This is a genomic window from Erythrobacter insulae (assembly GCF_007004095.1).
GTDB classification, from domain to species: domain Bacteria; phylum Pseudomonadota; class Alphaproteobacteria; order Sphingomonadales; family Sphingomonadaceae; genus Erythrobacter; species Erythrobacter insulae.
Genome location: NZ_VHJK01000001.1, coordinates 847329 through 1306660, shown reverse-complemented (window position 1 = coordinate 1306660; position 459332 = coordinate 847329). Strand labels below are relative to the sequence as shown.

443 protein-coding genes, 5 tRNA genes and 2 pseudogenes (2 of these 450 cut by a window edge) are annotated in these 459332 nt (G+C 57.6%); 199 read left to right on the top strand and 251 right to left on the bottom strand.

From position 1 onward, the window contains the following. Positions 1-134, top strand: the end of a protein-coding gene (locus tag FGU71_RS06260) for a GMC family oxidoreductase (RefSeq protein ID WP_142787763.1). Its footprint begins 1450 nt before the window's first position; the window shows 134 of its 1584 coding nt (coding positions 1451-1584); the start codon falls outside the window, past its left edge; the stop codon is at positions 132-134. Positions 135-329: 195 nt separating this feature from the next. Here FGU71_RS06260 and FGU71_RS06255 read toward each other — a convergent pair whose 3' ends face one another. The 13 genes from FGU71_RS06255 to hisN form a co-directional block, all read right to left on the bottom strand. Then, positions 330-1667 (bottom strand): ammonium transporter family protein, encoded by a 1338-nt coding sequence (locus FGU71_RS06255; RefSeq protein WP_142787762.1) that lies wholly within the window; start codon positions 1665-1667, stop codon positions 330-332. Between the two features lie 14 nt (positions 1668-1681). Then, the gene (locus tag FGU71_RS06250; protein ID WP_142787761.1) at positions 1682-2020 is read right to left on the bottom strand and encodes a P-II family nitrogen regulator; all 339 of its coding nucleotides are present in this window, start codon (positions 2018-2020) and stop codon (positions 1682-1684) included. Positions 2021-2238: 218 nt separating this feature from the next. After that, a complete protein-coding gene (locus FGU71_RS06245) occupies positions 2239-2808 on the bottom strand; it encodes a pyridoxamine 5'-phosphate oxidase family protein (protein WP_142787760.1) in 570 nt (189 codons plus the stop codon). After that, positions 2808-3170: a GFA family protein gene (locus FGU71_RS14275; protein WP_142789011.1), complete on the bottom strand. Its 363-nt coding sequence runs from the start codon at positions 3168-3170 to the stop codon at positions 2808-2810. Before FGU71_RS14275 ends, FGU71_RS06245 begins: the two co-directional genes overlap by 1 nt. Further along, entirely contained in the window at positions 3170-4039 is an 870-nt protein-coding gene (locus tag FGU71_RS06235; protein ID WP_142787759.1) for an alpha/beta fold hydrolase, read from the bottom strand. The genes FGU71_RS14275 and FGU71_RS06235 overlap by 1 nt, the downstream gene beginning before the upstream one ends. Positions 4040-4077: 38 nt before the next feature. Then, entirely contained in the window at positions 4078-5610 is a 1533-nt protein-coding gene (locus tag FGU71_RS06230; protein WP_142787758.1) for a peptide chain release factor 3, read from the bottom strand. A gap of 20 nt (positions 5611-5630) precedes the next feature. Continuing rightward, entirely contained in the window at positions 5631-8042 is a 2412-nt protein-coding gene (gene pheT, locus FGU71_RS06225; protein ID WP_142787757.1) for a phenylalanine--tRNA ligase subunit beta, read from the bottom strand. Next, entirely contained in the window at positions 8039-9139 is a 1101-nt protein-coding gene (gene pheS, locus FGU71_RS06220) for a phenylalanine--tRNA ligase subunit alpha (RefSeq protein ID WP_142787756.1), read from the bottom strand. The genes pheT and pheS overlap by 4 nt, the downstream gene beginning before the upstream one ends. 319 nt (positions 9140-9458) lie before the next feature. After that, positions 9459-10361 (bottom strand): helix-turn-helix domain-containing protein, encoded by a 903-nt coding sequence (locus tag FGU71_RS06215; RefSeq protein WP_142787755.1) that lies wholly within the window; start codon positions 10359-10361, stop codon positions 9459-9461. 184 nt (positions 10362-10545) lie between these two features. Next, complete coding sequence (gene rplT / locus FGU71_RS06210; protein WP_142787754.1) at positions 10546-10905, bottom strand: 50S ribosomal protein L20; 360 nt, start codon at positions 10903-10905, stop codon at positions 10546-10548. A gap of 51 nt (positions 10906-10956) precedes the next feature. Continuing rightward, complete coding sequence (rpmI, locus tag FGU71_RS06205) at positions 10957-11160, bottom strand: 50S ribosomal protein L35 (RefSeq protein ID WP_142787753.1); 204 nt, start codon at positions 11158-11160, stop codon at positions 10957-10959. A 152-nt stretch (positions 11161-11312) separates the two neighbouring features. Beyond that, on the bottom strand, positions 11313-12245 hold the full coding sequence (locus tag FGU71_RS06200; protein ID WP_142787752.1) for an oxidoreductase: 933 nt from the start codon (positions 12243-12245) through the stop codon (positions 11313-11315). Positions 12246-12286: 41 nt separating this feature from the next. Next, positions 12287-13054 (bottom strand): histidinol-phosphatase, encoded by a 768-nt coding sequence (hisN, locus tag FGU71_RS06195; RefSeq protein ID WP_142787751.1) that lies wholly within the window; start codon positions 13052-13054, stop codon positions 12287-12289. Positions 13055-13264: 210 nt separating this feature from the next. Between hisN and FGU71_RS06190 the strand changes: the two genes are divergently transcribed. Then, complete coding sequence (locus FGU71_RS06190) at positions 13265-14227, top strand: helix-turn-helix domain-containing protein (RefSeq protein ID WP_142787750.1); 963 nt, start codon at positions 13265-13267, stop codon at positions 14225-14227. 8 nt (positions 14228-14235) lie between these two features. Here the strand turns inward: FGU71_RS06190 and FGU71_RS06185 are convergent, their stop codons facing one another. The 3 genes from FGU71_RS06185 to glpX all read right to left on the bottom strand — a co-directional run bounded on the left by FGU71_RS06185 (position 14236) and on the right by glpX (position 16822). Beyond that, on the bottom strand, positions 14236-15171 hold the full coding sequence (locus FGU71_RS06185) for a ribose-phosphate pyrophosphokinase (protein WP_142787749.1): 936 nt from the start codon (positions 15169-15171) through the stop codon (positions 14236-14238). Positions 15172-15333: 162 nt separating this feature from the next. Next, complete coding sequence (locus FGU71_RS06180; protein WP_142787748.1) at positions 15334-15702, bottom strand: PilZ domain-containing protein; 369 nt, start codon at positions 15700-15702, stop codon at positions 15334-15336. Positions 15703-15784: 82 nt separating this feature from the next. Continuing rightward, positions 15785-16822, bottom strand: coding sequence for a class II fructose-bisphosphatase (gene glpX / locus FGU71_RS06175; RefSeq protein WP_142787747.1), 1038 nt, complete (start codon positions 16820-16822; stop codon positions 15785-15787). 113 nt (positions 16823-16935) lie between these two features. Here glpX and FGU71_RS06170 point away from each other — a divergent pair, with 113 nt between their 5' ends. Beyond that, on the top strand, positions 16936-17520 hold the full coding sequence (locus FGU71_RS06170) for a hypothetical protein (RefSeq protein ID WP_142787746.1): 585 nt from the start codon (positions 16936-16938) through the stop codon (positions 17518-17520). A 1-nt stretch (position 17521) separates the two neighbouring features. On the opposite strand, the gene FGU71_RS06165 is transcribed toward FGU71_RS06170, so the two are convergent. Together FGU71_RS06165 and FGU71_RS06160 are read right to left on the bottom strand one after the other, a co-directional pair. Next, positions 17522-18844, bottom strand: coding sequence for a homoserine dehydrogenase (locus FGU71_RS06165; protein ID WP_407644397.1), 1323 nt, complete (start codon positions 18842-18844; stop codon positions 17522-17524). A 129-nt stretch (positions 18845-18973) separates the two neighbouring features. Further along, positions 18974-19879, bottom strand: coding sequence for a hypothetical protein (locus FGU71_RS06160; protein ID WP_234035667.1), 906 nt, complete (start codon positions 19877-19879; stop codon positions 18974-18976). A 394-nt stretch (positions 19880-20273) separates the two neighbouring features. On the opposite strand from FGU71_RS06160, the gene FGU71_RS06155 reads away from it, so the two are divergent. The 4 genes from FGU71_RS06155 (at position 20274) to FGU71_RS06140 (ending at position 22853) form a co-directional block, all read left to right on the top strand. Beyond that, the gene (locus FGU71_RS06155) at positions 20274-20930 is read left to right on the top strand and encodes an energy transducer TonB (RefSeq protein ID WP_142787745.1); all 657 of its coding nucleotides are present in this window, start codon (positions 20274-20276) and stop codon (positions 20928-20930) included. Positions 20931-21006: 76 nt separating this feature from the next. After that, entirely contained in the window at positions 21007-21765 is a 759-nt protein-coding gene (locus FGU71_RS06150; RefSeq protein ID WP_142787744.1) for a MotA/TolQ/ExbB proton channel family protein, read from the top strand. A gap of 91 nt (positions 21766-21856) precedes the next feature. Continuing rightward, on the top strand, positions 21857-22390 hold the full coding sequence (locus FGU71_RS06145) for an ExbD/TolR family protein (RefSeq protein ID WP_185960212.1): 534 nt from the start codon (positions 21857-21859) through the stop codon (positions 22388-22390). Positions 22391-22421: 31 nt separating this feature from the next. Further along, complete coding sequence (locus FGU71_RS06140; RefSeq protein WP_142787743.1) at positions 22422-22853, top strand: ExbD/TolR family protein; 432 nt, start codon at positions 22422-22424, stop codon at positions 22851-22853. 123 nt (positions 22854-22976) lie between these two features. Here the strand turns inward: FGU71_RS06140 and FGU71_RS06135 are convergent, their stop codons facing one another. The 5 genes from FGU71_RS06135 to FGU71_RS06115 all read right to left on the bottom strand — a co-directional run bounded on the left by FGU71_RS06135 (position 22977) and on the right by FGU71_RS06115 (position 29058). Beyond that, positions 22977-25436 carry a ligase-associated DNA damage response DEXH box helicase gene (locus tag FGU71_RS06135; protein ID WP_142787742.1) on the bottom strand — a complete coding sequence of 820 codons (2460 nt, stop codon included), beginning with the start codon at positions 25434-25436 and terminating at the stop codon, positions 22977-22979. Between the two features lie 43 nt (positions 25437-25479). Next, a complete protein-coding gene (locus tag FGU71_RS06130) occupies positions 25480-26331 on the bottom strand; it encodes a DUF2059 domain-containing protein (protein WP_185960211.1) in 852 nt (283 codons plus the stop codon). Between the two features lie 29 nt (positions 26332-26360). Next, positions 26361-27788, bottom strand: coding sequence for a phosphoglucomutase/phosphomannomutase PgmG (gene pgmG, locus FGU71_RS06125; protein ID WP_142787740.1), 1428 nt, complete (start codon positions 27786-27788; stop codon positions 26361-26363). Between the two features lie 123 nt (positions 27789-27911). Next, a complete protein-coding gene (locus tag FGU71_RS06120; protein ID WP_142787739.1) occupies positions 27912-28244 on the bottom strand; it encodes a J domain-containing protein in 333 nt (110 codons plus the stop codon). A 25-nt stretch (positions 28245-28269) separates the two neighbouring features. Beyond that, the gene (locus FGU71_RS06115) at positions 28270-29058 is read right to left on the bottom strand and encodes a division plane positioning ATPase MipZ (RefSeq protein WP_142787738.1); all 789 of its coding nucleotides are present in this window, start codon (positions 29056-29058) and stop codon (positions 28270-28272) included. A 105-nt stretch (positions 29059-29163) separates the two neighbouring features. Here FGU71_RS06115 and panC point away from each other — a divergent pair, with 105 nt between their 5' ends. The 5 genes from panC to FGU71_RS06090 all read left to right on the top strand — a co-directional run bounded on the left by panC (position 29164) and on the right by FGU71_RS06090 (position 33914). After that, positions 29164-30027 carry a pantoate--beta-alanine ligase gene (panC, locus tag FGU71_RS06110; protein WP_142787737.1) on the top strand — a complete coding sequence of 288 codons (864 nt, stop codon included), beginning with the start codon at positions 29164-29166 and terminating at the stop codon, positions 30025-30027. 72 nt (positions 30028-30099) lie between these two features. After that, positions 30100-30173: transfer RNA gene (locus FGU71_RS06105), tRNA-Gly, on the top strand. Between the two features lie 152 nt (positions 30174-30325). Further along, positions 30326-31228: a sulfate adenylyltransferase subunit CysD gene (gene cysD, locus FGU71_RS06100; protein ID WP_142787736.1), complete on the top strand. Its 903-nt coding sequence runs from the start codon at positions 30326-30328 to the stop codon at positions 31226-31228. After that, on the top strand, positions 31228-33156 hold the full coding sequence (gene cysN / locus FGU71_RS06095; RefSeq protein WP_142787735.1) for a sulfate adenylyltransferase subunit CysN: 1929 nt from the start codon (positions 31228-31230) through the stop codon (positions 33154-33156). Before cysD ends, cysN begins: the two co-directional genes overlap by 1 nt. Before the next feature lie 11 nt (positions 33157-33167). Further along, positions 33168-33914, top strand: coding sequence for a 3'(2'),5'-bisphosphate nucleotidase CysQ (locus tag FGU71_RS06090; protein ID WP_185960210.1), 747 nt, complete (start codon positions 33168-33170; stop codon positions 33912-33914). Here FGU71_RS06090 and FGU71_RS06085 read toward each other — a convergent pair. The 8 genes from FGU71_RS06085 to pepN all read right to left on the bottom strand — a co-directional run bounded on the left by FGU71_RS06085 (position 33911) and on the right by pepN (position 43752). Continuing rightward, the gene (locus FGU71_RS06085; RefSeq protein ID WP_142787733.1) at positions 33911-34522 is read right to left on the bottom strand and encodes an OmpA family protein; all 612 of its coding nucleotides are present in this window, start codon (positions 34520-34522) and stop codon (positions 33911-33913) included. The two genes, FGU71_RS06090 and FGU71_RS06085, sit on opposite strands and share 4 nt — an antisense overlap. Positions 34523-34554: 32 nt before the next feature. Next, positions 34555-36471: a cation:proton antiporter gene (locus tag FGU71_RS06080; protein ID WP_142787732.1), complete on the bottom strand. Its 1917-nt coding sequence runs from the start codon at positions 36469-36471 to the stop codon at positions 34555-34557. 85 nt (positions 36472-36556) lie between these two features. Next, the gene (locus FGU71_RS06075; RefSeq protein WP_142787731.1) at positions 36557-37108 is read right to left on the bottom strand and encodes an adenine phosphoribosyltransferase; all 552 of its coding nucleotides are present in this window, start codon (positions 37106-37108) and stop codon (positions 36557-36559) included. 94 nt (positions 37109-37202) lie between these two features. Further along, positions 37203-38066, bottom strand: a complete 864-nt coding sequence (locus FGU71_RS06070; protein ID WP_142787730.1) for a cytochrome c1 — start codon at positions 38064-38066, stop codon at positions 37203-37205. A 52-nt stretch (positions 38067-38118) separates the two neighbouring features. Next, positions 38119-39462, bottom strand: a complete 1344-nt coding sequence (locus FGU71_RS06065; RefSeq protein ID WP_142787729.1) for a cytochrome b — start codon at positions 39460-39462, stop codon at positions 38119-38121. A 55-nt stretch (positions 39463-39517) separates the two neighbouring features. Further along, positions 39518-40093, bottom strand: coding sequence for a ubiquinol-cytochrome c reductase iron-sulfur subunit (gene petA, locus FGU71_RS06060; RefSeq protein ID WP_142787728.1), 576 nt, complete (start codon positions 40091-40093; stop codon positions 39518-39520). 238 nt (positions 40094-40331) lie between these two features. After that, entirely contained in the window at positions 40332-41093 is a 762-nt protein-coding gene (gene pgeF / locus FGU71_RS06055) for a peptidoglycan editing factor PgeF (RefSeq protein WP_142787727.1), read from the bottom strand. Further along, positions 41086-43752 (bottom strand): aminopeptidase N, encoded by a 2667-nt coding sequence (gene pepN, locus FGU71_RS06050; RefSeq protein ID WP_142787726.1) that lies wholly within the window; start codon positions 43750-43752, stop codon positions 41086-41088. The genes pgeF and pepN overlap by 8 nt, the downstream gene beginning before the upstream one ends. 53 nt (positions 43753-43805) lie before the next feature. Between pepN and FGU71_RS06045 the strand changes: the two genes are divergently transcribed. After that, positions 43806-44588, top strand: coding sequence for a Rossmann-fold NAD(P)-binding domain-containing protein (locus FGU71_RS06045; protein ID WP_142789007.1), 783 nt, complete (start codon positions 43806-43808; stop codon positions 44586-44588). An 82-nt stretch (positions 44589-44670) separates the two neighbouring features. Here the strand turns inward: FGU71_RS06045 and FGU71_RS06040 are convergent, their stop codons facing one another. After that, a complete protein-coding gene (locus FGU71_RS06040) occupies positions 44671-45600 on the bottom strand; it encodes a DMT family transporter (protein WP_142787725.1) in 930 nt (309 codons plus the stop codon). A 10-nt stretch (positions 45601-45610) separates the two neighbouring features. Beyond that, complete coding sequence (locus FGU71_RS06035) at positions 45611-46621, bottom strand: threonine aldolase family protein (RefSeq protein ID WP_142787724.1); 1011 nt, start codon at positions 46619-46621, stop codon at positions 45611-45613. A gap of 52 nt (positions 46622-46673) precedes the next feature. Between FGU71_RS06035 and FGU71_RS06030 the strand changes: the two genes are divergently transcribed. After that, entirely contained in the window at positions 46674-46976 is a 303-nt protein-coding gene (locus tag FGU71_RS06030; RefSeq protein ID WP_234035666.1) for a GNAT family N-acetyltransferase, read from the top strand. On the opposite strand, the gene FGU71_RS06025 is transcribed toward FGU71_RS06030, so the two are convergent. Genes FGU71_RS06025 through FGU71_RS06015 form a run of 3 tightly spaced genes read right to left on the bottom strand, consistent with a single transcriptional unit; the run spans position 46973 to position 50348 of the window. Next, positions 46973-48580 carry a PH domain-containing protein gene (locus tag FGU71_RS06025; RefSeq protein WP_234035665.1) on the bottom strand — a complete coding sequence of 536 codons (1608 nt, stop codon included), beginning with the start codon at positions 48578-48580 and terminating at the stop codon, positions 46973-46975. The two genes, FGU71_RS06030 and FGU71_RS06025, sit on opposite strands and share 4 nt — an antisense overlap. Next, positions 48577-49134, bottom strand: a complete 558-nt coding sequence (locus FGU71_RS06020; RefSeq protein WP_142787722.1) for a PH domain-containing protein — start codon at positions 49132-49134, stop codon at positions 48577-48579. Before FGU71_RS06020 ends, FGU71_RS06025 begins: the two co-directional genes overlap by 4 nt. A 44-nt stretch (positions 49135-49178) precedes the next feature. Further along, on the bottom strand, positions 49179-50348 hold the full coding sequence (locus FGU71_RS06015) for an acyl-CoA dehydrogenase family protein (protein WP_142787721.1): 1170 nt from the start codon (positions 50346-50348) through the stop codon (positions 49179-49181). 114 nt (positions 50349-50462) lie between these two features. On the opposite strand from FGU71_RS06015, the gene FGU71_RS06010 reads away from it, so the two are divergent. Together FGU71_RS06010 and FGU71_RS06005 are read left to right on the top strand one after the other, a co-directional pair. Next, positions 50463-51215 carry an SDR family NAD(P)-dependent oxidoreductase gene (locus tag FGU71_RS06010; protein WP_142787720.1) on the top strand — a complete coding sequence of 251 codons (753 nt, stop codon included), beginning with the start codon at positions 50463-50465 and terminating at the stop codon, positions 51213-51215. Positions 51216-51294: 79 nt separating this feature from the next. Then, on the top strand, positions 51295-52095 hold the full coding sequence (locus tag FGU71_RS06005) for a hypothetical protein (RefSeq protein WP_234035664.1): 801 nt from the start codon (positions 51295-51297) through the stop codon (positions 52093-52095). A 94-nt stretch (positions 52096-52189) separates the two neighbouring features. On the opposite strand, the gene FGU71_RS06000 is transcribed toward FGU71_RS06005, so the two are convergent. After that, a tRNA-Thr gene (locus FGU71_RS06000) sits at positions 52190-52264 on the bottom strand. 90 nt (positions 52265-52354) lie between these two features. On the opposite strand from FGU71_RS06000, the gene FGU71_RS14085 reads away from it, so the two are divergent. From FGU71_RS14085 to FGU71_RS05955, 10 genes are all read left to right on the top strand, one after another. Beyond that, positions 52355-52504 (top strand): hypothetical protein, encoded by a 150-nt coding sequence (locus FGU71_RS14085; protein WP_185960209.1) that lies wholly within the window; start codon positions 52355-52357, stop codon positions 52502-52504. Between the two features lie 43 nt (positions 52505-52547). Further along, on the top strand, positions 52548-53234 hold the full coding sequence (gene gpmA, locus FGU71_RS05995) for a 2,3-diphosphoglycerate-dependent phosphoglycerate mutase (RefSeq protein WP_142787719.1): 687 nt from the start codon (positions 52548-52550) through the stop codon (positions 53232-53234). 10 nt (positions 53235-53244) lie between these two features. After that, the gene (gene purE / locus FGU71_RS05990) at positions 53245-53739 is read left to right on the top strand and encodes a 5-(carboxyamino)imidazole ribonucleotide mutase (protein WP_142787718.1); all 495 of its coding nucleotides are present in this window, start codon (positions 53245-53247) and stop codon (positions 53737-53739) included. After that, complete coding sequence (locus FGU71_RS05985) at positions 53739-54818, top strand: 5-(carboxyamino)imidazole ribonucleotide synthase (protein ID WP_142787717.1); 1080 nt, start codon at positions 53739-53741, stop codon at positions 54816-54818. The genes purE and FGU71_RS05985 overlap by 1 nt, the downstream gene beginning before the upstream one ends. Next, the gene (locus FGU71_RS05980; RefSeq protein ID WP_142787716.1) at positions 54815-55336 is read left to right on the top strand and encodes a dihydrofolate reductase; all 522 of its coding nucleotides are present in this window, start codon (positions 54815-54817) and stop codon (positions 55334-55336) included. Before FGU71_RS05985 ends, FGU71_RS05980 begins: the two co-directional genes overlap by 4 nt. Continuing rightward, complete coding sequence (locus FGU71_RS05975; protein WP_142787715.1) at positions 55336-56262, top strand: bifunctional riboflavin kinase/FAD synthetase; 927 nt, start codon at positions 55336-55338, stop codon at positions 56260-56262. The genes FGU71_RS05980 and FGU71_RS05975 overlap by 1 nt, the downstream gene beginning before the upstream one ends. Continuing rightward, a complete protein-coding gene (locus FGU71_RS05970; RefSeq protein WP_142787714.1) occupies positions 56259-57308 on the top strand; it encodes a glycerophosphodiester phosphodiesterase family protein in 1050 nt (349 codons plus the stop codon). The genes FGU71_RS05975 and FGU71_RS05970 overlap by 4 nt, the downstream gene beginning before the upstream one ends. A gap of 67 nt (positions 57309-57375) precedes the next feature. Beyond that, entirely contained in the window at positions 57376-60198 is a 2823-nt protein-coding gene (gene ileS / locus FGU71_RS05965; protein ID WP_142787713.1) for an isoleucine--tRNA ligase, read from the top strand. Beyond that, positions 60198-60731, top strand: coding sequence for a signal peptidase II (lspA, locus tag FGU71_RS05960; RefSeq protein ID WP_142787712.1), 534 nt, complete (start codon positions 60198-60200; stop codon positions 60729-60731). The genes ileS and lspA overlap by 1 nt, the downstream gene beginning before the upstream one ends. A gap of 1 nt (position 60732) precedes the next feature. Continuing rightward, the gene (locus tag FGU71_RS05955; RefSeq protein ID WP_142787711.1) at positions 60733-61143 is read left to right on the top strand and encodes a DUF3035 domain-containing protein; all 411 of its coding nucleotides are present in this window, start codon (positions 60733-60735) and stop codon (positions 61141-61143) included. Between the two features lie 48 nt (positions 61144-61191). On the opposite strand, the gene FGU71_RS05950 is transcribed toward FGU71_RS05955, so the two are convergent. Next, positions 61192-62505, bottom strand: a complete 1314-nt coding sequence (locus tag FGU71_RS05950) for a hemolysin family protein (protein ID WP_142787710.1) — start codon at positions 62503-62505, stop codon at positions 61192-61194. A 202-nt stretch (positions 62506-62707) separates the two neighbouring features. Here FGU71_RS05950 and FGU71_RS05945 point away from each other — a divergent pair, with 202 nt between their 5' ends. Beyond that, a complete protein-coding gene (locus FGU71_RS05945; protein ID WP_142787709.1) occupies positions 62708-63403 on the top strand; it encodes an OmpA family protein in 696 nt (231 codons plus the stop codon). Between the two features lie 52 nt (positions 63404-63455). Here the strand turns inward: FGU71_RS05945 and FGU71_RS05940 are convergent, their stop codons facing one another. After that, positions 63456-64232, bottom strand: coding sequence for a 3'(2'),5'-bisphosphate nucleotidase CysQ (locus FGU71_RS05940; RefSeq protein ID WP_142787708.1), 777 nt, complete (start codon positions 64230-64232; stop codon positions 63456-63458). A gap of 114 nt (positions 64233-64346) precedes the next feature. On the opposite strand from FGU71_RS05940, the gene sucC reads away from it, so the two are divergent. Beyond that, on the top strand, positions 64347-65561 hold the full coding sequence (gene sucC / locus FGU71_RS05935) for an ADP-forming succinate--CoA ligase subunit beta (RefSeq protein WP_142787707.1): 1215 nt from the start codon (positions 64347-64349) through the stop codon (positions 65559-65561). 97 nt (positions 65562-65658) lie between these two features. Here sucC and FGU71_RS05930 read toward each other — a convergent pair whose 3' ends face one another. Continuing rightward, positions 65659-66207: a DUF6265 family protein gene (locus tag FGU71_RS05930; RefSeq protein WP_142787706.1), complete on the bottom strand. Its 549-nt coding sequence runs from the start codon at positions 66205-66207 to the stop codon at positions 65659-65661. 235 nt (positions 66208-66442) lie between these two features. Between FGU71_RS05930 and FGU71_RS05925 the strand changes: the two genes are divergently transcribed. The 3 genes from FGU71_RS05925 (at position 66443) to FGU71_RS05915 (ending at position 69105) form a co-directional block, all read left to right on the top strand. Next, positions 66443-67189 carry an electron transfer flavoprotein subunit beta/FixA family protein gene (locus FGU71_RS05925; RefSeq protein WP_142787705.1) on the top strand — a complete coding sequence of 249 codons (747 nt, stop codon included), beginning with the start codon at positions 66443-66445 and terminating at the stop codon, positions 67187-67189. Positions 67190-67219: 30 nt separating this feature from the next. Further along, on the top strand, positions 67220-68149 hold the full coding sequence (locus tag FGU71_RS05920) for an electron transfer flavoprotein subunit alpha/FixB family protein (protein WP_142787704.1): 930 nt from the start codon (positions 67220-67222) through the stop codon (positions 68147-68149). A gap of 65 nt (positions 68150-68214) precedes the next feature. Continuing rightward, a complete protein-coding gene (locus tag FGU71_RS05915) occupies positions 68215-69105 on the top strand; it encodes a TonB family protein (protein WP_142787703.1) in 891 nt (296 codons plus the stop codon). Positions 69106-69110: 5 nt separating this feature from the next. On the opposite strand, the gene FGU71_RS05910 is transcribed toward FGU71_RS05915, so the two are convergent. The 6 genes from FGU71_RS05910 to FGU71_RS05885 all read right to left on the bottom strand — a co-directional run bounded on the left by FGU71_RS05910 (position 69111) and on the right by FGU71_RS05885 (position 76697). Further along, positions 69111-70373 (bottom strand): DUF445 domain-containing protein, encoded by a 1263-nt coding sequence (locus FGU71_RS05910; RefSeq protein ID WP_407644408.1) that lies wholly within the window; start codon positions 70371-70373, stop codon positions 69111-69113. 85 nt (positions 70374-70458) lie between these two features. Continuing rightward, positions 70459-73986 carry an efflux RND transporter permease subunit gene (locus FGU71_RS05905; protein WP_142787701.1) on the bottom strand — a complete coding sequence of 1176 codons (3528 nt, stop codon included), beginning with the start codon at positions 73984-73986 and terminating at the stop codon, positions 70459-70461. Positions 73987-74031: 45 nt separating this feature from the next. Next, entirely contained in the window at positions 74032-75288 is a 1257-nt protein-coding gene (locus FGU71_RS05900) for an efflux RND transporter periplasmic adaptor subunit (protein WP_142787700.1), read from the bottom strand. A 287-nt stretch (positions 75289-75575) separates the two neighbouring features. Continuing rightward, entirely contained in the window at positions 75576-75842 is a 267-nt protein-coding gene (locus FGU71_RS05895) for a GlsB/YeaQ/YmgE family stress response membrane protein (protein WP_142787699.1), read from the bottom strand. 170 nt (positions 75843-76012) lie between these two features. Then, positions 76013-76312 carry a CtrA inhibitor SciP gene (gene sciP, locus FGU71_RS05890; RefSeq protein ID WP_142787698.1) on the bottom strand — a complete coding sequence of 100 codons (300 nt, stop codon included), beginning with the start codon at positions 76310-76312 and terminating at the stop codon, positions 76013-76015. Further along, entirely contained in the window at positions 76305-76697 is a 393-nt protein-coding gene (locus tag FGU71_RS05885) for a hypothetical protein (protein ID WP_142787697.1), read from the bottom strand. Before FGU71_RS05885 ends, sciP begins: the two co-directional genes overlap by 8 nt. Before the next feature lie 156 nt (positions 76698-76853). Between FGU71_RS05885 and mnmA the strand changes: the two genes are divergently transcribed. Together mnmA and fcl are read left to right on the top strand one after the other, a co-directional pair. Continuing rightward, complete coding sequence (mnmA, locus tag FGU71_RS05880; RefSeq protein ID WP_142787696.1) at positions 76854-78038, top strand: tRNA 2-thiouridine(34) synthase MnmA; 1185 nt, start codon at positions 76854-76856, stop codon at positions 78036-78038. A gap of 68 nt (positions 78039-78106) precedes the next feature. Beyond that, a complete protein-coding gene (fcl, locus tag FGU71_RS05875; RefSeq protein WP_142787695.1) occupies positions 78107-79039 on the top strand; it encodes a GDP-L-fucose synthase in 933 nt (310 codons plus the stop codon). A 30-nt stretch (positions 79040-79069) separates the two neighbouring features. Here the strand turns inward: fcl and rfbA are convergent, their stop codons facing one another. From rfbA to FGU71_RS05860, 3 genes are all read right to left on the bottom strand, one after another. Then, on the bottom strand, positions 79070-79942 hold the full coding sequence (gene rfbA / locus FGU71_RS05870; RefSeq protein WP_142787694.1) for a glucose-1-phosphate thymidylyltransferase RfbA: 873 nt from the start codon (positions 79940-79942) through the stop codon (positions 79070-79072). A 50-nt stretch (positions 79943-79992) separates the two neighbouring features. Further along, positions 79993-80556, bottom strand: coding sequence for a dTDP-4-dehydrorhamnose 3,5-epimerase (gene rfbC, locus FGU71_RS05865; protein WP_142787693.1), 564 nt, complete (start codon positions 80554-80556; stop codon positions 79993-79995). A gap of 84 nt (positions 80557-80640) precedes the next feature. After that, positions 80641-80988, bottom strand: coding sequence for a hypothetical protein (locus FGU71_RS05860; protein ID WP_185960208.1), 348 nt, complete (start codon positions 80986-80988; stop codon positions 80641-80643). Positions 80989-81023: 35 nt separating this feature from the next. On the opposite strand from FGU71_RS05860, the gene FGU71_RS05855 reads away from it, so the two are divergent. Then, on the top strand, positions 81024-82172 hold the full coding sequence (locus FGU71_RS05855; protein WP_142787692.1) for a serine hydrolase domain-containing protein: 1149 nt from the start codon (positions 81024-81026) through the stop codon (positions 82170-82172). On the opposite strand, the gene FGU71_RS05850 is transcribed toward FGU71_RS05855, so the two are convergent. Then, positions 82157-82972 (bottom strand): PhzF family phenazine biosynthesis protein, encoded by an 816-nt coding sequence (locus tag FGU71_RS05850; RefSeq protein WP_142787691.1) that lies wholly within the window; start codon positions 82970-82972, stop codon positions 82157-82159. The genes FGU71_RS05855 and FGU71_RS05850 overlap by 16 nt on opposite strands. A gap of 12 nt (positions 82973-82984) precedes the next feature. Next, positions 82985-83638, bottom strand: coding sequence for a pyridoxamine 5'-phosphate oxidase (pdxH, locus tag FGU71_RS05845; RefSeq protein WP_142787690.1), 654 nt, complete (start codon positions 83636-83638; stop codon positions 82985-82987). 194 nt (positions 83639-83832) lie between these two features. Here pdxH and FGU71_RS05840 point away from each other — a divergent pair, with 194 nt between their 5' ends. From FGU71_RS05840 to fabI, 3 genes are all read left to right on the top strand, one after another. Further along, complete coding sequence (locus FGU71_RS05840; RefSeq protein WP_142787689.1) at positions 83833-84840, top strand: DnaJ C-terminal domain-containing protein; 1008 nt, start codon at positions 83833-83835, stop codon at positions 84838-84840. A gap of 107 nt (positions 84841-84947) precedes the next feature. Beyond that, on the top strand, positions 84948-85919 hold the full coding sequence (locus tag FGU71_RS05835; RefSeq protein ID WP_142787688.1) for a YihY/virulence factor BrkB family protein: 972 nt from the start codon (positions 84948-84950) through the stop codon (positions 85917-85919). Continuing rightward, positions 85916-86734 carry an enoyl-ACP reductase FabI gene (gene fabI / locus FGU71_RS05830; protein ID WP_142787687.1) on the top strand — a complete coding sequence of 273 codons (819 nt, stop codon included), beginning with the start codon at positions 85916-85918 and terminating at the stop codon, positions 86732-86734. The genes FGU71_RS05835 and fabI overlap by 4 nt, the downstream gene beginning before the upstream one ends. Before the next feature lie 3 nt (positions 86735-86737). On the opposite strand, the gene FGU71_RS05825 is transcribed toward fabI, so the two are convergent. The 7 genes from FGU71_RS05825 to FGU71_RS05795 all read right to left on the bottom strand — a co-directional run bounded on the left by FGU71_RS05825 (position 86738) and on the right by FGU71_RS05795 (position 95702). Beyond that, positions 86738-88048: a UDP-glucose dehydrogenase family protein gene (locus FGU71_RS05825; RefSeq protein ID WP_142787686.1), complete on the bottom strand. Its 1311-nt coding sequence runs from the start codon at positions 88046-88048 to the stop codon at positions 86738-86740. Positions 88049-88266: 218 nt separating this feature from the next. Beyond that, positions 88267-89436 carry a hypothetical protein gene (locus FGU71_RS05820; RefSeq protein WP_142787685.1) on the bottom strand — a complete coding sequence of 390 codons (1170 nt, stop codon included), beginning with the start codon at positions 89434-89436 and terminating at the stop codon, positions 88267-88269. 11 nt (positions 89437-89447) lie between these two features. Further along, positions 89448-91586 (bottom strand): GumC family protein, encoded by a 2139-nt coding sequence (locus FGU71_RS05815; protein WP_185960207.1) that lies wholly within the window; start codon positions 91584-91586, stop codon positions 89448-89450. 30 nt (positions 91587-91616) lie between these two features. Continuing rightward, positions 91617-92324, bottom strand: coding sequence for a polysaccharide biosynthesis/export family protein (locus FGU71_RS05810; protein WP_142787683.1), 708 nt, complete (start codon positions 92322-92324; stop codon positions 91617-91619). Positions 92325-92399: 75 nt separating this feature from the next. Next, on the bottom strand, positions 92400-93806 hold the full coding sequence (locus tag FGU71_RS05805; protein WP_234035760.1) for an O-antigen ligase family protein: 1407 nt from the start codon (positions 93804-93806) through the stop codon (positions 92400-92402). 16 nt (positions 93807-93822) lie between these two features. Continuing rightward, the gene (gmd, locus tag FGU71_RS05800) at positions 93823-94944 is read right to left on the bottom strand and encodes a GDP-mannose 4,6-dehydratase (RefSeq protein WP_142787681.1); all 1122 of its coding nucleotides are present in this window, start codon (positions 94942-94944) and stop codon (positions 93823-93825) included. After that, on the bottom strand, positions 94941-95702 hold the full coding sequence (locus FGU71_RS05795; protein WP_142787680.1) for a glycosyltransferase family 2 protein: 762 nt from the start codon (positions 95700-95702) through the stop codon (positions 94941-94943). Before FGU71_RS05795 ends, gmd begins: the two co-directional genes overlap by 4 nt. Positions 95703-95872: 170 nt before the next feature. Between FGU71_RS05795 and FGU71_RS05790 the strand changes: the two genes are divergently transcribed. Then, positions 95873-96736, top strand: a complete 864-nt coding sequence (locus tag FGU71_RS05790; RefSeq protein WP_142787679.1) for a hypothetical protein — start codon at positions 95873-95875, stop codon at positions 96734-96736. A gap of 40 nt (positions 96737-96776) precedes the next feature. Here FGU71_RS05790 and FGU71_RS05785 read toward each other — a convergent pair whose 3' ends face one another. From FGU71_RS05785 to FGU71_RS05745, 9 genes are all read right to left on the bottom strand, one after another. After that, on the bottom strand, positions 96777-97697 hold the full coding sequence (locus tag FGU71_RS05785) for a glycosyltransferase family protein (RefSeq protein ID WP_142787678.1): 921 nt from the start codon (positions 97695-97697) through the stop codon (positions 96777-96779). Between the two features lie 42 nt (positions 97698-97739). Then, a complete protein-coding gene (locus FGU71_RS05780; protein ID WP_142787677.1) occupies positions 97740-99005 on the bottom strand; it encodes an O-antigen ligase family protein in 1266 nt (421 codons plus the stop codon). Beyond that, positions 99002-100042: a glycosyltransferase family 4 protein gene (locus tag FGU71_RS05775; RefSeq protein ID WP_142787676.1), complete on the bottom strand. Its 1041-nt coding sequence runs from the start codon at positions 100040-100042 to the stop codon at positions 99002-99004. Before FGU71_RS05775 ends, FGU71_RS05780 begins: the two co-directional genes overlap by 4 nt. 22 nt (positions 100043-100064) lie before the next feature. Continuing rightward, positions 100065-101579 carry an oligosaccharide flippase family protein gene (locus tag FGU71_RS05770; protein WP_142787675.1) on the bottom strand — a complete coding sequence of 505 codons (1515 nt, stop codon included), beginning with the start codon at positions 101577-101579 and terminating at the stop codon, positions 100065-100067. A gap of 22 nt (positions 101580-101601) precedes the next feature. Beyond that, entirely contained in the window at positions 101602-102810 is a 1209-nt protein-coding gene (locus FGU71_RS05765; protein ID WP_185960205.1) for a polysaccharide pyruvyl transferase family protein, read from the bottom strand. Between the two features lie 31 nt (positions 102811-102841). Continuing rightward, positions 102842-103576 (bottom strand): nitroreductase family protein, encoded by a 735-nt coding sequence (locus FGU71_RS05760; protein WP_185960204.1) that lies wholly within the window; start codon positions 103574-103576, stop codon positions 102842-102844. A 258-nt stretch (positions 103577-103834) separates the two neighbouring features. Next, complete coding sequence (locus tag FGU71_RS05755) at positions 103835-104980, bottom strand: acyltransferase family protein (protein ID WP_142787672.1); 1146 nt, start codon at positions 104978-104980, stop codon at positions 103835-103837. Beyond that, positions 104967-105359: a MarR family EPS-associated transcriptional regulator gene (locus FGU71_RS05750; protein WP_142787671.1), complete on the bottom strand. Its 393-nt coding sequence runs from the start codon at positions 105357-105359 to the stop codon at positions 104967-104969. Before FGU71_RS05750 ends, FGU71_RS05755 begins: the two co-directional genes overlap by 14 nt. Positions 105360-105818: 459 nt before the next feature. Beyond that, on the bottom strand, positions 105819-106781 hold the full coding sequence (locus FGU71_RS05745) for a glycosyltransferase (protein WP_142787670.1): 963 nt from the start codon (positions 106779-106781) through the stop codon (positions 105819-105821). Positions 106782-107167: 386 nt separating this feature from the next. On the opposite strand from FGU71_RS05745, the gene FGU71_RS05740 reads away from it, so the two are divergent. Together FGU71_RS05740 and FGU71_RS05735 are read left to right on the top strand one after the other, a co-directional pair. Further along, positions 107168-108469: a sugar transferase gene (locus FGU71_RS05740; protein ID WP_142787669.1), complete on the top strand. Its 1302-nt coding sequence runs from the start codon at positions 107168-107170 to the stop codon at positions 108467-108469. A 32-nt stretch (positions 108470-108501) separates the two neighbouring features. Continuing rightward, a complete protein-coding gene (locus FGU71_RS05735; RefSeq protein WP_142787668.1) occupies positions 108502-109515 on the top strand; it encodes a GDP-mannose 4,6-dehydratase in 1014 nt (337 codons plus the stop codon). Positions 109516-109537: 22 nt separating this feature from the next. On the opposite strand, the gene FGU71_RS05730 is transcribed toward FGU71_RS05735, so the two are convergent. After that, positions 109538-110125, bottom strand: coding sequence for a hypothetical protein (locus tag FGU71_RS05730; protein ID WP_142787667.1), 588 nt, complete (start codon positions 110123-110125; stop codon positions 109538-109540). A gap of 228 nt (positions 110126-110353) precedes the next feature. On the opposite strand from FGU71_RS05730, the gene FGU71_RS05725 reads away from it, so the two are divergent. After that, positions 110354-111697: a nucleotide sugar dehydrogenase gene (locus FGU71_RS05725; protein ID WP_142787666.1), complete on the top strand. Its 1344-nt coding sequence runs from the start codon at positions 110354-110356 to the stop codon at positions 111695-111697. Positions 111698-111718: 21 nt separating this feature from the next. Here the strand turns inward: FGU71_RS05725 and FGU71_RS05720 are convergent, their stop codons facing one another. The 9 genes from FGU71_RS05720 to FGU71_RS14080 form a co-directional block, all read right to left on the bottom strand. Beyond that, entirely contained in the window at positions 111719-112240 is a 522-nt protein-coding gene (locus tag FGU71_RS05720) for a demethoxyubiquinone hydroxylase family protein (protein ID WP_142787665.1), read from the bottom strand. Further along, entirely contained in the window at positions 112237-112704 is a 468-nt protein-coding gene (locus FGU71_RS05715) for a disulfide bond formation protein B (protein WP_142787664.1), read from the bottom strand. Before FGU71_RS05715 ends, FGU71_RS05720 begins: the two co-directional genes overlap by 4 nt. 40 nt (positions 112705-112744) lie before the next feature. Then, positions 112745-114082 carry a S41 family peptidase gene (locus FGU71_RS05710; RefSeq protein ID WP_142787663.1) on the bottom strand — a complete coding sequence of 446 codons (1338 nt, stop codon included), beginning with the start codon at positions 114080-114082 and terminating at the stop codon, positions 112745-112747. A gap of 142 nt (positions 114083-114224) precedes the next feature. Beyond that, positions 114225-115493 (bottom strand): murein hydrolase activator EnvC family protein, encoded by a 1269-nt coding sequence (locus tag FGU71_RS05705; protein WP_142787662.1) that lies wholly within the window; start codon positions 115491-115493, stop codon positions 114225-114227. Between the two features lie 4 nt (positions 115494-115497). Next, positions 115498-115920 carry a 23S rRNA (pseudouridine(1915)-N(3))-methyltransferase RlmH gene (locus FGU71_RS05700; RefSeq protein WP_142787661.1) on the bottom strand — a complete coding sequence of 141 codons (423 nt, stop codon included), beginning with the start codon at positions 115918-115920 and terminating at the stop codon, positions 115498-115500. A gap of 185 nt (positions 115921-116105) precedes the next feature. Beyond that, entirely contained in the window at positions 116106-116471 is a 366-nt protein-coding gene (gene rsfS / locus FGU71_RS05695) for a ribosome silencing factor (RefSeq protein ID WP_142789004.1), read from the bottom strand. A 171-nt stretch (positions 116472-116642) separates the two neighbouring features. Continuing rightward, positions 116643-117284, bottom strand: a complete 642-nt coding sequence (locus tag FGU71_RS05690; RefSeq protein ID WP_142787660.1) for a nicotinate-nucleotide adenylyltransferase — start codon at positions 117282-117284, stop codon at positions 116643-116645. Between the two features lie 28 nt (positions 117285-117312). Continuing rightward, positions 117313-118590 (bottom strand): glutamate-5-semialdehyde dehydrogenase, encoded by a 1278-nt coding sequence (locus FGU71_RS05685; protein ID WP_142787659.1) that lies wholly within the window; start codon positions 118588-118590, stop codon positions 117313-117315. A 25-nt stretch (positions 118591-118615) separates the two neighbouring features. Beyond that, the gene (locus FGU71_RS14080) at positions 118616-118789 is read right to left on the bottom strand and encodes a hypothetical protein (RefSeq protein WP_185960203.1); all 174 of its coding nucleotides are present in this window, start codon (positions 118787-118789) and stop codon (positions 118616-118618) included. A gap of 180 nt (positions 118790-118969) precedes the next feature. Between FGU71_RS14080 and FGU71_RS05680 the strand changes: the two genes are divergently transcribed. Both FGU71_RS05680 and FGU71_RS05675 read left to right on the top strand, forming a co-directional pair. Beyond that, the gene (locus FGU71_RS05680; protein ID WP_142787658.1) at positions 118970-120073 is read left to right on the top strand and encodes a M23 family metallopeptidase; all 1104 of its coding nucleotides are present in this window, start codon (positions 118970-118972) and stop codon (positions 120071-120073) included. 4 nt (positions 120074-120077) lie between these two features. Next, the gene (locus tag FGU71_RS05675) at positions 120078-120479 is read left to right on the top strand and encodes a bactofilin family protein (protein ID WP_142787657.1); all 402 of its coding nucleotides are present in this window, start codon (positions 120078-120080) and stop codon (positions 120477-120479) included. Positions 120480-120624: 145 nt separating this feature from the next. Here FGU71_RS05675 and FGU71_RS05670 read toward each other — a convergent pair whose 3' ends face one another. From FGU71_RS05670 to FGU71_RS05660, 3 genes and pseudogenes are all read right to left on the bottom strand, one after another. Continuing rightward, the gene (locus FGU71_RS05670) at positions 120625-122289 is read right to left on the bottom strand and encodes a long-chain-fatty-acid--CoA ligase (protein ID WP_142787656.1); all 1665 of its coding nucleotides are present in this window, start codon (positions 122287-122289) and stop codon (positions 120625-120627) included. 307 nt (positions 122290-122596) lie between these two features. Next, a pseudogene (locus FGU71_RS05665) lies at positions 122597-123316 on the bottom strand (cell cycle transcriptional regulator TrcR); the annotation flags it as partial. A 229-nt stretch (positions 123317-123545) separates the two neighbouring features. Further along, positions 123546-124571: an NAD(P)H-quinone oxidoreductase gene (locus FGU71_RS05660; protein ID WP_234035662.1), complete on the bottom strand. Its 1026-nt coding sequence runs from the start codon at positions 124569-124571 to the stop codon at positions 123546-123548. A gap of 101 nt (positions 124572-124672) precedes the next feature. Here FGU71_RS05660 and FGU71_RS05655 point away from each other — a divergent pair, with 101 nt between their 5' ends. The 3 genes from FGU71_RS05655 to FGU71_RS05645 all read left to right on the top strand — a co-directional run bounded on the left by FGU71_RS05655 (position 124673) and on the right by FGU71_RS05645 (position 128499). Next, complete coding sequence (locus tag FGU71_RS05655; protein WP_142787654.1) at positions 124673-124876, top strand: DUF1192 domain-containing protein; 204 nt, start codon at positions 124673-124675, stop codon at positions 124874-124876. Between the two features lie 127 nt (positions 124877-125003). After that, entirely contained in the window at positions 125004-127400 is a 2397-nt protein-coding gene (gene clpA / locus FGU71_RS05650; RefSeq protein ID WP_142787653.1) for an ATP-dependent Clp protease ATP-binding subunit ClpA, read from the top strand. Positions 127401-127467: 67 nt separating this feature from the next. After that, positions 127468-128499: a ligase-associated DNA damage response exonuclease gene (locus FGU71_RS05645; protein ID WP_142787652.1), complete on the top strand. Its 1032-nt coding sequence runs from the start codon at positions 127468-127470 to the stop codon at positions 128497-128499. A gap of 55 nt (positions 128500-128554) precedes the next feature. On the opposite strand, the gene FGU71_RS05640 is transcribed toward FGU71_RS05645, so the two are convergent. Then, positions 128555-128854: a hypothetical protein gene (locus FGU71_RS05640; RefSeq protein ID WP_142787651.1), complete on the bottom strand. Its 300-nt coding sequence runs from the start codon at positions 128852-128854 to the stop codon at positions 128555-128557. 116 nt (positions 128855-128970) lie between these two features. Here FGU71_RS05640 and FGU71_RS05635 point away from each other — a divergent pair, with 116 nt between their 5' ends. Beyond that, positions 128971-130596 carry a cisplatin damage response ATP-dependent DNA ligase gene (locus tag FGU71_RS05635; RefSeq protein ID WP_142787650.1) on the top strand — a complete coding sequence of 542 codons (1626 nt, stop codon included), beginning with the start codon at positions 128971-128973 and terminating at the stop codon, positions 130594-130596. Positions 130597-130644: 48 nt separating this feature from the next. Continuing rightward, on the top strand, positions 130645-131157 hold the full coding sequence (locus FGU71_RS05630) for a DUF1993 domain-containing protein (protein ID WP_142787649.1): 513 nt from the start codon (positions 130645-130647) through the stop codon (positions 131155-131157). A 181-nt stretch (positions 131158-131338) separates the two neighbouring features. On the opposite strand, the gene FGU71_RS05625 is transcribed toward FGU71_RS05630, so the two are convergent. The 5 genes from FGU71_RS05625 to FGU71_RS05605 all read right to left on the bottom strand — a co-directional run bounded on the left by FGU71_RS05625 (position 131339) and on the right by FGU71_RS05605 (position 135802). Then, complete coding sequence (locus tag FGU71_RS05625) at positions 131339-131923, bottom strand: gamma carbonic anhydrase family protein (protein ID WP_142787648.1); 585 nt, start codon at positions 131921-131923, stop codon at positions 131339-131341. Then, positions 131920-132498 carry a GNAT family N-acetyltransferase gene (locus FGU71_RS05620; protein ID WP_234035661.1) on the bottom strand — a complete coding sequence of 193 codons (579 nt, stop codon included), beginning with the start codon at positions 132496-132498 and terminating at the stop codon, positions 131920-131922. The genes FGU71_RS05625 and FGU71_RS05620 overlap by 4 nt, the downstream gene beginning before the upstream one ends. Further along, the gene (locus FGU71_RS05615; RefSeq protein ID WP_142787646.1) at positions 132485-133042 is read right to left on the bottom strand and encodes a GNAT family N-acetyltransferase; all 558 of its coding nucleotides are present in this window, start codon (positions 133040-133042) and stop codon (positions 132485-132487) included. Before FGU71_RS05615 ends, FGU71_RS05620 begins: the two co-directional genes overlap by 14 nt. Then, positions 133035-134030, bottom strand: a complete 996-nt coding sequence (hemB, locus tag FGU71_RS05610; protein ID WP_142787645.1) for a porphobilinogen synthase — start codon at positions 134028-134030, stop codon at positions 133035-133037. Before hemB ends, FGU71_RS05615 begins: the two co-directional genes overlap by 8 nt. 71 nt (positions 134031-134101) lie before the next feature. Next, a complete protein-coding gene (locus FGU71_RS05605; protein WP_234035660.1) occupies positions 134102-135802 on the bottom strand; it encodes a M23 family metallopeptidase in 1701 nt (566 codons plus the stop codon). Between the two features lie 203 nt (positions 135803-136005). On the opposite strand from FGU71_RS05605, the gene FGU71_RS05600 reads away from it, so the two are divergent. From FGU71_RS05600 to FGU71_RS05575, 6 genes are all read left to right on the top strand, one after another. Next, the gene (locus tag FGU71_RS05600) at positions 136006-138702 is read left to right on the top strand and encodes a helicase-related protein (protein WP_142787644.1); all 2697 of its coding nucleotides are present in this window, start codon (positions 136006-136008) and stop codon (positions 138700-138702) included. Further along, positions 138699-138989, top strand: a complete 291-nt coding sequence (locus FGU71_RS05595) for a S4 domain-containing protein (RefSeq protein WP_142787643.1) — start codon at positions 138699-138701, stop codon at positions 138987-138989. Before FGU71_RS05600 ends, FGU71_RS05595 begins: the two co-directional genes overlap by 4 nt. A gap of 99 nt (positions 138990-139088) precedes the next feature. Continuing rightward, positions 139089-139427 (top strand): ferredoxin FdxA, encoded by a 339-nt coding sequence (gene fdxA / locus FGU71_RS05590; protein WP_142787642.1) that lies wholly within the window; start codon positions 139089-139091, stop codon positions 139425-139427. Between the two features lie 352 nt (positions 139428-139779). Further along, positions 139780-140316: a CarD family transcriptional regulator gene (locus FGU71_RS05585; RefSeq protein ID WP_142787641.1), complete on the top strand. Its 537-nt coding sequence runs from the start codon at positions 139780-139782 to the stop codon at positions 140314-140316. Between the two features lie 134 nt (positions 140317-140450). Next, positions 140451-141224, top strand: a complete 774-nt coding sequence (locus FGU71_RS05580) for a GIN domain-containing protein (RefSeq protein ID WP_142787640.1) — start codon at positions 140451-140453, stop codon at positions 141222-141224. A gap of 77 nt (positions 141225-141301) precedes the next feature. Then, positions 141302-141637, top strand: coding sequence for a hypothetical protein (locus tag FGU71_RS05575; RefSeq protein WP_142787639.1), 336 nt, complete (start codon positions 141302-141304; stop codon positions 141635-141637). On the opposite strand, the gene FGU71_RS05570 is transcribed toward FGU71_RS05575, so the two are convergent. Further along, positions 141634-142584: an L-threonylcarbamoyladenylate synthase gene (locus FGU71_RS05570; RefSeq protein ID WP_142787638.1), complete on the bottom strand. Its 951-nt coding sequence runs from the start codon at positions 142582-142584 to the stop codon at positions 141634-141636. The genes FGU71_RS05575 and FGU71_RS05570 overlap by 4 nt on opposite strands. Before the next feature lie 92 nt (positions 142585-142676). Between FGU71_RS05570 and FGU71_RS05565 the strand changes: the two genes are divergently transcribed. After that, positions 142677-144419 carry an acyl-CoA dehydrogenase gene (locus FGU71_RS05565; RefSeq protein ID WP_142787637.1) on the top strand — a complete coding sequence of 581 codons (1743 nt, stop codon included), beginning with the start codon at positions 142677-142679 and terminating at the stop codon, positions 144417-144419. Positions 144420-144432: 13 nt separating this feature from the next. Beyond that, the gene (locus FGU71_RS05560) at positions 144433-145278 is read left to right on the top strand and encodes a DUF815 domain-containing protein (RefSeq protein ID WP_142787636.1); all 846 of its coding nucleotides are present in this window, start codon (positions 144433-144435) and stop codon (positions 145276-145278) included. 31 nt (positions 145279-145309) lie between these two features. Here the strand turns inward: FGU71_RS05560 and FGU71_RS05555 are convergent, their stop codons facing one another. Further along, positions 145310-146794, bottom strand: coding sequence for a PQQ-dependent sugar dehydrogenase (locus tag FGU71_RS05555; RefSeq protein WP_142787635.1), 1485 nt, complete (start codon positions 146792-146794; stop codon positions 145310-145312). 62 nt (positions 146795-146856) lie between these two features. On the opposite strand from FGU71_RS05555, the gene FGU71_RS05550 reads away from it, so the two are divergent. Together FGU71_RS05550 and FGU71_RS05545 are read left to right on the top strand one after the other, a co-directional pair. Continuing rightward, positions 146857-147354, top strand: a complete 498-nt coding sequence (locus FGU71_RS05550) for a GAF domain-containing protein (RefSeq protein ID WP_142787634.1) — start codon at positions 146857-146859, stop codon at positions 147352-147354. Positions 147355-147504: 150 nt separating this feature from the next. Next, positions 147505-148440 (top strand): hypothetical protein, encoded by a 936-nt coding sequence (locus FGU71_RS05545; RefSeq protein ID WP_142787633.1) that lies wholly within the window; start codon positions 147505-147507, stop codon positions 148438-148440. 109 nt (positions 148441-148549) lie between these two features. On the opposite strand, the gene FGU71_RS05540 is transcribed toward FGU71_RS05545, so the two are convergent. The 6 genes from FGU71_RS05540 to FGU71_RS05515 form a co-directional block, all read right to left on the bottom strand. After that, positions 148550-149530 carry a ParB/RepB/Spo0J family partition protein gene (locus FGU71_RS05540; RefSeq protein WP_142787632.1) on the bottom strand — a complete coding sequence of 327 codons (981 nt, stop codon included), beginning with the start codon at positions 149528-149530 and terminating at the stop codon, positions 148550-148552. Continuing rightward, positions 149527-150303, bottom strand: coding sequence for a ParA family protein (locus tag FGU71_RS05535; RefSeq protein ID WP_142787631.1), 777 nt, complete (start codon positions 150301-150303; stop codon positions 149527-149529). Before FGU71_RS05535 ends, FGU71_RS05540 begins: the two co-directional genes overlap by 4 nt. A 55-nt stretch (positions 150304-150358) precedes the next feature. After that, positions 150359-150991: a 16S rRNA (guanine(527)-N(7))-methyltransferase RsmG gene (gene rsmG, locus FGU71_RS05530; RefSeq protein WP_142787630.1), complete on the bottom strand. Its 633-nt coding sequence runs from the start codon at positions 150989-150991 to the stop codon at positions 150359-150361. Next, entirely contained in the window at positions 150988-152853 is a 1866-nt protein-coding gene (gene mnmG / locus FGU71_RS05525) for a tRNA uridine-5-carboxymethylaminomethyl(34) synthesis enzyme MnmG (protein WP_142787629.1), read from the bottom strand. The genes rsmG and mnmG overlap by 4 nt, the downstream gene beginning before the upstream one ends. A gap of 105 nt (positions 152854-152958) precedes the next feature. Further along, positions 152959-154236: a tRNA uridine-5-carboxymethylaminomethyl(34) synthesis GTPase MnmE gene (gene mnmE, locus FGU71_RS05520; protein WP_142787628.1), complete on the bottom strand. Its 1278-nt coding sequence runs from the start codon at positions 154234-154236 to the stop codon at positions 152959-152961. Between the two features lie 21 nt (positions 154237-154257). Further along, complete coding sequence (locus tag FGU71_RS05515; protein WP_142787627.1) at positions 154258-154521, bottom strand: DUF6489 family protein; 264 nt, start codon at positions 154519-154521, stop codon at positions 154258-154260. Positions 154522-154659: 138 nt separating this feature from the next. Here FGU71_RS05515 and FGU71_RS05510 point away from each other — a divergent pair, with 138 nt between their 5' ends. After that, positions 154660-155058, top strand: a complete 399-nt coding sequence (locus tag FGU71_RS05510) for a nuclear transport factor 2 family protein (RefSeq protein WP_142787626.1) — start codon at positions 154660-154662, stop codon at positions 155056-155058. On the opposite strand, the gene FGU71_RS05505 is transcribed toward FGU71_RS05510, so the two are convergent. From FGU71_RS05505 to hemE, 4 genes are all read right to left on the bottom strand, one after another. Then, positions 155055-155447, bottom strand: coding sequence for a BLUF domain-containing protein (locus FGU71_RS05505; RefSeq protein ID WP_142787625.1), 393 nt, complete (start codon positions 155445-155447; stop codon positions 155055-155057). The genes FGU71_RS05510 and FGU71_RS05505 overlap by 4 nt on opposite strands. Before the next feature lie 128 nt (positions 155448-155575). Next, the gene (gene rho / locus FGU71_RS05500) at positions 155576-156841 is read right to left on the bottom strand and encodes a transcription termination factor Rho (protein WP_142787624.1); all 1266 of its coding nucleotides are present in this window, start codon (positions 156839-156841) and stop codon (positions 155576-155578) included. Positions 156842-157019: 178 nt separating this feature from the next. Next, on the bottom strand, positions 157020-157463 hold the full coding sequence (locus FGU71_RS05495) for a CopD family protein (protein WP_142787623.1): 444 nt from the start codon (positions 157461-157463) through the stop codon (positions 157020-157022). A 9-nt stretch (positions 157464-157472) separates the two neighbouring features. After that, on the bottom strand, positions 157473-158492 hold the full coding sequence (hemE, locus tag FGU71_RS05490; RefSeq protein WP_142787622.1) for a uroporphyrinogen decarboxylase: 1020 nt from the start codon (positions 158490-158492) through the stop codon (positions 157473-157475). Positions 158493-158821: 329 nt separating this feature from the next. Here hemE and FGU71_RS05485 point away from each other — a divergent pair, with 329 nt between their 5' ends. The 10 genes from FGU71_RS05485 to FGU71_RS05440 all read left to right on the top strand — a co-directional run bounded on the left by FGU71_RS05485 (position 158822) and on the right by FGU71_RS05440 (position 165440). Further along, on the top strand, positions 158822-159667 hold the full coding sequence (locus FGU71_RS05485) for a pyruvate, water dikinase regulatory protein (RefSeq protein WP_142787621.1): 846 nt from the start codon (positions 158822-158824) through the stop codon (positions 159665-159667). Beyond that, positions 159664-160275 carry a Maf family protein gene (locus FGU71_RS05480; protein WP_142787620.1) on the top strand — a complete coding sequence of 204 codons (612 nt, stop codon included), beginning with the start codon at positions 159664-159666 and terminating at the stop codon, positions 160273-160275. The genes FGU71_RS05485 and FGU71_RS05480 overlap by 4 nt, the downstream gene beginning before the upstream one ends. Continuing rightward, positions 160272-161129 (top strand): shikimate dehydrogenase, encoded by an 858-nt coding sequence (gene aroE, locus FGU71_RS05475; RefSeq protein WP_142787619.1) that lies wholly within the window; start codon positions 160272-160274, stop codon positions 161127-161129. Before FGU71_RS05480 ends, aroE begins: the two co-directional genes overlap by 4 nt. After that, the gene (coaE, locus tag FGU71_RS05470) at positions 161126-161725 is read left to right on the top strand and encodes a dephospho-CoA kinase (RefSeq protein ID WP_142787618.1); all 600 of its coding nucleotides are present in this window, start codon (positions 161126-161128) and stop codon (positions 161723-161725) included. Before aroE ends, coaE begins: the two co-directional genes overlap by 4 nt. Before the next feature lie 62 nt (positions 161726-161787). Next, a complete protein-coding gene (gene dnaQ, locus FGU71_RS05465) occupies positions 161788-162495 on the top strand; it encodes a DNA polymerase III subunit epsilon (protein WP_142787617.1) in 708 nt (235 codons plus the stop codon). A gap of 73 nt (positions 162496-162568) precedes the next feature. Further along, entirely contained in the window at positions 162569-163132 is a 564-nt protein-coding gene (gene hpf / locus FGU71_RS05460) for a ribosome hibernation-promoting factor, HPF/YfiA family (protein ID WP_142787616.1), read from the top strand. A 158-nt stretch (positions 163133-163290) separates the two neighbouring features. Continuing rightward, the gene (locus FGU71_RS05455; protein ID WP_142789001.1) at positions 163291-163752 is read left to right on the top strand and encodes a PTS sugar transporter subunit IIA; all 462 of its coding nucleotides are present in this window, start codon (positions 163291-163293) and stop codon (positions 163750-163752) included. Between the two features lie 4 nt (positions 163753-163756). Next, the gene (locus FGU71_RS05450) at positions 163757-164230 is read left to right on the top strand and encodes a PaaI family thioesterase (RefSeq protein ID WP_234035658.1); all 474 of its coding nucleotides are present in this window, start codon (positions 163757-163759) and stop codon (positions 164228-164230) included. After that, entirely contained in the window at positions 164227-164568 is a 342-nt protein-coding gene (locus FGU71_RS05445; RefSeq protein WP_142787614.1) for a DUF1491 family protein, read from the top strand. Before FGU71_RS05450 ends, FGU71_RS05445 begins: the two co-directional genes overlap by 4 nt. A gap of 200 nt (positions 164569-164768) precedes the next feature. After that, positions 164769-165440: a cell wall hydrolase gene (locus FGU71_RS05440; protein WP_142787613.1), complete on the top strand. Its 672-nt coding sequence runs from the start codon at positions 164769-164771 to the stop codon at positions 165438-165440. 92 nt (positions 165441-165532) lie between these two features. Here FGU71_RS05440 and xth (FGU71_RS05435) read toward each other — a convergent pair whose 3' ends face one another. Genes xth (FGU71_RS05435) through FGU71_RS05425 form a run of 3 tightly spaced genes read right to left on the bottom strand, consistent with a single transcriptional unit; the run spans position 165533 to position 167194 of the window. Beyond that, complete coding sequence (gene xth, locus FGU71_RS05435; RefSeq protein ID WP_142787612.1) at positions 165533-166345, bottom strand: exodeoxyribonuclease III; 813 nt, start codon at positions 166343-166345, stop codon at positions 165533-165535. Between the two features lie 50 nt (positions 166346-166395). Further along, on the bottom strand, positions 166396-166725 hold the full coding sequence (locus tag FGU71_RS05430; RefSeq protein ID WP_142787611.1) for a HesB/IscA family protein: 330 nt from the start codon (positions 166723-166725) through the stop codon (positions 166396-166398). A gap of 37 nt (positions 166726-166762) precedes the next feature. Beyond that, positions 166763-167194 carry a CBS domain-containing protein gene (locus FGU71_RS05425; protein ID WP_142787610.1) on the bottom strand — a complete coding sequence of 144 codons (432 nt, stop codon included), beginning with the start codon at positions 167192-167194 and terminating at the stop codon, positions 166763-166765. 150 nt (positions 167195-167344) lie between these two features. On the opposite strand from FGU71_RS05425, the gene FGU71_RS05420 reads away from it, so the two are divergent. Further along, positions 167345-167659, top strand: a complete 315-nt coding sequence (locus tag FGU71_RS05420; RefSeq protein WP_142787609.1) for a hypothetical protein — start codon at positions 167345-167347, stop codon at positions 167657-167659. A 50-nt stretch (positions 167660-167709) separates the two neighbouring features. Here the strand turns inward: FGU71_RS05420 and FGU71_RS05415 are convergent, their stop codons facing one another. The 5 genes from FGU71_RS05415 to FGU71_RS05395 form a co-directional block, all read right to left on the bottom strand. Continuing rightward, the gene (locus tag FGU71_RS05415; RefSeq protein WP_142787608.1) at positions 167710-168123 is read right to left on the bottom strand and encodes a (2Fe-2S) ferredoxin domain-containing protein; all 414 of its coding nucleotides are present in this window, start codon (positions 168121-168123) and stop codon (positions 167710-167712) included. Next, positions 168116-170302, bottom strand: coding sequence for a dipeptidyl-peptidase 5 (locus FGU71_RS05410; protein WP_142787607.1), 2187 nt, complete (start codon positions 170300-170302; stop codon positions 168116-168118). Before FGU71_RS05410 ends, FGU71_RS05415 begins: the two co-directional genes overlap by 8 nt. Before the next feature lie 62 nt (positions 170303-170364). After that, entirely contained in the window at positions 170365-170862 is a 498-nt protein-coding gene (locus FGU71_RS05405; protein ID WP_234035657.1) for a DUF2497 domain-containing protein, read from the bottom strand. A gap of 51 nt (positions 170863-170913) precedes the next feature. Continuing rightward, entirely contained in the window at positions 170914-172389 is a 1476-nt protein-coding gene (locus FGU71_RS05400) for a TolC family outer membrane protein (protein WP_142787605.1), read from the bottom strand. Then, on the bottom strand, positions 172389-172991 hold the full coding sequence (locus FGU71_RS05395) for a protein-L-isoaspartate O-methyltransferase family protein (RefSeq protein ID WP_234035656.1): 603 nt from the start codon (positions 172989-172991) through the stop codon (positions 172389-172391). The genes FGU71_RS05400 and FGU71_RS05395 overlap by 1 nt, the downstream gene beginning before the upstream one ends. Before the next feature lie 177 nt (positions 172992-173168). Here FGU71_RS05395 and fumC point away from each other — a divergent pair, with 177 nt between their 5' ends. The 3 genes from fumC to FGU71_RS05380 all read left to right on the top strand — a co-directional run bounded on the left by fumC (position 173169) and on the right by FGU71_RS05380 (position 176728). Beyond that, positions 173169-174602 (top strand): class II fumarate hydratase, encoded by a 1434-nt coding sequence (gene fumC, locus FGU71_RS05390; RefSeq protein ID WP_142787604.1) that lies wholly within the window; start codon positions 173169-173171, stop codon positions 174600-174602. Between the two features lie 112 nt (positions 174603-174714). Then, entirely contained in the window at positions 174715-175980 is a 1266-nt protein-coding gene (locus FGU71_RS05385; protein ID WP_142787603.1) for a sensor histidine kinase, read from the top strand. Beyond that, positions 175973-176728, top strand: coding sequence for a LytR/AlgR family response regulator transcription factor (locus tag FGU71_RS05380; RefSeq protein WP_142787602.1), 756 nt, complete (start codon positions 175973-175975; stop codon positions 176726-176728). The genes FGU71_RS05385 and FGU71_RS05380 overlap by 8 nt, the downstream gene beginning before the upstream one ends. Before the next feature lie 124 nt (positions 176729-176852). Here the strand turns inward: FGU71_RS05380 and FGU71_RS05375 are convergent, their stop codons facing one another. Then, complete coding sequence (locus tag FGU71_RS05375) at positions 176853-177161, bottom strand: UrcA family protein (RefSeq protein ID WP_185960202.1); 309 nt, start codon at positions 177159-177161, stop codon at positions 176853-176855. A 225-nt stretch (positions 177162-177386) separates the two neighbouring features. On the opposite strand from FGU71_RS05375, the gene FGU71_RS05370 reads away from it, so the two are divergent. The 3 genes from FGU71_RS05370 to FGU71_RS05360 all read left to right on the top strand — a co-directional run bounded on the left by FGU71_RS05370 (position 177387) and on the right by FGU71_RS05360 (position 178807). Then, positions 177387-177659, top strand: a complete 273-nt coding sequence (locus tag FGU71_RS05370) for a hypothetical protein (RefSeq protein WP_142787600.1) — start codon at positions 177387-177389, stop codon at positions 177657-177659. Between the two features lie 53 nt (positions 177660-177712). Further along, positions 177713-178462, top strand: a complete 750-nt coding sequence (locus tag FGU71_RS05365) for a metallophosphoesterase family protein (protein WP_142787599.1) — start codon at positions 177713-177715, stop codon at positions 178460-178462. 147 nt (positions 178463-178609) lie between these two features. Further along, the gene (locus tag FGU71_RS05360; RefSeq protein WP_142787598.1) at positions 178610-178807 is read left to right on the top strand and encodes a hypothetical protein; all 198 of its coding nucleotides are present in this window, start codon (positions 178610-178612) and stop codon (positions 178805-178807) included. A gap of 81 nt (positions 178808-178888) precedes the next feature. Here FGU71_RS05360 and rpsI read toward each other — a convergent pair whose 3' ends face one another. From rpsI to FGU71_RS05335, 5 genes are all read right to left on the bottom strand, one after another. Continuing rightward, positions 178889-179407 carry a 30S ribosomal protein S9 gene (rpsI, locus tag FGU71_RS05355; RefSeq protein ID WP_142787597.1) on the bottom strand — a complete coding sequence of 173 codons (519 nt, stop codon included), beginning with the start codon at positions 179405-179407 and terminating at the stop codon, positions 178889-178891. Further along, positions 179407-179886, bottom strand: coding sequence for a 50S ribosomal protein L13 (gene rplM, locus FGU71_RS05350; protein WP_142787596.1), 480 nt, complete (start codon positions 179884-179886; stop codon positions 179407-179409). Before rplM ends, rpsI begins: the two co-directional genes overlap by 1 nt. A 191-nt stretch (positions 179887-180077) precedes the next feature. Continuing rightward, complete coding sequence (locus FGU71_RS05345; RefSeq protein ID WP_142787595.1) at positions 180078-180662, bottom strand: hypothetical protein; 585 nt, start codon at positions 180660-180662, stop codon at positions 180078-180080. Between the two features lie 179 nt (positions 180663-180841). Then, positions 180842-181177 carry a divalent-cation tolerance protein CutA gene (gene cutA / locus FGU71_RS05340; protein WP_142787594.1) on the bottom strand — a complete coding sequence of 112 codons (336 nt, stop codon included), beginning with the start codon at positions 181175-181177 and terminating at the stop codon, positions 180842-180844. Positions 181178-181180: 3 nt separating this feature from the next. Further along, positions 181181-182269, bottom strand: a complete 1089-nt coding sequence (locus FGU71_RS05335) for a COX15/CtaA family protein (RefSeq protein ID WP_142787593.1) — start codon at positions 182267-182269, stop codon at positions 181181-181183. 153 nt (positions 182270-182422) lie between these two features. Between FGU71_RS05335 and FGU71_RS05330 the strand changes: the two genes are divergently transcribed. The 3 genes from FGU71_RS05330 (at position 182423) to FGU71_RS05320 (ending at position 184462) form a co-directional block, all read left to right on the top strand. Next, entirely contained in the window at positions 182423-182803 is a 381-nt protein-coding gene (locus FGU71_RS05330; RefSeq protein WP_142787592.1) for a MerC domain-containing protein, read from the top strand. 60 nt (positions 182804-182863) lie between these two features. After that, positions 182864-183859, top strand: coding sequence for a sulfur carrier protein ThiS (gene thiS, locus FGU71_RS05325; protein WP_142787591.1), 996 nt, complete (start codon positions 182864-182866; stop codon positions 183857-183859). A 72-nt stretch (positions 183860-183931) separates the two neighbouring features. Beyond that, complete coding sequence (locus FGU71_RS05320; protein ID WP_234035655.1) at positions 183932-184462, top strand: hypothetical protein; 531 nt, start codon at positions 183932-183934, stop codon at positions 184460-184462. A 214-nt stretch (positions 184463-184676) separates the two neighbouring features. Here FGU71_RS05320 and FGU71_RS05315 read toward each other — a convergent pair whose 3' ends face one another. The 3 genes from FGU71_RS05315 to FGU71_RS05305 all read right to left on the bottom strand — a co-directional run bounded on the left by FGU71_RS05315 (position 184677) and on the right by FGU71_RS05305 (position 189489). Next, a complete protein-coding gene (locus FGU71_RS05315; protein ID WP_234035758.1) occupies positions 184677-186428 on the bottom strand; it encodes an AMP-dependent synthetase/ligase in 1752 nt (583 codons plus the stop codon). Between the two features lie 249 nt (positions 186429-186677). After that, on the bottom strand, positions 186678-188426 hold the full coding sequence (ggt, locus tag FGU71_RS05310) for a gamma-glutamyltransferase (RefSeq protein ID WP_142787589.1): 1749 nt from the start codon (positions 188424-188426) through the stop codon (positions 186678-186680). A gap of 10 nt (positions 188427-188436) precedes the next feature. Then, positions 188437-189489, bottom strand: a complete 1053-nt coding sequence (locus FGU71_RS05305; RefSeq protein ID WP_142787588.1) for a quinone-dependent dihydroorotate dehydrogenase — start codon at positions 189487-189489, stop codon at positions 188437-188439. A 354-nt stretch (positions 189490-189843) separates the two neighbouring features. On the opposite strand from FGU71_RS05305, the gene FGU71_RS05300 reads away from it, so the two are divergent. The 11 genes from FGU71_RS05300 to FGU71_RS05250 all read left to right on the top strand — a co-directional run bounded on the left by FGU71_RS05300 (position 189844) and on the right by FGU71_RS05250 (position 199855). Continuing rightward, the gene (locus FGU71_RS05300) at positions 189844-191664 is read left to right on the top strand and encodes a DUF885 domain-containing protein (protein ID WP_142787587.1); all 1821 of its coding nucleotides are present in this window, start codon (positions 189844-189846) and stop codon (positions 191662-191664) included. Positions 191665-191670: 6 nt separating this feature from the next. Then, positions 191671-192564, top strand: a complete 894-nt coding sequence (locus tag FGU71_RS05295) for a helix-turn-helix transcriptional regulator (protein WP_142787586.1) — start codon at positions 191671-191673, stop codon at positions 192562-192564. Between the two features lie 196 nt (positions 192565-192760). Next, the gene (locus FGU71_RS05290) at positions 192761-193651 is read left to right on the top strand and encodes an AraC family transcriptional regulator (RefSeq protein ID WP_142787585.1); all 891 of its coding nucleotides are present in this window, start codon (positions 192761-192763) and stop codon (positions 193649-193651) included. A 115-nt stretch (positions 193652-193766) separates the two neighbouring features. After that, on the top strand, positions 193767-194195 hold the full coding sequence (locus tag FGU71_RS05285; protein WP_142787584.1) for an SUF system Fe-S cluster assembly regulator: 429 nt from the start codon (positions 193767-193769) through the stop codon (positions 194193-194195). Further along, on the top strand, positions 194192-195694 hold the full coding sequence (sufB, locus tag FGU71_RS05280) for a Fe-S cluster assembly protein SufB (RefSeq protein ID WP_142787583.1): 1503 nt from the start codon (positions 194192-194194) through the stop codon (positions 195692-195694). Before FGU71_RS05285 ends, sufB begins: the two co-directional genes overlap by 4 nt. Next, positions 195691-196203: a DUF559 domain-containing protein gene (locus tag FGU71_RS05275; protein ID WP_142787582.1), complete on the top strand. Its 513-nt coding sequence runs from the start codon at positions 195691-195693 to the stop codon at positions 196201-196203. The genes sufB and FGU71_RS05275 overlap by 4 nt, the downstream gene beginning before the upstream one ends. Positions 196204-196244: 41 nt before the next feature. Then, complete coding sequence (gene sufC / locus FGU71_RS05270) at positions 196245-197012, top strand: Fe-S cluster assembly ATPase SufC (RefSeq protein ID WP_142787581.1); 768 nt, start codon at positions 196245-196247, stop codon at positions 197010-197012. Beyond that, positions 197012-197770 (top strand): SufD family Fe-S cluster assembly protein, encoded by a 759-nt coding sequence (locus FGU71_RS05265; protein ID WP_142787580.1) that lies wholly within the window; start codon positions 197012-197014, stop codon positions 197768-197770. Before sufC ends, FGU71_RS05265 begins: the two co-directional genes overlap by 1 nt. A 53-nt stretch (positions 197771-197823) precedes the next feature. Next, on the top strand, positions 197824-199008 hold the full coding sequence (locus tag FGU71_RS05260) for an aminotransferase class V-fold PLP-dependent enzyme (protein WP_234035757.1): 1185 nt from the start codon (positions 197824-197826) through the stop codon (positions 199006-199008). Continuing rightward, positions 199005-199499: an SUF system Fe-S cluster assembly protein gene (locus tag FGU71_RS05255; protein ID WP_142787578.1), complete on the top strand. Its 495-nt coding sequence runs from the start codon at positions 199005-199007 to the stop codon at positions 199497-199499. Before FGU71_RS05260 ends, FGU71_RS05255 begins: the two co-directional genes overlap by 4 nt. Further along, positions 199499-199855 carry a HesB/IscA family protein gene (locus tag FGU71_RS05250; RefSeq protein ID WP_142787577.1) on the top strand — a complete coding sequence of 119 codons (357 nt, stop codon included), beginning with the start codon at positions 199499-199501 and terminating at the stop codon, positions 199853-199855. The genes FGU71_RS05255 and FGU71_RS05250 overlap by 1 nt, the downstream gene beginning before the upstream one ends. A 41-nt stretch (positions 199856-199896) precedes the next feature. On the opposite strand, the gene FGU71_RS05245 is transcribed toward FGU71_RS05250, so the two are convergent. The 3 genes from FGU71_RS05245 to FGU71_RS05235 all read right to left on the bottom strand — a co-directional run bounded on the left by FGU71_RS05245 (position 199897) and on the right by FGU71_RS05235 (position 202019). Then, a complete protein-coding gene (locus FGU71_RS05245) occupies positions 199897-200856 on the bottom strand; it encodes a hypothetical protein (protein ID WP_142787576.1) in 960 nt (319 codons plus the stop codon). Positions 200857-200920: 64 nt separating this feature from the next. Further along, complete coding sequence (locus FGU71_RS05240; RefSeq protein WP_142787575.1) at positions 200921-201328, bottom strand: hypothetical protein; 408 nt, start codon at positions 201326-201328, stop codon at positions 200921-200923. Then, positions 201321-202019: an EI24 domain-containing protein gene (locus FGU71_RS05235; RefSeq protein ID WP_142787574.1), complete on the bottom strand. Its 699-nt coding sequence runs from the start codon at positions 202017-202019 to the stop codon at positions 201321-201323. The genes FGU71_RS05240 and FGU71_RS05235 overlap by 8 nt, the downstream gene beginning before the upstream one ends. A gap of 134 nt (positions 202020-202153) precedes the next feature. Between FGU71_RS05235 and FGU71_RS05230 the strand changes: the two genes are divergently transcribed. Then, the gene (locus FGU71_RS05230; RefSeq protein WP_185960201.1) at positions 202154-203149 is read left to right on the top strand and encodes an adenosine kinase; all 996 of its coding nucleotides are present in this window, start codon (positions 202154-202156) and stop codon (positions 203147-203149) included. A gap of 190 nt (positions 203150-203339) precedes the next feature. Here FGU71_RS05230 and FGU71_RS05225 read toward each other — a convergent pair whose 3' ends face one another. Then, complete coding sequence (locus FGU71_RS05225; protein ID WP_142787572.1) at positions 203340-203705, bottom strand: hypothetical protein; 366 nt, start codon at positions 203703-203705, stop codon at positions 203340-203342. Positions 203706-203749: 44 nt separating this feature from the next. Continuing rightward, complete coding sequence (gene purD / locus FGU71_RS05220; RefSeq protein ID WP_142787571.1) at positions 203750-205039, bottom strand: phosphoribosylamine--glycine ligase; 1290 nt, start codon at positions 205037-205039, stop codon at positions 203750-203752. On the opposite strand from purD, the gene xseA reads away from it, so the two are divergent. Genes xseA through FGU71_RS05200 form a run of 4 tightly spaced genes read left to right on the top strand, consistent with a single transcriptional unit; the run spans position 205038 to position 208692 of the window. Further along, complete coding sequence (gene xseA / locus FGU71_RS05215; protein ID WP_142787570.1) at positions 205038-206555, top strand: exodeoxyribonuclease VII large subunit; 1518 nt, start codon at positions 205038-205040, stop codon at positions 206553-206555. The two genes, purD and xseA, sit on opposite strands and share 2 nt — an antisense overlap. A 24-nt stretch (positions 206556-206579) precedes the next feature. Continuing rightward, on the top strand, positions 206580-206783 hold the full coding sequence (locus FGU71_RS05210; protein WP_142787569.1) for a DUF2093 domain-containing protein: 204 nt from the start codon (positions 206580-206582) through the stop codon (positions 206781-206783). 3 nt (positions 206784-206786) lie between these two features. Continuing rightward, positions 206787-207704 carry a M23 family metallopeptidase gene (locus FGU71_RS05205; RefSeq protein WP_142787568.1) on the top strand — a complete coding sequence of 306 codons (918 nt, stop codon included), beginning with the start codon at positions 206787-206789 and terminating at the stop codon, positions 207702-207704. Position 207705: 1 nt separating this feature from the next. Beyond that, the gene (locus FGU71_RS05200) at positions 207706-208692 is read left to right on the top strand and encodes an esterase-like activity of phytase family protein (RefSeq protein ID WP_142787567.1); all 987 of its coding nucleotides are present in this window, start codon (positions 207706-207708) and stop codon (positions 208690-208692) included. Positions 208693-208765: 73 nt separating this feature from the next. On the opposite strand, the gene rpmB is transcribed toward FGU71_RS05200, so the two are convergent. Further along, complete coding sequence (gene rpmB, locus FGU71_RS05195) at positions 208766-209053, bottom strand: 50S ribosomal protein L28 (RefSeq protein WP_142787566.1); 288 nt, start codon at positions 209051-209053, stop codon at positions 208766-208768. Positions 209054-209205: 152 nt separating this feature from the next. Here rpmB and FGU71_RS05190 point away from each other — a divergent pair, with 152 nt between their 5' ends. Then, complete coding sequence (locus FGU71_RS05190; protein ID WP_142787565.1) at positions 209206-209661, top strand: nucleoside deaminase; 456 nt, start codon at positions 209206-209208, stop codon at positions 209659-209661. 9 nt (positions 209662-209670) lie between these two features. Here the strand turns inward: FGU71_RS05190 and FGU71_RS05185 are convergent, their stop codons facing one another. From FGU71_RS05185 to FGU71_RS05115, 15 genes and pseudogenes are all read right to left on the bottom strand, one after another. Then, entirely contained in the window at positions 209671-210420 is a 750-nt protein-coding gene (locus FGU71_RS05185) for a SpoIIAA family protein (protein WP_142787564.1), read from the bottom strand. Between the two features lie 55 nt (positions 210421-210475). Then, positions 210476-211189: a ribonuclease T2 family protein gene (locus FGU71_RS05180; RefSeq protein ID WP_234035654.1), complete on the bottom strand. Its 714-nt coding sequence runs from the start codon at positions 211187-211189 to the stop codon at positions 210476-210478. After that, complete coding sequence (locus FGU71_RS05175; protein WP_142787563.1) at positions 211167-211598, bottom strand: hypothetical protein; 432 nt, start codon at positions 211596-211598, stop codon at positions 211167-211169. The genes FGU71_RS05180 and FGU71_RS05175 overlap by 23 nt, the downstream gene beginning before the upstream one ends. Further along, a complete protein-coding gene (nadC, locus tag FGU71_RS05170) occupies positions 211595-212458 on the bottom strand; it encodes a carboxylating nicotinate-nucleotide diphosphorylase (protein ID WP_142787562.1) in 864 nt (287 codons plus the stop codon). Before nadC ends, FGU71_RS05175 begins: the two co-directional genes overlap by 4 nt. Positions 212459-212631: 173 nt before the next feature. Beyond that, entirely contained in the window at positions 212632-213429 is a 798-nt protein-coding gene (locus FGU71_RS05165; RefSeq protein WP_142787561.1) for a LytR/AlgR family response regulator transcription factor, read from the bottom strand. A 2-nt stretch (positions 213430-213431) separates the two neighbouring features. Next, positions 213432-214649, bottom strand: coding sequence for a sensor histidine kinase (locus FGU71_RS05160; RefSeq protein ID WP_142787560.1), 1218 nt, complete (start codon positions 214647-214649; stop codon positions 213432-213434). Between the two features lie 84 nt (positions 214650-214733). Continuing rightward, a complete protein-coding gene (locus tag FGU71_RS05155) occupies positions 214734-215741 on the bottom strand; it encodes a M48 family metalloprotease (protein ID WP_142787559.1) in 1008 nt (335 codons plus the stop codon). Between the two features lie 11 nt (positions 215742-215752). After that, on the bottom strand, positions 215753-216454 hold the full coding sequence (locus FGU71_RS05150) for a DsbA family protein (RefSeq protein ID WP_142787558.1): 702 nt from the start codon (positions 216452-216454) through the stop codon (positions 215753-215755). An 83-nt stretch (positions 216455-216537) separates the two neighbouring features. Further along, a complete protein-coding gene (locus FGU71_RS05145) occupies positions 216538-217917 on the bottom strand; it encodes a M48 family metalloprotease (protein ID WP_142788997.1) in 1380 nt (459 codons plus the stop codon). Between the two features lie 11 nt (positions 217918-217928). Beyond that, positions 217929-218888 (bottom strand): alpha/beta hydrolase, encoded by a 960-nt coding sequence (locus FGU71_RS05140; RefSeq protein WP_142787557.1) that lies wholly within the window; start codon positions 218886-218888, stop codon positions 217929-217931. Positions 218889-220370: 1482 nt separating this feature from the next. Then, positions 220371-220964: pseudogene (locus FGU71_RS14335) on the bottom strand (PAS domain-containing protein); the annotation flags it as partial. Between the two features lie 232 nt (positions 220965-221196). Continuing rightward, positions 221197-221646, bottom strand: coding sequence for a DUF2141 domain-containing protein (locus FGU71_RS05130; protein ID WP_325053167.1), 450 nt, complete (start codon positions 221644-221646; stop codon positions 221197-221199). Further along, entirely contained in the window at positions 221643-222413 is a 771-nt protein-coding gene (locus tag FGU71_RS05125) for a sterol desaturase family protein (protein WP_142787555.1), read from the bottom strand. The genes FGU71_RS05130 and FGU71_RS05125 overlap by 4 nt, the downstream gene beginning before the upstream one ends. A gap of 39 nt (positions 222414-222452) precedes the next feature. After that, positions 222453-222962, bottom strand: a complete 510-nt coding sequence (locus FGU71_RS05120) for an MmcB family DNA repair protein (RefSeq protein WP_234035652.1) — start codon at positions 222960-222962, stop codon at positions 222453-222455. A 45-nt stretch (positions 222963-223007) separates the two neighbouring features. Further along, complete coding sequence (locus FGU71_RS05115; protein WP_142787553.1) at positions 223008-223376, bottom strand: hypothetical protein; 369 nt, start codon at positions 223374-223376, stop codon at positions 223008-223010. Between the two features lie 187 nt (positions 223377-223563). Between FGU71_RS05115 and FGU71_RS05110 the strand changes: the two genes are divergently transcribed. Next, a tRNA-Arg gene (locus FGU71_RS05110) sits at positions 223564-223640 on the top strand. 126 nt (positions 223641-223766) lie between these two features. On the opposite strand, the gene FGU71_RS05105 is transcribed toward FGU71_RS05110, so the two are convergent. Beyond that, on the bottom strand, positions 223767-224603 hold the full coding sequence (locus tag FGU71_RS05105; RefSeq protein WP_142787552.1) for a Rossmann-fold NAD(P)-binding domain-containing protein: 837 nt from the start codon (positions 224601-224603) through the stop codon (positions 223767-223769). 163 nt (positions 224604-224766) lie between these two features. On the opposite strand from FGU71_RS05105, the gene FGU71_RS05100 reads away from it, so the two are divergent. Then, a complete protein-coding gene (locus FGU71_RS05100) occupies positions 224767-225153 on the top strand; it encodes a hypothetical protein (RefSeq protein WP_142787551.1) in 387 nt (128 codons plus the stop codon). Here FGU71_RS05100 and FGU71_RS05095 read toward each other — a convergent pair whose 3' ends face one another. From FGU71_RS05095 to FGU71_RS05080, 4 genes are all read right to left on the bottom strand, one after another. After that, a complete protein-coding gene (locus FGU71_RS05095) occupies positions 225154-226032 on the bottom strand; it encodes a hypothetical protein (protein WP_142787550.1) in 879 nt (292 codons plus the stop codon). A gap of 9 nt (positions 226033-226041) precedes the next feature. Continuing rightward, positions 226042-228450, bottom strand: coding sequence for a fimbria/pilus outer membrane usher protein (locus FGU71_RS05090; RefSeq protein WP_142787549.1), 2409 nt, complete (start codon positions 228448-228450; stop codon positions 226042-226044). Between the two features lie 210 nt (positions 228451-228660). Next, positions 228661-229395, bottom strand: coding sequence for a fimbria/pilus periplasmic chaperone (locus FGU71_RS05085; protein WP_142787548.1), 735 nt, complete (start codon positions 229393-229395; stop codon positions 228661-228663). 160 nt (positions 229396-229555) lie between these two features. Further along, entirely contained in the window at positions 229556-230101 is a 546-nt protein-coding gene (locus FGU71_RS05080) for a Csu type fimbrial protein (RefSeq protein ID WP_142787547.1), read from the bottom strand. Between the two features lie 552 nt (positions 230102-230653). Here FGU71_RS05080 and FGU71_RS05075 point away from each other — a divergent pair. Next, positions 230654-232858: an ATP-binding protein gene (locus FGU71_RS05075; protein WP_142787546.1), complete on the top strand. Its 2205-nt coding sequence runs from the start codon at positions 230654-230656 to the stop codon at positions 232856-232858. A gap of 387 nt (positions 232859-233245) precedes the next feature. Here the strand turns inward: FGU71_RS05075 and FGU71_RS05070 are convergent, their stop codons facing one another. Beyond that, entirely contained in the window at positions 233246-233890 is a 645-nt protein-coding gene (locus FGU71_RS05070; protein ID WP_142787545.1) for a LuxR C-terminal-related transcriptional regulator, read from the bottom strand. 241 nt (positions 233891-234131) lie between these two features. On the opposite strand from FGU71_RS05070, the gene FGU71_RS14075 reads away from it, so the two are divergent. The 6 genes from FGU71_RS14075 to FGU71_RS05050 all read left to right on the top strand — a co-directional run bounded on the left by FGU71_RS14075 (position 234132) and on the right by FGU71_RS05050 (position 239617). Next, positions 234132-234302, top strand: coding sequence for a hypothetical protein (locus FGU71_RS14075; RefSeq protein WP_185960200.1), 171 nt, complete (start codon positions 234132-234134; stop codon positions 234300-234302). An 83-nt stretch (positions 234303-234385) separates the two neighbouring features. After that, positions 234386-234568 (top strand): hypothetical protein, encoded by a 183-nt coding sequence (locus FGU71_RS05065; protein WP_142787544.1) that lies wholly within the window; start codon positions 234386-234388, stop codon positions 234566-234568. A gap of 325 nt (positions 234569-234893) precedes the next feature. Continuing rightward, positions 234894-235067: a hypothetical protein gene (locus FGU71_RS14070; protein ID WP_185960199.1), complete on the top strand. Its 174-nt coding sequence runs from the start codon at positions 234894-234896 to the stop codon at positions 235065-235067. Positions 235068-235581: 514 nt separating this feature from the next. Next, positions 235582-235851: a hypothetical protein gene (locus tag FGU71_RS05060; protein WP_142787543.1), complete on the top strand. Its 270-nt coding sequence runs from the start codon at positions 235582-235584 to the stop codon at positions 235849-235851. Positions 235852-236239: 388 nt separating this feature from the next. Continuing rightward, on the top strand, positions 236240-237472 hold the full coding sequence (locus tag FGU71_RS05055) for an HlyD family efflux transporter periplasmic adaptor subunit (protein ID WP_234035651.1): 1233 nt from the start codon (positions 236240-236242) through the stop codon (positions 237470-237472). A gap of 6 nt (positions 237473-237478) precedes the next feature. Next, positions 237479-239617 (top strand): peptidase domain-containing ABC transporter, encoded by a 2139-nt coding sequence (locus FGU71_RS05050; RefSeq protein ID WP_234035650.1) that lies wholly within the window; start codon positions 237479-237481, stop codon positions 239615-239617. Between the two features lie 34 nt (positions 239618-239651). On the opposite strand, the gene FGU71_RS05045 is transcribed toward FGU71_RS05050, so the two are convergent. Together FGU71_RS05045 and FGU71_RS05040 are read right to left on the bottom strand one after the other, a co-directional pair. Continuing rightward, complete coding sequence (locus tag FGU71_RS05045; protein ID WP_142787542.1) at positions 239652-240857, bottom strand: M20 metallopeptidase family protein; 1206 nt, start codon at positions 240855-240857, stop codon at positions 239652-239654. A 45-nt stretch (positions 240858-240902) separates the two neighbouring features. Beyond that, on the bottom strand, positions 240903-241427 hold the full coding sequence (locus tag FGU71_RS05040) for a DUF2141 domain-containing protein (protein ID WP_234035649.1): 525 nt from the start codon (positions 241425-241427) through the stop codon (positions 240903-240905). A gap of 213 nt (positions 241428-241640) precedes the next feature. On the opposite strand from FGU71_RS05040, the gene rpe reads away from it, so the two are divergent. The 10 genes from rpe to FGU71_RS04990 all read left to right on the top strand — a co-directional run bounded on the left by rpe (position 241641) and on the right by FGU71_RS04990 (position 251830). Continuing rightward, entirely contained in the window at positions 241641-242303 is a 663-nt protein-coding gene (gene rpe, locus FGU71_RS05035; protein WP_142787541.1) for a ribulose-phosphate 3-epimerase, read from the top strand. Continuing rightward, entirely contained in the window at positions 242303-244207 is a 1905-nt protein-coding gene (locus FGU71_RS05030; protein WP_142787540.1) for a heparinase II/III family protein, read from the top strand. Before rpe ends, FGU71_RS05030 begins: the two co-directional genes overlap by 1 nt. A gap of 20 nt (positions 244208-244227) precedes the next feature. Further along, a complete protein-coding gene (gene purH / locus FGU71_RS05025; RefSeq protein WP_142787539.1) occupies positions 244228-245850 on the top strand; it encodes a bifunctional phosphoribosylaminoimidazolecarboxamide formyltransferase/IMP cyclohydrolase in 1623 nt (540 codons plus the stop codon). Positions 245851-246089: 239 nt separating this feature from the next. Further along, complete coding sequence (locus FGU71_RS05020) at positions 246090-246269, top strand: hypothetical protein (protein WP_142787538.1); 180 nt, start codon at positions 246090-246092, stop codon at positions 246267-246269. After that, positions 246266-246952 carry a peptide-methionine (S)-S-oxide reductase MsrA gene (msrA, locus tag FGU71_RS05015; protein WP_142787537.1) on the top strand — a complete coding sequence of 229 codons (687 nt, stop codon included), beginning with the start codon at positions 246266-246268 and terminating at the stop codon, positions 246950-246952. The genes FGU71_RS05020 and msrA overlap by 4 nt, the downstream gene beginning before the upstream one ends. Before the next feature lie 48 nt (positions 246953-247000). Beyond that, on the top strand, positions 247001-247462 hold the full coding sequence (locus FGU71_RS05010; protein ID WP_142787536.1) for a Fur family transcriptional regulator: 462 nt from the start codon (positions 247001-247003) through the stop codon (positions 247460-247462). 141 nt (positions 247463-247603) lie between these two features. Continuing rightward, a complete protein-coding gene (gene dxs, locus FGU71_RS05005) occupies positions 247604-249529 on the top strand; it encodes a 1-deoxy-D-xylulose-5-phosphate synthase (protein ID WP_142787535.1) in 1926 nt (641 codons plus the stop codon). After that, entirely contained in the window at positions 249530-250162 is a 633-nt protein-coding gene (locus tag FGU71_RS05000) for a hypothetical protein (RefSeq protein ID WP_142787534.1), read from the top strand. A 57-nt stretch (positions 250163-250219) separates the two neighbouring features. Continuing rightward, positions 250220-251017, top strand: a complete 798-nt coding sequence (locus FGU71_RS04995; RefSeq protein ID WP_142787533.1) for a crotonase/enoyl-CoA hydratase family protein — start codon at positions 250220-250222, stop codon at positions 251015-251017. A gap of 12 nt (positions 251018-251029) precedes the next feature. Beyond that, on the top strand, positions 251030-251830 hold the full coding sequence (locus tag FGU71_RS04990; RefSeq protein WP_142787532.1) for an alpha/beta hydrolase: 801 nt from the start codon (positions 251030-251032) through the stop codon (positions 251828-251830). Here the strand turns inward: FGU71_RS04990 and FGU71_RS04985 are convergent. Genes FGU71_RS04985 through FGU71_RS04965 form a run of 5 tightly spaced genes read right to left on the bottom strand, consistent with a single transcriptional unit; the run spans position 251827 to position 257460 of the window. Continuing rightward, complete coding sequence (locus tag FGU71_RS04985) at positions 251827-252498, bottom strand: NnrU family protein (protein ID WP_142787531.1); 672 nt, start codon at positions 252496-252498, stop codon at positions 251827-251829. The genes FGU71_RS04990 and FGU71_RS04985 overlap by 4 nt on opposite strands. Positions 252499-252522: 24 nt before the next feature. Next, the gene (locus FGU71_RS04980; protein WP_234035648.1) at positions 252523-253041 is read right to left on the bottom strand and encodes an FKBP-type peptidyl-prolyl cis-trans isomerase; all 519 of its coding nucleotides are present in this window, start codon (positions 253039-253041) and stop codon (positions 252523-252525) included. Further along, positions 253041-254351, bottom strand: coding sequence for an amidohydrolase family protein (locus FGU71_RS04975; RefSeq protein WP_142787530.1), 1311 nt, complete (start codon positions 254349-254351; stop codon positions 253041-253043). Before FGU71_RS04975 ends, FGU71_RS04980 begins: the two co-directional genes overlap by 1 nt. Further along, complete coding sequence (locus FGU71_RS04970; RefSeq protein WP_234035647.1) at positions 254348-255745, bottom strand: amidohydrolase; 1398 nt, start codon at positions 255743-255745, stop codon at positions 254348-254350. Before FGU71_RS04970 ends, FGU71_RS04975 begins: the two co-directional genes overlap by 4 nt. 41 nt (positions 255746-255786) lie before the next feature. Further along, a complete protein-coding gene (locus tag FGU71_RS04965; RefSeq protein WP_185960198.1) occupies positions 255787-257460 on the bottom strand; it encodes a peptide MFS transporter in 1674 nt (557 codons plus the stop codon). A 204-nt stretch (positions 257461-257664) separates the two neighbouring features. Here FGU71_RS04965 and FGU71_RS04960 point away from each other — a divergent pair, with 204 nt between their 5' ends. Beyond that, positions 257665-258003 (top strand): GntR family transcriptional regulator, encoded by a 339-nt coding sequence (locus FGU71_RS04960; protein WP_142787528.1) that lies wholly within the window; start codon positions 257665-257667, stop codon positions 258001-258003. Positions 258004-258196: 193 nt separating this feature from the next. Next, positions 258197-258478 (top strand): integration host factor subunit beta, encoded by a 282-nt coding sequence (locus FGU71_RS04955; RefSeq protein ID WP_142787527.1) that lies wholly within the window; start codon positions 258197-258199, stop codon positions 258476-258478. Between the two features lie 21 nt (positions 258479-258499). On the opposite strand, the gene FGU71_RS04950 is transcribed toward FGU71_RS04955, so the two are convergent. Then, positions 258500-260182 carry a cation:proton antiporter domain-containing protein gene (locus FGU71_RS04950; protein ID WP_142787526.1) on the bottom strand — a complete coding sequence of 561 codons (1683 nt, stop codon included), beginning with the start codon at positions 260180-260182 and terminating at the stop codon, positions 258500-258502. A 176-nt stretch (positions 260183-260358) separates the two neighbouring features. On the opposite strand from FGU71_RS04950, the gene FGU71_RS04945 reads away from it, so the two are divergent. Then, positions 260359-260443: transfer RNA gene (locus FGU71_RS04945), tRNA-Leu, on the top strand. A gap of 224 nt (positions 260444-260667) precedes the next feature. Continuing rightward, positions 260668-261288 carry a PilZ domain-containing protein gene (locus FGU71_RS04940; protein ID WP_234035646.1) on the top strand — a complete coding sequence of 207 codons (621 nt, stop codon included), beginning with the start codon at positions 260668-260670 and terminating at the stop codon, positions 261286-261288. Between the two features lie 76 nt (positions 261289-261364). Here FGU71_RS04940 and msrB read toward each other — a convergent pair whose 3' ends face one another. From msrB to FGU71_RS04920, 4 genes are all read right to left on the bottom strand, one after another. After that, entirely contained in the window at positions 261365-261865 is a 501-nt protein-coding gene (msrB, locus tag FGU71_RS04935; RefSeq protein WP_142787524.1) for a peptide-methionine (R)-S-oxide reductase MsrB, read from the bottom strand. Positions 261866-261954: 89 nt separating this feature from the next. Continuing rightward, a complete protein-coding gene (locus tag FGU71_RS04930) occupies positions 261955-263292 on the bottom strand; it encodes a cytochrome P450 (protein WP_142787523.1) in 1338 nt (445 codons plus the stop codon). Positions 263293-263387: 95 nt separating this feature from the next. Then, positions 263388-264692, bottom strand: coding sequence for an ABC transporter permease (locus tag FGU71_RS04925; RefSeq protein WP_142787522.1), 1305 nt, complete (start codon positions 264690-264692; stop codon positions 263388-263390). Next, positions 264689-265663 carry an ABC transporter ATP-binding protein gene (locus FGU71_RS04920; protein ID WP_142788990.1) on the bottom strand — a complete coding sequence of 325 codons (975 nt, stop codon included), beginning with the start codon at positions 265661-265663 and terminating at the stop codon, positions 264689-264691. Before FGU71_RS04920 ends, FGU71_RS04925 begins: the two co-directional genes overlap by 4 nt. An 82-nt stretch (positions 265664-265745) precedes the next feature. Here FGU71_RS04920 and queG point away from each other — a divergent pair, with 82 nt between their 5' ends. After that, positions 265746-266798: a tRNA epoxyqueuosine(34) reductase QueG gene (gene queG, locus FGU71_RS04915; protein ID WP_142787521.1), complete on the top strand. Its 1053-nt coding sequence runs from the start codon at positions 265746-265748 to the stop codon at positions 266796-266798. Here the strand turns inward: queG and FGU71_RS04910 are convergent. From FGU71_RS04910 to FGU71_RS04885, 6 genes are all read right to left on the bottom strand, one after another. After that, positions 266795-267955, bottom strand: a complete 1161-nt coding sequence (locus tag FGU71_RS04910; protein WP_142787520.1) for a CaiB/BaiF CoA transferase family protein — start codon at positions 267953-267955, stop codon at positions 266795-266797. The two genes, queG and FGU71_RS04910, sit on opposite strands and share 4 nt — an antisense overlap. 12 nt (positions 267956-267967) lie before the next feature. Further along, a complete protein-coding gene (locus FGU71_RS04905) occupies positions 267968-269218 on the bottom strand; it encodes an NAD(P)/FAD-dependent oxidoreductase (protein WP_142787519.1) in 1251 nt (416 codons plus the stop codon). Positions 269219-269266: 48 nt separating this feature from the next. Then, positions 269267-273976, bottom strand: a complete 4710-nt coding sequence (locus tag FGU71_RS04900) for an NAD-glutamate dehydrogenase domain-containing protein (RefSeq protein ID WP_142787518.1) — start codon at positions 273974-273976, stop codon at positions 269267-269269. 97 nt (positions 273977-274073) lie between these two features. Beyond that, positions 274074-275108 carry an LLM class flavin-dependent oxidoreductase gene (locus FGU71_RS04895; protein WP_142787517.1) on the bottom strand — a complete coding sequence of 345 codons (1035 nt, stop codon included), beginning with the start codon at positions 275106-275108 and terminating at the stop codon, positions 274074-274076. Then, positions 275105-275953, bottom strand: coding sequence for a tetratricopeptide repeat protein (locus FGU71_RS04890; protein ID WP_234035645.1), 849 nt, complete (start codon positions 275951-275953; stop codon positions 275105-275107). Before FGU71_RS04890 ends, FGU71_RS04895 begins: the two co-directional genes overlap by 4 nt. A gap of 20 nt (positions 275954-275973) precedes the next feature. Next, positions 275974-276705: an alpha/beta fold hydrolase gene (locus tag FGU71_RS04885; protein WP_142787516.1), complete on the bottom strand. Its 732-nt coding sequence runs from the start codon at positions 276703-276705 to the stop codon at positions 275974-275976. Between the two features lie 76 nt (positions 276706-276781). Between FGU71_RS04885 and FGU71_RS04880 the strand changes: the two genes are divergently transcribed. Next, the gene (locus tag FGU71_RS04880) at positions 276782-278443 is read left to right on the top strand and encodes an alkaline phosphatase D family protein (protein WP_142787515.1); all 1662 of its coding nucleotides are present in this window, start codon (positions 276782-276784) and stop codon (positions 278441-278443) included. Between the two features lie 283 nt (positions 278444-278726). Beyond that, on the top strand, positions 278727-278918 hold the full coding sequence (locus tag FGU71_RS04875) for a hypothetical protein (protein WP_142787514.1): 192 nt from the start codon (positions 278727-278729) through the stop codon (positions 278916-278918). Between the two features lie 37 nt (positions 278919-278955). Here the strand turns inward: FGU71_RS04875 and FGU71_RS04870 are convergent, their stop codons facing one another. From FGU71_RS04870 to FGU71_RS14060, 5 genes are read right to left on the bottom strand one after another with little or no spacing between them, the layout of a single operon-like run. Then, entirely contained in the window at positions 278956-279147 is a 192-nt protein-coding gene (locus FGU71_RS04870) for a helix-turn-helix transcriptional regulator (protein WP_142787513.1), read from the bottom strand. Continuing rightward, positions 279144-279533 (bottom strand): hypothetical protein, encoded by a 390-nt coding sequence (locus FGU71_RS04865; RefSeq protein ID WP_142787512.1) that lies wholly within the window; start codon positions 279531-279533, stop codon positions 279144-279146. Before FGU71_RS04865 ends, FGU71_RS04870 begins: the two co-directional genes overlap by 4 nt. After that, positions 279530-280129 carry a hypothetical protein gene (locus FGU71_RS04860; RefSeq protein ID WP_142787511.1) on the bottom strand — a complete coding sequence of 200 codons (600 nt, stop codon included), beginning with the start codon at positions 280127-280129 and terminating at the stop codon, positions 279530-279532. The genes FGU71_RS04865 and FGU71_RS04860 overlap by 4 nt, the downstream gene beginning before the upstream one ends. After that, positions 280126-280302, bottom strand: coding sequence for a hypothetical protein (locus FGU71_RS14065; protein WP_185960197.1), 177 nt, complete (start codon positions 280300-280302; stop codon positions 280126-280128). Before FGU71_RS14065 ends, FGU71_RS04860 begins: the two co-directional genes overlap by 4 nt. 53 nt (positions 280303-280355) lie before the next feature. Then, positions 280356-280523, bottom strand: a complete 168-nt coding sequence (locus tag FGU71_RS14060; RefSeq protein ID WP_185960196.1) for a hypothetical protein — start codon at positions 280521-280523, stop codon at positions 280356-280358. 361 nt (positions 280524-280884) lie between these two features. Between FGU71_RS14060 and thrS the strand changes: the two genes are divergently transcribed. Further along, positions 280885-282885 carry a threonine--tRNA ligase gene (gene thrS / locus FGU71_RS04855; RefSeq protein ID WP_142787510.1) on the top strand — a complete coding sequence of 667 codons (2001 nt, stop codon included), beginning with the start codon at positions 280885-280887 and terminating at the stop codon, positions 282883-282885. A gap of 17 nt (positions 282886-282902) precedes the next feature. Beyond that, positions 282903-283649, top strand: coding sequence for a sulfite exporter TauE/SafE family protein (locus tag FGU71_RS04850; protein ID WP_142787509.1), 747 nt, complete (start codon positions 282903-282905; stop codon positions 283647-283649). Positions 283650-283656: 7 nt separating this feature from the next. Here FGU71_RS04850 and FGU71_RS14270 read toward each other — a convergent pair whose 3' ends face one another. Genes FGU71_RS14270 through FGU71_RS04840 form a run of 3 tightly spaced genes read right to left on the bottom strand, consistent with a single transcriptional unit; the run spans position 283657 to position 286582 of the window. Further along, positions 283657-283791, bottom strand: a complete 135-nt coding sequence (locus FGU71_RS14270; RefSeq protein WP_267901806.1) for a hypothetical protein — start codon at positions 283789-283791, stop codon at positions 283657-283659. Positions 283792-283826: 35 nt separating this feature from the next. Continuing rightward, a complete protein-coding gene (locus tag FGU71_RS04845; RefSeq protein ID WP_234035644.1) occupies positions 283827-284819 on the bottom strand; it encodes an agmatine deiminase family protein in 993 nt (330 codons plus the stop codon). Between the two features lie 32 nt (positions 284820-284851). Further along, a complete protein-coding gene (locus tag FGU71_RS04840) occupies positions 284852-286582 on the bottom strand; it encodes a M28 family metallopeptidase (protein ID WP_407644396.1) in 1731 nt (576 codons plus the stop codon). 47 nt (positions 286583-286629) lie between these two features. Between FGU71_RS04840 and glnE the strand changes: the two genes are divergently transcribed. The 8 genes from glnE (at position 286630) to FGU71_RS04800 (ending at position 297232) form a co-directional block, all read left to right on the top strand. Beyond that, positions 286630-289377 carry a bifunctional [glutamate--ammonia ligase]-adenylyl-L-tyrosine phosphorylase/[glutamate--ammonia-ligase] adenylyltransferase gene (gene glnE, locus FGU71_RS04835; RefSeq protein ID WP_142787508.1) on the top strand — a complete coding sequence of 916 codons (2748 nt, stop codon included), beginning with the start codon at positions 286630-286632 and terminating at the stop codon, positions 289375-289377. Positions 289378-289394: 17 nt separating this feature from the next. Continuing rightward, on the top strand, positions 289395-289868 hold the full coding sequence (locus tag FGU71_RS04830; RefSeq protein WP_142787507.1) for a peroxiredoxin: 474 nt from the start codon (positions 289395-289397) through the stop codon (positions 289866-289868). A gap of 10 nt (positions 289869-289878) precedes the next feature. Continuing rightward, positions 289879-290670, top strand: a complete 792-nt coding sequence (locus FGU71_RS04825) for a ferritin-like domain-containing protein (protein ID WP_142787506.1) — start codon at positions 289879-289881, stop codon at positions 290668-290670. 177 nt (positions 290671-290847) lie between these two features. After that, entirely contained in the window at positions 290848-291567 is a 720-nt protein-coding gene (locus FGU71_RS04820) for a M23 family metallopeptidase (RefSeq protein ID WP_142787505.1), read from the top strand. 211 nt (positions 291568-291778) lie between these two features. Then, the gene (locus FGU71_RS04815) at positions 291779-293317 is read left to right on the top strand and encodes an acyl-CoA synthetase (RefSeq protein ID WP_142787504.1); all 1539 of its coding nucleotides are present in this window, start codon (positions 291779-291781) and stop codon (positions 293315-293317) included. Positions 293318-293320: 3 nt separating this feature from the next. Further along, on the top strand, positions 293321-294613 hold the full coding sequence (locus FGU71_RS04810; RefSeq protein ID WP_142787503.1) for a cytochrome P450: 1293 nt from the start codon (positions 293321-293323) through the stop codon (positions 294611-294613). A 195-nt stretch (positions 294614-294808) separates the two neighbouring features. Further along, a complete protein-coding gene (locus FGU71_RS04805; RefSeq protein WP_142787502.1) occupies positions 294809-295450 on the top strand; it encodes an OB-fold-containig protein in 642 nt (213 codons plus the stop codon). A 24-nt stretch (positions 295451-295474) separates the two neighbouring features. Next, a complete protein-coding gene (locus FGU71_RS04800) occupies positions 295475-297232 on the top strand; it encodes a flotillin family protein (protein ID WP_142787501.1) in 1758 nt (585 codons plus the stop codon). A gap of 83 nt (positions 297233-297315) precedes the next feature. On the opposite strand, the gene FGU71_RS04795 is transcribed toward FGU71_RS04800, so the two are convergent. Continuing rightward, on the bottom strand, positions 297316-298197 hold the full coding sequence (locus FGU71_RS04795; RefSeq protein WP_142787500.1) for a UTP--glucose-1-phosphate uridylyltransferase: 882 nt from the start codon (positions 298195-298197) through the stop codon (positions 297316-297318). A 128-nt stretch (positions 298198-298325) separates the two neighbouring features. Here FGU71_RS04795 and murA point away from each other — a divergent pair, with 128 nt between their 5' ends. Beyond that, a complete protein-coding gene (murA, locus tag FGU71_RS04790; RefSeq protein ID WP_142787499.1) occupies positions 298326-299609 on the top strand; it encodes a UDP-N-acetylglucosamine 1-carboxyvinyltransferase in 1284 nt (427 codons plus the stop codon). Here murA and FGU71_RS04785 read toward each other — a convergent pair. From FGU71_RS04785 to FGU71_RS04765, 5 genes are all read right to left on the bottom strand, one after another. Further along, complete coding sequence (locus tag FGU71_RS04785) at positions 299606-299842, bottom strand: ribbon-helix-helix domain-containing protein (protein WP_142787498.1); 237 nt, start codon at positions 299840-299842, stop codon at positions 299606-299608. The genes murA and FGU71_RS04785 overlap by 4 nt on opposite strands. Positions 299843-300079: 237 nt before the next feature. After that, on the bottom strand, positions 300080-300295 hold the full coding sequence (locus FGU71_RS04780) for a TIGR03643 family protein (RefSeq protein ID WP_142787497.1): 216 nt from the start codon (positions 300293-300295) through the stop codon (positions 300080-300082). Positions 300296-300351: 56 nt separating this feature from the next. Beyond that, positions 300352-300681, bottom strand: a complete 330-nt coding sequence (locus FGU71_RS04775) for a RidA family protein (protein ID WP_234035643.1) — start codon at positions 300679-300681, stop codon at positions 300352-300354. Positions 300682-300789: 108 nt separating this feature from the next. Next, positions 300790-301512 (bottom strand): acetoacetyl-CoA reductase, encoded by a 723-nt coding sequence (phbB, locus tag FGU71_RS04770; RefSeq protein WP_142787496.1) that lies wholly within the window; start codon positions 301510-301512, stop codon positions 300790-300792. 114 nt (positions 301513-301626) lie between these two features. Continuing rightward, complete coding sequence (locus FGU71_RS04765; RefSeq protein WP_142787495.1) at positions 301627-302376, bottom strand: hypothetical protein; 750 nt, start codon at positions 302374-302376, stop codon at positions 301627-301629. 410 nt (positions 302377-302786) lie between these two features. Between FGU71_RS04765 and FGU71_RS04760 the strand changes: the two genes are divergently transcribed. The 5 genes from FGU71_RS04760 (at position 302787) to FGU71_RS04740 (ending at position 308839) form a co-directional block, all read left to right on the top strand. Beyond that, positions 302787-303239: a DUF3576 domain-containing protein gene (locus tag FGU71_RS04760; protein ID WP_185960195.1), complete on the top strand. Its 453-nt coding sequence runs from the start codon at positions 302787-302789 to the stop codon at positions 303237-303239. 25 nt (positions 303240-303264) lie between these two features. After that, positions 303265-305775 carry a leucine--tRNA ligase gene (gene leuS, locus FGU71_RS04755; RefSeq protein ID WP_142787494.1) on the top strand — a complete coding sequence of 837 codons (2511 nt, stop codon included), beginning with the start codon at positions 303265-303267 and terminating at the stop codon, positions 305773-305775. Then, positions 305775-306281 (top strand): LPS assembly lipoprotein LptE, encoded by a 507-nt coding sequence (lptE, locus tag FGU71_RS04750; protein ID WP_142788984.1) that lies wholly within the window; start codon positions 305775-305777, stop codon positions 306279-306281. The genes leuS and lptE overlap by 1 nt, the downstream gene beginning before the upstream one ends. A gap of 7 nt (positions 306282-306288) precedes the next feature. Beyond that, a complete protein-coding gene (gene holA, locus FGU71_RS04745; RefSeq protein WP_142787493.1) occupies positions 306289-307329 on the top strand; it encodes a DNA polymerase III subunit delta in 1041 nt (346 codons plus the stop codon). A 106-nt stretch (positions 307330-307435) separates the two neighbouring features. Further along, positions 307436-308839: a sugar transferase gene (locus tag FGU71_RS04740; protein WP_142787492.1), complete on the top strand. Its 1404-nt coding sequence runs from the start codon at positions 307436-307438 to the stop codon at positions 308837-308839. Between the two features lie 35 nt (positions 308840-308874). Here FGU71_RS04740 and FGU71_RS04735 read toward each other — a convergent pair whose 3' ends face one another. From FGU71_RS04735 to FGU71_RS04725, 3 genes are read right to left on the bottom strand one after another with little or no spacing between them, the layout of a single operon-like run. After that, positions 308875-309471, bottom strand: coding sequence for an LptA/OstA family protein (locus FGU71_RS04735; RefSeq protein ID WP_407644395.1), 597 nt, complete (start codon positions 309469-309471; stop codon positions 308875-308877). Continuing rightward, positions 309468-310133, bottom strand: a complete 666-nt coding sequence (gene lptC, locus FGU71_RS04730; protein ID WP_142787491.1) for an LPS export ABC transporter periplasmic protein LptC — start codon at positions 310131-310133, stop codon at positions 309468-309470. Before lptC ends, FGU71_RS04735 begins: the two co-directional genes overlap by 4 nt. Before the next feature lie 24 nt (positions 310134-310157). Further along, on the bottom strand, positions 310158-310778 hold the full coding sequence (locus FGU71_RS04725; protein ID WP_142787490.1) for a ribonuclease D: 621 nt from the start codon (positions 310776-310778) through the stop codon (positions 310158-310160). Positions 310779-310859: 81 nt separating this feature from the next. On the opposite strand from FGU71_RS04725, the gene ung reads away from it, so the two are divergent. Together ung and FGU71_RS04715 are read left to right on the top strand one after the other, a co-directional pair. Beyond that, positions 310860-311549 carry a uracil-DNA glycosylase gene (gene ung, locus FGU71_RS04720; protein ID WP_142787489.1) on the top strand — a complete coding sequence of 230 codons (690 nt, stop codon included), beginning with the start codon at positions 310860-310862 and terminating at the stop codon, positions 311547-311549. Next, positions 311546-311872 carry a TraR/DksA C4-type zinc finger protein gene (locus FGU71_RS04715; protein ID WP_142787488.1) on the top strand — a complete coding sequence of 109 codons (327 nt, stop codon included), beginning with the start codon at positions 311546-311548 and terminating at the stop codon, positions 311870-311872. Before ung ends, FGU71_RS04715 begins: the two co-directional genes overlap by 4 nt. A gap of 12 nt (positions 311873-311884) precedes the next feature. Here FGU71_RS04715 and FGU71_RS04710 read toward each other — a convergent pair whose 3' ends face one another. After that, on the bottom strand, positions 311885-312355 hold the full coding sequence (locus FGU71_RS04710; RefSeq protein WP_142787487.1) for an Lrp/AsnC family transcriptional regulator: 471 nt from the start codon (positions 312353-312355) through the stop codon (positions 311885-311887). A gap of 112 nt (positions 312356-312467) precedes the next feature. On the opposite strand from FGU71_RS04710, the gene FGU71_RS04705 reads away from it, so the two are divergent. Then, a complete protein-coding gene (locus FGU71_RS04705; RefSeq protein ID WP_142787486.1) occupies positions 312468-313481 on the top strand; it encodes a TolB family protein in 1014 nt (337 codons plus the stop codon). On the opposite strand, the gene FGU71_RS04700 is transcribed toward FGU71_RS04705, so the two are convergent. The 5 genes from FGU71_RS04700 to FGU71_RS04680 form a co-directional block, all read right to left on the bottom strand. Continuing rightward, complete coding sequence (locus FGU71_RS04700; RefSeq protein ID WP_142787485.1) at positions 313478-314728, bottom strand: carbohydrate porin; 1251 nt, start codon at positions 314726-314728, stop codon at positions 313478-313480. The genes FGU71_RS04705 and FGU71_RS04700 overlap by 4 nt on opposite strands. Before the next feature lie 242 nt (positions 314729-314970). Further along, positions 314971-316407 carry a glutamate synthase subunit beta gene (locus tag FGU71_RS04695; protein ID WP_142787484.1) on the bottom strand — a complete coding sequence of 479 codons (1437 nt, stop codon included), beginning with the start codon at positions 316405-316407 and terminating at the stop codon, positions 314971-314973. Positions 316408-316418: 11 nt separating this feature from the next. Continuing rightward, entirely contained in the window at positions 316419-321059 is a 4641-nt protein-coding gene (gene gltB, locus FGU71_RS04690; protein WP_142787483.1) for a glutamate synthase large subunit, read from the bottom strand. 275 nt (positions 321060-321334) lie between these two features. Then, the gene (locus FGU71_RS04685; RefSeq protein WP_142787482.1) at positions 321335-322495 is read right to left on the bottom strand and encodes a VIT1/CCC1 transporter family protein; all 1161 of its coding nucleotides are present in this window, start codon (positions 322493-322495) and stop codon (positions 321335-321337) included. Between the two features lie 37 nt (positions 322496-322532). Continuing rightward, positions 322533-323798 carry a TIGR04063 family PEP-CTERM/XrtA system glycosyltransferase gene (locus tag FGU71_RS04680; RefSeq protein WP_142787481.1) on the bottom strand — a complete coding sequence of 422 codons (1266 nt, stop codon included), beginning with the start codon at positions 323796-323798 and terminating at the stop codon, positions 322533-322535. A 115-nt stretch (positions 323799-323913) separates the two neighbouring features. Here FGU71_RS04680 and FGU71_RS04675 point away from each other — a divergent pair, with 115 nt between their 5' ends. The 6 genes from FGU71_RS04675 (at position 323914) to FGU71_RS04650 (ending at position 330123) form a co-directional block, all read left to right on the top strand. Beyond that, the gene (locus FGU71_RS04675; RefSeq protein ID WP_142787480.1) at positions 323914-324129 is read left to right on the top strand and encodes a hypothetical protein; all 216 of its coding nucleotides are present in this window, start codon (positions 323914-323916) and stop codon (positions 324127-324129) included. Beyond that, positions 324129-325547 (top strand): putative O-glycosylation ligase, exosortase A system-associated, encoded by a 1419-nt coding sequence (locus FGU71_RS04670; protein ID WP_142787479.1) that lies wholly within the window; start codon positions 324129-324131, stop codon positions 325545-325547. The genes FGU71_RS04675 and FGU71_RS04670 overlap by 1 nt, the downstream gene beginning before the upstream one ends. 113 nt (positions 325548-325660) lie before the next feature. Further along, entirely contained in the window at positions 325661-326110 is a 450-nt protein-coding gene (locus tag FGU71_RS04665; protein ID WP_142787478.1) for a MaoC family dehydratase, read from the top strand. A 78-nt stretch (positions 326111-326188) separates the two neighbouring features. Then, on the top strand, positions 326189-327370 hold the full coding sequence (locus FGU71_RS04660; RefSeq protein WP_142787477.1) for an acetyl-CoA C-acyltransferase: 1182 nt from the start codon (positions 326189-326191) through the stop codon (positions 327368-327370). A 276-nt stretch (positions 327371-327646) separates the two neighbouring features. After that, the gene (locus FGU71_RS04655; RefSeq protein ID WP_142787476.1) at positions 327647-328246 is read left to right on the top strand and encodes a DUF4126 domain-containing protein; all 600 of its coding nucleotides are present in this window, start codon (positions 327647-327649) and stop codon (positions 328244-328246) included. A gap of 29 nt (positions 328247-328275) precedes the next feature. Beyond that, positions 328276-330123 carry a hypothetical protein gene (locus FGU71_RS04650; protein ID WP_142787475.1) on the top strand — a complete coding sequence of 616 codons (1848 nt, stop codon included), beginning with the start codon at positions 328276-328278 and terminating at the stop codon, positions 330121-330123. Positions 330124-330173: 50 nt separating this feature from the next. Here the strand turns inward: FGU71_RS04650 and FGU71_RS04645 are convergent, their stop codons facing one another. After that, a complete protein-coding gene (locus tag FGU71_RS04645; RefSeq protein WP_142787474.1) occupies positions 330174-331421 on the bottom strand; it encodes a polyhydroxyalkanoate depolymerase in 1248 nt (415 codons plus the stop codon). 190 nt (positions 331422-331611) lie between these two features. Here FGU71_RS04645 and FGU71_RS04640 point away from each other — a divergent pair, with 190 nt between their 5' ends. From FGU71_RS04640 to FGU71_RS04625, 4 genes are all read left to right on the top strand, one after another. Beyond that, positions 331612-333435 carry an ABC transporter transmembrane domain-containing protein gene (locus FGU71_RS04640; RefSeq protein WP_234035642.1) on the top strand — a complete coding sequence of 608 codons (1824 nt, stop codon included), beginning with the start codon at positions 331612-331614 and terminating at the stop codon, positions 333433-333435. Positions 333436-333553: 118 nt separating this feature from the next. Continuing rightward, entirely contained in the window at positions 333554-335728 is a 2175-nt protein-coding gene (locus tag FGU71_RS04635) for a M13 family metallopeptidase (RefSeq protein WP_142787473.1), read from the top strand. Between the two features lie 43 nt (positions 335729-335771). Then, complete coding sequence (locus FGU71_RS04630; protein ID WP_142787472.1) at positions 335772-336629, top strand: undecaprenyl-diphosphate phosphatase; 858 nt, start codon at positions 335772-335774, stop codon at positions 336627-336629. Between the two features lie 89 nt (positions 336630-336718). Then, a complete protein-coding gene (locus tag FGU71_RS04625) occupies positions 336719-336976 on the top strand; it encodes a hypothetical protein (RefSeq protein WP_142787471.1) in 258 nt (85 codons plus the stop codon). A 1-nt stretch (position 336977) separates the two neighbouring features. Here FGU71_RS04625 and phhA read toward each other — a convergent pair whose 3' ends face one another. Further along, positions 336978-337916, bottom strand: a complete 939-nt coding sequence (gene phhA, locus FGU71_RS04620; protein ID WP_142787470.1) for a phenylalanine 4-monooxygenase — start codon at positions 337914-337916, stop codon at positions 336978-336980. A 73-nt stretch (positions 337917-337989) separates the two neighbouring features. Between phhA and ppk2 the strand changes: the two genes are divergently transcribed. From ppk2 to FGU71_RS04605, 3 genes are read left to right on the top strand one after another with little or no spacing between them, the layout of a single operon-like run. Continuing rightward, the gene (gene ppk2 / locus FGU71_RS04615; RefSeq protein WP_142787469.1) at positions 337990-338769 is read left to right on the top strand and encodes a polyphosphate kinase 2; all 780 of its coding nucleotides are present in this window, start codon (positions 337990-337992) and stop codon (positions 338767-338769) included. A gap of 57 nt (positions 338770-338826) precedes the next feature. Continuing rightward, positions 338827-339744 (top strand): SPFH domain-containing protein, encoded by a 918-nt coding sequence (locus FGU71_RS04610; RefSeq protein ID WP_142787468.1) that lies wholly within the window; start codon positions 338827-338829, stop codon positions 339742-339744. Positions 339745-339765: 21 nt separating this feature from the next. Further along, the gene (locus tag FGU71_RS04605; protein WP_142787467.1) at positions 339766-339969 is read left to right on the top strand and encodes a toxin-antitoxin system HicB family antitoxin; all 204 of its coding nucleotides are present in this window, start codon (positions 339766-339768) and stop codon (positions 339967-339969) included. On the opposite strand, the gene FGU71_RS04600 is transcribed toward FGU71_RS04605, so the two are convergent. From FGU71_RS04600 to FGU71_RS04575, 6 genes are read right to left on the bottom strand one after another with little or no spacing between them, the layout of a single operon-like run. Further along, on the bottom strand, positions 339966-340817 hold the full coding sequence (locus FGU71_RS04600; protein WP_142787466.1) for an FAS1-like dehydratase domain-containing protein: 852 nt from the start codon (positions 340815-340817) through the stop codon (positions 339966-339968). The genes FGU71_RS04605 and FGU71_RS04600 overlap by 4 nt on opposite strands. Then, positions 340817-342046, bottom strand: coding sequence for an acetyl-CoA C-acetyltransferase (locus FGU71_RS04595; protein WP_142787465.1), 1230 nt, complete (start codon positions 342044-342046; stop codon positions 340817-340819). Before FGU71_RS04595 ends, FGU71_RS04600 begins: the two co-directional genes overlap by 1 nt. Further along, positions 342043-343284, bottom strand: a complete 1242-nt coding sequence (locus FGU71_RS04590; RefSeq protein ID WP_142787464.1) for a CoA transferase — start codon at positions 343282-343284, stop codon at positions 342043-342045. The genes FGU71_RS04595 and FGU71_RS04590 overlap by 4 nt, the downstream gene beginning before the upstream one ends. A gap of 26 nt (positions 343285-343310) precedes the next feature. Continuing rightward, positions 343311-344513, bottom strand: a complete 1203-nt coding sequence (locus FGU71_RS04585) for an acyl-CoA dehydrogenase family protein (protein WP_234035641.1) — start codon at positions 344511-344513, stop codon at positions 343311-343313. 37 nt (positions 344514-344550) lie between these two features. Beyond that, positions 344551-344814, bottom strand: coding sequence for a hypothetical protein (locus FGU71_RS04580; RefSeq protein WP_142787463.1), 264 nt, complete (start codon positions 344812-344814; stop codon positions 344551-344553). Continuing rightward, a complete protein-coding gene (locus FGU71_RS04575; RefSeq protein ID WP_142787462.1) occupies positions 344814-345149 on the bottom strand; it encodes a hypothetical protein in 336 nt (111 codons plus the stop codon). The genes FGU71_RS04580 and FGU71_RS04575 overlap by 1 nt, the downstream gene beginning before the upstream one ends. A gap of 219 nt (positions 345150-345368) precedes the next feature. Between FGU71_RS04575 and FGU71_RS04570 the strand changes: the two genes are divergently transcribed. Then, positions 345369-346379, top strand: a complete 1011-nt coding sequence (locus tag FGU71_RS04570; protein ID WP_234035640.1) for a right-handed parallel beta-helix repeat-containing protein — start codon at positions 345369-345371, stop codon at positions 346377-346379. Positions 346380-346382: 3 nt separating this feature from the next. Here the strand turns inward: FGU71_RS04570 and FGU71_RS04565 are convergent, their stop codons facing one another. The 3 genes from FGU71_RS04565 to xth (FGU71_RS04555) all read right to left on the bottom strand — a co-directional run bounded on the left by FGU71_RS04565 (position 346383) and on the right by xth (FGU71_RS04555) (position 348747). Continuing rightward, positions 346383-346895: a GNAT family N-acetyltransferase gene (locus FGU71_RS04565; RefSeq protein WP_142787461.1), complete on the bottom strand. Its 513-nt coding sequence runs from the start codon at positions 346893-346895 to the stop codon at positions 346383-346385. Next, positions 346892-347872, bottom strand: a complete 981-nt coding sequence (gene ribA / locus FGU71_RS04560) for a GTP cyclohydrolase II (RefSeq protein WP_234035639.1) — start codon at positions 347870-347872, stop codon at positions 346892-346894. Before ribA ends, FGU71_RS04565 begins: the two co-directional genes overlap by 4 nt. 86 nt (positions 347873-347958) lie before the next feature. Beyond that, the gene (gene xth, locus FGU71_RS04555) at positions 347959-348747 is read right to left on the bottom strand and encodes an exodeoxyribonuclease III (RefSeq protein WP_142787459.1); all 789 of its coding nucleotides are present in this window, start codon (positions 348745-348747) and stop codon (positions 347959-347961) included. Between the two features lie 102 nt (positions 348748-348849). Here xth (FGU71_RS04555) and FGU71_RS04550 point away from each other — a divergent pair, with 102 nt between their 5' ends. Further along, positions 348850-350286: an alkaline phosphatase gene (locus FGU71_RS04550; RefSeq protein WP_142787458.1), complete on the top strand. Its 1437-nt coding sequence runs from the start codon at positions 348850-348852 to the stop codon at positions 350284-350286. A 216-nt stretch (positions 350287-350502) separates the two neighbouring features. Here FGU71_RS04550 and FGU71_RS04545 read toward each other — a convergent pair whose 3' ends face one another. From FGU71_RS04545 to pabB, 5 genes are all read right to left on the bottom strand, one after another. Next, complete coding sequence (locus FGU71_RS04545) at positions 350503-351186, bottom strand: LolA family protein (RefSeq protein ID WP_234035638.1); 684 nt, start codon at positions 351184-351186, stop codon at positions 350503-350505. Positions 351187-351290: 104 nt separating this feature from the next. Further along, positions 351291-351458, bottom strand: a complete 168-nt coding sequence (rpmG, locus tag FGU71_RS04540; protein WP_142787457.1) for a 50S ribosomal protein L33 — start codon at positions 351456-351458, stop codon at positions 351291-351293. A gap of 142 nt (positions 351459-351600) precedes the next feature. Continuing rightward, complete coding sequence (gene arfB / locus FGU71_RS04535; protein ID WP_142787456.1) at positions 351601-352017, bottom strand: alternative ribosome rescue aminoacyl-tRNA hydrolase ArfB; 417 nt, start codon at positions 352015-352017, stop codon at positions 351601-351603. After that, positions 352010-352804, bottom strand: a complete 795-nt coding sequence (locus tag FGU71_RS04530) for an RluA family pseudouridine synthase (protein WP_142787455.1) — start codon at positions 352802-352804, stop codon at positions 352010-352012. The genes arfB and FGU71_RS04530 overlap by 8 nt, the downstream gene beginning before the upstream one ends. Beyond that, positions 352801-354606: an aminodeoxychorismate synthase component I gene (gene pabB, locus FGU71_RS04525; protein ID WP_142787454.1), complete on the bottom strand. Its 1806-nt coding sequence runs from the start codon at positions 354604-354606 to the stop codon at positions 352801-352803. The genes FGU71_RS04530 and pabB overlap by 4 nt, the downstream gene beginning before the upstream one ends. A gap of 108 nt (positions 354607-354714) precedes the next feature. Here pabB and FGU71_RS04520 point away from each other — a divergent pair, with 108 nt between their 5' ends. After that, on the top strand, positions 354715-356289 hold the full coding sequence (locus FGU71_RS04520; RefSeq protein ID WP_142787453.1) for a helicase HerA-like domain-containing protein: 1575 nt from the start codon (positions 354715-354717) through the stop codon (positions 356287-356289). Between the two features lie 42 nt (positions 356290-356331). On the opposite strand, the gene FGU71_RS04515 is transcribed toward FGU71_RS04520, so the two are convergent. The 6 genes from FGU71_RS04515 to FGU71_RS04490 form a co-directional block, all read right to left on the bottom strand. Then, positions 356332-357783: a sensor histidine kinase gene (locus tag FGU71_RS04515; RefSeq protein WP_234035637.1), complete on the bottom strand. Its 1452-nt coding sequence runs from the start codon at positions 357781-357783 to the stop codon at positions 356332-356334. Further along, a complete protein-coding gene (locus tag FGU71_RS04510; RefSeq protein WP_142787452.1) occupies positions 357780-358523 on the bottom strand; it encodes a response regulator in 744 nt (247 codons plus the stop codon). Before FGU71_RS04510 ends, FGU71_RS04515 begins: the two co-directional genes overlap by 4 nt. A gap of 130 nt (positions 358524-358653) precedes the next feature. After that, positions 358654-359367 (bottom strand): EF-hand domain-containing protein, encoded by a 714-nt coding sequence (locus FGU71_RS04505; RefSeq protein WP_142787451.1) that lies wholly within the window; start codon positions 359365-359367, stop codon positions 358654-358656. Positions 359368-359654: 287 nt separating this feature from the next. Beyond that, positions 359655-360050 carry a cupin gene (locus FGU71_RS04500; RefSeq protein ID WP_142787450.1) on the bottom strand — a complete coding sequence of 132 codons (396 nt, stop codon included), beginning with the start codon at positions 360048-360050 and terminating at the stop codon, positions 359655-359657. Then, positions 360047-360430, bottom strand: a complete 384-nt coding sequence (locus FGU71_RS04495; protein WP_142787449.1) for a VOC family protein — start codon at positions 360428-360430, stop codon at positions 360047-360049. The genes FGU71_RS04500 and FGU71_RS04495 overlap by 4 nt, the downstream gene beginning before the upstream one ends. An 85-nt stretch (positions 360431-360515) precedes the next feature. Then, positions 360516-362333 (bottom strand): aminopeptidase P family protein, encoded by a 1818-nt coding sequence (locus FGU71_RS04490; protein WP_142787448.1) that lies wholly within the window; start codon positions 362331-362333, stop codon positions 360516-360518. Positions 362334-362467: 134 nt separating this feature from the next. Here FGU71_RS04490 and FGU71_RS04485 point away from each other — a divergent pair, with 134 nt between their 5' ends. From FGU71_RS04485 to FGU71_RS04470, 4 genes are all read left to right on the top strand, one after another. Beyond that, entirely contained in the window at positions 362468-364645 is a 2178-nt protein-coding gene (locus tag FGU71_RS04485; RefSeq protein WP_142787447.1) for a S9 family peptidase, read from the top strand. Continuing rightward, a complete protein-coding gene (locus tag FGU71_RS04480) occupies positions 364642-365040 on the top strand; it encodes an acyl-CoA thioesterase (protein WP_142787446.1) in 399 nt (132 codons plus the stop codon). The genes FGU71_RS04485 and FGU71_RS04480 overlap by 4 nt, the downstream gene beginning before the upstream one ends. Positions 365041-365164: 124 nt before the next feature. After that, entirely contained in the window at positions 365165-366508 is a 1344-nt protein-coding gene (locus FGU71_RS04475; RefSeq protein WP_234035636.1) for a porin, read from the top strand. Between the two features lie 113 nt (positions 366509-366621). After that, positions 366622-367695 (top strand): substrate-binding domain-containing protein, encoded by a 1074-nt coding sequence (locus FGU71_RS04470; RefSeq protein WP_142787444.1) that lies wholly within the window; start codon positions 366622-366624, stop codon positions 367693-367695. Between the two features lie 8 nt (positions 367696-367703). Here the strand turns inward: FGU71_RS04470 and FGU71_RS04465 are convergent, their stop codons facing one another. From FGU71_RS04465 to FGU71_RS04445, 5 genes are all read right to left on the bottom strand, one after another. Beyond that, positions 367704-368648 carry a sugar-transfer associated ATP-grasp domain-containing protein gene (locus tag FGU71_RS04465; protein ID WP_142787443.1) on the bottom strand — a complete coding sequence of 315 codons (945 nt, stop codon included), beginning with the start codon at positions 368646-368648 and terminating at the stop codon, positions 367704-367706. Continuing rightward, positions 368641-369762 (bottom strand): 7TM domain-containing protein, encoded by a 1122-nt coding sequence (locus tag FGU71_RS04460; protein WP_142787442.1) that lies wholly within the window; start codon positions 369760-369762, stop codon positions 368641-368643. Before FGU71_RS04460 ends, FGU71_RS04465 begins: the two co-directional genes overlap by 8 nt. After that, positions 369752-370699 (bottom strand): hypothetical protein, encoded by a 948-nt coding sequence (locus FGU71_RS04455; RefSeq protein WP_185960194.1) that lies wholly within the window; start codon positions 370697-370699, stop codon positions 369752-369754. The genes FGU71_RS04460 and FGU71_RS04455 overlap by 11 nt, the downstream gene beginning before the upstream one ends. Positions 370700-370958: 259 nt before the next feature. Beyond that, positions 370959-373364: an FtsK/SpoIIIE family DNA translocase gene (locus tag FGU71_RS04450; RefSeq protein ID WP_142787440.1), complete on the bottom strand. Its 2406-nt coding sequence runs from the start codon at positions 373362-373364 to the stop codon at positions 370959-370961. Positions 373365-373425: 61 nt separating this feature from the next. After that, positions 373426-374001, bottom strand: coding sequence for a thiamine phosphate synthase (locus FGU71_RS04445; RefSeq protein ID WP_325053166.1), 576 nt, complete (start codon positions 373999-374001; stop codon positions 373426-373428). On the opposite strand from FGU71_RS04445, the gene FGU71_RS04440 reads away from it, so the two are divergent. Both FGU71_RS04440 and FGU71_RS04435 read left to right on the top strand, forming a co-directional pair. Continuing rightward, positions 373985-374650 (top strand): YggS family pyridoxal phosphate-dependent enzyme, encoded by a 666-nt coding sequence (locus FGU71_RS04440; protein WP_142787439.1) that lies wholly within the window; start codon positions 373985-373987, stop codon positions 374648-374650. The two genes, FGU71_RS04445 and FGU71_RS04440, sit on opposite strands and share 17 nt — an antisense overlap. After that, positions 374643-375098, top strand: a complete 456-nt coding sequence (locus FGU71_RS04435) for a hypothetical protein (protein WP_142787438.1) — start codon at positions 374643-374645, stop codon at positions 375096-375098. Before FGU71_RS04440 ends, FGU71_RS04435 begins: the two co-directional genes overlap by 8 nt. A 56-nt stretch (positions 375099-375154) precedes the next feature. Here the strand turns inward: FGU71_RS04435 and FGU71_RS04430 are convergent, their stop codons facing one another. From FGU71_RS04430 to FGU71_RS04420, 3 genes are all read right to left on the bottom strand, one after another. Beyond that, complete coding sequence (locus FGU71_RS04430) at positions 375155-377494, bottom strand: TonB-dependent receptor (RefSeq protein WP_142787437.1); 2340 nt, start codon at positions 377492-377494, stop codon at positions 375155-375157. A 104-nt stretch (positions 377495-377598) separates the two neighbouring features. Then, entirely contained in the window at positions 377599-380373 is a 2775-nt protein-coding gene (locus FGU71_RS04425) for a [protein-PII] uridylyltransferase (RefSeq protein WP_142787436.1), read from the bottom strand. 61 nt (positions 380374-380434) lie between these two features. Next, on the bottom strand, positions 380435-382153 hold the full coding sequence (locus FGU71_RS04420) for a class I adenylate-forming enzyme family protein (RefSeq protein WP_142787435.1): 1719 nt from the start codon (positions 382151-382153) through the stop codon (positions 380435-380437). A 197-nt stretch (positions 382154-382350) separates the two neighbouring features. Between FGU71_RS04420 and lgt the strand changes: the two genes are divergently transcribed. The 3 genes from lgt to FGU71_RS04400 are packed head-to-tail and all read left to right on the top strand — an operon-like array spanning position 382351 to position 385370. Further along, complete coding sequence (lgt, locus tag FGU71_RS04415) at positions 382351-383226, top strand: prolipoprotein diacylglyceryl transferase (protein ID WP_142787434.1); 876 nt, start codon at positions 382351-382353, stop codon at positions 383224-383226. Then, complete coding sequence (locus tag FGU71_RS14295; RefSeq protein ID WP_325053165.1) at positions 383121-384878, top strand: class I SAM-dependent methyltransferase; 1758 nt, start codon at positions 383121-383123, stop codon at positions 384876-384878. The genes lgt and FGU71_RS14295 overlap by 106 nt, the downstream gene beginning before the upstream one ends. A gap of 60 nt (positions 384879-384938) precedes the next feature. Beyond that, positions 384939-385370, top strand: coding sequence for a DUF2147 domain-containing protein (locus tag FGU71_RS04400; RefSeq protein WP_142787432.1), 432 nt, complete (start codon positions 384939-384941; stop codon positions 385368-385370). Positions 385371-385375: 5 nt separating this feature from the next. Here the strand turns inward: FGU71_RS04400 and FGU71_RS04395 are convergent, their stop codons facing one another. The 3 genes from FGU71_RS04395 to FGU71_RS04385 are packed head-to-tail and all read right to left on the bottom strand — an operon-like array spanning position 385376 to position 389206. Next, positions 385376-386941 (bottom strand): ABC transporter permease/substrate-binding protein, encoded by a 1566-nt coding sequence (locus FGU71_RS04395; protein WP_142787431.1) that lies wholly within the window; start codon positions 386939-386941, stop codon positions 385376-385378. After that, positions 386941-387747, bottom strand: a complete 807-nt coding sequence (locus FGU71_RS04390) for an ATP-binding cassette domain-containing protein (RefSeq protein WP_142787430.1) — start codon at positions 387745-387747, stop codon at positions 386941-386943. Before FGU71_RS04390 ends, FGU71_RS04395 begins: the two co-directional genes overlap by 1 nt. Positions 387748-387775: 28 nt before the next feature. Next, positions 387776-389206: a sensor histidine kinase gene (locus FGU71_RS04385; protein WP_325053186.1), complete on the bottom strand. Its 1431-nt coding sequence runs from the start codon at positions 389204-389206 to the stop codon at positions 387776-387778. Between the two features lie 252 nt (positions 389207-389458). Here FGU71_RS04385 and FGU71_RS04380 point away from each other — a divergent pair, with 252 nt between their 5' ends. The 5 genes from FGU71_RS04380 (at position 389459) to FGU71_RS04360 (ending at position 394141) form a co-directional block, all read left to right on the top strand. After that, positions 389459-390640 carry an acyl-CoA dehydrogenase family protein gene (locus FGU71_RS04380; RefSeq protein WP_142787428.1) on the top strand — a complete coding sequence of 394 codons (1182 nt, stop codon included), beginning with the start codon at positions 389459-389461 and terminating at the stop codon, positions 390638-390640. Then, positions 390640-390939 (top strand): DUF1330 domain-containing protein, encoded by a 300-nt coding sequence (locus FGU71_RS04375; protein ID WP_142787427.1) that lies wholly within the window; start codon positions 390640-390642, stop codon positions 390937-390939. The genes FGU71_RS04380 and FGU71_RS04375 overlap by 1 nt, the downstream gene beginning before the upstream one ends. Continuing rightward, on the top strand, positions 390936-392543 hold the full coding sequence (locus FGU71_RS04370; protein WP_142787426.1) for a carboxyl transferase domain-containing protein: 1608 nt from the start codon (positions 390936-390938) through the stop codon (positions 392541-392543). Before FGU71_RS04375 ends, FGU71_RS04370 begins: the two co-directional genes overlap by 4 nt. A gap of 240 nt (positions 392544-392783) precedes the next feature. After that, positions 392784-393413, top strand: a complete 630-nt coding sequence (locus FGU71_RS04365) for a lysophospholipid acyltransferase family protein (RefSeq protein ID WP_142787425.1) — start codon at positions 392784-392786, stop codon at positions 393411-393413. Between the two features lie 89 nt (positions 393414-393502). Then, the gene (locus tag FGU71_RS04360; RefSeq protein WP_142787424.1) at positions 393503-394141 is read left to right on the top strand and encodes a hypothetical protein; all 639 of its coding nucleotides are present in this window, start codon (positions 393503-393505) and stop codon (positions 394139-394141) included. Here FGU71_RS04360 and FGU71_RS04355 read toward each other — a convergent pair. From FGU71_RS04355 to FGU71_RS04340, 4 genes are all read right to left on the bottom strand, one after another. Next, entirely contained in the window at positions 394138-394911 is a 774-nt protein-coding gene (locus FGU71_RS04355; protein WP_142787423.1) for a M50 family metallopeptidase, read from the bottom strand. The genes FGU71_RS04360 and FGU71_RS04355 overlap by 4 nt on opposite strands. Before the next feature lie 3 nt (positions 394912-394914). After that, the gene (locus tag FGU71_RS04350; RefSeq protein WP_142787422.1) at positions 394915-396069 is read right to left on the bottom strand and encodes an AI-2E family transporter; all 1155 of its coding nucleotides are present in this window, start codon (positions 396067-396069) and stop codon (positions 394915-394917) included. A 69-nt stretch (positions 396070-396138) separates the two neighbouring features. Further along, positions 396139-398682, bottom strand: coding sequence for a DNA topoisomerase (ATP-hydrolyzing) subunit B (gene gyrB, locus FGU71_RS04345; protein WP_142787421.1), 2544 nt, complete (start codon positions 398680-398682; stop codon positions 396139-396141). Between the two features lie 96 nt (positions 398683-398778). Next, positions 398779-399552 carry a PIG-L family deacetylase gene (locus FGU71_RS04340; RefSeq protein WP_142787420.1) on the bottom strand — a complete coding sequence of 258 codons (774 nt, stop codon included), beginning with the start codon at positions 399550-399552 and terminating at the stop codon, positions 398779-398781. Positions 399553-399634: 82 nt separating this feature from the next. Between FGU71_RS04340 and FGU71_RS04335 the strand changes: the two genes are divergently transcribed. The 7 genes from FGU71_RS04335 to FGU71_RS04305 all read left to right on the top strand — a co-directional run bounded on the left by FGU71_RS04335 (position 399635) and on the right by FGU71_RS04305 (position 408032). Continuing rightward, the gene (locus FGU71_RS04335) at positions 399635-401173 is read left to right on the top strand and encodes a class I adenylate-forming enzyme family protein (RefSeq protein WP_142787419.1); all 1539 of its coding nucleotides are present in this window, start codon (positions 399635-399637) and stop codon (positions 401171-401173) included. Between the two features lie 921 nt (positions 401174-402094). Continuing rightward, entirely contained in the window at positions 402095-403669 is a 1575-nt protein-coding gene (gene guaA, locus FGU71_RS04330; protein WP_142787418.1) for a glutamine-hydrolyzing GMP synthase, read from the top strand. Positions 403670-403860: 191 nt separating this feature from the next. Beyond that, positions 403861-404562, top strand: a complete 702-nt coding sequence (locus tag FGU71_RS04325; RefSeq protein ID WP_142787417.1) for an endonuclease III domain-containing protein — start codon at positions 403861-403863, stop codon at positions 404560-404562. A gap of 18 nt (positions 404563-404580) precedes the next feature. Beyond that, positions 404581-405252 carry an endonuclease III domain-containing protein gene (locus FGU71_RS04320; protein ID WP_142787416.1) on the top strand — a complete coding sequence of 224 codons (672 nt, stop codon included), beginning with the start codon at positions 404581-404583 and terminating at the stop codon, positions 405250-405252. 92 nt (positions 405253-405344) lie between these two features. After that, positions 405345-406187 carry a DMT family transporter gene (locus tag FGU71_RS04315; protein ID WP_142787415.1) on the top strand — a complete coding sequence of 281 codons (843 nt, stop codon included), beginning with the start codon at positions 405345-405347 and terminating at the stop codon, positions 406185-406187. A 97-nt stretch (positions 406188-406284) separates the two neighbouring features. Further along, positions 406285-407259 (top strand): NAD(P)H-dependent flavin oxidoreductase, encoded by a 975-nt coding sequence (locus tag FGU71_RS04310; RefSeq protein ID WP_142787414.1) that lies wholly within the window; start codon positions 406285-406287, stop codon positions 407257-407259. Positions 407260-407459: 200 nt separating this feature from the next. Beyond that, positions 407460-408032, top strand: coding sequence for a hypothetical protein (locus FGU71_RS04305; protein ID WP_142787413.1), 573 nt, complete (start codon positions 407460-407462; stop codon positions 408030-408032). A gap of 9 nt (positions 408033-408041) precedes the next feature. Here the strand turns inward: FGU71_RS04305 and FGU71_RS04300 are convergent, their stop codons facing one another. The 3 genes from FGU71_RS04300 to FGU71_RS04290 form a co-directional block, all read right to left on the bottom strand. After that, on the bottom strand, positions 408042-408497 hold the full coding sequence (locus FGU71_RS04300; protein ID WP_142787412.1) for a hypothetical protein: 456 nt from the start codon (positions 408495-408497) through the stop codon (positions 408042-408044). An 87-nt stretch (positions 408498-408584) separates the two neighbouring features. Then, on the bottom strand, positions 408585-409040 hold the full coding sequence (locus tag FGU71_RS04295) for a hypothetical protein (protein ID WP_142787411.1): 456 nt from the start codon (positions 409038-409040) through the stop codon (positions 408585-408587). Positions 409041-409089: 49 nt separating this feature from the next. After that, a complete protein-coding gene (locus FGU71_RS04290; RefSeq protein ID WP_142787410.1) occupies positions 409090-409350 on the bottom strand; it encodes a zinc-finger domain-containing protein in 261 nt (86 codons plus the stop codon). A gap of 128 nt (positions 409351-409478) precedes the next feature. Between FGU71_RS04290 and FGU71_RS04285 the strand changes: the two genes are divergently transcribed. After that, positions 409479-410432: an ABC transporter ATP-binding protein gene (locus FGU71_RS04285; RefSeq protein ID WP_142788976.1), complete on the top strand. Its 954-nt coding sequence runs from the start codon at positions 409479-409481 to the stop codon at positions 410430-410432. Then, positions 410432-411424, top strand: a complete 993-nt coding sequence (locus tag FGU71_RS04280; protein ID WP_142787409.1) for an MBL fold metallo-hydrolase — start codon at positions 410432-410434, stop codon at positions 411422-411424. The genes FGU71_RS04285 and FGU71_RS04280 overlap by 1 nt, the downstream gene beginning before the upstream one ends. Here the strand turns inward: FGU71_RS04280 and FGU71_RS04275 are convergent. Then, a complete protein-coding gene (locus FGU71_RS04275; RefSeq protein ID WP_142787408.1) occupies positions 411387-411941 on the bottom strand; it encodes a hypothetical protein in 555 nt (184 codons plus the stop codon). The genes FGU71_RS04280 and FGU71_RS04275 overlap by 38 nt on opposite strands. A gap of 437 nt (positions 411942-412378) precedes the next feature. On the opposite strand from FGU71_RS04275, the gene nadB reads away from it, so the two are divergent. Next, positions 412379-413971 carry an L-aspartate oxidase gene (gene nadB / locus FGU71_RS04270; RefSeq protein ID WP_142787407.1) on the top strand — a complete coding sequence of 531 codons (1593 nt, stop codon included), beginning with the start codon at positions 412379-412381 and terminating at the stop codon, positions 413969-413971. Between the two features lie 79 nt (positions 413972-414050). Here nadB and FGU71_RS04265 read toward each other — a convergent pair whose 3' ends face one another. Beyond that, positions 414051-414293 carry a hypothetical protein gene (locus FGU71_RS04265; protein WP_142787406.1) on the bottom strand — a complete coding sequence of 81 codons (243 nt, stop codon included), beginning with the start codon at positions 414291-414293 and terminating at the stop codon, positions 414051-414053. Positions 414294-414321: 28 nt separating this feature from the next. Next, positions 414322-414840, bottom strand: coding sequence for a hypothetical protein (locus FGU71_RS04260; protein WP_142787405.1), 519 nt, complete (start codon positions 414838-414840; stop codon positions 414322-414324). Positions 414841-415013: 173 nt separating this feature from the next. Between FGU71_RS04260 and FGU71_RS04255 the strand changes: the two genes are divergently transcribed. The 6 genes from FGU71_RS04255 (at position 415014) to FGU71_RS04230 (ending at position 420604) form a co-directional block, all read left to right on the top strand. Continuing rightward, the gene (locus tag FGU71_RS04255; protein WP_234035634.1) at positions 415014-415973 is read left to right on the top strand and encodes a TraB/GumN family protein; all 960 of its coding nucleotides are present in this window, start codon (positions 415014-415016) and stop codon (positions 415971-415973) included. Positions 415974-416079: 106 nt separating this feature from the next. Further along, positions 416080-416982 (top strand): alpha/beta fold hydrolase, encoded by a 903-nt coding sequence (locus tag FGU71_RS04250; RefSeq protein ID WP_142787404.1) that lies wholly within the window; start codon positions 416080-416082, stop codon positions 416980-416982. A gap of 507 nt (positions 416983-417489) precedes the next feature. After that, positions 417490-419520: a ribonucleoside-diphosphate reductase subunit alpha gene (locus tag FGU71_RS04245; protein WP_142787403.1), complete on the top strand. Its 2031-nt coding sequence runs from the start codon at positions 417490-417492 to the stop codon at positions 419518-419520. Between the two features lie 134 nt (positions 419521-419654). Further along, positions 419655-420014 carry a PilZ domain-containing protein gene (locus FGU71_RS04240; RefSeq protein ID WP_142787402.1) on the top strand — a complete coding sequence of 120 codons (360 nt, stop codon included), beginning with the start codon at positions 419655-419657 and terminating at the stop codon, positions 420012-420014. Between the two features lie 126 nt (positions 420015-420140). Further along, complete coding sequence (locus FGU71_RS04235) at positions 420141-420323, top strand: hypothetical protein (RefSeq protein WP_142787401.1); 183 nt, start codon at positions 420141-420143, stop codon at positions 420321-420323. Beyond that, positions 420293-420604: a hypothetical protein gene (locus tag FGU71_RS04230; RefSeq protein WP_325053164.1), complete on the top strand. Its 312-nt coding sequence runs from the start codon at positions 420293-420295 to the stop codon at positions 420602-420604. Before FGU71_RS04235 ends, FGU71_RS04230 begins: the two co-directional genes overlap by 31 nt. Positions 420605-420659: 55 nt before the next feature. Here FGU71_RS04230 and FGU71_RS04225 read toward each other — a convergent pair whose 3' ends face one another. Further along, on the bottom strand, positions 420660-422036 hold the full coding sequence (locus tag FGU71_RS04225; RefSeq protein ID WP_142787399.1) for a GGDEF domain-containing protein: 1377 nt from the start codon (positions 422034-422036) through the stop codon (positions 420660-420662). A 240-nt stretch (positions 422037-422276) separates the two neighbouring features. Here FGU71_RS04225 and FGU71_RS04220 point away from each other — a divergent pair, with 240 nt between their 5' ends. After that, entirely contained in the window at positions 422277-423326 is a 1050-nt protein-coding gene (locus FGU71_RS04220) for a ribonucleotide-diphosphate reductase subunit beta (protein WP_142787398.1), read from the top strand. A 540-nt stretch (positions 423327-423866) separates the two neighbouring features. On the opposite strand, the gene FGU71_RS04215 is transcribed toward FGU71_RS04220, so the two are convergent. Next, positions 423867-424220, bottom strand: coding sequence for an endonuclease domain-containing protein (locus FGU71_RS04215; RefSeq protein ID WP_142787397.1), 354 nt, complete (start codon positions 424218-424220; stop codon positions 423867-423869). A 138-nt stretch (positions 424221-424358) separates the two neighbouring features. Between FGU71_RS04215 and FGU71_RS04210 the strand changes: the two genes are divergently transcribed. Together FGU71_RS04210 and FGU71_RS04205 are read left to right on the top strand one after the other, a co-directional pair. After that, on the top strand, positions 424359-424613 hold the full coding sequence (locus FGU71_RS04210; RefSeq protein WP_142787396.1) for a YdcH family protein: 255 nt from the start codon (positions 424359-424361) through the stop codon (positions 424611-424613). Positions 424614-425266: 653 nt separating this feature from the next. Continuing rightward, a complete protein-coding gene (locus FGU71_RS04205; RefSeq protein ID WP_142787395.1) occupies positions 425267-425461 on the top strand; it encodes a hypothetical protein in 195 nt (64 codons plus the stop codon). A 10-nt stretch (positions 425462-425471) separates the two neighbouring features. Here the strand turns inward: FGU71_RS04205 and FGU71_RS04200 are convergent, their stop codons facing one another. Next, complete coding sequence (locus tag FGU71_RS04200; RefSeq protein WP_142787394.1) at positions 425472-426128, bottom strand: hypothetical protein; 657 nt, start codon at positions 426126-426128, stop codon at positions 425472-425474. A gap of 87 nt (positions 426129-426215) precedes the next feature. Here FGU71_RS04200 and FGU71_RS04195 point away from each other — a divergent pair, with 87 nt between their 5' ends. Continuing rightward, on the top strand, positions 426216-427133 hold the full coding sequence (locus tag FGU71_RS04195) for a sulfotransferase domain-containing protein (protein ID WP_142787393.1): 918 nt from the start codon (positions 426216-426218) through the stop codon (positions 427131-427133). A gap of 112 nt (positions 427134-427245) precedes the next feature. Here the strand turns inward: FGU71_RS04195 and FGU71_RS04190 are convergent, their stop codons facing one another. The 3 genes from FGU71_RS04190 to FGU71_RS04185 form a co-directional block, all read right to left on the bottom strand. Continuing rightward, a complete protein-coding gene (locus tag FGU71_RS04190) occupies positions 427246-427812 on the bottom strand; it encodes a thermonuclease family protein (RefSeq protein WP_142787392.1) in 567 nt (188 codons plus the stop codon). A 48-nt stretch (positions 427813-427860) separates the two neighbouring features. Continuing rightward, positions 427861-428013: a hypothetical protein gene (locus tag FGU71_RS14055; RefSeq protein WP_185960192.1), complete on the bottom strand. Its 153-nt coding sequence runs from the start codon at positions 428011-428013 to the stop codon at positions 427861-427863. Between the two features lie 208 nt (positions 428014-428221). Continuing rightward, positions 428222-428557, bottom strand: coding sequence for a BufA1 family periplasmic bufferin-type metallophore (locus tag FGU71_RS04185; RefSeq protein ID WP_142787391.1), 336 nt, complete (start codon positions 428555-428557; stop codon positions 428222-428224). Positions 428558-428786: 229 nt separating this feature from the next. On the opposite strand from FGU71_RS04185, the gene argB reads away from it, so the two are divergent. The 6 genes from argB (at position 428787) to FGU71_RS04155 (ending at position 433153) form a co-directional block, all read left to right on the top strand. Further along, positions 428787-429695: an acetylglutamate kinase gene (gene argB / locus FGU71_RS04180; protein ID WP_142787390.1), complete on the top strand. Its 909-nt coding sequence runs from the start codon at positions 428787-428789 to the stop codon at positions 429693-429695. 127 nt (positions 429696-429822) lie between these two features. Next, a complete protein-coding gene (locus FGU71_RS04175; protein ID WP_142788974.1) occupies positions 429823-430095 on the top strand; it encodes a YggT family protein in 273 nt (90 codons plus the stop codon). 30 nt (positions 430096-430125) lie between these two features. Continuing rightward, on the top strand, positions 430126-431019 hold the full coding sequence (gene folD, locus FGU71_RS04170; RefSeq protein WP_142787389.1) for a bifunctional methylenetetrahydrofolate dehydrogenase/methenyltetrahydrofolate cyclohydrolase FolD: 894 nt from the start codon (positions 430126-430128) through the stop codon (positions 431017-431019). Next, a complete protein-coding gene (locus FGU71_RS04165) occupies positions 431016-431666 on the top strand; it encodes a hypothetical protein (RefSeq protein ID WP_142787388.1) in 651 nt (216 codons plus the stop codon). The genes folD and FGU71_RS04165 overlap by 4 nt, the downstream gene beginning before the upstream one ends. Before the next feature lie 45 nt (positions 431667-431711). Beyond that, the gene (locus FGU71_RS04160; protein ID WP_142787387.1) at positions 431712-432476 is read left to right on the top strand and encodes a hypothetical protein; all 765 of its coding nucleotides are present in this window, start codon (positions 431712-431714) and stop codon (positions 432474-432476) included. Between the two features lie 50 nt (positions 432477-432526). Beyond that, entirely contained in the window at positions 432527-433153 is a 627-nt protein-coding gene (locus tag FGU71_RS04155; protein WP_142787386.1) for a MarC family protein, read from the top strand. A 20-nt stretch (positions 433154-433173) separates the two neighbouring features. Here FGU71_RS04155 and FGU71_RS04150 read toward each other — a convergent pair whose 3' ends face one another. Both FGU71_RS04150 and FGU71_RS04145 read right to left on the bottom strand, forming a co-directional pair. After that, positions 433174-433785: an LON peptidase substrate-binding domain-containing protein gene (locus FGU71_RS04150; RefSeq protein WP_142787385.1), complete on the bottom strand. Its 612-nt coding sequence runs from the start codon at positions 433783-433785 to the stop codon at positions 433174-433176. Between the two features lie 5 nt (positions 433786-433790). Further along, positions 433791-434729, bottom strand: a complete 939-nt coding sequence (locus tag FGU71_RS04145; RefSeq protein WP_142788973.1) for a tetratricopeptide repeat protein — start codon at positions 434727-434729, stop codon at positions 433791-433793. A 237-nt stretch (positions 434730-434966) separates the two neighbouring features. Between FGU71_RS04145 and FGU71_RS04140 the strand changes: the two genes are divergently transcribed. After that, positions 434967-435041, top strand: a tRNA-Gly gene (locus FGU71_RS04140). Between the two features lie 94 nt (positions 435042-435135). On the opposite strand, the gene FGU71_RS04135 is transcribed toward FGU71_RS04140, so the two are convergent. The 11 genes from FGU71_RS04135 to FGU71_RS04085 all read right to left on the bottom strand — a co-directional run bounded on the left by FGU71_RS04135 (position 435136) and on the right by FGU71_RS04085 (position 450734). Further along, positions 435136-438270, bottom strand: a complete 3135-nt coding sequence (locus tag FGU71_RS04135) for an HsdR family type I site-specific deoxyribonuclease (RefSeq protein ID WP_142787384.1) — start codon at positions 438268-438270, stop codon at positions 435136-435138. Further along, positions 438263-439459, bottom strand: coding sequence for an ATP-binding protein (locus FGU71_RS04130; protein ID WP_142787383.1), 1197 nt, complete (start codon positions 439457-439459; stop codon positions 438263-438265). The genes FGU71_RS04135 and FGU71_RS04130 overlap by 8 nt, the downstream gene beginning before the upstream one ends. Beyond that, positions 439456-440688: a restriction endonuclease subunit S gene (locus tag FGU71_RS04125; RefSeq protein WP_142787382.1), complete on the bottom strand. Its 1233-nt coding sequence runs from the start codon at positions 440686-440688 to the stop codon at positions 439456-439458. The genes FGU71_RS04130 and FGU71_RS04125 overlap by 4 nt, the downstream gene beginning before the upstream one ends. Then, complete coding sequence (locus tag FGU71_RS04120; RefSeq protein WP_142787381.1) at positions 440685-442229, bottom strand: type I restriction-modification system subunit M; 1545 nt, start codon at positions 442227-442229, stop codon at positions 440685-440687. Before FGU71_RS04120 ends, FGU71_RS04125 begins: the two co-directional genes overlap by 4 nt. A 184-nt stretch (positions 442230-442413) precedes the next feature. Then, positions 442414-445179: a MobF family relaxase gene (gene mobF, locus FGU71_RS04115; protein ID WP_142787380.1), complete on the bottom strand. Its 2766-nt coding sequence runs from the start codon at positions 445177-445179 to the stop codon at positions 442414-442416. Continuing rightward, a complete protein-coding gene (locus FGU71_RS04110) occupies positions 445179-447014 on the bottom strand; it encodes a type IV secretion system DNA-binding domain-containing protein (protein ID WP_142787379.1) in 1836 nt (611 codons plus the stop codon). Before FGU71_RS04110 ends, mobF begins: the two co-directional genes overlap by 1 nt. Continuing rightward, positions 447011-447382 (bottom strand): hypothetical protein, encoded by a 372-nt coding sequence (locus tag FGU71_RS04105; RefSeq protein WP_142787378.1) that lies wholly within the window; start codon positions 447380-447382, stop codon positions 447011-447013. The genes FGU71_RS04110 and FGU71_RS04105 overlap by 4 nt, the downstream gene beginning before the upstream one ends. Before the next feature lie 207 nt (positions 447383-447589). Next, entirely contained in the window at positions 447590-448117 is a 528-nt protein-coding gene (locus FGU71_RS04100; RefSeq protein ID WP_142787377.1) for a hypothetical protein, read from the bottom strand. A gap of 51 nt (positions 448118-448168) precedes the next feature. After that, positions 448169-448342 (bottom strand): helix-turn-helix domain-containing protein, encoded by a 174-nt coding sequence (locus tag FGU71_RS04095; RefSeq protein ID WP_142787376.1) that lies wholly within the window; start codon positions 448340-448342, stop codon positions 448169-448171. Between the two features lie 188 nt (positions 448343-448530). After that, complete coding sequence (locus FGU71_RS04090; protein WP_185960191.1) at positions 448531-449460, bottom strand: hypothetical protein; 930 nt, start codon at positions 449458-449460, stop codon at positions 448531-448533. 80 nt (positions 449461-449540) lie between these two features. Beyond that, positions 449541-450734, bottom strand: coding sequence for a tyrosine-type recombinase/integrase (locus FGU71_RS04085; RefSeq protein WP_185960190.1), 1194 nt, complete (start codon positions 450732-450734; stop codon positions 449541-449543). Between the two features lie 366 nt (positions 450735-451100). On the opposite strand from FGU71_RS04085, the gene FGU71_RS04080 reads away from it, so the two are divergent. After that, positions 451101-453290, top strand: coding sequence for a TonB-dependent receptor (locus tag FGU71_RS04080; protein WP_142787374.1), 2190 nt, complete (start codon positions 451101-451103; stop codon positions 453288-453290). A gap of 78 nt (positions 453291-453368) precedes the next feature. Here FGU71_RS04080 and FGU71_RS04075 read toward each other — a convergent pair whose 3' ends face one another. From FGU71_RS04075 to putA, 6 genes are all read right to left on the bottom strand, one after another. Then, on the bottom strand, positions 453369-454556 hold the full coding sequence (locus tag FGU71_RS04075) for a saccharopine dehydrogenase family protein (protein WP_142787373.1): 1188 nt from the start codon (positions 454554-454556) through the stop codon (positions 453369-453371). Between the two features lie 298 nt (positions 454557-454854). Next, positions 454855-455238, bottom strand: a complete 384-nt coding sequence (locus tag FGU71_RS04070; protein WP_142787372.1) for a hypothetical protein — start codon at positions 455236-455238, stop codon at positions 454855-454857. 160 nt (positions 455239-455398) lie between these two features. Further along, the gene (gene dcd / locus FGU71_RS04065; protein WP_142787371.1) at positions 455399-455953 is read right to left on the bottom strand and encodes a dCTP deaminase; all 555 of its coding nucleotides are present in this window, start codon (positions 455951-455953) and stop codon (positions 455399-455401) included. Between the two features lie 138 nt (positions 455954-456091). Beyond that, the gene (locus tag FGU71_RS04060; RefSeq protein WP_142787370.1) at positions 456092-456295 is read right to left on the bottom strand and encodes a hypothetical protein; all 204 of its coding nucleotides are present in this window, start codon (positions 456293-456295) and stop codon (positions 456092-456094) included. A gap of 130 nt (positions 456296-456425) precedes the next feature. After that, a complete protein-coding gene (locus FGU71_RS04055) occupies positions 456426-456953 on the bottom strand; it encodes a hypothetical protein (protein WP_142787369.1) in 528 nt (175 codons plus the stop codon). 46 nt (positions 456954-456999) lie between these two features. Continuing rightward, positions 457000-459332, bottom strand: the 3' portion of a protein-coding gene (putA, locus tag FGU71_RS04050) for a bifunctional proline dehydrogenase/L-glutamate gamma-semialdehyde dehydrogenase PutA (RefSeq protein ID WP_142787368.1). It continues 844 nt past the right edge of the window; the window shows 2333 of its 3177 coding nt (coding positions 845-3177); its start codon lies off the right edge, out of view; the stop codon is at positions 457000-457002.

Genomic DNA, 459332 nt, shown 5'->3' with positions numbered 1-459332 from the left:
TGAAAGTGCGCGGCCTTGAAGGGCTTTGGATCGCAGACGCGAGTGTAATGCCCAAGATCGTCAGCGGTAACACCAATGCGCCCAGCATCATGATCGGTGAGCGCTGCGCGGACTTTATCAAAGCGGCCGAGTGAAACGATAGCGCGGGCTTGCTGGCCTTTCGGCGTATCTGGAAGGCTACGTTGGGATACTTCCACAGACAAAAAAGGGGCCGAAGCGGTTATGCCGCTTCGGCCCTTATCAGTTTGTTCGTTCGCAGGAGGAACGCTGTGAGGCGGGGGAAGAGGGAGAGGAGAGAGTCTTCCCCCGCCAAACTGTGATGCGAGAGCTTAGGTTCTCGCGAATTCAGGGTAGGCTTCGACGCCGATCTCGGCCTTATCGAGGCCATTGACTTCGTCTTCTTCGCTCGGCCGCACACCGATGGTGTATTTCAGAGCGAGCCAGACGATGGCGGATGCGCCGGAGACCCAGACTGCTGTCAGCAGAACGCCGACCAATTGGCCCGTGAACGTCGCGTCGCCAGTCCAAGCAACGATCAGCGTGCCCCAGATACCTGCGAACAGGTGAACCGGGATGGCGCCAACCACGTCGTCGATCTTGAACTTGTCGAGCAGTGGTACAGTGAAGACCACGATCGCACCGCCAATGCCGCCGATCAGAATTGATTGGCCGACAGATGGAGCGAGTGGTTCCGCTGTGATGGAGACGAGGCCTGCCAGCGCGCCGTTAAGCGCCATGGTGATATCGGCCTTTTTGTAGAGGACCTGGGTCAGGATAATCGCGACCACCACACCGCCAGCAGCGGCCATATTGGTGTTCACAAAGATCTTCGACACGTCCGAAACATCGCCAACAGTACCCATCGCAAGCTGCGATGCGCCGTTAAAGCCGAACCAGCCGAGCCAGAGAATGAACGTACCGAGTGTCGCCAGCGGGATGTTGGTCCCCGGGAACACGTTGACCTTACCATCCGGACCATAACGGCCGACACGCGAACCGATGATGATTGCGCCCATCAAAGCCGCCCAACCACCGGTTGAGTGGACCAGCGTGGAGCCGGCAAAGTCGCTGAACCCATGAACGGTATCAAGGTAGCCACCACCCCATTCCCAGCTGACTACGACGGGATAGATGATGCCGGTAAGGATGGTGACGAAAATGAAGAACGGAACGATCTTCACGCGCTCTGCAACGGTGCCCGACACAATCGAAGCGGTCGTTGCGCAGAATACCATCTGGAAGAACCAGTCGGATGCGACCGAGTAACCCGTTTCGAGATCAGCAGCGCCAACCTCTTGCATTGAGTAAATCCCGGTAAAGCCGCCAATCAGGCCAAGGCTGCCTTCGGCAAAGCCGGGATAGGCGATATTATAGCCGATCACCCAGAACATCAGACCGGCAATCGAATACAGGCCGATATTCTTGAGACACTGGGTTGAAGTGTTTTTCGCGCGGACCAGGCCTGCTTCGAGCATGGCAAAGCCTGCGGCCATCCACATGACGAGGAAACCGCCGATGAGGAACAACAGAGTGTTGAGAATATAAGCGGTGCCGCCACCAACGGCATCTGCCGCAGGGGCTGCTGCTGCCGGTGCAGCGAGCGCGGGTTCGGCAAGAACCACAGCGCCAGCCGAAAGGGCAGCAAGTGTCAGGAAATTACGCTTCACGATGCTTGTCCCCTTTAGAGTGCTGTTTCGCCCGCTTCGCCGGTGCGAATGCGGGTTGCCGATGCAAGATCGAGCATGAAAATCTTGCCGTCACCGATCGCGTCGGTGTTGGCGGTTTGCCGGATCGTTTCGACAACCTGGTCAGCGATATCATCGCTGGCTGCGATTTCGAGCTTCACCTTTGGCAACATGTTGGTGGAATATTCCGCGCCGCGATAAATTTCGGTCTGGCCTTTTTGGCGACCAAAACCCTTGACCTCAGAAACGGTCATCCCGGCGACCCCGATAGAGCCCAGCGCTTCGCGGACTTCATCGAGCTTAAATGGTTTTATGATGGCGATGATGAACTTCATCTGTGCCCCCTTTGGCTCACCGGGCACATCCCGGCGACGAGACACCAGCAAGAGGTGTGCCACTTTCAAAAAAGGCTCTGATCGGGCGAATCTCGCGCATTTGGTCAGCAGTAAGGCACACTCGCTGCCTACTTTTTAATCTTTTGGTCACTTTTTAGGCAAGTTAGCTGCGCATATATGTCGCGGGGCACCTTTGCGATCTTTTGTTTCAATAGAAACTATTCGCCTGCAATATACCTGTCTGTGGCGCGGGTCGGCAGGCCATCGATGCTACGTGTGCGCGACGCACGCTTTGCTTCCCATTTGGCCGGGTCCGATTGGCGATGCGATTTCAGCAAAGTTTCGCGCTCGGCCTCAAGGCTCATGAAGGGCACACCCCAGCCGCAGCTTGTCTGCACACTTTGAACCTCGATATCGAAAATCTGGCGTGTACCCGGCAGCAGCGTGAAATGTCCGGCCAATTCGCTCCACCCGGCATCCTGAGGCAAAACCGGCGTGCCCGTGCCATAAATGCGCAAGATCAAGGCGGGCCGGTCAAAATTGCAGAACATTATCGTAATTCGGCCCTTGTCGGCTTGCTCTGCGACCAGATGGGCATGTGTCTCATTGCCCGAACCTGCAAGATCGAGATACGCAACCCGCTTTGGCGATAACACGCGAAACGCATCATACCCTTTGGGGCTGAGATTGATGCGGCCATCGGCAGCAGCGGTCGCAACAAAGAAAACCGGCTGTTTCTCGATCATCGCCGTGTGCTTTGGATCAAGCGCATCGAAAAACTCAGCCATCAGTCCATACCTTTGCCAACAGTCGCGCGAACAGGAATGCCCGCCGGGTCAAAACCATTCAGACAATACACATTTACACCGACAAAGTCCGGTGTGATGCGTTTACGGTGGAATGGATATATCCCGCAGGTTGAGCAGAAGAAGTGCCGCGCGGTGAATGTGTGGAACTGATATTCACTCAGCGCGGCATCGCCTGAAAGCAATTCAAAGTCGCTTTCGTGCACTTTCACCATGAGCGCATTCTTGCGGCTGCACATTGAACAATCACAAGTCGTCAATTCCGGGAAATCGGTTTGGATTGCGAACTGTACTGCACCGCAATGGCAGCTTCCAGTGACGCGTTCCCTGCCCCTTACCCCCATCACAGGAAGTCTCGTAGCACGCCCATAAATTTGTCAAACTGATCATGGTGGAGCCAGTGGCCTGCCGATTTGAATTCAATCACTTTGGCTGTGTTGAAATGTGCAATCCGGCCGTCCGTCTCAGGGTTGGAGGCCCAGCTGTCGGCACCGTAAAGCAGCAAAGTAGGACACGTAATCGCCCCCCATGTCGCCTCGATGAATTCATCTGCGACATCTTCCACACCCCAAACATTAAGATGCGGATCAAATTTCCAGCTGTAGGTGCCGTCTTCGTTGCGATTGACCCCGTGGATTGTGAGATGGCGCGCCTGATCCTCGGTTAAGTAGGAATTTTCCTCAATCATCCGCGCGAAGGCGGCTTCGATGGTGTCGTATTTGCGCGGCATTCTGCCTGCGGCCTTGCGCTTTTTCTCGATCCATTCGCGCATCCGCTCGGGATATGGTGTCGAGCGCTGCTTCTCTTTCCATTCGGGCGACGGGCCCAGGCCTTCAATAGCAACCAGCTTCGTGACCATTTCCGGGAACATGCCGGCGTATCGCAGCGCGACATTGCCGCCCATCGAGTGCGAGACAATGGTGACCGGACCGCGCCCCAGCTGATGAACCAACTGCGCCAGATCATACACCATGTCATTCGTATGATAATTGCCGTCGGAAACCCAATCGCTGTCGCCGTGCCCGCGGTGATCCATCGCCACGACATGCCAATCCTGGGCAAGCTGCTCCGCCGTCCAATCCCAGCTGCGCGCGTGATCGCGTCCGCCATGAACGAGAACCAGTGGCGGTTTTTCGGAATTCCCCCAGTCAAAATAATTGAGCTTAAGGCGCTGCGATATGAAGGTTTGCGATGTTGGGCCAGATACAGTCATGCATCCGGCTTTGCCGCGAAGCGTGGCTCCTCGCAAGCCTACCGTTCTTTTGTCGCGGAAAATGTCAGGTCAGGGTTTTTCTCGACCTGATAATTCACGTCCCACGGGCTTTTCGCCAGGAACACCAGATCACCATCGCGGTCTCTGGCAAGATTGGGGCGATTGAAACTCTCGAATTCGTCGAGCAATTTGGGATCACCCTTGATCCAGCGCGCGGTGGCGAACGGAGAATCCTCGAGCGCGGCCTCGACTTTATACTCCGCAGACAATCGCGAAATCAGCACTTCAAGCTGCAGCTGCCCGACAACGCCAACGATATGATTGGCACCAAGCTCGGGATAGAACACCTGAATCACGCCTTCTTCCGATAGATCGTCCAGCGCTTTGCGAAGCTGCTTCGTCTTGGTCGGATCTTTGAGCTGAACACGCCGCAGGATCTCGGGCGCGAAATTGGGCAGGCCCGTAAATCGAACTGTGTCTTTTTCAGAAAGCGTATCGCCTACGCGCAACGTGCCGTGATTGGGGATGCCGATGATGTCGCCCGCCTCGGCAGTGTCGGCAATCTCGCGATCCTGCGCAAAGAACAGGATCGGGGAATGGATCGCAATCGGCTTTCCCAGACCGGACGGGGTGAGTTTCATCCCGCGTTTGAACGTCCCGGAAACCTGACGCATAAATGCGATGCGGTCCCGATGGTTCGGGTCCATATTTGCCTGAACCTTAAAGATAAAGCCGGTCACCTCGTCATATTCGGGTGCAATTTCGTCGTCACCGGCGGGCTGGGCGCGCGGTGGCGGGGCATATTTTGCGATCGCATCGATCAGTTCGGTGACGCCGAAATTCTTAAGCGCGGATCCGAAGAAAACCGGCGTCAAATCGCCGCTGCGATAGGCCTCCAGATCAAACTCGGGATAACCCACCTGTGCCAGTTCGGCTTCCTCGGCAAAGTCTTCGGGGATGGCAGGATCGCTGTCCCGTTTGCCCAGAAATTCTTTTGAAGGTCCTTCGGGGCGGCTGACTTCACCTGTGGCAAAATCAAGGATGCCCTCGAATTGCCCGCCCATGCCGATCGGCCACATTTGCGGCGATACATCGAGAGCAAGCATGTCGGCGACTTCATCCAGGGTCTCAAACGGGTCGCGTCCTTCGCGGTCCACCTTGTTCACAAAGGTGATGATCGGGACATTACGAAGCCGGCAAACCTCGAACAATTTGCGGGTCTGAGGCTCGATACCTTTCGCCGCGTCGATCACCATTACCGCGCTGTCTACGGCGGTTAGGGTCCTGTAGGTGTCTTCTGAAAAGTCCTCATGACCCGGCGTATCGAGCAGGTTGAAGGTGATTGTCTCGCCTTCATATTCCTTGTCAAACGTCATGACCGATGACGTGACCGAGATGCCGCGTTGCTGCTCGATCTTCATCCAGTCGGAGCGTGCACGCCGAGCGGCTCCGCGCGCCTTAACCTCACCGGCAAGATGGATCGCGCCGCCTTGCAGCAGCAGTTTTTCCGTCAGTGTGGTCTTACCCGCGTCAGGGTGCGAAATGATCGCAAAGGTACGGCGATTGGACATGGTGATTTCAGCGGCCCGGATTACCCGCGCAGCTCTGCCCCCTGTTTGGTGGCCGAAGCCACAATCGCATCCGAAATCGCTTTGAGATCGGCGTCTTTATAAGACCTGTCCTGCGGCTGAAGTGTTACCTCAAGCGCAACCGATTTCTTCCCTTCGGGCACGCCTTGCCCTGCGAAGACATCGAACACGCGGGCCTCGGTAATATTCGCCTTATCCGCGCCTTTGACCGCGCGCACCAGATCGGCTGCGGCCAGATCGGCTGGAACCAGAAACGCGAAATCGCGCGTCACCGATTGCAACGCAGGCGGGCTAAAGCCTGGCCGCGCAAAGCCGATCGGGCCTTTGCCGCCCTTCTTTTGCGGGATCGCATCAAGGAAAATTTCCACCGCTGCGACCGGGCCATCCATATCAAACGCCTTAAGCGTCGCAGGATGGATCATCCCGAACCGCGCCAGCACTTTCTTGGGGCCGAGACGCAGAGTCGCCGACTGTCCGGGATGGAATTGGGTCCCGTCGCCATCGACCACCGGTTCCATAACCATCAGCTTATCCGCCGGAGCCCCCGCAGCAGCAAGCAAATGCAGCGCTGCCGATTTCGCGTCATAAGCATCAAACGGCACCGCTTTGCCAGTGGCCCAGCCGCGCGGTGTTTTCTCACCAGAGAGCACTACGCCAACCGCCGCGCGTTCATCGCTAAGACCGTCTTTTCCGCGGAAATAGCGCCGCCCGATTTCGAACAAACGGCTGGAGGCGCTGCCGCGCGTTGCCGCGCGCTTTGATGCGGTCAGCAATCCCGGGATAAGCGATGGGCGCATGACCTTCATGTCTTCGCTGATCGGGTTTGCCAATTTCCAAAGGTCATCTGTCGCGGTGAAATGTGCCGCTTCTGCTTCGGGCAGGAACGACCATGTAATCGCCTCGTTCAATCCGCTTGCCGCCGCGGCGCGGCGCAGTTTGCGCTCAAGCATTTGTGCAGGCGTTGCGGTTGGCCGCGCCACACCCTCTGCGCGAGGCAGCGGGACGCTTTCCACTTTATCCAGCCCGTGAATGCGCACGATTTCTTCGACCAGATCGGCTGGCCCTTCGATATCATGCCGGCGCAGCGGGCACCGTACCTGCCAGTCATCACCGACCGTAAAATCGAGCTTTTCCAGGATACCGCGTTGCTCATCATCAGGCACGGTAATCCCGCCCAGCTTGGCGGTAAGTGCCGTGTTGAAAGCGACCACTTTTGCATCGCTTGGCGCGGCCCCGGCGCGGATTATTTCCGTCGCACTGCCGCCTGCCAATTCGACGATCAAACCGGTCAGCAGATCCAGCCCTTCTTCAAGAAATGCCGGATCAACGCCGCGCTCGAACCGGGTGCGCGCATCAGAGGCGAGGCCCAACTTGCGGCCAGTCACACCAATGCGAGGCGGGTCGAAATATGCGATTTCAAGCAACAGATCAGTGGTGCCATCGGACACGCCCGAATTCTCTCCGCCCATAATGCCGGCGATGTCATGGACCTCATGATCATCCGCGATCACCACCATGCTCTCATCGAGAGAATAGGTTTTCTCATTCAGCGCCAGCACGCGCTCGCCCGGCTTTGCGCGCCGCGCGACCACCGCGCCGGATAACTTGGATAGATCATACACGTGGGCGGGCCTGCCAAAAGCAAGCATCAGATAGTTCGTCAGATCGACCAGCAGCGAGATCGGGCGCTGGCCCGCACTTTGGAGACGCTGCTGCAACCAGTCAGGCGAAGGCCCGTTCTTCACGCCTTTGACAACGCGGCCATAAAACGCGGGACAGCCCTCGGGATCGTCCGTGCGAATTTCGACCGGACAATCACCGACAGCGTCGAATTTGGGAAATGCAATCGGCTTTAACGTGCCAAGCCCCGCCGCCGCCAGATCGCGCGCAATTCCATAGACACCCATACAATCTGGCCGGTTGGGCGTGATCGCAACATCGATAATCGGGGAAGACCCGTGATAGTCGGCAAAACTGTGACCAACAGGTGCATCATCAGGCAGCTCGATAATGCCGTCATGATCCTCACCCAGCTCAAGCTCGCGCACCGAACACATCATGCCGTTGGATTCGACCCCGCGAATGGCGCTTTTGCGAAGCTCCATGCCGTTTGACGGAACCACAGCGCCCGGCTGACCAAGAACGCCCATCATTCCCGCACGGGCATTGGGCGCGCCGCATACAACCTGCAACGGATCACCTTCGCCCGTATCGACTGTCAGAACTTGCAGCTTGTCGGCATCAGGGTGCTTTTCGGCTGTCAAAACCTTGGCGACGGTAAAGCCTGCAAGCCGCTCGGCCGGATCTTCGACCCCTTCGACCTCATGCCCGATCGCAGTGAGACAATCCGTAATCTGGGATAAAGTCGCATCCGTTTCGAGATGGTCTTTCAGCCATGTGGTAGAAAACTTCATGATGCCGCTCCTACACCGCCGGAAAGCGTGGGCTGGTCAACTGCCGAAAAGCCATAATGCGAAAGCCAGCGCGGATCGCCATCAAAGAACGCCCGCAGGTCGTTCATACCGTATTTGAGCATGGCGATACGATCGATACCAAGGCCAAAGGCAAATCCTTGAAATTCGTTTGGATCAACACCTGCCATTTCCAGCACGCGGGAATTGACCATGCCGCTGCCGCCCAGCTCCATCCAGTCATGGCCATCGGCATCGCCATGGCCGCCAACAACCCGCCGGTTGCCTTCGTTGGAATAGCCAACATCAACTTCGACACTCGGTTCGGTGAACGGGAAATAGGACGGGCGCAGACGCAGGGTGATGTCTTCACGCTCAAAGAACGCTTTAAAGAATGTTTCCAGCGTCCATTTCAGGTGGCCCAGATGAATATCGCGGTCGACCACGAGCCCTTCGACCTGATGGAACATCGGCGTGTGGGTCGCATCGCTATCGGAACGGTACACGCGGCCCGGCGCGATAATACGAATCGGAGCGCCCTGTTCCTTCATGGACCGGATCTGCACCGGTGAAGTGTGCGTGCGCAGCAACATGCTGGCCCCGTCGGCGGCTTTATCGGGGAAATAGAATGTGTCGTGCATCGCGCGCGCAGGATGGCTTTCATCCATATTGAGGGCGGTGAAATTGTGCCAGTCATCCTCGATTTCCGGACCGGTTGCCACGGCAAAGCCAAGGTCTGCAAAAATCTCGGCAAGCTCGTCCATCACCTGGCTGACCGGGTGCACAGAGCCGCTTGGCGCGAGACGCGCAGGCAAGGTCAGATCAAGCGTTTCGCTGGCAAGCTGCGCTTCGAGTTCTGCAGCCTCCAAAGAGGCCTTTTTGGCTTCGATAGCCTCCGCAATCTCGGCGCGAACTGCCTGAATCGCTGGCGCAGCCGCTTGCCGCTCGTCAGGGCTCATCTGCCCCAGCGTTTTCAAGGCAAGGCTCACCCAGCCTTTTTTACCCAGCGCGGCGACACGCTGTTCATCCAGCGCTTCCAGCGAAGCGGCATCGGCAATAGCAGCAAGAGCCGCGTCTTTTTGTGGTGTTAAATCAGTCATGGTCAGGCCCAAAAGAGTATGCCGGTCCGTTAGCGGTCCTTGGGGCGCGTTGCAAAGTGCGATTGGAGGCGTGACCGGTTTTCAAAGCCCGCTGCTGTTGAAACGCCACTCTCAAGCTCGACAAAAGCCTGGATAGTTCAACCTGATACAGCGATCCGTCCGGGCGCATTAGCTATCGATAGCGGCATATTGCAATTGTCAAAGGCACACCGGCTATTGCGGATTAACGATCTGAAATTCAGCATAAAATCGGCTTTTCCGGGATCGCGGTATTTTCGCGTGCGGATCGTTGAGCGCCCCGTGCCCGCTCGATGGCTTTCTAGCCAGGTGGTTTATCGAGCGCCTGCGCGGCACTGCCCCATACCCTTGCCCGCGCTTCGATGAAGGAGGAGAGGATCGGGTGATCGAGAGCCGCATATTCGCTCGGGTTCATGGTCATGAATTCATGAAATTCGCGCGTAAACTGGGCTTGATCATGATATTCTCCATCCATCGCCTCGGTCCAGCGACTGCCTTGATGAAGCATGTAACTGGCAAGGCTGCGGGTAAAGCGCTGACGCCGCATCAGTTTTTTCGGGGTGAAGCCGAAATAGCGGCGGCATACGCGCTCCAGCGTTCGGATGCTCATGCCGCACGCATCAGCCAGATCGCCCACCGCCAGAAATTCGCCGCTGACAAGTGCATGGTGAACCCGCTGTATCTTTGGTTCATCACGATTGGGGCGCATCATCTGCGTCAAATGATGGGTGATGCTCTCAATCTGCTCTTCACGGGTCGCCAGAGGATCACACAGAACCTTTTCAAGCACTGTAAACTTCGCAAACGCAGGATGCGCGGCGCCATCGCAGACGGTATTTGCCAGCTCATCTGCATCGACTTCGATAAACCGCGCCCACCCCATCGGGAGAAAGCCAATGCCCCACATTTCCGATGTGCCCAGTTCAAATTGCGCCGGTAGAGAGCTGGGTCCGGTCGCGTTGAAACGCGCATTCGAGACCTTTGTCGTGCCCATGTTTGCGCTGGGCCGACCGCCGCAAAAGAAGCGGATATTGGCCCATTCCGGTTGAAGGAAATCGCGCACGGTCCCGCCATTATCCACCTTGAGCGACAGATGGTAAAAGGTCGTGAAACAGCCATCCAGATGCGCAGGCGGCGTGTAGAAGTTACTGCGGACGGTATAGTCCGCGTCCAAATCTGTGCCTTCGCCCCGCCCATTTCCCATGCGGCGTTATGTGCAGAGATTGGCGGTTATGTACAAGGGTTTTGACGTATTCATACAAAAGCAGCACCGGCCCGGACACGAAACCGCATACGAAAAGGGCCCCGATGCCGCAGCATCAGAGCCCTGTTCATTCGGTTTTGCCAGACTGCCGCTTTCAAAAACAGCAGGCTGCTCAAGCCGTTATTTATGCAGGCAATGCTGCCTTCGCCTGAGCGATGATGGTTTTGAACGCTGCGCCTTCGTTCATGGCGAGATCGGCCATGACTTTACGATCCAGCTCGATGCCAGCGAGTTTTACGCCATGCATGAACTGTGAATAGGTCAGGCCTTCTGCGCGAACAGCCGCGTTGATCCGCTGAATCCAGAGAGCGCGAAAGTTGCGCTTGTTGGCCTTGCGGTCACGGTAGGCATATTGGCCGGCTTTTTCGACAGCCTGACGAGCAATGCGGATCGTGTTCTTGCGACGACCGCGATAGCCCTTGGCTTGTTCTAAAAGGCGTTTGTGTTTTTGGCGCGTGGTAACGCCGCGTTTAATGCGTGGCATATCAGTATATCCTTATTCTGGATGAGGCAGGAGCCGAAGCCCGGCGTGCCATCAATCGAGGCCGTACGGCGCCCATTTCTTGATCGTCTTGGTATCCGGGTCAGAAATGACCGAAGTACCGCGATTCTGGCGGATATACTTTGCATTGTGGTGGGTAAGACGGTGACGCTTACCAGCGACGCCATGCTTTACCTTACCGGTTGCAGTGATTTTGAAGCGTTTCTTCACACCGCTTTTGGTCTTCAGTTTGGGCATTTTCATCTCCTTTGTCAGAGACACATTGGACCAGCCCTGGCAGCCCTCGTCGCCAGGCCGGACTCGAAATCTGTGTCGTGAAGCACGCGCACTTAACGGTTTTGCGCGTCTTTGCAAGTGATTCGGCGGTCAGGAAGAGCCGGTCAAAGCCCTCACAGCGTCAATTCTTCGCCCACCAGATCCGCGCTGACCTGCCACAGCCGTTTTGCGACCCCCGCATCCATAGCCCGCCGCTCTACGTCTGCATCGCCAACAGGGCCGCGCGCATCAAAGAAACCGGTGGGGCCAAAATATCCGCCACTGACCGCGCCGGGCTCTGCCGCAGCAAGCGCGGTGGGCCATGCGCCGCGTGCCGCAGGCTGGGCGATTATCGCATTGCTCGCCGTGTAAACGAGCTTGAACAGAGGATTGGCCACTTTGCTTTGCAGCGGCGTGTCCGAATAACCAGGGTGACAGGCAATGGATTTCACGGACGAACCAGCCGCCTCCAAAAGCCGGTGCAATTCCAGTGCGAACAGCAAATTGGCGAGTTTCGATTGATTGTAAGCGCGATTGGGATCGTATCCGCGTTCCATCATCAAATTGTCGAAATCGATCCGGCCGAATTTGTGCATGATACTTGAGACTGTGACGACCCGCCCCTGCGAGGGATCGATCTGGTCAAACATCAACGCAGTCCAGAGAAAATGGCCCAGGTGATTGGTGCCCAGCTGCATCTCAAACCCATCAGCGGTCCGCTGTTTTGGCGTTTGCATAACGCCTGCATTGTTCACCAGCGCGGCAATCGGGCCGAACCGCTCTTTAGCCTCTTGTGCGGCGAGGCGGACCTGCGCCATGTCGGCCAGATCAAGCTGCAACATCTCAGCTTTGCCGCGTCCGATATTGACCAGTTTGGCCAGCGCCTGCCTGCCTTTGTCCGCGTTGCGCGCAGCGATCACCACATCTGCATTGTGTGCCGCAAGTATTTTGGCCGCTTCAAACCCGATGCCGGAATTGCCGCCTGTGATAATGTAGAGCCTGCCCGCAAGATCGGGCAGCGCGTCGGGGGTCCAGCCGGTGATCCCGCTGGTGTTCAAATGCGGCATGATAAAGCTCCTGTGAGGCGTATGAAACAGCGGGCGTCGTATCACCCCATCGCTTCAAGAACGCCCTCAAGCCGTGCCGGGTCCCCAAGGGCCAGAACAGTGCCGTCGCTATTGGCATCCAGAGGGTTCCCCTGCCAATCGCTCATCATCCCTCCTGCACCCTCCACGATCGGGACAAGCGCGGCGTAATCGTATAATTTCAGGCCCGCTTCGCAGACCATATCCAGATGCCCGCTAGCAAGCAGGCCGTAATTATAGCAGTCACCGCCCCACACCACGATCTGCGAAGTCTGGGCCGCCAGCGACATGAAAGCTGCACCCTGATCATCGGTGAAATATTGCGGCCCGGATGAGGCAAGCGTCGCATCGGAAAGCTCTTTACAGGGACGCGTTCTGATCGGCAGCCCATTCAAAGTTGTGCCTTCGCCGATGCGCGCGGCCCAGCGTTCCCCGGCAATCGGTTGATCAATCACACCCAGCACCGGCCAGCCATCCTGCAGCAACGCGATCAGAGTGCCAAAGATGGGCCGCCCGGCCATAAAGCTGATCGTGCCATCAATCGGATCGAGCACCCATTGCCGCCCGGCGCCTTCGTTACGCGTGCCGTATTCCTCGCCAATAATCCCGTCATCCGGGCAGCGTTCTTCGATGATCGCCCGCATCGCCGCCTCGGCAGCCCGATCTGCACCGGTTACCGGTGATGCATCAGACTTACGCTCATGGTTCCATTCTCCGCGGAACAGCGGACGAATGGCGTTTCCGGCGGCATCGGCAAGAGCATTGGCAAGGGCGAGATCGGCGGGGGTCATAGATATCCTCTTTATCGGGTACGCTATCGGGTACGCTTTGCCTAAACACTGGCCTGCATGATCGGTCAAATATCGAAATGCGCCTATCATCTTGGGCAATCGCGCTTAGAACCGGCTAAATGTTTGAACTGAACAGGAAAGAGTGACAATTGCGAGAGACCCGCTAGGCATGGTTGCTATCGCTCGACACGGGCAGAACCACAGGGCCGCATGAGTTCCGATACAAACACATCTGCACAATTGCACTCGACAACAGGCGTCACCGGTGAAGGCGATCCGCTGTCGACGAACCGCGCGCCTGACAAACGCATCCGTCCATGGGTTAGCCGCGCAATGGTTGCATACGCTTTTCAGCAAGGAGACGGCGCGCTCTCCGGTTCGCTTTGCAATGACGCGCCGTATTTACGCAGCGCGGTTGGCGTCGACTGGACGGTCGGAACGCGCGACGGCGAGCTAGAGATTCGTGATGAGACTTTCCTTTGCGGTCAGCACAGCAAGGTTATGCCGCTGCGGTATTCGGGAGGCATCAAGGTCGCGGGTCTGATGCTGCGCCCGGGGGCATTACGTACGCTGTTCGGAGTCCAGGATGAGGGCATGCTGGACCGGATCATCCCGATCGAGCGCGGCGGGATTGACGATGACGATGTGACCGGTCTGTTCGACCCATCGCTCACGCCGACTGCATGGTTGATGCGGATCGAAAGCTGGCTGGCGGATTACGTCCAGAAAACCGGTGCAGAGCCGCCCGATCAGATCGCTCAAGCGCTCGAAATACAAGCATTCACCGATCCCAATTGCGTGCTGAGTGAGTTTGCCGAACGTCAGAACGTCTCGCCGCGGACAGTCGAACGCATTGCCAAGCGCGATTTTGGCCTTAGGCCCAGCCAAGTTATGCGGCGCGCCAGGATCCTGGATCTTGCCGCACAATTATGCGGCGTGGCGGATATGGCCGAAGAAGACATCATTTTGCGGTTTTTCGATCAAGCCCACCAGATCCGCGAATTTCAGACCTTTTTCGGCATGACTCCAGTGGAATTTCAACGCAACCGGTCGGCCCTGCTTACTTTAAGCCTCGAAATCAGACAGGCGCGGCGGCTGGAGCTGCTGAATCGGATGGAGCCGGGCGCAATTCGGCCCTGGATGCGTAAACCGCTCCAGACGGCGACGCGCTGAACGCCGAATCAGTCAAACAGCGAGCTGACGCTGCTTTCATCCGCAATCCGGCGAATTGCTTCGCCGACAAGCGGGGCCATCGTCAGGATGCGTATCCGCTCAGATTTTTCGGCGGCTTCGGTGGGCCGGATCGAATCGGAAATAACCAGCTCTTTAAGCTTGGACCCGTCAATTCGCGCGACTGCCCCTCCTGAAAGGACACCGTGCGTAATGTAAGCCGCGACCGATTTCGCACCATTGTCCAGCAATGCTTCGGCGGCGTTGCAGAGCGTTCCGCCCGAATCGACAATGTCGTCAATCATGATGCAGTGGCGGCCCGCGACATCACCGATGATATTCATCACTTCGCTTTCGCCGGGACGATCACGGCGTTTATCAACGATAGCGAGCGGCGCATTGTCCAGACGTTTTGCCAAAGCGCGCGCGCGCACAACACCGCCAACGTCGGGGCTCACAACCATCAGATCCTGATCGCCATAGCGCGCCTGAATATCGGCAGCCATAACCGGCGCCGCATACAGATTGTCCGTCGGAATATCGAAAAAGCCCTGAATCTGGCCGGCATGCAGATCCACGGCTAGCACTTTATCTGCACCGGCTTCGGCGATCAGATTGGCAACCAGTTTGGCGGAAATTGGCGTGCGCGGACCGGGCTTTCGATCCTGACGGGCATATCCGAAATAGGGCACAACCGCAGTGATACGCTTTGCCGATGCACGGCGCAGCGCATCAATACAGATCAGCAGCTCCATCAGATTGTCATTTGCCGGAAAGCTCGTCGGCTGGACGATAAACACGTCCTCGCCGCGGACATTTTCGTGGATTTCAACGAACACTTCCTCGTCAGCAAAACGCCGTACGCTCACATCCGTCAAAGGTATTTCAAGATAGGCCGCGATGGCCCGGGCGAGCGGCAGGTTAGAATTGCCGGACATAATCTTCATGAGTCGCGAATCCCCGAAAACGGCTGATCCCCTCCGACTAGCTGACAGTCATGGAAACGCAACACAGCGCAGTGTGGTTGTCGTCAGCTCTTATGGATGCCGGGGCATCTGCTTATAATGGTATGCGGCAAACACGCTTTCAGATTTTGGGCTCGGACGTGCTTACGTACCGACCCATTCCATCGCTTCTTTAAGAAGCATTTCATGCCGATATGAATCGGCATCGGTCACCCGCGCTTGCGTCGATTCGAGCCATTCAGAAGAAATCGGACGATCAAATTTCAGGCCGACATACAGCCCTTCTTGCCAGACGACATCGCCAAAGGTTTCAAATTCCATCCAGCTAATAAAGCCCGCGCGCTCTTTTGGTGGTTCGGAAAAAGCAACCCTTGCGCCTGATTCGGAAAGGTCGAGCAGAGTGATCTGCTGTCTGCCGTCCATGCCCATAAAGACACTATCAATGGCGAGCTTAACTCTGGGAGCAGAGCGGCGGTATACGGCGTTTTCGTTCGAAGTTTCTGTTTGCGACATGCGCTGCGCCTAAACGCGAATTCTCGCTATTCGATTAACGAAACCCGATTTCCAGCCGATCCCGCGCTCGCATATCCAGCTCTTAATCTGTCCGGTGCGGCGCAATCCGGTGCTCGCCTTTGATCCAGCGCACGGTACCGCTCGAAGCGCGCATCACGACGCTGTCTGTGGTCATGATGGTGGCACCGGTTGATTTCTTGCGTTTCTTCACACCATTAAGCAGCGATCCGTCTGTCACCCCGGTTGCTGCAAAGATGCAATCGCCTTTGGCCAGATCTTCCAGTTTATAGATCCGGTCGTAATCGGTGATGCCCCACTTTTTCGCGCGGTCTTTCTCTTCGTCATTGCGAAACACCAGCCTGCCATTGAACTGACCGCCGACGCAGCGGAGTGCCGCCGCCGCCAAAACGCCTTCAGGCGCACCGCCCTGGCCCATATACATATCGATGCCCGTATCCTGATCGGTCACCGCGATGACCCCGGCAACATCTCCATCGCCGATCAGATAAACGCCGCAGCCCAGCGCGCGCAGCTCGGCAATAATGCCCGCATGGCGCGGCCGGTCAAGCACACAGACATTGATGTCAGCAGGCTCTCTACCCTTGGCGGCAGCCACCGCTTTCACGTTTTCCGTGGGAGATTTCGCAAGATCGATAACGCCTTCGGGATAGCCCGGGCCAACCGCCAGCTTGTCCATATACGTGTCTGGCGCATTCAAGAGGTTGCCTTCGTCTGCTGCTGCCAAAACCGCCAGCGCATTGGGGCCTGCCTTGGCTGTGATCGTCGTGCCTTCCAAGGGATCAAGCGCGATGTCGATCTTGGGCCCTTTGCCCGGAGCGCCGCCGACTTTTTCACCGATGTAAAGCATTGGCGCTTCGTCACGTTCGCCTTCGCCGATCACGACGGTGCCGTCCATATAGAGATTGTCGAATGCACGCCGCATCGCTTCGACCGCAGCGGCATCAGCTGCTTTTTCATCGCCCCGTCCGACAAGCTGCGCTGCGGCAACCGCAGCCGCCTCTGTCACACGGACCATTTCCAAAACCAGAACACGATCGAGCGCATCTTCGGAATCGGGTTCTTTATCGGCAAGCACATCGGTATTTACGGGCATATTCATCGCAAATTCAGTCCCTATTGTCTTTCAAGGCACCCTTGCAAAATGGCGGAGGCCATGCGCAATTAACGGTGTGCATTGGTATGCGCGTTGCGCTTAAGCCTAAGGAGGTGCGGTTGTCGAGTAATGCTGCATCTGGCCGGCGCTTTTCCACGATCCTGGTGGGACTTGCGGTGCTGGCTGGCTTTACAATGCCTGTCGCTGCGCAAAGCGAAAGCGCTTCGCAGGAACGTGATGACGCGCCAGAATCAGCCCCTCCTTTTACTATCGATTTGTCAGTGACCGTTCCGCGCAGCGAATCCGATCGGCTGCTCGAAGAAGATTGCAAAGAAGAGGCAGATGCAGCGCGGATCGTGAATGAGATTATCGTATGTCGCCAGCTGGGTCAGGCAAGCGACGGATCATGGAACAAGGAAGAATGGCAAAAGGGTTACGCACAGCGCACGAAAGGTGGCGGAACGCCTGACACGTTCGGCATCCCCAATCACGGCAATCCGATCAGTATCGGAAGCGTCCCGCCGCCCGCGATTTTCATCGACGTCGAAGCCTTGCCACAAGCGCCCGAAGGCTCGGATGCAGACAGGATTGCGCGGGGCCTCCCGCCGCTTGGCAAAAACAGTGAGCCGACACCGGAACAAATCGCCGAACGCCGCAGCCGGCTCGGATTGGAAGCGCGGCCGCTTCCGCCCGCTCCCAACTGATTCAGTTCGGTAGAATCGGCAGGACCAGCGGCTCACCGGTTAAACTGTCAGACCCCTCCAACAGGTCGAGCGCGCGGCGCACATTCGCCTCGGGGCCTTCGTGGGTCACCATCGCCACCAGCACATCACCGCCCTGATTGGCGCGGCCCTGCTGGATCAGGCTTTCGATCGAAACATCTGCATCACGCATAGCGGCGGTGATCTCGGCCAGCACACCGGGGCGATCATTGACCGTAAAGCGCAGATAGTTGCGCTCCATACGATTGCCTGGCTCCGCCGGAGCAAGCGGCGTGAGCTGCGCAACAGGGATCGAGAATGGCGCACCCACTTCACTGCGGGCAATATCGATCAGATCGGCGACAACAGCGCTTGCGGTTGGGCCTTCGCCGGCGCCGGCGCCTTGAAACAGCAGTCGGCCCGAAAAATTGCCCTCTGCGACCACTGCATTGGTTGGCCCGTCGACCGAGGCCAAAGGGTGATCCTTGGCCACAAGACAGGGGCGGACACGTTGGAGCAACTTCGCATTCGCTCCTTCGCCTTCAACATCGGCCTGCGCAATCAATCGGATGACAAACCCAAGGGCATCGGCCTGAGCGATGTCAGCGGCGCGAACCTGAACGATGCCGCTAATATGGACCGCGTCGAAATCTACTTTCGCGCCGAACCCGATGGCAGCCAGGATCGCGAGCTTGTGAGCAGCATCAATCCCTTCGATATCAAAGGTCGGATCGGCTTCGGCGTAACCAAGCCTTTGCGCCTCGGCGAGGGTATCAGCAAAGTCGGCCCCCGTTTCCTCCATCTCCGACAGGATGTAATTACAAGTACCGTTGAGAATGCCGTAAACCTTGGTCAAGGCATTGGCGCTGGTGCCTTCGCGCAGGCCTTTAACCACAGGAATGCCGCCTGCCACGGCCGCTTCAAACTTTAACGGGACACGCGCGTTTTCAGCCAACTCGGCCAGTTGCAATCCATGATGCGCGATCATTGCCTTGTTCGCGGTGACGAGACCCTTGCCCGCAGATAAAGCTGCGCGAGAAGCAGCAAGCGCCGGGCCGTCCGAACCTCCTACAAGCTCGACCAACACGTCGATATCATCGCGGGCGGCAAGCGCGCTCATATCGTCTTCCCAAGCGTAGCCTGATAAATCCACGCCGCGGTCGGTGCTTCGGTCCCTTGCGCTGACTGCAACCACCTCAATCGCGCGGCCCGCTCTTGCAGCAATCAGATCGCGGTTCGTGCCGAGGAGACGGATCACGCCGGCCCCAACGGTGCCAAGACCGGCAATGGCGATGCGCAAAGGCTGGGTATCGGTCAAAAATGTCACAGAATTCGGTCCCTGTTTTGAGTTCAGCAGGTGCTGTCTTGGCGCGAGCCCCTACACGCGCAAGCACGCTGGCGGAACTCAATTTGTCTTGTCAGGGAATAAGCCGTGCTTGGCCCCACCCGATTTTGGTTAGCCCGCCTCGGTGATGGCGCGGTCACAGGCACCCAACCCGTCAACAACCAATCGGTAGTCCGTGGCAGCCAACCTGCGTGCCGCCGGATCACGCGCGAGATTGGCACGGCTCGGCAATTCATCGGGAAGCGAACAGGCAAGACGGTACCATCGCAGCGTCCCGCGCGCCGGCGCTCGCGCCGCCGAATCGACTATCTCGCCCCACGACACCCCCCAGACGGGGGGCTGGCCGGGACGCCGCAAAACGGTGATCGAAACGGGCGAGCGGTCCAACGTTTCAAGGAATATCTGGGTTTCCGATTCGCCTGCCAGTGTTCCGGGGACCGCCAAAGCATCGGCGATGCCCGTTATCTTTGGCGGCAAATCAGCCTCCGCAAGCGACGCCAGAACCGGGCGCAAGCGGGCCTCAAACGCGGGACTGTAATCGAGCTGCGCGTTCTTGGCGGCCAACTGGATTTCTGTCCCTCGCGAAGATTGGGTGCGGCCTGGAACTGTGTTGGCAAACAGCACCATGGTGCGCTTTTTCAGTTTCGGCGGCTTACCTTTCACCGTCAGTGGAACGTCGACAAGATAGACCAGCGATTGTCCGATTGCGCTTCTGCCGGCAATCAACGCCTGCGTCTCTGCCTCTATGTAAAGACGCGCAAAACCCGGTTGCAGGCGCGGAGCGCGCTCCGCCGGAACTTGCGTTTGGCGACGAATCTCGGCGCGAATGACAAGCTCGCTGCGCTCGGCCAAAGTCACAAGATCAACATATGTGGCCTGATCAGCCGCGCTAATTCGCGTGTCACCAGAATTTTGCGCGGCAGCCGGTCCGGCGATTGCCGCGGCCAAGGCACCAGCAATTGGCAAAGCCCATAGGCGTCTGAATTTATGTCTTAAATTTCGGTTAATGAGTGTCATCGTCGATAAATCCTGTGCCGCATTCGGCGCTATTCACATATGCCGAACCACTTGAAAACCCGTGCAGTGAATCGCGTCTGAACCGATAAAGCGTTTGATTGCCTACGGGTTGACCGTTAAGGCCAACATCGTCTGTGCGGTTTTCGGGGACATCGTTCGCACAGAAACAAAACACTTGATGCAAGGTTTGCATCATGTGTCTCGCGGGAAAGGGACTGGTCAGCATATTGATATGTTGGCTTCTGAACCGCGAGGTTCAATATTCTGGGATTCACGCTTTTGTGGTCCGATTCGGTAGAACCTGATTCGGCCCTTGCGTGAGAATTTGCGCCGGTATGTCCACCGGCCTGTGTGATGGAGAGAAAGCGACTGGATGGCCTACGCTGACCAACAAATGAGTGGAAGTAAGGTTACTTCCATTATCATCGTGGCGTTGATCCATGTGTTGATCGGGTATTTGCTCATCTCGGGTCTGGCCATTTCGGCCGTGAAAGAGATCGCTGAGCGGGTTACCACGATTGACATTGAGGAGCCCCCGCCCCCTGAAGAACCGGATGAACCACCGCCGCCGCCAGAGCAGGAAACTGCCCCGCCGCCGCCGGTAGCGCCTCCGCCGCCCATTAGCATTGCGCCGGCACCGCCGGCGATACAGACGCAGCCTACGATTCCACCGCCGTCACCACCGGCTTTGGTTATTCCGCCGCCTGCTCCTGTTGCCGCACCGGCACCGCCGCCGCCACCACCGCCGCCTTCAAAGGCTCGTGGAGCGACGACACGGGGTGAAGGTCGCTGGGCCGCTCGCATTCAAGAAAACTATCCCTCGCGTGCACTTCGCGAAGAGATTGAGGGTACAGTCGGCGTCAGCGTCACTGTTACACCAGATGGCCGCGCAACCGGCTGTTCGGTTACGGCCTCAAGCGGTTCGAGCATCCTTGACGATGCAGCCTGCAAAGGGATGGAGCGATACGCTCGGTTTAACCCGGCTCTTAACGATGCCGGAAACCCGACCACGGGCAGATATGCCACGCGGATCACGTATCGTTTGAATTGATAACGCACTCTGATCGCAACCTTCTGGAAAGGTTTCGATCGCTGGGATAAAAGATTTTTCAAGAGGACTACTCGCAATGAACCTTTACACTCTTACGGCTGCCGCCGCTGAAGCGCCGGTCAACGAATTCGGCTTTTGGAAAGCCATGGAAGAAGGCGGCCCGGTCGCTTGGTCGATCCTTGCTGTCATGGTCATCATGTCAGTCGGCTCGTTCTACATTCTCTTCACCAAGCTCTTTGAACAGAACAAGGTGATGAAACAGTATAATGGCGTTCGCACCGCATTCTGGCGCGCTCCTTCGCTTAAAGAAGGCGCGACCAAGCTGGAGAAGAACAGTGCATGGCGCCAGCTCGCTGATGATGCTGTGACCGCTCAAGAGCACCACTCCAAAATGGAAGGTGCCGGCAACGAGATTCACTTCGTCGAAGAAGAACTCGCTCACTCGCAAGACACCATCAACCAGTCGCTTTCCGGCGGTCTGTCGTTCCTCGCGTCGGTTGGTGCTACTGCACCGTTTATCGGTCTGCTGGGTACGGTGATCGGTATTTACCGCGCGCTGATCAACATCGGTATCGAAGGTTCTGCTTCGATCGATAAAGTTGCTGGCCCGGTTGGTGAAGCGCTGATCATGACCGCGATTGGTCTTCTGGTTGCTGTTCCTGCCGTGCTTGCCTTTAACTGGCTGCAGTCGCGCAACCGCCGCATCAACGCTCTGATGACCGATTTCTCGAACGACATCGTAGCGTTCATCGGATCGAACGGCGCGGTTAAGCCTGCTGTTGCGGCCCCGGCTGCAAAGCCTGCTGCCAAGCCGGCACCAGCGAAGAAGGCCTAATTTCTGAGGATTGTACTGGGGCTGGTCATCAGTGACCGGCCCCACCTTACACCACAGAATCATATTACTTTTTAGGGATAGGAATTAGGCAATGGCGATTTCGATGGGAGGCGGTGAAACGCCCATGTCGGACATCAACACCACCCCACTGGTGGACGTGATGCTCGTGCTCCTGATCATCTTCCTCATCGCGGTTCCGGTTGCGATTCAGACGATCGAACAGCTTGAAATTCCGATTTTCGAATCGGTTGAGTCGAAGAACAAGAACGAAAATCTTCTGCTCACGATCAGCACCACCGATGAGAGCGGCAAAACTGCCAGCACGGTCCGAACCGGTTTTACAGGCGCGACAAGAACTGGCGAATGCCGGATCTATTTCAACAATATCGCGCCGGTATCGTCCGAAGAACTTTATGATCAGGCGTTTGCGCGTCTCGATGCAATCGTTCAGGCGGCTGGCGGACCAGAAGCGATCATGGAAGATCCAGAGCGGATCCCGCAGGTTCACATCCGGGCCGATAAGAATGCGCCTTGGCGCTGTGTTGCTGGCGCGATCTACAACGTGCAGGCAGCCGGTTATCCAACCGTCGGCTTCATTTCGAACCCGGTCGATCCAAACGGCTAATCCGGCTCACACAGTTTAAGGAGTAACGACTATGGGTATGGCAGGAGGCAAGCTGGACGGCGAGCCAATGCTCGACATGAACATGACTCCGTTGATCGACGTTTTGCTCGTTCTACTGATCATGTTTATCATCACCATTCCGGTGGCAACGCACTCGGTTGATATTGATCTTCCGCAGGGAAACCCACCGCCACAGGATGTTCAGGTTGATCCGATCAAGAACAAGCTTGTTCTGACACCAACCGATCAAATTCTTTGGAATGGTAATCCAATTAGCCAGGGTCAATTGGTGACCTTGCTGCAAGAATCGTTGGCATTTGCGACCGAGCCGGAATTGCAGTTCGAACCTGAAGGTCAGGCAAGCTATGAATTGTCAGCCCGCGTGCTGCAGATCATCAAAGTGTCTGGCGTGACGAAGTTCGGTTTTGTCGGCAACGAAAAGTACCGCGTATTTGGTAAGTAACGCTTGCCCGGGTTCATCGGACCCGCATACGAACACAAAAAGGGGCGGCCCATTCGGGTTCGCCCCTTTTCTTTTGCCCGAAATCTGCAAACAAAATCTTGGCTATGCCTTGTTGATTGGCCCCTATTCCGGCCCGATCCGCATCGCCTCTCCGGCAAGCGTTTCCGCCTCGATCAGCAGCTCATCGTCAACCCCGCCCTGAGGTACAGCTTCGCGTCCAATCATCGTCATCACAGGCACCGCCAGCGGTGAAACACGGTCCAGCTCGATGTGGACCAGTTCGCGCTGCGAACGTTCGAGCAGATCGGCCAATCTGCCAACATCCGTCATCCGTGCGCGCGCATCGGCCCAGGCCGCCTCGATCAGAACGTGATCGGGCTCGTATTTCTTGAGCACATCGTAGATCAGGTCGGTTGAAAACGTCACTTGCTTGCCAGTCTTCCGCTTTCCTGGATGCTGGCGCTCCACAAGGCCGCTGATAACGGCAACTTCGCGAAACGCGCGGCGGAGCAGGTGGCTCTCGGTCACCCACTCGGTGAATTCATGCGTCAGGATATCGGGCGAAAGGAGCGGTTTAGGATCATCCACCGGCTTTAAACCCCACACCGCGAGGCAGTAATCATTGGCCACAAACCCGCCCGGCATCAGGCCGCGGTCTTCCATCCGCCGCGTGATCAGCATCCCGAGCGACTGATTCGCGTTCCATCCCTCGAACGTATAATAGGTCGTGTAATGCTTGCCCGCCCGCGGGAAACTCTCGACCAGCAATTGGCCCGGCGCAGGCATGATGCTGCGATAATCCTGCACCTCCAGCCATTCGCGTACATCATCGGGAAACCGGCCCCACCCGGCACGGTCGCTCAACATTTCCTGAACCCGGCCCGACAAATGCGTGGTCAGCGGCAATCGCAGCCCGCCATAGGAAGGGATCGTCGCGCTTTTCTTTGCCGCGCGCACGACCACATCCATATCCTTGATCACTTCCACCTCAAGGCTCATTCCGGCGAAAAAGAAGGTATCACCGGCCGATAGCTGGGCTGCAAATCGTTCTTCGACTTTGCCCAGTTTACGGCCGTTTTTAAACCGCACCATCAACATTTCGCTATCGACGATGATCCCGGCATTCATCCGGTGACGCTGCGCCTGATCAGGATGCGAAAGGCGCCAGACACCGTCCTTGCCGCGAACGATCCGCCTGAATTTGTCATACGCCCTAAGCGCATAACCGCCGCTCTCGACAAAGGAGAGAACGCGCTGCAAGCCCGTTTTATCGACCCAGGAATACGCCAGACTGGACCGGATTTCGGATAGCAGATCGTCCTCGTTAAACGGCCCTGCGCACGCGCAGGCCATCACATGCTGGGCCAACACATCCAGACCTCCAGCGCGAAATTCCTCTCCGTCGCGCTGCCCTTCGTCGACGGCATCCTTTGCCGCCATCGCTTCGAGAAATTCGAACCGGTTGCCCGGTACCAGCACAGCCCGGCTCGCGGTGTCCAACCGGTGTCCGGCGCGCCCGATCCTCTGCAACAGACGAGACGAACCTTTGGGCGCGCCCATCTGGACCACCAGATCAATATCACCCCAGTCCACACCCAGATCGAGACTGGCCGTGGCGACCAATGCGCGCAGCTCGCCCCGAGCCATCGCGTCTTCCACCTTGCGCCGCGCCTCTGTCGAAAGACTGCCGTGATGCACCCCTATCGGCAGGTGATCCTCGTTTTCCTCCCACAGGCATTGAAAGATAAACTCAGCCAAAAACCGCGTGTTGGTGAAAATCAGCGTCGTACGGTTGGCTTTGATGGCTTCGTATAATTGCCCCACGGCCCAGCGCCCCGCGTGGCCGCCCCACGGAACGCGCTCTTCGATCGGCAGCAGGATTTCCACTTCGGGGGCAGCGCCGGTTTCGCCCAGCACCAGATCGGCCGCGCGGATCTCTCCGGTGCCATCATCGAGCTGAGGGCAAAGCCATTCCTGAAAACTCAGCGGATTCGCCAGCGTTGCAGACAAAGCCACGCGCTGAAGCTCAGGCGAGATTGCCTGCAACCGCGCCAGTGCGAGCGCCAACAGATCACCGCGTTTGCCCGTGGCAAATGCATGAACCTCGTCAATCACCACCCGTTTCAGCCCCGCAAACAGATCAGCGCTCTCGGGATAGGACAGCAATAGAGACAGGCTTTCCGGTGTCGTCAGCAAGACATGCGGAGGCCGTTCGCGCTGGCGTTTTTTCCGATTGGAAGGCGTATCGCCGCTGCGCGTTTCAACCTTTATCGGCAGACCGATCTCTTCGATCGGGGTCAACAGGTTCCGCTTCACATCCTGCGCCAGCGCTTTCAGAGGCGAAACATACAGCGTGTGCAGCCCATCATGCACTGCGCCGCCCGCCGATGACGCAAAATCGCACAATGTCGGCAGGAACCCGGCAAGCGTCTTGCCCGCGCCCGTATCAGCGACCAGCAGAGCGTGACGCCCTTCGCGCGCTTTGGAAAGCATATCGTGTTGATGCCGGCGCACGCGCCATCCGCGCGCATCGAACCACGCCTGTATTTCAGGAGGCAGTGTGGGAGGGGCGGGCTGGCTCACAGCCAAAGATGTGGCGGCTCACCGCCCCTCTCGCAAGGTGCGATCAAAAATCGGTATCTTGCGCCGCTTCAAGCTGGGCTTCGATCTCTTCGCGCGTAAACCCGGTCATCTCGGTGACGCGCTCTTGTTCGGCCTCTGACAGGTCGGCAAAGGATCGCGGCGCTGGCAGATCTGCGGTCAAATCGGAAAGCTGCCCTTCCAACGCGCCGATGGATTGCATCATCGCAGGAAGGGCCTCCATGCTTGCAGAGATTACCCGTGGATCGCTCGACATGGTGAAGCTTTTGCGCGCAAAGTTCGCACCCGTTTCAGTGGCGAAAAACGCTTCGATTTCGTCCAACTCGCTGGCGCTGAAATTGATTGCGTAAAGCTCTGACATGGCGCGGCGCATGCTGGGTTCCATCGCCGACATCATCTGGGTCATCATTGCAGGAAAAACCTCCATCTGACGCGCCTGACGTTCTTCCCATGCGGGATCGAGCATCTTTGCCAGTTCAGCCGATTGCTCAGCATCAAGCCCCGCCAGTTCGAGTGGCTCGACACCAATTGCCTTGGCCACCGTCGCATTCGAAGGTGCACCGCCCATCAACATCATGGGTTCGATCATTTCTTCGAACATCGAACCCATCATTTCGCCCATGCTTCCCTCAGGGATCAGGCTGGAAACGATGCGGGTCGCCTGCGGCAGGCGGCTCTGCTGATCTTCAGTCAGAGGCTCCACTGGAAACATGCTGGCAAGACCCGCCAGCATCGCATCCATCTGTGCAGCTTCATCGCTTTCGCCGGCTGTCTCGACAGCCTCAGTTTGCGCGCTGTCTTCCTGTGCCAAAGCGGGCAGCGGAGCGGCCAGCGCCAGGCCGGCGGCAGCGCAAAGCAGTGTGTGTGTGCGGGTCATCGGTCTCTCCATCAGTCCATTCATTCCAATCAATGACCAACGCTCTCCCCGCGCTCAAGGCCGGACAGAGACAGCTGCTCATCGATCTGGGCGAGCAAGCGGTTTAGCCCCTCTTCCGTATCGCTTTCCGCGCGGGCGACAAGCACATCCTGCGTATTGGATGCGCGCAGCAACCACCAGCCGTCTTTCGTGTTGACCCGCACGCCATCGGTGGCGTTCACTTGCTCCACGCTGGAATCGGGATTGGTTGTCAGCCGCTCGGTGATTTCGGCCATCGCCGGGAATTTGCGCACTTCATCAACCTGAAAACGCATTTCAGGGGTGTTGAGCATATCGGGCATGGCGCTGCGCAATTCGGTGACCGACTTGCCCAGCCGCGCCGATGCCGCGAGCAAGCGGATGCCCGCATACAGTGCATCGTCAAAACCGTAATAGGTGTCGGCAAAAAAGACGTGCCCACTCATCTCGCCAGCCAGCGGCGAACCAGTTTCCTTCATTTTGGACTTAATCAGCGAGTGGCCTGTTTTCCACATCAGCGGCTTTCCGCCGTGCTGTTCGACGTGATCGAACAGCGCCCGGCTCGCCTTAACATCGGCGATAATCGTTGCGCCTTGGTAGGTATCACCCTGCGTGGTCAGAAGATCCTCTGCATAGATCATCAGCAATTGATCGCCCCAGATCACGCGGCCTTCGCCGTCGATCGCGCCGATACGGTCACCATCACCATCAAAAGCCACTCCAAAATCGAGGTTCTTCTCCGCGACGAGCGTCCGAAGATCGGCCAGGTTCTCTTCAACAGTTGGATCAGGATGGTGGTTTGGAAAATGTCCATCGACTTCAGTAAAAAGCAGATGGTGCTCTCCGGGAAGTTTTGCGGCAAGAGCCTCGAGCGCGGGACCAGCAGCCCCATTTCCCGCATCCCAGCCGACTTTCAGGCTGGAAAGCTTGGCGGGGTCAATTCCGGTGAGGCCTTCGAGCATACGCTCGACATACTCGCCCATGATATCGCGCGAACTGACAGCGCCGGCACCATCGGCCCAGTCACCCGCAGCAGCGAGCTCCCCGAGCTTCTGGATATCCGCCCCAAAAAACGGTCGCCCCTGAAATACCATTTTGAAGCCGTTGTAATTGGGGGGATTGTGGCTGCCAGTTATCTGAATGCCGCCATCCACCTCTTTGCTTGAGGCTTCGGCGTAATACAGCATCGGGGTTGCCCCCATGCCGATCTTTACAACATCGCATCCGCTCGCGGTGAGCCCTTCGACCAGCGCATGTTCGAGCATGGGTGAGCTGACGCGGCCATCATACCCAACAGCAACCGTCTTTCCGCCAGCACGCCCCAAAAGGGTGCCAAAACTGCGCCCGATCGCGCGCGCATCATCAGGGCCAAGAGTTTCGCCAATGATGCCGCGAATGTCGTATTCACGCAGAACGGTCGGGTCGAAATTATAATTCATGGGAGAGGGTTCCTATTGTCTTGTCAGCTCTGATGAATGGCTAGGTTGGGGTCGTTTTACGATCCGATACTTTGGCTTCCGATGCTTTGCCTTCGATGCAGGGAGAATGTTTCATTTTCGCGATCATTCATCATGATCGATATCGGTGCGGCGATCCGGCAGCTCGCTCAGCAACAGATCGCGCGCATCATTAGCCTCGTGCACAGCGGCGTTGCTCCCGCCTTTATCAGGGTGGACCATTGCGATCAGGCGCTTATGCGCGGCAAGGATTTCGTCCCGGCCCGCGCCATGTTCTACGCCCAACAGCTTGCGCGCCTGAACCGCGGCCTGACCGCGGGTCGCTTTGCCGCCCTGCCCCAGCCCTTGCCCCAGCCTCAGCCCTTGCCATGGCCATTTGCCAAAAGCCCAGCGGAACAGAATACAAATAATGGCGAGTATGATGACAATGCGAAGCATGGCGGCACGCTAACGCCAATCGCTTTTAACTGCGAGGAATTTCCGGCAGATTGAGCGACTTGATCAAAGCGCGCAATTCCTGGCGGGCGATCAGGTGGCTGGTGCCCAGCTCGCCCAGGTGCCCTTTATCGAGGAGCGTCAGACCCGAGGGGAACAGTTCGCGGTAAATGACCCGCTCCGAAAGGCCGTGGGTCACGCGAAATCCGACGCGCTTGGCCATTTCGGCCAGCGCCTGTTCAATGCGCGCCATGTTGCGGGCCTCGACATGGCCGGTGCGGTTGCGCACCACCACCCAATCCATCTCGGGGCGCTGGCCCTGAGCGGTTGCCCGGCTCCGTTTCATCCGCGCCTCCCAGATCAGCTCGGCAAAGAAAGACAGCTTTTTGACCTTGAAGGTTTCTGCATCGACCTGACCGATCAAATCGAAATCAACGAAGCTGTCATTCATTGGTGTGACCAGCGTATCGGCATTTTCCGCCGCCGTTCTGGCAAGGGGATCATCGCGTCCCGGATTGTCGATGATCAGAAAATCGCAATCCTTTTCAAGCCGCTCCAAGCCGAGCATCAACGCCTGTTCGCTTCGCCCGCGAAACACCTCGCATTGCGGAGTCGGCAATTCGATGCCGCGCTTTTCCATCGTCGCAACACGGTTTTCCATATAGCGATGCGTTGTGCGCTGGCGCGGGTCCAGATCGAGTGCGGTCACGCGCGCTCCCAGATATGACAGTGCCACGGCCACATGAACGGCGGTGGTTGATTTGCCTGTCCCGCCTTTTTCATTCGCAAAGACAATACGGTGGGCGGTTTGAGCCATTGCAGTAATTATGTCCAAAGGTCTGAGCGCGCATCAAGGCGGCGCTTGTTAGGAGAGGTGAGAGATGTGTATGTCGGCTGTGACGTTATCTGGGGAGGCCAACAGGTGCAATCTGCAACCACGCTCGATGTGTTGAGAAATAAGGTCGCGAAATTGCGGACTGGTGGCCAGACGATCGGTTTGGTCCCAACCATGGGTGCGCTGCACGATGGGCATCTCACCCTAATCCGCAGGGCGCGTGAGGCGTGTGACCATGTGGTCGCATCAATCTTTGTAAACCCTACTCAATTCGGGCCGGGCGAAGACCTCGACGCGTATCCGCGCCAATTGGAACACGATGCCGCCATGCTGGAGGGTGAGGGCTGCGCGCTTTTATGGGCTCCGGCGGTCGAGGAAATGTATCCCGGCGGCCCCGAGAATTTTGTCACCAGTATATCCATCAGCGACGTTAGCGCCGGTTTTTGCGGCGCATCGCGTCCGGGGCATTTCGATGGTGTGGCAACGGTTGTCTGCAAACTGTTCAATCAGGTTCAACCAGACATGGCATTTTTCGGCGAAAAGGATTTTCAACAGCTCGCTGTCATCAGAGCCATGGCGCGTGACCTTGATCTTTCGCTGCCGCATGTGCGCTCGATCATTGGCGTGCCAACGGTGCGCGAGGCCGACGGTCTCGCCATGTCGAGCCGCAATCGGTATTTGTCCGAGGAGCACCGCGCGGCGGCCGCCACTCTGCCACGCGCCATGAAAGAGGCAATTGCGCGAATCGAAGAGGGGCAGGAGACCGCGCCAACGCTGGCCGCACTGGAGGATGCCTTGCTCGGGGCCGGCTTTGAAAGCGTCGATTACGCCGATCTGGCAGATGCAATTTCGCTGGAGCCGCTTGATGCCCTGAAGGACGCGCCAGCGCGCCTTTTGGTCGCTGCGAGGATCGGCAATACCCGTCTGATCGACAATATGGCCGTCGGCTAATCATCTGCATGCAGACCCGCATTTCAGATTGACGCAGCATCGTCTATGATGGCAAAGGCGCAGTCCTCGGATGCGGGTATAGCATAGTGGTAATGCTCTAGCCTTCCAAGCTAGCTAGAGGGGTTCGATTCCCCTTACCCGCTCCAAGCCGCCTTACCGCATTTGCAGAACCGGTGGCCTGCGCAATCGTATTCGTTGGAGCAGCGCCGGCAGCCCAACCCTTGCAAAGAGCCTGAATTGCAGGCGCGCAAGCAAATCTTGACTTGTATTGTGCAGTGCAACCCTTAGGCGCATGGGCATGCGTAGCTTAACTCATCTCGAACGGCTCGAAGCCGAAAGCATCCATATTTTCCGCGAGGTTGTCGCCGAAGCGGAAAACCCCGTCATGCTGTATTCGGTTGGCAAAGATTCTTCCGTGATGCTGCATCTGGCGCGCAAGGCGTTTTATCCTTCGCCGCCGCCGTTTCCGATGTTGCATGTGGCATCCGGATGGGACTTTAAGGACCTGCTCGATCACCGCGACAAGACGGTGAAGGAATACGATCTCGAATTGATTGTGGCTCAAAATGACGAAGCCGAAGAACAGGGTATCAATCCCTTTGACACCGGCAGCGCGCTGTACAGCCAGGCGCAGCTGACCGATCCGCTCAAACGGGCACTGACCGAGCATAAATTTGACGCAGCCTTTGGCGGCGGCCGGCGCGACGAGGAAAAAGCGCGGGCCAAAGAGCGGGTATTCAGTTTCCGGACCGCGTCCCACCGGTGGGACCCGAAAAACCAGCGGCCAGAGCTGTGGAATCTCTACAACTCCAAGAAAAACAAAGATGAAAGCATCCGCGTCTTTCCGATATCCAACTGGACCGAGCTGGACATCTGGCAGTATATTGCGCTCGAAAAGATTGACATTGTTCCGCTGTATCTTTCGCAGAAACGCCCAACGGTCACGCGCGATGGCCTTATCCTGGTGGTCGACGATGACCGGTTCCGTTTTGAAGCCGGTGAAGAGCCGGTAGAGCGCTCGGTCCGTTTCCGTACGCTTGGCTGTTACCCGCTGACCGGCGCGACCGAGAGCGAGGCGACAGATATGAGCCTGATCATTCAGGAAATGCTGCTGGCTACCGGATCCGAACGGCAGGGCCGCGCGATCGACAAAGGGCAATCCGCTTCGATGGAAGACAAAAAGCAAGAGGGGTATTTCTGATGACCACTCGGGATTCCAGCTTTCAGGTCGACAGCCTCATTGCCGAGGACATCGATGCCTATCTGGACCAGCATCAGCATAAAAGCCTGATGCGGTTCATCACATGCGGCAGCGTGGATGATGGCAAATCAACCTTGATCGGACGGCTGCTGTACGATTCAAAGATGATCTTTGAAGACCAGTTGGCCATTTTGGAAAGCGACAGTAAAAAAGTCGGCACACAGGGCGAGGAGATTGATTTTGCCTTGCTGGTGGATGGCCTTGCGGCGGAACGCGAACAGGGCATCACAATCGATGTAGCCTACCGTTTCTTCACCACCGAAAAGCGTAAATTCATCGTCGCGGACACGCCCGGCCATGAACAATATACGCGCAATATGGTCACCGGCGCTTCGACCGCTGATCTTGCGGTTATCCTCGTGGATGCACGCAAAGGTGTGCTGGTTCAGACCCGCCGCCACAGCTATCTGGTCCATTTGCTTGGCATCAAACATGTCGTTCTGGCCGTGAACAAGATGGATCTGGTCGATTACGATCAGGCGACATTCGATGCCATCGTTGATGACTATACCGCCTTTGCCAAAGAGGTTGGGATCGAAGAATTCACAGCCATCCCGATTTCGGGGTTCAAGGGTGACAATATCACGGCAAAAGCTGATGGCGCGCCATCCAGCAACACTCCGTGGTATTCCGGACCGGCGCTGATCAATCATCTGGAAAATGTCGAACTTGCCAACACTGCGGCGCAAGAACGCTCTTTCAGGATGCCTGTGCAATGGGTGAACCGGCCCAATCTCGATTTCCGGGGCTTTGCCGGCCTGATCGCAAGCGGCTCTATCAAACCGGGAGATCCGGTGCGGATTGTTCCTGCTGGCAAAACCAGCACTGTTAAATCCATCGCGACGTTCGATGGCGATCTGGACGAGGCGGTTGCCGGGCAATCTGTCACCCTTACGCTGAATGACGAGGTCGATTGTAGCCGCGGCGATGTAATCGCGGCAGCAGGCGACCCGCCAGAGGCATCAGACCAGTTTGAAGCAACCATCGTCTGGATGGATGAAGCCGCGCTTAAGCCGGGGCGCGGATATTGGCTGAAACTCGGATCGCAGATGGTCACCGCCACGGTCCAGCCCCCAAAACACGAAGTCGACGTCAATTCATTCGAACATCTTGCGGCCAAAACGCTTGAGCTCAATTCAATCGGTGTCGCAGAGATCGCCACCGACCGCCCCATCACGTTTGAACCGTATGAATCCAGTCGCCAGCTCGGCGGCTTCATCCTGATCGACAAATTCACGAATGCGACGGTCGGTGCAGGGATGCTGCATTTCAGTCTCCGCCGCGCACAAAACGTGCATTGGCAGCCGACCACGATCACCCGTGAAGATCACGGCCGGATGAAGAACCAGACGCCGCGCGTGCTCTGGTTCACCGGACTATCCGGATCGGGCAAATCCACGATCGCGAATGAGGTCGAGAAACAGCTTGCGCTGATGAACCGCCACACATTCCTGCTGGACGGGGACAATGTGCGGCATGGCCTGAACAAGGATTTGGGCTTTACCGAGACCGATCGGATCGAGAATATCCGCCGCATCGGTGAAGTCGCCAAACTGATGACTGACGCCGGCCTCATCGTGCTTACCGCCTTTATCTCGCCCTTCCGTGCAGAGCGGCGGCTCGTTCGCGAAATGATCCCGGAAGGCGAGTTTATCGAAGTGTTCGTGGATACGCCTCTCGAAGTGGCGGAGCAGCGCGACGTGAAAGGCCTCTATAAAAAGGCACGCAGCGGTCAGCTGAAAAACTTCACCGGGATTGATAGTCCGTATGAAGAGCCGGAAAATGCTGAGATCACGGTCAACACCGTAGATATGACGCCGGTCGAAGCAGCCGAATATATCATCAAGCAAATTCTACCGCTGAAATGAGCAAAGCCCCCATGACCGACGCAGAACTTGCCTCCCATCTTGCCGAAGTGGCTGGCCGCATCCTGATCGAAGTGCGCGACAGCGGGGCTTTTGAAGGCAAGGCATTGGGTAAAGCGGGCGACGCGACCGCCAACGAATTCCTGGTCCATGCGTTGAAAGCGCAGCGTCCAGAAGACGGCCTGCTGTCCGAAGAGGAAAAGGACGATGCGGAGCGGCTCAAAATGGAGCGCGTGTGGATCATTGATCCAGTCGATGGCACCCGCGAATATGGCGAACAGCGCAGCGATTGGGCGGTCCATGTCGGCCTTTCAATTGGCGGCGTGGCGACCATTGGGGCGGTTGCTCTACCCGGCCTCGATGGCGGCACGGTGATGCGCACTGATCAAATACATGAACTGCCCAAACCGGCCTCTGCACCGCGTTTTCTGGTCAGCCGGACGCGTCCGGCGAAAGAAGCAGTCGCCGTTTCAGAAGCAATGGGCGGCGAATTGGTCGGCATGGGCAGTGCCGGTGCCAAAGCCATGGCAGTCGTGCGCGGCGATGCCGAGATTTACCTGCATTCAGGCGGCCAATACGAATGGGATAGCTGCGCCCCTGTAGCGGTTGCGGCAGCCCACGGGCTGCACTGCTCACGCATTGACGGTTCGCCGATCCGGTACAATCGGGCAGACCCCTATCTGCCGGACCTGCTGATTTGCCGGCCCGAATATGCAGAGCGCGTTCTGGAGCTGGTCGCGGGCCTCGATGCGTCCGATTAATCAGACGTAGGCGCAGGCGCGATCACGGGCGAGTTTACCGCAATCGCGGCAACTTCGATTTCAACGCGGCGATTGGCTGCACGGCCCGCTTTGTTAGGGGACCCATCGGGCATGGCATTCGGCTGAGCCGGATTCTGTTCTCCGAATGCAATCACGGTGATCCGTGATTTATCGATACCCTTGTCGATCATCCAGTCGCGCACTTTGTCGCCCCGGGCGCGCGATGATCGCATATTTGCAGCGTCGCTGCCTTCTGTATCACTGTGGGCGCGTAACGTGATCTGGCCGCCACTGGTCACTTGATCGGTCGTTAGCAGCTCTTCAAGCGCAGCGATTGCGCTTGCGCCCAGAGTGTTTCCCCCTTCGGGAAAACCGATAGTGATAGTCACGGGTTCTAATGGCAGTGCTGGCGCCGCTGGTTGTTCGATTTCAGGCCTAAGAATGGAGACCGGCGCCTGGCTTTCATCCCCGTCTGCGGCTTCTCCTGACGGAGCAGCGCTTTCGGCTGGAATTGGCGTATCTTCGGCAGGGGTTTCACCGGATTGCGAGTTGCACGCGGAAAGCGCGGCAAATGCGCCGAGAGCAAAATAGGTGGTGAAATGTTTCATAGGGCCTCGTGATCGAAGTCTTTTTTGATGGGTTACGTGGTTTGCGCGCTCGGCGCAGACGGATCGCCTTTTGCCTTTGCACTCTCTTTAGCGGCCCGTTTTGCCGCCTGTTCCTCAGGCGTTTTTGACTGGGGCGGGGTAAATGAGATGACGGTGTCACCCGGTCTTGGTTCAGGCCGGGCAGCGTGGGTAAAGAAGCGCAAGTTGCCGCCCTGACGGACGAGCAGGAGGACGTTTGCGCTATCGGGAAGCTTCTCTTTCGCCTGTTCGAAATCAAACTCTTCGGACAGCTTTGTCTTGCGGAAAACCCAACCCTGTTGCTGACGTTCGCCGACATCGGTGACGCCAAATCCGCTTTCGAACAACGCTCGGCCGCGAATACTCTCCGGCAGAGCGTGTTTGTCATCCTCATCGGCGCTTTCGCCCAATTGATAAACGCTGTCGCGGCCTATTTCGTGTGCAAATTCATTGCAGACCAACGCATTATATGCCTCGTTATCGGTGGCCGCGACGAGCACCTGAAATGGCGTCAGGTCAAGGTTGTGCTCGGTCGCCTCGTTCAGGATTTCGCCGTGATAAAACGGCAAGCCTTCGCGCCGGGCAGCGCCCAGCCTTTGCCAACTGGGATCAACGATCATGACCGGCGTCTTGATCGCCTGCATCTCCTTTGCCAGCGAGATGGTCCACGGAGTCGAGCCCACGATGAGCAGGCCCGGACGCGACGTGCCTTTTACCTTGAGCCATTTGGCAACGATATTGATGCTGAACCCGTGAGCCACGACGGTTGTGACGACCACAGCAAAGCTGAGCGCGGTGAGAAGCTGCGCATCGCCATAACCCAGATCCGCAAGGCGCAGCGCGAACAGGCCGGATATAGCGACCAGAACAATACCGCGCGGGGCAATCCATGCGACAAACAAACGCTCGTTCCACGGCACCGAAGAACCAAGCAGGCTGATAATGACCGTAAGCGGGCGCACCAGAAACAGCAGCGCAAGCATGAACAGAGCAAATCGCATACCGACCTCGGTAGTCGGATCGAGCTTGACCAGATCGCTCCAGCTCAGGCTCGCGGACAACAGGATGAATATGCCTGAGACAAGCAGGACAGCGATGTTCTCTTTAAAAGGATGGATTGAGCGGATGCTGGCAAAGCCGGTATTGGCCAGCGTGATGCCCATTACGGTTACCGCGACAAGACCCGCCTCGTGCTCGATCTTGTTCGTCAGAACGAACACAAAGATCACAGAGATGAACAGAACCGGGACTTTGAGATATTCAGGGATCGCACCGCGCGGGAAAATATAAGCGATAAAGCGCGCCGCAGCATATCCTATCAACCCAGCCAATATGGCTGCGATGATCAACGGCGGGACCACTTCGACCAATGACGCATTCGGGCTTTCCGAGACGCGGCGGAAATATTCATAAGCAATCACAGCGCACAGGGCGCCGGTAGGATCGTTGACGATGCCTTCCCATTTAAGGATCGAATTGGGCCGCGTTTGGACATTGGCCTGGCGCAAAAGCGGGATCACAACCGTCGGTCCGGTCACGATCAAGATGCCGCCAAACAGGACGGCAACGGGCCAGGCGAGACCGGCGATTTGACTGGCCGCCAACGCGCCGAGCGCCCATCCGACAACAACGCCGATCGTGGCCAAGCGCCAGACCGCGCTTCCCGAATGGCGCAATTCGCGCAGATCGAGGCTAAGCCCGCCTTCGAACAGGATCAGTGCAACACCGATACCGATGGCCGGATCCAGCAAGTCACCAAAGGCTGCCTCTGGATCGAGCAAGCGAAAGCCGAGTTCGCCAGCAACGGGTCCGGCCAAAAAACCAGCGGCAAGCATAAGCACAATCGCTGGCCAGCCGGTGCGCCATGCGATCCATTGCGCCCCGACACCGAGGACGCCGATTGTGGCAATGACAAGTGCTTGCGATTCCATGTAATTTCCCGTTGGCCCCGCCCTTATAATGGACAGAGCCGGTCTCCGTTCCGAATTGCACCCGCTATTTATACAGACCCGCGTGCTAGTCGCCTTCAAATTCCATCAAGGTTTCGACCTCAACATCGGCTCCGCGCAGTTTATCAGCGCCGCCCAAATCGGGTAAATCGATCACAAACAAGGCGTGGGCGACCTTGGCTCCGGCGGTCCTCAGCAATTGTGCCGCCGCCAGCGCGGTTCCGCCGGTGGCGATCAAATCATCCACGATGACAATGTTTTCACCGTCACCAATTGCGCTGGGATCAACCTCCAATCGGTCGGTCCCGTATTCGAGCGCGTAATCAATGCCTATGGTTTCAACGGGCAATTTGCCCGGCTTGCGAACAGGCACAAAACCGATCCCCAATTCGACCGCGACCGCCGCGCCAAAGATAAAGCCGCGCGCTTCCATGCCCGCAATCTTTTGCGCGCCGCATGACTTTGCCATCGCGGCAAGATGCCGGACGCTATCCGCCATGCCCCGCGGGTGGCGGATCAAAGTTGTGATGTCGCGGAATTGTATGCCCTCGGCGGGAAAGTCCGGGATTGTTCGAACAAGCGCTTTCAATTCGGCAGGCGTGAGCAGCGGTGCAGTCATTCAAAACCCCTTATGATCGCGCCTTCAAAGCAAAACGCCCCGACATCCGCAAGGGAAGCCGGGGCGTTTAATCCATTGGCTTGGCGGGAAGCCGTTATTTCTTCTTCGGCTTTTTACCTGCCCATACCTGCTTGTAAGAAAGATAGGCGAGGCCGGTTGCAAACAACAGGAATGCAATCACGAACCAACCGGTCTGTTTCCGTTTGATCAGGCTTGGTTCTGCGGTCCACGTAAGGAACGCAGCAATGTCAGCTGACATCTGCGGCACGGTTGCCTCGGTGCCATCATCATATGTGATGCTGCCTTCGTAAAGCTGCGGAGGCATGGCGAGGTTTACGTTGGAAAACCAAGGGTTGAAATAGAGGCCCATCGGGGTCTCAAATCCATTTTCCTGTGCCGCAGCGAGCTTTTCCGGATCCGGATCAACATAGCCATTAAGCAGCGAGTACACATAGTTCGATCCGTCTGCGCGCGCTTTCGTGATGAGTGAAAGATCAGGCGGGATCGCATTGTTGTTTGCGGCTGCGGCAGCAACATTATTCGGATACGGGTTCGGGAAATAATCCGTTGGCTCTGCGGGACGCATAATTTGTTCGCCCGTGGCCGGATCGATGCCCGGTACGTTCCATGTTGCCGCTTCGGCGCGGACTTGATCTTCGCTGTAGCCAAGCTCTGCAAGGTTACGGAACGCGACATATTTCAGGCCGTGACACGCGGAACAAACCTGCTTGTACACGGCATAGCCGCGCTGAAGCTGAGCATAATCCCATTTGCCAGCGGCGCCGGCAAAGGAGAAACCGCCTTCCGGGGCTACGGGGTCTTCTTTGAAGACGTAATAGGCCGGCTTCTCCGCAGGAGGCCCCGTCACCAGATTGATGACGCCGGGCACCAGCGACCAGAGGACGAGAACGGCGGTAATGCCGATTCCTGCCAGAATGCCTGCTAAACGGATTGTCATGACCTAACTCTTTCTCGTTATCGGGTCAGTAAAATGGGCGTGACCGAGTTTATCAGGCGGGCAGTGGTTGCACTGCGGCTTGCGGGTTGTCCCCACCGCCATCTGTACCACCGGGCACCTCATCGGAACCGATTACGGCTTCGGTGATGGAGTACGGCAGCGGCTTTGGTACTTCGATCTGGCTGATGATCGGCAGGATCACCAGGAAGTGAAGGAAGTAATAGGCCGTGAAAATCTGGCTCAGCATCACGTAAGGCTCTTCAGCCGGCGCGCCGCCACAGATCGTGAGGACGATCATTGTCGGGATCAGACCGAACCAGAAGAACTTTTTGAACATCGGACGATAATGCCCCGAGCGTACCGGGCTCTTGTCGAGCCATGGCAGGAAGAACCAAACCAGGATCGAACCGAACATTGCGATCACACCCAACAGCTTTGCCTGGATCAAGACGATGCCGGTGAACGGAATAGTCAGATCGCCGGTGAAGGCACGCAGGATCGCATAGAAAGGCAGGAAGTACCATTCAGGAACGATGTGCGCTGGGGTCGAAAGCGGGTTCGCCTCGATATAGTTGTCCGGGTGACCCAGAGCGTTCGGCAGGAAGAACACCATGAACGTGAAGAAGATCAGGAAAACGCCGAGTCCGAACCCGTCTTTCGCCGTGTAATACGGGTGGAACGGGACGGTATCGCTCTCTTTCTTCACTTCAACGCCGGTCGGGTTCGAGGAACCCGGAATGTGCAGCGCCCAGATGTGGAGGATAACCACACCGGCAATCACGAACGGCAGCAGGAAGTGCAGCGAGAAGAACCGGTTAAGCGTCGAATCGTTCGGCGCATATCCGCCAACCAGCCATACCTGAAGCGGCTCGCCAACCAGCGGGATGGCACCGAACAAGCCGGTAATAACCTTCGCGCCCCAGAAGCTCATCTGGCCCCATGGCAGAACGTAGCCCATGAATGCGGTCGCCATCATCAACAGGAAGATGACCACGCCGAGCAACCAGATCATCTCGCGCGGGGCCTTGTAGGATGAATAATACAGGCCGCGGAAAATGTGCAGATAGATGACGATAAAGAAGAAGCTGGCTCCGTTGGCGTGCGCATAGCGCATCATCCAACCCCAGTTCACGTTGCGCATGATGTGCTCAACCTGACCAAAGGCGACTTCGGTGTTCGATGCATAGTGCATCGCCAATATGACGCCGGTGACGATCTGCAACATGAGACAGAACCCGGCGAGAACGCCGAAATTCCACATATAGTTGAGATTACGCGGCACCGGATAGCCAGCGCCGATAGCGTTATAGACAAGACGCGGCACAGGCAGCTTCTCATCAATCCACTTTGTAAATCCGCTTTGCGGTTCGTACTGCTTGGCCCAGGCAAAACTCATAATGGTCTCTCGGTTATCAGCGTGAAATCAGTGTGTTCGAATTAGATACGCAGCATTAGCCGACGCGGATGACGTCGCCATTGAAAGCATATTCAGGAACGGCAAGATTGGTTGGCGCCGGACCTTTGCGAATGCGGCCAGCGGTATCATAATGCGAACCGTGGCACGGGCAGTAATAGCCGCCAAATTCGCCTTTATTTTCGCCTTCCGCTGCGCCCAGCGGCACACAGCCGAGGTGGGTACAAACGCCCATGGTGACGAGGACATCTTCATATCCCACTTGGGTACGGTCAGCGAGGGTCTGGGGATCGCGAAGTGAGCTTGCATCGACTTCATTCGCTGCAGCGATTTCTTCAGACGTCAGACGCTTGATAAAAAGCGGCTGATCGCGGAACGTGGCCTTGATCGTCTGGCCTGCCTCAACCCGTGAAATATCAACATCGGTTGTACTCGCGGCCAGAACATCGGCAGTTGGCGCCATCTGGCTTACCAGTGGCAGCAATACAGAAGCACCGCCAACTCCGGCAGTGCCAAGCGCTGCGATGTGAATCCAGTCACGGCGGCGTACGCCGTCTTCACCTGCTACTTCAGCAGCGTTCTCTACAGTTCCGGCTCCGCTCGTGTCAGCCATCTTGCCTTACCTTGCTCGTAATCCCGCGGATGGCGACGTGCCAGCGCGGAGTTGATGTCAAACTGTGTCACAATCCGGGAGCCAGGAATTAGATCAAAGCTCCAGAAAGTTGAACCTCAAGCGCTTCAGATGCTCAAAGGTTCCGGCTTGACGGGCCAATAGCCACAAAAAATTGGAAATCCAACTGTGTTTTCAGCACACCCTGTTCGTTTTGCTGCAATCAGAGCGTCGAAAATCGCTATTCAAACCCAATCATACTGATTTGCCTACCATAATTCGGCTGGCCCGTTTGCGATGCGCGCCGGTATGAATAATAGCGCGCAGCCTCGGCATAGGTGTCACGCGCGACATCTTCGATGATGCTGACCTCGGCTCCGGTCAGCTTGGCAGCGCAATAGGCCGTCAGGTCGAAATGCCAGCGCGCCTTGCCTTCGCGCGCCGGGGCCGGGCTGAAATGCGCGGCGTCATCAGTGCTGAAATGGGCGCGGAATGCTTCGTCTACTTCGTAACTCGGCCCCGCAATCGTCGGACCGATGGCCGCGCAGATACGCGAACGGTTTGCCCCGATCTGTTCCATCGCTTTGATAGTATTTTCCAGGATTCCGCCCTGCGCGCCGCGCCACCCGGCATGGGCCGCACCGACCACGCTTGCCTCAGGATCGGCGAGCAAAACCGGTGCGCAATCCGCCGTCACGATCGCCAGGACCAAACCAGGTGCGGCGGTGACTAGTGCATCGGCAACCGGCCGCCCCTCTGCGGTATCCTCCCAAGGCTCTTTGACCGTAATTACGTCTGCGGAGTGGACCTGATGCGGGGCGACGATCCGCCCGCCCGCCTGCACCGCATTGGCAGCATCGGCGCGCGCCATGTGAACTGCGGCGTATTTGCCGGGACCGCCATAGCCGAATTGAAACGCGCCGTCCGAACTGCCGAAAAAGCCGTGCGGAATACCGCCCAGCGCCTTAGCCCGGTCGATCACGAATGTCGGTACATCAACCATCGAGCGAGCGGGTGACCTGCTCGAAAGTGTCACGCGAAAGACCTTCGGCCTTGCTGATCCGTTCCAGCTCGGCCTTCATCAGGCCAGCCCGGACAGATTCGATCCGTCTCCACCGACCAAGCGAAGGCACAAACCGCGCCGCAGTTTGCGGATTGATCGGATCAAGCGCGAGGATGACGTCGGCGATCATGCGATAGCCAGACCCATCGGCTGCATGAAAACCCTGCGGGTTGCCGGCAAACGCCATGTAGAGTGAGCGCACACGGTTCGGGTTTTTCATGGTGAAATCGGGATGCTGCGCGAGCTCCCTCACCTGACGGATAACGTCTGGATGCAGCGACAATGCCTGCAGCGTGAACCATTTGTCGATCACCAGATCGTTGTCCTGATAGCGATCATAGAACGCTTTGAGGCGCGCATCACGCTCCGGCGTTGCGAGACCGCACAGTACCATCAAAGCGCCCTGACGGTCGGTCATATTGTCGGCCGCGTCGAATTGACGGGCCGCCATAATTGCCGCGCGTTCCGGGTCACTTGCAGCGAACAACCCTGCGATAATGGTCTTTACTTTACGCGCACCGCGGCCCGCCGGATCGTCATATCCGGTGTCTGCCGTGCGCGCATACAGCCCTTCCAGTTCTCGTTTAAGGGTGACGCCGATAGCCGTCTTGAGCTGCTCGCGCTCATTATGGATCGCGCCCGGATCGGCTTTGCGTGTGCCCGTCGCCATCGCTTCGAACAGGTACGTTTCGCTGGGCAGCGTCATCAATTCTGCGCGCATACTGTCATCGAGATCGGCGTCGCTGATGATAGCCCGCATCGCATCACAGATCGCGGTTTTGCCCGCAGCTCTGCCCGCTTCATCAAGATCGCCGCTCGCCGCCGCGACCAAATGTTTCAGCGCCAGTTCCTGCATGGCCTCGTAACGCGCGAACGAATCGTCATCCGACGCCGCCAGAAAGACAAGATCATCGCGGTCGAGGTCGCGATCAATAATAACCGGAGCGGTAAAGCCTCGGTTGATCGACACCACCGGCACAGGGCCGGCGAGCGGGAGATTGAATGTCTCCTCGTCCAGTTTCAGCACGATCAACTGTTCTTCGCCGATGGCGCCCGTTTCGCGGCAATGAACCGCGACCCGCAGCGGAATTGGCATTGCCGCTTTTACATCCTGACCGGGCGTGGGAGGGACCGTTTGTTTCAACGTGAGAACAACACCGCCATCCTTCAATTCCTGACTCACTGCGACACGCGGCGTACCCGCCTGGCGATACCAGCGGCGAAATTGTGACAATTCCAAACCGGCACCATCTTCAATCGCACGGATGAAATCTTCGCATGTCGCCGCCTCGCCATCGTGGCGATCGAAATACAGATCTGTACCGGCGCGAAAACGCTCAGGCCCTGCCATGCTCCGCATCATGCGGATCACTTCGGCACCTTTGTTATAAACCGTTGCAGTGTAGAAATTCGAGATTTCGCGGAAACTGTCGGGCCGGATCGGATGCGCCAGCGGGCCGGCATCCTCGGGGAACTGGGCCGCACGCAAAATGCGCACATCTTCGATCCGTTTGACCGCTTCGCCCTGCATGTCCTGACTGAACAATTGATCGCGCAGAACGGTAAAGCCTTCTTTCAGGCTCAGCTGAAACCAATCGCGGCAGGTGATCCGATTACCCGACCAGTTGTGAAAATATTCATGCGCAATCACGCCTTCGACACCGTCAAAATCGGCATCGGTCGCGGTGTCTTTATCGGCCAGAACATATTTGGTGTTGAAGACATTCAACCCCTTGTTCTCCATCGCGCCCATGTTGAAATCGCTGACAGCAACGATGTTGTAGAGGTCGAGGTCATATTCGCGCCCGAACGTCTCCTCGTCCCACTTCATCGATTTCTTGAGCGACTCGACGGCGTGATCAGTGCGCGGCAAATCTTCTGCACGGACCCAGACATTCAGATCAACTACGCGGCCAATCATCGTTGTGAAGGTGTCCGAATTGGCGACCAGATCGCCTGCGACCAGCGCAAACAGATAGGACGGCTTGGGCCATGGATCATGCCATTCTGCCCAATGAATGCCATCATCGCCATCCCCGGATGCAGTGTTGTTGCCGTTGCACAGCAGGATCGGGAATTGGTCCTTCGGCCCTTCCATCCGCACGGTGTAGGTGGAAAGCACATCGGGGCGGTCGGGGAAAAATGTGATCCGGCGGAAGCCTTCGGCCTCGCATTGGGTGCACAGCATTCCGTTTGACGCATAAAGGCCCATCAAAGTGGTGTTGGCGCTGGGGTTGAGCGTGGTCGCAATCGTGATCTCGTGCGAGGTGCCCGGCAATGTCAGCACCAGATCGGATCCGTCCATGGTCCAATCGTCGCTCGCGCCGCCGTCAACCGAAACCGCATCGGGTTTCAGACCGTCTCCGTTCAGGCGCAGCTCCTGCGTCGCCTTGGCTTCGGGGTTCCGTTCGACTTTGAGCGTCGCTGTAACGCGAGTATTTTCAACGCCCAGTTCAAATCGCATCCCTGTTTGCGGGACCAACCACCCGAACGGGGTGTAATCCTCGCGCCGAATTACCGGCGGTTCATGAGGAGTCGGCGCTGCATCGGCGAGTTCGCGGTTGCCATCGGGGTTTGTCGGGGTTGTTGCTATATCCATAGGGTGATGATTTAGGTTGATTTGCTCTCCAGTCCAGAAGCATGGGTAAAGACATGGCGAATTTGTTCATTTTTGGCCTCGGCTACACGGCGAAAACAATCGCTTCTGCGATGGAAGCGCTTGGCTGGAATGTTCAGGCCACAGGCAGCGACGGTGATGTGGATTTTTCAGATTCCGGCGCGGTAAAGGCTGCGCTTGATAAAGCGACCCATGTGCTGTCCTCGGTCCCGCCTGATCGAAAGAGCGGCCTTGATCCGGTGCTCGATACGTACGGCAATTCCTTTGGTGAGGCGTGGTATGGCTACCTTTCGTCAACAGGGGTTTACGGCGATCAACAGGGCGCCTGGGTCGATGAAAGCTCACCCACGGGTACGGGACGGCGCAATGCGCGGACCGATGCCGATGCGCTTTGGATGAAATTGGGCGCACGCGTTTTCAGATTGCCGGGGATCTACGGGCCGGGCCGCAGCGCGCTTGACCGGGTGCGCGATGGCAAAGCGCGGCGCATCGATTTGCCCGGCCAGGTTTTTAGCCGGGTCCATGTCGATGATATCACCAGCGGTGTAGCCGCCGCGCTGACCAGCGATGCGCCAGCCGGAGCCTATAATCTGGGCGATGATCTTCCGGCGAGCGGGAATGCGGTCACCGAATATGCCTGCGGATTGCTCGGCATCGAACCGCCGCCGATGCAGACGCTGGAGGAGGCAAACCTGTCCGAAATGGCACTGGGTTTCTATTCAGAGAACCGCCGCGTTGCGAATGGCAAAGCGAAACGCGTGCTCGATTGGAGGCCGAAATATCCAACCTATGTCGAAGGGCTGTCTGCTTTTGTTTAGGTTTGGTTTAGGTTTGGTTTAGGTTCGGTTTGGGAACGGGCGCGCGCTTTCGCCCATGTTGCTGCCGGGGGGAGCGGCGGCGCTACTGGACGGGCTTTTTCTGTTTCGCCTTGAGCGCGAACACCATCCCGATCACCGCCAGCACCATCCCGCCGATCGTCAGCCCGGTCCAGCGGTAATCCTCGAACAGGGTCGAAATCGCCATCGCCACCGAAATCGTCAGGATCGAATTGTATGCCGTGCGCCCAGCGCCAATCTCGCGCACCAGATTGTAATGCAGCGGAAATGTAACGACCGATCCGATCAGCGCGAGATAGACAATGCCCGCCCAATAGTTTGTGCTGGTCGGCACGGGCGGAGGTCCCGCCGTGATAAAAGCAAAACCGAGGTCGAAGACCGTACCGTAGAGCATCGCCCAAGCCAGCAAGCTGACCATGGGAACAGCGCGGCCTGTCGGATTGGCCTGAATGACATTAGCGACAGAGGCCGCCAGAATACCCAGCATCGCAAGCCCGATACCCAATGCGACATTTCCGCCGACCACGCCGGCATCGGGATTGGCCCGCCATTCATGCACCAACAGAAACGATACGCCGACAATCGCGATTGCGCTGCCGAACAGAAATCCGCCTTGAACTTTCTCGCCCAGAAATATTCGCGCGAACACCGCGTTGGGCACCATCAACAGGCCAAACATCATCGCAACGATTCCAGACGTCACATACAATTCTGCGTGATAGACAAACAGGAAATTGCCGCTGAACTGAAAAATGCCGACCAGCGCGGCGAGCTTGTGTTCGGGCCGCGTCAGGATCAATCGCCGCTTCATCAGATAGGCCACCAGGAACAGCGCCGGTGTCGCCAGCGCAAAGCGGTAAAACACCGACCACGCAGCGGGCACGCCGTCGATCTGTCCCGTGATGACAAACCACGTCGATCCCCAGATCGTACCCGTGAGGATAAACGGCAGGATCACCCGCCAGCTCAACATAGGCGTCTGAGCAGCGCTCATGCGTGAATGCTCATAGCGCAGCGATCGCCTTACTCAGAGCGCTCGCATCTTCGGCGCGGGTGTTCCATGCGGTGACGAAACGGGCAGCATCCGCGCCCCAATCGTAAAATTCAAAACCTTGCGCGCGCAATGCCTCGCGCTCGGCTGGTGAGAGGGTGACGAACAGCTCATTAGCCTCGACGCGGTGCATCAAACGCTGCGCGCAGCCGCTGGCGATGTCTTGCGCGGCGGCATTGGCGTGGCGCGCATTGGCCAGCCATAAATCACCATCAAGCATGGCAAGGATTTGCGCGGCAAGATACCGCCCCTTGCATTGCAAATGTCCGGCGCGTTTGCGGCGATATTTGACCATGTCGGCCTGAGCCGGATCAAACAAAACGACCGCTTCTGCGTTCATCGCGCCATTCTTGATGAAACCAAAAGCCAGACTATCGACACCGCGCGAGGCATCCTTGGCCGAACCGCCCAGAAACGCCGCCGAATTGGCAAAACGGGCACCGTCCATATGCAAACCAAGCCCGCGTTCTCTGGCAAAGGCGGACAAGGCCGCGAGTTCATCCGGAGTGTAACTGCGTCCGTATTCGGTCGCTTGCGTGATCGCGATTGCATGGGGTTGAACCTGATGCACATCATCGCGAATGGGATCGATAAAGGCCGCAATCCCTTCCGGCGTCAGCTTTGCCCCCTGTGCGCCGTGCCCGTCCGGGCAAAGCATCAATTTCGCACCGTGCAGATAAAAGCCCGGCGCACCGCCTTCGTCGACCTCGATATGCGCCTCTTCGTGACAAACCACTGCGCCATGAGGCTGGCATAGTGTGGCCAATGCGAGACAATTCGCCGCCGTTCCGGTCGCCACCCAAAGGCCCGCGCACTCACGCCCCAGCAGATCGGTAAAACGTTCATCCAGCTGCGCCGACAGCGCATCGCCATCATACGGATTATCGGCTTCATCGGCGGCGCGCATCGCCTCCCATACTTTGGGATGAACAGCTGCGGCGTTGTCGGAAAGAAACTTGGTCATGACTAAGCGCCTCTAATGGTCCATGGAAATCTGGCAAGCAGGAGCTGATACTTTGACCGCAACGCACGAAAGCACAATTACGCACCAGCCGCGCGGTGCCGGCGGACGCTATATCGCGGAAATCGCTGGTGAGACGCATACCGGTCACCTTGATTGGGAGCCGCGCGGCGATGACATCCGGATCGCAACCCATACTATTGTCCCGCCCGAAATCGGCGGGCGCGGGATTGCGGCGCAACTGGTGCGCCGGTTGGTGCAGGAAGCGCGCGAGGACGGTTTCAGGATCGTCCCGCAATGCTGGTATGTTGCCAAAAAATTCGATCAGAACCCCGATTGGGCGGATTTGCGCGCCTAAGCGGTTTCCAGCTCGGAAAAATCGGTTGCCGCGATCGTGTCCAGCACTTTGCGGCGGACTTCCAAAGCGCGCTCTATCGGCACACCGGGGATCGAAAACACTCCGCCTGCAAGACCCAGATGCAGCGTCGCATACCCGCACAACCGGGCAATCGGCCCCTGTGCCACTTCGACCGAGTGCAATTTCTTACGGGTCGCAATCTGCGTGTCCGGGGACATTATGCCAGAGCGCGCAATGATCTGTTGTTCATCAAGCGTGTGGCGTTTGAATTGCCATGAATACAGCGCCGCCCCGGCAGAAATCGCCGCGAGGAGAAGCAGGATAGGAACCGCCACCATGATCCATTCCGGACTGGCGATGGCAAGCACAATTCCGGCAATGATCGCAGCCAGCAAAAAGGGCAGCGCATCCATCACCATATGGACTGTGCGATAGGTTTCGCTTGCCCGGTGCCAGTCGGCATCGGGTTTGGGCAGATGGAAACCGGCAATCTCGACCACCGGTTCAATCTCGTGCATCTGCGCAAACGGTGCGACGACGTGACTGGAAGATCCAGCATCCTGAGCCAGACTGACAAATTCCAATTTGTGCCAGCCGAACCGATACCGGATCAAACGTGTACCAATTTTCAGCGCCTGAACACGGTGGATCGGCATGACGACATCCGTCTTTGTAAACAGGCCGCGGCGACGCCGGAAACCGCGCGCCGTGCGCTCCAGCAAAAATCCCCAGTCGCGGGTAAAAACACGGATCATGCCCGTGACCGAGCCGATCACAAAGACAGCAATCAATCCGGCAATTGCGCCTGCAAGCTGCATATACGGACCAAGGGCAGCAATCGTGCTGCCCTGCTCTTCCAAAACCATCTCCCATAATTCTGCGTTGAACAGATCGAGATCGGCAAAGGTTTCGGCATATTGCAGCAGGCCTGCCAGCACCGCGAATACAGCCAGCGAAAATTCGAACAGGCCAAATCTGAAAAGGCGCGGCGGATCCATGGCGAAGATCACTTCGGCAGCGGGCTCCGGTGCTGCGGCCGCAGCATGGCCATCGCCGCTTTCGATTGCTGCTGCGCCCTCATGAGCATCGCGGCGCTCGCGCACCACTTGGCGCAGTTCTTCGCCTGCATCTTCGGTCAAGTACGTCAGACTGAGATCTTCGCCGCCGCCCGCACCGGTTTCAAACTTTACCGCAACCAACCCCAAAACACGCGGGATCAATTTCTGCTCAAGACTGACATCCTGGATACGTTCAAACGGGACAGAGCGTGCCGCGCGGCTCAACACGCCGCTTTCAACGCGGATATCAGCGGTTCCGATCGTGTAAGTAAGGCGCCGCCAGCTGACATAGGTAAACACGCTGCCCGCCACCGCGATAAGCAGGCCGATGCCGATGCCGATCATCAGGCCTTTTGCGCTGATCCCGATCCCGAAAATCGCGGCAGCTGCCGGAAATATCGCGTTTTGCAGGCTGCCCAGCGCGCCGACCAACACGCTTAGCGGCGCGGTGCGTTGCGGCTCCGGTGGCCGATCAGGCCCGTCAGCGGGTCCGCTCGCGGGCTCATCCAAAGGCTTGTGCGCAGGCTGGTCCACGGGCTCGATCACATGCTTTCCTGTTTGATGTGCGCGCGGATTTCTTCGCGCATCTCGGTCGCCAGTTCATGCCCCAGCCCCGGCAGGTTTACCGAAGAATTGTGATTGCCTGCTGTGTGAACTGTCAGCGTGGCGATATCAAAGAACCGTTCAAGCGGGCCCTGATCCACATCAATATGCTGCACCCGCCCGAACGGCACGACCGTATCAGAGCGCCACAGAATACCGCGCACAACCCTCAGGCGATCATTCGAAATCTGGTAACCGCGCGCGATATACCGCCGCGATGGCAGCCGGAGCACAAACACGATCGCAAGGATAAGCACCGCGCCGATCACCACCCCGACGGGCAAAAATGAATTGCCGTTATCAATCAGCGCGCCCTCGATAAACAGAGCGGCGATGAGAAACGGAATCGTTGCAAGCGTAGCCTTGATCCGCAGCACCTTTTTGAAATTGGGATGCAGGCGGGTCAGTTCGGTTTCGTCATCCACTTCTGCACCAAGGCGGGCGGCAGGTGAAGCGGCAGGTGGAGCGAAAGGATCATGCGCAGCTGGTGTTTCCATAGTGTTCTAGATGAACAACACAGCGAGGGATCGCAAGATCAAACCTAGCTGCGCTGATTAAATCGCCGCCCGATCATAGCGCTGGCGATGTTGGTTTTCTGCACATCGATCGCACCGCCAGCAATGCCCCACGCATAAGCATCGCGCAGGCGCTGCTCCATGCCGTAATCCTTGTGATAGCCATATCCGCCCATAACCTGCATGCCGAGGGCGGTGACTTCGCGGACGATTTCATTTGCATAACATTTCGCGACCGAACTTTCATAAACGCTGGGCAGGCCATCGTCATTGCTGGCCGAATTCATCGCTGCACGGTGAATTAGAAGCCGCGCCGCTTCCACTTTCATCGCCATCTCAGCGAGCTTCAATTGCACAGCCTGAAAATCGACAATCGGTTTGCCAAAGGCTTCGCGTTCTTGAGTGTAAGCCAGCGCCTGCTCGAGCGCGGCCGCGGCCACGCCCAGACTTTGCGTTGCATTGCCGCACCGCTCCAGCCCGAATGCGCTCATTAATTTGCCAAAGCCGCCAGCGCCGATAATCACATTTTCGCCCGGCACCTTCACATCCTCAATCGCGAAATCGGCGGTCGGGATGCCGCGAAAGCCCATCAATTCTTCGCGCTTGCCGAACTGCATGCCTGCCATGTCTTTTTCCAACAGGATCGCGCCAATGCCTTTGGCGCCTTGATCCTGCGTAAACCGGCAATAGGTGACGTAATAATCAGAATGTCCGCCGCCGCTGGTCCAGCGTTTGTAACCATTGACGATATAGCCATTGCCGTCGGTCACGGCCTTCGTCTTGAGATCGGTGAGCGCAGTGCCTGCATCCGGTTCCGACATGGAAACTGCCACGATTTTCTCGCCTTTGATCACTTCTGGCAAGACCTTGGCTTTCATCGCATCAGAACCAAACCGCTCGATCGTGCGCACCGGACCGGTCAATGCCTCAAACACCGGAAACGCCACTGCGTTGGAGATTTGCGCGAATTCCTCAAGCACCAACAATGCCTCGATATGACCAAGGCCCAGTCCGCCATATTCCTCTGGCAAATTGACGCCCAGGAAACCCATCTCGCCAAAGGTGCGCAGCATATCGTGCGGAACGGGGTAATCTTTCTCTTCCATGTCCCGCGCCAGCGCCGGCAGCTCTGCACGGGCAAATTTCCGGGCAGTTTCGCGCAGCTCGCGCTGTTCTTCGGTCAATTGAAAATCCATGGTCGCCTATCGCTTGAATGTGGGAAACAGGCAGAGGCGTAGCGTATTTATCGCCGCGGCGTGAGAGGTAAAAACTATCGACGCGGCGCGCATTTTTCCGTTAGGCGGTGCCTCATGACACTTTCAGTAGACCTTGCCGGGCGCAGCGCCCTTATCACCGGCGCCTCATCAGGCCTTGGATCGCGGTTTGGCCGTATTCTGGCCGCCAACGGCGCCAATGTCGCTTTAGGAGCGAGACGCAAGGACCGGCTGGAAGCGCTGGCAGGCGAAATCGGCCCGCAAGCTGCGGCCATCGCCATGGATGTTGGGCGCGAGGCAGATATTATCGCAGGGTTCGATGCTGCGGAGGCGGCCTTTGGAACCATCAACACCGTCATCGCCAATGCCGGTGTTGATGGCGCAGGAATGGCCACCGAAACCAGCGAAGACGAGATCGAGCGCACATTGGCGATCAATCTTAAAGGCGCGATCCTGACAGCGCGCGAGGGCGCAAAGCGGATGATCGCGGCAGGCGTGCCCGATGGCCGGATCGTAATGATCGCTTCTATCACAGCGTTTGAACCTTCGCCCGGTCTGGTCGCCTATTCGGCTAGCAAAGCAGGCGTTGTTCAGGCGGCGCGCAGCATGGCCAAGGAATGGTCCCGGGCAGGGATTTGTGTAAATACGATCTCACCCGGCTACATTCGTACCGCGATCAATGATCAATGGTTCGAAACCGATCAGGGCAAGAAACAGATCAAGCGTTTTCCGAAACAGCGTCTGATGGGCGAACAGGGGCTGGATGGGCCTTTGTTGTTTTTGTGCTCAGGCGCGGCGGAGTTTGTAACCGGGGCGGATTTCGTTCTGGATGACGGGCAAAGTTTGTAGGTTTCGTGTCCGCCCCATGCGGTGCGCCATGGATGCAACGCGCTCGACAAGACGGGGCTGGTCAACCAGTGTCTGCTTTATGAAATCTCTATCGCACACCCGGCCTTTGGCTTCACCGTTTCTGGCCTGGATCACGGCGGCGCTCGTTGGGCTCCTCGCGCCCGCGCTGGCGATGCTCATGCTAATGGATGCTCCCGCTCCCGCTCCTGGTCCCGCGCCGCTCGCATTGGCGAGCGGCCCGATACTGGCGATAGGCCTGATGGGCGTTGGAATGATCACAGCAGCGGCGGCGGGACGGCTGTGGATCGGAGTGTTCCTTGCCCTTTTGAGCGGAGCTGGGCTCATCGCGTTCGCGCAGGCGCTGGGTATGCCGGCCCTTCTGCACCCGCTTTCAACGGGGCTGGCCTTTGTCATCGCAGCCATCAGCTTTGCTGCGCGGGGCGCTCAGTTTGCCCGTAGCGCATCCGACAAGGGCTGGTGGATCGCGGTATTTGTTATCGCGGGGGAGGCCGCAGTCGTGGCAACAGCATGGGCCGATCCGGGTATATGGCCCGATTGGCTGCTGGCCTTGTTACCAGCACAATGGGCCAGCGTGGCGATCCAGACGGCGCTTACCGGTACCGGCACCCGCGCGGCTAGCTCTGCCTTGTTCGCCCTTGCCGGAACTGCAGCGGCGACGCTGCTCGTGGCGCGGCTGTGGCCGCGGCGCTGGCCCTATTTGCTGATGTTCACCGTCTGGCTTGGCCTTTCGGCGCTCGTCTTGCACCGGCCCGGCCCGCCGATGCCACGCGCCGATCTTGTCAGCGCTGCTCTCTCGCCCAAATGCGACCAAATTCAAGGGCGCGATTGCCACAACAGCACGCTTCGCCCGCGGGCTTGATCGGATACGAGGAAGCGTCACCGCGACGATACCCGCGCGGGCAGCACGCCTTTGGCCCCCTTGAAAGGGTGCTTTTTGTACAAAGCTGAAGGAATGGTGCCACGAGAGAGAATTGAACTCTCGGCCTCGTCATTACCAATGACGCGCTCTACCACTGAGCTACCGCGGCGCCTGTTCAAGACGCGCGCCTATCGTTGCGTAGGCTTATAATGTCAAGCGATGCTTGAACCTAAATGCCATTCGCGGCATTGGATTTCGCATGACTGACACTCCGGGAAAGAATCTGTCGCGGGAAGAGCGCCTCGCTGCCAAATTGCGAGAAAATCTGCGCCGCCGCAAAGCGCAGGGACGCGCCATCGATAGCGAATCGCGTGATAACGGGGTTTCCAACGACCACGCCGAGGGCTAACGACGCGAGGAATTTTGTTGGACACCGACCCTGCGGAGACAGAATGCCCAAATTGATCCTTGTTCGCCACGGCCAAAGCCAGTGGAACCTTGAAAACCGTTTCACCGGATGGTGGGATGTTGATTTGACCGAAAAAGGCGTGGCCGAGGCCAAGGCAGCGGGCGCGCTGATTAAAGACAAAGGCGTGCTGCCGACCGCTTGTTTCACCTCCGTTCAAACCCGTGCGATCAAAACCCTTAATCTGGCGCTTGAGGAAGCCGGGCGGCTGTGGCTGCCGGTGACCAAGGATTGGCGGCTGAACGAACGCCATTATGGCGCGCTGACGGGGCTCAACAAACAGGAAACGCGTGAAAAGCACGGCGATGAGCAGGTGCATATCTGGCGCCGCAGCTTTGACGTGCCGCCGCCGCCGATGGAGCCAGGCAGCGAGTATGACCCAGGCGCAGATGCCCGTTATGACGGGATTGATGTTCCCTATACAGAAAGCCTCAAACTGACGATCGAGCGCGTTTTGCCCTATTGGGAAAGCGATATTCTTCCGGTTCTGGCAAGCGGCGAAACCGTAATCATTTCCGCGCACGGCAATTCACTTCGTGCGCTAGTGAAGCATCTTTCGAACATTTCGGACGACGATATCACCGGATTGGAGATCCCCACGGGTCAACCGATCATTTATGATTTTGATGACAACATGGTACCGGGTGAACGGTATTATCTGAAAGACAGCTGAGGATAGCGGGATGCCGAAAGACGGGGGCGCAAAAGTAGCGGTTGTAATGGGCAGCCAGTCTGACTGGCCGACCATGAAGCTAGCCTGCGAAGTTCTGGCCGAGCTTGAGGTTGAGCACGAAGCACGAATCATTTCTGCCCACCGCACACCCGACCGGATGAGCGCATTTGCCAAAGGTGCCGAGGGCGAAGGGTTCGATGTTATTATCGCGGGCGCTGGCGGCGCGGCCCATTTGCCCGGCATGATCGCTGCGATGACTCATCTGCCCGTGCTCGGCGTGCCGGTCCAATCGAAAGCGCTTTCGGGATGGGATAGCCTGCTTTCAATTGCGCAAATGCCCGGCGGCATCCCGGTCGGGACGCTGGCCATTGGCGAGGCAGGCGCGAAAAATGCCGGTTTGATGGCGGCCGCAATTCTGGCTCTGGCGGATGAAGATCTGTCTGAAAGGCTGCAGGATTGGCGCGCAGCGCGCAGCGCCGATGTTGCAGAAACACCGGTAGACTGATGGCTACAGCACCTCTCCCCCCCGGCTCAACCATCGGCATCCTTGGCGGAGGCCAATTGGGCCGCATGATGGCCGTAGCCGCGATCCAGCTGGGGTACCGCGTCATCGGATATGCCCCTGCAGGCGATAATGTCGCAGCGTCGGCCTGCGATGATTTCTTTGAAAATGGCTGGGGAGAGCGTGATGCGATGGCGGCATTCGCTTCGAAATGCGATGTCGTAACGTGGGAGTTTGAAAACGTCCCGCTATCAGCTGTCGAAGCCATCCCCCTAGCGATGCTTGCCCCCCACCCCAAGGCTTTGGGTGTTGCGCAGGACCGGCTCAATGAAAAAAGTTTCGTCGAACAGCTGGGCGCGGTCTGCGCGCCGTATCTCAGGGTTGAAAACGATGATGATCTGCGCCGCGCGGTTGAGCGGATCGGTGCGCCGGGCATTCTGAAAACAGCGCGCGATGGGTATGATGGCAAAGGCCAGTGGCGGATTTCTTCGGCGCATGAGGCAGAGGGCGTTCGTTTCCCCGGTCGCGCGTGCATTTACGAAGGCATGGTTTCGTTTGAGGCGGAATTTTCTGTTATTCTGGTGCGCAGCGTAGCAGGCGAAGTGCGGTTCTGGGACAGCTCGGCCAACACGCATGACAGCGGCATGCTCGTCCATTCGATTTTGCCTGCCGGTGCGCTGATTGAATCGCAGATCGAAAAAGCCCGCGAGATCGCTGCAAAAACCGCCAATGCGCTTGATTATGTCGGTGTGTTGACGCTGGAATTCTTTGCAACCTCGAACGGTCCGGTGTTCAACGAAATGGCGCCGCGCGTCCACAATTCGGGGCATTGGACCATTGAAGCTGCCGCCACGAGCCAGTTTGAAAACCATATCCGCGCCATTGCAGGCTTGCCTTTAGGCGGCACGGCAACCCGCTTTGCCAGCGTCGATATGCGCAATATTGTGGGCGAAGATGCCCTTACCGCGCATCGGATTCTGGCTGAAGAGGGTGAACCTCATCTGCATCTGTACGGCAAACGCGAAGCGCGTGGTGGCCGCAAGATGGGCCATGTCACACGAGTGAGCCACTCTGCCCCGTGAGCTCCGAAATTGTCCTGATCTATGCCCGCGCCGCCAATGGCGCGATCGGTTTTGAAGGCAAACTGCCATGGCACCTGCCGGCGGACCTTAAACGCTTTAAGGCGCTGACCATGGGCAAACCGATGGTGATGGGGCGCAAGACATTTGAAAGCCTTCCCGGCCTGCTGCCCGGACGCCGGCACATCGTACTGACCCGCAAGGAACGCTGGGATAGCGAAGGCGCAGAGGTGGTAGGATCAATCGAAGAAGCGCTTGCATTGGCTCGCCGCGATAATGCCGGCGGAGAGATCGCAATCGTCGGCGGCGCGGCAATCTATGATGTGTTCCGACCGCTGGCCGACCGGATCGAGGTAACCGAAATCCATGCCGATTTTCGCGGCGATACCTTTATGAAACCGCTCGGCAGTGAATGGAAAATCACCGCGCGCGAAGATCATGAAGCGCGGGACGCCCGCCCAGCCTATTCGTTCGTCACCTATCACCGTCACGATGACGACACGGCAAAGGACGTGCGCTAATGCGCTGGCTCGATCATCGCGAGGACATCACCAAGGCGCTGCGCGGCGCTGTGATTGCTCTGGGCAATTTTGATGGGTTTCACAGCGGCCATCAGGCGGTGGCTGGCGAAGCGATTGCGTGGGCTCAGGCCGAAGGCAGGCCCTCTATCATTGCCACTTTTGATCCGCATCCGGTCCGCTTTTTCAAACCCGGTGTTCCGCCATTCCGTCTGACCACGCTTGAACAGCGCCAAGAGCTGTATCTGGCTGCCGGCGCAACTGCGATGCTGGTGTTTCATTTTGACAGGGATTTGGCGGCCACCAGCGCAGAGGATTTCATTACCGAGATTCTGATCAAACGTTTTGGCGCGTATGGCGTGGTCACTGGCGGCGATTTCACCTTTGGCCAAGGCGCAAAGGGCAATGTCGATCTGCTGCGCACCTTCGGCGGCGAGCATGGTTTGAAAAGCCGCGTGGTCGACGCCATTACAGGTCAGGGCGACATCGTCTCCTCCAGCCGGGTGCGCGAAGCATTGCGCGAGGGCAATCCCCAGCTTGCAGCCAATTTGCTGACCCGCCCCTTCGCCATTCGCGGAATTGTTGAACATGGCGACAAGAACGGCCGCAAATTGGGCTATCCGACCGCCAATCTCGCCATAGACACCTATTTGCGCCCGAAATACGGGGTCTATGCGGTGACCGGCAAAGTTCTCAGCACGGGCCAGCTGCTTAAAGGCGCGGCCAATATCGGCATCCGGCCGCAATTTGAGCCGCCCAAGGAATTGCTGGAGCCGTATTTCTTCGATTTCTCCGGTGATCTGTATGGTCAGGAAATCGAAGTCGCATTCCACCACTTTTTGCGCGGAGAGGCCAAGTTCGACAGCCTCGACGCGCTGATGGAACAAATGGAGCGCGACTGCACAGAGGCCAAGCGGCTGCTTTCATGAAAAAATACGCCCTGTGGGCCGGAATGGCGTTTGCCGTTGCTGTCCTGATCCTGTCTGTCACCAATGCAAGCTGGCTTGCGCCCTATCCCGCTGGCGCACCCAAGCAAATCGCCAACCGTGCGATGGCGCCCCAAATAGGCGAGGCTTGGGAAGAAGGCTGCTCAGCAGACCGCATCGAAGCCCCGTATCACCGCCATATCGCAAACACGCGTGACAGCGTGCTGCGCGCGGATCGGATGGGCGCATGGCTGGTCGAGGTGGACGCGCAGCTGACTGCCGATGGCGAAGTCGTGCTTTTGACCGAGTTCAATCTGGATTGCGCCACGGACGGGACCGGCGCGGTGCGCGATGCCACGCTTGAACAAATCACATCGCTCGATGCCGGATATGGTTACCGGGTTGAGGGTGAAAACGAAGAGCAATATCCGTTTCGCGGCAAAGGCTTACGTGTCCCGACGCTCGGCGAAATTGCGACCGCGATCCCGCGTCAGGCGCGATTGATGCTGCATCTGGGCGCGGATGATCCGGCGCTTGCAGAGGCCGTGGCCCGGGCTTTCCAGGCAATCGGCCGCGATCCGCAATCAAGGGGCGATGCCTTTTACGGCGCATCCGCCGCCGTCGCCCGAATCCGTGAAATCTATCCCGATGCATGGGCATTCACCGCCGAAGAAGCGCGGCGGTGCAATGCGGATTACACGCTATCGGGTTGGACCGGATTGCTGCCAGCCAGCTGTCAGGGCCGAACCATGCTGATCGCTCTCGATGATCAGGCCCTGTTATGGGGCTGGCCCAACCGCTTGATCGCGCGGATGGAGGCATATGACGGCACAATCATCATCGAAGGGTCAGGCAGTGCGCGCGATGGCGAGGTGTCCGGCATCACCCTGCCCGAACAGCTCACCGAAATACCCAGCTCTTTCAACGGATATGTCTGGACCGATGACGCTTTCACAACGCTCCCCGCGCTCATCCAGCGATACGATAACCGCACTCAGGAAGAGATCGACGCGAGCCAAGCGGCGCTTGAAAACCGTCGAAAGCGATAGGGCCCCAAAACAACATTGCGCAATGAGGCTTTATCGCGGGCGCGGAATGTCCTAACGGCGCTGTCCTATGTCTGATCAAAAACGCGACCTTAAAGATACGGTCTTCCTGCCGAAGACCGCGTTCCCGATGAAAGCCGGCCTTCCGCAGAAGGAACCGGGCATTGAGGCGCGCTGGCGCGAGATAGATTTATACGCGAAACTGCGTGAGGCGCGGGCCGGGCGCGAAAAGTTCATCCTGCACGATGGACCGCCTTATGCGAATGGCGATATGCATATCGGCCATGCGCTGAACCATATCCTCAAAGACATGGTGTGCCGCACGCAGAACCTGATGGGCAAAGACGCGCCCTATGTGCCGGGCTGGGATTGCCACGGCCTTCCGATTGAATGGAAGGTTGAGGAGAAATACCGCAAGAAAAAGCTGAACAAGGACGAAGTTCCCGCAAAGGAATTCCGCGCCGAATGCCGCGCCTATGCGCAGCACTGGGTCGATACCCAGCGCGAGCAGCTGAAGCGGCTGGGCATCATGGGCGATTGGGACAATCCCTATCTCACCATGGATTTTCAGGCTGAGGCAACGATTGTCGCCGAGCTGATGAAATTTGCCGAGGCGGGCAACCTGTATCGCGGGTCCAAGCCGGTGATGTGGTCACCGGTCGAAAAGACCGCGCTGGCCGAGGCCGAGGTTGAATATGAAGACCTGACCGACAGCCCCCAGATCGATGTGGCGTTCGAGATCATTGAGAGCCCGATTGAGGAACTGATCGGCGCGTATGCGGTGATCTGGACGACGACGCCTTGGACGATCCCGGTGAACCAGGCTTTGGCCTATGGGCCGGATGTTGAGTATGTTGTCGTTCACTACGGCGACAAGCGATACCTCGTTGCCGAAGATCTCTGTTACGCGCTTTCGGTGCGCACCGGCGCTAACGAAAATGGCACTGGAGCACCGGAGAGTAGCGCAGAGAATGTTACAATCTACAAAGGCTCCGACCTAGCCGGAACCAAGGTCCGCCACCCCATGCACCATCTCGGCGGGTTCTATGCGGCCCCGCGCCCGCTGCTTCCCGGCGACTTTGTCACCACCGATAGCGGCACCGGCCTTGTCCATATGTCGCCCGACCACGGCGAGGACGATTTCGAGCTTTGCAAGGCGCACGGTATCAATCCTGTCTTCGCAGTACAGGATGACGGCACGTATCGCGACGATTGGCTGTGGCTTGGCGGCTCGGATGATCGCCGCCGCGCTGTCATCAACAAACCCTTCAACGCGCCGGACGGGCCGATCTGCTCCGACTTGCGCGAAGCGGGCGCGCTGCTTTCGGCCTCCGCCGATTACGCGCATTCCTACCCGCATTCATGGCGCTCCAAAGCCAAGGTGATCTATCGCTGCACGCCGCAATGGTTTGTGCCGATGGACAAGGGTTTGGCAGATGGCGGCACCTTGCGCAGCCGCGCCATGTCCGAAATCGAACGAGTCGAGTTCATCCCTGAAAAGGGGCGCAACCGCATCGGTTCCATGGTCGAAGGCCGCCCTGACTGGGTGCTGTCCCGCCAGCGCGCATGGGGCGTGCCCATCACTTTATTTGTGAAGCCGGACGGCACGTACCTACAGGACCCGGATGTGAATGCGCGCGTCGTCGCCGCCGTCACCGCAGAAGGCGTCGATGCATGGGACGAGGCCCGCAAATCGGAATTTCTCGGCAACGCGCACAATCCTGACGAATGGGAAATGGTCACCGACATCCTTGATGTGTGGTTCGATTCGGGCTGTACCCATGCATTCGTGCTGGAATCGGGACGCTGGCCGGACCTCACATGGCCCGCCAATCTCTATCTCGAAGGCAGCGATCAGCATCGCGGCTGGTTCCAGTCATCACTGTTGCAATCGTGCGCAACGCGGGGCCGCGCGCCCTATGATCAGGTCCTGACCCATGGTTTCACCATGGACAAGGCTGGCAAGAAAATGTCGAAAAGCCTCGGCAACACCGTAAGTCCGTTGAAAACCATGGAGCAGACCGGTGCGGACATTATCCGGCTGTGGGCGCTCAGTGTCGATTTCACCGAAGATCACCGGATCGGCGATGAAATCCTGAAAGGCGTGGGCGATCAATATCGCCGGTTGCGCAACACGTTCCGCTATCTGCTGGGCGCGCTCGATGGATTTATCGGCGACATGTCCGATGGCGGCGAGATCCCCGAGCTGGAATTGTATGTCCTCTCGCTGCTCAGCGAGCTCGATGGCAAATTGCGCAAGGCCGCAGAAGAGTACGATTTCAACACCTACACCCGCCTGCTGGTCGATTTCTGCAACGAAGACCTCAGCGCGTTCTTCTTCGATATCCGTAAAGACACGCTGTATTGCGACGGGCCAGACAGCACGGTGCGCAATGCGTACCGCACGGTGCTCGACCTGCTGTTCCATGCGCTGGTCCGCTATGCCGCGCCGGTGCTGGTCTTTACCGCCGAAGAAGTGTGGCAGACCCGCTATCCCGAAGACGGCGAACAGGAAGGCAGCGTCCACCTGCTCGAATGGCCGCCTGTTCCCGGCGTACCTGCGGACCGCGAAAAGTGGGCCAAACTTCGCGCCCTGCGTGAACGCGTGACCGAAGCGATTGAGCCGCTGCGCCGTGACAAGATGATCCGTTCCAGCAACGAAGCGGTCGTGACCGTGCCAGCCGACGCGGTGCCCGAGGGCGTGACCGATGCACAACTTGCCGAAATGTTCATTACAGGTGCAGTCACGCGCGGCCAAACGGACGACGTGATCGTAGCCAAATCCACCGATAACAAATGCGGACGCTGCTGGCGTCTGCTGCCAGACGTGTCCGAAGACGGCGCGCTGTGCGGGCGCTGCGACAGCGTCGTTGCGGAGATGGATGCGGCATAATGAGCGGTCTTTTCACTCGCAACCGTCTGATTGGCCTTGCTTTTGCGGCGATGATCGCAATCGTAGATCAGGCAATCAAGGCCTATGTCACGGTCACGCTGGGCATCAACACAATCGGCGACAAAATGGACCTGCTGCCATTTTTCGATCTGACCTATACCGAGAATCGCGGCATTTCGCTGGGCATGTTGCAAGCGACGAACATGGAAATGCGCTGGTTGCTGGTTTTGATGACTGCCGCCATTGCGCTGATCGTGTTCATCTGGATGCTGCGCGAAAAGCTGATGGGGGACATCCTCGGCCTCGCTATGATCCTCGGCGGGGCGATCGGGAATATCTATGATCGCTACACATTCGGCTATGTCATCGACTTTGCCGATTTTCATATTGGGGATTTTCGCCCCTTCCTTATTTTCAACGTTGCCGATGCGGCTATCACCATCGGCGTTGTGATCATCCTTGCGCGCAGCCTCTTCATGGGCGAAAAGGACGACAACGAAATGGACGCAGCAAGCGTCCCATCGGAGAATTGATATGCGTACCCTGAAAACCGCCATTCTGCTTACCACCGGAAGCGCCATGCTCGCAGCGTGCGGCGGCGGCGGGATTTTCAATCGCGACCGCCCCGATGAATTTGCTGTTCAGCGTCAGGCTCCGCTCGTGGTTCCGCCTGATTTCAGTCTTCAGCCACCGGCACCCGGCGCGCCGCGCCCGGCAGAGGGCACGGCTCAGGAACAGGCTCTTGATGCGCTGTTTGGCGGCCCTGCGAAACGCAGCGAGATCGAAAAGAGCGCGCTGGACCGTGCGGGCGCTGCGGCTCCCGGTATTCGCAGCCAGGTTGGCGATCCCGGTACAAACACCGTCGCCAAGGGCCGCGTGACGCGCGATATCATCGCTGCGCCAGAGGGCGATGGCCAATCGGCCCAGGCTGTCATTCCTTCGTAATCACCCGCCGCCCCCCTTTATCGGGGCGTGTTAAGGCACGAACACAGGCTATTCTGCCTGATCTTCGCTTTCTTGACGGGTAGCCAAAAGCTGATCGATGCGGCGATTGTCCATATCGACCACCTCAAACTCCCACCCCTGATCGGAGAAGGTTTCCCCGACAGTGGGAAGACGTTTGAGCACCGAAAGCGCATATCCTGCGGCGGTGCCGAATTCCCGATTGTCGCCGTAATTCAGACCCAGCCGGTCGGCCAGCGCATCTGCGGAAATTGAGCCCGACACCAGCAGCGAACCATCCTTGCGCTCGACAATTTCGGGGGTGTCACCCTGATCCTGATCACTGGCAAAATTGCCGGCAATCGCGGTCAGCAAATCGACCGGCGTCACCACCCCTTCGAAATGGCCATATTCGTCATGCACCACAGCCATCGCAATGTCCGAGGATTGCAGCACCCGCAGCGCGTCCATCGCATCAAGCTGATCGGGCACGACTTCGCCTTTATGCATCATGTCGCGGATTGAAACGGTTTTGCCCTCGACCAACGCGGCCAAAACTTCGCGGACCTTAACGATGCCGAGAATCGCATCGGGCGAACCCTCGGCAACAGGCAGCAGCGAATGCGGGCTGTCTTCGATTGTCTGCCGGATCTGGGCTGTGTCCGCCTCCACCTCGATCCAGTCAATCTCTGTACGCGGCGTCATCATTTCACGCACGGGCCGTTCAGCGAGGCGCATGACGCCTGTCAAAATCTGGCTCTGTTCCGCCTCGATCACCCCGGACCGGGTCGCATCGGCAAAAATCATCTGCAATTCCTGCGCTGTGACCGAGCTCTGGCCCTTGTTACGGATGCCGAACAGCGCGATGATACCAGCGGAAGATTTATCGAGCACCCAGACGAGCGGCGCCGCGATCTTGGCCAGAAGATCCATCGGCCGCGCCATGACGAGCGAGATCGGCACCGCTGATCGCAAAGCCAGCTGTTTGGGGACAAGCTCGCCTACGACCAGACTGAAATATGTCGTCACGGCAATCACCGCTGCAAAGCCTGACTGCGCAGATATGTCCGCAGGCACACCCAGCAAAGCCAGCCGTTCGCCCACCGGGCCGCCCAGACTGGCCCCGGAATAAGCGCCGGCGATAATGCCGATCAAAGTGATACCGATCTGGACTGTCGAAAGAAACTTGCCGGGTTCTTCGGCCAGCCGGATCGCAATTTGTGCGCTGGCAGAGCCATTCTCAGCCCGCGCCTGAAGCGACGAGGTTTTGGCCGAGACTATCGCCAGCTCGGACATGGCAAAGACGCCGTTGAGCACGATCAGCCCGGCGATTATAAACAGATCTGGCCACGGAAACGGTGTCACGATTGGACCGCTAGCATAATTGACGGCACTTGCCAGCCACTCCTGCACCTTAACGCCAGTTTGCCAACGTCCTTTACAAGACCTTACTTGCGGTTCAGCTTCTGGCAAAGCAACCGGTTCCAATCGCGTTTAATTCGGAACCCTCATGCGTCTTAACGCTTGGTTTGGTAAGTATCGAATGAATTTCAGGAGGAAAAAGACAATGAAAACAACACGTATCCTGCTTTCAGGAACAGCCGCTCTTGCCCTGCTTGGCACCAGCGCCTGTGTCACTGACCCTAACACTGGTGAACAGAAAGTCTCCCGTTCCGCAATCGGCGGCGCGCTTGGCGGTACACTTGGCTATTTGCTCGGCGGTGCAATCGGCGGCGATGCCGCCCGCATTATCGGTGCAGGCATCGGCGGCAGCGCCGGCGCAGTTGTCGGCAAGCAATTTGATGACCAGATCAAGGAACTTGATGAGCAAACCGCGGGCAGCGGCGTGGATGTCGAAGAAGTGGGCGATGGCGATGCCATCCTCGTGCGGCTTCCCGATGGCGTGACATTCGCCAGCGGCTCGGCAGACATCAATCCCGGTTTTTATCAAACCCTGGATTCCGTCGCTGAAAGCCTGATCAAATATCCCAACAGCCTGATCGACGTGTACGGCTTTACCGACACAACCGGCACAGCCGCCTTCAACCAGCAATTGTCAGAACGCCGGGCTAAGGCGGTTGCCGATTACATCGCCGCTCGCGGTGTCGCGCGCAGCCGGATGGCCACACGCGGCTATGGTGAGGAATATGATCAACTGCGCGTCAAAACCGCAGATGGCGTGAACGAACCGCTCAACCGCCGGGTTGAAATCAAAATCATTCCAATCAGTCAGGAAGACGTGGCAGCTGCGCGTTCGCAGTAATCACGCTCAGATCGATGAATTTGAAGGGCTGGCCCGCAGGGGCTGGCCCTTTTTATTTGAGCTGATTCGCGCGGTCCGCCAATCGAGCGACCGCCGCGGCATGAATACCCGGCGAGCACACGAGAACTCCGAAATCGCGGGGATCGTGTTTGTTATAGGCAAGCGGCTTGCCAAACGCATCGGAGACCTCGGCGCCTGCTTCGCGCGCGATCAGCGCGGCGGCTGCGACATCCCATTCAAACCCCCATCGCAAGGTGGCGACCAAATCCGCGCGGTCATCGGCCACCATCGCAATTCTCAGCGCAATGGAATTGGGTTTTTCAACCATCACAAGATCTGAATCGGCGCTCGGCAATTCATCAACCGGAACCCGCGCGCCTGAAAACTGCGTCCGCGAGCTGGCGACCAGAGGCCTGTCATTCAGCGTCGCACCCTGCCCGGCCACCGCGCACCATTCCTCGCCGCGTGCCGGAGCCATGAGAATACCGATTAACGGCTTGCCCGCGCTAACCAGCGCGACCGAAATTGCCCAGCCGGTTCGCCCTCGTACAAAATCACGCGTTCCATCGATCGGATCGACAAGCCATAATAAATCGCTGTCGGTGCGGATTTTGTCATCCAGCGTTTCTTCCGAGAGCCAGCCTGCCGAGGGCAAAAGAGCGGTGAGTTCGCGGCGCAGAAACCGATCGACCTCCAAATCCGATTCGCTGACAGGGTTGCCCGGTGTTTTATCCCAGCTTTCAAGCGCATGCCCGTCTCCCGGCCAGCGCGAATGGGCGATTCGGCCCGCTTCACGGACAATTTTTAGAAGGCGGGCACGGTCAATCATGATCGATATAGTGTTGGAGGCCCTCTCTCCACTTTTCAAGTCGCGCGAAGGCGCTTAGGGCATGCATCAACACATCTCTCTCCCCAAGCGAATACATTAAGGGATCACGCTGACATGAATGTCCATGAATACCAGGCCAAAGAACTGCTTACAGAACACGGGATCGCGATCCCCGCCGGCCATGCCGCGTTGACTGTCGAAGAGGCCGTTGCAGGTGCCAAAAAACTGCCCGGACCGCTTTACGTCGTTAAGGCTCAAATCCACGCCGGTGGCCGCGGTAAAGGCAAATTCAAAGAATTGCCCGAAGATGCCAAAGGCGGCGTTCGCCTCGCTTTCTCGCTTGATGAAGTCGAAAGCCACGCCAAGGAAATGCTCGGTAACACACTCGTCACGATCCAGACCGGCGATGCGGGTAAGCAAGTGAACCGGCTGTATGTGACTGACGGCGTTGATATCGAAAGCGAATATTACCTCGCCATGCTGGTAGACCGCGCCACAGGCCGGGTGGCCATGGTTGCCTCAACCGAAGGCGGCATGGACATCGAAGACGTCGCACATGAGACGCCTGAGAAAATCACCACCATCACGATCGACCCTGCGCAAGGCTTTATGCCGCATCACGGGCGCGCGGTGGCGTTTGCGCTTGAGCTGTCTGGTGATCTGAACAAACAGTGCCAGAAGCTCGCAAAGCAGCTGTATGATGCATTCATGTCGAGTGATTGCGAAATGCTTGAGATCAATCCGCTGGTCGAGACAAAGCCGGATGCCGATGGCAAAGCCTCGCTGCTGGTGCTCGACACCAAGATGAGCTTTGATGGCAACGCCCTTTATCGTCACCCCGCAATCGAAGCGATGCGCGACGAAACCGAGGAAGATCCAGCCGAAGTCGAAGCCTCCCAGTATGATCTCGCCTATATCAAGCTCGATGGTAACATCGGTTGCATGGTCAACGGCGCAGGCCTCGCCATGGCGACGATGGATATCATCAAGCTGAACGGCGCGTTCCCGGCCAACTTCCTCGATGTGGGCGGCGGCGCCACCACCGAAAAGGTAACGGCTGCGTTCAAGATCATCCTGAAAGATCCGGCTGTCGAAGGCATCCTCGTCAACATTTTTGGCGGCATCATGAAATGCGACATCATTGCAGACGGCATCGTTCAGGCGGCAAAGGAAGTGAACCTTTCGGTCCCGCTGGTCGTGCGCCTTGAAGGCACAAACGTTCAGGCTGGCAAAGACATTCTGGCCAATTCCGGCCTGCCGATTGTCGCAGCCGACGATCTGGGCGACGCAGCGAAGAAAATCGTCGCCGAGGTCAAGCAGGCAGCGTAAGGGTTACCCGAACGCGTAACAGCCCAAATGCATTACAAAAGGCCGCGCCGGTTTAATCCTGCGCGGCCTTTTTTGTTTGTACTCGCCGGTCCGGACGTCAGTCTGGATCGCTGCGCGAAGTGGCAGCATCAAATCGGAATACCAGCTCCTGCGGCTCGGGTTTGTCGCTCTTCATCCGCACTGCGGCTACGATCCCACTGCCCGGAGTGTCAGGATCGGCGCATCGAAGTGTTAACGCGTTGAAATACGCCGCGCATGGCTCGATTGCGACCAGCCGAAAGGTGAGCATATCGTCCTTCTCCTCCCACCCGGTCAGGTCTGCATTGAAGTGCTTCAGGCGCAAGACAAGGCTGCCGCCCTCCTCCATCAGATACATATGCTCGGTAAACATGATGGCGCCACCGGATGTTTCCTGCACGAATGTGCCAACCATCGTGCCGCCCGTTTCGGGCAGCCAGCTTTCCATCGCGGGCGCACCCTGAATACCGTCTCCCGCCCATTGCCCGACGAGCCAATCAAGCTGATCCAGCGTCGCGGCAGGCGATTCGAATCCCTCGTCACCAATGCGTGACTCAGACTTCTCGGCGAGCAAAGGGGCCGCATTCGCTAGCGCGCACCCCGCCAAAGCCATGATTATTGCACGCATTGCATTCTCTCCCGCAGTGTTCCGCGCATCATATGCAACATGGGCGCATCTGGTCAAAACCTGGGCTTGACGTTCGCGCAGGACAGGGCGAGGAACCAACGCGGAGCTCCCGCATAATCTATGTAAGAGCAGGTATGCGCTAGTTGACGTTTACGTAAACGCAAGCTAGAGCGCGGGTAGAGAGTTTTGCTGCGCCTTGCGGTCATGTGAGGGCGGCCAAGGGAAAGGAAATCTCATGAAAATCCTCGTCCCCGTTAAACGGGTGATCGATTACAACGTAAAGCCACGGGTTAAAGCCGATGGCTCAGGCGTTGATCTTGCAAACGTCAAGATGAGCATGAACCCCTTTGATGAGATCGCTATCGAAGAAGCGATCCGCATCAAGGAAGCGGGCAAAGCCGAAGAGATCGTCGCTGTGTCGGTTGGTCCGGCAAAAGCGCAGGAAACACTTCGCACCGCACTGGCAATGGGCGCAGACCGTGCCATCCTTGTCGAGACAGACGAAGATGTAGAGCCTCTCGCCGTTGCAAAGATCCTCAAAGCGATCGCTGAAGAAGAGCAGCCCGGCCTCGTCATGCTGGGCAAGCAATCGATCTCCGACGACAGCAACCAGACTGGTCAGATGCTCGCCGCCCTTATGGGCCGCCCGCAAGGCACCTTTGCCAACACCGTTGAAGTGGATGGCGATTCGGTAGTCGTTAAGCGCGAAATCGATGGCGGTCTTGAAACGGTAAAGCTGACCATGCCTGCCATCGTCACCACCGATCTTCGTCTGAACGAGCCGCGTTATGCCTCGCTGCCGAACATTATGAAGGCCAAGAAAAAGCCGCTCGATACAAAGACGCCAGCTGATTTTGGGGTCGACATCGCACCGCGCCTTACCACCACCAACGTTTCCGAACCGCCCGTCCGTCAGGCCGGTGAAAAGGTCGAAGACGTCGCCGCGCTGGTTGAAAAGATCAAAGCGCTCGGGATCGCGTAAGCACCGCGAGCAGGAAAGGATAACACAGACATGAACACTCTGGTTCTGGTCGAACACGACAATTCTAGCGTCAGTGACGCAACCCTCGCGGTGGTCACCGCGGCGGGCCAAATTGGCGAAGTCACCGCATTGGTCGCTGGCCATAATTGCGGCAGCGTTGCCGAAGCGGCTGCAAAAATTGCAGGCGTTTCAAAAGTGCTCAAGGCAGACGATGCGGCTTACGGCGAATTCCTCGCGGAAAACGTTGCACCGCTCGTGGCTGGCATCATGGCCGATTACGACGCGTTCCTCGCGCCGGCGACAACATCGGGCAAAAACATCGCACCGCGCGTCGCCGCGCATCTCGATGTGATGCAGATCTCGGATATTCTCACGGTTGAAGGCGACAAGACTTTCACCCGTCCGATCTATGCCGGCAACGCGATTGCGACCGTGCAATCTGCCGATCCCAAGCTGGTCATCACAGTTCGCGGCACCGCGTTCGAAAAGGCCGCAACCGAAGGCGGTTCGGCCTCCGTCGAAGACGCAGCGGGCCCCGGCGATGCTGGCATTTCCAGTTTCGTCACACGCGAAGTCGCCAAAAGCGAGCGTCCGGAGCTTACCGCTGCGAAAGTTATCGTATCTGGTGGCCGCGCGCTGAAAGATAGCGAAACCTTCGACAGCGTCATCAATCCGCTCGCCGATAAACTCGGCGCAGCCATTGGCGCATCGCGCGCCGCGGTGGATGCTGGCTATGTGCCGAACGATTATCAGGTTGGCCAAACCGGCAAGATTGTCGCTCCCGAAGTCTATATCGCGATCGGAATTTCCGGCGCGATCCAACACCTTGCCGGGATGAAAGACTCCAAAGTCATCATCGCCATCAACAAGGATGAAGACGCACCGATTTTCCAGGTGGCGGATATTGGCCTTGTCGCTGATCTCTACAATGCCGTTCCGGAACTCACCAACGCGTTGTAATCACAGAACCTTACCGGTTGAATGATACCTCCGCTGCGCTACCGTGCACAGCGGAGGTTTTATTTATGAAGCGGATTGTTGCATCTGCTGGTTACGCACTTACCCTCGGGCTCGTCCTGACCGCTCCTGCGCCGCTGGCCGCAAAAGAGCGCAGCGGGCTGAATCCCAGCTCCACTTGGCTGGTCGATTACGCTCCTGATAAATGCCGTCTGGCCCGGACATTTGGCGAGGGCGAAGATCGCCACGCGATCTTCTTTGAGCAATACTGGCCGGGCGCGCGTCTCGGGCTTTCACTTGCTGGCCCGCGCTTCAAACGGTTCCGCGGCAAGACGAGCACAAGATTAAAGTTCTTCGCCGATCAGGAAGCAATGCCGACTGAACCGTTCAGAGGCGACACGGAAAGCGTCGGGCCTGCGATAATCTATTCATCGATCAGCCCATCGAAAGGGGCCGGAGGTGAAGAAAGCGAGGTGTCGGGTATACCCCATACGCAATTGGACACCGATTTCGCGAGTCAGATTCAATTCGTATGGGTGAAGCAGCGCGGCAAGGAAGTGCAATTGAACACGGGGGCGCTGGGTGATGCGTTTGCGGCTCTTAACACATGCACTGCAGATCTTGTTCGCAGCTGGGGTTTGGACCCCGAAGTACAATCAAAATTGCGCAAAGCCCCGTTCTGGAAAAACGAAACGGAAGTGGTGCAGTCCGCCGTTCGCAAATATCCCAATGCGGCCCTGGTCAGAGGTGAGCAGGCCATTGTCCGGATGCGGGTGATGATTGATAAGACCGGCACCGTAACGGACTGCGTGCTGAACGAGGCGACTGTTACCGACAAACTTGATTCGCCGTTTTGCCAAAACATGGAAATGGCCGAATTCGATCCGGCGCTCGGCGCAGACGGAACCCCGATTGCGTCCTATTATGCCACCTCGATCACGTATGTGATCAGAGATTAGCGCGCCTACATAAAGCTCACAATAAAATGCAGCGTCATGCCCACCAGCCCGCCGACAAGTGTTCCGTTGATCCGGATAAACTGAAGGTCGCGGCCAACGGCGCTTTCAATGCGGCCGGTAATGGTGGTGGCATCCCAGCGTTTCACCGTTTCTGACACCAAGGTCACAATTTCGCTGCCATAGCGGGTCGCAACGCCAACCGCTGTGCGGCGGGCAAACCGGTTGATCTGCAATTGCAAACGCTCATCCTGCGCCAGAGCCTTGCCAAGATCGGCAAGACCGTTGCGCATTTCCATTCCCAAAGCATTGTCCGATTCGCGGGCCCGGCGGATCAGCGAGCGGCGAATCCGCTCCCACACGCCCATCCACCATTCGGCGACGGCTGGATTTTCAATCAGCTCGCGCTTCATTTCTTCCACCCGCTTGCGCGTTTCCGGATCATGCTGAAGATCCTGGCTCAGCTTTTCGAGGCCCTCTTCAATCTTGAAACGGAGCGGGTGATCCGGATCGACCAGCACTTCGGCCAGCAATTTATAAAGCCCATCGAGGACGCTGGCAGAAATCCGCTCGTCCAGACCAGTCCAGCGCAGGACCGAATTTGCGCGTTTGTGAATGATATCTTTGACCATCTCCTCATTGTCTTCGAGGGTAAGGCCGGTCCAACGGATGATCCCGTCTATCAAAGGGCGATGCTGACGGTCGGCCATTGCGCTTTCGAGCATACGCCCGGCAAGCGGGGAGACATCCAGCTTTTGCAATTGCCCGGCCAGGCCGGAACGCATCTGGTTCCCCAACCTGTCAGGATCGAGAGATTCGAGCACCTCGGCGAACATTTCCGCCGCTCCGCCTGTAATCCGTGACCGCGTGTCCGCCTCGCCTTCTGCCGGGCTTGCGATCAGGAAATCACCGACCGCACGGGCCACATTCATGCCCGACATCCGGCGCGCCACCACAGCCGGAGTGAGAAAGTTCTCGCGCAGGAATTGCGCCATCGTATCCGCAATCCGATCCTTGTTTTCCGGAATGATCGCAGTGTGCGGTATCGGCAGGCCAAGCGGGTGACGGAACAAAGCGGTTACCGCGAACCAGTCTGCCAGTCCGCCCACCATCGCCGCCTCGGCAAAAGCATTCACGTATCCCCACGCCGGATGATTGCCGAGCAAGCCATGCGTGGTGAAAAACAGCGCGGCCATCGCGACCAGCATCCCGGTCGCGGTCCAACGCATGCGCTTTGCACGGTCCACGCTAAGCGGCGCACCGCCAAACATCAAAGGAACAGAGTTCGTCTCGGACATGGGCGGCTATCTGCCTGAAATGCGGCGGATAGTCATCTCTGCCTGTATGACCGCGCGATTATTCAGCAGGTTCAGCCCCCGGCGGGATGCGATTCGCCGGAATGGCTCCGCCTGCCGGGCTGCCGGGGAAAGGCACATCAGGTGTCGTTTCGCCAGGGCCATACGGCTTGGTATCGTCACCAGGCTTGTAAGTCAGCATCCGCTCACGCAGCCACGGACCAACGCGGCGCTCGAACCCATCGGCAAGGCTAAAGCCTGCAGGCACAATCACCAGCGTCAGCAAGGTCGACAGGATCAGACCGCCGATCACTACGATACCCATCGGCTGACGCCATGCGCCATCACCGGTTAGAGAAATCGCAGTGGGGACCATGCCCGCTGTCATCGCGACTGTCGTCATCACGATGGGCTGAGCGCGTTTATGCCCTGCCTCCATGATCGCTTCGAGCTTGCTGGTCCCGCGTGCCATTTCCTCAATCGCAAAGTCGATCAGGAGGATTGAGTTTTTAGAGACAATGCCAAGCAGCAACAGAATGCCAATATAGACCGGCATGCTCTGTGCCATACCCACCAACCAGATTAACAGGATGCCGCCGAGTGGTGCGAGCGCGAGCGAGGTCATGTTGACCAGCGGGCTCATCAAACGCTTATAAAGCAGGACAAGGCAGGCAAACACCAACAGAACGCCCGCGATAATGGCGATGATCAGGTTCTGGATCAGCTCTTGTTGCCATTCATCCTCACCCACAACATCACGGATTACCCCGGTTGGCAGCTCTTGCAGAACCGGCAGCGCGTCAATCTGCTGCTGCGCTTCACCTTTAAGGACGCCCGATGCGAGGTCTGCGCCAACCAGAACACGGCGGTTTTGATTGTAACGCTGGATCGCGGTGGGACCGGAACCAAAGGAAATGTCGGCCACCCGGCTAAGCGGCACGGTGCCGCCGCTGGCGGTTTGGACCGGCAGGTTTTCGATTGTCGTCATGCTCGATCGCGCGTCTTCCGACAGCTTTACGCGAATCGGAATTTGGCGGTCCGACAATGAGAAGCGCGCAGCGTTCTGTTCGATTTCTCCAAGGGTTGCGATACGGATGGTTTGCGACAAGGCGATGGTCGAAATACCAAGCTCTGCAGCGATTTGTTCGCGCGGAGTGATGATGATTTCAGGCCGGTTGAGATCGGCGCTGATCCGCGGTGCGACCAGATTATCCAACCCTTTCATCTGCTCGACCAGCGTTGCGGCGGTCTGATCCAGCAGATCCGGATCGGAACCCGCCAGCATCACGGTCAAATCACGGCCCGAACCAAACCCGCCGGATTGCGAGCGGAAACGCACACGCGCATCGGCAAAATTGGCAAGCTGCGGCGCAAGCTCGCGCTCAAATTCAATCGAAGAACGCGTGCGATCATCGCGCAATTTAATAAAGAGCGTCGAGCTGCCAACATTGATCCGTTGCAGCATACGATCCACTTCGGGCTGCTGTTCGAGCATGGCGTATACGCGGTCAGACACAACCTTTGTCCCGGCCAGAGTCGTGCCGGGGACCATCTCGATTTCGACAGTCGAATTCTCGTCATCGATAGTTGGCTGGAATTGTCCCGGGATCTGACCGAACAAGAGGATGGTGACCAGCAGCGAGAACCAGCCCATGCCGAGCATCCAGATGCGGTGGTCATAAAAGCGCGCGGCGAGATACTTTACACTTTGACCAAACTTGCCGCCGACTTTGGCGAGCAATTCGATCAGTTTGAAGGCCGCCCAACCCGCCACAAAGGCAATCAAAGAGACGAGCAGCAGCAAGACTATGTCGAATAGTTTGGACGTGAGGAAATGCAGCGTCGAGTTCGGATCGCTGGACACGGCATCCGCGACATTTGTCGGGATGTTGAAACCGGACACAAAGGCAAAGCTCTGGAACATCGCGATAGCTGTCGTCGCCAACAGGATGATTACGGTCAGCAGCAATCCGATTGAGTAAACAAAGCGCAATTTCGGGCTTTCCAATCCCGCGCGGCGATCACGCATTTTGCCGCGATTAAGCGTCCAGCCGAGCACCGACATATAGCGGTCCATCATGGGGCCTTCGCCGTGAGTCGCGTGACCTTTGGCAGAAAGGAAATAGGCCGCCATCAGCGGCGTAATCATCCGCGCCACCGCCAGCGACATCAGCACCGCGACCACAACCGTCAGACCAAAGTTCTGGAAGAATTGGCCGGAGATCCCCGGCATCAGGCCAACCGGCAGGAACACAGCAACAATACAGAAACTGGTCGCCACAACCGGCAGGCCGATTTCGTCGGCGGCATCAATACTGGCCTGATAGGCGGTTTTGCCCATCCTCATATGCCTGACGATATTCTCGATCTCCACGATCGCATCATCCACCAGCACCCCAGCGACAAGACCCAGCGCAAGCAGCGACAGGAAGTTCAGATTGAACCCGAGCAGATCCATGAAAAAGAATGTCGGGATAGCAGAAAGCGGGATCGCCACCGCGCTGATGAAGGTCGCGCGCCAATCACGCAGGAACAGGAATACGACCACAATCGCCAGAACAGCGCCTTCGATCAAAGCCGACATCGAGCTTTTGTACTGGCCATCGGTGTAGGTCGTGCTGGTGAACATCTTGATGAAGCGGACACCATCGGTCTCGGCTTCGATTTTGTCCATCTCCGCCAAGGCGGCTTCATAAACGGCAAGGTCGGATGACCCGGTTGCCCGGTTCATAAAGAAATTCACGACTTCACGATCGCCGACTTCACTGATGGATGTCCGTTCTGATGTGCCATCACGAACAGTCGCAACATCAGCCAGCCGGATTGTGCGCCCGCCGCCCAGCTGAATTTGCCGCTGCGACAGCGCGTATGCCGTGGCATCGCTGCCCAGAACCCTCAGCGACTGGCGGGTGCCGCCCACTTCGGCAAGGCCGCCTGCGGCATCGACGTTCGCGAGACGCAGAACCGAATTGATTTGCGATGCTGTCACACCGAGCGCCTGCATCTTGGCAGGATCCAGAATGACTTCGATCTCGCGGTCCACGCCGCCAAAACGCTGGACTTCGGCCATGCCTTCGATTTTCAGCAGCCGTTTGGCGACGGTGTCATCAACAAACCAGCTGAGCTGTTCGATTGTCATGTCGTCGGCTTCGACGGCGATGTACCCGATGGCCTCGCCAGCGACATTCACCTTCTGAACGCGCGGCTCCAGGATCCCGTCAGGCAAGCTGCCGCGGACACTGGCCACGGCCGTTTCCACTTCATTGACCGCTTCGATGATATCGGTGCCGATCTCGAATTCGACAAACGTGCGCGAATTTCCTTCGCTGGCGGTCGATTGCAGTGAATTGACCCCGTTGATGGATCGCATCGAGCTTTCGATCCGCTGGGTGATCTGGTTCTCGATTTCGGTTGGCGCGGCGCCCGGTTGCGAAATGCTGACAATGACCGCCGGAAATTCAACATCCGGGTTGTTGGTCACGTCCATTCGCAGAAAGCTGACGATGCCGGCGAACAACAGAGCCGTAAACATAACCAATGGGATGACCGGGTTACGAATTGACCAGGCGGATAGATTTCTGAAGTTCATGTCTGGCCTATCTGCTTGTTACATTACGGCGCGCACGGGGCGCGTTTACTCTGAGTTACGGTCGGAAGCGGTTTTGGTTGCACCTTTGGCATCTGCGCCGGCCATGGGTTCACCATCGCGGCGGGCTTTGATTGTCTCGCCGGGATTGAGGAAACCGCCGGCACGCAAGACCACTTGCTCGGTGCCCGAAAGACCCTCTGTAATGGCGAGACCATCCGGAGTGACCATTCCGGTTTTCACAGAGCGGCGTGTTGCCGTGCTGTCTTCGCCTACGACATAGACAAAGCTGCCTTTATCATCGGCCAAAACGGCACTTTCAGGCAAAACCGTTGCGGTTATGGTGCCGCTGTTGATGCGTGCAGTGGCAAAACCACCGGGGCGCAGCTCAGGTGCATAGGGAAGAGCAATTCGCGCGGTGCCTTGGCGGCTTTGCGGGTTGATCACCGGTGAAAGCTGCCACACCTGCCCTTTAAAGCTCTTGTCGGTTCCGGTCGGGACGACATCGGCCATCACGCCTTGCGACAGGCTGGCAAGCTGTGTTTCGCCGACCTGAGCCAACATTTCCATTTCGCCGCCGCGCGCGATGCGGAACAGCGCGGGACTGCCGCCGCCTACGGTTTGGCCCGGTTCAACATTGCGTTCCAGAACATAGCCCGCGGCCGGGGCGATCACGCTGAGGCGGGCGTTGCGCGCCTGCAATTCGGAAAGCTGGGCTTGCGCTACTTTCACGCGCGCATTGGCGGAATCGCGGGTCGCGGTCAGACGGTCGACGTCGGCTTTCGAAACAAAACCGCGCTCAACCAATTGTAGAGCGCGATCGAGGTTCGCCTGCGCCAGACTGGCATCGGCTTTCGCGACTTCGATCTGGGCGGATTGCGCGGCGGCCTGTTGATTTTGAACCGAACGGTCGATCACGGCCAGGACCTGCCCCTGACGGACCCAATCACCGGCATCAACCGGCACCGATATAACGCGTCCGCCTTCGCCGACGATACCGACGGGCATTTCGCGGCGTGCCGCGATTGTTCCGGGAACTTCAACGACGCCGCTGATCGTGGTTTTACCAGGCGTGATTACAGAGACGACCGGCGCCTGTTCATTGTCATTATCGTCTGCCATTCCGGCAGGCTCGCCGCCAGCCAGTGCAAAATATGCCGCAATCGCCAACAGCAGTCCGAAAACGCCAAGCCCCCCGATCAGGAGAGCGCGTTTCTTGCCGGACCCGCCTTCGCTGCGCACGTCTGCGAGATCGGCAGGAATGCCTTCTGCAACTTCGGCTGTGATTGTCGTTTCGTAATTCATTGCGGTTGCCTTTTGCAGGGCGGAAATACGCGCCAGCCCCGGTTTGATAGCCAGTAATATCTGCCGGAGTGTATTACAAATATAACTCACCAAGCGCAAGGGCGGCTTACGCCGTGGCGGGCGCAGGTGCAATCCGGGCTTCGACTGACGACTTTGAGCCTAGACGAAGGGCGAGCGCACTCGTTCCCGTTTCTGCGCGGCGAGGCACGTGAAAAAGGGCGGCGCAGGCCTTCCTGCTCCGCCCTTTCAGGTGCAATTCGGCGCCCTTGAAAGGCGCCGGCTTTGATTTAGCGAACGCGTCCGCGCTGGATCAGGTTCATCACGCCCAGCAGAACCACTGCGCCGATCACGGCAACAATGAGGCCTGTGATCGAGAATTCCTGCACGCTGCCGCTGATGCCAAGCAGCGGACCGGCGATCATGTTGCCAACGATCGAACCGACACAGCCGACAACAATGTTCCAGAAAATGCCCATCGAGGCGTCGCGATTCATCACAAGGCTAGCAAGCCAGCCTGCAACACCGCCAACGACCAAAGCAATAATCCATCCCATAAAATACCTCCCGTTATGTTTTCAATGACTTACGCTACAATAACAATGCAGACGCCGTCATGTTCCCGCCTTTTGCGGGATGAAGGGGAGGTTTGTCCAGTTTGTTTGCGCCAGACACGCAAACGGGGCCAGTCCACCAGGACCGGCCCCGCTTTAAAAAACGAAACGTGTTAGTATTTCAGCTGGCGTTCGTAGAGATCGCGATAGTGCTGGATACGCGTAACGCGCAGGCCCTGCATGCCCGATCGGTCAACCGCGCGCTGCCACGATGCGAACTCTTCCAGAGTCAGCCCGTATCGCTCCAGCACTTCGTCAATGGTCAAAAGACCGCCATTCACCGCAGCGACCACTTCGGCCTTGCGGCGCACCACCCAACGCTTCGTCTTGGGCGACGGCAAATCCTTGATCGTAAGCGGCTCGCCGAGCGGGCCGATTACTTGTGCGGGGCGGATGTCCTGATTTTCAATCATCTATTGTCTCTCGCGTCGCCTGTTGCTGCGTTTCGTGCGGTTCGGATGCTATGCAGCTCGAAGCTTTGCAGCGCTCTAAAGCATCAGGGTTAATAACGTATTCACCTTGTTCTAGAGCCTGGAAATAACTGGCCGCTGCATCACCAAAACTGGAAGCAGCCGCCTGAATATTGAGGCGAGAATCCTGTCGCATAAGAAGCCGCAGATCGCGCGCCGCTTTAAGCCGAGCAGAAAGGTCATTCCATTCAAGCGCCCTCAAGGCACCGCCATTACCGCCGCGCACACGCGCCGCGTCGACATTGCCAATGAGCAATTCACACTCTTGCGAATTCATCGATTCGCCGCCGCTTTCAACGCGGGGAATGGGGTTGATTCTTTCGAACATGTGATCCCTATTAAACGGCGAGTGTCAAAAACTTGTAAAACTCGCATTTACTCCCGGTTAGGAAACGGCGCCCTCACGCAGCGCAGTCTGCAAAAGCAGGATCGCACCTCAACACTGGCGTAAACCGGCATTGCCTCTTATATGCGCGCCAACTTTATGGATATTACCGCCACCGCCAAAGCCAGCCCGACCTTCGGGCTTGATACCGCCGCCTTGTTCGATTTGCCGCGTCCGGCCAACGAATGCCGGATCGTTGTCGCAATGAGCGGCGGGGTCGATTCGTCCGTTGTCGCTGCATTGGCCGCCGATACCGGTGCCGAGGTGATCGGCATCACCCTACAATTGTATGATTACGGCGCAGCAACCGGGCGCAAGGGCGCTTGCTGCGCCGGAGACGATATCGCCGATGCGCGGGCAGTGTCCGACCGTTTGGGCATCGCCCATTATGTGTTCGACCATGAAAGCGCGTTTCGCGACAGTGTTGTCGAACAATTTGCAGACGAATATCTAGCAGGCCGGACACCGGTGCCCTGCATCCGCTGCAATATGGGTCCGAAATTTACCGATCTGTTTCGCATGGCGCGCGAGCTGGGTGCAGATTGCCTTGCCACCGGGCATTATGTTCGCCGCTTAGAAACGCCGACAGGCCCGCACCTTTACCGGGCAAATGATCCGACGCGCGACCAGTCGTACTTCTTGTATGCCACAACCCAGGATCAGCTGGATTACATTCGTTTCCCGCTCGGCGGCCTGCCAAAAACTCAGGTGCGCGAGCTGGCCGAAGCGGCGGGTCTGCGCAATGCCGCCAAGCCTGACAGCCAAGACATTTGTTTCGTGCCAGATGGCAATTATGCGAAAATTGTAAAATCGCTGCGCCCCGAAGGCGGCATTCCGGGTGATATAGTCCATGCCCTTACCGGCGATGTGCTCGGTGAACATAAAGGCATCGTCCATTACACAGTCGGCCAGCGCAAAGGCCTCGATATCGGCGGTCAGCCCGAACCGCTTTACGTCATCGCGCTGGATGCCGAAACGCGCGAAGTCCGCGTTGGGCCCAAGCGGTTGCTCGCAGTTGAATCGGCCGAAGTGATCGAAACCAATTGCATCGGCGAATTACCAGCCGGGCCGCTCACCGCGAAAGTCCGCAGTCTGGCTAAGCCGGTGCCGGTCACACTTGAGGGCGATTTTGGCGATAATGCGACCGTGACGCTCCGTTTCGAAACGCCGGAATTCGGCGTTGCACCGGGGCAGGCCGCGGTGATCTATGCCGGAGAACGCGTGCTTGGCGGCGGATGGATCAACGCCACGCACTCTGTTGCGCAGAGCGAAACCGCGGCTTAAGGCCCACCCGTTCGGCGTGGCAATGCCCGCACCAACCCATTCATCTATCGATCAGGAACATTTTGGCCATGTATGACCTAAACGGCAAACGGATTTATGTTGCGGGCCATCGCGGCATGGTGGGCGGCGCGATTGTTCGCCAGCTTGAAGACCGCGGTGTTGAGGTTCTGACCGCCCCGCGCGAAGTTGACTTGCGCGAACAGGCGGCAGTGCGGGACTGGTTCGCAGCCAACCGGCCCGATGGCGTAATCGTTGCAGCGGCGAAAGTTGGCGGCATCCTTGCCAATGACAATTATCCGGCCGAATTTCTGTATGACAATTTGATGATCGAGGCGAACGTGATCGAAGCGGCCTATCGCAACGACACCGAAAAGCTGCTGTTTCTGGGATCATCCTGCATTTACCCAAAACTCGCGCCGCAACCCATCCCCGAAGACGCGCTGCTGACAGGTCCGCTTGAACCGACCAATGAATGGTACGCCATCGCCAAGATTACCGGGATCAAATTGTGCGAATCCTATCGCAAGCAATATGGCGCCGATTATATCAGCGCGATGCCGACCAATCTGTATGGCCCCGGCGACAATTTCGACCTGCAATCAAGCCACGTCTTGCCCGCCCTGATCCGCAAGGCGCATGAAGCAAAATTGGCTGGTGCACAAAGCATCATGATCTGGGGCAGCGGAACACCGCGCCGCGAATTTCTGCACGTCGATGATCTGGCGGCTGGCTGCGTCTTCCTGCTCGAAAATTACTCCGATGCGGGTCACGTCAATCTGGGCTCTGGCACGGATCTGACCATCAATGAATTGGTCGAAACCGTGTGCAAGGTTGTTGGCTTTGAAGGCACAATCGAGCGCGACACATCGAAACCCGATGGCACACCGCGCAAACTGATGGACGGTTCAAAGATCGCCGCGCTGGGCTGGTCGCCGAAAATCGGTCTCGAAGAAGGCATAACCGATGCCTATCGCTGGTTTTTGGAAAACGTCGCGGAATAAATGCGGCGCCCTTGGGCCTTTTGGCCGCGCCTAGTTTTTCAAAAGCTGTTCGAGATAACGGCCGTAATCGTTCTTGGCGAAGATTGCGGCTCTTTGGGCCAATTGCTCGGCCGAAATCCAATCCTGAGCATAGGCGATTTCATCCGGGCTGCCGGTTTGCAAACCTTGGCGCTGTTCCAGCGTGCGAACGAAATTCCCAGCATCCAGCAGACTTGCATGAGTCCCTGTGTCCAGCCACGCAAATCCTCGGCCCATCAGTGTCACTTCAAGCGTCTGATCGTGCAGATAACTCTCGAGCAGAGACGTAATCTCAAGCTCGCCCCGCGCTGACGGGGTGAGATCGGCAGCCCTTTGCGGAGCCGTGTCATCCAGGAAATAGAGGCCTGTTACGGCAAAGTTTGAGGCTGGCACTTCCGGCTTCTCGATAATCGAGCGCACTGATCCGTCTGAATCGAAATCAACAACACCATATCGTTCAGGATCGGCCACGCGGTATCCGAACACTGTCCCGCCACTGGGCTGGAGCATCGCTTTTTTCAGCAATTCCGGCAAGCCATGACCGAAAAAGATATTGTCACCCAGAACCATCGTCGATGCCGCCCCGCCGAGGAAATCTTCCGCCAGCAAATATGCCTGCGCCAACCCTTCGGGTTTGGGTTGCTCGATATAGGTCAGGCTAATGCCCCACTGGCTTCCATCGCCCAGAGTGCGAATGAACTGGGATTGATCCTCTGGTGTCGTGATGATCGCGATTTCCCGGATCCCTGCGAGCATCAACACGCTGAGCGGGTAATAGATCATGGGTTTGTCATACAGCGGGAGAAGCTGTTTCGACACGCCAAGCGTAACCGGATAGAGGCGAGTGCCGGACCCGCCAGCGAGGATGATACCTTTTCGTTGCATTGCTGCCGACGCTCCTACCACTTTGTTATTTCATTATGGACTGAAAGCGATCACGCATCGCCATATGTGAAGGGTGATTTCCAGCCGGAAAACACCATAGCATTGCGGTCCCTTTCTGACAGTATCGGCGTGCCCTCTATACGCCAATCTATTGCGAGGTCGCGATCATCGAACCGTAATGATGCTTCGGCTTGCGGGGCATAATATTGCGAACATTTGTAGACGATCTCTGTCTCTGCACAGCGCGTGGCAAAACCATGGGCAAAGCCTTCCGGAATGAACATCTGACAACCATTGTCAAAACTCAGCTCGGCGCCCCACCACTTGCCATAGGTCGGCGATCCCGACCGGATATCGACCGCCACATCAAACAGCGCGCCCCGCCCGCACCGCACCAGTTTAGCCTGAGCGTGGGGCGGCGCCTGAAAATGCAGCCCTCGAACCGTGTTCGCCTGCATCGACATTGAATGATTATCCTGAACGAACTGCCGGGTGATACCATGCGCGAGCAACGCCTTGACGTTGTATGTCTCTGCAAAAAATCCGCGGTCATCGCCGTATCTGTCTGGAGTGATCAGGAGGACCCCGTCCAGCGGAGTTTGTTCGACTATCATTCAACACGCTTTCAAGTTGCGGCAGACATTCAGATGGCTCCCAGATGGCCCCGATGCGCAGGCCCAGGCGATTGCAAAAGGCCTCTAATCTTCCCATTCCTCCAGCACGCAGCCATAGCCTTCGCGCAAAGTCGCGGTGGTGCTGGTCACTAACGGGAACCGTGCTGTTACGCTTTTCGCCTCTGCATCATCAGACAGTGTAACAAGCTCCATTCCGTTCAGCTTGTCCTTCTTGCAATCCTCCAGGCTGCGCCCGGCGACAAACCGGCACGAACACGCAACGCGCGCGGCATAGGATGTGCCGACATCGGCATACCCGCTGATCGGTGCGCGATAGACATACAGCGCAGCGGCAATTGCGATCGCGATAAGCAGCAACAGCCATCCGGCAATCCGGACGGATGATTTACGGTTAGAGGATGATTTAGCCATTGCCTTGGCGTTATCCTTGAGGAATTGAGAGCGCAATGACTGATCGTATTTCCATCTTTCGTTTTGCCGCCCCGGTTGCGGTGCTGGCGGCTCTGGCCGGTTGCGGTGAAAGTCCGCCGCTCGCCCCGGCGCCTCTGGGCGATGAGGCTTTGGCAGCCGTCACCGCAGATGCGGGCGCGCCAAAGGACCAGCTAGCGCGCCAGATTGACGAGCTTTTCACCAAAGATGGATTGGGCGAGACACGCGCTGTGGTGTTGATGGCCGATGGCAAGATTGCGGCCGAGCGTTATTCCGAAGGCTATGATGCCGATACCCGCATGATCAGCTGGTCGATGGCCAAAACCATCACTGCCGTTTTGATCGGCATGCTGATCGCCGATGGCAAGTTGACGCTGGACGAGCCCGCGCCGATCCCGATGTGGCAGCGGCCTGGCGATCCCAGGGCAGAGATCACCTTGCGCCACCTGCTGCAAATGCGCAGCGGTTTGCGGCATACCGAAGCCGGCGATCCGCCTTACGATTCCTCCGAGGTCCGCATGCTGTTCCTTGACGGGCGCGATGATATGGCGCGCTGGGCCACCGAACAGCCGTTGGAGGCAGAGCCGGGGGAAAAGTTTGAATATTCTTCCAACACCACAGTGATCCTCGCCGCTATCGCCGCGAGCGCTTTGACAGCAAGCGATGACCCGGATGCGCGGCGCACCGCGATCAATGACTTTTTGCAAGAACGCCTGTTCGAACCGCTCGCGATGGCATCAATGGTCGCCGAATATGATGCGTCAGGCACGCTCATCGGCGGCAGCCTGATGCACGCGACCGCGCGCGACTGGGCCAAATTCGGCGAATTCATGCGCAATCAGGGCCGCTCTCCCGATGGCGAGCAATTGGTGCCGAGCCGCTGGATCAGCGCGATGGTAGAGCCAAGCCCGACGGCGCAGCAATACGGCTTTCAGACATGGCTAAACCGGCCATTGGGCGCGCAAGGCTCGGAATTCGGGCATCCGCTGTTCCCCGAGCGCGCACCGGCCAGCCTGTTTTCCCTGATCGGGCATATGGGACAGTACGTGCTCGTCTCGCCTGAACAACGCGTTACGCTGGTACGCCTTGGACATTCCACCTCAACAGAGCGCCCCGCCATGTTGCAGGAAGCCGCCGATGTGATCGCGCTCTACCCGGCGAGGTAAAACGCGCCTTCGACCACAGTCACGCACGGCCCGCCGAGCCACGCCCGATCATCAGCAAGCCGGATGGTGAGATCGCCGCCGCGGGTGCTGGCCTGATGCGCGGTCATTTCGGACTTGCCCAGCCTCTCCGCCCAAAACGGTGCAAGCGCCGCGTGAGCCGATCCTGTAACGCTATCTTCATCGACACCCCAAGCCGGCACAAAAACGCGGCTGACGACATCGTGATTGTCACCCGGCGCGGTGCAGATCGCCATCAGATCGATCCGCCGCAATGCCTCCATATCGGGGGCGAGGCTGCGAATCTCGGCTTCGTTCTGCATCAGGACAATCGCGGTTTGCTCGGCGCCGTCATACGACAGGAAAGCCTCCCCGCGAAAGCCAAGCGCGGCGAGCAAATCGGGCTGGGATGCGGGTGCAACCCGCGTTAAAGGCAGCGCCAATTCATAGGCATCACCGGCACGCACCACTTCGAGCACGCCTGCTTTGCGCGTACGAAACGCAACCCGGTCACGCGCGCGCGCCGCGTCATCACGCGTGAGCAGGACATGCCCACTGGCAAGCGTCGCATGGCCGCATAACGCAACCTCGTCTGTCGGCGTGAACCAGCGCAGCTCCCAATCCGCTTCTCCGCTCGCATCAGGAACGACGAATGCCGTCTCGGCAAAATTGTTTTCCTCGCCAATGGCCTGCAGGACATCGTCGGGCAGCCATTCATCAAGCACCATGACAGCAGCCTGATTTCCGCCAAATGGCGCATTCGAAAAGGCATCGACATGCCAATAAGGGATCGTGAGCGTCACAAATATGTGCCTTTACGGATAGAGCAGCGAACTGGACCAAGCGACCGCATCGCCTGCGCCCTTGAGCGTGAAGAGACGGCGATCATGCAGCCGGTTATCGCGGTCGATCCAGAATTCGATCCGTTCCGGCTTCAGCGTAAATCCGGTCCAGTGATCAGGCCGCGGAACTTTGCCCGCTGCCTCATGCGTGGCCCACAATTGCTCCACCCGGTCCAGATATTCCTGCCGGTTTTCCAGCGGCCGCGATTGATCGCTGGCCGCAGAACCAACCTGGCTTTTGTACGGGCGTGAGTGGAAATAGGCATCAGCGCGTTCGGGCGTGACTTCGATCAATGGGCCCTCAATCCGGATTTGCCGGCGCAGGCTTTTCCAATGGAACAGCAAGCTAGCCTGCATATTGCTGCGAATTTCCTGACCTTTTCGGCTGTCCGCGTTGGTAAAAAAGGTAAAGCCGCCCTCCTCTGTGCCATGCCCTTTTAGCAAGACCATCCGAACCGATGGAGAGCCAGAGGACGTCGAGGTTGCCAGGGCCATAGCGTTGGGATCATTGGGCTCGCTGTTTTTGGCCAGAGCAAACCATTCCTCGAACAGAATGAACGGATCGGCATTGGCCGGGATCACACTGTCTGCAAGCTGCACTTCATCGAGACTGGTCACATCGTTCATTTCAAAGGGGCCCTTACGCCGAACTGCCGAACTGCGCTTTGCTGCGCCGTTCCAATTGTATAACATCAAAAATCCCGCGCACGCCGCTACGTTCCTCAAAACCGGTTAGAATAACTGCGGCCGCAGTCGAATCTTACGCGGCAATCTGCGTTCGCGGCTTGCACAGCGGGACTGTCTCACCTAGCTAACACGCTATGAACGACCCTTACGGCACCCTTGGCGTTGCGCGCACTGCATCTGAGCAAGAGATCAAGAGCGCCTATCGTAAACTCGCCAAGGAATTCCATCCGGACAAGAATTCCGGCAACCCCAAAGCGGCTGAGAAGTTTTCCGACGCGACCAAAGCGTATGATCTGCTGTCGGACAAACAAAAGCGCGCCCAATTTGATCGCGGCGAAATCGATGCCGAAGGCAACCCGCTTAATCCGTTTGGCGGAATGGGCGGCGGTTTCGGGCGCGGCGGCAGTGCGCGCGGCGGATATGGCGGCGGCGGACAGCCGGGCGGCGGATTTCGCGATCCCGAATTCGGCGGCTTTACCCCTGACGATATGGATCTGGGCGATCTGTTCGAAGGGCTGTTCGGCGGAGGACGTGCGCGTCCTGCCGGCAATGCAGGTGGCCGGCGCGGCTTTGGCCAGCGCCCGCCTCCCCCACCCAAAAAGCGCGGTGCCGATATTCAATACCGCCTCGCGGTTCCTTTCGTGGATGCAGCCGCAGGCAATGATCAACGGATCACTCTGGCCGACGGCAAAGCCATCAGTCTGAAGCTGCCAGGCGGTGTCGAGGATGGCACCCAGATGCGCCTGAAAGGCAAAGGGCATAAAGGTCCGGGCGGGGACGGTGACGGGATCGTCATCGTCGAGATCGGCAGCCATCCGTTCTTCCGCAGGGATGGCGATAATATCCGTATGGATCTGCCGCTGACCCTAGACGAGGCGATCAATGGCGCGAAGGTCAAATGCCCGACTGTTGATGGGCCGGTCATGCTGACAATCAAACCCGGCACCAATGGCGGCACTGTTATGAGGCTGGCCGGAAAAGGCTGGACCCGGCGGGGCGCAAAATCAGCCAGCGGCGAAGCCAAGCGCGGTGATCAGCTGGTGACTCTGGAAATTCAGCTGCCGGATGATCTCGGCGATCTGAAAACGCGTTTGGGTGATTGGCAGGACGATGCGAAACCACGCGAGAAATTCGGCCTTTAGGGCCGGTTTCTGAATCCGCGATGGTCAAGCAGACCAACCTTCCCCCTCCTTTTGAGCGCGAGATAATTTCGCTCTCACCAGAAGCGCGGCGGCACATACACAGCCGCATGCCAGATGCAGAGCCCGGCGAAACAAAACGCGCCGCCTTTCTGGCTTTCGATGGCGCAGATGCGGCTGAAACCGGCTGGCGATCGGCGTTGCCTTCGGCAATTCAATCATTGGGACCGGGCACGCGCCCATTCGAAGTCATGCGCCGCACCGTGGTTGGCACGTATAACGATGGCTTTATCCACGCAGGCAACCTCGCCTATCTTTCAATGCTGGCCATTTTCCCGTTCTTCATTCTTGGCGCTGCTGTGTTTGAGCTTATCGGCGGGCGGGATAAGGCCGCTGAAATGATCGGCGCCATTATGATGTCGATGCCCCCCACTGTTACACGGGTGATCGAACCTGTTGCGATGAATGTTGTCGAAGCGCGGGAAGGGTGGCTGCTGTGGCTAGGCGCTGGAATTGCCCTTTGGACGGTTTCGAGTTTGATCGAGACAATCCGGGATATCTTGCGCCGCGCATACGGCACCAAGCCAAGCCGCGCTTTTTGGAAATATCGTCTGCTGTCAGCTGGTCTTATTCTGGCCGCAGTGGTCCTTTTGATGGTGAGCCTGTTCGCGCAGGTCGCGATTGGCGCCGCGCAGCAGATCATTGATGCCAGCCTGCCGCAATTGACCGAATTGATGGGCACGTTGCGGATATCGCGCATCGTTCCTGCACTGGGTCTTGGCCTGTCGCTATACCTGTTGTTCTACACGCTCACCCCGAGCGATTATCGCGCACGGCGCTATCCCAAATGGCCCGGCGCCGCCTTTACCGCAGTGTGGTGGCTTGGCGTGACAACCGCGCTTCCGGTTATTTTACGGCAGTTTTTCGCTTACGATTTGACCTATGGCAGCCTTGCCGGAATTATGGTCGCGCTGTTCTTTTTCTGGCTCGTCGGGCTGGGTCTGGTTATTGGCGCAAACTTGAACGCAGCGCTCGCAGAACCCGAAGAGGCGAGTGACATTTCACAGGAGAATGCAGGATGAGCGCAACTGGAGCGAAATTGATGGCCGGCAAACGCGGCCTCATCATGGGCCTTGCCAATGACAAGTCACTGGCCTGGGGCATTGCCAAGCAATTGGCAGAGCACGGCGCGGAGCTTGCGTTTTCGTATCAAGGCGAAGCTCTGGCTAAACGGGTCCGGCCTCTGGCCGAGCAATTGGGCAGCGATTTTACCTTTGAATGCGACGTTTCCGATATGGACGCGCTCGACGCTGCATTTGATACTTTGAAAGAGCGCTGGGACACGCTGGATTTCGTGGTCCACGCCATCGGCTTTTCCGACAAAAGCGAACTGCGCGGAAAATATGTCGACACCAGTCTCGACAATTTCCTGATGACGATGAACATCTCGGCCTATTCTCTGGTCGCCGTGACCAAGCGCGCGGCCGAAATGATGCCGGAAAGTGGTGGAAGCATTGTGACGCTGACCTATTACGGCGCCGAAAAGGTTGTGCCGCATTATAATGTGATGGGGGTTGCGAAAGCAGCGCTCGAAACCAGCGTGAAATACCTCGCCAACGATCTGGGCCCGCGCAACATCCGGGTGAACGCGATCAGCGCAGGGCCGGTGAAGACCCTCGCCGCCAGCGGCATTGGTGATTTCCGCTACATCCTGAAATGGAATGAGCTTAACGCTCCGCTGCGCCGGAATATCACGATTGACGATGTCGGCGGATCGGGTCTGTATCTGCTGTCGGATCTGTCATCCGGCGTGACCGGAGAAACCCACCATGTCGATGGCGGGTATCACGTGGTCGGCATGAAACAGGAAGACGCGCCGGATATTGCGCTGGGGTAAGTCCTAGTTCCGCCCAATCGACGAATATTCAAAGCCTTTTGCACGCAGGTCATCAGGGGTGTAAATGTTGCGCAGATCGACCAGAACGGGCGCATTCGCGGTCGCCTTGACCTTTTCCAGATCCAGAGCCCGGAACGCGTCCCATTCGGTCACGATCACGGTCGCATCGGCCCCATCGATCGCCTCATAAGGGTCTCCGCACATTTTGACATTGGGCATCAAAGGCTGCGCCAATTCCATTCCTTCCGGATCGTAAGCCGACACTTCAACGCCGGCATCGGTCAAGGTTTGCGCCACAGCAATGGCAGGGCTGTCACGCATGTCATCCGTGTTCGGCTTGAATGTCAGTCCTAGCAATGCAGCTTTTTTTCCGCGGGCATTTTCCGCACCGCCCAGAGCGTCGAGAACTTTGCGGCCCATGGCGCGTTTGCGGCTCTCATTCACTTTGACAACAGCTTCGACGATCCGTGTAGGGCTGTCATAGTCCTCTGCAGTTTTGAGCAGCGCGATCGTATCCTTTGGAAAGCACGAACCGCCATAACCCGGACCTGCATGAAGGAATTTGGCGCCGATCCGTCCATCCATGCCAATCCCGCGGCTCACGTCCTGCACATTGGCGCCAACCTTTTCACACAGATCCGCCATCTCGTTGATAAACGTGATCTTGGTCGCCAGAAAAGCATTGGCTGCGTATTTGATCAGCTCGCTTGATCGGCGTGAGGTGAACAGGATCGGCGATTCATTGAGGAAGAGCGGGCGATACACTTCGTGCATGATGTCACGCCCGAACTCGTCCTCCGCGCCGATGACGATACGATCGGGGTGTTTGAAATCGCCAATCGCCGCGCCTTCGCGCAGGAATTCAGGGTTGGAGACGACCGAGACTTTATGCGCAGTGCCTGTTTCCTTGATGATCCGCTCAACCTCATCACCGGTGCCGACGGGTACGGTCGATTTGGTAACGACCACAGCGTCGTTCTGCAGGCTGTCGCCCACTTCCTTTGCAACTGCATAGACAAAGCTAAGGTCCGCGTGGCCATCACCGCGCCGGCTTGGTGTGCCCACAGCGATGAAAATAGCGTCGGCGCCTTCAATCCCTTCGGCTAAGCTGGTCGTAAAGGTTAAGCGGCCGACCTTAACATTGCTTTCGACCAACGCATCAAGGCCTGGCTCATAAATCGGCATAATGCCGTCATGCAGGCGATCAATTTTGCTTTGGTCTTTGTCGATACAGACGACATCATGGCCAAAATCGGCAAAACACGCTCCTGAAACAAGGCCAACATAGCCTGAGCCTACCATTGCAATTTTCATCTACGGCTCCTCGATTGGGAAGAGATTCACTTGTGCTTCTCTCAGAATTGCGTGCCCCATAGCTTGGCTAATGTCACGAGTATAGGGGGGAGGTCAGCATCGACGGGTTTTCGGCGTCCAAGCCTCGTCGCCGAGCGTTCTGTGCGACGGGAGGATATCCAGGCTTTGATCAGGTCAAAAATTTGGCACAATCTGGACAGTAGCTGCAGATTGGCTGGTTATGAGTCAATGCCAATATGTTCGATTTCGAAAGTGAAGGCAGGCGAGCCTGTCCAAGCCCGCGCGAAAAGCTGAACCAGCGCATAATCGCATTCAGAATTCGGATCAGGCACTTCGAATACAGATCCTTTCGGCTGGAGAGTTTCATCCAACAATGTCCGCCTGTTGGTGATGCATGCTACCTTAAGCCGGGCTCCCTCTGCCTGTCGCGGGGTGATGTCGCTATGACGTACCGTGACCTGAAATGAGCCACCGGGCAATTCGAATACGCGTGAGGCAACGGCCCCGCCCTTTCCAGAGCGTACATAAACCTCCAACAAAGACCCGTCTCTGCTGGCTTGAGCGCGAAAGCCGCTCTCGTCCGCCAGAGCCCAATCAAACGGCGGAAAGCGCGATGTCCATTGTTGAGAACAGCCGGCTTCACCGCCTTGATTCTGCTCCGAAAGGAGCCTGTAAAGTTCGGCCGCCTTTTCTGGCTCCCCTTCCCTTGCGAGACGTGAGATGAGCAGGCGGTCGATCCGTTCGTCTTGGACTTCGATCTGAGGGCGTAGCAAAGCAAGATTTGGCAAGGCCTCCGGGACGCTCAGCGCAGCATACAAGAAGCCTTCATGCCAATCCGTCTTGTTGGAAAGAGTTTCGGCGAAAACCGGCACAGTCGCGTCTTCGACAAGCGCTTTGACGAGGACCTGGTAAAATTCGTTTCTGCGGGCGGTGTGCACGCGCAAGATTTTGTCGAGCGTTTCGATAGCACCCTGCGCGTCTGATGCGGCAAGTTGATCCTGAAGCAGTAAGCCTTGTAGCGAAAGGACGCGTTTATTGGACTTGGCGGCCAGTTCAACGAGCTTCCCGCCTTCCTCTGCCGTTGTTTGTGAAAGAGCCAGGATCACGTGAGCTTCGGTTGCATAAGGCTCTATCGCCAAAGCACTGAGCGCATCCTGCCTAGCGGCGCTGGCTGCATTCGCCATTTGATCCACGGAAGTCACGCCATCGGAAAAACGCGCAAATGCCATTTGCTCTCGACCCTGCCCGCTCCAAAGACTTAAACCAAAAGCCACCACCGCAGGTTGCCCCACAAGAACCGCGCTGGCAGCTTGCATCGCAAGGACCACAGCTACACTCAGGGCAATTGTAATTGCTGCCGCTGCCCTGACAAAATTGAAACGCGCCATCACCAGGAGCTTCAATTCCGGGAAGTGCCGGCTACACCATCTTCGGCTGCGTCGCCGGGTTCTGCGCCATAGCCATAGCCATAGCCGTACCCATAGCCGTACCCATAGCCGTAACCGGTCGTGCTCGCCTGTGTTACGATCGCCCCGAAAATCTGAGTGCCCGAACGGCGCAAGCGTTCAAGAGCTTGTTCGATGTTACGGATTTTCATACGATCATACTGTATGACATAGATTGCGCCATCGACAGCGCGGGAAACCTCGACAGCATCGCTAAGCGAGAGCATTGGGGCGCTGTCGATAATGATGATATCGTAATTGTTACGGGCCTCCTCAACGAGCTGAGTAAGGCGGCTGCCAGCCAGAAGTTCAGCCGGATTCGGCGGCGTACGTCCAGCCAGAAGATAATCGAAACCAAACTCATCATGGCGGGTGACAGCAGACATCAGCGGAGCTTCATTGGTCAGCAAATCGACAACCGCGGCTGATTCAACGCTGTCGGGTCCTAAAGTGCCGACAAGTTTTGAATTCCGCAGGTCGGCATCCAGCAAAAGTGTTCGCTTGCCAATGCGCGCAAAGTTTGCCGCGATACCAGTGGCGGTAATGCTTTTGCCCTCTCCCGGGACGGTCGAGGTAACCATCATAACCTGTGGAGCGCCTTGCGGCGTCAAAAGCGTCAGGTTTGTGCGAACCGATTTATAGGCCTCATTCACTTCTGAAGATACCTGGGAGAGCTCTCCGACAATATCTGGATTCTTCGATTCCGGAACAACACCGAGGTTCGGAATGGCCAGCCTACGCTCGAGCTCTTGCGGGTCACGCACCGTCTCGCTTAGAAGGACACGAAGATAGATCAGCAGAGCACACAGGATAAGACCAACGACCAGCCCAATCGCAATATTCTGGATCAAAGAAGGCGAGTATGGGAACTCAGGCTCTTCAGCCCGGTCGATCAATTGAATGGTATTTTTACCTGCGCCGGACGCTTCCAATTCTTTGAAACGTTGGAGAAGGGCTTCGTAGAGTTCACGGTTGGTATCCACTTCGCGTTTGAGGATACCGTACTGGATTCCCTGACCCTGCTGGCCGAGAAACTCGCGCTTTGCTCGCTCAAGTTCCGAACGCAGATTGCCTTCTCGTATCTTCGCTGCCTCAAACGCGGCACGCACGCGGCCGTTCAAAGAAACGGTGAGCGAATCAACCAGTGCCTGCTGTTGAACCAAAGCCGGATAATCAGGTCCGAAAAGAGACTGAAGCCTCGCCAGTTCCGCTTCAGCCTGGACCAGCTCCGAACGCAATTGATTGCGTGGATCCTGGCTCGGGAAGTCGCCTGAAACAAGCGCTCCCTGCGCGGCAATTCTATCCGCAGTCGCCTGAGCCAATGACTGGTTTAGAGTGGTCACATCATTGGCGATCAGCGACTGGCTCGCCGTATCCGAGCCTGAATTCCCGTCAGAGCGGACCGATTCAACGACAAGCAATTGATTGGTGATGGCGTAATCGACAAGCGCCTCTTCCGAGACAGCCAGCTTTTCGCGCAGCTCAGCGATCTGCTCACTGAGGAATTCACGTGCTTCAACGTTTTCGCCGAAAAGCTTCTCGTAATTCGAAGCAACAAATTCTTCAGCCCACAAATTGGCTATTTTCTGTGAAAGCTCCGGAGATGGGCTGGAAAAGCTTACATCGACGAGAGTTGATTGAGCCAATGGCTCGATTGTAATGTTCGCAAGCAACAGCTTCTCAACGTCATTTTCGTTGATCGCATCCGCTTCGGCTATCTGAAAAATTTCAAAAAATTCTGGATCCCGCGTGAGATTCGCCGCGTCGACGACACGTGAAGCCATGAAACGCGATTCGAGCAATTCATACTGAGTGTTGAGATATTGCAGTTCAGCTGCCCGCGAGCGCGATCTGACTGGATCGATGTCGGTCAGATTGGTCGCATCCAGCGAAATCTCAATGCGGGCATCGGCTTGATACAGTTTGGTCGCCAGCAATGTCGCGAGAACACCAAGCAGCACGGCGCCCGCAACAATCCCAGCGAGCCAGTATTTTAGCGCAAAGAGTTCATTGAGGTACCGTTCGATATCCAACGAGAAACCGTTGCCCTTTTCATAGGGATTGGCATCGTCACCGGCTGCGGGGTCCATCATCTGCATCTTGTTGCCTGCAACTCTCTCTTTTTAGCGGACTACGCGGTCAACAAGGATGACGGAGGAAGTGAAGATTGGCACCAGTCCAAGGATCGTTTCGATCCGGCGTTTGGCCGCAGAATCACCGACCATCACAACATCATTCGCAAACAACTGCGGGTCAGGATAATTCCCGCGCATAATGGCCCCGGCGTTATACAAGCCGATATATTGTAGGCCATCGACGGTACGCATAATCAGAACATCGTCGGTCTTTGCATAAGAGCCAAATCCCTCGGCCTGATTGATCAACCTAAGAAGTGTTGTCTTCCCAACAGCGGGATAGGCGCCGGGGCGCTCCACCTGACCGCCAATCGAAATGGTAGGCGGCGCGGGTTCTTCTGGGATAACTCGCACTTGTGGGTCGATCAGATATTTGCCGCGCAGCCGATCAGCAATGATTTCGCCAGCTTGCGTCGCAGATTTTTCAGCGAGCTCCAACTTTCCCAACAACGGGAAGGTCACATTTCCCAATCCGTCTGTAAAAAATGCTCCGCTAATGTCTTCGGCGCCGACTACAATGATTTCGAGCTTTTCCTGAGGCCCGATAGTGTAGCCAATTTCGTAAACCGGAGCCGGCAAGTCCTCTAGTTCGGTGACCTCAATACTCGACGCAGCCCCAAAGGTTCGATCCGTCGCGCATGCGTTCAGCGTTAAAGCAGCAAGCGAAATGACCAGAATTTTTAATTGGGATGTCATCAGATCAGTCTCGCGGCATCTTAGAAATCATAGTGGTATATCCCTTAAACAAATTGTCGGGGGCATCAACCGCTATCAGGAGGATGGTCGTTGGCTTTCACCATCCTCGTCGAGCGCAAGCAAAAGCCAGACAAATACAAGCTGAAAGATAGGGGTGCGAAGAGGGTAATCGACCACTGACGCTGCCACAATAATGATGAAAATCGGCAACCAAAAGCACATTATGAAAAGCGGTTTTGAAGAGGAGAGCAAGCAGAGCGCGCTCTTCCGCATCCAAACCACAAACGCCGCAAAAAGCGCGGCTGCAGGAACGCCGCCTTCGATAAGGTACTGCGCCCAATCGTTATGCGCCTGATTGACATAGCTCGGAGACAACAATTCTGTTGGCTCAAATGTGTAATACACCTCGTTAAAAGAGCCAAAACCAGTGCCGAGCAGCCAGAAAACAGAAATCATCTCCTGCAAAATCGGCCAGATCTTCCAACGCAGATCTTCCATAGCATTTTGGCCGACAAAAGAGGTCAAGCCAGGGGAGCCCTCCAGAAAGAAGAACGCCGCCAGCACAGCGCCAGATAGCGCCACAAATACGATCAAAAGAGTGCGGGCCGTTGGCGTTGGAAGATTTGATTGAGTGACGGTGCCGATTCGATTTGGACGACTGGCACTCCCTTGACGTGCAAACCAAGCCATCGCAGCTGTTGCACAAAGGGCGAGCAGAGCCGCGACCAAGCCAGCACGAGAGCCGCTAACCAATGCAACTAACACCAACAGAACATAGGCGAATGAATACAGAAGACGCGCCCAAGGAGGCTCTTTGAAAGCCGCCGAAGTCAGGCCGAGCCGCGCCAGTACCAGCAAGCCCAGTACCGAAAAAATTGCGGAATGATTTTCATTGGCAAAGAGCCCAACCGGTGAGCCCGAATTGGTGATCTTGTACAAGTACAAAAGCCTGTCACCGCTGAGCGAAACCTGCAACAGGCCAAAGACCGCATCAATCGCTGCAAGACCAGCAATCAGTATCAGCAGCGTTCGGCCCTTTAACCGCATCGACAAAACCAAAAGCAGGGCAACAATCGGCACAATCAAAGAGAAAAGTGCATTCCACCCGCGGCTTGGCGCGAGCGAGATTGGGCGCCAGGTCCCTTGCAGGCCGACCAGCTGGTCCATCTCGGCAATGGATTCGCGCATCGGCAGAGACTGCCAAAAGCTGGGCGGCAAGGGAACGAGCTGAACGGCCATCCACACGCCGAGTAAACCCAGAATTATAAGCAGAGAGCGCCCCCTCCTCATTGCCTCGCCGCCTGCAAAATACAGTGCAGGAATCAGGAACAATGCAACAAGCGGACGCAGCGCCAGATTTTGCACAGCATCGTGGCGTGAACTGCCTCCGAAAAGCCCGACCACCACTATCAATAGTGCAGCGGCAATGAGGGCAAAGTTTGGGTTAGGCTGAAGGTGTCGGGTTGCCTGAAGCTTCATCATCCGCGCCACACTCTTATCAGCTTTCGATGCTGACAGGCATTTCATATCCACTTTTGGCCAAGAATGCGTGCCGCTGTGCAGCCTGCAAATCCTCGGCAACCATTTCGGCGCACATTTCACGTGTGGTGATCTCCGGCTCCCAACCCAGCTTTTCGCGGGCTTTTGTAGGATCACCCAGCAACGTCTCGACTTCTGCAGGACGGAAATAGCGCGGATCAATCCGCAGCACTACATCACCGACTTTAAGTGCGGGCGCTTTCTCACCGTTGATCGCGGCGACCGTTGCCACCTCATCAACCCCCGCTCCGGAAAATTCCAGAGTGACGCCGAGCCCTTCTGCTGACCAGCGGATGAATTCGCGGACAGAATACTGGCGTCCGGTCGCAATAACGAAATCATCTGCGGCGTCTTGCTGCAACATCATCCACTGCATACGGACATAATCACGCGCATGCCCCCAATCACGCAGCGCATCGATATTGCCCATATGCAGGCACGGCTCGAGGCCTTGTGCAATATTGGCAAGGCCGCGCGTGATCTTACGGGTTACAAAAGTCTCTCCGCGACGCGGGCTCTCGTGGTTAAACAGAATTCCGTTGCAGGCATACATTCCGTAAGCCTCGCGGTAATTGACCGTAATCCAATACGAATACAGCTTGGCAACGGCATAAGGGGAGCGCGGGTAGAATGGAGTTGTCTCTTTTTGCGGCGTCTCCTGCACCAAACCGTAAAGCTCAGAAGTTGATGCCTGATAAAAGCGCGTCTTTTCTTCCATGCCCAGGAACCGGATCGCTTCAAGCATCCTTAAAGTCCCTATGCCATCGACATCTGCGGTATATTCCGGCGCTTCAAAACTAACCGCCACATGGCTTTGCGCCGCGAGGTTGTAGACTTCGTCCGGCTCGACCTCTTTGATGATCCGCGTAAGGTTCGAAGTGTCAGTCAGATCGCCATAGTGCAGCTTCAGTCTTTGGCCTTTGTCATGGGGATCTTGATAAATATGATCAATGCGCTGGGTATTGAAAAGCGAGGCCCGGCGTTTAATCCCGTGCACTTCATAACCCTTTTCGAGCAGAAATTCGGCGAGATACGAGCCATCCTGGCCAGTGATCCCGGTAATTAGAGCTTTCTTCGTCATTGTCCCGTTCTATCTTTCACAAAGAATTGTCCGACCTTACGTAGGTTCTTCTGAACCAGCACATCTATCCCCCCCACACCATTTCGGCGAATGGCTGTGAGGTCTTCCCTGCTTTTTTGCAGGATGCGCTCGAGTGAGCGGTTGCTTTCGCCGCCCACGCGCATTTTGACAAGAACTTCGGGAATATAAGCCAGCGAAATTTTCCCGTGCACAAGGTATCGCAACATAGCATCATAGTCCGCCGCAATTTGCAGTTTTGTGTCGTAAAGGCCGTTCGCGTCAAATACATGACGGCGCAAGTAAAGGGTGGGATGCGGAGGCATCCAGCCCTGTTTTAGCTTCGCCGGAGAATAGCCCTTTGATCGCCAGTGGCGAATAATCCGCGAAGGATCATCGGAAGCGACGTATTGAAGATCACCATAAACACCGTCCATGCTTGAATCCTGGAAAGCTGCGGCAACTTTGGCAAGCACGTCTGGCCCTGCAAACATGTCGTCCGAATGCATCAAACCAATCACATCGCCGCTTGTATTTGCTATGCCGCGATTGATAGCGTCGTAAATACCATTGTCGCGCTCGGAAAAAACAACTGTTTGAGCGTTTGATGCTGAGTGAACGACGTCAAGTGTTCCGTCTTTCGACCCGCCATCCTGGATCACATGTTCAATATTAGAATAAGATTGAGCCTGCACACTTTCAATCGCGGCACGAACGGTGTCGGCGCGGTTATAGACTGCGGTTACGACGGAGATTTTCATGGAGCGCTTAATATTTGACGAAGTGAGTGGTTTAAAGGCAGTTTCAGCAATGCGAATGCATCAAACGTGACGGGCGCAATCCGCCAAACCACTTTAGTTGCAAAGCGCTGCCAATGATAGGTAGCGATAACAGGGTTGGGAAATTTGACCAGCTGAAAATGGAACTTTGAATGCGCAACGGCTATCTCCCCCCGTTTCAAAACGTCTCACGAAGAGAGTTCGGCTTTGGGGCCAGTGCTCTAGGAGCCTCTGCCTTGGCGCGGTGTCCTGCTTTTGGGCAAACCGCCAAATTCAAGGTCTTTGACGAGCTTTTGTATCCAAACAAGCCGGATTTGGCGCAATTCGGCATCAGCCCGATACACATTATCGATAGGGGTATCTGGCCCAAAGACACCTCGCACTTCGAGGACCCGGACCCTGAACTGGTGGCCAAAAAGCTTGCCTCCTTGCCCGATGACGGCACGCCTGTCGTTATGGATTTTGAATTCTATTCATTCTCAGAAGGACAAGCCAAAGCATCCGAAGCAGTGCAGGGCCTCTCGAAAATCGCCGCAACCTTCCATCAGGCTGACAAAGATAGGGCGATCGGTTTCTATGGCTACATGCCTGTGCGGGATTATTGGAGGGCAGTAAAACCTAAAATATCAAAGGCTTACAAATCATGGCAGGACGAAAATTCCATGTCGGCCGCGCTTGCTCCCGATGTCGATTTTCTCGCGCCATCTATTTACACGTTTTATAACAGCCCGAGCGATTGGCGTGATTATGCGCTTGCTCAAATTTCCGAGGCGCGGCGCATATCGGACAAGCCCGTTTACGCGTTTCTCTGGCCTAATTTCCATGATCAGGGAATCCGCAAGCAACCACCGCCTATCCCACCGGAATTCTGGCGTCTCCAGCTCGACACAATGGCCAGCGTTGCAGACGGGATCGTCCTTTGGGGCGGCTGGGATTTCGGCAAGTGGAAAAGCATGCCGTGGAATGATGAAGCGCCGTGGTGGATCGAGACACGCAAATTTCTCGAGACCCTTTAATACTCCGCCAAAGAAGCGGTGAAGCGCCCGGAGAAACGCGTTAGCGCAATGCCGCCTTTAATCGGCGTCGGTAGCCGCCCAATTTGGAAATAGTGCGCTGAATCCTGGCGTCAGGCGACCCCCTTATGGCGTCTAGCGCTTTATAATCCACGCAGACATCATCCGGTAATTGCGGGACAAAGTCTGGCGACAGCGGACTTTTCTTCAAGAAACGATGGAAGTTCAATGGGCTTGCATGGGTACCGTCGGCCGCGCCTGAATTCATAATCATCGATCGCGGAGGCCAAAGCGTTAGCCCGCCTGCCTTGAAAATCTTCAGATACCAGTGAATGAACCAGCTGTTCACGAGCGCGCGTTCATCCAATGCAAGAATAGAGGCGAAGTCTCTCGTGCTGATCCCGTCAAAGAAAGTTTGGAAGCTGCGGGACTCCAGCAGCGCTGCCCTCTCTTGATCTTCTACTTCGGGCGCATGCCAGCAACGTTTCCACGTGGCCCATCCCCACGGATTGGCAAATGGCAGAAAGAACGCTTCGCGGTTTTCGCGGCAACTTGCCACTTCATACATATAGGCGGAAACGGACCACACTCGGTCATCATCTGCATATTTCTGCAATGCAGCGTTGAAATAAGTCAGAGTGCCCGGAGCAACAACAAGATCATCTTCTATGATGATTGCTGTTTCATGGCTTTCGAACGTCTTGGAAACGCCTTCACGGATCGAGTTTTTCAATCCGATATTCTTGTCGCGGATCCGGTGCGTGACATTGGGCCCCTGGAAAGAACGAGCGACTTCGCGGACCTGCTCCACCTTGGCGATATCAGCTGAACCCTTTGATCCATCGACGAAGATGGTGACCGAGCTGGAGGCAAACTCCGGGCATCGCTGGAGGGACTTCAAAACCTGGTCGAGCTTATCCGGACGATTGTATCCGAAAACCAAAATCGGTGCGAGTTGCATCATTTACTCCGTTCAGCGCACAACTGCGCAACTCTAAGGGCTATACTACGCATGAGGGGCAGTCGGACGGCGAATTGGTGGGCGGGGGCGAGAGCTTGGCGAGAGGCGGCGGCGCTTGGTACTGGCAGGCCTAACTGCCGCTTTGGATGTCGCAGCCAAAACAGCTGCGGTGGTAACCCATAAGGCTGTCGACTGATAGATTGAGCCCGAAAGCTGCGCCGCTATCAAATATTGGATCTGCAGCAGAGCGAGCCAAATAAGCTGCTCATTTTGTCGCACAATTTCCCAAGATGCCAAAACAGCGCGAGCGAGCAACAGGACAAACGGTATCGCGCCAACCAGTCCCGTGGCCATAAGGGCCTCGAGGATCACATTGTGGGGGTAAAAGCCAGTATTTCGTTCTTCGATTCCGTCGCCCATGAGGGGCGATCCGGCGAATTGATCCCATGCGCCATTAAACGCGATAAAACGCAACTCAGTTGCCCTGTCTTGGCCTGAGGAGATCAGCGAAAAGCGTTTGAGAACACCTTCCACAATCAGGTCATACTGGGTAGCCATCAATACAGCAGCGCCGCTCAGAGCGACAACCAAAAGAACCGCGGTGCCACGTCGATTGAACCGCGCAAGCGCAAGGATAAACAAACACACTGCAAGCGCGAGCAAGGGTCCGCGAGAATTAGCCAGAAGCAACAGCAATCCGCCGGCCATGGCAGCTGCCCCCGCAATACCCATCTGCTTGATGGTTATGCGAGATCGACCAAGCAACCAACCGAGCGCGACAAGGATCGTCGTCGCGCCCAAGTGGCCCATCGCGATCGGATTGACCGAAGGGATGTTCCATCTGCCCGTATCAACGCCCAGTCCGCCTGACGCAAAGCTCATGGAGCTCCCGAAAACAAGCATAAAGCAAGTAGAGGCAACTGCGACACCAAGCACCAATCGGACAGTCCAGAGCTGTTTATCAGCGGTAAAACACAGATAGGTAGCGATCGCAGGGAAGATGCACCCCCCCAGCGCCCAAGCCCAATACGCAAAAGGCTGCAATGCGGAAGGTTCGCCGCGGACATGCAAGGTCAGCGCGAGCTGAGTTGAATAGGCGACACCGAATATGATGATCAAAAGCAGATTCAAATCGAACCGGCGACGTGCAGCAAAAGCAATCAGAACACCTGCAAAGACGCCTCCGATCGCACGAAAAATCAATGAAATCGTTGAGTTGTCGAGGCCAAGCACATGGGTAACAGCCGCAAGCAGGAAGTAACCCGCCAAGGACCATGTCACCAGGTAGTAAAAGAAGCCCCGTAAAATCATGACCGGGTATCGGCCACCAAAGTCTCGTTATGGCCGGGCACAAGGATTTGGTAGACTTCTAGCAGCCGTGCGACCGACGCCTCATTGGAGAAAGCCTTCATTGCTTCAAGGCGCGGCCCGTTATGGACCGGTTTGCTCAATGCCGTTGAGACACAACGGGCGATGTCTACATTCGAAGCGGGGTCACAAATTTCGATGTCGCCATCAAAGTATTCAACGCCGCCAGTGCGATTGGTCAACACAATGTGCGCCCCTGCGGTGTAGGCTTCCAATGCGACCAAACCGATCCCTTCATTGAGCGAAGGAAGGCAGAATACGGATGCTTTACCCATCTCTTCCCATTTCTGGTCCTCGCTGATGGTGCCAATGTATTCGAGCTTAGGATTTTCCCGGCATTTGGCGTCAAGCCATGCCGAGAATGCAGCATCCGATACCTTGCCGGCAAGGCGAAGCGGAACATTCGAGTTCTCACACACCTCAATCAATGCCTTAACGTTCTTTCGCTCTTGATTGAGATGGCTCATGTGGAACACATGAGGAGACTTTTCTACCTTGGCGCCAAGAAGGTCTGGCCTGCAATCAATCCCGATGCGCACGATATCAATGTTGCTCGGATCACTCGAAACGTCGCTGAGTGACCTTTTTTCGAGCTCTGATCGGGCCAGAACTCTGTCGCATCCCTGCATAAGATTCGACAAAGTACGGTGCCTTTGCCGCAGGCCAAGTCTTTCGAACGGTGTCTTCGCGATCAGCCGCCCGCGCCAGCCATACGGCGTCGACCGGTCTACGATGGGCGACAAGACGACAGGTATATCATATCGTTTCACTGCTTCGATAATCGCTTCGGCCCAGCTGCCATATTGAAACACATGTACGAGATCGCACGTGCTCCAGTCAAAGGTTTCATGCGCAACGGGAAACTCAACCGTCACACCTTCCGCCAAAAGACCGGAGGCCCAAGTAAGGCCTTGGCGCACAACGCCGCTGTAGGTTGTGCTGTGCAGGTTGGCAGGATCAAATATGTATGCGATTTTCATCAGGGTCTGGTCCAAAGGTTTTTCAGGACTCACGCCGCAATTTTTGAGCAGCGAAGCCGGCCAGCGCGATTACATCCCGCCGCAGCGATGGGTTGAACACAAACATAAGCACTGTCGTTAGCGCAACGGCAGCCGCAGTGTACAAGGATATAAGCAAAATTTCAGCGGAGGTCGATTTATTAACCACGCCGATTTGAGCTGCCAAGGCAGCCGAACCGAATAAGAAAGGGGCAAAACACCGGATAAGAAAACTCGCTGTCGATAAAGGGGTTTGTTGTAGAAATTGCTTTGCCGCGGCGAAATCAACGACACCGCTCAGGATCCGCTGAATAATGACCCCCAGTATCGCCCCTTGCAATCCGCCATAAACCGCGCCGACACCGGCAAAAGTTGCGAGCAATATAGCCTGCAAACCAAGCAGCCGGTTGCGCAGCCCCCATGTTCCGGTAGCCTCGAAAGCGACACCTGCGATGGTTGCCACAAAACGGAACGGCATCGCGAACAGCAGCGCCAAGATAACGATCTGCGATCCATCCCATTTGCCCCCCCAGGCAAGATGAATGAGCGACGGCGCAAGGCCCATCAATGCAAGACAGAATACCGAGGCAAGCAAGCTGGTGACCAAAGTGTAACGATCGAGAGAGGAAGCTAATTCGGAGCTATTTTTTTGCTGTTTGGCAAAGATAGGCATCATAACCTGATTAATACCAGTCGAAATAGGCTGCATCAGGCTCGCCACCAGCATGAAACCAAAGGTATAAAAACCGAGCAATTCGGGCTCTAAAATCCGGCCCAGAACCAAATAGTCAGCGCGCATGGCGAGAGCGATGAGGAAGCCCGCAGCGATAGCGGGGCGGTTCGCGTTCAGCAAATTCCAGATGGCACGCATGCTTACACGGAAATACGTCGGCGACTGTCTCACCAGGCTTCTGAGATAGAGGTGAGCAATTATCGCGGCGAAAGATGTAGCTATGGCCACAGTCAAAAAGCCAGCGCCCCACCAAGCGGCAGAAACCAGAATAATCGCATAAATCAACGAACGGAATATTTCCGCCTGATTGATCCTTCGAAACTGAAGGGAGTGGCTCAAATCTGCAATAAGGATCGTATTTGCGGCGAGTATTGGCACCGACAATGCAGTTATGGCCAAAACCGGAAACAAGGCAGGCATTTCGTAGTAGAATTGCAAGCCGAAGCCGAGCGCGGTTAGGATAACGGCGCCTAAGATTCCGAATTGAAAAGCCAGAGCCGAATATTCGGGAAACAGTTCGTCGAAATTCTCGCCCTTTTGGATGAGCACTTTGGCCACGCTGGAGTTTTGGAAGCCAGCCACAAGCGCTAGCGTGGCAGCAGCAAGGCCAAAGACGGCATAGGTTTCAACCGATAAAATATAGCCCAAAATTATCTGGCTGATGAATGACAACAGCTTGGCGACTGCAATTGCCGCTGAAACCCAAACCATGCCGATTGCGGCCGTTTTGGCGTAGCCTTTAGCCGCTGGGTGGGCATTCCCAGCAGATTCATCATCGCAAGTCATGAGGGCAATCCAGTTTTGGCACTTACAATATGCCTAAACCCTGCATTTGATTTACCATTTCATCTCTCATCTCTTGATTGACGAAGCTGGGCCGGTGTTTTGGCAGATCTTGACTGGGCTGGTTCTGTTTGATGAACGACAAAACCGTTTCGGAATCGATTGCATCCGAAGCTCCGCAAGCGATCCGTTCAGGCGTATCGCGCATCGGGCCGGCTTGCAGCCAATCGACCATGGTCCGCGCCTTGGTGCTGTAGGATAGGAAATAGGTTGGCTTGCCCAGCGTCATTGCGTTCAGACAGCTGTGCATTCTTGCGCCTATAAACAGATCCACATCCGCGATTTTCGGGCTGATCTCAGCAAGAGACATAGGCCCTGAATGCGGCTCGACCTTATCGCGCGAAGACGGTGAAATGAAGCTGTAGAGGTGGTCTAGAGCGATTCGATCGTCCAGCGCCGGGCTGTTATCTGTATCATAGACATGCGGGATGAGCTTAACAGTGTACCCTTCCGCCACGAGCAAATCGATTATTTTCGCCATCCGTTCGAACGCGGGATCGCCATACTCTCGGCGAACAATAGGGGTTAGGTTCACCCCGATTTTGCGGATCTGGTCACGCGCGATTTCTGTTTCCGGCCTTAGCGTGAAGATCGGGTCAGGATAGAAATCCACATTGTCTTTCACTCCAAAACCGGCAAGATATTCGAGGTTCGCAGCATCGCGCACAAGGATTACGCGAAACCGATTCAAGTGCTCGATCAATTCTGCTTGTTTGGATGCTGGCAAGCCTTCGATCTTGTCCATATTCGCCCCGAACATGATCGAAGGTATGCCCTTGCGCGTGGCGTACCTTTCCCAGCCGAGCCAATCGTTCGGCAAATCACCCGAAGCCATGCTGTAAATGTCGCCGCCAACTGACATCAGCAGGTCCGCTTTGTCGAAGTGCTTTTCAGCGAAGCGAGGGGTCCAGAAACGTTTTTCTAGGCCCGATTTGACGAGCACACCGCGAACATAGCGTTTCCACCAGACCATCGGCACAATCTCGACATCGGCGATATCGGACAACAATTGGCGATCGCGGTCCGCGTGGTAGGAACACAGGACGAATTTGAGACGAAACTGCGGAAATGCATTGCGCATGAATGCGATAGAGCCGCGTATGATGATCTCGCAGCCGATGTTGGACAGTTGCTGATAGGTGAAGATCACTGTCTTTGTGGGTTTTGCTGACATTGTTTTTTGCTTTCTCGGAGCTGCTTGGGCGTCAGGAGACAATAACGCTCGGACCGCGGGCGGAGATGGCGACCTCGCAATCATCTTGCGGATAGCCGCAGCCGATCATCATGATCGGGAAAAGGTGCCGAGGCGCATCCAGTTCGCTTATGATCCGTTCAGCGACGCCGTGTGAGACGCACAGATTCAAACAACACGAGCCGATCCCTCTGGCGTGAAGAGCGTTGACCAGTACACCGGAGAAAATTCCCGCATCCACAAAGGGCTCGAAGACTTCATAATCCTCGACGAAAGCCTTGGTGTCGGCGAGCACAACCAACAAAGTATCGATCGACTCTGCAAAGCCGCGATTGCCCGCTTGCCAGCGCAGAATCCGGGCAACATCGGCTTTTTCTTGCGCAAGCGAGATGGCCCATGGCTGGCGATTGCAAACAGAAGGGCTTGTCCAAGCGACTGCAACAGCCGCTTCTATCTCTTCACGTGGTACGCGCTTTTCGGAAAAGTTCCTGACAGTCCGCCGGGAAAGAACTGTCGCATCGAAGCCTGCTGATCCAGCTTCGGGGTCTGGCCTTTCCAATGTGATGGTCCCGCCAAGGCGTGATCGCTCTGCGCTCGGCTGAAACTGGTCCTGCAATCCTTCAACGAATGGTTCGGCATGGCCATTTTCGGAATGCCATTGGCCATACGCTGATAGGACCGACTCAGCCACTTCGCGATCCGCATCCAGAGCCTCGTTTGCGCGCGCAGTATCTATGTCATCAATCAACTTGGTGATCTTCTGCCTTCCAAAGAAAGGGCGGATAGCAGGCAGAGACAAACCTTTTTCAAGGGCGTGGGCGTCCTTCCTCAACCGCGCACGAGCAGAATTTGTCTCTTCCGGACGTTCAAACACCCCGGACTGAGCCAGAAAATACCGGGTCCACAGCCAAGCCTTTTTCCAAATCAATATCCGCCGGACAATCGGCCAGGACCTTATCGACGCGCGCTTCATCAAGATCTCATTTGCCTTTTAGGGAGAGCCAAATCAGTGGCTTGAGCTGGCTGGGACAGCGGCATAACGCTTAGCGATCCGGCCGCCCATGCGGCTAAACGGTGCCTCTATCGAAGCGTAAGTGATGTGAGACAGCGGGATCATCGCCAATGTAGAAATCAGGACAAGGATCGTCGCTGTTTGCTGGGACATTTCGCCCTGCAGCCAATAGCCAGTCAAGCCCAGTACAAGGCTAAACAGCGGAATATGCAGCAGGTATGTCGAGTAAGACATTTTACCCAGATAGACTGCCAACTTGTTCCAAGCAACCAACCCGAAAAGGGCCTTGAGCGGGCGCGGAACAGAAATGCGATCACTCTCTTCCAATACAATTACGAAGAAAAATGCCCATATGATGATGGCAAGGTAATCGGTGAAGGGCAGGCTCACAGCCGCGAGAATTACACCGAAAATCTGCAATTTCTTATCATCGGTGAGGAACATTCGCCCGCCAATGCCGACAAAAAAGTGCGGCAATGACAGGAACAGCATGGACGGATAAGCCCAGCTATAGACCGTTTGCCAATGGAACGCGGCGATCAGAGCCAAGCAAATTGCCGCGACACCGTACCGCACGAGCGCTCTTTCACTCATCAGCGCGGCCAGCAGGAATGGCGCAATCATATAAAACTGCCACTCGAGCGAAAGGCTCCAAGCAGGCGCGAGGAAGGTCCCGCTTGAGTATTTCAGCACCTCTTCGGGCACAGCACCATGCAGCATGGTCAAATGCAGGAACATGTGCTCAAAAAAGTGCGCCTCTTCCTGGGCCACACGATCGAGCCTCATCTCGCGCGCATGCACCCATGAATATTCGGTATATGCCTCGAGATATAAAGGCTGCAGGACAATTGCCAAAGCGAGCGCGATCAAAAAGATCGGAAAAATCCGCATGGCGCGCCGAATGATGTATTCCTTGTACCCCTCAGCCCTCGACAGCATCAGATGCAGGATAACGAAGCCGCTGACGATAATGAAGGTGTTGACTGCGGTGGACCCTCTTTCGAGGAGCCTCAAGCCATAGTGCAAAACACCGGGATCAAACACACGATATGTCCAGCCGCTCAAATGTAGCGCGTGGCCCAATACAACCCACCACGCCATCCAGGCCCGCAAGCTCTCTATTGACCTATAATGCTTCATGATTGTCGCCTATGCCAAACCGGCCTGCCGGTTCATCTGAGTTGTAGCGCAAATCCGCCTTGAGCTCGCTGATTTCGAGCTTCAATGCTTCGTACTCTTCCATTTTCCGTTTGAGAAAACGCCCTGTGGTTGCCGCTTTCTCTGCCAATCCCTGCGGTGTTGGCACATAGGCATAGCGGCGCTTGTCTTGAGAGGAGCGGAAGTTACCTAGCTTCACAAGGCCAGCCTCAATCATCGAATTAAGCACAAAATGTGCGCTGCCAACGCTGATACCCACCGCTTCGGCTAGCTCGCGCTTTGACAGCTCGGGATTCTCGTCGAGCGAACGCAGAATACGGAAGCGCAGGTTCTCCTTGAGCTTTCGGCTTTGGTTTTTCATGGCGCAAAAATGTCGGCTCGCTGGCGGAGGCACTCGGGTTCAACCGAGCGATGACGTTGGGAGAAGTAGAAACTATGGACCGTTTAATTTTGAGCATTAGCAGGCTCCGCCATGAGCGCAATTGCAATTTCTGGCGCGCCATCTGCGATTATGCCCCGTGTCACAACTCCGGGGCCCGCGACGCTTGGTTCGGTCACTATTCGTGGCGTTCTGGACTGTAATCGCTCCCTTAACAGCCGGCGTTTGAACAGCGGCGCGGCAACCACGGGAATTTCAGGTGTAGACAAAGCCCGGCTTTGATCCCCGGCCAGCTGCCCAAAGATATACGTCTCGCATTCGTGTAGCGACGTCCTCAGTGGAAAATTCAGACGCCACCCACGCCCGCCCTCGCGCGCCCATCTGCCGAAGTCCGCCCCGCGTTAGCCCCATCGCCACGTCCATGGTGTCCGTCAGACGCTGTTAATCTATGGGAATCCACCAGCCACAGCGGTTTCTTTCAAGACCTTCCCAAGGGGCATTCCTGGTGGTGATTACCGGGACCTCTTGGGCAAGAGCCTCTGCCACGACCAAACCAAAATTCTCGGCATGGGTCGGCAGGACTAACAGATCACCCGAGCCATAAAAACGCTCTTTGGCCTCTCCATAGACCTCGCCCACGAATGAGACGCGTTCGAGCCGCATATCAGCGGCCAGTGAATTAAGCTGCGCTTCTTGACCGTTCTCGTCAATTCCGGCGATGGCAAGTTCCCAACCGGGATACTTCTTTTCCAATCTGGCCCAGGACTTCAAGAGATACGCAATGCCTTTGCTAGGGTGAAAACGGCTGACAATAATGACTCGGCGAAGCTGGGTCGCAGCAGGCCGGGGAGCAAGTTCGGGGATAGCTACGGAGTTGGGCACCACCGCAATCGGAGCACGAAAACCGGCCTTTCGAAAATGCACTGCCTCCATTTCTGCAGTCGCCCGCAGCGCCGTAGCCGAGCGGAGATTAGCGTGTTCGACAAAAAGACCGAAAAGGAGCTTCTTCCAATAGGAATTGCGCCATGCCCATGGAGCGAGCATTTCATGTGGTGTCACAATGTATGGTGTGCCCGTCCTTCGAAAATGGTCAAAATTAACCTTCGAAGACCAAGTCCAAAGACCCTGCAAATCAACAACATTAGGGCCGGATTCTCCTAAGGCTTTCGGCAAGAGTGGAGAATATTGAAGCGCGCTTGGCCCTCGTATTGGATACGACTGCGCGAGCCGCCCCCACGACGCTCCTGCATCTGACTTCTCTGGGTCTTGGGTGCCCAGAACGCGGGGCTCCACGTCATCGAAACAGTCAAGCCCAAAGGCTAGGCTCGAAACAGCCGCAGCGATTCCCCCGGAGGCTGGAGACATTTTTGCCGCCAGCAAAGCCACCCGAAGCAGATCATGCATTGACGAGTATCCTTCCGGCCACTCCAAGACTGGCTGCCATTAACACCGAAATTTTCGATCTCCCCCAGTATCGCTCGCTCCGGCTCCCGCCTGCTTCGCTGTCCTCCCCAACGTGGGTCTCTGCATGAGATTTCGGCCTGATGCAATAAACCGCACCGTCAACAAAATCGGCATCATGCAAAGCTACAAATCGGACCCCTCCCGCAATTGGCAATGAACGATTGTGCCCTGACAGCGACAAATGGCTGGCATTCTTGCGGTGTGAGGGTTAACCGGTGACCCGCTGAGACTCAAAAAATTGATGGTCAGCACAGAACGCCGCACGAGACGGACGTTCTTGCGGGATGGGTCCACCAAGCGATAGAAGGTAATTCAGGAGGACCGGCATGCTGCTTCAGCGCGTTCCAGTTGAAACTCGATCGAGTAGTGATTGGCTTGCTCGCCGTGATATCCAGCTGCTGCTGTATTTGGCCGCTGGACTCGGCAATCCTGCGGTTATCTGGCTGTTTGTACGCGGCCAGCCGGCCAGCGTGCCATTGTTCATTAACACGCTCATTGCTCTCACGATTGCGATTGTCGTTTCGTGGCACGCTCTGTCCCGCATTCGAGAATATGCCAAAGCGCGGCAATTGTCGTATGTTTTTCCGATCAACATCCTGTCATTCGGCGGCGTTCTGGTCGCAATCGCCATTTTGCGCTCCAGCTATTCGATTTCGTTGTTTGTAGCAGGGGCCATGGGCGCCATTATCGTCAGCTATATGCTGTCGCTCTACAATCGCCGGTTGCGCCGACCGCACTTCATCGTCAGTGGTGGCCGTTCGTCAGAGATCAGGCTGGAGGGGCAATTTATTCCAGCGCCTGAGCTGGTCGAGCTGGAAAGTCTGGTTCAGGCAAAGCGATTGAATGCCTCATTGGTGGCGGACCTGCATTACGATCACCCGGACGAATGGGAACGGTTGTTTGCCAAGGCTGCGCTCGCCGGGGTGCCGGTGTACCATTACCGCCAAGTGGCAGAGATGCAGAGCGGGCAGGTCAAAATCACCCACTTGGCCGAAAACGACCTCGGATCATTGATACCGAACGTCCCTTACATGAGCTCCAAACGGCTGATCGACATTGCCGGGTCTTTGATGCTGCTGCCATTCCTGCTGTGCGCTTTTGTGATCATTGCCTTGCTCATCCGGCTCGATTCCAAAGGCAATCCGTTTTTCATTCAGGAGCGCGTCGGCTTTCGCGGGGAAACTTTCCGCATGCTCAAATTTCGCACGATGAAGCCGCGCGGACCGATCACCGATGCAGGCGAGCAGCGCGATGATGCGATGACCAAATCGGATGATGACAGGATCACGCGGCTGGGCCGGTTCTTGCGCAAGACGCGGATCGATGAACTGCCGCAGGTATTCAATATTCTGCGCGGCGAAATGAGCTGGATTGGGCCGCGGCCAGAGGCGAAAGCCCTGTCGCAATGGTACGAATCGGAATTGCCGTTCTATTCCTATCGCCACATCGTACGCCCAGGCATCACCGGATGGGCGCAGGTGACACAAGGCCATGTGACCGAAGTGTCCGACGTAAATTCGAAACTGCGGTTTGACTTTTACTACGTCAAAAATATTTCGCTGTGGCTCGATTTCCTAATCGTTTTGAAGACATTTCGCGTCATCTTCACCGGCAATGGCGCAAAATAACGCGCGTCGATTAGTCAGAAGCGAGACCCCCTTTGCGCACAGTACTCATTACCGGAACTGCCGGTTTTATCGGCTTTCACCTTGCCAAATTGCTTTTGTCCGAAGGGTTCCGGGTGGTCGGTTTCGATGGGCTGACCGATTATTATGATGTCCGCCTGAAAGAGCGGCGGCATCAGATGCTGATGCAGAATCAGCATTTCAAAGCCAAAATCGGGATGCTGGAAGATTTCGATACCTTGCGCGATTTCGCGCTGGCGGAAAAGCCGGACGTGATCGTCCACCTCGCGGCTCAGGCCGGGGTGCGATACAGCCTCGAAAATCCGCGCGCCTACATGGATGCCAATGTTACCGGGACATTCAATGTGATGGAATGTGCCCGCGAGCTGGGCGTGGACCACCTGCTGATGGCCTCGACCAGTTCGGTTTACGGCGCGAACGAGGAAATGCCGTTTGACGAGCGGGAAAAGTGCGACACGCCTCTGACGCTGTATGCCGCGACCAAAAAAGCCAATGAAGCGATGTCGCATTCCTATGCCCATCTGTGGGACCTGCCGACCACGATGTTTCGCTTTTTCACGGTCTATGGCCCATGGGGCCGCCCGGACATGGCGTTGTTCAAATTTACCAAGGGGATCCTCGAAGGCACCCCGATCGACATTTACAACAATGGCGAGATGTACCGCGATTTCACCTATGTCACCGATCTGGTGCGCGGCATCCGTTTGTTGATTGACGCCGCGCCAAAGCGGCCGGATACGGCGGATGACATCGCCGAATATGATAGCCTGTCACCGGTGGCACCGTGGCGGGTCGTAAATATCGGCAACAGCGAGAAAGTCCGGTTGATGGACTACATCGGCGCGATCGAGAAAGAATGCGGACGCGAGGCGGTGAAGAATTTCATGCCGATGCAAAAAGGCGATGTGCCCGCAACATGGGCCGATGCCACTTTGCTGAAAGAGCTGACCGGATACAGGCCGCAGACCGGTTTCGAAGACGGTATCCGGCAGTTTGTCACGTGGTACCGCGATTATTACGCGGTGTGATCCAAGCGGACCCTAGGCCGGCTTAATCTTCCGGGTTGGCAGGCGGTGTCTCGGTTTCGGCGGGGGCCACTTCGCCCGGCAATGGCTGGTTACGCTCGCGCTCAAGCCGCTCCAGATATTCGCGCTCGATCGCCTCGACACGCTCTTGCTCATCGGCGGTATCTTCATCAATTGTCGAAAGGCGTTCCTGCCGCGCTTCCTCGATCAGCTGGCCGAAACGCACTGATTCGGCTTCGGCTTTCTCCGCATAGGCGGCGTCGATGAATTTCTGAGTGCAGCCGGTAAAGCCGCCAGATCCCGCCGGATTACAGCTTAGCGCGCCGGATTCGGTGATGTAGCGGATGGTTTCAACCTCGCCCGTGCGGCCGATATTCTGCGGCGAATCGCTCTGGCGAAGGTTGGAGGGAATACGATACCGCTCTGCCTCGACCAGAATTTCACACACAACGATTTCGTTTTCCCCTGCCTGAGGGCATTCGCTTTCGTCATAGGCGATGACCATGTTCACTTTGTCGCCCGCCTTATCCTGCGCAGCGGCAGGGGCGAAGGCAAAGGCTGCGGCGCTAACAAGGCCAACAGCCGTGGCGGCAGATCTGAACAGTCTGGTCATCACTTTATTCCTCACATTGGGGCAGCACCGCCCGTTCGAGCATGCTCTGATATGCCTTAACCGATAGTCATGCGCTAGTGAATTGGGGGTGAATTGGGGGTGAATTGCGCGGTGTGTGATGCGGCCCCTCGCCGAATCTTGTAAATTCTTGCGGGTTGCGGCTCTTTGATGCGCGAAAGTGCATCTTGGTTAGCAATATGTTGACCATATTGGTGCAATGCAGAGGGCATGAACGCACCTTTCCAACCCTCCGTAAGCGCGCATGACGCGCCTGAATTGCAGCAACGCGAGCGCATCGTCGTCATCGGGCTTGGCTATGTCGGCCTGCCGGTGGCGGTCGCGCTGGCTGAACGGCTAAGCCCGAGCGGCACCGATGTTGTGGGCTTTGATATCTCCAAGCACCGCATTGATACGCTGCGCGCGGGTTCTGATTTCACCCGTGAGATTGATGATGCGCGGTTGGCGGCGAGCGGCCTTGACGTCACCGATGATCCGGACGCCTTGCGCGGAGCAACCGCCTTTATCGTGACAGTGCCAACCCCGATTACAGAGGACCGGCGGCCAGATCTGACCCCGCTTCGCAAAGCCTGCGAAACAATCGGGCCGCGGCTTCAAAAAGGCGGTCTGGTGGTGTTTGAATCGACTGTCTTTCCCGGCGCAACCGAAGATTACTGCGGGCCTCTGCTCGCGCAGCATTCCGGTTTGACCCAAGGCGAAGATTTCGCGCTCGGTTACAGCCCGGAACGGATCAATCCGGGCGATACGGTCCACCGGCTTGAGACGATTACCAAAATCATCGCGGCCGAGAATGACGATGCGCTCGCCCGCATGCGGGCATTTTACGGCGCGATTGTCGATGTTGGCCTGCACGAAGCGCCCAGCATCAAAGTGGCCGAGGCCGCCAAGGTCATCGAAAACACGCAGCGCGATCTCAATATCGCACTGATGAACGAGATCGCCCTGATCTTTGATCGTATGGATATCCGGACTAGTGACGTCTTGGCGGCAGCGGGTACAAAATGGAATTTCCTGCCCTTTACGCCGGGGCTTGTGGGTGGACACTGTATTGGCGTTGACCCGTATTATCTCACCGCCGCTGCGGAGCGTCTTGATTACCGTCCCGAAGTGATTCTGGCCGGACGCCGGATCAACGATTCGATGGGAGAGGCGGTCGCTCAGAAAACGGTTAAGCTGCTGACCAAGCAAAACGTGTCGCTTTGCAATGCCCGCGTTGGGGTGCTGGGCCTTACGTTCAAGGAAGACGTGCCCGATATTCGCAATTCCAAAGTGCCTGATATCATTGCGGAACTGCGCGATTACGGGATTGAACCGATGGTGGCCGATCCGCTCGCCTCTTTGGAAGAAACGCGCCGCGAATATGGCATCGCGTTAACCCCGTGCGCGGATGTGCGCGAGCTTGATGCGTTGATCCTTGCGGTCAATCATGCGGAATATATCGCCGATCCTGCCGCTTTGCTGGCGCGGGTCAAACCGGGCGGCGTTATCGTCGATGTGAAATCGGCAATCGACCGGGCCGTTGTGCCCGCGCAACTGGTGTATTGGAGCCTCTAGGCATTCCGGCAAACGGGAAACCTAGACGCGCTCACTCACCTTGATTGCGATTTTACAGCCAAGCCGGATCGCGCCGGATAGCAACGGATAGGCCGGTGCCTTTTCCGCGCCATTGGCCAAAGCAGCATCGCGGTGCGCGCGTTCGTCTTCGCGGAATTCCTCGATCATTTCGGCCAGTTCAGGCTCGGTGCCGGTCTCTGCGAGGCGGTCCAATTGCTCGGAATAATGTTTGTCGATCTCTTCTTCGACTGCGGCAGTGCATGCCATGGCCGCTTCCGGCCCAAGCAACGCGGTGCCCGCGCCCAGCGCATATCCGGCCGCTGACCAGAATGGATGCAGCACGGTTGGGCGCACGCCGCGTTCGGCCAACAAGGCATCGAATTTTGCACGGTGGCCTTCTTCCTGTTCGGCCATGTGGCGGATTTCCGCCGAATGCGGTCCGCGATCACCCATGACAGCCAGCTGGCCTTCGTAAATCCGCGTCGCTCCGAATTCGCCTGCCTGATCGACCCGGATCATCCGGTGAAGTTCGTCTCGGTTCATAATGCTCTCTCTTTGCTCACGCGTTTAACGCTCAAACCCAAGATGGTGATCCCGCCAGCGCAAGAAAAGAGGAAATTCCATCCTGCGAGTGAAATGCCAAACAGGCTCCATGGCGCAACGTCGCAGCGCACGATTGGCGCGGCAGCCGGGTTCATCACATCGACCGCGCTGCCCAAGGTCGCGCATCCGGTGATCCCGTCCCACCAGCCATATTCGACGCCGGCGTGAAACCCGCCGATCAGGCCGGAACTGATAATCGCCAGCCCCGCCAGCGCGGTCCATACCTGCGCCGGTTTCAGAAACAGCGAGAACAGTCCCGCACCAAGCGCGGCAAAATGCGGATAGCGTTGCCACCAGCACATTTCACACGGAAACAACCCGAACCCGTATTGCGAGATATATGCTCCGCCAAGCAATCCTGCGGGGATCGCGATGGCCAGCAGTTTTGCCTGCATCAAACTCATAATGCCCACTTATCCAATCAGACACACAGGTCCAGAACGCTTATTTGCGCAGCGCGACAGAACTCTTGGTCGTGCGGCGCAGCGTTTCGAGCGCGTAATGCAGTTGGAAATCCTCAATACCGGCCTCTTCGAGCTGCTCTGCGGTGAGACGGAAACGCGGATCATCGACTTTGTCGATTTCCATTTCCTCGTCTTTGACGCCGAGCTCGTTAATCAGATGGCCCCGAAGATCGCTTTCGCGGGTGCGATATTTCTGTCGCAGCAGGAAGTCCGGATCGCTGATCTGCGGGACAGCGATATCGGGTTTGATCCCGCCTTCCTGAACCGATTTGCCCTTGGGCGTGAAATACCGCGCCGTTGTCAGTTTGAGCGCGGCATCGCGCCCGAGCGGCAACAGCGACTGGACAGAGCCTTTGCCAAAGCTGCGCTCTCCCATCACCAGCGCACGGCGGTGATCCTGCAAAGCGCCTGCTACAATTTCCGATGCCGAGGCTGAGCCTGCGTCAATCAACACGATGAGCGGAACATCCTCGGCCATATCGCCGCGGAACACCGTTTCGGCATCATACAGCAGCGTTTCGCCACGCGCGCGGCCACGCTGGGATACGATGCGCCCTTTATCGAGGAAGAGATCGGACAAAGCGACCGCTTCATCCAGACTGCCGCCCGGATTGGAACGAAGGTCAAGCACCAGCCCGCCGACGCGGCCCGTTGCCTCTTCCTTGATCGCATTCCAGGCGCGGAACACGTCTTCGCCGACATCGGCGGAAAATTCATTGACGGTAATCACGCCGATATTCCCGGCGGAAAGGCTGTATTTCACCGGCTCCAGCTCAACCACGCCGCGCGTCACATCGACTTCGAATGGTTCTTCGCGGCCGGGGCGGAAAATCGTCAACTGGATCGAGGTGCCTTCTTCGCCGCGCATCTGCGCCACGGCATCATCCAGATCACCGCCATAAATCAGCTGGCCATCAAGATGCGTGATGAAATCGCCCGCTTTGATGCCCTGTTTATCGGCGGGGCTACCCTTGAACGGCGCAATCACTTTAACCGCGCCATCTTCCATCACAACAGACAGGCCAAGGCCGGAATAATTGCCATCAATCATCGTTGTGAGACGTTGCAGATCGCTGCCATCAAGATAGCCCGAATGCGGATCAAGCGCAGTCAGCATCCCATCGATCATTCCGCGCGTCAGCACTTCGTCATCGACCGGTTCGACATAGCTTGTTTTGATGCGTTGATAGACCGCGAACACTTTTGAAAATTCGGGATCACCGCGCGCGTCACCCTGGGCGACGACAGTGGTGGTGGTGGCCAAGACAGCGCCTATGGCGACCAAAGCGGTGTTGCGCAGCAATCCAGCAAATTTCATCGGAATTCAGGCTCCTTTTCGAACGCTTTTGTATAGGATGCTGTGTCTGAACGCCAGATAACAATGCGATTACGCGTAGGCCGCTTGATACCCGTCCCGCAGCGGGGCATCTGCCCCGGCACGGGCTAAGGTTTTTGAAGCGCTATCCCAGAAATTGAAGCGGATTGACCGCTTCGCCGTCGCGCCGCAGCTCCAGCGTGATCGAGGGCTCTTCGCCGCCGGCCACGCCCAGCGGACTTCCGCCGATCACTTCGTCACCCACGCGCACGCTGATCCGGGCCATGCCGGTGACAAGGCTGGTCCATCCACCGGCATGTTCGATGATGACGATCCGGCCATACCCGCGATACGGCCCGGCAAACGCGATCCGACCGCTTGCCGGTGACACAACCTGCGCGCCAGATGCAGGGGCAAGCGCGAGGCCGGTGCTGCGCAGCCCGCTGCCGCGCAATTCGCCAAAACCTGCGATTGTGCGGCCTTGCACGGGCAATTGCAGATCGCCCGGCGGCGCGGCGGCGGTGGTCGGTGTGGCCGATGGGACAGAATCGGGCCTGTCCGCTGGATCGGCTGCGACCGAACCAGCGCCTGCGCCGCCCGCACCAATCCCCGCCGGACGCAGAACCGGTCCTGACAGAGCGGCAAGCTCGCGCCGTAACGAAGAGGCTGCATTAATATCACCCATCAGGCCATCAATATCGCGGGCTTCCTCGGCCAGAGCCAGCGCCCGTTCACTCTCGCGAACGGCATTGCTGCGCGCATCGCGAGAGGCCAGTCGTTGGCGCGATTCCAGCCGGGCGAGCGCATCGCGTTTGGTTTGCAGCTCCTGTTCGTTAGTGCGCAAATTATCGAGCGAGCGGGCTGCCAGACGCTCAAGCCGCCGTCCTTCCTCCAATTCACCGCGCAATGCAGAGGTTTTATCGCGGATATACGGCACCGCGCTTTCCAGCACAGCGCGCACATAGACCAGATCCTTGAGCGATCCCGGCTGCAGGGCCGAAAGAGAAAGCGGGCGGCGGGCGGTCGTTTGCAATGCGCCCGTTAGCCGGACGAGAGGTTTCTGCCGCTGCGAAAGCCTTTGCGAAAGCGCGGCGCGATCGGTCTGCGCCAGCGAATACCGCGCCCGCGCCGCTGCAATGTCGGCTTCCGAGCGTTGCACCTGCGCGGCCAATGCGGCCGCTTCCTTGGCCGTTTTGTCGGCGGCCTCTTTGGCTTGTTCCGCCTCTCGTGACAGGCGCTGCGCACGGGCTTCGGCGCGCTGGCTTTCACGGGTGGAGCGTTCAAGCTGTGCCTGCGCTTCTTCAGGTTCAAGCAGGCCGATATCGCGCTGCGCGGTGCTGACCGGCGCAAACGCGCCCAGCGCCAGAACAGCAGCGCCGCTGAGTGCGGCAAAAAGGGCAAGACGCTTCGCCATCAGCCTACCCTGCCCGATGATAGGGATGTCCTGCAAGAATGCTTGTTGCGCGGTACAGCTGTTCCATCAACATGGCGCGCGCCAACAGGTGCGGCCAGGTGGCCGGTCCAAAGGCGAGCAACAGGTCAGCTTCGGCGCGTTCACCTGCCGAATGCCCATCTGCCGCGCCCAGCACAAAACGGGTTTCGCGCATGCCATCATCGCGCCACCCGCCCAGCATTTGCGCCAGCTTTTCCGAACCCATTGCCTTGCCCCGCTCATCAAGGAGAACGGTTTTGTACGGCGTTTGTGGATCAGGGATTTTGCCGCCGGTTTCCGGCAGCTCGGTCAGTTTGACCGGCCATGTCAGCCGCTTTTCATATCGCGCAACCAGCTCTGCCTCGGGCGAGCGGGCGATTTTACCGCGAGCAATGACATGGAGCAGCATGGGGATCAGAAGCCTTTATGTTTCGCAACCCGTTCTCGGCGCGGCGCGGCGCGCCATGTCCCACAGCTACGGTTTCCAATCTTGCGCCAGCGCGAGGCCAGAGGTTCGCATAAGGGCGCGGGGCGACCACTGCCAACCTGAGCCCGAACAAGGAAAGCGCGCGCCAGATTGCGCGTGAAAGAAAGCTATGCGCGCCCTTGTTGCGGCACGCCGCCTTCAAACGACCACATGCGTTCAAGATTGTAGAAACTGCGCACTTCCGGGCGGAACAGGTGGATCACCACATCGCCCGCATCGACCAGAACCCAGTCAGCCTGAGGCAAACCTTCGAGCCGGACCGGCCCATAGCCTGCATGTTTGACCGTTTCCGCCAGTTTTTGCGCAATCGAGGCGACCTGCCGCGAAGACCGTCCGCTGGCGATCACCATAAAATCGGCGACCGAGCTTTTGCCGGCGAGCGGGATCGAGACGATTTCTTGCGCCTGATCATCGTCCAGCTGGCTCAAGACCAGATCGTGAAGTTCGTGTTTCGCCATTTCAGCTGCTGCCATGGATTGCGCCGCATCGGGTGCTTGGGCGGCTGTGTTGGTGGATGCGCTGGCATTGGCCGACGCGGATTGTGCCTGTGTCATAGGCGGATATATTTCTCCAGAATGAAGGATAAGAATGGTGACCGGCGTGCCATTTGGCAAGGATATCGGACGAAGCGTGTGCCTCGCGCTTCATGAATCCTTACCCACAGCGATTTGCCGGAAAGTCAGACGGTCACGCGCCGGAGCGCCTCGATAGGCCAAAGCCCAATCCGCATTGGCACGGCGAATGGCCGTGGCAGAACGTGGATCTGGATCGAAACGCAAAAACACCAGTGCCGGTGCGCTCCAGTGCCCCGAGTTACACAAAGTGGCGGCAGACACGGTGTAGCGCCTGAGCCATGCCATGGCGGGGCTTGCCATTGCCTTACCTGTATAGCCGGGCCTTGCGATTACCGCAATCGGCATCGTCTTTGCGATTGTTCGCCAGTTTTTCCAGCGATGGAAATCGGCCAGATTGTCTGACCCCATCAACCATACAAATTCGCGTTTGGGATATCGCCGTTTCAGCGCCCGCAGCGTATCGACCGTGTACCGGGTGCCAAGGTGCTGCTCAATCGCGGTGGGCACAATCGGCGCGCGGCGCGCCTGAATTTCGGCGGATTTGAGCCGCGCAGACAGAGGCGCCATTCCAGCCTTCGGCTTAAGCGGGTTGCCGGGTGAAACCAGCCACCATGTATCATCCAGGCCCAGCGCATCGATGGTGAAGCGCGTGATCCGCCGGTGCCCGCCATGCGCAGGATTGAAACTTCCGCCAAGAAGGCCGGTGCGGATCAGTATGCCTCTCCCGAATCAGGGCAATTCAGGGACGCGCCTGACCGCTCCCTCTCACCAGCCACTTATAGGTGGTAAGCCCTTCGAGCGCCACCGGGCCGCGCGCATGCAGGCGTCCGGTTGCAATACCAATCTCTGCGCCCAGTCCGAATTCACCGCCATCGGCAAATTGCGAAGACGCATTGTGCATGACAATCGCGCTGTCCACTTCGATCAGGAATTGTTCGGCAGCGGCATCATCGGAGGTAATGATCACGTCTGTATGGGCAGAGGAATGGCGGGCGATATGCGCCAATGCCTGATCCATGCCATCGACCATCGCAACCGACAGAACCGCATCGAGATATTCGGTATCCCAGTCATTCGCGCTGGCCAAGGTCACGCGCTCATCCAGCGCCTGGATACGCTCGTCTCCGCGCAGCTCGCAGCCCGCTTCGATTAACGCCGTGACAAGATCGCGTGCTTCGGTGAAACCTGCATCGATCAGCAGGGTTTCCATTGCTCCGCAAATACCGGTGCGCCGCAGCTTTGCATTAAGCGCGATTTCCTTTGCCATGGCGGGATCAGCAGCAGCGTGGACGTAGGTGTGGTTGATCCCGTCGAGATGGGCAAGCACAGGCACGCGCGCATCAGATTGCACCCGCGCCACCAGGCTTTTGCCGCCGCGCGGTACGATCATGTCGATTAGCCCTGCGGCGGTCAGCATCGCGCCCACTGCGGCGCGGTCTTGCGTCGGGATCAATTGCACGGCTGCACCGGGCACGCCGCCTGCTTCAAGCCCGGCCGTCAGCGCCGCGAGTATCGCATGGTTGGAATGCACCGCTTCACTGCCACCGCGCAGCAAGGCCGCATTGCCTGCGCGCACACACAAGGCGGCGGCATCGGCTGTCACATTGGGGCGGCTTTCGTAGATGATCCCAATGGTCCCGATTGGCACCCGGACCCGCGACAATTTCAATCCATTCGGGCGCTCGTCCGAACCGATCACTTCACCCACAGGATCGGGCAAATTGGCTACCGCTTCGACACCGGCAGCAATGCTAGAAAGCCGGTCTTCATCAAGCGCCAGCCGGTCCAGCATCGCCGGCGAGAGACCATTTTCGCGGCCCGCTTCAAGGTCTTTTGCATTGGCGGCAAGGATCGCGGCACTGTCATCGCGCAATCTCTGCGCCGCCAGTGTGAGCGCATGCGCACGCGCATCGCTGGACATCGCAGCAAGCTGACGCTGGGCGGCGCGGCCTTCGCGGGCGAGGCCTGCGATCAGGGTTTCGGGATCAATCGATTGGGTTGCGGGATGTGCTGTCATAACCTCATTCATCTGGGTCTATAATCTAAAGGATCAAATTTTTTCGTCCAAAGCCGCAGCGTAAAGCCGGGCCGCAGGCCTTGCCATCAATACGCATGAACATGCCGAACCTATCCCGAAAAAGCCGAGCGATTCTGTATTCTGCGACTGCAATATGTAAATTCCACAAGGCAAGATTGCTGGCAAATGAACGCTTCATCGCGATTCGCCTTCAGTTCAGCGGATGCGTTAACCCCTCGATTCGACCAAACGCGCCTACGTCGTTACCAATCGGTCAAATTCAGGACAAAAGAGATCCGGGGTCGCATTGCCAGATAAACAAACCGCCAAGCCGTGGGGTGAACGACTCCGAGAGTGGTTCCCTGAGCGTGAGTTCTTCATGCGCTCACAGGGTCATGTTCGTTTCATTAAAATCTCATCCCGGTTGCAGATCGCGGGCGCTAGCTCGGTTGCTGCATTTGCGCTGATCTGGGTCAGCTCAATGGGTGTGATGGCATGGAATCAATCACGCGCCGAAGCCGATCTGGCCTCTTTCCAAGACGACAAGGCCCGCATCGCAGATAGCGAAGAGCGGCTCGAGGCATACGGTACCGATCTCGAGCGGGTGGTTGATGATCTGGATTCGCGGCAGGACGCGCTCGACGCGATGGTCGAAATGCTTCCTGAAGACATCCAGACTGTCGATACGAATGTCACCGATTCCAGTGACGAAACAGCCGACACCGTCAAACAGGTCGGCATCATGTTCCCGCAAGCACGCGGTCTTGCAGAAATCGAAGCGCGGCAGCTCGCCTTTGTTGAAAACCTCACCCGGTTTGCCGATTGGCGCGCTGGAAAAGCCGAAGCGGCTCTGCGCAAGCTCAATCTTGATCCGGCGGCCATGGCACGCAATGCCGAACGCGCAGGCGCCGTCGGTGGTCCGCTGGAAATTCTCGCTACATCCGCTGATGGCAGTGTCGATCCGCGTTTCGAGCGGCTGGGTTTAAGCCTCGCCAGAATGAGCGCGCTTGAACGTGCATTGGAAGGCGTACCGCAGGTTGTACCGGCCAGCGTACAGCGGATCACATCCAATTTCGGCTACCGCCGCGACCCCTTTAATGGCGGCGGCGCAATGCACAGCGGTATTGATTTCAAAGGTGCCTATGGCTCTTCGATCTTTGCAGCGGCCAAAGGCACGGTTTCCTTCTCCGGTTGGAAATCCGGCTATGGCAAAACGGTTGAAATCACCCACGAAAATGGCCTGATGACCCGCTATGCGCACATGTCCCGCCTTGATGTAAAAGCGGGACAGGCGGTTGAAGCCGGCGCGACGCTTGGCGGTTTGGGCAGCACTGGCCGTTCGACAGGTCCGCACCTGCACTTTGAAGTTCGAATCAATGATCGCGCGATCAATCCGCGCCCGTTTCTGGAGACAGCCCCCGATGTTCTCAAAGAAGTCCGCGGAGCCGGTCCGGCCCGCCCCGCCAACAAGACAGGCAAGTAAATCCATGGCGAGCAATTCCACATTCTCCGTCATCGGTTCTGACATCAATATCAAAGGCGATATCAGCGCCTCTGCCGATCTGCATGTCGATGGTTCGATCGAAGGCGACATCAAATGCGCGTCTCTGGTTCAGGGCGAAAGCAGCCAGGTCACTGGCGGCGTAACCGCCGATACCGCGCGTCTGGCTGGCCGTGTAACCGGTTCGATCACGGCAAAAGAGCTCGTGATCCTGAAAACCGCCAAAATCGAAGGTGACGTACATTACGATGCGCTCACCATTGAACAGGGCGCGCAGGTTGATGGCCGTTTTGCCCCCAATGCGCGGCGCGAAGCGGGTAAGCCGGGCGCCCCTGTAAAAGCGGCTAGCCCCGCCGATGTTCAGTCAGAGCTTCAAATCGCGAAGTAATCTGCCATTAGGCCAGTGATTAGACCAGTCAGGGTCACCGCTGACCGATGGGAAGCACAAAACGCCGCAGCTCTTGAAAAAGAGCGCGGCGTTTTTGTTTGGGGGTTGTTGGGGGTTCCGGCCTGATCTGGCGCGGCGGCTGTTTTTAAAGAACCTCGGCGCGTAACGCTTTGCGATCCAGTTTGCCGATGATGGTTTTGGGCAATTCTTCGCGGATCACGACTTTATCGACCCTCTCATGCTTGCCAACCCGCTCGTTTAGCCAGCCGCGCAGCGCATCCGCGCCGATATCGGTGCCCGCTTCCAACGTGACAAACACGCGTGGCAATTCGCCCAGATAATCGTCAGGCACCCCGATAACCAGCGCCTCTTTCACCGCTTCGTGTTCAAGGATAACATCTTCGACAACGCTCGGGAAAACCTTGAACCCGCCGACCGAGATCATGTCTTTGATACGGTCAACGATTTCGAGGAAGCCATCTTCATCCATTGTCGCGACATCGCCGGTGCGCAAGTAGGTTTTGCCATCCCGCTCGGCAAACACCTCGGCTGCGGTTTCGGGCTTGTTCCAGTATCCGCGCATCACCTGGGGGCCGTGAATGGCCAATTCGCCCGGTTCGCCTTCGGGGGCGAGCTTTGACGGGTCCTCTTTATCCAGCAGGATAATCTCGGTCCCGGCCACCAATTGCCCGATGGTGCCTTTTTTTCGGGTTCCCTCATAGGGATTAACAGACACCACGCCTGAACTTTCGGTGAGACCGTATCCCTCAACCACCCTTACGCCGGTAACATCTTCGAATTTGGTATGAACCGGCGCAGGCATCGGTGCGCCGCCGGAAATGCACACTTTCAGCGTCGACATATCCGTCTTGGCCAGATCGGGATGATCGAGCAGCGCCTGAAACATGGTGGGGACGCCGGGAAAGCCGGTTGCGCCGTATTTCTCGATCGTTTGCAGCACCTGTTTGGCTTCGAAACGCGGCACCATCGCAATCGAGCCGCCGCTGGCGACCGCGTGGTTCAGCAGGGCGGTGTTGGCAAACACATGGAAAAACGGCAGCGCGCCCATGAACACCTCTTCGCGCGGATTGCCGAACGGATTGATAGCGGCGACCTGCTGCGCATTCATGACCAGCTGGCTATGGCCCAACATCGCGCCTTTGGGCCGACCGGTGGTACCGCCGGTATATTGCAGCAGCGCCAAATCCTCTGCCGGATCAATCGCAATGTCCGGCGCAGGCTTGGCCGGGGTGCACGCTTTCCAGGCGCGCACAGACGGGCGGTAATCTACCTTTGCAATCTGGCTGCGCTTCAACAGTTTAAGCGCCGCGCCTTTGATCCATGGCAGCATATCGGACAATCGCCCGACAATCAGCGTTTCCAGATCGGACGTAGCCAGAACCTCGGACGCGGTCCGATACAGTTCTGGCACGTCCAGCGTTACCAAAGCGCGCGTACCGCTATCGCCGACCTGCCATGCCAGTTCTTCGACAGAATAGAGCGGCGAGAAATTGACAACCACCGCGCCCGCCATCATCGCGCCGTAATAGGCAGAGGCATAGATCGGGACATTGGGCAGGAACAGGCCGACACGGTCGCCTTTTGCGATACCCATATCGGCAAGGCCCGCGGCAAAGCGCTGCGCCTCGTCATATATCTCGCCATAGGAATAGGTCCGGCCGAGAAAGTGCAGAAACGGCGCAGCGGGATTATGTGCCACCGTCCGCCGCAGCATTTCGGGAAGGCTCATAAGCTCAAATTGAGCGTCCCACGGGGTCGGATGGTGATACGAGGCTTTATTGACATACATGTCAGTAACATTGGCGCAAGGCGCGATCTTGCACAAGCAAAACCGCTCCGCACGATGCCGAAATTGTAGCCTTAAATCAGGCTGTTCGGGCGCATAAATCCATCATGCGCCCGTTAGCGCGGATTTACGCTGGCGTTTCGCCGTCTTCGCCGCCGTCTTCGCCGCCATCTTCGCCAACGTCTTCCGCCACATCTTCGGAAGGCGTTTCTGCGGGCGTTTCCGGCTCAGGCTCTGATGCAGGCTCTGAAGCAGGCTCTGGCGCGGCTTCTTTATTCGAAGACACAAAGCCGCTTTCGGGATCAATCAGATCCGCGCCGCTTTCTTCAGCTTCGCGTTTCGCCGCCAGCCATGCTTCGGCTTCGGCCTCTTGAGCAGCCTGAGCTGCTGCTTTGACATTGGCATCGCGTTCAGCGCGCAGCTCGTCGATCAGCTTGTCCTTGTCGCTGCGGGCATCGCCAGCGGTCTCGACAGGTGCAGCTTCCTCGGTGATGCCGGCGCGTTTGGCCGCTTTGGCCACGACAGCATCAAGCTCGCGCTGCGAACACAGGCCCAACGTGACCGGATCCTTGGGTTGGATATTCTGGATGTTCCAGTGCGAACGCTCACGAATCGCTCCGATCGTGTTGCGCGTGGTGCCGATCAGTTTGCCGATCTGCGCATCCGAGATTTCAGGATGGTTCCGCAACAGCCACGCGATACCATCGGGCTTGTCCTGACGCTTGGACACGGGTGTGTAGCGCGGGCCTTTGGTCCGGGTCACTTCGACCGGGGCTTTGTGCATTTTGAGCGAGTAATTCTCGTCCGCCTGACCCAATTCGATCTCTGCCAGCGTCAATTCGCCTGCGTGCACCGGATCGCGGCCTGTATATTTGCTGCCCGCAAGGTCATCTGCCATCGCTTGAACTTCAAGAATGTGCAGACCGCAAAATTCGGCGATCTGTTCAAATGACAAGCCGGTGTGATCAACCAGCCATGTGGCGGTTGCGTGCGGCATCAGCGGAGTAGGCTGAGTATTGGCCTGGGCCATGATTATCTCCGTAAAAATAGAAGGGCCGCCCCTTTCGGAGCGGCCGCTGTGGGCTATTAGATAGGGCAAAGGCTGCCATTCGGCAAGCGAAAGCGGGCGCACCGCCATTCTATCCGGAAATTGCCGCAACACGAGAAGCCGCGGCGCTATCTGCGCCCGGCCTTCGATCCGGCTCAAAGCCGCGCGATTCGGACAGCTACCCCTCTATGGACCAGGGTGTGTCGAACTCTCAGCCCTCGCCCGCAACCTCGAGCACGATCTTGCCGATATGCTCGCCCGCTTCCATCCGCGCATGGGCGGCAGCGGCTTCGGCAAGAGGGAAAGTTTGGTCCATCACCGGCGCCAATTCGCCCGACGCGAACAGCGGCCATGCGTTGATCGCAATTTCATCGGCCAAGGCGGCTTTGAAATCGTCCGAGCGCGGGCGCAGCGTTGATCCGGTCAACGTCAGACGCCGCATCATGACCATCGGCATGAACAATTCGGCTTTCGCTCCGCCCAGCACCGCAATCGTCACATGCCGCCCGTCTTCGGCGAGACATTGCAGATTGCGCGGGACATAATCGCCCGAAACCATATCGAGCACAATGTTTACCCCTGCGCCTCCGGTGTGGCTTTTTACCGCTTCGACAAAATCGGTTTCGCGGTAATTAATCGCCAGATCCGCGCCAACTTTACGCGCCGCTTCGCATTTCGCCTCGTCGCCGCAGGTTACGATCACTTCCATGTCGAATGCTTTGGCCAGCATGATCGCCATGGTCCCGATGCCGCTGGTCCCGCCATGGATCAACAACCGTTCGCCGTCGCGCGCCATCCCGCGTTCAAAGACATTGTGCCACACCGTAAACAGCGTTTCGGGCAGCGCCGCCGCCGATTTCAGGTCCATCCCCTGAGGAACTGGGAGACAGTGGTTCCATGGCGCGGTGCAATATTCGGAATAGCCCCCGCCCGGCGTGAGCGCGGCCACCGTCTGTCCGATCATTTCATCGGGAACGTCTTTGCCAATGGCGACGATTTCTCCGGCGACTTCAAGCCCGATAATGGGCGATGCACCGGGAGGGGCGGGATAATGTCCAGCGCGCTGAATACAATCGGGGCGGTTCACACCGGCAAACGCCACACGGATAAGCACATCGTGATCGCCGGGTTCAGGCAGCGAAACCTGCTCCGGTATCAGCACTTCGGGCCCGCCCGGCGCTTCAAACCCGATTGCAGTCATAGTCTCCGGCAAAGCCGACAGCTGCGTGTTAGTCATGAAAAATGCCCCGCTTGATCGCAAAAATTGTGCAATGCAATACGACGAATAACCACCATGTGCATTGACAGCAAGCCGGTAGGATTGGATGTTACAGAAATATGGATGACGGAGACCTTCCGCGCCCGAAAGGCGACGCCGCGAGTAAACTCGCTGGCGAGGATCTCGCCCCCTATTCGCAGCACGAATTGGACGAGCGTGTTGCGCTGCTTAAAACAGAAATCGCCCGAGTGGAGGCGCACAGCAATAAAGCCGCCGCGCATAAGGCCGCTGCCGATGCCCTGTTTGGCGGGAAAGCATCATGATGCGCGAAATTACCAGTCATGTGGAAACAGATTCGCAATCCTCTGCGCCCACACCATATAGTTTACCGTACCTTCCTGTAGGCTCCGATTTCCGCAGCCTTTCACGCACTCCGACAGAGACCCCTTGATGCCAAGTTTTGCACAAAACCTAGAACGCACCCTCCACAACGCGCTGAGCAATGCATCGGAGCGTCACCATGAATATGCGACGCTGGAGCATTTGTTGCTCGCGCTGATTGATGATGAGGATGGCGCACAGGTCATGGCCGCTTGCGGCGTTGACCTCGCGGAACTCGGTGATGTGGTTAAGCAGTATCTTGATCAGGAATATCAATCACTTAAAACCGAAGACGACGCCGATCCTCAGCCGACCGCCGGGTTCCAGCGAGTGATCCAGCGCGCGATTCTGCATGTGCAGTCTTCGGGTAAGGACACTGTAACGGGCGCAAATGTGCTGGTGGCGTTGTTCTCCGAACGTGACAGCTACGCGGTCTATTTCCTGCAACAACAGGATATGAGCCGGCTCGATGCGGTCAGTTACATCAGCCACGGTATCGGCAAAGGCGGGCGTCAGGTCGAAAGCAACAAGCCAACCGGCACAGAAGAGAATGCCGCAGAACCTGCCGAAGCCGCGAAAGAGGGCGGCAACAAGAAAGAAACCGCGCTCGACCAGTTTACCGTCAACCTCAACGCGAAAGCAGAGGCCGGCAAAGTCGATCCGTTGATCGGACGCGGCCCCGAAGTGGACCGGACGGTCCAGATTCTGTGCCGCCGGTCGAAAAACAACCCGCTGTATGTGGGCGATCCCGGCGTTGGTAAAACCGCCATCGCAGAAGGCCTCGCGCGTAAGATCATCGAAGGCGACGTTCCCGAAGTGTTGAACGAGGCGGTGATCTATTCGCTCGATATGGGCGCATTGCTCGCGGGCACGCGGTATCGCGGTGATTTCGAAGAGCGGCTGAAACAGGTCGTGACCGAGCTTGAAGCGATGCCGCACGCGGTGCTGTTTATTGACGAGATTCACACCGTGATCGGCGCAGGCGCAACAAGCGGCGGGGCAATGGATGCCTCAAACCTGCTGAAACCCGCGCTAAGCGGCGGCACAATCCGCTGCATTGGTTCAACCACGTACAAAGAATTCCGCAATCACTTTGAAAAAGACCGTGCGCTGCTGCGCCGGTTCCAAAAAATCGACGTGAACGAGCCGACAATCGAGGACACGATCAAAATCCTCAAAGGTCTGCGCACCGCATTTGAAGATCACCATGGTGTGAAATACACGCCCGATGCGCTGAAAACCGCTGTCGAGCTGTCCGCGCGCTATATCAATGATCGAAAACTGCCTGATAAAGCGATCGACGTGATCGATGAAGTGGGCGCGATGCAAATGCTGGTCCCGCCCAGCCGCCGTAAGAAAAAGATCACGGCCAAAGAGATCGAGCAAGTCATTGCGACGATGGCGCGTATCCCGCCGAAATCGGTCAGCAAAGATGACAAGCAGGCGCTGCAAAACCTTGATCGCGATCTGAAACATGTCGTGTTTGGTCAGGACGAGGCGATTACCCGCCTTGCCACCGCGATGAAGCTGTCGCGCGCCGGATTGCGTGATCCCGACAAGCCGATTGGCTCGTTCCTGTTCAGCGGCCCGACCGGTGTCGGTAAAACCGAAGTCGCGCGCCAGCTCGCCTCGATCATGGGGATTGAGCTCAAGCGGTTCGACATGTCCGAATATATGGAGCGCCACAGCGTTTCGCGCCTGATCGGTGCGCCTCCGGGCTATGTCGGATATGATCAGGGCGGGCTTTTAACAGATGCCGTCGATCAGAACCCGCATTGCGTATTGCTGCTCGATGAAATCGAGAAAGCGCACCCTGATCTGTTCAACATCCTGCTTCAGGTGATGGATAATGGCCGCCTGACCGATCACCACGGCAAAACGGTCGATTTCCGTAATGTCGTGCTGATCATGACCACCAATGCCGGCGCATCCGTGATGGCGACGCAAGGCATCGGCTTTGGCGATGTATCGAAAGAAGATGCGGGCTCCGAAGCGGTCAAAAAGATGTTCACGCCGGAATTCCGTAACCGTCTCGATGCGATTGTGCCGTTTGCCTATCTCGGCAAAAGCACCGTTGCCCGCGTGGTCGACAAATTCATCCTCGAACTCGAACTGCAGCTGGCCGAACAAAACGTCCACATCCAGTTTGACAGCGATGCCCGCAGTTGGCTCGCTGATAAAGGGTATGACAAACTCTATGGCGCGCGTCCGATGGGCCGTTTGATTCAAGACAAGATCAAACAGCCACTCGCCGAAGAATTGCTGTTCGGCAAACTGGCCGATGGCGGCGAAGTGCATGTGACGGTCAAAGACGGTAAGCCGAGCTTCGAACTCGCACCGGCTCCGCCCAAGGCAAAACCAAAGCGCAAAGCGCCGGCAAAGAAAAAGCCAGCCGCGAAAAAAGCGCCGCCTGCCAAGGATGCCGACGCCAAACCCGAAGAATCGGGCAGCGATAAAGAAAGCTGATCGGGTTCAAACACAGATCAGGGGCGCGGAAAGGGAAACCTCTCCGCGCCCTTTTCGTTGAAACAGTATGACCGCTCCATTTTCCTGGATCCGCCCCGAACCGTGGGGCGTGCATATCGTCCCTGCCGATGTCTGGGTCGATCCTGGCCGGGCCGTGGACCGCGCGCTGGTCACTCACGGCCATGCCGATCACGCGCGCGGCGGGCATGGCGAAACGATTGCTACGCCTGAAACGCTGGCGATCATGGAGCTACGCTATCGCACCGGCGCACAGGACGCCTCTGGCGAGATTCCATCCAAAGCGGTGCCGTGCCAATATGGCGAGACGATCCGGCTGAAAGGCGGGGTTGATGCAACCTATATCCCCGCAGGGCATGTGCTTGGCTCTGCGCAGATCCTGCTCGAACATGCAGGCGAGCGGGTGATTATCACCGGCGATTACAAACGCCGCGCCGATCCCACCTGTGCGCCGTTTCAGGTAACCCCGTGCGATATCTTTATCACCGAAGCGACTTTCGGCCTGCCGGTTTTCACCCACCCGCCGATTGCGGAGGAAATGGCCAAGCTGACAGGCGCGCTTGCCCAAAACCCCGATGGCAGTGTGCTGGTGGGCTCTTATGCGCTGGGCAAAGCGCAGCGTGTTATCGCCGAGCTGCGCGAAGCCGGTCATAGCCAGCCGATCTATCTGCACGGGGCAATGGAAAAAATGTGCCGTCTGTATGAAGAATACGGGGTCGATCTGGGTGAACTGCGCCTTGTTGCCGGTACTGATAAAGACGAGATGCGCGGCCATATCATTATCGCCCCGCCATCGGCGCTGAGTGATCGCTGGTCGCGCCGTCTGCCCGATCCGATCACAGCCATGGCCAGCGGATGGATGCGGGTGCGCGGACGGGCGCGCCAACGCGGCGTCGAATTGCCGCTGATAATCTCAGACCATGCCGACTGGAATGAGCTGACCCAGACTATCGAAGACGTAAACCCGCAAGAGACGTGGATCACCCATGGGCGCGAACAGGCGCTGCTGCGATGGTGCGAACTGGGTCAGAGGAAAGCGCGCGCGTTGGCGTTGGTCGGGCGCGAGGATGAGGATGATTAGACACCCCGTCCCCCGCACCGATCCCGGCGCCGCCCACGCACCAAACGCCCCGTCGTTAAAGCGCGATAAGGTCGGCTTGAATCTTCTCAAGCATTTCAGCGGTAATCGCGCCCGCCGACCACGGTTGGACTGCTTTCAGGCTCATCGTCTTGAACTGACCATAGGCAGGGTGCTGATCGATATTAGGGATATGTTTGTCCAGCACCGCTTTCGCGCGTTCATCGGCGACCAATTGCTCAATCGGCGTATCGGTCGAGAACGATGCGGCTTTTTCCTGCGCATAAGCGGCGGTGATCATGGCCGGGCTTGCGGTAAGGCCAACAGCGAGAGCGATGGCAATTATTGGGGCTTTCATCGGGCATATTCCTTTGATGGGGCTGTCTTGCGAAAATGCGGCATTACCACTGCGATCTGTCTGCATCATGAAGCACCCGTTGCAAACCGGGCGCCACCGATGCGCGGTGGCACGCTATGATTGCGTTCGCAACTCTTCTCGATACGCTGGTCTACACCACCAGCCGCAACCGGAAACTTGCGCTGATTGCGGAATATCTGCGCGAGACGCCGGATCCAGATCGCGGATGGGCACTCGCGGCTTTAACCGGAGAGCTTGATTTTCCGGCGGTGAAATCCTCAACCATCCGCAATCTGATGAAAGACCGGGTCGATCCGGTCCTTTGGACACTGAGCCGCGATTTCGTCGGCGACACCGCAGAAACCGCGAGCCTGCTCTGGCCCGAACCTGATGCGCGGGCGGCCAGTGTGCCAAGCGTGGCCGAAGTGGTGGAACAGCTCGCCGGGCTAAACCGCAGCACCGCCCCCAAGGAATTGCCCCGGCTGCTCGATCTGCTTGATGCCAATGGGCGGTTTGCCTTGATCAAACTGGCGACCGGCGGGATGCGCATCGGGGTGTCAGCGCGCCTTGCCAAGACCGCTTTTGCACAGGCTTTTGATGTGGCTGTCGAAGAGGTTGAGGAATATTGGCACGCGCTAGAGGCGCCTTATCCCGAATTGTTCGCGTGGGCCGCCAATGGCGAGGACCCGCCGGACGTTTCAAACCGCCCCCGGTTTCGCCCTTTCATGCTGGCGCACCCGCTGGATGAAACTAGGCTTGATCTGGCGGAATATGCGGCAGAATGGAAATGGGACGGCATCCGTGTGCAGCTGGTCCGGGTCACCAATGAGGCGGGTGACGCCGAAACGCGGCTCTATTCACGCAGCGGCGATGATATCTCTGCGACCTTTCCCGAATTGCTGGACGTGCTGCCTGTGGATGCGGTGCTCGACGGGGAATTGCTGGTGCGTGGCAATGCGCAGGGCGGCGAGAGCGGAGGCGCCGCCAGTTTCAACGCGCTTCAGCAAAGGTTGGGGCGCAAGACCGTCTCCAAGAAAATGCTCACCGAGGCACCCGCCTTCGTAAGGCTGTATGATGCGTTGATCATCGAAGGTACAGATGTGCGGCAACAGCCATGGGCCGGCCGCCGTGCCGCCCTCGAAACGCTTATGCCGCGCCTGCCGGAAAGCCATTTCGACATTTCCCAAATAGTTGCGGCGCGCAACTTTGATCACCTTGCCGAAATCCGCGAAGGCGCCCGCGATGACGCCATCGAAGGCCTGATGCTGAAACGCCGCGATAGCCCGTATATCGCTGGCCGAAAGGTCGGCTATTGGTACAAATGGAAACGCGATCCGCTATTGATTGATTGCGTGCTGATGTATGCCCAGCGCGGCAGCGGGAAACGATCCAGCTTCTATTCCGACTATACTTTCGGCTGCTGGAACGGGGACCCCGATGCCCGCATAGAGGATGGCGGCGCGGAATTGCTGCCGGTGGGCAAAGCCTATTCGGGTTTTACCGATGCGGAGCTGAAAAAGCTCGATAAACTGGTGCGCCAAACCACCTTGAACCGGTTCGGCCCGGTGCGTGAAGTGGAGCGGACATTGGTGTTCGAAGTTGCCTTTGACAGCGTTCACACGTCCAAACGCCACAAAAGCGGGCTTGCCATGCGGTTCCCTCGCATCCACCGCATCCGCTGGGATAAGCCGGTGCATGAGGCAGACCGGATCGAAACGCTGCGCGCGCTTATCAGGGATTAGGTTGCAAGTGATTGCCGAGTGCGTATCTCCCGTCAAAGGGAGAACCACATGACACTCTACGATCAATCCATCGCCGTATACCGTGCCCGCCTTGATACGATGTCCGGCTTGCTGGCAAAGGCGGCCGCGCATCCAAAGGGGGACGCGCTGCTCGATTCAAAGCTCGCCCCGGACATGCATCCGCTTGCGACGCAAATCCGCTTTGTCACCAATCTTCCGGGGGAGGCGCTGCCCCGCCTGACCAAGCGCGAATTCACCTCGCGCGACGATAGTGAAACAACCATCGCAGGCGCGCAGGCCGTTGTCGAAGAGATGAAAGCGCTGCTGGATAGTATCGAGCCATCGGAGCTGGTCCCGGCCGACGAAACACTGGTGGTTGATCTGCCCAACGGGATGCAGTTCACACTGACGGCAGAGCAATATGTGCAGGATTGGTCGCTAACGAATTTCTATTTCCACCTCACGACCGCCTATGCGATTTTGCGCATGGAAGGGCTCGAGATTGGGAAAATCGATTTCATGCCGCACATGATGAAGCATATTTCCAAAATGCCCGGATAGGGCGAACACGCTTTCCTACAGTCATGCTTTCGTGCCAGTCCGGCAATGTTCTTTGACATCGTTGGACTGGCACAAAGTTGGGTAAGTGTCACCTGTGCCCTACAAACCCGTTTGGCATATATTACAGGCGGTTGGCTATGTAGGCACCGCATGACATGTTGGAGAATGTGTCATGTGTATCCTACGCATCACCCATCGCCGCGCGCACGGCCTCGGTGTGGTGTTTGGCATTTTCGGCATAATGCGCGGTGCCCACTTTCATGCCCATGATCGCGCCCTCGCCCAGCTCTTTCAGCTTTTTCGCGGGCCGACCGGCCCACAATTCGCGCGGCCCCATCACCTTCCGCTCGGTCAGCATCGCGCCCGCCGCAAGCATCGCATCCGATCCGATCACCGATTTGTTCATCGCAATCGCGCCCAGACCCACAAAGCCGCGATCATGGATGATGCAACCGTGCACCATCGCCATATGTCCGATCAGAACATCGTCTCCGATGATAAGGGGTGAGCCCTCTTCATCGCCGGGGCGCGGCGGATCGCAATGCAGCACGCTGCCATCCTGAACATTGCTGCGTTCGCCAATGCGGATGGTAAACACGTCCGCGCGCACCACGCAATTGTACCAGATTGAGCTGCCCGCTCCGATTTCGACGTCGCCGATGATGGTTGATCCCGGCGCGATAAAGGCGGTGTCATGGATTTTGGGCGATTTGCCGTGAATGGGGATGATGTTGGCCCCCGGAAAACGCGGATCGGTTGTGGTCATTTCTGGTTCTCCCACTGCTCTTTTTCGAGCGCATATTGAATGGTTGGGTTGTCGCGGGCTGGCATGGATGGATCGCTGAAATCCAGATCCTCACGCCGGGTCATCCCGAGCTTTTTCATCAACATCCAGCTGCCTGTGTTGGCACGGCTGGTCAAAGCCACGAGCCGCGGCGCATCAAGCGAGGTGAAACCCCATTCGATAACAGCAGTCATGGCTTCAAAAGCATATCCGCGCCGCCAGCGATCTTCGCGGATAATCCAGCCAATCTCGTGATCGCCGGGATTGGGCGCGTGGCGATTATCCACCCGTTTGATCCCGCAATGCCCGACCAGATCGCCGCCGCAAAATTCGCCGCCGGCTTTCTCGATCATCATCATAAAGCCAAAACCTTCGCGCGCGAAACTCGCCATGCTTTTGGCGTGCTTTGCTTCGATCTCATGCAATTCAATCACTCCGCCCAGATGACCCATCACCGCTGGCGTGTTGAGCGCCCGGTCATGCAAAGCGGCATCGCTTTCATCGATCTGGCGCAGGACCAGCCGGTCTGTTTCCAGCACCAGATCACCCAAGGCCACTCTCCCATGCGGCGCGGTCGATCGAATAGACGATGATCACTCCGGTTTCCGGGTCAAAATCGGAATTTTCAAAGTCGAGATCTGCGCGGCGGCGCATACCGAGCCGTTTCATCAGGCCCCAGCTCGGCGCATTGCCCTCCACTGTCATGGCGATCACTTCGTCTGCGCCAAAGCGATCAAACGCGGCGGCAAGCGATTGAGCGGCGGCTTCCTTGGCGTAGCCATGGCCCCACGCATCCTCGCGCAGGCGCCAGCCGACCTCCATCATTCCGATGGGCCCGCCCGCCTGATTGGACCGTTTGAGGCCGCAAAAGCCCAGAATCGCACCATCCTGCTTGCGCTCTATCGCCCAGAACGTGTGGCCATGATCCGTGCGATAACTTTCCAGCCGGGCGCGCGCCGCAGCCATTTTCGGTTGATCAAGAACTCCGCCAAGCCAGCGCATCACCGCAGGGGTGTTGGTCGATTGCCAGAACCCGGGCCAATCATCCGCGCGCCAATCACGCAGGATTAAACGCTGCGTCTCAAGGCGAAAGTCAGCCATTAAGAAGGCGCGCGGCGACCGGTGCATGATAGGTCAATACGCCAGAACAGCCCGCGCGTTTGAAGGCGATCAATTTTTCCATGAGCAATGCGTTACGATCGCCAATTCCAGCCGCCTCGGCCGCTTCGATCATCGCGTATTCGCCGCTCACCTGATAGGCAAACACGGGAACGCCGAACTGCTGTTTCACGCGGTAAATGATATCGAGATAGGCAAGACCCGGCTTGACCATCACGCTGTCCGCGCCCTCGGCGATGTCCAGCTCGACTTCGCGCAGCGCCTCATCGGAATTGGCAGGATCCATCTGATAGGTTTTCTTGTCACCCTTCAGCAGATCGCCCGATCCCACCGCATCGCGAAACGGGCCATAAAACGCGCTGGCATATTTGGCCGCGTAGCTCATGATCTGGACATTGGGATGACGGCCCATTTCCAAAGCCATGCGGATCGCGTGGATCCGGCCATCCATCATATCGGACGGGGCGATAATATCTGCGCCCGCTTCCGCTTGGTTGATCGCCTGATCCACCAGAGCCGCTACTGTGTCATCGTTCAGAACATAGCCCGCATCATTCAGCAAACCGTCTTGCCCGTGGCTGGTGTAGGGATCCAGCGCAACATCGGTCAGGACCCCGATTTCCTCTCCGCAGGCATCTTTGATCGCTTTGATCGCGCGGCACATCAGATTGTCGGGATTGTGTGCTTCCTCGCCTTTGTCGCTGCGCTTTTCCGGCGGCGTATTGGGAAACAGCGCGATGACCGGGATGCCCAGATCGACCGCCTCTTTTGCGCGGGCGACGATCCCGTCAACGGACCAGCGCGATACGCCGGGCAAACTCGCGACTGGATCTTCAACCCCGCTGCCTTCGGTCACGAAGAGCGGCCAGATCAGGTCCGTCGGTGTTAAAAGGTTTTCACGGTGAAGCGCGCGGCTCCATGTCGTGGCGCGCGTGCGGCGCATGCGCGTGTTTGGATATTTTCCCGTCATGCGCAGCGGTGTAGCCGCATTTGCCGGGGCGCTGCAATCACATCACATTGTAAAAATGCGGCAGGAGCGGATTATTCGGCAGTTCGCGCGGCCAAATCGATCTTTTCAATCTCGCGCAAGGGCTCTTCAGCCTCGTTGTTGAGCGGCGTAAGGTCTTGCAGCGCCGCACCGACTTCAACCTCTTTAAGCTTGCTTAGCTGCCTGCGGAAATCGGCCAGCTCGGCGCCTGAAAGCTGCGCGCGGGTGACGAATTTGACGCTCGCAGGATTGATGGCTTTGCCTCCGCGATACATCTCGTAATGCAAATGCGGTCCGGTGGAGAGGCCGGTGGAACCGACATAACCGATTACCTGACCGCGGCGCACCTGTTGTCCGCGCTGCACCGACATCCGGCTCATATGGCAATACCGCGTCGAGAGATTGCCGCCATGTTTGAGTTTGACCGCAATGCCGCAGCCGCCAGCGCGCCCTGCGGAAGAGACGGTCCCATCTGTTACGGCCACAATCGGCGTACCGCGACGAGCGCGGAAATCCATGCCCGAATGCATCCGCCGATATCCGAGGATCGGGTGGCGGCGCATTCCAAAACGCGAGGAAATCTGACCGGGCACCGGCGCGACCAGCCCGTTACGCTGTTCGCCCACCCCCGATGCTTCAAAAAAACGGCCCTCGTCGCCCCAGCGCATCAATTGCGTTCTGGGTTTTCTATCCCGCTCAAGACCAGCGTACAGCAATTTTCCAGCTTGCCGTTCGCCTGTTGCCGCGCGGCGATAGGCGATGACAATGTCAAATTCGTCAGTGGATGCGACCTCGCGGTCCATATTGATCTGGTTATCAAGCGCCTTGATATAATCCTGCACCGCGCTGGCCGGGACACCGGCTGCGCGCATCGAGCGATACAGGCTCGCGCCGACAAAGCCGCGCACCCGCAGCGGGGTATCGTCAACGCGAATCACGTTTTTCTGCAACGCCAACATGCCGCCTGTTGACGCACCCTCGGCAACACCCTGCCGCGCGACTTCGAGTTCGAGATCAAAGCGAGCGCGGAATTTCAATGTATCGAGCGGACGCGGCACCCCTTCTTCAGCCCGGCGGCCCAAAACGATATCGATCTGGGTGCCCGGCTCAATCTCGGCAAGCGGCATCGCCTGACCGACAAGCGCGCTGACCTGACCGATATCTCCGCTTGAAACGCCGGCGCGGCGGAGCATGGAGGCAAAACTGTCACCCGGAGCGAGCGTTGCCAGCATAGAGATTTGCGGGCGTTCCGGCGCGCTGGCGAGCGGAATGACTTTGGCAGTCGGACCCATCCGGCGGCCGCTATCTGCGCCAAGCGCCAGCGGCATGATCATCTGGCTGCGGAATTCATCGCGAACATTGTCGTCTTGAGGCATCGCAGTGCGCGCCTCAAGCGGGGCCATGCTGGGCCAGAATGCCAGCGCGACTGCGCCAAGCCCGATCATCGTACCCAAACCGCGAAACCAGCGGCGGCTCCCGATGTTCTGAGCCAAATCTGGCGTCAGGTCGATCCCGTCAATCCATCGCGCAGCCGAATGCTTCCATTCGGAATAGCGTTCCGCCCGTGAAACAGGGCGTGACGATACCGGACTGTCAGGCTCGTGAATATCAGCGGCGGCTTTTTCGAGATCGAGACCCAATCTGTGGGACGTGTCCAGATCCGGTTTTGGTCCGCCAGACGCGTCATTGGCCCCTTCGGACAGATCATCGTGCTGTCCGGCAGTGCCTTCAGAAATGTCGCGTATGTGATCCAACCCGATATCCTAACGGCACCTTGCGCCTTCGGTTTACGTCTACTGGCCGAAAACCTTGGTGAAACAAAGTAAATGTGTGGTTAACCAGCGACCAATCGAGTCTGCGGTGCGGCAGACCGAACCACGGGGTTTCACGTATAGCCGGGTAGAGGCATCAAAGTCCCCATTGCGGCCTTCTCCCAAGCCTGACACAAGCCATCCTTGTGACCCAATCATCGAGCAATTCACGCGTGCGGGCGGTGCTCGGCCCCACCAATACCGGCAAGACCTATCTGGCGATTGAGCGGATGTGCGCCCATTCGAGCGGGATGATGGGATTTCCGCTGCGTCTGCTCGCGCGTGAAGTGTATGACAGGGTTCGCGCTATCAAGGGCGATGATGCGGTGGCGCTGATTACCGGCGAACAGCGGATAGAACCGCCCAATGCGCGCTATTTTCTATGCACGATGGAGGCGATGGACCGTCTGGGAGGCGGCCATGCATTCGTCGCAATCGACGAGGCACAAATTGGCGCCGATCCGGAACGCGGGCATATTTTTACAGACCGTCTGTTGAATGCGCGCGGCCGCGAGGAAACGATGATTCTGGGCTCGGCTACGCTTGAGCCAATTGTCAAAGCCCTGATCCCCGGTGCAGAAATGGTCGAGCGCCCGAGGTTTTCGACACTCACCCATTCCGGCACTGCCAAACTTTCACGTCTGCCGCCGCGCAGCGCAGTTGTCGCGTTTTCGGTAGAGCAGGTTTACGCGATGGCAGAGGCGCTGCGCCGGTTCAGAGGCGGCGCGGCCGTGGTGATGGGCGCGCTATCGCCGGAAACCCGCAACAAACAGGTCGAATTGTTCCAGAATGGCGAGGTTGATTACATCGTCGCCACCGATGCCATCGGGATGGGCCTCAACCTCGATCTTGATCACGTGGCATTTGCCGCATTGTCCAAGTTTGATGGCCGGCGAAAACGGCGTCTGACCCCGGCGGAAATGGCGCAAATTGCCGGCCGTGCGGGCCGGCACCAGCGCGATGGCAGTTTCGGCACGCTGACCGGCGGCGGCACGCGCTCTGGCGCACCATTGGAATTCACCGACGAAGAAGTCTTCGCGATCGAAGAACATAAATTCGCGCCGCTTACCAAACTGCATTGGCGCGAAGCGGAACCGCGCTTTGACACTTTGCCAGTCTTGATCGGAGACCTGGAAAGCCGCCCGCGTCATGATGTGCTGCGTGCTGCACCGCCTGCGATCGATCTTGCCGTGCTCAAACGCCTTGCCGATGATCCCATTGCGAAAACCGTGAGAGGCGCCGGATTGGTGCGGCGTTTCTGGGAAGCGTGCTCGCTGCCCGATTTTCGCCAGATCGGTGTCGATCCACATTCCCGCTTTGTTGCGCGGCTGTGGCAGGATTTGTCAGATGGTTATCTTGGCGCGGATTTCATTGCGGCACGCATCGCCGAACTCGACCGGACGGGCGGCGATATTGATACTTTGCAGGGAAGGATAGCCGCGATCCGATCCTGGGCCTATATCTGCCAAAGGCCGGATTGGGTTCTGGCGCGGGATGAAATGGCAGCGCGGGCTCGTGCAGTCGAAGCAAAGCTTTCCGATGCGCTTCACGCGCGGCTGACGGAACGCTTTGTCAATCGAAGGACAACAATACTGATGAAATCGCTTGGGCAGGATGCCGGCGCACTCCCTGTAACGCTTGAAACCGATGGCCGCATCACGGTTGAAGGGGAATTGATCGGAAAGCTCGATGGCTTTCGGTTTACTGTCGATGCGAGCACCGGACTGGCGGATCGGAAAATGCTGTTATCCGCTGGCGAGAAAGCCTTGCCGAATATCCTCGCACAGCGGGCCGAATGGCTGCTTGGCGATGGCATTGCCGAACTTGCAATCGAACGCGGTGCAATCTGTTGGCAGGGCCGCATTCTGGCCGATATTGAAATGCCGGACGATTTCGGCCCGCCCCGCCTGACCCTGTCGCGCGACATAGCCTTGCTAGCGGAGCCTGCTCGCAGCGGGCTCGAAGCTGGATTGGGCGAATGGCTTGCAGCAAAGCTTGAACCGCTTGCTCCCCTGCGCAAGCTGGCCCAAGCGGCGCGTGATCCGCAAGCCGGATCCCAAGCGCGCGCGCTGCTTATCACGCTGATCGATGCCCGCGGCGTAATCAGCCGCGAGAACGCAGGATTGGAGCATCTGCCCAAAGAAATGCGGCCATTCCTGCGCAAGCTCGGCGTGACGTTTGGCGCGCTCGATATCTTTGCCAGCCCGCTGCTCAAGCCCGCGCCGCGTCAACTGCTGAGCGCATTGGGCCTCGACAAAAGACCTTTGCAGGAGGCGATGCTGCCCGTTCTGAAAGAGGCGAAACAGCTGCCGGCGGGGTATCGCCCCGCAGGATCACAAGCGATCCGGGTCGATCTGGCCGAAAAGATCCTGCGCGCCGCGTTTGAAACACGGGCCAAAGCAAGCGATGCGACCACCAAAGACCGCAATCCGCGCTTCCGGCTCAATCTGGCTTTGCCGATTTCAATCGGGTTGGAAGAGGAAAACGCGCGCCGACTATTGGGAAGCGCAGGTTTCAGAATGCAGCGTGGACGCTCTTTGGAAGAGGCCGCTCATGGCCCGCCCGCGCCCGATAGCTGGACATGGAGACCGCGCCGCGCAGGCGAGACACCGCGCCGCGGCTCCAAAACGGAGAATCGGAAGGGTAAAGGCAAAAGGCCCGGCAGCCGCAGCGGCAACGGCAACGGTTCAAACGATGGCGCAACCCGGACCAAGCCATCCAACGGGACCCGCGGTAAACCCGGTACCAAAGGCGGCGCGCGCACGCCCAAACCGCACACCGACACCGGACCCGCACGGGCGGGCGGCGCGTTTGATGGATTGGCGGACCTGCTGGGCGGATGAAGGAAAGCGGGAACGAAGATTGCTGCGATAGCATCCGGCTCGACCGGCTTTTAGTATATCTTCGTTTTGCCCGAACCCGTTCAGCCGCCTGCGCGATGATTGAAGGCCGCGCATTTCGCCGCAATCGCCAGCATGTGAAGCGAGTTAGCGAAAATGTGCAGATCGGAGACGTGTTGACCTTCATGCAAGGAGACACCGTCCGCATCATCGAAGTTCTGAGCCTGCCCGACCAGAGGGCATCTCCCGCAGCGGCGAAACAGCATTACCGTGACCTTGGCATTGGCTGATCGGCAAGCGCCTTCGCGCAATCTGGGCCTTGACCCACGGGCCGAAATCGCCATAGCACGACGCGCTCAAACAAGCCCAAAGACCGAAAGCCTTTTTCTATGACTTACGTCGTCACTGATGACTGCATCAAATGCAAATACACCGACTGCGTTGAAGTGTGCCCGGTGGATTGCTTTTACGAAGGCGAAAACATGCTGGTCATCAACCCCAGCGAGTGCATTGATTGCGGCGTGTGTGAACCGGAATGCCCGGCTGAAGCGATCCTGCCCGATACCGAAGACGGTCTTGAAAAATGGCTTGAGCTGAACACCAAATTCTCAGCGGAATGGCCCAACATCACGAGCCAGAAAGAGCCGCCTGCAGATGCCGATGAGCACAAGGGCGAAGAAGGCAAGTTCGAAAAATACTTCAGCGAAGCGCCCGGCGAAGGCGATTAATCGTACGATCGTGCATCGGGCCGGCGGTTTAGGCTGGTTGTTTAAGCCTCTGTAATATAATCAGATTCGGTGAATCATGCGCATTTGATTGTGGTCGCATGTGCGATGCTTTGGGCAATTACTTGCGCTTGCTTCGATGCGACTCGCAATATTGTTGCGATTATGTTATATAATGATGCAACCGCGCTGGTTGGAACCGGCGCTGGCGATGAAAACCAGGAAGGTCGCAACTCAACAACCTCAGGTTTGGACGGTTTTACTCCGGTGTCGGCTTCTGCCTCGCAGAACCGGGCGCCGCCGATCAAGTCTCTTGTCTGTAAGTTGATTCTGCGACCGCAAGAAAGGAACTCGCATGGCAAGCAATGCGCCCGCCTTTACGGTCGGAGATTATGTGGTTTACCCAAAGCATGGCGTTGGCCGTGTGATCGAACTGCAGAATGAAGAAATCGCAGGTATGCAGCTTGAACTGTATGTTTTGCGCTTTGAAAAAGAGCGTATGACGCTCCGCGTGCCAACCAACAAGGTGGAATCGATCGGCATGCGCAAGCTGTCGTCTGACAAGACTCTGAAAGAGGCGATGGAAACGCTCAAGGGCAAGCCCAAGGTCAAGCGTACCATGTGGTCACGCCGGGCACAGGAATACGAAGCGAAGATCAACAGCGGCGAGATTGTATTGATCGCCGAAGTGACGCGTGACCTGTTCCGGCCTGAGGATCAGCCAGAGCAGAGCTATTCCGAGCGTCAGATTTTTGAAGCGGCATCCAGCCGCCTCGCGCGCGAACTGGGCGCTATGGAAGAGTCCGATGAAGCGACCGCACTGGAGAAAATTCTCGAAGTGCTGCGCGAACATGCTCCGCAATATTACAACAATGATGACGACGACAGCTAAGGCCGAATTCGCATCAAAGACCAATCAAAGGGCTGCCCGCCGGGGTGGCCCTTTTTGATTCCAGCTCCCTTGTTATCGCCCGCCTAGTGTATTATACCAGCAACACGCCTTAGCTTCCGGATGGAGACAGAACTATGATTGCTCGGATATTCAAACGCCTCGCCCCGTTCGCCGTGCTAGCCATGGGTGTTGCCCTGACGGGATGCAGCAATGTCGACATGACTATCAATGGCGAAGAAGGTGTGCCTTTGGCCGATCTGGATATTGGCGGCGCTGCGCCAACCGATCTGGTGGTCGCCACCGATGCCAATGTCATCGTGTCCGAGGGTGAAACGCTGAACATCGTGGTTGAGGATGATCCGGATAACGCGCTTCGTTTTACGCTCGACGAGAGCACAATCGGCGTAACCAGTGAACCCGGTTTCAGCTTCACAGATGGCAGTCCGGTGGTTCGCATCACAATGCCCGCGCCGCAAAGCATCGTGATCGCAGGGTCAGGGGCGGTGCAAGCGGCGACCGTTTCCAGCACCCCTGAAATCGTTATCGGGGGGTCAGGTTCCGTCGCCATCGATTCCATCGCAGCCGAAACCCTTGAGATCAGCATTGGCGGATCAGGCTCTATCAAAGGCGCAGGCACGGCGCAGCGTCTTGAGGTCACAATCGGGGGATCAGGCGATGTCCTGCTTGCCGGCCTCAAAGCGGACAGGGCCGAAATTTCCATCGGCGGATCGGGCAATGTGGCCTTTGCGTCCGATGGCGAGGTGGAAGCCAACATTGCAGGGGCAGGCGATATCAACGTGACCGGCACTGCAAAATGCACCCTGAACAGCTTTGGTTCGGGCAATCTGAATTGTACCGCGGCAAACAGCGAAGCACAGGCCGAGCCGGCCATAACCGAAGAGAATTGATCGGCAGGCAAACCAATCGGGGCTGAGTGCTTTGCCCGGCTTGCATTCCCGCTGGGACTGCGCATGATGCCTCCTATATGCGCGCACTTCCATTTTTGACGCTTGCTGCGGCAGGCCTTTCGCTTTCAGGTTGCGTCGTGGGCGCAGTCGCTGATGTTGTCACCGCTCCGGTAAGGGTCGGGAGCAAAGCGGTTGATCTGGCCACGACCAGCCAGTCAGAGGCGGACGAAAAACGCGGCCGCGAAATCCGCAAGCGCGAAGAACAGCTCGGCAAACTGGAGCGGCGCTACGGCAAAGAACTCCGCGATTGTCAGGACGGTGACAGGGGTGCCTGCGCCAAGGCGCAATTGACTTACCGCGAAATGCAGACGCTGACCCCGGCCATTCCGGTTGAACCCGAACCTGAAGATTAATCGACCGGTGTTGCCGCGCGGCGCAAACGATCATTGATAGCCCGGCCGATTCCGGTGTTTGGTACCGGCGCGATGGCAATACGGGGTTTATCCGATGCTGCCCCCTGATGCAGGCAATCGTATAGGCGCGAGGCTGCTTGATTTAGATCGGCTGCCAAAGACAGATTGCAGCCACGAAAACCGGCGCCAGGATCGCCGCCAAACCCGATCCAGAACTCATCAGGCTCAGCGTTGGCCGCATTCAGGCGCACCGGTTTGCCGGGCGAGTAATGGCTTGCGAGCTGTCCGGGTGCCTCAATTGATCTATCACGGCCCGATGATCCGGCGTTCTTGTCGAACTCGATTGGGCCGGGCCGAAGCTCCTCGATCGAACCATCTTCTCGAACCGCGACGATGGTCGATTCAACACCTGAACGCGCCGGCCCTGCATCAAGCACGAGGTCAATCCGGCCATCAAGCGAAGCCAGCACGTGATTGGCTTTGGTTGGACTTATAAAGCCGCTGCGATTGGCAGATGGCGCAGCGAGCGGAACCGATACCGCTTTCAGCAAGTCCTGCATCACCGGATGCGCCGGTACCCGCAGTGCGACTGTGGGCAGGCCAGCAGTCACAGCCTTTGCAAGCCCGTGATTGTCACGAAGCGGAACGACCATCGTTAGCGGGCCAGGCCAATGGCGCGCACCCAATTGCAGCGCTGCCAATGGGAAGTCGCCGTATTGTTTTGCCTGCTCTTCATCCCTCACATGCACGATCAGAGGGTTGAAATCGGGACGGCCCTTTGCCGCATAGATCCTGGCCACGGCCTCCGCGCTATCGGCACGCGCAGCAAGGCCATAAACCGTCTCGGTCGGCACCGCGACAAGCCCGCCCGATTCCAGAATCGCCGCAGCCCGCGCAATCCCTGCCGCGTCTGCCAGCACCACTTCCGTAACGTTCTTGCCGCTCATAGGATCGTCGCTATATTCTTGACGAAGCGCTGCCAAGCGAAACGCGCTTTTCCGATATATTCGCACCGCCCAAAACAGGACGATACCCGCCCGTGACCCCTTATACGCCCCCCACCCAAGACCAGCTGCTCGCCATCCGTGTGAATGCAGGGATCGAAGAAATCGCAGCTTCTGAGAAATTCGCCCATGCGGAACCCGACTTGGTCGAAGCAATCGTTGATGGTGTGGGCCAGTTTGCGGCGGGCGAATTTGCCCCGCTTAACCGGATCGGCGATCTTGAGGGGGCGAAACTGGAAAATGGTGTTGTGCGATTGCCCGACGGTTTCAAAGAAGCCTACGATTCCTATGTCGAGCAGGGATGGAATGCGATTGCCTCTCCCGAAGCGCATGGGGGGCAGGGCCTGCCCTTTACGCTGTCCTGCAACGTGCTCGAAAATCTTGGTGCGGCAAATATGGCATTTTGCCTTCTGCCGATGCTGTCTGTGGGTTCGATCGAAGCGTTGGAGCATCACGGCAGCAAAGATCAGCAGGCAAAGTATCTCCCCGATCTGGTCAGCGGCAAATGGTCGGGCACAATGAACCTGACAGAGCCCGCCGCAGGCAGCGATGTGGGCGCATTGCGATCCACTGCCGTCCCGATCGAAGACGGCGAACATGCGGGCAAATACCGCATCACCGGCCAAAAGATCTACATCACCTGGGGTGAGCACGAGCTGGCTGAAAACATCATCCACCTGGTACTCGCGCGTTTGCCTGATGCACCAGAAGGGTCACGCGGGATTTCTTTGCTCGTTGTTCCCAAATATCACGTGAATGACGATGGTTCGCTGGGCAATCGCAACGATCTGCGCTGCGTCAGCCTTGAACACAAGCTGGGCATCAACGCATCGCCCACTTGTGTCATGAGCTATGGCGATAATGGCGAATGCATCGGAGAAATCGTGGGCGAGCCCAATCGCGGGTTGATGGCCATGTTCACGATGATGAACAATGCACGCATCAATGTCGGCAACCAAGGCAGCCAGATCGCGGAACGGGCAACCCAGCAAGCGGTGGCTTACGCTGCGGACCGGGTCCAGTCCGCACGCGCCGGATCACCCGACAAGAACCCCGTGGCGATTATCGAGCACCCCGATGTGCGGCGTATGATCCTGCGGATGAAAGCGCTTACCGAAGGCTCGCGTGCGCTCCTGTATTATTGCGCCGGTCAGGTAGACCGCGGAACGATTGGCAATACCGATGCCAGAAACCGCGCCGAAATCCTCGTCCCGCTGCTCAAAGCATGGGGCACTGATATCGGTGTCGAAGTTGCTGGGATCGGAATTCAGATTCACGGCGGTATGGGGTTCGTTGAAGAAACCGGTGCAGCACAGCATTGGCGTGATTCGCGCATTGCCCCGATTTATGAAGGCACCAACGGTATTCAGGCGGCCGATCTGGTGACGCGCAAGCTCGGCCTTGAAGGCGGAGAGGCGATGATTGGCCTGTTTGAAGAGATCGCGCGCGATGCCGCCGATGAAACAACGCTTGCCGCGCTGGCAACAGATTGCGCGCATATCGCCCGCTGGATGCGTGACGAAGCCAGCCTCGATGATCGGCTCGCCGGTAGCGTCCCGTTTTGCACTATGGCCGCAGTGGCCGTGGCGGGGTGGCAATTGATGAAACAGGTCAAAGCGGTGGCCGGCGGCGCAGCGCCTTCGCTGGCAGAAACAAAGCCGGTTACGGCGCGGTTCTTCATCGACCGGATTGTACCGGAGGCCCACGGCCTGAAAGCCGGAGCAATCGGCGGATCAGATCTGCTTTACTCCATCCCCAGCTCCAGCCTCGCCGGTTGAGTGCGAAACTCTGGTGAGTGATCCCACAGATCCTCTTGAACGGATAGCGCGGGCTTTGGAAAGGCTCGCCCCTGCGCCCGCGGCGGCGGCCGATTGGCAAACGCACCCGGCCTATGTCTGGGATGGACAATCAGCGCGCAGATTGTCTGCGATCGAAGCGCCGCGCCTTGATCAATTGCAGGCAATCGATCCGCAAAAAAGCCTTGTCTATGATAACATCCACCGGCTTGCCCGGGGATATGCCGCGCACGACATGTTGTTGTGGGGCGCGCGCGGGATGGGAAAATCAGCCCTTTTGCGCGGCGTGGTAAAACAGGTTCAGGTTGAAGCGCCCATGGCCCTCGGCCTGGTTCAGGTTGCACCCGATGCGTTGTCTTCTTTGCCGCAGCTGTTTGACGCGCTTTCGCCCGTGAAAAGACAGTTTGTGATTTTTATCGACGATCTTGGCTTTGCCGAAGATGACACCGTCGGCCCGCGCCGATTGCGCAGCTGGCTCGAAGGCGGGGTTGAAGCGCGCTCTGCCAATTGCCGATTGGCGGTAACTTCAAACCGCAGAGCGATCCTCGCCCGACAGGCAAAAGAACAGGACCCCGATAGCGGTGATAGCGCGCTGAACATGCGCGATGCGATCGATGATAAGCTGGCGTTGGCCGACAGGTTCGGATTGTCGGTGGGATTTCATCCATGCGGAAAGCAAGATTATATCAGCATTGTCCGGGCCTATGCCGATCCGCTCGGCCTCAGTTTTGCCGAGGAAGACGCGCTCGCCTGGGCTATGGGACGCGGTCAAAGGTCAGGTCGCGCAGCGTGGCAATATGTCGTCGATCTCGCCGGCAAGGCCGGAAAAACCGTGCGATAATATCCCCTTACCTGCGTGCGCCCCCAAAGGGTTACTCGATGGCCTGTCCGGCCTGACGACGCAGGTAATCTTCTTCGAAACTGGCGCGTGGATCACGCAATTCGCGCTGCGGCGGCAAAGATTTCCCTGATATCTGTACGATCCCTTCACCCGCATCTGCATCCGGCGCAACAGCACGCCAGATAATTCCGGCGGTATCATCCGATACAAGCAGCGATCCGTCAGAGGCCCACTCCACCCATGTCGGGCGGCCTTTGGTGGTGCCATCGTCATTCAGGAACCCGCCGAGAACAGTAACCGGTTTGCCAATCGGATTGCCAAGAGCATCAAACTCCACATAGACGACATCATATCCCGATGGCGGTTTGCGGTTCCATGATCCGTGGCGCGCAATAAAGGCGCCGCTGGCCATTTTATTGCCCATGCGGTGCCCTTCTTTGGTGAATACCAACCCAAGAGCAGCGACATGCGGGCCAAGCGCAAATTCAGGATTGCGAGTATATTCCATAAGATATGCCGGCATAGGCGTCTTTACCCGGCGATCGATATTTTCTTTGTAATAGAGCCATGGCCAACCATACTGCGCGCCGATCGGCACATTGGTAAGATAATCAGGCACGAGGTCCGACCCCAGCATATCGCGTTCATTCACGGTGGTCCAAAGCTCGCCCGACCAAGGGCTGAAATCGAGGCCGTTCGGATTGCGCAACCCGACGGCGAACTGCCGCGGACTTCCTGATTCAAGATCGTATTCCCAAATCATCGCGCGGCCTTCTTCGACAGCCATTCCGCTTTCGCCGATATTGCTGACTGATCCGACTGCGACATACAGCACGTTTTTCTCTGGGTGGATCTCCATGTTGCGCATCCAGTGTCCGCCGCCTGCTGGCAAATCCATGAGCTTGAGCCCCTTTCCGCTGACAGTTTCGCTACCCAGTTCATAATCGAACGCCAGCACGGCGTTATGGTTGGCAACATACAGCGTGCCATCGCGCCAGCTCATACCAGACGGCGAATCGAGGCCTTCTTCGCGGATCACAACCTGCTTTTCGGCAGCACCATCGCCATCTTCATCGCGCAAAAGGACAATTTGATTGGGGCTTTCGCCGCTCGCGCCCGCTTCGCTGAATAGATACGATGCCACCCAACCGCGCAGGGTCGCCATAATGCCCCCCTCGCCATCGCCTTCGGTTTTCGGCGCGCGGGTCAGCGTAACAAGGACATCGCCATTGGGCAGCGCATACAGAACGCGCGGGTGCTCAAGCCCCTCGGCAAACCGATTGACGGACAGCCCTTCGCCGGGTTCAGGCAATTCGCCGTCGGCCCAGCCCACCGGTTTGGCAATCTGTACAGTCGGAAAATCTTCAGCCTGAGGTTCTGCGAGAATTGGCTCGGTTCCGGCAACTTCGTCTACGGACATTTCGGCGGTGTCGCCGCGGGTGAGAAAGAACAGAGCCACGCCGATGATCAAGGTCAGGACGAGAAGCGCGATTGCGAGTTTGCGAAGAATAGCCATGTGGGGTGAAATAGAGCCGCAAACCGCTTGCGGCAACACTCGAACACTCCCAAGGAAGCCGAATGTACGATTTCAAACCCGATGACAGCCTTGAGACAGGCGAAAGATACCGGCAATTGTGCGATGCCGCAGACGCACTGACCAGCGATGAACCCGATGCTGTGGCCAATATGGCCAATGTCGCGGCGCTGATGTGGGAATTCCTGCCCGATTTGAACTGGGCAGGTTTCTACCGTGTCGGTGCGGGCAAAACGGGGCAGGATGAATTGATCCTCGGCCCGTTTGTCGGGCGTCCGGCCTGTATCCGCATCCCCATGGATAAAGGCGTATGCGGTGCCGCCGCATCATCTGGCAAGGTCCAGCGGGTCGATGATGTCCATGCATTTCCCGGGCATATTGCCTGCGATGCGGCCAGCCGATCCGAATTGGTTGTGCCGGTATTACGCGATGGCAGGACTATCGCTGTGATCGATCTCGACAGCCCGGAACCGGGCCGATTTACAGCGGAAGACGCAATTGGACTGGAAAAACTGGCTAGTCTGCTCAGCGGCCGGGTCTGACCCTTTTGAAAATCGGGCACCAATCGCCCCGAAACGAGACAAGGCGCCATTGGGCGCTTGGGCATTGACGGGTCTGAGTGGTAAACATTTGGCTAACCAAGTTTACCTGCGCGCGTCCACCGCGTGTAGCTCACTCAGGGGAATTTATTGATGTCTCGTACGATCCGCACCTTTTCTACAATCGCGCTTTCCGCATCTGCGCTCACCATGGCCAGCCCGGCACTGGCGCAATTGAGCGACGCAGATATCACAAATCTGCCGGAGCAATACCGGTCGGGACCGGTGGTGCAGGATGGCGGTGACACATCTGTCGGGCCGGACGGGGTCGAAACAATTGTCCGCACTCGCCGGATCGAAGGTTCAGCATCTCCGAGCGATCAATACTACGATGAACGCACCTATTACGATTCTGCGCCGGCATATGCTTACGCGCAGGCACCCGGTGCTGCTGTGTTCGAACGCGATCAATGGATCCAGGAATGCGAACGCCGCACAGACGGCCGCAGGGAAAAAGAAAAAGGCGGCATTATCGGCAGCCTCCTTGGCGCGATTAGCGGGGGGATCATCGGGAACCGGGTTGCCGGCGCGGGGGAACGCCTTGGTGGAACCCTGATCGGCGGCGGTGTTGGCGCATTGGGCGGCCTCTTGCTTGGCCAGTTGATTGGCGGCGGGAAAAAAGGCGACCGGTATGATTGCGCTGCTGCGCTCGACAGCTACCTATCGCAATACGGCCAGGGACAGCCCCGCTTTGCGACACGGGCGATCCCCGCACCAGCAGTCCAGGCGCCGGTTTATTCTTTTGGATACCCCGCCTACGCAGCTCCGGTGCAATACGGCTATGCGCCCAGCTATTCTTACAATTACGCGCCGCCGCAGCAGATCGTGTATGTGCCGGTGCGTTATGAGGAGCAACAACGCGTAATTGTGCGCGAGACTGTGCGCGAAGAAACCTACGAGGTGCCCGGAGCGGTGCGTCAGATTGATCGTCCAGCGCCCGCACCGCGCCCGATCAAGATGATCAAACAGCAACCTGTTCGCGTGACGCCTGCACCTGCACCGCGTCCTGTAAAAATGATCAAGCAGTAACCCATTCAAAAGCCCCGGAAGTCGCACTGCGCAACTTCTGGGGCTTGTTTTTTGTCTTTGTAAGCTCTTAAATCTATTGAATTCAGAGCCTTACTGAAAAGACAACTTTCTAGAACTCACCGCCGGTCAGACGTTGGCAAACCAGATCAAGTTGATCCAGCGACGCATACCGAATGGAAATAGAGCCGGTTCTTGGGTCCGCATCGGATTGAATCCGCACCGGCATTCCCAAAAACTCCTCCAGATGGTTTTGGACCGCCACGATATCGGCGTTCGCAGCCGGATCGCCTTGCGGAGTGGGCACCGCACCTGCCCCATTTGGGCTGGCTTTCTGAGCCATTTGACGGACCAGCTTTTCAATCTGGCGAACGGAAAGATTGTCGTTCACAGCCTTTGCCGCGAGCGTTGATGCATCGTCATGTCCGATCAATGCGCGGGCATGGCCCATGGAGAGCTTACCGCCCTCGACAAGATCAAGCACATTTTCCGGTAAATTGAGCAAACGCTGTGTATTGGCGACATGGCTGCGTGATTTTTCGACCATTCGGGCAATTTCAGCCTGCGTCATGCCCTCATCATCGGCAAGCCTTTGATAAGCGCGCGCTTCCTCGACCGGATTCAGGTCTTCACGTTGAAGGTTCTCAATAAGGGCCAGAGCCATCACTTCGCGATCATCAAGTTCCCGAACCAAAGCGGGAATTTCGTGCAGGCGGGCCTTTTGAGCAGCGCGCCAACGCCGCTCACCGGCAACCAGTTCATATTTCCCCGACCCGCGCGGGCGCACGATAATGGGCTGAATCACCCCTCGTTTCGCGATTGATGCGGCGAGTTCTTCCAAAGCATCCTGATCGAAATGTTTGCGCGGGTTTCCCGGCAGCGGCTTAATCGACGCTATTGGCAACGCCTGAAGGGCCGAATCCGACGCAAAACCTTGGCCAACCGGCTCCCCGGTTACCTCATTACGCACAAGTGGCTCTTCGCGCTTGGTCTCACCCAATAATGCGCCAAGGCCCTTGCCAAGTTTCTTCTTCTTATCCGCCTGGCTGCGCTGAGGGACGGAAAAACGGATTCGTTCGCTGCTCTTGCTCATGCCGCTTTCCTTTCGGGCGGAAAGCGACCGATCAATTCACGGGCCAAAGCGATATAGGCCCGGCTACCGGTGCAGGAATGATCATAGACGAGCGCTGGTAAACCGTGACTTGGTGCTTCGGATAGGCGCACATTGCGCGGTATCACGGTTTCGAACACCAGATTGCCAAGGCAATCGCGGACATCGTCGGATACCTGATCAGTCAAACGGTTGCGGCGATCATACATGGTCAGCGCAACACCGATGATATCGAGTGAAGGATTGAAGCGCTGCTGGACCTGTTCCACCGTTTGGAGCAACTGGCTAAGCCCCTCCAAGGCGAAAAATTCGCATTGGAGCGGCACCAGCAGGGTATCAGCCGCGCAAAGCGCGTTTAGCGTCAAAAGCCCAAGCGATGGCGGGCAATCAATGAAGCAGACATCGTGGCCCGTGTGATTTTCCAAAGCACGCCGCAAACGCGCGGTGCGTTCTTCAACAGAAACCAGCTCGACCTCCGCACCGCTCAGATCCTGTGTGGCCGGGACCAGGTCCAACCCGGGGATAGTAGTACCGACAAGAGTATCGGCCAGCGGCGTCTCATCGACAAGCAGGTCGTAGCTCGAAAGCCCACGTGATGCTGAACTGACCCCCATACCGGTGGATGCATTGCCTTGCGGGTCGAGATCGATAAGCATGGTGCGCCATCCGGTCGCAGCCATCGCGGTAGCCATGTTGATGGCAGTGGTGGTTTTGCCCACCCCGCCCTTTTGGTTCGCAATTGCTATTGTCAGCATGGATTCTTCACCTTTTTTCACCCGTAATGCGCAAATTTGAGCGCAAATCGCAGTCTCAGGCGCTTACGATGATGCCTGCGTCGCGATCGGTCAACGATTGTTCCACGTGGAACATCTTTCGAATCGAACTTTTTTGCTGATTCAATTCGTGCGCCGCTGACCGGCCTTTGGGCAAGAGGTAGCGCGTTGCCTTTGTGGAGAAGGGTGCGGATAAGTGCAGAAGCTTGTCCAACGGAGCGAATGCGCGTGCCGAAATGACACTGGCAGGGAACGGCGCAATACGCTCCAACCGATCGCCAAGGACTTCGCAGTTTTCCAAGCCCAAATCATCAACGCAGGCCTGAAGGAATTCCACGCGGCGCGCGCGCGACTCCACCAGTTTCATGGGCATGTCGGGCATGAGTACCGCGATTATGAGGCCAGGTGGGCCGGCACCCGTGCCGAGATCGAGCCATGGATCTGACCCTTTGCCAAGTGTTTCACGTGAAACATGCTCTAATAGCTGGGCGCTATCGGCAAAATGACGCTGCCAAATTTGCGCTTCGGATGGCTTGCTGATCAGATTTTGACGCTGGTTCTCAGCGAGCAGCAGTTCTGAAAACCGTACAAGGCGGTCATAAGCAGCCTGATCAACCATCCGCCGGACATAATCGCGGGCCTGTTCCTCGGTCTCAATCAATGCGGTCATGCGGCATATTGACCGGATTGCTGATACCGCCGTGCATGGACCAACAATGCAGAGAGTGCCGCTGGTGTTATGCCAGGCACCCTGCCCGCCGCGGCCAGCGTCACTGGGGCCGCTTTTGTCAGGCGTTCGACCATTTCATTCGATAGACCCGGCACCCGCGCATAGGGAAAATCAGATGCCAACGTCAGTTGCTCGCTGGCACGCAAATCCCGCAGTTCAGCCGCCTGCCGCTCCAGATAAGGCGCGTAATTGGCATCTTCCGCCATCTCTTCAGCCAGAATCGGGTCGAGATCCACTGCACCGCCCAGCCAGGGTTCAAGGGCAGACAGATCGATACCATCATGCCGGAGCCATTCGGAAACCGGCTTTTCCCCCCCATCACGGCGAACAGACAGTCCGGCATCCGCCAGTTCGCGCGCATGGAGCGGTTTCACAAATGCACTATCGATCTCGGCGCGGTGCTGTTCGCGTCGCTCAAACCACGTCTGGCGCTCTTCACCGACACAGCCCGCTTCTATTCCGAGCGATGTGAGGCGCGTGGAGGCATTGTTCGCGCGCAAACGCAAACGGTACTCCGCGCGCGCAGTCAACATGCGGTATGGCTCGCTCACGCCTTGCAGCGTCAGATCATCGATCATAACCGCAATGTATGAATTGGCCCGGTCAAGCTGCGGCGCAGCCTTCCCCAGCGTGGCCGCAGCGGCTTCCAATCCTGCGATCAGACCCTGTGCCGCCGCCTCTTCATATCCCGTTGTTCCGTTGATCTGTCCCGCACAATACAGGCCCGGAATAGCGCGTACCTGTAAATCGGGCGTCAAAGCGCGCGGATCGATATGGTCATACTCCACCGCATAACCCGGTACGACCATCTCCACAGTTTCCAACCCGGCCATCGCCTGTAGCATTTTCTGCTGCACATCGACCGGTAGAGACGTGCTGATCCCGTTTGGATAAACGTAGTGAGTGTTCAAACCCTCCGGTTCGAGGAAAATTTGGTGCCCATCACGATCACCGAATCGGTGGATCTTATCCTCTATCGATGGGCAATACCGCGGACCGGCGGCGTCGATTGCACCGGAGAACAACGGTGATCTGTGCAGGTTTTCACGGATCACATCGTGTGACGCGTGGGTTGTTCGTGTGATTGCGCAGAACACCTGCGGGTTCAGCCTAGCCTTGGTAAGCGGGGACATGGTCCAAGCCTCGGCATCCGAATGCTGTTCGGGAAGCCGGGACCAGTCAATTGTACGGCCATCAAGGCGCGGCGGCGTGCCAGTCTTTAGCCGCGCCATGGGCAAATCGGCACCGCGCAATTGCTGCGCCAGTTTCGCTGCGGCATTTTCGCCTATTCTGCCGCCTTCAAACTTTTCTTCACCGCGAAACAGAACACCCCCAAGGAATGTACCAGTGCAAAGAATAACGCGAGGTGCGTTGAGAATGGTGCCATCGGCCAGCTCAAGCCCAACGGCGGTCTCACCCTTAAGGACCAAGGCCGCAGCCTCACCCTCTATCAGTGAGAGGTTTTTTTGATTGCGCACGATTGTTTGAACCGCCGCTTTGAAAAGGACGCGGTCTGCCTGAACACGCGGACCCCATACTGCACTGCCTTTTGACCGATTGAGCATACGGTAATGGATAGCGCCGGCATCCGCAGCGCGGGCAAGCACGCCATCCAAGGCATCAACTTCGCGCATCAGATGGCCCTTACCCAGGCCGCCGATCGCGGGGTTGCAGCTCATCGCGCCAATTGCATCAAGATCAAAACTTACAAGTCCGGTACGCACACCGATGCGCGCGGCGGCGCAGGCCGCTTCAACACCGGCGTGACCGCCGCCGATTACCAAGACATCAAATTCATGCATGACGGCGCAAATAGAGATTGCGTCGCCAATCGTCAAAGAGGATTTGAATGCGTCATGGCTGCTTGGTTCGAAAAGCAATGTTCCACGTGAAACACAGTCCGCTCATCATTTGCCAATACAGAAACGGCCAAAGAGCGCATCTAGCATATCTTCGGTCGTCGTCCTGCCGATCAGGCGGTCAAACGCCACTCTGGCCCTCCTCAGCTCCTCTCCGACCAAAAGTAGGTCGTTCTGGCCTTGCGTGCCTCCCAACGCATCACGGGCGTCTGAAAGCAATCCGCGCTGGCGGGCATTGAGAGCGGCTTCACCGGGTTTGGGAAAAGAGGCACGGGCCAGATCAACGAGAGCGCTCTTGAGGCCCGACACACCCTCTCCAGTCACCGCCGAGACACTCGCAAAGGGAGCGGCTTTCGGTTCGTGCCCGTCGTCGTCAATTCTCGCGGCGATCTCCAGAGCGCCAACCGGACCTGTGTTTTGCTCTCCAAGCCATAACACTGCGTCCGCCCGGCTCAGCTCGGACTTTGCCCGATCAATGCCAATTCCCTCGATCTCGTCATCGCTATCTTCGCGCAAACCGGCGGTATCAACAAACAGGAATGGCACGCCCGAAATTGAAACCGGTCGTTCAATCACATCCCGCGTCGTACCGGCGATGGGGGAAGTGATCGCTGCTTCGCTTTCCACCAATGCATTGAAAAGCGTTGATTTGCCCGAATTGGGCGGCCCGGCCAAAACAACTCGGTAACCCTCGCCCAGCTTTTCCGAGCCGGGTCGGCTCAGCCAATCATCAAGCTCCTTTGTCAGCGCCGCGATGTTCCACGTGAAACCCTCAGGAAGCTCGCTTACGTCGTCCTCGTCTGAAAAATCGAGCGCCGCCTCTATTTGTGCCGATAGCACAAGCAACTGCGTCCTCCATGAACCCACATGTCCCGAAAGCACCCCGCTGGCATTTGCCATGGCCGCCGCGCGCTGAAGCTCCGTTTCGGCAGATAACAAATCCGCCAGCCCCTCCGATTCGGCCAGATCGATCCGGCCATTGGCAAAGGCCCGCCGCGTAAACTCGCCCGGTTCTGCCGCTCTTAAACCGTCTATCACCGCCAATGCATTCTGAACCGCCGCGAGAACTGCACGCCCGCCATGACAATGCAGTTCCGCAAGATCTTCACCGGTCGCCGTGTTTGGTCCCGGAAACCAGAGAACCAGCGCCTCATCCAGAATGTTTCCGCCCGCATCCGACAATTTCGCAAGGCTTGCCCTGCGCGGCGCAAAATCGCGTCCAGCCAAAAGACCCAACGCTTTGCCTGCAACTGAACCGCTAATCCGGATTACACCGATCGCAGCGGGTGCAGCGCCGCTGGACACGGCAAAAATTGTATCGGTCATGGTAAGACGGCGTCCGGCAATTTAATCTTTGTTTTTGGGGGAGCTCTTTTTCGAACCCGCGCCCATCATGCCGCCTTCGACGAAATTCTGAAACATTTTCAAGCCCGCCTGACCCATCGGCGCCAATGCCATCGCATATTCTTGCAGTTGCGCGGGGTTGCTTACACCCTTCATCGCTTTTGTGATGTTCTCTACATAAACGCTGTTGGCCTGGCTTACATCGGGAAGACCCATGAAGCTGCGCGCTTCCTCCGGTGTGCAATCGATCTCGATATTGACCTTCACTGCTCTTCTCCCGTTAAATCTGCCTTATAGCAGACGTTTCTATTCGCCGTGTTTGTCATTTCGGTTTGGCAAAGCCAATAGGCAATGGGTAATCATGACGCATGCACTTGCATGAACGTTGGCGAAGGAGTTGATCATATGGATATCCAGTCCGCCCTCGCCCGGTGGCACACCGTCGCAAAAAATGGCAGTCAGCCGGACGAACTCACTGCGATTATGCGTGAAGACGCCGTGTTCCATTCTCCGGTCGTGCATACGCCGCAGAAAGGGCGACCGATTGTGGTCGCTTATCTCTCCGCAGCTTCACAGACGCTGGGCAATGACAGTTTTCCCTATGTGCGAGAAGTGATCGGCGAAGATACCGTGATGCTCGAATTCGAAACCTCGATGGAGGGAATTCAGGTCAACGGCGTGGATATTATCACCTTCGATAACGAAGGGTTGATAATGGATTTCAAGGTCATGGTCCGACCGTTAAAGGCGGTCAACAAAGTCTGGGATATGATGGCAGCCCAACTGGGACGCCAAGAATCCTAGTTCAAAACCGCAAAATTCTTGATGATTTTGGCGATTTGCGGATCGAGGCCCTTGGGCAAACCTGCCTCCAGAGCTTCCCGGCGGCTCTCGATACTTTCCGCGATCAAAACCCGCTTCATCGCCCAATCAGGGCACGCACGCTTGTTAATCTTCTTGTGTTCGAGCATCGAGATGCCCGTATGGCGCGGATCATGTGTAATGCGCAGCATAAGCTCGACCAGTTCGGCATCGTCTCCCTCAAGCAATTGAAGGAAGTTGCGGCCATTGTACAAAAGCAGACCCGTGATGCCACGGGCCGGGTTGTTGCGCGCGCTGCTTGCCAGGATAGTCTCTACTTCATCGCGAGAGAGGCTGGGCGCCGTGCTGATATAGAGATACTGACTTAGCATACGCGTAAACCCTTAACCCTGCCCGGCCCTATTGCCAATCCTGCAGAGGGAAAAACCGCATCGGCTCCGCACTTTGCTTGCGCAAGCAATGCGTAAACATGCAGAGCCGACGTGGTCATCTGACCAGATTACTGGTTCATCGTGTCGAAGAAATCTTCGTTCGTTTTGGAATCCTTCATCTTGTCGAGCAAGAATTCCATCGCATCGATGGTGCCCATTTGCATGAGAATCCGGCGCAGCACCCACATTTTGGAAAGCTTGTCTTTTTCGACCAGCAATTCTTCCTTACGCGTGCCGGATTTTCCAACATCAAGCGCTGGGAAGATCCGCTTGTCAGCGACCTTACGATCCAGAACAATTTCCGAGTTACCGGTGCCTTTGAATTCTTCAAAGATCACCTCGTCCATCCGGCTACCTGTGTCGATCAACGCAGTCGCGATGATGGACAGCGAACCACCCTCTTCTATGTTCCGTGCCGCACCAAAGAAACGCTTGGGACGTTGCAATGCATTGGCATCGACACCGCCGGTCAGAACTTTACCAGAGCTTGGCACCACAGTGTTGTAGGCCCGGCCAAGACGCGTGATCGAATCCAGCAGGATCACGACATCATTCTTGTGCTCCACCAGACGTTTTGCTTTTTCGATAACCATTTCAGCGACTTGAACGTGGCGATTGGCCGGTTCATCAAAGGTCGAAGAGATAACCTCGCCTTTGACACTGCGTTGCATATCGGTGACTTCTTCTGGACGCTCATCAACCAGCAAAACCAGCAGGAAAACCTCTGGGTGGTTGTCGGTGATCGCCTTGGCAATGTTCTGCAGCAAAACGGTTTTACCAGTCCGCGGCGGTGCCACGATCAACGCACGTTGGCCTTTACCCTGAGGCGAGATGATATCGATCACCCGCGCCGATTTGTCCTTCACCGTCGGATCGAGCGTATCAAGCGACAGTTTCTGATCGGGATAGAGCGGCGTCAGGTTGTCGAAATTCGTGCGCATGCGGACTTGCGCCGGATCCTCGAAATTGACCGTCGTAAGGCCCGTGAGCGCGAAATAGCGTTCGCCCTCTTTGGGGGCGCGGATCTCTCCTTCGACCGTATCACCGGTACGCAGGCCCCATTTGCGGACCTGATTCGGCGAAACATAGATATCGTCTGGGCCAGCGAGATAATTGGCCTCGGGTGAACGCAGAAAGCCGAAACCGTCCTGGAGCACTTCGATTGTGCCGATGCCCATGATGTCTTCGTTGTATTCTTCGTCTTCGGCGAGCTCGCGCAGGATGCTGAACAACAGATCCTGCCGGCGCATGGTCGATGCGCCCTCAACGCCCAATTCCTCGGCCATCTGGACGAGTTCGGCCGGAGTTTTCGCTTTTAAGTCTTTAAGATGCATTGAAAATTATTCCAAAATCAGTAGATTGGCCGGCTCGTCAGTACCTCTTTGAAAGAGGTGCCTTTTTCAAAAGGCATGGGCTTGGAGAAAGCAGACGGAAAATCACAAAATTGCAAAGTTCATACCGGTAGAAGTCTTTAAAATACGCCGGGCGCACTGCCCGGTCAATCAAAGTTTGTCAGAATGGCTTCAAATAAACGAGCGCCACCACGAGCACGAGAATCAAACCGGGCACTTCCCCGATCATCCGCAGGCGTTTCTCGCTCAAAGGACGCTCTCCTCGGGCCATCTTCTTGGTCTGGGCAACCAGCCATCCGTGATATCCGGTAAGCGCCAGAACCAGCGTCAGCTTACCGTGAAACCACCCTTGCGAAAATGCACCGATTGAATAGGCGAGCGTCAAGCCCAGAACCCAAACGATGATCATGCTGGGCGTAAGAATGATCTTGCGCAGTTTGCCCATACGCTCGGCCCACTTGGCTTCACCCACAGAGCCGGATTCGTGATCCAGCATGTAAATGCACTGGCGCGGCAACATGAACAATCCGGCGAGCCAGAAAACCATGAAGATCACATGGCCAATTTTAAGCCACGGATAAATCGAGAATAGAAAATCTTGCATGGCCGCTCTCTAACCGCCGCGAAGGGCAGCAAGCAACTCCTCAACATGCGCAATTGGCGTAAATTGCCCGATACCATGGCCCAGATTGAACACATGCGGGCGATCTTCAAACGCTTCGATGATGGTACGAACGCGCTTACCAACCTCAGGACCGCCCGCCTCCAGCAAGAGCGGATCGAAGTTCCCCTGAACCGGCATTCCGGCAGGCAAATTCGCATGGGCCCACGCCGGATCCAGTGTTTCGTCAAGGCCCACCGCATCAACACCTGTTTCGCGGGCATAGGCAGGCAATTTTGCGCCCGCGCCCTTTGGAAAGCCGATCACAGGAGTATCGGGATGCGATTCCTTGATCGCAGCCGTTATCCGGGCATTCGGAGCCACAACCCAGCGTTCAAATTGATCAGGCGCAAGGCTGCCAGCCCAGCTATCGAACAATTGCACTGCTTCTGCGCCGGCATCGATCTGACCGCGAAGATATTCGATCGAGCAGTCGATAATCGCATCGCAAATTGCCTGCATACGCGCCGGATCACGGTAAGCCAAAAGCCGCGCTGGTCCCTGATCCTTGGAGCCTTGACCTGCAATCATGTAGGTCGCGACAGTCCAGGGTGAACCCGCAAAGCCCAGCATCGTCACATTATCAGAGATAAGCTCACGGGTGAGGCGCACTGTTTCATAAACAGCATCAAACCGCTCTTTGGCTTCGGTGAAGGATGAAAGCTCCGTTTCAAGCAGTGTCGGGCTCAATTTTGGCCCTTCGCCTGCGAGAAATTCCAACCCTTGCCCCATCGCATGCGGTACAATCAGAATATCCGAAAACAGGATCGCACCGTCAAAACCAAACCGTCTGATAGGTTGAACGGTAATTTCGGCAGCGGCTTCGCTATCATAGACGAGTTCCAGAAACCCGCCCTTGTCTGCGCGCAATTCGCGGTATTCGGGAAGATACCTTCCAGCCTGCCGCATGAGCCAAACCGGAGCGATATCTTGTTTTGAACCTTTGAGTGTTTCGAGCAATGGGCCCGGCATACGTGTTCCTTACAATCTATAATAATATAATTTTTTAAAGGATGATGGTGTTAGTTGGCCCTGTGGAAACCGGGAATTACCATTCACTGCCCGATTTCTCCCGCTGTGAACACCCCTATGTGTCAATGCGACTCTACACATTTGCGTGGTCAAGCCAATTCTATCCACGCTATCCTCAGCCTGTTGAAATGGCTGGGATAGTGTAGACAACCACCCCTGACAAAAACCGGATAGCGAGGATGAAATTTCCTCCCATGCTTGTCGACCGATCTTTACCGTGGTTTATGCCCCTGACTATCCACAAGCGTGAAAACTGCGGCAACCACATTATGAACCGATTGAACTTGCACCTTGTTTCGGATTCTACCGGCGAAACCCTGGAAATGATCGCAAAGGCGGCGCTTGCGCAATTCGATGATCCCAGCGTCAACCGCCATTTTTGGCCCATGGTTCGATCACGTCAACATCTGGATCGGATTGTCCCCGATCTGGCGGACAATCCCGGACTGGTGCTGTTTACTCTGGTTAACCCCGAAACCCGGTCCCGGTTGGAAGAACATTGCCGCACGCTTGGCTTGCCCGCCGTGCCGGTGCTTGATCAGGTAACAGCCGCTTTGGAATCGCAACTGGGTCAAGAAGCGCATGGCCGGCCCGGGCGCCAGCATTCGATGGATGATGATTACTTCAAGCGTGTTGATGCGATTCAATTCACCATCGCTCATGATGACGGTATCGGCCATGAAAACTGGGAACAGGCCGACATCGTTCTGGCCGGGGTATCACGCAGTTCAAAAACTCCGACCAGCATCTATTTGGCCAATCGCGGATACAAGACCGCGAATATCCCGATTGTTATCGAAAGTCCTCCGCCCAAATCCCTGTTTCAGCTGCGCCATCCGCTTGTCGTGGGATTGACCACTGCACCGGACCGGCTGGTTCAAATTCGGCGCAACCGCTTACTGTCGCTCAATGAAGGGACCGAAACCCCCTATGTTGATGATGACAAGGTAAAGAGCGAGCTTCAATATGCGCGGCGCATGTTTGCCGATAATGGCTGGCCGGTGATCGATGTGACGCGGCGTTCCATTGAAGAAAGTGCAGCGGCGATTATCCGGCTGGCTCAGGAACGCCAACGTAAAGACGCCCAGGTGGATGGTGTTTCAAAGCCTATATGACCGATAACAGCTTTAGCCCGATCCGCCTTATCCTCGCATCGAAATCCGCCTCGCGCCGCGCGATGCTGGACGCTGCAGGGGTATCGTACGATCCAATTCCCGCTGATGTCGATGAACGCGCAATTGAAGATGCCCTCGCCGGGTCCAGCCCGGCTGAAATAGCCGAGGCGCTAAGCGTGGCAAAAGCGGCCGCACTGGCTCCCGATAATCCACATGCAATGGTGCTGGGCAGCGATTCTCTGGTCGTGGTTGAGGGCGAGCGGTTTGATAAACCGACATCGCGCGAAAATGCAGCGCAGCATCTTCGGTTCTTTTCCGGCAAGACTATAGAGCTGCATAGCGCAGCCGCCCTTGTCAGGAATGACACGTGCGAATGGTCCCATACCGATCTTGCCCGGCTGAAAGTCCGCGATCTTTCCGATGATTTTATCGGGCATTATCTTGATAAGGAATGGCCTGCCGTCAGTTTCACAGTCGGCGTTTTCCGGATCGAAGCAATGGGTGTGCAATTGTTTGAAGCGATCACCGGGGATCAGTTTACCGTTCTTGGAATGCCGCTGCTCCCGGTTTTGGGCGCGCTGCGCGAACACGGTGTCCTGAAGTCATGAGCACTCCGTTTGCGCACGTAATAGGCGATCCGATTGCCCAATCGAAATCGCCCCTTATCCATGGCTTCTGGCTGGAAAAGCTGGGTATCGCCGGGCGTTACAAGGCGCGTCACGTCAAACCCGGCGAGTTGGGTGCCTATCTTTCAAAACATCGTGAAAATGGCAGCTGGATCGGGTGCAATGTCACCATGCCGCACAAACAAACGATCCTGCCCCATCTCGACGCGCTTGATCCGGTTGCCGAATTGCTTGGTGCGGTAAACACCGTCGTGCGGCAGGAAAACGGCACGCTTATCGGGTTTAACACAGATGCGCCGGGGTTTCTTGAACCGCTTCAGCCTGTTTTAAAGTCTCAGCATCTGTTTCGTATGGCGCGTATTATCGGAACCGGCGGCGCGGCGCGCGCGATTATCGCTGCGCTGTCTGATAACGGCTTCACTCTGGTGGTTGCTGGCCGAAACCCTGCCAAAGCGCGCGCTTTGCTTGATGAATTGGCTGGCGATGGGGAGCATCACGCCATCGGGATCGATCATTTCAGGCAGCCCACCGATTTTGCCTTTGACGACCGCGAGGGGTGCTGCGATCTGGTGATCAATGCATCGCCGCTCGGCATGGCTGGCAATCCAGAACTGGTTTTTGACTGGAGCCATGCTCCCCCGCGCAGCATAGCCTATGATATCGTCACCAATCCTGTCGAAACACCCTTTTTGAAAGCCGCTCGTGCGGCAGGACATCCCACGATAAATGGCCTTTCCATGCTCATTGGTCAGGCAGCAATCGCGTTTGAGAAATTTTTCGGAGCCCCGCCACCGCGGGATCACGATGCTGAATTGCAAGAGTTGCTGATAAAGTGACCAAACCGACGATCATCGGCCTCACCGGCTCTATCGGGATGGGCAAATCGACCGTCGCGGCCATGTTCGAAGCCGCCGGTGTTCCCGTTTTTGATGCCGATGCCGAAGTCCGCGCCATGCAGGGCCCAGGCGGGTCATTGAACGCGGCCATAGAAGAAGCATTTCCCGGTTCCACCGGTCCCGAAGGCGTGAAACGCGAAGCGTTGGGCAAACTGGTTTTCGGAGACAAAGAGGCACTTGGCCGGCTGGAGGCGATTGTTCACCCCGCAGTGGGCAAGAACCGGATGAAATTCCTGTCCGATCATGCCGATGCCGCCATGATCCTCTTTGATATCCCGCTATTGTTCGAACGCGGCGGTCACGAAGGGGTGGATGCAATAGTCGTGGTTTCTGCCCCCGCTGACGTTCAACGCGAACGGGTGCTTGCGCGCGCCGGCATGACCGAAGAAAAATTCGAACACATCCTGTCGCTGCAAGTGCCCGATTCTGAAAAGCGTGAACGGGCCGATTACGTCATAGATACCGGCACTTCGCTTGAAGAGACACAGGCGCAGGTTGCCGCGCTGATCCCGAAAATTGCCGCGCGCTGCGGATAGCATCCGTTTCGGAGCCATCGGGCCTATTGCACTTGGCTGAACTTGGGTGAATAACACTCGTGATGCGTGAAATTATCTTTGACACCGAGACAACCGGCCTTGACCCCAAAACCGGGGACCGAATGGTGGAAATCGGATGCGTTGAAATGGTTGGCCGGATTGAAACTGGCAACACATACCACGCCTATTACAACCCAGAACGCGATATGCCCTCCGCTGCCGAAGCGGTGCACGGGCTTTCGATTTCTTTTCTGGAAACGAAGCCGAAATTCTCAGAAACCGCCGATGAATTGCTCGAATTTCTGGGCGATGCCCCTCTGGTCGCGCATAATGCGGGATTCGATTTCGGATTTCTGAATAACGAACTTGAGAGAATCGGCCGCGAACCGGTTTCACTCGACCGGATGATCGATACAGTCGCCATCGCACGCAAGCGCCACCCTGGTGCCAAGCTATCGCTGGATGCGCTATGCACCCGCTACGGTGTTGATCGCAGCCACCGCGTGAAACACGGCGCATTGCTTGACGCGGAATTGCTGGCGCAGGTCTATATTGAACTGAACGGCGGGCGGCAGATTGGACTGGAACTCGCAGCTGATGCCGCCGGAGGCACGGGCGCATCAGGCACATCTACCTTTGCAACGCCAGCGCTTCCAAACAGACCGGACAAACCCCGCAGGCAGCCGCGCCCGCACACCGCATCAGCGGCTGAACTTTCCCGCCATCAGGAATTTGTCGCCGGCATCAAAAACGCCTTATGGGCGCGCTGATTAACTGGCGCGAACCTGTTTGGATCGCGGTATCGAATAGACGAACGACAACACAAAAGGAGACTGCGCTACGATGGATATCCGGATATCGGGCCACCAGGTCGAAACAGGCGCTGCATTGCAGGAACATGCATCCGATCGAATGAGCGGGATTGTCGATAAATATTTCGACGGCGCTCTTTCCACCCACGTGACATTCGGCAAAGCGCCTGCCGGAGCATTCCGCTGTGATATTGTGACCCATGTCAATCACGGGACCATCCTAAAAGCGCAAGGCAGCGCCCATGATGCGCACATGGCGTTGGATAACGCGGCTGCCAAAATTGAAAAACAGCTGCGCCGTTACAAGCGCCGCCTGACAGACCACCACGAGCGCGCCAGCCATGCCCGCGCGGAAGAAGACGCCGCTTACACCATCTTTGCTGCCGATGAACCCGAAGCCGAGATTGTCGCAGCTTCGCCGCCAATTATCGCCGAAACCAGAGTGGATATTCCAACCGCTACCGTGGCCGATGCGGTCATGATGCTTGATCTGCGGGATACCAATGCGCTGTTCTTCAAAAATGCTGGAACTGACAGGCATAATATGGTTTATCGCCGCGCTGACGGCTCGATTGGTTGGCTAGAGCCACGCTAGAGCCACATTTTGGTCGTTCTGAATAACGGCTTGAACATATAGCTGGTCTGCGTCGGGCACTGGCATAGGAGATATACGCATCCCGATCGGGGTGCCTCCACCATATGCCTGGTCTGTCGCCGTCGATAAGCACACTGATCTGGGATTCTGAATTCGTAATGGACGTGAATATCACCATGCTGCCTGAAGCGGTCGTAATTGATCGTCTTGAGACCAAACAAGGTGTGCTCCGGCATATTGCGGCGCATTTTGCGAAAGTTTATGGCCTCGACAGCACTGAAATTCTTGATGGTCTCGAACAGCGCGAGGCTCTTGGCAGTACTGGATTTGGCCGGGGTACGGCGATCCCGCATTGCCGAAGTGCCGATGTGCGCAAACCGACGATGGTCCTGCTGAAACTGGAACAGCCAGTGGATTTCGGAGCCGCTGATGCGGTGCCGGTTTCGTTGTTTTTCGGCCTCGTTTCTCCCGAAAATGCCGGTGCTACCCATCTTCATGCGCTGGCGGCGATCTCTCGTTTTATGCGTGACGATGCGATGGTTCAGGCCTTGAATGATGCGCCAGACGCCGAGGCGATGTTTGCTTTGCTTACCGATCAATTCCTGCGCGATGCCGCCTGATCATATGCCAGATGATATGAAATCCGGGCCATCTGGCGCGGACCTTCATTATCGCGCGCTGGAACGGCTTTATGATTCGGCCCCCATCAATGATGTATTCGCGTCCAAGCTGGAAATTCCAGCAGAGGGCCGTTCGCGGCTGACTTTTACGGTCGATGAGGCGGTGTTTCATGCCGCTGGCGCTGCGCATGGGACGATCTACTTCAAAATGCTGGATGATGCCGCGTTCTACGCCGCCAACACAATGGCGACTGACCGGTTCTTGCTCACCACCAGTTTCAACCTCCATTTCACCAAACCCGTGCGCGCGGGCAAGGTGATTGCCGAGGGCCGGTGGGTCAGCGGAAAACGCCGGGTGTTTGTTGCAGAGGCGCGTCTGGTCGATAGCGAAGGCGATGAAATCGGCCGCGGCACCGGCACATTCATGCGCTCGCGAATCGCATTGTCGGGCCTTCCCGGCTATTCTGCGGTGGGATGAGCGAGCCTGTCCGCCTTCCGGCGCATGTCGAGATATCCGGTCTGATTCGTGTGATCGAATCAAATGGCGGGTCCGCGATGGTCCTGGCCAAGGGAGAGCGCGACGCAGGGACCATTGTTCTGCTAACTATGTATCGCGGAAATGACGTGCGGCTATTCGAAAGAATGCCACAACTCGATGGAACACGAGCTTTCGTACCGACGAAAAAACAAGACTCTGAAAACCCACAAGAAATTTTTGAGTATATTGAGCGGAGGCGAAGTCAGGACCCCGATATCTGGGTTTTAGAGGTGGATATCGATAACCCGGAACGGTTCATCGCACTTATGCCGGATTAACTTGACCTTCAATTCTGCCGGTCTATTTCGCCGACAGCTTCCAGATGCGGAGGCTGGCAAAACAACAATTCGGTTGTGGGACCAGCACGCAGACGGGGGGCAGCCGGCAGGCAAGGCAGAACCATCATACAACCCGCGTAAAAATCGCAACAGGTTCCCACCTGCGTCGGAGCTCGCTCACCGCACAAAAAGTGAATTTAATGGGTCGCAAGACTTACTCTTTAAGCGCTGTCGCAATCATAGCGACAGCCAGTTTGAGCTTCTCCAGCGCCGATGGCGCAGGAGCGTATGCGCAAGACGCCGGGGACATCCCCGTGACGGCGCAAGCCGGTCCATCAGCCGAAGAGCTGGTTGAGATCGTCCCTCAAACACCAGTGTTTGTATCCGAAGAGGTCGTTCAACCTGTTCCGGAAAAGACAGCTGAACCTGAAACCGCAGAACCGGCATTGGACGCCGAATCGCTGCGCGAACTGGTCAGCATCGTCGATCAGCCCGATGACATGTCAGAACAGATGCGCTGCCTTGCCGGTGCCGTTTATTTCGAATCACGCGGTGAACCGCTCGCAGGCCAGCTTGCTGTGGCTCAGGTGATTATCAATCGCGCAGAAGATCGCCGTTTCCCGGCAAGCTATTGCGGCGTCGTTTACCAGCGTTCGCAATTTTCGTTTGTAAAGAACGGCCGGATGCCCCGGATTAAAACCACTTCGGCCGCTTGGGACCGTGCAAAATCCATCGCCCGTATCGCCCATGAAGATATGTGGGAATCCGAAGCAGGCGAAGCTGTGTATTTCCACGCAAATTACGTTCGCCCCAAGTGGAGCTATCGCAAGACCCGTACTGCACAGATCGACACCCATATCTTTTATCGGTGAACATGCGGCAGACCGTCAGGTTTGTGACCAAAATAACAATTTAAAACCCTCGCCTTGATCGGCGGGGGTTTTTGTTTGTACCGGACGCGGATTTAACCGCGCAACATAGCCCATGTCGGCGCGTGATCGCTGGCCTTTTCGCGTCCCCGATGATCGCGATCAACACCAACTGCCTGCAACCGGTCGGCTAGCTCGGGTGATAAAAGGATATGATCGATCCGAAATCCGTGATCGCGTTGCCACGCGCCCGCCTGATAATCCCAATATGTCCATACGCCGCCGCGCGGGTTCAGGGTGCGAACCGCATCGGTCCACCCATCAGCCAGCAATGTTGAATAGGCAGCGCGGCTTTCCGGCTGCATCAATGCGTCAGCCGCCATGGCCTTTACCGAATAGGTATCATCATCCTGCGGGATGACATTGTAATCGCCCAGCACCGCAGCAGGCACTTCCTCGGCCCAGATTTCTTGCATCCGCGCGCGCAGTCTTTCCATCCAGGCCAGTTTATAATCGAATTTGGGCCCTGGATGGGGGTTTCCATTAGGCAGATAAATGCACACGATGCGCACGGTTTTGCCATTTTTGTCGGTAACATTCGCCTCGAGATAGCGTGATTGCTCGCCTTCGCCCTCTTTGGGCCCGTCAATGCCAAGGCCGCGCCGGATCTCTTTAGGGGGCTCGTATCCCGCTGTTCCATCAGTCAGAATGGCGACGCCATTGAAGCTCTTCTGCCCGTGCCAGATTGCATGATAACCAAGCTCTTCAAACTCGGACGCCGGGAAGCCCTCGTCCTGTGTTTTGATTTCCTGAAGACATGCGACCGCAGGCCGTGTCTCGGCCAACCATTCTTTCAGCCGCGGCAATCGGGCTTTTATACCGTTGATGTTGTAGGTGGCGATTTTCATGGCAGTGCTCATTCTTGGGCTTCTGCCTGAATTGGCATGCGGGGTAAAACCTAAATGCCGAAGCTTGAGCCGCAACCGCAACCGGCCGCTGCTTTGGGGTTTTCCACCTTGAAGGCTGCCCCGCCAAGCGATTCAACAAAATCGACGACACTGCCGCCTACGAGATCAAGGCTGATCGGATCCACCACCAGCTTCACTCCATCGGTTTCGCTGACCAAATCGTCTCTGTCAGCGCCCTCTGCCAGGTCGAACTTGTACTGAAAACCGGAACAACCACCACCCTCAACGGAAAGCCGCAGGATTGCAGGCTTGGTCTGTTTGTCCGCGATCCACGCAATGCGCTTCGCGGCGGCGGGTGTGAGAGTGAGTGTTTCGGCCATGCAATGGATTTAGGGCGGCAAGCCCCATTCCACAAGCTTAAGCGGTCTGGATATAATTACGGATCGCTTCGGCTTCCTGTTCGACAGCGTCGATTTTGTCCTTCACCAGATCGCCAATCGAAATAAACGCGACCAAGGCACCATCCTCTACCACCGGGAAATGGCGAAAGCGGCGTTTTGTCATCAACGCCATCGCATCATCGATCCGGGTTGATGGTTCGATCGTAATTGCCGGCGATGTCATGATCGCTTCGACCGGCATATTCAGGCAATCCGCCCCTTGTTCTGCGAGGCGATAAATCACGTCACGTTCGGAAATAATGCCAGCGACGGAGCCGCCGCGCATTACAGGCAGCGCGCCGATCCGTTGTCCGGCAAGGATAGTAACAGCCTCCGACACCAGAGTCGTAACATCGCATGAGACGATGTCAGAAGCCGAGCGACCTGCGATAATTTTTGCGATTGTCATGGATAAGCTCTCCTCTGCCTGATCACAAAATGCCACTTTCGCTGCAGAAAAGCGAGTCCGGGGGTAAATGCGTGCAAACCGCGCCTTCTTGCAAGCGCAGTTGCATGCAAAACCATTGCAATGCTGCATCTGCGCAGTCATGTGAGGGTCATGGCCAAAAAATCCCCTCTCGATGATCCAGCCACAGCGGCACACGCTTGGGCGCGCTATCGCCAGATCATGCGGATGCTCATGATGATCACGATTGGCGTCGTGTTGATCGCGGTTGCGGTGCTGTATGCCTATAACGGGGCGATTTCGGTGCATTTCTATATCGCGGTTGCGCTGGGCATCAGCTTTACGATGCTTTTGACGGGCGGCCTGATGGGATTGGTTTTCCTGTCAAACGGTACCGGACACGACGAATCAGTCGACAATCGCCTGCCGAGTGCAGACGAATTATTTGGCGATAAGGATCGGGATTAGGGGCGTCCGGCCTGCATAACCCGGCGGGCGGCGCAGATTAGACTGATTGATTACTCGGGCGGCGTTAGCCTGAATTCCTCGACCGGGACGCCGCCGATCAAATGCTCATCGATGATCCGTTCCAACGCATCGGGATGGCAGGAATGGTACCACACCCCATCCGGCCAAACGACAGCGATCGGACCGGCACCGCAAATCTGCAAACAATCTGCTTTTGATCGCTGAACCCCGCCGCCTGCGCCTTTCGGGTGCATGTCTGTCCGCTTGGGCCCCACCAGCCCGCGCTCTTTCAATCGGTCTTTCAGGAATTGCCACGCAATGGCCCCTTCGGCGCGGGAACAGCATTTCTGTTTTTCAGAGACAGCGCACAGAAAAATATGGCGCTCAACCAGATCGCCTTTTTCCGCGCTGCCGTATTTTTTCGTCAAGGCGACCTGCGCTGCGAGACCTTTGGGATCAGTCATCGGCTGCTGCTTTGTCATCGTTCAACCAGCGATCCAGCCAGCCAAACACGGTCTGATGCCACTGCAGTGAATTTTCCGCGCCAAGCACCCAGTGGTTTTCATCGGGGAACACGAGCAATTGCGAAGGGATACCGAGTTCTTGCAGCGCGGTGAAACTTTGCAGGCCTTGTGTATATGGAACGCGGAAATCGCGCTCTCCGGTGATGACCAGCATCGGGCTTTGCCACTGATCGACATGGTTCACCGGGTTCCAACGTTCATATTGGTCGCGGGCTTCGGAATATGATCCTCCAAAATCCCACCGCGGGAACCACAATTCCTCGGTCGAATAATAGAAGCTGCGCATGTCGAACAAGCCGTCATGCTGGACCAGACAGTTGAACCGGTCGGGCCATTTGCCCGCGATCCAATTGACCATATATCCGCCATAGCTGGCGCCCATCGCGCAGGCGCGGTTGCCATCGATCTGGCTATCAAGCTCAAGCGCGGCGGCGAGCCCTTTTTGCAGGTCTTCAAGAGGTTTACCGCCCCAGTCACGGTTGATCGCATCGGTGAAATCCTGGCCGTATCCGGTGCTGCCATGGAAATCGACCGAGATGACCGCATAGCCCTGACTGGCGAGGACGCGCGGGTTCCAGCGGGACGACCAGCTATCGGCGAAGCTGCCTTGCGGGCCGCCATGGATATACAGGATCGCCGGGATCGGACCTTTCTGTTTCTCGAGCCGCGTGATCTGGCCCCATACCGTGTCGCCATCGGCCCCGGCAAAGCTGAACCGGGTGGTGACGGTCGATGCCATTTCACCCATGCGGCTGGTCACAATATCGGTTAACGGGCGTGCCTGACCCAACCGGTCGGATAGGAACAATTCACTCGGCACCCCGATAGAATCGCGGGTGAATAACAGCCGGTCATCCGATAGCGGCACAAGGTTTCCGATATGCGCTTCGTTTCCGGCCATCAGGTCCAGTTTTTCAACCTGGCCTGTGTTTGGATCGATCCTGAACACAGGTGTGTCGAGTACATCGGATGCTGTCGCGAGCAGATATGTGCCGTCGGCGGACCATGCGAGACTGCCAAAGGACAGATCGACATCCTGCGTTAGAGCGCGGGTCTTACCCGTTTTCAGATCGCGCAGCTGCACCACCAGGCGATCCGCTTCGTATCCGGGGCGCGCCATCGCCAGATAGGCCAGATGCTTGCCATCGGGCGAGGGTGTGGGCGCGATATCAACCGCTCTGTTTGCGCCCGTTAAAACTTGGGGTCCGGTTCCCGAGAGATCAGCAAAATAGATATCGTGATCGGTCGAAACAGGTTCATTTGCATCAGCTTGACGGGCAACGAAATAGACGCCCGAGCCATCTGGTGCCCAAGCGATATCCTCACCGCCGCCAAACGGCATGGTTGGCGTGTTGCCGGTAATGCCCGTGGATGCGGGATCGCCGTCCACCGGCATGCCATCGCCGACAACCTTGCCGCCTTCCATTCCGAACAGGAAAACACGGTTATAGATGCCAGGCGCCGACCAACGATCCCAATGGCGCACAAACCCGCCATCGCCCTGGTAGAGACGGCCCGTCCCCGGACCTGGCAGATGCGCTGCTGGGTCTTCCACGCAGCCAAAGCGCGGGCAATCGCGCGGGATTTCGGCCCACAAGGCCACGCCGCTGCCATCCGGAGCGAGTTTGAAACCGGCAATGTCAGTGCCCGGAATGTCAGCCACGATCACCGTGCCGTTCACATCGCCATTGGCTTTCAGGGCCGCACGCCAGAGCCGTGACCGGGGTTCCTGTTCTTCGTCAGGATGCTGTGTGCTGAGAAAATAGAGAAAATTGTCGGGACCAAACGCAAGCGCTGCCCCTTTTATGGGAAGGTCGAAGGCTACAGGTTTTGCATTGCTTTGCTTCAGGTCCAGCACATAATGCTGGCGTGTGCGATCAAATGTTTCCGCATCGGTTTCGGTGACGGAGAACACCGCATATCTGTCTGCGGCAACAATCGCTCCGCCAAGCCGGGGCATGGTGACCAAATCGGCGGCCGACATCGGAGCTGCGGCAGTATCCGAACTCTCTAATAGTGAGGCATTCGGTTCAGACTTGGCGTGATCGTCCGCCGATACCGGCGTCGAGGCAAGCGCAGTTGCCGCCGCAGCGGCACTGATAAAAGGGATCCATCGCATGGGCTCGGGATTAACGCGCTTCTAAGGTGTGCGCTAGTCAAACCGCGAAAATTGACAGAGGCTTATCTTTTCTTGCCGGCGATCCGCGCGATTTCCGCCTGAACCATCTTTTCAACCATGCCGGGCAGGTTTTTGTCGAGCCAGTCGGCCAGCATCGGCCGAAGCAACTCGCGGGTCATCCCTTCGAGCGAGGTTTCGCCTGAGCGAACGATCTGCGGACGCGCGCCGGGCTCTGAAATCATGGCAAGCGCAGCCAGATTTTCCTGCATTGCGCCGCGCACCTCTTCGGTAATCAAAGGCGTGTCGGCATCATCATCTGACGACGCAGCGGATACACGCTGTTCATCATCTTCCAATTCCATTTCTGCCAGATCGAGAATGCTTTCGGTATCGTCACCATGATCATCGGCTGGGACTACATCGTTTGGGGCATCTGCAAGGTTTTCAACTGCGTCTTCGCGGCGTTGACGCGCCTGAAGCGCGTTATCGCGATTGTCGCGCGCGATCACTTTTTTGATCGACTCAAGGATTTCCTCAACCGAAGATTCGTTGTGCGCCACGCTTTGCCCCAGACCTATCGCTGTTAACCATACCGAATCAGAACGGCAAAATTACTCGCCGGGTTCCAATTGCGGTCCGATTGTCGCGCTGGCGGCGGGAATGTCAACGGTTCTGGTCGACTTTGGTTCGGCTTTCGGGTCGCGGTCCCAATCCCACTGGCGGTCATAAACCCGCTCGTAATTAACCATAGGATCGTAAAGCGGGCCGCCTGTATCAAGGTTCAAATCGCGCGCTTCGGCGCGGCCCATCAACGCCAGCATATTGAACCCGGCGACATAGGCATTGCGGCGCGCGGTCACCAATTGCGCGCGCGCTTGCAGCAATTCCTGTTCGGCGTTGAGCACGTCGAGGATTGAACGGTTACCGATCGAATTTTCTGCCCTCACACCTTCAAGACTTAGCTCCGCGGCATCAACTGCGGCTTGAGAGCTTTCGATAACGGCGTTTGCCGCGCGCCAGTTTGAATAGGTTGCGCGGGTTTCCCGAATAATGCTGCGTTCTGCTTCGATTACCTGTTCAAGAGCAGAGCTTTCCCGCGCTCCGGCCTGACGCTGCCTGGCGGCTGGAAGCCCGCCCTGAAACAGCGGTACGCTTAAGCGCAGGCCGACATTTGCCGTCGTCTCGCTTTGCAAAAAGTTCGCAGCAATCGGCCCGCCCAGTGTCCCGTAGAAATCGCTGTAATCGACATTGGTGAAAACAGAAACCGTCGGCAGGCGTCCAGCACCGGCGGCCTTGGTGTCAAAACCCGCAGCGTCCGCGCGCTCTTTGGCGGCCATCAGGTTGGGATTGTTTTCGAGAGCGGTGACAATTGCATCGCCAACCGTATCCGGCAGTCCGGGCAGCGGCGGCGGCGCTTCGAGTTCGCCCGGAGCCGAGCCGACCAGTTGGATATAGGTTTCGCGCGCTGCAATCAGGTTCGCCTGCGCCAGCCGCAGATCACCCTGAGCCACCGCCAGCCGCGATTGCGACTGGGCAACGTCGGTACGGGTCAAATCGCCGATTTCAAACCGGTCACTGGTCGCTTCAAGATTGATACTCAGAACATCGACTTGATTAGCCGCGAGACCCGCCAGCGCTTCGGTCCGCAGCACGTCCATATAGGCAGCGACGACTTGACTGAAGACAGCACTTTCCGTGTTGCGCAATGCCGCCTGACCGGCTGCTACGCGCTCTTTTGCTGCTTTAAGACTGTTTTTGACTGCGCCGCCTGAATAGACCGGCACCAATATCTGGCCATTCACGCCAAGGTTGCGTTCTGGCGCGGTAAAGCTGTTGGCGGAAACGCGGACAAATTCGATATGGGTCGCGGTAAGATTGCTCGATGGCAGGCCGGGTGCGCGCGCGATCGGCACGGTTTCATCGGTTGCGCGCTGATCGGATCGCGCGGCCTGCAAAGTGGGATTGGTATTGTATGTGCTGACCAGGGCTTCTCGCAGAGAATCGGCTTGCGCGGGGTAAGCAATGGCAACCGCGCTTAGGCTGGCGGCTGCGAACAGAGCGCGTTTTGGGCCAGCAAGTGCTATCATCAAAATGTCCAACTCTTGGGTTTGTCAAAGGCGTGCATCACAGGAATTCCAAGATCCTCAACCGGCTGCAAAGACACATGACCGGCGACTTTTCGGCCCGATGCGAGGCGGGTGACCTGTCTCAGGACAAGCCCCGAAACGATCCGGCCACCTTCTGAAATGGAAGAGGCCAGTGCCGCTGGCAATAGCTCAATTGCACCATCTACCAACACGAGCGAGTACCCGTTTTTATCGCCTGTCTTGCCTGCGATCGCATCGTCGGCGCTGATCACATCGATGTCAGACACAAGCGGGCGGAGCAATTCGGCAAGATAACCGGTGCCGCCTTCAACGATCAATACGCGGTCAGATGCGTCAGGGTCCGCTTCGAGCAATAATTTGCCGTAAAACAGAGGCGAGCCGAGATGCGCACCCCCGCCAAGCGAGATCGAACGATCGATATAAGCCAGCGAGGCTTTGTCTTCGGGCAAGAATTTTTCGCGCGGCACGGCCATCATCCGGGCAAGGGCGTATTGTTCATTCACGCCGCTAGTGCGCAGCTGACTATCGATCATCGCGCGGCGCGCGGCGGCGGTTTCTGGCTGGGCAGTCATGGTCGTCATATCAACTCCGTTCCACTGTATTGTTTTGATAACACAGTGCGTCAACCCTTCCTAGCTATCACAGGCTGATTGGCCAAGAGCTTTGGCACACTAATCAGCGGGCCTATATCCCTTTGACCTGTAGCGCCCGCAATGCTTAGGGGGGTCGCGCAATCGACCGGGACAAGGAACACTTCGATGAGTGACATTCAAAACGACGGCAAAATCTTTGGAGCCACAGGCAAAGTACGGATCGAAACCGACTCGTTGGGCGAAGTCGCCGTTCCCGTTGATGCCCATTGGGGCGCGCAAACGCAGCGCAGCCTCGCCAATTTTGCAATCGGGACCGAAACCATGCCGGCGCCGCTGGTTCGCGCGCTTGGCATCCAGAAACAGGCCGCCGCCCGCGCCAATATGGAATTGGGCGTACTCGATCCGAAAATCGGCAATGCCATCATCAAAGCGGCCAACGAAGTGATTGACGGGACGCTTTCCAGCCAGTTCCCGCTTTCTGTGTGGCAGACCGGATCCGGCACGCAATCGAACATGAATGCGAATGAAGTGATCGCCAGCCGCGCCAATGAAGTGCTTACCGGTACGCTCGGCGGAAAAGACCCGGTTCACCCGAACGATCACTGCAATATGGGCCAAAGCTCGAATGATACTTTCCCGACCGCGATGCATATAGCCGCCGCCGGTGAAACAATCGAGCAATTGAAGCCCGCGCTACAGCATCTGCACAAGGCGCTTGACGCCAAGGCCAAAGCCTTCGCTGATATCGTCAAAATCGGCCGCACCCATTTGCAGGATGCGACGCCGATGACACTGGGTCAGGAATTTTCCGGCTACGCCAAACAGATCGAATACGGCATCGCCCGCATTGAAAACGCATTGCCGCGGGTGCTGGAGCTGGCGCAAGGCGGCACCGCAGTTGGTACCGGCATCAATTCAAAGATCGGTTTTGCAGAAGAATTCGCTGCACAGGTGGCCGACGCAACCGGGCACGGATTTGTCACGGCACCGAACAAGTTTGAATCGCTGGCCGCGCATGATGCCTTGGTCGAATTGTCCGGCGCGCTCAATTCCGTGGCGGTCAGCTGTATGAAAATCGCCAACGATATCCGCCTGCTTGGATCGGGCCCGCGCAGCGGCCTGGGTGAAATTGCTCTGCCAGCGAACGAGCCGGGATCATCGATCATGCCGGGCAAAGTCAACCCGACCCAATGTGAGGCTTTGACAATGGTGTGCGCGCAAGTGATGGGCAACAACACGACAGTCAGCGTCGCGGGTTCGCACGGCCATCTTGAACTGAATGTATTCAAGCCGGTGATGATCAACGCCGTGCTTCAATCGATCCGCCTGCTAAGCGATGCGACGCGCAGCTTTACCGATAATTGCGTGATAGGCATTGAAGCCAATACAGCTCGCATCGATCAGCTGATGAATGAAAGCCTGATGCTGGTCACGGCGCTTAATCCGCATATCGGTTATGATAATGCAGCGAAAATCGCGAAGAAAGCGCATGCAGACGGCACAACCTTGAAAGAGGCGGCGCTTGAACTCGATCTGCTTACCGAAGAGCAGTTTGCCCAGTGGGTCGTTCCGACCGAGATGATCAAGCCGAAAGCCTGATCAAAGAGCATATCCGGGCCCGTTCTTTCGACAAAGGCCCGACACTGTCCGACTATCCGAATGCAGGTTAGTGGCGCTTTTACGCGCCTGCCCGTATGCACGGTGGTATATTATGAACAGTGTCAAATCCCTTTCCGCGCCCGCCGGCCGCGCTTCCGCCCGAAACGCCTCTGTCGGTGTTCCATTCAGCACCGTGATGTTCTCTATTGTCGCGCTTTGGCTGGTCTATTTCCTGCTGATATCGGCCCGTGGTTCGATGCTGGGTCTGGATATTCAGCCAGATCTGATGTGGCGCCGCGTTATCGTTTGTGTTTTTGCGGTTATCGTCACGACGGCTTTGTGGTTCATCTTGCGCCTGTTCGAGCAGCGCAAACGCTGGGTGCTTTTCGCGGTCGCGCTGGTCGCCGCGTTGCCTGGCGCGCTTGCCATTGCGCAGGTGAATCAGGTGCTGTTCGCTTCATTAAACGAGCGGATGGAGCAGGCCTATGCAGAAGAGCGCGGATTTACGCTGCGCCGCGATGAATCGGGCAATTTACTGGCTGAAATCGCTGCGCCGCAAGAATGGCAGCTGAAGAACACTCAGGATTTCGATCCCGATAATCCGCCTGTGGTCACGTTCGTATTGCAGGATGCCGAGGATAGCGGCCCGAAATGGTACCCGCTCATCGATGCCGCACTTAGCCGGTATTACATCCTGCTCACTTGGGCTGCGCTCTACATCGCATTTCTCGCGATTGCCCAGGCGCGCGAAGCCGAGCGGCGTGAGCAAAAGTTCCGGTCTGCGGCAAAAGCGGCGGAAATCCGCTCGCTGCGGTATCAGGTTAATCCGCACTTTCTGTTCAACACTCTGAATTCGCTGTCTGCATTGGTGATGACGGGTAAGGCTGACCGGGCCGAGCGTATGATCCAGTCGATCAGTCGCTTCTATCGCCACAGCCTCGCCGATCAGGTGACCAATGATGTGCCATTAGAAGAAGAGTTCGAGCTCCAAAAACTCTATCTCGACATTGAAGCGGTGCGTTTCCCGGATCGTCTGACATGCAATTTCGATCTCCCCGATGATTTGAAAGATGCGCGCGTGCCTGGAATGATTCTGCAGCCGCTGGTTGAGAACTCGGTCAAATATGCGGTGTCGTCGCTCACTCGGAAAGTCACGATCAGCGTCACCGCGCGCGAGGAATTTGACCGGCTGGTTATCGCTGTGAGTGACGATGGGCCGGGCGTCCCTGAAGGCGCGGCCCACGGGTTCGGTATCGGTCTGGCGAATGTCAGGGACAGGCTGGAAGCACGTTTCGGGCCTGATATTGGGTTTTCATCCGCCCCCACACCAGGCGGATACACCACAGAGATACGGATCCCGCTGACCCGCCATGGCTGAACATACGGAACAACAAACTGCATTGCGCACGCTGATCGTCGATGACGAGCCTCTTGCGGTGGAACGCATACAGGTAATTTGCGCTGAATTGCTCGCCATCAACGTGGTGGGCACAGCGAGCGATGGAGCCGCGGCATTGCGACTGTCAGAAAAGCTGGAGCCAGATCTGGTGCTGCTCGACATGACAATGCCTGAACTGGATGGTCTGGGTGTGGCGCGCAAACTGGCTGAAAGCGATGATCCTCCGGCTGTCATCTTCGTTACCGCACATGATCATTTTGCCGTCGAAGCATTCGACCTTGAAGCGATCGATTACGTCCTGAAACCCGTTTCAGCCGACCGGTTGGAACGCGCGATCGAGCGCGCGGTTGCCCGGCGCGGAGAGCGTAAGGAAGCAAGCAGCGAGTGGCTCGACGAATTGTGGGTGCCGCATCGTTCCGAATTGCTGCGCATTGCAGTACGCGAAGTGCACCAGATTGATGCCGAGCGGGATTATGTTCGCCTGCATGTCGGTACTGCCGATGCGCCGCGATCTTATCTGCTGCTCCAGACGATTGCCGGTCTGGAGGCGCGGCTTGATCCGAACGAGTTTATCCGCATCCACCGCTCTACCATTTTGCGCCGCGATAACATTCGCGGGCTCCGGCATGATGGCTTGGGAGTTTGGTCAGCCGAATTGCAAAACGGGGAAGCCTTGCGGATCGGCCGTACTTATCTGTCCAAGGTAAAGGCGATGGCAGGCCGGTAAAAATCTCTACCACAGTTTAATGAAAGAACGGCCCGAACCCCGGGACTGGTAGGGTTCGAGCCGCCATATCCTGAACCGGTAACGCATTACGGGGAGCGCGCGGCACAGGGGGATGGGGTGATTTTTATCCGCCCAGACGTTTCTCATCGATCATGGCTGCGACCTGACGCTTTGCGCTGGCGCGGGCATTCTCTACGCATGAATAGACGGATGAATTTCTGATCCGTGTGCCGGTGCGAACATCGCTGACACCGCATACAGAGCGGGCAACCCGATCAATCCGGCGATCAAGAGTTTTTTGACCGGCGGCCGTTTCCAGATTGAGATCGTCGATCTGGATCGTTTGCTCTTTAACATTATCGGCTGCGGCAAAAGCTGGGGTAGCGGTGATGGCCAGGCCGAATGATGCGCCGGCAAGTGCTAGAATTTTCATGGGTTTTCTCCTCCAACAAGCATTCGGCGTTCGAGCGGGGGTTCGAAGCGGGGAACCGATCTGCCTGTTGAAACAAGAGATACGCCGTTCGGTCCGGGCGATCATCCTCAGGTCGACCAAAGGGGGGATGCGGCTCGATTGGCGCGATGCTGTCCTGACCGATGCAGCAATTCTGCCGACCAACGGTTGTAACAGCCCGACGGACGATTACCTCATAATGTCACTATGTGGACTGCCATTGTTATCATATTCTTTCTCGGCGTAGCGAACTTCGTTTTGCATCAGGCGGTGCTCGATAGTGAGCACCCGATGCTCGATCAAATGCCTGCCTTCATCCACATGATGGGCGGGCGCATGACGCTGATCGCTGAATTCCTCGTGCTTGTTATTGCCATGCTGCTCGCGGCCAACGGATGGCCTGCTATCGTATGGGGCTATGTTGCATACAGCGTGCTTAATGGCGGCGCGGCGTGGATCATCCTGTCGGGAAAGGCGTAATTATGCAGCATTGGAGATTGCATCCGGTGCCGAACCACGCTTAGCAGCGAGCTATGACGACCCGGCTTATCCATATCAGTGATGTGCATTTTGGCGTCGAGGACCGCACCGCCCTCGAAATCGCGCGCCGGGCCATTGATGCAGAGGCACCGGACGCGGTCGTATGCACCGGTGATCTGACGCAGCGCGCGACGCATCGCCAATATGCCGCCGCCGCCGAATGGTTTGCTGGCCTGAATGTCCCGGTGCTTTTGGACCCCGGCAATCACGACATGCCGTATTACAATTTGTGGGAGCGTTTCACCGATCCTTATAAACGGTATCAGACGCTGAAGGACAAAGTCGGCGGCGAATTGCAATCAGCGGATGTGGTGCTGGTACCGTTAAAGACGACAGTCCGGGCCCAGCCTCGCTTTCCGTGGTCCGATGGTTTCGTGACCCGCAATGCGCTTGAAGATACGTTGGCGCGGCTGGCTGTATTAAAAGGCGATCCGCGCAGCATCATTGTGACCGCGCATCATCCTTTGCTGGGGCCGGCGAACGCGCCGAAAAATCCGACGATTGGCGGCGACGATGCGTTTGCGGCGATTGCGGCCACTGGCGCTCATGCGGTCATATCCGGTCATGTGCATGTGCCATTTGATGAAATGCGCACGGCTGGCGGGCATTCTATGCGGATGATCGGTGCCGGCACATTATCGACCCGGCTTCGGCACGGAGCGCCGCCATCATTTCGCCTGATCAGTTGCGCGCGCGGAGGCGAAATTGCGACCGAACTGCGCGAAGCCAACCCAGCTGTCTAAGCGCGAGCAGGTAAACATAAAGCGCCGCCGCTTAACCTTTTTTGGCGGCATGGCTTTAACTCAATATTGAGTACGTTTCAGGTACGAGCGCACCGTGCACAGTCCGGTTGCCGTCAATAAACGGGTCAATCTGTTGGAGTAGAGCCGATGGAAATGTTGAAAGCGTTTGGATTGGGCGCCGTACTCACGGGGTCAATCGCTGTTGTTGTGGGTTCTCAGGGATCGAGCGGCGGCGCTCTTGATGTTCACGCCATGGCGTTGGGTGATTACAAAATCTATTGGTCTTGGCCGCTGTTTTTGGCGGGCAGCGGTCTTGCCTGGGGTTTGATGCTGTTGCAGCGTTAAGCCCAGATCACCGGATACAAAAAGGGCGGCATCCCGGTAGGGAGGCCGCCCTTTTCAATAGGTTCAGTGTGCTGCGGCGAATTAACGCTTCGAGAACTGGAAGCTACGACGGGCTTTCGCGCGGCCGTATTTCTTACGTTCGACAACACGGCTGTCACGGGTGAGGAAGCCAGCCGACTTCACTGTGGCGCGCAGCGCCGGTTCGTATTTTGTAAGCGCTTGGCTGATGCCGTGCTTGACCGCACCGGCCTGGCCCGAAAGACCACCACCGCGAACGGTTGCGACAACATCATACTGGCCTTGACGATCGGTGATCGTGAAGGGTTGATCGATGATCAGGCGCAGAGTCGGACGTGCAAAATACACTTCCTGCTCGCGGCCGTTGATGATGACTTTACCGGTGCCCGGTTTGATCCAGACACGTGCTGTCGCATCTTTCCGGCGACCGGTTGCATAAGCGCGGCCTTGGGCATCAAGCTCTTGCTCACGCAGAGGCGTTGCAGGATTTTGCGCGATTTCGGCGGCATCCGCAGCCGGAGCATCGCCAGCGATGTCTTTCAGATCCGACAGATCGGAGACGGTGTTATTTTCGTCAGCCATTATGCGGAGACCTTGTTCTTGCGATTCATGGAAGCCACGTCGAGCACTTGCGGGCTTTGGCCGTCATGTGGGTGCTCGGTGCCGTTATAGAGGTGCAGGGCGCGCATCTGATCACGGCCAAGCGGGCCGCGCGGGATCATGCGCTCAACAGCTTTCTTAAGCACGCGCTCTGGAAAGCGACCTTCGAGAATTTTCGCAGGGGTCGTTTCCTTGATGCCGCCGGGGTGGCCGGTGTGCTTGTAATAAATTTTCTTTTCCGCTTTGTTGCTGGTGAATTTCACCTTGTCGGCATTGATCACGATGATGTGATCGCCGCAGTCAACGTGCGGGGTGTAGCTTGGCTTGTGCTTGCCGCGCAGATGATTGGCAATGATCGCAGCGAGCCGACCGACCACGAGGCCATCGGCATCGATCAGGTGCCATTTCTTTTCGACCTCTGCCGGCTTGGCCGACTGGGTCTGTTTGCTGAGAGCCTTCATGGCTGAATGTCCTTAAACCTAAGAGGTTGTGTAGTGGTGCCGACCAGATTTGCTCTGGCAACGACGAATCACGCTACACCGGTGTGCTATGCGTGATCATTGCGCGCCATCTGTGCTTGCAACGGTTGTAAGTCAAGCAAAACCGAGGCTTTCAAGAGAGGTAAAATAATACCAGCCTTGAAAATCGGATGTTAAATCGCCGTTAGCCGCCACTTTTCGCTGGATGATCGCACATCCTCGCCAATGCGTGTGGTGATCTGGCGCTCCGCATCGGACAGCCATTGCGCGTTTTGTGCGCTGTTTGCCTGATACGTAACTTCGAATTCACCCTTCAGACCATTGGACAGATCTAGCGCGCGCACCATCGATTGGCCTTTGCCATCGGGGAAGAAAAGATCCGGTGGAAGCTGATCCATCAGCGACGCGCTGGCCTGCTGAAACTGAGAAAGATAATGCGCGTGCAGCGCCTTTTGCTCGGCAGGCTCTATGCGCTCGCTAATCAATTCTTCTGCGGCCTTAACCGCTGCTGCGAGGTCCGTCTCTTGCGTCGCGGAACCCGCTGCAAGAATTCGCCCGGCGCCGGAGAGCAATATAGGCCACATCCCGGCAGTCGACCTTTGTTCTTCGACTTGTGCAATCGGCTTAAGCCGGGCGGGAGCCTCCACCTTCGCGGAAATTTGCGTTCCGGAAATGGCGAAGCCGCGTCCCTGGGCCGCGAACCGGACCTGCCAGCTGCGTCTAACAGTGACCCGGTTGCGATCAGCGAGATCGCGCATTGTAATCTGCGTGAGGTGCATCGGTGACTGTGGAACGGTTACGTTCGACGCCGCTCTGGCTGGAGCATTCACCAAGGACAGAAGCCCGAAGGCCCCCAAACCCATCCCTAAATCACGCCGTGTAATGCGGAGCATAAACCTGCAAATTCCCATCCTGCCGCCTCAGGATCGAGAAACGGCTATTCTGTTTCAGAGCCTGTTTGCTGGAGCAACCAAGCCATCGTTGCGGGATGCATTTGTCCGCATGACCACCCGAAGATTGCAGGTGTATCATAAGGGTGGCAGTCTCCCAAACGCTGGATCAAGTCTTCACTTCGCGATTCCGATGTCTTGAACAGCACGGCGACTTCGTCTGCACTTGTGCGATCGCCGTTCCATTCAAAAATGGCTTCGATCTGTCCGATGATATTGGCACAGGCAATCAGTTTTTCATCGAGCAAAATGCCAGCGACTTCGCGCGCACTTTCACGATCGGGAAACGGACACCAAACCATTGCTCCGTTTGGATCCGGCATGTGTTAAGCGCTTTGCGCGGCGCGCGCCGCCTGCCTCGCGGCGCCCTCTGCATGCATAGCCCATGCTGTCGCCGCGACCAGCAATGCCCCCACCAATTGGTGGGCAGCTGCAATCCAAAGGGAAACACCGCTGAGCACGGTTGCAATACCCAGCACGATCATAATCCCGAACACCGCATTGAGCGCGATCGAGGCGGTCCTGTCAGCCCCGCCTGTCCGGCGCGCCTGCCAGACAAGCGCTGCAACAGCGATCCACGCCCACCAACGGTGGAGGAAATGGAGCAGGAAGGGATCGTGGCTCAGCGTCCAGAAAAAACCGTATGAAAAATCAACATCGGGGATCAGCTGACCATTCATGAGCGGCCAGTCATAGGCTGCATGGCCCGCGTTCAGACCGGCAACCCATGCGCCGAGCAGCAGCTGGATAAAAAGAACCACGGCGACAAGGATTGATGCGCCAGTGATACGCGCCGGCCTGGCAGCCGGCTGCTTGACGAGTTGGCGCATATCGCGCGCCGTCCACACGAGACAGGCCAGCAGGAGAAGCGCGGTCAGCAGGTGGAGTGAAAGACGGAAATGGCTGACATCGGTCATATCTCCCACGAGTCCCGATTGAACCATCAACCAACCGAACAGGCCTTGAAGCCCGCCAAGTGCTAGCAGACCGACAAAACGGCCCTTATACCCGGTCGGAATAGCGCCCTTGACCCAGAAAAACACCAGCGGGAGCGCATAAACGAGCCCAACCATCCGCGCGAGCAAGCGGTGGAACCACTCCCAGAAATAGATGAACTTGAACTCAGCGAGCGTCATTCCGCCGATGCTGGCTTCGAGCCGGTATTCGGGCGTGGCCTGATATTTGGCAAATTCGCTCTGCCACGCTGCATCGGACAGCGGCGGCAGAATGCCGGTGGCGACATCCCATTCCGTGATCGACAGCCCGCTTTCGGTGAGCCGTGTGATCCCCCCGACGAGAACAATGACAATCACAAAGGCAGCCACAAGTTCAAGCCAGCGCGCAATCGCACGGGGCTGAGCTTTGCTGGCGGTGGCCGCGCCGAGCGTGGCGGGATATGGAATAGAGGAAGACATGACAGCGGGTAAATGTGCTGCCGAGAGGCTTCGCGCAAGCCTAATTGCCGCAAAGTCCGGTGCATCCAGTGCAAGTCTGAGCGATAAAGCGCCTGCTTTGCGAAGGCAGGGCTTGCGAAATGTGATAATGTTACATATCTGGTGTCTTGCAAGATGCCAGACAATTCCACCTTGATTCGCCGCCGGTTTGACCGGGCAGGCATAATGCTCGCAGGGCTCTGCGCGCTGCATTGCGTGGCAACGGTGCTTGTGGTGTCGGCATTGGGGCTGGGCGGACATTTTCTGCTTTCGCCCGAAATTCACCGGGTTGGTCTTGCGCTTGCTCTTATCATCGCAGCAGTTGCGATTGGATGGGGCGCGCTCAAGCATCGCCGCGCGGCGCCTTTTGTGACGGCGATGATGGGCCTGACATTTATGGGCGGCGCGCTGGCTATGCCCCATGGTTCCGGTGAGGCCGTGCTTACCATTATCGGCGTTGCGCTGGTATCGATTGGCCACCTGCTCAACCTTCGCCCCTTCGTCAAAAGCGCATAAGCGCGCAGCCATAACAAACTGACGGTTGCGATTGCCGCGCCGGGGGCTATTTCAGGCGCTATGAGCGATATCAAATCCATCACATTGAACGGCGACCCACGCCAGAGCCCCGCGGCCACGATCGCGGACCTCGTGCGCGAACTGGACCTGGTCCCGGAAAAAGTCGCGGTTGAACGCAATGGCGAAATTGTGCCGCGCTCAACGCTTGAGGATGCGCCGCTGGCTGATGGCGATAATCTGGAAATCGTCCATTTCGTAGGCGGCGGAGATCACGGCGGCGCGGCGGCGGATGACACCTGGACGGTGGCGGGCCAAACCTTCAAATCCCGCCTGATTGTCGGCACGGGCAAATACAAGGATTTCGAACAAAACGCCGCGGCGGTTGCGGCATCCGGCGCTGAAATCGTTACTGTGGCGGTGCGCCGGGTCAATGTGACCGATCCCAAAGCGCCAATGTTGACCGATTTCATCGATCCGAAGAAAATCACCTATCTTCCCAACACAGCAGGTTGCTTTACCGCCGAAGACGCCATCCGAACCTTGCGGCTGGCGCGCGAGGCCGGTGGCTGGGACCTCGTCAAACTCGAAGTGTTAGGCGAGGCCCGCACCTTGTACCCGAACATGATCGAAACCATCCGCGCTTGCGAGGTTTTGGCGATAGAAGGCTTCCATCCGATGGTCTACTGCGTCGATGATCCCATCGCGGCAAAGCAGCTTGAGGATGCAGGGGCGGTGGCCATCATGCCGCTCGGCGCGCCGATCGGGTCGGGCCTGGGTATACAAAACCAGGTGACTATCCGCCTGATCGTCGAAGGCGCGAATGTTCCTGTGCTGGTGGATGCAGGCGTCGGCACGGCGTCGGATGCGGCAGTGGGTATGGAGCTTGGCTGTGATGGCATCCTGATGAACACGGCGATTGCCGAGGCGAAAGATCCGATCCGCATGGCACGCGCAATGAAGCTGGCTGTCGAAGGCGGGCGCGAGGCGTATCTTTCAGGGCGTATGGGCCGCCGCAAATATGCCGATCCAAGTTCACCGCTCGCCGGATTGATTTAGCAAAAAATCAGACATGGTTACTGTTAATTAACCACGTTGGCCGAAAACGTCTTCCGAACACAGGAGACGACCGTGACACTTGCCAGCACAGCTACCCTTTCGATCGGTGAAATGCGCGAATTTGCAGGTTTTACCCCTGCCGAGCAGCGTTACATCAAGCGGAGCCTTGATATCGGCCTGTCGCGGTCCGACGCGTTTAAGCTTTGGGGCACCACGACCAGCGAAAGCAATGCAATCCGCCGCCAATATGTTGCGTATCAGGATTTGAAAGTGCTGCGCGATCTTATCCCGGAAACGGGCGGTATCGGCGAAGTCGAGCGTTTGATCGGTAAACTGATCCGGCTGGCTGTCTTCGATCTCGATCAGGAAAAACTTTCGAGCTTTTCAGCCTTTCGGTTTCTTTACGAACGTTTGCTCGGTCCAGAAGCGCGCCCGTATCTGCCAGCGGCATTCTGCGCCGCCGCAGCACTGCCGCAGATCCGTCCGCAGCACCGCAAAACCCTGCTTCAGTCGCTAAGCGAAGCGGCCGCAACGGCGCCTGCATGGTCAGATACCGCGCCCCGGTTTTATCCTGAATTCATCGATGATGTTGAGGCGGCCTGACGCGTCTTGATCAGGCCGCTCAACCATCACATCTCGCATTTCCTAAAACGCGGCTTATTCTCTGCCCAGCTTCAGGCTGCCGGCTTCTGCGCCGAACGGGAGGGTGTAACGGCCATCAACCGGAAAATTGTTCAAACGCGAAGGCGCATTTGTCCCTTCAACCGGCGAATAGACCTAAAGAATTCTGAACTGACGGGCCTGTGACCAGCAGAAATTACGGGCGGTACATTCCGTCTATCCGATCCTGATACCGGTCGCGGATCTTGTGACGACGAATTTTCATACTCGGCGTCATTTCTTCGTTTTCGATTGAGAATGCCTCATCAGCAAATTCGAATTTGCGCACCTTTTCGACGACCGAAAGATCGGAATTGGTCCGGTCCAGCGCTTTACGAACGGCTTGTTTGAACGCCGGAAGATCCTGCAATGCTTGCAGGTCGTATTTCTCGTCATTGGCCCGCGCCCATTCCAGCGCCCATTCGGCATCAGGCACAATCAACCCGACAACGTAAGGGCGCTTGTCACCGCTCACCATCGCTTGCGCAATTTCAGGTTGAAGCGTCAGCATGCCTTCGATTTTCTGCGGCGCGACATTATCGCCTTTATCATTCACGATCATGTCTTTCTTACGATCGGTGATGACAATCCGGCCTGCCTCGTCAAGGTGACCAATATCGCCGGTGTGAAGCCAACCATTCTGAATGGTGCGCGCGGTTTCGGCATCATTGCGCCAATAGCCGTGCATCACCAGCTCACCGCGGCACAGGATTTCGCCATCTTCTGCAATCTTGATTTCAACGCCGCGCATGGGGGGGCCGACAGTGTCCATCTTAAGCCCGGCCGCAGGCCGGTTGCAGCTCATCACAGGCCCGGCTTCTGTTTGGCCATACCCTTGCAGCATGGTCAGGCCCATCGCTTCAAAGAAATTGCCGACTTCGGGATTAAGCGGCGCGCCGCCCGAAACCATCGCTTTGATGCGGCCGCCGAATTTCTGGCGGATTTTGGGGCGCAGCGTTTTTCCGACCAGAAAATCGAGCGGTCTATCGCGCTTGCGTTTCTTTCCGTCTTTGGAATTTTCGCTAATCTTAAGCGCGCTATCCATCATGAAGTTCGCGACTTTACCCTGCTTTTCGATCTGTTTCATGATCCGGGTGCGCAGCACTTCGAACAGGCGCGGTACGACCACCATGATAGTCGGGCGGGTTTCTTCGATATTGCTGGCGAGTTTTTCCAACCCTTCGGAATAAAAGATTTCCGCGCCGACCGATATCGGCAGATATTGTCCGCCCGTATGCTCATACGCATGGCTTAGCGGGAGGAAAGAGAGGAACCGTTCGTCCTCAATCCCGAAATCGGTGATCAAAATCTCGGCAGCGCCGGCGATATTACACAGGATCGATCCGTGATGCTGTTTCACCCCGCGCGGCGCGCCGCCGGTGCCGCTGGTGTAGATCAGGCAAGCGGTGTCTTCGCGCGCAATACCGGCAATCCTCGCATCAACCGCAGCGCGCGCAGCCTTTGTATCACCCGTCAGCAAATCCGCCCAATTGTGGTAATCAAAACTGCCAGACTGTTTGCGGTGCAAGTCTTCGATCCCGATTACGTGATCGGCAATGCCGGTGCGTCCGATTGCGCCGACAACCGGCCCAAGCAGTTTCTCGGTCGAGACAATAACGGCGCGGGCTCCCGAATTGTCGAGAATATGGGCATGATCGCGCTCTGTATTGGTGATGTAGGTTGGCACAGAGATGCAGCCCGCAGCCATCACCGCGATATCGGCAACACACCATTCCGGACGGTTTTCAGAGACAATCGCGACGCGGTCGCCTTCGTTAAGGCCCAGCCCGCGCAGGCTTTCAGCCAGCAAACACACTTGTTCAGCTGTTTTGGCCCAGCTTTGCGTAACCCACTTGCCATCCTGCTTGCGCCCCAGAAACGGCGCATCGCCCTTTTGATCGGCGCGCATCAGGAACAGTTCAACGAGGTTGGTGGCACCGTCGATATCCTGAAGCCACTGTGCATCGCCGGGATCAACTATCGGTCGCTCACCGGAATGGTCAGCATGTGTCTCAGAGGCGTTCACCAATTTCTCTCCTATGCCCTTAAAAGGCTTGGTCTTGGTCAGGTGGCCGTTCGGGCCGTCTGACATAACAGGTATGCAGGTCTGGTTAGAGTTTCAATTCCGTCGCGGCAAGCAAGCGGCCCCAATGGCGGTTCACTCGTACCCCAGCAAATCGGCAATGCGCGGATCGCCTGCCGCTTCCCAACCTGTATCGGTTCGGCGCAAGGCATTGGCTTTTCCGCGCGGTGTCAGAACGCGAACCGAACCGTGGCCTAACGCCTCGAACTCGGCAGTCATGCTTGCAACCGCGCCGCCCTCTTCTGTAATCACGGTCGAACCGAACGCCATGACAAGCGGCATCGCCAGCGCTTCTTTCGCAGTCATCCGGAAATCGAGGACGCCTATGATCGAACGCGCCACCTGAACCGGAATGGTGGGGCCGCCCGCCGCACCGATTATCAGGATCGGATCGCCGGTCGCATTAAAGACAATGGTCGGCGCCATGGATGATCGCGGACGTTTGCCGCCTTCGACGCGGTTTGCGACTGGCTTGCCATCCACTTCTGGTGAGGAGCTGAAATCGGTGAGTTCGTTGTTGAGATAAAAACCGCCGAAATGCAGTCCCGATCCAAATGCGCCTTCGATGGTCGAAGTGTAGCTTACCGCATTGCCTTGGGCATCTACGACAGAGAAATGCGTGGTGCCGTTTTCGGGCGGTTCATCGCCGTCTGCCCGTGCAAATGGCGCACCGGGCGGGGTGCCCGCTTCGACCGACGCAAGGGCTTTGACCGGATTGATCAGCGCGCTGCGGCTGGCGACATAATCTGGATTGATGAGGCCCGTTACAGGGACCGCAACAAAATCCGCATCGCCAATGTAAAGCTCGCGGTCGGCATAGGCGAGGCGTTGGGATTCCAGAAAAACGTGCCAGAATGTCAGGCTGTCTGGTCCCATTGCGGCGATATCGAACCGCTCCAGCTGCCCCAGCATCTGGATCACGGCAACACCGCCCGAAGACGGTGGGCCCATCCCGCATATGGTAAAGGTCCGGTAAGGGCCGCAAACCGCATCGCGCTGTTTCGCGCGGTATCCGACAATGTCGGAAGCATCCATTTTGCCGTCTTGCGGGGTTTGCGCGGCGATATAGGCGGCGAGTTCGCTCGCGCTGTCTTCATAAAAGGCTTTCGGCCCGTTTTGCGCCACGCGTTCCAGCGTTTCAGCAAGGCTTGGTACCTGTACGCGCGTGCCGACTGGCAAAGCCTCCCCATCAGCGCCGAAAAAGATGGCGCGCGCTGCCGGCGATTTGTCGGCCCGGCCTTTGCTTCCCGAAAGCGAGCCGTTCAAACGCGTATTCATCAGGAACCCGTCGCGCGCCAAGGTGATGGCGGGTTCAAACAATTGCGCCCATTCCAGTTTGCCATATTGCTCATGCGCTTTGGCCGCGAGTGCGAGATTGCCGGGTACGCCGACGCTCAAACCGGAAAGGGTCCGCGATGAACTGGGCAGGCGCTCGCCTTCGGCGTTGAGGAAACGTTTTCCGGTTGCGCTGGCGGGTGCGGTTTCGCGGCCATCAAAGCTGACAACACCGTCGCTGCCTGCGTGGATCATAAAGCCGCCGCCGCCGATGCCCGAGCTTTGCGGTTCGACCACGGTCAGAGCCAGCATCACGGCAATCGCGGCATCTGTTGCAGAGCCGCCTTTTGCCAAAATTGCCTCGCCTGCCGCAGTCGCGCGTGGATCGGCGGCGCTCACTGCACCTGCAAGCACACCTGTACCTGCACCTCCACGGGCGCCAGCGGCTTCGATGGCTGGCGGGGCGGAGGTTTGAAGCGGAGCGGAGTACGAAGCGCAGCCCGACAGGGTGAGCGCAAGGGCGATGCTGGCAAAGGTGCGTTTCAACATGCGTCCCTCGCTATTCGGTTCCGACCGCCTCTGCAATGCTCGTAAAACCATCGCGCTGCATCAGCTGTTCCAGACCGGAGACTATCCGGGTGCCGAGGCCGGGCCCTTCATAAACCATCGCCGAATAAAGCTGGACCAGGCTGGCACCAGCCCGGATCCGTTCCCAGGCATCCTGCGCAGTTGCGATCCCTCCTACACCTACGATTGGCATTGCTCCGCCGGTCGCAGTCCGGAAATCGCGCACTCTCTGCAAGGCGAGACGGCGCAAGGGCGCGCCTGAAAGTCCGCCGGTTTCGTCGGCATGATGCGATCGCAGCGGCGGCCGTGAAATGGTCGTGTTGGATACGATGAGTGCGCCGAGTTTCTTGTCGATCGCGATGCGGGAAATCGCGTCGATATCGGACGGTTCAAGATCAGGGGCCACTTTCAGAAAGACCGGTGGCAGCGATCCTTCAGCGGCTTTATCGCGCGCGGCAATGACACCGTCGATCAAATCGGCCAGCGCGGCTTCATCCTGCAACGCACGCAGACCCGGCGTATTCGGACTGGAAACATTGACCGCAAGATAGCTGGCATAGGGGGCCATCAGACGGGCCATTTCCGCGTAGTCGGCGATCCGGTCTTCGGAATCCTTGTTTGCCCCGATATTGATCCCGACGATGCCCGGGCGACCGGCGCGCGCTTTCAATCTGGCTAAGGCCGCATCCGCTCCGGCATTGTTGAATCCCATTCTGTTGATGACTGCGTTGTCTTCCACCAGCCGGAACAAGCGGGGTTTCGGATTGCCTGCTTGCGGGCGCGGCGTGATTGAGCCGACTTCGGTAAAGCCGAAACCCAGCCCCAATAAAGGGTCTGGGACCTCTGCGTCTTTGTCGAAGCCCGCGGCGACACCCACAGGATTGGGAAAGCGCAGGCCGGCGACTTCAACTGCCAGCTTGCCCGCTTGTGCGAGTGATGACCGCGCCCCGCGCGACGGCATGGCTTTTAGTCCGCTGATCGCGAGGCGATGCCCGGTTTCCGAATCGAGCGCGAAAATGGCGGGCTTTAAAAGACGAAACAGCATTCAGCGCGCCTATCTCAGGTTTTGTGCAGCTGTCGAGGGGGCAGAACGTTGAAAAATGTGCAATTTTGAGACAGCCCTTGTCGTTTGCATACAATTAAAAGGCGCGCTCATCTCGTAAAAACATCACGCGACCCGAAGGGCTCGGAGCAGCAATGTGAAGAGTTCCTCAACTTAAATGGGCGGTTCCGTTCGTCGGGGCCGCCCTTTTTTTGTCAATCGATGAAAGGTGCTTTGCCCATGACGTTGCACCTGACGCACCATCTCGCCGATGCGGCAACGCAAGAGATGGCTTGACTTGTAAACCCGCATTGACGAGCGGTAGCGCTAACACATAACCAAAAATTAGGGGTCATCATGGGTCGTTTCGCATTTGCCGGTATCTCGCTGGTCGCTCTGGCTGCATCCGCCTGTACGCCATCCTCAAATGCGCCCTTGGACAGCGTTTCTCAGGCGTCAGCCGTAAAAGCTGGCGCACAGAATTCCGTAAACCTGGCGGCGTTTTTCGAAAATTACGATGCAGCCGGATTAAAGCGATCACCGCAGAGCAAAGCCTATCGCGGTATCCGCGACGCTGATTATGGCAAATGGGATGATCCCTCGGATGAAGCGGCTGCGGCCGATTACAGAGCGACTCAGGATGCCGTTGCCGAAATGCGCGCCGAATACGATCGCGCCGCCCTGTCAGAGGGGGATGCGCTGTCATTCCGCCTGTTCGAAATGATGGCTGAGCGCAGCGCCTCGTTGTACCCCTATCGCGAATATGATTTCCTATTCGATCATCGCCGCGGCGCGCATACCGGTATTCCGGCATTTTTGATCAACATCCACCGCGTTGGCAGCGAGCAGGACGCGCTCGCCTATGTTGAACGGATCGCGGGTATCGGGCCGCAGCTGGAAATGCTGACAGATCAGGCGCGCAAGCGGGCCGCGGCCGGCATCATGCCGCCCGACTGGGTTTACCCCTATGTCATCGCCGATCTCGAAAGCCTGATCGCTGCGGGTGATGAAAACGCCGTGCTTGAGGATTTTTCCGCCAAAGTGGCAAAGCTGGAACTGTCATCTGACGATTCCGAAGGGATGATCGAAGACGCAGAGCAAGCTTGGGCTCAATCCGCCCTTCCCGGTTATAGGCGGCTGCTGGCCGAAATGCGGCGCCAACAGAAAATTGCACCGACCGACGACGGGATCTGGCGCTTGCCGCAGGGCGAAGAATACTATGCCGCGCGCCTCAAAAGCTACACGACTACGGACCTGACTGCGGACGAAATTCACAATATCGGTCTGCGCGAGGTCGAGCGCATCCATGGTGAAATGCGCGTAATCATGGGCGAAGTCGGGTTTGCAGGATCGCTGCAGGATTTCTTTGAATTCACTCGGACCGATGAACGTTTCTATTACACCACGCGCGAGGCCTATCTGGCCGATGCTCAGGAAAAGCTTGATGCGATGGAGCAGAAGTTGCCGGATTATTTCGGCACGCTGCCAAAGGCTTCGATGATCATCAAGCCAGTCGAGGCATTCCGTGAAAAAAGCGCAGGCAAGGCATTTTATCAAAGCCCGGCGGCGGACGGATCACGCCCGGGCACCTATTACGTGAACCTTTATCGTTTGCAGGATATGTCAAAGAACGAGCTTGAAGCGCTCGCCTATCACGAAGGCTTTCCGGGCCACCATTTGCAGCGCGCATTGCAGACAGAGCTCGGTAATGTGCCGCCGTTTCGCCGGTTTGGCGGGGTCACAGCCTACACCGAAGGCTGGGGCCTCTACACAGAGGAACTCGGCAAGGATATGGGTTTTTACCAAGACTCCTATTCTGATTTCGGGCGGCTCGGCATGGAGCTTTGGCGGGCGTGTCGTCTGGTGGTTGATACCGGCCTGCATTCCAAACGCTGGACCCGCGAAGAGGCAATCCAATATCTTAAAGACAATACCCCCAATCCTGAAGGGGATGTTGTAAAAGCGATCGAACGCTACATCACCACACCGGGCCAGGCCACAGCCTACATGATCGGCAAGCTCAAGATTATGGAGCTGCGCGGTAAAGCGCAAAAAGAGCTCGGCGATGATTTTGATTGGGGCGGTTTTCACGATGCAGTCCTGCTGAGCGGGCCGGTGCCGCTGGACATTCTCGATGAAAACGTGGTCAAGTGGATCGAAAGCCAGCGCAACGAATAGGTTGAGATGCCTCAGACCCAGCTAAGCCAATTTGATCTTACTGATCCGATACCCTTCGGTTTTGAGCTGATTGCGGCGCCGGCTGACCTGTCTGATCTGATCAATACGTTTTTTGTCGTAACAAGCGATGCTGCCGTTTTGGATGAGGTGATGCCGGCCTATTCTGCGCAGCTGATGGTCTATGTCGAGGGCCACTCTAATCTGCGGCCTGATGGCAAAGGGGTTCACCGGTCCGAACAGGTCACTTGCACCGCACCTCTGATGAGCGCAGCGCCAATTACGCTGCATGGCCCTTTAAAGATTGTTGGCGCGTCGCTCACGCCGCTTGGCTGGCATTGTCTTTCGGGATTGGCCGCGGATGATGTGAACGATTGCATGGTTCCTGCAAGCCAGATTTTCGCGCAGCACGAGATTGAACAGTTGCGCGATCTGGCACAGCAATTCGCAGCCGGTGATGGATCCGTCGGAAAGATATGCACTGTAATGTCAGAAGCTGTGAGACAGCGGTCTGGTGCGATCAACGCCGAGCATGCCCGTTTTGTCGGCGCGGTGAATGCGTGGTTATCGAGCGCGCTGAACCCGCCGCTTGAGGAATTGTATGCGCAGGTGGGCGTATCGACACGGTCGGCCCAGCGTCTTTGCAAACGTTACTTTGGCGTGTCGCCTTCGCGCTTGCTAAAGCGATATCGCGCGATCCGCGCTGCAATGTTCCTCGCCAATCCTGACTTGTCCGACGAATTGCGGGCTGAAATTCTCAGCATTTATTTTGATCAGGCACATTTGATCCGGGATATCCGCCGATACACCGGGCGAACGCCGACCGCTTTCAAAAATGCGTCCCTGATGCAGGATACGCTTGACCCGGAAGCGCACGGCGAAAGTGCCAAGATCCTGCGTTGAGGCGAATGGGCGTGACGCCATCGAAAAATACCGATACCTGCTCTAGATATGCCGCTGCGCATTCTTATGTCGCTGCCATACAATACCTATGAAGCACTTCGATCTAACCCTCGCGCCCAGCCGGCCTTCACTGGATCAGAGCATCCCGGAATGCCGGCTATCGGGACGGTGCGGCGGCGGGTCGCAATAAGCCGCCATGCCGTCCCCTTTCCATCTTGAATATTACAACCCGCCGGCTGACCTGGCCGAACATGTCCTGGCGCTTTTCCATTTTGCCTGGGACGAGCGCGAGGTTGAAGACCGGCATCCCGGAGCTTTATCGCAGCTTGTGTTGTTCCCGTATGGCTCGGGAGAACTCAATATATCGGGGCGGGTCGATCCGCTGGTGGGTGAAGGCCATTTGCTCGCAGGTTTCGATGTTGCGGCCCCGTTCAAAATGACCGGCCCGTGGCACGCGATTGGCGCATCGTTGTCACCGCTGGGCTGGGCCGCCCTTACGCAATCCGCAGCGAATGAAAATTTCAATCGCTTCATGCCTGCTACGGAATTGCTGGGACCGGAAATTGACGATTTCGCCAAAGCCACCAATGACCTTTACCGGTCAGGGCAGATCACCGGCGAAGAGGGGTGCAGGCTGCTGGCGGATTGGATCGCTCCGCGCCTTCAGCCGATCCCTGCTGCGCACAAAAAGTTGATCGAACAAGGCGTCGCGTGGCTCGGCACATCGCTCAATCCTGATGTTGAGACGCTGTTTGGAAATCTGAATTATTCGCGCCGGCAAGGTGAACGATTGGTCACACGATATTTTGGCCTTTCGCCCAGAGCGCTCGCGCGGAAATATCGCGCCGTCAGAGCCGCCAGCCTTTTGGCGCAGCCTGAATTGACCGACGAAGCCGAAGCAGAAATTGCGGATGCTTTTTATGATCAACCGCATATGATCCGCGAGATCCGGCGATATTGCGGTTACACACCAACCCGGCTTGGCGGGCCGCAAGAGCCGCTGTTTCAAACCATGCTGCGTTTGAAAAATCTCGATCGGCTAAAGCAATTCAGAAGCATCGGTTCGGCACCCAATCCGCAAGACTGATGCACCCTGCGCGCTGGCTTTGCGAGAGTGATCGACCAGTCTTTTCAAACCGCTAACGACTCGCAACAAGGGGTTTTGGCTTGAATTCGGATCAAAACAGTCCGAATTAAACATCATGCGCCTTTCCAATCTCGCAGATTACGCTGTCATCACGATGAGCGCGGCCGCCGGCCATTGCGGCGGAAGCCGGATCAGTGCGAGCGAGCTCGCGGCTGAAACCGGCCTGCCGAAACCGACCGTGCAAAAACTCGTCAGCAAATTGACTGCTGCCGGTTTGCTGCGGTCAGAACGCGGCGCGAATGGCGGTATGCAACTCGCGCGGCCAGCCGCCGCAATCACAGTCGCGGATATTGTCGAAGCGGTCGAAGGGCCCATTGCGCTGACGGCCTGTATCGAGGCGACTGGCGATTGCGATCACGAGGCACGCTGTACGATGAAGCCGCATTGGCCTGTAATTAATGACGCGCTGCGCAGCGCGCTGGCGAATATCAGCCTGACCCAGCTGCGACCCCAACCTCTCTCAATTGAAAAAGAACTGGCATGACCGAAAACGTCGATCTCAAAACCCATGAAGATGAAATTGATGCCGATGCCAAAGCGGCGGCTGCGGCGAACGCCGGAGAATACGAGCACGGCTGGTCTTCGGACATTGAAACCGAATTTGCGGAAAAAGGGCTGAACGAAGACACCGTTCGGTTCATCTCCGGCAAAAAAGGCGAGCCGGAGTGGATGCTCGACTGGCGCCTGAAAGCATTCCGCCTGTGGCAGGAAATGGAAGAGCCGGATTGGGCCAAGGTCGGCTATCCGAAAATCGATTATCAGGATGCGTATTATTACGCCGCGCCCACCAAAAAGATCGAGCTGGACTCGCTTGACGATCTCGATCCCGAAATAAAGCGCGTCTACGATAAACTCGGCATTCCTTTGGGCGAACAGGAAGTTCTCGCCGGGGTGAAAGGCGCAAAGAAAGTCGCCGTGGACGCTGTGTTCGACAGTGTCAGCGTTGCGACGTCTTTTCGCGAGGAGTTAATGCGGGCGGGTGTGATCTTCCGCTCGATCTCAGAAGCAATCAAAGAATATCCCGAGCTCGTGAAGAAGTGGCTGGGCCGGGTTGTGCCGACGCGCGACAATTATTTTGCCTGTCTCAACGCAGCGGTCTTTTCCGATGGCACTTTTGTTTATGTGCCCGAAGGCGTGCGCTGTCCGATGGAGCTCAGCACCTATTTCCGCATCAACGCCGAAAACACCGGTCAGTTTGAACGCACGCTGATCATCGCCGAAAAGGGCGCTTACGTGTCCTATCTCGAAGGTTGCACCGCGCCGATGCGCGATGAAAACCAGCTGCACGCCGCCGTGGTCGAATTGGTTGCGATGGAAGATGCCGAGATCAAATATTCAACCGTTCAGAATTGGTATCCCGGCAACAGCGAAGGCGTGGGCGGGATCTACAATTTTGTGACCAAGCGCGGGCTGTGTCAGGGCGACCGCTCCAAAATCAGCTGGACGCAGGTGGAAACCGGCAGCGCGGTGACATGGAAATATCCGTCCTGCGTTCTCAACGGCGAAAACAGCGTTGGCGAGTTTTATTCGGTCGCTGTGACCAACAATTACCAACAGGCCGACACCGGCACCAAGATGATCCATAATGGCAAGGGTTCACGCTCGACGATTATCTCCAAAGGGATCAGCGCCGGGCATTCGAACAACACCTATCGCGGCCTCGTTCGCGTGGGTCCGAAGGCCGAAGGTGTCCGCAATTTCACCCAGTGTGACAGTCTGCTGCTCGGCGATAAAAGCGGTGCGCACACCGTGCCCTACATCGAAGTGAAAAACCCCGGCGCGCAGATCGAGCATGAGGCCACCACCTCGAAAATCAGCGACGAACAGATGTTCTACGCGCAGCAACGCGGGCTGGACGAGGAAGAGGCTGTGGCGCTGATCGTCAACGGTTTTGCCAAGGATGTGCTGAAGGAACTGCCGATGGAGTTCGCCGTCGAAGCGCAGAAATTGCTGGCGATTTCTCTCGAGGGGAGCGTGGGGTGACCGACCGCAAGAAGCTCGCCCTCAAGCCTGCCTCCGAACAAGGCGACGTCACCGAGAACCTCAACAAAAAGGGTCGCGGTTGGAAGATTTCGGACAAGCGGCTCGACGAGCTGCATGACCGCGCCCGCGAAATGAAGCGGTTTGCTACGCCTGCGCACAAGGCGCTGGCTGCGCGGTTCGCGACCGCTGATCTGGGCCGCCACACGTTCAAACGTTTTGCCGTGGTTGGCAGTGCGATTGTCGATTTCAATTGCCACAGCCTCGGCATGGCCATCGACATTTTTGAAGATGACGACAACGAAACGCTCGCCACGCGCCGCGACAAAAGCCTTGAGGCGGTCGGCATCAAGGTGATGCGCATCCGTGCCTCGGATATCCTTGATGATATGGACAAAGTGCTGGAGCGGATCACGCACGGTATGCGCGCCCGTATCGGCGACAAGCGCGATGCCGCCCGCGCGCACCGCGAGGCGAATCCGAAGCAAGATTATTACAGCCGCCGCGATTAAGCAGCGACGCCAAACCAACAGAATTTGATGAGATTGTTCGCATGTTGAAAATTGAAAACCTCCACGCCGAAGTTGACGGCGCCCAAGGCAAGAAAGCCATCCTCAAAGGCCTTTCGCTGGAAGTGCCTGCGGGACAAGTCCACGCGATTATGGGCCCGAATGGCGCGGGAAAATCCACGCTCGCCAATGTGCTGGGCGGAAAGCCCGGTTACGAAGTGACCGGCGGGTCGGTGACGTTCAAGGGTCAGGATCTGTTCGGCCTTGATCCGCATGAACGCGCGGCCACCGGTCTGTTTCTCGGCTTTCAATATCCGGTTGAAATTCCCGGCGTATCGAATGTTCAATTCCTTCGCGAAGCGCTCAATTCACAGCGCAAATATCGCGGGGAAGAGCCACTTTCGGGCGGCGAATTCCTGAAACTTGCCAAAGCAAAGGCAGGACTGCTGAAGATGGACATGGAAATGCTCAAACGGCAGGTGAATGTGGGTTTTTCCGGCGGTGAGAAGAAGCGCGCCGAAATGGTCCAGATGGGTATCCTTGACCCCGCCTTTGCCGTCCTCGATGAAACCGATAGCGGGCTCGATATCGATGCTTTGCGGATTGTGGGTGAAGGGATCAACTCGATCATGCGTGCGCCCGATAAAGCCGTGCTGCTGATCACCCACTATCAACGCTTGCTTGATGTGGTGAAGCCGGATCGGGTCAGCGTTTTGGCCGATGGCCGGATCGTGCAAACCGGCGGACCGGAACTGGCGCTGCGCCTCGAAGCTGAAGGCTATGACGCCGTAATGGCAGAAGCGGCCGCGTGATGACGCAGAACGCAACCTTACCAACGCGGCGCGATGAAGCCTGGCGCTATGCCGATATCGATGCAGTTCAGCGGCTGGGCGCAGGGGCGCTTGATGCGTGGGACGAAATCAATGTTGCCGATGGCGATACGTGGCACCACACCATGGTCGTCGGATCTGACAGCCCCGAATTGCACCGGTTTCGCATTGTCCTTGGCGCTGGCGCGCGCGCAGAATTGTTTGCGACCAATATAGGCGGCGATTTCACTCGGGTCGAAGTGGAAGTCACACTGGGAACAGGTGCGCATTTTGAATTTGGCGGCGTGACAATCGGCGGCGGCGATGCGGTGCGCGAATTTGTGACCACCACGATCCACGCACAGCCGAACGCAACCAGTAACCAGACCGTGCGTAGTGTCCATTGGGGCACCGGCACCGGAAATTTCATGGGCGAAATCAAAGTCGCGCGCGGTGCCCAAAAAACCGACGCTGCACAGGATTTCAAAGGCTTGCTGCTCGAAGCGGGTGCCAGCGCCAATGCCGTGCCGCAGCTCGAAATTTTTGCTGACGATGTCAAATGCGCCCACGGTGCAACGGTCGGCCAGCTGGATGAAGCGGCGCGGTATTACATGGCATCGCGCGGGCTTTCTCCCGCGCAGGCCCAGCGTTTGCTGGTTCAGGCGTTTATCGGCGATGCGTTTGTCGAACTCGAAGACGAAGCCGAGCGCGAGACGCTTTTGGGCGCGGCGCTGACCGCGCTTGAACGGGTGACCCTTTGAACGCGCCAGCAGCCATAAACGCTCTGCCGGACCTCCGCAGCGACTTTCCGGGGATGGTGACCCGTGACGGAGCGCCGTGGCATTATCTCGACACCGGCGCGACCGCGCAGAAACCGCGCGCGGTGATTGACGCGATGGCGCGCGCTTTGGGACCGGATTACGCGACTGTGCACCGCGGTGTGTATTCGCGCTCAGCCGAAATGACGTCCGCCTACGAGGCTGCACGCCGGACGATTGCGACGTTCCTTGGCGGGAACGAGGAAGAGATCGTGTTCACGCGCGGCGCAACCGAGGCCATCAATCTGGTGGCCAACAGCTGGGGCAAGGCAAACTTGGCACCCGGTGATCGAATTCTGCTTTCCCAGCTTGAACATCATTCCAACATTGTCCCGTGGCAGATGATCGCAGAGGCCACAGGTGCGCAAATCGACGTGTGCCCGTTAACCGATGATCATTGCATTGATCTGGACGCGGCAGAAGCGATGCTGACCGATCGGCACAAGCTGGTCGCGCTGTGCCACGTTTCCAACGTGCTTGGCAGCGTGCTGGATGCCCCGCGCGCGGCGCGGCTTGCGCATAAAGTCGGCGCAAAAATCCTGCTCGATGGCTGTCAGTCGGCTCCGCATATGGCGGTGGACATGGCGGTGCTGGATTGCGATTTTTACGTGTTCAGCGCGCATAAGCTTTATGGCCCCACCGGGATCGGCGCATTATGGGCGCGTAGCGAAATCCTCGATGCGATGCAGCCATGGGAAGGCGGCGGGGCGATGATCGACCGGGTGACCTTTGAAAAGACCACCTACGCTCCGGCGCCACAGCGGTTTGAAGCGGGCACACCGGCCATTACCGAAGCCATCGCGTTTGCCGCAGCCGCCGATTATGTCAGCGCTGTGGGAATTGACCGGGTGCACGCATCCGAAGCCGAATTGGTCGCCCGCTTGCGCCGGGAACTTGGCGCGATGAACGATGTGACGCTGTTCGGCCCCGCCAACAGCGCGGGCATTGTCAGTTTCGCGATCGACGATATTCACCCGCACGATCTCGGCACGATCCTTGACGAGGGCAATGTCGCGATCCGTGCCGGTCACCATTGCGCGCAGCCTTTGATGGATTATCTTGAAGTTCCGGCGACCGCGCGGGCCAGCTTTGGCCTCTACTCAACTCATGACGACATCGACGCGTTGCTGGAAGGGATTGCCCGCACACGCCGAATTTTTGGAAAAGGGACAGGCTCATGAACAAGCCTCAGGACGAAAAAGAATTCGTCGCCGCACCTGCGCCGAACGAACAACAGGTAGAAAAGCCGCCGCGGGCCCGTGTGTCTGATGCGGTTGATCCCGATGTTTCTGCGCAGCCGCGCAAACGCGATTACCTCGATGGATTTGTGAACCAGCAACCGGCAGAAGGCGCTGTGGGCGGCGCAGGCAGCGATTTGCAGGCCGCCGTTGTCGAAGCGCTCAAGGAAATTTTCGATCCTGAAATTCCGGTAAACATCTATGATCTTGGTCTGATCTACGGGGTTGAGGTTGATGATCAGGCCGATGCGACCGTCACCATGACTTTAACCACGCCGCATTGCCCGGTTGCCGAAACCATGCCGGGCGAAGTGGAGCTGCGGGCTTCGTCTGTCCCCGGTATCCGCGATGCCGAGGTCAATCTGGTCTGGGATCCGCCATGGAGCCCGGAAAAGATGTCTGATGAAGCGCGCCTCGAGCTGGGGATGCTGTGATGGCTGATGTGAAAACGCGCAAATTGCCGGCAGCAGTCACGCTTACCAAAGGTGCGGAAGAACGCATCGCGCATTTGATGGGTCAAGCCCCGGACGACGCGATCGGTGTAAAGCTATCCACTCCGCGGCGCGGATGTTCGGGTCTTGCCTATTCGGTCGATTACGTCACCGAAGAGGCAAAATTCGACGAGAAAATCGAAACCCCCGGCGGCACTTTCTACATTGACGGTGCGAGCGTCCTGTATCTTGTCGGGTCGATCATGGACTGGGTTGAAGACGATTTCACCGCCGGTTTTACCTTTGAAAACCCCAACGCCAAAGGCGCATGCGGTTGCGGCGAAAGCTTTATGGTTTGATCCCGGCGCGATGATCGCCGGGATAGAGCGCTAAATCGCCTTCAGATCAGTTCGTCGTCGGCCAGCCGCCGGAGCAAACGCTTTTCGAGCGCGTCGATCTGGCCATCATCGTCCAGCGCGACATCAAGCCAGTCTTTTTCCGCTGCGGTGACCGCATGACCGGCATCGGCATCGCCGGAATAGTCGTTTTGCGGCCCATCTGTTCCAGCAAGGTGTTCGGCCAACCAACGGATGCGGGTTGGCAGGCTCGCATCGCTTTTTGCCATTTGCGAGAAAAAGCGCCCGATGTTGGCGGAATTGTCTTCGATTGTGCGGATCAATTCCAATTTGCGTTCATGGCTAAGCTGGGCGTTGTCGAGCGAAAATCCGCGCAGATGATTGGTAATCCCATCGACGAACAGATCACCCCAACTTGGATCATTATCATTGGCCAACGTGGCATTTTTTAACCGCAATAGCAGCTCTGCATCGAACCTGCTTACCGCCGCCGGACCATACCCGCCGCTTGAGAAAATCACGCGGCGCAGGATTTTAACCTCGGCTTCGCTGATATGTACCGAAGACAGCTCCCCGCCGCAGCGGGTGGGGCCGGTCCCCGTCAAAACTTCATTTTCGATCTGACCCAGCACATAATTCTTGAGTGCGTCCGGCACATTTTCAGCGCGTTCGACGATCCGAACGAGCGTTTCCAGTTCGACCATGCTTTCTACCACACCGTCATGATCGACCTGTGCAATCAGCCACTCTGCCTCTTCGGGGCTGCATTGCAGGCGCGGCTGCGCGGCGTTGAGGACATATTCCCCGATCGCCTCGACAAAGAAATCGCACCATGCCGGGTCGCGATCGGAAAGAACATTGTTGATCGCAAACAGCGCCTCGGCCTCCTCGCGGGTGATGATGCCATCACCCCATCCCTGACGGCGCAGGCCCAGCAATTCTTCGGGCGATACCACGCCATCGGCTGCGGCGCGGTGGGCGAGCTCGGTAAAATGTGTGGTCATAGCCTGCGTAAAACCTCTTTAAACAATCACGCGGCGCTATACCGCGAATGTGCTTAAGACGGGGTTACCGCTGCGCAACCTCGGCAAGGCACTGGCTTCTGTTCACAGGTCCACCGCCTTCGCGCAGACGGGCCTCGATATGGGTTGAAATGGGCTCTGCGCCAGCATTGAGGGGGTAAAGGTATATATCGAGGACGCAGGTCTCGCCTGCGAATTGCAGTTTCCGGGAGTCCCCCTCGGTCAGGTCGATCCGCGGCTCGCCAAGCCGGTCGAGCAGCGCCGACGCGCGGACCCCAGTGATCCCTTCGAGGCCCGCCTCACGCTGAATTGATGGCGCGCGAAAACCCGAACTTTGCGGCGCGGCTTTGGAGCCAACACCAGCAGAGCTGCCCGAAGATGTGTACGTTGCGGCCGATCCCCCTGCGCAGGCAGGCAACAGCATGATCATAGCCAGCAACACTGCCTTACGCATCGTATGTCTCCAATCGGCGCATCGCATCATGGGCCAGATGCGTGCCAGCCGCTGCCCCTATCACAGGAGCAATCAAATTGAGAAACGGCACGAGCATCATCGCCGCAATCGCGCCGCCAAGCATCAATCGTTGCCCGCTGGGCACGGGGGTGGGCAGGGGTTTGCCATCGGTATGCCTGAGCCAGCCCATATCGGTGAGTTCGCGGCCCAACAACACCGCATTGACCGCCAGAAAAACAATTGCAGGACCAAAAGCTGTGAAAACCAGCACCGCAGCCAGCGGCAGCGCCAGCAGATTGAAACCCAATGCGCGGCCCAATCCTCTGAGCGAATTGGCGATATCTTGTGGCAGCGGCAGCGGCTTCGCCTTGTCGGCCAGATCGGGATAGTGTTTGGCCTCGACCGCGGCGACGATTTTATCAGCGAAAAACTGCAAAACGGCGAGCGCTACGATCCGAAACAAAAACCAAAAGGCGATGACCGCGATAATTGCCGCAGCCGCAGCCTGCGCCAGGCCGCCCGTTTCCCAGCCCGCCCGGGCGAACAGCCATTCCAGCCCGAAATACAATCCAACACCGGCGCCCACGAACAACAGCAGCGTAATCGCAATGCTTTTTGCCGCCACGCGCAGGATCGCCGGATCGCCCAGCTGGCCAAAGGCTTTGGACAAGGATGAGAGCACCGCGTTCATGCCTCAGCGATGATGCGGGCTCTGTCCGAAGTCAAATGCCAATCTACCGTTCATCCACCCCTTGGCGTATTGACCGGTTCCCGCTAGGCGGGCGCCACCTTCAAACGCTTTGCAAAATATCAGGACGAATTCTTGTGACAGACCCCCGCTATGACGTGATCGCCATCGGTAATGCCGTGGTCGATGTAATTGCCTCATGTGAAGAGGAGCTGATCGAAGAGCTCCAGCTTAATCGCGGCGGCATGACCTTGATTGACGAAGCGCGCGCCGATGAATTGTACGCCGCAATGCCGCCTGCGCGCGAGCTGTCGGGCGGATCGGCGGCCAATACGCTTGCGGGGCTTTCTACCCTTGGCTTGCAATGTGCCTTTATCGGGCAGGTCGCGGATGACCAGCTGGGCAAAGTGTTCCGCCATGATATGCGGGCAACCGGCATCGACTTTGATACGCTAGCACGTAGCGGTGAACCTGCGACGGGCCGTGTGCTTATCCTGGTGACGCCCGATGGCGAGCGGACGATGAACACTTTCCTGGGTGCTGGGCAATTCCTGCCAGCGGCGGCTCTCGACGAGGATCTGATTACCAGCGCGAGCATTTTGTATCTCGAAGGCTATCTGTGGGATCCCGAAGAACCCCGCCGCGCTATGCGCCGCGCCATTGATGTCGCCAAAAGCGCGGGCCGCAAGGTCGCCTTTACCGCCAGCGAAAGCTTTGTGATTGATCGCCACGGCGATGATTTCCGCAGCATGATCGAAGACGGCGTGATCGACATCCTGTTCGTCAATGAAAGCGAGCTCGCTACGCTCACCGGCGAAGATGATTTTGAAGCGGGCCTCGCATCGGTCGCGGGCAAAGTTCCGGTTCTGGTTGCCACGCGCAGTGAGAAGGGCGCGGTCGCCATTGCCCACGGCATGCGCGCTGAAGTTGCGGCGGAACCGATCGCCAAGGTGATCGACACAACCGGCGCAGGCGATCAGTTTGCCGCAGGCTTCCTGTCGGGCTTTGTCAAAGACGCACCGCTTGAGGTGTGCCTGAAACGCGGTGCAATCGCTGCGGCCGAAGTGATCTCACATTATGGCCCGCGCCCGGAAACGGATATGCAGGCTCTTATGGCTGATAAATTGTCGTAAAGATTGTAGGCACCGCATGACAAATCCGCGATGTGTCATGCGGTGCCTACACGGTTTAATTTCGCAAAATCAAATGCTTGCCAGTGTAGGCCTCGGGTGACACTTGCCCAACAATGATGGGCCGCGTTCAGAGTGCTGACGATGTGAAAGAACCACTTGCTGTGTAACGCAGAGCGTGGGTGTAGGAAAATTAGGGCTGGGGCCGGTAATCCTCACTCTGCAGGGTCAGCATGTAATCCGCGATCTGCTTTGCTTCGCCGGGTGAGAGTTCGAAATCCATCTGCTCGGGATAATTATGCGCATCCAGCAGCCACGGCGCCAGCGTTTCGCGCGTTAACCCTTCACGATTGGCGATAGAGGCGAAGGTAGGCGCTTTCGGATTGGGCGATTCAAAGGGTTCCTCAACCGCGTGGCAATCGCCGCATACCCCTGCAATCAGCGACGGCGGGGTTTGCGCGGATGCGGGCAATTGCGGGCGCATTCCTGTCTGACATGCAGGCACAAGGAAAACGCAGCCGGTTAAAGCGATAAAGCGAGCGATTGTTGGGTTCATCATGCACCCTTTTAAGCACCAATTCGGCCGCTAAACCTTGATCTGGATCAATTTTGCGCGGCTTTTTGCTCCATCTCGCGCGCGATTTCCCTGTGACCGATGTCCCTCCGGCAGAACCCGCTTTCAAAGCGGATCGCATCGACCGCTTTATAGGCTGCTTTTTGTGCTTCGGTAACGTTCGCACCGGTGGCGGTGACATTCAGCACGCGGCCTCCGTTTGCGATCAAGGTCCCGTCTTTGATCGCGGTGCCGGCGTGAAAGACTTTCGCGCCGCCCGTTTCGGCCGATCCCAGATCAATCGCGCCGCCTTTCTGGGCGCTGGCGGGATAACCCTCTGCCGCCATCACAACCGTTAGCGCGGTTTCATCGGCAAAATTCGCCTCGGCGCTTTCCAGTTCTCCCTTTGCACAGGCGAGCATGAGCGCGGCAAGATCGCTTTGCAGCCGCATCATCAACACCTGACATTCCGGGTCGCCAAAACGGCAATTGTATTCGATCAATTGCGGGCCGCTTTCGGTGAGCATCAGACCCAGATACAGAACCCCGGAATAGGGCATGCCCTCGGCGCGCATCGTATCAACCGTCGGGCGGAGAATTTCATCCATCGCGCGCTGTTGCAAATCCGGCGTCAGAACCGGCGCGGGCGAATAGGCGCCCATGCCGCCGGTGTTCGGTCCGGTATCGCCTTCGCCAACGCGTTTGTGATCCTGCGCGGTGCCAAACGGAACAATGTGGGTGCCATCGGTGATTGCAAAGAAACTGGCCTCTTCCCCATCAAGGAACTCCTCGATCACCACTTCAGCGCCAGCCTCGCCGAATTGACCGCCGAACATATCGGCCAGCGCGGCCTCTGCCTCGGTGCGGTTTGGCGCGATCACCACGCCTTTGCCCGCTGCCAATCCGTCCGCTTTCAAAACATAGGGCGCATCGAATTTGTCCAGCGCTCCGCGAGCCTGATCCAGCGACGTTGTGCGGATATAGCCGCCGGTCGGGATGCCGGCGCGCTGGCACAGATCTTTGGTAAATCCCTTTGACCCTTCGAGTTGGGCGGCGGCTTTATCCGGCCCGAACACAGGAATGTTGGCTGCACGCAGGCTATCGCCCAAACCGTCCACCAAAGGTGCCTCTGGCCCGATGACGACCAGATCAATGCTGTGCTCCTGGCAAAACCGGACACAGGCGGCATGGTCGCTGGCGTTCAGCCCGATGAGCTCGGCACATTCTTCGATTCCCGGATTTCCGGGGGCAGCCAGCAAACGCTCGACACTTGGGGATTGCGCCAGCTTCCACGCCAGCGCATGTTCGCGCCCACCCGATCCAAGCAAAAGGATATTCATGGCTCGCGCCCCCTCACAATATGATGACAGTTCCGAATCTGGCGGTTTGGTAGCGCGCGAGCGTCAGGGCGACAACGCCCCACCGCTGTCGATCACCGAGATTTCGGGCCTGCTCAAACGGACGGTCGAAGATCAGTTCGGTCATGTGCGCCTGCGCGGCGAAATGTCGGGCGTGAAACGGGCGGCATCCGGCCACCTTTATTGCGCGCTCAAGGATGATAAGGCCGTGCTCGACGGAGTGATGTGGCGCGGCAATGCCGGGCGGCTCTCCTTTGCACCCGAAGACGGGCTTGAGGTGATCGCGACCGGCAAATTGACGACCTATGCGGGGCGGTCAAAATATCAGATCGTGATCGATTCGCTTGAACTGGCGGGCGAGGGCGCTCTGCTGGCTCTGCTCGAAAAAACCCGCGCCCGGTTAGAGGCAGAGGGCCTGTTTTCTCGGGACCGCAAACGCGCTCTGCCCTATCTGCCCCGAACAATTGGCGTGGTCACATCACCAACCGGATCGGTTATTCGCGATATCCTCCACCGGTTGGCAGATCGTTTCCCGAGCCATGTTATCGTTTGGCCTGTTCTGGTTCAGGGTAAAGGCGCAGCTGAGCAGGTATCCGGCGCAATTCGCGGCTTTTCAGCCCTCCCGGCAGATGGCCCTGTTGCGCGCCCCGATATTGTGATTGTCGCGCGCGGCGGCGGGTCGATCGAGGATTTGTGGAGTTTCAACGAAGAGGCCGTGGTTCGCGCCATCGCCGAATGTACCATTCCGGTTATTTCTGCTGTCGGTCATGAGACCGATACGACGCTGGCGGATTACGCTGCGGACCGGCGCGCCCCGACCCCCACGGCGGCGGCGGAAATGGCGGTGCCAGTGCGGGTCGATCTGGAAGCAACGCTGGCCGATTTTGCCGCTCGCCAGCGCCGGGCGGTGTATCGTCCGGTTGAGCTGGGCCGGGAACGGTTGGAGGCCCGCGTGCGGCGGATGCCCAAGCCCGAACAGATCGTGCAGACGCAGACACAGCGCCTCGATGATCTTGCCGAGCGGTTGCGGCGCGGATTGATGGACCGGGCCGGGCAGGGGCGGGAACGGCTCGCCGGGGTGGCATCGCGCCTTTCGCCCAATGCGCTGAAACGGGCGCATGGCGATGCGCAGCGGCGGCTGGATAATATGCGGCTCGTGCCTGCATTGATCGAACGGCCACTGGCCGCGAAGCGCGATGCTTTGGCGGCGCTGGCCCGGATTGCCGAGCAATTGCACCCCGAAAAACCGCTGGAGCGCGGCTATGCGATTGTCCGCGATGCCAATGGAGCGGCGCTGACCAGCAAGGCTCAGGCGGAGCGTGAGGCGGCGCTTAAGCTCCAATTCAAGGACGATGTGCTTGAAGTGACGACGGGCGCTTCAGGCGCGGCCCCGCCATCTGTCACTTCACCGGCCAAGCCCAAGCGCACACCGAAACCAAAGGCCACTCGGGAGCCCGCATCCGGAACCCCGCCGCGCCAGAACGATTTGTTTGACTAACTTTGCAATGCTAGAGCGAAACCCATGTTGATGTCATCCGGCGATAAAGCCGCCAAACTCCATTATGGCCCTTCCACTTTCCGCGTTTTGCGGCCGGGGCAGCATGTATTCTGTGCTGTGTCGGGAGAGGTCATCCTGCTCGAAGAATTGCGCTATTGGAGCGCCCAGCATCAAGAGGCCTATGCCTCGCCGGAAATCGCGACCAAGCGCCTGCTTGGCGAGGTTTAACCGATGGCGAAAGGCTGGATACCCCTAAGCGTTGCCGGAGCTGCCTTTGCCGGCCTGATGAGCTGTGCAGGTGCCGAAGCCGAGGGTCCGGAGCCGGTTGTCGCCGCCAATCCGGTAGAAGCAGGCGAGCCAGCGCCAATCGTAATTCAAGGCCAGATTTCCCCGCCTGACTTCGAATATGCCGGTGAACTCACTCAAGGCGGGTGGATCAAAGGTTCTGTGCCGTATGGCACCGTATCGGCTACGCTTGGGGGACAGCCGCTGGAACTCGGCGACAAGGACCGCGAATTTTTCGCCGCTTTTGACCGCGACAGCGCGGGCAGTCTTACCCTCACCGCAAAGCTAGCCAATGGTGCAACCTATTCCGAAGAGCTGACCATCTCCCCGCGCAAATGGAATATCCAGCGTGTGAACGTGGCCAAGCGCGGTGGCGGCAGCAGCGAGGCATGGTGGAAAAAGCGCGAGCCGGAATGGCTGGCGATCAAAGGCGCGCGGGAAAAAATCACTGGCGCGGCTGGCTGGCAGCAGGATTTTATCTGGCCGGTAAAGGGGCGCATTTCGGGCCAGTTTGGCCGCCAGCGAATCTATCGCGGCGAACCGGGCAGCTATCATTCGGGCATCGACATTGCGCCGGGAAATGGCGTGCCGTTTGTCGCTCCGGCTGACGGTGTGGTGGTGCTTGCGCGGACAGGCTTCAGCCTTGAGGGCAATATCATCATGATCGATCACGGCGCCGGGCTTAACAGCGCATTTCTCCACGCGTCCAAGATTGCGGTGAAAGAGGGGCAAAGCGTGCGCCAAGGCGATCATATCGGCAATGTTGGCGCGACAGGCCGGGCAACCGGGCCGCACCTGCACTGGAGCCTCAAATGGAACGATGCACGGCTTGATCCGCTGCTTTTGACGGGTCCGATGAACTGACATGAAAAGCGCGCGCCGCGTGATCGCGGCGATCACGGTTGCATGCCTTTGCGCGCCGGGAACATGGCTGCGCACGCCGGTGTCGTGGGATCCGCCTGCCACACTCAAAATCGAACAGGTCCAGCAGGCCGGAGATACCGGTGTTTCGGCCTGGCCCGGCTGGAGCGTTGCGGGCGTGTGGCATTATAGCGGGCAAAGCCTGCTGTTCGGCGGATTTTCGGCTTTGGCGGCTTTGCCGGATCAGCGATTGATGGCATTTTCGGATCGCGGCGCACGGTTCACGCTGTCACAGCCGGATACGGGCATATCCCAGTGGAGCATCGACCGGCAGAAATTCGATTTGCCGCTGGCGACTGCGATCCCCGATGCAGAGGCCGCCGCGATAGATTCCGATGGCGCGCAATATTGGCTCGCGTTGGAAAATGCCCACGGCATTTACAGGTTTGACCGCGATAATACCGCCAGCGGCTCGATAAAGCTGCATGCAGCTGCATTGGGCTGGACGAACAACACGGGCGCCGAAGCGATGGCGCGGTTGCAGGACGGGCGCTTTGCGATCCTGCCCGAGGGCCGCCGGATCGGTTTGATCTTTGCCGGTGATCCAATCGAAACGCGCGTGTTCAAAACATTCGCATATTTGCCGCCCATTCCCGGCCATGCCGCGACCGACATGGCGCAATTGCCCGATGGCCGTGTGCTGTTGTTGCTGCGCAATCTGGACCCGTCAGGCGGAATTCCGGTGTTTGAAAGCAAACTCGCGGTCGGCCCCGCGCCGGACGCTGATGGTGATCTGCCATGGGCGCCGCAAATCACTCTTGATCTGGCCGGCGTCATCCCGCGCGAGAATTACGAAGGGATCGCGCTGCGCGAAATGGCCGACGGCCGCGTTGCAGTCTGGCTGATTTCGGATGATAATCTGTCGGTGATGCAGCGGACTTTGCTGGCCAAGCTGATCTTTGATCCAGCGGAAGCAGCACCGCCGGAGTAAGCGCGCAAACGCAAAAGGCGCGCAGAGCCAAGCTCCGCACGCCTTTTCAGCGTCACGCCTTTACCCGAATGCGTTAAGCGGCAGCAGCAGCTTTTTTAAGTTCACGCTTAACTTTCAAAGCGCGCGATGAAAGTTTGTCATCCTTGGTTTTCAGCAACCAATTGTCGAGACCGCCATTGTGCTCAACCGAGCGCAGGCCGTGTGTCGAAACGCGGAATTTAAAGCTACGCTCGAGCTTATCGCTCAGCAGCGTAACGTTCTGCAAGTTCGGCAGGAAAACGCGCTTGGTCTTGTTGTTGGCGTGGCTAACATTGTTGCCCACCTGGCGACCTTTGCCGGTCAGTTCGCAAATACGCGACATGATATCTCTCATCTATTCACGGTTACGGGCCGCACGAACGATTCGGCGGACCAGAAAATCGGGTTATCCCGGAAAGCGGCGCGCATAGCCGGGCACTGGCGAATCGTCAAGCAAAGTTGCGTGGTTGCCCGTGCGCCGCTACCGCCCTTCCTATGACCAGATGGCCAATACCGCAAGCAATGAAGCAGGCTCTTGAAGCCGCCCAAGCGGCGGCGGGCGCAGGCGAGGTCCCTGTCGGCGCGGTCGTTGTGAAGGGTGACACCGTAATCGCGGTGGCTGCCAATGCGACCCGCGTCCCGCCCGATCCAACCGGCCATGCTGAAATTCGCGCCCTGCGCGATGCGGCGGCAAAGCTCGGCGATGAACGCCTGACCGGATGCGATCTTTACGTCACGCTGGAACCCTGCGCGATGTGCGCCGGGGCTATCTCTCATGCCCGTATTGCGCGGCTATATTACGCCGCGAGCGATCCGAAAGGCGGCGCGGTCGAGCACGGCACAAGGGTGTTTGAGCACAAGCAATGCCTGCACCGGCCCGAAGTGTATGCCGGGATGGGAGAGGAAGAGGCCGCCAAACTGTTGCGGACGTTCTTCAAAGACCGGCGCTGAGGCTGTGTTTTAGCCCTCCAGCCATGCAATCGCTTCATCCTGCTTGTCCAGATCGAAACAGCGCAATTTCGGCTTGATCAGCGGGTCCATCAACCCCGCCATGCTTTTGATCCAGGCGGGCCCCCCGACAATGGCATAACGATCCAGCTTGCCCATAAGCTCAAGCTTACCGGAGAAAACTTCGCTGCTGAACATCGTGTCGGCATCAAAGCCGTGCCAATTGCGAATGACGAGCATCAGGCGCGAGCAATCGGAATCACCAAAGCGGGCGCGCAACATCGCTGTTCCGCGTTCGGACTCTTCGCGATCGAGCCTGCCTGTGATCTCGTATGCGGCGATGTCCGGCTTGCCGATATCCAATTCGTGCACTGCACCGCGATGGGCGCCGTCCGTCTTTCCCAGCACCCATGCGAGCGCCGCATCGGCTTCATCCTCGTCATACACTTCATAGACCACGCCGGGCAGCAGCGCGCTTTCGAGCCGTGCCCCCGTTCGAACCCAATCATTGTCTGACACCACCGCTATACGGCCCAGGCCATAAATCCATTTGAACAAAGTGGGCATGTGCGCCAATTCGATTGCCACCGCCGAGAACGAGAAATCGGTGACTGCCGTCACATCGATCAGGATGTTGCCTCCACCGCCCGCCTTGTTGCGCTCACGCGCAAATTCGACGAGTTTTTCGGCGTCAGCCTGAAGGAATTCGCCCATCACAACCATGCGATGCGCGGTGTCTGATATCTGCTGGATGTTGATCATGTTGCAAATATACGCGGCCAGCGATTGCCCCGCATTGATCAAGATCAAAGAATTATCACAATCCCCGCCAGATTTTTGCTCTGGCCGTGTCGCGCGCGCCAAATCTGTTCGCGTCACACCGAACCGGGCGGAAGCGTTTGCCGTAACAAATCCGCAGTTCCTGAAGCCATCCGCGCTGGTTGAGTTTCACACCCACCGCGCTCGCTGGAATGCCGGTATTGGCATCGGCAAAGGCTTTGCGGATGCGGCCTGCGGTCAGGCCGTCTTCGCGGCTGATTCGATCAAAATCGGGGATGCGATAACTGTCCCACAGAATGCGCGTAACCTTGAAATAGGTTTCGGGCCGTTTTGTCATGCAGCTGCCATGCTTTGCCCATTGCCGCGCCACCAACCGCGCAGATGGCATCATGCACAGATTGCGGCGCATCTCCTTCGGCGTCAGCTTGACCGGTGCCGGGCACCATTGCGGCCAGCTGCCTGAACTTTCGGGCCAGAACCCATGAACCACGAGGCCAAATCGGCCATTATCGCCCGAACATTGCGTGCGATGGGCGCGGCTGTCTTCGCGCGGCTTGCAGAACTCGGGCGACCAGCTGAGCGCCATTGTATAGCCCGTCACCGGCAAGGCACGAGGGCGGCTGTCCGGCGATATTTGCGGCACGCTGGAAATGCTTGGCATTCGGCATTGGTATGCCTGCGCTTGGACGGCGGCGGGAACGGCCAGACTGGCAAGAGCCAGGCCGAGGCTAATCGAATGTCGCAGGGTCAATCTCCTTGATCGCAAACCATTCCTGCGAACCGCGTGTATACAGCAGCGCGACCGCTGCAAGCGCAATGCATTGACCGGCGAGAATCCCGGGCAGGGCGTATAGCACGGGGAAATTGGCGACGAGCAGCACGGCTTTGACCCCTGCCATGCCGGTAATGAACATGCGCGCAAACCGGCTGGCCGCGATCCACACCAGAGCAATCGGGATCAGCTCTACAGTGAACCACGCGGAGCTGGATACGATGGTCCAGTCGCGGTTCCAGTCCAGGCCAAGACCGAGCGAGCGCAGGAATTCCTCCTGAGCGGGCAAATCGAACAGCGCGACCGCGAGGTTCCAGATGGCAAGGATCAACAACACGCCTGCGAACAGATTGATCGACCACGGTCTGGGACCCTTTGCGAACTTCATAGAGGCGTAAAATCAAGACCCACATCGGCGGCAGGTGCGCTTTGGGTGAGGCGTCCGACCGAGCAATAATCGACACCGCTCGCTGCCTTGGCCTTGATCGTATCGAGGTTGATCCCGCCGCTTGCCTCGGTTGCCGTGCGTCCGGCGACGATGGCGACGGCTTGTTCGAGGACATCGGGCGACATATTGTCGAGCAGCAGATGATGCGCGCCTGCTGCGATTGCCGGTTCGATCTGGTCGAGCCGGTCAACTTCGCAAATGATCGGTTTGACGCCGGCATCGCGCGCGCGGCGCACTGCTTCTCCTACGCTGCCTGCAACTGCAACATGATTGTCTTTGATCATCGCTGCATCCCACAGGCCCATGCGGTGATTCTGTGCCCCGCCCATGCGGACCGCGTATTTTTCCAACACCCGCAGACCGGGCAGGGTCTTGCGCGTATCGAGCAGGGTGCAGTTCGGATTGTCCATCGCATCGACATAGGCGCGCGCCATGGTCGCAATGCCGGAGAGGTGCTGAACAATATTAAGCGCGCTGCGCTCCGCCGTCAGCAGCGCCCGCGCATTGCCTTTCAGCCGCATCAGATCGGTCCCGGCGTTCACTCCGTCACCATCGGCAACCAGCGCCTCGATCTCGACATCAGGGTCAAGCGCGCGAAAGAACGCTTCGGCCAACGGAAGTCCCGCGACCACAATCGGATCGCGGCTGTCCATCACGCCAGAAAAGCGCGCATCGGCGGGAATTACGCTGGTCGAGGTGACATCTGCACCCCCGCCATCGAAACCTATGCCGAGATCTTCATCAAGGGTGCCGCGCACAAAGCGGGTGAGGTCGAAACCGGGGAGTGTGAAGTGAGCCATAGTTTGTGTCTGTGGCGTTTTTTTCTTTGCGCCTCAAGCGCTGGCGTTCGCATTCGCTCACTTGGCTCCCCGCCACAAGGCACCCCAGCCGGCCAACCTTGCGATGCCTGCGCCGTTGAAACTGGCCTGCTTGAAGAATTAGCTGCAGAGCTCCGCCTCGAAGCGCGCCTAGATCAATGCACGAACCGAGCAACGACATCGCGATATGACCGCGAAACTTTCACTTCGGCGCCGCTATCCAGCACCAGGAAGCATTCGCCATTGGTATGCGGTTTCACCTGACGCACCTGATCGAGATTGACGATCGTGGAGCGGTGTACGCGTTGAAATTTGCGCGGGTCGAGACGGCGTTCCAGATCTTTCATCGTTTCGCGCAGGATCAGCGAATTGTCGCCGGTATAGATGCACATGTAATCGCCCGCAGCCTCGATATGTTCGATCGAGTCAACCTCGACGCGGAAAATCTGGCCGCGATCCTTCACATTGATAAGCTTTTCGAAGCGATCCGAACCGGCGTCTTCGGCTTCGCTGAAATTGGCGGCGCGCTCCGGGGCGACCTCGGCCAGCACATCCAGCAATTGCTCGGCATCTTCAGCGGATTTCTTTTCTGCGATCCGCTGGCGTACACGCTCGATCGTGTCGGCCAGCTTGTCTTCATCGACCGGCTTCATCAGGTAATTGACGGCATTGGCTTCAAACGCGCGGATTGCGTGTTCTTCATAGGCGGTGACGAACACGAACAGCGGCGGTTCAATCTCCATCACGCCTTTGACCACGGAAAACCCGTCAAAACCGGGCATCTGAATGTCGAGGAAAACAAGATCGGGCTTTTCCGTTTTGATCTTGCGAATAGCCTCGCGTCCGTTGGAGCAGGTGTCGATGACTTCGACGTCTTCAAACGGCTCAAGCCGCACTTGCAGGCCTTGAATGGCGAGTTTCTCATCATCAACGAGTATGGTGCGAATAGTCATAATTATGATCCAGTGGCGCGTTGGGGGTTTAACGTTATGACGTTGGTGGCATCGGGGGTTGAGCCAGCATCATCAGGTTTATCGGGGGTTTCCACGGGCGCCTCTTCCAAAGGCTCATATGGGATTTCAATCATCACTGTGAAGCCTCCGCCCGGTTCGGAGCGGGTTTCGAACAGGTGACTGTCGCCGTATGCCTGCATCAGGCGATTGCGGATATTGGCCAGCCCGACGCCGGTCGATACGGTCTGGCTGGGCGCGGGATTGCCCAGATGATCGATAATGGCGTGATCCATCGGGCTATCGATCCCGGGGCCGCTGTCTTCCACCGTCATTCGCAACCGGTCACCAATAACACGCGCGGTAACCGATATCCGCGCGCCTTCCTCTTGCGGGCTCACCGCATATTTGATCGCGTTTTCGACCAGCGGTTGCAGCAGCATGGAGGGCAGGCAGGCGATCCGGGCTTTATCCTCGATCTCGAAATGCGTGCGCAGCCGTTCTTCAAACCGCATCCGCTCAATATCAAGATATAGGCCGAGCGTTTCAATCTCCTGCTCCAGTGTGACCTGACTGCCCGGCTCTGCGATCAATGTGTGCCGCAAAAAGCTCGACAGCCGTGTCAACATCGCATTGGCCGGCTCAGTCTGTTTGAGCAGCACCAGCGTGCTGATGGAATTGAGCGTGTTGAATAGGAAGTGCGGGTTCAGCTGATAACGCAGCATCGCCAGTTGCGCCGCAGTGGTCTGCGCCTCCAGCCGTTCCAGCCGGTCCGCCTGTTTCTCAACCGTCAGGAAGAAATTGATCGCGTAATACAACGCGCTCCACCCGCCGAGGATTGTGAGCGGGATGTAGGTAAGGCCGATAAAGCGCTGCGCAAAAGTCGTATCGCGGGTGCCGCCGTAATAGATACCCTGAACCCATGCATCGATCGAGGCGTAGACAATGACCGCTCCGAACAGGACCAGAGCGGTGCCGCCCCATGTCACGATCGGTTTGCGGTCGATCAACTGGCGATAGATCACTGACAAAACGAGGCTAATCGAAAAACCAGTTATGGTTGTGACAAGGATCAATGCGAGCAGATTTAGCGGCAATCCATTGGCCGCTGCGTTGACCGCGCGCAGCAGGAATGCTCCGCCCCAGCCTGCCAGCTGGAGGTTCCAAAAAGCCCGGTTCTTGCTCGCGAAAAACGGCGCGGGCTGGATCTGAAGCACTGCCATATGATTATGCCATAGCCCAATTTTGCAAGCTTAGCAGCGGATTTTACGGATGTCGGCGTATTCCCGCACCGTTTTGGCGCAGGATTACGGTTTGGCGCGGCCTTTATCCGGGTCGATCAGGCGGCCAACATGCACCGACCAATCGGGCCGCTCACCGGCTTTGCGCAAAGCGGAAATCCGCTCCGATTGCGTTTCGACAGCCTCTGCGCGGTCTTGCCATTGGTCGTGCGAACCGCGCAGCAGGAATGCGCCGCCATTCTGGGGTTTGTACTCGCGAAAAAACTGCGCGGCTGCGGCCGGGTCATATCCGGCATTGGCGAGCAGCCACGGCATCAGGCGGTCCGCTTCGCGCTCGGTTGCGCGAATATTGCGGCGTTTTCTGCCATTGCGATCCAGCCAATCGCGATGCGCAAGCAGATTGTGTGCAAGTTCATGCGCAATTGCCGCTGCAAGCAAGCCTTCGCCAAGCGCAAAACCATCGAACCGAGCGCCAATCACCACGCGTTTGCCATCGGCGACCGCGCGTTCGCCTTCGTTGGAGAGTTCAAAACGGGTCTGGCAAACGCTTACGGCTTGCGGCGCGGCTGTGCTGCCATCGCCGAACGTAAAGCGCGTGCTGCCATCCGCTTTCAATGCGCCGTCAATCGCATCATGCACCTGTACCAGACGTTTCCATTCGAGCCGCGCGCCTGCTTTCAATGCATTCGGGTCTGTATCGCCAATGCGTGTGATCTCTCGATTACGTGCAAATGCGCCTTCGAGTGCGGCGGGCGAACCGCGTGCCGCGGTCTGCACGGCAAAATCACGCTCCAAACCCAAAGCCGCGCGGGCGATATCGGGCTCTCCGTAACTGGCCAGATCCTGCAATTGCAGCCCGATCGAAGGGCGCGGGTCAGGGCAGAAATCGGCATTGCCGCGCACCAGCCGCCAGCCAATATCCTGAAGCAGTTGGTCCGCGTCTTGAAATCTGGCGATGGCCGCGCGTTCGGCGGACAAATCGACATCGGCGGGATCAGGCGCTGAAGCAGCAGCCGGGCTGGCCAACATCGCGGCAAGAGCGCACCCGGTCAGCCATCGCCAAGCGTCAAGCACACGCCGAGCCATCAGCTGCCGATTTCGTCGAGCGCCTCTTTCAGCGCGTCATATCCAACCATTCCGCCGATTGCTTTGTCTCCGGCGACCCAGGCGGGGGTTCCGCTAAAGCCGAGCGCCTGGGCGAGGCTGAGATTTTTGGCGATCTCGATCGATACCGCATCCGATGCGGCATCGCTGCGTGCGCGTTCGATGTCCAATCCGGCCTCAATCGCGGCGGCTTCGATGGCTTCGGGAGTGGTCGGGCCAAGTTTGAACATGGCTTCGTGAAACGCGGTGTATTTGCCTTGCATTCCTGCGGCGAGCGCCATGCGGGCGGCGCCGTCGCTGCCTTCGAAGATGGGCCATTCGCGCATCACAACCTTCAGATCGGGGTCTTCCGCGATCAAACGGTTCACATCGGCCAGGCTCGCTTCGCAATAGGGGCAATTGTAATCGGTGAACTCGACCAGAGTTTTCGATCCTGCGGGATTGCCCATGACCGCGCCGGGAAATGCCGCATAAATGTCTTCGCCGGCTTGAGAGATGCGATCGCGCGCTTGCTCGTCTTGCAAGGCCATCGCCATATCTTCGAGAATTGCAGGATTATCCAGCAGGTATGTTCGCGTGCGATTGTCAGCCAGCCCGGAATAGGACCAAGCCGCAGCGCCCAGAAAGCCAAATACGAGCGCCAAAAGCGCGGTGAGAAGCGAATTTCGCAAACTGTTTTCCATGAAATTGAGTACTAACGCGGCCTATTCAAAATGCCAGCGCCTCATCGTGATTGCATTACCGTGACCGCATTACCGTGATCGCATTACCGATCCCGCAGCTGCTCCAGCTCTGATCGCGCCTGTAAGGCAACATCCTGAGCGCGTAGCCAATCGGGCGATCCCACTGGCAGCGCGGCTTCGGCGGCTTGTGCGTTGCGCAGCGCCTGAGGATAATTGCGGTTCATCACCTGTTGTTCCGCGCTGGCCAATTTGGCGCGCGGAATATCGCCTTTCGCGGCGTAGACCACGCCCAGTTGATACCATGCAAACGGATTGAAGCGGTCTTTGGCCACGGCAGCGCGCAGCACTCTTTCCGCCTCGGCATAGTTTTCCTTATCCTCTGTCGCGATCAGGGCATGTCCAAACATCCCCGCGATCAGCGGCTGGTTCAGCGTCAGATCGGTCGCTCTGCGCAGAGGGACAAGAGCGTCCTCTGGACGGCCCGATTCCAACAGGATCTGCCCTTTCACTTCGAGGTAATACGGATTTTCAGGTTCGCCCGCGAGTAATGTCTCGGCCTCTGCCAGCGCTTTATCTATCTGCGCATCCTTGTGATAGGCATAGGCCCGCGCATAGCGCGCCGGATCGCTGGTATCTGTTTCGGGATAGGCATTCAAAGTGCGCTGCGGCTCTGCCAGATAGCCATACAATTTCGCGCGCACCCGCAGGAATCGCTCCTGCAATTCGGCATCATCGGGTTTCGACCACGATGGGTCTTCCTGCAACAGGCCGCGCAGCGTCTGGATCCGATCCCCTGAAAGCGGGTGGGTCCGCGTATATGCCGCATCATCGCCCTGACTGTAACCGCGGCGAATCTCAAGATCGCGCAGACGATCAAAAAATGTCAGCATCCCGCGACCGGAAATTCCTGCACCGGATAGATACCGCGCGCCGGCAAGGTCGGTGGAGGCTTCCTGATTACGGTTAAACGCAAGGAAGCTGCCCAGCGCGGCGCGTTGACCGGCCATAAGCGCGCCAATGGCGGCATCGCCTGCTCCGGCAAGGGCCGCGCCCACGCCAATCAAAAGCGAAAGGATGCTGATCCCGTTTGCGGCCGTGGTCCGTTCACCAAAACGCACAACGTGACCGGCGGTGATATGGCCAAGTTCGTGGGCGATGACGCCTTGAACTTCGTTGGCCGTTTCCGCCGCGTTGATCAGTCCGGCGTGCACATACACAACCTGACCGCCCGCAACGAAAGCGTTGATCGAGGGGTCATTGATAAGAACGATATCGACATTGCCCGGCTCCAGCTCGGACGCCTCGACCAGGGGCGCTGTCATGTCGCGCAACAATGCCTCTGTCTCGGCATCGCGCAAGATGGATTGCGCCGCCGCCGGATTGAGCGTGATCAGGCTGCTGGCGAGAAGCGCCAGGCAATACGCGCAAAAGCGCGGGAACGAGATATGTTGGAGCGGTCGCATCATACAGCGTGCTAACGCGTTCGCGCCTGAACGGGAACTGAAACCGTGTCCGCCGAAGTCACTTTGGCAGCGAATTCGTCCATCTGCCTCGCCACATCGCGGCGCGATCGCCATGGCGCGGCAAGCGAGATAAGCGGATCATTGTGCTCCATGTCGGGATACAAACGCGTGTCGGCAATACCGTTGGCCGCAGTCAGCTGTGTAGCCAGAATGCGGCTGTTGCGGGGTTTGACCAAAGTGTCTTTCTCGCCGTGAATGAACAACATGGGCGGCGCATCGGCGCGCAAATGGTTGATCGGCTGAGTGGCCTCTGCATCCGCAGCCTCGCCAAAGGCCGCGATAGTGGAATCGCTGTCGAATGGATAAAAATCGTACGGCCCCGACAGGCCGATAACGCCGGAAATGTCGCGCGCCGACAGGCCTTCGCCTGCGAGCCATTGATCGCGCAGCGCGGTCATCACGACATTATAGGCACCGGCAGAATGCCCTGTAATCACAATGCGTTGGGGATCGCCGCCATATTGCGTGATTGTGCGGTGGGTCCAGCCGATGACGCTGGCCGTATCGGTCAGCATTGCGGGATATTTGCCTGCCTCTTCGAGCCGGTAACCACCAAGCACGACGATATAGCCGAGGCGGGCGAAAGCCCGACCGACGAAGTCATAGTCTTCGGGATCGCCTGATCGCCAGCTGCCGCCATGAACAAACACCATGACCGGACGCGCAGCGTTGCCGGGGCTGTGTGTTTCGGGGCCCCAGACCACCAGTTTTTGCTGCGGGTGATCGCCGGTCGAAACCAGCGCCAGTTGTTTTGCGCCGCTTTCGCCTCCGGTGATCCGGTCAACCGCGCTAAGCACGGCGGGGCCATTCTGTGAAATCGCATATTGCAGCGCCAACGCGCCGATTATTCCGACCAGAACGAGTGTGCCGAGCGTCCATAAAGCCATCCGGCGCATCCTTTTCGCTGTCATTGTGCTGCCTTTCACCGAACCGTACGCGCGGCGGTATCATCCGTTCTCGCGTTCGGGGGAACAATGCAATGGGCAAAATCGGATCTTTGCCTGAGGAAAAAGCGTGACAGTCTACCCGACCAGCTTTTTCGCAGCGCGTTCGATCATCGGAATATCATCGTCAATCTCGCCGATCATCGCAACGCCGCCATCGCCATCGCGGCGGACCACGACCAGCGAAAATTCCGCGCCGTCACCTGAAAGCGCTTCGAACGTCAGCTCTTCCAGTTCCCGCAGCTTTTTAGCGAGGGCACGGCGAACTTCATCAGCCGGCTCAACCGATTTGCCCGATTCCTCGCGGCGCAAGCGGCGCTCTGCTGCGACTACGCCTTTCAGACCGCCATCGGCGTCTTCGAGGAATTCCGCCAGCGCGCCGCGGTCCAGATCGATGCGGTGCGCATGCGCCAGAACGGCGGCATATTCGGTCAGGCGGGTTTTGTCGTAATTGCTGCCAAAAACGAGTTTGACCACCGGGGTCATAGGGGCGCGTTCCTGAACGCTTAGCCCGCTATCCTCCAACAGTTCGCTGTATTCCTGCGGCGATGCCTTTGCAGCGAGTGAGAAATCATAAGCGCGGCCAACAGCGGCATAAAGCGCGGCGCGGCTGCGATCTTCGGTGACATTCGCGGCTTGCGCAAGTTCGCGCGCAGAGGCGAGGAAGTCATACAGTCCGGCCGTGTCGTCATCCATGACGTGGTCCGGGACAAAATCGTCTGATGCAGCGGCAATGGGAACCTGAAGCTCGGCAACCGGCTCTTCTGGCACAGCATCTTCGGTTGCGGGCTGCGGAGCCGTTTCTTCGGCTGGCTCTTCGGCTGGTTGCTGCGCGGCCTCTTCATTTTCGGTGTTTACGTCATGTTCGACGGGGCCTTCATCTGGCTCTGCGATGTCTTGCGGTTCGGCAAAGCGGCTCAGATCGAGCGGCTGCTTTGCCTTTGGCTCTGCCGGCATGTCTTCATCAACGGGCTCATCCGAAAGCGCCGAATAATACGCGGCTTCGGGATTGGCGTTTTCCGGTTGGTCTTCGCGGTATTCGGCCTGATAATCCGAGGCATCAAAATGCTCTGCGTCCAGGTCGATTGCCTTTTTGACGGGCGTTTCAAGGTAATCAGATAGCGATGCAAAACTGTAGCCCGCGCCAAGTTCTTCCTCGTCTTCGTCTTCCTCGTCTTCGTCAGGATCGTCGAGCGAATACTGACCGAAATCGGGCACCGGCAGATCGTTTTCATCGGTCGGGCTTGAATATCCCGCGTCCTGATCGGAACCGAGTGATGCGACATTGTCGTCAGAACCGGCTTCGAGACCTTCGGTTTCACCCGGATCGGCTTTGCCGACTTCGGCATCCGCACCAAGCTCGAAAATATCGGCGCTGGGGGCTGCAACAAAGGGATCGGCGTGATGCTTTTGAGGCTCGTCTTCGTCTTCGACTGGTTCTTCGTCCAGCTCAAGCGCTTGGTCAATTTCCAGCAGCAGCTCATCAGAGGTCACCTGATCGGCGATCTCTTTCCAATTGATGACACCGTAGATGAAATCAATCGTCTCATCATTGCTCGAAAACGGCAACAGGATCCCGCGATACATGATCGAGGATCCGCGCTGGTTTACAAATTCGGCTTCGAAACCGATTGGCGCCTGATTGGCGAGAATTTGCATGTAATGATCGGTGATCCGGCTCAAAAGCGAGCGCGGCGGCACGTCTGAAAGCTGTTTGATGGAACCGTCAGTGCCGCATTCCTGCGCCAGCGTATGCCCCAGGAATTGCACAGCCGGATCTTCGATCCCGACCGAAAAATCCAGCAGCACGCTGTTGGGGCCGAAATCATCAAGATTGTGCGGCTCGAGATCCTCAATTGACGGGAATGTGTTGTCGCCCAGCAGGCTGGCCCAGTGATTGTAGGCGCGCACCTGCATGCGGCGTTCATCCTGGCCAATTGCTTGAGGCGGCAATTCACGCGCTACGTCTTCGTCGTGGGCGTCCCAGTCCTGATCGTCACCGACCGGATTACTGGAATCAAAAGTGCCCCGCAGATTATCCATAGCCCTAACACGCCCCTTATTTAACGGTTACGAGGACGGGTTGTGGCGCTGTGTGGTAAACATCCCGTTAAGTGCTTGGCGGAAAAGTGCCGTTCCGGCTCGTTCATCCAGCGGGCCTGCCTGATCGGCGTCACCCTATTTGCGGTGAGAGTGCATGCCGCCAATCGGGTGACACCGCCCGGTTTGCGCGGCGGCGTCATTCAGGCGCAGTGCCGCCTGCACGCCCGGGTGATTACAGGAAATACCGCATTTTGATGGTAAGGGTTTTCGGCTGCTGGCCTAACTCGAACACGGCGTCTTCGAATTTGGGCGGGCTCATACGCACTTTGGCGTCACGTGAAAAACCGTACCCCTCTTTCGGCATCATGCCGAGCGCACGGTCCGCTTTGCCATTGTTGTTTTCATCATGGAGCAGCGCGATCGCATATTTGCCCGGTTTTACGCCCTTGAACCGGATCGTGACCGTGCCGTTTGCAGGCACGACAGTGCGGTGCGAATCGGGATCCTTGATGCATTTGGGGAATATCTTTTCGACCGTGGTCATGCAGGCCCGCACTACCCCTTCGCTGGAACGCAGATCAGTCACGGTGATGGTGACTTCATTCGCAGCGGCAGGGGCCGCCATGGCTGTGACAGCAGCGCCGCCGCCCAGTATCAGGGCGCGTCTGAAACCGCGCATCATGCCGGAACGTTTCCCTGCGCCGCGCTGCGTGCGAGACGCGCGGAGAGGCCGCGATCGGTCCCGCAAAGGCGATCCCAAAATCGAAAATATAGGCCGAAATTGCATCGAAACTCCTCGTGATGCTTTTCATGATGACTGGCAGTTATCACCCAGCGACCCAACGCAGAATGAACAAGAATGCGCGGAAAGATCTCCCACCCCATATGGTTGGTCACACCCATTATCGTCGCAATCGTCACCACTGCGGCCAGCATCGACAGGTGGATAGGAATGAAAAACACCGCAGCCGGGATCAGAACTGCACCGATCAGGGATTCGGACCAATGAAAGCTCATCGCTGTCCACGCTGTCGGCGGGCGGCTGTTGTGATGAACCTTGTGAAGGATGCGAAATAGCTTCGGCGCGTGCATCGCGCGGTGGGTCCAGTAAAACCAGGTGTCCTGAACAAACAGGTAGATGAGCACGGATAGCGGCAGATACCACAGCGGATAGGCGCCAAAATCGGCATAAATCTGCGTCCAGCCCCAATGATTCCACCCCCAAAGGACAATGCCTGCGGGCGCGCCGTAAATAAGCGTGGCGATCAATGACCAACGGATTTCGCGGGCAATTTGCGCGCGCTGTCCATCATACAGGCCGGGTCGCACGTGGCGCGTCAGCCATGCGAACAGTCCGCTTGATGCAAAATACCGAAGCGCGACGATCCCCGATGTGGCGATGCTTACGATCAGTAGAGCAAGCAAAACGGGCGTGTCGGCAGGCAGCATATCACCGACTATGACTTAGAAGCGCCGCCTGACATAGCCCTAACCCGCATTTACCGGATCATTGCAATGCGGATCGAGCGTTGCGGTGTGCCGCCGCATCGCCATTCGCGCGAGGCGTTCCATCTGGGCCTTGCGGCGCGCCGGGGCGAGCGGATCCAGCGGCGCATGGCGCAGAATTTCAGCATCATAGCCATCGCCCACAATCACGCCGCAGCTATCCGGCTTGTAAGCCTCCCCATTCAGAGGGCCGCGATCCAGAGCGGGGGAGACGCCCCAGAAAAACCGGTCGCAATAATCGAGATAATCGGGCCATTTGGAATCGCCAAGCAAGTCCCCGCGTGCGACTTTGATCTCGACAATCACAATCAGCCCTTTGGCATCGACACCCATCAAATCGGCGCGTCTGCCATTGGGCAGGGCAACCTCTGGCAGGCACCAGATGTCGTTGCGGGCAAACAAACGCATAATGCCGCGTGCCACATCGCGGGCGGTGGCGGGCGAATCAGCGGTCGCAGACGAATCAAGTGTATCGGGGGGTGCAGAGTTCATCAGGCATGGTTGGAACATACCGCGAACACAGTCAAGCCAATCGGATCAGGTACGGGGCTGCGCCCGTCTTTCTGTTTGGAGCATCCGAATCACGCCTTCGCGTGCGGAATGAAATTCACGCCAAAGCGCCTGCGCGGGCGCGCCGGCATCCATGCCGCGCGACGTGATGACTTTCAAAGCGGTCAAACCCGGCCGCATCATTGCATCAATGTCTTCAATGCTCTGCCACGCCAGTTCACGCTGCCATTCGTCTGAATTGCCGAGCACACTGGCAAAGCTATCGCGGTCGCTGGAAAGCGCCTCGGGTGCAAGCTGAGCCAGACCGGCCAGCTCTGCCGCCTGTTCGTGCAGTGCCTCCCATCTTTGCGCAAGCGATCCCAGCGGGCGCTTGGCCTGTTCCGAAGACTTACGCATGGCGCGCATCTGTTCTGGTGGAAGTGCTGACATGAAAGGCGAGATACAGCGCGGGTCGTTGCTTTTTGGTTAAGCCTGCGATTTGCCGCAAACGACCGCGACACGATTTTGCGCGATTAATGGCTGGCGAAGCAACGCAACCCTTGCTAATCGGCGCGGCCGGCGCAATGAATGCGCAAGGCTTCAGGCACCCGTAGCTCAGCTGGATAGAGCGCTGCCCTCCGAAGGCAGAGGTCACTGGTTCGAATCCAGTCGGGTGCACCATTATTTCAATGACTGACTCGAGCGCCAAGCGGCTGTTTGATCAACTGCGGACATGCGCGATCCGGTTTATTCTTGATCACGAGCGTGGCGGTTTAGACTGAGCGCCATTCGCTTTAGCTGGCGATTTCAAGGGTTAGCGCGGTATCCCTCTCTTATCGCTAATGCCAGCCACACCGCGTCCAGAATGCGCCAATCGTCAACGCTTTCACACGGTTGGAGGTAGGGCATTCTAGCGGTCCAAAGCGGCGGAGATGTCAGTTCGCCAAAGCATCGGCCCACCGTGACGGCGGATACGCGGTGTAGTTCAGAAATCGGCAGGTTCGGATCACTCTTTATCTGGCCGCGAGCGATTGTAACAACGCGCAGGTGCGTTTCACTGAATGGGATGAGCTGGGAATACTTTTCGTTCGATGCCTCGGCCTCCGGCGACGCCAGATACATCACCGGATGTGGCAGCCCGTGCGGCGCATCAAAAACATAATCGGTTTGCAGCACTTTGTTGAACGCCATGCCATTTTCGGGATCTGCAAGTTCTTCTCTCAGGTCGATGATATGGTCAACCGCCAGCGCTCTTCCTGTCGGCAGCTCAACCAGATTGGGCTGAATCTCGAGCTTCTTTGATGAATGGACAACCTCAAGCCGGGGTGATTGGATCGCGATTTCAGCTTGGATTTGCTCCTTTGCGAGCAATAAAACTTCGCCCTCGTGAAATTGCGGCTCGCCGTTGCGGGATATGAAATATCCGGGCCACTTCGAGACGATAAAAGGTTCAAGCAATTCTTGTGCTGAATGATTTAAAGATGACCGGAGCACCGGAGAAATGACATCGCGTTCAAGAGGCGTCGTGTCCGTGACAAGATAGATCCTATGGTCCGGGCGGCAATGTGCCAGAGCAAGCGCGGTGAGACTCGCATAAAGCCCACCTCCCAGTACTGCGATTGAACCCTTTCTGCCTTCGGGCATGGCTGCACTCTCTCGCTATTCGGATGCCGGGGCGACAATCGTTCGCGCAGCCATTGCTGAATGCTCCAGCATTAAACATCAAACCGAATTTTAATTTTTCATCGCTATTCCGCGTTTGATTGGAGTTTTTGCGATGAAAAATCTTATTCTGTGCACCGCCTCAATGATGGGTGCGTTTCTTGCTGTTACGCCTGCGCACGCTGCGCAAGAGGCGCCGGGAAGCTTTTCAATTTCCATGAGCGTTCCTGTGGTTTGCGATATCCAGGCTTCGGATTTTGTACTGAGTGCCGATCGATCAGTCGTTGCCGGTACGGTAAACGAATATTGCAACAGTTCGCGAGGGTTTCAGATTATCGCGGCGCATCGCCCGCTTGAAAGCGGCGAGCAGGTCGACATCAATTACGATGGCTCAGTCACCGAACTGAATATGTCTGGCGTATCGAATGTTGCTTTTCGCGCTGGTGCACGGTCAAGCATTGTGCCTGTGATCATCAGCTCGCCTGACTTAAGCAAAGATCTGGCTTTGAGCTTCGCCGTTACGCCGGTGTGATCACACTGCCGTGACGGTCACTGTCACGCGATCTGAATAGTCACCGGCACGGCCAACGGCTGGGCCTGCGCGGACTCTAAGTCGGTGGACCCGGCCAAGCGAGGACGTTTTGTCGGGGAAGACAAATTCACCGCTGCCACTTAAATTCACAAGCCGCTCGTCCATACGAAGCTCGTAAGGGATAAGGTCAGAGCCATTGTCATGCCTCAAATTGCCATTATTCTCCGAGGCGAACGACACCAGGTATGATGACGAGCTCCAAACACGGATGCCAAACGGGTCCGAGAGAGCGATATCGCGCGGGGTAATGTTGCCAAGATTGACTCTGGCGACCCCTTCCGAGCCAGTCGCGCCGACGATCCTGAGACTGGCAGACGGCGGAACGTCGACATTTATCGTCACGATCAACGTGTCGATGACCTGGCCTGTTTCGTCCAGCAGGCTCATCTGAACCTGTTCGCTGTAGAAACCGGCTTCGATGCCCCATTCGGTTGGTACTGAAAGAAGAAACGGCACCGCACGGCCATTTTCGCCGCCGGGAATGCCTGCGATAAAGAGATCGCTTTGTGATGTGCCGGTGGCCGCTTCGTCTGGCAGTATTTCCAGAATACTGGATTCAGACCGCAGGCTGTAGGAAAGTCCGGTCGATATCGCTGTGCCGTTGATCCGTGAGAAGCGAACCTGAGCAGAACATGCTCCGCTCCCTTCATTAACAACCCTGACCCCGAAATTGGTACGCGAAACCTGGTTTGCGCCGATTTCCACATTGCCAACGGTTACAGTTTGCGTGTTCTCTACAAACCGAGGATCGCATTCCTGTGCGAAGACGGGTGTCGAACCCATCGCGGCAGCAATGGCCAGTGTTGCGAAAATACGCATCGAAATCTCCTAATCGCTAACGGCAGGTATAACTACCTCGCCAAGCCGGTAGAGGCCAGTGTTGTCGGCGGGCACTGCTATGGTGAATTCCCGTTCCAGAGCCGGAATTGAAACGAGATAATTTTTACCCGGAGCCAAACCGATGGCGCCAAACCGGCCTACTGAATTGGTGAAGAAGGGCAGGGGTTCAAAGCCTTCGTCGTCGATCGCGGTAATTGTGCCGGAGACAAGTTTGGCGGGCTTGTCGCCCAAAAACAGCGTGCCCAAGGTGCTTACGAAACGATCATTTCCGACAACAATTTTGTAACCGCTGCGGAATGGGGGATCGACACGGGCAAGGCCATCGCCAATATCATAGCCCGGATTCAGGCCGTCGACATCGTATTGGATGTCTTGAACCGTATATGAGCTGAGATCGGCCTGAACTGCGCCGCCAAACAAGCCGCTGCGGGCGTAATAGTCATTACGGCTGAGGTTGCGCCCTGAAATGACGTTCCGATCTTTTAAGGATGAGTGCGGCGCCACGACCGCAAATGAATCTGAAATCGGGCGCCCAATGCCGAATACGCCATCCGCAAATGCGATTGATGTGCCGACTTGCAAACGGGCTCTTTGACTATTCGTGATGTTGCCGAAGCCGTTTCCTTCACTGAAAACAGAGGCCCGTGCGTCGAACCTGTTGCTGACATAGTCGACATTGGCGTCAACTCCGGTTGAACCGCGGCTATCGTTAAAGCCGATATCGTAGCCAAAAGATCCGACCCGGTCCTCGCTTCCGCGTGAGAATGTCGCGCGGGTTGTGGCGGTCCGGCTGCGGTAATCGGCGTTCAAACGGTTCCGCCCGCCAAACAACATGACCACTCCCAAGCGCGCGCCAAATTTCTGTCTGGAGAACCCGTCGTCGCCATACTCCACGCCGGCAGTGAGTCTTAAACGATCATCAAGCCTGTGTGCGACATCAACGAATATCTGGGATCTATCTGTCTGCCCTCCTCCACGCCTGGTGTAGGATGCTCCGGCACTTGCGAAAGTCCTTTCCGAAAAGCCCTGAGTGTAGCTCGCGGTCAGATTCAGAAGGTCGAAATTGGTTTGAAAAATCTCTCCGACGGATCTGAAGCTCGCGCTTTCATAATCAATAGTGAGGCTGAGCTGTTTGCGGTTTGCGAAACTGTCGCCGCTTCTGAGACGATAGCTTGCTCGCGCAGCCAGCCCGGTTCCGGCGCCCGTACTCGTCGCGACTTGGACATCGAATGCGCCGGGGATGACTTGAGGGACAAAAGAGGCCTCAGCGGCGAAGGTTTGAGTGTCCTGCGATACCTGAAAAGCCCCGCCCAGGATCAAGTTTTCAGAGAGGGCACGGCGGTAATATCCGACGGCCACCGGATCTCCGGTATACTCAGGCTCAAAGTTCAAATCTCTAGCGATAAAGCCAGCGCTTAAAGCGTATTCTTCTTCGCCAGCCGGAAGGCCGAGTGGCTCAAAAAAATAGTTCAGGTCCACAATCTGTTGGCGACCAGCCGAGTCTCTGATCCTTAGCTCGACATTGTTCGAGCCGGCTTGCAGCGGAAGGTTCGCGAGATCATAGCGCCCGGCATCCAATTGGAACGTCTGGTACTGCGCGCCATTGATCAGCACATCAACCGTTGATCGGCTGTCCAAAAACACTTCCTGACCGCCAAGCCGGGAAACCGGCTGAAACGGGTTGAATATCTGCCGCCGTTTTTCGACTGCGACACCGCCTACAAAAGGGGTCTGCAGCAACGGGATGGTGGTCAATCTGAGATCACCGGCTGTGAAGCGTCGATCATGTTCAGGTTGATCGTAAATCGCCCGCAGACTTCTGCGATAAAAGCGATAACCGTCTCCGAATTGTTCGGTAAAAGCACCATCGAGTTCCACGACCACATCTTTGAAACGTGCTGCGCCAAGCAGGAATATTTCAGGTGTGAGAAGACCTTCCTGGCTGGAATAATCGAAGTTCGTATTGAGATTGAGATAGGCGCTGAATTCGGCTGGCTGGATCGATGGCAGGGTCTGCTGCGCGCTTTCGTAATCTTCGCGCCCCAATGATGATACCGGCCTGTATTCGCCCGCAATGAAAGTGACGGCTACTTCCAGCCTGCTTTCATCAAAACTGATCTGGAACCCCGCCTCTGACAATTCGGTTCCGGAGATGTATTGGCGGCCCGAGATTGTCTGATCGAGCTTATCAATGCCTCGATCATTCAACAGCGGGATCAATTCGGATCTAAGGGAAACTGTCTCAAAAGATGCAGGCTCGCCGGGGATGATTTCTATCATCACGTCACCCAGGACGCGGCCATTGAACACCAATGGAACCGAGAAATTGAGTGTGCGCGGCGTTTCTCTTTGTCCCGCAGCACCGGTCTGATCAGCCAGATCCTGGATCTCTTGCAAACTCTTGAGGTTGCTCGCTCGTTCCGTGTTCGAGGCGGGGAATACCTCGAGCGGCCGCCCACTCTTGATCGCGGCCAAGCTTGCCCGATTGAGATCTGCCGTCGTGATTTGCGCCTGCACTGGCATCACGTAGATCTGGCTAAGGATGCAGCCCAAGGAAACGGCGCTGCACTGGCTCAGAAATTTTGTCTTGCCCCCCGGTTGCATCGATCAGGGCTCTACTTCGATACGAATACTATCTTCGACGAGCGTTACGTCTGTGGGAATGAAAAGATTGCGCGCGCGGCCGGGGCCAACCACCCCAACGCCGATTTTGCGCGTCATTTCATCCTTTTTGTAGTCGATCAGGAATGGGGTGCCATCTTCTGCGGTGGCCGTAATTTTCCAATCTGCCATCCCTGCAAGGAAATAGCGTGAGCCGGTGTTGCTCAGGCTGAGCTTGATCCCCGGGACGCCCTCTTCAATGGCAACGCGGATATCCTCCACGTCTGCTTGCGCAGAGGTGCCTTCAGGCACAACGTTGACCAGAACATTGTAATTGACGACCACCTGAACCTGAGATCCCGATCCCTCGAAAGCGACCGGTACCTGCTGAATCGACATGTAGTAGACTTCAGACTGAGCGAGCTCGGGCTCGCCCACATATTGAATGCGGAAAACTTGTTGGGATTTTGCCTCGACAATCGCTTGCGCGGGGAAAACCAGAAATTTGTCATCAGCGGGAGTGAAGGTCAGCTCGCCATCTTCACTGATTTCGCCGAGCATCATGCGCACTTCGTAAGGAATGTCGCGATCGCCATCGTTGGATAATTCTATCCGGGCGACAGAGCTTCGGCCCATAGGCTCGAGTTCGACAATCATAGGAGACACGCGTGCCGCCTGCGAAACAGTCGGATTGAGCAAGAGCGCTAGCGCAGCCAGTAAAACCGAAATAAAACGTATCATGTGTGGCCCCCCAGCCCATATGACGCAGGAATTCGTGTCGATGCTGCTGCTCAAGACAACAGAAAATGACAACAAAACCTTGGCGGATTGCGGCCGCCGAACAAAAAGGGGAGAGAGGCCTCCCCCTCCCCTTTCTGATTCTGCTTTCAATTAAGTCCGATTAAACAGGACCAACCGAGAGAGTTGCAACAGCGGAGTAGTCACCGGCGAGTGGACGCTTGCCGTCCAGATCGTCTTTGTTGAACACAACCGCGATTTCCGCATTATCATGGAATGCATCGGCATTTGTCTTGGAATCACCAGTTTTGGTTTTGGTGTCGAAGAACATTCTGTTGAATGCTGTGCCGTCAGATGCGGTGATGCCCATACGCAGGTGAATGGTATCGGTGAAATCGCCGGCATCTGGTCCGTCATTGATTTCAGCTGTGGTCATCGGGCCGCTGGTCATGGCCATGTCTGCACCGTAGTTGCAGCTGATCCATACATCTTGACGCAGAGTGGTGCGGCCCTGGGTTACCTGAAGCGCGCCTGCACCAGGAGCTTCGTCGATCGAGATTGTGCCAAAATTGACATTGTCGGGATCTTCAACGCTGCATTCTTGCTGAATGTTTGCGGTGATCTCGAAGTCTTGGCTGTCGTTGTCATCGGCAAATGCCGGAGACGCGATTAGGCCTGTTGCAGCAGCTGCAATTACAATCTTTTTCATGATGTAGTCCTTATTCATTCTTAGCAAGTCTTTGCCGACGTTTCCGTCAGCGCACGAATGCGACCTCGCTGTACGCTCCATTTAAGGAGCGTGGATGATTTGGGGGTTTGAACCCCTTTTCAGGACTTTTCTCTAATCCCCCCAAAAAACCAGGACGTTCACTTTCTAGCGAATCACCTGATCACCCAAAGATGTAAGTTAACGTAAAATTTACTTTATGGAAGTGGTTTCGCGACACCGGGGGGAGTCGGCCCAATTTGGCACAATGGGTTAGCTTACCCTACCTCGATTGCGCCGCGGCCCGACGGAACTCTCAAGCCCTTCGACAAAAGCATCTGCGGCCGACATTGCGCTCGCCAGCCAGCCAATAGTTCATCTGACCTATGGCGATTTTGCACCGGCCCTGCTTTGCACACAGGGGAGCGGCCCTGCGTCCTGACCGCATGACAGGGCCTTGCGAGTCGTCCAGATTTTGATCGCCAGCGCGCTTATCTGCTAGCGGACCGGCGAGCGAACCGAACAAATCAAATGGTGTGAGGGCGACGACGTCTGATGCAGGAAATTACGACCAAACCATCATTGCTCAGGCGCCCCTCTAAGGGCGAGCTTCTGTTTCTGGGTCTGCTCGTTGCGTTTTTCGGCATCACCGGCGGTCTGAGCGGTCATAACCTCTTATTCGCGCCATTCGACTGGTTTCATCAGAGTGTCTCGGCCCAATTTACCGAAAAACCTTATGATGGAGATGGTGTCGTCATCACCATCAATGACGAGACTTTTGCTACACTTGGCCGCAATTCGTGGACCAAAGCAGATCTGGCTAAGGTCATCACGGCGGCGGCCAGATCTAAACCCCGCACCATCGTGATCGCGAGGCAGTATTTCGGGAACGATAGCGAGAAAGACGCTGCACAGCTTCGGCAAGCTTTGATCGAAACCTCTTTGCCTGTTTATTGGGAGGTCCCGCTCAATGAAGCCGAAATGATCGACTTGACATTTAGCGACCCCAATCGTGTCGCAGGCGATTATACCGAGCGATCCGATCAATTGGACCAAGGCGTGCGAGGCCTCGTCAAGCCGGTTGCAATGGTATTGATCCCGACGCCCATGGGTGCACCGTTGGAATCTTGGTATTCTGTTCCAGTCGACGGTGATCTGTTGCCGTCTGCCGCCCAGGTTTTGTCTAAAGGCGCTGCCCCTTTATCCAATCGCTTCAATGTTGATCTTGGATACGACCCTGCTTCGATCCCTACATTGAACGCGGCTCAGATTGTAGCTGGCGATTTTGATGCGATAGATTTGAAGGGAAAATCGGTCATCATATCGTTCATGGATAACCTGGCGCGTGATACTCTTGCGACGCCAGGCAATCCCTACACGTCACGCGGGGTCGCCAATTTGATGGCGGCGCAAACCCTCAATCGCGGTCCTCCTGTCAATATCGGCTGGTTTCCTGCGTTCCTGGTCGGGTTGGCGGGCGTATTTGCGTGGACGTTCATACGCCGGCCTTTGGGACGCTGGTTTGCCATGGGCAGCTTTGCGTTGTTGTTGGTCAGCACTGCGTTGCTGGAGCCAGAACTGATATTCCAGTTTACATCACAAGGTGTGTTCCTGATTGTTATACTGGCGTTTGGCAAAGTGTGGATGCGCGGACGCGAAATCGTAAAGACCTATCGCAGCGCCGCAGAGACAAAATCCCGCTTTCTGGCGCAGGCAAGTCACGATTTGCGTCAACCCATCCATGCCATTGGTTTGCTATCTGAACGGCTTTCGCAAACCGGGCTTTCAGCCGATCAATCGGAGATCGTCTCCAAAATTACATGGTCGGTTGACAATGCGAGCCGCATGTTCCGCACCTTGCTGGATGTCGCCGCGATTGAGAGCGGGACGTTGCAGAAGCATATCGGCCCAGTTTCCGTAAACGAGCTGTTGGCAGAAATTGATGGTCAGAATGGGCTCGTTGCAGAACAAACCGGGGTCGATCTGCGGCTGGTCCCGTGCGACCTTGTGATTAAGACGGACCGAGCGCTGATCGGGACGATGCTTCAAAACCTTGTGTCCAATGCGATCAAGTATTCGCCGGGCGGCAAAGTTGTAGTCGGTTGTCGCCGGCAGGGCGCGCGCGCTGCGCTTTATGTGATCGACAATGGCAAGGGCATTTCCCGGTCTGATCTCAAGCACGTTCAAACAGAGTTCTACCGTGCGTCCAATAAATCGAGCCTTGCCACGGACAATAAAGGTCTGGGCCTGGCGATTGTGAATCGGCTGGTGCGAATGCTCGATCTGGAATTCGTGCTGAGTTCGCAAGAGGGAAAAGGGACCGTCACTTCGATCAAGGGCCTGCGAACGGTTGATACCACGCGGGAGAGCAGCGAAGAGCCAAAGGTTCGTCGCCTGCCGCTTTCTGGCCTGCGCGTCGTACTGGCCGATGATGATGTCGAGACGCTAAAATCAACCGCGAGGTTGCTGGAGCAATGGGGATGCGCTGTTACCTCCTTTGGCCATTTCCCAACTGAGCTGCCAGAGTGCGATATCTTCCTGAGCGATTTTGACTTCGGGAACGGAGATACGCTTGCCGGCCGTCACGAAGAATTGAAGCGGGTCAAAAGCAGCAGAAAGCGCCTGATTATTGTTTCGGGTCATCCCTCCGACGTGATCCGCGACAGTTTGCCAAACATCCCCGATCTCGTCCTGTCCAAGCCAGTGCGCGCAGCCGAGCTGCGTTCTGCCATTATGTCTCTGCGGGTTGGCGAGCGTTAATCGAAAATCCCACAATTTTCTTCCGACCCACAATTTTTCTTCCGAATAGTGCAAGGGAGCTAGTGCGTAGCCCATCATTTTAGGTCAGGTTGTGATCATTGGCTCAATCGGATCATGGAGAGCCAATAATTTTGGACATGGAGATGATAATGATTGCTTCCGGTAAAATTGTACCGTTGAACACTTCTGAAATCGAAGAAATTGCAGGCGGTGGCGCATGCCCTTGGTGGGACATTTGGTGCCCGCTGCGCCGGCCCATTTCCCTCGGCGATGAGCCTCCCCAGTTTGGCGAGCCTGATCATACGCAAATCCCATAAAGCGTACAGGCACCTAAAAAGAAGGGCCGCTTTCGAGCGGCCCTTTTTTTGTGTGGGAGCAAGACTTTTTTTAAAGACCGTATTTGGTCGCCATCGAGGCAGCGGCCGTGCGCGATTCCACTTTCAACTCGCGCAGCAAGGCCGACACATGGATCCGCACTGTGAAGGGTGAAATGCCAAGGTCCTTGGCAATCTGCTTGTTGGAATGGCCTTCGGCAATGCCGCGCAGCACATCGACCTGTCGCGGTGTGAGCCGTGAGAACTGCGAAACGGATTGCGCATTTTCCAATCCGCCCGCCGCGCTGACATTCACAAAGTCGCCCTCCATTACAGAAGCGATCCCTTCGCGAATCTGATCCGGGCTGGCAGCCTTGCTGATAAACCCGTCAACGCCGGTGGACATGATGTGCTCGGTCGAGCGCCGATCATCTGCCATTGAAATAATGACGATCGATGACAGCGGATATTTGTGGCGCAGTTCGGGAACTGCGCGTTCAATATCCATCCCAGGGAACCGCAAATCGAGCAGGAAAAGCTGAGGATCGCTCCCACTCCGCGCCACTTCGATCAGCTCGTCATAGGTACCAGCGTGTTCGATCATGATGCCATCATCGATCTGCTTTATAATAGCCGCCACGCCATCCCGAAAAATGGGATGATCGTCGGCCACCAGCATCCTGGTCGGGGCTTTGGTATTTTGCTGCTGAACTCTCAAATCGTGCAACTCCTGCAATTGTCACAATCCTGAACCTGTTGCGGCGATCAGGCCATAGCACATCGACACTATTACCCTGTTCTAGCACGCGCGCACTAGCCCGCCCGGTCTAGCGCGATCCGACTAGCTTGATCCGTCTAGGTTATGCGTCCTAGAGCATTGTATCTATTGTATAAATTTCTGAATCGTCGACATTCAATGCATCAGCAAGCGGCTGGTATCTGATTGTAGGAGAAGACAGATGAACGATGCACAGGTGAAAGCGCTCGCGCTTAGTGAAATCGAACAAGTGTGCGGCGCCGTTGGCGGCTTGCCTGATGAGCCGACGTTTCAGGATCTGATCGATCTGGCGGAGCAAACCAATGCCGACACGCTCGAACGTCTGATGCGCAATCAGCATAACCAGCCGTGAGATGAATTCGAGCCTTTGCAGGCGATCACAAGATCAAGTGCCGAGGTCTCATCAATCCAGGCTCAATCCAAAGGAAGCCGAATATGACCCAGTCAATCCGTAACTTGAACACATATGAAATCGCGCTCGCCTGTGGCGGCGTAACCGAAGGTCCTGATGGCAAGGGCTGCACCGAACATGGCGACATGCCCGGCACCAGCGGCTTGCCAGACCTTCTCGATCTTGGTCCTGCCGGCCCAACCATTGAGATTGATATGTCAATCTAACCGGCAGCGCCGCTCCATCGCTGCGACGGGAAAAGGGTCGCAGCCTGCACAAGAACAGCACAGCGCGCATGGTTTCCATTCGCACTGGAGTGGTTCGCCCGCGGGCTAATCCTTTGTCCATGTCCAAGCATACCCGGCGCGGCGGTGGAGTTGACGCGAGAGCGAGGCGGTAAAGCCAAAAGAGCTTTTATCGCACTGGTCTCACCCACGATTTTCGCGGTCTCGCACGCTGTGCGCAGATCACAACCAGGAATTCCGCAAGCGCAATACAGCGCTTCGGAAAGCGGGCGAGATGTGCCCGTCCAAACCAAAGTGGAGAATGACGATGAAAACTCTGAATACAGAAGAAATTACCGAAGTGAGCGGCGCTGGCGAAGATGGATTCGTCATTGGCTACACAGTCGCAAAAGCCCTCGGTGCGAGCGACACTGTGGCCGCTGCCGCAGGCATTGTCGGCAGCGCGATCGAAGACGCCGTTGACACTATGATGGGCGAATAAGCCCCGATTTTCTCAAGATTTCGGCGGCGCGTCGCGTGCGCCGAAAGGCAGGACGATAACCCTGCTGCACACACAATGGAGACACATCATGAAAGCTTTAACTGATCACGAACTCGATACTGTAAGCGGTGCGATAGCGTACCCTTTCCCTGATCCCATCCCAGGACCATATCCGCTGCCCTTCCCATACCCGCAGCCCAGCCCGTTTCCGGAACCCTCACCGTTCCCGAGCCCTTATCCGATCCCGCAGCCCTATCCGATGCCGCTGCCTTGGTAACAAGGGAACACCAGCTCGATCGATCAATGTGTCGTAACTGAGTTGGGGTGAGCTCGATGTTCTGGCCGCACAATCGGTGCTGCCAGAACATCAGCAAAACAAGCAAAAATTAGCCTGCGCCGAAGCCTTACGAGGCTGCGCGCAAGGTCAAGAATTTTCGAGGGGGCAACCCTGCGCTTTTGAAGGCGGGAAAGATCATGCCGGTTGCCCGCGCCGGCTTTTCAAAGGAGAACTACAATGTCTTATCTTAACCAAACTGATTTTGCACTCGAAGGCAACATCCAAGAACTGACGTTCAGCGACATCGACCTCGTCAATGGCGCGGTAGACTGGGGTGAAGTTGGCGCAGCAGCTGTTGGCGGTGCTGTTGGCGGCGCAGTCGGCGGCGCAATCGGCGGTGGATTGACTGGTGGGCCAGCTGGCGCAGGGATCGGTGCAGCCGCAGGCGCAGTTGGCGGCGCAGTAGGCGGCGCGGTGACTGCTATTATCACCACCTGGAACGACTAATCGGATCTTCTCTGCCATAAGGCTTTAGACGGCCTTATGGCAGAGAGCCAAATTGAGGTATTACAGATGAAAACGCAGATATTATCGTGCGCATTTATAGGCTTTGTTACCAGCTTAGCCCTGGCTCTGATTTCTTTGTCGACAGGTATCGACCTCCCGCTGCCTTTGATCGTTGGCTGCGTTGTTGGCGCGGTTGTGGGATATATCGCCGCAACCTTGAAAAAGCAGAACCGACCAAATTGACCTGCTGGTAAAAATGATGATCAAACAGCGAGCTTGCCTAACTCACTTGCACTATTCCTATTCAATGCAGACCCTGACTAAATGACGGTCTAGAGCGCGCTTATCGGCGCGTTGAACGATCAATCGGGGAGGTATCGAAAGCCGCATGACGCAGCTGTTTCGATCAGAAGTTCTAAATCAGAAAAAAGATCGCCTTTCCGGTGAGGTGGCGATTGCGATCCCGATGCCGTGGCAGGTGATCGGCTATCTGCTTTTTGCGACCCTGCTTATCGCAGGCGTATTCCTTTCGCTGGCGACCTATTCCCGAGTGGAAACCGTGACGGGTACGATTGTGCCGGACAAAGGCGTGGCGGCGATTATCCCGACCCGCGGCGGGGTCATCACCGAAGTGTTTGTCGAGGAAGGCGAGCAGGTCGAAGAGGGGGCTACGCTTGTTAGCGTCCGGGCCGAAGAATCCAGTGTCACCGGGCCATCTGCCGCCGCGCTGACACAGCAGGCCATCGCGCAGCAGGACGCCAGCCTCGCGGCGCAATTGACCGCCGCACAGCAATCCGCCGCGGCTCAGCGCAGCCAGATTACCGTGCAGGCAGCGGGACTGCGTTCGGAAATTTCCCAATTGCAGTCGCAGATTTCGTTGCAGCGCAATCTGGTCAGCTCCGCCAATCAGGATCTTGGCCGCGCGCGCGAAGTCGCCGAGCGCGGATTTATCAGCAAACAGGATCTGCGAGGGCGCGAAGATGTTCTGGTCTCACGCCAGCAACAGCTTTCCCAGTTGCAGCAAGCGCTCACCGCGCGCCGCGCAACGTTGGCCGAATTGTCGAACAGCGCCGCCAGTGTCACCGCGCAGGCGCAAAGTGATGCGGCCAATATCGCCGCCACCCGCGCGCAAGTGGCGCAGCAAGCGGCTGGTAATGCCGGTGCGCGTTCTTATGCATTGAGCGCGCCGACCGCAGGCACCGTCACCGCGCTCACCATCCGCAGCGGCCAGCGCGTGAATCCGCAAACTCAGGTAATGACAGTCATTCCCGCAGGGGCGAAATTGCGCGCGGAGCTTAACGTGCCGAGCCAGGCGATCGGGTTTGTGAAAGTCGGACAGGAAGTGCGCCTGGCGATTGATGCCTTCCCCTATCAGCGGTTTGGTACAGTCACCGGCACCATTCAGACAGTGGCGGCCAGCGCGATCAGCCAGCAGGCGGCCAATGGCGCAATCATTTCGGTATATCCGGTCGTCGTGGAGCTGCAGGAAACGCAGATTTCCGCATTTGGCCGCGAGGAAAAACTGGTTTCCGGCATGAGCCTGACTGCCCGGATTATCACCGAAGACCAAACCCTGATTGAGTGGCTGTTTGAGCCGCTCTTCGCAGTACGAAAGCGGTAACACACAGTGCTTGATCTAGGTTTCATGACCCGCAGCCGGGTGCGTCTGGTGCGCCAGACCGAAGTGGCAGAATGTGGTCTCGCCAGCCTTACGATGGTGGCCAATTTCTACGGCTTTGACGTCGATCTGGGGACTATGCGGCGGCGGTATTCTCCATCCATGCGCGGTGCTCCTTTACGGGCGCTCATCAACCTTGCTGATCAAATTGGCCTGACCCCGCGCGCGGTCAAACTGCCGCTGGAAGAGCTCGGCAATCTGCACATGCCGGCGGTTCTGCACTGGGACATGAACCATTATGTCGTGATCGAAGCGATCAAAGGCGGCAAGGCCTTGATCCATAATCCTGACGGGCGATCAAACTGGCTCAGCCTGTCGGAAGTGTCGGACCATTTTACCGGTGTCGCGCTGGAATTGCGGCCCAGCAACGATTTCAACCGTCAATCGCTGCGCGAACGGTTGCACCTGTCGCAATTGTGGCAAAGCATGACCGGTCTCAAACGGGCGCTGGCGCAGGTCCTCCTGCTCAGCGTGGTGCTTCAGGCGTTCGTGCTCGCTTCCCCGTATTATATGCAGGTCGCCATCGATAGCGCGCTGCCCGCGCTTGATGGTGATTTGCTGACGGTGCTGGCGCTTGGTTTTGGCCTGTTTACGGCCATCAATGTCGTTGCCAGCCTGCTGCGATCTTTTGTCTTGCTGAATGCCGGGACCAGTGTCGGATATGCGCTCGCGACCAATATTGCGCGGCGTTTGTTCCGTTTGCCGATCGAATGGTTCGAAAAACGCCATACCGGTGATATTCTGTCGCGGTTTCAATCGATTGTTCCGATTCAGAACCTGCTGACTCAAGGCGCCGTTGCGGCCTTGGTGGACGGGATCATGGCGATCTTCACGCTTGCCGTGATGTTTTATTACAGCGCGCTTTTGGCCTTTATCGCAATCATCGCCTTTGCTTTGTATGCGGTGGCCCGCTTCGTCACCTTCTCGTTCCAACGCGAAGCGCAAGAAGCGAGCATTATCACCAGCGGTAAAGAGCAGACCACGCTGATCGAATCGCTGCGCGGCATGGTCACTTTGCGGTTGTTCGGGCGGGAATCCCTGCGCCATGCCCTGTGGCAGACCCGGCTGACGGATTCGGTCAACGCCAATGTTCGCCTGTCACGCATCGGGATCTGGCAGAACACCGCCAACCTGCTCATTTTCGGTCTTGAAAATATCATCGCGATCTGGCTCGCGATCGGTTTTGTGATTGAGGGTGCCGGTTTCAGCGTCGGCATGGTGTTCGCCTACATGGCGTATAAAAATCAGTTTATCGGCAAATCGGCGGCGCTGATCGATCAGGCAATCCAGTTCAAAATGTTGAGCCTGCATCTGGAGCGTTTGTCCGACATTGCTCTGACCGATGAAGATCGCAGCTTTACCGTCGGCAGCGACGCCGCGACCGAGCTGACCGGAAAGATCGCCTTGAAAGACGTGTATTACCGCTATTCACCCAGCGATCCGATGGTTCTCAATGGTGTCGATCTGTCCATCGAGGCGGGCGAGCACGTGGCCATCACCGGGCCATCTGGCGGCGGCAAATCGACCTTGCTTAAAATTATGCTGGGCCTAGTCGAGCCCGAGGCGGGCGAAATCCTGATCGATGGCATCCCGCTGCACCGTTTTGGCTATAAGAGTTTTCATCGTCAGATCGCGGCAGTGCTTCAGGAAGACAGCCTGTTTGCCGGATCGCTGGCGGATAATATCGCGCTGTTCGATGACGAAGTCGATATGGAGCGCGTGGTGCGCGCAGCCGTGGCGGCTTCCATCCACGAAGATATTGCGCGGATGCCGATGCAGTACGAATCGCTGATCGGAGACATGGGATCGACCCTGTCAGGCGGCCAAAAACAGCGCGTCTTGCTGGCCCGTGCGCTGTATCGCGCGCCCAAGGTCTTGCTGATGGATGAAGGCACTGCGCACCTCGATGTGAAACACGAAGCGGTGGTTAATGCTGCGATCGGGGCAATGGGCATCACCCGCATTATCATTGCCCACCGGCAGGAAACGATTGCGGCCGCTGACCGGATATTGGTGATGCAGGACGGCAAATTGCACAGCGACACAGCAACCCCGCCTGATCCCGCCTACACTACCGTCCCCGCGTAATCCGGGGCGGCCCGCCCGCCGTCCGACGAAGCCGTCAGGCGAAGCCGTTTTTGATAAATTCAAGCGCGCATCCGGCCAACATCGCTGCGCCATTTGGTAAAGCGGTTTCATCGACGTGCATACGCGGTGAGTGAATGGCGCAGCATTGCGTCCAATCTTCTCCATCCGGAGCCACGCCGAGAAAGAACATCGCGCCGGGCACTTTTTCGAGCAGGTAGGAGAAATCCTCTGCACCCATGATCGGATCGGGCAGATCGCGCCAGCCGTCTGCGCCGCCGATCTGTTTGGCGACTTTCTCACCCAAAGCCACAGCCTGTGCATCACAGATTGTCACTGGAAAGCCGAACTCCAATTCGCATTCGGCCTCGACACCGTAAGCCGCCGCGGTCTGCCGCGCGGTTTCCGCGATCAGGCCGTGCACTTTTTCGCGGTGATCGGCCGATAGCGTGCGGATAGTCCCGCCCAGCACGCAATCATCAGGGATCACATTGTGCGCGGTGCCTGCGTGGATTTGGGTGACGGTCACCACGACAGCGTTTGTCGCTTTGAACCGGCGCGTCACCATGGCCTGTACCGCGCTGATAATCGCGGCGGCGGCGGGGACCGGATCGGCGCAATCATGCGGCATCGAGGCATGGCCCCCTTTACCCTTTACCGTAATCGTAAACTGGTCAGCCGCCGCCATTAATGGTCCTGCGCGTCCGGCCAGAACGCCAAAGGCGGCATTGGGCATGATATGCAAAGCAAAGGCCGCATCGGGCAGCGGATCGATCAGGCCATCATCGAGCATAAAGCGGGCTCCGTGATAGCCCTCTTCTCCCGGTTGGAACATAAAATCGACCGTTCCTGCCAGCTCGCTTTGCCGCGCGGCGAGGATGCGCGCTGCGCCGGTCAGCATGGCGGTGTGCGTATCGTGCCCGCAGGCGTGCATCCGGCCTGCAATGGTCGATGCAAATTCAAGATCGGTTTTTTCGTCCATCGGCAGCGCGTCCATGTCTCCGCGCAGCAAGACGCGCGGTCTGCCTGCACCAGCTTTGCCGCCTTTAAGGGTGGCGATTGCTCCGGTGGTGGACGGCCCGCTTTTCCATTCCAGCGGCAGATCGGCCAGCGCCTCGCGCACTTTCGCCATGGTCAGCGGGGTGTGCAGGCCCAATTCGGGTTCGGCATGAATGGCCCGGCGAAGCGCGACAATATCAGGCGCTAAAGCGCGGGCAGATTCAATCAGTGTATCGGTAAGCATAGCCGCAGGTTAGCGCGGCAAAAGCGTGCCGCCTAGCCGATATCGTCAATTACGATAGCGAACCGTGATGCTCATCGGTTTGATGCCGTTGCCCACGCGAAACGCGACCTGATTGACCGAAGGCGGACGCGGGATGCCGAGAAAGGATCCGATTTTCGGATTGTTCGACATGCCAGCGCCATCTTCGGAAAAATCCATTTCACGATTGCCATTGGTATCGTGCTGGACAGCGATGGCATAATCGCCCTTGCTCGGCACCGGTACGCACACCGTCATGGAACCCTTGCGCGGTTTGGCATCAATACGCGTCAAATAGCGTTTGCTTTTCAACCAATCGCCGCGTTTCGCGTAATAGGTGCGCACAAACAGATTGCCGCCGGATGATTTCAAACCGTCGATGCGCAGGCTCACGGCAGGGCCTTTGCCCGCCGTGCACTTGGCCAGATCATTGCCGATGACCTGCGCATATCCCGACTGCGCAGAGGCCGCAGGCGCGATAGCCAGCGCGGCTCCAAACGAAGCAGTCAGCGCAAGCGCGCTGGCGGTTTTTGCCAGTAGTTTCATAGTCATTGCCCAAATTCATTTTTTGCACGGCAGCGCGGATCGCGCACCGAATATGCTCACACACCTGACGCATCGGCGCTGAATTACAGCTGAATTGACACGAATACGGCGATTACACCGGTGGAAAAGGGTTAAGCCCCCGCTTGTGAGGTGATTCGTGCGTGCCGTATGGCAGGGCAGCGCCAAAAAAAGAGCGGGCCGCGTGCCCGGAACCAAAATATGCCAGCACCTTTAATCTCGCCATCCATTCTATCCGCCGACTTTTCCAAGTTGGGAGAAGAAGTGCGCGCGATTGATGCCGCAGGCGCCGATTGGGTCCATATCGATGTCATGGACGGTCATTATGTGCCCAACATCACCATTGGTCCCGACGTGGTCAAGGCGCTCCGCCCGCACACAGACAAAGTGTTCGACGTTCATTTGATGATTGCGCCGGTTGATCCGTATCTTGAGGCTTTTGCCGAAGTGGGCGCAGATATTATCACGGTGCATCCCGAATCCGGGCCGCATTGCCACCGCACGCTTCAGGCGATCCGCGCGTTGGGCAAAAAAGCCGGAGTCGTTCTCAATCCGGGAACGCCGGTCGAGGTGCTCGACAATTTGATCGATCTTGCCGATCTGGTTTTGGTGATGAGCGTGAACCCCGGCTTTGGCGGGCAGAGTTTTATCCCATCCCAGTTGGAAAAGGTCCGCCGCATTCGCGCGATGATCGAAGCGCAAGGCCGCCCGATCCATCTGGAGGTTGATGGCGGCGTCAATCCCGAAACCGCGCGGCTGTGTGTTGAGGCGGGCGCTGATGTTTTGGTTGCCGGATCTGCGACATTCAAAGGCGGACCGGGTCAATACGCGGCCAATATCGCCGCGCTTAAGGGTGAGGGATAATGGCCACCCTGTTCCGCGATACTCCCGAAAAAGAGATCGAGGACGCCCAGCAAACAGCCGCATTGCCTCTGGATGACAGAGGTGGCAGCCGTGCCCACAGCGAGGGCGCGCGCAGCACGGGCGGCGGCGCCAATGACAGTGATGCGGAAACAGAAGTTCCGCCTGAAATCGAGACGTCGCGCGCACTCGCGCTGACCGATGTCATTGCGCCGCGGTCCAGCGCGGGCAATGCATTGATCCGGATGGCTTACCGTCTTGGTGTGCCAGGCCATGCTTTGGCGGCGCCATTCCGGCGGCCTGCGCCGGTGCGCGTGCTGGCGACGGTTGAAAATCCGCCGATCGGCGACCGCGCGGCTGGCACCGCGTTAAGAGCGGGGCATTTCCTGATCGACGGGGTCAAGCTGCCGATTGCGCAGGTCGATTTTGATAGCTCTGCGCGTCTTGCGCCCGGCGTCGAGCGCACCTTGCATTCGTTTTCCTGGCTGGCCGATCTGGCGGCCAGCGCACCGCGTGAAGACTGCGTGACTGTCGCAGAGCGCATCACCGCGCGCTGGCTCGATGCCAATGCACAGCCTGTCAAAGGTCCGGCGTGGGAGATTGAATACACTGGGCAGCGTCTGCTCGCCTGGCTTGTGCATGCGCCTTTCGTGCTTGGTACAAAGGGCGGCGATCTGCGCCCGCGTTTGCTTTCCGCGATTCAGGAAACTGCCAGCTGGCTTGATCGTAAAGCGGTCCATACGGGTGCGGGCCTTGGCCAGATTGCCGGATTGGCGGCGGTCACGGCGGCGGGTTTGCTGTTGCCAGAAGGAAAGCCGCGCCGGCTTTACGGCGAAGCTGCGTTGATCCGCGCTCTGGGTGATTTGGTGGGCGAGGATGGCGGTGTGCTAGCCCGATGTCCCAAAGCGCAGATGGATGCGATTGCGGTGCTTACCAATCTGATCGCTTGCTACGAAGCGGCAGAGGTTGAGGTGCCGCAGGCCTTTATCGTGATGCGGGAATTGTTGGTCCCGCCGCTATTGGTGCTGCGCCACGGCGATGGCGGATTGGGTAGCTGGCAGGGGCAAGGCGCAATTTCGGCTGACCGCGTGGCGTCATTGCTCGCGGCGACGGGGATCCGCACGCGCCCGCTCAAAAATGTGGCGCATTGGGGGTTTCACCGGCTTCGCGGCGGCAAAACTGTGGTGCAATTTGATGCCGGTCCGCCGCCTCGCGCACGTCATGTTCGCACAGGCTGCGCATCAACGCTGGCGTTTGAAATGTCTGATGGACCTGCGCGGTTGATCGTCAATTGCGGTGGTTCGGCATTGGCCGGGGGGCAGGTACCTGCGCGGATCGGCCAAGGGCTGCGCGCCACCGCGGCGCATTCATCGCTGGTCTTGGATAATGCCAATTCTACCGCGGTTCTGCTTCACGGAAAGCTTGGCCGCGGCGCCGAAACGGTCGAAGTCGAAAATCAGGTTCTGCGCAAACATGGCCGCGAAGCGATGCGGGTCGAGGCCAGCCATGATGGATACGGCGCGCGCTTTGGCCTGACGCATAAACGCGTGCTGTCGCTGCGCGGAGACGGCAGCGAGCTGGCAGGCGAAGACATTCTTTTGCCGGTGTCGCGCAAAGGAAAGCGCGGCAAAGTCGGATTTGCGATCCGGTTCCACCTCGGGCGCGGGGTCGAGGCGCATATTTCGGGCGATGGTCGCGGGGCGAGCCTGCTGACGCCCGATGGTCGCCTGTGGCAATTCCGCCTGCGCGGCGATGCGGCGGGCGCGGGCGATGTCGCGCTGCGCTGTGAAGACAGTTTGTGGGTCGATGGCGATGGCCGTCCGCACCCGACCGAACAATTGGTGATCGAAGGTTTGACATCACGCGGCGGAGGCCAGTTCTCCTGGCTGCTCAAGAAAATGGGGTAATCCCCCAAGGGAATGGAACATTGGCACAAACGGTAATCAAGCGGGCACTGCTTTCAGTGTCCGACAAAAGCGGACTTGCGGATCTGGGCAAGGCATTGGCCGCGCGCGGTGTGGAACTGATAAGCACCGGCGGAACGGCACGGGCATTGCGTGATGCCGGTCTCGAGGTGCGCGATGTGTCTGACCTCACCGGGTTTCCAGAGATGATGGATGGCCGCGTCAAAACGCTGCATCCCACAGTCCATGGCGGGCTGCTGGCGCTGCGCGATAATGATGAACACGTCGCGGCGATGAAAGAACACGATATCGGCGCGATCGATCTGGTTGTGGTCAATCTGTATCCGTTTGAAGCCACCGTTGCGAAAGGCGCAGAGCGCGCCGAGATCATCGAGAATATCGATATCGGCGGACCAAGCATGGTGCGTTCCGCTGCCAAGAACCACGGTTTTGTCACGATCATGACGGACGCCGCCGATTACGCCGAGCTGCTCCAAGAGCTTGACGCGCATGACGGCGCAACGTCGGATGCGTTTCGTATCCGCATGGCAGGCAAAGCCTATGCGCGCACGGCCGCGTATGACAGCGCGATTGCGAGCTGGTTTGCCTTTGGCGATGCGTTCACCAATCCGCTCGGCGCCGATGCGCTGAAAGCGACACCGTTCCCTGATACGATGCCGATGGCGTTCAAACGCGAGGACGAGCTGCGCTATGGCGAGAACCCGCATCAGTCCGCAGCGATCTATGTTCCCCAAGTCACCGGCACACGCGGCGTTGCGCAGGCAGCCCAATTGCAGGGCAAAGCGCTCAGCTACAACAATCTCAATGATGCGGATGCCGCGCTTGAGCTCGTGGCGGAGTTTGCCGGCGGAGAGCCTGCCGTTGTGATCGTCAAACACGCAAACCCTTGCGGTGTTGCGCAAGGCGTTTCGCTCATCGAGGCATGGAATGGTGCGCTTCAATGCGACAGCGTTTCGGCATTTGGTGGGATTGTGGCCGTGAATACGGAGCTGGACGGAGCCACCGCCGAGGCGATTGCCAGCATTTTCACCGAAGTCGTGATCGCGCCTAAAGTCAGCGCCGAAGCGCGGGCGGTTTTTGCCAAGAAAAAGAATTTGCGCATCCTTGAATGCGGAACGCTTCCCGATCCGCGCAGGGATGGTTTTGCAATGAAAACCATCGCCGGGGGTATGCTGATCCAGAGCCGCGACAACGGCGCGGTATCGATGGACGATTTGAAGGTTGTAACCAAGCGCGAACCGACAGCGCAGGAATTGAAAGACTGCCTGTTTGCCTGGACCGTGGCGCGGCATGTCAAATCGAACGCGATTGTTTATGCCAAAGACGGCGCAACTGCAGGGATTGGCGCAGGCCAGATGAACCGCCGCGATTCCGCGCGAATTGCCGCGATCAAGGCAAAGGAAGCGGCCGAGACCTATGATTGGCCGAGCGCCCGTACCGTGGGCAGCGCGGTCGCATCAGATGCATTTTTTCCGTTTGCAGATGGCCTGATTTCGGCTGCGGAAGCAGGCGCGACAGCGGTTATTCAGCCGGGCGGGTCAATCCGCGATGATGAAGTGATCGCGGCCGCTGATGAAGCGGGCCTTGCGATGGTGTTTACCGGGATGCGGCATTTCAGACATTGATATCGTTGCGCCCTCATGCGCCGGGCCGCAAGGGCGCCCGCCCGCCCGAAGCGCTGTAAGGCGCGAGGAAATCGCATCGCGGATGCGGTGCGCTTTGATAAACGCAACTTTCCCTGGTTCCAGACGTAACTAAATCCGACTGCGCGGCGAATAGCCCGCATGACAGCTGCATTCATCCTCGCGAAAGTTCGCGGGGTGCAATGGGCCGATTGAGACACGCCAGACGCCAGAGAACAACCATGAGCCTTTTTACCCCTGATCTGTTTCGCAACTTTGTTGTCGGCTTTGCCGTCGGCGCAGTGATCGTCGGAGCGGCGACGATAGATCAATGGTCGGATCAGATCGCTCCCCCGGCTCAGGCTGCTGCTCCGTTGGAGGCTCCGCAACCTTCGGATGATTTCTGGAGTATTGCCGAATGAAACGCGCTCTTGCCCTTTCGCTCGCCGCTGCTGCTCTCAGCCTGTCGGCCTGCTCTTCGCCTGCCTTCGCACTGGAAGAACCCGTCAATGCGCCCGCGCCAAAGCGGATCGCCAAAGAAGGCGCCGGCCTTAAAACAGCAATCTTTGCCGGCGGCTGTTTCTGGGGTGTCGAAGGGGTCTTCAGCCATGTCAAAGGCGTGAAATCGGCGGTTTCGGGCTTTCATGGCGGCGCTGCTGGTACCGCGAGTTACAATCGGATTGTGACAGGCGGCACAAACCACGCCGAAGCGGTGATGATCACCTATGATCCTTACGTAGTCCGTTATGATGAGCTGCTGCGGATATTCTTTTCCGTCGTTACCGACCCGACGTTGAAAAACCGGCAGGGCCCCGATGTCGGCGCGCATTATCGCAGCGCCCTTGTGCCCATGAACGCCGAACAACGCGCGGTTGCGCAGGCTTATCTGAAGCAGATGGGTGCTTCGAATGTGTGGAAGAGCCCGATTGTCACGCGGATTGAAAAGCATCGCAAATTCTACGCTGCAGAACAATACCATCAGGACTTTATGGCGAAGAACCCCAGCCACGGTTATATCGTGCGGTGGGATGCGCCCAAAGTGCGCGCGTTAAAAGTCATGTTCCCAAGCGATTACCGCGCCAATTTCCTGCGCGACGCAAGCTGACGCAGCCGCGCCTTGGCGACACGGGCAACCGCGCCTATATTGGCGAATATGGCACACGATCATTCGCATCACGAACATAGCGGCGAAACACTTGTCGAGGCGGCGCGCAATGCGTTGACCGCGTCTGGCGAGCAATGGACGGGGATGCGCGAAACGGTGTTTTCCGAGCTTTCCAAGCACGATCGCCCGGTTTCCGCTTATGACATTGCCGACAATCTCTCTGCAGCTCGGGGTAAACGCGTCGCGCCCAACAGCGTCTATCGAATTCTGGACCTGTTTGTGACCAACAATCTGGCGCTGCGGGTGGAAAGTTCAAATGCTTATCTCGCCAACACCCACCCGGGCTGCGAGCATGATTGCATCTTTCTGGTCTGCGATGAATGCGGCGACGCCACGCATATTGATGATGAGGAAGTCAGCCGCACGGTACGCTCTCTGGCCGCCGCCAAGAACTTTAAACCGGAACGTCCCGTGCTCGAGATTCGCGGCCTGTGCCAAGCTTGCGCATAAGCGCAGGTGCGAGAATCGGTTTGTCGCGCGCGGTTGACGCTAGGGAATTCGTCAAAAATGGACACTTCGGCGGCAGGGCGTTCTCTGCGGGCGACAAAGCGTTTATCGACAGTTCGGTTTTGAGGGTGTAAGGCGAATTCTATGACTGAATCGCCTAAAACTCCGCTTCTCGATCAAGTGCCGACGCCGGATGAGCTCCGTGAATTAAAGCCCGAGCAACTGCGTCAACTCGCAGACGAACTTCGCACTGAAATGATCGATGCTGTCAGCACGTCTGGCGGCCATCTTGGCTCTGGGTTGGGCGTGGTCGAATTGACCGTGGCGATCCATTATGTGTTCAACACTCCCGACGATAAACTCGTGTGGGATGTTGGCCACCAGTGTTACCCGCACAAAATCCTGACCGGGCGGCGCGATCGCATCCGCACCTTGCGCCAGGGTGGCGGCCTGTCCGGCTTTACCAAGCGCAGCGAAAGCGAATACGATCCGTTCGGCGCCGCGCACTCCTCTACCTCGATTTCTGCCGCGCTTGGCTTTGCCATGGCGAACAAGATGAATGACAAACCGGGCCGCGGTATTGCCGTGATCGGCGATGGCGCGATGAGCGCGGGCATGGCTTACGAAGCGATGAACAACGCGGCGCAGGCGGGCAACCGGTTGGTTGTGATCCTCAATGACAATGACATGTCGATTGCGCCGCCCGTAGGCGGGCTATCGGCGTATCTTGCGCGCATGGTATCTTCCAGCGAGTATCTCGGCCTGCGCAGCCTCGCATCGAAAGCGGTCAAGAAAATGAGCCGCCGCATGCACGAAGGCATCCGCAAGGCGGAAGAATATACGCGCGGCATGGTCACCGGCGGAACTCTGTTTGAAGAGCTCGGCTTTTATTATGTCGGCCCGATTGACGGGCACAATCTGGATCACCTTATTCCAGTGCTGGAAAATGTGCGCGACACGTCCGAGGGGCCTGTCCTGATCCATGTCGTGACGACCAAAGGCAAAGGCTACAAATTCGCTGAGGAAAGCGCCGACAAATATCACGGCGTCCCGAAATTCGATGTTGTCACAGGCGAGAAAAAGAAAAGCGCCGCTGGCCCGCCCGCCTATCAAAACGTGTTTGGCGATACTCTGGCCAAGCTCGCTGAAACGGATAGCCGCATCTGCGCCATCACCGCTGCGATGCCTTCGGGTACCGGAGTTGACCGGTTCGCGCAGGCGCACCCCGAACGCAGCTTTGATGTCGGCATTGCCGAACAACACGGCGTCACCTTTGCCGCTGGCCTTGCCGCGCAAGGTATGCGTCCTTTTGCGGCGATTTATTCGACCTTCCTTCAGCGCGCCTATGATCAGGTGGTCCATGATGTCGCGATCCAGAACCTGCCAGTGCGGTTTGCGATTGACCGTGCCGGTCTAGTCGGTGCGGATGGCTGCACCCATGCAGGCGCGTTCGACATCACCTATCTGGCGACCCTGCCGAATATGGTAGTGATGGCGGCCGCTGACGAAGCCGAACTGGCACATATGACCTACACTGCGGCCCAATATGACGAAGGCCCGATCGCTTTCCGTTACCCGCGCGGCAACGGGACTGGCGTTGCAATGCCGGAAACGCTCGAAAAGTTCGAAATCGGTAAAGGCCGGATCGTGCGCGAAGGCACAAAGGTTGCGATCCTGTCCCTCGGCGCGCGTCTGGAAGAGGCGAAGAAGGCCGCTGATACGCTGGAGGCCAAGGGGCTTTCGACAACGGTAGCCGACATGCGCTTTGCCAAGCCGCTCGATGAAGATCTGATCGCCAAACTGATGCGCGAGCATGAGGTGGTGATCACCGTGGAAGAGGGCGCAATCGGCGGCCTCGGCGCGCATGTTTTGACATTTGCTTCGGATGAAGGGCTGACAGATAACGGCCTCAAAGTCCGCACGATGCGTCTGCCCGATACCTTTCAGGATCATGACGATCCAATGAAGCAGTACGACGAAGCAGGGCTGAACGCGCCGCAGATTGTTGAAACGGTGCTTAAGGCGCTGAAACACAATTCCGCGAACGTAAGCGAAGAGGCGCGGGCTTGAGTGAAGCACGACAGCGAGTACCATGAATGCCATAACAAACTGAGGTTACGGGAATTTTCAAAACTCAAGTACGGCGATCCCCGTGGATTTCTTGCCAGGCTTCGTAAGTTTCAAGAAGAGAATAGCCTAGCACTTGGCAACAGCCCTTGCGAAGTTCGTAACCTTCGTACGAACCTCCTTAAACCTGAGCGTGAAAGGCGGGACGCGGCGCTTTTTTGTGTAGGGCTTTCAGAGCTAATGAATTGTGAAGTTCGCTTTGCCACGGTCGAAGATCAAGATTACGACTTTGTCGCTAGCTCACAAGAAGCCGACGCAGGATCACTCCCGAAATTCTGCCCGGTACAGCTTAAGGAGGTCGTTCCGTCGCATCTTAATGCGAATGCCAGCATAGAGCGGGTACTGAAAATGCTGACCAAATATGTCGATTCTCAAGACCTCGTGGTTGCAATCAAATTTAACAAAGCTGCTCACTTCAATCCCGTTACATTGGAGGTTCCGGCTGAACTACAGCTTCGAGGCATCTGGGTGTACGGCAGCATTGCGGCAGACCAATCAGAATGGGCAATTTGGGGTAATTTCATTGACAGGAAACCTGTCACTGCTGGATTGCGCTATGGTTATCCATCTTCGTAAGCTCAGGTTAGAAACTTCAATACGCTGGCGCTTAAACGACAAACAGGGATAGCCTGAATGACTCTACTCAAAATCACCGCTGACGGCCCTGTCACCACGCTAACCCTTGATCGCGCTGAAACGATGAACCCCTTGGGATCGCCCGGTGATGGAGACGCGTTTCGCACCGCTTGCGATGCCATCAACCGCGACATGGCCACTCGCTGCGTTATCCTGACCGGGGCAGGCCGCGCATTCAGCGCGGGCGGCGATATCAAGGCGATGCGGGACAAAACCGGCACATTTGGTGGCACGCCGCCTGCCATTTCCGATGGCTATCGCGACAATATCCATATGATGCTGCGCGCGCTGCACACCATTCGCGTCCCCGTAATCGCGGCGGTCAATGGTCCGGCCATCGGGCTGGGCTGTGATGTTGCCTGTCTCGCCGATATCCGGATCGCTTCGGAAAAGGCCAAGTTTGGCGTCACATTCCTGAAACTCGGCATTATTCCCGGCGATGGCGGCACATGGATCCTGCCGCGTGTTATCGGGATGAGCCGCGCTTCCGAATTGTTTTACACCGGTGACGTCATCGGCGCGGATCAAGCGCTCGAATGGGGGCTGGTCAGCCGCGTGGTGCCGCACGATGATTTAATCGCAGAGGCGCAGGCGATGGCGCAAAAAATTGCCGCCATGCCGCCCCATTCGCTTCGCCAGTCCAAAATGCTGCTGCGCCAGGGCAGCCAGATCAATTATGATACCGCGCTGGAAATGGCGGCGAACACTCAGGCGATGATGCATCATACCGCAGACCACGCAGAGGGCGTCGCGGCCCTGATCGAAAAGCGCAGTGCCGAATTCAAAGGCCAATAGGGCGCGCAAAGCATGATCTGGCTGCGTTTTGCACTTGTCACAGTGGCGACGTTTTACATCACTGTGCTGGCGGTCCTTTGGGCGTTTCAATCGCATTTCATCTATCCGGCCCCGCAAAGCCCTGCGCCGCTCACACCCGGATATCAGGATGTTACCCTGACAACGTCAGACGGATTGGCGCTCCGTTCATTTTACCGCGAAGCGCGCGAGGGATTGCCCACGATTGTGTATTTCCATGGCAATGCCGGGACATTGGAGGCGGCCAGTGTCTCCAACGCAGTCTTTGCGGATACCGGATTTGGCATTCTGATGGTGGAGTATCGCGGCTATGGCGGCAATCCCGGCGATCCAACTGAAACGGGGTTTTACCGTGATGGCGATGCGGCGATTGCATGGCTTAAAAAGAATGACGTTGCGCCCAATCAGCTGGTGATCGTGGCAAATTCGATTGGCGGGGGCGTCGGGACTGAAATGGCGCTTCGTCATAATCCGGCTGCGCTTGTCCTCATCGCGCCGTTTACGTCTTTGCCCGATGCTGCGCAGGACAATCTCTGGTGGCTGCCTGCGCGGCTGCTGGTTCGCGAACAATATGACAATGCCGCCAAGATACCGCAGCTCAATCTGCCGATCCTGATCCAGCACGGAACCGCAGACCGCGTGGTTCCCTACGAACATGGCCGCGCCTTGTCACAGCTTTCGCCGCGCGCCGATTTCCAATCTCACGAAGGATCAGGCCACGGGCTTAGCTTTACCACCCGTTCCAAAGAAGGGCGGCGCGACTGGATATCGCAGCAACTCGGTCTGACGCCTTAGAACCAGCGCCAGATCCCTGCTGGAATTCCGCCAAGTGGCATGTGCAGCCAGCTGAAAAAGACAAAAAAGATGAGGCCTACTGTCCATGGCAGCGCGCCCGCGCCTGCCAGTCCGCTCCACCGCGGCCAATAGCTCGTCTTGCTTTCCCATTCTTGCCATGCTGCGCCCATCAGCGCCTGTTTCTTGCGATCCTGCAGATGCGCACCAACCAATGCGAGCACGCCCATTGCCAGCGCGGTGATCGTGGTGCGCCAGCTGTAATGGATGGCAATGTGTGATGCCGCCCAAAGCGCAAAACCCCACATCATCGGATGGCGCGTAATCTTGAACACGCCTTTCGGCTCTGCGCGCGCCTGCTCCTCGGCTTTTGGTGTGGGCAGCGCCGGGTTGCCGATGACCGACCCTGCAAACAGGATCATCGCCGGCAGCGTCAGCAGGGTGGCGATCGCCCAGCCAATATCGCCCGATCCGGAAAGATCCGCAGCCGGGCTGTCTTTGAATGCAAAATAGACCCAGGCGAGCGCCGCGAAACTCACCACGGAATAGGCGATTTGAAAACCGATATCGCCCAGCGTTTTGACGAGCGAAGCGCGAAGCGGGTGCGACATCGCGAAATGGGTCCCGACAAACGCGATGTTGGCAGCAACAAGCTCGGTCAATGCAGACATTTCATCCCCCCGCGCAATGGCGCGCTATTCAGCGATCCCGATCAGCTCCACTTTAAAAACCAGCGTGGCATTGCCGGGGATCGGACCTCTTCCGACAGGACCATAGGCCAAATCGGCAGGGACTGCGATTTCAATCGTCTCTCCCACACCCATTTGCGGAATTGCCATCTGCCAGCCCGGAATCAATCGGCCGAGCGGAAACGTTGCCGGTTCGCCGCGCGGATACGAGCTGTCGAATACGGTTCCGTCGATCAATTTGCCTTCGTAATGGACGGTTACGACATCCGCGACGCTCGGCCTTTCATCTGAGCCATTGTACTCGGTCCAGCGCCAGCGAAGCCCGCCATTCATCTGGCGCCACCCATCCGCCGCCGTCAGGCCGAACAGATAGGTTTGCTGCGCAGAGTGCCACGCAAGATCATTCTTCGCTTGCTCGGCAGAGCCATCTGCCGGATCAGCCGCCTTGGCGCTTTCATCTTGGGCAAGCAGCGGCGTGGCCGCCATCAGCGCCGCAGTAACAGCCGCAAAAGCCAGGCCCCGCATCACCAATCATACGCCTTTGGCAGATCGCTTTCATCAAGATCGCGGTAACGGTCTTTCAGGCGGCTTTGGTGGCTGCCCAGTGGTTGTTCGACGCCGCCGATATACACCTTGGTCGGCACCGTCGTCACTTCGAGCGGGTCGCCATCCCAGATCACCACATCGCCCAATGCGCCTTGTTTCAGCACACCGGCAATACCGCCCATGCCGCTGATTTCGGCGGGGATTGAGCTGATCGAGGCGAAAGCCTCAGCCCAGGTCAGGCCCGAGGCCCCCGGCATTTTTGCAAGGCCGACAAGGTTGCCAGCCTGCTGGGCAAGGCGGCGCGGGTTTTCCATGCCAGCAGCATTCAGCCCGACTTTCACGCCTGCACTTTTCATGCGACCCACATTGCTTTGCGTGGATGCAAGCTGGTCAAAACCGGTTGGCAGAGCATCGAGCGGATCGGCCAGAACCGGCACGCCCGCAGCGGCGATTTCATTCGCGACCATCCAGCCTTCACTGACGCCGACCAGCACCATGTCGAGGCGGGGAAATTCGGATTTAAGCGCGAGGGCGCTGCGAATATCAGCGGCACGTTCAACCGCGACAAACAGCTTCTGCGTGCCAGCAATGACCGGCTTCAGAGCCTCGGCATCAAAGCGGTTGAGCAGCACTTCGCCGTCAACCGTGATCTCGGTTGTTTGCGGGGTGCCGGTGCCTGAAAGCGCCCGAGCCTCCCGTAAGGATGCGCGGAACAAAGTGTAGGTCGCAGCGCGGCTGCCGCCGGCGCGGCGCGCCCCACCTTCTCCCAGATCGACCATCTGGAATGCACGCGCTTTTACAATCGGGGTGCCATCGGCATCCAGATCAATGATCGCGCCTTGTCCGGCAAAAATCGAAGCGGCAGGAAGCGTCGTGGTCGCAGCGCGGGTAATCCCGGCAGCGCGGTGGATCAGAATGTTCTGCGAATTCGGGTTCACCGCCGGTGCCACGTCAAGCGATGCGCTGAACGGAGCGCCGCCAGCGCGGCTATCATTGGATTCGCTCACTGCGCCGACATCGACAAGACCCAGCGTGGTGACCGTCGCGAAGATGCCGGGTGTTACCCAAGCGCCTTTTGCATCCACCACCGTGTCCGATGCGAACGATCGTCCGCCCGTGGAACCGGCATAGGTGACACGGCCATTTTCAACCACGACCACGCCGTTTTCGATCGGTTCGCTGCCGTCGCCTGTAACAACGGTGGCGTTGGTGATGACGACATCTTGCGCCGCAAGAGGCGAAGCGGAAAGCGCGATGGCGCTTGCTGCGAGTGTCAGAAGGCGCTTCATTTCACATCTCCTTCACCCGGCTGGCCAAGCTCGAAATCGCTGACCGGACGGCGTTTTCGGTCCATCGCATCAAACATCAATGCGCCATCAATCCAGACCTTTTCCGGCCGCGAATAAACAGACAGCGGATCGCCATTCCACAGCACAACATCGGCCATTTTGCCGCTCTCGAGGCTGCCGGTCATATCGTCGATGCCCATGGCTTTGGCTGCGTTGAGCGTGATCCAGCCGATCACATCCGCATCCGAAATCTCGATGCCCAGGCGTTTGCCTGCGGCCTGAGCTTTGGCGGCTTCCTGGTTGAGACGTTGAATATCGTTCTGGCTGTCCGAATGGATGACGACGCAAGCGCCCTCTTGCTGAAGCAGCGCGGCGTTTTCCATGATCGCGTCATACGCTTCCATTTTAAACCCGTACCAGTCGGCCCAGATCGCGCTGCACACGCCGTTTTCGCGCAGCAGATCACCGATCTTATAGGCCTCTACCGCGTGGTGAAATGCGGTCACTTTGTAGCCGACCTCTTTCGCCATATCCATCACCAGCGCCATTTCATCGGCGCGGTAGCAGTGGTTGTGGACGAGGATTTCGCCTTCGAGCACGCCTTTCAGCGTTTCCTTGCCCAGATCGCGTTTGGCGTCTTCATCATTGGCGTAATTGATCGCGTCATACCACGTCTGGCGGTTGACCGCGAAATTGCCCATGCGGGTGGACGGCTTGCGTCCGCGTCCGCCATAAACACGCTTGGGATTTTCGCCGCAGGCCATTTTAAAACCATAAGGCGCGCCGGGGAATTTCATGCCCTGCACCGTGCGGCTGGGTACGTTTTTGAGCGTGACCGAACGCCCGCCCATCAGGTTTGCCGAACCGGGCAGAATTTGCAGAGCGGTGATCCCGCCATTGGCCATCGCCCGGCTGAAACCGGGGTCTTGCGGCCAGACCGAATGTTCGGCCCAGACATCGGGCGTGGTGGGGGCGGTTGCTTCGTTACCGTCGGAATGTGCATCCACACCGGGCGAGGGGTAATCGCCAAGGTGCGAGTGAATGTCGATGATACCGGGGGTGACAAATTTACCGCTGCCATCCAGCACGGTGTAGCCTGCGGTCGAGAGGTCGCTGCCGCCAACGGCTTCGACTTTGCCATCGCGGAACAGGACAGTGCCGCCTTCGATCCGGTTTCCGGCACCGTCATAAACGGTCGCCCCTACAAGAGCGGTGGGGGCGCCGGGATACGCGCTATAGGTAGAGGGGAATGGCCCTTCCGCTTCGGTTTTGGCGGCAAAGCGCGGCGCATCATCCGAACCGCTATCATCGCCAGCCGTATTGGCCGAACCGGTGGTGGCACAGCCGGCCAGCGCAAACGCGCTGACGGCCGCAATCAAGACTTTCTTCGTCACATTCATTCCCCTGTTGGTTTCAGGCCGATTGAGTTGCCAAATTATTGGGCCGGATGCGTGCCAGCGGCCGCCGGTTCGCCAAGCTCGGCTTCGCCAGCAATATGATCGCCCTCTTCATCTTTCAGAGTGTCGAGATGCATCAGCTTCTTGACCAGCGGGCTGACGAAGCAGACCAGTACGCCAACAACCAGCGCGACCAGACCCATGCTCCAATACGCTTCGAGCGCGCCTTCGCGGGTCATATTGCCGCCTTCGCCTTCACCCATGAGCGATCCCATGAAGCCTGCGACATAGTTGCCGCCAGCCGTGCCAAAGAAGAACGCCGCCATCATCAGGCTCGCCATGTGTTTGACCGAAAGCCGGTTCATCGCCGACAGGCCGACGGGCGACAGGCAAAGCTCGCCCGTGGTCGACAGCAGGTAGAAGATGAACAGGAACAGCACCGGCATCATGATCGCGCCAGCCTCGCCCGTGGTGCTGAAGTTTTCAGCGCCCCAGACCATCACAATGAATGCGAGACCCATCTGCGCGATACCCAGACCCATCTTTGCAGGCGTGGAGGGTTCAATCCCCTTGCGCGCCATCCACTGCCACAGACCGGCGAACAGCGGGCCGAGCAGGATGATATAAATCGGGTTGATCGATTGGAAGAAGGTGGTCGGAATGCCGCCTTTGTCCACGTGGCGATCGGTGAACAGGTTGAGCGAGCCGCCCGCCTGTTCAAACAGACCCCAGAACAAGGGCATCAGCAGGATCAGAAAGATCATTGCAAACACCCGCTCGCGCGCTTCCTTATCCAGCTTGAACGCTTCGAACAGCACATAAGCGAGCAGAGCGATACCCGAAGCCAGCAAAATGCCGCCGACAAGGCTTTGATACTGGATCAGGAACCAGATCACCGCAACACCCGCAAAGCCAACGCCGTAAAGCAGCCATTCGAGATTGATGCCCGCGACTTTTTCTTTGAGCTTGGCAGGGTTCGGGCTTTCGCCTTTCCCTTTCAAAAGCGGTTTGCCGATGATGAATACGATCAGACCGAGCAGCATACCGAAACCGGCCAGGCCAAAGCCCAATGCCCAGCTAACGGTTTCACCCAGATACGCGGCGATCAGAACGCCCGCTGCCGCGCCGAGGTTAATGCCCATATAGAAAATCGTATAGGCGCTATCACGGCGAATATCGGTGCGCGGGTACAGCTGACCCACGATCACCGAGATGTTTGCCTTCAGAAAGCCGGAGCCGACAATGATCAACGCCAGAGCCAGCCAGAAAATGTTGAGCGTCGGATCGTTCGCATAGCCCGATCCGTCACCTTCGAACGCCATAAAGAAATGGCCCAGTGTCAGCAGGACAGCGCCGAACAGCACCGCTTTGCGCTGGCCCAGATACCTGTCAGCCAGCCACCCGCCGAGCACCGGCGTGATGTAAACAAGGCTGGTATAAGCGCCGTAGATCAGGTTCGCGCTGCCATCGGAATACATCCAATGTTTGACCAGATAGAGCGTAAGCAATGCGCGCATGCCGTAATAGGAGAAACGCTCCCACATTTCGGCAAAGAACAGCATGTAAAGGCCCTTGGGATGGCCCATGACCTCTTCTTGCGGACGGGTAACCGCCCAAGCGCCGCCGATTAGAAAGATGCCGAGGACAATCGAGGCCACAACCATGGCCCAGTCCCCATATCCCCACATTGCAAATTCTTTAAGTTCGCCCATTTGGCTGATCCCCGTCTTGTTCTGTATGCGCCGGCTCCCAAACAGGTCCCTCCGCACGCTTTAAGCGGCGCACCCTAACGTGTGTTTTGGCGGTGTGAAGCCTTTGTTGCACGGTTCATCGCAAGCGATCCGATGCACGCGCAGATGCGGGGAACTTGACGCGCCTCGCTGTATTATGGCACTGATGCACTTAGCGAGGATGCAATGACCCAATCACGACCCGTCTACCTTAAACTGCGCGATCAGATCGCTGCGGCGATTATCCAGGGCGAATATGCCGAGGGTAAGATGCTGCCATCGGTGCGCGCCTTGGCAGCGGAGCAAGGGGCAAACCCGCTTACCGTGGCCAAAGCGTATCAGCAGTTCCAGAATGACGGCCTGGTCGAGGTTCAACGCGGGGTGGGCATGTATGTCGTCAAAGGCGCGGCAAGCCAGCTTAAAGAGCGCGAAAAACAGCAATTTCTGAAAGAGGAATGGCCGGAAATCCGCGCCCGTATCCGCCGGCTCGGGCTGGATCTGGCAGAATTGGCGGAGTGCACCTGATACGGCATGCGTTGTGCCGTCTCACGGTGTGCCGTATTGAGAAAAGCGCAACTTTATCGACCACTTCCCTTGCCAGACGCGCGCCTGCGTGGCAGCACGATAGGATGAAAGCCTTTCGGGTCGAGGCTAAAATTGGGGCATTGGCGAGATGGCTAGGGGGCTGTGTCGTTACGATCACCGGGAGGCCAAAAACATGATCAGGTCTGAGCTTTTGCAGGAACTGCATAAAGACAATCCAGAATTGCGTGCCGAAGAAATCGAACAAGTGGTCGATATATTCTTCGACGAGATCTCGCAGCGACTGGCCGAAGGCGGCCGGGTTGAATTGCGCGGTTTTGGCGCCTTTTCCACGCGCGAACGCGAGGCCCGCACCGGCCGCAATCCGCGCACAGGCGAATCGGTTGAAGTGCCCGCCAAACGGGTGCCGTATTTCAAAGCCGGTAAAGAGATCCGTCAGCGTCTGAACGAAGGCTAAAACCGCCTTCTTGCGTCACAATCAGGCCGCAGCGCGTTCCAGCGTATCATCACTACGCTTGGCCGAAGGAAGCCTGCGTTCGCGGTCCAGCGCGGCAAACACCAGATCGACAATCCGCTCTGCCCCGCCGGTTGTAGAGATATCGACCGGCATCATGCCCAGTTTGGTAAACTCATCGAGCCCTTCTGCGCCCGGCAGCGCGATAATCCGCGCGATTGACGGCAGACGGTCTTCTACCAAGGGGGCGAGTTCGCGGGATATTTTCAGATTTCCGGTCGCCACGACCGCGACTTCGCGTTTGCCCATCCCGATTGCATCCCAGCTGCGCGGATCACCCGCATTCGCCTGATGCACGAAATATCCGTCTGCCAGCGCTTTTTCAAAACGCTCTACATTGGGTTCCACCGCCAGATAGCCGATCTCGTTGTAGCTTAGCGCATCGGCCACCGCCCGGCCCGCTGGCCCCAGACCGATGATGACCACCGGTGCATCGTCGCCATCGAGTTTGCGATCCGCCGGACCGGTGCGCAATTTGCCCGCGAGTTTGCGTCCGATATTGGACACGAGCGGCGTCACCGCCATGCTGATAGCAATCGCCGAAACAAGGATGGAGAGCGCCTCGCTATCGACCAGTCCGGCAACCGCAGGCATGGCAAACAGCACGAGGGCAAATTCGCTGCCTTGGCCCAGCAAAAAACCGAGCTGGATCGATCCCGGTACGGACCATCTGTTGGCGAGCCCGGCCAAGACATTCAGGCCGCATTTAATCGCGATCAGACCGACCGCCGCAGCGATGACCACCATCCAGTTTGCCGCGATGATGGCGGGATCAATGCTAAGCCCGACCGAAATGAAAAAGAAGCTGAGAAACAGGCCGCGAAACGCATCAATCTCTGTCTGGACCATGATCCGATACCGCGAATCCGCGACCGCCATTCCGCCGAGAAACGCGCCCAGCGTCAGCGAAAGCCCCGCAACCCCTGTCGCCCATCCGGCGGCCAGCGCGATGAACAATGCTGTCGCTGTGTAAACCTCGCTGCTGCCTGCGCGCGCAATAAGCCGAAATATCGGCCCGATCAGGTACCGCGCAAACAGGACGGCAATCGCAAAGGCGGCCAAGGCCTTTAGCCCGGCGAGGCCCAATTGTGGCGCAATCGCTCCGCCGCTGCCCAATGCCCCTGCGGCGACCAGCAACAGGATGGCGGCGATATCCTGAAAAATCAGGATGGACTGCGATGCGCGGCCCACAGGGCAATCTTCCTGATCGCGTTCGCGCACCAGCCCGATGACAACCGCAGTGGAGGACAGGCCCATCGCAAACCCTCCGATGATCGCGAATTCTGCGGGTAACCCGATGGTCCAGAACAAAGCGGCGAAGCCCCCGCCTGCGACCAGCATCTGCAAACTGCCGAACCCGAAAATATTGGCCGCCTCTGCCCGGATCCGGCCCAGCGAAAAATGCAGGCCCAGATTGAACAGCAAAAACATCACCCCCGCTTCGGCCATGGCCGCGACGACTGGTCCGCTGAAATCATCGGCAAAGCCAAGCGCGGCAATCCCAAGCCCGAGGCCAAGATAACCGACAATCGGATTGAGCCGGCAAGCGCGCGAGACGAGCGCTGCACCGATCCCAAGCCCCAGCAGAATGATCGCCGGTTGGATGGTCGCAACCACTGAATGCGCGTCGTGAACTTCGCCAGCCATAGTCGCCCCTGAAATTTCCGCTCGGCCAAGAGCGCGTGCCTGGTTTGAGAAATGGAGGCTCACGCCGCATCTGACAAGCCGCAGCCGCGCGGATCAAACGCGCGCGAGCTATCAAGACCGGTTGCCGTTCGCGGATTGGCTGGCTATCGCGCATCTCCAGCAAGCAAGGATGCTTGGCGGGTGTGGCGGAATGGTAGACGCCGGGGACTTAAAATCCCCTGATCTTTGATCGTGCTGGTTCGAGTCCAGTCACCCGCACCAATTTGCACTGCACGAACCGCCCGGGCACCGGGGAGACGGATCTGGGCCAAAATTCCCGGACGCTGGCATCTCACCACCTCTAACACCGGCCATACCGAGAGGTATGCGTTATCGCACTTTTAACGGGTTTGCCGGTATTCGCGTTGCTCGACTTTTGTGCCCCACCTTTGCTGCTCGCCCCTTAGCGGGGAGAATTCTGTGGCGACCGACCGAACATGGATATTATGGCGACTCATCCACGCGTCGATAATGCGACAAGCAGCGAGGCCGATTTGCGAGCGGCGCCGCGCTTTACCTTGCTGATCCGCGCAGCGCGTCTTGTCGCTGCCGAAGGCGAGTTTGTGTGTGTGATCCGCGATGTGTCGGAAACCGGCATCAGCGTCCGCCTGTTCCACGCTTTGCCCAAAGGTAATCCGCTCGAACTGCATATGCCGGGCGGCGGTACGTATGAATTGCGCCCCGTTTGGGAGCGTAACCACGAAGCCGGATTTGAATTTACGCAGCCTGTCGAAGTCAGTCAGCTGATCAATGAAGCTGGCGCATACCCCAAGCGCGGTTTGCGGTTGGGCGTGTTTTTCCCGGTTGCGATCAAAACGTTCACACAGTCTTGCGAAGGGATCGTCGAAAATCTCTCGCAACAGGGCGCGCGGTTTGAATGTGATGAATTGTTCGCGATTGATCAAACCATCCGTCTTTCAAGCCCGGCCGGGCTGAAAGAGGTCCGCGCCAAAATTCGCTGGCGGCGCGACAATCAATATGGCGTGGTGTTCGAGGATACTTTCACTTTGGGTGATTTTGCCCGGCTCGCCGCGAGGTTGCAGGCGCCGACTTTGCTTTCAAACTGAACAGCCGGTTCTGAGCGGGCTTATACCGGGACAAAATCCCGAACCGGCTTATGCCGGGACAAAATCCCGAACCGGCTTATGCCGGGACAAAATCCATCGCTACCCCGTTGATGCAGTGCCGTTTGCCGGTCGGTTTCGGCCCGTCACCAAAGATATGGCCCAAATGTCCGCCGCAATCGGCACAGTGCACTTCGGTGCGGGGATAGCCGATTTTGTAATCGACCGATGTTTCAACCGCGCCGCTATCGATCGCCTTGTAAAACGCCGGCCATCCGCTGCGGCTGTCATATTTGTGCGCGGAGGAATAGATCGCGTTGCCGCAACCGGCGCACTTGTATGTGCCTTTGCGTTTTTCGTCATTCAGCGGGGAGGTCCAGGCGCGTTCTGTGCCTGCTTCGCGGAGGATCCGGAACTCTGACTGCGTCAATTGGCGGCGCCACTGCGCTTCCGTCTTGCGAATGCGAAAATCCTTGCGCGCCTGTGCAGGGGTTGCGCCGCAGCCTGCAAGGGCAGGCATCACAGCGGCGATGGCGGTGGCCGCGATAAATCGGCGGCGGCTGGATGATACAAATTTCATGCGTTTTGCTCCGGACAAAACAAAAGGGATCTCACCTCTATTTACGTCGCAAACACCCGAAAAGTTTCATTCAGCCGCGCAGAGCCGAATTAAAACTCGGTGATTTCGACCTCTAGCTTGCGGAAGCCGTGGACGAAATTTGCACGCACGCGCTCCACATCGCCCGCGACATGCACCCGCATCCGGCGTTTGTGCATTTCCTCCAACAGCACCCGCAGCTGCAATTCGGCAAGGCGCGCGCCGACGCAGCGGTGAATACCGTATCCAAATGCAATGTGCCGGCGGGCGTTGTCGCGTGTGATATCCAGCTTGTGCGGATCTTCAAAGACCGTGTCTTCGCGGTTCGCGCCAAGATACCAAAGCACGACTTTGTCGCCTTCTTTGATGGTCTGGCCGAATACCTCGGTGTCTTGCGTACAGGTCCGCCGCATATGGGCGAGCGGAGTTTGATACCGCAGACATTCCTGAACCGCGTTCGGGATCATCTCCGGGTTTTCCTCAAACAGTTTGCGCTGATCGGGAAATTTATCGAGCGAATGGATAATCCCGCTCATGGTGTTGCGGGTGGTGTCATTGCCGCCCACAATCAGCAGGACCAGATTGCCCATGAATTCCTCGGGGCGCATCTGGTTCATCGCCTCGGAATGGATCATCATCGAAATGAGATCATTGCCGGGCTCTTCATCCTGGGTGCGTTCCATCCATAGCGTCTGGAAATATCCCGCCATTTCCTGAAGAATTTCCCAGCGGGTGGAATCCAGATCGCGCACACTGGCCAGTTCGGTATCGCCGGCCCAGTCCGACCAGAATGTCAGCAGGCGGCGGTCTTCCCATGGGAAACCGAACAAAATCGCCAGCATTCCGGTGGTGAGCTCGATTGAGACTTTATCGACCCAGTCAAAGGTTTTACCGCGCGGCAATGTATCGAGCAGCTCGCCGGTGCGGCGGCGGATTTCCTCTTCCATGTCGCCCATTGCAGAAGGCGTGAATTTGGGCGCCACGGTGCGGCGCTGTCCGGTGTGTTTTGGCCGGTCCATTGCGATGAACATTGGCAATTCACGCGCTGCATTGCCTGCGGCTTCGGCCTCTTCCTGCGTCAGTGGATCGAGGATGGTGATGCCGCCATGTTCATAACTGGATGAAAACGCTTCGGGCAGGGCTTCGATATGCTGGATCGCCTTGTGCCCGACCACAGCCCAGTACGGGCCATAGGGGCTATCGGGGATGTAATGCAGCGGTCCTGCATCCTGCATCTCTTTAAAGATTGGCTGCCACGTATCCTCGAAATAGATATCCGAGCGGCTGACATCCCATTTGTGCGGGTGGTTCGGGCGTTCGCCGGGGTTTTTCTCGTAATGCGCCTTGATCGCTTCATAAGCGGTTGGCGATGTGCGCACTTGCGGGCGCTGCGGGGCAATCGTGGCCATGTCTCTCTCTCCCAATGGAATTGCTTTCGCCCATTCCTTGAGTCGCATCCTGCCTTAACTAACACAGGTGTCAATAGTGGGTTGCTATTTGCGACTTATTCTGCCGGTTCAGCGGAAGAATCTTGCGCCGATGATCGACCAAACCAGTTGCGGCGTTTCTTGGCATGTCCGGCGCCGCCCGATTTCATCACGCGTTTGCGGAACAGGATCGATCCGCCTTTGACCAGCAGAACCACAGCGAAAGCCTGCCAGACAAGCGCGACCGCATGGGTCCATAAAGTGTCCTCCAACGCCGCCCGGGCGACCATCGCAAAAGGCGATGACAGGGGGAAGATGACAGAGGTCAGCTCAAGCGGGGTGCCGATCTGGCCGATATTGGCAGCCGATAGGAAGAACACCATCAATTGCAGCATCGTGACCGGCATCGACATGGTCTGCACTTCGCGCACGGTGTTGGCCATCGCGCCGATAGTCAGGAACAGCGCGCCGAGCAGCAAATACGCCATCGAGAAATAGACAATGCCCAGCGCGATAAACATCGGCCACCCGACAGCGGGGCCCGGCAATTCGCGAAAATTGGTCTGGGTGACGGTGACGATGGCGTCTTCGGCCACGGCCCAAAAGCCCCAGCCCACTGTGCCCCAAACGGCAATGCCCACAAATGACACGCCGAGCATGGCAAACAATTTACCCATAAACACCGCATCCATCGGGATCGCTGCGGCAAGGATTTCGATAATCTTGTTGCCCTTTTCCTCGGCAAGGTTGGACAGAACCATACCGGCGAGCAGCATAGTGAGCAGGAACAGCACCATCTGCGCGGCCTGCGCGGTGCGAATGCGATTGGAGCGTTCGGAAGCGGCGCTGGTGGCGACCACCTGGCTCGTGCTGCTGGGGAAGCGGGTGGGTGATGCGCCGGTCGCGGTTGCAGCGATCAATTCTACCGGTCCGCGCCACCGGTTGATCTGGCCCTCTGTGCCGACCAGTTCGGGCGATTGCGGGGTGCCTGTGAGGATCGCAGCAAAATTGCCGCGCCGTTCATCAAGGAATGCGCGCGCATCAAATGCGCCGCCTGCCTCTGCTTCGGCAATTCGCCTGAACGCGGGAACGCCGCCGCCCAATTGCGGGCGCAGCGTGTCGGCTGCGTCCAGCATGGCGGAGTTGTCTTCGGCGCTCATCGCAAGGCCGATTTCCACGCTCACAGCCTGGGTTGAAACCTGTTTGCCAATGCTACCGGCCAATCCGCCGACCAGCACAGGAAACAGCGGCCCGATCAGAAAGAACAGGAATGCGCGGCTGAACAGTACAGCGATAAAATCGCGCCGGGCGATAACCCATGCGGCCTCTAGCCGCGAAAGGCGGGGGCGAGCGTCGATGGCGGATTGATCAAACGAGCTCATGCGCCGCCTCCTGCCTGATCGGCCTCTAATTGGCGCGCGGCGGCCTCGCCTGCAATCGCCACAAAAGCATCGTGCAATCCGGCGCGTTCGATGGATAGCGAAAGGATGCCCGCTTCCCCTTCGATCAGGGTTTTAAGCAAGGGTTCAACACCCGTTTCCGGTAAAGAGAAGTAGAAAAAATCACCTTCGCGCCGCGCGTCTTCGGGCAGGGCATGGGTCCACGCGCCTTCGCGCATACGGGTTTCCAGACGCACCTGAGCCGGGATGCGATCGCGTGCGGCCTCTACGCTTCCGGCATAGGGCACCTTGCCCCCGGCAATAATCGCCACGCCTTCGCACAAACGCTCTGCGTGGTGGATCACATGGGTTGAGAATATCACCGTCACGCCGTCATCGGCGAGCGTGCGGATGAGGCCTTCGAGTTTGCCCTGATTGATTGCGTCGAGACCCGAAAACGGTTCATCCAGAACCACCAGCCGAGGGCGGTGAACCAGCGTGCCCAGCAATTGAACGGTTTGCGCCATGCCCTTTGATAGCTGGCGGATCTGGCGTTCGGCGGCATAGCCAAGATCGTGCCGTTCCAGCAATTCCAGCCCGCGCTTTCGCCCCTCGGCCAGCGGCAGGCCGCGGAGCGCGCCCATAAACGCAATCGCTTCAACCGATTTCATCGCGGGATACAAACCGCGCTCTTCGGGAAGATAGCCGATCAGGCGGCCAATTTCATGCGGGCGATCATGGCCGAACACCCGGCGCACACCGGCATCGGGATCAATAATACCCAGCAACATGCGCAAAGTGGTTGTCTTGCCCGCACCATTGGGGCCAAGGATGCCGTAAATCGCGCCTTCGGGAACAGAGATATCAACCCCGTCGACCGCGCGCGTGCCATCAAAATCCTTTACCAGCCCGCGTGCTTCAATCGCCAGCGGCCGCTGTGATGAGAGGGGTGCTGCGACATTGCTCGCTGCCATGGGTTCGCCTACGTGTTCGCCAAGTGTCATATGCATGAGCGCGGGAGTTAACGCGCGAAACTGAACGGGAGCAACCCCAAGCGTGGTTAATAGCGCAGTAACCGGTACCCTGGTCGAACGGCTTGAGAAAGAAGCGCGGTCGCTGGGATTTGCTGCGTTCGGGATCGCCAGCGCAGGCGAAGATCCGGTGCGGGCCAAGCGGTTGGAGGCGTGGCTTGGAGAAGGCAATCACGGGTCTATGGAATGGATGGAGACGCGGCTGGAGCACCGCCGGTCCCCGCAAGGATTATGGCCAGAGGCGCGCAGCGTCATTGCGCTTGGCATGAGCTATGCGCCGCCCAATGATCCGATGGCGCTGGCGGATGAGAAAAGCCATGCGCGCATTTCGGTTTACGCCCAGGGCAAGGATTATCACGATGTCGTGAAAAAGAAGCTGAAAGCGCTGGCCCGGTGGCTGGTCGCGGACAGGCCCGATGCCGAGGTAAAAGTCTTTGTCGATACTGCCCCGGTGATGGAAAAACCGCTGGGCGAAGCGGCCGGGATCGGGTGGCAGGGCAAGCACACCAATCTGGTCAGCCCGGACCATGGCAGCTGGCTGTTCCTAGGCGCGATCTACACCACATTGGATTTGCCATTAAGCTCGCCTCAGCGCGATCAATGCGGGTCATGCCGGGCCTGTCTCGATTCCTGCCCCACCGATGCATTCCCGCAGCCCTATAAAATCGATGCGCGCCGCTGTATCTCGTATCTCACGATTGAGCATAAGGGGCCGGTCGCAGAGGAATTCCGCGCCGCCATGGGCAACCGGATTTACGGCTGCGATGATTGCTTGGCGGTGTGTCCGTGGAACAAATTTGCAGATCAGGCGCATGCAATGCGCGAATTTTTGCCGCGTGCAGAACTGGTCGCGCCGCGCCTGTCCGAATTGCTTAGCCTGGATGATGCCGGTTTTCGCTCGTTCTTCTCCGGCTCCCCGATCAAACGGATCGGGCGAAACCGGTTTGTGCGCAATTGTCTATATGCAGCGGGCAATAGCGGGGATGCCGGTCTGCTGGAACAGGTTGAGCGCCTGCGAAGCGATCCCGATCCGGTGGTAGCGGATGCCGCCGACTGGGCCGCAGCGCGGCTTGGTTAGCCTTTGCCAAAATCTGCGTCGTGTTCACCCAATCGGGGCGCATGGCCAAGCGGTGCAGGCTGCCAGTCGCTGAATGTATTGGGATCGCGCATCTGGAACAGCGCGCCTTCGCTGGGATGCTGTGAGGCTTCGATAAATCCCGTTTCGCGCAAATGCGGATCATCGATCACATCATCAAGATCGGTCACAGCCATGCAGGGGATGGAATGCTGGCGCAGAATTGCCAGCCATTCGTTTGTGGTTTTCCGAGGCGTTAGCGCCGCCATGCGTTGATACAGTTCGGGCGCAGCAGCGATAATCCCGCGAATATCCGTAAACCGTTCTTCCCCCGCCAATTCGGGATCGCCCAGCAACGCCACGACCTGCGGAAATTGCGGCAAAGTGTAGGGCACGATGCTGATCCAGCCGTCTTTTGTCGGCATCGGCTGACGGTCGGGATCGACCTGACGCGAATATCCGGCATCGCCATTGGGCGGGTCAAAGGTTTTCCCGTCAAGATGCTCTTTCAGCATAAAACTGGCAAAGGCTTCGAACATCGGAACTTCGATATGCTGGCCTTTTCCGGTCCGCAAACGGTGGGTGATTGCCGCGAGCGTGGCATAGGCGGCGTGCAGGCCTGCGACCTTGTCTGCGATCAGAGACGGGAGATAGCGCGGGCGTTCATCGCCATCGACCCGCGGCAGCAAAGTGGCCGTGCCGGTCGCGGCCTGAATGACATCATCATAGGCCTGAAGCCCGGCATAGGGCCCGCCTGATCCGAACCCGACGCAGTGAACGTAGATGATGTCCGGATTTATCGCTTTGACCGCCTCATAATCAAAGCCCAGCCGCGTGATTGCTTTGCCGCGTACATTATGGATAAACACGTCTGCGTCCTGCAGAAGATCCTGCAAAATCTGGGCGTCAGAGGCCGCTTTCAGATCCAGAACCAGCGATTTCTTGCCGCGATTGAGCGCGATAAAGCCCGGACCCATGCCGGGGGTTTTGTTCGGCTTTGCACCGTGGCGATAGGCATCGCCTGACGGGCCTTCGATTTTGATCACTTCTGCGCCGTAATCGGACAGGATTTGCGTTGCATAGGGGCCAAAGACGACGCTTGTCAGGTCAATAACCTTCACCCCTTCGAGCATTGGCTTACCGTCATTGGCAGTGATCACGCGCGCATATCCTTACATCAATTCCTTGATCGGGACGTCGGGATCGGACAGCACAGCGCGGTCGATTGAATCGGTGCCTGCCTCCAACAGTTTGCGGCCCTGCACATAATCTTTCATCGCGCCGACACAGTCGAACGCAATCGGCTTGCCCTCTTTCAGATAAGCGACGGTGAATTTGCGCGTCTCGGGATCGCCGCGCAGCACAGTCTCGTCATAGCCGAGGCTAAGGCCGGCAGTCTGCAATTTGAGGTCATACTGGTTTGACCAGAACCACGGCAGGGCATTGTATTCCTGTTTGTCACCCATGATCGCTTTGGCCACGGTGTTCGCCATATCGTGCGCGTTCTGCACCGATTCCAGGCGGATTACCGCGCTATCGGCATAGGGATTGGCGTGGGCTGCGCAGTCCCCGATGGCATAGACATCATCGAGCGTGGTGCGGCAGCAGAAATCGACATCGACGCCGTTTGACCCGGCCGCGCCTGCTGCGATCAAAGGCGCAACTGCGGGTACGATACCGATCCCGACTACCACCATATCGCACGGGACGGTTTCACCGGTGTCGAGCAATACGCTGCTCACTTTTCCATCGGTTCCGGTGATTTCGGCAATTCCGGTCTTGAGCCGTAGATCAACCCCTTGGCGACGGTGTTCTGCCTCGTAAAAACGGGACAGATCCTCGCCCGCTACGCGCGCCAGAACACGCGGAAGCATCTCCACCAAAGTTACCTCGCAGTCGAGCTTGCGCAAAACCGCTGCGGCTTCCAACCCGATATACCCGCCGCCGATCACCACAGCGCGTTTAGACCCGGACTGCAGCGCCGCCATCATCGCATCGGCATCGCGTTTGTCACGGACGTAAAACACGCCTTTCAAATTTGCGCCGGAGCATCCCAGACGGCGCGGATCGCCGCCGCCCGACCAGATCAGCTTGCGATACCCAATGGTGCTGCCGTCCGACAGGGTGACTGTATGCGCCGCAGGATCAATTTCGCTCACACCGCTGCCCAGACGCAGAGCGACGTTTTTGTCCGCCCAGAATTTTTCGGGCCGGATCATGATCCGCTCAAAAACCTTGTCGCCAGCAAGGTATTCCTTGGACAAAGGCGGGCGTTCATACGGCGGCATACTGTCGCGCCCGATCATCATGATCGATCCCTCGTGGCCTTGCTGGCGCAGGGCGATGGCGGCTTGCGCGCCGCCATGGCCGGTGCCCACGATTACCACATCTGCGTAGTCTGGTGCTGTTCCCGCTTGCGTCATAGGCCGCTGGGTCGCCGCAAATTGCGCTGTCGTCAAGCCGCTAAGCGATCACCGTTCCAGCAGATTGCGCGCCTGACTGGCGATCTGGGCGAGCACAGCAGGAGCGACCGGCGGGCGTGCCTGAGCCCGCGCGATCATGGCGCGGAATTGATCAACGGCGGCGGCATTGCGCTGTGCCCAATCGGCAATCGCGCCTTGCGGATCGTCTTTCCCGCCCTTGCGGCGCATCAAACGGCGCAGGAATTCCAGCCGCATATGCTGAAAATCGCGGGCCAATCCATCGACAAGCAAACGCTCCCAGATATCGGAAGGCGACATATACGCCGCGGTGCCTTGCGCCCAGTCGAGCCCGATACGCGCGCCGATATCGGTGAACGCGTTGGTAAGCGATTTCGGATCAATCTCGGTCGTCAACGCCAGCTGAGACAGGCCAACCGTCCCGTCAAAATCGAACAATTGTGCGACTTTTTCGGCCAGTGCAACGGGCGCACCTTTATCGGTGAATGAAGCCCGCAAAGCAGCCGACCGCACGCGCACTTCATCAGAGACAAGCTCTTCATGCGCGTCATTCAGCATCGCGACATTGGCTTTTAGCGCCTCAACCAGTTCGCCTGCCTGGACCTGTCCGGCGGCTGTGCGCAGCACGTCCGACATCAGATTTCCGACAGCGGCCGCAGTGCGATCAAACAGGCTTAGCCGTGCTTGCTCGCTCATCTGGGTTGTATCAAGTTCCTGCCACAGTGTTTGCAGATCGAACAACCGTTCAACCACCACGAACGCGGCGGCGACATCGGACAGGCCGACGCCTTCTTCCTCTGCCAGTTCAAACGCGTGAACCAGACCCAGCCGGTTGACGATCCGGTTGGAAAGATCGGTCGCGATAAGCTCGCGGCGCAGACGGTGATCTTTGATCTCGGCTGCAAAGCTTTTCCGCATGGGCTGCGGGAAAAGCGCGATCAGTGAACCTTCGAGCATCGGATCATCGGGCAATCCGCTGGCTTCGATGGCGTCTTGCAACACCAGTTTGGCCGAAGACAACAGCACCGCAAGTTCAGGCCGCGTCAGCCCTTTGCCATCGGCGGCGCGGCGGGCAAAGGCCTCTGCATCGGCCAGCCCTTCGGTCCGGCGGTCCAGATCGCCGCTGTCCTCCAACTGCTCGATCAGGCGGATATAGGACGCGGTCGCCTCTGGCCCGGCTGCCTCTGCGATCGACAGCGCGAGCGCTTGCAGACGGTTATCCTCCAGCACGATCTCTGCGACTTCATCGGTCATCTTGGCGAGAAGATTGCTGCGCTTTTTCTCTGTCAAAGCGCCTTCGCGCGTGGCGGCGGCCAGCGCGATTTTGATATTCACTTCGTTATCCGAACAATCGACCCCTGCCGAATTGTCGATAAAGTCGGTGTTGATGCGTCCGCCCTTCATCGCAAAGGCGATGCGCCCCGCCTGAGTGATGCCAAGGTTTGCACCTTCGCCGATCACTTTGGCCCGTACCTCGGCCGCGTCCACTCGCAGAGTGTCATTGGCCGGATCACCGACCGCCGGATGGCTCTCTTGCTCGGCTTTGATATAGGTGCCGATCCCGCCGAACCAGATCAGGTCCAGCTCTGCTTTCAAGATTGCGCTGACAAGAGCATCGGGTTCGATTTCCTTGTCTTCAATCGACAGCATCTCGCGCGCTTTTTTGGACAGTTTGATACGTTTCAGGTCGCGCGAATACACGCCGCCGCCTTTGGATATCAGATCGGCGCTGTAATCTTCCCAGCTTGATCGCGGCAGATCATACAGCCGCTTACGCTCTTTCCAGCTGGCTGCGGGATCGGGATCGGGATCAATAAAAATGTGCCGGTGATCGAACGCGGCAACCAGTTTGATCGCTTTGGACAGCAACATGCCATTGCCAAACACATCGCCTGACATATCGCCGCAGCCGGCAACCCGGATGCTGTCTTTCTGCACGTCGGTCCCCATTTCGAGGAAATGCCGCTGCACAGACACCCATGCGCCGCGCGCAGTGATGCCCATGGCCTTGTGATCATATCCGTTCGAACCGCCGCTGGCGAAAGCATCATCGAGCCAGAAATCCCGGCTTTCCGCGATGCCATTGGCCACATCAGAGAACCGCGCGGTGCCTTTATCCGCAGCGACCACGAAATACGGATCTTCGCCGTCATGGATCGTGACTTTATCGGGATGGACGACTTTGCCATCCACGATGTTGTCGGTGACAGACAGCAAAGTCCGGATGAACACTTCGTAGCTGGCCTGACCTTCGGCGGCCCAACCTTCGCGGTCGAGTGCGGGTGACGGAAGCTGTTTGGGATAGAACCCGCCCTTTGCGCCGGTCGGCACAATCACTGCATTCTTGACCCGCTGCGCTTTCATCAGTCCGAGGATTTCGGTGCGGAAATCGTCTCTCCGGTCAGACCAGCGCAGCCCGCCGCGCGCAATCGCGCCCGAGCGCAGATGGATGCCTTCGACCCGGCGCGAATAAACGAAAATCTCCCGCCACGGGACCGGCTTTGGCAGGTTCGGCACAAGGCCCGAATCAATTTTGAAAGCCAGCGCTTCGTTGGCCGCAGGGGCAAAAGCATTGGTGCGCAGCACCGCATCAATCACCGCGCGGTACAGGCGCAGCAACCGGTCATCATTGATCGCTGCGACTTTCGAAAGACCGCGGTTATAGGCTGAAATCGCCCCCGCCACGGCTTCGTCCCGATTGCCTGTGAAGCCGGGGTGATGACGCGCCACGAACAGATCGATCATCGCACGCGCCACATCGGGCGCACGGCCCAGCGCATCGACGACGGTAAAGATCGTAAAGCTCATGCCGGTCTGGCGCAGATACCGATAGATCGCCCGCAGCCATTCGGTTTCCTGCGCGGCCAATCCGGTGCCAACCACCAGCCGGTTGAACGGATCATCTTCCGCCCGGCCATTCAGCACTTCGGTAATCGCCGTCTCGAGCGCGCCCGCGCGTTCGAGCAGTTTTCCCGATGTGCTGCCTTCGGGCAGGTCCACGGTGAATTCATGAATCGTGCCCAGCGCGCCGCCATCCAGCCCGATCGGAATTTCCTTGATCACGCGAAAGCCGAAATTCTCCAGCGCCGGAACCGCATCGGAAAGCGGCAGGGCGCCTTCTTTCTGATAGATTTTCAGGCGCATACGGCTCGCCGGATCTTTGCCGATATTGTACAGACGAACACCGCGTTCATGGTCCAGATCGCTGGCAAGCCCGCGCAATCCCAAAATGTCGCGGGCGCCCTCTGCGGGGTCATATCGGCCGCGGTAATTCATCGGCAAAGCATCGGCATAACGCGATGCCAGCGCCGCCGCGCGGGCCGCGTCCATGTTTTCGGCAAGGTGTTTCTCTACCGCTTCGCTCCAGCCGCGCAGCATATCCTGAAACTGTATTTCCATCGCGGCTTCATCAGGCAGCTGTTTGGCTTCGCGAATGTCGATCACAAATTGCAGCATCGCCAGCGTGCCGCCTTCCACCTCAAGGCTCCAGTCGAGAACCCCGGCGCCTTCGTGCCGGGTGAACATGTCTTCGATTTGCAGGCGAACCTGAGTCGACACGGTATCACGCGGCTGCCAGACAAAGGCATAGATGTGGCGGCCCAGCCGCGATGTCACCAGCGCAAGGCGCGGGCGCGGGCGATCCACCAGGCTCATCATGGTGGTCGCCAGACGCGCAATTGAATCCTGTGTGAAACCGATCAACAAATCATTGGGCAGCGCGGTGAACGCATGCATCAAGGCTTTGCCTGCATGGCCGCCGGGATCAAATTTCAGTTGTTGGGTGATCGCAGCCAGATCGGCGCGCAGAACCGGTACCTGGCTGGGCGGTGTCGCCAATGCCGCACTTGTCCAGATCCCGGCGTGGATCGATAGCGATTGGACTTTGCCCGTCTTCGCATCGCGCAGGCCAACGATAAACAGATCGAGCGGAATTCTGCGATGAACATGGGACAGCCGATTGGCTTTGATCACCAACAAATCATGGCGATCATCGCGGGCATCGCAATCATCAAACCATGCAAACGCGCGGTCAAACGAAGCCTCGGCCAGAATATCGCGCGTGCTTTTGCGGCAAATGCCGCGGGCATCGCTTTGTTTGCCATCGCGTGAGCGTTTTACATGGCCCAGCTGCGTCAGCATTCCGCTGCCCAGCCACCGGATCAGCTCCTGCGATTCGTCATCGGCAATCTCGGCAACGTCGCCTGCCATGATGGCTTGCATTTCGGCCCAGTCGGAAACCGCGGCGCGGACATCGCCAAGCGTCGTGCGCAGCGCACGTTCCAGTTCGCGGCGCTGGCGCGCATCGACGCGCGGGGTCTCGATATAGATCAGCGATTCGCTTGGCAGATCATCGCCTGCCGCATCGCTTAACCGGATAAGATTGCCCGCTTGATCGCGCTCCGCGCCCAGAACCGGGTGAACCAGCCGATCAATGCTGAGCGATTGCGCGGCAATCGTTGCGGCAATGGAATCGACCAGAAACGGCATATCATCATTGATCACCGCGATCCGCAATTTGCGCCGCTCACCGCCAGCCGATTCCAGCAACAAAGCGGAATTTTTGGCTTCGCGCGTTTGCGCAGCAGAGAGCAGGAATTGCGCCGCTTCATCCAGAACATCGCCGGAAAGCGGCGTATCGCCGGGCAGAATTGAAGCCTTCAGGTGCTTTTTCAGAGATGTGAAAAGCGCCGTGTCAGTCGCCACTTGCTTGGCGGATTTCTCCGTCGGCGTTGAAACCATGATCCTGCTCCGAGCAATATTATTATGCTATTTTGTTTTATCGTGTCGGTAATACTCGCTTTTACCGCCGGGGCGCAAGCGCGTTAATCCCGTGTGATTACGCAGGGATCGACGCGGTGCCGGCTCCTTTGATCGCATCGGAAGGTTCAGACCGTGTCAGGGCATGCATCGTTTGTTCCAGCGAACGGATGCGGTCTTGCGGATCGAAGGTTGAACCGCACAGGATAATTTCGTCGGCGCGGGTGCGCGCGGCAAAGGCATCGATCTGATCGCGGACTTGATCAGGCGCGCCGACAGCTGCGGCCTGACCCAGATGATCCAGCATCGCGCGATGCGGCGCGGGCAATGATTGTGCATACCCTTCGACCGGCGGTTTCAGTTTGCCCGGCGTGCCGGTGCGCAGCGCCACAAAGGCTTGCTGCTGGCTGGAGGCCATCGTCTCGGCCTCTTCGGCGGTTTTGGCGGCGAATACGTTCATGGCGACGGCGACATACGGCTTTGCCAGCGCCTGCGAGGGCTGGAATTGATGGCGATACGTTTCGAGCGCCGCGTCCAGATGATCGGGTGCGAAATGGGCTGCGAACGCATAGGGCATACCAAGCTTCGCGGCGAGCTGCGCCCCGAACAGGCTGGACCCCAGCATCCAGAGATCGATTTTCGATCCCAGACCGGGCGTGGCTTTGATCGGCAAATCGACGTCGCCGGTTATCAGAGCGCGCAGCTCGACCACGTCTTGCGGGAAATATTCCGATGCCTGATGCAGGTTTTTGCGCAAGGCGCGCTGCAATTCGGGTCCGGCGCCCGGTGCGCGGCCCAGCCCCAGATCAATCCGGCCCGGAAACAGCGCGTCGAGGGTGCCGAATTGTTCGGCAATCTGGAACGGTGTGTGGTTGGGCAGCATGATCCCGCCCGATCCGATGCGGATGGTGCTGGTGGCGTTGCCGATATGCGCGAGCACGACCGAGGTTGCGCCGCCTGCGATCCCTTCCATCGCGTGATGTTCTGCCACCCAGAAGCGCGTGCAACCGAGCCGTTCAGCGGTTTGCGCCAGAGCGGCGCTCGCTTCGAAAGCTTCGGTGAGGGTGCCGCCTTCGCGCACAGGAACAAGATCGAGGACGGAATATCGGGTCATGGATTTGGCGCAGTATCGCTGGCCGGGCCGATCTGTTCAAGATAGCCGCGGGCGGTTTGTGCTGCGGGGCTATCCGGCTGAGCCTCGACCACCGATTGCCAGCTTTTGCGCGCGGCCTCTTCGCGGTTGGAAAGGATCGCGATTACGCCTGCTTCCAAACCGATCTCGCCATTGAGCGGGGCCAGTTCGACGGCGCGCTCGATCGCGGATTGGGCATCCGCCAGCCGGTCCAGCCGTCTGAGAAGCGCGGCTTTGAAAAGCCAGCCGTCGGCCATGTCCGGCTCCAGCTGCGTCGCGGTTTCGAGCGCAGTCAGCGCGTCTTCGCCGCGATCCAGCGCCACGAGTGCGCGTGCCAGATCAATCCCTGCCAGCGCTTCGAGCGTCGCAGAGGCGCCGCTGCGCGCATCCTGAATGGCCGTTGTCAACATCAGCGCCGCCGATTGCGCGTCTCCGCCTGCCAAAGCGGCATTGCCGGCCATCGTGCCAAAGCGGGCGCGGGTGGTTGCCTCGGCCGCCGGAGTTTCATCGCGCGCGGCGAGAAACGCGGTCCGCGCATCGTCCCACAGGCCAAGCTCGGTCGAAGCCAGCCCAAGACAATGGTTCGCAATCACGCGGTCCGCGCCGTTGGTTTCGGTGCGTCTGATCTGCGCCTGGGAATGAGCCCGCGCAGGGTCCTCTGCCAGCTGATCAAGGCATTGCGAAAGCCATGCACTGGTCGAGTTGACGGGCGCGGTGATCGCGGTTTCACGCGGCGGCCGATTCACAAGCTCATCGGGCGTACCGGGCATCCCGCCATATCCGGGATGCGGGCCAACCTGAAGCAGGAGCGGGAGAAACAGAGACAATACGGGCAAGGGCATATCCGTCAGTAAAAGCTGGCCAGTTGAGCCTTAAGCGTCGCGATATCGCAATCGCGCGAAAGGCGGTGATCGCCGTCTTTTACCAGCGTGACCTGTACCGCATCCGAACGCAACGCCTCGGCCAGTTTCAGGCTGGTCTCCCACGGCACATCGGTATCGCGTTGACCATGCAGCAATCGCACTGGGCAGTGGACCTCGATTTCGGTGTCGAGCCGCAACAGCGCCTCTGCATCGGCAAAGAAACCCGGATGCGTCGGGGTCGGCTCGGGACCGTAAGGATTGTCTTCATAGACGATTTGGCCGCTTGCAAGCACGGTGCGCTGATCATCGGAATATCCCCAGCGGATAAAATCGGGCGCAGCGGCAATGCCGATCATCCCTGCCAATCGGTCTCCCAGCGCCTCTGCCACCAATAGCATCAGCCAGCCGCCCATGGAGGATCCAACCAGCAGGATCGGGCCATCGATATAGGCCGCGATCAAAGCGAGCACTTCCTCGCGCCACCGCGATAAAGTGCCATCGGCAAAGTCGCCGTCGCTCTGCCCGCAGCCCGAATAATCAAGCAACAGGCACGCGCGCCCCTGTGCCTGGGCATCGGCGAACAAAGCGGTCGCCTTGCCGCCCGCCATGTCAGACATATAACCCGGCAAAAACACCAGGGTTGGCCCCTGACCCTGCACATGGCGGTACGCAATTTTGCGATGATCAGGCATTTCATGGAACTGCAAATTTGACATGGTATACGCCATGCCCGCACCAGAGCATTGCACGCAAGTTCGAAGCGGTGAAGCGTGCACCGATGAGAGGAAATCAATGATCAAAACCGACAGCGCGCCAATGCCTGCCCGACCGACTGCCGATCTATCGCGGCGCGGCCTGTTTGCGATTGCCGGAGCATCGGCTGCCATCGCGGCGACGCCCGCATCAGCGCGCACATTCGGCAGCGGTTTTACCCACGGCGTCGCGAGCGGAGAGCCGCAATCTGACAGCGTCCTGCTGTGGACGCGCTATGTCGGCGATGTGAACGGGGTCGAATGGCTCATTTCAAAGAACGCCGATCTCTCGCAGCCCGCGATGCGCGGTTATGCTCTGGTGAAGGCAGAGCGCGATTATTGTGTGAAGGCCAATGCCGTTGCAGCATTGGACCCGGACACCTGGTATTATTACCAATTCACCGCCCCCGATGGTACAAAATCCGATATTGGCCGCACCCGCACCTTGCCGGAAGGGCCAACCAGCCGTTTCAAAATGGCAGTCTTTTCCTGCTCCAATTTCGGGTTCGGCTATTTCAACGCCTATGCCCATGCCGCCGAAGCCAATGATTGCGATCTCGCGCTGCATCTGGGCGATTACATCTATGAATATGGCGCGGGCACCTATCCTTCACCCGCCCAGGCCCACGCGGACCGCGTGTTGGCACCGGAAAGCGAGATTGTGGCGCTGGCCGATTACCGGCTGCGTTATGCGACCTATCGCGCCGATCCCGATTTAAGACGCCTGCATCAGGTTATGCCGATGATCGCGATCTGGGATGATCACGAAAGCGCGAATGACAGCTGGAAAGACGGCGCGCAAAACCACCAGCCGGAAACCGAAGGCGAATGGTCCGTGCGCAAGGCGGCGGCAAAGCGCGCTTATCGCGAATGGATGCCGGTGTCCGATGAACCCTATGCCGCCTATGACATTGGTGATCTGGCAACCTTGTTCCGGCTCGACACGCGGTTGGAGGGGCGCGACGAGCAATTCTCTTTGGAAAAAGTGCTTGAGGGTCAGGAAACCCCCGCATCGATGGTCGCCGCGCTGGCCAAATTCCGTGACGGGGAATGGTCCGATCCCAAACGCCAATTGATGGGCGCAGCGCAGGAAGAATGGCTGGCCGATGGGCTGAAATCATCCAAAATGCGCGGGGCAACATGGCAGGTTCTGGTCCAGCAAGTGTTGATCGGCAAATTGTCTTCGCCCGCCGATCTGCTCGAATTGCTGGGTGATGGCGTGCCGCCCTTTATACGTGCCCGGCTGATGGCTTCTGCCATGGCCAGCAAAGCGGGCTTGCCGCTGAATATGGATGCGTGGGATGGTTACCCGGCCGCGCGCGACCGTGTGTTCGAAAGCGCTCTGGCCGCTGATGCCAACCTGCTGGTTCTGGCGGGGGACACCCATAATGGATGGGCGTTTGATTTGGGCCATGCCGGTGAAAAGGTGGGTGTGGAGCTGGGCGTGTGTTCGGTGAGCTCGCCCGGTTTCGAAACCTATCTGCCGGTTGCGCCGGATACAATGGCGGACCTTGTGGTGCGCGCCAATGATGAACTGAAATGGGCGGACACATCGCAGCGCGGCTATATGGCGGTTGAATTGACCCCGTCGCGGGCGACGACCGAATACCGGTTTATGGCAGCGACAAAAACACGCTCGACCAGCCTTGCGGGGACAAAGACCATTTCGACGCTGGCCGGATCGAATTCATTGAGCATGTGATCAAATGAGAGCGTGCGACTGATAAATCTCGGTTATCGCACGGTTTATCCCCGCCGAATCGAACGGACGTGACTCGACACGCAGGTCGATATGGAGGATCTTCATAACCGACTGTCCTGAAACGACGAAAGCCCGGCGGTAGGACGCCGAGCTTTCCGATCAGGAGAGCCTCGCAAAAACTGTTCTGGAAGCGCGAGGCTGGAATGACCTGAACACCGTCAGCGATATGCTGACACGGAAGTCCCGTCAAGCTTTCAGATCGGCCATGAAAAAGGAATCATACATGGCTTACCGTAAAGGGCGCGAACGCGCTCCAATGAGTGACGAGACTTACCGCTATGTTTGGGAGCGCCTGCAGGCAGGTGACCTCCAACAGGATATTGCTGCCGACTTAGGTATCAATTCAGGGCGTGTCTCTGAAATCAAAACAGGCCTTCGCGGCACCCATATCACGGGTATTAAGCGAGCGGCCTAAGCTCTTATGGGGCGGGCCGAAAAAACCCGCCCCATATTCAATCTCGGCTGAAAATCTCTTCGATTGGCAATTCGAACACTTCAGCGATTTTGAAAGCGAGCGGGAGCGAGGGGTCATAGCGCCCCTTTTCAATCGCGTTCACAGACTGGCGGCTGACTTCGAGCCGATCGGCGAGGTCTTGCTGGGACCAGTCGCGCATCGCGCGGAGCACTTTGAGGCGGTTGTTCATGCGCGCCACCTCACAATCGGTCCGGCAAATCCAAGCATCGCGAACCAGATCACGGCCACCCATTGAGGGCCGAATGCCAGCACATCATAGGTTTTGAGGAAACTCCACACCGTGGTTATCACCAAGGTGGCTCCGGTTGCGCCGATCACCTGCTTCACAAAAAGCATGCGCTGATATTCATCATCGCATTCGATCAGCAATCGGTAGATCGTCCAGAACACCCCGCAGACCGGAAGAGCGGTGATCAGCGCAAGGCCGATTGAGACCAACTCGGTCGGTTCGCTCGTGCGGTGGTACGTCAGGCCGCCGATCAGGATAACGACATAGGCGGACATGAAGAATGCGATCCGTTTGACATAACTCTTCATATAAGGGGCCATGCTCATCGTATCTCTCCAAACGTGCCGTATTTGATCTTGTTGAACACCCCGCCGATGCCGAGTCCGAAGCACCAGATGGTGGGCCACCAGAAAGCCGCGACAGGCTCGACCTGGCCGTAGGTTTCAAGAAAGCCCCAGACCGCGGCGAGCGTGAAGGAAATCGCGGTCGCGATCAGGCCCTGACGCACGAACAGCATCCGGTAAAATTCGTCCTTCTCCTCGACGATAAGACCACCGAAAATCCACACCACACCTGCGAAAGACAGGCCGGGCAGAAGCGCGAGGATCAACGCCAGCGGACCGATCAGCCCCTCATTGTCGATCCAGTGTTCGGCAAGGAAGAGCGTGACGAGATAGAACGCCATCACAATCGCCATCCGCCCCAGATAACGGTGCGATGCCGAGGGCGGTTTTTCGCGTTTACGGAAACTGGTCGCGATCGACGTTGTCACCAAAGCAACCGGCAGCAAGGTCAGGAGATAGGCAGGCTCGGTCTCGAATGCGCCCGACTTCCACAGGAACAGCACGCCGAGCGCGCTGAGGACGGACGATGCTGCAAGCGAGAGCGACAATTTGCCCGGGCTGAAAGAGCGCGCGGTCATGACAGGCATCCGCGCAAGCAGTTGGTGCCGGTATAAAGGTGACCGAATGCAGCTCCCGAAAGACCCGAGACGATGCCGTAAGACGCGGCATCGCTAAAACCAAGGCCGACCGAGAGAAGTGCGGCGGAAATGATAGTGCTGGCCCACAGCAGGGCTTTGGATTGTGTAGTCATTGGTCAGATCCTTTGGTGGAAACGCAAACTAGCGGCGCTCGATCAGCGCTTGATCAGCATTTGGCGGCGCGTTTTCTGAATTTCATGGTCGCCAGCGCCGCCCCGCAAAGCGCCATGGTCACAGTGAAGCTGGCGGTTTCGCCAATCCCGGCAGAGCGCATGACGAACGCGGTAACGATGATGAAGGCGGCCCAGATTAGAGCGATAATGATATTTTGCATGAGACAAGCTCCCTTTCACTTATGGAAAGCACACTTGTCATTGATTCGCGGTAATGTCAAGCGTGCTTTCCAAAGTGGCGCGGGTGCTTTCCGTTTCCATGCGCAGAGCGTGACAAGTCGCTCGCGCAGCCCTATCTGCGCTTTATGGCCAAACAGCTGACCACAACCGGCACCACGACAACCTCGGATTTCCGGGGGCGGTTGCAGCTGGGTTGACCCCCGCAAGCCGCCCCCTCCCGGTTTCGGGCGGCGCGGCGGCCTCTTGAAATCGGTAAATTGTGCAAACGCCGCTTCAAGCGCGCGCCTTGCTGTGCCAAAGGCCCAGAAGACAAGACGACGCGAAACGAGATTTGGATAGACGATGACCGAACTGCTCAAAATCAGCCTTCCCGATGGATCCGTGCGCGAAATGGAGCCGGGCAGCACTCCTGCCGATGTCGCTGCGGCGATTGGTCCCGGCCTTGCGAAAGCGGCTCTTGCAGCGCGGGTAAATGGTGAGGTCCGCGATCTTGGCCGTCCGTTCGAAGGCGATAGCGAACTCGCCTTGATTACGTCGAAAGACGAAGCAGACGCGCTGGAATTGGCGCGGCATGACTTTGCCCATGTCCTCGCCGAAGCGGTTCAGGCGCTGTATCCTGGCACGCAGATCACATTTGGTCCTGCGACGGATGACGGGTTTTATTATGACGTGATGGCGCCCGCCAGCCGTGAGCCCTTCAGCAGCGAAGATTTGCCCGATATCGAAGCGAAAATGCGCGAGATCATAAAAGCGGACAAACCGCTGCGCCGCGAAGCGTGGAGCCGTGAGAAGCTGATTGAGAAATGGGAATCCGAAGGCGAAGCGTTCAAGGCCGAATGGGCCAAAGAGCTGCCGGAGAATGAAGAGCTGACGGTTTACTGGTCGGGTGATGACTGGCTCGATATGTGCCGCGGCCCGCACCTGCCCAGCACCGGCAAGCTCGACCCGCAAGCCTTCAAGCTGATGCGGGTCGCAGGCGCTTATTGGCGCGGCGATCAGGCCAATGCGCAGCTGACGCGGATTTACGGCACCGGCTGGCTGAACAAGAAACAGCTTAATCAGCACCTGATGCGGCTGGAGGAAGCTGCCAAGCGTGACCACCGTAAACTGGGCCGCGAGATGGATCTGTTTCACCTCTCCGATGTCGCCCATGGCAGCGTGTTCTGGCACCCCAAGGGTTACCGCATCTGGCGCGAGCTTGAGAGCTATATGCGCCGCAAAATGGATGGCGGCGGCTACCGCGAGATCAAAACACCTCAGGTTATGGATGCGCGCCAGTGGGAGCAATCCGGCCACTGGGGCAAATACCGCGAAAACATGTTCGTGATCCCTGACGAAGTGCCCAATACCGAAGATGACGGCCCCGTAATCAGCGGCGAGGCCGACTGGATGGCATTGAAGCCGATGAACTGCCCTGCGCATGTTCTCGTCTTTAAACAGGGGATCACGTCTTACCGCGACTTGCCGATCCGCCTTGGCGAGATGGGCTGTTGTCACCGTAACGAGCCGCACGGCGCGCTGCATGGTTTGATGCGTGTGCGCCAGTTCACGCAGGATGACGCGCATATTTTCTGCACCGAAGATCAGGTGGTCGAGGAAGTCCGCAAGTTCTGCGAAATGGCCGATAGCGTCTATCAGGATTTCGGCTTCAAATACGAAATCAAGCTCGCCACGCGGCCAGAGCAACGCTTTGGTTCTGATGAGGACTGGGACAAGGCCGAGCAGGAATTGCGCGATGCTGTGGCAGAGGCTGGCATGGCGACGGAAGAGTTTGGCTGGGAAGAGCTACCGGGTGAAGGCGCGTTCTATGCGCCCAAGCTCGAATGGCATCTGACCGATGCAATCGGACGGACGTGGCAGGTTGGCACGATCCAGTCTGACCGCGTGCTGCCGGAACGCCTTGATGCGACTTTCATCGGCGAGGACGGCGGCAAGCATCGTCCGGTCATGCTGCACCGCGCGATCTTCGGATCGTATGAACGGTTTATCGGAATTCTGATCGAGCATTATGCGGGCCGTCTGCCTGTGTGGCTTTCACCGGTTCAGGCCGTCGTCGCGCCGATTGTGTCGGATATCGATGGCTATGCCGAAACAGTCGAAGCCAAACTCGCCGCAGCGGGCCTTCGCGTGAAAAGCGATCTGCGTAACGAGAAGATCAATTACAAAGTGCGCGAACACAGCCTGGCCAAGGTTCCGCATATCCTTGTGGTTGGCAAACGCGAAGAAGAAGAAGGCAAGGTTACGATGCGCACATTGGGCGAAAAGGATCAGCAGGTCCTGACGCTGGATGAAGCGGTAGCGATGCTTACCAAAGCGGCCACTCCGCCTGACCTGCGCGCATAGGCAGGTCTAGCGAGCGCATGGACATTCTGGCCAGTTACGGGTGGGCGCAGATTGCGGTTGCCGTGATCGCCACTTTTGCTTCTGCGTTTGTGCGGGGCATGGCGGGGTTCGGCATGGCGATCCTGCTGGTTCCGATCCTCGCGCTCGCTTTGACGCCGGTCGAAGCGGTTTTGATCATCAATTTCCTCGCGCTGTTTATCGGGCTGAGCGAACTGCGCATGTTTCTGAAATATGCAGAGAAATCGGCGTGGGTAATTGGCGGCTTGGTTTTGCTTACCACGGCACCCGGCCTGATGGTTCTGGCGGCTACACCGCCTGATTTGGCGCGGCTTCTGATTGCGCTTGTCGCGCTTTCGGCGTTCATTCTTATCCTGCTGCCGACGCGTGATGCGAAAATGCCCGGAACTGCGACAACCGTTTCGGCCGGTATTGTAAGCGGACTGCTTACTGGGTTTGCAGGCATGCCCGGCCCGCCGGTTGTTCCGTATTATGTAGGGCGCAGTATCGCCCGCGAAATCGCCAAGGCTTCGATGCTGGCGATCTTCACCATTGCCGCGTTTGCAGGGCTGGCTTCCGGTTATGCGATTGGCGCACTCGAATGGCGATTGCTGTGGCTGGCGGTGCTGTTGTTTCCGGCGGTGCTGATTGGCAACTGGCTGGGGGCCAAAATGTTCGGGAAAGTCAGCGAAACGGTCTGGCGCAGCTTTGTCGCGATTGTTCTCGCCGCAGCGGCCATAGCAGCCCTGATCAAGCTGATTGTGTAATTGCCGATCAAAGCGGGAGCGGTTGCCCCGCGAAAATAAGCGCGGCGCCGCAGCCCAGTACAATTATGCTGCGCATCATATCGAATTGGCGCGCGCGGGCTGTTTCAAATGCGGCTTGGCTGAGAGCGATTGCTTTGGTCATGCGCGCGATTGTCGCGGCAAAACTCTAACGCTGCGTTAAGATGCGGACACAGATGCCGGCATTTGCTGGCTGGCGCAGTGAAACCCGCCGCCGCCAGCCAGCACCGCATCTGCGGGCAGGCCAATCGTGCCGCGATCGGGGAAGAGCGCGGCGATTGCTGCGACGCCTTCGTCATCATGCGGCGAGCCGAAAGTCGGAACGACGATCAGATGCGTGGTGATTGCGAAATTCACATAGCTTGCAGGTTCGATTGTGCCATCCCGCTCGATCAAACCCGGAGACGGGATGCGCACTACATCCACACCGAAGTCGGCAGCGCGCTGAGCCGCGTCGGCATAAATTGCGGCGTTGGGATCATTGGGTCCTGCGGGCTCGGGCACGGCCAAACGGTTCACCCCGACAAAGCGCGCAAGATTATCGACATGGCCGTCTGTGTGATCGTTGATCAGCCCGTCCCCAAGCCACAAGATCCGGTCAAAGCCGAGTGCCCGCGAAAGCTCTGCTTCGATGGCCCCGCGTGTCATACCCGGATTGCGATTTGTGTTGAGCAGGCATTGCCCGGTTGTCGCGGCAAGTCCGGTTCCGTCACCGTCGACCGCGCCGCCTTCAAGGATCATCGGTGAACTTGTCACGGGCAGCCCGGCATCACGTGCCAATTCCGCGCCGATGGTCTGGTCGCCCGGCATCTCGTATTTCCCGCCCCAGCCATTGAAACCGAAACGGCGCGCTGCTCTTTGTCGGTTTTCCAGTACCACCAAAGGTCCGGTGTCCCTAAGCCAGACATCGCCGTAAACGCGCCGTTCCAAAGTCACTTTTGCGCTCACAAGCGAACGCGCCTGCGCCGCATTGGTGTCATCCCGAACCAGCAGGCGAACATCTTGCCCGCTGTCTGCAACCGCGCTCGCAAAATCTGCGATCTGCTTTTGCGCAGATTCAAGATAGCCGGGCCATTCCTCGGCCAGATGCGGAAAGCCGATCCACAGCCAGTCCTGAGGGGCCCATTCGGGCGGCATAAGGACGTTAGCCATCGACCGGCTCTCCGCTTCTCAATTGTTGCCGATTAACAGCCCGCTTCGGAGCTGGCGCAGCTTTCATCACGGGTGGCTTTGAATTCGTCACCTTCATTCCAATTCGGCCAGCTGGTGCTCATCGCCATGCTGCGGCCAATTCGGTAAAACAGCTGAAGATCGGCCATGACACCGGCCCAATCCCACTCTTCGTTGAATTCGTCTTTTGGCCCGTGATAGCGGTTTTCGGTGTAATCCGCCGCAACCGCTGCACCGGCCTCTGTGCCGCCGTCGATCAAGTCTTCGCCGCCATCAATGTACAGCATCGGAACGCCTTGCTTGGCAAAGGCGAAGTGGTCGCTGCGATAGTAGTATCCGGCCTCGGGCTTTGGATTGGGGGTGGCCACGCGGTCATCCGCTTCAAGCGCGGCATTCATGAACGCATCAAGCTGTGATTTGCCCGGACCAACCACGGTCACGTCCTTTGCTGGACCGGCGACCTGGAACGCATCCATGTTTATCCCGCCCACAGTCTGATCAAGCGGGAAGACCGGATTCGAAGCGTAATAATACGCGCCGAGCAGACCCGATTCTTCAGCTGTCACAGCAAGGAATACGAGGCTGCGCCGAGCTGGTCCTGCTTTGGCGTGTGCCTCGGCAAGAGCAACGAGCGCCGCGGTGCCGGTCGCGTTGTCGACCGCGCCATTGCAGATATCATCGCCATCAGGCGCAGGTGTACAGCGGCCAAGGTGATCCCAGTGCGCGGTGTGCAGCACATATTCCTCTGGTGCTTCACTTCCCGGCAGCACGCCGATTACGTTTTGCGATTCAAACGTACGGATATCATTTTCGAAGCTGGTCGAAGCATTCATGCCCAGCTCAACCGCTTCAAATTCTGCGGTCTTCGCTGCCGCAGTTAGCGCATCGAGATCCTGCCCCGCAGCGGCAAGCACTTCGCGTGCCACTTCTTTTTGGACCCAACCGTTCATGGTGGTGAAGGTTGGCGCATTCTCGCCGCGTTGCGGATAGGCTTGTGGGCCCTGCCAGCTCGACTCGACCACGTTCCAGCCGTAGCTGGCCGGTTCTGTATCGTGAACGATCAGAACGCCGGCCGCACCCTGGCGCGCGGCCTCTTCGTATTTGTAGGTCCAGCGGCCATAAAATGTCATCGCCTTGCCGTTGAATGTGCCTTCGAGGCCGTCTGTTTCCCAATCGGGATCATTGACCAAAACGATGACCGTCTTGCCCGTCACATCGACGCCTTCGTAGTCATTCCAATCGCGTTCCGGCGCGTTAATGCCATAACCGACAAAGACCATTTCGCTGTTGGCAAGCTGTGTCTGCGCGTCTTCGCGGTACGTCACACCGACCCATTCGCTGCCAAAATCATAGACAAGGTCTGTTTCGCCATTGGTTATGGTGAGCGGGGCAAAGTTCTTCCCTGTGATTTCGACCAGTGGGACTTTCTGAACCCAGCTATCGCCATTGCCCGGTTTAAGCCCGGCAGCCTCGAAACGCTCGGTCAACAGCGCGACCGTTTTTTCCTCGCCAGCGGTGCCCGGCATCCGGCCTTCAAACTCGTCGCTTGAAAGGGTCCGCGTCACGTCGATCATTGTGGCTTCGGAAAGGTCGCCCGCTTCAACGTCCGGAATATCGAGATTAGGCGCTGTCACGCCGCCCGTCATCATTCCGTCGCACGCCGCCAGCGCCAGCGCGCCTGCGACAAGGCCGGTAAGGCCGCTCCAGCGTTTCATCATCGGGTCTTTCCTCTCGTCTGAAATCATCAGCGCCTCTCTTGCAGAGCAATCGAGGCACTGCAAGAGAGGGCGGTATGAGCATAAGCGATCAGCCGGAGTGGAATGATGCCTTAGGGCGGGCAAGGGCCCACGCTCCGTTTCTGGCACGTGCACTGGAAAAACAACCCGAGCTTAATGCCTTGCTGGCCAATGGCGATGCGGCGGCGGCCTTTGATTGGGCGCGCAACCGGGGCGATGCCGAGGACATCGGTATCGGTTTGCGTCAGGAACGGCTGGCGCTGGCGACCATGTTGGCCGTTGGCGATCTGGCCGGTGCATTTCCCCTCAACACAGTTATCGGTGAGCTAAGCGACTTTGCCGATCGCGCTTTGGACCGCGCCATTCGCGCGTCAATCGAAGAACGCCTAGGGATTGGCGAGCCAACAGGCTTTATGGCTCTGGCGCTTGGCAAGCAGGGTTCGCGTGAGCTCAATTACTCATCTGATATCGACCCGATACTGCTTTATGATCCGGCGACTTTGCGCCGCCGCGACAATGATGACCCCGGTGATGCGGCTCAGCGATATGCGCGCCGGATTGTCAAATTGTTGAGCGAGAATACCGCGCACGGATATGTCTTAAGGGTTGATCTGAGGCTGCGCCCTGCCAGCGAGATCAGCCCGATGGCTGTTCCTGCCGCTTCGGCTCAGGCGCATTATCAAGGCGCGGCTCTGGCATGGGAGCGCGCTGCGTTTATCCGTGCGCGGGCGGCGGCGGGAGATATCGCAGCGGGAAACCGGTTTCTCGAAGCGATCCGGCCTTTTGTCTGGCGCAGCACGCTCGATTTTGGCGCAATTGAGGAAATCCGCGCACTCACCCTGCGGATCCGCGAAAGCTATGACGGACCAGTGCGACCGGGCCCCGGCTTTGATGTGAAGCGCGGACGCGGCGGGATACGGGAGATCGAATTTTTCGCCCAGACGCATCAGCTCATCCATGGAGGCCGTGATCCCAGCCTGCGGGTGAGGGGCACCCGCGAGGCGCTCGACGCTTTGGCTGCAGCCGGACGGATTGATTCCGAACATGCTCTGGTGCTGGGTGATGGGTATGACCGCTTGCGCACCATTGAACACCGTTTGCAGATGGTGAACGATCGCCAGACCCATTCGCTGCCAGAGGGCGATGCGCTGGATAATGTCGCGCAGCTGGATGGGATGCACGGCGGCGCGGAATTGGTGGAGGAATTGACAGACCTGTCGGATCGAACCGGACGCATTTACGAAGAATTGATCGGGCAGGCCGCTCCGATGAAGGCTCCGGTCCCTGCCAAAAGCGAGCTGGCCAGCCAGCTAGACGCGCAAGGCTTTGCTGATCCGGAGGCTCTGGCTGAGCGATTGAACACGTGGCGCGATGGCTGCTTTGCCTCGATCCGGTCGCCTGCGGCTTTGGAAGCGTTTGACCGGCTAATGCCCAAATTGCTGGACGCGATGGCGCAAAGTGATGATCCCGAACGCGCGATTACCCGTTGGGAAGGAATATTGGAGCGCGCAGCATCCGCGGTAACACTTTTTCGCCTGCTGGCCGCAGAACCGGATGTCCTGAGGCGGCTGGTTGCGACACTTACGCTGACCAGAACGCTGTCAGACGAGCTCGCACGGCGGCCTGATCTGCTTGATACGCTGCTCGATAGAAGCGCGCTCGAATTGCCCGGTTCGGTTGAGACAATCGTCGCCCGCATCGAACAGGCTGCTGCGCGCGGCGATTATGAAGCGCTGCTGGATGCTATCCGCTCCGTCACCGGAGACATCCGGTTTGCGCTGGGAGTGCAATTGATCGAAGGGCTGACCGACCCGCTCGATATTGCAAAAGCGTTGTCGCGCACTGCGGAGGCGGGTTTGCGGATCGCGATCCGCGAAACAGAGGCGGAATTTGCCCGTGCCCATGGCCGTATCAAAGGCGGTGAACTGCTGGTGCTTGGCCTTGGCCGGTTTGGCGGAGGGGCGCTGACACATGCGTCAGACCTCGACATCGTATATCTGTTTACCGCGGATTATGCGGCCCAGTCTGATGGCCCGCGGCCATTGGGCGCGACCCAGTATTTCAATCGCCTCGCGAGCCGCGTGACTGCGGCTTTATCCGTGCCCACTGCACAAGGCGCGCTGTATGAAGTGGACACTAGGCTAAGACCGCAAGGCGCGCAGGGGCCGCTGGCGGTGAGCTGCGAGGCGTTTGCCAAATACCAACGCGAAACCGCGTGGACATGGGAGCATATGGCACTCGCACGGGCGCGGGTGTTGACCGGATCGGACGAAGCGAAAGCCGATCTTGAAGAGCTTCTGGAAGAGGTGCTGCAAAGCAAGCGCAATCACGCAGAGCTGCACGAAGCGGTCCGTTCGATGCGCGCCGAAATGGCGAAGCATAAGCAACCCAAGGGTGTGCTCGATGTGAAATTGCAGCGCGGCGGTTTGGTCGATCTCGAATTTGCGGTCCATTACTTGCAATTGAAAGGCAGGATGCCGGACGGCTCGATTCTGGTCGATCGGCATCCCGAGGCGTTTGACCCTGATTTGGGCACCGCAGTAAAAGCGTTGATCGCCGCCGATCTCCTGCCGGAAGAAATCGCCCCGGCGTATGATTTGATGACACGTATGCTCGTGGCCGGGCGGTTGCTTGCCCCGGATAGCGCCGCACCGCCCGCCAGCGCAGCGCAAGCTCTTGCGAGAGCCTGCGGCGTGGACAGTTATGATGCGCTCTTGCGCGAATTGGACGAAGCGCGGCACGACGTTGCCAAAATGTGGAACGCGATCTTCGGTGAAACGCTATCCCTTACAACGGTACAATAGATGAATTGGAGTGAACCATGAGTGATTTCCCCGCAGCCGGCGATGCGGTGCCCGATATCGAAATGGGCACACCCGATGGCGGCACAGTCAAACCGTCCGATTTCAAAGGCAAAAAGCTGGTCGTCTTTTTCTACCCTAAAGACAATACGCCCGGCTGCACCACAGAGGCCAAGGATTTCACCGCGCTCAAAAGCGCATTCGAAGCAACCGGGACCGAGCTGCTTGGCGTGAGCAAAGACAGCGCCAAGAAGCATCAGAACTTTATTGCCAAACACGATCTGACCACGCCGCTGGCGACTGACGCAGAAGAAGGCGGACTGTCTGATGCGCTCGGTATCTGGACTGAAAAACAGATGTACGGAAAAACCTATATGGGGATGGTTCGTTCGACGTATCTGGTGGATGCCGATGGCAAGATCGCGCAGGTTTGGGACAAGGTGAAGGTAAAGGGCCACGCAGAAGATGTGCTGACCGCGGCAAAAGCGCTCTGATCCGAAGCCCGTGCAAAGTCTTACATCCGCCATCGAAGCTGCGCTGAATACAGCCGATCCGCGCGCCAAGTGTTTTGCGACGCGTGACGTCGCGCGGCGTTGGCGAAGGGACGAGCTGGCGTGGCAGTTTGACGTCACAATGCCAGACCATCCTGCGCGGCCCGAAGCGCCGGAGCTGCTGCCACCCACCCAGATGCCCAGACGCGGCAAGTTCGGATCTGCCAGAGCGCAGATCGCCCTTTGGCATAGCCTTGCGCATATCGAATTCGTCGCGATTGACCTTGCCTTGGATATGGCGGGCCGGTTCGGCGCGGAGATGGGCGAGGAATTTGTTGCCGACTTTTTATATGTGGCCGCAGATGAAGCGATGCATTTTGCACTGCTGGATCGCAAGCTGCGCAGCATGGGAAGCCATTACGGCGCGCTGCCAGCGCATGGCGGTTTATGGGAAGCGGCGCACACAACGCGGCACGATGTCACAGCGCGGCTAGCAATCGTTCCGATGGTGCTGGAGGCGCGCGGGCTTGATGTCACGCCTGCAACGCTGGAACGGGTGAAAGCGGCCGGCGATGACAACGGCGTAAAAATCCTTACCCGCATTCTTGACGACGAAATTCGCCATGTCGGATTTGGGACCAAGCATTTTTTGCGATGCGCCGCAAAGCAAGGAAAACCGCCAGAATCACTGTGGAAAACACTGGTCCAGCGTTACTTCAAAGGCTCCGTTAAGCCGCCATTCAACGACTCAGCCCGTCTTGCAGCCGGTTTGTCGCGCGAATTCTACGCGGAAGTTGCGCTTTAAGATTTCGGCCCGATAACTCTGATCTTACAAGTTGTGACAGGCTGTTTTGCCCATCTCGACAAGCGCCAGCCGGCTCAACGCAGCAATGAAGACTGCAATCGGATGGGGTTCCAATTCTTGAAAGTGCGCTGATGAAGCGCGCAGGCGATACCGCCGAAAAGTAAGGACCGGGTCAGTATGAATACGCTTTTCAAGCGTTCTATCTCCAAGGTTGCGGCAGGCGTATTCGCTGCCGCTTCTCTTATCGCCGCTGCTCCGGCCGCTGCAAATACCTCAGCCAACGCCGCCAGCAATGCGAGCTCAGCTGCTGATATCACCCAGACAATCGATGAAGGCAAAGCCGAGGGTCTGGCGTCGGGCGATCCGCGTTTCCGCCAACTGTTCGCAAGCTGGACCGCTCTTGATCGGGCCGGACCAGGCTCACCTGTAACCGAGCAGCCGGTTGTATCTGTTCCTTCGCGCATGCCACTGGCTGGCGCGAAGCTGACCAGCGGATACGGCATGCGCAACCACCCGGTTCTGCGTCGCCGCGCCCGTCATAAAGGTGTCGATCTGGCCGCGCCCACCGGCACCCCGGTTTACGCTACCGCCGACGGTATCATTGAACGGGCCGACTGGTTCTCAAGCTACGGGCTTTATATCAGCATCGATCATGGTTCTGATCTTGAAACGCGCTATGCGCACATGTCCAAACTCGCAGTGGCCGCTGGTGATACCGTGCGTAAGGGCGACGTGATCGGCTATGTCGGCTCAACTGGCCGCTCGACCGGCCCCCACCTCCATTACGAAGTCCGCCTTGATGGGGTTGCAGTCAATCCAATTCCCTATATGGTAGAAACCGAAGCGCAGGTCGCTCTGTCTGATGACACGCAGTTGACCGGCCGCGGCGGCCAGTAAGCCGCTAAGAAATTGCCCGCCACAGAGCGGGCCGGACATTGGAGAGGATGTCCGAGTATGGGCGGCGGGTTTACCCGCCGCCTTTTTTGTGTGCCGCGGCCTCGGCACTCTTTTTCCGATTTCACTTGAGTGGTGCCTTTCCTCCGTTAGGTTTCAAATAGAGAGTGAATCGCGCACGCAGATAACGCAGTGCGCAAGGGAGAGGAAAATTATGACCTTGCATCCGATCGCCCATGCCCAGACGAGGCCTGATGATCCCGCTGTGATTATGGCAGGCAGCGGCGCGCAAATGACCTTCGGAGAGCTGGACGCTGCCGCCAACCGGTTTGCGCAACTGCTGCGCGCACGCGGATTGCGCGCCAATGATGCCTTTGCGGTCTTGCTGGAAAACCGAATGGAGTTTTTCACAATAATTTGGGGCTCGCAGCGAGCTGGAACGATGCTTGTTCCGATTTCAACGCGTCTGACCGCGCCGGAAATCGCATATATCCTGCGGGATAGTGAAGCGAAATTTCTGATCACCTCGGCGGCTTTTGAAGATATCTTGCCCGGCATTCGCGAAGCCTGTCCCGATGTTCCGATACTTACGATTGGATCGGGTGACGAAAGCGATTTTGCGGCTCAACTGGATGCGCAAAGCGCCGATCCGATTGCGGATCAAAGCGCCGGGTTGGTGATGCTGTACTCGTCAGGGACGACCGGACGGCCGAAAGGCATTCGACCCGCGCCGCCCGAAGACCCCGATCCGCTTGCTCCCAATCCTTTGATGGGCCTTGCGATGATGGGGGCAGGAATGCCTGCGGATGGCTCGATGATCTATCTTTCGCCAGCGCCGCTTTATCATGCCGCCCCGATCGGCTGGGCTTCGACCGCGCACAGGCTCGGCGGGACAGTGGTGGTGATGGAGAAATTCGAGCCCGAGGCCGCTTTGAAAGCCATTCAGGATTACAAGGTTACAGACAGCCAGTGGGTCCCCACCCACTTTGTACGGTTCCTGAAGCTCGATCCGGCGCTGCGTACCAGATATGACCTGTCTAGCCATCAACGCGCTCTGCATGCTGCTGCTCCTTGCCCGGTGCCGATCAAACAGGAAATGATCGAATGGTGGGGCCCGATCGTGAACGAGTATTACGCAGGAAGCGAGGGCATCGGAATGACCTTGGTCAAATCCGAAGACTGGCTTACGCACCCCGGCAGCGTCGGCAAGGCGATTTACGGCACGCTGCATGTTTGCGGAGCCGAGGGCGAGGATCTGCCAGCGGGTCAGGACGGTCTGATCTATTTCGAGAACGCTCTTTTGCCGACTTACCACAACGACCCGGAAAAAACGCGAGAGGCGATGCATCCCAAAGGGTGGATGACGCTTGGTGATATCGGTCATCTCGACGAAGACGGGTTTCTGTTCCTGACCGACCGCAAAAGCCACATGATCATTTCGGGCGGGGTCAATATCTATCCTCAGGAAATCGAGAACCTGCTGGTCACGCATGACAAGGTGATGGATGCCGCCGTAATCGGTGCGCCTGATCCTGATCTGGGTGAGAAGGTTGTGGCGGTGGTGCAGCCGCTCGACATGGCTGATGCGGGCGAGGCGTTGGAACATGAACTGCGCGAATTTCTTGCCCCGCAGCTGGCACGGATGAAGATGCCCAAGCTGTTCGATTTCAGGCCTGATTTGCCGCGTGAAGCCAATGGCAAATTGTACAAGCGCGAGCTGCGCGATGAATATGAAGCCAAAGTCGGAGCATAGAATATGAACAGCATCCCGGCACTCGATCCAGAAAACAGCCGTGCGGTCATTGATCCGCAAAGCTATGCAAACTGGGATAGCTTGCTGGACCGGTTCGACGCCATCCGGTCCCAGTCTCCGGTTGTGCGGGTAAACGGCGTGGAGGATGTGCACCGCCCGTTCTGGCTGGTGACCGGATATGACGAGGTGATGCAGGTTTCAAAAGACAATGCGACCTATCTCAACAACCCGCAAACCGTTGTCTTTTCGCTAAACGAGGGCATCGCCTTTGCCAAAGCGATGACCGGTGGCAGCGAACATATGGTCGCCAGCCTGGTCACTTTCGATGCGCCCATTCATATGCAGTATCGCAAGCTGACCCAGGAATGGTTCATGCCCAAGAACCTGAAAACGATAGAGAGTGAAATCCGCGCCATTGCCAATCGGGCGGTGGATCGGATGCTGGATGCCGGGCCTGACATTGATTTCGTAAAGCAGGTTTCGGGTCCCTATCCGCTCCACGTCGTTATGCAGATCCTTGGGGTACCCGAAGCGGACGAGCCGCGCATGATGATGCTGACACAGCAGATGTTTGGCGGTCAGGACGAAGATCTCAACCAGTCAGGCATGGCTGCGATGACGCCGGAACAGATCACTCAGCTGGTTGCGGGTGCGGTGAAAGATTTCGAAGCCTATTTTGCAGGGATCACCGCAGACAAACGCGCCAATCCGACGACCGATGTCGCCAGCACGATTGCCAATTCAATGGTTGACGGAGAGCCGCTGAATGATCGCGATATGATGGGCTATTACATCATATTGGCGGCCGCAGGGCATGATACGACTTCGGCCTCTACCGCTGGCGCAATGCTGGCCTTGGCGCAGGACCCGGAGCAATTTGCACAGGTGAAAGCGGACCGGACAATGCTGGCGGGCATTGTTGAAGAAGCGATCCGTTGGACCTCCCCGGTGCAGCATTTTATGCGCACGGTGGCCACGGATACGCAGCTCGGCGGGCAGGATTTAAAGCAGGGTGACTGGCTGATGATCAATTATGTCGCGGCCAATCATGATCCGGCGCAATTTGATGATCCACGCCGTTTTGATGCCGGAAGATCGCCGAACCGCCATCTCGCATTCGGAGCCGGCGCGCATCAATGCCTTGGCCTGCATCTGGCGCGGCTTGAAATGCGGATATTGTTTGAAGTGCTGCTGGACCGGATCGAGACGGTAGAGCTTGTTGGAAACGCGCCGCGTGCGAAGAGTACCTTTGTCGGCGGACTAAAATCGCTTCCACTGCGAATATCGGCAGCTTAAGATTTCCATATGAGCACGATTCGCAACAATACAATTGCTATTGGGCAATAATCGTTCGCCATACGTATTTATAAAACCAATATAGCGATTCTTCTGTTATTTTTGCGAAACATATGTTAATGCTCTGTTCATGGGAAAAATCAGGAAACACTCCGTCGCAAGGTTTGCGGCGCCCCGTTTCGCGGGCGGAATCCAATGACTTTGCTTGAACCGTACAACCTGCCATTTGCCGCCTCTTTAATCGCGTTGTTTATCATCGCGGCGTTGCAAATCATCGGCGTGGGAGACCTTTTCGAAGGCGCTGAAGATATCGAGATCGAAGTGGATGCCGATCTGGCAGACGGGCTCGAGGCAAGCGGTTTTATGGATGGGGTTGCCAGTGTACTTGGTCTTGGCCGGGTGCCATTCCTGATCTGGCTGTCGAGCCTGCTGTTTGTGTTCACGGTAACCGGCGTTGTCGGGCAGGCTGTGATCGCGGGATTGATGGGATCGCCTTTGTCAGCAGGCTTTGCCGCTTTGCTCGCCGGAGGCGCGGCGCTGCCGCTGAACGGACTGGCTGTGAGGCCAATCGAAAAAGTGCTGCCTAAGGACGAGACGACAGCCGTCGGGCTACAAAGCCTCGTCCGGCGCGATGCCGTGATCCAGACGGGTACGTCCCGTGCGGGCTCACCGGCGCGCGCCAAAGTCAAAGATGCTTTCGGGCATCCCCATTTCATTATGGTCGAACCGCATGACAGCCAAGCGGAACTGGCCGAGGGTGAGACGGTGCTTCTGGTGCGCCGCGAAGGAGAGTTATTCTTCGGCGTGCGCTACGAAAGCCCGCTGCTGCAGCCCTGAACGCAATAGATTATCGGAGGGAATATGGATCTTTTAACACTCGCAATGTTGGTTGGCGGCGGGATCGCGCTGCTCATCATCATCTTCATCATGCTGACCACACTTTACCGGCGCGCCTCGAAAGAGATCGCGTTTGTCCGAACCGGTGTCGGCGGGGAAAAAGTCGTTATGAATGGCGGCGCTTTGGTGCTGCCGGTGTTCCATGAAACGATGCCGGTCAATATGAACACGCTGGTGCTGCCGGTGGTTCGCCGCGATGGCGAGGCGCTGATTACGCTGGACCGCCTGCGGATTGATGTGAAGGCGGAATTCTATGTGCGTGTCCGGCCCGATGCCGGTGCGATCGCGATGGCTGCGCAAACACTGGGCCAGCGCACGATGCAGCCGGAAATGCTCAAAGATCTTGTCGAAGGCAAATTCGTCGATGCGCTGCGTTCGGTCGCAGCAGGTATGAGCATGAATGAACTGCACGAGCAGCGCGCCGATTTTGTGCAAAAGGTTCAGCAGGTTTCATCAAGCGATCTGGCGATGAACGGTCTGGAACTGGAATCGGTTTCGCTGACGGGTCTCGACCAAACCAGCATCGAGCATTTCAATGCGAATAATGCGTTTGATGCCGAGGGTCTGACCAAACTAACCGAGCAAATCGAAGCCCGCAAGAAACTGCGTAACGATATCGAGCAGGACACCCGCGTCCAGATGGAATCAAAGAACCTCGAAGCGGATCAGAAAAGCTTCGAAATCAGCCGTGACACCGAATACGCCCGTCTCGGCCAAGAGCGCGAAGTCGAAGTCCGCCGCGCGTCGCAAATGTCGGAAATCGCCCGCGAGCAGGCTGAGCGTCAACGCGAAGCCGATGCGGCGCGGATTGAGGCAAAGCGCCAGGTCGACAGCCAGCAGATCGAGGCCGACCGGACCGTTGAAGAGGCCCGGATTGATCAAGTCCGTGCTCTGGAAATTGCGCGTCAGGAACAGCAGATCGCCGTTCAGAACAAATCGCGCGAAGAAAGCCAGGCCAAGGCTGAAGCCGACGCGGCTCGCGCCAAAGCAGTGGAAGCCGAAGAACGCGTGGTGACCGCGCGCGAAAGCGAAATTGCTGAACGTCAGAAGAAAATCGAGCTGATCGAAGCGGCCAAGCAGGCCGAGCGTGAGGCCATCGGTATCAAGGTGGAAGCCGAGGCCGAGAAAGACGCAGCAACCAACCGCGCCGAAGCGGCCCGGTTGGAAGCAAAGGGTGATGCGGACGCGGAAATCCTGCGTGCCGAGGCAGACCGGGTGCGCTTCGAAGTGGAGGCCGCCGGACAGGAAGCGATCAACGAGGCAGCCAACATCCTTTCGATGGATCAGATCAGCCTGCAGACCAAGCTGGCGTTGCTGAAAGTATTGCCGGATGTCATCCGCGAAAGCGCGAAGCCGATGGAAGCAATCGACTCGATCAAGATTGTGCAGGTCGATGGGCTCACGAATGGCGGCGGCAACGGCTCCGGCGGCGGTGGCAGCGGCGGCGGATCGGGCGGAGGATCGGGCAATCTGGCAAACGATGCAGTTTCCGCCGCTCTCGCTTACCGGGCGCAGGCCCCCGTTCTGGATGGATTGATGAAAGAGCTGGGCCTGAACGGATCTTCGCTCGGGTCGCTGGTTCAGGCCGCTGCCGAAGATCCGGATTCGGATGCGGCAAAGGCGCTCTCCGGCCTTGGCTCTGACATCAGCTTTGACGCCGGCACCATCGGCGGTGAGCCTGCCTCAGAGAGTACCGCGGAAGCCGGCAAACCCGCCGAGTAAACGACAATCGCAAAACAAAGCCCCGGATTTGCAGGTCGCAAGTCCGGGGCTTTTTGTTTGTGCGGCGCGGTCTGTTTGGCTGCCTATTTCAGCAAACGCTCGGCAATTGCGCGAACATCTGCGCCCATATCTTCGCGCGCTAGGGCCAAGGCCAGCGTGGCTTCGACAAAGCCAACCTTGCTCCCGCAATCATAGCGATTGCCGTCAAAGGTCACCGCGTGGAACGGCTGGGTACCGATCATCTTGGCCATCGCGTCGGTCAATTGAATCTCTCCGCCGGCGCCTTTGCCTTGGGTTTCAAGCGTGCGCATGACCTCAGGTTGAAGGATATATCGACCGGAAACGATTTTGTTCGAAGGGGCCTCGGCGACGGGTGGCTTCTCAACCAGCCCGATCACTTCGGTCAGCGCACCGTTCTCTGCACCGGGCGCGATCACGCCGTAGCTGGAGACTTCCTCCATGGGCACTTCCAAGACGCTGATGAGATTGCCGCCAACCTCATTATAGGCCTCGACCATTTGTTTCATGCAGCCAGAACCGCCCTTTTTCCCAACCATCAATTCATCGGGAAGGAAAATCGCAAACGGTTCATCACCCACAATCGCCCGCGCGCACCAGATCGCATGACCCAGACCCATGGGCACCTGTTGACGTACGGTGATGATATCGCCCGGCGTTGCGCGCGTCGCGTCGAGCACGCTCAGATCCTTGCTGCGCTGGGTCATTGTGTCTTCCAGCTCATAAGCGACATCGAAATGTTCGACGATGGCGGTTTTCCCGCGGCCGGTGACAAAGATCATTTGCTCGATCCCCGCCTCGCGCGCTTCATCGACCGCGTATTGAATGAGCGGGCGATCAACGATGGGCAGCAATTCCTTTGGGATCGCTTTGGTGGCCGGAAGGAAGCGTGTGCCGAGCCCCGCAACGGGGAAAACGGCTTTCTTGATTGGTCTTTGTTTGGTCATGGTAATCGGGTTACGGCGTTGACGAAGTTCCCGTCAACCGGAACCTTAACGTTGCAAAGATACGACGTCGCCGGTCCAGAGCGCCGCGGCGTTTGCGCGGCGCGCGAAAAACTCTAAAGGGTAGATCCATGGACAAACTTATCATTCGCGGCGGCAATCGCCTTTCGGGCACGATTCCCATCTCCGGCGCCAAAAACGCGGCGCTCACTCTGATTCCGTGTGCGATTCTTACAGAAGAACCGCTGACCCTGCGCAATCTTCCACGGCTGGCAGATATTGACGGGTTTCAGCACCTGATGAACCAGTTCGGCATCACCACGGCCATCCAAGGGACACGGCCAGAGGATTTTGGACGGGTCATGACGCTCGAAGGGACGCGCATCACATCCAGCGTGGCACCGTATGATCTGGTCCGCAAAATGCGTGCTTCAATTCTGGTGCTGGGCCCTATGCTCGCACGGATGGGCGAAGCAACCGTTTCGATGCCGGGCGGCTGCGCGATCGGTAACCGTCCTATTGATCTGCATTTGAAAGCGCTTGAAGCGTTTGGTGCGCAAATCGAGCTGACGCAGGGCTATGTCAAAGCGATCGCTCCTGATGGCGGTTTACCGGGCGGCGATTTTGACTTTCCCGTTGTGTCGGTTGGCGCGACAGAGAATGCTTTGATGGCCGCGGTTTTGGCCAATGGCACATCCCGATTGTTCAACGCCGCGCGTGAGCCGGAGATTGTCGATCTTTGCAATTTGCTGGTCGCGATGGGCGCGGAAATTGAAGGGATCGGCAGCTCGGACCTGACCATCCATGGTGTTAAACGGCTGAACGGCGCGACGTATAAGGTCATGCCGGACCGGATCGAAGCGGGCTCTTATGCCTGCGCCGCCGCGATTACCGGCGGTGATGTCCGGCTCGAAGGGGCAAACGCGCATGATATGAGCTCCACACTCGCCGCACTGCGCGCCATCGGGCTTGAGGTGGAGGAAGACGCCAAAGGAGTGCGTGTCGCCGCCAATGCGCCGCTTAAGCCAACCGATCTGACGACCGCTCCGTTTCCCGGTCTCGCCACCGATATGCAGGCCCAATTGATGAGCCTGCTGTCCAAAGCGAATGGCACCAGCGTTTTGAAAGAAACGATCTTTGAAAACCGGTTCATGCACGTGCCCGAATTGACCCGGATGGGCGCCGATATCGCGACCGAGGGCCGCACCGCGATTGTAAAAGGCCCGGTCGATCTGACCGGCGCAGAAGTGATGGCGACCGATCTGCGCGCCTCGATGAGCCTGATTATCGCGGCGCTTGCGGCAGAGGGCGAAACACAGGTCCGCCGTATCTACCACCTTGATCGCGGGTATGAACGGCTAGAGGAAAAACTTCAGCTGGTCGGCGCCGATATCGAGCGCGTTGGCGACGATTAAGGCGCGGTTCGGCTGACGAGCCACACCCGCAGCGCGCTGGCCAAGCCGGGCGGTGTTTCCGCCTGTATCCGCTCACCATCAATCCGCGCTACGATGGCGTTGATCGGAACGTCTTCGTCGTCAGCTGCCTTGCGCAGCATGTCCCAGAACACCGGCTCAAGCGATATGCTGGTCTTGTGCCCGGCGATTTCGACAGAGCGTTTTACGGGCGGATGGTAAAGCGGTGAGGGCATGATGGTTTGGAATAACAGATGTTGGGAAGGCATGACACATTGCCGTGGTTGTCATCCGGTGCCTACATGCCAAGCCGCTGAATTGCATGATAAATGCTGTGTAGGACACGCATGACAAATGTCCAACGTCGCCGCGCCATATTGGCCTGCGCCGGCCATGATCACGATTTCAAAGAGCAGTCTTGCCCCCTACCGCGGCAAAGCCATGTAGGAAAACGGATGACCCGCTCAAGCCGGCTATTTGTAATGTTCGCGCCGGTCAGAAAATTCGCGCACGCGCTTACGCCAGGTGCGGTAGCTTGAAGGTTTCAGGTTATCGCGCATAAGCACTTTGACCTGTTTCTCTGCCAAGCCAAATTGCGCTTCGATTTCGGCAAAGGCCACATGATCGCTCAGCGCCATTTCGATGATCGCGCTGGTTTCAGGCTCGGTGAGTTCAGACGGTGTTGCCATGCAACATCAATGGGCAAACGCCGCGCATGTTCCGGCGCGGCGCACCAAACACATGATCAGGCGACAGCCGTCCCTTCGATTTCGATCATGGCATCGGGATCGTAGAGTGTCTGAACGCCGAGCAATGTGCTGACAATCTGAGCCCCGGCTTCGACATGAAGCGGCATAATCTGGTCGGCCATTTCCATGAATTTCGGGACATCAGTCGTGTAAAAGTTCAGCCGGACAAGGTTTTCTGGCCCCATGCCCGCCGCCGCAAGCGCATCGAGCATATTCTGCCATGCCGACGTGTATTGGGCCACCATATCGCCCGCATGCAAAAGCGCGCCATCGGCGTCAGATGCGGTTTGTCCAGATAGGTAAAGCGTTCTCTGGCCGCCTTGCACTTCGACCGCATGATTAAGGCCGAAATGTTGCAGCCAAGGTGTCGGATTATGGACTGACTTTTCGATGATACTCTCCCCCCGAGGCAAACTGCGTGATCGCAGCCTTGCTCAATACATATGCTGACCGCCGTTGATGCTCATGGTCGATCCGGTGACAAAGCCGGCATCTTCCGAGCAGAGAAAGCTGACCCCGCGCGCGATTTCTTCTGCCTGGCCCAACCGTCCAACTGGTATCCCGGCGATGATTTTGTCGAGCACACCCTGCGGCACGGCAGCGACCATATCGGTGTCGATATAACCCGGCGCGATGGCATTAACGGTCACGCCTGCGCGCGCGCCTTCCTGAGCGAGAGCTTTGGTAAAGCCGTGAATCCCCGATTTTGCAGCGGCATAATTCACTTGGCCATATTGTCCCGCCTGCCCGTTAATCGAACCGATATTTACGATCCGGCCCCAACCGCGTTCGCGCATGCCGGGGAAACAGGCTTTGGATGTATTGAAACACCCGCCCAGATTGATGCGCATCACATCATTCCAATCGTCAAAGCTCATCTTGTGCAAAGTGCCATCGCGCGTGATGCCGGCATTGTTGACGACCACTTCGATCGGTCCGATTTCAGCCGCGATCTGGTCACAGCCCGCTTGTGTGGCTGCGTGATCGCCGACATCGAATTTATAAACGGGGATGCCTGTTTCTTCGGAAAATTGCTGTGCGGCGGCATCATTGCCCGCGTAATTGGCGACGACATTGAAGCCGTCTGCTTTCAACTGTTCGCAAATCGCGCGGCCAATACCGCGGGTTCCTCCGGTCACTAGGGCTACGCGATTCATATTGTATCCTTCTCCGTTTGTGATTCTGCAGAGCCTATACCTGACGCTACGTAAGGCAAAGAAAAACCCCGCCGAAGCGGGGTCTTGCATACGTTTTCGTCCGGTATTGCCAGATCAGAATTTAAGCTGCGTACCGACATACACGGCCTGACTATCCTGAACCGAATTGGTCAGCGGGTCGAGGCGCTCGCGCTCTTGAGAATATCGGACACCGGCGGTCACATCGAGGTTTGGTGAAAGGCTGAAACTGCCGCCAACATCCACCGTTTGCGACCCAAGCGCATCAAGAGTGTTCGGCGAACGACCGGCGATCGCTTCGTCTTCCAGCTCAATCCGCGGTTGCAGACGGCTTGGTTTGGTCACGGCCCGCGGCTTCGCAGGTTCGAATTCTGTCAGATCCGGCAGGCTCAGGTTGCGCACATTGCTGGGCAGTTCAACCTGACGTGCGAAACTTTGATAACCGCGCGCGGTGCCAAGGTTGAAACGGCTGGATTGGAGCGCGGCCAGCGATTTGCCAGCACCGGGCGCTGCATCAATAGCCGAGCGAACCGAAACTGCGCTGGCAGTTTCGTTGTCCACCCGAACAGCGACCGTCACGGTCTTGTTGCGCAGAACCGGATTGGAACCAGCAGGCGTAAACCGGATGCCTTTTTCGCGCGCTTTATCAGCGACGCGGGCGGCAAGATCAGGATCAACTGACGACGGAGTGAAGATTCCAAACGCGTCATCGCTGACAGCGGCGGAAGGGCTAAAGCCGACAACCGCAAGGCTGGCCGTTGGAAGAGCGAGCATCAACGCGCCAGCCACACCAAGCAATGGCAGCTTGCGCTGCTTTCCTGCTTTGATGTCCGCCCCGCGTGCCATGATACTCTTCGCCCCTTCCAAAGCCGGATCTGGTGCAGATCCAATCGATTCTCTTGCAGCGCATACAATGCATCAAGCGTCTGAACGTTTGATGAGCGCGTCCAAAGACTCGGCCCGACGCATCATTGATAGAATTATGACAGCGCTTGACGCAATCTTTTCCACACCGTTTGTGACTCTATCTGCGCGAAGTGTGGCCCCGCGCACACATAAACATGCAGGGAAGGGCGCGAATCCGCGCGAATTCGGTTGGAATTCAGCGCCCCTTAAGGCGGCGGACCGCTTTGGTGGCGACGGTATTTGCGCCCCTGCCCTGAAATTGTTGCGGCAATGGACGCTGCACAAGGCTTGCCGCACACGGTTCGCGGGGTATAGAGCCGTAGAGATACAGACAAAGGACTTTGCTTCCCGTGACACGCGCCAAACTCGCATTATCGCATCTGACCCGTACAGCCTTGATCGGCGGCGCTCTCGCCGCGTTGTCGGCATGCGGCGGCAATGACCGCCCGACGACCGAACTTCAGGCGGCGCAGATCAACACAATCGGCGTAAACGCGTTTTTATGGCGCGCCGCGCTTGAAACGGTCAGCTTTGCTCCGCTTTCATCGGCGGACAGCGCCGGCGGCGTGATCGCGACCGATTGGTACGCCAATCCAAGCAACCCGGATGAACGCGTCAAATTGACGGTGACCATCCTTGATCAGGATTTGCGCGCCGATGCGTTGCGCGTCGCTGCCAGCCGTCAGGTTGCGCAAGGCGGCCGCTGGGTCGAAGCGCCAGTGCAAGCCGCGACTGTGCAGAAGCTGGAAGACATTATTCTGACCAAAGCACGCGATCTGCGCCGCAAGGCTCTCGCTTCCTGATCCAATTCGCGTTAGCGAGTTTTCCATGAGCAACACACGTTTCGATCCGTCCTCTGCCGACGGGCGCTGGCAGCGCGCGTGGGATGATGCGGGTACATTCACCGCAGATTCCGACAGCGAAAAACCCAAAAGCTACATCCTCGAGATGTTCCCCTATCCATCGGGGCGCATCCATATGGGGCATGTGCGCAATTACACGATGGGCGATGTGCTGGCCCGCTATAAGAAGATGCGCGGGCACGAGGTGCTCCACCCGATGGGCTGGGACGCGTTTGGGATGCCCGCAGAAAATGCCGCGATGGAAAAAAAGGTGCATCCCGGCGCTTGGACCCGCTCCAATATCGAAGGCATGAAGGCGCAGCTGAAACGGATCGGCTTTGCGCTCGATTGGACGCGTGAATTTGCGACCTGCGACCCGGAATATTACGGTCATGAACAATCGCTGTTCATCGATATGTACACCGCTGGCCTAGTTTACCGGAAATCCTCCGAAGTGAACTGGGACCCGGTCGATATGACCGTGCTGGCCAATGAACAGGTGATCGATGGCAAGGGCTGGCGTTCCGGCGCTGAGGTTGAAAAACGCAAGCTGGACCAGTGGTTCCTCAAGATAACCGACTTTGCCGAAGACCTGCTGGGCGGCCTTGGCGAGCTTGAAGATTGGCCTGAAAAAGTCCGGCTGATGCAGGAAAACTGGATCGGCAAATCTTCCGGTTTGGAATTCTCTTTCGAGTTGTCGAATGGGGAGAAACTGCCGGTTTACACCACGCGGCCCGACACGATTTTCGGCGCGAGTTTCTGTGCGATTGCGGCCGACCACCCGATTGCGCAAAGCGCCGCTGGACAAAGCGCCGATGCGGCGGCCTTTATCGAAGAGTGCAAACGCGGCGGGACGACAGCGGCCGAACTTGAAACCGCGGAAAAGCTCGGTTTTGATACCGGCATCACCGCGAAACATCCGTTTACGGGCCAGGCCATGCCAGTCTTCATCGCGAATTTCGTGTTGATGGATTACGGCACCGGCGCGGTTATGGGCGTACCGGGCCACGACCAGCGCGATTTCGAATTCGCGACCAAATACGGCCAGCCCATCACGCGCGTCGTCGCCAGCGATATCGCGCAGGCAGATGCGCCGATGGGCGATGAGGCCGAGGCTGGTGACGGCGTGATCGTCAATTCGGATTTCCTCGACGCGATGAGCGTGGAAGATGCCAAAGCCGAAGTGATCAAGCGCGCCGAAGACGGCGGCTGGGGCAAAGGCACCACCGTATGGCGGCTGCGCGATTGGGGCATTTCACGCCAGCGTTATTGGGGCACGCCGATCCCGTTCATCCACTGCGATACGTGCGGCGTGGTGCCGGTGCCGAAAGATCAGCTTCCGGTGACGTTGCCCGATGATGTGGATTTCGAAACGCCCGGCAACCCGTTGGAACGCCACGCAACGTGGAAGCATGTCGATTGCCCGACCTGCGGCGGTAAGGCCACGCGCGAGACCGATACGCTCGATACGTTCACCAATTCATCGTGGTATTTCCTGCGCTTTGCGAGCCAACCTGCGGACAAGCCGTTCGATGCGGAAGAAATCGCCAAGTGGCTGCCGGTGCAGCATTATATCGGCGGGGTCGAACATGCGATTTTGCACCTGCTCTATGCCCGTTTCTGGACGCGCGCACTGGCGCATATCGGCAAACTGGATGTGAAAGAACCATTCGCCGCGCTGTTCACGCAGGGCATGGTGACGCATGAGACATACAGCCTTGGCGATGGCAGCTGGTTGTCGCCAGATGAAGTCCGCAAGGATGGTCAGGACTGGGTGACGATTGAAGATGGCGCGCCTGTTGCCGCTGGCCGCGTTGTCAAAATGTCGAAGTCGAAAAAGAACGTCGTCGATCCCGATAATATCATCGACGAATACGGCGCGGATGCCGTGCGCTGGTTTATGCTGTCTGACAGCCCGCCAGAGCGCGATCTGCCATGGTCGGCCAGCGGGATCGAAGGCTGCGCGCGCTTTGTCCAACGTCTTTGGCGGTTGTTTGATAGCTATGATGAAACCGCCACCGGCGAAGACAAGGCGCTGGCCCGCAAGGCACATCAGGCAATCGTCGCAGTGGCTGACGATATCGAAGCGCTCGGTTTCAACAAAGCTGTGGCGCGCATTTACGAGCTGACCGGAGCCGCAGAAAAAGCGCAGCCGAGCGAGGCGAGGAATTTCGCGATTCGCGCGGTCCTGCATCTCGTTAGCCCGATGATGCCGCACCTCGCGGAAGAAGCCTATGCGAAACTGGGCCATGACAGTCTGATCGCTGATGCCGCATGGCCAGACCACGATCCGGCGATGCTGATCGAAGACGAAGTCACCATCGCGATCCAGCACATGGGCAAGCTGCGCGATACGATCACCGCGCCCAAGGGAGCCCCGAAAGACACGCTCGAAGCGCTTGCACTGGCGAGCGAGAAGGTTCAGCGTTCGGTGGACGGAGCAGAAATTCGCAAGGTGATTGTAGTGCCCGACAGGCTGGTCAATATCGTTACATGATGCGCGGCGCGTTCATCCTATTGGCCGCTTTGGCTTTGCCTGCATGCGGGCTTCAACCGATGTATGCGGGCGGCACCAATGCGGGCATCGCCCAGGGTTTGGGCGCAATCGATGTGCCTGCCATACCCGGCAGAGGCGGCTGGCTGATCCGTAATGCGTTGACCGACCGGTTTGGCATCGCGGGCGATGCGACGCCTGCCTACCGGCTCGATGTGCGGCTTGATGATGCTCTTGAAGCGCTGGGCGTGCTTAACGATGACACAATCAGCCGCGAACGTCGGATTTTGCGCGCGCGCTATCAATTGGTTGATCTGGCAACCGGCGAAATCTTGCTGGATGCAACGGCTGGCTCGGATGCCGGTATTGATGTCGTGTCGAGTGAATATGCCACCATCGCCGCCGAACAGCGCGCTTTGGAAAATCTGGCGCAAGAGGTGGCCGACCGGATGACCACCACTATTGCGCTGGCGCTGAGAGAGCAGGCCAGAAAGCCTTCTGCCGAGTGAGGCCGCAATGAAGGCCACGCAAAAAGATTTTGCCCGCGGGCTTCCGTCCGGGACTGATCGAGCCAGCATCTTCTTTTTTTGCGGACCAGACGAAGCGGGCGCATCGGCCGCTGCCAACAAGATTATCGAAACTCTGCCCGACGCCGGTGAGCGCGTTGATATTGCCGGGGCGGATCTGCGCCGTGATCCCGCGATGCTGGGCGATGAAGCGCGAACGGAATCGCTGTTTGGTGACAAACGGCATATCCTTGTGCGGGCGACAGGGGACGAAGCGCATGATGCGCTTAAGGCGCTTGTCGAAACAGGAGAAGCGGGGGCGGGCGATGCCGCGCCCATATTTGTCGTCGCGACGTCTGCGACCGATAAATCGCGGACTGCCAAACTGCTTGAAAAACGGCCCGACGCGCTCGTCGCGATGTTCTATCCACCTGACCTTGCGACTGTGGCTGTCTCTGTCAGAGGAATGGCGGATGCTGCCGGTTTGAGGCTGGGCGGTGATCTGGCCGAACGGATCGCGCGCGCCGCCGGGCTGGATGTGCGGCTTGCCCAATCCGAAGTCACAAAGCTGGCGCTGTATTGCGATGCCGATCCGCAATCGCCCAAATCCGCCTCTGTCGAGGATTACAGCGAGATTGGCGCTGCCACCGAAGAGGACGGGTTTCAGCCGGTCGTCAACGCGGTGATGGGCGGCGATTTGCAACGGCTATCGACCGAAATTCGGCGGATGCGAGAGCTCGGGCTCAATCCCGTCGGCCTATTGCTGGCGTTGGAACGGCGCGCCGCGCAGCTTGCCCAGATTACCGGAAGGCTGGGCCCGCGCGGCTCGTTTGACACGTTAAGCAAAGGCGAAAAGGCGCAGCTGGGTATTTTCTGGAAAGAAGAACGCGACATCCGGCATCAATTGTCGCGCTGGCATCGCGGCAAACTGGACCGTTTGATCCCGCGTCTGGTGAAGCTGCATCGGGCGCTGCTGTCCAACAGCCAATCGGCTGAATTGCTGTTGTCGCAGGATCTCGCCGAAATCGCCCGTTTCGCGACCAAAAGGTAAAATCCCCCGCATATCCGCACTCTGCATTCGTCCCGGAGCCCATTCATGATGTATGCACCCCTAAGGGGTAATGCGTATTCTCGCGTTACGCTTAGGACTGTGTCGCATGAACAAGATGTCGGGGCCTCTGTTAGAGGCTGAAAAACCGGACGCAATTGATCAATGGATCGCACCCTCGCTGGAGCGGCGGCGGCTCCGCGCATATGCGCTCATGTTGATAGCCGACGCGGTTCTGATCAATCTCAGCTTTGCGGCCGCGACGTTTGTGTATGAAGGTGTCTGGTGGGAACCGCGCAGCATGCTGGCGGCGCAAACTCTGCTGCCGTTATATTTTACCATCGCACTCTACAATTCCACCTATGGGCAAGGCGCGCTGGGCGATTGGGTGTATGCGGTGCGCAAGATGCTGACGGCGTTGTTTATATCGGCGGCGCTGCTGAACTTTGTGGCGTTTTACACCAAGTCGAACGCAGAATTTTCGCGCGTGGCGGTTACTCTTGGTCTGATATTATCCGCTATCATACTTACCGCCTCGCGCCGGATGATCCCTGTATTGATACAGCGGTTCTGGGGCGGCAAAATCCGCAATCGATTGGTGATAATGGATGGCGGCCCTGAATTTGCGTTGAGCAATTGTATGATGGTTGATGCGCGCGAACACAATCTGGATGCCGCTGGCCAGGATCCGTTTGTGCTGGATCGCCTCGGCAAATTGCTCGCCTATCAGGATAGAGTGGTCATCAGCTGTTCGCCAGACCGGCGCAAAGCCTGGGCGTTGCTGCTGAAATCATCCGGGATATATGGCGAGATTGTAAGCGAGCCCGCGCATGAGCTGGGCGTTTTGGGCGTGCACCGGTACGATGATCTTGGCCGCACGACACAGGTCGTCTCGACCGGTCCGTTGGGTATGCGGGGCCGCATTATGAAACGCGGTTTTGATATCGCGGTTGCCGGACTCGCTTTGATTGTGCTTGCGCCAGTGTTGCTGGTGGTGGCCGTTATTATCAAACTGGAAGACCGCGGTCCGGTCCTTTTCATTCAACGCCGTTTGGGGCGCGGAAACCAATTTTTCGATATGCTGAAATTCCGCTCCATGCGCAGCGCGCAGTCGGATGCCGATGGCGATCAATCGACGATGCGCGATGATGCGCGAATTACGAAAATCGGATCATTCATCCGGCGGACCAGCATTGATGAGCTGCCGCAGATGATCAATGTTTTGCGCGGGGAAATGTCACTTGTCGGGCCTCGCCCGCATGCTTTGGGCAGCCGCGCGAACAACAAGTTCTTTTGGGAAGTCGATGGCCAATATTGGCAGCGGCACAGCCTTAAACCCGGCCTGACTGGCCTCGCGCAGATCCGCGGCCATAGAGGCGCGACCGAGCATGAAAAAGACCTGACGGACCGGCTGCAATCCGATCTGGAATATATCGCCGGGTGGACGATCCGCCGCGACTTAGAGATTATCTACAAGACCATTTGGGTATTACGCCACGACAACGCTTATTAGACGATCGCCGGTTTGGCGGTTTCGCGGTTTGGTGGCTAATCGTTTTCATCGCTCTGAGGGACAGAGAACGTGCCGGTTACCCGCCCATCGCTTCCCGTCTCGCCAACGCTGCCTGATCTGCCTGATGGCGATCCATCGACGCTGGAAACGCCGCTGCGCAGGTCAATCACAAGCCGCCCGCCATTAAGCGTATCGGTGCCCCGGCGCAGGCTGACATTGCCCGCCAGAGTGATAATCCGCCGCGAGAAATCGTAAATCGCAACATCGCCGCTGGCACGTTCATTGCCGCGCGTGACAACCACGCCGCCGGTCGCGGTGATCCGTTGGATGTTGAGCGAACCGATGTCTGTGAAATTCACCAGCATCCGGTTGGATCGGACAGTCAGACCGGCCTGCGTCACGGTGACCCCGCCCGATAACGCGACCCGGTTTTGCCGGTCCTGCAATTCGATGCTGCCTGCATTGTAATTGACCGGCGCATTGGTGTTGTGCGCGGCAATTCCCTGAGCCTGAAGCCCGATACCGCCTGTGACAGCCAGTGTCATAGCGAACCCGCCGGCCATCCAGCCAAAGGCGATTTTGCCGAGACGGCGCGTTGGGCGTTTGCCCGAAATATCGTGCTTTGCGGTCATGGCATCCTCAACTTGCCGGGGATCATGGTCAGGCGGGCATTGCCTTCAAGTTTGATTGTGCGCGCGTCAAGATCAGCGCGCATAGTGTCGGCCGAAAAACTGCCTGCGGGCACTTCACCCTCGACCCCGTTATCACCGCTGATGATGCGATCCCCCATGTTGATAGAGACGCCGCGCGCGCTCATTCGGTAGCCATCGGCGGCGTTCAGTTCGACAGCGCCATCCACAGCCACGATTTCTGTATTGAGATCATAGGTTCCCCCCGGCGCGGTCAAGCGGGCGGGGCCATCTGTCAAAAGCAATTGCGCGCGTAAATTGTCCATCCGCACAAGCCCTTCCGTGCTTGAGCGTTGCACCGCATCGCCTGCGGTTACGGAAAAAGGCCGCCCGCTATCGTCCCGCCCGCGATACATCGCATTATCCACACTCAGCCGCTCATTGATCACCGACACTTCATTGCGGTCGAGCAGAAAGCTGACTTCGCCGCGCGGTGATAAGGGTGTGATCACCATTAAGGCCGCAACGATACCCACGCCCATGGGCAAAGCCCGCGCCAGAAACGCCACCAGCTTATCATGCGAGCCGCCCGGCGCCGCAAAATGCTGGCGTTTATTGCGGAGCGCTTTGGCTTCGCTGGTTTCGATGCGGGGTTTCATGACCATGGTGTGAGTCGTGCCAGCCTTTACTTACATGTGGCTGAAAATATCATGTTCGGACCAACCGGCAATATCGAGCTGCGCGCGGGTCGGCAGAAAATCGAAACAAGCCTGCGCCATTTCCATCCGGCCTTCGCGTTCCAGCCGGATAACCAGCTCATCACGCATCCGGTGGAGGAAGCGCACGTCGGAGGCTGCATAATCACGCTGCGCCTCGCTTAGGACGGGTCCGCCCCAATCCGAGCTTTGCTGTTGTTTGGAAATGCTCTCACCCAGCAATTCATCAACGAGGTTTTTAAGGCCGTGGCGGTCGGTGTATGTCCGCACCAGCTTGCTTGCAATTTTGGTGCAGAATACCGGTCCCGCCGTGATGCCAAGGTAATATTGGATCGCTGCCAGATCAAAGCGGCCAAAGTGGTACAGTTTGGTCCGGTTCTGATCCGCCAGAATACGGGTCAGATTGGGTGCTTCATAATCGCTACCGGGCGAAAAACGCACCAGATGCTCGTCACCCGATCCATCGCTGATCTGGACCACGCACAACCTGTCGCGGTGTGTGATCAGACCCATCGTTTCGGTATCAACGGCCAGATCCGAGGTGCCTTCCAGCACGCCATCGGGGAGATCTTCTTCGTGAAAATGTACAGTCATGGCCCAGCCCTACGCCACATCATTGGCTAGGGAAAGAGGGGGATAGAGGGAAAGCGGCCAGTGGTGTAGCCTGCGTCAGTAATGGCGAGTGACGATATCCCTGAAAGCTGGCGCGGCGCGCTGGAACCTGCGTTGGCCACCGATGAATCGCGGGGGCTGGGCGGATGGCTGCGAATGCAGGAAGATGCAGGCAAGGTTGTATATCCGCCGCGCGGACAGCGATTGAATGCGCTGGCTCTGACCCCGCTGGATAGCGTGCGGGCCGTGATCCTTGGTCAGGACCCGTATCATGGGCCGGGGCAGGCGCATGGATTGGCGTTTTCGGTGCAGCGCGGGGTGAAACTGCCGCCGTCGCTGGTCAATGTGTACAAAGAGCTGGAAAGTGATCTCGGCATCGAGCCGCCCGATCACGGCAACCTGACCCGCTGGGCCGAGCAGGGCGTGCTGCTTCTCAACAACACTTTAACCGTCGAATCTGGGCAAGCGGGCAGCCATGCCGGGCGCGGATGGGACGCGATCACCGATGCAGCGGTTGCCGCTGTCGCAGAACGGGGCGAGCCTGCCGTATTCATTTTATGGGGCAGCCATGCGGCGAAAAAAGCGGGCCGGATTGCGGCGCTCGGGCGCGGGGATCATCATCTGGTCTTGAAGGCTCCGCACCCCAGCCCGCTGTCCTCCTATCGCGGTTTCTTTGGCTCAAAGCCCTTCAGTCAGACGAATGCGTTTCTGGCAAGCCGGGGACGCGGCCAGATCGACTGGAGGCTGGATTGACCGAGGACGAAGCCAAAGCGGCTTTGATCGCGCGTCAGGCCGACCTGGTCGAGGAAGACCGGATTTCGGGTGAAGCCCGTGCGCCTGTTACCTTGCAACAGGATAGCGTCGGGCGCCTGTCGCGTATGGACGCAATGCAGCAGCAGGCCATGGCGCAGGCGCAGGAGCGCCGCCGCGCTGCAGAGCGCAGCCGGATCGCGGCGGCTCTGGTGCGGATTGAACAGGGCGAATGGGGTTATTGCGCGCGCTGCGGTGAAGACATTGCCGAAAAACGGCTGAGAAACGATCCGAGTGTGGCAACTTGCGTAAAATGCGCAGGTTAGGCTGCGCCTGGATTAAATCGGCAGCGCCGTTTCATATTTGATCCTGGAATAGACGACATGTGACGTACAGCGGCGCACCGCCTTGTCCTGCAAGACGTATTCTTGAAGCCACGCTTCAAACCGCTCCATTCCCGGCATGATGACGTGCAAGATCAAATCGACTTCACCCGTCACGCTATAACACTGGGTGATTTCCGGGGCTTCGCGAATGCGGCGTTTCAGGCGATCATAATCGGCGCTGTGTTCTTCCCGCATTGTCACGACAACGACGATTTCGATTCCGGCGGTTTCCGGTTCGATCAGGGCGACTTCGGCTTTGATCCGTCCGTTGGATCGCAGCCGCTTCAACCTCCGCCGAAAACTCGATACCGACATGCCGACCGCGTCAGCGAGCATCTCTGGCGACCGTCTGATATCCTTCTGCACTTCTCTCAGGATCCGGCGATCGGCCTCATCCAGCGGCGGTTGATGGCTTTCGTTCATTAGAGGGTTATAGATGACCGAAAACAGTCATTAAAGAGGCGATTTAGATCGCCACCAGTTTTGCCCAATCCGTAAAACCCTATCCACAGCGGAGGGGCTGATAAGGATAACCATGATGAAACAAGGCTTTATATATGCCGCCGCAGCCACATTTGCCACCGGTGCGGGCTTTGCATTGCTCGGCAATTCGGCGGCGCAATCGGCCCGCGATACCTCCGCCGATGCGACAAGCACCGCACCCCGCGCCGCGCAGCTATTTGCGCCAGAGGACCTGAGGCAATCAGGCAGGATCACGTTCACTCCGGCGATCTCGCCTGATGGTCAGACCCTGTATTTCCCTCAGGCTGACTGCGCACTTATCTGGGAGTGCCCGCAGGAATTGTTCATGGCGAAACGCGAAGGCTCAGGCTGGTCAAAGCCGCTGAAGGTCGAAGTGACGGCAGGTGAGCGCGTTGAGTGGCCTAGTTTCTCACCCGACGGAAGGTATCTGCTTTTCTCTTGGGCGACGCAGCGCGCGCGCCATGGCCGCGACGTGTTTGAGGATTTCGATCTGTACCGGCTCGATCTGAGTCGCGAGGGCGCCGAGCCTGAGCCTATCGACGAGCCCGATATCAACCGGATACGGTCAGGGCGGCTCGCAAAACTGCGCTTCGTCCACAATGAAACAGCGCCAAATTTGACGGTCGATGGTGATCTGTATTTCTGGACAGAGCGGCTGGACGGTGTCGGCAACCGGGATGTCTATGTTGCGCCCGCTGCGCCGGGAGGCGGTTTTCAGGCAGCGCGTCCAGTTGAAGGTCCGGTCAATTCGCCCGGCAATGACGCAGGGGCGTGGGTCAATCCGGCAGGCGATCTGATGCTTGTCAATTATTCTGACCGGGGCGGATCAGGCAGCACTGATGTTTTTCTTTCGGTGAAACGCGATGACATCTGGAGCGATCCGGTCAATCTCGGCGCTTCGATCAATTCGGCAAACAATGATTTTGCAGCCCGAATTACTCCGGATAATCAACACGTATTGTTCACGTCAGACCGGCCTGTCGGCGCGGCGGAACCCGGACTGTTTCAAGTCTGGAGCGTGCCTGTTTCCAGCATCCCCAAATTGAAAAACGCCCTCAGCCGTTAAAACCCTGTCGTCAGGCGCATACCAAAGATGACGCCGGTATCACGAACCGCGATTGCGCTGTCGATGACTTGCACATTGGCGGTCAGTTCAAACTTGTCGGCGATGCCGAAAGTGTAAAATATCTCGACCCCCTCTTCATCTTCAAGCGGGATGCGCGGGCCCAGAACTGTGACGAGATCATCGGTCAGGGAATAGCGGAAATAGCCCGCGCCAAAGCGGTCCTGTGTGCGTTTGCGCGGGTTGCCGGAAATGCCGAAAAAGCCGCTTTTATCAAGGAAGGTTGGATCGCCAAGCGAAGCATAAACCTGACCGAAAAAGCCCCAACCCTTGCCCGGCGATTCGGGATACACTTCGAGGAATTGATACGCGGCCAATACGGCTGCAAATTCGCCAGACGTGTTGCCAAAGGCGCTTCCCGGAGCGGGGACGAGGACGGCGGGCAGATTGCTGGCCGAAATGTCATCACGCGTCGAGCCTGTCAGTTTAAGCGCATAATATCCCGGAGCCCCGCCGATTTTTACTGGCACCGTAACCGATCCCAGAAACCCCACTCCGCTTTCAAAACCGGTTTCAAAACCTGTGCGTTCATACTGCGAATCGGGATCAAACACCCAAAGCCGGAACAGCGCATCGTCCGTCGGCACGGTCAGCAACGCCCCGGTTAGCGTGTTGGGGATGACAGCCGAAGGCGGAAGAGCGAAGCTGAGATTCTGGAACCCGCGATGCCCGTCGCTTCCCACAACCGGCAATTGACCGCCCAGATCCAGCACGTTGACTTTACCCACGGTCAGCGAGGTGCCCGATTTCCAACGCTTGGTAAGGCTGGCCGAGACATCGAAGTCACCTGACGTCTCTCCGCGGAAAAGGGCGGTGTTGTTGGGGATCAGGCCAATCGTCCCGTTTGAATCTTCACCCCATGTATATTCGGGGCGGACGGTCAGAGTGAAACTGTCATCAAGGCCGAATGCGCTGCCGCTGATATCGACATAGGCATCCACGCGCCCGCTATATCGCAATGTGTTCGCGGCATCGCCAGAAATTGGCGCATCCACGAATTGCGACGCGACAAGCCGGGCGCGGATCGGGCCGTCTTTTTCAACGTCTTTGTTGCCCGGCGCAGCATCGGCCAATCCGGTTTCGTCCGAAGGCGCGGGAAGATCGGTCGTGCTTTGGCCGGTCGGCGCGGAAATTGACCCATCGCCGGCCCACACTGATTGCGCCGTGCAGGCCGCCATAATACCGATCACGCGAATAGTAGTAGAGCGGTTAAAGCCGTTCCCTAGCTTGTCTGACTGTGCGATCCTAATCTTCCCCAAACAATTCAGGTGCTTGCAGTCACCACGAACCGGGCGGTACTGTCAAGAAACACCTAAGCGATTGCGGAGGGTTCTATTCTAATCGTCGCGCTCCGGGATTGTATCCGAGCGACATTGCGGACAGATCAATCCGAAATTTAAAGTTTACTGGCGCGGCCCATGCGCAGGCAAAGTTATCGGGGTAATTCCGAAACGCCCATTAGCATTTCATCGACACTGCGCGCGCATTGGCGACCTTCGCGGATGGCCCATACGACGAGGCTCTGACCGCGTCGCATATCGCCGCAGGCGAATACGCCGGGGACGTTGGTTACATAATCATCCGTGTTTGCATCCACATTGCCGCGATCCGTCAGATCGACGCCGACCTGTTCAAGCAAGCCGGCTTTTTTCGGGCCGGTGAAGCCCATCGCCAGCAAGATAAGATCGGCCGGGATTGTGAAGGTGCTGCCTTCGATTTCCCGCATTTGGCCATCGACCCACTGAACGCGGGCGCATTCCAGGCCAGTGGTCTTTTCGCCATCGCCGATCACGCGCTTCGTCAAAACCGCCCAGTCACGCTCGGCGCCTTCTTCGTGGCTCGAAGACGTCCGCAGTTTCAGCGGCCAATCGGGCCATGTCAGCGCCTTGTCTTCTTTTTCCGGCGGTTTTGGCATGATTTCCAGCTGCGTCACGCTTTTCGCGCCCTGACGGTTGGATGTACCAACACAGTCGCTGCCGGTGTCACCGCCGCCGATGACGACAACATCTTTGCCGGTCGCCAGCAGGCTGCCGCGCGGTGCGGCGCGGACTTCATCATCGCCAGCATTGCGTTTGTTTTGCTGGGTCAGGAATTCCATGGCGAGCCGCACACCAGGCATTTCAGCGCCCGGAATGGCCAGCTGACGTGCAGCTTCCGAACCACCCGAAAGCACGACTGCGTCGAAGTTTTCCTGGAGACTTTGGAAAGACACATCGACGCCGACTTCTTTGCTCGTGCGGAATTCGACGCCCTCTGCCTGCATCTGAAGACAGCGGCGGCTGATCAGGTGCTTTTCCATCTTGAAATCGGGGATGCCGTAACGCAGCAAACCGCCAACCCGGTCGCTTTTTTCAAACAGGGTGACGCTGTGCCCGGCCCGCGCGAGTTGCTGCGCACAGGCCATACCAGCCGGACCGGATCCGACCACGGCGACTGATTTGCCGGTCTTTTCCTCCGGCACTTGCGGTTTGATCCAGTCTTCTTTCCACCCTCGATCGACAATCGCACATTCGATGCTTTTGATCGTGACCGGTTGGTCAACAATGTTCAGCGTGCAGCTTGCTTCGCATGGGGCAGGGCAGATGCGCCCGGTAAATTCGGGGAAATTGTTGGTCGAATGAAGCATGTCGAGCGCATTCCGCCAGTCATTTTCATAGACCAGATGATTCCAGTCCGGGATCATATTGTTCACCGGACAACCATTGTGACAATACGGGATACCGCAATCCATACAGCGCGAAGCCTGCGCCGAAAGCGTCGCATCGTCCGGCTGGATTACGAATTCGCGGTAATTGCTCAGCCGCTCTTTAGGATCGAGATAATCCCGCTCGCGGCGATCCAGTTCAAGAAATCCCGTATCTTTACCCATGGTTCTGACCCTTATTCCGCCGCGACCGAGGCAGCTTCTATCCGCTCGGCTTCGAGAGTTTCGAGCGCGTTTTTGTAATCGCGCGGCATTACCTTCACAAACTTGCCAAGCGCCGTGTCGAAATCGCTCAGCAATTCGCCAGCGATTGTGCTGCCGGTGTGCAATTGATGCCGTTCAAGCAAGATACGCAGCCTTTCCGCATCGTGACGCAGCATATCGCCCATTCCGTAATCGCGCACCGATTGCGGACGCTGTGCCGGACGGCCCGTGCCCTCGTCTGGATCGGTGTCTGCGGAGATCGGGACAAGATCGACCTGCGCATGGTTGACCAGTTCATTGAATTTGCCGTGCGGGTCATAGACATAGGCGACACCGCCGCTCATGCCTGCGGCAAAATTGCGCCCTGTTTCGCCCAGAACAACCACGACGCCGCCGGTCATATATTCGCAGGCATGGTCGCCCGCGCCTTCGACCACGGCGATTGCGCCGGAATTGCGCACTGCGAACCGTTCGCCTGCAACACCGCTGAAATAGGCTTCTCCGGCAATTGCGCCGTACAGCACTGTATTGCCGACGATGATATTGTCGCTGGCATTGCGCGGGGCGTTTTCGGGCTGGCGCACGATAATGCGTCCGCCCGAAAGGCCTTTGCCGACATAATCATTGGCATCGCCGACCAGATCGAGCGTGACACCGTGGGCCAGCCAGGCACCAAAACTCTGCCCGGCAACACCGGTAAGATTGATCCGTACAGTTTCCACCGGCAAGCCTTCATGGCCATGCGCCTTGGCGATTTCGCCAGAGAGCATCGCGCCGGCCGTCCGGTTCACATTGCGGATTTGATAGTCCAGCTGAACCGGCGTCTTGGCCTCGATCGCGTCTTTCGCATCGGCAATAAAGGTATTGTCGAGCGCCGCGCCAAGGCCGTGGTCCTGCGTTCCGGTGTTGTGCAGCGGTGCGCCTTCGGGAAGATCGACCGTGTGCAACAGGCGTGAAAGGTTGATCCCGCGCGCTTTCCAATGGCGGTGCATACGGGTCATATCGAGACGATCGACCCGGCCGACCATTTCTTCGACAGTCCGGAAACCCATCTCGGCCATGATCCCGCGCAGTTCCTCTGCAACAAAGAACATGTAATTGACCACATGCTCGGGCTGACCGGTAAAGCGTTTGCGCAGTTCCGGGTCCTGTGTTGCAACGCCGACCGGGCAAGTGTTGAGGTGGCATTTGCGCATCATGATGCACCCGGCCGCAATCAGAGGCGCCGTGGCAAAGCCGAATTCGTCCGCGCCCAGCAATGCACCAATGGCGACATCGCGTCCCGTGCGCAGTCCGCCATCAACCTGAACCGCGATCCGGCTTCGAAGATCATTGAGCAGCAGCGTTTGCTGGGTCTCGGCAAGGCCGATTTCCCAAGGGCTACCCGCATGCGTAAGCGAAGTAAGCGGCGATGCCCCGGTACCGCCATCATAACCTGAAATGGTGACGTGATCCGCGCGCGCTTTGGAAACACCCGCAGCCACTGTGCCCACGCCCACTTCGGATACGAGTTTTACCGAAATCCGCGCATTCGTGTTCACGTTTTTCAGATCATGGATCAGCTGTGCGAGATCTTCGATTGAATAGATATCGTGGTGCGGTGGCGGCGAAATCAGGCCGACGCCCGGAGTTGAATGACGCACCGCGCCGATGCGCTTGTCGACCTTGTGACCGGGCAGCTGGCCGCCTTCGCCGGGTTTTGCGCCTTGCGCCATTTTGATCTGGATATCGTCGGAATTGACGAGATATTCGGTCGTTACGCCAAACCGGCCAGAGGCGACCTGTTTGATCCGGCTGCGCATTGAATCGCCATTGTCCAAAGGAGTGAAACGGAACGGTTCTTCGCCCCCTTCGCCCGTGTTTGAACGTCCGCCGATCCGGTTCATGGCAAGCGCCATGGTCGAGTGGGCTTCGTGGCTGATTGAACCAAGGCTCATGGCGCCGGTGCTGAACCGTTTCACGATTTCGCTTGCTGGTTCCACTTCATCAAGCGGGATGGCGGTGTCTTCGTTTTTGAATTCGAGCAGGCCGCGAATTGTCAGCAATCGTTCGGATTGCTCATTCACGCTTTTGGCAAACTCTTCGTAATTTTTGGCATCGTTGCCGCGTACTGCGTGCTGCAATTGCGCGACATTTTGCGGGGTCCAGGCGTGTTCCTCTCCGCGCAAACGGTATTGATAGATACCGCCCACATCCAGCATGCCTTTGTACAGCGGGTTATCGCCATATGCCTGCGCATGGCGGCGCATGCTTTCCTCGGCCACTTCGTCGAGACCAACGCCCTCGATAGTGGTCGCCGTGCCGGTAAAGTAGTTTTCGACAAATTCGCTCGACAAACCGACAGCGTCGAAAATCTGAGCGCCGCAATAGGATTGATAGGTCGAAATGCCCATCTTCGACATCACTTTTCGGATGCCTTTGCCGATGGCTTTGATGTAGTTTTTCTCAACCTGTTCGCGGGACAGATCGGAATGTTTGCGCGCGCGGATATCTTCCAGCGTTTCAAACGCGACATACGGGTTGATCGCTTCGGCGCCGTAACCTGCGAGCACGCAGAAATGGTGCACTTCGCGCGCTTCGCCGGTTTCCACCACGAGGCCGGTCTGCATCCGCAGGCCTTGCCGTACGAGATGATGGTGCACCGCCGCGGTTGCCAGCAAAGCAGGCATGGGCACCCGGTTTTCGTCTTGAGCGCGGTCAGACAGGACGAGGATGTTCTGATCCTGCAGCACCGCCTCTGTCGCGGCCCAGCACATTTCCCGGATCGCCAGTTCGACCCCTTCAACGCCCTGTTCGGCATCGAAAGTCATGTCGATGGTCGAGCATCGGAATGCGCCATCCACCACCGATTCCACGGAACGGATTTTCGCCAGATCCTCGTTGGTCAGGATCGGCTGTTTAACCTCAAGCCGTTTGTGCGTTCCGGCATCATGGCCAAGCAGATTGGGGCGCGGGCCAATCATGGAAAGCAGGCTCATCACCAGCTCTTCACGGATCGGGTCAATCGGCGGATTGGTGACCTGCGCGAAATTCTGTTTGAAATAATCGTAAAGCAGCCGCGCCCTGTCCGACAGCACGGCGATGGGTGTGTCGGTGCCCATCGACCCAAGCGGATCATCGGCGTTGATGGCCATCGGCTCTAGGAAGCGCGAGAGGTCTTCCTGAGTGTAGCCGAATGCCTGCTGGCGTTGCAGCAAAGTGGTCTTTTCTTCGGCGATTTCTGACAAATCCGGCTCGATATCGGTGATATCTTCAAGCCGCACCTGCGCTTGTTCAAGCCATTCGGCGAACGGTTCCGAAGTCGCAAGATCGGCCTTAAGCTCGTCATCCTCGATGATGCGACCCTGTTCGAGATCGATCAACAGCATCTTGCCCGGCTGAAGCCGCCATTTGCGTACGATGTCTTCCTCGGCAAAGGGCAGAACGCCGCTTTCCGATGCGAGACAGACGATATCGTCTTTCGTGACGCAGAAGCGCGCCGGACGCAGGCCATTACGGTCCAGCGTCGCGCCGATTTGCCGGCCATCGGTAAAGCACACCGCAGCAGGGCCATCCCACGGTTCCATCAGAGCCGCGTGATATTCGTAAAACGCCCGGCGTTCCGGATCCATCAGCTCATTGCTGTTCCATGCCTCCGGGATCAACATCATCATCGCATGGGCGAGGCTGTACCCACCCGCAATCAACAGCTCGAGAGCATTGTCGAGACACGCGGTGTCAGATTGGCCATGCGGAATGATCGGCCACATCTTGTCCAGATCCGGACCAAGCAGATCGCTTTCCATCGTGCGGCGGCGGGCATTCATCCAGTTCACATTGCCGCGAACCGTGTTGATTTCGCCGTTATGCGCGATGAACCGGAACGGGTGTGCAAGCCGCCAGCTGGGGAATGTGTTGGTCGAAAAACGCTGATGGACGAGGCCAAATGCGGAAACACATTCCGGATCGCGCAGGTCATCGTAAAAACTGCCGACTTGTGTCGCGAGCAGCAATCCTTTGTACACGATTGTCCGGCTCGAAAAGCTCGGCATATATGTATCGGTAAGGCCGGGCAGATTGTGTTTTTCCGATAGGTTCGCCAGCGGATTGAGCGTCTGCTTGCGCAGAGCGAGCAATTTGCGTTCGAACGCGTCCTGATCGGCGCAGCTTTCACCGCGCGCAATAATCGCCTGCTGGATCACCGGCATGGAGGAAATGACGGCATCCCCAAGCCCTTCGAGGGTGGTGGGGACGGTGCGCCATCCAATAAATCGCTGGCCCTCTTTGGCGGCGAGCGCTTCGAATCGCTCTGCCACGAATTCGCGTGCCGCGTCGTCTTGCGGCATAAAACACATTGCGATCGCATAATCGCCGGCTGCTGGCAGATCGAGGTCGTTTTCCTCTGCCCAGCGGCGGATCAAGGCGTCTGGAATCTGCATCAACAGACCCGCGCCATCGCCCAGCAAGGGATCGGCCCCGACTGCGCCGCGATGGTCGAGTTTCTCAAGAATCTCAAGCGATTGCTTGACGATACTATGGCTACGATCGCCCTTGATATGGGCGACCATGCCTACTCCGCAGGCGTCATGTTCGTTGGCTGGGTCATAAAGACCCTGGGAATTGGGGTGTCCCATGGCAAAGTTCCGTTCTGTAAGATGCCACAGTCATCGACACGGTGGTGTCAATGCAGCGGCAGAATGTCGAGCACACTTCCCCAACGGGAATAGCCGCGCTTCGTTTCACATTCTTATTGCCGCCAGAATCGGATTTTTGCAACCGCGAACAGCGAAGTTTTGTTACGCATACCTAAGCATTAGCTTTTCGTTTCATGCGCAACCAATTTGATAAAGGCGGCTTTGACGCCGCTTTGTTGCTGCATTGATATCGCTTTGAGGTAGATAGGCTGGGTCTATGCTGCGCCGCGCAATGTCTGTAATTTGGCCAGAGCATCGCGCAGGTCGCGCGTCGAATTGCGCAGTGCATCGCTGCTATGCTCGCTAGCGGGCGCATCATCATCGAAGCCTTCATCGGTAAACAGCGAAAGCGCCTTCAGGGCTTCTGCCAAAGCGGCATCGGCATGCGCGCTGTGCCGCGATCCGGGGCGCTGACGCTCGGCATTTTGATGATCGTGCAGGGCAGCGGCAAAGCGTTCAACCATATGCACCATGCTCAATTCACCAATCGGAGCCTGCCTTAGCTGTTCCAATGCCGAGGGCGCAGATGGTGCGATCCGGGCGGAAAGAGCGGCGGGTTTTTCGGGCTCAGCAAAATGCGCTTGTTCGTCAATTTCGTGCGCAACCACTTCATCTGCGAGCGCCGGTTCGACTGGTTCTTCGATCCATACGCCGCTGCGACCGGGTGTTTCGGCAAACGCTGCCAGGTCCAATTCAACCGGTTTGGTTTCATCGCGGTCATGCTGACCATCGAAGCGTGATGTATCAGGATCAGATCCAGCAAAACTTTCGTCCATGCTCTCATCTGCGGCGTCGCTCACCTGACCCCCGTCAAGCAGCAGCGGGCTTTCCCACTGGTCTTTGGAGGCTCCGGCTTCGGCGGTTGCCCAATCCTGTTCGAATTCCTCGTTAAGCTCGGCGTCCAGCTCGGGAATTTCCGAAATCGAAAATGGCTCTATCTCGATCGGCGCATCCAGACTGTCACTGCCCAGCTCAGCGATCGGATTGATCGGCTCAATGCCGTCTTGCGCGCTTGTGCTGGCCGGGTCGAAATTCCGGTCACGCAGCTGCCATCGTTTGAAGCCAGAGGCCGCAACCATCGCCAGACCACCGGCGATCAGGGCTGCGATACCAGCGATCACAAACGCAGCGTTCGAGCCCAAGCCGGACAATCCGCTGGCCATGGCTATGCGAAGGATGATGGCGGTGGGCAAAACCAGAACCGACAAAGCGCCAAGAACCGCGCCCCACAGCGCGGTGGCAGGGACAAAGCCCCGCATGCTGGAAATGGGCGATTTGTGTTTGCGGGCTGGTTTGCCGGTCTTTTGATCAGGCACAGTTTTTCTATCCCCGGCTGAGGCTTTGAAATCGGCAATGCGCTTTTTGAAGGCAAACATTTCGCCTGTGCTCCTCGGCTGCCGAAACGGCGTGTTTCTAAGCCCGTAATCTGTGTTGCTGCGCATCGGACGAAGGCCCGTTGTCGCGATTAAGGCTGGCTACCAAAACTTGGTAAACGGATAGATAACGCTGAACATTTGTCGCCCAATCGTGGCGGGTGCGGACGTGATGTTCCGCGCGGCCGCGCAGGGCATCCCAATCCTCGCATGAGGTCAGCATTTCGCCCAGCGCTTCGGCGCAGGCTGCGGGATCATCGGGCGCAAAGAGGAACCCTGTCTCTCCATGCGTAATCAATTCGCGGTGGCCGCCCACATTCGACGCAGCGACAATCCGGCGCTGGGCCATGGCTTCGAGGGGCTTAAGCGGGGTGACAAGATCGGTAAGACGCGAGCGTTTGCGCGGATAGGCAAGCACATCGATCAGCGAATAATACCGCTCCACTTCGGAATGGGGGACCCGGCCTGTAAAGATTACAGATCCGGGGTCTTCGAGTGCGGCGGCTTTGGCCCGCCACTGCGCGTCCATTTCCCCTGCGCCGACCAACAACAGACGGGCGTTGGGGTGGTCGCGGCGCAATAACGGCATGGCTTCGATCAGATCATCGACGCCTTCGTAATCGTAAAAGCTGCCAATATACCCGATCACCGGCGCATCTGGCGCAATGCCGAGCTCGACCGCAAGCGCATCGTCACGCGGCAGTGGTTCGCCAAACATCGAAAGATCGACCCCGTTGGGACTCACGCCGATTTTCCCCGGTGCAATTCCGCGCTTGATCAGATCATCGCGCAAGCCCTGACAGATGGTGAAAACCGCATCGGCGCGTTTTACCACCTGCGTTTCCAATGAACGGGTGAGGCGATATTTGGCCGATCCTTCGGTGCCGGTGCGATTGCCGACGGCTGCATCCTCCCAAAAGGCGCGGATCTCGTAGACAAACGGGATGCCGAGCGCTTGGGCTGCGCGGTGCGCGCCTCCGCCGCAAAGCGCGGGCGAGTGCGCATGGATAATGTCCGGCCGCCATTCCTTTGCCAGCTCCTGGATTGATGCCGAAAGCGCGGCCATTTCGCGCAATTCGCTGACCATCATCGGGCCATGCGGAGTGCCGGCGGTGCGGTGAAAGATCAGTCCGTCGACATTTTCGACCTGCACCTGTGCCGGTGCCTCCAGCTGATGGCGCTGTGATGTGATCCCGCGCACTTCAAGCCCGGCGGCTTGCTGCGCTTTCAAAATGGCGCGCGTGCGAAAGGTATAGCCGCTGTGCAGTGGCAGAGAATGGTCAAGAACATGCAGAATCCGTGTCATGCGAAGCCTTTTGGCACATTGTGCTTAACGGACCGTCAACCGCGTTCGTGTATCGCGATTTTCAAGAATGCAGGCAATCTGTCCGTATCTCAGCGCCAAAGGCCCGTTAAACAGCATGATCGATTACATCGCCCTTTCAGTTGGACATGGCCTATTGGCGTTTGCGTTCTGGCATTTGTTCATGCGGTCGGGCGTTGATGTTGATCCGTTGATCGGTGACATCAGGGATGCCGAAAAAGCCAATCGTCAGGCCACATCGATCGCGGGCCGCAATGCGCAGCGCCGGACGAAGACCGAGGGTGCAAAGCAAAGCGGGGTTCGTTCCCGCTGATGCTCGATCTCGTTTTTCTGTCCTTTATTTTTTACGTCCTGCTGCTTGGGCTCAGGCGACCATTCCTGTGGGTACTTTTGTATGTCTATATCGACATCATCGCGCCGCAGCGGATCGGCTATTCGATCATCACCGATATTCAGATTTCGCTTGTCGCGTTTGGTGCGGCGTTTGGTGGCTGGCTGCTGTTGGATAACAAGGACGGGCTGCGGTTCACGCTAAGGCAGGGATTGATCCTTGCGCTGCTGCTGTATTGTTGGTGGACCACCGGCAATGCCGATTATCCCGATAGCGCGGTGACCAAATGGGATTGGGTCTGGAAAGCATTGCTGTTTGCGCTGTTTTTGCCGTTCACGGTTACCAATCGCGCCCGGATCGAAGGGCTTGCTCTGGTCGTGGTCCTCTCCATCGCAACCATTGTGATCGGTACAGGCATGAAAACTGTGCTTGGCGGGGGCGGGTACGAAAACCTCAAATTCTTCGTCAACGACAATAGCGGCATTTATGAAAGCTCAACGCTAGCGACGGTGGCCATCGCGCTGGTCCCTCTGATCGCGTGGTTTACCCGCTATGGGACGATTTTCCGTCCGCATTGGATCGTCACCGGTTTTGCCGGCGCGTTGATTTTTGCCTGCCTGATGGTGCCGATCGGCACAGAGGCGCGTACCGGGTTGGTGTGTATCGCGGTGCTCGCAGTGCTGATGTTGAGATATGTCAAACACCGCATTCTGTTTATGGCAGCGGGCGCAGCACTGGGTCTCGTGGCGCTGCCGTTTCTGCCGCAAAGCTATTATGACCGGATGAGCACAATTGCGCAGCCCGGCGGCGATGAAAGCGCCTCTACCCGTATGGCCGTCTGGCGCTGGACGATTGATTACGCATCGCGCAATCCGACCGGCGGAGGGTTTGACGCCTATCGCGGCAACAAGTTTACCTATGAAATGCCTGTGACCGAAGAAGCGGGCAGCACCAAAACCATCGAATACCGCGAAGTCACCGATGAAGGCCGCGCCTATCATTCGGCGATATTCGAATTGTTGGGCGAACAAGGATATCCGGGCCTTACGATCTGGCTGCTGTTGCAAGGACTGGGCATCTGGCAAATGGAACAGGTCCGGCGCCGGTGGAAAGGCAAAGATTCCGAAGACGAAGCGTGGATTGCGCCGATGGCATCGTGTTTGCAGATGGCCAGCATGATTTATATTGTCGGCGCCTTGTTTCAGGGGATCGCCTATCAACCGGTGATGCTGATGATCATCGGAGTTCAGATTGGCCTCTTCAATTATACGAAACGGATCGAATCATCGCGGCTGCAACTGGCCCGCTCAACGCGCCGTTTGGCATCCGAAAATGAGAGGTCCGGAACGATTGACGTTGACGTAAACGGCGGCCGCGCTGGCGATGCCGTAACGGCATAATTCCGCGCTCACCTCCATCATTGCGCTAGGCGGTTCTGCCTGCCATGTAGAGCCTCGAAATTGCGCCGGATATGCGGGCTTACCGCGATAGGCGCTCAACTGAGGAGAGCGATATGACCCCGCAGGAATTAGCCGGAAAAGTCGGCGAGACCATCGGCACCAGCGAATGGGCTGAAATGAGCCAGGAACGCATCAATCAATTTGCTGATGCGACCGGCGATCACCAATTCATCCATATCAACGAAGAAGCCGCCAAGATGACGCCTTTCGGCGGCACAATCGCGCACGGTTTTCTGACCCTGTCGATGATCCCGTACCTGTCCGCCAACAGCGACATGCCGAAACTGGACGGTGTGAAGATGGGCGTGAATTATGGCGGCAACAAAACCCGTTTTATCGCGCCGGTCCGTTCGGGCAAGCGCATCCGCGGGCACTGGAAGCTGACCGAAATGGTCGAAAAGCGCCCCGGCCAATGGCAGCAAACATCCGAAATCACGATCGAGATCGAAGGCGAAGACAAGCCTGCGCTGATCTGTGAATGGATCACCCTGCTGTTCGTCTAAGCCCCGGCTCAGACAGCCAATATTCAATTTGCCCCCGCCGCGGGGCTGGATCGTATTACCTTTTGAAAGGACATCCCTATGTCACGTGACGCAGTAATCGTCTCAACCGCCCGCACGCCAATTGGCCGCGCTTACAAAGGCGGCTTTAATGCCACCCCCGGCGCCACCCTTGGTGCCGCTTCTTTTGCTCCTGCTGTCGAGCGCGCCGGTATCGACGCCGCTGAAATCGACGACGTCGTGTGGGGCGCTGTCCTTACGCAAGGGACGCAGGCTGGCAATATCGCCCGCCAGGTCGCCCTTCGCGGCGGCGCTCCTGTTACCGTCGGCGCTCAGACCATCGACCGCCAGTGTTCTTCGGGCCTGATGGCGATCAGCACGGCGGCAAAGCAGATCATCGTCGATAATATGGATGTTGTCGTCGGCGGCGGTCAGGATTCCATTTCCATGGTCCAGACCCCTGAAATGCGCGTCGCGATGGACCCCTCGCTGCTGGCCATGCACAAAAACGTCTATATGCCGATGCTGCAAACCGCCGAAACGGTTGCCGAGCGTTATAACATCAGCCGCGATGCGCAGGACGAATACGCGCTGCAATCGCAGATGCGGACGGCTGCTGGTCAGGAAGCGGGCAAGTTTGACGATGAAATCGTGCCTGTCACCACCACCATGATGGTCAAAGACAAGGCAACCGGCGAAGTCAGCCAGGTCGAGCACACCATGACCAAAGACGAAGGCAACCGCCCTTCGACCACGCTCGAAGGTCTTCAGGGGCTTCAGCCGGTGATGGGTCCGGGCAAAGTCATTACTGCCGGTAACGCATCGCAGCTATCCGATGGTTCGTCCGCTTCGGTTTTGATGGAAGCCAAACTGGCCGAGAAGAAAGGCCTTCAGCCGCTGGGCCGTTATGTCGGCATGGCCGTTGCAGGCACCGAGCCTGACGAGATGGGCATCGGCCCTGTTTTCGCGATCCCGAAACTGCTTAAGCAGACCGGCCTGAAGATGGACGATATCGGCCTGTGGGAGCTGAACGAAGCATTCGCCGTGCAGGTGCTTTACTGCCGCGACAAACTGGGCATTGATAACGACATTCTCAACGTCAATGGCGGCTCGATCTCGATCGGCCACCCATACGGCATGACCGGCGCACGCTGCACCGGCCACGCTCTGATCGAAGGCAAGCGCCGCGGCGCGAAATATGTCGTTGTGACGATGTGCGTCGGCGGCGGCATGGGCGCAGCAGGACTGTTCGAAGTCTTTTGATGAGTTGTTTGCGCTCGCGGTAGTTTGCTGCGCAAAGACCTCCGCGGGGGCGGCCTAACCGGCCGGCGCGCGGTCGCGCTTTGGCTGCCGCGACCAAGAATTAGAAAGGCGGTGCGGGAGCAATCCTGCGCCGCCTTTCTCATTTCGGGAAAGCTGTGTATCGAACCCAAGAGGGTTCGCAAGGCCGACTGGCCGCCCGAGCTGATGCGAGGCCAGGGAACAGGGAAAGCCAAGGATGCGGATGCATCTGCCGGCGTTTGAGGCTACAAACAAAAAATGCCCATCATGGAAATCATCGGTCTAGCAGGCAGTGTCAGCCTATTGAGCGGCTGGAGGCTCTACCTCTGCGTGTTTGCCACCGGCCTTGCGATGCGGCTGGACGCGCTGCCGGTGCCGGAGCATCTGGCGAGCCTTGGCGTGCTGGAAAACCCGTGGGTCATGGGCATCGCCGCGCTGGGCGCGCTGGCGGAGTTCTTTGCCGACAAAGTGATGTGGCTCGATAGCATCTGGGACACGGTGCACACGGCTGTGCGCCCGGTCGGCGGCGCGCTGCTGGCACTGGCGATTGTCGATCCGTCTGATCCCGCGATGCAGGTGATCGCGTTTATGCTGGGCGGCGGGGCGAGCTTTCTGGCGCATGGCGGCAAGGCAAGCGCGCGGGCCGTGGTCAACACCTCGCCCGAACCGGTCAGCAACGCAGTGGTTTCAACCGGAGAGGATATCGCGACAGTCGGCCTGCTGTGGCTCGCTTACGAATATCCGATTGCAGCGGGCAGCATCGCGGTGGTGCTGTTCGCGCTGATGATCGCGCTGCTGTTGATAGCGCGGCGGATTATCAAGCGGGTGTTTTTCAGGTCGCCGAAGGTTGAGCGGTGACGAGTCGTCGCAAAGGATAATGTCCGCAATTGGGTTGGAACGTGGACATTGAGTTGGATGCCAAACCAGTTCACAACTTTTTCCCTAAAATACCCAGACAAGTTGCGAACTATGTATGGGAAGCCACAATTGAGGATGGGCGCATGATGAAAATTGCTGGGCTGACGGCTTTGGGGATAGCCCTGTTTTCGATTGCTTCGGATGTTGATTCGATAAAACAGTTTAACACGGCGCCGACGAATAGTGTCGAGGCACCGGAACCTGCTTTGATCTCGCAAAGTCGCTTTGAATACGGGCGCGAGATTGACAAAAGAGCGAACGCACCTCTCGTCAGTTTGAACGACGAGACAGGCAAATTGCAGTATGCGCTTTACGCCAACCATAGCCAGACAAACGCCGACCACATGGTCCCAGATTTTTCCTATGCGGGTTACGGCGGCGGCGGTGTGGCCTTGCCTAGCTATGACAGCGTTGAAGCGAAGCAGACGCTTTCTCCGGTCACGGGAGACAATCATGCGTCAATTCAAGCTGCGATTAACAAGGTCGCTGCGCTACCAAAGGATGGTCGTGGTATTCGCGGAGCGGTACTGCTCCAAGCAGGTGAATATCAAATCAGCGACACACTGGAAATCACTGCGAGCGGCGTGATCTTGCGCGGCTCGGGACAGGGAAAGCACGGCACTGTCCTCATTGCGACGACGAATACGCCGCAAAGTACACTTGTCACTGTTCGGGGCGAAGGCAGCGGACGCTTGCCCCAAAGGGCTGCTAGATCCCTGCAGACTGATATTGTGCAGGGATATGTGCCAGTCGGGACCATCAGCATCGAGGTTGCCGATGCGTCGGGCTACCGGACTGGCGACGCCATCGCCATTGTCCGTACCCCGAATGCAGCTTGGGTCGGTAAAGAGGGAATAGATACAGCTCAATTTGGTTGGACAGCCGATAGTTATGCTCTCGCAACCGAGCGTACGGTCACGTCGGTATCGGGAAATACAATTGCGTTTGATGCGCCCGTTACAGATACCATAGAAGAGCAGTTCGGCGGCGGATATGTTTACCGGACTGATACATCAAAGCGCCTGCAACAAGTCGGCATCGAAAATCTGCGCTTGCAAACACTCGATTATACCGATGTGACCCGGGAAGATCGAGCCTTCTTCGCCATTGCGTTCTGGGAGGTCGAGAATAGCTGGGTCCGCGATGTGACCTCTCGGTTCTTTTCGCGAGCTTTCAATTTCTACGATGGATCACGTTTCAACACGATGCAGGATCTGGCGTTTATCGATCCCGATTTTGAAGTTGTCGGTGGACAGCATTATGCGTTTGATTTCAACGATGCAGGGCAAAACTTCTTCCAGCGATGTTACAGTCGTGATGGACGCCACAGCTTCACATCAGGCTCCCGCGCGACTGGTCCCAATGTGTTTTTGGATTGTCTCGCAGAGAACAGCACCAACGACAGCGGCCCGCATCATAGGTGGGCGACAGGGACGCTCTATGACAATGTTAGGGACAGCTTGCTGCGCGTTCAAAATCGCGCCAACTCAGGGGGAGGCCACGGTTGGACTGGAGCGCAGCAAATGTTGTGGAACAGTGCGCTAGAGCAATATGTTCTGCAGGCCCCGCCTCGAGCAATGAATTGGGCAATCGGGATTAAGGGCGACAGAATTCGAGGCCGATTTTCGCCACACGAGCGAGATGGAATAATCCAAAGCCCAGGCAGCTATGTTACCGTGCGCAGCCTGTATCTTAGGCAGCTAGAGGATCGCTTGGGCCCTCAGGCTGTCGTGAATATTACTGTCGCTTCGCAGCTGAGCGGACGGATTTGGGATGAACTATCCGCTTGGCGCGGCGAAGGGAAATTTCATCCCTAGACAATAGCGGCAACTGGGTCGTTAGCAGACATCCGTGTCACAAGCGCAAATCAACTATGCGCCGCAACAAACTCCTCGACCACCGGCGCAACCTTATCCCGCCAACGTGAACCGTTGAAGATGCCGTAATGGCCTGCGCCTTCGGCCATGTAGTAGCGCTTCTTGTCCTCATTGAGGCCCGGCGTCAGTTTCAACGCGGCGCGCGTTTGGCCCAGGCCTGAAATATCGTCGCGTTCACCTTCGATGGCGAGCAGGGCTGTGTCGGTCAGCTTGGTCAGGTCAACCACTTCGCCCTTATGCTCGAATGTGCCGTTCGGGATGGAGTGTTTCTGGAACACTTCTTCGACCGTTTGCAGGTAAAACTCCGCCGTCATGTCGCACACGCTGCGATATTCGTCGTAGAAATCCTTGGTCGCCTGCGCCGATGCATCATCGCCGGATGTGAGGTGTTTGAACATCTCGTAATGGCTCATCATGTGGCTGCGCAGGTTCATGCTCATAAACGCATTGAGCTGCATGAAACCGGGATAAACCTTGCGCCCCGCACCGCGATATTGTTTCGGCACGGTGGTGATGACTGTCTGGCGGAACCATTCAATCGGCCGCTTCATCGCGTGATCATTAACCGAGGTCGGGCTTTCGCGCGTATCAATCGGCCCGCCCATCATGGTGAGCGTGGCAGGCGCCGCCGGTGATTTGTGCTGGTTAAGCAGCGCGGTCGCGGCAAATGCCGGAACCGAAGGCTGACACACGGCAAGCATATGCGGCCGGGTGCCGGGCTGTTGTTCCTCGATATAGCCGAGGAAATCCATCAGGTAATCGATATAGGTATCGAGATCGAAATCGCCTTCGTGCACGGGTACGGTCGCGGCGTCGGCCCAATCGGTGATGTACACTTCATAGGATTTCAGCATCCGTTCCACCGTACCGCGCAGCAGAGTGGCGTAATGGCCGCTCATCGGCGCAACGATCAGCATTTTGGGCCGCTTGGTTTCGGCGTTGTCATCAACCCCGTCGAGCCGGAAGCGTTTAAGATCGCCAAACGGGCGGTTGACCACTGTGGCTTCGATCACGGGGTAAAGTTTGCCGCCGGATTCGATTTCGGTGATGCCGAATGCGGGTTTGCCGTAACTCGCGGTGGCATGGGCCAGCACGTCGAGCGCGTTTGCCGCCATCGGCATAGCGCCCATTTTCGCAAACGGATTGGCCGTGTTTGACAGCACAGATGCGCTGATCGCCGCCATCGAGCTGACAGAGTTCATCCAGCTGCGCTGAATTTCATAGGCGTGATAAAGCATGGCGGCCCCGTTTTCTTGATAAGCCCGGACGCAATGGCATTCCGGCGCAATTTCTCTTAATTCTATGGTCCATAGATGGGCCTAATGAAGGAATTGTGCAATGCACAATAAATTGCGGATCGAAATGAATGAGGGTTTGTGTGCTTTTTGCACGTGAAATTTGCGCGTCCGATAGCTAGATCGGCACAACATGGATGCGCAAACCACCACCGACACCGATCAAGCCCAGGCAGAGCAAGCCGATAAGCCTGCCAAGCCGCGCTCGCTCGCACCGTTGAAAATGGTGTACCGCGAGGCAGCCAAATATCCTCAGCAGGTCGCTTTGGCGCTGATTGCGCTGGTTGTCACCGCAGCAGGGACGCTGGCAATTCCGGCGGCGATGCAAATGATCGTGGATCGCGGTTTTGGCGATGCCGGTAGCGGCGCAGCCGATATTGGCCGGTGGTTCCGCTATCTGTTTGTCATCGTCTTCGTCATTGCTTTGGGCACGGCTGCGCGGTTTTATTTCGTCAGCTGGATCGGAGAGCGTGTTGTCGCGGATATCCGGCGCAAGGTGCACCGCAATCTGCTGCGCCTGTCACCTTCGTTTTATGAAGAGAACAGCCCCAAAGAGATTTCCAGCCGGATGACTGCCGATACAGCGATCATCGAAACGGTTGTTGGGACGACGGTTTCGGTCGCGCTGCGCAATGTATTTTTGGGCATAGGCGGCACGATCTACCTGTTCTGGCTGCTGCCAGAGCTGACGATCTGGCTCGCCATCGGTATTCCGGGGATCATCCTGCCGATTGTGTTTTTTGGCCGAAAAATCCGCACAATCTCTCGGGATAATCAGGACCGCGTTGCCGATGTCGGCGCGATGGTGACCGAGGTTTTGAGCGCGATGAAGATCGTTCAGAGCTTTGGTCAGGAAACACGCGAATCTGATCGGTTTGGCGGCGCGGTCGAGCGGACATTCGATACGGCAAAACGCCGGATCGTTCTGCGCTCGGTCATGACGGCGATCATCATCCTTTCAATCTTTGGTTCGATCGTGCTGTTATTGTGGCGCGGGGCAGAAGGCGTGGCCGTTGGCGAGATTACCGGCGGCACGATCTTGTCTTTCATTGTCGGCGCGATGATTGTGGCGGGCGCATTTGGCGCGCTTACTGAGGTTTATGGTGAATTGCTGCGCGGTGCAGGCGCGGCGAGCCGGCTTGCAGAGCTGTTAGAAGCCAAACCTGTGATTGCTGCACCTGATCGTCCCGAACGCTTGCCGCATCCTCCGCGCGGAAGCTTGTCTTTCCGCAATGTCACGTTCCGCTATCCGGCGCGGCCGCAAACGCCTGCGCTGAAAGACTTCACGCTGGAAATCCAGCCCGGTGAAACGGTTGCGATTGTCGGCCCATCGGGCGCAGGCAAATCGACCATTTTCCAACTGGTCGAACGGTTTTATGATCCGCAGCTTGGCACTATCCGTCTGGACGGGGTGCCTTTGACCAAGGCGGACCCGGCCGATATTCGCGACCGGCTGGCGCTGGTTCCGCAGGACGGGGTTTTGTTCAGCGCGGATGCGCGCGATAATCTGCGCTACGGCTGCTGGGATGCCAGTGACGAGGAAATCTGGGAAGCGGCGCGCGCCGCCAATGCCGAGGATTTCCTGAAAGACCTGCCCAAAGGCCTAGATACCTATCTGGGTGAAGGCGGTACGCAATTGTCGGGCGGGCAACAGCAACGCGTTGCGATTGCCCGCGCTTTGCTGCGCGATGCTCCGATCCTGCTTCTTGATGAAGCGACCAGCGCGCTTGATGCCGAAAGCGAGCAATTGGTTCAGCAGGCGCTCGATGTGCTGATGGCGAAGCGCACCACTCTGGTGATTGCCCACCGTCTTGCCACGGTCCGCAAGGCTGATCGTATTATCGTGCTTGAAGGAGGGGCTATCGCAGAGCAGGGAACGCATACCGAATTGTCCGCCGCTGGCGGGCTGTATGCGCGTCTGGCAAAATTGCAGTTTGCCGCCAATCAGGCGGCGTGACCGGACGCGATTATCGACCAATGGCGCAGGCCATCGGATTAACGACACCCTTGCCGGCGCCCGTGCGCTAAACAAGGTTTGGGGACATGAGATCAACACCATACGGGGACACGCAGATATGATCCGCAAACACGCATTTTTGGGCGCCAGCTTGGCTGCGCTCGCTTTTACCGCTCCGGCGCTTGCCGGTGAGCAAGATGGCCAACCGCAAACCGGCGTCGAATGGCTGGTAGAAGAAGCCGAGGCAGAGGCGCCTTCCACGCCGACCATGAGCTTTGGTGATTGGGGTGTGGATCCCGACCTGCTTTCCAAGACAGTCGATCCCGGCGATGATTTCTTTGCTTACGTGAATCAGGAATGGCTCGATGCCAATCCGCTGCCAGCGGAATTTAGCCGGTTCGGCGCGTTTAACCTGCTGCGCGAGAAATCGACGACCGACGTCAAAGCCTTGATGGATGAGCTGATCGCGAAAGATCCCGCCACACTCAGCAGTGATGAGCGGCGCATTGTCGATATGCACAATGCCTATCTTGATGTGGAGGCGATCAATGCAGCGGGCCTTGCTCATGCGCAGCCATACATTGATGATTTCGCAACCGTCTCCTCGCTCGAAGAGCTCGCCATGCTGTGGTCCAAGCCGGGATATTCCAGCCCGCTTGGCGGCGGAGTGAATGTCGATGCCAAACAGCCGGATCGTTATGTTGCCTATCTCGGCAGCGGCGGATTGGGTCTGCCGGATCGCGATTATTACCTCGACGAAAGCGAGAAGGGCCGCGAGATTCAACAGGCCTATCGCGATTACATGGCGATGTTCCTCGAAGCGGCTGGCTATGCCGATCCCAAATCAGCCGCTGCGGCGGTTTACGCAATGGAAGATCGCATCGCGCGCACGATCAGCTGGGACCGGACAATGCGCCGCAACCGCGATTTGACATACAACGCGCTCAGCATGGACGAACTCAAAGCGATGAGTGGCGATTTTCCGGTCGAAATGATGCTGACCGAAATCGGTCTGGCTGCCTCGCCTATCTTCGTCGTTTCCGAGCTTCCGCCGAGCGACGAGCGGGCTGCGGAACTCGGCCTTGATGCGGCCGCCATGGCGAAAATCGGCAAAGGCATGCCAGGCATGCTTGAGCTGCTCAATGATACGCCGCTCGCCACGCTGCAAGCATGGTCGATCAAAGAGTTTCTGTCAGACAATGCCAGCATTCTGCCCGAAAAATATGACACTGCGCAGTTCGAGTTTTACGGCAAGACCTTGCGCGGCACACCTGAACAGCGCCCACGTTGGAAACGGGCGATTTCCGCCACCGAGGGCGCTTTGGGTGAATTGATCGGCAAAAGCTATGTCGAGCGGTACTTCCCGCCTGCCAACAAGGCCGCGATGGAAGATCTGGTCACCAATCTGCGCGTCGCCGTTGCCCAGAGCATCGACGAGATCGAGTGGATGGGCGCAGAAACCAAGACACAGGCTTTGGAAAAGCTCGACAGTTTTGATCCGAAGATCGGCTATCGCGAAAATCTGGAAACCTATGAGGGTCTCGAGGTCACTCCTGACAATCCGCTGGCCAATTCCATCGCAGCCAGTGCGTGGGGATTGCAAGACAATATCTCCAAACTGGGTAAGCCGATTGACCGGACCGAATGGTTCATGCTGCCGCAGACGGTCAACGCGTATTACAACCCGACCAAAAACGAGATCGTGTTCCCCGCAGCGATCCTTCAGCAGCCCTTCTTTGCGCTGTCGAATGATCCGGCGGTCAATTACGGCGCAATTGGCGGCGTGATCGGGCACGAGATTGGCCATGGCTTTGATGATCAAGGTTCAAAATACGATGCGACCGGCAAATTGCGCAATTGGTGGACCGATACCGACCGCGCCAATTTTGACGAGCGCGGTGATGCTCTGGTTGAACAATATGACGGTTTCTGCCCGCTTGATGATGGCAAGACCTGCGTCAATGGCCGCTACACGCTGGGTGAGAATATCGGCGACCTTGGCGGCCTTAGCCTCGCCTATCGCGCCTATAAAATCGCGACCGAAGGCAAGGACGTGCCGGTGGTTGACGGCTTGACCGGAGATCAGCGGTTCTTCCTCGCATGGGCGCAAGTCTGGCGCTCTGCGCAGCGCGAAGAGAACTATCGCCAGCGCCTCCGCACAGACAGCCACAGCCCCGAGGAATACCGGGTCAACGGTGTCGTTCGCAACATCGATGCCTGGTACGAAGCATTCGGCGTCACAAAAGACCACGCGATGTATATCCCGCCCGAAGATCGCGTACGGATTTGGTAAGAGTGATTGACTTAGCCCGCGCTTCATTCATGGAGCGCGGGCTATGACTTTTATCCAGCTGCTCATCATCGCGGTGGTTCAGGGGATCACCGAATTCCTGCCGATATCATCGTCAGGCCATTTGATCCTGATCCCCACCTTTACCGATTTCGCCGATCAAGGCCCCTTGATTGATGTGGCGGTGCATGTCGGGTCGCTACTCGCGATCATTGTCTATTTCTTCAAAGATGTGCTGGTGCTTGCCCGCGGCGGGTTTGCCAGCGTCGGGATCGGCACGGATGCGGCCAATGCGCCTGCGGAACGGCGTTTGTTCTGGTGGATCGCGCTGGGAACAATTCCGGCTGTGGCGTTCGGCCTTTCGATCAAAATGGGCCTTTTCAATTCGCTGGCGACCAGCGTTTTCGGCATTACCATAATTGATGGCGATCTGATGAATTCGATCAGGTTTACCGATCTGATCGCAGTCAACCTGATCGTGTACGGCGTGCTATTGGGCGTGGCCGATTGGGTCGGTAAAGAAGTGAAGCAATTTGAGGATATGAGCTGGCGCGATGGTTTGATCGTCGGTCTGGCTCAGGCGTTGGCGATTATCCCCGGCACCAGCCGGTCCGGTGTCACGATGACTGCAGCGCGCTTCCTCGGGTACAAACGGGTCGAGGCCGCACGCTTTTCCTTCCTGCTTTCGATCCCTGCGGTCGCGGGTGCCGGTGTGTTGATCGTCCCGGAAATTTTTGAAGCGGGTACCGCGCTCGCGTGGGACGCTCTGATTGCCGGAGTTTTGACGTTTATTGCCGCCTTTTTGACCATGGCGTTCCTAATGAATTTCCTCAAGAAAGCGTCGATGATGGTTTTTGTCCTGTATCGCATTGCGATGGGCGCGGCGCTGCTCGTATTCTTTTAAAGCTCATGAAATTGCAAATGATGCAGGACCCTTTTGAGGTCGTGCGAGTTATGCAAGTAAGACTGAGAACTTGCGGGATTTGAAAGCCAATGGCGTTACTTGTGCTGATCGTATTGGGGGCGACTCTGGGCTGGCTTGCCTCGATCATTGCGCGTCATGAAACGCCCCGCGTAATCCTGCGTCAGATTGGTGCCGGTTTGGTCGGGACGCTCGCGACAGGCCTGTTCGCCAATGACTGGACGATTGTCGGCGGGCTCTCTCTGATCGCTCTAGGCGTCGGATTTGCAGGCGGCGTTGTGATCTTGATCGCGTTCCATTTTATCGTCGGCGACGCGGTCGAAGCCTGAACTAAACAGGCGCTGCGCCGCTGCCTCTTCCGCCGCGCAGATGATATTCCTGCGTACCGCGATTGACCACATAATCGACATCGATGACCGCGCTGTTGGCATAGGTAAAGCCAGGGGCGAGATTTTTGTACAGACGGTCAAAATCGCGCTCGACCGTTTGCCGGAACAGATCATCGAAACTTTCGATCACGAAATAGGTCGGTTGTAGATCGCTGATCACGTAATCGGTGCGCATGACGCGGTCCACATTCAACATGATCCGGTTCGGGCTTTCCGCCTCTACCGCAAATTTCGCTTCGGTCGGGCCGGACAGGATGCCCGCGCCATAGGCTTTGATCCCGTCAGCTTCCTCGATCAGTCCGAATTCAACCGTATACCAGTACAGGGATCCCAGCGCCTTCAGGCGGTTGTAATGCATCGCCTTCCATCCGGCCCGGCCATATTCCTGCATATAATCGGCATAGACCGGATCGGTAAGCATCGGGACGTGCCCGAACACATCGTGGAACACGTCGGGTTCCTGGATATAGTCAAACGTCTCTCGCGTGCGGATAAAGTTACCAGCGGGAAAACGGCGATTGGCAAGGTGCCAGAAAAACACATGATCCGGGATCAGCATTGGCACCGGGACAACACTCCACCCGGTCAGCTTGTCCAGTTCTTCTGACAATGCGCCGAATTCGGGGATGCCGCCGCGCGACAGATCGAGTTTGTCGAGACCCGCCAGAAAGGCGCTGGCCGCGCGTCCGGGCAGAACCTCCATCTGGCGCGCAAACAATTCGTTCCAGATCTGGTGGTCGTCCGCTGTGTAGTCGGTTTGTGCCGGCTCCAACCAGTCATCGCCAAGATGCGGCGGTTTTGCGAGCGGCGCAGTGAACACGTCTGCTGGAAGATCGGGCAGACGCGAAAAATCGGTATCAGGATCAGCAAGTGTAGCCATACAGTATCATTTGATACTAACACTGCGTTCTTACAAGCAAAATCCAAACGAAGAAAATTGCGAAGGAAGCTCCATGGGTCTGAAAGCCAAAGAATACCGCAAACTGCTTGAGCCCATGACAGAAGAGCTTGTCAGCGTGGCCCGCTGGGCGCGGATGACCGGCGCGCGCATCGTCGTGCTGTTCGAGGGCCGCGACACCGCAGGCAAAGGCGGCGCCATTCGCGCGGTGCGAGACAAGCTCAATCCGCGTCAATGCCGCACCGTGGCTTTGGGAAAGCCCACCGATGACGAGCGCGGACAGTGGTATTTCCAGAAATACATCAAACATCTCCCGACAACCGGCGAAATCGTGCTGTTTGACCGCAGTTGGTACAACCGTGCCGGGGTTGAAAAAGTGATGGGCTTTGCCAGCGCGGCAGAGGTCGAGCGTTTTCTTGATCAGGTGCCAACCTTTGAAAAGATGCTGACCGATGATGGGATTTTGCTGTTCAAATACTGGCTGACGACCGATCAGGCAGAGCAGGAAGAACGGCTGAAAGAACGACTGGATGATCCGTTGAAGCGGTGGAAGCTGTCACCGATCGATCTTGCGGCACGGGACCAATACGATGCCTATACCGATGCCAGGGAAGCGATGCTGAAGCGCACGCATACGGATAATGCGCCGTGGACGCTGATCAATTTCAACGATCAAAAGCGCGGGCGGCTGACTTTGGTCCGCGATCTGCTCGATCGGCTTCCCGATACCGATATTCGCCCGCCGGAAATCGAATTTCCCGACCTGGACCGCAAACCCAAAACGGAAAGCTACGCCGTTCTAAGGCCGATTGAGGATTTTCCGGTCAAGGATTGACTGCTGTCTCCTTTCAATATAAAGATGATATCATAGTTATATGAATGGAGTTGTGTAATGTCCCAATCAACCGCCCCGATGATCAGCAGCCACGAGCGCGCTGGCTCAGCTTTTAACGGCTATCTCATGCTCGCGGTGCTTGCCGCGGTAACAGTCGTCGTTCTGTATCTGGTGATCAACGCCGCGCCTCCTTCTGGCGCCGAGAAATATGAAAAGCTGCTGTTTGTCGGCACATTGCTGCTTGGCAGTTTGACTGTCCTGATTGGATCGATCGGGTTTTTCATGATCCAGCCCAATCAGGCCGCTGTCATTACCCTGTTCGGTGAATATCGCGGGACTGTGCGAACTCAGGGGCTGCACTGGGTGTGGCCATGGATGATGAAGAAAAAAGTCAGCGTCCGCGCGCACAACATTCATTCGGAAAAAGTGAAAATCAACGATTTGCGCGGCAACCCTATCGAAATCGCGTGCAATGTCGTGTGGCGGGTCAACGATACAGCGCAGGCTGTGTTCGATGTCGATGATTACAAAGAATTCGTGAACATCCAGATTGAAGCGGGTCTGCGCACTGTCGGCGCGCGCCACCCTTATGATGACATGTCGGATGAAGACGAAACAACGCTGCGCGGCAGCGCCGATATCGTCAATGCCGAACTGCGCGAGGAATTGAATGAGCGCCTGATTGTGGCTGGCATTACCGTTGATGAAGCGGGTCTGACGCATCTCGCCTATGCCGCGGAAATTGCCGGTGCGATGCTCCGCCGCCAACAGGCAGATGCAGTGATCGCCGCCCGCAAGAAGGTGGTGATCGGCGCGGTCGGAATGGTCGAAGACGCGCTGGAAAAACTTTCGGGCGACGGCATTGTCGAGCTTGATGACGAACGGCGCGCGGCGATGGTTTCGAACCTGATGATCGTCTTGTGCGGGGACCGTGAGGCCCAGCCCGTCGTGAACGCCGGAACGCTCTACCAGTAAACGCGACCACAGGAGGCAGCTATGGCTGCACCCAAGAAAAAGGCATTTGCGCTGAGGTTAGATCCGGCGGTCCACGCGGCGATTGAACGCCTCGCGGCGGCCGAGCTGCGCTCTGCCAATGCCGAGATTGAAATGTTGCTGCGCGAGGCGCTGTCCTCGCGCGGCATCACAGTTCAGCACACCAAAAAGCCCAAGCGCGGGCGTCCGCCAAATTCGAGCGACTAAATCAGCGCGCGGGCCGACATGATCTGTCTGCCATCGCATGCATAGGCGCCGAGTTCGTATCCTTCATCTGCCTGACGCATGACCAGATGCAGCGCCTCGCCAGCGATCGCAGGCGACATTCCGCGAAAACCAAAACTGTTAATCGCATTGTCCCCCAGCTCCCGCGCCGCCAATTGCAGCAGCAGCGACGCTGTTAGCGGACCATGGACCACCAGCCCGCGATAGCGCTCAATATCGCGCGCATATGGCGCATCATAATGAATGCGGTGGGTGTTGAATGTCAGCGCGGAGTAGCGGAACAACAGGCGCGGCTCCGGCGTCACGCAGCGATGCGCATCCCATCCGTCAGCCTTAAACTGTCCATCACCCGCTTCAGGCGGCGATAGCGGCGCGCTCTCGCCAGCAGCCGCGCGGAAGACGAGCGTTTGTGTTTCCACCACGGACAAAGTGCCATTTGCCGCCGTTTGATGCTCTACATTGACAAAAGCGAGCTTGCCGCTGGCGCCATCCTTTTCCCGGATCGAGGCGATGCGGCTGGTGCGGGATATGGCGGCCCCTGGGGCTATCGGCGCGCGAAATGCAATGTCGCTCGACGCCCACATTCTGCGCGGCAGCGGGATTGGCGGCAGAAAGCTATCTGGACTGTCATCGCGGCGGGGATGACCATCTTCGCCCAGTTGCCCCGTCGCTGCATCGGGGGTGCACAGCGCGAAATGGATACCCTGCGGCATAAACCGATCACGGTTTAGCGGCAGATCAAATGTCGCCAGCCACCGCGCGGCGTGTTCTTCTGAAAGCCGATCGCTCACCTGTTGTTCGCGTCCGATCCATGGTGAATATTCGCCCATCAGACTGCGCGTTCAAACACCGCAGCGATCCCCTGACCGCCCCCGATGCACATGGTTTCCAGCCCGAAGCGCGCTTTGCGCCGGTGAATTTCTGCAGCCATATCTGCCAAAATCCGACCGCCGGTTGCGCCGATCGGGTGGCCAAGCGAGATGCCCGAACCGTTGACGTTAAGCAGATCGCGGCGGCTATCGTCGGCCGACCAGCCCCAGCCTTTCAGGACGGCGAGCGCCTGAGGCGCGAAGGCCTCGTTTAATTCAACAAGATTAATATCGTCCCACGAATAGCCGCGCCGTTCGAACAGCCGCTCTACTGCCGGGACAGGTCCGATCCCCATGCGAGACGGATCACATCCAGCAGCGGCCCATCCGCCGAACCACAATGAAGGATCAAGGCCCAATTCTTCCAACTTGTCTTCGGCTACAACCAGACAGGCGGCGGCGGCATCGTTTTGCTGGCTGGCATTGCCGGCGGTCACGATAGCTTGCGGATCGCGCTTGCCATCAATCGGGCGTAGCCCGCCCAGCGATTCCAGCGTTGCATCCACGCGGTAGCCTTCATCATGGTCAAAGGTCACCGGTTCGCCCCGTCGTTGCGGCACATCGACCGGCACAAGCTGCGCATCGAATTTCCCGGCTTCCCATGCCGCCGCCGCATTTTGATGCGACCTGACGGCAAAGGCGTCTGCCTCTTCGCGGGTGATCCCGTAATCCTTGGCGAGGTTCTCCGCCGTTTCGATCATGCCGGTAATCACACCGAACCGTTCGATAGGCTGGCTCATCAGGCGCCCTCGCGAAAGCCGATCATGCAGGGTTATATCGCCCATCCGCGCGCCGCCGCGCCCTTGCAGCGTATAATGTTCGACATTGGACATGCTTTCGCAACCGCCCGCGACCACCACATCAGCCATGCCCGTTTCGACCATCATCGCCGCATTGGCGACCGCTTGAAGGCCCGATCCGCAGCGCCGGTCAAGCTGATATCCGGGAACTTCGATGGGCAGGCCCGCCGCCAGCCATGACCAATGGCCGATGGCAGGCGCTTCGGCGTTACCATAACCCTGGCTGAAGACGACATCATCGACCCGTGCGGGATCAATGCCGCTTCGCTCGACCAGAGCTTTCAGGATAATCGCACCAAGCTCTCCGGCGTTCAGGCTGGAGAGCCCGCCAAGAAATTTAGCGACGGGTGTGCGCAATGGCGATACGATGGCGGCTCTTCTGGTCATCATCTATCCTTATCTGAAAGGGCTACGGTTCCGGTATCGACCAGCTTGCCGATCGCGCCAGAGGACAGGCCGAGGCGTTCGGCCAGCACTTCTTCGGAATGTTGACCCAGATAGGGTGCCGGGGCCGGGTCTGCGGGTTCATGCGCGGGCAGATTCGCAAAGGAACGCGGCGCCGGATATTCAAAGCCTGAAGGGTTCGCCGGCGATGGGCCGAACAGCGGATTGTCCGTGACCAGCGCCGGATCATTCGCGGCCTGATGTGCGGTACGGTACTTCTCAAACGTACAACCGTGCGCCGCCATCAGCGCTGCCAGCGCCTTGTAATCATGGCTGCCCGCGACATTCTGGAAAATGTCGAACAGCGCATGGCGGTGTTTGAAGCGCGGATCATCCCCGTCGGAGAATTTGACGCCGACTTCCACTTCGAGCTTGGCAATCGGGAGCGCAACCCCGAACGCCTCGACCAGCCCGGTCCATTGTTTTGCCGTCAGCGCCGCGACCATAAAGCGAACGCCGTCTTTGGATCTGAAATCGCGTCCGAATGCTCCCCAGATCGCATTGCCAAGCCGTTCGCGATCACTCCCGCGATACAGCATTTCGGCCATGAGCCCGGCATTGGCGGTGGTGCCGATAGCCACATCGCCCAGTGGCACGCGCACCTCGGTTCCCTCACCTGTCGCATCGCGGTGACGCAGCGCAGCGAGCATTGCGAACGCGCAATATGCGCCGGTGATAAAATCCCACGCGGGCAGCACCTGATTAACCGGAGGAGCGGTCTGCATGTCCCAATCTTCGGGACCGGTCATCAGCGGGTAACCGCTGGCCGCGTTGACGGTGAAATCCATCGCTTGCCGCCCATCGTGCCACCCCATGATCCGCACCGATGTAAGGTCAGGCGCATCGCCGCTCTGGGCCGCTTTGATCGCTGCGTGGCTGAGGAAACTTTGTTCGGGCAGGTTGGTGATGCACTGACCGGTCTTTGCCGCCAGTTCGACACACAATTCGCGCCCCTCTGCGCTGCGCAGGTCGAGCGCGACCGATTTTTTCGCCCGGTTCAGGTTTTCCCAACTGAGCGAGCGGCCCTCTTTGGTGAGCATATAGCGATCATAATCGAGGCCGCCCGCCTTATGATCGACGCGGATTACCTCTGCCCCCATTTGCGCGCAATACAGGCCCGCAGTGGGGGACGCGACAAAGCTGGAGACCTCGATGATCGAGAGGTCGGTAAGAAGTTTGTACATCGGTTTCCCTGTTAGGCTACGCCGTTTCAGCCGTGCTCTTTTTCCCATTCGCGCAGCATATGCTTGGCGATCTGGAGCTGGAGAATTTGCGTCGTGCCTTCGTAAATCCGGTAGATGCGGGCATCGCGGAAAAAGCGTTCAGCGTCATATTCAGCGAGATATCCGGCGCCGCCGTAAATCTGCACCACTCGGTCCACCACACGGCCGCACATTTCAGAGGCGAACACTTTGAACGCGGCGGCTTTCGTGATGATGTTTTCACCGCGGTCCGCGCGCGCGGTCACATCGCGCATCATGCTCTCTGCCGCGTAAATCTCGGTCTCGCTATCGGCCAGCATCGCCTGGATCAGCTGGAACCGCGCAATGGGCTCTCCGAATGCCTTGCGTTCATTGGCGTAACGCAGCGCGGAATCGAGCGCGCGGCGGGCATAACCGGTCGCCGCTGCACCAACAGAAATCCGGCCATTGTCGAGGCTCTGCATGGCAAAGCGGAAACCTTTGCCGGTTTCCCCGCCAAGCAAGGCATCACCCGGTATTTTCACATCATCAAGCATAATGTCCGAGATATGACTGCCGGATTGGCCCATTTTTTTGTCCGGTGATCCGGTGGAAATGCCGGGAGTGTTCATCGGCACCAGAAACGCGCTGACATGCGCATTTTTGGGCAGCGCATCTTTTTCGGTGCGGGCCATGATCAGCGCAACATCGGCATGGGGGGCGTTGGTTATGTACCTCTTGGTGCCGTTCAGTATCCATCCGTTTCCGTCTGGATCAGGGGTTGCAGTGGTCTGCATTGCAGCGCTGTCACTGCCGGATCCCGGTTCTGTCAGGCCGAAACAAGCGATTTTGCCTTCGACAAGTTGCGGGTACCATTCTTCTCGCTGAGCCTCTGTTCCGCCATTTTTTAAAGCACTGGCAAACATGCCGACATTGATCGAGAAGATGGAGCGATAGGCCGGCGCAGCATAGCTCATGGCGTTTACGACGCGGGCGTATTGCGTCATGTTCAAGCCAGCCCCGCCGTATTGCTCCGGCACGGAAATGCCGAACAATCCCATATCGCGCATTTCGTCGACAATCTCTGGCGGAACCGCGTCCGCTTCGATCAGATCATTTTCGGCCGGGATCAGGCGTTCCTTGACATACCGATCAAGCTGCTCGGCAAATTGTTCGAACGTGTCTTCGTCCATACCGGGGTTGCGAGCAGGTGCGCGGGCGGGGGCGTTCATGGGGTGATCCTCAGGTTAGAGCGCGCCGTGGCGCCTGTTATGGTTCAGCGGTTTCGGTCTCTGCCGGTTCCAGATTTGCCGGAGCATCCGGATCGGGAACCACGCCTTGCGGCAATCGCTTTTCGTCCAGCATTTCTGCTGCCTCTTCGAGGGCGCGGGCTTCACCTTCGCTCACTGCGCCCGGGGCGGTGCCGCCGGAATTATCACAGGCTGGCAGCATCACACAGGACACCGCCAGACCTGCAAAAAGGCCGGGCCGCCAGCGCGCTGGCTGGCGGCGAAGGCTAATCAGAAAGCGCATTATTCGATTTCAAGATTGGCAGCCGCTTCCGCTGCTTCTGCGGCCATTGCGGCTTCGGCTGCTTCTGCCGCTTCGACTGCGGCGGCCACGTCTTCAGCGGCATTCGCTGCTTCTTGAGCGGTTTGGGTATCGACCGGTGGCGGGCCTTCGACGCTTTCGGTCCTGCTTACAGCTGCATCTGCAACAGGCTCCTCGGCGACGGGCTCCAGCGCTTCTTCGGCTGGCATCTCGACCGTTTCTACTTCCAGATCGCTGGACGCGTCATCCGTGCTTCCGCAGGCCGAAACGGCAAGCGAGGCAGCGCCTAGCGCGGCGATAGTGGCGATTCTTTTCATGTGGGTTCCTCCTCTTTGATCCCGGTAGTTCACGTCCGCATTATTCGCGGCGGCATTGTTTGCGTCCGTACTGTTCGCGTCCGTACTGTTCGCGTCCGTACTGTCCACAGGGGTGTAGCCAAGCAAGAGGCCGAACGCCAAGCGCGAAATGATGATCCGAAACGATACACCCCGTGCGAACTTAGACACCCTTTAAACAATCGGGGCTATGCGTCTTGCATGAAACAGACGCAAGACGCCGCCGAAATGGGTCCGCTCGGACGCCTGCCACGCTGGGCCAAACGCGCAATAGCCGTGCCCGCGCTTTTTGCCGGAGCGATACCGCTCGCGGCAGTAACAGCGCAATCGCCAAACGCTTCCAGCGCGGCCTTTACCGTTTTGGAGACAGGGCGCGGATACGCCAGCCTCCAGCAAGCGGTGGATGCGATCGGCGCGAGCAAAGGCACGATCGAAATCGCACCGGGCACGTATCGCCAATGCGCGGTGCAGACTGCCGGAGCGGTGACATATGCTGCTCGTGAATACGGGACTGCGATCCTCGACCGGACGGCCTGCGAAGGCAAAGCGGCGCTGGTGCTGCGCGGGGCGGGCGCCGAAGTGCTCGGTGTCACCTTTAGCGGGATAAAGGTTGGCGATGGCAATGGCGCGGGCATCCGGCTTGAAAAAGGGTCGCTCAATGTCGCATTCGGACGGTTCATGGATAGCCAGCAGGGCATCCTGACGGCGAACAATCCGTCGGGCAGCATTTTTATTACCCGCTCAACCTTTAGCGGGCTGGGTACCTGCGAACATTCTGCGGGCTGCGCGCATTCGATCTATACCGGCGATTATGGCAAGCTGACTGTGCGCGAAAGCCGGTTTGAGCGCGGCCAGGGCGGACATTATCTGAAATCACGCTCGGGCGAGGTTGTTATCGAAAACAACTCGTTTGATGACGCCAATGGCCGCGGGACCAATTACATGATTGATCTGCCTGCCGGCGCGACGGGTCGCATCGCGCAAAACTGGTTTGTGCAGGGGCGGGATAAAGAAAATTACTCCGCTTTTATTGCGCTTGGCGCTGAACAGAGCCTGCATTCTTCGCGCGGCCTGACCGTGGTTGATAACGAAGCGCGGTTTGTACCGGGCCTGCGCCGGTCCAGCGTGTTCCTGGCCGATTGGACCCGGACCCCGGTTATCATGTCGGGCAACAGACTTGCAGAAAGCCTCAAGCAATACGAAGAGCGATAGGCCTTATCCGAAAGCCGGTGCAAAGCGGGTTTCCCCGCTGGGCAGTTCACCATCGAGCAGCATGCATTGGAAATATTCGGGCGGCGCGCCTTTATAGGTAAGCTGCGGTTCGTGCACGAAGCCAAAGCGCGGATAGTAAATGTTACTGCCCAGCAGGACGATACCCTTCGCGCCCGCCGCACGCAGATCGGCAATTCCGCGTTCGATCAGAGCGCTGCCAACGCCTTTCTTCTGCAATTCGGGCCAGACGGACACCGGGCCAAGCCCATACCAATCGCGTGTTCCATCGCTGATGGTGACCGGCGAAAAGGCGATATGGCCAACGATCCGCTCAACATCCTCTGCGACCAGTGAAAGCGTCAGATCGCTTGCGGCGCGCAAGCGATCAATCAGATCTGGTTCGTCACCATCGGCAAACGGCATGTCTTTGAATGCCGCTGTGGTCAGCGCGTGGATCGTCTTCTCGTCTCCTGCCGCCTCAGGCCGGATGGTAATCGGCATCTGCGCGCTTTTCATTTCAGCAGATGCCCTGATCTGTCGCGTTTGGTGGCCAAATATCGCGCATTGTGCGGATTATCAGGCAATTGATGCTGAACCCGTTCGGCCACTTCGATGCCGGCACTGGCAAGCGCATCGACCTTGGCCGGATTGTTCGTCATCAAGCGGATTTTCCGGGCACCGAGCAAATCCAGCATTCGCGCGGCGGTCGCAAAATCGCGGGCCTCATCCGGCAGGCCCAATCGTTGATTGGCATCGACCGTATCGAAACCGGCGTCTTGCAAGCTGTAGGCGCGCAGCTTGTTCACCAGCCCGATGCCGCGCCCTTCCTGACGCATGTATAGCAGCGCGCCCCAGCCCCCGGTTTGTGCGGCGTGATCGGCCATTGCGTGCAGCGCAGCGTCCAATTGCGGCCCGCAGTCGCATTTCAAACTGCCGAGAATATCGCCCGTCAGACATTCCGAGTGCAACCGCACCAGCGGCGCACGATCGCCGTTCTGATTTCCGATAATCAACGCGACATGTTCGCGGGTATCGGCGGAAGATCGAAACGCCACGATTTCCGCGTTTTCGCTGGCCGTCACCGGCAATTTTGCGCGGGTAATAATGCGCAGTGACCCCGATTGGGTGTAAGCGCCGATATCGTTTGCGGTAATCGAATGGGCCTCGCCCGCATTGTCAGGATTGACCATAAAGGCCGGCAAAATACCGGCGATCCGCGCCAGCTCCATCGCTGCGTCCGCCGCTTCGGCCCATTCAATCGCCGCCGCGCGGAACGGGCCTTTGAATGGATTGCGCAGATCAAGCGCGGGATCCGCAATCGGCACCGCGCTGAGAAGATCGAACGGCTCGCCGCCGCGGATCAAAACCGGCGCGTGGGGCACGGCAGCCTCGCGCTGATTGGCGAGCTTTAGAGTGGCCGCGCGGGCGGCAGAAATCAGCATCGAATCGCTGGTCGCGGCGCTGGCAATTGCGGTTTCAACCGGGAGCAGCACGGGTCCGTCTGCAAACGCCAGCGGCCAGCCATGGCGCAGCGCATCAACTGCCTGTGCGGCGCGGCGTGCGGGAGATACCGTCTCGCTCAGAGATCGAACTCCGTGATGAGCGGGATATGGTCAGACGGTTTTTCCCAGCTGCGCGCTTCTTCGAGTATCCGGTGCCCCGTTGCCTGTTTCGCCAGCGCCTCGCTCGCCCACATATGATCCAGCCGCCGGCCGCGATCATTCTTGCGCCAATCGGGCGAGCGGTAGGACCACCAGCTGAAATAACGATCAGGATCTTGAATAAATTCGCGGCCCAGATCGACAAACCCATGAGCGTCCTTGAACCGCTGCAACGTTTCCACCTCAAGCGGCGTATGGCTCACGACTTTCAGCAGTTGTTTATGGCTCCAGACGTCGCTTTCAAGCGGGGCGATGTTGAAATCCCCGACGATCAAAGTGGGCCGATGCACCGTGTCTGCCCAACGGGTCATACGCTCCAGAAAATCCAGCTTCTGACCGAATTTCGTGTTCTTCTCTCGATCAGGAATGTCGCCGCCTGCAGGGACATAGACGTTTTCGACCACCATATCCTTGCCGACAATCTCAACGCCGATATGGCGTGCTTCGCCATTATCCTGCCAATCGTGGCGCGATATTTCGCGGATCGGCAGACGGCTGACAGTGGCGACCCCGTGATAGCCTTTTTGTCCGCAAACCGCCTGATGCTTATACCCCATTTCGGCCAGCGCCTCGGCGGGAAACTTGTCATTCTCGCATTTGATTTCCTGAAGGCACAGCACATCAGGGGCCTCATCGCGGAGGTAGTGTTCGACAATCGGCAGGCGCAGGCGGACCGAATTGATATTCCAGGTGGCTACAGAAATCATGCCAATGCACTTAGGGTGATGGCGATAGTCTCACAAGGTTTAGCTTTCCCGTCATATCGTAAGGCGATAGCGTGTCGCCAAATCGTTTCTGGAGACCGAATTATGATCCGCACGCGCCTTTTTACTGCCGCCCTGTTGGCAACTACGCTGCCCATCGCCGCCTGCACTCCGCCTGAGGGGACCTATGCAATGCAGAGCGTGGGCTCGGTAGCGCCCGAGGCACCGGCAAAGGCCAAGAATGTGATCCTGTTTATCGGCGACGGGATGGGCATATCGACCATCACGGCGGCGCGCATTTACGAAGGTCAAAAAAGGGGTGAGACTGGCGAGGAAAACCTGCTTAGTTTTGAAAAGTTCGAAAATGTTGCGTTGGTTAAAACATACAATAGCAATGCTCAGGTTCCGGATAGCGCGGGCACAGCAACAGCGATGCATTCCGGTGCGAAAACCAATATCGGCCTGCTTGGCGTTGGGACCGGCACCGTCCGCGGTGATTGCGCATCCGGCCTTGCAAACCCGCTGCCGCTGCTGGGTGAAGAGGCCAAAGATAAAGGCCTTGCGCTTGGTATCGTTTCGACCGCTCGCATTACCCATGCGACCCCTGCCAGCGTCTATGCCCGCAGCGCGGATCGCAATTGGGAAGCAGATGCGGCCATTCCCGAAGACGAGCGCGGTAAAGGGTGCAAGGACATTGCAACCCAGCTGATCGAAGCCGATTGGGACGTTGCGCTGGGCGGCGGGCTCGGTTCATTTTATGGCGAAGGCACCGATGATACCGGGCGCAGGCTCAATGCAGACGCAAACCTGCCTGCTGACTGGATGACACGCACCGGAGGCACCTTTGTGCGCAGTTCGGACGCGATGAACGCGGCGCCGATGGACAAACCATTGCTAGGCGTCTTTTCGCCAAGCCATATGACTTACATGGCCGAGCGGATGGACGGCAAAGGTCAGAGCGAACCCACTCTTACTGAAATGACCGCGCAAGCGATCACACGGATCAAATCGGATCCCAATGGCTATTACCTGATGGTAGAATCGGGCCGGATTGACCACGGACACCATGCTGGCAAGGCGGGCTTTGCACTCGAAGAAACGGTCGAGTTTGCGCGGGCGATCCAGTACGCTGTCGACAATACGGATCCCGAAGAAACGCTGATCCTGGTTACTGCGGATCACAGCCACGTCTTTACCATTGCTGGCTATCCTCGGCGCGGGAATGATATTCTGGGATTGGTCGTACCGCCCGAAGGCGGCGGCGATGAAGTCGCAGAGGTTTCCAAAGCCGCCGATGGCAAGCCTTACACCACGCTGGGTTATGCCAACGGGCCCGGCGCGATTGCCAATCTGGCAGAACGGCCAATACCCGAAACAGGGATCAATGCGCAGCAACAAGCCGCGATTCCGACCGATAGCGAAACGCATGCCGGTGAAGATGTCGCGCTTTATGCAACCGGCCCCGGTTCCGACAAAGCGCGCGGCGTGATTGAGCAGAATGTCATTTATGACATCATTCGCAAGGCGTTCGGCTGGGAGTAAGAACGAAAAAACCCCTGTCTCGGGGGCGATGAGACAGGGGTTCCGTATTAGCGTTCGTCACGCTTGTACAAGGCAGTCTTCGCAAAGAGCTGGCAACAGGGGGGAAACCTGCCCTTCAACCACCTTATGACGTATTATTACGCCAAACTGGCTTTCAGCTATATGAATGAAACCCTAGTTTTGTCGCATTCATACAACTTTACAGGGCCGAGCCGTTCAGCGTGGGCGACGGGATGACTGGCGCGGATCTTTGAACTGAAATGTGCTTTCGGCGACCGAGACACCATAGCGATGATTCGAAAGCCGCACGGTGGTCCGGTGATTTTGCGCATCCAGCGCGACCCAATGGGTCAATTGCATTCCGCCCGGCGCGCCGGGATTGCTGACGAAGATCAGATTCATCACACCAAATTCGGGGCGTTTGGGATCGCGGACCTCGATACTCAAGACATCGGAAGAACTGGTCGGCATCAGTTTGCCGTATTTCTTCACATCCCGGTTTGGATCGAGCAACGCGCCAAGGGGCGAATTCTTGATTGGCCAGCGTTCGACCTGATTGACCTCGTAATCCACCATATACAGCGATTTGCCGTTTGAGATGACGAGCAAGTCAGCGTCTTTGCCGTAATCGAACCGGATTTTTCCGGGGCGTTTCAGGGTCATCGTACCGCGCGCAACATTGCCGGCACGGTCAGTCTGGGAAAAATCGGCGCGCATCGTGGAGATCGCCCGCAATGCGTTCACCGCACGGTCCAGTTTGGCTTCGTTTGATTGTGCCTGCGCCGCTGGCACCGCAGTGAACGGAGCGAATACGGGCAGGGCAAACGCAATTGCGCCGGCGCAGGCTGCGGCAGCGAATCGTTTGGATCGGGTTTTTAAAATAGAGGTCAGCATCATCATGCCCCAGTCGTTAAGGACAAAGCGTTGAACTGCGGCTGAACTATTAAAAATGCAAGCAGCAAGGTTGGCGCGCTATGACTAGACAAGCGCGTCCGCGTCAGATCTTACTTGATCTTCGCTTCCTTGAACTCGACGTGCTTTTTCGCGACCGGATCGTATTTACGGAACACCATTTTCTCGGTGATGTTACGCGGGTTCTTTTTGGTCGTGTAGTAAAAGCCCGTGCCCTCGGTCGAGACGAGCTTGATCTTGACGGTTGCGGGCTTCGCCATGGCGGTATCCTAAGTCTGTCTGATGGGCCGATATCGGCCAGAAAACACAAAACGGCGCGCCCGGCCCAAGCGGGGCATCGCCGATAGAAGCGCGCCATTCGCCGATTCCCGTGGAAAAGTCAAGCGCGCAAGGGCGCAGACTTTACCAATCGGACCGGCTCACCTTGCCGCGTTTTGCTTTGACATCGCCGCGCGCCTTTTTGGTTTTCAATCGTTTTGTTTTACCGATCCGGTTGATTCGCGTTTTGGCCCGCTTTTTCGGCTGGCGATGGGCCTCTTCGAGCATATCCTCCAGCTTTTCACGCGCGGCTTGCCGATTGGCGTCTTGGGTCCGGTGTTGACGCGCGGTGATCAACAGATCGCCCGCTGTGGTCAGCTTGGACCCTGCTAGATCACGCAGACGCGCAAAGACTGGCGGCGATAGGCGCAGCGCATAGATATTGACGCGCAATTGTACCTCGGTCGCGACCTTATTGGCATTTTGGCCGCCGGGGCCGGACCCCGCCAGAAAGCTCTCTTCGGCAAGCGCATGAGCGCGATCAAGAAGAGAGTTATCCATTGTCCGATGCGGTGTCGGGTGCGGTGTCAGTTGTGGTGTCAGGTGTGGCAGCGGGTGCGGCAATGTGCTCTGCGTCTGGTTGAGGCGCGCGCGCCGGTGAGGCCGGCGGTTCGGGCGCAGTCAGGCCAGCGCGTTCAAAATCCTCCGGGAACGGCGCAAACGCGCTGATCGGATCTTTGCCTTCGCGGATTATGTGGATCGCCTCTGCATGCAACATAGTGCGCGGCGCGCCTTTATTCTGGCCACGCACCGGGCCGTAAACCGGATCACCCAGCAGCGGTGCGCCAAGGCCTTGCAGCGCGTGAACACGCAGCTGATGCGTGCGGCCCGTTTCAGGCCGGAAACGAATAAGCGAGCGTTTCTTGTCGCCTTCGCCAATCGTCTGCAGCAGCTCCCAATGCGAAACGGCGGGCTTGCCTTTTTTGGCGGCGATCATGCGCCAGCCTTTTTCAGCCGAGCTGATCTTGGACAGATTGAGCGAAATCGTGCCTGATTGTTCGGCAGGTTCGAAATCGATGATGGCCAGATAGGTCTTGCCCACCAGGCGATCTTCAAACGCTTTATTGAACCGTTTGAGCGATTTGGGATTGCGCGCCATCAAAAGACAGCCGCTGGTATCAGTGTCCAGCCGGTGGACGGCAACTGGCGGGCGTTGAAAACCCAGCTTCAATTGTTCGATATGATCGAACAGCGCAGGCCCACCGCGTTTCGGTCGGTCAACAGGAAGGCCAGCAGGCTTGTTGATCACAAGCGCCTCGCCGTCTTCAAACAGGATTGGAATATTCATATTAGCGTGCCTTTGAACAGGCCGCGCACAGCATTGCCGAGCATAAAGCCATTGGTAAGATCATCGAGCGTCAGGTCCGCTTCGCGCGCCTGATCTTTCTCGATCAGATATTCGCGCAATACGCCCGGCAACAGTCCGGATGATGCGCGCGGGGTCAGGAACATCCCACCCCGTTCGACAAAGATGTTGGTGGTGCTGCCTTCGGTTACAAGTCCATCTTCGCGGACCAGTATTGCCTCATCCGCGCCCATGCCCTTTGCCGCGGCCAGCGCATCTGCATAAAATCCGCGATCCGATGTCTTGTGAGACAGCCGCCAATCGGACGGATCGAGCGGGTTGGGCAAAGCAATCACTTTTGCAGGCTCGCCGCGCGGTTCGGGCATCGGCCCTGTTTCCAGAGCGGTTGCCCCGCTGCGAGCAGACAGCAAGCGGATCTTGGCTGGCTCTTCAAGGTCAAAACACAGGGCATGGATCTGATTGCGCGCAGCGTGCCGGTCAAATTCAAAACCCAGTTCAGCCGCGCTCTTTTTCATCCGCGCAAGATGCAGTTCCAGCAGCGCGATGCCATTTTCAGGATCAAACGCCATCGTTTCGATCAAATCAAAGGCAGCGGCGCTGTGGTCTGGCGAAGACCGCCGGACAAAGCCCGCTTTCACTTCGCATTCGCGGCGCTCAGCCAGCGGATCGCTATCCGCCACAATAGCCGATCCGATGCCAAGCACGGCGCTGCCCTGATCATTTTCAATCGGAGTCAGCCGCAGGGTCCGTATCGCGACATTGAAAGCAGAATTACCGTCTTCATCGATCCGCCCGATGGCGCCGCAATACGGCCCGCGCGCATCGCGCTCATGCTCGTTGATCAGCTCCATCGCGCGGATTTTGGGCGCGCCGGTGATCGAACCGCACGGGAACAAAGCCCGCACCAAATCCATCGCGCCCTTGTCCGGTGCAAGCTGCGCGCGAACGCTGGAAACCATTTGATGCACGGTGGGATAGCTCTCAATCGCGAAAGGGGCATCGACACGCACGCTGCCCGGCACCGCCACCCGGCTCAGATCATTGCGCATCAGATCAACGATCATCAGGTTTTCGGCTTTGTCTTTGACCGATCCGGCCAATTCTTCAGCCAAAGCGGCATCGCTTGATTTGTCGTGCCCGCGCGGTCGCGTGCCTTTCATCGGTTTGGCTTTGGCTTGGTCCCCGTCCAGCGCCACGAATAACTCAGGCGAAAAGCTGAGCAGCCAGTGCGAACCGTCGAACACCATTCCGCCATACCCCGCTTGCGCCGCGCCGCGCAGCGCGCTGTACAATGCCACAGGGTCTCCGCGATACGAACCAGCCAGAGGATAGGTGAGGTTGGCCTGATAGATATCGCCCGCATGGATTGCCTCCCGCAAAGCGGCAAAGGCCGCTTCGTACCCGCCCGGCGATAGCTGAGGTTCCAAAGGCCCGATCGAAGCGGAGCCTTCACTGCGCTCTGTCAGCCATGCCGGTACATCAGCGGCCGCAATCCGAACGGGATCATCGAACAGGCCCAACCAGACAAGCGGCCCTGCCGCTCCGCTGCGGGCATCGGCCGATCCGGTCAGCTTTGGTTCCAATGCCAATCCGGCTTCGTAACCGATATAGCCTGCCAAATGCCCGCCCCGGGCGCGCGAATCTTCTGCCAGGGCAAGCACATTTTCGACCTCGTCCGGACGGTAGGCGACGAAAATTTCGCGGGGGCTCTCGTAAAAAAGCGTATCCGCCGCGCCATCGCTGCGCGCATCATCCAGCAGGAGAAAAGGCTTCGTCTGACCCATCCATCCTGCCTTAGCCAATTGCGCTCTCAAGTCGAGTGCTTGACCGCTCCGCTTTGGCTATGCAGAGCCTTTATCGGACAAATTTTTGTGTGAGGAACCATCAGACACATGAGCGATATCTTTCTCGGCCTCGGCGGCAATGGCGAAAATCAGAATCTCGCGCTGAGCCGGGCGAACCGCCACGGATTGATCGCAGGCGCGACCGGCACCGGTAAAACGGTGACGCTCCAGGGGATTGCGGAAAGCTTTTCTGCCAATGGTGTCCCCGTATTTGTGGCCGATGTGAAAGGCGATCTTTCGGGCATCGCGATGCCGGGTTCGCCGACTTTCAAACATGCCGATAAATTGGAAGGGCGGGCCAAGGAATTGGGCATGGACGATTATGCCTATTCCGATAATCCGGTGGTGTTCTGGGATTTGTTCGGCGAGCAAGGTCACCCGATCCGCACCACAATCACCGAAATGGGTCCACTTTTGCTCGCGCGGCTGCTTGATCTCAACGACACGCAAGAAGGCGTGCTGCAGATCGTATTCAAACACGCTGATGAAAACGGCCTGCTGCTGCTCGATTTCGGCGATCTGCAATCCCTGCTTCAATTTGCGCATGAAAATGCGAGCGAATTGTCTGGCGTATACGGCAATGTATCAAAGCAATCTGTAGGGGCGATCCAGCGGCAATTGCTGAGTTTTGAAGCGCAAGGCGCGGACCATTTCTTTGGTGAGCCGGCGCTTGAGATCGACGATTTCCTGAAGGTTGACGAAAACGGACGCGGCCATGTGAACGTGCTCGCCGCAGACACGTTGATGCGCAGCCCCAAACTGTATGCGACGTTTCTGCTGTGGTTGCTCGCCGAACTGTTTGAAACACTGCCCGAGGTCGGTGACCCTGACAAACCCAAGCTCGTCTTTTTCTTTGATGAAGCGCACTTGCTATTCGATGATGCGCCCAAAGCGCTGCAGGAAAAGATTGAGCAGGTCGTCCGCCTGATCCGGTCCAAGGGCGTGGGTGTATTTTTTGTCACACAAAATCCGATCGACATCCCCGAAGAGGTCGCAGGCCAGCTGGGCAACCGCGTCCAACACGCACTGCGCGCCTTTACCAAGCGCGATCAGCGCGCGATCAAAGCCGCCGCCGAAACGTTCCGCATCAATGATGACCTTGATACCGAAGAAGTCATAACCGAATTGAAAGTGGGTGAGGCGCTGGTTTCAACGCTGGACGAAGATGGCGCGCCGACAATCGTGCAACGCACCTTGATCAAACCGCCGCGTTCGCGCCTTGGCCCGCTCAACAAAAAAGAGCGTGCAATCATCCAGTCGATTAGCCCATTTGATGGCAAGTATGACGAAGTCGTCGACCGCGAAAGCGCCGAAGAGATCCTGGCTCAGAAAGCTCAGGATGCGGTCGAAACTGCCGAGGAAGTCGCCGAGCAAGGCGAAGAGGAGGTGCGCAAGCGGCCTCGCAAAACCAAGTCGATGTGGGAGAAAGCCATTTCGCGCGGGACCAAGGTCGCTGCAGGCGGCATGGCAGGGGCAGCGGCCGCTGCGGTGCTGGGCAAGAAAAGCCGCTCCAATCCGATGGCTTCGGGCATCACTTCGGCCGCCGGATCAATCGCGACAGATCTGGCCGGACCCATCGCAGGCCGGTTTGTGCGTAATCTGATTGGCGGATTGATGCGGTAGGCATCCGGCCTGATGGCCAGACATCCGGGCACCTGTTCCCGATTATCGAAGCGGAAGAGCGATCTCGGCGCGCAAACCGCCGCGACCGCGATTGGACAGCGTCAGCGTGCCGCCATGTTGCTCTGCAATGGCCCGTGCGAGCGTTAGGCCAAGGCCCGCGCCCCCTGTGGTGCGGTTGCGCGAGGCCTCGCCTCGGGTGAACGGTTCCAGCATGTCTGACAGCTGGTCTTCGGGAATGCCCGGGCCGTTATCCTCGACCGCAAGCGTGGCCTGCCCGTCCACCTCTGCAATCGTCACGCGGGCCGCGCCGCCATAACGCACCGCATTGCTGACCAGATTGCGCAGCGCCCGTTTCAACCAGGTGACCTGCACATTGGCAACCACGCGCGGCGGATCGTCCATTGTGACCGGCTCGCCCAGATCTTCAAATTCTTCGACCACACCGCTCGCAAGAGCTCCAAGATCGGCGGCTTCTGCGCCAGTATGCGATTTGCCCACCCGTGCCAGTGTCAGGATATCATCGAGTGTCGCGGTGATATCCTCAATCGAATCGGCCATGCGCGCGCGCTGATTTTCATCCGGCACGCTTTCGATGCGCACCCGCAGGGCGGCGAGCGGTGTTTTGAGATCATGCCCGATCGCGCCAAGCATGACGTCTTTTTCATTGAGCATCGATGTGATGCGGGTTTCCATCGCATTATGCGCTGCGATGAGCTGCCGGGTATCGGACGGGCCGCTTTCCGTGAGCAAGACGGTTTTGTCAGGCCGGCGGGAGAAATCCGTTAGGCGCTCTGTCAAAAGCGCCAGGGGTTTGGTGATGCGTCTCAAGACGAAAAACAACAGCAGCACCAGCACCGCAAATATCACCGCAGTCTGTAGCGCGATTGCACCGATACCGCCCGATACGCGGGGCGGCTCTGGAACCCTGACAGTCAACCAGCCAGCCCGATCGGCGCGCTCGACCGACGCGATCAGAACAGAGCGCGCTTCCCAATCGGGCCCGCGCATGCGGGGTCTGCGCTCCATTGCATCCTGAACAAAAGCGTCTTCACCGGCGAGCCGGCGCGTGATCATAATATCGCCGACAACGAGATCTTGCGCCTCCAGCACATCGCGCAAAGTGATTTCATAACCGGACAAACGGTTTTCGGTATCTGAGATTGCGCTTGTTTCGCTGCGTTCGATACCCAGCCGCAGAGGACGCGAAAACGCCGGTCCTGTGCCTGCTCTACGGGGGCGATCCGCACTTGCATTTTCGCCTGCAGCCGCGCGGCGCAGGGCGCGCAACCGGTTGCGACGCTCTGCTCTTGGCCGATCCCCGCGCGCTCGATCATCAATCAGGCGAAATGCAAGCGCGCTGACCGATGCGGTTTCGCGCCGATCTTCGGCTGCACGGTACAGCAGCACGGCCGAAATGGATTGTGCGACAAGCAGGCCGAAGGCCAGCACCAACATGACCTGACCAAACAGGCTGGAAGGGACAAACCGCATCATGATGGGCGCGGCGGCTCGATCCGCTGAACCTTGGCAGCAAAGCGATAGCCGCCGCCGCGAACAGTCAGAATGAATTGCGGCTTGCGGGTGTCGCTTTCGATCTTGCGGCGAAGGCGGCTGATTTGATTGTCGACCGCGCGGTCGAAAAGATGTGCTGTGCGTCCTTGGACCATTTCCAGCAATTGATCGCGGTCCAGCACACGGCGCGAATTATCAAGCAACGCGCGCAGAAGCCGGAATTCGGCAGTGGAAATGGGAATGGTGACGCCTTCTGGATCGGTCAATTTGCGCTTTAGCGGATCAAGCTGCCAGCCTTCGAATGTGTAGAACCAGTCCTCGGTTTCGTTCGCAGCCCCGCCCGAGCGGCCAACCCGGCGCAGAACTGTACGGATACGGGCCACCAGTTCGCGCGGCTCGAACGGCTTGACGATGTAATCATCCGCGCCCAGTTCCAGACCGATAATCCGGTCAGTAGGCTCGCTGCGCGCGGTCAGGAAAATCACTGGTAGATTGTGTGTCTCAACCAGATGGCGGCAAAGCGACAATCCGTCTTCGCCCGGCATCATGATATCAAGCAGCACGATGTCGGGTTGAAAATTGATCAGCTCGCTGCGCGCGGCGGCGGCGCTGGCTGCTTCGGTCACGGCAAAGCCCTGTCCGGTCAGATATTCGGCCAACGGTTCGCGCAGAGTCGCTTCATCATCGACCAACAGGATCGAAATGGAATCATCTTGGCTCATCACTGTATCATCCCGGCTTTGTCATGAATGAAGACCAGCCCGGCGCGCAACCTTTAAGAGGTTTCGAGCCGGGCTGGCGGAGGAATGATCTGGCAAACCGAAGGGGCCGGATCCGTGCGGGATTGGCGTTTTACTGGCCGCGCGCACCGCGGCGTTCGCCCTTTTGGCCGCGCTTTCCGCGGCGCTCTTTCATAGCGGCCTTGGCTGCTTCGCGTTCTTCGGCTGTGATCGTGCCCGAGCTGTCTGTATCGACTCGTGCAAAGCGGGCTTCGACCGCCGCGTCGAATTCTGCACGGCTCACGCTTTCATCGCCATTGGTGTCGGCGCTGCGCATCATACGCATGACGCCTTTGCCGCCGCCGCGTCCGCCGCGCCGCATTTCACCACGTTTACCGCGGCGTTCACCGCGCGCTTCGCTGCGCTTTTCTTTGCCAGCTTCCATTTCGGCCTGGGACAGCGCGCCGCTGCCATCAGTGTCCAGGCGTTCCATGCGGGCTGCCTTGCGCTCGGCACGGCGCGCTTCGCGTGATGCTGTGCGCGCTTCACGGGCTGCGGTCATTTCTTCGGAGCTCAATTCACCATCATTGTTGGTGTCGGCCTCAGCAAAACGTGCCGCGCGGCGTGCGGCGCGGTCTGCTGCGTTGATTACGCCGTCATTGTTGATATCCATCCGGGCGAAGCGCGTTGCGGAGTGTGCTTTGGTCTCTGCGAGCGAGATGATACCATCGCCGTTTGCATCAGCGGCCATGGGTCCGCGCTTTGCATCGCTTTGATTTGCGAAAGCGATGCCGGTTCCGCCGGCTGCCAAAACTACGGCTGCGAGGCCAAGGGTGATATTACGCATTGTGGTTCTCCAGTATCATGATCTCATTATGAGAGCTGCGACAGGCGACCAAAACACAATGGCGACAAAAGGGGATAGTCGCTCATCATCAGGGGCTTGAGGGGGAAACACCTGAAGGCAAACCCGCCGCAACTCATGACGCTTGTTCTAGAGGGTGTGTGTCGCAGTATTATCCCCGATTACCGGCAAATTGTCGCGCTTTGTATCAGGCAGGCTGCGTCATTCATGGAAGCGCAATTTTTCGCACTATTTCATTCATTTGCCCGCAAGAAACCGATCGCTTTGATTTATCTGGGGCGATGCTGGGTGCCTTCGCCGGCTGTTATGAAGATTGCAGTCGCGCTCTCTTCCACGTCGGCGATATGCCACACACCTGGCGGATTGATCGCATACTCGCCTGCGCAAAGGGCGATATCTTCGCGCTTCCCGTCAGGGTATTCCTGCGTGAGGATCATCGATCCATGGATGTAAATGACAACTTCGCAGCCTTTGGGATGCATTTCCCACGAATCCCATCCTTCGGTGAAAGTGTGCTGCGACACGAGCCGGCCTTCCGGACCGTCACTCCCATGGCGCATCCCATACCCTTCGTACCATTCCGGTCCGTCAAACGGAGGCTGCGGATCGGCGGTTGCGCCAAGGCCAAGGTGAATGAAGGCATCACTCAGCCTGCGCGCGCTCATGATCCGGGTTGCACCATGCAGAACACGTTGAGCTTGTTCCCATCAGGGTCGCGGAAATAGCCGGCATAGAACCCGTCATCGCCGCGTGGACCCGGCGCGCCTTCGTCGCTGCCTCCACCTGCGATGGCTGTATCGTAGACGGCTTTCACTTTTTCCGGCCCGTCCACCTGAAGCGCGACCATTGTGCCATTTCCCGCAGTCGCTTTCTCACCGTCAAAAGGCTGCGTTGCGGCAATGCCGGGCGCGCCGCCCATTTCGCCCCAGGCAATGAACGTATCGAAGTCCATCATCCGCCCGACACCAAAATGTTTGGCGATCGCATCATAGAATTTTGCCGCGCGCGGCAGATCATTGGTGCCCAGAGTAACATAGCCGATCATGATTGCGTTCTCCTGTGGCAAGCCGCTCGATTGCGACTCGCTATACAGGAACATTACTAGAACATTGGTCGGTGCGCAAGAACGCTCAAAGCGGTGCGCATTCCCGTTCCAGCCACGCCAGGTCATCGCCGGAAAGCTGCGGCGCGATCAAATCGCGTACGCGTGCATGATAATCATCCACCCACGCAATCTCGCTATCTGTCAGCAGTTCTTTTGCAATCAGCGTGCGATCAAGCGGCACGAAAGTGAGTGTTTCAAAGCCAAGATACGCGCCTTCTGCGTTGGCGATCTCTTGCTCCACTGTCAGCACCAGATTCTCGATCCGAATGCCGAACTCGCCCGCTTTGTAATAGCCAGGCTCGTTTGACAGGATCATGCCGGCAAACAGCTCCTGACTTGTTCCGGCTTGCCCGCCCGATGGTTTTGCGATCCGCTGAGGGCCTTCGTGCACGCCGAGAAAGCTGCCGACCCCGTGGCCGGTGCCGTGCGCATAATCAACGCCCGCTTCCCAGAGATATTGGCGCGCAAACGCATCAATCTGTCCGCCATTGGTTCCTTGCGGAAAGCGCGCGCGGTCGATCTGGATGTGACCTTTCAGAACGCGGGTGAAGCGATCCTTCATCTCGGCGGTCGGTTCGGCTGAGCCATCGGCGGAATTGATCCACACCGTGCGGGTGATGTCGGTTGTGCCCGCCGGATATTGCCCGCCGCTATCCACCAGATAGATCGAGCCGGGCGGGATGGGAATATTGGTTTCTTCATCCACCTTGTAATGCGGCAGCGCAGCATGGCCCGAGGCAGCGGATATTGTGTCAAACGAAGTGTCGCGCAGATCGCCATGTTCGCGGCGGAACCCTTCGAGCTTGGCCGCAGCCGTCAGCTCGTCAATTTCGCCCGAAGGCGCGTTGACTTCAAGCCAGCGTAGAAAGCGGCTGACCGCAGCGCCGTCACGCTCCTGCGCATCACGGTGGCCCTGCTGTTCAACAGGGTTCTTGATCGCTTTTGCAAGGATCGTCGGGTCTTGTTTGAACACAAAGTTCGCCCCGCCTGCGCGCAAGCCTTGGGCGATGCCGACAACACCGAATTCGGGATCAACGCTTACGCGCTTACCGGCAAATTCGCCAAGCGCGGCTGTGAATTGGTTGCAGTCCCGGATCGTGACTGCATTGCCGAGATGTTGCGTGAGTTCGGGTGTAATTTTTTCCGGCGCCATGAACAGGTCCGCACGCCCATCCTTGTGCGCAATGACATAGGAATGCGCGACTGGCGTATGCTCCACATCGCTGCCGCGAATGTTAAGCAGCCACGCAATGGAATCGAGTGCCGGAATGACCACCGCATCAAGATCATTCGCAGTCAGCCAATCGGCAATTTCGCCCCGCTTTTCCGAAGAGGAGCGCCCTGAAAGTGCATCCTCATGGGAAAAGGCCACGGCATCGGATGGTGCGGGTTGATCGGCCCAGACAGCGTCGATCGGATTGCTGTCCGCAGGCACCATGCGCACGCCTTTGGGCTCGACTTCGGCCTCCAGCGCTTCGACCCAGCTCCACGTGTGCAACCATGGATCGTAAGCAATCGCAGCGCCGTCTCCCGCTTTTTCGGTCAGCCATGCGCCCAAACTGTCACCAGGGATGCTGCGATATTCAAACAGGTTGCCATCGACCTGATCTTTCACCTGAACGGTGTAGCGCCCATCGACAAAGATCGCTGCGTGATCGAGCGTGACAGCAGCAAATCCCGCTGATCCTCCAAACCCTGTCAGCCAGTTAAGCCGCTGCGCATAATCCCCGACATATTCGCTCATATGCTCGTCTGAAATGGGAATAACGAAGCCGCTCAGATCGCGGCGTTTCAGCTCTTCACGCAGGGCTTTCAGACGGGCTTCGTGGGTTTGCATAAGCATGGCGGCGATATCCTTGATTCAGTGCATTGGCGCGGTGCTTGCCGCGCGCTTTTGTTTGTATATGACACGCAACATAGAGATGAACCGCGCAGCTTTCCAGCGAAGTGGCAAATCCTGAAGGAGTAACCACCTTTATGAAAACACCCCTGATCGTATCCGCATCGCTCGGCGCGCTTATCGCGCTGGCCCCTGCGATCGCCGCCAATGCATCCCAGAACGAGGACAAAACCCCAGTGACACAAGAGACACCGAAGTCTCCGCCCACCGCCGAAAAGCGTGAGCACAGCTATAGCTATCACGGGATTACGATCTCCGACCCGTACGATTGGCTTTACGACAAATCCTATCCGGTGGTCGATGATGAGGATGTGCTGGATTACATCAAAGCCGAAAACGCATGGTTCGAAGCGCAAATGGCCCCGCAGGCGGAGCTGACCGAGGCCCTGTTCAAGGAAATGCGCGCCCGGATCAAAGAGGATGACAGCACCGTGCCGCAGCGCATGGGCGATTATCTGTATTGGTCCGAGTTTGAAGAGGGTGCGCAATATCGCAAACATTGGCGCAAGCCGGTTGCCGGCGGTGATCCGGTGCTGATCCTTGATCAAAACGAGCTTGCAGAAGGGCTCGAATATTTTCGCCTCGGGGCGCTGTCGATCAGCAAAAGCGGTCGGTACATGGCGTATGCGACCGACACCAACGGATCGGAACGCTACACAGCGCGGATCAAGGATTTGCAAACCGGTGAATTGCTGGATGATGAAATCACCGACCTGCGCGGCGGGCTGACGTGGGTCGCGAATGACACCGGGCTGGTTTACGGACCTGCCAATGAAAATTGGCGTACGCTTGAGGCGAAGCTTCATATTATTGGCACCCCGCAATCAGACGATGTGATCCTGTATAAAGAGGATGACGAAAGCTTTGGCGTGGGCGCGGGCCTCTCTGCTCAGGAAGATTATCTGATCATCGCCACAGGCGACAATGAAACAAGCGAAGTGCGCTTTGTCTCCGCTGATAATCCAACGGGCGAACTGACATTGATCAAGCCCCGCGAGAAAGGCGTAGAATACAGCGCCGATATTCGGGAAGGCGAACTGTTCGTCTGGACCAATGATGATCACATCAATTTCCGGCTGGCCAAGGCGCCGCTGAATACGCCGGACGCATGGGAAACCGTGCTGGCCGGTTCGGATGATTTTTACCTGACCGGATTTGATCTGTTCAAAGATTTCATGGTCACCGAAGGGCGGCTTAACGGTCTCGATCAGGTCCAGATCCGCCAATATGACGCGCCGGATTCGGTTCGCGCCATCGAATTCCCCGAAGCCAGCTACACAGCGGGCCTTTCCAACAATCCCGAATATGACCAGACCAAACTTCGCCTTGCTTATGAGAGCATGATCACGCCGGATACGGTGTTTGATTATGACGTGGCAACGGGATCTCTCGAACAGCTCAAGCAGCAGGAAATTCCAAGCGGTTACGATGCTTCGCTGTACACCACCGAGCGTCTGGAGATTCAGGCGCGCGATGGGACCATGGTACCCGTTAGTGTTGTGATGCGAAAAGACCGCGCTGCGGGCGGGCCGCTGCATCTTTATGCCTATGGCGCGTATGGTTACGCGGTGTCACCGGGCTTTTCGACCACGCGTTTGAGCCTGGTGGATCGCGGGTTTGCCTATGCCATCGCACATATTCGCGGCGGCGATGATCTGGGGCGGCGCTGGTATCTTCAGGGCAAGCTGAATGAGCGGACCAACACGTTCAACGATTTCGTCGATGTCGGGCGCGGGCTGATTGAAAAAGGCTACACCGCCGAAGGCAAAGTCACTGCCAGCGGCGGCTCGGCTGGCGGCGAGTTGATGGGGGCGATCATCAATCAGGACCCATCGCAATATGGCGCCATTGTCAGCCATGTACCGTTCGTCGATGTGCTGGGCACGATGCTCAACAAAGATCTGCCGCTGACGCCGGGCGAATGGCAGGAATGGGGCAATCCCATCGAGAGCAAGCAGGCCTTCGCCTACATCCTGTCCTACTCGCCATACGACCAAGTCACCGCGCAGGATTACCCGCCGATGCTGGTCACAGCCGGTCTCAACGATCCGCGCGTTACCTATTGGGAGCCTGCCAAATGGGTCGCCAAGCTGCGCGAATACAAGACCGATGACAATGTGTTGTTGATGAAGACCAATATGGGCGCAGGGCACGGCGGCAAATCAGGGCGGTGGAATTCGCTTTACGAGACGGCGGAGGAATTCGCTTTTATCTTGTGGCAAATGGGGATGGCTAAGGAGACCGGCGCGGAGTGACGACACGCTTCACCAAATCCTTTGCCGCCGCACCCGAGCACATTGACGAGCTAGGCCACGTCAACAATTCGGTCTGGGTGCAATGGATTCAGGATCTGGCGACCGCGCATTGGGATGCGGTCGCCGATCCTGCCCACCGCGAGCAATTCTTCTGGGTAGTGATCCGGCACGAGATTGATTATCGCGGCAACATTGCCGCAGGTGAAATTGCGCAGGGCGAGACTTGGATCCCAGACGGCGCGCGCGGCGCGAAATCGGTGCGCCATGTCGAATTTCTCAGCGCGGACGGAAAGACGCTGGTTTCAGCCCAAACGACATGGGCGATGCTGGACCGCGAAACCGGAAGATTGGCGCGGGTCAGGCCCGAAGTGCTTGCCCCATTCCGCGCCGCGTAAGACGCTTGGCTGTTCAACAAGGAAAGGCCGCCGATAATTGACGCGGCGATCAGTCATGGGTTACCCAGCCGCCGTCTGGTTACTTCGAAAGCTGATTATGCATCACAAAATCTCAACGTTGGCTATGGCGGCCACTCTTGCGGCCATCACAACGCCTGCATTCGCACAGGTCGCCGAAGCGCCAGACGAAGAAGCATTACGCCAGGAGCTTGCCGAAATGCGGGCTCAAATGGCGCAAATGGCAGCGCGCATGGAAGCGCTTGAAGCCAGCCTGGCTGAAACCAATGCTGTCGCACAAGACGCCAGCGAACAAATCGCCGATGCTGTTGATACGGGCCAATCTACTCCGGGCCAAACTATCGAATTCAAAGGCATGCCGCAGATCACCGACAAAAGCGGGTGGAGTTTCAAACCGCGCGGCCGGCTGCAATTCGATGCCGGGACGATCGATGTCCCCGGTTCGACCGGGCGCGGCGGGTTTGGCGGCGAAACGCGGCGAGCGCGCCTCGGCGCCTCCGGTGATCTGCCAGGCGGTTTCGGTTATAAATTCGAGTTTGATTTTGCTGCCAGCCAGCTAACCGTGACCGATGCGATCATTTCATATGAAACCGGAGATGCGGAAATCCTAGTCGGCCAATTCAACACCTTTCAGGGGTTGGAGGAATTGACGAGCAGCGTGCACACGAGCTTCATCGAACGCTCAGCTTTTACCGATGCATTTGTATTTGAGCGCCGCGTCGGTGCAGCATTGGTCATAAATAGTGGCGATATCTTGGTCCAGACAGGCGCATTCACCGACAATATGATCGATCTGCCCGGCACCAAGAACTGGAGCCTTGATAGCCGCGTCGTGTACATGCCGAAGATTGGCGAGACACAGCTTCATCTGGGCGGGTCAATTCACTACAACGAGCTGCAAGGCGGATCGACTGTGCGATATCGCCAGCGTCCGCTGGTGCATTTCACGGCGGACAGGTTCATCAACACCGACCGCCTCGATGCAGACAATGAATTCGGATTGGGCTTGGAAAGCGCGATCATTTCCGGCCCATTTCACGCCGCCGCAGAAGTCTATTGGCAGAATGTCGGCCTGTCTGCCGGGATGCAGGACCCCACTTTTTTCGGCGGGTCTATCGAAGCGGGCTATTTCCTGACCAAGGGCGATACGCGCGGCTATAAAAGCGGAACTTTTGACCGCAGCAAACCCGCCAGCGCGGTCGATGATGGCGGGTTCGGGTCGCTGCAAGTGAACCTGCGCTATGACCGGCTTGATCTGAACGATGCTGGAATTATCGGCGGAACGCAGGATGGATATATGGCGTCGCTGGTTTGGAAGCCCACCGATTACACCATGTTGCTCGCCAATTATGCGCACCTTGAATATGGCGATGCGGCATTTCCAACCGGAACCGGCAGCCGCGATTACGCCGCCGATATTATCGCTATGCGGGCGCAGATTGATTTTTAGCCGCTTGTCCCAACACATTGCGTGACTGCTGCCGAGCGGTACGGAGAGTGTAATAAGCGCGTCATACAATCGTAGTAGCTGGCCAACTATATGACATCCGAAGGATCAATTTGATGAAATCGACCAAGACCCTCGCAATTGCCCTGATAGCATCTGTTTCACTCGCCGGTTGCGATAGCGCCGGTGGAGGTGGCTCGCGCGATTCCATTCGTGCTGTCGGATCATCGACGGTTTATCCGTTCGCAAAACAAATTGCCGAAAGCTTTGCGCGGTCGAACCCTGATTACAAATCACCGCTTATCGAATCGACCGGTACAGGCGGCGGGATCCAGCTATTCTGTTCGGGTGAAGGTGCCGATACGCCGGATATGGCGAACGCGTCGCGCCGCATGAAGCTGTCTGAATTCGAACGCTGTCAGGCCAATGGCGTTAACGACATTATCGAATTGCAGGTCGGGCTGGACGGAATTGCCTTTGCCTCTGCCACTGACGGGATTGAACTGAACCTGTCGCCGCGCATCGTGTATGAAGCACTCGCCGCCAATCCGTATGGCGGCGAACAGACTGCAAAGACATGGGCTGATGTCGATCCCTCGCTGCCGGACGAGCCGATTTTGGTTTACGGCCCGCCGAGCACATCGGGAACACGCGACGCTTTGAAAGAGCTCGTTCTTGAAGTCGGCTGCGATACCAATGCCGATATGAAGGCGCTTAAGGAAAGCGACAAAGACGCGCATCAGGCGATCTGCACCGAGGTACGCTCTGACGGTGCCTATGTCGATCAGGGTGAGCAGGACAATCTGATCGTCCAGAAAATCGAAGGCAACCCTCGCTCCGTCGGCGTGTTCGGTTTCTCCTATCTCGAGGAAAACGCCGACAAGGTTAAAGGCCTGCCGATGAATAGCGTCGACCCGACTTATGAGAATATCTCATCATTCGCGTATCCCGGTGCCCGCCCGCTTTTTGTCTATGTCAAAAAAGCGCACATGCGCGCCATTCCCGGACTTGATCTGTATCTCAATGAATGGGTGAAAAACTGGAGCGCAGACGGACCGCTGGCTCGGATTGGTCTGGTCGCTTCACCTGCTGATGTGATGGCCATGAACGAGCGGCGCGTGAACGAAAAAATCACGATGACAGCGGCGGATCTGGGCGGTGCGGCACCGGCAGAAGACGCCGCCGAATAAGCTTCGGCCTATTTGAAATCCTCACCCAGCTGCGCCATTTGAGCCTTTAGGCCCAATTGGCAAATGTTCTGGATTTCAATGCCGGGGTGCGCGTTCACTTCAATGATCAGCGGGCCATCGTTCTTGTCTAGAACGATGTCAGATCCGCTATACCCCAGCCCGATGGCGGGGCCGCATCTTCCGGCCAGTTCCAGAACGCGGTCCCAACCGGGCACCTGATACCCGATCAATTTGGTGCCGGTATCCGGGTGGTGAGTGATTTCTACACCGCGCACCAGAGCGCGGGTGATCCGGCCGGTTTCCAAAGAAACGCCTGCACCAATGGCGCGCTGGTGAAGGTTTGCCTTTCCGTCCGATGCATTGGTCGGCAGGCGCAGCATCGCCATAATCGGTTCGTCATGCAGGCAAATGACGCGCAAATCGGGCAGGCCTTCGGGGACCAGATCGGCCAAGGTCGGATCGGCGATGATCAGCGGTTCAATCAAGGCTGCATCTTCGCTGACAGTGTCGCCGGAGAAGCCGCCATCGACGACTTTCTGGATGTGATGCATTACATCTGTCACCGTTAACGGAGTGCCTGAGCCTTTATACCAGACATCCCCCTCCCGCCTAACGGCGAGCAGAATTCCATCGCCTTGCGATCCGCGAGCGGGTTTGATCGCCCACGCATCGGGCATATCGCGAGCTGGTTTGAAAGCATTGAGTTTCTGGTGATCGTCAATCACCGCTACTGTACCGGTACAGGCGATCCCTGCGGCTTCCAATGCGACCTTAGCGGCCACTTTGTCGCGCGCTCGCTCGATTGCGCTGCGTGGATTGTATTTGGCAATCAACGCGTTGCGCATATTGATCCCGAGGATCTCATCAAGAGCGACCATCGGAATGGGTTGCATGCCGTGACCGGCTTTGCGCGGGGTTTCCTTGCCCCAGAATTGACGGAAGGATTCAAACATCGTCGGCAGATCCTATTAACCAGGTCTTGTTCACGGGAAACTTCTCAGATGCGCTGAAACGAGCCCCGAACTGGGACTCGCTATTTGGCGTGACGGGTTCTTTGTGGTCGGGGTCCGGCCTTAGTTCGACCGGTTCCACCTCTTCGAAAGAGGTGATTTCCCAGACTCTGTGGATAGGCGGACTTCGCCCATGAACGGGTTTTGATTCGTCAGGCACTTTGGGACTGTCTTGATGTTCCGCATCTTCGGGTATTCTGCGGGTGTCAGCTGCACCCACGCGCCGGTCCTCGGCGGCGCCTTCCAACGCCTCGCTCTCTCTCGCAACCCGCCGCCGTTCCAGCCAGATCGGCGCAAAACGGCCAATCTCGGTTACCCTCAATCCGCGATATCGGCCAAGTATCGCAATCGCCAGACCGGTGAAGGCCGGCATCAAAAGCGGTGACCACTCGATCAGCATGAGCGCAATGTGAGAGACCATGACAAACTGGATCACGACCGAAATCATGAATGTGTTGAATGCTTGCCAGGCGGCTTCTTTGGGTCCGTCTTTTTCCCACTGACGCCACCAGCGTTCGACCACCAATGCGCAAACGATTACCGGAAACGCATCGACTTGCAGCTGCGTGTCGAGGACCATTTGCAGACCGACAAGCACCAGCACGATCAGCGAGATCAGCACGCCTAGAAAGCCCACGCGGGTCATGCGCAATTTGAGCAAGGTTGGTGTCATCACCATGCCTGCAAGAACCGAAGAACCAAGCACGACAGGGCCCATGACCGGACCAATCTGGAGGAAGGCGAGAGCGATCAGCATCGGGGTAAACAGGCCAAATGCTTTCAGACCGATAAAGCTGCGCGCCAGCACAACCAGAAACGCACCCAATGGCAGGACCATCAAAAGGTTGGATGGTTTAAGGCCCCAGACCGCCTGTGAGGTTGCGATCCCCTCGAACGAGGATGGCATAGCAAAAAAGGTCTCGGTATTCGCGAGACCCAGTGCCACCAGCACAGCGAGGGCAAGACCCACGCCCAAGCCGATATAGAAGGGCCGCTTAACCTGAGGGGTCGCGCGCTCCCGTATCTGCCTGATTTTGGAGATCAGATCAGAATACATACCCTACCGATATCGTTAGCCGGTAGCCCTCACGCTCGCGAAGAGGTTCGTTGCTGTCTGAAAATACGTATTTGGCTTCGCCTTCGATCCGCCAGCGATCTGGCCACCAAAGCACTTCGATCTCGGGAACGACCAGTTGATCATTACGGCGCGCGCCCGCATCGGTCAGGCGGCCGTCAAAACGGGTGTTCAGAAACTCAATCGCAGGCCGAACCCGCAGATCGGGTGTAATCGGTCTTGTGTAGGATACGCGCGCTGACTGACGTTCAAATCCGCGCCGTGGATCATCCGATTCGATCGATTCTGCGCGCAGATCGAATGTCAGATAGTGGTACCGTCCTAGGCGGCGGCGATATTGTGCATCAACGCGCGGTCCCGAACCGTCTGTCTCCAGCGCAGTGCCATTATCGTAATTGCGGTCGCGCCATGTGCCGCGGACGGTGAAGCGATTGGCGCGCTCTGGTTCATATGTGAGCGCGGCGGACCCTTGAAGCTCGTCAGTGTTGCCTGATTCAGCGGTTACAAAATCATCATAGTGGCGAGCGCGAAGCTCGACTTCCCATTCTTTGCTCAGATCTTGTTGGAACTGTGCGGTGAACCGATCACGCGCGGTATCGGCGCGATCTTCGCCAAGGCGAAACACTTCGATACGGTCCGCTTCGATCCGGAACCGGGTGTCTTCATCTTCGAAATCAACGCCGACCTGAGCGCGCAGAGTAAACGCATCGCCATCGACGACCAATTGTTCATCGCGGGTCGTGCTTTCGGCGCTGATAAAGGCGAATTCCACCCGTGCATCAGGCGACAGGACCCATTTGCTGTCATCCTGAGCCAAGGCAGGCGCAGACACGAAGGCTGCTACGCAGGCTGTGGCAAAAAGGCTGAGCAGAGCACCTCGCATCGCGAAACCACGCTTCAAGACAGTCCGATTGATCATCTCAGTGGATATACGCAGGGGTCGTTTACAAAATCCTAACCCTGATTTTAAACCACGCAGATTACCGATCCCGCGCGCACACCGCCGCTGGCCGGGCGTGCAGACCCAAGATCAATTAACCAATGTTACGGGATATTGCGCAGATGCCACCCATCTGCCGCCAGTCACCTGCCACCAGTCACCTGACACCAGTCACCTGCCGCCACACGCGAGCGCGTAATTGTGGCCCTATTGGCCCAATGCAAATGCGATCCGCAGATTAAAGCGGATTGCCATCCTGATCGCGGAAAATTTCGCGTCGGCCAACATGGTTCGCAGGCCCGACCAGGCCTTCGCTTTCCATGCGCTCGATCCATTTGGCCGCGGTGTTGTATCCCACGCCCATCTGGCGTTGCAGCCAGGACCCTGAAGCTTTCTGGTTTTCAATTACGATCTGGCAGGCCTGACGATATTTGCGTTCATCGGGATTGTCTGATGCGGTCAAATCGTCTTCGAATGTCAGCCCGCCGCCATCGGCGGGTTCTTCGGTAACGGCTTCAATATATTCCGGCGATCCTTGCGCTCGCCAGAAATCTGCAACCGCCTCAACCTCTTCATCGCTGACAAACGGGCCGTGGACGCGGACCGTTGCGCCTGTGTTCGGTTTATACAGCATATCGCCCTTGCCCAGCAGCTGTTCGGCGCCTTGCTCACCCAGAATGGTGCGGCTGTCGATCCGGCTTGTAACCTTAAAGCTGATGCGGGTTGGCAGGTTGGCTTTGATAACACCTGTGATGACATCGACCGATGGGCGCTGGGTCGCCATGATCAAATGGATACCCGCCGCGCGCGATTTCTGGCTGAGCCGCTGGATCAGGACTTCGATCTCTTTGCCAACCGTCACCATCAAATCGGCAAGCTCATCCACAATCAGCACAATCTGGGGCAATGGTTCGTAATCGAGCTGCTCTTCCTCGTACAATTGTTCGCCAGTGTCGGGGTCAAAGCCTGTTTGTACGCGCCGGCCAAGCGGTTTGCCCTTGGCCGCAGCGGCCCGGATCTTTTCGTTAAAGCTGTTGATGTTGCGCGAATTGATCGAGCTCATCATCCGGTAACGGCGCTCCATTTCCTCGACCGCCCATTTCAACGCGCGGACCGATTTGTGCGGTTCGGTAACCACCGGGGAAAGCAGATGCGGAATATCGTCATAGCTTTTCAGCTCGAGCACTTTGGGATCGATCAGGATCAAACGGCACTCTGCCGGTGTGAAATGATACAGCAATGACAAAAGAATGCAGTTCAGGCCGACCGACTTACCCGATCCGGTGGTCCCTGCCACAAGCAGGTGAGGCATCGCGGCAAGGTCTGCCACAACCGGCTCGCCCGCGATATCCTTGCCCAGAATGATGGGCAGATTGCCTTTGTTTTCTGCGAAATCGGCACACGCGGCTAGTTCTTTAAGCATGACCATCTGGCGATCGGTGTTCGGTAGTTCGATCCCCATCACCGTCTTGCCGGGAATAGGTGAAACGCGCGCAGAGATTGCTGACATGTTGCGTGCGATATCTTCGGCAAGCCCTACGACGCGGCTGGCTTTGATGCCCGGTGCAGGCTCCAGCTCGTACATGGTGACAACAGGGCCAGTGCGAACGGCGGTAATCTCGCCTTTCACATTGAAATCGTCGAGCACGTTTTCGAGCAGGCGCGCATTGCGCTCCAATGCCAGTTTATCGAGCTTTGGTCCTTTATCTTCGGGCGGTTCGGCCAACAATTCCAGACTCGGCAAATTGTAGGCGGCGAACATATCGCGCTGGTTCTGCTTTGCTGGCGCGGCTTTTTTGGGCGGTGCGGAAGGATCGGATATCTCGGGTGCACGCCGCGGCGCAGGCTCGGGGCGGTCCGGTGAAGGTTCGGTTTTGAGTTTGGCTGTGCGCCGCGCTTTGTCTGCCGGGGCTTCGATTTCGTCTTCGTCAACATAGGTAAGGCGCGGCTGCCGCTCCCACCGGATAAAGGGAATGCGCGACAGAGCAGCTGTGCCGACTGCGCTTTCGCCAACAAATTCCGGCAAGGTCAGCAATGCACGCCAATCTATCGCGAAGACCCGCGTCAACAGGCCAACTCCGCCCGCAAGACAGGCGACCAACGCGCCCAGAATGATCCAACCTGATGCGCTATCGCCAAACCGGTTCGCGATTGCCTCAATCGCAGATGCACCGAGCAGGCCGGAAATTCCGCCCAATTGCGCAGGCAATGTGCCGCCCGGACCATCGAATGCAAGCGACAGAAACGTGGCCAAAAGGACTATAGCCAAAAGCAGCAAGCCCACAGGCCGCCACCAGCGGGTGGTTTCAGGCTCATCGCCGTTTTCAACATCGCGCCACAATTTTCGCGCTGAAATATACAGTAAAGGCAGCAGCAAAATGGCGGGCAGGCCAAATGTGAACAGCACGCGATCGGCGGCCCAGGCGCCGCTTGCACCCATCCAGTTGCTCACTTGGTCAGGGGATGCCGCGGTCGATGGGCTGGGGTCAGTCTGGGTATAGCTCATCAAAGCAAGCGCAAGGAAAACCATCGCCGCCAGCAGCATGGCTGCGCCCGTCATTTGCGCTGCACGGCGCAAACTGCGCCGCAATCCTGCGCGCCAGTCTGCGGTTGATTTTCGAGTGTTGATAGCGCGGGTCGCCATGGGTTGCTCCTATTGGAACACACCATGAATCCTCGGAGAGTCCGGGTCAAGCGGCGTGAGACTAGCTGAGCCCGTCAATCGCGGCCCATCGCGGCCATTTGAGAGTCCGTGCGCGGCCAGAATCCATCCCGCCCAAGGCAATAACAGGGGACCTTGAGTGCTGTGCAAGCAAGCGGAACCGGACCGGGCCGAGCGTTTGGCCGCCGGGATGTGTGCGCGTGGGAAATATTGGTGAAATCAGAACGGCATCTGAACCATATCGGTTTGCAAGACCGACCTCGCGCAGATCATGCGCGCTAGAAAGGTGCAGCAAGCCGCGTCTTTTGGGAGTAAGCGCGCGGGGCGGACCATAAACACCGTCTGCGCCCCATTCTGCCGCTGTCAGCGCGCTATCGGCCAGAATAATTACATGTCCGGCACCTATGGCGATCCGGCGCAAGGCGCGAAACCTTTTGAACCGCGCGCGGTCATGCAAATGATAATGCCGGTAAATGAAACCGGAGCCCTTGGGCAATCGCCGCAGCGCGCGTTCAAGCACGGAATCGTTGCGATGATCCGAAATCAACCAGATTGCAGGGAGGGATTGGTCTTGCGGCACTTGGCGCTTATAGCGCGCAACCATGGAAAATGCAGCCACCCGTCTCGCCGAAGTCAAAGCCAATATCGCGCGCATTTGCAAACCTGCGCGGCGTGAGGTCGACGACGTCACTCTAATTGCAGTCAGCAAAACCCATCCGACTGATCGGATCACACCGTTGCTGGAGGCCGGTCACCGCGTGTTCGGTGAAAACCGCGTGCAAGAGGCGCAGGAAAAATGGCCCGCTTTGCGAGAGCAATACCCGGATGCCGAAGTGCATTTGATTGGCCAGCTGCAATCGAACAAGGCCGAAGATGCAGTGCAATTGTTTGATTGTATCCATGCCCTTGATCGACCGAGCCTGCTCAAGGCCTTGGCCAAAGCGATGGACAAGGCGGGCAAACGTGTCCCGTGTTTTGTGCAGGTGAATATCGGGGACGAAGATCAAAAAGGCGGATGCCCGATCAACCAACTGCCCGACTTTCTCGGGAAAGTGCGCGATGCCGGCGTTCCTATTGCCGGTCTGATGTGTCTGCCTCCTGCGGATATTGAACCGGCGCCTTTCTTTGCGCTTCTCGCCAAACTTGCCCGCGACAATGATATTCAAGGATTATCGATGGGTATGAGCGGCGATTATGAAACTGCCGTGCAATTGGGCGCGACGCATATCCGGGTTGGTACGGCTCTGTTCGGTCCGCGCGGTGGCTAAACCGTTTGAGCAGTTTGAAAAACGGTGGCTGGCACGTTTGAACGAAGGGGCCACCGCGCACTTTCACCACGCTCCGCTAATTTCAGGCACAGGCCTTTACTTGGCCGCCGCTGACGCGTTCGTGAGCGGTTTGGGCTATAAGCCAATTGGCTTTAACTGGGAATTGCTCGATCCTGTGCGCGATGCAGGTTCAGCGCGGTCTGCACTTGGCCAATTGGCTGCGGCATTTGCCCATGACATCGGCAATCCTTCAAACGAATGGCTTGGACAAGCGGCGGCGGCAGAATGCGCAGAGGCACTTTATGGCGCATTTGATCCTGCGAGTTTGACGGTCGTCTCAAACCGCTATGACGGGCTTTGGAACCCGATTTCGGGCGCTTCGGTTGAATGGGGATTTGTCTGTTTTGACGACGCAAAGATCGCCCTGCTGCTGATCACGGATGCATAAAAAAGGGGCGCCCCTGCGGACGCCCCCTTTCAATTATGTCGCTGTCAGCGTCCGAATTAGAATTCGAACAGAGCCTCAACACCGATATTCCGGCCGCGTTGCAGCGGCGAGAACGTGCCGCCACTCGGCGCATCGCTGAAGGGTTGACGCACACCGGTAGAACGCGGTCCGGGAAATGGCAGCTGCGTGTCACCGCCGGCCTGAACCTGATCGAACAGGTTACGACCATAGACCGAGAAGGACAGGCCATCCATCGGGGTTACCCATGTGATGTTGGCTTCAAGGTTGCTCATGTCCTGAATGAAACCGAGATTGTCATCGGTATAGGCGAACTCGTCGCGATACTGATAATTCACGCGGGTCAGGATTTCGCTGTCGCCCAGGAACAGTTCATGGATAAAGCCCATGCCCCACGTTACTTCGGGAACGCGCGGAATCCGCAGAGCGAAATCGGCATCGGTGATGATACCGCGACCATCGCCGGAAATGTCGAACAGAATGTCATCATATTCGTCATCAATCAGACCGATATTCGCGGTGATGATCAGCGAGTCAGACACTTTCATACGCGCTTCTGCTTCAAATCCGAGGATCGTCGCATCGGCGGTGTTTACGATGTTCTGCACCACACCTGCACCCGGATCGGCCAGGTTAACTTCGCGCTGCATATCCCGGACCTTGGTCATGTAACCGGCCAGGTTCAGGGTAAAGGCGCCGTCGACCGTCTGGAATTTACCGCCAATTTCAAAGTTATCGACCTGCTCTTCGCCAAAGAAGAGGTTGCCGGTTTCCTGAACGGCGAATTCAAAGACAGGGATGTCGGTGATCCGGAAATTGTATCCGCCCGAACGGAAACCGCGGGTCCAGTGACCATAAACCTGGCTGTCATTGAATTCATACTGCACGCCGAGTTTAGGCGAGAGATTGCGGAAGGTAACGCTGTCTGAAAAACCATTGTCTTCGGTCGGAATGAACGAATTCACTCCGCTTGTCGGACAGCTTCCGTCGATTACCGAACATTCGGCGCGCGGGCGGATGAAGGTGACATCTGCGTCCTTGGTTTCCTGGCTCCAGCGGATACCGCCAATGACCGAGAAACCGTCCGTCAGGTAGAACTGGCCGTTGGCAAATACGCCAAGCACTTCGTGTTCCTGACGGCCGCCACCGTAGAAAGTGAGCGGGGTTGCAACCGGAATATCGCGGCGCTCAGTATAGGCGAGGTTTTGATCAAAGTAGAAACCGCCGAACGTCAGGTCGAAACGGTCGGTCGAGATTGCATAGCGCAGCTCGTTCGAAATCTGGTCCTGCTCTGTGTCAGTGCTTGAATGGAACAGGAACAACGGTGTTGAATCGATGTCCGCATCGGTCGCCGCGACATAATCGCGGTAGCCAAAGATATTGGTAAGCGTACCCGGGCCGATGTCCCATTCGGCGGTGACCGAGCTGGTCCAGATTTCGGTATCGTAGAAACCGCGATTATCGATCGCGAAGTCGAATGTATCACGCTCAAAAATGCTGCGGTTCTGGCCGTTTGGTCCGTCACCGGCTGATTCGAAGTAGTCCAGTTTACCTGTGATCGTCAGGTCACCAAAACGCGCTTCGAGTGCACCGCGAAGGATCGTGGTTTCGGCGAGGCCAAAATTCGAGCCATCGAACAGGTTCTCAAAATAACCCTGATCGTTGTTGTGATACGCGGCGACTTTGAACAGCAGCTTATCTTCGATGATCGGGCCGCTTACAACGCCGCTGACGGTGTAGTTTTCGCCGCCACGGCCTTCATCGATCGGGCCATCGACAGCTGCGCGGAATTTGCCGCGGAAGTCTTCCGATGGGCTGGTCGTGTTGATCAACACTGCGCCGCCGGTCACGTTGCGACCGAACAGCACGCCTTGTGGACCGCGGAGGATTTCGACGCTCTCAAGGTCAAAAATGTCGAACACAACGCCGCCGTTAATGCCGAGGTATACGCCATCGACAAATACACCAACGGTCGGATCGATCGAAGGGATCGAGGAGTTGATGCCAAGTCCGCGGATCGAGAAGTTCGCGGTGCCGCGGCTCGTTCCGATCTGATCGAGTGATACGTTTGGCGCCTGGAATGTCAGGCCCTGAACATCGCGGACTTTGAACGCTTCGAGTGTGTCAGCGTTAAAGGCGGTGATGGCCAAAGGCACGTCTTGAACGTTTTCAGCGTTCTGGGTTTTGGTGCCAGTGACAACGATGTTGCCGATATTGGCCAATGAACCGCGTGCCTGTGGTTCTTCTTCTTCTGCCGCTTCATCAGCAGCCGGGGCGTCTTGGGCTTGGGCTGCGAAAGGCAGTGCAGCCGAGCTGCACAGCAGCAATGCAAACTTAGTCAGCGCCGGCATGCGCCGCGCAGTGGTACGAATAATCATGTAAATTTGCTCCGAAACGTAGGGGCGCCGGCCAATACAGGTCTGTTTTTAAAATGCAACCGCTAGTGTCAGGCTATTCTACGAGCGGCATAGTCAGTGCGACATTATGCGTCTTCCAAGAGCCGCTGCTTGCGATCACTTGCCGCCTCCAGAAGCGCTTTCTCGATCTCTGCCAGACGCTCCGCAACCAAGACCTTTGCGCCGGTCAGATCGGTGACATAAAACGTATCGACAGCGGTTTCGCCGTATTCGGTAATGTGCGCTGATTGCACGATCAGGTTCGCTTTATAAAGCGCATGGGCAAGCCGGTTTAACAAAGCCGGTCGGTCCCGCGCCGATACTTCGATCACGGTGAAGTGGTTGGACGCGGAATTGTCAAAATTGACATGCGGCGCAACATTAAAAGCCTTTGCGCGCGCATGGTTGAGCGGCCGCGCGGCAAGCTTGGGTACCAGTTCCCCTTGCCCGAGCAAGGCTTTGCGAATGCCCTCTTTAAGCCGCGATATCTGGGTCTCCTCGCGGAATGGTTTGGCATGCAGATCTTGCACCAGGAAATTATCAATCGCATAGCCGTTTGACGCGGTATGAATGCGTGCATCGATGATGTTTGCCCCGGCAAGGTGAATTCCGCCAGCCATGCGATAGAACAATCCGGGGTGATCGGGCGCAATGACACTGACAAGCGTGGCGCCGCGTTCTTCATCGACTTCGCAGTGGATCGACAGGTGATCTTTGATCCGCCGCGCCTCTTCATACTGGATCAGGTTTTTGGCGATGATGTCTTCGGGTTCGGCGATCCAATAGGCATCGGTCAAAATATCCCCGGCCTGGACAACGAGGTGAGATTTTTCGCCTAGCAGCTCTGTCGTTGCAGCCTTTTTCGCAGCGACCCGCTCGGCCCGGCCATGGCGTTTATGGCCAAGCCGCATCAGTTCTTGCGACGCGTCATACAATTCGCCCAGCAGCTGGCCTTTCCAGCTGTTCCATGTCCCCGGCCCCACCGCGCGAATATCGACTGCGGTCAGGATCGCGAGATTGCGAAGGCGATCCAGATTTTGGACCTCTCCTACAAAGTCCTCGATTGTTTTGGGGTCGGTCAAATCGCGTTTTTGCGCGGTTGAACTCATCAAAAGGTGTTGCAGGATGAGCCATGCCACCAGATCGGTTTCCTTGGCATCCAATCCAAAGCGCGGGCACAGTTTGTGGGCAACCTCGGCCCCCAGAACCGAATGATCGCCGCCGCGGCCTTTCGCGATATCGTGCAGCAAGACAGCGACATATAAAGCGCGCCGCGAGCTGACCTTGTGAATCTCACGGGTTGCACGCGGGTGGTCTTTATCCAGCAGGCCGCGTTCAATCTGGCTAAGCAATCCAATGGCGCGGATCGTGTGTTCATCCACGGTGTAGTGATGATACATGTCGAATTGCATCTGCGCGTTCACGCGGCCAAAATCTGGCACAAATCGGCCAAATACGCCCGCTTCATTCATCCAGCGAAGGGCAGTTTCAGGGTCGTTGCGCCCGCCAAGCAGGTCAAGAAACAGGGCGTTGGCGCGGGCATCCTTGCGGATCGCTGCATTGATCAATTTCGAATCGCGGTCTGTCTGCCGCATGGTTTCAGGATGGATTTCCAAACCCTCGGCCTCAGCCAATTGGAAAATTTCAACGAGCCGTACCGGGTCTTTTGCGAACCAGTCATCGCCGGGCGCGCGCAAACGGCCGCCTTCGACCATGTATCCTTTGAGTTCGCGTCTTTTCTGGCTCCAGCCGGCGAAAAATCCGCTGCGGATTTTGGATTTCGACGATTCTTCCTCAAGGTGGGACAAGAACACGCCGGTCAGACTGCCGACGCGCTTTGCCTGCATAAAATAGTATTGCATGAAGCGTTCAACCGCGCTTTTGCCCGGACGGTCGGCAAAATTCATGCGTTCGGCAACCTGCCTTTGCAGGTCAAAAGTCAAACGGTCTTCTGGCCGATCGGTTAGCACGTGCATGTGACACCGCACCGCCAGCAAAAACCCCTCGGCTCGGCGAAAGCCGCGATATTCCGCGTTGGTGAACAGCCCGACATCAACCAATTGAGCGGCTGAATCCACACGGTGGGTGTATTTGCCAATCCAATACAAGGTCTGAAGATCGCGCAGCCCGCCTTTGCCTTCCTTGACATTAGGCTCCACGACATAACGGCTGTCGCCCATGCGCTTGTGCCGCTGGTTTCGTTCATCAAGTTTTTGCGTCAGAAACAGCTTTTCGCTGCCGCGCACTACATCCTTCCAAAACCGTTGACGCAGCTCTTCATAAGTCGCCTGATCCCCCCAGACCAGCCGCCCTTCAAGCAGCGCCGTGCGGATGGTCAGATCATCGCGCGCCATTTTCATCGTGTCGGCAATCGTGCGGCTCGAATGGCCCACCTTCAGGCCAAGATCCCACAGCACGTACAGCATCGCTTCGATCACCTGTTCGCACCACGGCGCGCGCTTCATCGGCGTGATAAAGGCGATGTCGATATCGGAATGAGGGGCCATTTCTGCGCGCCCGTAACCGCCGACCGCCAAGATCGCGAGCCGCTCGGCTGCGGTCCGGTTATGGACGGGATAGACGTGCTCGGTCACGTAATCATGGATCACGCGGATCACCTGATCGACCAGAAAGGCATGGCCGGCGGTGCAATCGTGCCCGGCGGAGGGTTTTTTCAAAAGCCTGTCGGCAAGCTCGGCGCGGCCCGCATCCATCGCTTCGCGCAGGGCGGCGATGACGGGCATTCGGGCTTTTTCGCCATGCTCGTTGACGAGGTCGTTCATCTGCTCGGTCAGAGCACGGCGATCAACAATTGCACGCTGTTTGGGAACGCGGCGGCTGGGGGGTGTCCAGTCAGTCATTGCGCCTCTTTAGCAGGTAAAGAGGCGCAATGAACTGAACTTTCTAAAAACTCTTGCCTGATTAGGCCGAAGCGAGCTTTTCGGTGTATTCTGCGCGCAGCGTCTTTTTGTCGATTTTCTGCGTCCCAAGGCGCGGGAGCACATCGGCAACCGGGAAAATATGCTCTTCCAGTGGCACCTTGAACGGCGCCGTGTGGCTGAGCAGAAATTCGCGCATTTGCGCCGCGCTCATCGGATCACGCCCTTCTTTTACGCGGATCACGGCTGCCGGCACTTCGCCCATACGTTCATCGGGAAGACCAAATACAGAGCATTCGGCGATATCATCATGCGCGTAGATCGCATCTTCCACTTCGATACAGGAGATGTTCTCTCCCCCGCGAATGATGATGTCTTTCTTACGATCAACGATGAACAGATATTCGTCTTCATCAAGATAACCCAGGTCACCCGTGCGGAAATACCGGTCATCGGTAAAGGCATCCCTGGTTGCCTCGTCATTGTTCCAGTAGCCGCGGAAATTGGCGACCGAACGGATGCAAACCTCGCCAATAGCGCCCTGTTCAAGCTTGTTACCGTCATCATCAAGAATGGCGAGATCGACCAAAGGCCGCGATGGGCGTCCGGTGGAGCCGGGCTTTGCAAGGTAGTTTTCGTTGAAATTGCCGCACCCGACCGCATTGGTTTCGGTGAGGCCATATCCAAGCAGAGGGAATCCTTCGGGGAACGCTTTTTTGATCTTGGTAACGTGTTCAACCGGACGCGGAGCGCCGCCAGCGGCGAAGCTCTTGCACGATGAAAGGTCGTATTTCTCGCGGTCTGGGTGGGTCGCCATCTCGTAACTCATCAGCGGCACGCCGACGAAATAAGTGACCTTTTCGGACTCCATCAAACGCAGCGCTTCTTCGGCGTCCCATTTGGGCATCAACACAAGCTTGCGCGCGATTGCATAGCTTTGCAGGAACAGCGGAATTTCGCCGGTCACATGGAACAGCGGAACCGCGATCAATGCGCATGGCTGTGCGCTCACATCCTGACCCTGACTTTCCAGCAGAATCTTGGCCATCGCACTTTGCGCGACGTAATTCATCACACCGTTCACAACGCCGCGATGATCGGACCAGGCACCTTTGGAATTGCCGGTCGAACCTGATGTGTACAGGATGGTCGCAATATCATCTGGCCCGATCTGGCCCAGCACCTGCATGGCAACAGACGATTGCAGATCGGCCGGCTGAGCCCAAATGCTGGACAGGCCTTCTGATGGTGCATTGTGATCTATCAGGATCAGTTTGGCCGAATGGTCGGTGCCCTCCAGCCGCTTTGCCCGGCCAACATCTGCCAGAACGATCTTACATTCCGCCAGACGGACGCCGTAAGCCAGCTCTTCCCCGACCCAGAACCCGTTGAGCAATGTGGCGCAGCCGCCAGCCATGATGATGCCCATATAGGCAATCATCCAGTTGGCAGAGTTGCGCGCCGCGATTCCGATCCGGTCGCCTTTTTCGACGCCGTGATGTTTGACCAAACCTTCTGCAACGCAAACTGCCGCAGCATAAGTATCGCCAAAGGTCAGACGCAGATCGCCATCCACCAGAAACGGCACATCCTTATGCTCGTTGCAAAAGTGCGCAAAATAATGCGCCAAGGTGGGGGGAGCGCCTGCGAAGGTAGGCATTTCGACACCATCACGATCAAACGGTACGGTGACAAATGGCTGACCTTCTTTGGTCAGTTCGCCCATGATCGCTTCAAGCGCATTGTCCAGCTGGGTGGCCATGCGAATTTCTCTCCTTAAGGTCTAATCCATCCTTGTGAGCTGCTCTCTGCGGAACCTGCTCTGTGTGCTGTGACCAAAGCCGAAAAGGTTATCAGGCCGTTTCTAACAAGCCTTTCCCCAAACGCCCGGCTGTGCCACAAGCCGCCCGACCGAAGTCGCGTTTGCGGCTTTTGAAAAGCTATTAAGAGGTTCCACGGGTGCTGTCACTACTTGCTGCAAGCGGCGCCGCTGCCGATCCGATTTACTGGTCCGATCTGGGCCTGTTTCCGGGCTTTGACCTCGGCTTTTTTACGCTACGGTTCTATTCGCTTGCGTATCTTATTGGTGTGCTGTTCGCATATTGGCATTTATCAAAAATGCTCAAACAGCCGGGCGCCCCGATGGCGCAACGTCATGCTGATGATTTGTTCTTTTATTGCACGCTTGGGGTCATTTTGGGTGGCCGCATCGGCTATTCGATTTTCTACCAGCCGAATCTTTGGTCCAATCCGCTGGACGTGCTCAAACTGTGGGAAGGCGGGATGAGCTTTCACGGTGGTTTGATCGGCGTGCTGCTGGCGATCGCTTGGGTAACGCGCAGCGGACAGCTCTCTTTCCTGAGAGTGTGTGATTATATCGCTGTCAATGTGCCGATGGGTATGATGCTCGGGCGGCTGGCGAACTTTAACAATGGCGAGCTGTGGGGCCGGGCCAGCGATGTGCCGTGGGCAATGGTATTTCCCGATCCGCGCGCTGGCGAAATTGCGCGCCATCCCAGCCAGCTGTATCAGGCCGGTCTGGAAGGGCTTGCGCTGCTGATTGTGTTGATGCTCTTGTTCTGGAAGACCAATGCGCGCTACCGCCCTGGTCTGCTTGTGGGTGTGTTCACTCTGGGTATGGGGATCGCCCGCTTTGTTAACGAATTCTTTCGTGAACCTGATTCACAATTGGCAGAGTTCGCAGCGCGAACCGGATTATCGATGGGGCAATGGCTAACAATACCGCTGATCTTGATTGGGTTGATTGTAACGCTTTACGCGGTGACGCGGAAACCGGTGGGAACCGGCAGCGTGAGCGAGACGAAGCCAGCCTGAATGAAAAGGGCGTGTGGCGCCCGCGCGGTCTGCAACTGATCGATCCTGAAATCGCAAAAGACGCGCCCGCCCCGGATGAAGCCGGGGCGAAAGCCGCGCGTGAGGCGGAATTGAAAGCGCAGGCAGCTGCGAAAGCAGAAGCGGCTCAGAAAGCAAAAAAGCGCGAAGAGGCTGCAAAGCAAGCCGAGCAGGAAGCTCGGCAGTTGGCGCAGCGTAAAGCCAAAGACGAGGCCGATGCAGCGGCTGCGCAGAAAGCCGAAGCTGACGCGAAAAAGGAAGCGGCAGCAAAAGCGAAAGCGGAACGCGAGGCGGCGGTTCAAGCCGAAGCCGAAGCGTCCAAACAGGCCGAGCTGAAGGCGCAGGCAAAGGCCAAAGCAAAAGCCGAAGCCGAAAAGCAGAAACAGGCTAAAGCCGCAGCGGACGCCCAGAAGCAGGCGGAGCTTGCAGCGAAGAAGGCCGAGGAAGAAGCGCGCAAACGTGCCCGCGAGGAAGCCGAGCTTAAGGCCAAAGCCGAAGCCAAAGCAAAAGCCGAAGCCGAGGAAAAGGCGCGCAAAGCGGCCGCGGCCAAAGAGCAGGCCGCCGAAGAAGCACGGGCGAAAGAGCTCGCCTCGCTTGATCTCGACAAGACGTTCCGCCGTCTGATCCGGGAAAACGGACCACTCAGCCTCGCTCAGTATATGGGCGAAAGCAACGCGCGGTATTACGCGAGCAGAGACCCCCTTGGCGATACCGGTGATTTCATCACTGCGCCCGAAATCAGCCAGATGTTCGGCGAGCTGGTCGGCCTTTGGATTGCCGATTTGTGGGTGAAGATGGGTGCATCGAAGAACATCCATTTTGTCGAACTGGGGCCGGGCCGGGGAACGCTGAGCAAAGATGCGCTCAAGACTGCGGGCAAATACGGGTTTGATCCGCATATCCATTTTGTCGAAGGATCGCTGGAGCTGCGCAAATTGCAGCGCAAGGCTGTGCCTACGGTGCGTTTCCATCATGATCTTTCGACCTTGCCGGATGATCGCCCGCTATTGATTGTTGCGAACGAGTTTTTCGATGCCCTGCCGATCCATCAGCTGGTCCGTTCGGCGGATGGTTGGCGAGAGCGAATGGTTGGCCTTGAAGGCGACAATTTCGCCTTTGTCGCTGGCGATAAACCGATGGATGCAGTTGTCCCGCCCAGCTGGAAAGAGGCACCGCAAGGCACGATGATCGAAACAAGTGCGGCCGCATCGACAGTGATGGCCGAGATCGCTCGGCGACTTACGAATCAGGGCGGCGCTGCTTTGATCATTGATTACGGCGCGGCAGAATTACGGTCAGGCTCCACCCTGCAGGCGTTGAAAGAGCATACCAAGGTGGACCCGCTTGCGCATCCTGGCGAGGCGGACCTGACCGCGCATGTTGATTTTGAGCTGTTGCAAGCGGTCGCCGCCAAAAACGGCGCGGAGGTCATGGGTCTTCAAACTCAAGGCGAATGGCTGCGGCAATTGCACATCGACACCCGGCTGGAGGCACTTAAGCGGCAATCTCCGAAAATGGCGGATCAGTTGCAGCGGCAACGGGACCGGCTGGTCGAAGATGATCAGATGGGCTCTTTGTTCAAGGTGCTGGGCGTTTGCGGTCGCCGCTGGCCGATTGGGGAAGGGTTTCAGTAACCCCGTGTAACCTTTGGGCCGCATTGCCCGTATGGTATGTATATATTCGGGAGAGAAACCATGATCACGCGTGCTCTTGTATCAGTTGCGTCAGTTGCCGCGGCCTTTACCCTCGGCATGTCGCCGGCCTTTGCTGCTGATCCGGTGAATGGACGGTGGATTACCGAAGACAAGGACGCAGTGGTCACGATTCAATCGTGCGGCGCGGTGACCTGCGGGACGATTTCCCGCTTTCTGGTGCCTCCGCCTGATGGACCGGGCCAGCGCGATATCTACAATCCTGACCCCGCAAAAAAGAAACGCAAGCTGTTGGGCCTGCCGATTTTGACACAGTTCAAAGCCGAGGCGGCGCAGTGGCGGGGACGGATTTACGATCCCAAAAGCGGCAAGAGCTATCGCTCGATCCTGCGCCGGAAAGACGCCAACACGCTGGAGGTGAAGGGGTGCATCGGCCCGTTTTGTCAAACGCAGCTTTGGAAACGCGCGAAATAAACCGATCAAAGCCCGATTTTTTTGGCCAGCTCTGCCGCCGCGTCGGCGGGGCTGAGTTTGCCTTCGCCCTCGCGGTCCACTGCGAAATTTGCCTCCCGCATAACCTCGACGCTGATCCCGCCGATCAGGGGCATTAGCGCCTCTGCAATGGCGTCTTCACCGGCGACGCGCGGGGACATCATGACCATCGCATCATAGCTGGGCAGAGCCTCGCGCGGGTCCTCCAAAATGATCAGCCTGTCTGCCGCGATGCGGCCATCGGAGGTGTAGGCGCTGATCACGTCGGCTTCGCCCGAACGCAGCGCGTTGTACATGAAAGTGGGTGAGAAATTACGCGTCTCGCCAAATTCCATTCCGTACGCATCGCGCACTGCAATCCATTCGGGCCGTTCAAAGAATTCCGGGTCGCCTCCGACAGTGAGATTGCCTGCCACCGGCACCAGATCGCCGAGCGAAGTTATGCCAAGCGCGTTTGCGCGGTCTGCGCGCATGGCAAAAGCATAAGCGTTCTCAAAACCCAGCCGCCCGAGCACCCGAACTCCGTTTTCCTCGCGCTCCCACGCTTTGATCGTTTCATACATCGCATCACGTCCGGGATTATCGGTCCGTTTGAGATTGTTGGTCCAGATCGTACCGGTGTAATCGACCGAAACGTCGATATTTGAAGAGGCCACGGCGCTGTGAACCACCGCCGATCCCAATCCGTCACGATATTCGACTTCGAACCCGGCTTTCCGAAGCTGCGCGCCGATGAGCTGGGCAAGGATATATTGCTCTGAGAATTGTTTGGAAGCGATAACGATCGGGCCCAGATCACCGTCTTCGCGCTGTTCACCGAACCAGTCATCACCGAATTGGAATATGATCGCAGCCATCAGCCCGAGCGCTACGGCGAGAAACCCGCTGCCATATTGCCAGCGATTGCGGGCCGCGAGACCGCGTTCAATCAAGCCGAGCAGCATATCGGTCACCAAAGCCAAGGCAGCGCTGGCGAAACAGCCTGCCAGCACCAAAGCCCAATTCTGGGTCTGGAGGCCGGCAAAAATTGGATCTCCCAGGCTGGGTTGCCCGATGGTGGTGGAAAGCGTCGCTGCGCCGATGGTCCAGACGCTGGCGGTGCGGATCCCTGCCATGATGAACGGCGCGGAAAGCGGGGCTTCGACAAGGCGTAATTTTTGCCATTTTGTCATGCCGACGCCGTCTGCGGCTTCTAATACGCCCGGGTCCAGATTGGCCTGAGCCGTGACTGCGTTTCGCAAGATGGGTAAAAGCGCATAGAGCGCCAGCGCAAGCAAAGCGGGCAGAAATCCAAGCGTCGGCAGGCCTTCGCCAAAAACGCTTCTTAAGGAAAGCAGGATCGGGAAAAATAACGCGAGCAAAGCGAGCGCAGGGATTGTCTGGACCAGACTGGCAAAGCCCAGTGCCACGCGGTTCACCGTTTGCGAACGGCTGGCCCAGACTGCGAGCGGCAAGGCCACTGCAATGCCGAGCCCGATTGCGCTGGCTGCCAAGACGATATGGGCGGTAAGTTTGTCACCAAGGCCAAAGAGGATTTCAGCAAAATCTTCCATCAGGCTTTAACCGCGCCGGGCGCGCCAGCTTCCATAGCCGCCAGCCTTTCAGCCTGATGGCGCGGGACCGATACCAGACCCTGCGCGATTTCACCGCCTTCGCCTTTGAGCAATTGGTGCGGGGTGCAATCTGCCTGGAGCTGGCCCGAATCCATCACCAGAACGCGGTCCGCCAGCAGCAAGGCCTCGGCCATATCATGGGTCACCATGATCGTTGTCAGGCCCAACCGTTCGTGCAGCTCGCGCACTTTCTCACCCAGCGCATCGCGGGTAACCGGATCGAGCGCGCCGAAAGGTTCATCCATCAAAAGCAGTTCGGGATCACCGGCCAAAGCGCGGGCAACCCCGACGCGCTGACGCTGACCGCCGGACAGCTCATCCGGCATCCGCTCTGCCATGTCCGGCTCCAGCTCCACCAGTGTCAGCAGCTCTGCAATCCTTGCATCCGGCAGAGTTTCGCCCGCCAGTTTAGGCCCGATGGCGATGTTTTCTCCCACGGTGAAATGCGGGAACAGGCCGATGCCTTGAAAGACATATCCAACGCGGCGGCGCAATTGCGAAGGTTTGAGTGTGGTTACGTCCTCACCATTGAAGAGCACGCAGCCCTCGCTTGGCGTGATAAGCGTATTGACCATTTTAAGCAGGGTCGATTTGCCGGAACCGGATGCCCCGACCAAAGCGACAAAGCTGCCTTCGGTGATCGTGCAATCGATGCCGCCCACGGCAACCACTTCGCCCGAAGCGCCATATCGGCGAACGACCTTGTCAAAGGTGAGAACGCCGGGTGAATGATTGGACAATGCCATATTGTTAAGTGCGATAGCCGCAGCAGCGCTATTGGGCCAGCCTCTCAAGCGGAAGCGTGATTTCGACCTGCAAGCCTTCACTGCGCCAGGCCTGTTTGATTGTGCCGCCCATCTGTTGCTCAATCGACATTTTGATCAGACGCGATCCGAATCCGGTGTTTTCGGGCGCAGCCGTTTCCGGGCCGCCTGTTTCCTGCCAGCTGATAGCCACAGCATCGCTTGTGCGTTTGATTGTGATCGATAGCTTTCCGCCTGCCACACTCAAGGCACCATATTTTGCAGAGTTGGTGGCGAGTTCGTGGAACGTCAAAGCCAGGGGCGTCGCAGAACGCCTGCCGGTGGGCACATCATCACCTGAAATGCTGACCGCAGAGTTACCCTCAGTGCCGTACGGCGCCATCAGAATAGTCAGCAAATCTATCAGGTTTTCTTCGGATGGCTTGCCCATCTGCAAGGCAAATTCCTGAGCCCTGGAGAGCGCGCGAATATTGTCGGCAAGCATTGCGCCGAATGCTTTATGCGCAGGATCATTGTTAGAATGCAGCGTTATCAATCCGATGATCACGGAAAAGATGTTCTTGATCCGGTGCGCGAGCTCTCCGGCCAGCAATTCGCGCTCTTGCGAGATCCGGTAGGCATCGTCGATATCGGTCAACGTGCCATACCAGCGCGCTGTTTCGGGATCGTGGGTAGAGGGCACGGCGCGGGACAGAACCCAGCGATAAGTGCCATCGGCCCGTTTCATGCGCCATTCGTCTTCAAACAGCTCAGCCGTTTTGACCGCCTCGGTAAACTTCCTAAGCGATGCGTCGTAATCGTCCGGATGGATGACTTGCCGCCATTCTTCCACGTCTCGCGGTGGAGGAAGGCCGGTTGTTTTCTCCCAGCGCGCATTGAAGTAATCGAACCGTCCGCCTGCTGCGGCTGACCACGCAATGTCGGGTACGCTATCAAGCACAAATTGAATGCGCTGCGCGCTGAGTTCTATTTCGGTTCCGGTGCGATTGGCCTCGCGGTGCGCTTCGATGCGCCGCATTACCGCCTCAGCCAGCACCTTGAGCCCTTCTTTCTGGACCGCGCCAAGTGGTTTGTCGCGCGGGATGATATCCGTAACGCACAATGCGCCCAGCGGCGCGCCTTCGCTGGAGATAAGCGGCGCGCCGACATAATATCGCAGATGCTCGGTCCCGGTGACCAGCGCATATTCGCGGAAGCGTGTGTCTTCGTTAGCGTCCAGCACTTCGAGAAGATCGTCGCCCAGCATGGTGGTTGCGCAGAAACTGGTGGAGCGCGGTGTGCAGGCCTCCGACATCCCTTTGGATGCGATGAATCGCTGATGCGCTTCATCCACCAGACTGACCGATGCCGCCGGTGCATCGCAAAGATGGGCGGCAAAACGCGCGATCCGGGCCAATTCCTCATCGCCCTGCAATGTGTCTGGATTAAAGCTGGCAAGCACAGCCAAACGCTTTGCCTCGCCGGTAAATTCCGGCGCGGGTGGGGTGCCAATCGGCCAAAGGATGGGCTCTTCGTAGGTCAGCTATCGTTCCATGCAATTGCGAACCGGATCGGCATACAACAGTCTTGAATTGCGTCAAACGCCGGAGGGACATTGGCCTTTGCGGGCGGCATTGCTAAGGCCCGAGCAACACTATCACTTTGCCGCCGGTCGATTGTACCGGCGGATATATCAGACACAGGCAGACCCGATATGCGCTCCACCCCAGATTTTGATTTCCAGCTTGGCGAAGCCGCAGAGATGATCCGCGACAGCGTTGGCCGCTTCGCCGATGAACAAATCGCCCCGCTTGCCGAAAAAATCGACCGCGAGGATTACTTTCCGCGCGCCGAATTGTGGCAGGCCATGGGCGAGCTTGGCCTTCACGGTATCACGGTCGAAGAGGCAGACGGCGGTCTAGGCCTCGGCTATCTTGAACATGTGATCGCGGTTGAAGAAGTCAGCCGCGCCAGCGCCTCGCTCGGTCTGTCTTATGGCGCACATTCAAACCTGTGCCTCAACCAGATCCGCCGCTGGGGCAATGACGAACAAAAGGCCAAATATCTGCCAAAAATGATCAGCGGCGAACATGTCGGCAGCCTCGCCATGTCCGAAGTTTCCGCCGGATCAGATGTGGTCTCCATGAAACTGAAGGCAGAGGCGACCACTAAAGACGGGCAGGACGGATATGTTCTGAACGGCACCAAATTCTGGATCACCAACGCGCCCGAAGCTGACACTCTGGTTGTATACGCCAAGACAGACGGCAACGCTGGATCGCGCGGCATAACCGCATTCCTGATTGAAAAGGGCGATGCGGGCTTCTCCATCGGTCAGAAGATCGAGAAAGTCGGCATGAAAGGTTCGCCCACAGCGGAGCTGGTGTTTGACGATTGCTTCGTTTCGGAGGACCGCGTGATGGGTCCGGTCAATGGCGGCGTCGGTGTCCTCATGAGCGGTCTGGATTACGAACGCGTGGTGCTCGCCGGATTGCAGCTGGGCATCATGCAGGCGTGTCTCGACACGGTCATTCCGTATCTGCGTGAACGCAAACAGTTCGGCAAACCTATTGGCAGCTTTCAACTGATGCAGGCCAAGGTTGCGGATATGTATGTCGCGCTGCAAACCGCTCGTGCCTATACGTATGCCGTCGCCAAAGCGTGCGATGCGGGCCAGACGACCCGCTTCGATGCGGCGGGCGTTATCCTCTATTCCAGCGAAAGCGCGTTCAAGGTCGCCGCCGAGAGTGTTCAGGCGCTGGGCGGAGCTGGCTATACCCTCGACTGGCCGGTTGAACGCTATATGCGCGATGCCAAACTGCTCGATATTGGCGCGGGCACGAACGAAATCCGGCGCATGCTGATCGGGCGCGAGCTGATCGGGGCGGCAGGGTGATGCCAGTCTACATGATCTCCCGCATGACCATCCATGACCGCGCAGAGTATGACAAATACGAAGAGCGCTTCATGGATATTTTCGATAAATTCGACGGCAAAATGCTGAGCGTGGATGAAGAGCCGCAAGATCTGAGCGGCAAATGGAACGCTACGCGGTCTGTCCTGATCGAATTCCCGAGCAAACCGCAGCTCTTCGCGTGGCTAACCTCGCCCGAATATCAGGAAATCGGCAAGTTTCGCGATGCGGGCAGCACCGCCGAGGCGATCATTGTCAAAGGTTTGGAGGAGAGCGAATGACTGCACCTGTTCTCTCATCGAAATTAGATCGTGAAGCGCCTGATGCCAAAGTGCGGTTTGCCCACAACAAATCGCTTGCCACCGGACTGCGCGCGCATGTTGCCAAGGCGGCTTTGGGCGGGCCTGAACGCAGCCGCGAACGCCATGTCTCGCGCGGCAAGCTGCTGCCCCGTGAGCGGGTGGAGCGCTTGCTTGATCCGGGCTCACCGTTCCTCGAGATCGGTCAGCTTGCGGCGAACGGCATGTATGAAGGTGACGTGAGCGCCGCGTCGCTGATCTGCGGGATCGGGCGCGTGTCGGGCCGTCAGGTGATGATCGTGTGCAACGATGCCACGGTAAAGGGCGGCACCTATTACCCGATGACGGTCAAGAAGCACCTGCGCGCGCAGGAGATTGCGCAGGAGAACCGCCTGCCTTGCATCTATCTGGTCGATAGCGGCGGCGCGAACCTGCCGCATCAGGCCGAGGTTTTTCCCGACCGCGACCATTTTGGCCGCATCTTCTTCAACCAGGCAAACATGAGCGCGCTAGGCATTCCGCAGATCGCCTGCGTCATGGGCAGCTGCACTGCGGGCGGCGCTTATGTACCGGCCATGTCCGACGAGACTGTGATCGTGCGCAATCAGGGCACGATCTTTCTCGCCGGACCGCCGCTGGTGAAAGCAGCGACGGGTGAGGAAATCACCGCTGAGGATTTGGGCGGCGGTGATCTGCACGCTAAGAAATCGGGCGTGGTCGATCATCTCGCTGAGAATGACGAGCACGCGCTGACCATCGTGCGCGATATCGTCAGCCATCTGGGCGAGAACACCGGCGCGGCGAAAGACATTTCGCTGAAAGACCCGCGCCCGCCCAAATACGATGCCGATGATCTCTATTCGATCATCCCCGATGATGTACGCGCGCCATACGACGTAAAAGAAGTGATCGCGCGGCTGGTCGATGGCAGCGAATTTCACGAATTCAAAGCGCATTACGGCAGCACGCTGGTCTGCGGTTTCGCGCATATCTGGGGCATGCCGGTGGCGATCCTCGCCAATAACGGCGTGCTGTTTTCCGAAAGCGCGCAAAAAGGCGCACACTTCATCGAACTCGCCTGCCAACGCCGCATCCCGCTGTTGTTTCTGCAAAACATCAGCGGCTTCATGGTCGGCGGGAAGTATGAGGCTGAAGGCATCGCCAAACATGGCGCAAAGCTCGTCACAGCGGTCGCCACCGCCACCGTGCCTAAGATCACAGTGGTCATCGGCGGCAGCTTTGGCGCGGGCAACTACGGCATGGCAGGCCGCGCATATTCCCCGCGTTTCCTGTTCACCTGGCCCAATGCGCGCATTTCCGTAATGGGCGGAGAGCAAGCCGCGAGCGTGCTTGCAACGGTTCACCGCGATGCGGACAAATGGAGCGAAGAAGAGGCCGAGGCTTTCAAAGCCCCCATCCGCCAGAAATACGAAGATGAAGGCAATCCCTACTATGCCACTGCGCGCCTGTGGGATGACGGCGTGATCGACCCTGCGCAGACCCGCGACGTGTTGGGGCTGGCGTTTGCGGCGACGCTGGAGGCTCCAATCGCCGAGCGCCCCGCGTTTGGCGTGTTCAGGATGTAGGCCCTGGAAACGTCATTTGCTCCAAGAGCGAGTTGTCGAAAACGAAAGCAGAAGCCATTTGCGTTTTATCAGGGAGGCTTGAGCGATGCGAAAATCCAGAACGAATTTCGCGGATTTTTCCAAGGGAAGAAATTCAGCCAGCCAATCGAGCAAGCACGTGGCTAGTGTGAAACCCGCACCCTTTCCCTTGCGTAACTCCCCCGATTGAGGGCACAGAGGCAGCTCGGGGAGAGAACAACATTGCAACATAATGAAACTCGCAGCGTCAGCCTGCTGTCACGGATTGTGAACCGGATTATCGTCTGGATCTATTCGTGGAAGGGTTGGCGGATCGAAGGGCCGCTGCCCAAGAACCTGAAAAAATACGTGATCGCGGGCGCGCCGCACACATCCAATTGGGACTTCGTGTTCTTTGCAGGCGCAACCTTTCATGAAAAAGTGCAGCCCAATTTCATGGGCAAACACACTCTGTTTCAGGGAATGATGCGCAATTTCATGCTCGATATGGGCGGAATTCCGATTGACCGGTCTGCGAAAACGAATGCTGTCGAACAGGTGGCGGCAGAATTTGCCACGCGTCAAGAGCTGGCGCTGGTGATCGCATGCGAAGGCACCCGCAAAACCGATGGTAAGTGGAAATCGGGTTTCTACAATATCGCGCAAGCAGCAAGCGTGCCGATTGTACCTGCCTTTGCCGACAATGAACGGATGGTCATCGGGTTTGGTCCGCCGATGATCCCGACGGGTAATTACGGCGAAGACCTGCTGACGCTCGCTTTATGGTTCCAGTCCAAAATTCCCGGCTATGAACGCTATCTGGTGCTGGAACAGCAGGCGCGGGATATTATCGCGGGCAAGAACGACGTTTAATGCTGCACTCGCACACTATTTTGCCGAATTGCCTTTAAGCGACACCTTTTCCACCCTACGTAAGCCCCAGTCAGGAGGGTGCGACGCGGATGGCATTGAGCGAACAGGCAAGAGCAAGCGAACGTGACCGGATCGCCCAGATGGTGCTCGATTTAGTTAAAGAACGCGGCACCGAAATCACCCATGCGGGCGCTATCAACGAAAGCGGGCTGACGCGCGGTCGGTTTGATCAAATTTTTGACGACTATGATGATCTGTTCGATGCGGTGGCGCAAAAATGGCTCCATCCGCACCTGTTGGTGATGGAGGAGGTGCTCGCAACGCACCTGCCACCGCAACGCAAAATGTACGAATTTTTCGCGCGCCGATTTGCCATTTCGCGCGAACGTTTTCGCGAGGATCCGGAATTCTTCACTATCCTTTGCGAAATGGGCGCGGCCAATATGGAGCGGGTCCGGTCGTTTGTGGATCTTGCCGATCACTATCAATGCGAGCTGATCGCCGAGGCGCAGGCGGAAGGGTTTTTCGCCGGCCTGGAAATTGATGAAACCTTGTCGCTGATCAATCAGATGGTGTCGGATTACACGCTCCCAGATGCGTTGCTGTATCTGGGTGACCGGCTGAGCGAGCAAAAACTCGCACGGATTGTCGATACGATATTCATCGGTCTTTCGGGCGAAGCAGGTAGCGAGGCTGCGGGTGTGAACTCGCTTACACTTGCGAATTAATCCCGCCGGAATTGCAGGACATTGGCTGGCCGTTTGGGCGGCGGTCGCAAGCGGTCTTCGTTAAGCGCATATTTCAGGCTTGCCCCGACCATGACCGCCGACATCGTCAAGAGCAATACGGCCCAGACCCAGTGCGGGAGCAATAATGCCGCTTCGATTTGACCCGTATCCGAAAGGATGCGTTGTCCGCCGATCACCGCAACTTCTGTGAAGAGATAATTGAAATCCGCGATCATACTCATCGCGGCGATCACACCGACGAATTGCAACACGAACCGGGCGACGCCGTCGCTGCCTTTCCATGCCGTAAAAGCGAGAGCTGCTGCGACCAGCGGGAGTACGGCAATGCCGACTGGCGAGCGGACATAGATGATCACCGATGCGAGGATAGCCGCCGAGACACCCCACAGCGATGGGCGCCACAATTTGCTATGCGCGCTCGCCATGATCAATCCGGCGCCAGCGATTGAGGGCGCGAGCGGGCCTCCTGCTGAAATCGCTGCGAGAATAAATACCGATGCGTCAGGATCAACGGCACTTTCTGCCACCCCCGATCCACTGGCGTAAATCATCAATTGTTCAAAATGCTGACCCATTAGCAATGCCGTTAAGCCGTGGCCCATTTCATGGAACCACGTTGTCAGGATCACAAACGGATAGATCAGATAATTGCCGAATGGCAGCGCGGGTAAGGCGACAACGATAATGCCAGCAAGCAACAAGCGTCCGACCTGTTCAGCCTGGCTTCCCGGTGCGACCAATGACTGCATCGCCTAAGCGCTGCTCGCCTGTTCGAGATCGCTGTCCTCGCGCGCTTTGCCATCGATATCGACACGGGTGCGATATTTCGCAGCGGCTTCCTCGTCTTCGGCTCTTTGTTCCTGAAGGATAGACCAGCTGGCAAGAAACAGGCCGGCGACAAGCGGACCCAGAACGATGCCGGAAAAACCCGCAATCGATAGCCCGCCCAATGTGGTGACCAAAATGATCCAGTCCGGAATGCCGGTATCGCGGCCGACCAGTATCGGGCGCAGCACATTGTCAGCGGAGCTGATGATAATCAGGCCTGATGCGAGCACAAAAATGCCCTCCCAGATGGATCCAGTTACGATCAGGCCGATGCCCACCGGGGCCCAAACCAGAGCGGTGCCCACTGCCGGGATCAAGGCAAGGATAGCCATCATCACTCCAAGCAGAAGAGCCGATGGCACACCGGCAATCATCATGGTGATCCCGCCAAGTGTACCCTGAACCAGTCCGACTACGCCGGAACCTTTGATCGTGGCGCGGACAATGCCGAGAAAACGTTCGGCCAGACGGTCTGCGATTTCGCGCTCCACCGGAACGGAGTGCAGGATTGTCTCGCCAATGCGCGATCCGTCGCGCAGCAGGAAATAGGTAACATAAAGGCCGAGGCCGAAGCTGAGCAGAAAGCTGAGCGCGCCGCTGCCGATTGAGACAGCAGAACTGGCGAGCATCCCGGCACTTTCACCAAGCAGATCCTGTAGCCGGTTTTGCGCCTCGGACATATCGTTCCAGCCGCTTTGATCGACCATGTCCTGAACCACTGTCGGCAACATGGCGTAAATCTGATTGGCCCATGCGGCAAGATCGATGGGATCGTCTTGAAGGGCTGAAACCAAGGTCAGCGCTTCGCCGACCACCATGGTGCCGATCCACAAAGCTGGCGCGATAACCGCGAGGAAGATGATCAACAATGTGATGATCGCGGCGGGGTTGCGCCTTCCTCCAACTTTCCTCAGCATCCACTTATAAAGCGGTTGAAACATGATCGCTGCGAGAGCTGACCATAATAGCGGGGTCGCAAACGGCCAGGCTATCCAGATCAAAAGAAAAGTGACAGCCGCCAGCACCAGCAGGAAGCTGACCTGCTGAAGCTCGAATGTGTGATGCGGTTCGCCGGTCATAATACTCCCGTATTACAGCGAAGTCGGCCCTCCGGGCCTAGATTACAAGGTGCCCGGAGATTGAGGCCGTTAAACATCAAGATTGGCGACGTTCAGGGCATTTTCCTGAATAAATTCACGGCGCGGTTCGACCACGTCTCCCATCAGGCGGGTGAAGATTTCGTCCGTGACATCGGCGTCTTCGACTTTCACCTGCAGCAAAGCGCGGTTTTCCGGATCAAGAGTGGTCTCCCACAATTGCTCTGCATTCATCTCGCCCAGACCTTTGTAGCGCTGGACGGAAAGACCTTTGCGCCCTGCGGCGAACACCGCATCCAGCAATTGGGTCGGGCTGCTGATCGTATCGTCGCCGGCGATGGCGGGCGAATCGTCAGCCTCGGCATCGGCGCTTGGCACATCATCTTCCGAAACGGCTGTGCTTCGAACAAGCCGGACTGGCGATGTGTAGGCTTCTGCTTGACCCACCGCGAGGCTGTGCAGTTTCTGTGCCTCGCTGCTGGTCAGGAACCGCGCATCAATTTCATGCGCATCGGTTACCCCGCGCCACAGCCGGGCAAACAAAACCGAACCGTCATCGCGGATGGTTGCGGTCCAGGTTGCATCGGCATCGCCAAGCTGCAGCCGCTTTGCCGTTTGATCGAGCGCTTTTGCGCGCTCATCGTTGGAAAGGGCAGGGTTGAGCGCTCCGGAAAGCGCCATTTGCTCAACCAGACCGGTTTCGTATTTGCGCGGAATAAAGGCGAGCAAGTTGCGCAGCCTTAACGCCTGTTCGATCAGATCGCGCAGATCGTCGCCTGATCGCGCTCCGCCTGCGGTTTCGAGCACGCGGCCCGACAGGCCTGCATCCACCAGATACCGGTCAAGCGCGGGCTGATCCTTCAGATACACCTCGCTGCGCCCTTTTCCGACTTTGAAAAGCGGCGGCTGCGCGATGAAAAGGTGTCCGGCTTTCACAATTTCCGGCATTTGGCGATGGAAGAACGTGAGCAGCAGAGTGCGAATATGCGCCCCGTCGACATCGGCGTCGGTCATGATCACGACTTTGTGATAGCGCAGCTTGTCGAGATTGAACTCGTCGCGGATACCGGTGCCCATGGCCTGGATAAGGGTGCCGACTTCCTTGGAAGAGATGATCCGATCGAACCGGGCGCGTTCCACATTGAGGATCTTGCCCTTCAGCGGCAGGATGGCCTGAGTCTTACGGTCACGGCCCTGTTTGGCAGAGCCGCCGGCGGAATCACCTTCAACCAGGAACAGTTCGGCTTTGGTCGCGTCGCGCTCCTGACAATCGGCGAGCTTGCCGGGCAGACTGGCAACGCTCATCGCGCCTTTACGACTCATCTCGCGGGCGCGCTTCGCGGCCTCGCGCGCGGCTGCGGCGTCGATGATCTTTTGCACGATGGATTTCGCATCAGCTGGATTTTCCTCCAGCCATTCGGTCATTTTTTCGCTCATCAAGCTTTCCAGCGGAGAGCGAACTTCTGAAGAAACCAGCTTGTCCTTCGTCTGTGAGGAGAATTTGGGATCAGGCAATTTTACGCTGACAATCGCGGAAAGACCTTCGCGCATATCCTCGCCTGTCAGGCTTACTTTCTCTTTCTTGAGCAAGCCTTCGCGGTCGGCATATCCGTTCATCGTACGGGTCAGCGCAGCACGAAACGCCGCAAGGTGGGTGCCGCCATCGCGCTGCGGGATGTTGTTGGTAAAGCACAGCACGTTTTCGTAATAGCTGTCATTCCATTGCAGCGAGACATCGATCCCGATGCCGTCCTTGTTCGCGGACACCGCGATTGGTTCTTCGACCAGCGGTTGTTTGTTGCGATCAAGATATTTGACGAAGGCCGCGATGCCGCCTTCGTAATACAGATCATGCTCAACCAGCTCTTCGTGGCGTTTGTCGCGAAGCAGGATGCGCACCCCCGAATTGAGGAAAGCGAGCTCGCGGTAGCGATGCTCCAGCTTGTCAAAATCGTAATCGGTGACGTTTTTGAATGTGTCGTTCGAATGATGGAATGTGACCCGCGTACCCTTTTTGAACCCGTTTTCGTCAGGGTTCTGGTCAACCTTGGGTGCATCACCGGTAATCTCGAGGCTTTTCACCGCCTCGCCATGCTCGAACCGCATCGAGTGTTCTTTGCCGTCACGCCAGATCACCAGTTCCAGCCATTCGGACAAGGCATTCACAACCGAAACGCCCACACCGTGCAGACCGCCTGAAACTTTATAAGCGTTGTCATCAGAGGTGTTTTCGAACTTACCGCCCGCGTGCAGCTGGGTCATGATGACCTCTGCTGCGGAGACCCCTTCGCCTGAGTGCATCCCAACCGGAATGCCGCGGCCATTGTCCTCAACTGAAACGCTGCCATCGGGGTTAAGTTCGATCAGAACCAGATCGCAATGGCCGGCCAAAGCCTCGTCGATTGCGTTATCCGAAACCTCGAACACCATGTGATGGAGGCCCGACCCGTCATCGGTATCACCGATATACATGCCGGGGCGTTTGCGAACGGCATCAAGGCCTTTCAGAACCTTGATCGAATCCGCGCCATATTCGCCCTGCATTTTTTCATTTTGCGACGGTGTAGAGTTATTCTCTGAGGTGTTTTCATCCATTGTCATTATATAGGCGCTGCACCGGCGAAACCCAAACTTTCTGAGGGCTTTTCGGGTGGTTTTTCCACCGACTGGGGAAGTGCGCGGCCCTGCGCTCTAAAACGCGCTGCGAAAGCTGATCTTTCCTTTCCAGATTGCCTGATCGAACAGCGGCATAATCCCTGCCCGCGAAGCGTCATCAAATTGGGTTTTGTGGCACTGTGCAGCGGCGACAGATCGGGCCAGATCATCATCTGTATAGCTGTAATTTACGGTCAGGAGATCAGGCGCGGTTTCGGCCCACGGACCGATTTCCGGCGCGGCGGTGATGCGCCCTGCGGCGATGGCTGAATACAACAGCGGCGGTCTGGTGCTTGCATCTATCGATTGTACGATCTGGGTCGTCAGCGCGCTGACCATGCGGTGATCGGGATGGCCATATCCACCGTCTGGGCCCCAAGTCAGGATGGCATCGGGGCGGCGATCAATGATCTGCTCGCGCAACGCCTTGGTCAATTTGGCCGCCGTGCTGTCTTCCGATCCCGCAGCCACCGCGAGCTCACCATCGCCAAATTGCAGGAAAACAGGCAGCGCGCCAAGTGCCTGAGCCGAGCAATATGCTTCCTTAAGCCGCATTTGGGCCAGCGCCTTGCCTTTTTCCATTCCGCTGACGCCGGGCCCGGCATCGCCGCTGGTCGCGTAAACTATAATGACGCGCGCGCCCTGCCGTGCCTCGCTGGCCAAAGCCGGGGCCATGAACAATTCATCATCGGGATGCGCCACAATCGCCAGCACTGTTCGCGGCACACCAGCGGGATGGCCCGATGCCGGCGCGCAGGCCAACAATGCGCCGGCGACCAAGGCTGTTTTCGCGATTGCCCATTTGTCCATCACGGAATCCCCCCTGTTCAATTCTGCCGATCAGTTTTAGGTCAAAGGCTGTCAGACACAAGCCGCAAGGATCAGCCGCACCATGCAGGATAAACTCGATCAGCCATTCGGCTCTTTCCCGGAAATTTTGCGCAACTGGGCGCAGGCCCGGCCCGATGCGATTGCTCTGGTGGACGAGACGCGCGATGTCGCATGGGCAGAATTGATCGGAGAGGTTGAGCGGCTGGCTGCGAGATTGATCGAAACCGGCCTGCGGCGCGGGCAATCTGTCGCCATTCTCGGATATTCGAGCGTCAATTATGCGCTGGTGTTTCTGGCGGCGGTGCGTGCTGGCGGCGTGGCGGCACCGCTGACGACGAGCGCGTCGGCGGAACAGCTCGGCGGCATGGCGAAAGATTCAGGCGCGCGGCACCTGTTCATTGATGCCGCCAAGGCCGAAGAACTGGGCCCGGATTTCATGGCCGATCTGATCCGTGTTCCTTTGGAGGACATTGCAGGGTGGATGGCCCCGCCGGGCAGCACAGCGCCGGATTTCAAGCCCGAACCCAGCGATCCGTTCAACATCATCTATTCAAGCGGCACCACCGGTATTCCCAAGGGTATTGTCCATTCCCACCAAATGCGCTGGCGGCAATTTGGCACCACCGCGCTGTCCTATCTGGCCGCTGGCTTGCCGGTGCGCTCGCTTGCTTCAACGCCGCTTTATTCCAACACCACCATGGTTGCGTTCCTGCCTCCGTTAATGGCGGGCGGCACGGTGCGCATCATGGGCAAATTCGATTGCGCGAAGTGGCTGGAAAATGCCCAGGCTGACAAAACCACCATCACCATGCTGGTTCCGGTCCAATATCAGCGTCTGATGGATTACCCCGGCTTTGACGATTTCGATCTGTCATCGCTGGCGCTGAAATATTGCACCTCTGCGCCGTTTTCGGCCGAGTTAAAACGTGAAGTGTTGGACCGGATGCCGGGCGGATTGATCGAGATTTACTCGATGACAGAGGGCGGCGTCGTATGCTTGCTCGCGTGCCACGAATTCCCGGACAAGCTGCACACTGTCGGCCGGCCTGCACCTGGTAGCGAGCTTAAAGTTCTGGATGATGAAGACAAACCGGTAGCGGCCGGTACGCCGGGCAATTTGATCGGGCGGTCCATGACCATGATGACCGGCTACAAAAACCGGCCCGACAAAACCGCCGAAGCGCAGTGGAGCGACCCCGAAACCGGCGAACAGTGGATGCGGATGGGCGATATTGGCCGCGTTGATGAGGATGGTTTTGTCGAGCTTGTCGGACGGGCCAAGGACATGATCATATCGGGCGGATTTAATATCTATCCAAGCGATCTCGAAGCCGAGCTTGCGCAAGAAGACGATGTGATCGAAGCCGCTGTGGTGGGCATCGCATCACGGCAATGGGGCGAAACCCCTGTCGGGTTTGCAGTGGTGAAAGAAAACGGACGAAGCTGCGAGGAAATCTGCGGCGCGGTAAACGCGCGGCTTGGCAAAACACAGCGTTTATCCGCGCTTTATCCGATCGAGGAAATGCCACGGAGCCATATCGGAAAGCTGCTTAAAACCGATCTGCGCGCGCAAGCGAAAAAATTGCAGGGCGAGCGCTGAAAAGGCTGAAGGCCGGGCTTGAAAAATGCGGCTTTCGCAGGGGGATCGCGAAAGCCGCATTCGGTATTTGAGACGAGGGGATATTCTATCAGACAATCAGCGTGTTAAACGAAACGGCGCTGATGCCGAGAGAGATGACGATGGCGATCATCTTTCCAAACAATGCATTCATTTTGCAGTACTCCTGTTGCGCGGCCGTTCGCGGGCCGCCCGAAGCCACGGGGGTCTGGCTTCTGGTTATAAATACGAAGTGCGGCGCAATAATGTTACCCCTTAGAGAATAAATATTATTGCGCACTGTAATCGGATTTGGCGATGGCCGATGACCAGAGCCGCAAGCGGATGGAGACGCAGCCACCGGAGTTGGGGGGGAGAGAATGGTGGCCGCGTCTCGCTCGCTACTAATGTATACCGCGCTTCTATCTGATCGGACCGGTTGGGCGTGAAACGCGCAAAAGATCCAACATGACAAGCTAGCAGGCAATTGGCCGCAGCGCGGGGACGCTGAACATACCATGTGAAGAGGGGGAAGTCGGCTCGGGGCTGGGGGGCACCTTTGCCGAAAGTCTCACATGGCAGGCCGCTTGCCGGTAACAAGCAGACTGGCAGGGCAAAACAGGTTTCGTTTTGCACTGCGCATAACAACAGGTTGCGGCGGGGAGAGGGTGCCTCAACATCTGCTGTGCCCGGTCATTTGATGTTCGATTGCATGAAACTCAAATGAGAAAATGTGCAGTTTTATTGCGTTTTTTGCAACATTATCTGCTGACGTTACGGCGCATTTGCTTCCTAGGCTGCCAGTCCTCTGGCCATCGGCTCTATTGGCCAAGCAATGCCGAGAGGCCCCAATCTTATCGACAGGCAAAGCCTTCCGGTCAGACCGCGCTGGACACACGCAGACGCGCTCCGTAATTCGGCCCGATGGACGCACAACATCTCCCAGATTCGATCCTCATTGTCGATTTCGGCAGTCAGGTAACCCAGTTGATTGCGCGCCGCGTGCGCGAGGCAGGGGTTTATTCCGAAATAGCCCCCTTCAGTCTGGCTGAAGAGGCATTTCACCGGATGAAACCCAAAGGCATTATCCTTTCAGGATCGCCCGCCAGCGTGCCCGACGAAGGAAGCCCGCGCGCGCCGCAAATCCTGTTTGATAGCGGCTTGCCGATTCTGGGCATTTGTTATGGCCAACAGGTGATGAGCCAGCAATTGGGCGGCGAAGTGCGGCCCGGCCATGAAACAGGCGATGGCGGCGAGTTCGGTCGTGCATTCCTGACTGTGACCAAAAATTGCGCGCTGTTCGACGGGCTATGGGCCGAGGGTGAGCGTCATCAAGTCTGGATGAGCCACGGGGACAAGGTCACCCAGTTTGCGCCCGGTTTTGAAATCGTTGCCACATCGGATGGCGCACCTTTTGCGGTGATCGCTGATGAAAAGCGCCGGTATTACGGCACGCAATTCCACCCGGAAGTGGTGCATACGCCCGATGGCGGGAAACTGCTCGCCAATTTCGTCCACAAGGTTTGCGGGCTTGCCGGTGACTGGACCATGGCCGCTTATCGCGACACCAAAATCGCCGAAATTCGCGAACAAGTCGGCGATGGACGGGTTATCTGCGGTCTATCAGGCGGCGTCGATAGTTCGGTAGCCGCGATCCTGATCCACGAAGCGATCGGCGATCAGCTTACCTGCGTATTCGTCGATCACGGATTGCTGCGCCTCAACGAACGCGAGCAAGTCGAAAGCCTGTTTCGCGATCATTACAATATTCCTCTCGTCGTGGTGGATGCCGAAGAGCGCTTTATGGCGGGCCTCGACGGGGTCAGCGACCCAGAGAAAAAGCGTAAATTCATCGGCGGAGAATTCATCGCGGTATTCGAGGAAGAGGCCAACAAGCTTGGCGGAGCAGATTTCCTCGCTCAGGGCACCCTCTATCCCGACGTCATCGAAAGCGTCAGTTTCACCGGCGGGCCGAGCGTCACTATCAAAAGCCACCACAATGTCGGCGGTCTGCCGGAACGCATGAACATGAAGCTGGTCGAACCGCTGCGTGAACTGTTCAAAGACGAAGTTCGCGTTCTTGGCCGGGAGCTTGGCCTGGATGAACAATTTGTTGGGCGGCACCCGTTCCCCGGCCCCGGCCTCGCAATCCGTATTCCCGGTGAAGTAACCAAGGAACGCTGCGATATCCTGCGTAAAGCCGATGCGATCTATCTCGAAGAAATCCGCAACGCCGGATTGTATGACGCGATCTGGCAGGCCTTTGCCGTTCTCCTTCCGGTCAAAACCGTGGGGGTGATGGGTGATCATCGCACATATGACAGTGTTTGCGGCCTGCGGGCTGTGACCAGCACCGATGGCATGACGGCTGATGTTTACCCGTTTGACGCGGGTTTCCTTACTGGCTGCGCGACCCGCATCGTCAACGAAGTGCAAGGCATTAACCGCGTCGTTTACGATTACACCAGCAAACCGCCGGGCACGATTGAATGGGAGTGATCGATTGACGCCGCGCACGTAACGCAGCGCGGACGCAATTCTCATTCTCTGCCTATCCGCCTTTCTCGGCATTATGGCGCCGACCCCGCGCAGACGGTTTCTCGATGTGCGCAATTGCACCCTTTAATCCGCGCTGAAACGGATCTGGCTGCCTTGCGCATTGGCTGAATTTGCGGGAAGGGCGGCGCACTATGCAGCTCAATCTTGGACCGGATAAACGCACAGATATATTGCGGCGATTGCAGGCCGCGATGATCGCGGCGTTCGGACGGATTGTGCGCCCTGATGAAAAACGCCGCGCCCCGGAATGGGTGCTGGTTCACGGCGTGATCGGCGCGCAGACGAAAACGGCGGCTTCCAACGCATCGACTGAAGCGCTGCTTGCTGAATTCGGAAGCTGGCGCGCGGTTGCGGATGTTCCAGTCGAAGAGCTTGAGGCGCGGTTGCAGGGTCAGACATTCCCAAGCGTCGCGGCCCGCCGGCTAAAGGATTGCCTCGAAACCATCATCGCCGAACGCGGCAGTGTTGATCTGCGGCATCTTTCCAACCTCAATCTGGAACACGCGATTGCATGGCTCGAAACGCTTCCCGGTGTGGCGCGCAAAAACGCGGCCGGGGTGATGAATGCCAGCACGTTCAATCGCAAAGCAATGGTGATTGATGGCCATCACCGCCGGATCATGCAGCGCATGGGTGTGGTTCCGCCAAAAGCCGATACCGCGAAAACCTATGATGCGCTGATGCCAATCGTGCCGGAGGAATGGAGCGCGGCAGACATGGATGAACATCATCTGCTGCTCAAAAAACTGGGCCAGACATATTGCCGGCCACGCGCGCCGCAATGCGAGGGATGTCCCGCCCGCGCCGATTGCGAGACGGGAACCAGCCTGTAGGCCAATCGCTGGACGATTATGCTCACCGAAACCGAGACTGAAATCGTTTACAAGCGGCTGTCCAAAGCAATGCCGGGCCGCACGAAGAACGCCAAAGGGCCAAAGGGTCAGCCCGACGCGTTTCGATCCTGCATTTCCTGTATGCTGTCTGCGCAATCGCTGGATCGCAATACAGCGGCGGCGACCAAGGCTTTGTTCAAGCTCGCCAAGACGCCCGAAGCTATGCTCAAACTGGACGATGCTGTCATCGCGCAGGCGATCAAGCCATGCGGGCTTTACAACAACAAGACGAAAAACATCCGCAAATTCTGCACCGCTTTGATCGAGGAGCGCGGCGGCGTGGTTCCCGATACGCGCGAAGGATTGATGAGCCTGCCGGGTATCGGCCGCAAATGCGCGGATATCGTGATGAGCTTTACCTTCGGCAAAGATGTGATCGCGGTTGACACCCATGTTCACCGGGTCTGCAACCGGATCGGATTGACCGGGGCCAAGACAGCGGAAAAGACCGCGCAGCAGCTGGAAGAACGCAGCCCCCAATGGGCGATGGCAGACGGACATTTCTGGTTGATCCAATTTGGCAAGCGCGTGTGCCGGTCACGCGTGCCAAAATGTGAAATCTGTGTGGTCAGCGATCTGTGCGAGACCGGACCGATGGATAATGGTGCAGTGGCGCCGCAAACGCGGTAACGCCGTGATGCGGTAAAGCAGTAACGCGGTTAAACAGTAACGCGGGGCGCGATGACAGCGAACCCGCCTGCACAGCCCTTGGAGAATCCGTTTTGCGCAGCGCCGCCGCCACCTTTGTTCTTGCCGGAATCGCAATCCTCGCTTTTGCCGGCAATTCCTTGCTGGCGCGCGCTGCATTGGCTGATGGCGCGATTGAGGCAGGTGCCTTTTCCGCGATCAGGCTGATTGCGGGCGCTGTGATCCTGCTTCCCCTGATCGGAAAACGGCCAAGCATCAGCGATGTGCCCGGTGCGATTGCGCTTGCGGTTTATGTCGCCGGATTTTCGCTGGCCTATCTGACGCTGGGGGCGGGGATGGGCGCGTTGATCCTGTTCGCTTGTGTGCAGGCGACCATTATCGGGGTGGGCATTTTCCAAGGGGAGCGATTGGGCGCGATGGGTGCCGCCGGGCTGATCGCCGCAATGGCCGGGCTGGCAGTCCTGTTGGCGGTGGGCGGGAATGATGCCGTGCCTTCGCCATGGGGTGCATCGGTGTTGATGGGCATCGCCGGCATTGCGTGGGGTGCATATACGATTATCGGCCGCAGTGGGGGCGATCCGGCAGGGCGCACAGCGCGCAGTTTTATGCTTGCCGCGCCGCTGATGCTGCCGATGTTGTGGTTCGATAATTCCGCGCCGAGCGCTTACGGGATGATGCTTGCGGGAATCGCAGGCGCCGTCACTTCCGGGCTGGGCTATGTCGTGTGGTATAAAGTCGCCCCGCGTCTGGGGCTGGCCACGGTGGCCAGCGTTCAACTGGCTACGCCTGCGGTCGCCGCGCTGGGCGGGGTGCTGTTGCTGTCAGAGCCGCTCGGGTGGCGGCTGGCTGCGGGCGGCGCGCTGATCCTGGGCGGAATTGTGCTGACGATCATCGGACCGCGGCTGCGCAGGTTTTGACGCTACGGCGCGGCGCGATCCAAAATCCGGGCTTGCAAGTGCACGGTTCATGCGCGAATTCTGCTGCAATAATCAGCCGGGAAGAGGATCCAGTATAATGAAAACCGCAATCACCGAAATGTTCGGCATTCAGCATCCAATCATTCAGGGCGGCATGCACTATGTCGGATTTGCCGAGATGGCTGCTGCGGTTTCCAATGCGGGCGGACTGGGCATTATCACCGGCCTTACGCAAGGCACGCCGGAAAAGCTCGCTAATGAAATCGCCCGTTGCAAGGATATGACGGACAAGCCTTTCGGTGTGAATCTGACCATTCTGCCAACGCTTACGCCGCCCGATTATCCCGGATTGGTCAAGGCCGTGATCGAAGGCGGGGTGAGCGTGGTTGAAACCGCAGGCCGTAACCCGGTTGACCTGCTGCCGCCGCTGAAAGACGCCGGGATCAAGGTGATCCACAAATGCACCAGCGTGCGCCATTCCTTGAAAGCGCAGGATATCGGCTGCGATGCGGTAAGCGTTGATGGGTTTGAGTGCGGCGGGCATCCGGGCGAAGATGATATCCCGAACTTTATCCTTCTCCCCCGCGCAGCGGACGAGCTGGAAATACCGTTCGTATCCAGCGGCGGAATGGCTGACGGTCGCAGTCTTGTCGCCAGTTTGGCGATGGGCGCGCAGGGTATGAATATGGGCACCCGGTTTATTGCCACCCAAGAAGCGCCGGTCCACGAGAATGTTAAAAAGGCCATCGTCGCAGCCTCTGAATTGGACACCCGTCTGGTGATGCGCCCGCTGCGCAATACCGAACGTGTTTTGGCCAACGATGCGGTCGAACGCCTGCTCGAAAAGGAAAAAGAGCTGGGCGATGCCATCACCATTCAAGACATCCTGCCAGAGGTCGCCGGTGTTTATCCGTCGATCATGATGGAAGGCGAAATGGACAAGGGCGCGTGGAGCTGCGGCATGGTTGCCGGTCTTATCAATGACATCCCGACCTGTAAGGATTTGATCGACGGTATCATGAAAGATGCCGATGCGATTCTTGCGCGGATGAACGCGATGAACGCAGCGTAGCGGGTGAGCCAGCCATCCTAGCCTGCACGCGCACTCGGGTAGGGGTTTTTCCCTAAGGCTCCGGCGATCAGGCGGCTACCCATTCCCGCTATTCAAAGCATGTTCGCTCAATCCCGCGTTAGTCGGGCCGTGCGAATGCGGGGTCACTAGCTTTGGATAGACGGTCTGCGCGCAGCGCATGGGCCGGGAAATGACGATGAATGGGAAATCAAATGACGCCCGACCTGTGGCTGCTGCTGTGCATCTTGCCATGCATTTTGGGTTGGGCACTCGGCCGGCTTTATGAAGGCTGGCGGGTCGGAAAGATCGCGGCCCGTGGCACAGGCCGAGGCAGTGCGGCGCAGCCAATGGTTTTTTCAGCCCCGCCCATCCCAAGCCGGCGAACCCGCGATCCGGCAGCACCGATCGTGGCCGCAACGAACACATCGGATCAGACTGCGAGTGTGCCTTCAAAACCATTCGTCCAGACGCCGACATTGCATGAACTTTCGCTGCAGGCGGCTGAGTTTCCGCATAAGCGCGATGCCCGAATTGACGAGCGTTTGTCAGAAGGTGTGTTGATGCCCGGTGATCCGTTGGCCGCGCGCGCGATCGATGACTATCGGTATGCCGTCGCCGCGCTGCGGCAAACCAGACGCACCGATTGCATTGAGCCTATCGGTTTGCGCATTTTTGAATACGCTTCTGATGAACTGCCGCGTATCGCGGATATCGCGCCCATCTCACCCCATATGCGGGCGAGTGAAATCGCGGCACGCCGGGCGATGGTTTAGCGGCGGCGATCAGCCTGCGTCTTTGGCATCATCGACGCGGGTGTAAGGCACAAAGTCGACCAAGAAGACATTGCCGGTTGGAAAACCGATCGCGCGGTCCGCTGTCTCGATAATATCCTGTTTGCAAACCTGCGAAGCGTTGAACCGGCGCGAAATCACGACATCGAAGCTATCGATCCGTTCGGGATGGGCAGTCCGCTGAACATAGATGGTTTTGCCCCTGCCATAGACAAAGGCGGTTTCATCGATCACCCGGAATTGATCGTTCAGACGGGTGCGGATGCAGGATTTTGGCTCACCTGCAACGCGCCCTTCCAAAAGCTTTGCGAGCTCTTTTTCGCCTTTGGTCATCTCGGCAGAGGATTCGATCTCTTCATTCTGATCATCGGCAAAGGCCGGCTGGCTCGCGGCCATGGCGAAAGCAGCGGCACCGGTCATAATCATGGCAAAGCGTTTGGCGGACATCGGAAATCTCCTGTGGTGTATCGCCCACGATACTGCATATCATTCTATGAACCAACCATGAGCAGGCCTGTTCTGCCCAAGGCGGACCTAGTCAGAGCGGGACACGTCAAAGTGTACCACAAAACGCGGCGTTTCGCCGTAATTGGTTTCGCGCAGCGCAAATTTGATGGTTGTCTCTGAATTGTCAGGGTGCTCGATATCAGCCCGGTAGCGTTCGGGCGCGGCGGTTTCGTCATCACTGCCACTTTCCTGTTTGAGAAACGGGACCGCCAGACATTTTGCAATGCGGATTCGATAGGCTGAAAAAAGCGCGCTTGCGGCGCCCGGATCGTTGCCGAAATCCCATTGGCATACGAGCTCAAAATCGCCTGATTGCGAAAACATGCCGCATTCGGTGGCGTTCCTCAGCAGGCCGGGTTTGCCATCATAGGTAAGATCAAGCCGATCATCGCGGTTCATCGCGATTGCCAGCTTGTTCAATTTTGCGTCTGATTCTTCAGTGAGTGCAGCAATCGCTGCGCAGTCCCGATTGGCTGCGTCCACTTGCGCCGGTATCCAAAGCGCCAGCGCCGAGAGGGAGGCTGCGACTGGTTTACCGATGACCGGGATCCGCGCCTTCTGAGATATCGGGCAGGCTGGCCTGATCCACGCCGTCAGCCGGGCCGTCTTTCAGGACAAAACGCCGGTCGCAATATCCGCAATCGACATAACCGTGTTCGTCAATCTCCAGATAGATTCGCGGATGACCGAGCGCGGCCGGGCGATAATTCTCGCCTGCACGAATGCCGCTCGCTCCGTCACAGCTGACGCGTTTTGTTTCAACCAGGAGTGTTTCAGGTGGTGGGATGTTCATAGCGTGATGACGGTTAATCGCGCTGGCGGCTGAATTCAATCTCAATCGCGTTTGAGTGCTGCACCGGCTTGCCCGCCATGCGTCCGTCACCTAGAGCTGAGCCTATGTCCCATCCTATGTCCGATCCTATGACCAAGCCTCCTGCTATCCGTATCGAGAATCTCGTCAAACGTTATGCCGCGCCCAAAGGCGCAAAGGGTGAGGACGCCGAAGGCAAACTCGCGCTGAACGGGGTGAGCTTTGATGTACCCGAAGGTTCGATTTTCGGTCTGCTCGGCCCCAATGGTGCGGGCAAATCGACATTGATCAATATCCTTGCGGGCCTTGTGAACAAGACTGGCGGATCAGCGAACATCTGGGGTTTCGATATCGATCAGCAGCGCCGCAATGCGAGCCGCGCAATCGGGATCGTACCGCAAGAAATCGTGTTCGACCCTTTCTTCACCCCTTACGAGGTGCTTGAAAATCAGGGCGGATTCTATGGAATTCCCGGCAAGGATCGCCGCAGCGAGGAATTGCTGGAGGCTGTTCGTCTCGCCGATAAACGCGATGCCTACGCGCGGACCCTTTCAGGCGGGATGAAACGCCGTTTGCTCGTGGCCAAAGCCATGGTTCATTCCCCGCCGATCCTGGTTCTGGATGAGCCGACCGCGGGCGTTGATGTCGAATTGCGCCGGCAATTGTGGGAACTCGTCACTCAGATGAACCGCGAAGGCGTAACAGTGGTTTTGACTACGCATTACCTCGAGGAAGCAGAGGAATTGTGTGATGAGATTGCGATCATCAATCACGGCGAACTGATCGCGCACAAACCCACGCGTGAACTGATCAATATGGCGCGCGAGAAAATTGTCGCGGTTACGCTTGCGGATGATCTGGCCGAGGCACCTTCGCATGAAGCCTTTAGCAAGGTCGAACTTGCAGGGGAGCGCGGTGTCGAGGTTACATATGATAAAGACCGCCTCAACGCGGGTCAGGTGCTCGCGATCCTTCAGGAACAAGGGCTGACAGTGGAAGATGTCACCACGCGCGAGGCGGATCTGGAGGATGTGTTCGTACAGCTGACCGGAACGACTGCCTGATGCGGGCTGCGGCGCGCTTTGCTTATGCAGTGTGCGCGGCGGCGGTTCTTGCGGCGTGCGGATCGTCTGATGCAGCAGACCCGTCTGCCGTTCCACCCGGCATAACCAGTCCACCACGTGCCGAACAGCCTGCCGGTTGTCCGGGCACAGGCGCCGCGCTTCAGGTGCTTGGCAGCGGCGGTCCCATTGCCGAAGCGGATCGGGCCGGCACATCCTATCTGCTATGGATCGATGGCGAGCCGCGGCTGTTGATCGATGCGGGCGCAGGCAGTTTCCTGCGTTATGCCCAGGCTGGCGGGAAATTGGCGACATTGGATGCGATTGTGCTGACCCACCTGCACGCCGACCACGCTGGCGACTTGGCAGGGATTTTGAATTCTGGCGGGTTCGAAGGGCGCAGCAAACCTCTGTTTGTGGCCGGCCCGGACGCGGCGCCGCGCTTTCCCGGTATGGAAACGTTCATCACCCGATTGCTCGGTAAAGACGCAGGCGCGTTCGCATATAATGGCGGGTACACCGACGGCACCGAAAACAAACCGGCATTGGCCGTGCAGGAAATCACAACCGCGCAAGGCACCGGCGCACCTGCGGGGCTTGATGTTTCGAATGATTTTTCTGTGATGGCGCATCCGGTCCATCACGGCGTTGTGCCCGCGCTGGGTTATGTGATTGACGTCGCGGGGAAATCGATCGTCATCACCGGAGATCAAAGTGCGCAGAGCGAGCGTTTTCTGAACGATTTGACCGGCAGCAAACCCGCGATCCTGATCGCGCATCATGTGATCAACGGTGACGATGGACAGCCACGCGGACTGCACCGGACGCCGGAGCAAATCGGTGCGCTCGCTGGCGCGCTTGAGCCAGGGCGTTTGGTGCTGTCTCACAATATGGAGCGGTCTTTGAACCCGATAACGGCGAGCCTCGAGGCCATTGGCAGGGCCTATTCCGGCCCGGTCAGCGTGGCTTTTGATCTGGACTGCTACGCGCTGTAATCTTTAGCCGGTCAATATCCTGCCGCAGCTGGCTTTTGCGAAAGCCCCCGCCAGCAATCAGACGTTTCCAATCGGCCCAGTGATCAAAATGCTGCAATTGCCGGTGGTAATAATTGATGTATTCGAGCGCCGCCAAAACCGCAGCTGCTGTCGCTACCCAGCGATCTGCCGTGCCCACAGCCAATCCATCAATGCTCCAGAGGGATATGCATACCGCGATTGCCACAGCGCTCGCGATGGCCATCGGGAAATCCAGCGCGGCGATCCATTTCACCGTTTTGTCTGGTGAGGTTCCGTGTTCGATCTGGTGCAGTTTGGCGCGCCAATAGGCCGCACCAATTATCAACAAAGCCATCATCGGCAGGATCGCAGCGATGGATCCAACGCCAATGCGCCCATCAGCGACCAATACCATGAAGACAGGGACGAGCAGCGCATTGGCCGCTTCGATGCGCCAATATCCTGTCAGCCGCGAAATCAGCTTCTGACGAGCGGTGCTTGTGTCGGGTTTGGCCATCGCTAAATCTTGGCCTACCTTCGCGCCGCTTTCAAGTTGGCTGCTATGCCAGCCTGGTCACTTCTTTACCGAGCGCCATTTGCGGTGTGCCGTGCGTTTGATGGCTGTTCCGCAATGCCGACATTCACCGACATAGTTGTCGCCGTTCCATTGAACGTCGCGGCGAAGCGGTTTGTGGTTGCCCGTCAGGCAAGTGGCGAGTGAAATCAGAGACATGGGAGAGGTCCAATGTTTTACGCGACTGCGAAAAGCCGGTATTCTTACCGTGCAAATTAAGTGCGACCTCGTAGTCCAAGTAGCAGTACTGCCCCGCGGCGCAAGCGGATTTTACATTTGCCCACGCCGAATTGATCGAGCGCATACATGACCGGTTCGATATGGCCGCAATTCTTGCTCCGACTTGCTCTGAATTGGATTGCGCGCCATGGCGTTTGCCCATGAGCACATTGACGAACGACTATGATGTAATTGTGATCGGATCGGGCGCTGCCGGTTTGACCGCAGCGCTGGAACTGGCCGAGACCAAGCGTGTGCTGGTTCTGGCAAAAGGATCGCTGACCGGTGGATCAACCGCTTGGGCGCAAGGCGGCATCGCGGCGGTGCTGGATGCAGGTGACACGTTTGAGGATCACATCCGCGATACGATGGTCGCTGGCGCGGGCTTGAACGATATAGAAACTGTCGAATTCGTCATCGAAGGCGCGCCAAAGGCAATTGACCGCCTGTGCGAATTGGGCGTGCCCTTTAACCGCGATGAAAACGCGCTGCATCTGACCCGCGAAGGCGGACATTCCCACCGCCGGATCGTCCACGTGGATGACGCCACGGGCTGGGCGGTGCAATCGGCGTTGGTCAAAGCTGCAGAGGCGTCGCCCAACATCACGCTTGCGCCGGGCCGCACATGTATCGATTTCATCACCGACAGGCACGGCGAGAAATTTTCCGCTGCAGGCCGCGTCTGGGGCGTTTACGCGCTTAACGAGGAAAGCGGGCGGGTAGAGCGGTACATTGCCCGCGCAACCATTCTGGCAGCTGGCGGTGCGGGCCGCTGTTATCTGTTTTCAACCGCTCCACGCGGCGCGACCGGAGATGGCATCGCGATGGCGTGGCGGGCCGGAGCGCGCGTTTCCAATATGGAAATGATGCAGTTCCACCCGACCTGCCTCTACAATCTCGAAGTCAAAAACTTCCTCATCACAGAGGCCGTTCGCGGCGAAGGCGGGCATCTGCTCCATCCCGAAACCGGTCACCGTTTCATGGCGGATTATGATCCCGAACGCATGGAGCTGGCTCCTCGCGATGTCGTGGCGCGTGCGATCGATGACCAGATCAAACGCTTTGGCCTGGATTACGTGCATCTGGATATCAGCCACCAACCGCCCGAATTCGTGAAAGAACATTTCCCAACAATCCACGAGAAGCTGACCGGGCTTGGAATTGATATGACCACCGGCCCGATCCCGGTTGTACCTGCGCAGCATTACACCTGCGGAGGTGTGGTCGTCGATCTTCAGGCGCGCACCGATCTGCCGGGGCTTTGGGCGGCGGGTGAAGTCACCGAAAGCGGGCTGCACGGGGCAAACCGGCTGGCGTCAAACAGCCTGCTGGAATGTTTTGTGTTTGGCGAAGCGGCGGCGGACGATATTCTTGCCCGCTGGGACACGCTGGAGGCACCGCCTGCAATTTTGCCGTGGGATGAAAGCCGCGTGGCAGATTCTGACGAGGAAGTCGTCATCAAGCAGAATTGGACGGAAATCCGCCGCTTCATGTGGAACTATGTCGGCATCGTGCGCACGACCAAACGGATGGAGCGCGCGGCCAACCGGATCGAGCTGCTGAAACGCGAGGTTGAGGATTATTACGGATCATTCCGTGTGACGACCGACCTTATTGAATTGCGCAATTTGCTGCAATCAGCCGAATTGATCGTCAAAAGCGCGCTGGCCCGTCATGAGAGCCGCGGTCTGCATTACACGCTGGATTATCCGAAAACGGATGAGGTAGCGCGCGATACGGTGCTGGTTCCGTGATCTGGGCACATAAACTGGGCACATAAAACAGTGGCTGCAGCGCCATAGGCGCCGCAGCCATATTATCCGTCAGCGCGATTCAGAGGCCGATGGATTTGATCACGTTCTCAAACGGATTGTTGGGATCGGGATCGGGTTCCGGGTACATGCCCATGGTCACATCGATATCGATGATGTCGTCGATGATGCCTGCGCCCGACACTTGATCGACATCGCTGCCGTCAAGTTTCGCGATGCGGGTTTGCGCTTCTGCCGAAGCGGCTGCGATCCCGGTCAGAAGGGCATCTGAACCGATCCGGCTGGCTTTCTTTTTGCTATTCATGGTGTTCTCCTAGCTATGACCCGGACATTCATGCGTGAACCGTAGCCCCACCGTCCGGGTTATGGGCGGGTGACGGAATTCTATTCGGCAGGTTCGGGCCAACGGGGCCGACGGGGCCGACGGGGCCAACCGGGCCGCGCGGCTCGGGCAAGGCTGCTTCGCTTTTGCGGCGGCGCGTTGTGATCTGCGGGCAGCGCAGACAGCTCGCCGTGCCATTTTCGGCGAACCAGCGGCAGGTGGCGCGCAATGTGCAGGCCGGTGCCACGTCAACGACCGGCTTAAGCTGTTCGATAATCGCCTTGCCCAGCCCGCAGCCGCCATCGCGCCATTGGCCGCAGCCATTGTTGGCGCAGGGCGCGGAAAAACGCAGAGCATGTCCCGGATCGACGCCAAGATCCTCGGGATTGGAATCGCTCGGGAGCTGCGCATCTTTTTCAAGATAGGCGACGCGGGTGTCGCCATCCTCTTCGCGCACAACGCCAAACAGCTTTGCGTCAGGATGCTGATACGGGGCGCTTGGGCAGTCGAGCTGCGTTGGCTTGCTCATGGCGATTTCTCCTGCTTCGATCACTGTCTTGCGATGCAGAGTACCGGCAGGTTGATCGGTCCCCCATCCAGCAGGTGTGCTAATGCAAAGGTATTAGTCGGCGGGCATATGCGCGGTCGCAAAGGGATTTTGATACATTCCAGAGAAAGGCGGATGGGTTTACTGTCATCGCTATGAAAACTTCCCGCTTTTCCGCGAAGGCCTCGATAGGCCAATTGCTCACTTTGGCTGCGCTCGTCGCAAGCCCGCTTGCCGCGCAGTCCGGCGGCCCCGAACCTGCGCCCAATCAGATTGTCGTGACGGCCCAGCGATCCGGTGCGCCAATGTGGACGATCTATACCGAGACCGGCACGGTCATTCTGGTCGGTGAGATTCGCGCTGTTCCGCAAAGCACGCCGTGGCAGCCCGACCGACTGAAAGAAGCCACCGGCGAGGCAGACCGCGTGATTATCCGATCGCGGCCAAAGATTTCGCCGGGTGATATTTTCCGCCTGATCTTTCGCGGGGGCAGTTTTACCAAATTGCCCGATAAAAGCGTCGCTGCCGATTATCTCGATCTGGATCAGCGCGCGCGGTTGGCGGCGCTCGAAGCGGAATATGACAAAGATTATGATCGCGGCAGTTTCCTGATGACGGCGTTCGACCTGCTCGCGCGCAGGCTCGATTTCGATGACGATACGCTGGATGATGATGCGACCGATATTGTGCGCAAGGCCGCCGACAAGGCCGATGTCCCGATCCAGCGCCCGGAGCGGTTTCGCGGCGAGGACCTGCTCGACAATCTCGCCGATGCTCCGCCTGCCTCGCACATTCCCTGTCTCGAAGCGGCGATGACCGCGACGGAAACAGGGCCAGATATCATCGCAAAACGCGGCGATGACTGGCGCAAATTCGATATCCCTGCGGTGATGGAAAACCCGCTGGAAATCGCGTTGGGCACGTGCTGGCCATGGGCCGATCCCGAACTTGGCGAGGATATCCGCGGCGCGTGGATCGACATGATCGAAGGCGCTGCGGCGGCGGACGGGACGACGGTTGCGGTTGTACCGCTGAGGGTGCTGGCCGAGCCGCAAGGCGTGCTGGACAGTCTCGAGACGCGCGGCTTTGAAATCGGCGGACCGGTCTGGCGGTGAATAGGCCAGCGAATTCAGGCGCTGAACGGGATTGCTTGCGGCGGGCGCGCCAATGCGGCAAACTCGTCCTCAAACGAAACCTATCAACAGAAAGTCTTTCCTAGCCATGCCCACCATCACCACGCCTAACACCGGTATCGAGCTGTTCTACGAAGACCACGGGAGCTCTGATCACGAACCGATCCTGCTGGTGATGGGGCTGGGCGCGCAGATGGTTTTGTGGCCCGATGAATTTGTCGAAGCGCTGGTGGGCGAAGGGTACCGCGTAATCCGGTTCGACAATCGTGACATCGGATTAAGCCAGAAGATGGAAGGCGCGAAGGCTCCCGGACTTAAAATGCAGGTGCTGCGCAAGATGATCGGCTTCCCTGCCAAGGTGCCGTATACACTCGCAGATATGGCGGCGGATGCGGCGGGCCTGCTTGATGCGCTTGAGATTGAGCGCGCGCATGTTGTGGGCGCTTCGATGGGCGGGATGATCGTGCAATTGCTAGGCATCAACCACGCGGACAAACTGCTTTCGCTCACCTCGATCATGTCGACCACCGGCAACCCGAAAATTCCGCAGGCTGATAAACAGGCGATGGAAGCGCTGATTGCGCCGCTTACCTCCATGGAAGAGGAAGACCTGCTGGCGCACGGCATCAATGTTCAGCAAAGCATCGGCAGCCCCGGCTTCCCCGCCGATCCGGAACGCCGCAAGGAAAAGGTGCTGAAAGCGATTCGCCGCAGCGTCTATCCTCCCGGTCTGCCGCGTCAGCTTGCTGCGATCATTGACGATGGTGACCGCCGTGAACGGTTGAAAACTGTCACAACGCCCACTTTGGTGCTGCACGGTGAGGATGATCCGCTGGTCAAGCTGGAGGGCGGTCAGGACACTGCCGCGCATATTCCCGACGCCAAATTGGTCACGATATCGGGCTGGGGTCACGATATTCCGCTCGAACTGATTGACCGGGTGACCAAGGAAATCATCGACCATGTCGGCAGCGTGAAATCGCCCGCCTGACCCGGCCCCGTTAATCCGTCATCAGGCCAAACGCGCAACATTGTTGCGGTTTCGGCATGAAAAGATTCAAGTGTTGATTCATAAGATTCAATCACCACTTTTTTCTTCACAGATTCAGTTTGGGGCTTGCGCGATGCGCGACTCCAGCTTTCTCCACGCGTCGCGGCGTTGCAGCATACTAATACACCGGATCGAAAGTACGAATTAGGGTTAATCAGGCGTTGACGCGGAGTCCACTCTGATTCATCATCTAGTGGTTCGGTTTGCACTGGACCCCCAAGCTTTGGTGAATTCGTCCGAGTCCTGATGGGCCCGAACGGGGGAGGATTCACTGTCTGAACAGCTAAAGCCGGGGCGTTGCGAAGCGTAAAGGAATGATTGGCAGTTAAGCCTGTGGCCCGATTTGTGGGTATCGTGTGGTAAAACTGTTGATGAAACGGTATAGAACAGAATTGGAACATCGGCACTTGCGCGGCGTTACAATTCGGGGACACAGACGGGGCTGAAATGGAATTCAAAGCGAGCGATGGCGTGCCGAATGAGAACGCAGGCGATACAGTGACAGAAACAGAAACCCGCGCGGAAACAAACGCCGGAACCGAGGCTAAAGCAGTGACCATGACAACGGGCGATAAAGGCAGCGAAGAGCTGATCGCTGAAAAAGCGGGCGCGGCGCTGGCGGGTGCGATTGGCGAAGCGAGCAAAGCCGCCGTCGATATGGACAGCAAAAAGGTCAATGACCGCCGGTTTGAAATCATCACCGACGAAGCGCGCGATTCCAAGCTGACCGATTTCGGCAAAGAAACGCTGATCGACCGGTATCTGCTGCCCGGTGAAAGCTTTCAGGATTTGTTTGCGCGTGTGGCCGATGCCTATGCCGATGATCAGGCACACGCCCAGCGTCTGTATGATTACATTTCGAACCTGTGGTTCATGCCGGCCACACCGGTTCTGTCGAATGGCGGCACATCGCGCGGGCTTCCGATCAGCTGCTATCTCAATTCGGTTTCCGACAGCCTTGATGGCATTGTGAACACCTGGAATGAAAACGTGTGGCTGGCGTCCAAAGGCGGCGGCATTGGCACCTATTGGGGCAATGTCCGCGGTATTGGCGAGCCGGTCGGCCTTAATGGCAAAACCAGCGGCATCATCCCGTTCGTGCGCGTTATGGACTCGCTCACTCTGGCAATTTCGCAAGGCTCGCTGCGGCGCGGCTCTGCGGCGTGTTACCTTGACGTGAGCCACCCTGAAATCGAGGAATTCCTCGAAATCCGCAAACCCTCGGGCGATTTCAATCGCAAGGCATTGAACCTGCACCACGGCGTGCTGCTTACCGATGCCTTCATGGAAGCGGTCCGTGCCGGTGACGAATTTGAACTGAAATCACCGAAAACCGGCGAAGTGCGCGGCACAGTCGATGCGCGTTCGCTGTTCCAGAAATTGGTCGAATGCCGGCTTGCCACAGGTGAACCGTACATCGTGTTTAATGACACGGTGAACCGCATGATGCCAAAGCATCACCGCGATCTGGGTCTGAAGGTTTCGACATCGAACCTGTGCAGCGAAATCACGCTGCCAACCGGTATCGACCACCTTGGTAATGATCGCACCGCAGTTTGCTGTCTGTCGTCGCTCAATCTTGAAAAATGGGACGAGTGGAACGGCGACAAGCAATTCATCGAAGACGTGATGCGGATGCTCGACAATGTCCTGCAGGATTATATTGACCGCGCACCTGATGAGATGGCGCGCGCCAAATATTCCGCCGAGCGTGAGCGTTCGGTTGGTCTGGGCGTGATGGGTTTCCACTCTTTCCTTCAGCAAAAAGGGCTCGGCTTTGAAAGCGCGATGGCCAAGGCGCTGAACCTGAAAATGTTCAAGCATATTCAGGCGAAAGCATCCGAGGCATCGATGTTGCTGGCGCAGGAGCGCGGACCTTGTCCCGACGCCGCCGATATGGGCGCGATGGAGCGGTTCAGCTGTAAAATGGCAATCGCGCCGACCGCATCGATCTCGATCATTTGCGGTGGTACGTCGGCCTGTATCGAGCCGATCCCTGCCAACATCTACACGCACAAAACCCTGTCGGGCAGCTTCATTGTGAAGAACCCGTATCTTGAAAAGATCCTCGACAAGAAATCGAAGAACTCGACCAATGTCTGGAATTCGATTCTCGAAAAGGCAGGCAGCGTCCAGCATCTCGACTTCCTGACGGAAGAGGAAAAAGCGAGCTTCAAGACCAGCTTTGAAATTGACCAGCGCTGGCTGCTCGATTTCGCAGCCGACCGCGCGCCTTACATCGATCAGGCGCAGTCGTTGAACCTGTTCATCCCGGCCGATGTCGACAAATGGGATCTGATGATGCTGCACTTCCAGGCATGGGAAAAAGGCATCAAGTCGCTGTATTACCTTCGCTCAAAATCGATCCAGCGCGCCGGTTTTGCGGGCGGGGTTGAAGCCGATAATACCGCCGACGCAGCCAAATTTGAACTTGCCGCCGAGCAAACTGATTATGAGGAATGCCTCAGCTGTCAGTGATGATCTGACATCGGATTTTATAAAACCCCCGCAAAGCGTTATGCTTTGCGGGGGTTTTCTTTGGCCTTACGCCGAAGGACGCGGATCAGCCTTTACGGGCTGTTAAGCATGTGCGGCGTATACCGGCATCAGCCATGCAAACACGCCAGACGCCTCGAAAATCAATCAAGCTCCCCAGCCGGTATTTCACCGGTACAGGTGCGCCAGACGATGTCTTGGTCACAGAAATTTCCGCCGGTGGCTGCCGTTTTGCCTCAACCTCGCCCGATCTGACGATCGGTGCGCGTCTCCAGATCGAGATTGCCGGTACGGGCCCTCATCACGGGACTGTGAAATGGGCCGAAAAAGGCGAAATCGGAGTCACTTTCCTCAGAAATATCACCGAAGCCGAACTTGGCGAATTCCAATCAAGCCATATACCGGCGGCATCGGCAGGATTGTCCGAGCGTGAATTCGAACCGATGACAAAGACGAAACCAACGCGTTTCTGCTAAATCCGGCCCGATCCGGCACCCCGTTCTCGATCCCGCGCCGCAATTGTGGCATAATCACCGTCTGGCTTTTGCGTATCGGGCATTCTTCGCCCTGATGCGGGCCGGGATTTGGGAGATTTAGGGCTTATGACACCAACGCTTTGGATTGGCATTATCGGCACAATCGTTGCGCTCGCCTTTGCGGCAAACGGCCTGCGCGCGGTGCGCGCGGGGCCGGGCCATGCCGCCAATGCGGGCCGATTGCATATGATGATGGTGATCGTTTTTCTGCCGTTACTGTGGCTCACGATCGCGCTGATCCAGTTATGAAGATGCGGGTTATCACAGCGATCGGCCTTGCATTGCTGCTTTCAGCCTGCGCCAGCCAGATCGACGTCGCGGTCTCACAAGAGCCTGCGGCGCCCGGCTTCTGGTGGGGATTGTGGCACGGGTTCATTTTTCCATGGAGCTGGATCGGATCACTCTTCAACCCGGATATTGCCGTCTATGCCGTACCCAATTCAGGGGGCTGGTATGATTTCGGATTTTTTGTCGGCATCACCGTTTTGGGTGGCGGCAGTTTCTTCGGCTCCAGGAGCCGCGGCGATTGATGGGCCTGCCTTCCCGCAAATGACCAAGCGGGCGCTGGTTTAACCCGATTCCGCTTTACGCCGATTCTGCCCGGATTTCCGGCCCCGGATGATGAAGGATCTGAGTCCGGTTCCGGCCTGCATTCTTGGCGCTGTACAGCGCGGAATCGGCCATCTGGATCAAGGCCTCTCGCATCGCTTCGCGGTGCCGGGGGCTCCGGGCACCAGACAGCGCGTTTGCAGCACCGACGCCAATAGAGACCGTGACAAGCGAGCTGCCTTTGGCGCTTCCCTTCACATCAACCGGTATCATCAACGATGCGACGGCCAGGCGGATCTCTTCGGCCAGAGCATCGACATGGCCGCAATGGTGCTCGCGCATGGCGGCGACAAATTCTTCACCGCCATGCCGCGCGACCACGCCGCCGATTTCAGAAAGTATCGCATGCAGCGTTTGAGCGACCATGGTCAGGCACGTATCGCCGGCCCCGTGGCCATAAGTGTCATTGAAATGCTTGAAGTGATCGATATCGACCATGATGATCGCAATGCGGCCCTGATCCTGCGGTGCGTCTTCGTCCATCGCCCCGAGAATTTGCTGGTTGAACATCCGCGCAAAACCGCGCCGATTGAGCGCTCCGGTGAGGGGGTCTCGTTCGGAAAGGTCACGCAATTTGCGATTGGCACCGCGCAATTGGTGCGCCGTAATCCGGCTGCGCAGGTTCAACAAAAAGTTCTTTTGCCGCAATTGCTCAAATCGCGCCGCCAACGGCAATGTCGCGGCGGCCACCACGCACAGCAGCGCAATATAATCCGCTCTCATCGCGAGCGCTTCGGCGGAGCCCGCCGGACCGGCGGCAAGAACGAGAACAACCGTCCCGATAAACGCGATGTCGAACAGGATAAGACCGCGCATGGATAGCGGCATAACGATGTTTGCCATGCCCACCACCAGCGTGGTCGCGGTAAGATACGATGCGGCATATTGCGGCTGAAGATGTGATGTCAGATGAACAATCACGCCCGCAAACGCGCTGGGTCCGGCAGCGAGGCAGGCGGCGACCAGCCATGTCTTGCCCCGCTCTGCTGCGATGAACCCGGTGAGCAATATCGGCCCGATTCCTAGAACGCGCAGCATTGCGCCCTCTTTCACCATCGCCGGATTGGTCAGCATATCGAGCGCAATGGTCGCAAGACATGTCAGAAATCCAAGGACCGCGAGGAAATGCTGTTCCCGGTAAAGCCGTGCGGTCATCTCTTTGAGGTACAGGGTGCGGATCGTATCCGGCCACGCGCGCAGCGGCGTTCCGCTTTGTCCGATCTGGTCGATCTCGGGCGTGTCAATTCCTTCAGGCACGCCCAGACGCTCGGACGGATGATCCGAGCCTCGATCCGCCGCAGCGGTATACCCGGCCCAATTTTCAGCCGGAACGATAGAACCTTCTATGCCCATCACCGGCGTTTATTCGGGTAAGTTTAATGTTGCGTTAGCCGAACCGGATTCGCGATTGCGGCGATGCACCGCACGCACAAACCCCTGACTTCGTTGAGCGGTTTGCAAGTCACCGCCCCCTGTGCTCCATTCGACTCAGAAAAAGCACAGTTTATCCCCGCCGAATCATCCCTGCTTGCCTTCGAATTCGTAGTTTGATTCCCTATATGAGTCACCGAACCCAAATTAAGGAAACACAACATGTCGTTGCTCGAAGCCCGTAAGACCTACAAGCCGTTCCAATACCCTTGGGCTTACGACTTCTGGAAACGCCAGCAGCAAATCCACTGGATGCCCGAAGAAGTGCCGCTCGGCGAAGATTGCCGCGATTGGGCGCAGAAAATCACCGAGCATGAGCGCAATCTGCTCACGCAGATCTTCCGTTTCTTCACTCAGGCCGATGTCGAAGTGCAGGATTGCTATCACGACAAATATGGCCGTGTTTTCAAACCGACCGAGATCAAGATGATGCTCACCGCGTTCTCCAATATGGAGACGGTGCACATCGCCGCCTATTCGCACCTGCTCGACACGATCGGCATGCCCGAAAGCGAATACAGCGCGTTCCTCGATTATGAGGAGATGAAGGACAAACACGATTACATGCAGCAATTCAGCGTCGACACCGACGAGGATATTGCCCGCACGCTCGCCATGTTCGGCGGCTTTACCGAAGGGCTTCAGCTGTTCGCATCTTTCGCGATGCTGATGAACTTCCCGCGCTTTAACAAGATGAAGGGCATGGGCCAGATCGTATCATGGTCCGTCCGTGACGAATCGCTGCACTGCGAAGGCATCATCAAGATGTTCCACACATTCTGCGAAGAGCGGAACTGCCTGACCAAGGCGGTGAAGGAAGACATTATCGATGTCTGCCAGAAAACCGTGCGCCTCGAAGATGCCTTTATCGACCTTGCGTTTGAAATGGGCCCGGTAAACGGCATGACCGCGACCGAGATCAAACGCTACATCCGCTATATCGCCGATTGGCGTTTGAAACAGCTGGGCCTGCAACCGGTCTATATGATCGAAGACCACCCGCTGCCATGGCTGACCCCGCTGCTTAACGGTGTGGAGCACGCCAACTTCTTCGAAACGCGCGCCACCGAATATTCCAAAGGCGCCACCACCGGCGATTGGAACAGCGTCTGGTCCAGCTTCGACAAGCGCCAGAAAGCCAAAGCCGTCAACGAAGACGAAGTGACGGATAACGGCCCGGATATGTTTGGCGAGGTCGAAGCGGCGGAGTAGCTTTTCCGCATCGTCTAATTTGATGAATGCTATGTTTGGAAATGGTGCTCAACCAATCTGTTGGTTGGGCGCCATTTCTATTGACGCTTCGACAATCTCAAAGCTGAGGGATCTCAGTGGAGCCTTTTCAGAAGCCTTCGCGGCGAACATGTTCCACTACTGCTTCAGCTGTATGGTGCAGGTTGTCGATGTATATGCCTACTGTCTTTAGCTAAATGACTCGCCGCTGGATAAAAATTATCTGCGTAGGAGGCTCAAGTAGTCTGTACATCTGTCATCGCCTGCCCACCCAACTGCGGCTAGGCTCATTGCATTCGCCAAGCCTCGTGTCCCTCCCGCTTGCGGGAGGGATGACACGCTCGACACCAAATCCCTCGTGAGTTTCTTATGTTAAAGCGCGGCCAAGCTCCCCTCCCGCTTGCGGGAGGGGTTGGGGGTGGGAGCAACATTGCCGGGGCCTTTGTTCCTCGCCCGCCCTGCTGCGACTAGGCTCCGCTTTGCGTCACCAAGTCTCGCCTCCCTCCCGCAGTCAGGAGGGCATTAGTCGCGCAGGTTTGGCAGTTCGGCCTCGATCGCCTGAAGCACGCCTTCAATGTTTTCCTGCACATCCGCATTTGTAAACCGCAGCACCGCGTAACCTCGATCTCGCATCCAGCGGTCACGCGCGGAATCCATTGCGTGCTGCACATCGTGGCTGTGGCCATCAAGCTCGATTACCAGTTTAATGCTGCGGCATATAAAGTCGGCATAATATGGGCCGATTGGCATCTGACGGCTGAATTTCGCACCGAGCTGGCTCCGAGAAAGATGTCGCCACAGCGCGCGTTCAGCCGGTGTCGCCTGATTTCGCAGCGAACGAGCGCGCATTGTGTTGCGGGGTTTCCAGTCGGGCATTTCTTTTTCTTGCCGGTCCTCTGCCCCGTTCGCAAGCGAGAGGGGACAATTCTCAAAAAATGGCTAATTGACCCATATCAAAGACACGCTCCCGCCGCGCGCGCATAGCTTCCCTTACACACCTAGAGGAGAAGCCCCATGTCACAGCATACACCCAACGAACTCACCGAAATTTTCAAGCGGGATCGCGATCTGCTCACGCGGTTAAAGCGCGATATGGCGCATTATGTGCGGCTGGCCGATGAATATCACGCCATCAACCGCGAGGTGCACCGGATCGAGGCGGAGGCAGAGGCCGCCAGTGACGAGCGGCTCGAAGAATTGAAGCGCGCGCGGCTTGCGCTGCTCGATGAAATCACCGCCATCGTGACGCGGGAACGCACACCTGCCTGATTGGGGGGGCCTGATCGGGGGGCCTGATCGGGGCGGCCTGATCTGCGCAGCGTGATCCGCACGGCCTGATCCGCACGGCCTGATCCGGGCGGGCTATTTTCCTACAGGACAGGCCGCGTGGTACGGCGCAGCCATGCTGCCTGCCGCTTTTATACCCGGTCTTTCGTGTCTCGCCCAAAGACAAAACGCAATTTATGTTGGACAAGTGTCAACTGTGTCCTACAGGCGCAAACACCTCAATTCATTGAGGAACACTGTGTATGACACGGGTGACACATCGGCGATCTGTCACCTGTGTCCTACAGCTGCATCGCGCCGCGTTATGCCGCACGGTGCCGGCCCTTATGAGAGCGGCGTCTTAGGCGAGGCGTCGCTCTCTCCTTGGCTCGCTTCCGGGCTCGCTCCTGGGCTCTCTCCTTGCCTCGCTCCGGGGCTCTTGTCTTGGCCCACATGGGCGCGCTCCACGCCCTTTACCCGACCCGTTAATCCAATCCTAAACATCGCAGTCCGCACAGACTCCCGAAAGCGCGGATTTAGCGCGGGCCTGCGGATGAAAAGTGTTGTAAAATCGCGCGTTACGGCGAAAATCCTAACGGTTTCTTCACCCCGTTATCCGATTACCGAATGAAGTTAACGCAGCAGAAGGGTATCGCATGAAAATCGTCCAGGGTCTTGCCGGAGTAACACTGGGAATGGTGGGCGGATTGTTGGTGATGTTTGCCGTTTTGGGCGGCCCCTCGGTTGCCGAAACGGGGAATGGTGCATCCGATCTGTCTGCCGGCGCCGACGGCAGCGCCGCGGATAGCAGCGCGGATCAGGCCCCGGTTCGCGTGTCGCTCGACGGGTAGGTAACGCCCGTTATTCGTGGCCCCACGGCGCAGACGGGGTTTCTGCCGCTGTGCTGAGGTCAAACTCCACGCGGAAAAACCGGTCCTCCGGCGCTCCGCCTTCGATTGTTCGCTGTAACTGATAGACAAAGGATCCATCGCCGCTGATCGCGGGCTCGACTTCAACGGTCCAGACATTGGTGACCGACGCGCCAAGGCCTTCGCGCTCGAACATGGCGATGCTTTCCGCGTCCACGGGGAAATTCTGCGCCGCAGCAGTGCCTGCGTCCACCGTGTCGCCGCCATACATCGTGACCGCATCGCTTGAACCGTCTTCGTGACGGTGATCATGCTTAAGCCGCAATCCTGCATCGGTGCGCGTGAAAACCCAGGTGCGGGAGCGATCCCATTGGCCATCAATCGCAACGTGAAACGGAACTGCGATCCGATCCTCGCTGCATTCGCGAACATGCATGACCATGTCAGCCTCCGCAAAATCGGCATCGGCCGCATCGTCGCTGACCAACGTGCCGCGATACGCATTGCCGCAATGGCTGGCGAGCGCGCTCCAGAACCCGTCTTGCGGCCCGTCCGCCAAGCTTTCCGCAGTTTGCTCTGGCGGGGAACAGGCGGGCAGCAGCATGGCGGAGGTGAAAAGGACGGGCGATGCAAAGGCGCGGATGGTCATGCCCCCTCTTATGCCCACCTTGCCATGCGCTGCAAATCGCGTAGGTCAAAGTCTGGGGACGCGTATCAAAGGTTTGGGGAATTCGATATGACAGATCCGTTAGTGGGCAAATTGCCGGGCCGCGCGCGCAGTCTTGAAGAATACGCCGCAATGATGGGTTCCGCGCATTCGGGGGAACACCCCAATCACCGCCCTTATGAGCCGCAAGATGGCGATGTATTCATCACCAGCTGGGCCAAAAGCGGGACGACTTTTCTGCAGCAAATGTTCCACCAACTGCGCACTGCGCATCGCGGCGGCGACATGGATTTCGACGATATCAGCCGGATGACCCCTTGGGATGATGTCGCTCTGATGGTCGATTTCGATATGACAGCGCCGCAAGTCGCGAGCCCGCGCGGGTTCAAATCCCACCGCGAATATGAACGCCTCCCCACCGGTATGCGGTACGCTGTAACCCTGCGCGATCCCAAAGAGACTTTCATATCCTTTTACCGCTTCATCAATGGCTGGCACCTTGAGCCGGGCTCGGTTGAGCTTGAGGAATTTTTGCCATTCTGGATGGGCGGCGGGCCTGGCGGCTGCGATTATTTCACCCATCTGCTCAGCTGGTATGATCGGCGCAAGGAACCGGACAGCCTGGTGATGACCTATCGCTGGGCAGTGAAAAACCGCTCTGCTGCGATTGCCCGCATGGCGGCGCTGATCGGTGTTGAGATGACGCCCGAGATTGAGGCGCTCGTGCTGGAGCGAACGACGCGCGAATTCATGCACGATCACAAAGACAAGTTTGACGATGCGATGGTCTGCAAAGTGCTGGATGAAAAATGCGGTATTCCTGCGACCAGCGATTCAAGCAAAGTCCAGTCCGAAGGCAGCGACGCAAAGGAAGTCCCGCAGTCGGTCGCAGACGCGATCGACGCGATGTGGGCGGAGCGTGTGGTGCCCGTCACAGGTCATGCAGATTTCGCTGCGCTCGCCGAGACGGTTGATGCCGAAGCCTAAGACTTAATACATCAGGCACCGGCTTTAGGCATCGGATCATCTACGTGAAATGGGCTGCGGTCCAGTCTCTGCGGGTTCACGTCTTGCCAAAGATGACCCGGCGATGACGAGGTTACTGGCACCACTGCGTTGCCATGCTGCCCCATCCGCTTTCAGAGGCAAGCTGCCGGTCGATCATATATTTTGAAAGCAGAACCCGTTTGCCGTTTGGCGAAACCCGGCTGATCTCGCGCAGCTCGCGCCCGTATTGATCGCGCGGAGGGGCGCTCTCTCCGGTCCATTCAAACGGTCCGCGTGCCAACCACGTGTGCAGTTCGCGTTTCGCTTCGGCTGCGCGTTTACGTTCCTCTGCGCAGTCGCCATCGATTTCAGGCGCGTCAAAACCCGTCAGGCGGATGCGGCGCCTGCTTGGCCCGTTGCCGATAATCACAGTATCCCCGTCCACAACGCATCCCTGCGCGCCAGACCATGGCTCCCCGCAGATAGCGAACCTGTAACTCACACGCTCCCAACCCTGTTCAGCGATGTAGGGACGGTACAAAAACCACCAGCCTGCGCTAACGATAGCGAGCAGGATCGGGACGCGCCAAATGCTCCACCAATCGGCGATCCCGTTTCTCCGGCCAAGTGCCGAACGGCCTTTGCGAAATTTGGTTTTGCGGGGATTGCGTTTGAACATTAGCCCCTGAATGTATCAGGGCGCGGTTCATTGCCAAGTCTTTGCGGTCTATTTGCGCGGTTCCTTGCGGCGGTCGTCTCCGCTCCGGCGGTCGCGCTGGCGGCGTTCCTCTGCATCAATGGAGAGCTGCTTTTCTCGGCGGTCGCGAACCCGGCGGTCTGAACCGCTTGCGCCTTTGCCTTTGGTTTCATCACTATCCATGCGGTATTCTCCCTATTCTGGGCAGCGAACACGCAGCCGGTGATGGCAAATTCGGCAAACATGCTCGGCTTCTGCAAAAGACAATATCACAAACACTGCCGCTCGCCCATATCTGGCGTTTGCCGCGCATAATCAAAAGGGCCGCGCGGATTGCACCGCGCGGCCCTTGGTCTTGCACAGCAATTGCCGTGCGAAACGGATAGATTATTTAGGCTTCGATAGGCTCAAGCGAACCGGTGCCATTTGGTGTTGCGATCTCAAGGCATGTGCCCGCATCGACATAAGTCCATGCGTTGCCCTGATAATCGACGACGCTGGTTCCGGCGCAGCTGGTGCCCGGACCGGCGGCGCAATCATTTTCGCCGGCTTTCGAAACGCCGTAGCATTTCTCTTTTTCACCAGCATCATCGGCTACGGCCACTTCTTCGACTTCGCCGGCGGCTGCATCGGTTTCTGCCGGTGCATCAGCGCCGCCAGAACATGCGGCGGCAAGGCCGGCTGCGGCGGCAAGGGCGAAAGAGCCTTTAAGGCGTGATGTGTTCATAATTGTCCTCCAATCCAAGTTTTTCGTCGGCACAGTTTGCGCCGTCACCGATCGGTTCGTAGTGAACCAACATTTGGTTACAGTGCCAAGTGATTAATTCTAAAAGGTGGTGTTTCCGCGATAGCCGAACTGAAATTCCAGCATCTGTTTTGCAGTGTCCCGCCAAAGCCGCTAAGCGGCGCGTTCCGGTCAGGCTGCGCAGTGCTGCGCGCGAACAAGGATTGCCGCGATGACAGATATTGCTGATCAACTGAGCGAGGCCGAAGGGCTGTCGAAAGTCGAAGTGTTAATCGAGGCCTTGCCCTATTTTCAACGCTATGCCGGGCGGACTTTTGTTGTGAAATATGGCGGCCATGCGATGGGCGAACCGCAGGCTGCGCGTGATTTTGCCGAGGATATCGTGCTGCTTAAGGCGGTGGGTATCAATCCGGTCGTCGTGCATGGTGGTGGTCCGCAGATCGGGGACATGCTGGCGCGCCTCGGCGTTGAAAGCACTTTTGTCGATGGATTGCGCGTCACAGACGAGGCAACCGCCAAGATTGCCGAAATGGTCCTGTCTGGCGGGATCAATAAAGAGCTTGTCGGCTGGCTGTCCAATGCCGGGGGCAAGGCGCTTGGCCTGTCGGGCAAAGATGGCGGATTGGTCACTGCGCGCAAGGTGGAACGCACCACGCGCGATCCCGAAAGTCTGATCGAAAGCGTGGTTGATCTGGGTTTTGTGGGAGAGCCCGCTTTTGTCGATACCAGCGTGATCGACACCGCTGTGGCCGCCGGCATGATCCCTGTCATCGCGCCGATTGCGGGCGGAGAAGACGGTGCAACCTACAATATCAACGCCGATACTATGGCAGGCGCAATCGCCGCGGCTTTGGGGGCAGCGCGTTTGTTCCTGCTGACCGATGTGGCAGGCGTGCTGGACGGGCAGGGGACATTGCTGCCCGAACTGAATCCGGCGGATATCGCCAAATTGAGTGCGGACGGAGTCATCAAAGGCGGGATGGTGCCGAAACTGGAAACCTGCGTTTCGGCTGTCGAATCCGGTTGTGAAGCGGCCGTCGTGCTGGATGGCCGTGTGCCGCACGCTATGCTGCTTGAATTCTTTACAGCGCGCGGGGCCGGAACACTGGTCCGCGCCTGATAACCGGCCTATATCGGCCAGGAACGAAATGCTGGCATAAGGCGTATTAGTCGGGTAACACGCCAGCAACGTGACAACATTCGCGCGCATTACGGCACGCGCGCTGAACAAAGGTAATTATAAGACCATGGACCTCCTTATCGAAGTCACCGGCATCCTGATCAATGCATTCGTGATGCTGATTATCATCCAGTTCGTGATCGGCCTGCTGTTTGCGTTTAATGTGGTGAATCCGTCCAACCAGTTTTTGATGCAGGTGTATCAGTCCATCAATTCACTGCTTGAACCGATCCTGCGCCCCATCCGCAATCTGCTGCCAAAAACCGGCGCGATCGACTTTTCTCCGCTGGTGCTGATCATCGGGGCGCAAATCCTGATGGCTGTTTTGACCAGCCTCTAAGACACCATTTCACAGGGTATTGACCGCACCATGACCGCCACACGGATCGACGGAAAAGCATTCGCTGCGCGCCTGCGCGAGCGGGTGGGTGATTACGCCGCCACTTTCGAGAATGCCGCCGGACGCAAAGCGGGTCTTGCCGTGGTCCTGGTGGGTGAAGATGCTGCCAGCCAAGTGTATGTCGGCGCCAAAGGAAAAGCCACGCTTGCTGCCAATATGGCAAGTTTTGAGCACCGCCTGCCAATCGACACCACTTCGGAAACGCTGATGGATCTGGTTGAACAGCTCAACAAAGATGAAGCTGTCGATGGGATACTGGTTCAGCTGCCACTGCCCGATCATCTTGACGAACAGAGCATAATCGCCGCGATCAGCCCGGATAAAGACGTCGATGGGTTCCACGTGATCAATGCCGGCCGTTTGAGCGTCGGGCAGAGCGGATTTGTGCCGTGCACCCCGCTTGGCTGCATGATGCTTTTGACGGACCGTTTGGGCGACCTTTCCGGTCTTGAAGCGGTGGTTGTCGGGCGCTCCAACATCGTTGGCAAGCCGATGGCTCAGCTGTTGCTGGATGCCAATGCTACGGTAACGATAGCACATAGCCGCACGAAAGACCTCGCCAGTGTTGTCCGCCGCGCCGACATCGTCGTTGCTGCGGTTGGTCGGCCTGAAATGATCCGCAAGGATTGGCTCAAAGATGGTGCCACTGTGATTGATGTCGGTATCAATCGCCTGCCTCCCGAACCGGGCAAGGAAAAAGGCAAGCTGGTTGGAGATGTCGCCTATGATGAAGCGAGTGAAGTTGCCGCCGCGATTACGCCAGTCCCTGGCGGCGTGGGTCCGATGACCATCGCCGTCTTGCTCCGCAACACATTGGTCGCTGCGTATCGCAATGCGGGCTTAGACGCCCCGAAAGACTTGTGAAGGCGCTGGCAGGCCTTGCTCTGGCCGGTTTGCTGGCTGGCTGTGCGGGTCCCGCAGGCACCGGTTCGATCCGGCCGGGAATGCCGGTTATCGCCGCTGATATCGCGCAAAACCGTCTTGCGCAGGATGAAGGCGTACTGACGGCCCTACGCCAGACCGCTTCGCCCGGTGCAATCGTGTTTGCTCCGGGGCCGGTCGATGCTCAAAAATGGCTGGGCGAACAATCCGGTTTCCCCGAAAGCGCGTGGCAGGGCCACCTGGTTGCGGTGTCATGCGATGGTTCACTGGGCGCAGTCACAGGCGCGATCCAATGGGATGGACAGCCCGGCTATTACACAACGATCTGGCGCTATGAACAAGGCGAGGACGAAGGCCGAAATGTCTGGCGCTGGATTGTTTCGCATGGGGATGGGCTGGACCGGGCGCGGCCCGCACCGCAATTGCCGCTTACTCAGGCCGCATCATGTGAAAATCTGCCCGCTCTATCCGGCCCAACGGCGCAATCGGGGCGATCCGCTGATGGATCGCTGCGCTACAACTGGGCATATACGCCTGAGCAGGGCCGGGTGCTGACCATTGATATCTGGGATGGAACCGAATTCCGCACTGTGATCGAAGACAAAGTGCCATCCGGTCAGCCTGAGTAAATCCGGCGCTGTACATTTGCGGCGGGCAATCAAACGGGAGAATCCATGAAGACTGCCACGCTTGCCCTATTCACCGGTGCTTTCGCTTTGACCCTTTCGGCCTGTTCCGGGCCGCGTGAAAAGGCCTTTCAACAAACCATTTCGCGCGCTTTGAAGAGCGCACCTGGCGCAGCGCAGCCCAGCACCATCGTCAAAACCGAACTCGCCTATGCACGGGCCGCCAAAGAACGCGGGCAATACACCGCGGGGCTTGATTTTGCGGGCAGCGGGGCCCGATTGCATGGCCGCAACGGACCGGTCGATGCGGTCGAATTCTTCAGCGCGCTGAGTGACCCCGACACGGCCATCGATTGGAAGCCGCGCATTGTTGTCATGAGCTGTGATGGCGCGCTGGCGCTCAGCACGGGCCGGTTCACCGATCAGGAGGGCTTTGTCGGCAATTATGTCACCACGTGGGTGCGGCAGAACGATGGCGAATATAAATGGGTCTATGATGTGGCTGGGCGCGATGATCCGCAGCCGCCACCGCGCCGACAATTCGAAGATGGCGATATCGTCGTCACTTCGATTGATGCTGTGCAAGGGCTTGTCGCAACATGCCCGCGCGGAGACGATGGCATCCCCCCGCCTCCGGCGCTTTCTATAAGCGGCGAAGCGCCGGGCGCTGCGCAACTTTCACGCGATAGCACCCTGCGATGGCGCTGGGAGCATCAGGCAGACGGCACAAAATTCGTTTCGGCGGAATACTATTACAACGGCGCTTGGGTCACTGCGTTCGAAGAAAGCCTTGCGTCCCCTAACGAAGAGTGATGTGGCCACGGCGACTTTCCTGATCCTGTTTTTCTGTTAGACGCCGGCCTATGGTATTCACCGAACTCTTCGTATCCGCATTTATCACTCTGTTCGTGGTGATCGACCCGCCCGGCTGTGCGCCGATCTATGCCGGATTGACCAAGGGGGCGACCAATGCGCAGGCCCGCAACATGGCGCTGCGCGCCACGTTTATCGCCGCAATCATTCTTACGGTCTTTGCGTTTTTCGGCGAAGATTTGCTGAACGCTCTGCATATCAATCTCGACAGTTTCCGTATTGCTGGCGGGTTGATGCTGTTCTTTATCGCGTTCGAAATGGTGTTTGAAAAACGCACTCAGCGCCGAACGGAACGCGCGGAAAAGGTTACCGCATCCGAAGTCGAGGATGTTTCGGTCTTTCCGATGGCGATGCCGATGTTAGCGGGGCCGGGCGCAATTGCTGCGATCATGCTGTTGATGAACGAGGCAAACGGTGTCGAGCAAACGATCGAAGTCTTCCTCGCGCTGGGTCTGGTGTTGGTTATGACTGCGGCTGCTCTTGTCGCCGCTGGTCCGTTGATCCGGTTGCTGGGCGACAAAGTCGAAGCGGTTATCACTCGCTTGCTAGGCGTGCTGCTTGCGGCGCTGGCAACGCAATACGTGATTGACGGGCTGCGCGGCAGCTTTGTCGCCTGACATTTTGCCCGGTGACGCGATCACTGAAGCGTCATAATCTCTTCATTGCCATCGCCGCGGCCGAAAAACTGCATCAACTGAACAAGCAATTCGCACCGTGCAGAGAGATTGTCCGCTTCCAGCAATGCCTGTTTTGACGCCGGATCGAACGGAGCGATTTGCGAGACACCATTGATCAGCGATTGATCATCGAGCCGTTCGACCGAATCCCAATCAACCGAATAGCCTTGCCGATCTGCGAATTTACGCGCTTCAACCTCGAACCCGCCACGCTGGGCATAGCTTAAAGTTTCATCTTCATCGTCTTCGATCAAATCTGCCTCGACCTGCCGAAATGCAGTCGCCACGTCGAGCTCGCGGATCAGTTTGAACCGGCTTTTGCCTTCCAGAATGAGGTTGTAACGCCCATCTTCCATGGCTTCGATTTCGCCGATCTGTCCCACACATCCAACAGTAAACAGCGGAGCGCCATCAATTGGCTTCTGCGGTTGAATAAGCGCGATTTTGCGGTCGCGAACCAACGCATCACCCACGAGGGAGCGATAGCGCGGCTCAAAGATATGCAGCGGCAATTGTAGCCCTGGAAACAGGACGGCACCGGGCAGAGGAAAGATCGAAAGGCGTTGGGGCAATGCGGTTATCCGAACAGGATTTTTGAAAGGCGGCGGCGAGTTGAGACGACCCAGTCATCTTCCAGCCCGACAGCTTCGAAAATCTGGAGCAGTTTGGCGCGTGCTGCGCCTTCATTCCATTCGCGGTCTTCGCCCACCATGCCGAGCAATATGTCCGCTGCGGCATCGCGTTCGTTCGCTGCGAAAGCTGCCTCAGCATAGGCGAGTTTGGCGTCCATGCCCGCGCCATCGGCGGTCGCTGAAGCCTTGAGCGCGGCGAGTTCGCCCTCATCCACTTGCGTACTGGCCAGCTCCAATGCGCTGGAGGCCGCGATGATCGCTGGATCATCTTTCACTTTATCATAGACGGGGCTGGATTTGATGGCGTCCATCATCTGGCTCGCTTCATCGGCTTGACCCATGGCGATTTGTGCCCGGATCATCCCCGCGATTGCGCCGGGATTTTCGTTGTCGAACTGAATCACTTGCGCGAAAATTCCAAAAGCGCGCTCGGCATCGCCGCCGGACAGCGCCTCTTCACCGACTTGGATATGCTGCGCGACTTCTTCGGCAGATGGACCTTGAGGTGCATCGCTGCCACCGGAACCGGCCTGGATCGGCAATTGCGAAAGCAGCTGGTCCAGAACTTTCTTTAACTCCGATTCGCTGCGCGCATTTGTCAGGTCCGCGACAGGCTGCCCTTGGAACATGGCATAGACGGTCGGGATCGATTGGACCTGAAACTGGCTGGCGATGAATTTTTCTTCATCCACATCAAGCTTGGCAAGGATGACGCCTTTATCGGCATATTCCGCGGCGACTTTTTCCAGCATCGGCGCGAGCGCTTTGCATGGGCCGCACCATTCGGCCCAGAAATCCAGAATCACCAGTTTGGTTTGCGATGGCTCGACAACGTCTTTGCGGAAACGCTCGACGGCTTTTTGCTCTTCGATGTTCAGACCCATACTGGCCAAGGGAGGTACTCCTAATGTGCTTTTGTCTTTGTTCGGGTTCAATGTGGGGCTTTGTCGCCCGATTTGAAGCGCAGATTTGTATTGTCAGAACTGCTGACGGGGTGAGCGGCAACGATCAAGGCAAAATTGCGCGAATTTTTTAGCTTGCAGGTAACGCGGACCGCTGTTAATTGCCCGCCTCCTCAGCAGATAGGGTGGCTTTCCACCGAATCTGTTTGGCGCCAGTGAGCGGGCGTAGCTCAGGGGTAGAGCACAACCTTGCCAAGGTTGGGGTCGGGCGTTCGAATCGCCTCGCCCGCTCCATTATTTCAATGACTTACGGACAGTCATTGATTTTTCCATGAAAAAAACATGAAAAACAGGATGTGGAGAAAATCCGCAAAACGCGCGTTGCGGGTCAGATTTGTCCGCCCACGCCCTTAAACTTCGCAACGAAATCCGACACCCGTTTGAACACGTCGCCCTTCTTGGTCAGATATGCCGGATTGAGCGGACTCATCTTGGGCAAGATGCTGTTGAGTTCGTCACCGTTTTCGGTCGCAAACTCCCTCTTTATGGAGTTCGTAACATAGCGACGCGCGGCTTCGGGGTGCAGGCTCTCGGCAGCAACAAGCTCTTCGAACTCCCGGCGTTGTTCTTCCTGAGCGAACGCAAAGAATGCTTCGATCACGCCTTCCTTGCCGTCCACCTCATCGAAGTTGGTCCGGTTGATGAAATCGACGATCAAGCTTTCCTTCGCTCGATTGCCCAAGCTGGCCCGAATGAGACGGCGAGCCTCTTCGATCAGGTCATCCTTGTCCTTCACGTTCCGATTTTTCTCGAAAATGAGTTCAAGAATGTAATCGAGGTTGATCTCCTGAGATTTCAGAAGGTCCACCTCAAAGACCACATCATCCCAATCGATAGAGGAATCTTCGGCTTCCTTCCCGTCCTTCTCACGCCTCAGCCAATCGCGAATATCGTTATAGGTGGACTTGTAATCCTGAATTTTGCGTTCGGCTGGCAACGACACTGAGGCCAATTCTGGAATGTCTGCATCATCCAAATGGTGGGCAACCTTGAACGCCTCCAACGCTGCTTCGTCGGTCCGGTCGACATCTTGGAAAGCCCTCAGGGCAACAAACTCGTCAAAGTTTTGAAGGATGTTTTCCGCTCGCAGATATTCGCCAAAGAGCTTTGCGAAATCCTTCTTGTCCGCCTCTGTGATGATTTCACTAGGATCAGGAAAGCGCTGTTCCAACTCAGCCAAGATGGTCTTGAAGCCTCGATTGGCAGCCCCGGACACAATGTCCGAGAAGCCTTCCATGTATTCCTTGTAGCTCTTTTCCAGCACCACGCTTTTCGTGTTGCTTTCACCGAACAGGGTTATGGCATCAATGGTCGCCTGCTCAAGATCACGGAAAGCAACGATGTTGCCAAAGGTCTTCGTCGCATCGAAAATTCGATTGGTCCGGGAATAGGCCTGTATCAAGCCATGATATCGCAGGTTCTTGTCGACGAAGAGCGTATTGAGCGAGGGCGCATCGAAGCCGGTGAGGAACATGCCGACCACAATCAGCAGGTCGACTTCCTTCGATTTCACCCGATTGGCTAGGTCCCGATAGTAGTTCTGAAATCCGTTGCCGTCCGTGCTGAAGCTAGTGCCGAACAGCCGGTTGTAATCCTTGATGGCGGCGTCAAGGTCCTCCTTGCCGCTGCTATCCATTGCCGAGACATCGAAACTCTCATCACGAATATCGCCAATGGCATTTTGCTCCTCATTGGCGGCGAATGAAAAAATGGTCGCGATCTTGAGCGGCTTGTCGCTACCGCCCTGGAGCTTGTTCAAGCTCTCGTAGTACAACTTTGCCGCGTCCACGCTGCTGACCGCAAACATCGCATTGAAGCCGCCACCGCCGAGATGCTTGCGATGAGTTTTCTGGCGATAATTCTTCAAGATGTACTGCGAGACTTCCTTGATGCGCTCAGGATGCAACAAGGCCCTCTTGTTCTCGGCGGCGCTGAGCTTGGCCTCATCCTGCTCGGTCTCAAAGTCCCGGAATTGCGGGCGCACATCGTTGTAATCGACCTTGAACTTCAGAACCTTCTCGTCTCGGATCGCATCGGTGATCACATAAGCGTGAAGCTCGCTGCCAAAGACGCTGGCAGTTGTCTCTGAGCCTCGCGAATTACCTTTTTGGATGATCTTCCCATCAACGATCTTATCAGGAAAAATGGGCGTCCCGGTGAAGCCGAACTGGTAGTAGCGTTTGAACTTCTTCTTGAGGTTCTTCTGCGCCTCTCCGAACTGGCTCCGGTGGCATTCGTCGAAGATGAAAACCACCTGCTCGCCATAGACGGGCAAGTCGCCTTCGCTTTTCATCAAATTGTTGAGCTTCTGGATCGTCGTGACCACGATCTTCTTGTCGGTCTTCACCAGATTGCGCTTCAGCGCAGCCGTATTCTCAGAGCCGTTCACGCTATCCGGCGAAAAGCGCTGGTATTCCTTCATCGTCTGATAATCGAGGTCTTTGCGGTCGACCACGAAGAACACCTTGTCGATGAAATCCAGCTCGGTCGCCAGCCGCGCCGCTTTGAAACTGGTCAGCGTCTTGCCTGATCCGGTAGTGTGCCAGATAAAGCCGCCACTTTCCGGCTTGCTCCAGTGCTTGGCGTTGTAGGAGCTTTTGATCTTCCAGAGGATGCGCTCAGTCGCTGCGATCTGGTAGGGCCGCATGACCAGCAGCGTCTCACTCACATCGAAGACGGAATAATGCAGCAGCACGTTCAGGAGCGTATGCTTTTGCAGGAAGGTCGCGGTGAAATCCTTCAGGTCTTTGATCAGCCCGTTATCCGCCTTCGCCCAGTTCATGGTGAAGTCAAAGCTGTGTTTGTCTCGCTTCGTGGTGTTGGCAAAATAGCGCGTATCGGTGCCGTTGGTGATCACGAATAGCTGGAGGAACTTGTATAGCGAGTTGTCGCTGTTGAAGCTCTCTTTGCTGTAGCGGTGAATCTGGTTGAAGGCCTCGCGAATGGCCACACCGCGCTTTTTCAGCTCGATTTGCGCCAAAGGCAGGCCATTGACGAGGATCGTCACATCATAGCGATTAGCGTGCGTCCCCGCCTGCTCAAACTGCTTGACGACTTGCAGCTTGTTGCGGGCAATGTTGCCTTTGTCGAACAGGTAGATGTTCTGGATGCGCCCATCATCGAAGACAAAATCATGGATGTAGTCGTCATGAATCTTGCGGGCCTTATCGGTGATCCCGTCGCTGGGGCTGTCCAGATAGGACAGCACAAAACGCGCCCACTCATCATCCGAGAAAGCAACGCTATTCAGGTCTTCTAATCGCACGCGGACATTGGCCAGCATGGCCTCTGGCGAGGTGAGATCGGGCAGGAACTCGTAACCCTGATTGCGCAGGTCTTGGATCAGCTCGCGCTCAAGCTCCGCTTCGCTCTGGTAATGGTCAGCAGCGGCCCAATCGCTGGTATACTTGTCCAGAACGATGAAGTTCTTCGATTCCGCTATCGGCTTTGTGACCTCAACCATCTTGCGCTTCCTGCTGCCAATAGCCGTAATTGTTGATCAGGTTGTCGAACAACAGTTTGACCGTCTGTTTTTCCGGCCCGGTTGGCTGGCGGACCTGCTCCCCTGACAGGGTAGAATGGCTGGAGAATTGCATCACCCTGTTCAAATAGCCCTGCTTGGCTCCGGGCGCATCCACATCTGGCACTGTATTCAGCAAATCTCCCCAATTCTGATAGCCTAGGAAGGCCGCTGTCTTCTCGTAGAGATTGCGCAGAAACATGAAATGGAAGCGCTCGATCTTGTTCTGCTCGATAGCTTCAGAAAGCACCCTGCGCAGATAGAGATGGTAGGAAAAGCTCCTGTTCGCATCACCATGCTTTATGTCGAGCTTGAATGTGCCGTCTTCCAGTAGCTCTAGCAGCCTACAGCCTTCCTTCTTGCCTCTCTGGCTCAGCTTCAGCTCATTGTGCAGCACATTGTAGAAAAGTGGGCTGTGCGTCGTGATAATGAACTTGAGGCCTTCGGGTGCGCGATTGATTAGCGCAGCAAGGTGCACGGCCAGTTCGATGAGGTGGTTTTCATCCAGCGAGGTGACGGGGTCGTCAATGAACACATACTGTAATTCATCATAGGCATCAGTGCCCCGCAGCGCGGGGTCAGGCTCTTGCAGTGCGTCAATCACGGTTTCAAGCAATGTGTAGAACACGCTCCAGATGAAATTGCTCTCTTCGCCCTTGGAAATCTTAAAATTGCCAAGGTCAGCGTCGTCACCACGTTCGAACGAAAAGGTGACATATGAAAATGGCGAGACATCGCGCCCACCGTCGTCATTGTACTCAGCTTCATGATGAAACTTGGGTGTCAGCTTATCGTTGATGTAGCGCTGAAAGTTCGCAATGATGTTCTGGTCTTGGCCCTGATCCACCAGAATCCAGTCGGTGAAGCTGTTCGGCTGGATTTTCAATTTGGGTTCGGCATCTGCCAGCAGGTCGTTATCCCAATAAAACAGGTCTTCGGTGAAGGCGTTGTAATAGAGGATTTTGTGCCGCGATGGCTGGGCCTCTTCGTCGTCTGCTGCCTTCGGAGCGACCAGTTCCTTGAGGGCGCGGGACAGGCGGGTTTTGCCCGTGCCGTTGAAGGCATAGATGAGCTGGACCTTCTTGTTCGTGTTGTGAAGCGCCTGCGCGATCTGTTCGAGGGTCTGGCTCATGCCTCAACCACCTCGGCTGGTTTGGGGAAGCTCAGGAGCAGGTCGCGGTAATATTCATATTGCTGTTGGCGCAGCTCGATTTCGCGGGGCAGGCCTTCGCTGAGCGAGGTGGTGAGCGTGTCGAACTTGTCGAGGATCGCAACGATGCGGGCTTGCTCGGCGAGCGACTTCTCTTGATCATTTGGGAACGGGACAGGCAATTTCACCTTCTTCATTCCATCAATCAAAAGCCTTTTGATCTTTCCTCTAGAAACAAACTGGCCTTTCTGGTCGTGGAAAGCGTTTGTTTGCATCGCATAGGCGATGAACTTGGGGTTCATCACGTGGCGAAAAGCATAGCTATCATCGTGGATTGCCACCTTTTCCTCTCCGAGCCATGCAACGGCCTTGCCGACATCTTCCACGGTCTCGCTGACACCAGCCATAATAACATCGTTTTTCTCTGCGAAGCGCAGTGAGTCAGCCATCTCGCTTCTTACCTTGGAAAGCGTTGAATGCGCGAACACACCGTAATGGGTATAGATTTCCCCGTAGTGGATCGCGCTAATTCCTTCATCACGGTAGTCTGCTTTGGTGAAACGCTTACCTCTGATGAACTCACCAATTTCGTCCATCGGCTTCCACTCAGCCTCGTCCTCATTGAAAGTCAGGAGTTGGTCGCGGTAGTGGTTGTATTGCTTTTTGCGCAGTTCAAGCTCGGCGGTCAGCTCGGCGGTCAGCTCGGTGAAGCTGTCCAAAATCCGCACGATTTCCCCCTGTATCGCCAGCGACTTCTCCGGCTCCTCCGGGCAGGGAATTGGGATCGTCTTGCCTGAGTAGTTGCTTATCCATTGCCGTTTGTGATCACCTTCAACAAGGTCGCTCGGAATGGTATTAAGCCAATGATAAATATACTTAATATGGTATTTTTCGTCGTCGCTCGATGTGATCATCTTCATGGCCGACGACTTCGCCTTGAAATCGAAATCCACCCACTTGTTGGCAGTTGTGAAGTCGTCAAAAATGATTGTCGGACTCTTTGAAGCTTCATAGATTCCGTTCGTCTCGTCGGTATATCCGAGCACGAATGTCTTCCCGGCTGTAAGGACCGGGGTGCTAAAGCGATCATCATAATTCTTGCTCTGGACAAGATACTTTGTCGGCTGTTCGTATGCTGTCACCGTCCCCAGCGGCATCCACTCAACCTCAGCGCCTTCCAGAAGCTTCTGAAGGAAACCGAGATCGCTCACTCCTCAATCTCCGCGACAATCGCATCAATGTCGCTGCGAAGTTTGCCGATTTTCTCAACCGTTGTCTTTAGGTCAGCGTTGAGCTGAGTGATGTCGACAACCTCGCGGGTGTCCTTCGGCTCCACGTATGCGCTGACCGAAAGGTTATAGTCTTTGCGAACGATGTCGTCCTGATCGACCGTCTCGGCGACGTGAGGCTTCGGCTCCTTGTTGTCGAAGATGCTCAAAATCTCTTTGACGTGCTCATCGCTCATCTCATTGGTGTTGGTCTTCTTGGCGAAGAACTCCTCGCCCGTGGCATCGATAAACTGCACCTTGGTGTCAGGCTTGTTCTTCGCCAGCACCAGAATATTGACCGCAATCGTGGTGCCGAAAAACAGATTGGGCGCGAGCGCGATCACGGTTTCGACGACATTGCTGTCGACCAGATATTTGCGGATTTTCTGCTCCGCCCCGCCCCGGTAGAAAATGCCCGGAAAGCAAACGATGGCCGCGCGCCCCTTGGCTGACAGGTAGTGCAGCGCGTGCAACACAAAGGCGAAGTCTGCCTTGGACTTGGGTGCAAGCACGCCTGCCGCAGCAAAGCGATCATCGTTGATCAGTGTCGGATCGTCTGACCCTGCCCACCTTACGGAATAGGGAGGGTTCGAAACGATGGCATCGAACGGCTTCTCATCGAGGAAATGAGGATTTTCCAGCGTATTGCCGTTCTGGATGTTGAACTTGTCATAGTTCACATTGTGCAAGAACATATTCATGCGGGCGAGGTTGTAGGTGGTGTAGTTGATCTCTTGCCCGAAAAACCCGTCTTCAATGATGTGATTGTCGAAGTGCTTCTTGGCCTGCAAAAGCAGGGAGCCAGAGCCAGCGGCTGGATCGTAAATCTTGTTGACGCTTTCCTGCCCATGCAGCGCCAGTTGCGCGATCAGCTTGGAAACGTGCTGCGGCGTAAAAAACTCCCCGCCCGATTTGCCCGCATTTGCCGCGTAGTTGGAGATCAGGAACTCGTAGGCATCGCCAAACAGGTCGCTGTGATTTTCCTCAAACTTCAGCGGCAGTCCCGCAACGCCTTTCAGCACCTTGGCCAGCCGGTCGTTCTTTTCCCTGACCGTGTTGCCCAGCCGGTTGCTGGTGGTGTCGAAATCCGAGAACAAGCCCTTGATGTCTTCCTCGGATGGATAGCCGCTTGCCGAACCTTCAATCGCCTTGAAGATAGCAGCCAGATCGGTGTTCAGGCTCTCATTGGTGTTGGCGCGGGCGGCGACATTGGCGAAGAGCTGGCTGGGATAGATAAAGTACCCCTTGGTCTTCACCGCATCGACCTTCACCGCGTCGGGAATGGCGCTGTCAGCCAATTTGGCGTATTTGACGCTGTCATCACCCGCTTCGATATAGCTGGTGAAGTTTTCACTGATGAAGCGGTAGAACAGCGCCCCCAGGACGAACTGCTTGAAATCCCAGCCGTCGACCGCGCCCCTGACCTCGTTGGCGATTGCCCAAATCTGCCGGTGCAATGCGTCGCGCTGTTGCTGGCTGGTCATTCTTTCTCCTCTTTCCGCCACCCCATGATCTGAGGAGCAAGCCTGTATCCGCGACACGTCGATTTCGCTATCGGGCAGTGCCGTTGATTGACCGAATTTTGCTGGCACGAAAAGATTGGAATGCCATCGGCCACCGGTTCCGTAGATGAGTTAGCCCGCGCAATGAATGTTCTCAATATATTACTCAGCCCATCCCGGCGCTGGCTGACTTCCCAGAGGATAGTGACGGCAAGGAAGCTTGTGCAGTCGCTGTTTGCACCAGTCCTGCCCGCTCGTTGATCGCCGATACCAGCTTGCTACGATCATCGGTGAAGATCGCGACCGTTTCCTTTGCCCGTGATACGCTGACATAGAAGGACTTCTGGTCGACCAGATTGATCGCCTTGCTGTCAGCATGGATCATGACGTGATCGGCGGTGCGACCTTGCGCGGCGAAAGTGGTATCGACGTAGGCATGGGCGATGTGCCGGTCGCGGGCGGAATCGAGATTCAGCGTTTCCGTCACCCCTCGTGCCGTCTGGATCGTGGCTGTGCGGGCCTGCTGGTCGACGCCAATAACCTCACCGCGCGCACCATTGATCCTGCCAGCCTCTCGGTCGTTACGGGAAAAGCGGATGGCGTCGCCGGTTTTCAGTTCCATCGATTGGGGTGCGAAAGCTTGGCTTTTACCCGCACCCCATTGCCGCAAGCGCCAATCCACCTCGCGCCCGTTCTCGGATTTGAGGGAAATGGCCGATTTGGCTGGATCGATGCTCTCCACACGATAGGCCTCGCCACGCTTTACGCCTTTGTCGGCGTAATCGCGAGTGAACCGCACAACATCGCCTTTGTCGTAGCTCAATGGATCACGAGCTTCAGCACGCGTCAGTCCTTTGTTGGCAAGGCTTTCCACGGTGACAGCAGGGCCAGTAAGCGCCCCCGATATTGTGAGCGCGTCCCGAATGTCTGCGGTCAGTGCATCACGCCCTTCGCGTGATGGCTCGATGACAAGCGTTCGGGCGCGGTTCGCCTTATCCTGCTTGGCGTATTGCGCGGCAATGGCGGCGAACCCTTCGGAACGGTCGGCATTCTCGACGATCTGGCCCCCACCCCGATCTAGAGCAGCAAGCACTTTGCGGGCGTCCCCTTCGATGGATGCCAGCACAGCGTCTTTCGCCGCCAAGTTCGTCTGCCGCACGATCTCGCCCAGCTTGGCGGTTTCCATGCCTGCGTCCTGCAACTGCGCGAAAGCCGCACCCGCCTCGACCGACCCTAACTGCTTCACGTCACCGACAAGCACGACACGGGCGTTCTGCCGTTCAGCCAGGTCGAACAGCCGGGCCGTATCGCGCGCCGACAACAAAGACGCTTCGTCCACAATCCACACAGCGGACTTACCTTGTTGGGGGCGTTCTGGCGATAGCAGGTGACGGGCGACGGTATCGCCGCGCGTGCCAAGCGCCTCGCCTAGCACCATCGCCGCCGATGCGGTGGGGGCCAAGGCCGTCACGGCCATACCGCGCGCCTCTGCCTCGTAGGCGAAAGTCGCCAAGACAGTCGTGGTCTTGGCCGTGCCTGCATATCCCTGCAAGGCGGTGACGCGGTTGTGACTGGTCAATAGCTGCTCGGTCGCGGTGCGCTGGTCGGCGTTCCAGCCAAAGCCCACGCGTTCGCTCTGCGCCGCTGCACTGGCAACCGCCTTTGCGGCGACAAGCGGGGATGCGATAGGGGACAAGGTGCCGCGTCCCTCCGCCTCGATCCGCAGCATCTTGGCTTCGGTTTCGAGATTGGCGCGGGTGGTGAACCCGGTAAATTCCGCGCCGCGTCGGTCGATATGTGTGCGGTCGATCAACTCACCCTGTTTGGTCGCAGCAGCAATGGCCTCACCGATCTGCGCGTAGCTGGCTTTGCCCAGCCCGATGCGCCCCGCTTCCTCGTGCAAGGCGGCGGCGGCAAAGACGGATTGCCGCTCGCCCAGCTTATCAGCGGCATGGGCAACGGCACGGCTTGCGGCGCTGTCTCCATGCATATCTATCGTGGCGCGGTGGTCCGGGCTGGCGGCCATGGCCTCCGCCTCCTTGACCATTGCAAGCCTTGCCTCTGGTCCGAACCCGGCTGCGTTGGCGGTATCGCGCCAGTCCGCCACAAGCGCCGCAGGATCGGCAGCAACTTTGGCCTGCCGGGTATCGAGCGCGGCAACCTGTTTTTCGGCGGCACTGGCCTCATCGCGGGACGTGCCGCGCTCACCAAGCGCGGCCTCGATCTCGGCGCTGCGGGTGCTAAACGCGGCAATCACTTCGGACGACACGCCCCTGATCTCGAACATCGAGTCCTTGCCCGTCTCGATCTCATAGCCCAGCTCGCGCACCTTCAACGCCAGCTCCTGCCGGTAGATCGCGCCAATCTGCTTTTGCAGTTGGTAGATCGCGCGCGGCTCAAGGCTGCGCCATGTGCCGTCCTCGCCCTTGGTGGCATTCAGAATAACATTGTGGGTGTGAAGCTGCGGATCTTGGGCGCGGCTGGTACCGTGCTGGAAACTGGCAACGACCAGATTGCCGGTGGCCTCGCGATTCACCGTCCCGCCGTCCCGGATGCGGGTGGCGGCCATATGCTGCTCGACATGGGCAAGCGCTGTTTTCACCGCTGCACTGTGGGCGGCGATCAATCGCCGGTCGCCCGCCACCTCGGCCATAATCGATACGGACTTGGGCGCGCTCAAGGTCACGTCCCATCCGGGGCGGTGTTCCAGCTTGCCGTCGCGAGTGGTGCCAAGCTGCTGGTCGGCAACCTTGCCGTCCAGCAAATCGCGGAACTGGTCGCGGTCAACATCGCCGGACAGCCCAAGCGCCTCCGCGCCCTTGCCCTGCCACTCCGATGGGGACTGGCCGCCATCGGCATAATATTCGCCTGCGGATTCATAGTAGCTGGCGGCCTGACCGGAACTGGTCAGCGCGGACACGGACGCAACCATCAGACCGGTCCCTCATTGCTGGAAGATGGTGTGGGCGGCGGTGATACCTTTGACGCGACGGTCGATGCCTGTTCCCAAAGGGTGGTCTTGGGATCGCCGGGAAGGAAACCGCGCTGACGCGCCGGACCGCGCCGCGCGACGTGATCGGCTGTCAGCCTGATCCGCGCCACCGGCAAGCCGTCCGGGAACAGCAAATAGCCCTCGAACTTCGGCAAGCGCAGTTCGCTTTCCAGAATGGCAGGACGCATCTTACGGATTTTGCCCAGCGTGGTCCGGGGCTTATCGTCACCTTCGGCAAGCGCATCGGTCATGGTCTGGATTTCAACCTCGCATTCGCCGATGGTCTGGCTGGCCCACGCGCGGGTTTCGGCGTCGATGGTTTGCAGGAACAGCTTGGTGTTGCAGCAACCCAGCATGGATTCGGCGATCTGCGGGCCATAGCGATGCCGCATCTGGCCTAGCGCCTGAAAAGTCAGCACAACCGCCGCGCCGAATTTGCGGCCTTCGGGCAGCAGACGCGCCAGATTGTCGACGCGGGGAAGATCGGCCAGCTCGTCGAGCACGAACCAAATGCGTCGGTCGGGTGATGGGGACAGGCCCAGCACGGCACTGGCCGCACATTCCAACCAGCAGGCCAGCAAGGGCTTCGACGCCTCGAAAAATTCCTCCTTGCGCGGCACGAAAATCCAAGGGCGGGCACCCTGTCGCTTATCCAGCCCATGAATGAAGTCCCGGAAGGCGAAGGGGGAACCGCCGCTGTCCTCTGAGCGCAGGAACTGGATTAGGTTTGCGGCCTTCGAAAGCATGAACAGCACGCTGCCTGTTGCCCGGTCGGCGTCATCGGCAAACGTCCGCGCCGACGAACTGCCTGCCAACCAAATTTTCAGGTCATCCTTGGTGCGATCCTGCAAGGCATTGAGCAGGTCAGGCAATGTGCATTTGCCCTCGCGCCACAAGGCCCGGATCATGTTGGCGACAAGGATGCGGCTGGTGTCCAGCCAAACGTCGCTGTCCTGCTGTCCGGTCTCGGTGATAAGCTGGTGCGCGATGCGGTCAGCATCGGCGGGGTGGGCGATTTCTGCGAACGGCGACCAGAATGCGCAGCGGGCATCAAATGGGTTGAGGATCACGTCGCCGCGTTCGGGGTTGTAATACTGCGCGATGAACTCGCCGGATGTATCATAAACCAGAGCCGCTTCGCCGCGCGCCTCGATCCCATCGAGCAACTGGCGCAAGGCTGTGGTCTTGCCGCTGCCAGTGGTGCCGATCATCGCCATGTGCCGGGTTTCCAACCGGTTCGGAATGGGAACCGTGCCAACGGCAAGCGCGCTAGCGTCGGCCTCCGCGCCGGTCAGATTGGCAAGCTGCTTCTCGGTCGTGACAAGGGTTCCCGCAATCACCCTGTCCTGCAAGGCGCGCTCGCGCCGCCGGGTCATCGCTCCACGCAGCAGGAACAGGCTCGCCAGCCATCCGGCAAAGCCAAGCGCACCACCCCACATGGTGTATGTGACGATGCTGGATGCCGGATCGGCATAATAGGGATACGCGACAACGGCGCGGGCTGGAACGGCATAGGCTTGACCGTCCACGGTGATCGTCATTGCCGGATCGACCACCGATTCTTGGGCAAACCACAGTTTCGCCTTGGCGATGGCATAGGTGCCTGCTGCCTTTATGGTCTGCTGGTCCAGCATCACATAGGGCGTGGCAATCGCCCCCAGGGCGATAGCTGCCAGCATGATGCCGGTCTGCCGCCTGAACCGTGCGAGCTGATTGTTGCGGTTGTGGCGGCGCAAGGCATCGGCATGGGCGCGCCGGTCGTGGGGCTGGCTCATTTGCGCCCCTCCTGCGAAAGCCGCCGCTGACGATCGTAGGCCGCGTTAATCTCAGCGGTGATGACCTCATCGCTTTTGCGCGTGGCTTGCGCCGCGCTGCGCGCAAAGCAGTAGGCGGCGCAGGCGGTGAACAAAGTCCGGTCCAGTAAACGCTCGACATCGACGATGCGCGTGCTGACCGATGCCAGTTCGGTGACGATTTCGCCTGTGTCGATGTCATTGCCCGCTCGCTGAACGAGCGCAGCAAGCCCTGCGTCCGTGACGCGTGCCAGCATCGCATATTCGCTCAATCCGTAGCTCTTCGCGAGGCCGGACAGAGCACGGTGCTGCGCCGGAGACAACCGGACGGTTTGAGCACGGGCGCTCATCGTGCCGTCTCCGGCGAGATGCTATTCGCCATCGCGGAAGATGGCTGAATCGCGCCGTTCCTAAGCGGCTGCAATTGATGAGATGCTATCAGCATCTCATCAAACCCGCAGAAAAGCTGGATGCACCCGTGCGTGGGGTGTGTCCCCATTATGTTGCTTCGGATCGAAGATCCGAAGCTCAGCGAGGTCAATATTGTCTTCGGCTGATCATCCACGGGCGGCCTCGCTTTCACGTGCTGACCGGCCTGCGGCAGTGACCATCTGACGAAGAGCAATATGGTCTTCGTGTTCTCTCGAACGCGGCTGTCTGCAAGGTGAAGTGCGGCCAGTTAGATTAGCTTCGCTAACCCAGCGAAAGACAGCTTCATCGATTGCTTTGCGGACTTTGTAATCCAGATCGCTTGCCTCGACCGGATCAAGGTTGACCCAACCCGCCCAGCCAACCGAAACCTGTGCCCCAATGGGAAAGGTTTCATCACCACATTCAAATCGCGGCCCCTCCACATAAAGCCGCACCTCCTCGCCCAAATGGATCGCGCTGATTGGGCGCTCGCCGATGAAGTGAAAGCGGACTGCATTCAGCAGAATCCACGCTTCGTTGTCGCCGCTTGCCATCCGCTCAATTAGGGGAGTCAAGTAGTAGGCTACCTGTCGGTCGATACGGAAATTGTAGTTCAGAAACCCGGATTTTTGGGGACGAGCAAATCTGTCCCGCAACTGCTGGATAAAAGACATGGTGAATTCCTTTTGAGAAAATTTTCTGCAATCTCGGCGCTTGGGTGCCGGTCAGCCCGCGGTTTCGTCGTTAATGAGGCGACGCAACGACGCAGTGGTCAGCAGTGTGCGTCTGCCCACCTTTATTGTTTCAATTTTACGCTGCTTGATGAGTGCGTAGACAGTCGTTCTTCCAAGGCCGAGCGCCTTGGCGGCTGCCGATACAGATACTGTAAGCTGTTCCATTTTGGTCTCCTATGGTTGCCGACTCGCGGCGGGAGACGCTTCAAGTTGCACACGTTCGCTGGTGTGCCGAACAGCAAACAAAAACACCTATAGATCAGGGAATTGTGATGTTCCGAAAATGAAATCGGTGCGTCCGAAAAACAACGCACACTGCAGCAGGAAAAAATTTTTGCCAAAGGTCCGGGGATTCAGGTGCTTGAAGTCAGAGCCTGAAAGACCTCAATGGCATACGGTTTGACCTGATCCCGCCTCGGCATATCACCGGATGCATCAACATGGGCTTCAAACCAAGTAAGCAGCCGATCTTCAATTTCCCGAAGGGCCCTATCGTTGTCATTCGGCAAAACTCGATTTTCGACTTCGCGAAATACGGATAGGGATGCTCTTGTATAATTGTACAGCGGATTGCGGCCAGGACCACCTTTGCGCCTAGGGCCGATTGCCTGCCTCAATGTCTCGGCGTCTTCATCTGACAAATAGAGCGGCCCGATCAACGGGAAAAATGAGGGGAAGGCGGAAACTTGCGACAGGTGGTGCTCATCGTCAGAAAAAAGAAGATAGCGGAGCTTTCCAGACGTCAAACGGCGATGAGTTGGCCTGTATCTCCCGGTAAGCCAAGATCGCCTGAACAACCGAGGTCCTCCCATCCTCTGAAGTTCTACGAACAGGGTCTCCGCAATCGGGTCAGTTTCGTGCGCGACAGGCAACGGGCTGCCACTGTATCCATCTTGATGCTGCCAATAGTGCCACGCCAACTGGACTACTACGGGCATGATAAGCATCAAAATGCCTGCCCCAAAGAGGAACGGGGAGCGTTCAAAATGCCCGGACAACATGAACCAGACTGCTACCAAGGCGATCAGCGAAACGCCGAAAGTCAGCTGGAACGCTATAGACTTCCATCGCAAAGGGCGGCGCATATTAACGTACGCTCTTTCGACTACAGCAGCCCTCGCCTCGGCGGCCTTGTACCTATCTTCATTGAAACAAGAGACGACGAAGTCACTTAGTGATACGTGAGTATCGGCTATGGTCGGGCTTTGATCTATAGACGCCGACTTGTTCGCAGTCCTCTTTAGCCTTCGTCCCATATCGCCGAGTTTCTGGAAAACACTCAATCTGTCAAGCATTTGAAAAATCGCCAGCGCTTACAAAAGCCGGTGAACGTCAATCGCAAAATTAGCCTTCAAGCTGCGTTCTATATCGCTATGCTCGCTAGAGCCTCTTCGGCATCATCGCGCACTAGATGCCCGTAGTGTTTCTCGATCATAGCAACGCTTGTGCCAGATAATTGCGCAACTGTGAGGATTGGCAAACCAGCGCGGATCAAGTCAGTCAGCACGCAATGCCGCAATGTGTAGGCCGAAACCGCACCGGGCAGGCCAGCCCCATTCACTGCTTCCTTAATCGGATACTTCCACGCATCCTTGTTCCATACGTCCCCGCTCGCGCGAGCAAATATGGGTGTGGCTGGGAGCTTGTCCTTCACTTGAGCCGCAAAGAAATCCGCAATCACCGGCGGAACCGTAATTTGGCGCGGGTTGCCGTTCTTGTCTTTACCAATGGTGAGCGTGCGGGTGCGCTTGTCGAAGTCGCGCGCTTTCAGTTCCGCCAACGCGCCCGGACGTAAGGGCAACATGCAGAGGCCTTGCACAAATGGGCGCGCATCATCGCGCACGGCATCAATCAGACGCTTGCGTTCTTCCTTGTCGAGATAAAGTTCGCGGCGCTTATCTGCCCCTTTGAAGGGGCGTAGGGCCTCTTGCCATGCTGCATCCGTGTTTGGTGCGCCGGGTTTCAGCACTTGGCCAAGCGCAGCGCGAAGAGGGACCATATCGCGGTTCACTGTAGATTTGGCCCGCTCTTTCCAAAGCTTCGCGCCTTTCTTGTTGCGTGTCACCAGTGCAGGCGCTTGCTCCAGCCGCTTACGCCAACTGCGAAGATGGTGTCGCCGTAACTTGTCCAGTTTCACCTTGGCGATTGGATCAGAATAGACGTGCCGTCTCAGAATCCCGTCTTGGATCGGGCAGGGCTTTTCCTTCGCGTAGGCCTCGCAGGCATCCTTTACCGTAACCATATCACTGGCACGCTCTCCGCCACTTTCGACCGTATCAGCCCAAAGTTCCGCATCTGCTTTTGCCTGTTTGAAAACGTCATGGCCTTCGAGCTTTCCATAGTCGCCAAGGGCTTTTCGGGAGTTGCGTTTCGTGTCCGCATTATAGACCCGTGCAAACCATGTGCCTCGTTTACCCTTCTTCGAAGGCCGAAAACCTACGTAACAACCTTGACGTAGGCGCTGCCAGTGGGGTTCGTCGCCGATGCGTGCCTTAAGCTTATCGCGCTCTGTTATTCGGCTGAGATCGGGCACTATGCGGTTAGCTCCAAAATCCATGAAAAAAACATGAAAAAAACATGAAAAACATTGGCGAACATGCTTGAACACCAGTAACTGTTTTTATTGGATTTATTTGTTCGCGTAAAGCCGTGAATGCCCGTTTGCCCACCCTTGCCAAGGTTGGGGTCGGGCGTTCGAATCGCCTCGCCCGCTCCATTTTCTTTCCAGTATTTCTGTGCCTTGATAACCGGTGATCCATTCAGGAACCGGATCATGCTGCGCGTTTGGTGTGGTTTTGGTCACAGTAAAAGGGCGTCATTCTGGCTTTTCGCGTTCTCCAGCAGAAAGGGGTTGCGATTAAGAATTCACATGACTAGCGGATGTTACGTTATCTCATTCTAAAGTCACAAGTGAGCCTTCCCCATGAAGCCTTTGATTTCCCGTATCGCCCTTTCCGCTGCCTTGTCTTTGGCTGCCGCCCCTGTTCTTGCGCAGGACGCCGATAGTGCATCTGACAAGCAAGCAAAAGATTCTGCCTCTGACAAGCAAGCCATCGATGACGACCTTCACAGTCGCGGTGTCGATTACCGCGGCAACATTATCGTAAGTGCTGCGGGTCTTGAACAGCTTGATGTGCTGGCGGGCACGAGCGTTTTTGAAGCGGATGATATTCAGCGCAATCTCAACGGCCAGATCGGCGAAGTCCTCGCCAAATTGCCCGGCGTTTCTGCGACCAGCTTTGCGCCTGGTTCTTCGCGCCCGGTGTTGCGCGGGTTCCAGGGGGAGCGAGTCCGCGTACTGGTTGACGGGATCGGCACAGCAGACGTTTCCAACACTTCGGTTGACCATGCGACTTCGATCGACCCGCTGACGGCAGAGCGGATCGAAGTCCTGCGCGGCCCCGCGGTGCTGCTGTACGGCAGCCAGGCAATCGGCGGCGCGGTCAACGTCATCGACAAACGTATCCCGACGCGGGTCCCTGCTGAAGGGTTTCACCTCGACGCATTGATCGCGGCAGACACGGCCAGCGACCTGCGCACAGGCGGTGCTTCGCTTGATGTGCCGCTGGGTGAAAATTTCGTCTTTCATATCGATGGCAGCTGGCGCGAAACCGGAGATCTCGAAATTCCGGGATTTCAGGTTGCCCCCGAATTGCGAGCCGAATTGCTCGAAGAGGCCGCGGAGGAAGAGCTCGAGGGTGAATTCGAAGAGGCCGAGGAATTTCGCGAAGCGGCCAATCAGCAGGGTTTCATTCCCAACACAGCGAGCGAAACCTATACGATCAATGGCGGCTTTGGTGTGATCCTTGGCGATAGCACCTTTGGCGCGTCGGTTGGGTATTACGATACCAATTACGGCGTGCCGACCCGCCCGGGTGCCGGCCATCACCACGGTGAGGAAGGTGAAGAAGGCGGCGAGGAAGAGGGCGAAGAGGAAGTCGAAGAGCTCGTCACCATCGCTCTCGAGCAGGTGCGCGCCGATTTCAAAGCCGATATTGCTCTTGGTGATGGATTCTTCTCCCGCTTGAAACTGCGTGCAGGCTATTCCGATTACACCCACACCGAATTTGAAGGCGCCGAAGTCGGCACGACATTTGACAGCGAAAGCATCGAAGCCCGGCTCGAACTTTCGCAGAACGAGAACGGTCCCACGCGCGGCGGATTTGGTATTCAGTACCTGTACCGCGACTTCTTTGCCGTCGGTGCAGAGGCATATGTTCCGCCAAACGTTACCGATCAATTCGCCGTGTTCGGCCTGCAGGAATTTGGCAAAGGTCCATTCCAGCTGGAGCTCGCCGCGCGGTTGGAAACCACTTCTGTCGATGCAAGCACACTGGGTATTGAGCGCGACTTCGATACCTTCTCTGGTGCTGCTGGTTTCATCTATGAAGCAGACGACGCATTCCGCGCGGGCCTCAATCTGTCGCGGGCCGAGCGCGCGCCAAGCGCTGAGGAATTGTTTTCGGACGGACCGCATATCGCGACCCAGGCGTTCGAAATTGGCGATCCGAACCTGTCCACCGAAAGCGCGTGGGGCGTAGAAGCCTTCGCGCGGGGTAAAGTGGGCGGCGTAACGTTTAGCGCAGCGATCTTTAACCAGTGGTTCGATGACTATATCTACCTCACCGAAACCGGGCTTGAGGAAGATGAGCTGCCGGTCTTCGTGTATCTCCAACAGGATGCCAACTATTTCGGTATTGAGGGCGAGGTTTCCTTTCCTTTGTTCGACAATGGCGATTTCGGTTTGATCGCCGATTTCAATGGCTCGTATATCAACGCCGAATTGGGCGATGGGACCAACGTGCCCCGCATTCCGCCGCTCAGCCTGCTGGCCGGGATTGAAGCGCAGACAGCGTCCTTTGACGTGCGCGGCGAAGTCCAATGGTTTGCCGAACAGGATCAGGTCGCCGCGTTTGAAACCCGCACGTCCGATTTTGCGCTGGTCAATTTCCTCGTCGCGTGGCGTCCGCTGGCCAGCAATGAAAACGTGTTCGTCCAGCTTTCGGCCGACAATATCTTTGACGTGACCGGCCGCCGCCATGCGAGCTTTACAAAGGACTTTGTCCCGCTCGCAGGCCGGAACATCCGGGCGAGCGTCCGCCTTAGCTTCTGATTTTGGAGTAGGAAAATGAAAGGGGCGGGACCGGCATTATCCGGTCCCGCCCCTTTTCATGTCAAACCGTGCCGCGCCTTAGTTTTCGGCGGCAAAGGTCAATTCTGCGTGCTCTTCAAGCCGGTTTACAAGCGCTTCGCCAAGAAATGATCCCGGTGTTCCGATCCCGCCCGGTGCATCGCACTGTGTCAACGCAATGCCGGTTTCACTCAGCATCCGGCTGGTCGAACCATAGCCCGGATCGTATTTGCCTTTGACGCTGTAATGCAGGTTTTCTCCGTCACCCATTTCGGCGACGAACAGGATATCGTAGAAACCATTTTCGCGCTCTTCCTTGGTCGGACCTTCACCCGGTTTTGGCGGCTTTGCACCGAACGGATTTTTCATCATCTCGGTCGCGGCCTCGGCCATTTTCTTGCCCGCTTCGCCGGGGCTGGTGAGCATCATCTCGTCATACTTGAAGTCTTCGCCATATGGATGGCCGAGCAGGAAGTTTGTGCGGTGCACGTTCTTCGTATTGATCGGTGCCATCACGAACGGAGCGGCCCATTTATCCAGATCTTTTTCATAAGACGGGATCATGCCCGAAGGCTGGCTTGGCCCTTCAAATCCCGGTGTCAGCGCAAACGGATCGCGCATGACGTTGATCAGTTTCGGGTTCTTCGCCATCGCCTTCATGGTTGCGCCAAGGCTGGCTGCGGTGCCGCCCGAGAATGTGCCGGCCATCGCACGCACGCGGCCACGGATTTTCGGGGCAGGCTTGCCAAAGCGCTTTACCGCTTCTTTTTGCGCCATCATCACGCCGAGATCGAACGGGATTGAATCGAACCCGCTTGAGAAACAAATGCGCGCGCCCGATTTCTTGGCGTCGGCTTCGTGCTGAGCGATCTTTTCTGCCATCCATGCAGGCTCGCCGGAAAGGTCGGCGTAATCCGTGCCGGTCTTCACACAGGCGGCGACCAGATTGTCACCGTAAAGTTGATACGGGCCTACTGTGGTGAGCACGACTTTGGTGCGGCGGCACATCGCCTCAAGACTGGCCATGTCATCGGCGTCTGCAACCAAAAGAGGCGTATCGGCAGGCGCACCGATTTCATCGCGTACCGCCTCAAGTTTCTCCTGAGAGCGGCCTGCCATGGCCCATTTCGGCGCGTCATCGCGTGATCCGTAATGCTGGTCGAGATATTCGGCGACGAGGCGGCCGGTATAGCCGGTCGAGCCGTAGATGATGATGTCAAATTCTGTCTTTGCCTTGGGGGTAGCCATTCAAACTGTCTCCTCTTTCCCTGCTGCAATGCGCGCGGGATGTATAAGAGTCAAAGTCGCGGAAGCCGTGCTTTGTTCCTGTGTAGGGAACGCATGACACATTCTCCAACATGTCATGTGTGTCCTACATGGGTATCCCGTTTAACTGCAGTAACTTGCTCATGTTGGACATGGGTGACACTTGTCCAACACGAACTGCCTTTCATGATCAAGCGAACTTAGCGGGCGCAGCCAGATTAGCGCGGTGTTGGTGAGTAGGAAAATGGGAAAGTGGCTGCTTTTGGGTGGAAAGCGGATATCAGTCAGAGACGAACTGAATGAAGGTCATCACAAAATGGCTATCACCCTGATCGCTTGGCTTGATCGCAATCATCAACTTTGTGGTTCGATCATCAAGCTTGACGGACTCAATTTTCACCTCATCCTTTCCTTCAGTCACGGCCAATACCCGGTAGCCGTTTTGTTCAAGATCGCCTGAGTGGAACGAAGCTAGCTCGCTGAGGCTCGCTTCGGTCGAGATCTGCATACCCAACCCGTCCATAAGCCTCATTGTTACAGTCGCGCCGGGATAAAGTGAAAGTTGGTAGGGTGCAGCCTGATCGACATCCTCACCAACTTCGATGCTGGAAGCGATGTCCTCAGCAGAAAGCGTGTCTGCGTCCGATGAGCACGAGGTGGTCATCGCGGCCCCTAACAAAAGAAACCATGCACTCACTGTCGGTCGTATTCTTGTATCCACGGCCTACTCTTTTCCATCCTGAGCCTCGTGAGATGCGCGATTATATTGCAGACGATGTCTCAGTCCACAACTGGGTCGTTAGCGGACCTTCGGTGACCTCCCCCTACAACCGCGGCAGCGTAACTCCGCGCTGGCCCATATATTTACCCGCGCGGTCTTTGTAGCTTGTCTCGCAGCGCTCGTTGCCTTTCAGGAACAGGAACTGGCATGCGCCTTCATTGGCGTAAATCTTCGCAGGCAGCGGTGTGGTGTTCGAAAACTCCAGCGTCACGTGGCCTTCCCATCCCGGCTCAAGCGGGGTGACGTTCACGATGATCCCGCAGCGCGCATAGGTGCTTTTGCCAAGGCAGATCACCAGCACGTCTTCGGGCACGCGGAAATATTCGACCGTGCGGGCCAGAGCAAAGGAATTGGGCGGGATGATACAGACATCGGTTTCGCGGTCGACGAGGCTGTCCGCGTCGAATTTCTTGGGATCGACCGTGGCCGAGTTCACATTGGTGAAAATCTTGAACTCCGGCGCGACGCGCGCATCATAGCCATATGAGCTGAGCCCGTAAGAGATCACCCCTTCGCGTCGCTGCGCCTCGACAAACGGCTCTATCATGCCGTTGGTTTGCGCCTGTTCCCGAATCCATTTGTCTGAAAGAATCGCCATGCGCGATAGATTCCCGATGGCGCTGCGCGGGGCAAGCCATGCGGCGGATTTATCTGGGGGAGGATTGGCGCGGGCCATGGCAATGGCGCCCCTGTTCAAAAGCCGGTTTGGCTCTCGGCTGGCGATGTCGCTACTCGCTTAGCTGCGGTACTTTTCTTCTTCTGCGGATGCAGCAGCGAATGCCAGCAGCTTGATTTCGCGTTTCGCCACGACATAGGAATAGGCGAGCCCCGCCACAAACAACGCTCCGCTAACACCCTGTGCGAACGAGAGATCGAATATCTTTGCGACAATGATCAATGCGATCGCGGTGAACAACACGCCAATGCTAATTTTCGACACGGTTACCCCCAAGGTCGATGAACAAATTGTTACCTCGCACCTAAGGGGCGAACCGTAATCAATTGATTGCGTCCAACGCTTAATTTGGGCTTACCGCAGGCTCTGCCAAACGCACCGCGCCTGGCGATAATCAGATCTCTTTCGCGCCCAAACTCGGATTGAGGCCGACCACATGGTTCAGCCATTTTTTGGGCCGGCGCAGCATATCGCCGGGATATTCGACTTTCAGACCGAGGATCTCCGCCATCTTGCCGACGAAATGGATGCAGTTGCGGCTTTCCAGATTGTAATATTTGCCCGGCGCGTTCTGCCACGCATTCACTTCTTTGATGATCTGGCGATATTGAGCGTCAGTGATCGTCATCGTGAAATGGCGGTTTGTTTTCTGAATAAATTGGGGCTTTTCAGCGAGGACCATATGTTCCACCGGTCCGCTCAGGATAGCGGGCGTGACTTTGCGTGCGGAGAACCCGTAATTCTCGCTCACCGCTTCGCCAGTTTCCTCCAGCTCTCCCTCCAGCACAAAGAATGTGTGCGGATAGCGCCCGAACAGGACCGATCCATTCACGCTGTGAAAATGGATCTGGACATCGGCGAACGCAGGGCCGCTCCAAACGAGCGCGAGCAGGGCGAAAATATGGATCAGAAACTTTGGCATGACGGCTCTTTATCGCGCAAAGCCTCCGCCTCGCAAGTAAACCTTTTTAACTCGCCAGCAGGCTTGCATTTCCGCCTGCTGCTGTGGTGTCGATACAGGTGACCCGTTCGGTCGCAAACCGCGCGAGGTAATTGGGACCGCCCGCTTTCGGGCCGGTGCCGGACAATCCTTCGCCGCCGAACGGCTGGCTTTCGACAATAGCGCCGATCTGATTGCGATTGACGTAGAAATTACCAACCTTGGCGCGCGCCTGAATAAACCGGCGCGTGGCGGCAATGCGGCTGTGCAGGCCAAGCGTGAGGCCGTATCCGGTCGCGTTGATATCGGAAACGACCTGGCCCAGATCCTCCGCCTTAAACCGGGCGACATGCAGCACGGGGCCGAAATTTTCGCGATTGAGATCAAGGATCGAGTCCACTTCGATAATGGTCGGCGCGACGTAACAACCTTTTTCCGTGCCATCGGGCATCGGGCAGCGGGTAAGCGGACGGCCAGAAGCCTGTGACCGGGCAACGTGGCGTTCCAACGCCGCCTGCGCATCGGGATCGATAACAGGGCCGACATCGGTGCCAAGATGAACCGGATCGCCCACATGCAGCGCATCGAACCCGCCGCGGATCATCTCCAGCATCTCGTCCGCCACATCGTCTTGCAGATACAGCACCCTCAGCGCGGAGCAGCGTTGCCCCGCGCTCTGAAAGGCGCTGGCCAGCACATCGCGCACCACCTGTTCAGGCAGCGCCGATGAATCGACGATCATCGCGTTTTGGCCGCCGGTCTCGGCGATCAGCGTGGCGATCGGGCCATCGCGTCCGGCGAGCGATTGATTGATCAACCGCGCGGTTTCGGTCGAGCCGGTAAAAGCGACGCCTGCAACGCGCGGGTCAGACGTGATCAATTGACCCACTTCGCCTGCGCCGGGCAGCAATTGCAGCGCCTCTGGCGGGATACCGGCATCATGCATCAGCTTCACCGCCAGCGCGGCGATAAGCGGGGTTTGCTCGGCCGGTTTGGTGATCACCGCATTGCCCGCTGCAAGCGCGGCGGAGGCCATGCCGGTGAAGATCGCCAGCGGGAAATTCCACGGGCTGATCGTGGCAAATACGCCGCGTCCATGCATCCGCAGGGTGTTTTCCTCACCCGTCGGGCCGGGCAGGTACAGCGGCTCGTCAAACTGGCGGCGGGCTTCCTGAGCATAATAACGCAGAAAATCGACTGCTTCGCGCAGTTCGGCGATGCCATCGAGCAGCGTCTTGCCCGCTTCACGCTGGCATAGGGATAGGAATTCATCGGTGTGCGCTTCGAAAAGGTCGGCTGCTTCTTCAAGCAGAAGTGCGCGGCTTTCGCCGCCCAAGGCATCCCAGCCCGGCTGGATGGCTTGGGCGCGGGCAAATGCAGTATCGACTTCTTCCGCGGTCGCATCGCGGCGCGTGCCGACTTCCTGGCTGAGATCGTGCGGCATGGTGATCGGCGCGATTTCGCCGGGTTCTTCGGCGGGGAAAGTCGGTTCGGCGCGCCATTGCACGCTTTCCAGTCTTTTCAGCCGTTCCTGCAACGGACCAAGCACCAGCGGATCGGACAGATCGACACCGGCGCTGTTCACCCGTTTGCCCAATATATCGCGAGGCAAAGGGATAGCGGTGTTGCGGCGCGGAGACATCGCCGCCAGTTCCTCGACAGGGTCATTCACCAATTCGCTTGCGGGGATTTCTGCATCGCCCATGCGATTGACAAAACTGGTATTGGCGCCGTTTTCCAGCAGTCTGCGCACAAGATAGGCGAGCAATTCCTTGTGTCCGCCGACGGGGGCATAAATGCGGACAGGTGTCGGCGTGTTGCCTTCGAGTTTGCGCAGCGCATCAAACACTTCTTCGCCCATGCCATGCAGACGCTGAAATTCGAAACTGCGCCCTTTGCTCATCTCTTTCACAGCCGCCACGGTATAGGCGTTGTGCGTGGCAAAGGCGGGGCGGATCACATCGTCATGTTCGAACAGGCGCGCTGCACAGGCGAGGTAGGAAACATCGGTCGCCAATTTGCGGGTGAAGACGGGGAAATCATCATATCCGCCAACCTGGCTGACTTTGATCTCGCTGTCCCAATAGGCACCTTTCACCAGCCGTACGAACAGCTTGCGCCCGTGCCGCCGCGCCAGTTTTGCGGTCCAGTCGCACAGCGGCAGGCCGCGTTTCTGATAGGCCTGAATAGCGAGCCCGAACCCGTCCCAGCGCGTGCCATCTGCGCGGGTGAAAAGTTCATCATCGCTGACCAGGGTTTCGATAATATCGAGCGACACTTCGAGCCGTTCGGCTTCTTCTGCGTCCAGCGTAAAATGGATGTCCGCATCGCGCGCTTTCAGCGCCAGACGTTTTACAATCG

Bases quoted from the DNA above. Each gene is read 5' to 3' on its own strand.
- FGU71_RS04095 (WP_142787376.1), bottom strand. From the start codon at position 448,342: ATGGAACAGCTTACAGTATCTGTATCGGCAGCCGCCAAGGCGCTCGGC.
- FGU71_RS05915 (WP_142787703.1), top strand. From the start codon at position 68,215: ATGAAGCGGATTGTTGCATCTGCTGGTTACGCACTTACCCTCGGGCTC.
- lptC (WP_142787491.1), bottom strand. From the start codon at position 310,133: ATGGTCATGAAACCCCGCATCGAAACCAGCGAAGCCAAAGCGCTCCGC.
- FGU71_RS05125 (WP_142787555.1), bottom strand. From the start codon at position 222,413: ATGCTGCCTGCCGACACGCCCGTTTTGCTTGCTCTACTGATCGTAAGC.
- fcl (WP_142787695.1), top strand. From the start codon at position 78,107: ATGTATGACCTAAACGGCAAACGGATTTATGTTGCGGGCCATCGCGGC.
- FGU71_RS06010 (WP_142787720.1), top strand. From the start codon at position 50,463: ATGACACTTTCAGTAGACCTTGCCGGGCGCAGCGCCCTTATCACCGGC.
- FGU71_RS04135 (WP_142787384.1), bottom strand. From the start codon at position 438,270: ATGGTTGAGGTCACAAAGCCGATAGCGGAATCGAAGAACTTCATCGTT.
- folD (WP_142787389.1), top strand. From the start codon at position 430,126: ATGACCGCCACACGGATCGACGGAAAAGCATTCGCTGCGCGCCTGCGC.
- FGU71_RS04850 (WP_142787509.1), top strand. From the start codon at position 282,903: ATGGACATTCTGGCCAGTTACGGGTGGGCGCAGATTGCGGTTGCCGTG.
- FGU71_RS05245 (WP_142787576.1), bottom strand. From the start codon at position 200,856: ATGACCACACATTTTACCGAGCTCGCCCACCGCGCCGCAGCCGATGGC.
- FGU71_RS05910 (WP_407644408.1), bottom strand. From the start codon at position 70,373: ATGTTTGGCGGTGCGCCGCTTAGCGTGGACCGTGCAAAGCGCATGCGT.
- cysD (WP_142787736.1), top strand. From the start codon at position 30,326: ATGCGTAGCTTAACTCATCTCGAACGGCTCGAAGCCGAAAGCATCCAT.
- sciP (WP_142787698.1), bottom strand. From the start codon at position 76,312: ATGATTGAAAATCAGGACATCCGCCCCGCACAAGTAATCGGCCCGCTC.
- fumC (WP_142787604.1), top strand. From the start codon at position 173,169: ATGAGTGACATTCAAAACGACGGCAAAATCTTTGGAGCCACAGGCAAA.
- FGU71_RS04280 (WP_142787409.1), top strand. From the start codon at position 410,432: ATGCGGGCTGCGGCGCGCTTTGCTTATGCAGTGTGCGCGGCGGCGGTT.
- FGU71_RS04485 (WP_142787447.1), top strand. From the start codon at position 362,468: ATGAAAACACCCCTGATCGTATCCGCATCGCTCGGCGCGCTTATCGCG.
- FGU71_RS04185 (WP_142787391.1), bottom strand. From the start codon at position 428,557: ATGAACACATCACGCCTTAAAGGCTCTTTCGCCCTTGCCGCCGCAGCC.
- FGU71_RS05700 (WP_142787661.1), bottom strand. From the start codon at position 115,920: ATGCTGCTCCATGTCATTGCTCGCGGTAAAATCGCCCGCTCGCCCGAG.
- FGU71_RS06015 (WP_142787721.1), bottom strand. From the start codon at position 50,348: ATGGATTTTCAATTGACCGAAGAACAGCGCGAGCTGCGCGAAACTGCC.
- FGU71_RS05495 (WP_142787623.1), bottom strand. From the start codon at position 157,463: ATGCAAGATTTTCTATTCTCGATTTATCCGTGGCTTAAAATTGGCCAT.
- FGU71_RS04200 (WP_142787394.1), bottom strand. From the start codon at position 426,128: ATGACCATCCGCGCCTTTGCATCGCCCGTCCTTTTCACCTCCGCCATG.
- FGU71_RS05190 (WP_142787565.1), top strand. From the start codon at position 209,206: ATGACCAGATGGCCAATACCGCAAGCAATGAAGCAGGCTCTTGAAGCC.
- FGU71_RS05755 (WP_142787672.1), bottom strand. From the start codon at position 104,980: ATGAAGCATTATAGGTCAATAGAGAGCTTGCGGGCCTGGATGGCGTGG.
- FGU71_RS04245 (WP_142787403.1), top strand. From the start codon at position 417,490: ATGGAATTCAAAGCGAGCGATGGCGTGCCGAATGAGAACGCAGGCGAT.
- gmd (WP_142787681.1), bottom strand. From the start codon at position 94,944: ATGACGAAGAAAGCTCTAATTACCGGGATCACTGGCCAGGATGGCTCG.
- FGU71_RS04995 (WP_142787533.1), top strand. From the start codon at position 250,220: ATGACTCTACTCAAAATCACCGCTGACGGCCCTGTCACCACGCTAACC.
- FGU71_RS05485 (WP_142787621.1), top strand. From the start codon at position 158,822: ATGAACCGATTGAACTTGCACCTTGTTTCGGATTCTACCGGCGAAACC.
- FGU71_RS04515 (WP_234035637.1), bottom strand. From the start codon at position 357,783: ATGATGCGGTTTGTCCCTTCCAGCCTGTTTGGTCAGGTCATGTTGGTG.
- FGU71_RS05580 (WP_142787640.1), top strand. From the start codon at position 140,451: ATGATTGCTCGGATATTCAAACGCCTCGCCCCGTTCGCCGTGCTAGCC.
- FGU71_RS04860 (WP_142787511.1), bottom strand. From the start codon at position 280,129: ATGACCGCGCGCTCTTTCAGCCCGGGCAAATTGTCGCTCTCGCTTGCA.
- FGU71_RS05450 (WP_234035658.1), top strand. From the start codon at position 163,757: ATGCCAGATGATATGAAATCCGGGCCATCTGGCGCGGACCTTCATTAT.
- FGU71_RS05425 (WP_142787610.1), bottom strand. From the start codon at position 167,194: ATGACAATCGCAAAAATTATCGCAGGTCGCTCGGCTTCTGACATCGTC.
- FGU71_RS04240 (WP_142787402.1), top strand. From the start codon at position 419,655: ATGCAAACACGCCAGACGCCTCGAAAATCAATCAAGCTCCCCAGCCGG.
- FGU71_RS05895 (WP_142787699.1), bottom strand. From the start codon at position 75,842: ATGGGATGGATTATTGCTTTGGTCGTTGGCGGTGTTGCAGGCTGGCTT.
- FGU71_RS05985 (WP_142787717.1), top strand. From the start codon at position 53,739: ATGGCTACAGCACCTCTCCCCCCCGGCTCAACCATCGGCATCCTTGGC.
- FGU71_RS05255 (WP_142787578.1), top strand. From the start codon at position 199,005: ATGAACAAGCCTCAGGACGAAAAAGAATTCGTCGCCGCACCTGCGCCG.
- FGU71_RS05920 (WP_142787704.1), top strand. From the start codon at position 67,220: ATGAACACTCTGGTTCTGGTCGAACACGACAATTCTAGCGTCAGTGAC.
- FGU71_RS06140 (WP_142787743.1), top strand. From the start codon at position 22,422: ATGGGTATGGCAGGAGGCAAGCTGGACGGCGAGCCAATGCTCGACATG.
- FGU71_RS05750 (WP_142787671.1), bottom strand. From the start codon at position 105,359: ATGAAAAACCAAAGCCGAAAGCTCAAGGAGAACCTGCGCTTCCGTATT.
- FGU71_RS04725 (WP_142787490.1), bottom strand. From the start codon at position 310,778: ATGACTGTACATTTTCACGAAGAAGATCTCCCCGATGGCGTGCTGGAA.
- FGU71_RS04905 (WP_142787519.1), bottom strand. From the start codon at position 269,218: ATGACGCAAGCGGGAACAGCACCAGACTACGCAGATGTGGTAATCGTG.
- FGU71_RS06155 (WP_142787745.1), top strand. From the start codon at position 20,274: ATGAGTGGAAGTAAGGTTACTTCCATTATCATCGTGGCGTTGATCCAT.
- FGU71_RS04450 (WP_142787440.1), bottom strand. From the start codon at position 373,364: ATGGCGACCCGCGCTATCAACACTCGAAAATCAACCGCAGACTGGCGC.
- FGU71_RS06085 (WP_142787733.1), bottom strand. From the start codon at position 34,522: ATGAAACATTTCACCACCTATTTTGCTCTCGGCGCATTTGCCGCGCTT.
- FGU71_RS06235 (WP_142787759.1), bottom strand. From the start codon at position 4,039: ATGACTGTATCTGGCCCAACATCGCAAACCTTCATATCGCAGCGCCTT.
- glpX (WP_142787747.1), bottom strand. From the start codon at position 16,822: ATGAATATGCCCGTAAATACCGATGTGCTTGCCGATAAAGAACCCGAT.
- pgeF (WP_142787727.1), bottom strand. From the start codon at position 41,093: ATGGTTGATGTACCGACATTCGTGATCGACCGGGCTAAGGCGCTGGGC.
- dxs (WP_142787535.1), top strand. From the start codon at position 247,604: ATGACTGAATCGCCTAAAACTCCGCTTCTCGATCAAGTGCCGACGCCG.
- dnaQ (WP_142787617.1), top strand. From the start codon at position 161,788: ATGCGTGAAATTATCTTTGACACCGAGACAACCGGCCTTGACCCCAAA.
- FGU71_RS05510 (WP_142787626.1), top strand. From the start codon at position 154,660: ATGGATATCCAGTCCGCCCTCGCCCGGTGGCACACCGTCGCAAAAAAT.
- fabI (WP_142787687.1), top strand. From the start codon at position 85,916: ATGAGCGCAACTGGAGCGAAATTGATGGCCGGCAAACGCGGCCTCATC.
- FGU71_RS04420 (WP_142787435.1), bottom strand. From the start codon at position 382,153: ATGGCCACCCAGCTGGACAATGCGCTTGAAGCGATCATGGGCGAACTG.
- FGU71_RS04310 (WP_142787414.1), top strand. From the start codon at position 406,285: ATGAAAACCGCAATCACCGAAATGTTCGGCATTCAGCATCCAATCATT.
- FGU71_RS14055 (WP_185960192.1), bottom strand. From the start codon at position 428,013: ATGGATAGTGATGAAACCAAAGGCAAAGGCGCAAGCGGTTCAGACCGC.
- FGU71_RS05225 (WP_142787572.1), bottom strand. From the start codon at position 203,705: ATGATGAACCCAACAATCGCTCGCTTTATCGCTTTAACCGGCTGCGTT.
- FGU71_RS05285 (WP_142787584.1), top strand. From the start codon at position 193,767: ATGCGCCTTTCCAATCTCGCAGATTACGCTGTCATCACGATGAGCGCG.
- FGU71_RS04865 (WP_142787512.1), bottom strand. From the start codon at position 279,533: ATGAGCATGGCCCCTTATATGAAGAGTTATGTCAAACGGATCGCATTC.
- FGU71_RS06040 (WP_142787725.1), bottom strand. From the start codon at position 45,600: ATGAGCGCTGCTCAGACGCCTATGTTGAGCTGGCGGGTGATCCTGCCG.
- FGU71_RS04530 (WP_142787455.1), bottom strand. From the start codon at position 352,804: ATGAATATTCCAATCCTGTTTGAAGACGGCGAGGCGCTTGTGATCAAC.
- gltB (WP_142787483.1), bottom strand. From the start codon at position 321,059: ATGGGACACCCCAATTCCCAGGGTCTTTATGACCCAGCCAACGAACAT.
- FGU71_RS05725 (WP_142787666.1), top strand. From the start codon at position 110,354: ATGAACGCACCTTTCCAACCCTCCGTAAGCGCGCATGACGCGCCTGAA.
- FGU71_RS04640 (WP_234035642.1), top strand. From the start codon at position 331,612: ATGGATGCGCAAACCACCACCGACACCGATCAAGCCCAGGCAGAGCAA.
- FGU71_RS06130 (WP_185960211.1), bottom strand. From the start codon at position 26,331: ATGACCCGCACACACACACTGCTTTGCGCTGCCGCCGGCCTGGCGCTG.
- FGU71_RS04320 (WP_142787416.1), top strand. From the start codon at position 404,581: ATGCTCACCGAAACCGAGACTGAAATCGTTTACAAGCGGCTGTCCAAA.
- FGU71_RS04815 (WP_142787504.1), top strand. From the start codon at position 291,779: ATGACCTTGCATCCGATCGCCCATGCCCAGACGAGGCCTGATGATCCC.
- FGU71_RS06250 (WP_142787761.1), bottom strand. From the start codon at position 2,020: ATGAAGTTCATCATCGCCATCATAAAACCATTTAAGCTCGATGAAGTC.
- FGU71_RS05085 (WP_142787548.1), bottom strand. From the start codon at position 229,395: ATGATACGTTTTATTTCGGTTTTACTGGCTGCGCTAGCGCTCTTGCTC.
- FGU71_RS05060 (WP_142787543.1), top strand. From the start codon at position 235,582: ATGTCTTATCTTAACCAAACTGATTTTGCACTCGAAGGCAACATCCAA.
- FGU71_RS06190 (WP_142787750.1), top strand. From the start codon at position 13,265: ATGAGTTCCGATACAAACACATCTGCACAATTGCACTCGACAACAGGC.
- guaA (WP_142787418.1), top strand. From the start codon at position 402,095: ATGGACGCACAACATCTCCCAGATTCGATCCTCATTGTCGATTTCGGC.
- FGU71_RS05385 (WP_142787603.1), top strand. From the start codon at position 174,715: ATGAACAGTGTCAAATCCCTTTCCGCGCCCGCCGGCCGCGCTTCCGCC.
- gyrB (WP_142787421.1), bottom strand. From the start codon at position 398,682: ATGGATGAAAACACCTCAGAGAATAACTCTACACCGTCGCAAAATGAA.
- FGU71_RS05175 (WP_142787563.1), bottom strand. From the start codon at position 211,598: ATGAAGTTCGCAAAGGGTCCCAGACCGTGGTCGATCAATCTGTTCGCA.
- FGU71_RS04975 (WP_142787530.1), bottom strand. From the start codon at position 254,351: ATGAAGCGCCTTCTGACACTCGCAGCAAGCGCCATCGCGCTTTCCGCT.
- FGU71_RS04665 (WP_142787478.1), top strand. From the start codon at position 325,661: ATGACCCCGCAGGAATTAGCCGGAAAAGTCGGCGAGACCATCGGCACC.
- pheT (WP_142787757.1), bottom strand. From the start codon at position 8,042: ATGAAGTTTTCTACCACATGGCTGAAAGACCATCTCGAAACGGATGCG.
- FGU71_RS05740 (WP_142787669.1), top strand. From the start codon at position 107,168: ATGCTGCTTCAGCGCGTTCCAGTTGAAACTCGATCGAGTAGTGATTGG.
- FGU71_RS05010 (WP_142787536.1), top strand. From the start codon at position 247,001: ATGGCACACGATCATTCGCATCACGAACATAGCGGCGAAACACTTGTC.
- FGU71_RS04520 (WP_142787453.1), top strand. From the start codon at position 354,715: ATGAGCGATATCTTTCTCGGCCTCGGCGGCAATGGCGAAAATCAGAAT.
- FGU71_RS04220 (WP_142787398.1), top strand. From the start codon at position 422,277: ATGTCGTTGCTCGAAGCCCGTAAGACCTACAAGCCGTTCCAATACCCT.
- FGU71_RS04430 (WP_142787437.1), bottom strand. From the start codon at position 377,494: ATGATTATTCGTACCACTGCGCGGCGCATGCCGGCGCTGACTAAGTTT.
- FGU71_RS05615 (WP_142787646.1), bottom strand. From the start codon at position 133,042: ATGGCTGACTTTCGCCTTGAGACGCAGCGTTTAATCCTGCGTGATTGG.
- FGU71_RS05455 (WP_142789001.1), top strand. From the start codon at position 163,291: ATGGACGTGAATATCACCATGCTGCCTGAAGCGGTCGTAATTGATCGT.
- FGU71_RS05040 (WP_234035649.1), bottom strand. From the start codon at position 241,427: ATGACTATGAAACTACTGGCAAAAACCGCCAGCGCGCTTGCGCTGACT.
- FGU71_RS05160 (WP_142787560.1), bottom strand. From the start codon at position 214,649: ATGGCAGTGCTTCAGATCCAGCCCGCGCCGTTTTTCGCGAGCAAGAAC.
- FGU71_RS04955 (WP_142787527.1), top strand. From the start codon at position 258,197: ATGATCAGGTCTGAGCTTTTGCAGGAACTGCATAAAGACAATCCAGAA.
- FGU71_RS05145 (WP_142788997.1), bottom strand. From the start codon at position 217,917: ATGCGACCGCTCCAACATATCTCGTTCCCGCGCTTTTGCGCGTATTGC.
- gpmA (WP_142787719.1), top strand. From the start codon at position 52,548: ATGCCCAAATTGATCCTTGTTCGCCACGGCCAAAGCCAGTGGAACCTT.
- mobF (WP_142787380.1), bottom strand. From the start codon at position 445,179: ATGGTTGCGTCCGTGTCCGCGCTGACCAGTTCCGGTCAGGCCGCCAGC.
- rfbC (WP_142787693.1), bottom strand. From the start codon at position 80,556: ATGATAGTCGAACAAACTCCGCTGGACGGGGTCCTCCTGATCACTCCA.
- FGU71_RS04705 (WP_142787486.1), top strand. From the start codon at position 312,468: ATGATGAAACAAGGCTTTATATATGCCGCCGCAGCCACATTTGCCACC.
- FGU71_RS04695 (WP_142787484.1), bottom strand. From the start codon at position 316,407: ATGGGTAAAGATACGGGATTTCTTGAACTGGATCGCCGCGAGCGGGAT.
- rpmB (WP_142787566.1), bottom strand. From the start codon at position 209,053: ATGTCGCGTATTTGCGAACTGACCGGCAAAGGTCGCCAGGTGGGCAAC.
- rpmI (WP_142787753.1), bottom strand. From the start codon at position 11,160: ATGCCCAAACTGAAGACCAAAAGCGGTGTGAAGAAACGCTTCAAAATC.
- FGU71_RS04780 (WP_142787497.1), bottom strand. From the start codon at position 300,295: ATGGCAACACCGTCTGAACTCACCGAGCCTGAAACCAGCGCGATCATC.
- FGU71_RS06180 (WP_142787748.1), bottom strand. From the start codon at position 15,702: ATGTCGCAAACAGAAACTTCGAACGAAAACGCCGTATACCGCCGCTCT.
- FGU71_RS04190 (WP_142787392.1), bottom strand. From the start codon at position 427,812: ATGTTCAAACGCAATCCCCGCAAAACCAAATTTCGCAAAGGCCGTTCG.
- purD (WP_142787571.1), bottom strand. From the start codon at position 205,039: ATGAATATCCTTTTGCTTGGATCGGGTGGGCGCGAACATGCGCTGGCG.
- FGU71_RS04940 (WP_234035646.1), top strand. From the start codon at position 260,668: ATGGCGACTCATCCACGCGTCGATAATGCGACAAGCAGCGAGGCCGAT.
- FGU71_RS04505 (WP_142787451.1), bottom strand. From the start codon at position 359,367: ATGCGTAATATCACCCTTGGCCTCGCAGCCGTAGTTTTGGCAGCCGGC.
- FGU71_RS05055 (WP_234035651.1), top strand. From the start codon at position 236,240: ATGACGCAGCTGTTTCGATCAGAAGTTCTAAATCAGAAAAAAGATCGC.
- FGU71_RS05445 (WP_142787614.1), top strand. From the start codon at position 164,227: ATGAGCGAGCCTGTCCGCCTTCCGGCGCATGTCGAGATATCCGGTCTG.
- FGU71_RS06230 (WP_142787758.1), bottom strand. From the start codon at position 5,610: ATGTCCAATCGCCGTACCTTTGCGATCATTTCGCACCCTGACGCGGGT.
- FGU71_RS05925 (WP_142787705.1), top strand. From the start codon at position 66,443: ATGAAAATCCTCGTCCCCGTTAAACGGGTGATCGATTACAACGTAAAG.
- FGU71_RS04210 (WP_142787396.1), top strand. From the start codon at position 424,359: ATGTCACAGCATACACCCAACGAACTCACCGAAATTTTCAAGCGGGAT.
- FGU71_RS05945 (WP_142787709.1), top strand. From the start codon at position 62,708: ATGAAAACAACACGTATCCTGCTTTCAGGAACAGCCGCTCTTGCCCTG.
- FGU71_RS05100 (WP_142787551.1), top strand. From the start codon at position 224,767: ATGATGGGTGCGTTTCTTGCTGTTACGCCTGCGCACGCTGCGCAAGAG.
- xseA (WP_142787570.1), top strand. From the start codon at position 205,038: ATGGCTCGCGCCCCCTCACAATATGATGACAGTTCCGAATCTGGCGGT.
- FGU71_RS05330 (WP_142787592.1), top strand. From the start codon at position 182,423: ATGCCAGACAATTCCACCTTGATTCGCCGCCGGTTTGACCGGGCAGGC.
- FGU71_RS04395 (WP_142787431.1), bottom strand. From the start codon at position 386,941: ATGGAAGATTTTGCTGAAATCCTCTTTGGCCTTGGTGACAAACTTACC.
- FGU71_RS05300 (WP_142787587.1), top strand. From the start codon at position 189,844: ATGGGTCGTTTCGCATTTGCCGGTATCTCGCTGGTCGCTCTGGCTGCA.
- arfB (WP_142787456.1), bottom strand. From the start codon at position 352,017: ATGGATAACTCTCTTCTTGATCGCGCTCATGCGCTTGCCGAAGAGAGC.
- FGU71_RS04305 (WP_142787413.1), top strand. From the start codon at position 407,460: ATGGGAAATCAAATGACGCCCGACCTGTGGCTGCTGCTGTGCATCTTG.
- FGU71_RS05370 (WP_142787600.1), top strand. From the start codon at position 177,387: ATGTGGACTGCCATTGTTATCATATTCTTTCTCGGCGTAGCGAACTTC.
- nadB (WP_142787407.1), top strand. From the start codon at position 412,379: ATGAGCACATTGACGAACGACTATGATGTAATTGTGATCGGATCGGGC.
- sufB (WP_142787583.1), top strand. From the start codon at position 194,192: ATGACCGAAAACGTCGATCTCAAAACCCATGAAGATGAAATTGATGCC.
- thrS (WP_142787510.1), top strand. From the start codon at position 280,885: ATGACCGAACTGCTCAAAATCAGCCTTCCCGATGGATCCGTGCGCGAA.
- FGU71_RS05555 (WP_142787635.1), bottom strand. From the start codon at position 146,794: ATGGCTATTCTTCGCAAACTCGCAATCGCGCTTCTCGTCCTGACCTTG.
- FGU71_RS05290 (WP_142787585.1), top strand. From the start codon at position 192,761: ATGCCGTCCCCTTTCCATCTTGAATATTACAACCCGCCGGCTGACCTG.
- FGU71_RS04055 (WP_142787369.1), bottom strand. From the start codon at position 456,953: ATGCCAAAGTTTCTGATCCATATTTTCGCCCTGCTCGCGCTCGTTTGG.
- FGU71_RS05645 (WP_142787652.1), top strand. From the start codon at position 127,468: ATGACCGCTCCATTTTCCTGGATCCGCCCCGAACCGTGGGGCGTGCAT.
- rplT (WP_142787754.1), bottom strand. From the start codon at position 10,905: ATGCCACGCATTAAACGCGGCGTTACCACGCGCCAAAAACACAAACGC.
- FGU71_RS05825 (WP_142787686.1), bottom strand. From the start codon at position 88,048: ATGAAAATTGCAATGGTAGGCTCAGGCTATGTTGGCCTTGTTTCAGGA.
- lspA (WP_142787712.1), top strand. From the start codon at position 60,198: ATGAGCGGTCTTTTCACTCGCAACCGTCTGATTGGCCTTGCTTTTGCG.
- FGU71_RS04550 (WP_142787458.1), top strand. From the start codon at position 348,850: ATGATCCGCACGCGCCTTTTTACTGCCGCCCTGTTGGCAACTACGCTG.
- FGU71_RS05045 (WP_142787542.1), bottom strand. From the start codon at position 240,857: ATGCTTACCGATACACTGATTGAATCTGCCCGCGCTTTAGCGCCTGAT.
- FGU71_RS04920 (WP_142788990.1), bottom strand. From the start codon at position 265,663: ATGGCAGCGAGCAATGTCGCAGCACCCCTCTCATCACAGCGGCCGCTG.
- FGU71_RS06185 (WP_142787749.1), bottom strand. From the start codon at position 15,171: ATGAAGATTATGTCCGGCAATTCTAACCTGCCGCTCGCCCGGGCCATC.
- FGU71_RS04880 (WP_142787515.1), top strand. From the start codon at position 276,782: ATGATCAAAACCGACAGCGCGCCAATGCCTGCCCGACCGACTGCCGAT.
- FGU71_RS04390 (WP_142787430.1), bottom strand. From the start codon at position 387,747: ATGGCATTGTCCAATCATTCACCCGGCGTTCTCACCTTTGACAAGGTC.
- xth (WP_142787459.1), bottom strand. From the start codon at position 348,747: ATGATTTCTGTAGCCACCTGGAATATCAATTCGGTCCGCCTGCGCCTG.
- FGU71_RS05335 (WP_142787593.1), bottom strand. From the start codon at position 182,269: ATGTCTTCCTCTATTCCATATCCCGCCACGCTCGGCGCGGCCACCGCC.
- FGU71_RS04080 (WP_142787374.1), top strand. From the start codon at position 451,101: ATGAAGCCTTTGATTTCCCGTATCGCCCTTTCCGCTGCCTTGTCTTTG.
- FGU71_RS05080 (WP_142787547.1), bottom strand. From the start codon at position 230,101: ATGAAAAAGATTGTAATTGCAGCTGCTGCAACAGGCCTAATCGCGTCT.
- ppk2 (WP_142787469.1), top strand. From the start codon at position 337,990: ATGGGTCTGAAAGCCAAAGAATACCGCAAACTGCTTGAGCCCATGACA.
- FGU71_RS05075 (WP_142787546.1), top strand. From the start codon at position 230,654: ATGCAGGAAATTACGACCAAACCATCATTGCTCAGGCGCCCCTCTAAG.
- FGU71_RS05705 (WP_142787662.1), bottom strand. From the start codon at position 115,493: ATGGCGAAGCGTCTTGCCCTTTTTGCCGCACTCAGCGGCGCTGCTGTT.
- hemE (WP_142787622.1), bottom strand. From the start codon at position 158,492: ATGCCGGGCCCATTGCTCGAAACACTCAAAGGTTCAAAACAAGATATC.
- FGU71_RS04110 (WP_142787379.1), bottom strand. From the start codon at position 447,014: ATGAGCCAGCCCCACGACCGGCGCGCCCATGCCGATGCCTTGCGCCGC.
- FGU71_RS04685 (WP_142787482.1), bottom strand. From the start codon at position 322,495: ATGTTTGCCTTCAAAAAGCGCATTGCCGATTTCAAAGCCTCAGCCGGG.
- FGU71_RS04655 (WP_142787476.1), top strand. From the start codon at position 327,647: ATGCCCATCATGGAAATCATCGGTCTAGCAGGCAGTGTCAGCCTATTG.
- FGU71_RS05585 (WP_142787641.1), top strand. From the start codon at position 139,780: ATGGCAAGCAATGCGCCCGCCTTTACGGTCGGAGATTATGTGGTTTAC.
- FGU71_RS04610 (WP_142787468.1), top strand. From the start codon at position 338,827: ATGTCCCAATCAACCGCCCCGATGATCAGCAGCCACGAGCGCGCTGGC.
- FGU71_RS04495 (WP_142787449.1), bottom strand. From the start codon at position 360,430: ATGATCGGCTATGTTACTCTGGGCACCAATGATCTGCCGCGCGCGGCA.
- FGU71_RS04990 (WP_142787532.1), top strand. From the start codon at position 251,030: ATGATCTGGCTGCGTTTTGCACTTGTCACAGTGGCGACGTTTTACATC.
- dcd (WP_142787371.1), bottom strand. From the start codon at position 455,953: ATGGCGATTCTTTCAGACAAATGGATTCGGGAACAGGCGCAAACCAAC.
- FGU71_RS04250 (WP_142787404.1), top strand. From the start codon at position 416,080: ATGCCCACCATCACCACGCCTAACACCGGTATCGAGCTGTTCTACGAA.
- FGU71_RS05635 (WP_142787650.1), top strand. From the start codon at position 128,971: ATGATTGCGTTCGCAACTCTTCTCGATACGCTGGTCTACACCACCAGC.
- FGU71_RS04645 (WP_142787474.1), bottom strand. From the start codon at position 331,421: ATGCTTTATCACGCCTATGAAATTCAGCGCAGCTGGATGAACTCTGTC.
- phhA (WP_142787470.1), bottom strand. From the start codon at position 337,916: ATGGCTACACTTGCTGATCCTGATACCGATTTTTCGCGTCTGCCCGAT.
- FGU71_RS04370 (WP_142787426.1), top strand. From the start codon at position 390,936: ATGACTGCACCTGTTCTCTCATCGAAATTAGATCGTGAAGCGCCTGAT.
- rho (WP_142787624.1), bottom strand. From the start codon at position 156,841: ATGCATCTTAAAGACTTAAAAGCGAAAACTCCGGCCGAACTCGTCCAG.
- FGU71_RS04235 (WP_142787401.1), top strand. From the start codon at position 420,141: ATGACACCAACGCTTTGGATTGGCATTATCGGCACAATCGTTGCGCTC.
- msrB (WP_142787524.1), bottom strand. From the start codon at position 261,865: ATGAAATTTGTATCATCCAGCCGCCGCCGATTTATCGCGGCCACCGCC.
- FGU71_RS04930 (WP_142787523.1), bottom strand. From the start codon at position 263,292: ATGGCCACGATTGCCCCGCAGCGCCCGCAAGTGCGCACATCGCCAACC.
- FGU71_RS05885 (WP_142787697.1), bottom strand. From the start codon at position 76,697: ATGTTCGAAAGAATCAACCCCATTCCCCGCGTTGAAAGCGGCGGCGAA.
- FGU71_RS04085 (WP_185960190.1), bottom strand. From the start codon at position 450,734: ATGGATTTTGGAGCTAACCGCATAGTGCCCGATCTCAGCCGAATAACA.
- FGU71_RS05150 (WP_142787558.1), bottom strand. From the start codon at position 216,454: ATGGAAAACAGTTTGCGAAATTCGCTTCTCACCGCGCTTTTGGCGCTC.
- glnE (WP_142787508.1), top strand. From the start codon at position 286,630: ATGAGCATAAGCGATCAGCCGGAGTGGAATGATGCCTTAGGGCGGGCA.
- FGU71_RS05380 (WP_142787602.1), top strand. From the start codon at position 175,973: ATGGCTGAACATACGGAACAACAAACTGCATTGCGCACGCTGATCGTC.
- FGU71_RS04340 (WP_142787420.1), bottom strand. From the start codon at position 399,552: ATGGACAAATGGGCAATCGCGAAAACAGCCTTGGTCGCCGGCGCATTG.
- FGU71_RS14060 (WP_185960196.1), bottom strand. From the start codon at position 280,523: ATGCAAAATATCATTATCGCTCTAATCTGGGCCGCCTTCATCATCGTT.
- FGU71_RS05545 (WP_142787633.1), top strand. From the start codon at position 147,505: ATGTCTCGTACGATCCGCACCTTTTCTACAATCGCGCTTTCCGCATCT.
- FGU71_RS05550 (WP_142787634.1), top strand. From the start codon at position 146,857: ATGTACGATTTCAAACCCGATGACAGCCTTGAGACAGGCGAAAGATAC.
- FGU71_RS05840 (WP_142787689.1), top strand. From the start codon at position 83,833: ATGAACGACCCTTACGGCACCCTTGGCGTTGCGCGCACTGCATCTGAG.
- FGU71_RS06005 (WP_234035664.1), top strand. From the start codon at position 51,295: ATGAAATCTCTATCGCACACCCGGCCTTTGGCTTCACCGTTTCTGGCC.
- FGU71_RS06150 (WP_142787744.1), top strand. From the start codon at position 21,007: ATGAACCTTTACACTCTTACGGCTGCCGCCGCTGAAGCGCCGGTCAAC.
- FGU71_RS05810 (WP_142787683.1), bottom strand. From the start codon at position 92,324: ATGACATCCCAATTAAAAATTCTGGTCATTTCGCTTGCTGCTTTAACG.
- FGU71_RS04680 (WP_142787481.1), bottom strand. From the start codon at position 323,798: ATGACACGGATTCTGCATGTTCTTGACCATTCTCTGCCACTGCACAGC.
- FGU71_RS04475 (WP_234035636.1), top strand. From the start codon at position 365,165: ATGGCGGCCACTCTTGCGGCCATCACAACGCCTGCATTCGCACAGGTC.
- FGU71_RS04290 (WP_142787410.1), bottom strand. From the start codon at position 409,350: ATGAACATCCCACCACCTGAAACACTCCTGGTTGAAACAAAACGCGTC.
- FGU71_RS05685 (WP_142787659.1), bottom strand. From the start codon at position 118,590: ATGACAGCACATCCCGCAACCCAATCGATTGATCCCGAAACCCTGATC.
- FGU71_RS04765 (WP_142787495.1), bottom strand. From the start codon at position 302,376: ATGGCACGCGGGGCGGACATCAAAGCAGGAAAGCAGCGCAAGCTGCCA.
- FGU71_RS05210 (WP_142787569.1), top strand. From the start codon at position 206,580: ATGTTGATGTCATCCGGCGATAAAGCCGCCAAACTCCATTATGGCCCT.
- FGU71_RS04500 (WP_142787450.1), bottom strand. From the start codon at position 360,050: ATGAGCGCGCGCAGGCTGAGTGATGCCTTCATTCACCTTGGCCTTGGC.
- FGU71_RS04625 (WP_142787471.1), top strand. From the start codon at position 336,719: ATGGCGTTACTTGTGCTGATCGTATTGGGGGCGACTCTGGGCTGGCTT.
- mnmA (WP_142787696.1), top strand. From the start codon at position 76,854: ATGGATATTACCGCCACCGCCAAAGCCAGCCCGACCTTCGGGCTTGAT.
- murA (WP_142787499.1), top strand. From the start codon at position 298,326: ATGGACAAACTTATCATTCGCGGCGGCAATCGCCTTTCGGGCACGATT.
- FGU71_RS05715 (WP_142787664.1), bottom strand. From the start codon at position 112,704: ATGAGTTTGATGCAGGCAAAACTGCTGGCCATCGCGATCCCCGCAGGA.
- FGU71_RS05680 (WP_142787658.1), top strand. From the start codon at position 118,970: ATGCGCTCACAGGGTCATGTTCGTTTCATTAAAATCTCATCCCGGTTG.
- FGU71_RS14295 (WP_325053165.1), top strand. From the start codon at position 383,121: ATGGCTAACAATACCGCTGATCTTGATTGGGTTGATTGTAACGCTTTA.
- FGU71_RS04820 (WP_142787505.1), top strand. From the start codon at position 290,848: ATGAATACGCTTTTCAAGCGTTCTATCTCCAAGGTTGCGGCAGGCGTA.
- FGU71_RS05905 (WP_142787701.1), bottom strand. From the start codon at position 73,986: ATGAACTTCAGAAATCTATCCGCCTGGTCAATTCGTAACCCGGTCATC.
- thiS (WP_142787591.1), top strand. From the start codon at position 182,864: ATGAGCGATATCAAATCCATCACATTGAACGGCGACCCACGCCAGAGC.
- FGU71_RS04285 (WP_142788976.1), top strand. From the start codon at position 409,479: ATGACCAAGCCTCCTGCTATCCGTATCGAGAATCTCGTCAAACGTTAT.
- FGU71_RS05305 (WP_142787588.1), bottom strand. From the start codon at position 189,489: ATGCTGTTTCGTCTTTTAAAGCCCGCCATTTTCGCGCTCGATTCGGAA.
- FGU71_RS04465 (WP_142787443.1), bottom strand. From the start codon at position 368,648: ATGTTTGAATCCTTCCGTCAATTCTGGGGCAAGGAAACCCCGCGCAAA.
- FGU71_RS04830 (WP_142787507.1), top strand. From the start codon at position 289,395: ATGAGTGATTTCCCCGCAGCCGGCGATGCGGTGCCCGATATCGAAATG.
- FGU71_RS04175 (WP_142788974.1), top strand. From the start codon at position 429,823: ATGGACCTCCTTATCGAAGTCACCGGCATCCTGATCAATGCATTCGTG.
- FGU71_RS04575 (WP_142787462.1), bottom strand. From the start codon at position 345,149: ATGAAAAGAATCGCCACTATCGCCGCGCTAGGCGCTGCCTCGCTTGCC.
- FGU71_RS05855 (WP_142787692.1), top strand. From the start codon at position 81,024: ATGACTGATCGTATTTCCATCTTTCGTTTTGCCGCCCCGGTTGCGGTG.
- FGU71_RS04265 (WP_142787406.1), bottom strand. From the start codon at position 414,293: ATGAATAGCAAAAAGAAAGCCAGCCGGATCGGTTCAGATGCCCTTCTG.
- FGU71_RS14070 (WP_185960199.1), top strand. From the start codon at position 234,894: ATGAAAACTCTGAATACAGAAGAAATTACCGAAGTGAGCGGCGCTGGC.
- FGU71_RS04660 (WP_142787477.1), top strand. From the start codon at position 326,189: ATGTCACGTGACGCAGTAATCGTCTCAACCGCCCGCACGCCAATTGGC.
- FGU71_RS06020 (WP_142787722.1), bottom strand. From the start codon at position 49,134: ATGGAAACACCAGCTGCGCATGATCCTTTCGCTCCACCTGCCGCTTCA.
- hemB (WP_142787645.1), bottom strand. From the start codon at position 134,030: ATGACGGGAAAATATCCAAACACGCGCATGCGCCGCACGCGCGCCACG.
- FGU71_RS04455 (WP_185960194.1), bottom strand. From the start codon at position 370,699: ATGATCAATCGGACTGTCTTGAAGCGTGGTTTCGCGATGCGAGGTGCT.
- FGU71_RS04925 (WP_142787522.1), bottom strand. From the start codon at position 264,692: ATGAGCTCGTTTGATCAATCCGCCATCGACGCTCGCCCCCGCCTTTCG.
- FGU71_RS04300 (WP_142787412.1), bottom strand. From the start codon at position 408,497: ATGTCCGCCAAACGCTTTGCCATGATTATGACCGGTGCCGCTGCTTTC.
- FGU71_RS04580 (WP_142787463.1), bottom strand. From the start codon at position 344,814: ATGCGCTTTCTGATTAGCCTTCGCCGCCAGCCAGCGCGCTGGCGGCCC.
- FGU71_RS04810 (WP_142787503.1), top strand. From the start codon at position 293,321: ATGAACAGCATCCCGGCACTCGATCCAGAAAACAGCCGTGCGGTCATT.
- FGU71_RS06245 (WP_142787760.1), bottom strand. From the start codon at position 2,808: ATGGCTGAGTTTTTCGATGCGCTTGATCCAAAGCACACGGCGATGATC.
- FGU71_RS05655 (WP_142787654.1), top strand. From the start codon at position 124,673: ATGGATGACGGAGACCTTCCGCGCCCGAAAGGCGACGCCGCGAGTAAA.
- mnmE (WP_142787628.1), bottom strand. From the start codon at position 154,236: ATGACCGATACAATTTTTGCCGTGTCCAGCGGCGCTGCACCCGCTGCG.
- FGU71_RS05730 (WP_142787667.1), bottom strand. From the start codon at position 110,125: ATGACCAGACTGTTCAGATCTGCCGCCACGGCTGTTGGCCTTGTTAGC.
- FGU71_RS05030 (WP_142787540.1), top strand. From the start codon at position 242,303: ATGGCCACCCTGTTCCGCGATACTCCCGAAAAAGAGATCGAGGACGCC.
- FGU71_RS04470 (WP_142787444.1), top strand. From the start codon at position 366,622: ATGAAATCGACCAAGACCCTCGCAATTGCCCTGATAGCATCTGTTTCA.
- purE (WP_142787718.1), top strand. From the start codon at position 53,245: ATGCCGAAAGACGGGGGCGCAAAAGTAGCGGTTGTAATGGGCAGCCAG.
- FGU71_RS14075 (WP_185960200.1), top strand. From the start codon at position 234,132: ATGAACGATGCACAGGTGAAAGCGCTCGCGCTTAGTGAAATCGAACAA.
- FGU71_RS06115 (WP_142787738.1), bottom strand. From the start codon at position 29,058: ATGGCTCAAACCGCCCACCGTATTGTCTTTGCGAATGAAAAAGGCGGG.
- FGU71_RS05770 (WP_142787675.1), bottom strand. From the start codon at position 101,579: ATGACTTGCGATGATGAATCTGCTGGGAATGCCCACCCAGCGGCTAAA.
- FGU71_RS05065 (WP_142787544.1), top strand. From the start codon at position 234,386: ATGACCCAGTCAATCCGTAACTTGAACACATATGAAATCGCGCTCGCC.
- FGU71_RS06160 (WP_234035667.1), bottom strand. From the start codon at position 19,879: ATGACACTCATTAACCGAAATTTAAGACATAAATTCAGACGCCTATGG.
- FGU71_RS04120 (WP_142787381.1), bottom strand. From the start codon at position 442,229: ATGACCAGCCAGCAACAGCGCGACGCATTGCACCGGCAGATTTGGGCA.
- FGU71_RS05710 (WP_142787663.1), bottom strand. From the start codon at position 114,082: ATGAAATTTGCTGGATTGCTGCGCAACACCGCTTTGGTCGCCATAGGC.
- FGU71_RS05670 (WP_142787656.1), bottom strand. From the start codon at position 122,289: ATGTATGTCAATAAAGCCTCGTATCACCATCCGACCCCGTGGGACGCT.
- FGU71_RS05815 (WP_185960207.1), bottom strand. From the start codon at position 91,586: ATGATGGACCCCGCAGCCGGTGACGATGCCAATCCCTATGAAAAGGGC.
- pepN (WP_142787726.1), bottom strand. From the start codon at position 43,752: ATGGATATAGCAACAACCCCGACAAACCCCGATGGCAACCGCGAACTC.
- FGU71_RS05780 (WP_142787677.1), bottom strand. From the start codon at position 99,005: ATGATTTTACGGGGCTTCTTTTACTACCTGGTGACATGGTCCTTGGCG.
- FGU71_RS04795 (WP_142787500.1), bottom strand. From the start codon at position 298,197: ATGACCAAACAAAGACCAATCAAGAAAGCCGTTTTCCCCGTTGCGGGG.
- FGU71_RS05660 (WP_234035662.1), bottom strand. From the start codon at position 124,571: ATGACTAACACGCAGCTGTCGGCTTTGCCGGAGACTATGACTGCAATC.
- FGU71_RS05440 (WP_142787613.1), top strand. From the start codon at position 164,769: ATGGGTCGCAAGACTTACTCTTTAAGCGCTGTCGCAATCATAGCGACA.
- FGU71_RS04600 (WP_142787466.1), bottom strand. From the start codon at position 340,817: ATGGGCGAATATTCACCATGGATCGGACGCGAACAACAGGTGAGCGAT.
- FGU71_RS05535 (WP_142787631.1), bottom strand. From the start codon at position 150,303: ATGCTGACAATAGCAATTGCGAACCAAAAGGGCGGGGTGGGCAAAACC.
- FGU71_RS04675 (WP_142787480.1), top strand. From the start codon at position 323,914: ATGATCGATTACATCGCCCTTTCAGTTGGACATGGCCTATTGGCGTTT.
- FGU71_RS05860 (WP_185960208.1), bottom strand. From the start codon at position 80,988: ATGGCTAAATCATCCTCTAACCGTAAATCATCCGTCCGGATTGCCGGA.
- lptE (WP_142788984.1), top strand. From the start codon at position 305,775: ATGCGCGGCGCGTTCATCCTATTGGCCGCTTTGGCTTTGCCTGCATGC.
- leuS (WP_142787494.1), top strand. From the start codon at position 303,265: ATGAGCAACACACGTTTCGATCCGTCCTCTGCCGACGGGCGCTGGCAG.
- FGU71_RS04840 (WP_407644396.1), bottom strand. From the start codon at position 286,582: ATGATTTCAGACGAGAGGAAAGACCCGATGATGAAACGCTGGAGCGGC.
- FGU71_RS05365 (WP_142787599.1), top strand. From the start codon at position 177,713: ATGACGACCCGGCTTATCCATATCAGTGATGTGCATTTTGGCGTCGAG.
- cutA (WP_142787594.1), bottom strand. From the start codon at position 181,177: ATGCCGGATCCAAACGGAGCAATGGTTTGGTGTCCGTTTCCCGATCGT.
- FGU71_RS05570 (WP_142787638.1), bottom strand. From the start codon at position 142,584: ATGAGCGGCAAGAACGTTACGGAAGTGGTGCTGGCAGACGCGGCAGGG.
- FGU71_RS04255 (WP_234035634.1), top strand. From the start codon at position 415,014: ATGAAAACTTCCCGCTTTTCCGCGAAGGCCTCGATAGGCCAATTGCTC.
- FGU71_RS04375 (WP_142787427.1), top strand. From the start codon at position 390,640: ATGCCAGTCTACATGATCTCCCGCATGACCATCCATGACCGCGCAGAG.
- FGU71_RS04785 (WP_142787498.1), bottom strand. From the start codon at position 299,842: ATGCCCTCACCGCTTTACCATCCGCCCGTAAAACGCTCTGTCGAAATC.
- FGU71_RS05785 (WP_142787678.1), bottom strand. From the start codon at position 97,697: ATGATGCAACTCGCACCGATTTTGGTTTTCGGATACAATCGTCCGGAT.
- FGU71_RS05745 (WP_142787670.1), bottom strand. From the start codon at position 106,781: ATGCATGATCTGCTTCGGGTGGCTTTGCTGGCGGCAAAAATGTCTCCA.
- FGU71_RS05505 (WP_142787625.1), bottom strand. From the start codon at position 155,447: ATGCTAAGTCAGTATCTCTATATCAGCACGGCGCCCAGCCTCTCTCGC.
- FGU71_RS04740 (WP_142787492.1), top strand. From the start codon at position 307,436: ATGAACAAGATGTCGGGGCCTCTGTTAGAGGCTGAAAAACCGGACGCA.
- FGU71_RS04145 (WP_142788973.1), bottom strand. From the start codon at position 434,729: ATGGGTCTGAACATCGAAGAGCAAAAAGCCGTCGAGCGTTTCCGCAAA.
- FGU71_RS14275 (WP_142789011.1), bottom strand. From the start codon at position 3,170: ATGGGGGTAAGGGGCAGGGAACGCGTCACTGGAAGCTGCCATTGCGGT.
- rsfS (WP_142789004.1), bottom strand. From the start codon at position 116,471: ATGGCAGCAGCTGAAATGGCGAAACACGAACTTCACGATCTGGTCTTG.
- FGU71_RS04075 (WP_142787373.1), bottom strand. From the start codon at position 454,556: ATGGCTACCCCCAAGGCAAAGACAGAATTTGACATCATCATCTACGGC.
- pdxH (WP_142787690.1), bottom strand. From the start codon at position 83,638: ATGAACGATGTGACCAGTCTCGATGAAGTGCAGCTTGCAGACAGTGTG.
- FGU71_RS06215 (WP_142787755.1), bottom strand. From the start codon at position 10,361: ATGGGAAATGGGCGGGGCGAAGGCACAGATTTGGACGCGGACTATACC.
- FGU71_RS05630 (WP_142787649.1), top strand. From the start codon at position 130,645: ATGACACTCTACGATCAATCCATCGCCGTATACCGTGCCCGCCTTGAT.
- rpe (WP_142787541.1), top strand. From the start codon at position 241,641: ATGCCAGCACCTTTAATCTCGCCATCCATTCTATCCGCCGACTTTTCC.
- FGU71_RS06145 (WP_185960212.1), top strand. From the start codon at position 21,857: ATGGCGATTTCGATGGGAGGCGGTGAAACGCCCATGTCGGACATCAAC.
- FGU71_RS14085 (WP_185960209.1), top strand. From the start codon at position 52,355: ATGACTGACACTCCGGGAAAGAATCTGTCGCGGGAAGAGCGCCTCGCT.
- FGU71_RS05775 (WP_142787676.1), bottom strand. From the start codon at position 100,042: ATGAAAATCGCATACATATTTGATCCTGCCAACCTGCACAGCACAACC.
- pabB (WP_142787454.1), bottom strand. From the start codon at position 354,606: ATGGGTCAGACGAAGCCTTTTCTCCTGCTGGATGATGCGCGCAGCGAT.
- rfbA (WP_142787694.1), bottom strand. From the start codon at position 79,942: ATGCAACGAAAAGGTATCATCCTCGCTGGCGGGTCCGGCACTCGCCTC.
- FGU71_RS05975 (WP_142787715.1), top strand. From the start codon at position 55,336: ATGCGCTGGCTCGATCATCGCGAGGACATCACCAAGGCGCTGCGCGGC.
- FGU71_RS04360 (WP_142787424.1), top strand. From the start codon at position 393,503: ATGGCATTGAGCGAACAGGCAAGAGCAAGCGAACGTGACCGGATCGCC.
- sucC (WP_142787707.1), top strand. From the start codon at position 64,347: ATGAATGTCCATGAATACCAGGCCAAAGAACTGCTTACAGAACACGGG.
- FGU71_RS05410 (WP_142787607.1), bottom strand. From the start codon at position 170,302: ATGCGATGGATCCCTTTTATCAGTGCCGCTGCGGCGGCAACTGCGCTT.
- FGU71_RS05165 (WP_142787561.1), bottom strand. From the start codon at position 213,429: ATGACTATTCGCACCATACTCGTTGATGATGAGAAACTCGCCATTCAA.
- FGU71_RS04070 (WP_142787372.1), bottom strand. From the start codon at position 455,238: ATGACCACCTCGTGCTCATCGGACGCAGACACGCTTTCTGCTGAGGAC.
- FGU71_RS04440 (WP_142787439.1), top strand. From the start codon at position 373,985: ATGGAAAATGCAGCCACCCGTCTCGCCGAAGTCAAAGCCAATATCGCG.
- FGU71_RS04380 (WP_142787428.1), top strand. From the start codon at position 389,459: ATGCGCTCCACCCCAGATTTTGATTTCCAGCTTGGCGAAGCCGCAGAG.
- FGU71_RS04845 (WP_234035644.1), bottom strand. From the start codon at position 284,819: ATGGCTAACGTCCTTATGCCGCCCGAATGGGCCCCTCAGGACTGGCTG.
- FGU71_RS04800 (WP_142787501.1), top strand. From the start codon at position 295,475: ATGGATCTTTTAACACTCGCAATGTTGGTTGGCGGCGGGATCGCGCTG.
- FGU71_RS05345 (WP_142787595.1), bottom strand. From the start codon at position 180,662: ATGCGCGATCTCGCTGATCGCAACCGGGTCACTGTTAGACGCAGCTGG.
- FGU71_RS05295 (WP_142787586.1), top strand. From the start codon at position 191,671: ATGCCTCAGACCCAGCTAAGCCAATTTGATCTTACTGATCCGATACCC.
- hisN (WP_142787751.1), bottom strand. From the start codon at position 13,054: ATGACCCCCGCCGATCTCGCCCTTGCCAATGCTCTTGCCGATGCCGCC.
- FGU71_RS05020 (WP_142787538.1), top strand. From the start codon at position 246,090: ATGAGCCTTTTTACCCCTGATCTGTTTCGCAACTTTGTTGTCGGCTTT.
- FGU71_RS04985 (WP_142787531.1), bottom strand. From the start codon at position 252,498: ATGTCTGCATTGACCGAGCTTGTTGCTGCCAACATCGCGTTTGTCGGG.
- cysN (WP_142787735.1), top strand. From the start codon at position 31,228: ATGACCACTCGGGATTCCAGCTTTCAGGTCGACAGCCTCATTGCCGAG.
- FGU71_RS05185 (WP_142787564.1), bottom strand. From the start codon at position 210,420: ATGATCAACATCCAGCAGATATCAGACACCGCGCATCGCATGGTTGTG.
- FGU71_RS04585 (WP_234035641.1), bottom strand. From the start codon at position 344,513: ATGAACGCCCCCGCCCGCGCACCTGCTCGCAACCCCGGTATGGACGAA.
- FGU71_RS04425 (WP_142787436.1), bottom strand. From the start codon at position 380,373: ATGACTGACTGGACACCCCCCAGCCGCCGCGTTCCCAAACAGCGTGCA.
- FGU71_RS06065 (WP_142787729.1), bottom strand. From the start codon at position 39,462: ATGAGTTTTGCCTGGGCCAAGCAGTACGAACCGCAAAGCGGATTTACA.
- msrA (WP_142787537.1), top strand. From the start codon at position 246,266: ATGAAACGCGCTCTTGCCCTTTCGCTCGCCGCTGCTGCTCTCAGCCTG.
- FGU71_RS14065 (WP_185960197.1), bottom strand. From the start codon at position 280,302: ATGACTACACAATCCAAAGCCCTGCTGTGGGCCAGCACTATCATTTCC.
- FGU71_RS04195 (WP_142787393.1), top strand. From the start codon at position 426,216: ATGACAGATCCGTTAGTGGGCAAATTGCCGGGCCGCGCGCGCAGTCTT.
- pgmG (WP_142787740.1), bottom strand. From the start codon at position 27,788: ATGAATTATAATTTCGACCCGACCGTTCTGCGTGAATACGACATTCGC.
- FGU71_RS05415 (WP_142787608.1), bottom strand. From the start codon at position 168,123: ATGACTGATCCCAAAGGTCTCGCAGCGCAGGTCGCCTTGACGAAAAAA.
- FGU71_RS04215 (WP_142787397.1), bottom strand. From the start codon at position 424,220: ATGCCCGACTGGAAACCCCGCAACACAATGCGCGCTCGTTCGCTGCGA.
- FGU71_RS04460 (WP_142787442.1), bottom strand. From the start codon at position 369,762: ATGTATTCTGATCTGATCTCCAAAATCAGGCAGATACGGGAGCGCGCG.
- FGU71_RS06045 (WP_142789007.1), top strand. From the start codon at position 43,806: ATGGCGAATTTGTTCATTTTTGGCCTCGGCTACACGGCGAAAACAATC.
- FGU71_RS05720 (WP_142787665.1), bottom strand. From the start codon at position 112,240: ATGAACCGAGACGAACTTCACCGGATGATCCGGGTCGATCAGGCAGGC.
- FGU71_RS04355 (WP_142787423.1), bottom strand. From the start codon at position 394,911: ATGCAGTCATTGGTCGCACCGGGAAGCCAGGCTGAACAGGTCGGACGC.
- FGU71_RS04630 (WP_142787472.1), top strand. From the start codon at position 335,772: ATGACTTTTATCCAGCTGCTCATCATCGCGGTGGTTCAGGGGATCACC.
- FGU71_RS05480 (WP_142787620.1), top strand. From the start codon at position 159,664: ATGACCGATAACAGCTTTAGCCCGATCCGCCTTATCCTCGCATCGAAA.
- FGU71_RS04325 (WP_142787417.1), top strand. From the start codon at position 403,861: ATGCAGCTCAATCTTGGACCGGATAAACGCACAGATATATTGCGGCGA.
- FGU71_RS04805 (WP_142787502.1), top strand. From the start codon at position 294,809: ATGACTTTGCTTGAACCGTACAACCTGCCATTTGCCGCCTCTTTAATC.
- FGU71_RS04160 (WP_142787387.1), top strand. From the start codon at position 431,712: ATGAAGACTGCCACGCTTGCCCTATTCACCGGTGCTTTCGCTTTGACC.
- FGU71_RS04225 (WP_142787399.1), bottom strand. From the start codon at position 422,036: ATGGGCATAGAAGGTTCTATCGTTCCGGCTGAAAATTGGGCCGGGTAT.
- FGU71_RS06120 (WP_142787739.1), bottom strand. From the start codon at position 28,244: ATGCTTCGCATTGTCATCATACTCGCCATTATTTGTATTCTGTTCCGC.
- FGU71_RS05315 (WP_234035758.1), bottom strand. From the start codon at position 186,428: ATGCGCGCCGATCAAAAGGGCGATGCGCCGTTTCTGGGGCGCAAGCAG.
- FGU71_RS04875 (WP_142787514.1), top strand. From the start codon at position 278,727: ATGGCTTACCGTAAAGGGCGCGAACGCGCTCCAATGAGTGACGAGACT.
- rplM (WP_142787596.1), bottom strand. From the start codon at position 179,886: ATGAAGGCTCTCAGCAAACAGACCCAGTCGGCCAAGCCGGCAGAGGTC.
- FGU71_RS05765 (WP_185960205.1), bottom strand. From the start codon at position 102,810: ATGTCAGCAAAACCCACAAAGACAGTGATCTTCACCTATCAGCAACTG.
- FGU71_RS04400 (WP_142787432.1), top strand. From the start codon at position 384,939: ATGATCACGCGTGCTCTTGTATCAGTTGCGTCAGTTGCCGCGGCCTTT.
- FGU71_RS04100 (WP_142787377.1), bottom strand. From the start codon at position 448,117: ATGTCTTTTATCCAGCAGTTGCGGGACAGATTTGCTCGTCCCCAAAAA.
- FGU71_RS06035 (WP_142787724.1), bottom strand. From the start codon at position 46,621: ATGACCAAGTTTCTTTCCGACAACGCCGCAGCTGTTCATCCCAAAGTA.
- argB (WP_142787390.1), top strand. From the start codon at position 428,787: ATGACAGATATTGCTGATCAACTGAGCGAGGCCGAAGGGCTGTCGAAA.
- FGU71_RS05235 (WP_142787574.1), bottom strand. From the start codon at position 202,019: ATGAACGCGGTGCTCTCATCCTTGTCCAAAGCCTTTGGCCAGCTGGGC.
- FGU71_RS05595 (WP_142787643.1), top strand. From the start codon at position 138,699: ATGAAGGAAAGCGGGAACGAAGATTGCTGCGATAGCATCCGGCTCGAC.
- FGU71_RS04510 (WP_142787452.1), bottom strand. From the start codon at position 358,523: ATGAGCCAAGATGATTCCATTTCGATCCTGTTGGTCGATGATGAAGCG.
- sufC (WP_142787581.1), top strand. From the start codon at position 196,245: ATGTTGAAAATTGAAAACCTCCACGCCGAAGTTGACGGCGCCCAAGGC.
- FGU71_RS05675 (WP_142787657.1), top strand. From the start codon at position 120,078: ATGGCGAGCAATTCCACATTCTCCGTCATCGGTTCTGACATCAATATC.
- FGU71_RS05790 (WP_142787679.1), top strand. From the start codon at position 95,873: ATGCGCAACGGCTATCTCCCCCCGTTTCAAAACGTCTCACGAAGAGAG.
- FGU71_RS05625 (WP_142787648.1), bottom strand. From the start codon at position 131,923: ATGACCACAACCGATCCGCGTTTTCCGGGGGCCAACATCATCCCCATT.
- FGU71_RS04130 (WP_142787383.1), bottom strand. From the start codon at position 439,459: ATGAGCCAGACCCTCGAACAGATCGCGCAGGCGCTTCACAACACGAAC.
- holA (WP_142787493.1), top strand. From the start codon at position 306,289: ATGAAGGCCACGCAAAAAGATTTTGCCCGCGGGCTTCCGTCCGGGACT.
- FGU71_RS05205 (WP_142787568.1), top strand. From the start codon at position 206,787: ATGGCGAAAGGCTGGATACCCCTAAGCGTTGCCGGAGCTGCCTTTGCC.
- rpsI (WP_142787597.1), bottom strand. From the start codon at position 179,407: ATGGCTGACGAAAATAACACCGTCTCCGATCTGTCGGATCTGAAAGAC.
- FGU71_RS05375 (WP_185960202.1), bottom strand. From the start codon at position 177,161: ATGAAAATTCTAGCACTTGCCGGCGCATCATTCGGCCTGGCCATCACC.
- FGU71_RS05260 (WP_234035757.1), top strand. From the start codon at position 197,824: ATGGTGACCCGTGACGGAGCGCCGTGGCATTATCTCGACACCGGCGCG.
- FGU71_RS05420 (WP_142787609.1), top strand. From the start codon at position 167,345: ATGGCCAAAAAATCCCCTCTCGATGATCCAGCCACAGCGGCACACGCT.
- FGU71_RS04275 (WP_142787408.1), bottom strand. From the start codon at position 411,941: ATGGCCAAACCCGACACAAGCACCGCTCGTCAGAAGCTGATTTCGCGG.
- FGU71_RS04900 (WP_142787518.1), bottom strand. From the start codon at position 273,976: ATGGTTTCAACGCCGACGGAGAAATCCGCCAAGCAAGTGGCGACTGAC.
- FGU71_RS06075 (WP_142787731.1), bottom strand. From the start codon at position 37,108: ATGACTGCACCGCTGCTCACGCCTGCCGAATTGAAAGCGCTTGTTCGA.
- FGU71_RS05820 (WP_142787685.1), bottom strand. From the start codon at position 89,436: ATGGCGCGTTTCAATTTTGTCAGGGCAGCGGCAGCAATTACAATTGCC.
- FGU71_RS05430 (WP_142787611.1), bottom strand. From the start codon at position 166,725: ATGGCCGAAACACTCACTCTCACACCCGCCGCCGCGAAGCGCATTGCG.
- xth (WP_142787612.1), bottom strand. From the start codon at position 166,345: ATGAAAATCGCCACCTACAACATCAACGGTATAAAAGCCCGATTGCCG.
- FGU71_RS04335 (WP_142787419.1), top strand. From the start codon at position 399,635: ATGCAGGATAAACTCGATCAGCCATTCGGCTCTTTCCCGGAAATTTTG.
- ileS (WP_142787713.1), top strand. From the start codon at position 57,376: ATGTCTGATCAAAAACGCGACCTTAAAGATACGGTCTTCCTGCCGAAG.
- FGU71_RS04960 (WP_142787528.1), top strand. From the start codon at position 257,665: ATGACCCAATCACGACCCGTCTACCTTAAACTGCGCGATCAGATCGCT.
- petA (WP_142787728.1), bottom strand. From the start codon at position 40,093: ATGGCTGACACGAGCGGAGCCGGAACTGTAGAGAACGCTGCTGAAGTA.
- FGU71_RS05395 (WP_234035656.1), bottom strand. From the start codon at position 172,991: ATGACGACCATGACTGCCCAGCCAGAAACCGCCGCCGCGCGCCGCGCG.
- FGU71_RS05095 (WP_142787550.1), bottom strand. From the start codon at position 226,032: ATGCGTATTTTCGCAACACTGGCCATTGCTGCCGCGATGGGTTCGACA.
- ung (WP_142787489.1), top strand. From the start codon at position 310,860: ATGGCGAGTGACGATATCCCTGAAAGCTGGCGCGGCGCGCTGGAACCT.
- FGU71_RS04895 (WP_142787517.1), bottom strand. From the start codon at position 275,108: ATGACCCGATATTCCGTCCTCGATCTTGTTCCTGTGCGCGAAGGCGGC.
- FGU71_RS05805 (WP_234035760.1), bottom strand. From the start codon at position 93,806: ATGATGAAGCTTCAGGCAACCCGACACCTTCAGCCTAACCCAAACTTT.
- clpA (WP_142787653.1), top strand. From the start codon at position 125,004: ATGCCAAGTTTTGCACAAAACCTAGAACGCACCCTCCACAACGCGCTG.
- fdxA (WP_142787642.1), top strand. From the start codon at position 139,089: ATGACTTACGTCGTCACTGATGACTGCATCAAATGCAAATACACCGAC.
- FGU71_RS04105 (WP_142787378.1), bottom strand. From the start codon at position 447,382: ATGAGCGCCCGTGCTCAAACCGTCCGGTTGTCTCCGGCGCAGCACCGT.
- FGU71_RS04980 (WP_234035648.1), bottom strand. From the start codon at position 253,041: ATGCGGGGCCTGGCTTTTGCGGCTGTTACTGCGGCGCTGATGGCGGCC.
- mnmG (WP_142787629.1), bottom strand. From the start codon at position 152,853: ATGCATGAATTTGATGTCTTGGTAATCGGCGGCGGTCACGCCGGTGTT.
- FGU71_RS14080 (WP_185960203.1), bottom strand. From the start codon at position 118,789: ATGAAGCGTTCATTTGCCAGCAATCTTGCCTTGTGGAATTTACATATT.
- FGU71_RS04260 (WP_142787405.1), bottom strand. From the start codon at position 414,840: ATGAGCAAGCCAACGCAGCTCGACTGCCCAAGCGCCCCGTATCAGCAT.
- FGU71_RS05400 (WP_142787605.1), bottom strand. From the start codon at position 172,389: ATGATAGCACTTGCTGGCCCAAAACGCGCTCTGTTCGCAGCCGCCAGC.
- FGU71_RS04595 (WP_142787465.1), bottom strand. From the start codon at position 342,046: ATGATGACCAGAAGAGCCGCCATCGTATCGCCATTGCGCACACCCGTC.
- FGU71_RS04635 (WP_142787473.1), top strand. From the start codon at position 333,554: ATGATCCGCAAACACGCATTTTTGGGCGCCAGCTTGGCTGCGCTCGCT.
- FGU71_RS05250 (WP_142787577.1), top strand. From the start codon at position 199,499: ATGGCTGATGTGAAAACGCGCAAATTGCCGGCAGCAGTCACGCTTACC.
- FGU71_RS04155 (WP_142787386.1), top strand. From the start codon at position 432,527: ATGGTATTCACCGAACTCTTCGTATCCGCATTTATCACTCTGTTCGTG.
- FGU71_RS05640 (WP_142787651.1), bottom strand. From the start codon at position 128,854: ATGAAAGCCCCAATAATTGCCATCGCTCTCGCTGTTGGCCTTACCGCA.
- FGU71_RS06200 (WP_142787752.1), bottom strand. From the start codon at position 12,245: ATGCCGCATTTGAACACCAGCGGGATCACCGGCTGGACCCCCGACGCG.
- FGU71_RS05955 (WP_142787711.1), top strand. From the start codon at position 60,733: ATGCGTACCCTGAAAACCGCCATTCTGCTTACCACCGGAAGCGCCATG.
- pheS (WP_142787756.1), bottom strand. From the start codon at position 9,139: ATGACTGATTTAACACCACAAAAAGACGCGGCTCTTGCTGCTATTGCC.
- FGU71_RS04350 (WP_142787422.1), bottom strand. From the start codon at position 396,069: ATGACCGGCGAACCGCATCACACATTCGAGCTTCAGCAGGTCAGCTTC.
- FGU71_RS05940 (WP_142787708.1), bottom strand. From the start codon at position 64,232: ATGATTGACCGTGCCCGCCTTCTAAAAATTGTCCGTGAAGCGGGCCGA.
- FGU71_RS05575 (WP_142787639.1), top strand. From the start codon at position 141,302: ATGCGCGCACTTCCATTTTTGACGCTTGCTGCGGCAGGCCTTTCGCTT.
- FGU71_RS04870 (WP_142787513.1), bottom strand. From the start codon at position 279,147: ATGAACAACCGCCTCAAAGTGCTCCGCGCGATGCGCGACTGGTCCCAG.
- FGU71_RS04570 (WP_234035640.1), top strand. From the start codon at position 345,369: ATGAAACAGACGCAAGACGCCGCCGAAATGGGTCCGCTCGGACGCCTG.
- FGU71_RS05265 (WP_142787580.1), top strand. From the start codon at position 197,012: ATGACGCAGAACGCAACCTTACCAACGCGGCGCGATGAAGCCTGGCGC.
- FGU71_RS04950 (WP_142787526.1), bottom strand. From the start codon at position 260,182: ATGGCTGGCGAAGTTCACGACGCGCATTCAGTGGTTGCGACCATCCAA.
- FGU71_RS05200 (WP_142787567.1), top strand. From the start codon at position 207,706: ATGAAAAGCGCGCGCCGCGTGATCGCGGCGATCACGGTTGCATGCCTT.
- FGU71_RS04965 (WP_185960198.1), bottom strand. From the start codon at position 257,460: ATGGGCGAACTTAAAGAATTTGCAATGTGGGGATATGGGGACTGGGCC.
- FGU71_RS05930 (WP_142787706.1), bottom strand. From the start codon at position 66,207: ATGCGTGCAATAATCATGGCTTTGGCGGGGTGCGCGCTAGCGAATGCG.
- FGU71_RS05130 (WP_325053167.1), bottom strand. From the start codon at position 221,646: ATGATGCGCGGTTTCAGACGCGCCCTGATACTGGGCGGCGGCGCTGCT.
- FGU71_RS05900 (WP_142787700.1), bottom strand. From the start codon at position 75,288: ATGAATTACGAAACGACAATCACAGCCGAAGTTGCAGAAGGCATTCCT.
- FGU71_RS05240 (WP_142787575.1), bottom strand. From the start codon at position 201,328: ATGCGTAAGGCAGTGTTGCTGGCTATGATCATGCTGTTGCCTGCCTGC.
- FGU71_RS05795 (WP_142787680.1), bottom strand. From the start codon at position 95,702: ATGAAAATCTCCGTCGTAACCGCAGTCTATAACCGCGCCGACACCGTT.
- ggt (WP_142787589.1), bottom strand. From the start codon at position 188,426: ATGTTGAAACGCACCTTTGCCAGCATCGCCCTTGCGCTCACCCTGTCG.
- FGU71_RS04670 (WP_142787479.1), top strand. From the start codon at position 324,129: ATGCTCGATCTCGTTTTTCTGTCCTTTATTTTTTACGTCCTGCTGCTT.
- FGU71_RS04590 (WP_142787464.1), bottom strand. From the start codon at position 343,284: ATGTACAAACTTCTTACCGACCTCTCGATCATCGAGGTCTCCAGCTTT.
- FGU71_RS05140 (WP_142787557.1), bottom strand. From the start codon at position 218,888: ATGACAGCGAAAAGGATGCGCCGGATGGCTTTATGGACGCTCGGCACA.
- nadC (WP_142787562.1), bottom strand. From the start codon at position 212,458: ATGGCTCACTTCACACTCCCCGGTTTCGACCTCACCCGCTTTGTGCGC.
- FGU71_RS14270 (WP_267901806.1), bottom strand. From the start codon at position 283,791: ATGACCAAAGCAATCGCTCTCAGCCAAGCCGCATTTGAAACAGCCCGC.
- phbB (WP_142787496.1), bottom strand. From the start codon at position 301,512: ATGAATCGCGTAGCCCTAGTGACCGGAGGAACCCGCGGTATTGGCCGC.
- FGU71_RS04605 (WP_142787467.1), top strand. From the start codon at position 339,766: ATGGCTGCACCCAAGAAAAAGGCATTTGCGCTGAGGTTAGATCCGGCG.
- FGU71_RS05835 (WP_142787688.1), top strand. From the start codon at position 84,948: ATGCCAGATGCAGAGCCCGGCGAAACAAAACGCGCCGCCTTTCTGGCT.
- FGU71_RS05360 (WP_142787598.1), top strand. From the start codon at position 178,610: ATGGAAATGTTGAAAGCGTTTGGATTGGGCGCCGTACTCACGGGGTCA.
- FGU71_RS05105 (WP_142787552.1), bottom strand. From the start codon at position 224,603: ATGCCCGAAGGCAGAAAGGGTTCAATCGCAGTACTGGGAGGTGGGCTT.
- FGU71_RS05970 (WP_142787714.1), top strand. From the start codon at position 56,259: ATGAAAAAATACGCCCTGTGGGCCGGAATGGCGTTTGCCGTTGCTGTC.
- FGU71_RS04565 (WP_142787461.1), bottom strand. From the start codon at position 346,895: ATGAAAAGCGCGCAGATGCCGATTACCATCCGGCCTGAGGCGGCAGGA.
- FGU71_RS04490 (WP_142787448.1), bottom strand. From the start codon at position 362,333: ATGCTTATGCAAACCCACGAAGCCCGTCTGAAAGCCCTGCGTGAAGAG.
- FGU71_RS04545 (WP_234035638.1), bottom strand. From the start codon at position 351,186: ATGATGATGCTGACCTCTATTTTAAAAACCCGATCCAAACGATTCGCT.
- FGU71_RS05540 (WP_142787632.1), bottom strand. From the start codon at position 149,530: ATGAGCAAGAGCAGCGAACGAATCCGTTTTTCCGTCCCTCAGCGCAGC.
- FGU71_RS04710 (WP_142787487.1), bottom strand. From the start codon at position 312,355: ATGAACGAAAGCCATCAACCGCCGCTGGATGAGGCCGATCGCCGGATC.
- FGU71_RS04735 (WP_407644395.1), bottom strand. From the start codon at position 309,471: ATGACCGCAAAGCACGATATTTCGGGCAAACGCCCAACGCGCCGTCTC.
- rpmG (WP_142787457.1), bottom strand. From the start codon at position 351,458: ATGGCGAAGCCCGCAACCGTCAAGATCAAGCTCGTCTCGACCGAGGGC.
- FGU71_RS06080 (WP_142787732.1), bottom strand. From the start codon at position 36,471: ATGGAATCGCAAGCACTTGTCATTGCCACAATCGGCGTCCTCGGTGTC.
- hpf (WP_142787616.1), top strand. From the start codon at position 162,569: ATGGATATCCGGATATCGGGCCACCAGGTCGAAACAGGCGCTGCATTG.
- FGU71_RS06070 (WP_142787730.1), bottom strand. From the start codon at position 38,066: ATGACAATCCGTTTAGCAGGCATTCTGGCAGGAATCGGCATTACCGCC.
- FGU71_RS04885 (WP_142787516.1), bottom strand. From the start codon at position 276,705: ATGTCAAATTTGCAGTTCCATGAAATGCCTGATCATCGCAAAATTGCG.
- FGU71_RS05120 (WP_234035652.1), bottom strand. From the start codon at position 222,962: ATGAACTCTGCACCCCCCGATACACTTGATTCGTCTGCGACCGCTGAT.
- FGU71_RS04205 (WP_142787395.1), top strand. From the start codon at position 425,267: ATGAAAATCGTCCAGGGTCTTGCCGGAGTAACACTGGGAATGGTGGGC.
- rsmG (WP_142787630.1), bottom strand. From the start codon at position 150,991: ATGACCGCATTGATTGAGACCGAGGAACAGGCCCGCGATTATGTCCGG.
- aroE (WP_142787619.1), top strand. From the start codon at position 160,272: ATGAGCACTCCGTTTGCGCACGTAATAGGCGATCCGATTGCCCAATCG.
- FGU71_RS06090 (WP_185960210.1), top strand. From the start codon at position 33,168: ATGACCGACGCAGAACTTGCCTCCCATCTTGCCGAAGTGGCTGGCCGC.
- FGU71_RS05115 (WP_142787553.1), bottom strand. From the start codon at position 223,376: ATGCGTAAGTCTTCGGAACAGGCCAAGCGCCCGCTGGGATCGCTTGCG.